This is a genomic window from Haloferax sp. Atlit-48N, from assembly GCF_003383015.2.
Taxonomy (GTDB): Archaea; Halobacteriota; Halobacteria; order Halobacteriales; family Haloferacaceae; genus Haloferax; species Haloferax volcanii.
The window spans coordinates 1-433,483 of sequence record NZ_CP137689.1; the positions used below are offsets into that span (position 1 = coordinate 1).

Below are 433,483 nucleotides of genomic sequence, written 5' to 3' on the forward strand. Positions count from 1 at the left end.
ATGGACGAGGAAGAGAATCCGCGAGGCGGCGCACGAGGGGAAGCCGGGAACAGCACGCCGGACGACGGCGGCGCGGACGCCGACGCCGATGCTGGCACCGACACCGACGACACACCCAGTAACGACGCGTCCGGCGGTGACGGTTCCGCCGACAGTTCCGCCGTCGAGGACGACGTGTCGCCCGAAGACATCGACATTCAGGCGAGCATCGGTCCCGACGCCGACGCGCCCGACGCGTCCGACGAGGATCTCGACCAGCACAAAGACCCCGACGTCGGCCTCGACAAAGTCGTTCTCAACGACGACGAGGGGTCGAAGGGGCTGTTCGACGACCTTCTCGCCGGCGAGCCGATTTTCGAGAACAAGGAAGTCCTCCGCCCGTCGTACACGCCACACGAACTCCCGCACCGGACCGACCAGATAAACCAGATGGCGACGATTCTCGTCTCCGCCCTGCGCGGGGAGACGCCGTCGAACATCCTCATCTACGGGAAGACGGGGACCGGGAAGACCGCGAGCGCGAAGTTCGTCAGCCAGGAACTCGAATCCACCTCCCAGAAGTACGACGTGCCCTGCGAGGTCGAGTACATCAACTGCGAGGTGACGGACACGCAGTACCGCGTGCTCGCGCAGTTGGCGAACAAGTTCATCGAGAAGAACGTCGAGCGCATCGAGGCCGAACAGGAGCGCCTCGACGAGATGCGCACGCGGGCGACCGAAGACCCCAACGCCCTCGAAGAGACGCCGTACGACTCCATCGCCGAAATCGACGAGCGCGCGGCGGAACTCGACGACGACGCCGACGAGATGGAGACGGTGCCGATGACCGGGTGGCCGACCGACCGCGTCTACACGACGTTCTTCGACGCCGTCGACTACAAAGAGCGGGTGGTCGTCATCATGCTCGACGAAATCGACAAACTGGTCGAGAAGTCGGGCGACGACACGCTGTACAACCTCTCGCGGATGAACTCCGAACTCGATAACTCCCGCATCTCCATCATGGGCATCTCGAACGACCTGAAGTTCACCGACTTCCTCGACCCCCGGGTCAAGTCGAGCCTCGGCGAGGAGGAAATCGTCTTCCCGCCGTACGACGCGAACCAACTCCGCGACATCCTCCAGCACCGCGCCGACGTGGCGTTCAAGCCCGGCGCGCTCACCGACGACGTGATTCCGCTGTGCGCCGCGTTCGCCGCGCAGGAACACGGCGACGCCCGGCGCGCGCTCGACTTGCTCCGCACGGCCGGCGAACTCGCGGAGCGCGGGCAGGCCGACACCGTCGAGGAGGCCCACGTCCGGCAGGCGCAGGACAAAATCGAACTCGACCGGGTGGTCGAGGTCGTCCGCACCCTGCCCACGCAGTCGAAAATCGTCCTCTTCGCCATCATCCTCCTGGAGAAAAACGGCGTCCGCAACATCAACACCGGCGAGGTGTTCAACATCTACAAGCGCCTCTGCGAGGAGATCGACGCCGACGTGCTGACCCAGCGCCGCGTCACCGACCTCATTTCGGAACTCGACATGCTCGGCATCGTCAACGCCGTCGTCGTCTCGAAGGGCCGCTACGGCCGGACCAAGGAAATCAGCCTGTCCGTCCCCATCGACGAGACCGAGGCCGTCCTGCTGACGGACTCCCGACTCGGCGACATCGAGAGCGCACAGCCGTTCGTGCAGGCGCGGTTCGACAACTGAAACTGAAGAACGAAGTCCCGAAGTCCGACGCTTTTAGTGCACTCGCGTCACGCCGCGAGCGCGGCGGTCCGCATCGGTGTGTTCCCCGCTTCGACCCGAAGCGGTGCCGTCGTCGACGCCGCGTCGCTTCCCGGCGCGTCGCCTCCCGCCGCGTTTGCCGTCGACGCGTCGGGAACCGCCGTTTCCATCGTCGGCACGTCGACGAACTCGACAGGGGCGGGCGCGACCGGCGTCGTCGTCGCCATCGAGTTGGCGAGCGTCAGCCGAACCCACCCGAGAAGCGGGATACGGATTCGCGCGACGCCTTGGACCCACTCGGGGCGGACCGGGTCGGCGATACCGCTTACTTGGTCGTACCGGGGGTTGTTGTCGCCTTTCGTGATGAAGCCGCTGTACTCGGCGGGGCAGTTGGCGAGTTCTCGGCAGTTGTCGGCCGACATGTACTCGGGGTTCGCCCGGTCGTACCAGTTCTCTCCGTCGTCGACCCAGAACATCGCCCGGTGGATAATCGGGGGACCTGCCGACCCGGGGTCGTCGTAGACGATGACGCTCCCGGGGCCGCCGAACTTCCGGTAGTCGACCTCCGCGCCCGTCTCGGCCGTGACGACGGCGGTCCCCTCGACCGCCGAGTCGGGGGCGTATCGCTCCGGTCCCGTGATGAACACGAGGTCGCCTTTGTGCATGTGCGGTTCCATGCTCCCGCTTTCGACGGCGACCATCGGCGGCCACACGCCGCTCAGCGCGAACAGGAGCAACCCGACGGCCAACACGGCGAGCGCGCTCGTCAGGAGTTCGCGGACGAACAGAAGCGGCCCCTCCTCTGCCGTCCGAAGCCGAGTTAGCACGCCTTCGTCGGAGGTTGGACCGCGCCGCGAGTCGGGGGAGGGCGGGCGGCCATCGTCGTCACTCATCACTCCCAGTTTACCCGGACTGGGTTTCAACGTTCTGGGTTTCGGCATCCTTTTTGCCGCGTGTCGCGCACTCCGGGTGTGCCACTGGAGACGCCGGCGCGCATCGTCCGGACGCTCGTCGGTCGCGGCTACAACGCCGAACGCGAGGCCGTGACCCTCATCGCCGGCTCCGACGACCCCGGCCGAACCCTCGCCCGCGTCGTCGAAGCCGCCCCGGACGACGCGCTTCGCATCACCGCCGACCACGTCCGCGAGGTGCTCGCGTCCGCCCCCGCCGCGGACCCGTCGGGAACCGAACCGACGCCCCCGGCCGCTGCGGACGCTGCGAACGCCGCGGACGCCGACGTGTCCGCCTCCGCCGCATCAGACCCCTCCGTTTCCGCTGCAACATCGCACGACAACGCGGCCCACACCGACCAGTCTGCTCCAGCCGAAGCGCAGGGGACACCGGGCGGTCGGAACGTCGACCCGGCGCTTCGGTCCCTCGAAATCGCCAACGACATGACCGGCCAGTCGACGGGGACCGGCGAGTACGACGACTTCGTGAAGGTGTTCCGCGACCGCTACGAGAAGCTCTCGAAGCTGCTCCGCGGGCGCGTCAACCACCGCCCCGCGAAGGCCATCTCGAACATGTCCGGCGGCGAGGACGCCGAACTCATCGGCCTCGTCGACGACGTGCGCTCCACCAAGAGCGGCCACTGGATTATCGACCTCGAGGACACGACGGGGACGTTCCCCTGTCTCGTGATGAAGGACAAGGACATCGCGGGCTACGTCGACGAACTCCTCATGGACGAGTGCATCGCGGTCCAGGGGACGCTGTCGGGCGACGCGGGCATCCTCTTCGTCGACTCGATGCACTTCCCCGACGTGCCGCGGAGCCACCGCCCCAACACCGCCGACAGGGACGTGCAGGCGGCGCTCATCTCCGACGTGCACGTCGGCAGTCAGGAGTTCATGGCCGACGCGTGGAACCGCTTTGCCGACTGGCTCCACACCGAGGAGGCAGCGCGCATCGAGTATCTCCTCATCGCCGGCGACATGGTCGAAGGCGTCGGCGTCTACCCGAATCAGGACGAAGAACTCGACGTCATCGACATCTACGAGCAGTACGAGGCGTTCTCCGAGCACCTCAAATCGGTGCCCGGCGACCTCGAAATCGTGATGATTCCGGGCAACCACGACGCGGTCCGACTCGCGGAGCCCCAACCCGGCTTCGACGACGAACTCCGCGACATCATGTCGGCTCACGACGCCCGCATCACGAGCAACCCGTCGATGGTCACGCTCGAAGGCGTCAACGTGCTCATGTACCACGGTGTCTCGCTCGACGAGGTCATCGCCGAGTTACCGGCGGACAAGGCGAGCTACGACGAGCCGCACAAGGCGATGTACCAGCTTTTGAAAAAGCGTCACGTCGCGCCGCAGTTCGGGGGCCACACCCGCCTCGCGCCCGAGGAACTCGACTACCTCGTCATGGAGGACGTGCCCGACATCTTCCACACCGGCCACGTCCACAAGCTCGGCTGGGGCAAGTACCACAACGTCCTCGCGGTCAACTCCGGCTGCTGGCAGGCCCAGACCGACTTCCAGAAATCGGTCAACATCGACCCCGACGCCGGCTACGCGCCCATCGTCGACCTCGACACGCTGAACATGACGGTCCGGAAGTTCTCCTGAGGCGCGACCGTTTCACTACTGACGACCGTTCGACTCAGCGACCGCTCTCCTACCAGTATGCTCCCTGATAGCACGCCGGATGTGCGGCGACCGGGACCATTCCACCGTCGCTTTTTATCCGCGACGCCCACAGAATCGGTGATGACCGACGACGCGCTGTTCGACGCGACGAGCCTGAACGACCTGTCGCTTTCCAACCGAGTCGGGCTGGCACCGATGACGCGCATCAGCGCCACCGACGAAGGACTGGCGACCAACGAGATGGCCCACTACTACCGGAAGTTCGCCGACGGCGGCTTCGGCTTTCTCGTCACCGAGGGCGTCTACACGGACGACGCGTACAGTCAGGGCTACCTGAACCAGCCGGGACTCGTCACCGACGACCACGTCGAGGCGTGGACGACCGTCACGGACGCCGTCCACGAGGTCGACACGCCGATTTTCGCGCAGTTGATGCACGCCGGGGCGCAGTCGCAGGGCAACCCCCACCTCGACGGCGACCGGACGCTCGCGCCCTCCGCGGTCCAGCCCGACGGCCAGAAGGCCGAGGCCTACGGCGGCAGCGGCGAGTTCGCGGTCCCGAAGGCGGCCGACGAGACCGACCTCGAAACCGCCCGCGAGGGGTTCGTGCGGGCGGCGACGAACGCGGTCGAAGCCGGCTTCGACGGCGTGGAACTCCACGGCGCGAACGGCTACCTGCTCAACGAGTTCCTCGCGGCGGACGCGAACCGACGCGACGACGAGTACGGCGGCGGTCCCGAGTCCCGCGTGAAATTCCCCGCCGAGGTGCTTTCGGCGGTCACCGACGCGGTTCCCGAGGAGTTCGTCGTCGGCATCCGCGTCTCGCAGGAGAAAGTGACCGACGGCGACTACGAGTGGCCCGAGGGCGAGGACGCGGCCGCGGTCTTCTTCGAGGAGCTGTCGGCGGCCGGAGCCGACTACGTCCACACGACCGAGACCGACGCGACGACTCCGACCTTCGGCGCGGACGGTCCGACACTCGTTGAGGCCGCTGCCGAGTACGTCACCGACGACACGGTCGTCATCGCCAACGGCGGTCTCGGCGGCCCGGACGCGGCGCGGGCCGCCGTCGACGCCGGCGCGGACCTGTTCACGCTGGGCACGAGCGCGCTCGCCAACCCGGACTGGCCGGCGCGCGTGGCCGCCGGCGACGACCTCGACGCGTTCGACCCGGCGAAGTACCTCGCGCCGACCGCCGGGCTCTCGGACCACGAGGTCCCGTCCGAGCCGCCGCTCGCGGACGACTGACGCGCGCTCGACGGCGGCTTCTCCGCCTGCGAACTGCCCACCGAACCCCTTCGCTTCCACTCGAACTCCCGTTTCACAGTTCCTCGACGGTCGCCGTATTCGGACGCGCTAACTCGATTCGACTACCCGAGCGTCACGTCGAGGTAGAGCATCACGACGACGCCGACCATCGTCCCGAACGTCGCCACGCGCTCGTGGCCGTTCGAGTGCGTCTCGGGGACGATTTCGTCGGAGATGACGAACAGCATCGCGCCGGCGGCGAAGCCCATCGCGTAGGGGAGCAACGCCGCGGCGTACTGGATGGCCCACGCGCCGAAGACGGCGAGCGGAATCTCCACGAGGCCGGCGCGGATGCCCGCGAACGTCGCGTAGGTCGTGTTCCGAAGCCCGGCGTTGACGGCGGCGATGGAGACGGCCAGCCCCTCGGGGATGTTCTGGATGCCGATGGCGAGCATCAGCGGGACGGCGGTCCCGAGGTCGCCGGAGCCGAACCCGACCCCGACGGCGAGGCCCTCGGGCATGTTGTGGATGGTGATGGCGACGATAAACAGGACGACAGAGGCCATCTTTTTGTCCGTCTCCGGGGCGTCCGCTCGGGTCTTGCCGGTCACGAGAATGTGGACGTGCGGAATCCACAGGTCGGCTTGGTCGAGGACGACGACGCCGATGACGAAGCCGACGAGGACGGGAATCGGACTCCCGCCCGCCGCCTCGATGCCGGGGAGGATGAGGCTCGTGAAACTCGCGGCGAGCATGACGCCGGCGGCGAAGCCGAGGAGCGTGTCGAGCGAGCGCTTCGAGGGGTCGCGCCAGACGAGAATGAGGAGCGCGCCGAGCATGTTCATCCCGGCGATGACGATGCCGCCGAGGAGGCCCTGCATCACCGGGTTCGAGCCGGCGAGCGAGACGAACAGCTCTTCGACCGCCGTCACGGCCGTCTCACTTCCGGCGGCCGTCTCTCGCGTCGTTCGGTCATGGACCACCTGACGAGCGGGAGGTATGTATTCCCTCCGTCGGTTCTCGCCGGCCGCGAGGCTCGACTATCCCGTCTCGTCGAGGACGTACCGGAGCGTCGGGGACCCTTCGAACCGCGGGCCGTGGCCGACGCGGTCGAAGCCGACGTGCTCGACCGCCTCGCACAGCGGGGCCTCGGATTCGAGGACGAGCACCTCGACCGGCAGGTCTTCGGCGCTGGCGAAGCGCAGCGGCTCTTCGAGCAGTCGCCGCACCGCCGCCTCGGTGCCGCCGAGGCGGGTGACGTGGAGGACGCCGTCGCGGACGTCGAAGCCGACGAAGCCGAGCACCGGTTCGTCGTCGGCCGGCGCGTCGGCGTGGGGGTCCGAACTCGTCTCGGCGGTGGCGAGGCGGACCGTCCGGTCGCGTATCAGCCGACGCATCGCCCGTATCGGCGCGTCGGCGACGGCGGCGAGCGCCTCGGCGTCGGTGTCAACGGCGTCTCTGACATCCATGCCCGAACGTTCCGCGGCTTCGGTGATAAATCTCCGCCCGCGAGGCGTCGGTACGGGCCGTCTCAGCGCCGGATTCGCGGGTGACGGCAACGGTTGAATCGGAGGACATAGTTATACGTCCCCCCGCGTTAGCCCCTCGCATGTTTACCAACGAAGCCCCGAAGCGACGCGACGCACCGGAGGAACGATGCGCGTAGTCGCGAAGTTCGGCGGCACCTCGCTCGGGAGCGGCGACCGAATCAACCGCGCCGCCGACTCCATCGCCGCGGCCGTCGAACACGGCCACGAAATCGCCGTCGTCGCCTCCGCGATGGGCTCGACGACCGACGACCTCCTCGACGAAATCAAGTTCGAGGCCGACGACCGCGACCGCGCCGAAATCGTCTCGATGGGCGAGCGGACCAGCGTGCGCATGCTCAAGGCGGCGCTGGCCGCCCGCGGCGTCAACGCCCTGTTCGTCGAACCCGGCACCGACGAGTGGCCGGTCATCACGAACGACCTCGGCGAGGTCGACGTCGAGGCGACCCGAGAGCGGGCCGCGAAGCTCGCCGCCGAACTCGACGGCGTCGTCCCGGTCATCACCGGCTTCCTCGCGCAGAACCACGACGGCGAAATCACGACGCTCGGCCGCGGCGGCTCCGACACCTCCGCCGTGATGCTCGGCAACTACATGGACGCCGACGAGGTCGTCATCGTGACCGACGTGGAGGGCGTCATGACCGGCGACCCGCGCGTTGTCGAAGGCGCGCGCAACGTCGGCCGCATCACCGTCGACGAGCTTCGGAACCTCTCGTTCCGCGGGGCCGAGGTCGTCGCGCCGTCGGCGCTCTCGTACAAGGACGCGGCGCTGGACGTTCGCGTCGTCCACTACCAGCACGGCGACCTGCTCACCGGCGGGACGCTCATCGAAGGCGAGTTCCACAACCTCATCGACATGCAGGAAGAGCCCCTCGCGTGTCTCACCGTCGCCGGGCGGGCGATTCGCAACCGACCGGGCATCCTCGCGGACCTCTCGACCGCCCTCCGAGAGGAGGACATCAACGTCGACTCGGTCGCCTCCGGGATGGACTCCATCACGTTCTACGTCCTCGAAGACGACTCCGACCGGGCCGAGGCCGTCCTCCACGACCGCGTCGTCGCCGACGACGCGCTGTCGTCGGTCACCGTCGAAGACGACATCGCCGTCGTCCGCGTCACCGGCGGCGAACTCCCGAACCGCCCCGGCGTCATCCTCGACATCGTCGAGCCGCTGTCCGAGGCCGGCATCAACATCCACGACGCCATCACCTCCGCGACCTCCGTCGCCATCTTCGTGGCGTGGGACGACCGCGAGGAGACGCTCGGCATCATCCAAGACGAGTTCTGAGCCGGTTCTCGTCGCTGCTCTCGAAGCTGTTTCTCGCGCGCTCGCGTCCTCGAAAGTGACATCCCTCGACCGGTGGTCGTCGGCGGTCGCTGAAGTCGGCTCGTGGCGAGAACGGAACAGCCGGCGACACCGATGCACACACCAGTCCACGAGCGCCGAAAACCGGGCGTCGCCCCTCGATTTTCCGCCTGCCGATTACTTCACATTCGCGGGCCTATTGCGGGCATGAAATCGTACAAGGCGAAGATGGTCGAGCCCATCGAACTCCCCTCGCGCGAGGAGCGCGAGGCCGCCCTCGAACGCGCCGGCTACAACGCGTTCAACCTCGACGCTCGCGACGTGTACATCGACCTCCTGACCGACTCGGGGACGGGAACGATGTCCGCAGAGCAGTGGGCCGCGATGATTCGCGGCGACGAGGCCTACGCCGGCAGCGAGTCGTTCGCCCGACTCGCGGAGTCGGTCCGCGACGTGATGGGATTCGAGCACGTCGTGCCGACCCATCAGGGCCGCGGCGCTGAGAACGTCCTCTACGGCGTCCTCTTGGAGGACGGCGACGTGGTGCCGAACAACTCCCATTTCGACACGACCCGCGCCCACGTCGTCAATCAGGGCGCGGAGCCGGTCGACTGCCCGTCGCCCGCCGCTCGCGACCCCAACTCGACGGAGACGTTCAAGGGCAACTTCGACATCGACGCGGGCTACGCGCTCGTCGAGGAGGTCGGGGCCGACGCGATTCCCGTCGTCGCCCTCACCATCACGAACAACTCCGTCGCCGGCCAGCCGGTCTCGATGGCGAACATCCGCGCCACCGCCGAGTTCGCCCGCGACATCGACGCCATGTTCGTCATCGACGCCTGTCGGTTCGCGGAGAACGCCCACTTCATCAAGACCCACGAGGCGGGCTACGAGAACCACTCGGTCGCCGAAATCGCCCGCGCGCAGTTCGAACACGCAGACGCCATCACGATGTCCGGGAAGAAGGACGCCCTCGTCAACATCGGCGGCTTCGCCGCGATGCGCGACGAGACGGTGTTCGAACACGCGAAACAGCGCGCCATCCTCTTCGAGGGCTTTCCCACCTACGGCGGCCTCTCGGGCCGCGACATCGAGGCGATGGCCGTCGGCCTCCGCGAGGCCGTCACGCCGCCGTACGTGACCGACCGCGTCGAGCAGGTGGCCGAACTGGGCGACCTGCTGGTCGAGGCCGGCGTCCCCGTCTATCAGCCGACGGGTGGCCACGCGGTCTACCTCGACGCCGGCGAGGTGTTCCCGCACATCCCGAAAGAGGAGTTCCCCGGACAGGAACTCGTCTGCGCGCTCTACCTCGAAGGCGGCGTTCGCGGCGTCGAACTCGGCGGCTTCGCGTTCCCCGGAACCGACCGGCCGGACCTCGTGCGCCTCGCGCTCCCGCGGCGCACATACAGCCGCGAACACCTCGAACACGTCGCCGAGACGGCCGCGAAGGTGATGGCCTCGGCCGGCGAATACGGCGGCCTCGAAATCGTCGCGGAGCCGCCGATGAAGGAGCTTCGGCATTTCTCGGCGCGGCTCGAACCGGTGTCGAACTGACGGCCTCAGGACGGCTACTCGCGTTCCCCTATTTTCCCTCGTACAGCCGACTCGCCAGTCGCTCCGGCAGGCCGGCCTCGCGCACGCGCTCCGCGACGCGGTCGATGTCGTAGTTGACGCGTTCCGCCTCGATTTCCATCGCGTCGAGGTCGACGACCGCGTAGGCCGCCCGCGGGTCGCCGTCGCGGGGCTGGCCGACGCTACCGGGGTTCAGCACGATTCCGTCGTCGTAGATTCGGTGGCCCTGCACGTGGGTGTGGCCCAACACCAGCAGGTCCTCGTCGTCGAGGAGCGACGGCGAGAAGTCGTCGGGATAGGTGTAGCGGTCGGGGTGGTTCGGGTGGCCGTGGGCGAGTTTGACTCGGCCGTCGGCGAGCGTCCGGGTCTTCGGAAGCGCCGAGAGCCAGTCCATCGACGCCGGCGACAGCGCGTCGCGGGCGTAGTCGACGCCCGCGGCCGCCATGCTGTTGAAGCGGAAGCCGGTCCCCGACGTGACCGCGCGGTCGTGGTTCCCCGAGACGGTCGGCACGTCCCGTTCTGCGAGTTCGGACACGCACTCCTCGGGCCACGGGTTGTAGCCGACCACGTCGCCGGCGCAGACCAGTCGGTCGACCGAGGGCATCGATTCGAGCACCGCTTCGAGTGCCGGGAGGTTCCCGTGCACGTCCGAGATGACGCCCAGACGCATGGCTCGGTGTACGGCGTCGCGGCTGAAAAATCTCGGGCCGCGGCGGCGTTATTCGCCGTTGTAGAAGGCGGTCTCGACCGCGTCACCGACGGTCGCGGCGGCGGCGCAGACGGCGTGTTCGAACTCGTGGTCGTACAGTTCGCGGGCCGCGTCGGCGGCGGTTTCCGCGTCGAGGTCGAACGCGCGCGGGTCGTCTTCCTCGTAGGTCGCCACGAGCGTGGGTTCGGAGACGGCTTCCACGACGAGGGCGTCCTTGCGGACGATACCAATGAAGGCCTCGTCGTCGCCGACGACGCCCGCGATGCGGGGCGTGTCGTAGTCGTCTTTCTCGTAGTCGAGCGCGAGCAGAATCTCCGCGAGCGCGTCGCGCGGCGGGTAGCCGAGGTCGAGTTTCTCCGCGACGGGGTCGACCTGCGAGCCGTTGCCGACGACGACGTAGTCGCCGCCCTCGCGGACGCAGTTGTAGGCGATGTAGGGGTTGTCGGTCTCGGGGGCGTCGGGCGTCGGCCCGACGGTCAGGGCGTCGTCCCGGTCGACGACCCGTCGGTTCGGGAAGGACCGAGAGGAGACGCGATACGCACCGATTCCGGGACCAACGACGACGAAACGTCCGACGTACATACACGACAGTGGATAGAATAGGGGGAAATAGTTGGCGGTTTATGCACGTCTGTCCGTCGCCGTGCGACGAAATCCCACGGCGGAATCGACACGCAACGTTTACAAATACCCGCGAAGTACGAACTGATGCGAAGTCCCATGGGGTAGTGGCCAATCCTGTTGCCTTCTGGGGGCAACGACCCAGGTTCGAATCCTGGTGGGACTATTTCTCCGATTCTCACGCGCTTCGAGGCTACGCTGTCCCCTGCTCTCCAGTTGAAACGAAGGGGTGGGATTCGAAAACCCAAGGGGTTTGTTTCGAGTGGAGTTTTTGAGTACGGATTCGCGGGACCACCGGATACGGCCGATACGGGCCGCGAAACCCGCTTAGCGGTCGACCGCGAGGAGCGCCACTCGCTCTCTGACCAGCGCGGGGAGGTCGCCGTCGACGACGTGCAACTCCGTCTCGCCCACGTCGAACACGTCGCGGACGAGGCTCTCGTCGTAATCACCGAGGGTCTCTGCGGGTTCGAGGTCGAGGCGGTCGAACAGCGCGGCCTCGGCGGCGGCCTCGTCGCCGCCGTCGACGAGAACCACGACGGGGAGCGTCCCTTCCGAGACGCCGATTTCGAACGCGCGGTTAATCTGCCGGCGGCCGCTGGCGTAGAGGAGGATTTCGACGGCGCGATCGCGGGCGATTTCGTTGCCGCGGGCGATGGCCCTGTCGGCGAGCTCGACCGCTCGTTCGAGGTGCGCGCGGTCCACGACGTACCGGGCGTCGAACGCCTGCACCGTCGCGCCCGTCTCGTCGGCCACGTCGCCGACGGCCGCGATGAACGAATCGAGGTCCGAGACGGTCGCCTCGGCTTCGACGAGCCTCATTCGAAATCACCCAGACTGGCCTGCTGGTCGGCGCGCTCTTTGGCCGTCTCGAAGCCGGCGTCGTCGGGGACGGCGTCGTCCGGCGCGTCGTCTTCGTCCACCTCGTCCATCGACGGGTCCTTTCTCCCCGCGGCTTCGAGGATGTTCTCCGCGGTCTTCCTGCGACCCCGGAGGGCGGCGAGGACGCGCGATTTGTCGGCCTCGCGGAGGTCGGCCCGAGTTTCGACGCCGGCCTCGAACAGCCGGCGGGCGCGCTTCCGGCCGACGCCGCGGACGCCGGCGAGGTCGAGCAGTTCCTCGCGGACGCCGTACTCGACGCGCTTTTTCGCCTCGCGGACCGCGTACACCGAATCGTGGTCGAGTTCGGTGGCGAGTCGCTCGGCCGCGCCGAGGAGCCACTCGGCGGTCTCGACCTTCCCGCGGATGTCGCCGGGGCCGACGCCGTAGCGCTCGGTGATGCGGTCTTCGTCCACCTCGCCGACCCAGTCTTCGAGGAGTTTCGCGGTCTTCAGCGCCGACAGCCAGTCTTCGAACGCCACGTCCTCGTACTCCGAGGGAACGCGCCCGAGGAACTCCGGTTCGCGCTCGTAGCACAGTTCCGTGTAGGTCTCGCGGTCGCCGGACTTCAGGTAGAGCTGATACATATCGGGCGTCCGGCAGACGAGGTGATAGAGGCCGAGCGGCGTCGGATACGTCCGGTCCGTCTCGACCCCGTCGGCGTCGTCGCTGTCGCCGTCGCCGTTCGCGCCCACCCCGTCTTCGCCGCCTCCACCGTCGCCGTCGTCAGCGACCATCTCGCTTGCCCGCTGGAAGCCGCCGGATTCGTCGGATTCGCTTCGGTCTCGCGTCGGCTTCTCCGGCGTCTCGCCCGCGAGCGCCCGGAGCTTTTCGGTTCGGTGGTCCGCGGCCCATTCGAGGCCGTCGATGATTTCGGCGGCGCTCATCGGGTCGAGGTAGAGTCGCGAGACGGTGTGGCCGACGGGCGTCGCCCGTATGGTCTCGCCGTCGAACTCGACGAACCCGTTCACTTCGAGGTAGTCGAGCACGCGGTCCGTCACCTGTCCGAGTCGCTCGGGGTCGTCGGTCTGGGTCGCATACAGCGTCTGATCGAGGAATTCGAGCAGCCCCTCGCGGGTGTGGGCGAAGCCGGAGGCGACCGTGGCGAGCAGGTGCGTCCGAAGCGCGGGTTCGGCCGCGAGCTTCGACCGCACGTCCTCCGCGTCGGCCCAGATGTACCGCTCGAACAGTTCGTCCCGGGCGTCCGCGTCCTTCGCCAACAGCACCGCCTCGCCGTAGGGGTCGAGGCCGGGGCGGCCGGCGCGACCCATCATCTGGTGGACTTCGAGCACGTCCAGCGGTTTCATGCCGCCGTAGTCGCCGTCGTAGCGCTGCCAGTCGCGGACGACGACGCGGCGGCTCGGGGTGTTGACGCCGGCGGCGAGCGTCGGCGTCGCGCAGATGCATTTGATGAGTCTGTCGCGGAAGGCGTCTTCCACGAGCGTTCGGTGTTCCGCGGCGAGTCCCGCGTGGTGGAACGCCGCGCCTTTGGCGACCGCGTTGGCGAGGTCGTCGGAGGTCTCGGTGTCGGACACGTCGCGTATCTCGGCGGCGAGCTCCGCGAGGTCGCTGCGCTCGTCGCCGGTGACGTACCGCTCCGTCACGTCGGCCATGCGGCGGGCCGCGGACTCCGCGTTGCGCCGCGAGTTCACGAAGACGAGCGAGGAGCCTTGGTCGCCCTCGCCGTCGCCCTCCAGCGCGTCGGCGACGAGCGCGGGCGTCTGTCGTTCCCCGCGGCCGACCGGCACCTCGCGTTGGCTCCCGTCGGCGAAGGAGACGGCGTTGCCGTAGTGGACGCCCATCTTGAGGTCGATGGGTCGCCAGTCGGACTTGACGAGCTCCGCGTCGAGCCAGTCGGAGACGACGCCCGCGTTGCCGACGGTCGCCGAGAGTGCGACGACTTGCAGGTTCGTGTTGAGTCGGCGGAGCTTCGCCAGCGTGACCTCCAGCGTCGGCCCGCGGTGGCGGTCGTCGACGAGGTGGACTTCGTCGGCGACGACGCAGGTGAGTTGGTCCATCCACGCCGCGTTGTTCCGGACGAGCGAGTCGACCTTCTCGCTCGTGGCGACGATGATGTCGCGCGAGGAGAGCCACTCGCCGTCGGACTCGTAGTTGCCGGTCGAGACGCCCACGTCGATGCCGTACTCCTCCCAGCGCTCGAACTCGGCTTTCTTCTCGGAGGCGAGCGCCCGGAGCGGGACGATGTACAGCGCCTTCCCGCCGCGCGCGACGCTCGACAGCATCGCCAGTTCGGCGATGAGCGTCTTCCCGCTCGCGGTCGGGACGGCGGCCACGAGGCTCTCGCCGTCCGTCAGGCCGGCTTCGACGGCCTCGGCCTGCGGCGGGTACAACTCCTCGATGCCCTCGTCGCGGAGGGCCTCGGGAACCCCCGTCGGCAGGCCCGTCAGGTCCGCAGTTCGCATTGCATCCCCCTTGGACCGTCCCCCGGTTTAAGCCATCGGGTCGGTTCGGTCGCGGGCGCGTCGGTCCCGCGTCGGCAGGGCTTTGTACGGCCCGGCGGTACGGTGGCGCATGAAAGTCGAGTACGACCGCGACACCTGCATCGGTATGTTCCAGTGTGTCGACGAGTGGGAGGGCTTCGAGAAGAACGTCGACGACGGTAAGGCCGACCTCGTCGACGCCGAGGAGACCGACGACGGCGTCTTCGTCCGCGAGATTCCCGAGGACGCCGAGTTCGACGCGAAGTTCGCCGCCCGCGTCTGCCCCGTCGAGGCCATCCGCATCCTCGACGACGACGGCGAACAGCTCGTCCCCTGACCGCGACGCCGACGACGCCACCGGCTTCTCTCGCTTCTTCGACCTGACCGGCCCGTGTGACCGCCGACCGTGGGCCGCGTCCCCGAACCCCTCCGTTTCGACTGGAGATTCGACCGACGATAGAGTGTAACAGTTAAGCGGCGGGCCCCTAATCGTGCCACTATGAGCCAAGCGACGAAAATCGTGCTCGGTACCGTCGGCGTGTCGGCCCTGCTGGCCGTCGTGTTCGTCGGGATGAGCATCGCCTGAACGGATGTTCGAGACGCGCAGCCTGCCGTCGGACCTCGAATCGGTCCGCGACGACTTCGCCCCCGGCGCGCTCGTGTTGGACGTGGCCGGCGACTTCGACACCATTCCCCCCGAGGCCGCCGAAAACCTCGGGCTGGTGGTCGACTCGCTCTCCCCGGCGGCGTACCCCGCCGAGTGGCTACCGGACGACGCGCCCCAACAGCTTCGGCGCTACGCGTCGTCGGATTTCACCATCGGGATGCCCGGCGACGGCACCGTGTCGTGGTCCCGACAGACCGACCCGCCGGTCGTGCTGGTGAAGTACCGCGCGAAGGGGACGCCGGACGACTTTCTGGATTTCCTCATCGCCGAGGCGTTCGTGCAGGCCGGGAACGACGAGATTCCCGAACACTTCCTCCCCTTCTTCGGTGAGCAGTACGCCGACCTCGCGGCGGCGACGCCGCTCGGCCCGAGCGAGACGTATCAGGTCGCCGCCGCCCTCTACGAGGGCTGGGTCGGCCTCCACACCCGCGAGGCGTTCGCGTCGTGGGAGGGCGACCACGACCGCCTCCACGAGGCGTGGGTCGACGCCGGCGGCCGCCTCGACGACCGCCTCGAAAATCTCCCGCGGCTCGTCGCGCTCGGCAGACTCTCGTTCGCCGAGGCGACCGAGTTCGCGTGTTCGGCCGTCAAACACGGCCGCGACCTCCCCGCGCCGTTTTCGGCGCTGGACACCGCGGCGTACCGCGACCACGGCCCGAGCTACGCGGTCAAGTGGGCCGAAAAGACGTTCGAGCAGCTCGCGGCGGACGACGATGGCGCCGACGCGGAATCGAGCGACGACGCCGACCCGACCGCGGACGACGCCGCCGACTCGGCGTAGGCGGTCGCGTCGCGTTTCGCCTCAGAACTCGGTCGTGACGGTGCCGTCCTCGTTGAGGTCGACGACGCCGTCGAACAGTTCGCGGAAGCGGTCGAGCGTCTCCTGGTCGTGGACCTCCTTCGAGAGGTGGAACAGCCCCACCGCGTCGAACTCGTCGAGCAGTTCGAGAATCTGTTTCGTCGCCTCGAAGGCGCGGTCCTCGTCGGCGTAGTAGGCCATCTCCGTGACCGAATCGACGCTGAGCCGGAGCTTCCCGTCGTGGCGTTCGAGGAACTGCCGGGTCTTCTCGACGATGGCGTCGAGGTCGTCGGGGGCCGCGACGTAGTGGATGTTGTCCGAACTGCGCCGGGAGTAGCCGCGCTCGATAGACAGCGTGTCGAGGATGGTGGCGCTGGACTCGTCGACCTCGTAGTGTTCCAGCTTCTGTTCGACCTCGCGCGCGGTCGTCCGCGTCGAGATGACGAGGAAGCGGTCGGTGTCGACCTTGAAGAAGTCGGTGTCGATACGGTCGGTCTCGCCGATGCTCGGATGAAGGAGCAAGATACCTGTGCCGCCCGGAATCGTTTCGGGCGCGTCTTCGATGGCGAGCTCGTAATCCATACCCCAAGCAGTTACCCTGCCGACTTAATCCTTCATGCCGCTCGGGCGGCGTCGTCCCGGAATCGTAACGTATGTTCACGCCTCCGGGCGAGGTCAGAACAGCGAGTCGGCCGTGGCCGCGCCGATGACGCTGAACACCGCGCCGACGCTCGTCGCCTTGAGCGTGATGCGGAGCACCGCGAGGTCGAGTTCGTATCCGAGCACGGAGACGAGAACCTCTCCCGACACGTCCGAGAGGAACGTCCCCGGCGCGTCGAACGCGAGCGCGAGGATGAACACGGAGAGATACGAGACGGAGATGAGCGAGATGAATCGGACGGGAATCCCGCCGACCTCGCGCTCTCTGTCGGGGTCGCGGTCGTCGGCCTTGTAGAGCGCGCCGTAGCCGACCGCGAGCACGATGATGAGCGTGAGAAGCGCCTGCGCGAACGACATGCTCCGCGCGAGCACCCACACCTCCTCGGTGACGACGAACGGCCCCGCGAGGAGGAAGCCGCCGACGACCTGCTGGGCGGTGTCGGCGAGCGCGAACCGACGGCGGACTCCGACCATACCCCGTCGTCGTGACGGCGGCAATTAAAAGGCGCGACGGGGGGCGCGACCGGGTCGTCGTCGGACTCGCCCGTCTGTGCGGTCCGGTCCGAACGCATTTTCACCCCGGCGCGCGAGGCTCCGATATGAGCGTCCGCGACGAGTTCGACGCCTGGGCGGCCGACGGCCGCGACAAGGGCATGGAGGACCGACACTGGCACACCGCGAAGCACGCGCTCGCACGGATGCCCGTCGAGGAAGGCGACACCGTCGTCGACCTCGGGACCGGAAGCGGCTACGCCCTCCGCGCGCTCCGCGACACGAAGGGTATCGGCCGCGGGTTCGGCCTCGACGGCTCGCCCGAGATGGTCCAGAACGCCCGCGCGTACACCGACACCGACGACCTCTCGTTTCTCGTCGGCGACTTCGACGACCTCCCGTTCGACGACGACAGCGTCGACCACGTCTGGTCGATGGAGGCGTTCTACTACGCCGCCGACCCGCACCACACCCTCGAAGAAATCGCTCGTATCCTCAAGCCGGGCGGCACGTTCTACTGCGCGGTCAATTATTACGAGGAGAACGTCCACTCCCACGAGTGGCAGGAGCTCATCTCCATCGACATGACCCGCTGGTCCCACGCGGAGTACCGCGAGGCGTTCCGCGACGCCGGCCTCCACGTCGCGGAACAGGACTCCATCGCCGACCTCGACATCGACATCCCGGCGGCGACCGAGTTCCCGACCGACGACTGGGAGACCCGCGAGGCGATGGTCGAGCGCTACCGGACGTTCGGCACGCTCCTGACCGTCGGCGTCGCGCCCTGAGACGGCGGAAAACCGACCGTCTCGACCTATTCGACGACGTGAGCCGACGCCGGGGCGAATCCGACTTCCAGCGTCGTCCCGACCTCGAACCCCGCGTCCGACTGTTCGCCGCCGTCTTCGACCGCCACGACGAGTTCCGTCCCGCCCCAGTCGAGTCTGACCCGCGTCGTCGCCCCCTGAAACTCGGTGTCGACGACGGTCCCCCGAATTTTGTTCGTCCCCGCGCCGGCCCGGAGTTGTTCGGGGCGGACGCAGAAGGTGAGTTCGTCGCCGGCTCCCGCTCTCGACCCCGCCTCCCCGAGCACCCGCCGCCCCTCGGCCAGCGTGAACACCGCGTCGCCGACGCCGACGCGAATCCCCCCCGTTTCCGGTCGAGACTCGACGACCCCGTCGAGGACGTTGTTCTCGCCGAGGAACTCCGCGACGAACCGCGTCCGCGGTCGGCGGTAGAGTTCGCGGGGGCGGCCGACCTGCTCGACGCGGCCGCCGTTGAGGACGGCCACCCGGTCCGAGACCGCCAGCGCCTCCGACTGGTCGTGGGTGACGTAGACGGTCGTCACGCCGAGGTCCGACTGGATGCGCTTTACCTGCCGGCGGAGACGGTCCCTGAGTCGGGCGTCCAGCGCCGACATCGGCTCGTCGAGGAGCAGCAGGTCCGGGCCGGGTGCGAGGGCGCGGGCGAGCGCGACACGCTGTTGTTGGCCGCCAGATAGCGAGTCGGGGTCGCGGTCTTCGAACCCCGCGAGGTCGACGAGGTCAAGCAGTTCCGCGACGCGGTCGTCGCGGGAGCCGCCGCCCGGCGGGTCGGTAAAGCGGAGGCCGTAGGCGACGTTCTCGCCGACGCTGAGGTGCGGGAACAGCGCGTAGTTCTGGAACACGACGCCGACGCCCCGCGACTCGGGCGCGACGCCGACCATCGACTCGCCGTCGAAGCGGACGGTCCCCTCGGTCGGGGACTCGAAGCCGGCGATACAGCGGAGCGTGGTCGTCTTCCCGCAACCGGAGGGGCCGACGAGCGTGAAGAACTCGCCGTCGTCGACCGACAGCGAGACGGAATCGAGCGCCGTCGCCGACCCGTAGCGTTTGGACACCGCGTCGAGTTCGAGTCTCACGGGTTCGCCTCCGAAGTCACGTGCTCCCCTCGCCGGCGGACGGGCATAATTCTCACTTCCCGCGACTCTCCGAGTTTGGCTCGCTGCGGCCCGCTCTCGCTTCGCCCTCCGCGCTCCCTCATAGCTCGCCCCACTGGCCGCCGAAGCGGTCGACGACGAGGAAGCTGGCGGACGTGACGAGAAGCAGGAGACAGCCCATCGCCGTCGCGGGGCCGAGCCGTCGGCCGAGGAATCGCTCGACGGCGACGGGCATCGTGTAGCTTCCCGCGCCCTCCGCGAGGATGATGGTCGAGTCGAACTCGCCGATGCTGATGGCGACGGCGAACGCCGCGCCCGCGACGACGCCGGCCCAGACGAGCGGCAGTTCGATATCCACGAGCGCGCGGGTTCTGGTCGCGCCGAGCGAGCGCGCGGACTCCACGAGCCGGCCGTCGAGCCGGGCGAAAAGCGGCGCGACGTTCCGGGTGACGAAGGGGTACGCGCCGACGGCGTGGGCCGCGACGATGGCGAGCGCGCCGGTGACGCGGATTCGCGTGCCCAACACGTCGACGCCGAACACCAGCCCGCGGAGCAGGCCGAGGCCGACGACGATGCCCGAGACGGCGAACGGAGCCATCGAGAGCACGTCGATGAGTCCGCGCCCGCGGTACCGGCGGGTCGTGAGGACGGCCATCGTCACGCCCATCGGGACGGCCACGACGAGCGTCCCCGCGGCGAAGCCCAGCGAGTTCAGGATGGCCGGCAGGGGCTTGACCTGAAAGCTCGCGCCGGTCGCCTGCCGCTCGGCGAGGAAGGCGTAGTTGGCGAGGGTGAGGCCGCCGTCGCCGCCGGTGACGCTCGCCAGCACCATGCTGGCGACGGGGACGACGAACACCAGCCCGACGACGAGGGCGTAACCGGCGATGCCGACCGTCCGGAGCGTCGATTTCGGCGTCCAGTCGGCGGGAAGGACGGACCGACGGGGAAGCGGGTTCGCCGCGCCGCCGGCCGAGCGCTGGCTGGCCTCGTACCGGAGGTAGACTGCGGTCAGCGTAATCGAAACGGCCGTCTCGACGACCGCGAGGCTGGCGGCCTCGGCGTACGCGAGGTCCCGCACCCGCGAGTAGACGAACACCTCGATGGTCGCCAGTTGGAAGCCGCCGAGCGCGAGGACGATGGGGAACGACGCGAAGGTGAAGATGAACGTCAGGGTCGCGCCGACGCCGATAGACGGCAGGAGTTGGGGGAGGACCACGTCGCGGAAGGCCCGCCGCGGGTTCGCGCCGAGCGAGCGGGCGGTCTCGACGGTTCGGGCGTCCACGCTCTCCCACGCCGCGGTGACGACGCGGGCGACGAGCGGGGCGTTGTAGAACGCGTGGGCGACGATGATGGCTTCGAGCGTGAACAGCAGTTCGACCGGCGGGAGGCCGACGGCGGAGAGCGCGCGGTTCAGCGTCCCGTTGCGGCCGAACGTCGCCACGAAGCCGATGGCGACCATGATGGAGGGCATGACGAACGGGAGGATGGTGAGCGAGCGGAGCGTCTCGCGGCCGCGGAACTCGAAGCGGGCGAACAGCCACGCGGCGGGGAGGCCGAGCGCGAGGCTGGCGAGCGTCGAGTAGAACGCCTGTTTCGCCGTGAACCAGATGATGTCGACGAGGTAGAACTCGCTCGTCAGCACCGCCGCGATGGGCTCGACGGTGAGCCGGCCGTCGGCGAGGACGGCGTCCGCGAAGACGGTGGCGACGGGGTAGTAAAACAGGACCAGAAGGACGACGGCGGTGAGCGCCGCGACGAGGGTGAGCAGCCGCTGTTCGAGGGCGCGGGCGACCCGGCGAACCGAGGCCGAGGCGCGGCTCACCGGCTCACCTCACTTACTGGCGAACTCGCGGGCCCACGCGTCGGTCCAGTCACTCAGGTTGTTCTGAAGCCGGTCGTACGAGAACGTGACGGCTTCCGGCGGCTCTTGGGCGTACTGCGCGAAGTCCTCGGGGAGTTCGGAGGTGGTCGTCGCCGGGAACTGGACGTTGCGGACGGCGATTTCGGCCTGCACCTCGGGCCGGAGCATGAAGTCCATGAACTCGACCGCGAGGTCGGGGTTCGACGCGTCCGCGAAGGGGGCCATCCCCTCGGGGTTGGCGTACGCCTGGTCGTTCAGGAAGCGAATCTGGTGTCTCGCCATGTCCTCGCCGGACTCGGCGGCGAACACCTGGTCGGTCGAGTACGAGACGACCATCGGGGCCTCCCCGTTCGAGTAGGCGTTGTAGGAGTCCTCCCAGTTGCCGAGGACGCGCACGTCGTTTTCCTTCAGGCTCGCCCAGTAGTCGAGGTAGCCGTCTTCGCCCTTGGCGTCGATGGTGTGGAGCAGGAACGCCTGCCCCGTCGCCGACGACGTGGGGTTCTGCGCGAGGAGCGCGCCCGCGTACTCGGAGTCCAGCAGGCCGTCGAACGTCTCGGGGGCGACGAAGTCGCCGTCGCCGTAGGTCTCGTCGTAGACGAGCGAGATGTAGCCCGTGTCGTAGGGGACCGCTCGGCCCTGCGGGTCGAAGTTCAGCCCCTCCTTTACGTCGTCGATGCGGGACAGCCCCTCGGCGGGCGAAAACAGCGCCTCGTCGAGCTCCCGGTCGATGCGGACGAGCATCTGCGCGTCGAGGCCGACGTAGAGGTCCGCGCCGGACTCGACGCCCCGGAGGCCGCGCTCGATGTAGTAGTTCACGCCCGAGTCGGGCGTCTGCCACTCCAGCGTCGCGTCGAACTCCGACTCGAACGTCTCTTTCAGCCACGGGCCGGGGCTCGAACTCGGCGCGTCGACGAACGAGCCGTAGGTGCCGACGGTGAGCGTCCGCGACTCGCCGCCCGCGGTCGTCCCCTCGGTCGTCGCTGTCGTCTCGGTCGCGTCGCCCGAGGCCTCGGTCGTCGTCTGCTCGCCGCCGGTCCCGGTACAGCCGGCGAGGAGCGCGGAGACGCCTCCCGCCCCGGCGGCCCTGAGGAAGCTACGTCGTCTCATTACTCGGTTGTTGTACTCTGTGGTACTTAACGGGCGTGATGTTCGCGGGGCCGGGTAAACGGCCGAATCAGTCGGTTTCGAGGGTTGTCCCGGGAGAACGGCTTTACCGTCAGCGAGAGTATCTCGGGCGATGACTGCTTCTCGCCCGTACGTCCTCGGCGGCGTGTTCGCCCTCTTTGCGCTCCTCGCGGCGGTCCTGCTCGTAGACGTGCTGGCGACGGTGTTTTTCGCCATCACCGTCGCCTACCTGCTCGTCCCGCTCAGGCGACGCCTCGAAGCGCGCGGGGCCTCCCGGTGGGTCGCCAGCCTCGCCGCCACCGTCGTCGCGGCGGTCGGCGTCGGCGTCGTGCTCGCGCCGCTCGTCGTCATCCTCTTTCTCCGCCTGACCGACATCCTCGAACTCGCGGCGCTCCTCCCCGACGTGGTGACTATCGAGTTCCTCGGGATGGTCGAGACGGTGACGCTGGACGACGTGGTCGCGGTCGGTCTCGGGTTGCTCCGGTCGGTCGGCCGCACCGCCGCCACCGCCGCGCCCGTGGTCCTCATCAAACTCACGCTGTTCGGCTTCCTCGTGTTCGCGCTGCTCCTCAGTGGCGACGCGGTCGGGCGGACGCTCCTCGCGCTGGTCCCGGCCGACTACCGGGACGCGGCGACGGCGCTCAACGAGCGGGCTCGCGAGACGCTGTTCGCCATCTACGTCTTGCAGGCGGCGACCGCCGTCGGCACGTTCGCCATCGGTCTCGTCGTCTTCTGGGCGCTCGGCTACGACTACGTCGTCACGCTCGCGACAGTCGCGGCCGTCCTCCAGTTCATCCCCATCGTCGGCCCGAGCGTCCTGCTCGCGGCGATGGCCGCCTACCACGCCGCCGTCGGCGACTTCGTCGCCGCCACGCTCGTCGTCGCTGTCGGCGGGTTCGCGGTCGCGTGGCTCCCGGACATCCTGATTCGTCCCCGACTCGCAAAAGAGACCGCCGACCTGCCGGGGAGCCTCTACTTCGTCGGCTTCGTCGGCGGCCTGCTCAGCCTCGGCCCGGTCGGCATCATCGCCGGCCCGCTCGTCGTCGCGCTCCTCGCGGAGTCGGTGGACCTGCTCGGCGCGGAGTTACGCGTCGACGACGTGGGCGGTGACGGCGACGAGCGCGGCGAGTCCGCGGACGACTCGGTCGACCCGAGTCAGCCGTAACCTCGCTCGTCAGCCCTCGACGACCGCGCCGTCGCGCTCCTCCCACTCGGTGAGGCTGCCCTCGTAGAACGCCACGTCGTCGTAGCCGAGGTGCGAGAGCACGACGTAGGTGTGGCTGATGCGCCGGGCGGTGTTGCAGTAGAGGACGACCCGCCGGTCCGGGGTGACGCCCGCGGCGTCCAGAATCGAGTCGAGTTCGTCCCGCGGTTTCAGCCCGCGCGTCTCGTCGTCGACGAGCTCGCGCCAGTCGAGGTTGACCGCGCCGGGGAGGTGGCCCTCGTCGTACTCCGCGGGGTCGCGGGTGTCCACGATGACGGTCTCGGGGTCGTCGAGCGCGGCCTCGACGGCCTCGAAATCCACGAGCGGCGTCTCGGCCGGCTCGGTTATCTCGTAGACCGTTCCCGCGACCTCGCTCGCCTCGGTCGTCGTCTCGCGCTCGCGGTTCCACGCGCTGAAGTCGCCGTCGAGGAGGTGGAGTCGCTCGGGGTCGTGGCCGTAGAGGAGCGCGGTCACGAGAAAGCGGGCCGCGAAGACGCCGTGGGTATCGTCGTAGGCGACCACGTCGTCGTCGGCCGCGACGCCCGCGCCCGACAGGAGGTCGGTCCACGCGTCGCGGCCGGGGAGCATCCCCACGTCGCCGTCGGCGCTCCGGAATCTGTCGAACGGTATCGACACCGCGCCGGGGAGGTGTCCGATGCCGTCGAACTCCCAGCCGTCGCGCACGTCCACCACGCGCACGTCGTCGAGTCGGTCCGCGAGCCACGTCGGAGAGACCACGTCTACCATGCCCCCACGTTTCCGGGCCGCGGGTTTAGGTCCGACCTTCTTCGCACCCCTCGCCCCGTGTCCGGGGTAGCGGATGTTGTTGCTGGTTCCGTTGGATACCGGCCTGATACCGTCCGAGACGGCCGTTCTCTGAATCCCTTTCGTCGTCTCTCGGGGCATACTCAGGATAATATTGCCGCATCACCCGAGGTCAGGCCGTACATGCCGTCGCTGTGAGAGTTATGGGCCTTCCTGTTGTACGGGGAAACGCGATGTCAAACTCCGATTACGCGAAGGACGTACTCGTCTCCGCGGACTGGGTGGAGAGCCACCTCGACGAGTTCCAGAGCGACGACGCGGCGTACCGACTCGTCGAAGTGGACGTGGACACCGAGGCGTACGACGAGAGTCACGCCCCCGGTGCCATCGGGTTCAACTGGGAGTCCCAACTGCAGGACCAGACGACCCGCGACGTGCTGACCAAGGAGGACTTCGAGGACCTCCTCGGTTCGCACGGTATCTCCGAGGACTCCACGGTCGTCCTCTACGGCGACAACTCCAACTGGTTCGCCGCCTACACTTACTGGCAGTTCAAGTACTACGGCCACGAGGACGTTCACCTCATGAACGGCGGCCGCGACTACTGGGTCGACAACGACTATCCGACGACCGACGAAGTCCCGTCCTTCCCGGAGCAAGACTACACCGCCAAGGGTCCCTTCGAGGACATCCGCGCGTACCGCGACGACGTCGAGAAGGCGGTCGACAAGGGCCTTCCCCTCGTCGACGTTCGCTCGCCCGAAGAGTTCTCCGGCGAGATTCTCGCGCCCCCGGGACTGCAGGAGACCGCCCAGCGCGGCGGCCACATCCCCGGCGCGAGCAACATCTCGTGGGCCGCGACCGTCAACGACGACGGCACCTTCAAGTCCGCCGACGAACTCCGCGACCTCTACGCGGACCAGGGCATCGAAGGCGACGAGTCCACCATCGCCTACTGCCGCATCGGCGAGCGCTCGTCCATCGCGTGGTTCGCCCTTCACGAACTCCTCGGCTACGAGAACGTCACCAACTACGACGGCTCGTGGACCGAGTGGGGCAACCTCGTCGGCGCGCCCGTCGAGAAGGGTAACTGAGCCGCCTCGGTTCGCTCTCAGTTCGATTCGAAACCGACCGTACGGTTCTTTTTGCGGCTTACATCGGGAGGACGCTGATGCCGACAGCGACGATGACGCCCGCGCCGAGAAGCACCATCACGCAGTAGCCCATGATGTCGCGGACCGACAGGCCGCTGATGGAGAGCAGCGGGATGGCCCAGAAGGGCTGAATCATGTTGGTCCACGCGTCGCCCCACGAGGCGGCGACGGCGACCCGCGGGATGGACTCGCCGGACGTCTTCGCGGCCGTGACGAGCGTCTCGCCGATGACCGCCCACTCGCCCCCGCCGGAGGGGACGAAGAAGTTCACGAGACCGGCCGTAAAGAAGGCGAACGCCGGGAGCGTCCCGTCGGGCGCGACGGCGACCATGCCCTGTGCGATTTGCGTGGCGAGGCTGACCGAACCCTCCGGCGCGTAGGCCATGATGCCCATGATGCCCGCGTAGAAGGGGAACTGGAGGATGATGCCCCAGACGTTCTCGACGGCCTCGACGATGGCCTCGATGTACGCCTTGGGCGTCCCGTGGAACAGCAGGCCGAGAAAGAGGAAGCCGAAGTTGACGATGTTCAGATTGAGGTTGTTCCACGGCATCGTCCCGTTCTGAATGCCCTCTACGAAGTACAGAGCGACGGCGAGCAGGCCGACGAGGCCGATTGCCACGCCGATGCCGAGCGAGTGCTCGATGCGCGTGGCGAGCGAGGCGTCCTCGGGGACGGACGTGGAGGCCCACCCGCCTGTCGCCTGTTCGCCGCCGTCGGTCGCCGCCTCGAACTCCGCGGGGTCGATTGGCGTCTTCTTCGCGTCGTCGGTCGGGTACATGAGCGCGAACAGCGCCGGCAGGAAGAGGAAGCCGACCGCGACGACCAACACGAGGTTGGCGACGGTGAAGATGGTCCCGCCGGTGCCGAACGTCGTGTCGAGGATACCCGCCTCGATGAGGAAGTTCCCCTCGGTGTTCAACAACAGCGGAATCGACCCCGCGAGGCCGCCGTGCCAGACGACGAAGCCGGAGTACGCGCCGGCGACGACGATGGGGAAGTCGATGCCGCGCATCTCGGTCGCTATCTTCCGGGCGAAAAGCGCCCCGACGACGAGGCCGAGACCCCAGTGGACGAACGACGCCGCGGCGGCGACGACCGGAACCATCGCGGCCGCGCCGCGCTCGGTGCTCGGGACGCCCGCGAGTCGCGTCAGGAGCCGGTCTACCGGCTTCGTCTGCGCGAGCGCGTAGCCCGTCATCAGGATGAGCGTCATCTGCATCCCGAACGAAAGCAGGTTCCAGAAGCCGCCGTACCAGCCGTCGACGAGGAGGTTTCCGGCGTGTCCGACGATGCCGGTCCCCTCGCCCGGCGCGACCGAGACCAGCGCCAGCGCGAACGCCACGCCCGTGAGGATGATGGCGAACAGGAACGCGTCGGGGAGGTACTGTTCGACCAGTTTCGAACTCCGCTCCGCCGCCTGCCTGATAGCGTTTGTCATAGCCCGGATTACTTCATGATAATACAATATATAATGTTTAATATTCGGGCGGATTCGGCTCGGTTGAATGTCACGAATCGGCGGCTCGTCGGCCCTCCCCGGTCGTCCCCCGTCCGTCGCGGACTCGCGCCGGACTCGCCGCCGCCGATGGGTACAAACCCGAGACGGACATACGGAACCGTATGACCGAACTCCTCGATACCCTCCGCGACGACCACGAGACGCCGCTTTCCCGACTCGGTTCCTCGAAGGCGCTGTACGCCGTCACCGGCGGCGAGATGGACGGCGACGCGGTCCGCGCGGCCGCCGCCGCCGAGGCCGCCGCCGCCGCCGACCTGTTCGACTGGTGGGCCGACGACGAACCGAACGACGAGGCCGCCGCGCTGTTTTCGGACCTCGCGGACACCGCCCGCGACCACGCCGAGGCCGTCGGCGCGGAACCCGACGGCTCGAAGCCGAACGTCTACGACGTGCTCGCCGAGTTCGAGACGACCGACGGCCGCCTCGGCGGCGCGCTCGCCCGCGCGCTCGTGTCGCTGAAGACCGTCGAGCAGATGGTCGGCTTCTTCGTCGGTGACGCGGACCCGATGGCCGCCAACGACTTCCGTACGCTCAAATCCGACCTCAACGACCAACTCGACACGCTCGAAGCCGCCGTCTCCGACCTCGTCGACGACGACGCCGTCGCCCGCGAGGCCGCCGACGCGGTGGTCGAAGCCGCCTACGACGAGTACGTCGAGACGCTCGAAGGCATGGGCGTCAAGCCGAAGAACGTCTGTTAAGCAATCACCTGTCTCCGCGCCGGGGCCGCCGTTGGCGACCCGCTCGGCGTGAAAATCCGTTTTCGTTCACCGCGCGCCGACAGCACCGACGCGCGGCGTATGTGAGTGAGTTCCAGTAGAAACGAGGGGGTATGTCCGCCGGTCGTCAGACGCCGGGGACGCCCTTGCGGTATTCGAGGACCTCGCTTCGGGCCTCGCGGACCGTCTCGGCCGCGTCGCCGTCGAGGGCCTCGGCGAGGTCGTGAAGGACCGTCATGTGCCGGGCGAGTCGCCCGTGGTCCGGCCCCTGCTCGCGCGTCGCCAGCGTCGCCAGCTGGTCGGACTGTTCGTAGAGTCGCTCCTGTACGTCGCCTTCGGTCGCCTCGGCGGCGTCCTTGAGCAGGTTGCTCGCGCGTTCGAGTTCGGCTCTCGTCATACGGGAACGTTCGATAGCCCGCCCCAAAACCGTTCCTCCGGCGACAAGCACCGCCTCGCTCAAGTACGCCGCGACCCAAGGACGGACAATGAGCGAGTCCGGTCCCCTGTCCGCCGACAGACCCGACGCAGACCGCGAATTCCGCGTCGACGCCCCTTTCGACCCCGCGGGCGACCAACCCGAGGCAATCGAGGCGCTGGCCCGCGGCTTCCGCGAGGGTGCCGACGTACAGACCCTGCTCGGTGTCACCGGCTCCGGCAAGACCAACACCGTCTCGTGGGTGGTCGAGGAGATTCAGAAGCCGACGCTCGTCCTCGCGCACAACAAGACGCTCGCCGCCCAGTTGTACGAGGAGTTCAAGGGCCTCTTTCCCGACAACGCGGTCGAGTACTTCGTCTCCTACTACGACTACTACCAGCCCGAGGCGTACATCGAACAGACCGACACCTACATCGACAAGGACATGTCGATAAACGAGGAAATCGACCGGCTCCGCCACTCCGCGACCCGGTCGCTTCTCACCCGCGACGACGTCATCGTCGTCGCCTCGGTGTCGGCCATCTACGGCCTCGGTGACCCGAAAAACTACACCGACATGTCCCTCCGGCTGGAGGTCGGCCAGGGGATGGACCGCGACGAACTGCTCCGCGCCCTCGTCGACCTCAACTACGAGCGCAACGACGTGGACTTCCGGCAGGGCACGTTCCGCGTCCGCGGCGACACCGTCGAGGTGTTCCCGATGTACGGCCGCTACGCCGTCCGAATCGAGTTCTGGGGCGACGAAATCGACCGGATGCTGAAGCTCGACCCGCTGGAGGGCGAGGTGAAGTCGTCGGAGCCGGCGGTGCTCGTCCACCCGGCGGAGCACTACTCCATCCCCGAAGAACAGCTCGAAGGCGCAATCTCGGAAATCGAAGAGCTGATGGAACAGCGGGTGAAGCACTTCCAGCGACAGGGCGACCTCGTGGCCGCCCAGCGCATCGAAGAGCGCACCACCTTCGACATCGAGATGCTCCGCGAGACGGGTCACTGCTCCGGCATCGAGAACTACTCGGTCCACCTCTCGGACCGCGAACCCGGCGACGCGCCCTACACGCTTCTGGACTACTTCCCCGACGACTTCCTCACCGTCATCGACGAGTCGCACGTCACGCTCCCGCAGATTAAGGGCCAGTACGCCGGCGACAAGTCCCGAAAGGACTCGCTTGTCGAAAACGGCTTCCGCCTGCCGACGGCCTACGACAACCGCCCGCTCACCTTCGAGGAGTTCGAAGAGACCGTCGGGCAGACGCTTTTCGTCTCCGCGACGCCCGGCGACTACGAGCGCGAGCACTCCGACCAAATCGTCGAGCAAATCGTCCGGCCGACCCACCTCGTGGACCCGAAAGTCGAGGTGACGGAGGCGACCGGGCAGGTCGACGACCTGATGGCCCGCATCGACGAGCGCATCGACCGCGACGAGCGCGTGCTGGTCACGACGCTCACGAAGCGGATGGCCGAGGACCTCACCGAGTACCTCGAAGAGGCCGGCGTCGACGTGGCCTACATGCACGACGAGACCGACACGCTCGAACGCCACGAGCTCATCCGGTCGCTCCGCCTCGGCGACATCGACGTACTCGTCGGCATCAACCTCCTCCGCGAGGGCCTCGACATTCCGGAGGTGTCGCTCGTCGCCATCCTCGACGCCGACCAGCAGGGGTTCCTGCGCTCCGAGACCACGCTCGTCCAGACGATGGGCCGCGCCGCCCGCAACGTCAACGGCGAGGTCGTGCTCTACGCCGACGAGATGACCGACGCGATGGAGGCCGCCATCTCCGAGACGCAGCGCCGCCGCCGCATCCAACAGGAGTTCAACGAAGAACACGGCTACACGCCGACGACCATCGAAAAGGAGGTCGGGGAGACGAACCTGCCGGGGAGCAAGACCGACACCCGCGGCGTCTCCGGCGACGAACCCGCCGACGCCGACGAGGCGGTCGAACAGATTGCCTTCCTCGAAGACCGGATGCAGGAGGCCGCCGACAACCTCGAGTTCGAACTCGCCGCCGACATCCGCGACCGCATCCAGACGCTCCGCCGCGAGTTCGACGTGGACGCGCTCGAAGACGGCGTCGCACCCGAGTACCCGGACGAACACGACGGCGACGGCGACGACGGCCTGACGCCGCCGGACGAGTTCTGACCGGCCGTGTCTCACTCCCCAACCCTGACGTTCGCGGCCGGCGGGCTTCTCCGCCGCGACGACGGCCGGTTCTGTCTCGTCCACCGGCCGCGCTACGACGACTGGTCGCTCCCGAAGGGGAAACTCGAACCCGGCGAGACGCTGGTCGAGACCGCCGTCAGAGAGGTCCGCGAGGAGACGAGATGCGAGGTCGATTGCGGCCGGTTCGCCGGCCGCTACGAGTACCGCGTCCCCGACGACGCGGAGACACAGAGCGGGCCGAAGGGCGTGTTCGTCTGGCACATGCGCGTCGTCGACGAGCACCAGTTCGAGCCCGACGCCGAGGTGGACGCGCGCCAGTGGGTTACCCCGGTCGAAGCCCTCCAACGGCTCACCTACGAGACCGAACGGGCGCTGGTCAGACGGGCGTTCGAACTCAACGAGTGAGCGCAGATTTTGGATAGAAACACATGTTACTGGTTTTTCGACGCGCGTCGGTGTGTGGTCCGTACCCAAATCAGTGGGTCGACATCAAGACTTATTACTCCGACTTCGCTATGCCCGTTCCACCGTGATCCGCACCTCGGCGGACGAGCCTGCAACCCACTCCGTTCACCACGCCTACCCCAACGGAGGTATTACCTGAATGGTCCGCGGATTCGAGCACTCCGTGCTCGACAGTTCGGGCGACCACCGCACGCCGGTCCTCCCGGTGTGCGACGCGGTCGCATCCTCGGGAGACGGTGAACGCGCGCGGGTCGGTGCCGCTGATGACTCGGCAAACGGGCTGTTTTCGACGCGTCACTCCACGCGAGTGCACGCGGACGCTACTGCGAACTGACAACAACGAGAACCATGAGCTCTCAGTCTCTCAGTCACGTTCAGAAGTCGTTCCTGAAGTACCAACACATCCTCGTGTTCATCGCTCCCCTGCTGTTCCTCGTCTCGGTGTTCACCATGGCACCGACGCCGTCGGGTGCAGGCATGGAGTACTGGCTCCAGTACTGGTGGCTGTTCCCGGTGTTCCTCACCGGCGCGACCATCGTGAACACGGTCGGCATCAGCGGGTCGGCGCTCTTCGTCCCGTTCCTCATCTTCATCTTCCCCATCTTCGCGCACCCGCTCGACTCGTCGACGCTGGTCAAGGTGGGCCTCATCAGCGAGGCGTTCGGCCTCTCCAGTTCGGCCGTCGCCTTCATCCAGTACGGTCTCGTCGACCGGCGGCTGGCGCTGACGCTCGTCGGCGGGTCGATTCCGTTCGTCGTCGGCGGCGCGCTCCTGTCGTTCGTCATCCCCGACGTGGTGTTCCACGCGCTGCTCGGCATCGCGCTGCTCGCCGCGTCGTACCTGCTTTTCAACGCCGACCTCGGCCACGAGGACCACGGCTCGTCGGACTCCGACCACGCCGCGGCCACCGACGGCGGCGTCTCCGCGAGCCTCCCCAACGACCCCGGTAAGCTCGGCCCCGCGGGCGTCAACACGGCCGACGACGGCACCGTCACCCGCGTCGACCGCGACGGTGACGACTACACCTACACCCGCGGCGGCTACCTGCGTCGCTTCGCCAATTACAGCGTCGGCGGGATGTTCCAGGGCCTCGCCGGCTTCGGTATCGGTGAACTCGGCATCATCTCGATGCTCGGCACGAAAGTCCCCGTCCGCGTCGCCATCGGCACGAACCACATCGTGGTCGCGCTGACCGCCATCTTGGCGTCGCTCGTCCACGTCTTCGGCGGCGGCCTCGTCGGCGGCCACTCGCTGAGCCTCGCGACGACGCCGTGGAACATGGTCGTCTTCACCGTCCCCGCGACGGTCCTCGGCGGCCAAATCGCGCCCTACGTGTCGAACGCGCTGGAGACCAGCGTCATCAAGAACTTCGTCGGCGTCCTCTTCGCCGTCATCTCGCTGGCGCTGTTCCTGATGGCGCTGGGTATCTAACGACTCACGACCACCCGAACCACCCCCACTGGCACCACTTTCACAGTCCTCGATTCTGAACTCCCACCCATGTACGACCACATCCTGCTTCCGACCGACGGCAGCGACGCGACCGACGCGACCATCGAACACGCGGCGACCCTCGCGGAGACCTACGGCGCGACGGTCCACGTGCTGTCGGTGGCCGATTCGCGCAATCGCTTCGAGTCGCCCTCGGCCGGCATCGCGCCGGACGTGTGGGAAAAATCCGAACTCGACCGCGCGGAGTCGGCGGCCGACGCCGCAATCGAGGCGCTCCCCGAGGGCGTCGAGACCGAACGCATCGTCGTGGAGGGCGTGCCGCACTCGACTATCGTCGACTACGCCGCCGACGGCGACATCGACCTCGTCGTGATGGCGACCCACGGCCGCACCGGCCTCGACCACTACCTCGTCGGCTCCGTCACCGAGCGCGTCGTCCGGCAGTCGGACGCGCCGGTGTTGACCGTCCGCGCGGCGGACGAAGAATAAACACCCGCGGCTCGCTCGCGGGCCGCGTTACTCGAACTCTTCTGCCAGCGCGGCGCGGTGCTCGCGGCGCTTCTGGAGCGCCGCGTCGCGCAGTTCGCGCTCCTCTTGGGAGTCGCAGACGAGGTCCGGGACCGGAACCGGCTTCTCGTCGTCGTCGAGCGCGACGAAGGTGAAAAAGGAGGTGAGCGTCTCGCGGCGGTCGCCCTCGCTCGGGCGCTCGGCGGTCACGTCCACCTTGATGTCCATGCTGGTGCGACCGGTGTCGAAGACGTACGCCTCGACGGTCACCACGTCGCCCACGTCGATGGGCGCGAGGAAGTCCACGTGGTCCATCGACGCCGTGACCACCTGCCGCTCGGCGAAGCGCCGCCCGGCGATGGCCCCGCAGACGTCCATCCACTCTAAAATCCGCCCGCCGAGGGCGCGTCCGAGGTTGTTCGTGTCGTTGGGCATCAGAATCTCGCTCATCTCGGCGCGAGACGCCGACAACGACCGCGTCTCGACCGACGATTGCTGTTGCATGCCACACCGTCAGAGTCGGACGTGGTTAAATTATTCTACCTCTTGAAAAATAGAAATAAAGGCGATTAATCGCTCGGGTTGTCGATTGGTCGGTGAACGCCCCGCACGTTTCAACAACCTAGACAATTAATAGTGTTTATTGCGTATCGAATGGTGTCTGCGCGAACCGCAGACCGGTGGTGGGACGCCGACGCCCGTCTCTCGTCCGCGTTCGGGAGGACGTTCCCGGAGGGTTCCGACTCTCGTTCGACCGGACGGGCGGGAAATCAACCGCGACCCGAGAGTCGACGCACCGAGCCGCTCCCGTCTCACGTCCGCCTCGCGCCTCACCGAACCGCGACGGTCGGACGACGGGACTCGCGCCGGTCGCCCCCGCAGACCGGACACGACGCTGCACCGGCCCCCGGTGCGTCGGACGGGTCTCCGACTGATTCGCGCCTTCGATTTTCGCTCACTCGACGCGCTCAGCCTCGACGCCGCCGTCTTCGATTTCGATGTCGACCGCGTCCGCGGAGATATCGGCCGTCTCGACGCCGTCCAACTCCCCGAGTATCTCGCCGATGTCGTCGAGGCCGAGGAGTTCGCGGGTCTCCTCGTCGAACGCCTTGCTTTCGAGTCCCGCCGCCTGCTGTACGTCCGAGCCGGACAGCCCCTTGCCGTAGCGACCGAGCAGCGACGTGAGCTCCTGCGGCAGGACGTACGTCGTCGACGGCGAGGTGCCGATGTTCGCCAGCGTCTCCATGCCCTTGTCGATGATGGCGCGCTCGCCCATCGACTCCGCCGCGCGGGCCCGAAGCACCGTCGAGATGGCGTCGCCCTGCGCTTCGAGGATTTGAGACTGCTTTTCGCCCTGCGCGCGGATGATGTTCGACTGCTTGTCGCCCTCCGCCTTCTCGACGGCGGAGCGGCGCTCACCCTGCGCTTCGAGAATCATGGCGCGGCGGCGGCGCTCGGCGGAGGTCTGCTGTTCCATCGCGTTCTCGACGTCCTTCGAGGGCTTCACCTCGCGGACCTCGACGGACTCCACGCGGACGCCCCACTCGTCGGTCGGCTCGTCGAGTTCCCGGCGGATGCGCGCGTTGATGTGGTCGCGGCGCGCCAGCGTGTCGTCGAGTTCCATGTCGCCGAGGGCGGCTCGGAGCGTCGTCTGGGCGAGCAGCGAGACGGCCCGGCGGTAGTTGTCGACTTGCAGGAAGGCGCGTTCGGGGTCCATCACGCGGATGTAGACCACCGCGTCGGCCGTGACCGGCGAGTTGTCCTCCGTGATGGCTTCTTGCGAGGGCACGTCGAGCGTTTGGGTCCGCATGTCGAAGCGGTAGGTCTTCGAGACGAACGGCGGGACGACGTTCAGCCCCGGTTCGAGGATGCCCTTGTAGTCCCCGAACACGGTGAGCGTCCGCTTTTCGTACGCCTGCACGATTTCGACCGCGTCGTACACCGCGGCGACGGCGAGCGCGAGGACGACGTAGCCCGCGAGCGTCAGCGGCGTGACGGGGAAGACGACCACCGCGAGGCCGAAGACGACCACCGCGACCGCGAGGGGGGCGAGCCACCGCGGGAGTCGGCCGGGGTCGCTGTCGACCCGCTCCGCGCCCGACGACGAGGAGGACGCCGAGAGCTTCCCGAGCTGGTAGAACAGGCTGTCCATGGTGGAGAGTGACACCGAGACGGAATAAAGCTAGCCGGCTACTCACCTACCCACTCACCCGGCCACCAACTATTTGTCCGCGAACGCCTCACGCCCCGGTATGCGAACGAACCGCGGCCGAATCGACGTGGAGGACCTGCTGAAAATCATCCTCCTGCTCGTCCTCGTCTGGCTCGTCCTCGAAATCATCGGCGAGGTGCTCGGGCTGTTCGGTGCGCTGCTCGGCCCGCTCCAGCCGCTTTTGGGACTCGTCGTCGCGGCGCTCATCGTCCTCTGGCTGCTCGACCGAATCTGACGTTCCCGCGGCGACGACGATACGCCTTTGTGTCTCTCGCGTGAGACACGGGCGTGTACAGTCTGAACGTCCCGGTTCCGGGGCGGGTCGCCCGCCTCGCGTCCGACCTGTTTCCGTACCTCGCCCCGTTCGACCGGGTTCGCGACCGGCACACGCTCGTCTGCAAGCGGTTCGAAGACGCCGACCTCGACCGCCTCCGCGAACAGTTGCGGCGCGCGCTCGCCGGCCAACCGGCGTTCGAAGCCCGCGTCACTGACGTCCGATTCTTCGAGGAGCCGCCCCGCGGAGCCGCGCCGGTCGTCTACCTCGCGGTCGACAGCCCCGGCCTTCTCGACCTCCACCGGACGCTCACCGACGAGTTCGGCGCTATCGAGGGAATCGAGGGCGACGACTACGTCCCGCACGTCACGCTCGCTCGCGGCGGCAGCGTCGCGGACGCCCGCGCGGTCGCGAGCCAACCGCTCGACTCCATCGAGTGGACCGTCTCGCAGCTCGATATCTACGACTCGTCGTTCCGCGAGACCACGGCCTCGATTTCGCTTCCGGCCTGACGGCGAGGGTTCGACCGGCGTCGGCGGTGCGCCCGTGTCCGCTGGTCGCGCCGTCAGTCGCGCGCCCGGAGCCGCATCCCCATCGGCTCCTCCGGGTGCATCGTCAGCGACCCGCGGAGCGAGAACGGCTCGTCGCGGACGTAGTCGAGTTCGTACCGCTGGGCGACGGTGCCGAGGATGAGCTGCCCTTCGAGCAGCGAGAGATGCTTGCCGATGCAGTGGCGCGGCCCGCCGCCGAACGGGAAGTACGCGAAGCGCGGCCGGTCGCCGGCCCGCTCGGGTGCCCAGCGGTCCGGGTCGAACTCCAACGGGTCGTCCCACCAGCGCTCCGAGCGGTGGACGACCCACTGCGGGAGCATGATGGCCGACCCCGCGGGGACGCGGTAGCCGCCGAGGCGAACGTCCACCTTCGGCTCGCGGAACATGACGTACACCGGCGGATACAGCCGCATCGCTTCGTTCAGCACGCGCTCTGTGTACTCCAGCTGTCGCACGTCCTCGAACGTCGGCGTCCGCCCGCCGAGTACCTCGTCCAGTTCGCGGTGGAGCTTCGCCTCCGCCTCGGGGTGTTGCGAGAGCAGATACCACGCGTACGTCAGCGTCAGCGCCGTCGTGTCGTGGCCCGCGAGGAGCATCGTCAGCAGCTCGTCGCGGAGGTTCTCCTCCGTCTGCTCGCCCTCGTCGTAGGCGCGGAGCAGCATCGAAAGCAGGTCCATCGGCCGCTCCTCGCCCGTCGCGTCGGCCGGCACCGACGACGCCGGCGTCTCGCCGTACTCGGTCCCGCGGCGCTCCTCGACGATGTCCCAGACGAGCGATTCGAGTTCGGACAGCGCCCGCTTGTACTCGCGGTTCTCCCGCGTCGGTGCCCAGTCGGGCGTCAGGAACCGAAGCGGGTCGGGTTCGAACCGCGCGCCGAGCGGTTCGAGGTTCTCCTGTACCCGCCGGATGCGCTCGTCGTCGAGGTCGGTGCCGAACATGGCGTCGACGATTATCTCGACGGTCAGCCGCGCCATCTCCAGTTGCACGTCCACCACGTCGCCGTCGCCCCACGACGACAGCATCGACTCCGTCCGGTCGGTCATCATGCCGGCCATCGTCGAGATGCGCCGCACGTCGAACGCCGGCTGGGCGAGCTGGCGCTGTCTCTTCCACGTCGCGCCCTCGCTCATCAGCAGGCCGTCGCCCAGCAGGTCGCCGATGGCGCGGTCTTGGAACTGCGGCTTTCTGAACTTCGACGCCTCGCTCACGAGCACCGTCTCGACGTCCGCCGGGTTCGTGAGCATGTACGTGTCCAGCGGGCCGAGGTCGAAGTGGACCACGTCGCCGTAGGTGTCCGCGACGGCCGTCAGGAACGTAAACGGGTCGCGGGCGTACTGTCTGCTCGCGCCGAACAACGGGAGGCCCTTCGGGCCGGGAGGGGTCGCACTCATCACCCTGTGTTGGTTCGAACAGGTAAGAATCGCACGGCGGTCGCGACCGGCTTTTCCGCGCCGAGCGCGACCCGCTCAGGCTCAGGGCCGCGGCGGGTCGCCGTCGTAGGCGTCGTGGTCGGTGTAGAAGTTCAGCATCGCGAACTTGAGTTTGTTCGGCGCGATATCGACCATCTCGGAGCGTTCCTCGACCGGGAACGACCCGCGGACGCCGTACTTCCCCATCGAGGTGCTCTCGCGGGTGTACCGCTTGTCGGCCAGCACGCGGACGCCGAAGTCGTTGGGCGCGCGGATGACCCGGCCGAGCGCCTGTCGGGTCTTTCGAATCGTCGGAATCTCGACGGCGTAGCGCCAGCCGGCGTCCTTTTTCCGACGGTAGACGCGGTCGTAGGCGTCTTGTACCGCCTCCAACCGCTCGGAGAGATGCGGGTAGGGTACGCCGACGACCACGACCGTTCGGGCGTCGTCGCCGTCGAAGCTCACCCCCTCCGCGAGCGTCCCCCACAGCGAGGTGAGAAGCACCGCGCCGTCCTTGGCGACGAACTCCCGGCGCATCTCCTCGGCGCGGACGCCCGGTTCGTCTAAAAACAGCTCCGCGTCGACGTTCGGGTTCGCCCGCAGGCGTTCGTGGTAGCGCTCGGCCTCGGCGTACGACGGGAAGAACGCGAGCGTGTTCCCCGGCGTGAAGCCGGCGGCGTCCGCGAGCACCTCCTCGACCGTCTCCTGTGTGCCGGGGTCGTCGCGCTCGGAGGAGAACAGCGCGGGCAGCGAGACCGAAAACGTCCGGCGGTTCTCCTCGGGGTATTCGAGGCCGTAGGCCATCGTCACCGGGTCGTCGAGGCCGAGCGTGCTTTCCGTCACGTCGAACGGGCGGAGCGTCGCCGACATCAGGATGCTCGCGTGAACCTCCTCGAACAGCTCCTTCGTGACCTCCCGCGGGATACAGGTGTACAGTTCCGCGCGGCCGTAAATCTCGTCGGTGCCGCCGTCGCGGCGGACCGACAGCATCGGGTGGCGGCCGAGTTCGTCGCCCAGCTCCGTCCAGTCAGCGATGAAGTTCGCCGCCTGGAGCGTCTGGCACTCCTTGCGCGTCGTCGCCTCGCCGTTCTTGTACGCGTCTTCGTACTGCTCGTCTAACTGCTTGCCCAACTGGAGCGCGAGTTCGACCTCCACGTCGATGCCGCGGCCCTCGTAGGATTGTAGGAACTCCATCGTCAGGTCGTCGCGACGACCCTGACTGGCGATAGAGAGGTCGTACCAGTTCTCACCGACCTGCTCGCGCTCGCCGAAGCCGAACGCCGATTCGTAGCTGTCGCGCAGCGCGTCGAGGAACGTTCCGATGACGTTGCGGGCGCTCTCGGCCCGCGAGTCGTCTTCGTCTTCCAACTCGGTCATCGCGCTTTCGAGCGTGTTCTCGGTGAGCGCGCGACTCGCGTGGTCGCGGGCCGCGCCCTCGATGTTGTGCGCCTCGTCGAACACCGTAATCACGTCGTCGGGGTCGCGGTCCAACCACCGGAAGAACTGCTCGCGTATCATCGGGTCGAGCAGGTGGTGGTAGTTGCAGACGACGAGGTCGATGCCCTCCATGCCCTCCTTGAGCAGTTCGTAGCCGCAGAGGTTCTGCTTGCCCGCGTACTCGAAAATCTCGTCGGGCGTCCGCACGTCGTCGAACAGCCACTGGAAGAACTCGTCTGTGTTCCGCGTGAGGTTGTTGTAGTAGTGCTCGCAGTAGTTGCCCTCCTTCAACTCCGCCAACTCGTCGTCGATGGCGTCGAGTTCGTCCGTGACGGTGCTTCGCGCGTCGGCCGCGCCGGATTCCCCCTCGCGCATCCCGTCGAGGAGCGACTGCGCCTGCTCGGAGAGTTCGGCCTTGTCGGACTCCTTTTCGACGATGCTCCGGGTCGTATCGCGGAGGGTCTGACACTCCTGAAAACCCACGTCGATGTGGCACATCGAGGACTTCCCGCGGAACACCACCGCGCGGATGGCCTCCTCTCTGGTGATGGCGCGGGCGTCCTCGACGAACTGGCGCATCTGCTGGTGGACGTTCGTCGTGATGACGACCGTCTTGTCGTGCTCGCGGGCGTACGAGAGCGCGGGCACGAGCGCGGAGATGGTCTTCCCGGTCCCGGTCGCCCCTTCGAGGAGGACGTTCCGCTCGTCGCCGAGCGCGTCGGCGATGCCGGACATCGCCGCCTCCTGATTCGGGTACGGCTCGTCGTACGGGAAGAACCGCCACGCTCCGTCCGCGTCGCCGTCGTCGGGTGCGCCGTTGGCGTGGGCCACGGGAGAATCTCGGCCGCCATCCGATTAAAAGGCTCGGAGGCCTCGACACCGCCGGAGGCGACGGGAACGGTAGAGCGTACCTCCGCGCTCGACGGCGTCTTCTGAGAAGCTGCAAAGAGCCGCGACCGCCGTGGACCCGAATTTATTCGAGCAGTTCGACGATGAGACCCTTCTGGGCGTGCAGGCGGTTCTCCGCCTGGTCCCAGACGAGCGAGCGCTCGCCTTCGAGCACGTCGCCGGTAATCTCCTCGCCGCGGTGGGCCGGCAGGCAGTGCATGACCTGCGCGTCGGTCCCCGAGAGCAACTCCTCGTTGAGTTGGAACCCCTCGAACGCTTGCAGTTTCTCGTGGCGCTGGTCCTCCTGGCCCATCGAAATCCACACGTCGGTGTAGACCACGTCCGCGTCCGAAACGGCCTCCTCGGGGTCGGTCGTAATCGTCGGCGTCGAGCCGAGTTCGGCGGCCTTCTCGAGCACGTCGTCGTCGACGCCGTACTCCGGCGGGGTCGCCACGGTGAGGTCGATGCCGGCCATCGCACAGCCGAGGACGAACGACTGGCCGACGTTGTTGCCGTCTCCGACCCACGCCGCGGACACCTCGTCGAAGTCGCCGACGTGTTCGCGGATGGTGAGCAGGTCGGCGAGCGTCTGGCAGGGGTGGGCGTCGTCGGTCAGGCCGTTGATGACCGGCGCGTCGGAGTGCTCCGCGATTTCGAGGAGGTCCTCGTGTTCGAACAGGCGGACCATGATGGCGTCGCCGTAGCGACCCAGCACGCGCGCGGTGTCCGAAAGCGGCTCGCCGTGGCCGAGCTGGATGTCCTCGGGGCCGAGGAACAGCGCGTGGCCGCCCAGTTCGGTCATCCCCGTCTCGAAGGAGACACGCGTCCGGGTACTCGGTTTCTCGAAGAGCATCGCCAGCGTCGCTCGGGTGAGCTGCGTCTCGTCGTCGCCGGACTTGATGTCGGCGGCGCGGGTGAGAACGCGGTCTAACTCCGATGCGCTGATGTCGTCGATGTCGGTGAAGTGGGTGGTTTCGAGCATTGTGTCGTATGTCGTGTCTCCGTGTCGGTTCGTCGTCTCGGGTGTCTGGTCGTCGTCGCCGTTCGCCTCCGTCGCTCGTCTCGTCTCAGTCGTCCGCGAGGCGCTCGCAGACGTCGACGAGCACGTCGATGGCGCTGTCGAACTCGGCGAGGTCGAGATGTTCGTTCGGGGCGTGGTCGAGGTCGGAGTCGCCGGGGCCGTAGGTCGCCATGGGGCAGTCCCACGTGCCGGCGAAGATGTTCATGTCGCTGGTCCCGGTCTTGCGGAGGAGCCGGGGCTTCACGCCGCCGACGTTGCGGATGGCGACGCGGAACGCCCGCGCCACGTCGGTGCGGGGGCTCATCATGACCGGCGGGATGGGCTTGTTCCAGTGGACGCCGCCGCGGGTGAGTTCGCTTTCCGCGACCTCGCGCACGTCGTCGATGGAGAGCCGCGGCGGGACGCGGAACTGCACGTCCACCGTCGCCTCGACCGCGAGGCCGTCTTCCGTCGGGCCGCCGTCGAACGTCACGGGCTTGGTCGTCACCGTGTCGAAGACGCCGTCGCGGTCCTCGTCGAAGAAGTCGGCCACGCGGGACCACCACGCGACCGCGGACTGGATGGCGTTCTCCTCGGGGCGCGAGGAGTGACCCAGTTCGCTCGTCGAGATGTACGTCCCGGAGAGGAACCCGCGGTAGCCGAGCGTGACGCCGTCCCAGCCCGAGGGCTCGCCGTTGACGACCGCGTCGGGCTCCTCGCGGTCCTCCACGAGGTGCCACGCGCCGCGCGAGGAGGTCTCCTCGCCGACGACGCCGACGAACGAGACGCCCGTCTCGACGGCCGCCGCGGCCATCGAACAGAGCGGGCCGGTCGCGTCGACGCTGCCGCGACCCCAGAGCACGCCGTCTTCTATCTTCACCGGCACGTCGCCGGGGACGGTGTCGATGTGGGAGGTGAGAAGCACCGCGTCGTCGGCCGGGGCGCGGACGTTGCCGATTTCGTCTATCCACACCTCGCGGTCGTGCGCCTCGAAGAACGCCTTCAGGACCTCGGCGGCCGCCTCCTCGTCGCCCGACACCGAGGGCGTCGAGACCATGTCGTAGAGGAGGTGGCGCGCGTCGGCCCACTCGCCCTCGTCGAGGGCGTCGGTGTCGGCGTCCGCGTCGACCTCGGCGTCGGCCGCCGTCTCGGCCGCCGACTCCGCTTCGGTCTCCGACTCGTCGTGTCCCTCGCGGTCGATTTCGGCGTTCATGATAACACGTTCGTCATGGCGTCGACCGCGCGGTCGGCGTGTTCTTCCTCGATGACGAGCGGCGGCAGGAACCGGACGACCGTCCGGCCCGCGGGGAGCGCGAGCAACTGCTCGGACAACGCGAGGTGCTTCAGCGTGCGGTTCGCGCCGCGTTTGACCTCGACGCCGACCATGAGGCCGTCGCCGCGGACCTCGCGGACCGGCAGGTCGTGTTCCTCGACGGCGGCTTCGAGCTCCGTCGTGAGGTAGTCGCCCACCGCGGCCGCGTGGCCGGGCAGGTCCTGCTCGACGATGGTGTCGAGGGTGGCGTTCGCCGCCGCGCAGACCACGGGACCGCCGGAGAACGTCGAGCCGTGGGACGCCGCGCCGTCGGCAATCCAGTCGGCGCAGAGCGTCGCGCCGAGCGGCAGGCCGTTGGCGATGCCCTTCGCGCTCGTGAGGATGTCGGGGACGACGCCGGCGTTCTCGCAGGCCCACAGCGACCCGGTGCGGCCGATGCCGGTCTGAATCTCGTCGAAGACGAGCGCCGCACCGGCGTCCTCGGTCAGGTCGCGGGCGGTCTGGAGATACTCGGCCGTCGCGGGGTTGATGCCGCCTTCGCCCTGAATCGGCTCTAAGAACACGGCGGCCGTCTCGTCGTCGACGGCCTCGGCGAGTTCCGCTTCGTCGCCGTAGCTGACGAACTCGACGCCGCCGGCGACCGGTTCGTAGGGCTTCTTGTACTTCTGTTTCCACGTGAGCGCGAGGCTCCCGAGGGTGCGACCGTGGAAGGCGCGCTTCGTGGCGACGATTTTCTGGCGGCCGGTCGCGGAGCGGGCGAACTTCATCGCCGCCTCGTTGGCCTCGGTGCCGGAGTTACAGAGCCAGACGTTCGAGATGTCGCCGGGCGCGAGTGTCGCCAGCTTCTCGTACAGTTCCGTGCGGACCTCGACGGGGTACGACGCCTGCACGTAGGTCAGCTTCGCGGCCTGCTCCTGAATCGCGGAGGTGACAGCGGGGTGGGAGTGGCCGAGCGCCGCGACGGCGTAGCTCGCGCCGAAGTCGAGGTACTCGGTGCCGTCGTCCGAGTAGAGATACGGCCCCTCGCCGGACTCGATGGCGATGGGTTTCTCGTTGAAGACGAAGCCGCTCATTGTTCGGCCTCCTCGGCTTCGACCAGCGCGCCGGGCGTCACGTGCGTGCCGCCGCCGTTGAGCGCCGTCACGATGGGGTCGTTCAGGTTCGCGTCGGAGACGACGACCTCGGCGGCCCCGCCGTCGAGCGCCTCCTTCGCGGCCATGACCTTCTTGGTCATGAACCCTTCAGCGGCCGATTCGAGCGCCGAGAACGCCTCGGGCGTGTCGGCCGTCTCGATGAGCGTGGACTCGTCGTCGGGGTCGGCGTAGACGCCTTTCACGTCGGTGAGGACGACGAGTTTCGCGCCGAGCGCGCCCGCGACCGCGGCGGCGGCGCGGTCGGCGTCGGCGTTGACCGGCACGCCGTCGTCGGCGAGCATCGGAACGGTCACGATGGGCGTGTAGCCGCCGTCGAGGAGGGTTTCGAGGAGCGTCGCGTTCACCGAGGTAATCTTCCCGGAGTGGTCGCCGCGCTTGATTTTCTTCTTGCCGTCTTCGACGACGCGGACGGCCGATTTGCGCGGCCCGGTCAGGAGGCCGCCGTCGACGCCCGAGAGGCCGAGCGCGTCGACGCCCGCCTCGCGGAACAGCGCGGTCAGGTCGGTGTTGAGCTTGCCGGGCATCACCATCGAGAAGACCTCCATGGTGCGCTCGTCGGTGAAGCGGCCGGAGACGCCCGAGGGCGACTCGACGTACGTCGGCTCCTCGCCGAGTTCTTCGAGCGTCTCGTCGACGGCGGTCGAGCCGCCGTGGACGACGACCACGTCGGTGCCGTTGGCGACGAGGTGGGCCACGTCGGAGACGGCTCCCTGCGGGTCGACGGCCTTCGCGCCGCCGATTTTGACGACGACCGGCGGCTCCTTGCCGCCGTCAGCGCGGAGCGCTGACGAGGTACCGGAATCTCCGATTCCGATACCGCCGTCGGCGATGAGGTTGTCTTCGTTGTCGACGAGCTGTTCGTGTGCCGCGAGCAGTTCCTCGCGTGTGTATCCTGTCATAGTCGAAATGGTGCGTAAATCGTGGGTCGGGGCGAGCGTTCGGGGGCGGTGCGGTCAGGGCGAGCCGACGGGGTGGAAGCCGGTGAAGTCGAGTCCGGCGGTCTCGTCCAGCCCGAGCGCGATGTTGGCGGCGTGGACCGCCTGCCCCGCGGAGCCTTTCATCATGTTGTCGATGGCCGAGAAGACGACGAGTCGTCGGTTTCCGGGGTCGACTTCGAAGCCGACCTCGCCGTAGTTCGTCCCGGCGACCGACTTCGGTTCCGGGTAGCGGTAGACGCCGCCGCCGCCGGCGACGGTGCGCACGAACGGTTCGTCGCCGTAGGAGCCGCGGAACGCTTTCCACATGTCGCCCTTCGAGACGGGGCCGTCGGGGAAGACGTGACAGGTCGCCGCCGCGCCGCGGACCATGTCGACCGCGTGGACGGTAAACGAGACCGAGAGGCCGAGGTACTCCTCGATTTCGGCCTCGTGGCGGTGGCCGGTCGGCGCGTAGGGGCGGACGATGCCCGAGCGCTCGGCGTGCGACGACGCCTTGCTCGCGCCCGCGCCGCCCTCCGACGAGCCGACTTTCACGTCCACGACGACCTGCTCGTCGCCGGCGAGGATGCCGGCGTCGAAAAGCGGCTTGAGGCCGAGAATCGTCGCGGTCGCGTTACAGCCGCCCGCGGCGATGAGGTCCGCGCCGGGGAGGTTCTCGCGGTTCAGTTCGGGGAGCGCGTACTCCGATTTCTCCAGATACTCGGGGCAGACGTGGCCGTCGTACCACTCGTCGTACTGCGCCGCCTCGGAGAGACGGAAGTCCGCAGAGAGGTCGACGACGGTGTCCGCCGCGTCCTGAAAGGCGTCGATGTGCTCCATCGAGACGCCGTGGGGCGTCGCCGTGAACAGCACGTCGACTGATTCGAGGTCCTCCGGCGAGGTGAAACGGAGGTCGAGGTGACGAAGGTTCGGATGGACGTGGCCGACGGTCTTGCGCTCGTAGGAGCGGCTCGTCGCCTGTTCGATATCGAAGTTCGGGTGGCCGTCGAGCAGGCGGAGCAGTTCGCCGCCGGTGAAGCCGGAGCCGCCGACGACGCCCGCGGTGAGTTGGTCGCTCACGCCGAGACCTCCGCCAGCGACTGCTCGCCGTCGACCTTGGCTTCGAGCCAGTCGACGACCGTCGCGGGAACGTCCGTCTCGACGGCGTCGTTGAGCGCCTTGAACTCGACGGTGTGGTTGACCTCGTGGACGGTGTAGTCGTCACCCGTCTCCATGAGGTCGACGCCGAGCAGGCCGCCGCCGACCGCGTCGGACGCCTGCTTCACGAGTTCCTCCGCGCGGTCGTCGAGTTCGAACTCCTCGACGCTCGCGCCCTTCGCGGCGTTCGTGAGCCAGTGGTCCGACGAGCGGACCATCGCGGCCACGGGTTCGCCGTCGGTGGCGAGCACGCGGATGTCGCGGCCCGGCTTCTCGACGAACTCCTGGATGTAGAACACCTTGTGCTCGTAGTTTCCGAGCGTCGACTTGTGTTCGAGGATGGCCTCGGCGGCCGCCTCGGAGTCGATTTTCGCCATCAGGCGACCCCACGAGCCGACGATCGGCTTGAGGACGCAGGGGTAGCCGAACTCCTCGACGATGTCCATCGCCGAGTCGACCGTGAACGCCACTTTCGTGTTCGGCGTGGGCACGCCCGCGTCCGCGAGCGCGAGGCTGTTTTTCGCCTTGTCGGCGCAGATGTCGGCGGTCTCGTGGGAGTTGACGACCGGGATTCCGTACGACTTCAGGAAGCGCGTGATGTAGATGCTCCTGCTCGTCGCCAGACAGCGGTCGACCACCACGTCGAGTCCGTCGAACGATTCCGGCGGCTCCGTGAGGTCGAACTGCTCTTTCCGAACGTCTATCTTCGTCACCTCGTGGCCGCGGTCGCGAAGCTCGTTGAGAAGCAGCTTCTCGTCGCGGCGAATCCGGGAATAGAGCAGTCCAACGTGCAATTTACTCTCCCCAGTCCTCTTCGAGTTCGGGCGCTTCTTCGAGTGTCACGGGGTCGAGGGAGACGACTTCCAGCTCTGCGCCCGTGGCGGGGCTGTCGATGATTTCACCGACTTCGACGTCGGCCGGCAGCTCGATTTCCTCTCCGCTCAGCGGGTCTTCCGCGGTGATGGTGTCGCTCATTACATCCGTGGCTGGTCGACGGACGGTATTAAAGCCGTCGAAAATTACGCGAGAAAAATTAATGCAAAGAAGTCTCTAACGGGTGTTATCTGTCGAATCGGCCGACGATACGGGTCGACCGAACGACGCGTCGAGCTTGGGTGCCACGCTCACTCGACGCCGGAGACGGGACCGGTCGTCGGACCGGTCGGCCCGTCCCCCGCGTCGGTCGTGGTCGTCGTCGCCGCGGTTCCGGTCGGGGTCGTCGGAGCCCCGCCGGTCGTCGCGGCGCGACCGCTCGGGGTCGTCGGAGCGGGCCCGCGGGCGTCTCGCGTTCGGACTCAGACATAGCTCGAAACCTCCTCGTCGAGACCCTCGGCGGCCGCCGCGAGCGAGTCGCGGGCGTCGGCGACGGCCGCGGCGTCGTCCGAGAGCTCGTCGCGGGCCGTCGAGAGCGTCGCCTCCACGGCGGCGGGCGCGGGCCCGCCGACCGAATCGCGACTCGCCACGCTCTCGGTCGGGTCGAGCGCGGCTTCGACGGCCTCGGCTGTCACGTGCGTAAAGAGTGACTCACCTAATACGTCCGTAGCGACGGCGTCAAGTGTTGCCACGTCGGGCGTTCCCTCGGAGCGGGCGGCCGCCTCCGCGACGACCTCGTGGGCCGTGCGAAACGGGAGGCCGGCCATCGCCAGCAGGTCCGCCACGCCGGTCGCGGTCGAAAAGCCGTCGCCCGCGGCCGCTGCGAGTTCGTCTTCGGGCCACGTCGCCGACGCCACCGCGCCGGCGGCGACCGCGGCCGCCTCGCCCACGTCGTCGACGGTGCGGAACGCGTGTTTGTGGGCGCGCTGGAGGTCGCGGTTGTACGCGCGCGGCAGTCCCTTCAGCGTCGTCAGGAGGCCGGTGAGTTCTCCGACCGCGTCGCCCGCGACGGCGCGGACGAGCTCCATCGTGTCGGGGTTCTTCTTCTGCGGCATGATGGAGGAGGTCGACGAGTAGTCGTCCGACAGCTCGACGAGCCCCTTGTTCGAGAATATCACGAGGTCCTCGGCGAGCCCGGAGAGCGTGACCGCGTGGGTCGTGAGCGCCGACAGCGTCTCCGCGAGGAAGTCGCGGGTCGCGGAGGCGTCCATCGAGTTCTCCATCACGCGGTCGAAGCCGAGCAGGTCGGCGGCGAGTTCGCGGTTCACGTCGAAGGGCGTCCCCGCGAAGGCGGCCGACCCGAGCGGCGACTGGTTGATGCGCTCGTACGCGCACATGAGGCGGGCGCAGTCGCGGGCGACCGCCCGTTCGTACGAGAGAAGGAAGTGCGCGACCGTCGTCGGTTGCGCGGGCTGGAGGTGCGTGTAGCCGGGCATCACCGTCTCGGTGTGTTCGGTGGCCGTCTCGACCAGCGACTCGCGTAGGGCGAGCGCCGCGTCGAGGGCCGAAAGCACGTCCTCGCGCAGGCGGTAGCGGATGCAGGTCGCCACCTCGTCGTTGCGCGAGCGGGCGGTGTGCATCTTCCCGCCGTCGGGGCCGACGATGTCGATGACCGCGGCCTCGATGGCCTCGTGGACGTCTTCGCCGCCGGAAAGCGAGTCGTGGCCCGCGGCCTCGACCTCGTCCAGCGCGGCGAGAATCTCGCTCGCGACCTCGGACTCGATGATGTCCTGCGACGCGAGCATCACGACGTGCGCCCGGTCGACGGCGAGGTCGGCCTCGAAGATGCGTTCGTCGGCCGCGAGGCTCGACATGAACCCGCGGGCGGGGCCGCCGCTGAAGCGGTCCCGGCGGATGACGCCCTCGGAGTCGCCGTCCTCGCCTGCCATCTTACTCGTCGCTACCGCCGTCTGCGGCGAGTTCGGGCTTTGCTTTCTTCGTGTTCTGGTTGGCGAGACGCGCCTGGAAGCCGTGGTACTTGGCGACGCCCGTCGCGTCGGCCTGCTCGATGCCGTCGACCGTCTCCGTGTTGAAGGAGGCGGCGGACTCGGAGTAGGCGGCGTACTCGGACTCGCGGCCGACCGGGCGGGCCTGTCCGCCCTCGAACTTGATGGTCACGGTGCCCGTGACGCGCTCTTGGGTCTTTTCGAGGAAGGCGTTCAGCGCGCCCACGAGCGGGGCGTCGACGAGGCCCTCGTAGGCCTTCTGGGACCACTCGTTGTCCACGGTGGCCTTGAAGTCGCGTTCCTCCTTCGTGAGGACGAGCCCTTCGAGCGCCTCGTGGGCGTTCAGGAGCGTCGTCGCGGCCGGGTGCTCGTAGTTCTCGCGCACCTTGAGGCCGAGCATGCGGTCTTCCATCATGTCCGTGCGGCCGACGCCGTGCTTGCCGGCCTTCTCGTTGAGAAGCGAGATGAGTTCGAGGGGTTCGAGCTCCTCGTCGTCGACGGCGACCGGGTAGCCGTCTTCGAACGTGATTTCGATGAGTTCCGTCTCGTCCGAGGGCTGGTCGGTCCACTCGTAGATGTCCTCCGGCGGGACGTAGCCGGGGTCTTCGAGGTTGCCGCCCTCGATGGAACGGCTCCAGAGGTTCGTGTCGATGGACCAGACGCCCTCGTTGCCGCCCTGCACCGGGAGGTCCTTCTCGGCGGCGTACTCGATTTCCCACTCGCGGGTCATGCCCATCTCGCGGACGGGCGCGATGACTTCGAGGTCGGAGGCGCGCCAGACCGCCTCGAAGCGGAGTTGGTCGTTACCCTTGCCCGTACAGCCGTGGGCGATGCCGTCGCAGTCCTGCTCCTCTGCGAGTTCGAGGATGGCCTTGGCGATGACCGGGCGCGCGAGCGCGGTGCCGAGCGGATAGCCCTGATAGTCCGCGTTGGCGCACACCGAGTCGAGACAGAGCTGTGCGAACTCCTGTTTCGCGTCGACGACGTAGTGTTCCAGTCCGAGGGCCTCGGCCGTCTCGTAAGCCTCCTCGAACTCCTCTTCGGGCTGGCCGACGTCGACCGTGACGCCGACGACTTCGTCGTATCCGTACTCTTCTTCGAGAATCGGGACGCAGACTGTCGTGTCGAGTCCGCCCGAGAACGCGAGTGCGACTTTCTTCATGTACTCGTCTGTGGCGGGGACACACAGATAAATTCTTTGCATTCAGTTTATGAAATTAAAGGGTAGAGATGCCTATGGGCACGATAACAGGAGATTAGCGATTTCGACGTGTCCCGAAGGAGATGATGATTGTGGCCCTAAAGGGCCCGTCGTCGGGGTCGGACAGCCGCGGCTCGCAGCGGGGCAAAAGTGGCGCAAGTGCTGCGAGTCGCCATGGTTGTGAGACGCTACGACGGCTTCCCTATTAAACGCTTCCGGCGACGCAAACGTTTCCTCAGTCGAGCAACTCCCCGGCGAGTTCGACCAGCAGTTCGTTGTCGACGAGCGCGAGGACGAGCGCGATAACCGCGACCACGACGACTGCGATGATGAGCCACTCGATAAGGGTCATAGCACCCGCAACGTGACGGCTCCTCGGGTAAGTGTTCTGTGGCCGGTCGGGTCAGTCGAGTCGTTCGAGTCGGCCGCCGCCGATGGGCAGAACCCGCGCCGGGGCGACTCAGGCGCTCTCCGCCGAGGCCTCGCCGTCAGTCTCGCCGCCGCGGAAGACCAGACGCTCCACGAGGTCGGACCGCTGCATCAACACCGTGCCGAGGGCGCTCATGACGAACACGTAGCCGACGGCGAACGCCGGGATGATGTCGCGCATCACCGGCGTCGTGCCCGCGGCGGCCAGCGCCGCGATGACGAGCGAGAACTCGCCGCGGGGGACCAGTCCGACGCCGACCCGGAGCGACCGGTGCGCCGAGAGGTCGTACGCCCGACCGCCGAGATAGCCCGAGAGAACCTTCGACGGCGTCGAGAGGACGACCGCGATGGCGAGCGGGACGGCCGCCGCCGCCAACAGCGTCGGGTCGGTGCCGAGCCCAATCCAGAAGAAGAACACCGCGGCGAACACGTCGCGCACGGAGACGAGCAGGTGTTCGAGTCGTTCCCGGTGGCCGCTCGTCGAAAAGCCCATGCCGACGAAGAACGCCGCGACGGCCTCGCTCACCCCGAGCGCGAGCGCCGCGCCCGAAATTGGGACGACGACCGCGAGCGCCCGCAGGACGAACGCCTCCTGGTTCTCTACGTCGAGGACGCGGGCGAACAGCGCCGTCCCGTACTGGACGGCCACGAACAGCAGGCCGAGGAAGCCGAAGGCGATGGCGAGCGACCGCCCGATGGCCGCGACGCCGCCGTCGCCGCCGAGCACGAGCGAGGTGACGACCGCGAGGTAGACCGCGATGGCGAGGTCCTCGAAGACGAGCGTGCCCAAAATCGGCTCCGACTCGGGGTCGGCAATCCACCCGAGGTCGATGAGCGTCTTCGTCACGATGGCCGACGACGAGATGTAGACGATGCCGCCGAGCAGGAGCGCCTCGACCGGCGACCAGCCGAGGACGAGGCCGATGGCGACGCCGATGGGGAGGTTCACCGCGAGGTCGATGACGCCCGCGCGGCCGATTTTCGCCCCCGACGACCGGAGTCGGTCGAGGCTGAACTCAAGGCCGAGGAAAAACAGCAGGAGGACGATACCGAGTTCCGCCAGAACCGTCACGACCTCGCCGTTCGGGACGTACGGGAGGCCGAACCGCCCGGCGACGTACGGCCCGGCGACGACGCCGCCGACGACGTAGAGGGGAATCACCGACAGACCGAGGCGGAGCGCGACCGCTCCGACGACCGCGAGGACGGCGAACAGGTAGCCGAATTCGAGTAGCGCCGCCGCCATCAGGCCCCTTTGACGAGCGCGACGAAGTCGCGGCAGGCCGTCTTGGGACCGATGACGACGAGCGTGTCGCCGGCTTCGACCATGGCGTCGCCGCCGGGCGAGGTGACGACCTCGTCGCCCCGCTCGATGGCGATGACGGACGCGCCGGTCGCCTGCCGGAGGTCGGACTCGCCGAGCGTCTTGCCCGCGATGTCGGAGTTCGCGCCGACTTCGACCCACTCGATGAGCGTGTTGTCGCCCAGCAGCGTCTCGATGGTCTCCGTCTGGACCGGCTGGAAGTACGCGCCTTCGAGGAGCGTCCCCACCTGTCGGGCGAGTTTGTCGGTGAGCTCGAACAGCTTCTCGGAGTCGCTGTCGGCGCTCGCGCGCCGGAACACCTCCCGCTTGCCGGTGTTGTGCGTCACGATGACGAGCCGGGAGCCGTCGCCGAGGTCCACCTCGTGTTTCTTCCCGACGCCCGGAAGGTCGCTCTCGTAGACTGTCATGGCTCGACGATTGGCGAGCGGGCAAAATAAAGCCGCCTTCCGCTCAGGTGAGCAGCCAGAGCGTCGCCGCGATGGCGGTGCAGGCGACCGGCGGAATCGAGAGGTTGTCGTCGATGACGTAGCCGGCGACGACCGGCTTCGCGCCGTCGGCCAGCGTTGCCCCGGCAGCGCCGGCAGCCGCGGCGAGGCCGCCCGCGACGACCCCCGAGACGGGAATCACGAACGGCGCGGCGAGGGCGAAACAGACCGCGAACATCGCCGCGAGCGTCCGCGCCGACTTCAACTCACCCACCGGTGCGGAGCCCATCAGGCCGCTTATCGGGTCACCGATGGTGAGCATGAGCATCCCCGGAACCGCGATGTGGGGGCCGAACACCAGCGCGACGGCCGTCTGGCTGTAAACGTACAGCGCGTAGCCGGCGACGTTGTCCTGTTCGTACTCGCGGGTGAGTTCGTCGTAGACCGCCCATTCGAGACCGCCGAACAGCCGGAGCAGTTCGAGGACGCTGACGACCGCCGCGAGGAAGACGAACAGATACCCGAGGGTACGCCACTCGACCAGCCCGAGGAGGTACAAAAGCGGCATCCCCGAACCGCTCGCGTGGACCAGTCGCCGTTTCACCTCGGCGGTGCTCGGTCGCCCCACGGCGGGTTACGCCTCGACGACCTCGTTGTCGTCGAGCACGTCGTCGAACGAGGCGGTGCCGGCGCGCAGGCCGACGAGCGTTCCGACGAGGTCGTCGACGGGCAGCCGGACCTGCTTGCCGCTGTCGCGCTCGCGGATAGTGACGGTGTCCGCGCCGTCGCCTTCCAGTCCGTCGCGGTCGATGGTGATGCAGAACGGCGTGCCCACCTCGTCCTGTCGGCGGTAGCGCCGACCGATGCTGCCGGAGTCGTCGTAGACGACCGCGAAGCCGGCCGCGCGGAGCTCTTCGGCCACGTCGTCCGCGAGGTCGACCAGCTCGTCGACGTTGCTCACGAGCGGGAAGACGCCGACGTTCGTCGGCGCGACCGACGGCGAAAGCGAGAGGTAGCTCCGCGCCTCGCCGTCGACCTCGTCGGTCTCGTACGCGTGCGCGAGAAGCGTGTACACCGTGCGGTCGATACCGAACGACGGCTCGACCACGTGCGGCGTGATGTGCTCGCCCGCTTCGGTCTGCGTCTCGACCGAGAAGTTGGCCACGTCGGTGTCGACGGTGATTTCCTCGCCGTCGACGTCGAGGGTCACCTCGTCGGCGTCGAAGGCGTCGGGGTCGCGCTCGGCGAGCGTCTCCAGCGCCTCGGCCACGTCGGCGGCCTGCGCGCCGAACTCGGGGCCGAGCGTCGCCATGTCGGGGTCGACGACGGCGCGCTCGACCGTCTTCGGCTCGTCGTACTGCTGGAAGACGGTGAAGTCGTCGTCGCCGTACTCGCCGTGCTTCGAGAGGTCGTAGTCGCTCCGGTACGAGAAGCCCGCGATTTCTATCCAGTCGCCGTCGACCTCGCTTTCGGCGTCCCAGCAGTCCGAGGAGTAGTGGGCGCGCTCGCCCGCGAGGTGCTGGCGGAAGCGGAAGCGGTCCATGTCGACGCCGACCGTCTCGTACCACTCCTGGGCGATGCCGAGGAAGTAGCCGAGCCACGCGTTGCCGATGATGCCGTCTTCGACGGCCTCGCCGATGGTCGTCTCGACGTAGTCGCCGTCGTCGGCCTCCTGTTCGGTCGCGGGGTACAGAAGCACCTCCACGTCCTCGACCGCCGAAAGGTCGGCCTCGTCGCGCTCGGGGTCGATGAAGTGCTCCAGTTCGGCCTGCGTGAACTCGCGGGTGCGGACGATGCTCTTCCGCGGCGAAATCTCGTTGCGGTAGGCGCGGCCGACCTGCGTCACGCCGAACGGGAGGCTGTTGCGCGCGTACTCCTTGATGCGCGGGAACTCCACGAAGATGCCCTGCGCCGTCTCGGGGCGGAGGTAGCCCGGCGTCGACGAGCCGGGGCCGATGTTCGTCTCGAACATGAGGTTGAAGTCCTCGACCGACTGGCCGACGAGGTCCGCGCCGCAGGTCGGACAGACGAGGCCGAGATCGGCGATTTTCTCCGCCGCCGCCTCAGGGGATAGCGTCTCGGCGTCCTCCAGTTCGGAGTTGTCCTCGATGAGGTGGTCCGCGCGGTGGGACTCGCCGCATTCGGCGCACTCGACGAGCATGTCGTCGAAGCCGTCGAGGTGGCCCGACGCCTCGAAGACGGGCTCGGGCATGATGGTCGGCGCTTCGATTTCGAGGTTACCCTCCTGGACGGCGAAGCGCTCGCGCCACGCCTCCTCGACGTTGGACTTCAGGGCCGCGCCCTGCGGGCCGTAGGTGTAGAAGCCGCCGACGCCGCCGTAGGCCTCCGAAGAGCCGAAGAAGAAGCCCCGGCGCTTGGCGAGTTCGGTGAGCGCGGCGGACTCGTCGCCCTCACTCATACAGCGCCTCCAGCAGGTTGATGTCGCGGACGACGCCGATGAGTTCGTCGCCGGAGACGAGCGGAATCTGCTCGATGTCCTCGCGAATCATCGTCTGGGCGGCGTCCTTGGCGGTGGCGCGCGTGGCGACGCTCACGAGGTCGTCGGTCATGAACTTCGACACCGGTTCGGCCGGTATCTCGACGTTCCGGGTCGGGATGTAGCGATTGCCGACCGCCTTGATGCCCTCCCACATCCACTCGTCGTCCTGATTGGCGACCGAGTCGCCGGTGCCGGCCTCGCCTTCGACGACGCGGGCGACCTCGATGATGTCGACTTCGGTCACGATGCCGGCCAGCGAGGCCTCGTCGTCGAGGACGACCGCGTAGGGCACGTTCGCGTAGAATATCTCGCGCTCGACGATGTGGAGCGGCACGTCGACGTACGTGGTGTTCACGTCGCGGGCGGCGACGTCACCGACCTCGGTCTCGCCGTCGATGTCGCCGCGGGCGATGGCCCGGACCACGTCGGTAACGGTGAGGATGCCCTCGATTGCGTCGCCGTCGACGACGGGGATTCGGCGCGCGTCCTCCGAGACCATCGTCGCGGCCACCGCTTCGAGGTCGTCGTCGGCGCTCGCGGTCGGCACCTCGCGGACGAGCACCGCCAGCTGGTCCTCGTCGGGGTGTTCGATGAGGTCCTCCCGAGAGATGAGGCCTCGGTACTTCGTCCCCTCGTCGGTCTCTTTCACCACAGGAACAGAAGAGAACCCACGCTCTTGGAGGTATTCCAGCACGTCGTCGCGCGTGCCCGGCAGGGACACCGTCACGACCTCCTCACCGCGGGTCATCGCGTCGGCTACTTTCATACACCCGCTTTCTTCCCCCCGCCTAATGTACTCTGCGAACGCTTTCGCCTCGCTGACAGGCGTCCGCCGCCGCTCGCGAGGGTCGGAGGACAGACGATGCGCACGCGGCGTAGAAGCGGAACGGTCCTCGGCTCAGTTCTCGTCGCCTTCGCCCTCGTCGTCGCTGTTCGGCGCGTACCGCCGAATCGCGTCGAGGTTGGGGAAGAACTTCTCGGGGTCGTCGTGTTCGACGACGCCGACGACGGTGCCGTCGAGCTTCTGGAGGTAGGAGTACATCCGCCCCTCCTCGACGGCGACGGTCGCACACTCGAGCGCCTCGCGGAGGTCCCACGCGCCCGCGATGAAGACCGCGGTCTCGGTCTCCGGCGAGAACAGCGCCGTCACGATGTAGACGCGGCCGTCGTTCTCCGCGCGGTACACCTCGTACTCGGGGAACGAGGTCGCTTCGAACAGGTCGGCGACGGTCTCGGCCTTGTCGCCGGGGATGACGTACGCGAGGCCGAACGCCCCCTCGCCGCCTTTGCCGCTGGAGGGGCCGAACGGGCCGCTGTCACCCGCCGGGATTCGGACCGTCTCCCACCCCTCGTCCTCGAACTCGTCGGCCATCGCTGTCATGTCGTCGAGCGTCGCGCCCCACGCCTCGCGGCGACGGTCCGCATCGCTCGCGATCCGTTCGGCCTCGGGCGTCTCGTCGTCTCCGAGCTCGGCCATACCCGTTCTGGACGACGTATATGGTAAAAGGCATCGAATGTCACGGGTGGTCCCGTGCCGGTCAGTAGTTGAGTTCGAAGACGACTTCCATCGCGTACGAAGTCGCGAGGATACAGACCGACGCGAGGAGGAGCTTCACCCCGCTCGACGGCCGCTCGTCGCTGTTCGCCGGTCGCAGTCGCGGCGGGAGTATCGCGTCGAGCGCGTCCCCGACGAGCTTTTCGACGCCGACCGGTTCGTCGCTCCCCGAGAACAGGCCGCCGTCGCTGCCGCCGCTGCCGCCGTTACCGTCGTTTCCGTCCCCGTGTTTCCACGCCGCCTTCGGGCGGACTTTGAGCGACGCGTAGCCGAACATGGCGAACCCGAGAAAGAACATGAGCCACTTCGCGCCGGGCAGTCCGTTGCCGGCGAGCGTGCTCACGACGGCGGTCACGACGAACACCACGCCGGTGAGGGAGACGGCGTAGACCACGGCGTCGATGGCCTTGACGCCGAATCGGCGTGGGTCGAACTCCATGGCTATTGGACGAGCGTCTCGAAGACGGTCGCCGGCTCCTCGTACTCGGCCTCGTGGCGGTGACAGAGGCTCAGTCGCCCCCGGTTGCCGACCGCGAGCTGTTCGGGTCGCTCGTGGTCACAGACGCTGCCGAACTCCTCGCGGAGGTAGGTCCGTGCGGCGTCCTCGTCGTCGTTTTCGGCGTAGTCGGCGGCCTCGTGGATGTGGTTCATCACGTCCGAGGGCGCGTCGAAGTCGCCGAACAGTTCGGGGATGATTTCGTCCATCCCGGCGCGGTGGGTCTCCCGGCCGAGCAGTTTCCGGACGCGGTCGCTCAGCGAGGGGTCGGCGCGAGAGCGCTCGCGCAGGACCTCGCGGAAGATTTCGATGCGCTCCCAGAGGTCGGGGTCCATCTCCCTGTACGCCGCCGGGCGAATCTTCACCGGGCAGCGCGTCGAGAACGGACAGCCAGACGGCGGGTCCCGCGGGCTCGGCGGCGTCCCGCGGAGGGTGATGCGGTCGCGCTCGACGGTCGGGTCCGGCTCCGGAATCGACGACAACAGCGCGTGAGTGTACGGGTTCGCCGGCTCGTCGAACAGCTCGTCTGCCGGGCCGATTTCCATCATGTTGCCGAGGTACATCACGGCGACGCGGTCGCAGATGTGGCGGACGACCGCGAGGTCGTGGGCGATAAACAGGTATGTCAGCCCGAACTCGTTTTGCAGGTCTTCGAGCAGGTTGAGAATCTTCGCCTGCACGGACACGTCGAGCGCCGACACCGGCTCGTCGAGGATGATGAACTCCGGTTCGAGCGCGAGCGCCCGGGCGATGCCGATGCGCTGGCGCTGGCCGCCGGAGAACTGGTGCGGGTAGCGGTAGTAGTGCTGCTCCTGCAACCCGACGGTTTCGAGCAGTTCGCGGACGCGTTCGCGGCGCTCTGACGGCGTCTTCCAGTCGTGAACGTCGAGCGGCTCGCGGACGATTTCGCCGACGGTCATCCGCTCGTTGAGGCTCGAATCGGGGTCCTGGAACACCATCTGCACGTCCTCGCGGAACTGCTTGAGGTCGGAGCCGGACAGCGTGGTGATGTCCGTGCCGTTGAGCCTGACCTCGCCCGCGGTGGCCTCTTCGAGGCGCATCAGCGTGCGACCGAGCGTGGACTTCCCGCAACCGGACTCACCGACGAGCCCGAGCGTCTCGCCGCGCTGGATGTCGAACGAGACGCCGTCGACCGCCTTCACGGGGTTGCTCCCGAGGATGCCGCCGTCCTCGTAGTAGGTCTTGAGGCCGTTGACCTCCAGGAGCGTGTCTCCGCGCGGCTTCGCAGTCTGTTCTTCTTCAGTGGATGTCGTACTCATCGCGTGTCACCTCCGCGCTGTCCGCCCTCGCGGTGGACGGCGACCGCCTCCTCCGTGGGGAGGTCGTCGGGGTACAGCAGGCACGACGCGCGGTGTCGGCCCGTGCCGTCCCCGACTTCGACGGGCTCTGGGTGGACCGTGTCGCACTCGGTGAACGCCTTCGGACACCGGGGGGCGAACCGACAGTAGGTCGGGTCCTCGTTCGGCGTCGGCACGTCGCCCTCGATGGTCGCGAGCTGTTCGCCCTCGTCGAGCCCCTGTCCGGGGATGGAGTTGAGAAGCCCCTGCGTGTAGGGGTGTTTCGGTGATTCGAACAGTTCGACGACGGGTGCGCTCTCGACGATTTCGCCCGCGTACATCACGTTGACGCGGTCGGCGATTTCGGCGATGACGCCCATGTCGTGGGTGATGAACATGATGCCGAGGTCGCGTTCCTCTTGCAGTTCTTCGAGGAGCTCCAGAATCTGCGCCTGGATAGTCACGTCGAGCGCGGTGGTCGGCTCGTCGCAGATGAGCAGTTCGGGGTCGCACGCGAGCGCCATCGCGATGACGGCGCGCTGGCGCATCCCGCCGGAGAACTGGTGGGGGTACTCGCGGACGCGACGGTGGGCGTCCGGAATCCCGACCGCTTCGAGCAGCTCGATTGCCTCTTTCGTCGCCGCCGACCCGCTCAGTCCGCGGTGGAGGCGAAGCGCCTCCTTAATCTGGTTGCCGACGGTGTAGACGGGGTTCAGACTCGTCAGCGGGTCTTGGAACACCATCGCGATGCTGCCGCCGCGGATGGAGCGCATCTGCTTTGCCGACTTGTCGAGGAGGTCCTCGCCGTCGTACATGATGCGGCCGTTTTCGATGCGGCCGGGCTTTTCGACCAGCCGCATGATGGAGCGGGCCGTGACGGACTTGCCCGACCCGGACTCGCCGACGATGCCCACGGTCTCGCCGCGGAAGATGTCGAACGAGATGCCGTCGACCGCGCGGATGACCTCCTTGTCGGTGTAGAACGACGTTCGGAGGTTCTCGACGGAGAGCAGCGGCTCACCCTCGGTGCGGGCCGAGCGCGCCTGTTCGGTGCTCATGCGCCACCTCCGGTGGCCGCGGCCTCGTCACCGGTGTCCGCCTGCGGGTCGATGGCGTCGCGGATGCCGTCGCCGAAGGCGTTCAGACCGGTCACGACGAGCGTGATGAGGAGGCCGGGAAGCAGCGAGATGTGCCACGAGGGGCTCGCGACGTACTGCTGTCCGTTCGCGATGAGCCGGCCCCACTCGGGGGTCGGCGCGGTGATACCGAGCCCGAGGTAGGAGAGCCCGGCGACGCTGATGATGATACCACCGAGACTGAGCGAGGCGTAGATGAGCATGTAGCTGAACACGTAGGGTGCCATGTGCTTGCGCATGACCTGCGTCGGCGTCTGTCCGAACGATTTCGCGGCGTCGATCCAGTCCTCCTCGGAGACCTGGAGCGCCGGGCCACGTATCGACCGCCAGATGAACGGCCAGTAGACGATACTGAAGATGAGGATGATGAGCACCGCGCCGTCGTACAACTCCCTCACCCAGGTGTTCTGGAAGATGACGAGCATCAAGATGAGGACCATGATGACCGGCAACGCCTGTATCGAGTCTGAGACTAACACCGTCGCCAAGTCGGCCAGTCCCTTGTAGTACGCCGTTATCATGGCCAAGCCGAGCCCGATGAGGCCGGCGATACCCATGGCGACGACGGCGATTGTCAGGGATATTCTGGCCCCGAACACCACCTGTGTGAACAAGTCCTTCCCGTTTGTCGCCGTGCCGAACGGATGGAACCTGCCGAAGTCGTCGTACGTCAGCGGCGCGACGTTCTCGTCGCCCGCTCCCTGCGACCCGGAGCCGATGTTGGCCTCGCCGACGAGGACGGTCTCGACGCTCTGGGTGTCTTCGCTCCAGTAGCTCACCTCGTAGTCGTACGGCTGGAGGATGTTCCGCTCCATCGTGGTCGGACCGAGCGCGGGCGCGAATACCGCCATGACCACAAACGTGATGACGATAATGAGCCCGAACTTGCCCCAGGAGTGATTCCGGAAGCGGTTGACCACGTCGTCCCGCGGCGTCCAGTCGACGCGGCGGTAGTGGCGGCGGAACCGGTTGTAGCCGTTCCACGCCCACGCCAGCACCGCGAAGGCGTACGCGTAGACGAACACGACGCGGATGGCCCACGCGACCGCGGGCGAGAGCCCGAGGAACGTGTTCTGGTAGCTAGTCCCGTTCCAGTAGCCCTGGTTCGGAATCACGTCGCGGGAGACGAGCGTCGGAATCGCGTCGAACGCCGCCTGCAACGACTGGACGGCGGACGCGCCGGGGTCGCCGGGGAGGAGGTTGACGACCACGCCGGCGACGGCACCGACGACTTGGAGGATAGCGCCCAGTTCGACGCCGACGAGGACTGCACCGACGGCGGCCCAAATCAGCGCGGGCTGGGGGTTCTCAGCGACTCGTTGTCGGAGCGGAATTTCGGTTTCGGTTGTCGTGCTCACTGTGATTCACCCGTCGTACCCGACGCGCGGGTCGATAATCGTGTACAGGAAGTCCTGAAGGATGTTCGTGCCGACCAGGATGAGGATGAAGATGAACATCAGCGTCCCGATGAGCGGCAGGTCCCCGTTGATGGCGGCGTTGAAGAACAGCCAGCCGAGGCCGTTGATGGCGAAAACCGTCTCGACGAACACCGACCCGCCGAGAAGCAGGAACGCCTCGCCCGTGATGATGGGCACGAGCGGGATGAGCGCGTTCCGGAAGATGTGCTTCCAGACGAGCGAGCGCCCGGAGACGCCCTTCGCGCGGGCGGTCTCGACGTAGTTCGAGTTGATGGTTTCGAGGACCGCGGTACGGCCGATACGCATCTCGTTGCCCATCGACGCAGAGCCGAGGACCAGCGCCGCGGGGGCTATCTGCTTCGTCGCTCGGACGAACGACTCGATCCACCCGCCGGGGTCAGCGAGGAACTGTTCGACCGGCGACTGGAAGAAGCCGAGCGCTGGGGGTGTGACGACGTTCGTCCTGACAATCCACGTCTGCCACGTGAACAGGCCGTTCGTCCACGACCCGAGCTGTGAGAGGGCCGTGACGAGCATGATGGCCAGCCAGAAGTTCGGCATCGCGCGCCAGACGATTCCGCCGAAGGAAGCGGCGTAGTCGGAGGGCGTGTTCGGGTTCAGCCCGGCGTAGAAGCCGAGCGGAATCCCGACGAACAGCGCGATGACGACCGACCAGAACCCGAGCCAAATCGTCCGGGGCGCGTAGATTTCGATGAGTTCGTACGCGGTCGTCCCGGGCGCAATGACCCACGACTGGCCGAGTTGGAAGGTGAACAGGTCGTACATGAAGTCGAGGTACTGACTCCATAGCGGCTGGTTCAACCCGAGGTTCGTTCGAATCTGTTCTGCCGCCTGTGGGTTGTATTGCGTCCCCAGAATCGCTGAAACGGGGTCGAGTGGCCCCAGGCGGATGAGGGCAAACGTAATCGTCGTCCCGAAGATGACGACAGGAATCGACATCAGTACCCTGCGGAGGAAGTACTGCCATCGACTCATGGCATCACCTCGCAGACCGTTCGAGCGGACATTGTTGTAAGTTTTTACTGAGTGGTATGGATATGTCTTGCGCTTTGAGGTCCAAATATCGCAGTTTCAGCAACTCTGATGCCAGATTATTTCATATAGTGGCCACTAATTGTACGCTTGTCAAAAATATTCGGCCGTTTCGATTGAGACGGGACGCGAAAGCGTTCCCGTGTTCCTCGGTTTTATCGGTTGAGGGTGACGGTGTTGAGCTTCTGGCGGCTCGGACCCATCCCACCGAACGGTTCGATGTCGACGGTGTCGTACCAGAACGTCTCTTCTTTCTGGTTGTAGACCGGCAGCATCGCGACGTCTTCCCAGTTGGCCATCTCGATGTCGACGTAGGCCTCGTCGCGGACCTGCTGGGCCTCGTCGGTCGGCGCGGGGTTGTTGACGACCTGCTGATAGGCGTCGGTCGCCTGCTGGGCGGCGTCGCCGTTTTCGGCCGTCCAGTTGACGTACGAGATGGGGCCCTGTTCGGACGTATCAGTCTGCGGCGGATTCAGGAGCTGCAGGAAGTTGTCCGGTGCCGGCCAGTCGGCAATCCAGCCGAGGGTGTACGCTTCGAGCTGACCGTTGCGGCCGCGTTCGAGAAGCGTCGAGAAGTCGGCCTTCTGAATCTGCATGTTGATGTGGGCGGATGCGAGCTGGTCGCGGAGGATGCTCGCCATCTCCTCCCACGCGTTGTTGTTGTACTGGGTCCACTGGACCTCGAACTGGTTGTCCGGACCGTAGCCGGCCTCCTCCATGACCTGGCGGGCGGCCTCGATGTCCGTCTCGCCCGCGCTGTACGGGTAGTCGGAGCTGACGAGGTCGCTCGCGGCCTGCGCACCGCCGGGGAAGATGGTCGGCGGCGTAAAGAGCTCCGCCGCGGAGCCGCGGCCCTTGAACACTTCCGAGACCATCTGGTCTTGGTTCAGGACGTAGGCGAACGCCTGACGGACCGCCTTCGGGACCTTGTTCATGTTGAAGCCGACGTAGTAGATGGAGAGGGTCGGAACGCCGACGTAGTTGAGCGTCTTCCCGTTACGGACGGGCCCGTACGTCCCGATTTCGCGACCGTACTCGTCGGTCGACTCCACCTGAGCCAGTCCGGGGTCGTACTGCGCGGTGGGCAGGGTGAAGTAGTCCGCGTTCTCGTTCATCGCGTAGTTGTAGCGGGCCGTGTCGTCCTCGATGACCTGCCAGCGGACGTTGTCGACCTGCGCGACCTGCCCGTAGTAGTCGTCGTACTTGGAGACGGCCGCGGCGGTGCCCTGCTCCCAGAACGCGAACTCGAACGGACCCGCACCGATGGGGTTGTTCGACGCGAACTCGGTGTACTCCATCTCGCCGTCGTGACCCTCGATGTCGCCGAGGACGCCCTCGGGAAGGGCGGCAAAGGAGGTGTAGGCGAACATCTCGAGGGTGTCGTGGAACGGCTCCGAGAGGTTGACGACGAGTTCGCTCTCGCTCTCGCCGACTTCGAGACCGAGCGACCCGGGCACGTAGTCGCCCTCGTCGTCCGTCTCGTGTTCGACGCCGACGGAGTCGAGGATGAAGTAGGCGCGACGGCTGTTCTCGGAGGCCGCGAGGCGCTCCCACGAGTAAATGAAGTCCGAGGCGGTGACCTGGTCGCCGTTGTGGTAGGTCGCGTCCGCGAGCTCGAACGTGTAGGTCGTGAAGTCGTCGGAGACCGTGTAGTCCGCGGCGAGTTCGTTTTCGACCGTCGGGAGGGCGTTCTGGTAGGACATCAAGCAGTCGAAGACCTGCTGGATGAGGATGCCCGACGACGTGTCGGTCGCGGCGACGGGGTCCATCGTCGTGATGGTCCCCGAGAGGGTGCGGTTGAACACCGACCCGGACAGCTCCGTGCCCGTGTCCTCTTGGGTCGTCGACGAGGTGGTGGTCTCCTCGCCACCGGATTCGGTCGTCGTCGTCTCTTCACCATCACCGCCGGTACAACCGGCGAGAGCGGCGGCCGTGGCAGCCCCACCCGTTGCCTTCAGGAAGCGGCGACGCGAGAGTTTGTTAGTGTCTGGCATTCAGAACGAAATTTTCCCGGCGCGTGGATAAACTTACCGTATTCGATTTGTTTGATATAGTGTAGCGTGGAAGGGAGGTAGTTCCATACCCAAGCGGCGAAAACTGCCACGAGAATCCCTACAAAACTCGTTTTACATTTTAAACCCGCTTTCGAGGCGACAGAATCAGTCAACGGGACACTTCTCGGCCCGCAGTTTCGGTCCACTTATATAGGGGTGTCACTATGTATCATACATGACGCCGGATGCGACGGCTTCCGTCGACGACTCGGGCGCCGAGGTCATGGCCTCGGTGGATCGCTCTCAGACGGGCCAGCGTCTTATTATCGCGGATATCTCCCGCGACGACGCGTGGCTCGCTGCTGACGTAGCCGACGCGCTCGCGCTCGACGAGTGGCAGTAATCGCACCGGCCCCGTAAGCCCGCCGCCGGACGCCCGGCGGACAGACCATTCACATTTTAGTCCGACTCGCTCGTGGTACGCTGCATGAACGCTCGAGCGGTGACGGTGAGCGAGGAGTACCTCGCCCGTCTCGAACACGGTGCGGACTGGCGCGAGGAGATCGAGGAGTTCTGCGCGCGCAAGGACATCGAGTCCGCGTGGTTCAACGCCATGGGTGCCGTCCAGGACGCCGAACTCTGGTTTTACGACCAGACGGACCAGGAGTACCAGTCCGTGACGTTCGACGAGCCGCTCGAAGTCGCCGCCTGCGTGGGTAACGTTGCGCTCCTCGACGGCGAACCCTTCGCACACACGCACGCAATCCTTTCTCGACGTAGTGGGCAGGCGCTCGCCGGACACCTCGACTCTGCGACCGTCTTCGCCGGCGAACTGAACCTCCGCGCCTTCGAGGAACCGCTCGAACGCGACCACGACGCGGTGACCGACCTCGACCTCTGGCTGTAACCGTGCGCGAGGAGGAAACCCGGTACTTCCGTCGCATCGAAGCCCGCCTCGACGAGGCGTTCGACCTCGCGGAGGCCGCGAAGGCGACGGGGTACGACCCGAAGACCGAAGTCGAGATTCCGGTCGCCAAGGACATGGCCGACCGCGTCGAGAACATCCTCGGCATCGACGGCGTCGCAGAGCGCGTCCGCGAACTCGAAGGCGAGATGTCCCGCGAGGAAGCCGCGCTCGAACTCGTGACCGACTTCGTCGACGGCAACGTCGGCGACTACGACTCCCGCGAGGGCAAAGTCGAGGGCGCGGTCCGAACCGCCGTCGCCCTCCTCACCGAGGGGGTCGTCGCCGCCCCCATCGAGGGTATCGACCGCGTCGAAATCCTCGAAAACGACGACGGCACGGAGTTCGTCAACGTCTACTACGCCGGCCCGATTCGCTCGGCGGGCGGCACCGCACAGGCGCTCTCCGTGCTCGTCGCCGACTACGCCCGCTCGCTGCTCGACATCGACGAGTACAAAGCCCGAACCGACGAGGTCGAGCGCTACGTCGAGGAGATAAACCTCTACGACAAGGAGACCGGCCTCCAGTACTCGCCGAAGGACAAGGAGTCGCGCTTCATCGCGGAGAACATGCCCATCATGCTCGACGGCGAAGCCACGGGCGACGAGGAGGTCTCGGGCTACCGCGACCTCGAACGCGTCGACACCAACTCCGCCCGCGGCGGCATGTGTCTCGTCATGGCCGAGGGCATCGCGCTCAAGGCCCCGAAGATTCAGCGCTACACCCGCCAACTCGACGAGGTCGACTGGCCGTGGCTCCAAGACCTCATCGACGGCACCATCGGCAAGGACGACGACAACGCCGCGAACGCCGACGACGCGGGCGACGACGGCGACGAAGCCGAGGCCGAGGACCCGGACGCAGAGGCCGACGACGCCGAGAGCGACGCCCCCGACGGCCCGACCCGCGTCGAACCCGCGACCAAGTTCCTCCGCGACCTCATCGCGGGCCGCCCGGTGTTCGGCCACCCCTCCGCGCCCGGCGGCTTCCGCCTGCGCTACGGCCGCGCTCGCAACCACGGCTTCGCGACCGCGGGCGTCCACCCCGCGACGATGCACATCGTGGACGACTTCATCGCCACCGGCACCCAAATCAAGACCGAGCGTCCCGGCAAGGCCGGCGGCGTCGTCCCCGTCGACTCCATCGAGGGGCCGACGGTCAGACTCGCTAACGGCGACGTGCGCCGCATCGACGACCCCGAGGAGGCGAAGGAACTCCAGAACGGCGTCGAGAAGATTCTCGACCTCGGCGAGTATCTCGTCAACTTCGGGGAGTTCGTCGAGAACAACCACCCGCTCGCGCCCGCCTCGTACGTCTTCGAGTGGTGGATTCAGGAGTTCGAGGCGACCGAGGCCAACGTGCAGGCGCTCCGCGACGACCCCGCCGTCGACCTCGAAGAGCCGTCGGTCGAACAGGCCCTCTCGTGGGCGACCGAGTTCGACGCCCCGCTCCATCCCGTCTACACCTACCTCTGGCACGACATCTCTGTCGAGCGGTTCGACGCGCTCGCCGACGCCGTCGCGGCCGGTGAAATCGTCGCCGCCGAAGCCGACGGCGGCACGACCGCCGCGCTCGAACACGACAACGAACCCGAGCGCGGACTGGAGGGGACGCTCGTCCTCGACAACGCGCCCGAGATTCGGGAGGCGCTCGAACACCTGCTCGTCGCTCACCGACAGACCGACGAGGCGCTCCGCGTCCCCGTCTGGCGACCCCTCGCCCGGAGCCTCGGCCTCACCGACGACCGCGAGCGGACGTGGGAACTCGATGACCTCTCCGAACGCGCCCGCACGTGGGACGACGGCGACAACGCCGTCGAGGCCGTCAACGAGGTCGCGCCGTTCACCGTCCGCGAGCGCGCGCCCACCCGAATCGGCAACCGGATGGGTCGCCCGGAGAAATCCGAGCGCCGCGACCTCTCGCCCGCGGTCCACACGCTGTTTCCCATCGGCGAGGCCGGCGGGAGCCAACGCGACGTTGGCGACGCCGCCAGACACCGCGGCGAGTCCGGCAAGCGCGGCCAGATTTCGGTCCGCCTCGGTCAGCGCAAGTGCCCCGACTGCGGCGCGTTCGGCTTCAAATCGAAATGTCCCGACTGCGGCGGTCACACCGAACCCCACTACGAGTGCGACGACTGCGGGACCGTCCTCGAACCCGACGAGTCGGGCCGCGTCTACTGCGAGCGCTGCGAGTGGGACGTCGAGAGCGCCGAGTGGCAGGACGTCGACTTGAACAGCGAGTACCGCGACGCCCTCGAACGCGTCGGCGAGCGCGAGTCGTCGTTCCAGATTCTCAAGGGCGTGAAGGGCCTCACCTCCGCGAACAAGACGCCCGAACCCATCGAGAAAGGCGTCCTGCGGGCGAAACACGACGTGTCGTCGTTCAAAGACGGCACCGTCCGCTACGACATGACCGACCTGCCCGTCACCGCGGTCCGCCCCGAGGAACTCGACGTGACCGCCGACCACTTCCGCGAACTCGGCTACGAGACCGACATCGACGGCGAACCCCTCCGGTTCGACGACCAACTGGTCGAACTCAAAGTCCAGGACATCGTCCTCTCGAACGGCGCGGCGCAACACATGATGCAGACCGCCGACTTCGTCGACGACCTCCTCGACCAGTTCTACGGCCTCGACCGGTTCTACGAAATCGAAGAGCGCGACGACCTCATCGGCGAACTCGTCTTCGGGATGGCCCCCCACACCTCCGCCGCGGTCGTCGGCAGAGTTGTCGGATTCACGACAGCAGCAGTTGGATATGCTCATCCGTACTTTCACGCCGCGAAACGCCGGAATTGCGACGGGGACGAAGACTGCGTCATGCTGCTCATGGACGGTCTTCTCAACTTCTCGAAAGAATATCTCCCCGACAAGCGCGGCGGGCAGATGGACGCGCCGCTCGTCATGTCCTCGCGAATCGACCCCTCGGAGATCGACGACGAGGCGCACAACATGGACATCGTGCGGCAGTACCCCCGCGAGTTCTACGAGGCGACCCTGCGGATGGAAGACCCCGACGACTGGGAAGACGAAGTCACCATCGCCGAGGAGTACCTCGGAACCGACCGCGAGTACACCGGGTTCGACCACACCCACGACACCACGGACATCGCCGCCGGCCCGGACCTCTCTGCGTACAAGACCCTCGGGTCGATGATGGACAAGATGGACGCCCAACTGTTCCTCGCGCGGAAGCTCCGGGCGGTCGACGAGACGGACGTGGCCGAGCGCGTCATCGAGTACCACTTCCTGCCGGACCTCATCGGCAACCTCCGCGCCTTCTCCCGACAGGAGACGCGGTGTCTCGACTGCGGCGAGAAGTACCGCCGGATGCCGCTTTCGGGCGACTGCCGGGAGTGCGGCGGCCGGGTGAACCTCACGGTCCACCAGGGCTCCGTGAACAAGTACATGGACACCGCGATTCAGGTGGCAGAGGAGTTCGACTGCCGCGACTACACGAAACAGCGCCTCGAAGTGCTCGAAAAGAGCCTCGAATCGGTCTTCGAGAACGACAAAAACAAACAGTCGGGCATCGCGGACTTCATGTAGTTTAGCGGTCGATTTTTCCTCCAGGTTTTGCGAGTCGAGCGGAGCGAGACTCGGAAAAAGTGGAGAACGAGCAGTCGGGCATCGCGGACTTCATGTAGTTTAGCGGTCGGTTTTTCCTCCAGGTTTTGCGAGTCGAGCGACTCCGCCGCTCGGCGTCTCAGTCCTGCGCCGCCCCTAACCCGTGGAAGCCGTCGGCGGCGACGACGTACACCGCGCCGTCGACGGGGACTGCGGCGGCGACGCCCTGTGAAACCACGTCCGCCACCTGCACTTCCGGGGTCTGGTGTGTCCATAACTGACGCTCTTCATCAGTGTTGTACGCTGCTAGTCGTCCCTGCTCATCGGAAACCAGCAATGCTTCTCGTGCGCGCGCGTGCGGAGCGCCGACGAATCGCGTCGCCACTTCTTTCCCGTCGTCGCGAGACAGCGTCGCGGTCTCCCCGTCGACCGCGACGTGGAGCACGTCGTCGGTGACGACCGGCGCGCCGCTTCCCGGCGACCGCCATCGTTCGGTGCCGTCGCTCGGGGCGAGCGAGAGGAGTTCTCCGTCGCGGGTGGGCAGATACGCGGCCTCGGGCGTCGCCACCGGCGTCGTCCACTCGCTCGTTCGCGCCTCGACGCGGAAGCGCCGCTCGCCCGTCGCGAGGTCGACGGCGTGGACGGCGTCGCTCGTCACGACGAACATCGTCCCGTCGGCGACGGCGGGCGCGCCCTTCGCGTCGCTTTCGAGGTCGTAGCGCCAGCGTTCGCTCCCGTCCGCGAGCTCGAACGCCCGAAGCTGGGTCGGGACGCCGTCGAACCCGCCGCCTGAGACGACGGCGACGCCGTCGCCCACCGCGGGCGGGCCGTGGATGCCGTCCATCTCAGGGCCGCGCCAGAGCACTTCGTCGCGGTCGGCGGCGAGACAGAACACCTCGATGAAGGTCGTGACGACGACTCGGTCGCCCGCGACGACGGGCGGCGAGTTCACGCCATAGCCGACAAGCGGGGTTACCGCTCGCTCACCCATCGTCGAGGGCTCGCGTCGGACGAACGCTCGCTCGTCGCGCCCGCGCCCATGGAGGTTGTAGAGGCGGTCGCCGTCGAGGACGGGTGAGCCGCCGGCGTTCAGCCGCCAGTACTCCTCGGCGTCGGTCGGAATCGAAACGTCGGGGTTGTAGCCGGTGTTTCCCGCGTCGAAGCGGTACTGCGGCCACGCCCCCGACGGCGAGAGCGCGGGGTCGCCCGGCGGCGTGGCCGTCACGCGTTCGTCCGGCCCGGAGGTCGGACCGTAAGTCGTAGACGGTTCGGCGGTGGTGGTCGTCGCCTCGGTCGTCGTAGGACCGGACGACCCGCCGTCGCGGCCGAGACAGCCGGCGACACCGAACGACGCGCTTCCGAGCAGTTGGAGGAATCGGCGGCGGCTCCGAAGACGGGGCATACTGTCGGATCTATGATGTGGCGGTAAGTGCTTTGTCGAGCCACGAGATTCTATATCGCGGTATTTGATTTATTATTTATATGCGGACATCACTGCCGGCCTATTGCTGGGCTCGCCCGACCTCGACGCGGATTCGGCCGTTCCTTTTTATCCGCTCGCGCGACGACTAGTCGCGTATGGCTGACGAGACACAGCCGACGGTGGGAATGACGGTGTACGCGGCGGACGGAACCGAACTCGGGAGCGTCCGCGGTTTCGACGACGACGGCTTCTTCGTGACGACCCGCGAGGGACTCGCGGGGATGTCCGTCGAACACGAGCGCGCCGGCCACGAGTTCGGTGAGGCCGAGTTGATGTGGCGGTGTAGCGACTGCGGCGAAATGGGCGACCTCGACGAACTGCCCGACGCCTGCCCGAACTGCGGTGCCGAGCGCGAGCAACTCTACTACTGGACCGAGGACTGAGGGGTCGCCCCGATTCGACCGCTGCGCCGCGAAACTCGCTATTTTTGTCGCCCGCCGAGTACGGGTAGCCATGCGTATTCTCGTCTTCGGCGCGGGCAGCCTCGGCACGCTCGTCGGCGGTCTCCTCGCGTCGGTCCACGACGTGACGCTCGTCGCCCGCGACCCGCACGCGGCCCGGGTGTCGGCGGCCGGGCTCGATATCGTCGGTGCCGGGTCGGCGCACATCTCGCCGGCCGCGACGACGACCGAGACGGGCCATTCGGCGGACCTCGCGCTCGTCACGGTCAAGTCGTTCGACACCGCGACCGCTGCCGACGCGCTCGCTGACTGCGACGTGGACGCGGTGCTGTCGCTCCAGAACGGACTCACCGAGGAGACGCTCGCCTCTCGCCTCGACGCGCCGGTCCTCGCGGGAACGGCGACCTACGGTGCGCGATTAGTCGAGTCGGGCCGCGTCGAGTGCACCGGCGTCGGTCGGGTCGTCTTGGGCGCGCTCGACGGCGGGCCCGACCCCCTCGCGGAGCGCGTCGGGAAGGCGTTCCGCGACGCGGGGCTCAACACGCTCGTCGCGACCGACATGCCGCGACGGCGCTGGGAGAAACTCGCCGTCAACGCCGGCATCAACGCGGTCACCGCGCTCGCGCGGGTCGAAAACGGCGCGCTCGCGGGCGACGACGCCGGCGAACTCGCACACCGAGCGGCCCGCGAAACGGCCCGCGTCGCCCGATTAGAGCGCGTGTCGCTCCCGAACCGCGTCGCCCGCGAGGCGGTCGACCGCGTGGTCGAAAAGACCGCCGCGAACCGCTCGTCGATGTTGCAGGACGTGGCGGCCGAAAAGCGGACCGAGGTGGACGCTATCAACGGTGCGGTAGTGGATATCGCCGCCGACCACGACCTCGAGGTGCCGACGAACCGGACGCTCGCGGCGCTCCTCCGGGCGTGGGAGCGGGGAGCAGGGCTTCGGTAGTCGCGTCGGACCCGAGACGCCCGTGTGCGAGCTATTCGAGGTAGCCGAGGTCGCGGAGTCGGTCCTGCGCCTCGTCGTCCATCTGGTCGACCGAGTCGTCCGACACGTCGGTGTCGAGCGCGTCGGTCCACGCGCCGCCGATTGCGTCTTCGAACTCCGCGAGGGCGACCTCGGTCTCCGCGATGGCCTCGTCGCCCGTGTCGGCGTCGGCGACGTTCTCGGTCTCCTCGGGGTCGTCGTCGATGCGGTAGGCTTCGTCGGGGATGCGGTCGATTCGGACGTACTTGGCGTCGGTCCGCCGCGCCGCCCGCATCCGGGAGTAGAACCGCGAGTCTTCAGGCAGGGTGATGCCGGCGCTCGACGCCTTTTCTTCTAGCTGCTTGAGTTCGACCACGGGACGGGAGTACTCGACGAAGGCGTACTGACCGTCGCGGCGCTGACCGGGGTCGTCGTTCGACGCCTGCGCGAACTCCCGGTAATCGGCCGACAGGAGCGAGCGCGTGCGGTCGAGGCCGACCGCGTCGTCGCCGGGGGTCGCGGGCTCGCCGCCTTCGACGCCGAGCGAGTCGAGCACCGTGTGGTAGAGGTCGACCAGTTCGACCTGGTCGTCGCGTCGCTCCGCGTCGAGGTCGGGGTGTTTGACCATCAGCGGGACGTTGATGAGCGGGTCGTACAGGCAGAACTCGTGGCCGTAGAGGCCGTGTTCGCCGTGGAGTTCGCCGTGGTCGGCGCAGACGACGACCATCGTGTCGTCCCAGCGGTCGGTCTCTTTGAGGTGGTCGAACAGCCGGGTGAGCTGGTCGTCGATGTGGGCGATTTCGGCGTCGTAGAGCCCGCGGATGTCATCCCACTCGTCGTCGTCAATCTCGTAGGCACCGGCGTTGTACTCCTTGGAGTTCTGGCAGACCTCGGTCGAATCGACACCCGGCGCGAAGCGCTCTTTGTACTCCTCGGGCGGGTGGTACGGCAGGTGCGCGTCCATGAGGTTGACGAACGCGAAGAACTCCTCGGAGTCGTCGATGAAGTCGATGGTCTGGTCGACGACCGCGGGCGTCTTCGAGTCCGCGCCCTCGCCGCCGGCGAGATACTCGTGGGCGGTGTTGCCGAGGCTGACGAGTTTGTCGGCGAGCGTCCGCAGCGCGTCGCTGTCGTTCATCGTCTTCCAGGCCTTCGCCAGCGGCCCCGACAGGAACTCGCCGGGCATGACCTCGAAGAAGTTGTCCTGCTCCGCGAAGCCGTCGGTCAGGTGCGTATAGGGCGTTATCCACGCGTTCGAGGAGTAACAGGCGGTGTCGTAGCCGGCCGCCGAGAGCGTCTCGGCGAGCGTCGTCGCGCCTTCGAGGTAGGGGTTCTCCTGGTCGGCCCCGTGCTGGCTGGGGTACATCCCGGTGAAAAGCGAGGCGTGGACCGGCAACGTCCACGGCGCGGGCGCGACGGCCTGCTCGAAGACGGTCGCCTCGTCGGCGAACCGGTCGAGGCCCGGCGTCGTCGGGCGGTCGTAGCCGTACGGCGTGAGATGGTCCTTTCGGACGGTGTCCATGACGACGAAGAGGACGTTCTCGGGCGACTCGGCAGTCATACCCGAGGGTGGGGAGTAGTTGCCGATAAAACTCCTGTTCTCGGCCGCCGCCGCGACGAAAACGTCCGAACCGCCGAGTTAGAACGGGGCCTGCGGGCCCTGGTCGTCCTCGATATCGGTCGTGTCGTCGCTGGTGTCGCCGGGGAACGACGGACTGCCGCCGCGGCTGTCGCCGCCCATCCCGCCGTCGCCGCCCATGCCGGTGTCGGCGTGGACCTCGTTGATCTCGGGAATCTCCTTGACCATGCGGGTCTTGATGGCCTGGATGGTCATCGGGGAGATGCCGCACCCGGAGCAAGCGCCGCCGAGGAGAACGGTAACCTCACCGGTCTCGCGGTCGAGGTCGCGGATGGCCGCGCTGCCGCCGTGCATCTGGATCTGCGGGAAGTTCCGACGGAGGAAGTTCACGACACGCTCTTTGAGGTCGTCCTCGCCGTCCTGCGTCTCCGTGCTCATGCACGCGGCTTCGAGGTGAACGTGCTTAGGCCTTTGGTTCGGGGTTACGCCTCGACGCCGAAGACCCGCCGAAGCTCGCCTTCGATTTCGTCGACGTAGCGGTCGAGGACGGCGTCGAGCTCGTCGTCGTCGATTTCGACCGCCGTCAGCCGCTCCGCGGGGTCGTCGGGGAGCTGCACGGAGAAGTCGCCGTCATCGTAGAACGGCTCGGACTCGTTGAGAATCTGCTGGTCGACCCCGTGGATGAGCGACGAGTCGAACTCGTCGTTCATCGTCTCGAAGGCGTTCTTGTACGCGCGCTGGAGTTCGGGGAAGTAGTTGGCGTACTTGTCCTCGAACTTCTCGGGGTCGAACTCGGTCATACTCGGAGCTTTCGCGCTCTGAGCAAAAAATCGGACGGTTAGTTCGTCACAACCTCGGAGGATGGATTTGATGTGTGCCTTTCTTTCAGCTTGGCCTATAGTGGACCATCTGATTAGTACACCTGCTCACCGACCGTCGAGGAATCTGCCAACTCAAAGGGATTTCCGATCATTAAGCGAGATACGATATGTATGTTCAAAAGCTATCTGCGAACTTACTTATGTTGATAGAATATAGTTGAATTCATGACTCAGCAGCGTCGTGCTGTTTCTTCAGTCATTGCAGTTGTTTTGATGGTTGCAGTTGTCGTTATTCTCAGTGCAACCGTTTCTGCTGCCGTTCTTAGCATTACAGAAGATCTCAATGAACCAGCTCCGACAGTTGCGCAAACGAGTGGCGATTTTATTCCGGGAGCGGACGATCAAGAAGTGCGGGTGACCCACGTTGCTGGCGACAGCGTAAGGGTTGAAAACATCGAGATAATCGTTAGAGCGTCCGGTCCTGACGTGGATACTAAGGAACGGCTCATCAATCTACCGGCAGATGGTAGTGATATTGACGAAGAAAACTTACAAAACGATAATGGGTTGATTAGTAAGGGGTACGGAGATGCCGGTCCCGCGGACCCGAACCAAGTGATTATAGAAGATTATCCGACTGATGACAACGTCTGGGATGTCGGTGAAACGATTCAATTCGAAATAAATGTCGGTGAAGCCGACTTCCGAAGCCAACCCGATAGGACAGGCCCAAACGCGGATAAAGTCGAAATCACGATTGTTCATACTGAGTCAAACGCGATACTGTCTGAAGAGGTGTTTAGACCCTAACTGGTGAAGGATCGTACACAACTGTCTTGATATGGAACTAGTGGTGTCACACATTGGTCAGTAAACCTCCTGTACTGACCGCAACCGGATCAGAATCTGTCACTTTCTAAGGATTTCAACAGAGCGGCACTGTCTAGTTAAGCCAGTTTGAGGAACGAGCAGGTCGTTGAGTGTGTTTGGGATGGAGCTCGCAGACCTGCTCAGCGAGTGCTTTGCGACGGATTTAGAAGAAACGTGGGAGCGTGAGCGGACGGCGACAGCCGCCAGGGCGTTCGCTGTCCAGCTCCACGCGACCGGATGTTCGCTCAGAGAAACAAAACAGATTCTTCGATATCTCGGCGTTGAACGCTCTCACCAAGCTGTTTGGCAGTGGGTACATCGGCTGGCTGACAGCGGTCACAACCCGCCTGAGGCGAAGCCGAAGCGGGTTGCGGTCGACGAGACCGCTGTCAAAATCAATGGCGAGTGGTCTTGGTTGTACGCTGCAATAGACATCGAGACAAAGCTGATTCTTGACGTCGAATTATTTGGACGACATGGTACCGATCCGGCTGCTGCGTTCCTCCATCGACTCTCAGAGAAACACGACCTCTCAGACGCGGTGTTTCTCGTTGATGGTTACGGCTATCAGGCTGCCCTCTCACGATTAGGATTGACCGGTCGGCTTGACTACGTCGAGCGAAACCTCATCGAAAAATGGTTTCACACCCTCAAAATTCGAGTCGACCGCTTCCATAATTCGTGGGTGGGCAGTCACGGAAGCGTCCGCGAGTGGCTCATACAATTTGTGCAATACTACAATTTTCAGAGACCGCATCAAGCGCTCGATGGACGAACGCCAGTCGAGGAGGTTACTAACTAGACAGTGCCCATTTTAGGGCACTGTCTAGATAGCTGCTCGAACTATCGCTTGTCGAGGTATTGATGAGGAGCGTTGAAAATATCGGTCGTATGGGAACCAGTGCTGCTCGAATGACCGATGCGTTTCTTGTTGGGCTCGATCTTCGGGAACACCTCCGGTTCGGCAAGTCACTACTTGAAGCGTTCGAAGAACTTAAAATTCGGGTTAAGACGCTTGAACACGGCTATCCTGAGTGGCACCCATCATCGTATCCGTTTCACGGAATACTCAAACTCTTCTTCTACCGCGAAATCACTGGAAACAGCTATCGAAAACTCTCCGGCCATCACGAACTCGCCTCTGCGGTTGGCCTCGACCGCATTCCAGATATGTCGGTCTTATCGAGGACGTGGCGTAACCGCTTCGACGACGCCACTCGTGAGTTTGTCAAGCGGGGCGCACACCTGCTCGTCAAAAATATCAACGACTTTGGCCCGGCTGTTGCCGAAGTACGTCCTAAGCACGAAGTCACCGATTCCGAAGAGCGTGGCTCGGAGAAGCCTGAAAATGGAGAAGAACAGAGAATCACGTTCGACGACAAGGAGATCTTTCGTACGACTCGTCTTGCTCGTGAGCATTGCTTCAATCCATTTGACTCTGGCAGAGCAGAGAACTCGTCGTATGATGATTCTCGATTCTTCGAGTTACAGACGTTCATGGGAATGGTTGGCTGCGGGACTGCACAAGGTGCAGCTCGCTTTCAGTACCGACGTGGCAAAGAATATGGCCCACACGGTGACACCCACCTTCGGGCAGTCAAGCAATTCAATGGTGAGTCATTCCTCGATGGGTTCAACATCGCTACCGACCGGCTACTCTCAGTAATCGAGTCTGAAGTCTCGTTTCGGCGGCCAGTAACTGTCGCACTTGACATTACCACAGTGCCCTACTTTGGTGATGTCGAAGGAATGTCGATGGTCAGCGGGACGAAAGACGGTGATGGACGTGCGTTCAAGTTTGCCACCCTCTCGATTGTCGGCCAAAATGTCCCACTCGTATTGGCTGTCGAACCGGTTCGAGAGAGTTCAGCGTGGGATGACAATCCGCCGAATCGAATGCATCGGATTGTCCGGCGATTAGTTCGCCAAGCAAAGGAGCATGTCCCTATCGAGATGGTACTGTGTGACCGCGAATTCGACTCGATGAGAGTGTTTCAGACGCTCTCAAATCTTAACGTGGGGTACCTGATTCCTAAACGGACTACGAGCTCAGAGCATAAAGCGATTGAGCAGATGGAGCAAGACGACCAAGAGGTCGCCGTTGAGTCAGCGTCTGTCCACGTCGAACAGGGTTCACACGCGATGCAGTTTCTTTACGTTCCCTCGACGAAGTCGGATGGGACGACCGTCTTTGCGACGAATGCTCATGTTCAGCCGGAAGGGGCTGAAGCGTTCTGTCGTCGATACAGTAGTCGATGGCAAATCGAGAATGAGTACAAATCAATCAAACACGATTTCTTAGCGAAGACTTCCTCGAAGGACTACCGCGTTCGGTTGTTCTACTTCGTGTTCGCAGTTCTCTTGTACAATATCTGGCGGCTCACTGACTTTCTGTTGAAAGCTGCTGCTGACGGTGAGATGGACTACGCACCGATTGTAACCGCTGGAGAATGCGTTGAATTGGTCTCTTCGGCGCTGCTTCCGCCGGACTAGGTGAACGAACACTGGGCTTGCCCCTCGTGAGCGGTGGCACTATTTCTGGGAGAGATAATTAGATAGGTTCCTGACAATCACAGAGGGTTAACCGATTTTGGCAGATTTCCTAGCTCACTTTCTCCGTAATCTAGACTAATTCAGTGGCGAATCAACGCTAAAACTGCACATCCTCCGAAACTGTGAGTTCGTCGGAATTGTGGATTCTGTATAGCAACGTAGCATTTATCGACTGTTCGTCCTCTGAACGGCGATTCCTCTCTTAGCGCGTCTCAAATACGGAAAATCGAGCGACGCGGGGCGTCACTCGATGAGCGGGCTGTCCACGCGCGCGGCGGAGAGTTCGCTCGCCGCGAAGATGGACGCGAGCTCGGTTATCAGTTCGTCGTACGACTCGTCGTCCTCGCGCAGCGCGTCGAGTCGCTCGACGGTTCGACGGTCCAGTTCGACCGTCTCTGTTTGTACCTCCGGTTCGTAGCCGACCGGGTAGTCGTATTCGGCCTCGTTCGAGTTGGCAGTCGCCATCGTTCACCCCACTCCGGCATGCGTGCCGGTGCCATGACATACACAAGCATCCGATATGAGGATTTCGCGGGCTTCGACCCCGAGGGCGAACGCGAACGCGGTCTACACTCGGCCGTTTCTTCCCCCACCTCGGCCATAATAAATCACATTCCGCTATATCGAATTGCTTCCGTATCCGAGTCGAGGGAGTCATAGCCGGAGTGGGTTGTTTGAGGACAACCGATTTTATACTCGATAGGTTGTCGGACTCTAAATATATGTGTAAATATATTCCCAGACACGAGTCAATTCCTCCAGAAGTGAGTACTTTATCACGTTCTACTCGTCGAGCAGCTCGGTCTGTCGCGATTGTGGGCCGCACGACTCCGACAGGCGCTCTCCCGAGGTCGCGCCCCCTGATGTACGACCGTCGCATTCTCATCGACGCGCTGGCACACAGGCCGTTGTTCTGGCGGATGGTCAGACCGCTCGTCGCCCGCGGCGTTCGTCGTCGCCGGCGTCGAGCGCGCCGCCCGCCCCCGCTTGCTATTTGGTCACAGCGCACGCAGTTCTCGTATGTCCGCCGACGAGCCCCGCTACGACGACGAGGGGGTCCTGAAGAAGCAACAGTACAAACGGGAGTTGCACCGCCTTCAGGAGGAACTGGTGAAACTCCAGTACTGGATAAAGGAACGCGACCTCCGGGTCTGCGTCGTCTTCGAGGGGCGCGACGCCGCGGGGAAAGGCGGCGTCATCAAGCGCATCACCCGCCGGCTCAACCCGCGGGTCGCGCGGGTCGTCGCGCTCGGCAAACCCACGGAGCGCGAACAGGGCCAGTGGTACTTCCAGCGGTACGTCGAACAGCTTCCGACAGAGGGCGAGATGGTGCTTTTCGACCGGAGTTGGTACAACCGCGCGGGCGTCGAGCGGGTGATGGGTTTCTGCACCGACGAGGAGTACGAGGAGTTCCTGCGGACCTGCCCCGAGTTCGAGCGGATGCTCGTCCGCTCGGGTATCATCCTCGTCAAGTACTGGTTCTCCATCAGCGACGAGGAACAGGAACGGCGGTTCCAGAAACGAACAGACGACCCGAAGCGGCGGTGGAAGCTGAGTCCGATGGACCTCGAAGCGCGCTCTCGGTGGGTCGAGTACTCGAAGGCGAAAGACCGGATGTTCGAACACACCGACATCGACGAGGCCCCGTGGCACGTCGTCCACGCCGACGTGAAGCGCCACGCGCGGCTCAACTGCATCTCGCACCTGCTGGACCAAATCGACTACGAGGACCTCACGCCCGACCCCATCGAACTCCCGCCGCGACAGGACGACACCGGATACGAGCGGCCGCCAATCGACAGCCAAAACTGGGTGCCCGCGCGGTTCGGGGAGAACCCGGTCGACGATTAGTCCGCGTCCTCGGCCAACTGCTCGCCGACGATGCGGTCTGCCTCGGCGATGAACGCCTCGACTTCGCCCTTCGGAATCGTCGCGCCCGCGGCCACGTCGTGGCCGCCGCCGTCGCCGCCGACTGCACGGGACGCCTCGCGCATGACCGCCGAGAGGTCGAGCCCGTCTCTGACCATCACGTACGACCCGCGCGAGGAGACTTTCACTTCGCCTTCCTCGGTGTCGGCGAACGCGAGGACGGGAATCCCGTTTCGGGTCGCGTCGGTGCCGACGGCCATCCCGGCGACGATGCCGACGATGGTCTCGCGTATCTCGTCGCCCGCGTCGAACCACTGGAGGTTGTCCTCGACGCGGACGCCGTGTTCTTTCACCCACTGGAGGCCGTTCGAGAGGTTCTTGCGGTGGTTTCGCAGGAGCCTGCGCGCCCGGTCGAGCGCCGCGTCGCGCTCGCCGAGACAGACCGCGAGGCCCACGTCGGCGCGGTCGTAGCGCGCGGTCGCGTTCAGGAGCGTCGAGAACTCGCTCACGTCGCGGAGTTCGGTCCCCTCCCGCTCTCGAGAGAGCACGTAGGTCGTCCCCACGAGGTCGTCGATGCGGGAGGCGGGAACGCCGCTGGCGATGGCGCGGCGCATTAGGGCGCTGGCGAGCGTCTGGCGCTCGTCGCCGGTGAGGTCGACCCAGCGCTTCCACTCGCCGTCGTCGTCGCGGCAGGGCACGTCGAGTTCGGTCAGGAACTCGATGGCTCCGGCCTCGTTGTTCGAGATGCCGGGGATGCGTACGTCCGTCGCGTACTGGAGCAGTTTCGGGAGCGCGCGGGTCTGGCGGCCGTAGATGCGGAGGTCGGTGCCCTCCTCGACGACGCCGACTTCGACGCCCTCGTCGACGATGCCCGCGTTGGCCCCGCGGAGTTCGCCGTTCGTGTCCTGCATGTCCCCGACCGCGCCGACGACGGCGAGGGCGGCGAGGTCGCGGTTGTCGCCGGCGTCGGGTTCGAGCGCCCGCGCGAGGACGTAGCTCGCGCCCGCGCCGGAGAGTTCGCTCGCGCCGTTGAGACCGAACCGGAGCGGGTTGAGGTGGTGGTCGGTCTCGACGCCCTCGGCGGGCTGGTGGTGGTCGGCGATGACGGGGTGGAAGTCGCCCGCCGCCTCGTGGTCGGCGATGATGTCGAGTTGGCCGCTGCCGAAGTCCGTGAACAGCACGGTGTCGTAGTCGGTCGCCGCGATGTCGGCCACGGCGGCTTCGTCGAGTTGGCGGCAGAACACCGTCTCGAAGGGGATGTCGGCGCGTTCGAGCGCGGTCGAGGCGATGCCGGCGCTCGTCAACCCGTCGGCGTCGATGTGCGAGGCGAGGAGCACCCGGTCGGCGTCGCGGAGGCGGGCCGCGCAGGCCGCCGCGTGCTCTGTGAGTTCGGGGACGGGTCCGTCCATTGGTGTGGTACTCACGCCCTCTCCGGCATAAACGCTGGTAGTCCGGCCACGCGACCCCTTCGTTTCCACTCCAGTTCGACGGCGAACACGTGTCGCTCTTGCCGCGGCTTCGCGGATAAAGACTCGTCTCCCGCCGTCAGATTCGCCGTCTGACGACGAACAGGAGGACGGTCGCCAGCACCGTCGAACCGGCGACGAGCGCCCAGCCGGCCCCGTAGCCCGTCGATTCCACGACGAAGCCGAAAAGCGGCGGGGCGACGAGGCCGCCGACGTTGAGCGCGGTCTGGCCGCCGGCGGTCGCCGCGCCGATATCGCCGTCGTCGACGACGCCGCTCAGACAGGAGTAGAAGACGCCGGTCGAGCCGTGGATGGTGAGGCCGAGCGCGACGAAGACGGCGATGGTGAGCGCGAACGAGCCGCCGGTTCCGACGAGGAGCAAAAAGAGGGCAACCGCGCCGGCCAGTTGGACGAGCGCGACGGTGGCCGCGCCGCGGGGCCCGCCGAGGCGGTCCGCGAGGCTTCCCGCGCCGATGCGGCCGACGCTTCCGGTCACCTGCGTCGCCGCGAGGACGCCCCCGGCGAGCGCGGGACCGGTTCCGACCACGTCCTGCACGTAGAGGACGGTGTAGCCGAGCATCGAGAAGATGGACGCGCCGATGAACAGTCCGGCGGCGACGAGCGCGACGTAGGCGCGGTTGCCGCCGAGGCCGGCGAGTCGGGGGCGTTCGAGCCGTCCTGTCCCGGGGTTTCCGCGGTAGCGCGTCGCGAAGACGAGCGCGTAGCCGGCGGCGAAGACGGCGATGGCCCAGAAGCCGACCTGCCACGCCGCGACGACGGCGACGCCGGTGACGATGAGCGACGACGCCCCGCTGCCGACGGTGACGCCGACCTGCTTCAGCCCCATCGCGAGGTTCTTGCTCCCGGCGGGCGCGGCCGCGACGATGCCGCGGTTCGACGCCGGCATCGCGGTCGAGTAGGCCGCCCCGAGGAGCGCCACCGTCACCAACAACAGGAGGTACGACGGCGGCGCGAACGTGACGCCGACGAGCGCGACCGACAGCGCCAGCAGGCCGACGACCATCACGGGCTTTTCGCCGTAGCCGTCGACGGCCGCGCCGCTCGGAAAGAGAAACACCGTGTAACCGAGCAGGCCGGCGGTCAGGAACAGTCCGACCAGCGACTCGGAGACCGAAAACGCGTCGCGGACGAAGCCGGTCGCCGCGAAGATGGCGTAGTAACAGAGGCTCGCGGCGGTCTGCCAGCCGGCGACCGAGCCGACGGCGCGCCACGAGCCGTCTCCCGAGTCATCTCTCGTCTCGTCTTTCGTCTCGCTTCCCGTCACGTCACTCGTGATACGTCGGCGCGGCGGTCTCGACCGCGGCGACCGCGAGCGCTTCGAACGTCGCCTCGTCGGGGACGACCGTCACGTCGATGCCGTGGGATTCCGCGGTGTCGCGGGTCGGCGGCCCGATTGCGCCGACGACCGCGTCGTTCAGGCCGGCGATGGCCTCCTCGCGGATACCGCGCTCGGCGGCGGCGTCGAGGAAGTGTTCGACCGTGAGCGACGAGGTAAACAGGGCGGCTTCGAGGTCGCCGGCGGCGGCCAGCTCGGCCGACTCGCCGGCTCCCTCGGGGCGGACGAGCCGGTAGAGCACCGTCTCGTGAACGTCCGCGCCCGCGTCGCGCAGGCCGTCCGTGAGGACCGGACTGCCGTGGTCGCTCCTGGCGACTTCGACCGTCGCGCCGTCCACGTCGGGCGCGAGGTGGTCGACCAGTCCGGCCGAGGTGTACTCGTCGGGGACGCGGTCGACCGTCCAGCCGGCGTCGCGGGCGGCGTCGGCGGTCGCGGGGCCGATACAGCACAGCACCGCGTCGCCGGGGTTCCAGCCGGCCTCGTCGAGGAGTTCGACGCCGGTCTTGCTCGTCAGGACGACGAACGCGCCGGGTTCGGGCGTCGCGCCGGTCGGCTCGATTGCGAGCATCGGGTCGGGGACGGGGGTCGCGCCGAGCGAGTCGAGGAGTTCGACGGCGCGCTCGATGCGGTCGTCGTCGGGGCGGAAGACGGCCGCGCGGACCTGCTGGCTCATTCGTCCCCTCCCGCACCTCCGGAGGTCGGGTTCGCGTCCGCGCCCGCCTCGATGGCGTCCGCGCCGCCGCCTTGCAGGAACCCCTTCACGCGGTCGCGGGTCGCCGCGACCTCGCCGATGACGGTAATCGCGGGCGGCTCGATGTCGGTCTCGTCGCGCACGTCGACGATGGTGTCGAGCGTGCCGGTGGCGACGCGCATATCGGGCCACGTCGCCCGCTCGATGAGGGCGACCGGCGTGTCGCCGGCCAGCCCCGCCTCGCGGAGTTCGGCGGTGTAGAGCGGGAGTTTGCCGACGCCCATGAGGACGACGAGCGTCCCGCCGGTCGCGGCGAGCGCGTCCCAGTCGACCGCGGACTCGTCTTTCGTCGGGTCCTCGTGGCCGGTGACGAACGACACCGACGACACGTGGTCGCGGTGGGTGACGGGGATGCCCGCGGCACCGGCCCCGGCGACCGCCGAGGTGATGCCCGGCACGACTTCGAAGGGAATCCCGTTGTCTGCGAGGTGTTCCATCTCCTCGCCGCCGCGGCCGAACACGAACGGGTCGCCGCCCTTCAGGCGGACCACGTCCTTGCCCTCGCGGGCGAGTTCGACCAGTCGGTTGTTCGTGTACTCCTGCGGGGTCCACTCGCCGCCGGCGCGCTTGCCCACGTCCTCGCGCTTCTCGACCGGAATCATCTCGAGAATCTCCGGGCCGGGGAGCTTGTCGTGGAGCACCACGTCCGCCTCGTCGATGAGGCGGGCGGCCTTCATCGTCAGCAGTTCCGGGTCGCCCGGGCCGCTGCCGACGAGGTGGACCGTGCCGACGCCGTCGCCGTCGGTCGCGTCGTCGTTCGAGTGTTCGTCGGCTCCCGCGCGCTGGTCGTCGCCCGTCATCTCACTCCTCGGCCTCCTCGCGGGCGGCGTCGACTAACTGACCCGCACCGCGGTCGCGCAGGGCCGCCGCGAACTCGCGGGCGGCGTTGGCGTGGTTGCCGACGGGGAGGTCGCGAGAGGTCTTGATGGACTCCGAGCCGTCGGTCGAAAGCACCTGCACGTCGACGTGGACGTGTTCGCCCTGCAGGAGGGCGTGGACGCCGACGGGGGCGATACAGCCGCCGCCGAGTTCCGCGAGGATGGTCCGCTCGACGGTCGTCTCGACGCGGGTCCGCGGGTGGTCGAGTTTGTCGCGGATGAGTTCGATGACCTCCGAGTCCGCGGCGGTCACGGCGATGGCCCCCTGTCCGGGTGCGGGGACGAACGTCGTCCGCGGCAGGCGCTCGTAGTTCACCTTCTCGGTGAGCCCGCTGCGCTTGAGCCCGGCCTCCGCGAGGACGATGGCGTCGTACTCGGTTTCGACCTGCCGGCCGAGCGCCTGCCGTTCGAGTTCGGTGAGCCCCTCGAACCACTCGTCGGCGGTCTCGTCGAACGCCTCGTCGTGGTCGGTCTTGCCCTTCTTGCCCTGTCGCTCTTTGTCGTTTTCGACGCGGGCCTCGTGTTCGCGCTGGAGGTGCGTCGCCAGCAGTTTCTCGATGCGGGTGTCGACGTTGCCCCGGAGCGGCTCGACTTCGAGGTCCTCGCGGTAGTTCAGCAGTTGGGCCTGTCGGCGGAGCGACGACGTGCCGACGACGGCTCCCTCGGGCAGGTCGTCGATGTCGTGGCCCTCGGCCGTCACGAGCACGTCGCCAGCGGGCGCGCGCTCGGGCACGCCGGCGACGACGAGGTCGGCGGGCTTCTCGGTCGGCATGTCCTTCATCGAGTGGACCGCGGCGTCGACCTCGCCGTCGAGGACGCGCTCGTCGAGCGCGCGGACGAACGCGCCGGTCTTGCCCAGTCGGTGGATGAGTTCGTCCTGAATCCGGTCGCCCGTGGTCTCGACTTCGACGAGTTCGACGTCGAGTCGGCGGCCCGCGAGCGCCCCCTGCACGCTCGCGGCCTGCGCGCGAGCGAGCGCCGACCCTCGCGTCGCCAAGCGAAGTGTTGTAGTCATACGCGTCAGTCTGGCCCCCGCGTTGAAAAGCCCTCCAGTTCGCTCCCGCGCGCCGGGTCGAATCCGAACGGAAGACCGATACGGTCCCCGCGCGACGACCCGGACGATGCCCGCCCTCGATTCGGCCGTCCGGCAGGTCGGTGACTTCGTGGTCGTCGCCCTCCTCCTGTTCGGCCTGACCTCGGTCGTCGCGCCCCTCGACCTGTTTCTCTCGTCGGTCGGCGTCGAACCGCCGTGGTTCGCCGGCCTCGTCGCGGCCGCGCTCGTCGCGCTCGCGCTCCTCCTCGCGCGCCCCCTCCGCCTCCGACTCGTCGCCCGCGTCTGGGGCGTCGGTCTCGTCGTGACCGCCGTCTGGATTCCGCTGTTGGTCTTCCTCGAACTTCGGGGAAACCCGGTCGGCATCCTCGTCTCGTGGGCGGCCGCGCTCGGCGTCGGCGTCGCCCTGACCTACCCGCCGCTGTGGCGGGCGGCCGAGGCGCGACTGCGGGTCGAGTGAGGCGCGTTCGGCCCGGCCCGGCCCGGCCCGGGTCGAAGTCGCGACGGACGGTCCTCGCTCGCCTCGGCCGCCTCGCAGCCGTGTCGAAGTGCCGAACAGTTATCGGCCTCCGCGGCGACGACGCCGACGTGAACAGGTCCGCCCGTCTCGCCCTCACCTTCGGCGTCGCGTTCGTCGTCGCGCTCCCGCTCGGCTTCATCTTCGCGCCGGACCCGACCGGCATCGCCCCGCTGTTCCTCACCGCCGGACTGGCCGCCGTCTTCGGACTGCCGGTGTACTTCGGGCTCTCTCGGGCGAGCGGGTCGGAGTCGTGAAAAAGCGCGCGACCGGCGAATCGTCGATTATGGTTATAGCGCCGCTTTGTACGCTTCCAGCGTCTTCTCGATGTCCTCGTCGGTGTGGGCGTAGGAGACGAACTGCGATTCGAACTGGTTCGCCGTGAGGAACACGCCCCGGTCTTTCATCTCCTGCCAGAAGACGCGCTCCCAGCGGTCGGTCTCGGCGTTCGACACGTCCGCGCCGGTCTTCGGACAGGCGTCGTAGTTGGGACACGACTCGACCTGCGAACAGCCGTCGGCGCAGGCGTCGGCGCGCTCGGTCGCGCCGTGGCGCGTGAACACCGTCTTGAACATCGAGTCCGTGCCGACGACGGTGTACTCGGGTGCTTGGTCTTCGAGGATGTCCGTGATACCCGCCCGAAGCTTCTCGCCGAGGCGGTCGACGTGCCCGTACACGTCGTTTTCGGCGGCGTACTTCAGGTACTCGTGGCCCGCGGCCATCGTGACCGGGTGGCCCGAGAACGTGCCCGACTGGAACACGTCGCCGCCGGGGGTGAACTGCTCGACGAGTTCGGCCTTCCCGCCGACCGCGCCGACGGGGAAGCCGCCGCCGATAATCTTCCCGAACGTCGTGAGGTCGGGCGTGACGCCGAACTTGCCCTGCGCGCACTGGAGGCCGCCGACGCGGAAGCCGGTGATGACCTCGTCGAAGATGAGGAGCGCGCCGTGTGCCTCGGTCACGTCGCGGAGGGCTTCGAGGTAGCCGTCGACCGGGTGGACGATGCCCGTGTTCGCCAGAATCGGCTCGGTCAGCACCGCAGCGATGTCCTCGCCGTGTTCCGCGAACACCTCGCGGACGGTCTCCTCGTCGTTGAACGGGACGGGGATGGTGTGGTCAGCGAACGACGAGGGGATGCCGGGCGTCGAGGGCTTCGCGCCGTCGGGGCCGCCCTCGACGAGGGTGGACTCCTGTGCGCCGTGGTAGCCGCCCTGCATGACGACGATTTTGTCGCGGCCGGTGACGCCGCGGGCGAGGCGGACCGCCGAGACGGTCGCCTCCGTGCCGGAGTTGACGAATCGGAGCATCTCGACGGAGGGGACGTGCCGCGCGACGAACTCGGCGTGTTCGACCTCGATTTCGGTCGGCGCGCCGTACATCGGCCCCGCGGCGGCGTGCTTCTGGACCGCCGACTGGACGGGTTCGGGCGCGTCGTGGCCGTACAGCAGCGGCCCGTAGCCCATCACGTAGTCGACGTAGCGGTTCCCGTCGGCGTCGATGACGTGTGCGCCGTCGCCGCGCTCGACGAAGAACGGGTACGGTTGGGTCGCCCGGACGGAGGAGTTCACGCCGCCCGCGAGCACGGACAGCGCGCGGTCGTACAGCGCCCTTGACTCGTCGTGGTTCATGCGCGGCGGTTCGGCCGCTCGCGGGAAAGACCTTACTGGGCCGGCCGCACCTGCCGCCGGCGAACCAGTAGACGGGGCGACGCCCGCCCGGCCGGCGTCGCGGGACTGCGGCGACCTATCGGTTCGCTCCGGCGGCGGCGACCTACCGCGCCGTTCCGTCCGCGGCCGCGTCAGCGCCGTCGGCGTCGCCAGCCTCGACCGACCCGGCCAACAGCAGTCCGACCGCGTCGTTGAGCGCGTGGATGCAGACGAGCGCGACCACGTCGCGCACGAGGAGGTACATAATCGTCGTCAGGAGCGCGGGGACGGCGATTCTGGCGACCGCGCCGCGCTCCCAGCCGACGGCGTGGCTCGCGGTGAACGCGGCGAACGCGACGCCGCCCGCGAGGAGCGGACTGCCGGTGAGTTCGAGCAGGCGCTCGATAGCGTAGCCGTGGAACAGCACCTCCTCCGTGATGCCGGCGGTCCCGGCCACGAACAGTCGGTGTCTGACCGACAGCGAACCCAACCCGGACATCCCCTCGTCGAGGCCGCCGACGCCGAGTCGGTCGAAGACGGGCGTCGTCACCGCGTTCGCGGCGAACAGGACGAAGACGCCGCCGCCGACCACCGCGACGAACGCGAGGGGGGCAAGCGAGCGGCCGGTCATCGAGGACAGCGGCCGCCCCTCGACGACGAGCACGTAGCCGCACAGGAGGGCGAAGACGGCCCACTTGTTCGCGTCGCTGACGAGGAGGTCGGCGCGGAGGTCGTCGGGCTCGGCGAGATATCGGTCGGCGAGCAGGCCGACGCCGGCCATCCCGAACAGCGCGACGGCGAGTCCGCCGAGGACAGCGACAGTCACCACGTGGAGCCACCGCTCATCGTCACGACGCTCGGTGCGGAGGGGAAAAACGGTTTCGCGTGGGTTCGGCTCTCGCCCCGTGGGGGGCCACCGGTACGTTCGGCCGAGCGCGTATAACCCCGTCGCCCGTCAGGCTGACGACGCCGGGGACGGCTCGGCGCGACCGAACCGAACGAAAACAGCGGTCGGCGGCGTTCAGACCGCGTCGCGGCCGGTCTTGCCGGTGCGGACCTGCACCGCGCTCTCGACGGGGAGGGTGAACACCTTCCCGTCGCCTTTCTCGCCGGTCTGGGCGGCGTCGGCGATGGCGTCGACCACGTCGTCGGCCGGAATGTCAGCGACGACGCACTCGATTTTGACCTTCTGGTGGAGGTCGACGGTGTACTCCTCGCCGCGCCACTGACTCTTTTTCGCGGGCTGGGAGCCGCGGCCGGAGACGTTGGTGACGGTGAGCGACGGCGCGCCGATTTCGGCCAGCGCGGTCTTCACGTCCGAGAGCTTGTCGGGGCGGATGACCGCCATCACCATCTTGATTTCGCCGTCGTTCGGAGCGTCTGCATCACTCATGGGTTAGTCCTCCCGTCCCGTCGTCATGAATCCATCCCCGCTCGGGACGCCGGAGCCGTCGGTGCGGATGCCGGTGTCGTGGTCGGGCGAGCCGAACTCGGGGTAGGTGTCCACGCCGTGTTCGGCCGTGTCGAGGCCCTCGCGCTCGTGGTCCGAGGAGACGCGGACCTGTCCGAGGGCGCGGAAGCCGCCGAAGACGACCGCGGTGGCGACGAACGTCCAGATGGCGATGACGCCGACGCCGATGACCTGCGGGACGGCCAGCGAGACGAACGACGCGCCGTCGTGCCACAGCGGGACGGCGAACACGGGGTAGAGCAGCGCCCCGAGGACGCCCGCGGAGCCGTGGACGGGGAAGACCGCGCACACGTCGTCGATGCGGAGGCGCTTTTCGACGAACTCGAAGACGACCGGGAGCTGCGCGCCGGCGAGGAGGCCGACGACCAGCGCGCCCGGCCAGACGATGTCGTCGGCGATGGCGGTGATGCCGACCAGGCCGGCGAGGACGCCGTTGGCGACGTAGAGCGTGTCGACCTTGCCGGTCTTGTACATGGCGACGCCGCCAGCGCCGATTGCGCCCGCGGCCATGCCGAGGGTCGTCACGAGGGCGACCCGGCCGACGTAGGCGAACGAGCCGAGCGTGACCGCGCCGTCAGCGTACGCGAGCGGCGCGGCGGCGGTGCCGACGTTGAAGCCGTACCAGCCGAACGCGAGGATGAGCGTACCGAGGACGGCGAACGTGATGGAGTGACCGGGAATGACGTTCGCGGTGCCGTCGGGCTTGAAGCGGTCCATGCGCGGGCCGATAATCCACGCCGCGGTGAGGCCGGCGATGCCGCCCATGCCGTGGACGATCATGCCGCCGGCGAAGTCGTGGAAGCCGAGGGCGTCGAGGAAGCCGCCGCCCCACGTGAAGCCGACCACGACGGGGTAGATGACGCCCGCGATGAGGATGGTGTACGTGAGGTACGCGCGGAGCCGGGCGCGACCCGCCACGGCACCGGAGACGATGGTGGCGGCGGTCATGGCGAAGACGGCCCCGAACAGCCAGTCGACCCACGCCGTCGTCGCCGAGGCGTCGGGCGCGTAGAGGCTCATGAACGCCCCGGTGATGTCCAGCGCGGAGCCGCTGGTGAGGGCGGCGACGATGGACGACACGGCCGCGCCGAGCAGGAAGAACACGATGACGCCGATACTCCACGTCAGCAGGTTCTTGGTCAGTTGGTTGGCGACGTTCTTCGCGCGGACCTGCCCGGCTTCGAGCATGGCGAAGCCGGCGTGCATGAAGAAGATGAGGAACGTGACCGTGAGGACCCACACGAGGTTCACGCCCTCGACGACCGAGGCGAGGTCGGTCTGCAAGGGTGTCAACATACGATGCCTCCGGCGAGCGGTTCGAGCTGGGAAGTTGGACAGTCGTTCATATTGGTGCTCGATTCGCGACCGAATGTCTCGCGAACCATGAGAGATGCTATCTCAAGACGTTCATATAACGGTTCGCGTTGACAAACGTCTACAAAATGGTGTTCTGAGAGACGTATGTCCGATATAAGATGATATATGTCTTGTATAAGGTCGTAAGGTTGGCACTCAGTGAACAAATGTTGCCACACAACCCTACGAACGTAGTGTCGGAAAAGTAAACAGAACGACGTGGGGCGTTCGTCGAACCCCGGTCAGGTGCGCACTCGCGCGGACCACGACGAGAGCGGCGAAAGGAGACTTCCAGTCGGCTTCGGTCGCAGTTGCGCGCTCAGACCGCCGTCTCGCCCTCCTTGCCGGTACGGACCTGCACCGCGCTCTCGACGGGGAGCACGAATATCTTGCCGTCGCCTTTCTCGCCGGTCTGGGCGGCGTCGGCGATGGCGTCGACCACGTCGTCGGCGGGGATGTCGGCGACGACGCACTCGACTTTGACCTTCTGGTGGAGGTCGACGGTGTACTCCTCGCCGCGCCACTGCCCCTTCTTCGCGGGCTGGGAGCCGCGGCCGGAGACGTTGGTGACGGTGAGCGACGGCGCGCCGACCTCTGCGAGCGCGGTCTTCACGTCCGAGAGCTTGTCGGGGCGGATGATGGCCATCACCATCTTGATGCCCTGTTCTCCGTCGCTCATTGGCTGTCACCTCCGTTGGCTTCGACGGTCTCGTCTTGCTCGACGCCACCGTCGGTGCGGACGTCGCTGCCGCCGTCGGTCGCCGTGGGCGAGCCGAGCGCGCCGTCGGGACCGGCGTCGCCGACGAATTCGGGGTAGACCGAGACGCCGTGTTCGCCGGCGTCGAGGCCCTCTTCTTCCTCTTCTTCCGAGACGCGGAGGCCGAAGACGGCGTCCGCGATGGCGAAGACGACGGCCGAGGCGATGATGGTCCACGCGGCGATGACGACCACGCCGACGACCTGCATCACGAGCTGGGTGCCGGAGAAGCCGCTCACCGCGAAGACCGGGATGAGCGCCGTGCCGACCGCGCCCGCGACGCCGTGGACGGCGAAGACGCCACACACGTCGTCGATTTTGAGCGAGTCGACGGTCCAGCGGTACGCCGGCAGGACGATTGCGCCGCCGAGCGCGCCGAGGATGAGGCCGCCCCACCACGTGACGTGGGGGACAGCGCCGGTGACTGCGACGAGCCCGGCGAGCAGGCCGTTCGCCATCCAGAGGGGGTCGGGCTTGCCCTGGTAGCTCGTCGAGACGATCATCGCGGCGACCGCGCCGGCGCCCATGCCGAGGGTCGTCACGAGGGCGACGCGACCGAGCGCGGCACCCATGAACTCCAGTCCGCCGCTTTCGGTGGCCGCGAGGACGGTCGCCTGCGTGCCGACGTTGAAGCCGTACCAGCCGAACGCGAGGATGAGCGTGCCGAGGACGGCGAGCAGCATCGAGTGGCCCGGGATGGGCTGGCTGTTGCCGTTCGAGTCGAAGCGGCCCTTACGCGGGCCGACCATCTTCGCGCCGACGAGGCCGGCGACGCCGCCGCACATGTGGACGACGGTCGCACCGGCGAAGTCGAGGTAGCCGACGCCGAGCGCGGCACCGATGTAGCCGCCACTCGAGAGGAGACCACCGGACCACGTCAGGCCCTGCACGACGGGGTAGATGAACCCCGTGATAGTCGCCGCGAAGACGATGTACGCGCGGAAGTCCATGCGCTCTGCGACCGCGCCGGAGACGATGGTGGCGGCGGTCATGGCGAAGACGGCCCCGAACAGCCAGTCAATCCACGCGCCGGAGTCTCCGATGTACGAGAACGCGGCGGCGACGTCGAAGCCGCCGGGCGACGTGAGGCCGCCGACGATTGTCGCGACCCCCGCGCCGACGAGGAAGTAGACGAGCACGCCGAGCGCCCAGTCGGTCATGTTCTTCATCAGCACGTTGCCCACGTTCTTCGCGCGTACCTGCCCTGCCTCTAAGAGCGCGAAGCCCGGCTGCATGAAGAAGATGAGGAACGAGACGACGAGGATCCAGACGTAGTTGACCCCCTGCGCGATAACGCTCGGGTCGACTTGGAGCGGTATCACGACTGCCCACCCCATGCGGTCTCCGGTGACCGTTCAGTTACTTTTGCTCCGTATCCGTGTGGATTCTGGTGCTTCATCACGGTTCGGCTTCATGGTGAGTTAGTACATAAAGTGTGGGGTTGGTTTTGTCAAATTTACTGGGGCGTAATACCACAACTGCACAAAATGGGCTAGAATATTACGCATATAAGGTTGTATATCGTCCAAGGGTTTTGAGATTCTCGGGCGTTCTCTGGACGAACGTTCAGGAAAATGTTGCCTGACAAGTGTGTTTTGGCCGTGCGCGCCGCGGTATCGTGTCCCGTGGTGCGCGTCTCGAACCGGTCGGTCGTGAGCGGTCGATTCGCCGCTCGTCTCAGTCGAGTTGCCGCGCGACGTGCTCCGCGAAGTACGTGATGATGAGGTCCGCGCCCGCCCGCTTCATCGATAGGAGCGACTCGTGGGCGACCGCGTCGAGGTCGAGCCAGCCCTTCTCGGCGGCGGCGTGGAGCATCGCGTACTCGCCGGAGACGTTGTAGGCGGCGACCGGGTGGTCGTAGCCCTCGCGGATGGCGCGGACGATGTCGAGATACGGCAGGCCCGGCTTGACCATCAGCACGTCCGCCCCCTGTTCGACGTCGAGGGCGACCTCGCGCAGCGCCTCCCGGGCGTTCGCGGGGTCCATCTGGTAGTGCCGTCGGTCACCGAACGCCGGCGCGCCGTCGGCCGCGTCGCGGAAGGGGCCGTAGAAGGCGCTCTCGTACTTCGCGGCGTAGGACATGATTGGTATCTCGTCGTGGCCGGCGTCGTCGAGCGCCGTGCGAATCGCGCCGACCATCCCGTCCATCGAGGCCGAGGGGGCGACCATGTCCGCGCCCGCCTCGGCGTGGGAGATGGCCGTCTCCGCGAGCAGGTCGAGGGTCGGTCCGTTTTCGACCGTCAGCGTCGGGTCGTCCTCGGCGTGGTCCTCCAGCACGCCGCAGTGGCCGTGGTCGGTGTACTCGCAGAGACAGACGTCGGTGATGACGTAGGCGTCCGTCTCGGCGGTGATGGCGCGGACGGCCTCCTGAACGACCCCGTTTCGCGCGTACGCGCGAGACCCCTCGGGGTCTTTCGACTCGGGGATGCCGAAGACGATGACGGCTTCGACGCCCGCCTCGCGGACCTCGGCGACGCGGTCGGCGGCCTCGTCGACCGGCACGCGCTCGTGGCCCGGCATTGACTCGATGGGGACGCGCTCGTCGGTCGTCGCGTCCACGAAGACGGGCGCGACGAGGTCGGTCGCGTCGAGGGTCGTCTCCGAGACGAGCGGCCGAATCCCGTCGGTTCGAAGCCTGCGGGGGCGGTCGGTGAACTTCATACGCCGGGTTCGGTCGGCGGCGGCAAAATGCCGTCGCTCCCGTCGGTTCGCGCCGCGTTATCCAAACCATAATGAACATGATTCCGCTCGAAACACGCATACGACATGAGCGCCTTCACCGCCCAACTCCCCGACTTCCTCCGCGAACTCCTCGCGTCCGACCTCGCCCTCGTCGCCCTCTTTTTCGTGTTCGTGCTGGAGGGCGCGATGCTCCTCTACGTCGCGCCGAGCGAACTCCTCGTCCCCGGTGCGCTGGTGCTGGTCGGCGAGCGACTGCTGCTTCCGATTCTCGCCGTCGCCGTGCTCGGCGCGACCGTCGGTCAGGTCGGACTGTTTCTCGTCGCCAAGCGGGGCGGCCGCGAGTATCTCCTGTCGCGGCCGTGGTTCCGCGTCAGCGAAGACTCCCTCGACCGGTTCGACGGCTGGTTCGACCGCTGGGGTCCCGTCGTCGTTCCGCTGAGCAACGCGATGCTGTTCACCCGCGGGATGCTCACCGTGCCGGCGGGGCTGTCCGGGATGTCGGTAAAGCGGTTCCTCGCGCTCTCGGCGCTCGGGACCGTCGTGTTCGAGAGCGCGCTCGCGGCGCTGTACGTGTTCGGCGGCCAAGTGCTCGCGTGAGCGGACGCGCCGCCGACCGAGGCGGGTCGGCGCGGCGGCGGTAGGCTGACGTTAGTGGAGGGACTGCTGTGGGGTGGCCGTCACTTTGTTCGGTTAATATCGAGTTTTTCCTTCAGGGCGGCGAGTTCCTCGGATTCGGCGAGTTCCTCGACCCGCTTGCGGAAGTGTCGCTCGCAGAGGCCGACCTTAATGTGGTCTTTCTCCGCGGCGTATGCGGCCTCACGGTCGCAGTAGTGACACTGCATACCGCCCCTTCAGTTCCGATAGGATTTAACTCTACGCCCCACGGCACGTTCCGGGTTATTCACGGACTAACACGGTTAGAGACCGTCTACCGCCGCGGCGAACCGGGCGAAGTCGGTCTCCGGCGGCCCGGCGCGGCCGAGCGTCTCGTCGTGGGCGTCGCTCCCGCCCGTGGCGAGCAGGCCGTAGCGCTCGACGGCCTCCTCGACGAGGTCCGCCTCGACATCGAAGCCGTAGGGATAGTAGCGTTCGACGGCGTCGAGGTCGGCACAGAGTTCGAGCGCGCCGGCGGGGTCGCGGTAGCGAAACGGGTGTGCGAGGCCGACCACGTCGCAGGCGTCTCGCAGGGCCGCCACGCCGTCGTCGAACGTCGGGAGTTCGCGCGCGACGTAGCAGGGACCGTCCGCGCCGATGAGTTCGTCGAACGCGCCCTGGTAGTCGTAGGGTGCCTCGCTGGCGTCGATTGCGCGGGCGACGTGCGGCCGGCCGACGCCGTCGTGGATGTCGATATCGAGGCGGACTCCGGTCTCTTCCTCGACCGCCGCGACGATTTCGCGCGCTCGTTCGACGCGGTTCCGCTGGAGTCGTTCGACCGTCTCGACGAGAGCGGGCCGCTCCCTGAGACCGTACCCGAGGAGGTCGACCCGGCGGTCGCCGGCGTCGACGCGCAGTTCGATGCCGCGGACGACTGTCACGCCGTCGCGTTCGACCACCGGCGCGTCGAGCTCCGGGTGATAGCGGTCGTGGTCCGTCACGGCCACCACGTCCACCCCGCCCGCGCGGGCCGCGTCGGGGAGCGCGTCGATAGTGAGCCGGCCGTCCGAGGCGGTCGTGTGGAGATGGAGGTCCGCGACCGGCGGGCTGTCGTCCATGTCTCGTGGTCGGGGCGAGGGGGAGACAAACGTTGCGCCCAGTACGTCATTAAGGACGATTAAGGACTCCAATGCCACTAATCAAATACATGGAAAATCATTAAGAATGATGACGGTCCAGTTGTGGGTGTAATGCGCCTGAACGGACTCGGCGACGCGATTGATCGCCACGAATACCCGATTAGCTCGACCGACTTCGCCCAACGTCACGGCGACGAAGTAATCGAGCTCCAGAACGGTCAGGAGACCGTCGCACAAATCCTGGCCCGTCTCGGCGACGAGACGTACACGTGCCCGCAGGACGTGCGGGACGCCCTCTTGACCGGTGTCGGACACGAGGCAATCGGTCGCCGCTACTACAGTGACCGCGACCCGTCCCCGCTCGGTGAGAACGGACCAGAGATGGTCTCGTTCTGAGGTCGGCTCTCGTCTCGCTCCGATTTTTCTTTCTCCCCGCGATCCCCGAGCCGTCGGCTCGGCGTCCCGCTCGTTGATTCGTTCATTCGCTGATTCGCCCGTATCACCGCCGTTCACGGGCCGAAGCGGCCGACAGCCGACGGCCGACAGGAGTCCGCCCCGTCACTCGGTGAGCCACGGCAGGTCCACCGGGACCGACCCCTTGGAGTAGCCTTCGACCGCTCCCGACGGCCGGAGGCGGAAGACGACGGCCGGTCGGTGCCGAACGTCGGGCTTCTCGCCCATGATGGCGGCCCAGTCGTCGTCGGGGAACGACGAACAGTCGACGAACAGCGTCACGCCGCCGCCGTGTTCCGCGAGTTGGCCTTCACCGTTGGTCTTGGTCTGAGCCGTGTCGCGGATGGCGGCGACGGGGTTGCTCACGGAGCGTCGGTTCGGCGGCAGCGGGCGCGTCACCTCGATGAGCGCGCCGCCCGCGCGGGTGTTCTCGGCGCGGAAGTCGATGGAGTGGCCGGTCGCCACGGCGATTTCGGGCGTGATGTCGTAGCCCGCGTCGTCGAGGAGGTACGCCACGTCGAACTCGCCCATCGCCGCGGCCATCCGTATCGGGTCGAAGTACTCCGAGGTGCCGAGCTTTCCGGCCATGACCTCGCGGTACTCGTCGAGGACGCCCGTGGCGAAAAACGACTCGTAGAACTCTAGGGCCTCCTCGCGGGTCGCGTCCGGGAAGCCCGCGGCGTGGTCGTGGAAGAACTCGCGGGTCGTCTCGCGGCCGTCCTTCGAGAGGAACACCGGGAGGAAGAACCACGAGAGGTGCGGATAGGGCTTCAGCCACGGCGACTGGTCGAACAGCTCGGCGATGAGCTCGCGCTGGGCCCACCGGGAGACCTCGAAGGGGGCCTCGTCGAAGCCCTCCTTGTCGGTCCGCCACAGCGAACTCGGCGTCTCGGTGTTGCCGATCCAGTAGGCGTGGTCGTCGGTCCACGCGAACAGCGCGGTGTCGCCGTTGTCCATATCGAACCGTCGGGCCTCGTAGCCGTCGGGCGGTGCGTACCACGGCGCACCCATCTCGGCACCGAGGTTGGCGTCGAGCGGCTGGAAGACGTCGCGGCCGATGCGCGACTCGTCCCAGCGACCGGGGGCGTAACGAAAGCGAAGCGGGCGTGCCACACACGGTGTAGTTCGGCGATTGTTTTTACGCTTTCCTGCGACAGCCCCGAATTTCGGCTCCATCCCCGCTCGGTTCGGCGCTCCGGTCCCCCGTCTCCAGAATATCACGATTGTGAACGTCTCCGATAGTTATATGTGGTACTCTACCACATGGTAAGTCGAACCATGTCAATGGGGGCATACGACGAAGCCGAACACGAACGCCGCGAGCGGATGACGAGTCAGGTCGAACCCGGTACCGACGACGACCGGAAGACGTACCACGGCAGCGTCGAGTACGACTCCGGCGACTCGACCGACGCGCTGCTCGAACAGTTCAAGCGGATGAAGTCCGACGACTGACCCGTCCCTCTCCTGTTCCTGCGTCCCTCACGTCCTCGTCAGCGCCGCCGCCGTCACCGAGACGACGGTCACGGCGACGACGTGCCCGCCGACCGCGAGCAACAGCACCGGCTGGTCCGCGACGAACGGGAGCAACAGCACCTGCGCGGCCGCGAAGCCGACGTTCAGGAGGTTCACTCGCCTGACTGTCTCGGCGGTCGGACCGTCGAATCGGTAGCGAACGGCCCCCCAGAGGCCGACGACGGCCGCCCACCACGACGTGCCGATTCGGTAACAGAGGTCCCAGAGGACGAGCAGCGTCAGGTAGACGACCACGACCGGCGGCTCGGGGCCGAACAGCGTCGTTATGAGCGGCGTCCCCGGCTGTCGCGGGTCGAAGACGAACAGATGCGTCACGAGCGCGACGAACGCGAGCACGCCCAGCACGACTTCGATGCTCGACCCGAACAGCAGGCGTCGATAGGGAGCGGGCACTCTCGCGGCGCGGGTCCACTCGCCCATGCGGAGCATCACGACGCTCCCCGCGGCCGCGACGACGATGGCCGCGGTGCCCGCGACCGCCGCGGCCCACAGGTCGTACACCCACGCGAAGACGAGCACCGCGACCTCGAACACGGCGATTTGGAGGGCGATAGCGCCCGCCTCACCGATGTTCACGCCCGGGAGCGCGCCGACGATGCTCTCGTACACCCACGTCTCGCCGTACTCCGGGGCGTCGTTCATGTCCCGCTCCTACGGCCCCGCGGTATATCAATCGCCGCCGCGCTCGGGATGCTCGGGGCGGTCGGGGCGGTCGAGGCGCGCGGACGGGCGGTCCGGGTCCCGTTCACGTCGGGGTCGTCGACGCCGGTTCGACGGTTTTCTCCCGCTGCTCGCGCTCCCCGCGGAGCGCCCGCTCAACCGCGGCGTCGAACGGCGTCTCGTCCACCGCGACGATGTCGCGGATGCGGTCGTCGCCCACGACGACGGGGTTTTTCAGCCCCTCGATGAGCGGGCGGGCGACGCCCGTGTCCACGTCGGTCACGAGGCCGATCCAGTACGACGAGAGCCGCGGCGTCAACACGGGCACGGGGACGATTCGCGGCGCGTGGCCCAACTGCGCGCCGACGCGCTGGAGCATCTCCCGATAGGTGAGCACGTCGGGGCCGCCGATTTCGTAGGTCTCGCCCGCCGTCTCGGGGTGGTCGAGGACGCCCGCGAGGTAGGCGACCACGTCCGCGATGGCGACGGGCTGACACCGCGTCTCGACCCACTGCGGCGTCACCATGACCGGGAGACGCGTGGCGAGCTGGCGGACCATCTCGAAGCTCGCGCTCCCCGCGCCGACGATGATGGCCGCCCGGAGCGTCGTGAGTGCGGGCGCGCCCGACGCGAGAATGTGTTCGACCTCGCGGCGCGACCGCAGATGCGCCGAGAGTTGGTCGCGGTCCTCGCCGAGGCCGCCGAGGTAGACGAGTCGTTCGACGCCGGCGGACCCGGCGGCGTCCACGAAGTTGCGGGCGGCGAGCCGGTCGCGCGCCTCGAAGTCGCCGCCGGCGTGCATCGAGTGGATGAGGTAGTACGCCGCGTCCACCCCCGCCATCGCGGGGTCGAGCGTCGCCGGTTCGAAGATGTCGCCCTCGACCACCTCCACGCCGGGCGGACCGTCGTAGCGCGCCGCGTCGCGGACGAAGACGATCACGTCGTGGTCGGCGTCGAGGAGGAGGGGTACGAGGTGCCGGCCGACGAACCCGGTCGCACCGGTCACGAGCACTTTCATGCCATACGGTAGCGCCGCTCACGATGTTAACGTATCGCCCGTCCGACCGACCACCGACCGACCACCGACTGCCCGCTGACCTGACCGCGGACCGCCGTCTCCCCCGCCGCTCGCCGCCCGCGACTCAGCCGTCGTCGCGAACCGCGTCCCAGCCGGGGGTTTCGGGCGCGCCGCGAGCGACTTCGACCTCGTCGGGGCCGGGCGCGTCGCCGGCCGCGCTCCCGAGGCGACCGGCGACCGCGTCCCACGCGGCGACCGCTTCGCCCGCCCACGACTCGCTTTCGAGCGTCTTCGCACGCGCCCGCGAGGCGCGGTCGTCGTCGACCTCGGTCGAACCGGGGTGCGACCCGACCGCGACGCCGACGAACTCCGCGCGGTCTTCGGGCGTCAGTTCGCGGGTTTTGAGGTGGTCGATAGTCCCCGCCAACCGCTCGGGCTCCGGGTGGACGAACAGTTTCGCGCCGAGGGCGTGGGGGCCGAGGAGCAGGCCGTGAAGGTCGTCCGGGGCCGCGTCGTCGAGCAGGCGCTCGCCGCCGTGGTGTCGCTCGACGCGCTCGCACTCGGTCTCCTGTTCGAGGACGAGGTTGTGCCCGGGGTACTCGGCGCACTCGTCGGGATAGAACTCGGTGTCGTGGATGCGGCACTGGAGGGTTTCGGGGTCGAGAAACGCGCAGGCGCGGAGCCACGTCCGTTCCAGTCCGAACGGCGCGACGGGCTTCGGCGGCTTGCGCATGCCGACGAAAAAGGCCGGCTTCCCGTCGACGGCCGCGAGTTCGACGCCGTCGATTTCGACGCCCTCGCCCGGCGGCGCTTCCCACAGCCGCGGGGAGAGAGCACTGCCGAACCCGGCCTCGACGAAGTCGCGAACCTCGTCGCGGGTCAGCGGGACGAGGTTGTAGGTGTCGTCGAGCGGCGCGCGCGGCCCGCGACGCTCGTGGTCGAGCGCGGCCGGCGCGACCGGTCGCCAGTCGATACAGCAGCCGGCACAGCCTTCGCAGTCGACGCGCATGGGACGAAAGTTATACGCCAACCGACAAGAACCTCTCGCCGGGTCGGCGGCGCCGGCCGATTGCGTTTCCGCCGACGCGGCGGGGCGCTTTTGCCGCCTCGGCTCTTCGGTTCCCTCATGACCTCCGAACCGTGCGACGCCTGCGGGAAGGGCGTCCGCATCGCCGGCGGCATCGGCGACCTCTGGAACTTCCCCACCTCCTCGTCCGGCGGGATGACGCTGGAACTCGTCGACGGCTCCGAGCACTTCCTCTGTTTCGACTGCATGGAGCGACTCCCGGGCGACCGCGAACCGACGGCCGAGGACGTGGCGGCGCTTTAGGCTCCGATTTCTCGGCCTTGTCGATGCCGCGACCGCACCCCGGAGCGGTGGATTTAGGCCCGTCCGAGGACTCCATCGACCGTGGACCCGTCGCGCATCATCGACTCGTTTCCGGCCCCCAGTTTCCGCGGCGCGCAGGAACAGGCCCTGCGCGACATCCGCGACGCCTTCGCCGACGGCAACGACGTGGTCTTGGTCCGCGCGCCGACCGGAAGCGGCAAGTCGCTTCTCGCCCGCGCCATCGCGGGGTCGGCGGCGACCGTGGACGAGACTTCGCCCGCGCAGGCGACCGACGCCTACTACACGACCCCGCAGGTGTCGCAACTGGACGACGTGGCCGAAGACGACCTGCTTTCGGACCTCAAAATAATCCGCGGCAAGTCCAACTACAACTGCATCATCCGCGGCGAGGAAGACACGCCGGTCGACCGCGCCCCCTGCGCCCGCAAGCGCGGCTTCGACTGCTCGGTTCGGCACCGCTGTCCGTACTTCTCCGACCGCGCCATCGCCTCGAACCGCCAAATCGCGGCGATGACGCTCGCGTACTTCATGCAGACCGCCGGCTCCGACGTGTTCCGAAAGCGCGACGTGGTCGTCGTCGACGAGGCTCACGGACTGGCCGAGTGGGCCGAGATGTACGCGACTATCGACCTGAAACCCCGGACCGTCCCGGTGTGGGACGACATCGGCGTCCCCGACGTGGCGGCCGCGGGCGACCCCGTCGAGCGCGCCTCGCGCTTCGCGGAGACGCTCGTCGGCGTCTGCAAGCGCGAGAAAGACGAGCTGCTGACGAAGTCCGAACTGACGCCCGAGGAGGCCGCCCGCCGCGACCGCTTACAGGAGCTCATCGGCGAGCTGAACTGGTTCGTGGAGGACTACCGCGACCCCCAGAGCCCGACGACGTGGGTCGTCGACCAGCACGACGGCGAGGGGTCGCCCATCGCCATCAAGCCGCTCGACCCCGCGAAGTACCTCAAACACACCGTCTGGGACCGCGGAAACAAGTTCGCGCTCCTGTCTGCGACCATCCTCAACAAGGCGGCGTTCTGCCGCTCGGTCGGTCTCGACCCCTCGAAGGTCGCGCTCGTGGACGTCGAGCACACCTTCCCCGTCGAGAACCGGCCGCTGTACGACGTGACGCGGGGGAAGATGACCTACGAGCACCGCGACGAGACGCTGCCCAAAATCGCCCGCCTCGTCGTTCGCCTGATGGCGAAACATCCCGACGAGAAGGGGTTGATTCACTGCCACTCGTATGCGATTCAGGCGGAGCTTCGCCGCCGACTCGCCGAGATGGGCCTCGGCAACCGCGTCCGCGGCCACGACCGCGACGACCGAAACGCGGAACTGGAGACGTGGAAGGCGACCGACCGCCCGGAGGTGTTCCTCTCGGTGAAGATGGAGGAGGCGCTGGACCTGAACGGCGACCTCTGTCGCTGGCAGGTGCTCTGCAAAGCGCCCTACCTCAACACGAACGACTCCAGAGTCGCCCGTCGCCTCGAAGACGGCCAGTGGGCGTGGTACCGCCGCGCCGCCCTCCGAACCGTGATTCAGGCCTGCGGCCGGGTCGTGCGCGCGCCCGACGACTACGGCGACACTTACGTCGCCGACAGCAGTCTGCTGCAACTGTTCGACAAGACGCGGACCGACATGCCCGACTGGTTCGCGGCGCAGGTCGACCGGATGACGAACCCCGACCTCCCCGAGTTCGACCCCGTCGCGGCGGGCGGCCGCGGGAGCAACGCGGGCAACGCAACCGGCGGGACCGCGAATCTCGGCGGCTCGACGGGTCGGTCGCGAGGAGCGTCGGGTCCCGGCTCCGACTCGCGGCGCGACTCGACTCGCGGTTCGAGGTCCGCTGGGAGTCGCGCGGGCGGCTCCGGCGGTACGTCGTCCGGCGGTTCCGACGGCCGCGAGACCGGCGGCTCGGACGGGAGCGCTGACGACAGCGGCCGGAGCAATCACCCGCTTTCCGACGTGTGGGGCGAGTGATTACAGAATGACACTGGCCGCGGAGAACAGCGTCGACCCGATCATGAGCGCGACGAGCGTCAACGCGAGGAACTGCTGTCTATCCATGGGTGTGGGTCGGTCGGCCGGTAATTAACGTTTCTGAACCGGTTCCCACGAGTGATAACCCCGCCCGACAGTCGGTGCCATCCTCACGATGTCATGCCATCACATCTCGTTTGTCCGGCAAAAATCGCCATAGTGTCCAGGAGAGTCGCCGCCTCCGCCACGTTTCCTCAATGATTGTTAATGCGTTTAACCGTTTAGAGAGTGTAGATGGGGAATAGAGCAACGTTTGTAAAGCTATATTTCCACTAACTTTGTCTTTGATACGCTTTCTCACGAAATAGTTAACACCAATGCCCCTGAATGGTGGAGTATCGGTCATGCACACCAACGCACTCGCCACGGCGATGACACTGTATCGTAGTGGGGCACTCACACTCTCGCAGGCGGCCGCTCGCTCCGGCTACTCCGAAGACGACCTGCTCCTCGCCCTCCAGCGCCACGGTGTGCCCGTGCACGAAGACGACGCTCCGGCCGCGTCCCTCTCGGCTGACCGGCCGGCCAGCGCCGACTGATTCTGCTTCGTCGTTCGATTATCGCCCGTCTCTTAGCGACCGCTCTCTGGGCGCTCTCGCTGGCTCGGACCGCGAGTCGTACAAATCGAAAACGACGATTTCGTCGTGTTCTGCCTCTCTCCTCGCCGCTTCTCGCTTACTCCTCGTCGTCGTCGACGACTTCCTCGGGGAGGATGTGCAGCCCCGACGGGCTCTTGAGGACCGGCACCATCGACGCGTCGGGGTCGAAGTAGTCCGGCCGCGGGATGGTCTTCGCCTCGTACGTCTCGGGGTCGAGCACCTGTACGGCGTGTTCGTCCTCGACGGTGACGACGGTGGTCTCCGCCGCGTCCTCGACGGAGCCGAGGTCTTCGGCCTCGGGTCGTTCGCCCTCCTCGAACTCCGATTCGTAGAGGTCGCCGGAAGTGAGCCGCGTTCCTTTGAGTCGGCCGCGGTTGCTCCGCACGAGGACCGGCCCGTCGCCGTCCTCGGGGTCGATGACGTCGCCGGCGGTGTACCGCGGGAGGCGGGCGACGAACGTGACGCGGTAGACCTCGTTGCCGTCGCCGTCCTCCGTGACGAGCGTCGGGTGCTCCTCGATGGTGCCGCCGAAGCGCTCGCGAATCTGCTTCGCGACGCCGCTTCCCATCTGGTTGGTCGATATCTTGATGTTCGGGCCGTCGGGCGTCCGATTCACCTCCGTGATGAAGGCGTTGCGGTCGCCTTTGTCCTCGCGTTCCGCGATGTAGGACTCGGCGATTTCGATGGCCGTCTCGGCCTCCTCGGTCGTCGGCGTCCGGTCGTCGGCGCGGACCTGCACGAGGCTGGCGAAGTAGCCGCCGGCGATGCGGCCGCAGCGCTGGCACGTCTCGCGGGCGATGCTCACCGGGACGACGATGGACTCCTCCAGCGGCGTGCCGCGGACGACGCCCGAGAAGTGGCAGTGCATCCGGATGTTGTTCTCGTCGACCTGCTCGGGCTCGACGCCCCAGCGGACCTCCTCGGCGTTGAGGTGGACGCCCAGGGAGTTCGATACCTCCTCGATGGCGATGTCGGTGTAGTCGCGCGCGCCGACGTCGACCCATCGGTTGCCCCGGTGAATCGCGCCGCACTGCGCGCAGACGCGGACCTGCACCTCGTCGGGCGCGTCCACGAGGTCGAAGTCCTCGAAGTAACACGAGTCGCAGAGCACGTCGTCGCGCTCGCGCGGCATCCCGGGGAGCGGTTCCGGTCGCTCCGGAACCGGGTCGCCGCACCGAGGGCAGAAGTCGCGGGATTCGCTCATTGACGGCTCTAGTCCGTTCGACCGCTTAAGTTCGGCGTCACGGCGCGCCGGTGAACCTCGGCCGTCAGCAACTCGCCTCAGTGCTCGCCCGCCCCGTCGCGGAGGTACGTCGCGGCCTCCTCGTCGGACACCTGCGCGAAGTCGCGGTAGAACGCGCCGACGGCCCCGAACGTCTCCGGCGACTCGACCGCGACGACCGCGTCACACTCGGCTTCGAGTTCCGAGAGCGTGTGCGGCGGGCCGACCGGGACCGCGAGAACGACGCGCTCTGCGCCGCCGGCGGCGACCTGACGGAGACACGCCCGGGCGGTCGCACCCGTGGCGACGCCGTCGTCGACGACGACCACGCGCTTTTCGGCCACGTCGGGAAGCGGGTCGCCGCCGCGGTACAGCGACACCTTCTCTCTGGCCGCCTCGGCCTCGCGCTCGCGCTCGCGGTCGAGGTAGTCCTCGCCCACGTCGAGGTACGAAAGCAGGTCCTCGTTCCACCACGCGCTCCCGTCGCCGGCGACCGCCCCCACGGCGAGTTCGGGGTTGTCCGGCGCGCCGACCTTGGAGGCGACCACCACGTCGAGCGGCGCTCTGAGGCGGTCTGCGACCTCCCTACCGACGGGGAGACCGCCCCGCGGGATGGCCAACACGAGGTCCGCCGTCTCTTCTCGCTCGTCGAGCAGGTCCGCCAGCCGGCGGCCCGCGTCTTCCCTATCGGCGAACATGTCACCCGGAGCTACGCGCTCCGGCGGCAAAACGGTATATCCCGATTCTTCACGACTGGGGCGGTCGCGTGCGAGGGCTTCGCACTCCAACAGCGTTTATTAGCCGGATTACTAATCACGTGGTATGAACTGGAAACCGGACTGGGGACTTCGCGGGCGGATGGCGCTCACGATGTTCCTCCTGTTCGCCCTCTACATCGTCTTTGCAGGCCTGTTGGCATGGTACTTCGACGGCCTGTTCATCATGGCGGGGGTCATGGGCGTCTTCCTCTTCGCGCAGTTCTTCTTCAGCGACAAAATCGCGCTGTACAGCATGGGCGCGAGCGTCGTCGACGAGGACGACGGCCCGCAGGCGCGGAAGCTCCACGCGATGGTCGGCCGGCTCTCTCAGCAGGCGGACCTCCCGAAACCGAAGGTCGCCATCGCCGACACGCGCGTCCCGAACGCCTTCGCCACGGGGCGCTCCCAGAAGAGTTCGGCCGTCTGCGTCACGACCGGCCTGATGGAGACCCTCGACGACGACGAGTTGGAGGGCGTCATCGCCCACGAGCTCGCGCACGTGAAGAACCGCGACGTGATGGTCATGACCATCGCGTCGTTCCTCTCCAGTATCGCCTTCCTCATCGTCCGCTGGGGCTGGCTCTTCGGCGGCGACGACAACCGCCAGAACGCGCCGGTCATCGTCGCCATCATCGCGTCGCTCGTCGTCTGGATTATCTCGTACCTCCTGATTCGGGCGCTCTCGCGCTACCGCGAGTACGCCGCCGACCGCGGAGCCGCCGTCATCACCGGCCGCCCCTCGGCGCTGGCGTCCGCACTCCTCAAGATTTCGGGCCGGATGGACAACGTCCCGAAGCGCGACATGCGCGACACCTCGGAGATGAACGCGTTCTTCATCATCCCCATCAAGTCCGACTTCATCGGTCGCCTGTTCAGCACCCACCCCTCCACCGAGAACCGCGTCGAGCGCCTCCGCGACCTGGAGCGCGAGATGGAGACCGCCTGAGTTCCGATGGGGCTGTTCGATTCATTCCGCGCCATGCTCGGCATCAGCGCCGAGTCCGACGCGACCACGAAAGCGGACCCCGAGGACCTCTTCGGGATGAGCACGGCGTACCTCACGATGGAGGCCGACCTCCGGTTCGACTCGGCCGACGAGGCGGCGCTGTGTTTCTCCTCGGTCGATAGCACCGACTTCGCGGACACCGTCGACGCCGTCGAAGACATCCTCACCGCCGGGAGCGAAGAGACCGGGACCGAGTTCAGCCGCCACACCGACGGCCACGGCTACAACTGGGTCGTCCTCGCCGACGACGACCCCGAGGACCTCGTGACGAGCGTCCACTTCGCGGCCGACGAGTTCATCGAGCGCGGCTACGGCTCGCGCCTGCTCGCCGCCCTGTTCGGCTTCGAGCGCGACGGCGACCGCGCCTACTGGATTTACTCGTTCCGCCGCGGCGCGTACTATCCCTTCGCCCCGCAGGGCACCTCCTCGCGGAATCAGAGCCTGGAGTTCAAACTCGAATCCGTCCTCGACGGCGAACTGGAGATAGAGGGCGACGAGAGCTACTGGTACCCGCTGTGGCCGTCGACGCCGAACGGCCATCCGTGGGAGTAAGGCGACGGGTCGCTCTTCGTTCGCTCAGCGCCCGTACAAGAGATACGAGAACCCCATAAACGCGAACACAGCGCCGAAGAAGAAGACGAAGAGGACGCCTGCCAACGTCTCGTACGGTCCGAGCGCCGCCGTGGCGACCCCGCCAACGAGTGCGCTCCCGATGACGAGGAACGCGCCGGTTTGCCACTCTTCGATGAACTCGACGGCGGTCTTTTTCGACATATGTTGATTATTTCTCACTTCTGGTAAAACGTTACTGGTGGCCGGCGTGGTTCGTCTCCCGACTTGAAACTCCGTCAGACGCTCGTCACCGACCCCCCTCCGTCCCCCATTTTCACTTTCACCCTGCTGTTAACGAGGGTTTATGAGGGTATAGGCGGAACGACTGGGTATGGCAGAAGACGACCTCGAAAGTCTCCCCGGCGTCGGCCCGGCGACGGCCGACAAGCTCACCGACACCGGCTACGACAGCTATCAGTCCATCGCGGTCGCCAGCCCCGGCGAGCTATCGAACAAGGCCGATATCGGCTCCAGTACGGCCTCCGACATCATCAACGCGGCCCGCGACGCGGCCGACGTGGGCGGCTTCGAGACCGGCTCGATGGTCCTCGAACGACGCCAGCAAATCGGCAAGCTGAGCTGGCAGATTGACGAAGTCGACGAACTCCTCGGCGGCGGCCTCGAAACGCAGTCCATCACCGAGGTGTACGGCGAGTTCGGTGCCGGGAAGTCCCAGATAACCCACCAGCTCGCGGTCAACGTCCAGCTCCCGCCCGAACTCGGCGGTCTCGGCGGCGGCTGTATCTTCATCGACTCCGAGGACACGTTCCGCCCCGAGCGTATCGACGACATGGTCCGCGGCCTCGAAGACGAGGCGCTCGAAGCGACGCTCGAAGACCGCGAGATGGAGGGCTCCATCGACGACGAGGAGACGATGCAGGCGCTCGTCGACGACTTCCTCGACAAGATTCACGTCGCCAAGGCGTTCAACTCCAACCACCAGATTCTCCTCGCCGAGAAGGCCAAGGAGCTCGCCGGCGAGCACGAGGACACCGAGTGGCCGGTCCGCCTCCTCTGTGTCGACTCGCTCACCGCTCACTTCCGCGCCGAGTACGTCGGCCGCGGCGAACTCGCAGAGCGCCAGCAGAAGCTCAACAAGCACCTCCACGACCTGATGCGCATCGGCGACCTGTTCAACACGGGCATCCTCGTGACGAATCAGGTCGCGTCGAACCCCGACTCCTACTTCGGCGACCCGACCCAGCCCATCGGTGGCAACATCCTCGGCCACACCTCGACGTTCCGCATCTACCTCCGCAAGTCCAAGGGCGACAAGCGTATCGTCCGCCTCGTGGACGCGCCGAACCTCGCCGACGGCGAGGCCATCATGCGCGTACAGGACGCCGGTCTCAAGCCCGAGTAAGCCGTCGCTCGGTCGGCCGCTCAATCACTCGCTCGGCCGGCCGACTTCACACGACTCCGCGGTCCCCGTTCCCCCACACTCTCCGTCTCACTCCACTCCATTCCACCCCTCCCCACCCCACCACATTCTCCCCTTCGTCTCGTCCCCCGAGCGACCGCCCCGTCTCGCGGTTCTCACAATGTTGGAAACAGATTGCAATACTATCCCGTCGGCGGCCCACCGTTTAGGTAGGTGAACTCCATGACGCACCGAATCGTAGTCGTTGGCGGTGGCACGGGTGGGACGGTCGTTTCGAACCGTCTCGCCGAGGAACTCGAATCGGAGATAGACGACGGCGACGTGGAGGTAACGCTGGTCTCCGACGATACGAAACACGTCTACAAGCCGGTGTTCTTGTACGTCCCGTTCGGAGTCGCGGAGCCGGACGACGGCGTCCGCGACCTGCGGGACCTCGTCGACGAGCGGGTGGACATCGTCACCAACCGCGTCCGCCGGGTCGACACCGACGAAAAGCGCCTCTACTGTCAGGACGGCGACGAGGAACTCGACTACGACACGCTCGTCCTCGCGACCGGCGCGAAGCTCGACCCCGACGCGGTTCCCGGCTTCCGGGAGGGCGCACACCACTTCTACAACGCCGATGGGGCCGAACGGCTCCGCGACGCGCTCGCGGAGTTCGAGGGCGGTCGCCTCGTGTTGAGCGTCGTCGGGACGCCCCACATGTGCCCGGCCGCGCCGCTCGAATTCACGTTCATCGTGGACGACTGGCTCCGGAGCCGCGGGCTGCGCGAGGACACGGACCTCGTCTACACCTACCCGATGGAGCGGAGCCACGGGAAGCCCGAGGTCGCGGAGTGGGCCGACCCGATTCTGGCCGAACGGGGCGTCCGCGTCGAGACCGACTTCGTCGTCGACGCCGTCGACCCGGACGAACGGGTCGTCTCGGCGGAAAGCGGCGCGGAGGTGGACTACGACCTGTTGGTCGGCATCCCGCCGCACCGCGGTGACGAACTCATCACCGACTCCGGCCTCGGTGACGCCGGCTGGGTCGACGTGGACCAGCGGACCCTCCGCGCGACCGCCGCCGAGGACGTGTACGCCATCGGTGACACGGCGGCGCTGCCCATCCCGAAAGCCGGGAGCGCGGCGCACTTCCAGGCCTTTGCGGTCGCGGAGCGCATCGCCGCGGAGGTCCGGGGTCGCACGCCGACGAAGCGCTACGACGGCAAGACCGTCTGCTTCGTCGAGACCGGCCTCGACGAGGCGTCGTTCGTCTCGTTCGACTACGAGACGCCCGCGACGATGCGCCAGCCGTCGAAGCCCGTCCACTGGGCGAAACACGCGTACAACGAATCGTACTGGCTGACCGCCAGGGGGATGCTCTGAGGTGAGACCAATGCAGGACCACGAACCAACCACGACGACAGAACAGCAGGTGCCCGACGAACTCGTACGGGCCATCGAGAACAACCCCGAGGAGGTCGCGCTCCTCGTCGAGCGGATGGGTCTCGTCAACGACCTCATCGACGTGCTCGAACTCGGCGTCGGCGCGCTCGACGACGAAATGGTGCGGTCGCTCGCGCGAACCGGCACCTCCCTCGCGGAAGTCGCAGACGACGCTTCCGACCCCGACACCGTCGCCGGGATGAAGCGCCTGCTCCGCGCCGTCGGCGACGCGGAGGAGGCGGAGGCGACGCCCGTGGGCGCGGTCGGCCTCCTGCGGGCCACTCGCGACCCCGAGGTCAAGGCGGGGCTCGGCTACCTCGTCGCGCTGGCGGCGGCGCTCGGCGCGGGGACGGACGAAGAATAACTCGAATCGCGTTCGGTTCGCCGTGCCGCTGCCGGCCGAAGTCGGCCGAAGCCGGCTCAGTCGTCGCCGTCTTCGGTCTTCGTTTTCTCGATTTCTATCTCGCCGTCGTGAATCTTCGCGCCGTCCTGTGCGACCTGTCGCGCGAGGACGGCGCACTTGATTCGCATCGGCGAGATGTCGACGCCGAGCATCTCGGTGATGTCGTCGGTGTCCATCGCTTCCAGCTCCGAGAGCGTCGTGCCCGGCAGTCGCTGGGTGAGCATGCTCGCGGACGCCTGACTGATGGCGCAGCCATCGCCGGAGAACGCGACGCGCTCTATGGTCTCGCCGTCGTCGGCGAGCTGCACGTCCATCGTAATCGTATCGCCGCAGGAGGGGTTCTCCCCGGTGTGGGTGAACGTCGGCGACTCCAGCCGACCGTGGTTCCGGGGGTTCTTGTAGTGGTCCATTATCTGCTGACGATACATGTCTGAGCCAATGCCCATTGGTGTTCGTCGGGGGTACGCCCGAGCGCCGTAAAAGGATTCCGGGGCCGGCGATTCGGCCGAATTCGTCGCTTACGTCGCGTCGGCCGTTGACGCGTCTTCGGCCGCCGGCGCGTCGTACTTCGTCCACTTCTTTTCGACGTCGCGGTTGGCCACGACGACGGTGTCGCCCTCGTCGCTCTCGAAGCGTGTCTTTCGGAGTTCGATGGAGCTGACCGTCCCCGTCACCGGGTCCGATTTCACGCGGTCGCCGGGGTTGAAATCGGGGTCCCGAAGTAGGTAGACGCCCGCCACCGTGTCGGCTATCATGTTCGACAGCGCGTAGGAGACGCCCAGCGCGACGAAGCCGGTCGCGGTGCCGAGGCTCGCGGCGACCTCGGTCATGCCGACGATGTTCAACAGCGCGAGCGCCGCGCCGAACCACAGGAACACGCCCGCGACGGCGACGCCGAGTTCGACCACGAGGTCCTGTTCTTCGGGGTACAGCCCGTCGAGCACGCCCCGGACGACGAACAGTATCGCCCTGATGCCGACGTAGGCGAGCGCGAGGAAGACGACCGCCGTGAGCACCTTCGGCGCGGCGTCCTGCACCGCCGTCCCGAACTCCGCGACGGTCTCCCGGAGCGTCTCGACGAGGAAGCCGGTCAGCGATTGAAGCATACGCTCCGACGACGTGTCAGCGGGACAAAGGTATTTGGGGGCGGCCGGGCGGGAAAAAGGGGAACGCGGCCGTACTCAGGCGAACTGTTGGTTCGCGAAACGGTTCGCTCTCAGGCGAACAGTTCGCGGGCCGTATCGATAGCGTCGACCAGCGCGTCGACTTCCTCTCGCGTATTGTAGATGTAGAACGACGCCCGCGTCGAGGCCGCTGCGCCGAGTTTGTCGTGGAGCGGCTGGGTACAGTGGTCGCCGGCGCGGATGGCGACGCCCTGTTCGTTGAGGATGCTGGAGAGGTCGTGGGCGTGGACGCTGTCGAGGTTGAACGCGACGAGGCCGCCGCGGTCGTCGCCCGGCGGGCCGTAGATTTCGATGTCGTCGAACTCGGTGAGGCGGTCGTAGGCGTACTCCGCGAGCAGTTCCTCGTGGGCCTGGACGTTCTCCATGCCGATGTCGTCGAGGTAGTCCACGGCCGCGGCGAAGCCGACGCCCTGCGCGATGGGCGGCGTGCCGGCCTCGAACTTCCACGGGAGGTCCTCCCACGTGGAGTCCTCGTAGGTGACGCTCCGAATCATCTCGCCGCCGTAGAGGTACGGCCCCATCTCGTCGAGGATGTCGCGCTTGCCGTAGAGCGCGCCGATGCCGGTCGGGCCGCACATCTTGTGGCCCGAGAAGGCGAAGAAGTCGGCGTCGATGGCCTCCACGTCGACGGGGCGGGTCGGGACCGACTGCGCGCCGTCGACGAAGATGTACGACCCGACTTCGTGGGCCATGTCCGCGAGTTCGGAGACCGGGTTGACGGTTCCGAGGGTGTTCGAGACGTGGACGACCGAGACCATCTTCGTGGAGTCGTCGATGAGCTCCTTCGCGTGCTCCATGTCGAGGCGGCCGTCGTCGTCGACGCGGATGTAGCGCACCTCAGCGCCGGTCTTCTTGGCGATTTGCTGCCACGTGACCAGCGAGGCGTGGTGTTCCATCTCGGTCATGACGACCGAGTCGCCCGGCCCGAGTTCGTCGAGGCCCCACGCGTAGGCGACGAGGTTCATCGACTCGGTGGTGTTCTTCGTGAAGACGACCTCCTCGCGGCCGCCGGACGCGCCGATGAACTCCGCGACGCGGTCGTGGGCGTCCTCGTAGGCGACCGAGGCCTCCTGGCTCAGATGGTGGATGCCGCGGTGGACGTTCGAGTTGTAGCCGTGGTAGTAGTCGACGATGGCGTCGACGACCTGTTCCGGCGTGTGGCTCGTCGCGGCGTTGTCGAGGTAGACCAGCGGCGTGGTGTCGTCGTCGTGTTCACCCGGCGTCGAGATGTCGCCGCCGACCTTCCGCTGGAGGATGGGGAAATCCGCGCGGATGGCGTCGACGTCGACGGGGTACGACTCCTGCACTCTCATTGGTTTGAGTTACCCCCGTAGGCACAACACGTCTTCGGTCCGCACGCGGCGCTGCAACCGATTTCGGTTTCGTCAGCCGGCAACTGTGGCCGGTGACGGTGACGCGACGGCGACGCAACGGCGACGAGGACAGCGACCGCGGCGCGGCGGGGACGTGTCGGCTCCCCACCCGAACGAATCAAGTAGCTCACGTTCGTTTGTGTAACAATGTCGCACGTCACCTCGTCCTCGCTCGCGTTTTCGAGCCTCGACGCGCTTCCGACGCAACTCGCGATTCTGGACGAGGACGGCGTCATCGTCTACACCAACCGCGCGTGGCAGGAGTTCGGCAACGAACACGGCTATCAGGGCGACAGTAGCTCCGTCGGCATGAACTACCTCGGCGTCTGCGACCTCAGCGCCGACGCCGACGCGACGACGGCCAGCGAGGGCATCCGCGCCGTCATCGACGACGACAGAGACGAGTTTTCCTTCGAATACCCCTGCGAGACGCCCGAAGAGCGCCTCTGGTTCACCATGCGGGCGACTCGATTCACCGACGACGGCGAGACGTACGTTCAAATCGCACACCTCGACATCACCGACCGGAAGCGCGCGGAACTGGAGGCCGAAGAGAAGGCCGAGCGCCTCCGGAACCTCGCGCGGATGCTCTCGCACGACCTCAGAAACCCGCTTTCGGTCGCCGTGGGCTACGTCGAATCGCTCCTCGACGACGTGGTCGCCGCCGACGGACTCGAACAGGTCGCCGGCGCGCTCGACCGGATGGACGACATCATCACCGACGCGCTGGTGTTGGCCCGCCACGACGCGGTCGAGGAGCTCTCGACCGTCGACCTCGAAACGCGCGCGACGACCGCGTGGGAGCACGTCGACACCGGCTCGGCCGACCTCGTCGTCGCCGACACCGTCGAGTTCCGTGCGGACCCGAGTCTGTTGGGACACGTGTTCGAGAACCTGTTTCGGAACGCCGTGGAACACGGTTCCACGGGCAGTCGGGATACTCCCGACGACGCTGTCGAACACGGTTCCACGGGCAACCAGACTGCGTCTGGTGACGCCGTCGAGCACGGCGCGAGCGACGACCTGACCGTGACGGTCGGCGTGCTCTATGGCGACGCGGACGAGACGGGGTTCTACGTCGAGGACGACGGCGTCGGCATCCCCGCGGAGGAGCGCGACGAGGTGTTCGAGGCCGGCTACACCACGGGTGAAGAAGGGACGGGACTCGGCCTGTCAATCGTCGCGCAGGCCGTTCACACGCACGACTGGGATATCGACGTCACCGAGGCCGAAAACGGCGGCGCTCGTTTCGAGATAACGGGCGTCGAGCGCCCGGCGTAACGTACCGGCGCGGAAGCGCGGAGCACACCGATTTTCGACGGCGGCTCAGCGGAGCCAGAGCAGTTGCGCGTGGAGCGTGCCGTCGACTTCGAGGACGGTTTCCTCGTCTACGAGGCCGGCGTCGATGGCGACCGAGACGGACTCCTCGCCGACGATGTTGGCGACGGTCGCGCGGGTGAGGCTGTCCACGACGGCGTCTTCGTCGGCGGTCTCGGCCTCGTCGCCGCCGTAGAAGTCCTCCGTCACGTCCAGCGAGACGCCGTCGTCGGTGTAGGTCTCGCCGATGCAGTCGGGGTCGCAGACCGAGACGAGGAGCCCCTCGGGGGTCTCCCGCTCGCGGAGGAGCATCTAGTACTCCTCGACGAGTTCCGCTTCGGCCTGCTCGCGGAGGTCGTCGGCCTGCTGCTGGGCCTGTTCTGCTTCCTCGTCGCGCCCGAGTTCTTCGAGCGCGCGCGCCTTCTCCTCGTGGACGCCGGGGGTGCGCATCCCGAGGCGGATGGCGTTGTCGAAGGCGTTGACGGCGTCCTCGTTGAGGCCGCGCTCGTGGAGGAAGAAGCCGCGGTTGTACCACGCCTGCGGGAACCGCGGGTCGAGTTCGACGGCGCGCTCCGCGTGGTCGAGCGCGTCGGCCGTCTGGCCGGACTCCCACAGCGCGTACGCGAGGTTGGTGTGGGCCGTCGCGGCGTGTTCGCTGTCGTCGTCGAGTTTGAGCGCCTCCCGGTAGGAGCCGATGGCCTCGTCCCACTCTTCGAGTTGGCCGTGGGCCGCGCCCTTGTTCACCCACGCTTCCTGGGCGATGTCCTCGTCGTCACCGGCGAACCGAGCGACGCGCTCGAACGCCTCGGTGGCTTCCTCGAAGCGGTTAATCTGCATGTACGAGAGCGCCACGTCGAGCAGTTTCTCGACGTCGACGTCCTCGGGGTCGATGTTCCGCTGGTCGAGGATGTCGGTCAGGACGCGCGAGTCGACCGGGTCGACCTTCGTCGGGTCCACCGAGAGTTCGGGCGGGTCGAGCGAGAAGTCGGAGTAGTCCTCGTCGAACCCCTGCCCTTCCGAGAAGCGGTGGGGTCGCTTGCCGTCGTCGGTCATATAGCCGCGCTTGGGCGTCACGGCGGTTAAACGCTGCGTCAGCGGGACGACACCGACCGCTTTTTAGCCTCCCGCGGGCGAGCGTCTCCGAATGTCCGCGCCCCCGACGACGGTCGTGTCGTTCGTCCGGCACGCCCACGTCCCGTCCGTCTCCGACGCCGAGCGCACCCCCGGCCTCTCGCGTCACGGCCGCCGCGACGCCGCGCGCGTCACCGCCCGCCTCGCGGACCTCGCGGACGTGGTCGCCACCAGCCCCGCCGAGCGCGCCCGCGCGACCGTCGAGGGCGTCGCCGACGCGGCGGACGCCCCGCTCATCGTCGACGACGACCTCAGAGAACGCGAACTCGCTGACTCACCCATCGAAGACTTCGACGAGGCCGTCGAACATCTCTGGGCGAACCCGAACGCGTCGCACCCCGGCGGCGAGTCCCACGCCGAGGCGCAGGCCCGCGGCGTCGCCGCCGTGGACCGCCTCGTCGAGGCGTACCCCGACCGCCACGTCGTCGTCGGCACCCACGCCACGCTCATGGCGCTCGTGTTCAACGCCTACGACCCGCGCTACGGCCGCGAGTTCTGGACGGGGCTGACGACGCCCGACGTGTACGAGGTGACGTTCGTGGGCGGCGAGGCGTTCAGCATCGCCCGGACGTGGACGCCCGAGGAGGACGACCGCGCCGACGCCGACCGCGACCCGGCGGAACGTTAACGTCCGGTTCGGGTCAACCACCTGCCATGCGTTGCTTTCTCGCCGTCGACCTCCCCGACTCGCTCGCGGCGGGCGTCGCCGCGGTACAAGACCGGCTCTCGGACGCGGACGGGCTTCGGTTCACCGACCCCGAGAGTGCGCACGTCACCCTGAAGTTCCTCGGCGAGGTGGCGCCGGACCGCGTCGGAGCGGTGGAGGATGCGGTCGAATCGGCCGTCGACGCCGCCGGGGTCGGCCCCTTCGACGCCTCGGTCGACGGGCTGGGCGTCTTTCCCTCGCTCGACTACATCCGGGTCGTCTGGCTCGGCGTCGACGACGGCGGGGCCGAGTTGACGCGGCTCCACGAGGCCATCGAGCGCGAGACGACGGCACTCGGCTTCGACCCCGAAGACCACGAGTTCACGCCGCACGTCACGCTCGCCCGCATGGACGACGCCCGCGGGAAGGACCTCGTGCGGCGCGTCGTCGGGGGTGAGTCACCGACGGTCGGGTCGTTTCGCGTGCGCGAGGTACGCCTGAAGAAGAGCGACCTCGGCCCCGACGGCCCCGAGTACGAGACGGTGGCGCGGGTCTCGCTGTGAGGCGCGTCAGTCGTCGGTCGGTCGGCCGCCCGCGACGCCGACCCCCGCGGAGAGCCGCGTTTCAGCCGATTCGGGCGTGCGGACGCCCCTCACACGCCCGAAACTCGAAGGAACAAGATTTTATGCGGAGGATGGAAAGTACAGCCCACTATGGGTAAGAAGTCGAAGTCCAAGAAGAAGCGTCTGGCGAAGCTCGAACGCCAGAACAGTCGCGTCCCCGCGTGGGTCATGCTCAAGACGGACATGGAAGTCACGCGAAACCCCAAGCGTCGCAACTGGCGGCGGAGCAACACGGACGAGTAAGCAATGAGCGCAAACGACTTCGAGGAGCGCGTCGTCACCGTCCCGCTCCGAGACGTGCAGGCGGTTCCGGCACACGAACGCGCGGGCCGCTCGATGACGCTCATCCGCGAGCACCTCGCGAAGCACTTCAAGGTCGACACCGAGAACGTGCGTCTCGACACGCAGATCAACGAGGACATCTGGGCGCACGGTCGGCAGAGCCCGCCGAGCAAGTTCCGCGTCCGCGCCGCGCGTTTCGACGAGGACGGCGAGTCGGTCGTCGAAGCGGAACCGGCCGAGTAAACGGTGCTTCGCGCCTCCTTCGCCGGTTCGTCCTACATCGGCGTCTTCGCTCGCGCGACCGACGACGCGCTGTTGGTCCGCCCGGACGCCGACGACTCGCTCGCCGAGCAGATGGCCGAGGAACTCGACGTGCCGCTGGTCAAGACGACCGTCGGCGGGTCGGGAACGGTCGGTGCGTTAGCGACGGGTAACGAGAACGGTCTTCTCGTGTCGAGCCGCGCCACGTCCCGCGAGAAGGAGGCCCTCACCGACGCCGTGGACCTCCCGGTCTACGAGCTTCCCGGTCGCATCAACGCCGCCGGCAACGTCGTGCTTGCGAACGACTACGGCGCGTACGTCCACGCGGAGCTCTCCGACGAGGCCGTCGCGGCCGTCGAGGAGGCGCTGGAGGTCCCCGTCGAACGCGGCGACCTCGCCGACGTTCGAACCGTCGGGACGGCGGCCGTCGCCAACAACCGCGGCGTCCTCTGTCACCCGAAGTCGCGCGAACCCGAACTCGAAGCGCTCGAAGCGCTGCTCGACGTTCGCGCCGACATCGGCACCATCAACTATGGCGGACCGCTCGTCGGCTCCGGCCTCGTCGCCAACGACGAGAGCTACGTCGTCGGCGAGGACACGACCGGCCCGGAGCTGGGTCGCATCGAAGACGCCCTCGATTACATCGACTGAGGGCCTCGCGTCCCCCCGTTTCTCGCTTCAGTTTCGCTCCGAGTAGGAAGACCTTTCCCGCTCGCCACCCGACCGACGTGCATGAGCCAGTTCATTATCACGGGCAGCTTCACGAGCCGTGGCGTCGTCCACGAGTTCACGAAGACTGTCGAAGCGCCGAACGAGAACGTCGCACAGGAACGCGCCTTTTCGCTCATCGGGAGCGAGCACGGAATCAAGCGCACGAAGGTCGAGCTCAACGAGGTGACCGCGGCATGATGGGCGGCGGTCAGCAGCAACTCCAGCAGCTCTCCCAGGAGCTTCAGGCGCTCGACGAGGAAATCGAATCGCTCGAAGCCGAAGTCTCCGACCTGAACGACGAGAAAGACGAGATCGACGAGGCGGTCGAGGCCATCGAGACGCTCGAAACGGGCTCGACGGTGCAGGTGCCCCTCGGCGGCGACGCGTATCTCCGCGCCGAAGTCCAGGACATCGACGAGGTCGTCGTCTCCCTCGGCGCGAACTACGCCGCCGAGCAGGAACAGAGCACGGCCATCGAGACCCTGCGACGCAAGCAGGACGCGCTCGACGAGGAAATCGCGAGCGTTCGCGGCCAGATCGAGGAGCTCGAAGAGGAGAGCGACGAGATCGAAGAGCAGGCGATGCAGGCCCAACAGCAGATGCAGCAACAGCAGATGCAGCAGATGCAGCAGATGCAGGGCGAGGGCGACGACGGCGACGACGAGTAAGGTAACCCCTACCCCCACCTCCTACTATTCAGATGTTCGACGGACTGAAGAAGAAACTCAACCGCTTCCGTAACGACGTTGAAGAGACCGCCGAAGAGAAGGCCGAGGCGGCCGCCGACGAGGCCGAATCCGACGCCGACGCGGAAGCGGAATCAGCACCAGCAGACGCGGACAACGCGGCGGTCGAACCCGAGGCGTCCGAACCCGCTGCTGCCGACCCGGACGCCGACGCCGTCGGCGACGCGGACGCCGGGTCCGAAGCCGACGCGGTCGACGCGGCCGACGCTCCCGCGGACGCCGAGTCGGCGTCTGCGGCGGTCGAAGCCGATGCCGATGCCGAATCCGAATCCGCGGCGACCCCGGAGCCGGATTCCGAGGTCGACGCCGGCGCGGACACGGGCGACGAGCCGAGCGGCGAGCCGACGGCCGACGAGGTCGAACCGCGCGAGTCGCTCGCCTCCGACGCCGCGAAGGCGGCGCTGACCGAGGAAGACGAAGACGATTCGTCCGGTCCGGGGCGGCTCCGCCGCGCCGCCGCGTTCGCCACGGGGAAGGTCGTCATCGAGGAGGAAGACCTCGAAGATCCCCTCTGGGAGCTCGAGATGGCGCTCCTCCAGAGCGACGTCGAGATGCAGGTCGCAGAGGAGATTCTCGAGACCATCCGCGAGAAGCTCATCGGAGAGACGCGAAAGCAGGTCGAGAGCACCGGCCAGCTCGTCTCCGAGGCGCTCCACGACGCGCTGTACGAGGTCATCAGCGTCGGGCAGTTCGACTTCGACCAGCGCATCGCCGAGGCCGACAAACCGGTCACGCTCATCTTCACCGGCATCAACGGCGTCGGGAAGACGACGACCATCGCCAAACTCGCGAAGTACTTCGAGAAGCAGGGCTACTCGACGGTGCTCGCCAACGGCGACACCTACCGCGCCGGCGCGAACGAGCAGATTCGCGAGCACGCTGAGGCGCTCGACAAGAAGCTCATCGCTCACGAGCAGGGCGGCGACCCGGCGGCGGTCATCTACGACGGCGTCGAGTACGCCGAGGCCCACGACATCGACATCGTCCTCGGCGACACGGCCGGTCGGCTCCACACCTCGAACGACCTGATGGCGCAGTTGGAGAAGATAGACCGCGTCGTCGGCCCGGACCTCACCCTCTTCGTGGACGAGGCCGTCGCCGGCCAGGACGCGGTCGAACGCGCCCGGCAGTTCAACGACGCGGCCGCCATCGACGGCGCGATTCTGACGAAGGCCGACGCCGACTCCAACGGCGGCGCGGCCATCTCCATCGCGTACGTGACGGGCAAGCCCATCTTGTTCCTCGGCGTGGGGCAGGGCTACGACCACATCGAGAAGTTCGACCCCGAGCAGATGGTCGAGCGCCTGCTCGGTGAAGACGAGTAATCGGACTCGGTCCGTCGTCCGTTTCTTTCGGTCGCCTCACGCTCACTCCAGTGCGAGCACGACTCCGAGCAGTAGCATCGTCCCCGCGCCGACGTAGTTCAGCGCGCTGGCGACCCGGGTCTCCGCGAGCCGCGAGCCGAGTCGGTCCGCGCCGAGGGCGACGACGGAGAGGTACAGCGCCGTGAGGGCGGCGTAGGTCGCGCCCAGACCCGCCATCCTGACGCCGGCTCCCGCGCCCTGCCCGGCGAACCCGGGGAGGAACGCGAGGAAGAACAGCGCGACTTTCGGGTTGAGCGCGTTGACGAGGACGCCCCGGCGAAAGCTCGCCCCGCTTTCGGTCTCGACCGAGGGGTCGAACTCGTCGTTTCGGAGGGCGGTGACGCCGAGATAGCCCAGATACGCCGCGCCGACGTACTTGACCGCCGCGGCGGCCTCGGGGACGGTTCGAAAGAGCGCCGCCGCGCCGAGCGCCGCGAGAAGCGTGTGAAAGAGGACGCCCGTGGCGATGCCGAACGCCGACCGGACGCCCGGCCCGCGACCGTCGAGGCCGCGGGCGAGGACGTACATCGTGTCGGGACCGGGCGCGAGGATGAGCGCGACCGCCGCGCCGCAGAACGCGAGGTAGGTCGCGGCGTCGAGTCCGAACGCGAGCGTCGTCATCGCTCGGGGCTACGATTCGCCGCGGGAAGTAGCTCAGGGATTCGGACTCGGAACGACCTGATTGCGGAGCGTTGGCGTTTCGCCGTCCGACGCCGACGCCAGTCGCTCGACGTTCTCCGCGAGGATGTCGGCGACGCGCGTCCAGTAGTGCGGCGTGTGGCCGGCGACGTGCGGGGTGATGTAGACGTTCTCGAAGCCCCAAAGCGGGTGGTCTTCGGGCAGCGGCTCGGGGTCGGTCACGTCGAGCGCGGCGGCGCGGAGGCGGTTGCTTCGGAGGTGCGAGACGAGGGCGTCGGTGTCGACGATACCGCCGCGCGCGACGTTGACGAGGACGGCGTGTTCGGGGAGCGCGCTCAGCGCCCGGCCGTCGATGAGTCCGCGCGTCTCGTCGGTCAGCGGGCACGCGACCACGAGGAAGTCGGTGCGGACGAGCGCCGATTCGAGGTCGTCGAATCCGAGCACTTCGTCGGTCGGGCCGCCCTTCTCGGGCGTGTAGCGAACCCCGACGGTCTCGACGCCGAACGCGTCGAGTCGCTCGACGACCGCCTGTCCGATAGCGCCGAGGCCGACCACGGTAGCCGTCGACCCCCGTAACTCGCCGTACGACTGGAAACTCCGCCACTCGCGTCGTCGCTGGCGGCGGAGACCTTCGTCGAGTCGGCGGGTAATCATGAGCAGCCACCCGAGGACGTGTTCGGCGATGTTGGGGCCGTGGACGCCGGAGGCGTTGGTGACGCGGACGCCGCGCTCGCGGAGCGTTTCCAGCGGGAGGTGGTCGTAGCCGGCGGCCGCGCCGGCGAACAGTCGGAGGTCGTCGGCGGCGTTGAGCACCTCGTCGGGGAGCGACGTGCCCGTGATGACGGTCGCGTCCGTCGCGGCGTCGAGCGTTTCGGCGGTCGTCTTCGGGTGGCGCACGGTCGCGTCGGGGAGTCGCTCGCGGAGGGCCGCGGCGTACGCCGACGCCGGGATGCCGTGCGTGGGGCGGTCGAGGACGAGAATCGTCGTCATCGAGTGCGCTGTCGGGGGCCGAGCCGATAGGTGTTGGCCCCGAACGCGACGGATAAAGCCTTTACCGGCGCGCCGGCGTAGGAAGGCACAATGGTACTCGACAATCTCGGGAGTTCCCTCCGCGGCAGTCTCGATAAGCTGCGCGGGAAGTCCCGCCTCGACGAGGACGACGTTCAGGAGATCGTCAAGGAGATTCAGCGCTCCCTGCTCTCCGCCGACGTCGACGTCAGCCTCGTCATGGACCTCTCGGACTCTATCAAGACCCGCGCGCTGGAAGAGGAGCCGCCGGGCGGCACGAGCGCGCGCGACCACGTCCTGAAAATCGTCTACGAGGAACTCGTCGACCTCATCGGCGAGTCGACGGAGATTCCGCTCGAATCGCAGACCATCATGCTCGCCGGCCTCCAGGGGTCGGGGAAGACGACCACCTCCGCCAAGATGGCGTGGTGGTTCTCGAAGAAGGGGCTTCGCCCCGCGGTCATCCAGACCGACACCTTCCGCCCCGGCGCGTACGACCAGGCCAAGCAGATGTGCGAGCGCGCCGAGGTCGACTTCTACGGCGACCCCGACTGCGACGACCCGGTCCAAATCGCCCGCGAGGGCCTCGAAGCGACCGAGGACGCCGACGTGCACATCGTCGACACGGCCGGTCGCCACGCGCTCGAAGACGACCTCATCGACGAAATCGAGGAGATAGAGGGCGTCGTTCAGCCCGACCTGAACCTGCTCGTCCTCGACGCGGCAATCGGGCAAGGGGCGAAGGAACAGGCCCAGCAGTTCGACGAGTCCATCGGCATCGGCGGCGTCGTCATCACCAAACTCGACGGGACGGCGAAGGGCGGCGGCGCGCTGACCGCCGTCAACGAGACCGACTCGTCTATCGCCTTCCTCGGCATGGGCGAGACGGTCCAGGACATCGAGCGCTTCGAGCCGAACGGCTTCATCTCTCGGCTGCTCGGCATGGGCGACCTGAAACAGCTCTCCGAGCGCGTCGAACGCGCCATGTCCGAGACCCAGGCCGAAGACGAGGACTGGGACCCCGAGGAGATGATGAAGGGGAACTTCACCCTCAAGGACATGCAAAAACAGATGGAGGCGATGGACAAGATGGGGCCGCTCGACCAGGTGCTCGACATGATTCCGGGCTTCGGCGGCGGCATCAAAGACCAGCTTCCGGACGACGCGATGGACGTGACCAAAGACCGGATGCGCTCGTTCGAGGTCATCATGGACTCGATGACCGAGGAGGAACTGGAGAACCCCCGGAAGGTCGGCGCGTCCCGCGTCAGGCGCATCGCGCAGGGGTCGGGACAGGACGAGGAGACGATTCAGGAACTGCTCGAACAGCACCGCATGATGGAACAGACCATCAAGCAGTTCCAGAACATGGGCGACGGCGACATGCAGCGGATGATGAAGAAGCTCCAGAACCAGGGTGGCGGCGGCGGTGGCGGCATGGGCGGTCTCGGCGGCATGGGGCCGTTCTGAACGCGCGCGATTTCTTCGCCGCGGTTTCTGTGCCTGCCCGCGCGAGTTCCTCGCCTCGCTGCGCCGCGATACCGCCGACTTTTAACGCTCGGGTCCGTCGCACCCCACAATGACCGTGCGAGACGTGGCGGTCGAGGCCTACAAGGAAGCCTTGCCCGCGCTCGCGGCCAGCCTCGTCGGCGGCCTCGTCGCCGGCGTCGTCCTCGGGGGGATGCGGGCCGAACTCCGGGCCGTCCCGGGGCTGCTCGTCCTCGTTCCCGCGCTGTTGGCGACCCGCGGCAACGTCTACGGCTCGCTCGGCGCTCGCATCGCCACCGCGCTCCACCAGGGGCTCATCGAACCCCGCGTCACCGGCGGCGACGAGCGCCTTCGGGCGGCCGCGACTGCCGCGCTCGCAAACGGCGTGCTCACGAGCACGTTCGCCGCCGTCGTCGCGTACTTCCTCCTCACGTTCCTCGGCAGCCGGGTCGCGCCGCTTCCGATTCTCGTCGGCGTCGCCATCGTCGCCGGCCTGCTCTCCGGCATCGTCCTGACCGTCGTCGTCGTCAGCGTCGTCTTCGCGGGCTACCGCCGCGGGCGCAACCCCGACACCATCGTCGGTCCGGTCGTGACGACTACCGGCGACGTGTTCGGCGTCCTCTTTTTACTCATCGCCGTCAGAACCGTCCTCGCCGTCGCGGGGGTGTTCTGAGTGCCGACCGAGTGGACCGTCCGCGCCATCACGCGGGCGATGCTCCCGGTGCTGCTCGTGCTCACGCTCGTCGAACTCGGGAGCGGCCTCGTTCTCGGGAGCTTCGAGGCGCAATTGTTCCGCTACCCCTCGCTGCTCGTGCTCGTCCCCGTCACCATCGGGACCGCGGGGAACCTCGGGAGCGTCCTCGCGGCGCGACTGTCCACGTCGTTCCACCTCGGGACGCTCTCGTTTTCGCCCCGCGACGACGAACTCGCGGGCAACGCCGTCGCCACGCTCGCCCTCGCGGTGACGGTGTTCCCAGTCATCGGCGCGGGCGCGTGGGTCGCCACGCTCCTCGTCTCCGGCGACACGTCGCTGGCCCTCCAGAAGGTCGTCCTCGTCGCCTTATCGAGCGGGATTTCGCTGGCCGTCCTCGCGGTCGTCGTGACGTTCTCTTCGACCTACGTCGCCTATCGGTTCGGTCTCGACCCCGACGACGTGGTCATCCCCGTCGTCACCAACCTCTGCGACGTGCTGGGGGTCGTCGTCCTGTTCGGGGTGGCGCAGGTGCTCGTCTGACCCCGCTGTCCCCGACGTTCGAACGCCTCCCGCCGACCGACGCCGATTAGTTCGCTCGGCCCCGACCGTCGGTCGTGCCGCCGTCGGCCGTCCTCCCGGTGCTGTTCGAGGTGCTCCCGCGAGTCGCGCGCATCGCCGCCTACATCGCCGTGGGCGTCTTCGCCGCGAACCTCGTCGTCGCCTTCGGCCTCGTCGAGCGCATCGCCGGCCTCTCGCGGTATCTGACGAGCCCCGCGAACCTCCCCGACGAGGTGGGGACGGCCATCGTCACCACCGCCGCCTCGACGACGGCGGGCTACGGGATGCTCGCGGAGTTCCGCGAGTCGGGCGTCCTCGACGACCGGGCGACGCTCGTCGCCGTCACCATCAACACGTTCTTCGGCTTCGTCCAGCACATCTTCACGTTCTACTGGCCGGTGCTCATCCCCATCCTCGGCCGCGAGGTCGGCTTCATGTACGTCGGCGCGCGGGCGGCCATCGCGCTCGCCATCACCGCGACCGGCGTCGTCGCCGGCGCGGTGCTCCTCGCGGACCGGAACACGACCCCGGTCGCGGTCACCGAGACCGACGGCTCGGGCGGCGCGGTGGATGCGGTCGATTCGGCCGCCGACGCGGGCGACTCCGGCGACGCGGCCGAGAGCGACGACTCGCTCCGCGAGACGGTCGACGACGCCGCCCGGAGCACCTGGAAGAAACTTCGGCGCATCGTCCCGCGGCTGGCGGTCGTTTACGTGGCCGTCACGCTCCTGCTTCGGACGACCGACCTCGAATCGTTCGCGGCGCTCGCCAGCCCGCTGACGAACCTCGTCGGCCTGCCGGGCGCGGCCGTCCCCGTCGTCGTCGCCTTCGCGTTCGACACGACGACCGGCGCGGCGACCATCGCGCCCGCCATCGGCGAGACGTTTACGCCGAGACAGGCCGTGGCGACGATGCTCATCGGCGGCATCATCTCCTTCGCCGTCTCGACGTTCAAGCGGTCGATTCCCTTCCAGTACGGCATCTGGGGCCCCGAGTTCGGGTCCAAGGTCATCGCCGTCAACACGGGGCTGAAAATCGTCTTCATCGCCGTCGCGGTGGCGCTGTTGGTCGCCTGAGTCGCAAGAAACGTCCCCGCCGCAGCGGCCGAGTTAGCGGTCGTTCGGGTCGACCGGCCGCCCCTCTTCGGTCGGCGGCGCGATGTAGTCGATGACCTCGTCGACGGAGGGGTCGCGGACGGTCACGTGCACTTCGATGTCACCGAGTTCGTCGGGGTTACCGACGGAGAAGTTGACGACGCCCTTGAACGCGGCCTGCTTTTTCAGCGCGAACGAGAAGCCGTCGTCGTCGCGGCGCTTTGCGAACTCGCGGCGGGCGGTGTCGAGGATGGCCTGCTCGTGGAGGCGTTCGGAGAAGCGCTCCAGCTCGTGGGTCTCGCCGACGAGCTGTCCGGGTTCGTGGTCGAGTTCGACGCCGGGGAAGATGTTCTCGACGGCGTCGCCGACGCGGTCGGTGACCTCGGTGTCGCGGACGGGCACCTCGATGCGGACGTCGACGCTGTAAATCATGCTCACGCGTCGGCCTCCGCGAGCGCTTCCGGCCCCTCTTCGAACAGCTTCGTGATGGTTTCGCGGTACTCAGCCAGCGTGCCGGTGTTCTGGATGACCACGTCGGCGCGGTCCATCGCGTCGCCCATCCCGAAATCGAGTTCGCGGCGTTCGCGCTTTTTGAGCGCCTCCACGTCGGTGTCGCTGTCGTCGCGGTCGCGGTCGAGCAGGCGCTCGGCGCGCGTCTCGAACGGCGCTTCGACGCTCACGAGGACGAAGTCGTCGCCGAACGCCTCGCGGAAACGGTCGAGTTCGACGCCCGACCGAAGCCCGTCGACGAGCACCACGTCGTTCGATTCGAGGTGCTGTTCGACCATCGGCAGCGAGCGCGCCGCGATGGCGTCGTCGCCCTCCTCCTCGCGGAGCGCGGTCGCTATCTTCCCGTGGTCCGTCGCGGGGTCGAGGCCGCGCTTGCGACACTCCTCGCGGATGACGTCGCCCATCGTCACGACGGGTACGCCCGCGTTGCGGGCCACCTCGGCGAGTTCGCCCTTGCCGCTTCCCGGCAGGCCGACCGTCCCGATGACTCTCATAGCCGGTGTTACCGCGTTGGCGCTGTTAAAGCCTCCCTTCACGTCGCTCCGGGTGGCGGGTTTCGCCGGTTCCCTTCACCCCGCTCCACCTCACCTCGACCACCCCGCTGCTTTTCGCCTCGGCCCGCGTACTACGCCTATGTCTCAGCGCTCGTTCGTCGTCCGCGCCCTCTGGTTCGTCTTCGTCGGCTGGTGGGCGACGCCCGCCGTCGTCAACGTCGCGTGGTTCCTGAACGCGACCGTCATCGGCATCCCGCTCGGCGTCGCGCTCATCAACCTCGTGCCGACGGTGCTCTCGTTGAAGGAGCCGAAAACCCGGCTCGACCCCGACTCGGGCCGCGGCCAGCGGTCGGTCGTTGTCCGCGCCGTCTACTTCGTGTTCGTCGGCTGGTGGCTGAGCTGGGTCTGGGCGAACGTGGCGGTGCTGTTCACGCTCACCATCGTCGGCCTCCCGGTCGGCATCTGGATGCTCAACCGGCTCCCCGCGGTCACGTCGCTGTATCGGTTCGACGGGTAGAACCCGATTCGTTTTTCTTGCAGGGACGGTTTGTGGGCATCGAGGGCGCGTAGCTCAGTCGGACAGAGCGTCGGACTTCTAATCCGATGGTCGCGGGTTCGAATCCCGTCGCGCTCGCTCGGCCGGAGGCCTCGCTCGCGCGACGGACATCGCAAACGCTTCGCGTTTGCTCAATCCCGTCGCGCTCTTTTCGTTGCTGAAACCCCCGAGTGGTAGCGAGACGTGTGGGAACGCCACGCGCGGGATTCGAATCAGGGAGCAACTTGTTGCGACTGGGGTTCGAATCCCGTCGCAAACGCTCCGCGTTTGTTCAATCCCGTCGCGCTCTTTTCGTTGCGGTAGACCGCCGAGCGACGGCATCGGCGGCCCCACCTACTCCTGTCCTGAGCGGGTTCTGTTCTCGACGACTATGGGGCCTGACCTCGGATACGTGTGACCTACAAGTTAGGATGACAACATTTTTCGGTCGAGCGGCGCGAGACGCCCCGCATGGACGTTCTCGGCATCGTCGCCGCGGCGGTCGTCTTCGGCGTCGCCGCCTACAATCTCGTGACGAGCCTCGACGGCCGATTCGCGAGACTCCTGTTCGGGTGTCTGGGCGTCGTCGCCGCGACGCTCTACGTCATCGAACAGTTCGGACTCGCGGCGTCGCTCGGACTGAACGTCGCTCACGGCCTCCAACTCGTCGCGGCCCTGCTCGTGGTCTCGGCGCTGGTCGATTTCCTCGCCCGGCGCGCCGAAGCGGGCGATTCCGGGTCGTCGTGAACGCCGCGACTCCCCACTATTCTCGTTACGTGTCGTCCAGTTGCCCCGTGTATGGTCTTCGCGTCCGACTCCCCGTTCGGGGGACGGTTCGAACAGACGATAGACGACGCGGTCGTCCACGGCGACGCCGACATGGAGTCCGCGCTCCACGAGGGGCCGGTCCGCGTGCTCGTCAACGGCTGGGTCGAGGTGCCGGGCGGCCGGTATCTTTCCCCGCACGCGGTCCGCCATGTCGACGTGCGAGTCCCCGAGTGATGTCGAGTCTCAGACGACGGTCAACTCCCGACCGCATTCGAGGCACTCGTCGTCGACGATAGTCACCGGCGCGTCGCAGTCCGGACAGAACTCGCGGTAACACGCCCTGTCTCCCATACGTACCGCTATCACGGGAACGGTGGTGAACGTTGGGGCGAACCGGAGCGCCGAGCGTCGGCCGGCCCGTCACTCGTCGTCGACGTCTTTTCCCGGACCGGCGAAGTTCGCGCCGAGTTCGGCACCGTAGCGTCGGGCGTAGACGCCGTGGACCGCGAGGAGGTCGCTCGGCGCGCCGGACTCGACCACGACGCCGCCGTCGGCGACGTGGACGCGGTCGGCGTCGCGGACGGCGGCCGCGCTATCGGTCGCCACGACGAGCGGGGCGTCCGGTCGCCGCATCGCGGCGAGGGTCGCGCGGAGGTTCGACGGGGAGGAACTGTGCGGCGCGCGGACGAGCGGGCCGGCTCCGTGGAGGAACGGTCCCGCGAGTGCCGCCGCCTCGGAGATTCGGGGCGCGACGACGGCCAGAAACGGCGGCCGATTCGCGGGCGTGGTCGCGTCCGAGTCGGCGTCGGTCGCCGGGCTCTCGGGTGGGGACATACGATATGAGATTCGCTGACACGGGAGATAAGTATAGAGCGGACACCGGCGTTTCACGAATCACATCGGATGATTCATAAAGATTTGTCAACTTCTGTCACGAATCAGTTGTCGATACGCCCGCCGCCTCGGGGCGGTAGCCGACGGCGCGGCACGGGCGCTCGATTAACGGCGTCCAAACCGGCGCGTCCGCGGGCAAAGCAGCTGCTAACGGGTGTAAAGCCGCAAAAAACGTCGTGAATTTGGCCGAGCGAGTCGAGTCGATGCGAAGGTCAGGGTGTGGGTGTATGGTGGCCTACTGGGGCGCTCACATTGCGCCGCCCATGCCGCCCATACCGCCCATGCCACCCATGCCGCCGCCCATGCCGCCGGGTGCGCCGCCGTCGTCGTCGTCGCTGCCGGTCTGGCCACCGGAGAGGTCGCCAGCCGCGATGACGTCGTCGATGCGGAGAATCATGACTGCGGCTTCGGTCGCGGACTCGATAGCCTGGGTCTTGACGCGGAGGGGCTCCACGACGCCCTCTTCTTCCATGTCGATGACCTCGCCCGTGTAGGCGTCGAGGCCGGCTGCGAACTCGCCGCCGTCGTGGCGCGAGCGCAGGTCGACGAGGGAGTCGATGGGGTCGAGACCGGCGTTCTCGGCGAGGGTGCGCGGGATGATGTCCAGCGCCTCGGCGAACGCCTCGACGGCGAGCTGCTCGCGGCCGCCGACGGAGTCAGCGAACTCGCGGAGCTGCAGGGAGAGCTCCGTCTCGGGAGCGCCGCCGCCGGGGAGGACCTTGCCGTCTTCGAGCGTCGTGCGGACGACGCCGAGGGAGTCCTCGATGGCGCGTTCGAGCTCGTCGACGACGTGTTCCGTGCCACCGCGGAGGATGAGCGTGACGGACTTGGCGTCCTCGACGTCCTCGACGAAGATGCGCTCGTCGCCGCCGACGTCCTTCTGACCGACGGAGCCGGCGAAGCCGAGGTCGTCGGCCTCGATGTCGTCGAGGCTGCTGACGACGCGGCCGCCCGTCGCGCGGGCGAGGCGCTTGAGGTCGGAGGACTTGGCGCGGCGGACCGCGAGGATGCCCTCCTTGGCGAGGTAGTGCTGCGCCATGTCGTCGATGCCGTCGCCGACGAAGACGGCGTCGGCGCCGACCTCGACGAGCTGGTCGACCATCTCTTTCAGCTGCTTTTCTTCCTGGTCGAGGAACTGCTGAAGCTGGTCGGGGTCCGTGACGTTGACTTCCGCGTCGATTTCGGTCTCGCGGACTTCCAGCGCGTCGTCGAGGATGGCGATGTTCGCGTCCTCGACGGCGTAGGGCATGTTCTCGTCGACGCGCTCTTTGTCGACGATGACGCCCTCGACGAGTTCGGAGTTGTCGATGGTGCCGCCGACGACCTTCTCGATGGAGACGTTGTCGGTGTCGATACCGCCTTCGTCCTTGACGGCCAGCACGGCGTCGACGACGAGTTCGGCGAGCAGGTCCTTCGCGGACTCCGCACCCTTACCGGTCATCGCCGTCGCGGCGATTTTCTGGAGGGTCTCGCGGTCGTCTTCGGTGACTTCGATGGCGTTGTCTTCGAGGACTTCCTTGGCCTTCTCGGCGGCCTGACGGTAGCCCTGCGCGATGGTCGTCGCGTGAACGTCGGAGTCGAGGAGGTCCTCGGCCTGGTCGAGGAGTTCACCGGCGTTGATGACGGCCGTCGTCGTGCCGTCTCCGACCTCGTCCTCCTGGGTCTCGGAGACTTCGACGATCATGTTGGCCGCGGGGTGGTCGATGTCCATCTCCTTGAGGATGGTGACGCCGTCGTTCGTGACGACGACCTGCCCGCCGGAGTCGACGAGCATCTTGTCCATCCCTTTGGGGCCGAGCGTCGTGCGTACGGCCTCTGCGACGGCCTTCCCGGCCGTGATGTTCATCGACTGCGCATCCTGTCCGGATGTGCGCTGGGAGTCTTCGCCCAGAATGATCATGGGCTGACCCTGCTGCATTCGCTGGCTCATAGTCATCGCCTGATTGTTTGTGATTCTATAAAAAAGCTTCGTTTATTGGTATGACAAAACGCAACACGGTGGGGTGGTTGAGACCCGGAGACGGCGGTCGATTTCGGCGGTTTATGTGCGGCTTTCGCCGGGCGGTCTCGCCAGTCCCGAAGCGGGTGCGGTGAAAAGACGATGCGGGCGAGTGCCGTGTCGCGTCGGGGTGGACTCGTCGGCGGTGGCGTCTCAGTTGTTCTGTCGGACGTTGAAGCCCTGGGTCAGTTCGTTGTGCTTCCGTTCGAGGAAGGAGTACACCGCGCCGTGGGGGGCACCGTCGAGAATCATCTCGACGGCCCGGCGGACGACCTCGACCTCTTCGGGCTGGCCGATGATGCCGAGCGTCGAGCCGTAGATGACCACGTCGGCACCCGTCAGCTCTTCCATGAGTTCACGGGTGCGGCCGTTCTCGCCGATGAGGCGGCCCTTCTGCCGCCGCATGTCGTTTTTGTTTCGGGTGTGCCGGTCGATATCGATGAGTTCGAACATCATCATGTCGTCGTCGAGGAGCGCCATCGCGTCCTCCGGGGCGAAGCCGCGGCCGACCGCTCGAACCACGTCGGGAGCGACCATGCCGAGAACGGGGTCGCCGACGCTGTCGATGGCGACGCTGCCGTTCTCCGAGTCCACGTCGAGTCGGACTTCCGCGCGACTCTCTATCTCTCGGAGCGTCGAGCCACCTTCGCCGATGAGAACACCGATACGGTCCTGCGGCACCTTGACGTGCTGCATATCACCCGATACCCGTCGGAGTGGTTTAAGCGTTCGCTCGGCGGGTCGCCGCGTGTCTCGGTCGCACACCCGTCTCGCGGCGGGTCTGGGTTGCTACTCGTCTCCGTCTCCGTCTCCGTCTCCGTCCTCGCCCTCGTCGCCCGTGACGAACTCGTACAGCGAGTCGCCGTCGGCGTCGGCCCCCTGCCGCCGGAAGAAGTTGGCCACGTTGCGGCAGTCCCGCCGGAGGAACTCCTCGGCGTTCGGGTGGTGGACCGTGACGGCCTGTCCGAGGTCGATGACGACGAGTTCGCCGTCGTGGATGATGAGGTTGTACTCCGAGAGGTCGCCGTGGACGAGGCCGGCGCGGTGGAGTCGGCGCATGTACTCGCGGACCACTTCGTAGGCTGTCTGGGGGTTCTCGACGCGCACCTCCGAGAGCCGCCGCGCCCGGTCGTCGACGACGCCGACGAGCTCCATCACGAGGACGTTCCGCTGGACCGCGATGGGCTTCGGCACGCGGACGCCGGCGCGCTGGGCGCGTTCGAGGTTGGCGAACTCCTTTCTGACCCACGCGCGGACGACCTGTCCCTTGTCGTGGCCGATGTTCTCGAAGCGCGGGTCGCCTTCGAGATAGTCGCGCATGTGCCGGAAGTCGGAGGCGTTGATGCGGTATATCTTGACCGCCACGTCCGCGTCGTCGCCGCCGAGCGCCTCGAAGACGTTGGCCTCCTTGCCCGTCGAAATCGGCCCGCCGAACGCGTCGATGTGCCCGTCTTGGACGAGTTTGTAGATGGCGGCGAACGTCGCGTCGTCGAACACCGACTGCTCGACTTTGAACTGGTCGGCGTCCTTCAACCGCATCCGGAACTCGTCGAAGTCGCGGTCCTTGCGGCGCGCGATGCGGTCCGCCTCGTCGTCGGAGACGTCTATCTCCTCCCACTCGTCGCCGAACGCCTCGCCCTCCTGGGGTTCGACCATGCCGAACTCGTCAGTCATTGGACTAGGGCTACGAGAGGCGAGATGAAAAGGGCACAGGCTCCGGGTTCGGCGTCTTCGGGGAACAAACAACAAACGGCGCGCCGTCTCGGACGTGCGCGTTACTGGATGTGACCTTCGCGGCGGAGCTGGTCGGCTTCGGACTTCTCGTAGCGCCAGCTCACGTCGGCCTTCTCGTCCTGCCAGTCCCACGGCTCGACGAGCACCACGTCGTCCTCTCGAATCCAGATTCGCTTCTGCATCCGTCCGGGAATGCGAGCGGTCCGCTCGACGCCGTCGGCACAGCGGACGCGAATACGATTGGCCCCGAGCATGTTCGTCACGACGGCGAACACTTCGTCGTCGTTCGGCATTCGAAGGTCTCGGCGGCTCTCGTTCTCGTCGTCGCTCATGCGCGAGCGTTCGACGTGAGCATGGTTAAATCCGCCGACGTTCGGCCGGTAGGAAGCGTCCGACGGAACGACGCGTTTAGGACCGTCCCGAAACGCCGTCGTGGTATGCTCGACAAACTCGGCACGAAGGGTATCGCCGGCGTCGTCTCCTTGCTCTTGGGTATCGGTATCGTCGCCTATCAGGCCCCCGTCGTCGCGGCGGGCCTCGCGTTCGTCGTCGCCGGGCTCGGCCTCGTCGCCGGCGGCCTCGCCGAGGGCGTCATGAAGATGTTCGGGATGGCCTGACGGGCCTTCGACTCCGGCCCTCGGCTCACAGCGATTCGCGGAGGAACGAGAACACCCGTTTTCGCACCGCGGGATAGTGGTACGACGAGTGCAAGAAGACGTGGTCGGCCGCGTCGACGGCGTCGTACTCGACCTGTGTTCCGGCCGCTTCGAGCGCGTCCGCCAACCGGGCGCTCTGGTCCGGTGCGACGACCGAGTCCTCGCTCCCGTGAAGCAACAGCGTCGGCGGCGCGTCGGCATCGGCATCGGCATCGGCGTCGGTGTCGTCATCCACATAGGTAATCGGCGAACACCGGCGCAACTCGGCGGCCGACGGCCGGTTCTCGAACAGCGGCAACGACTCGCCGGCGCGCTCGTGGTCGTCGGCTCGGAGGTCATAGACGCCGGAGACGCCGACCGCGGCGTCGATGTCGGTCCGGCGACCGAACTCGCCGTCCGAAAGCGCCGCCAGTAACGCGAGGTGCGCCCCCGCGGAGTGACCGACGACGGCGACGGCGTCCGTGTCGATTCCGAACTCGTCGGCGCGGTCCGTCAGCCAGTCGATGCCCTCGCACACGTCTTCGATTTGCGCGGGGAACGGCGCTTCGTGCCCGAGTCGGTACGACACCTCGGCCGCGACGAACCCCTCGTCGGCGGCGTCGAGCGCCCAGCGGGCGAACTGGCCGGTCGAACCGGTCTCCCACGCGCCGCCGTAGACGAAGACGACGAGCGGCCGGGTCGGTTCGGTCGTCTCGGCCGGTTCGGTCGTCTCGGCCGGGCCGCCCATCTCGGCCGCCGGTGAGTCGGGACAGTACACGTCCGCGGTCAGCGTGCGCTCCTCGCGGTCGGTGATCGTGCGGTTTCGATGAACGAGAACGTCGGACGGGCGGGGCATATCGACTCGTCGAGCCGGCGGCTTCTATCGGTTTGGGTGACGGCGAGTCACGAACCGTCGAAAAGGGTATCGTTCCGGCGAGGCGCGGCGATTACTCGGCTATCTTCGCGCGGCCCGGCTCGATGAGTTCGTCGAGGTAGTCCGCGAGCGCGCCCTTCGCGTCGGCCGGGTGGAGTTCGCCGGATTCGAGGTCGGCCTCCAGCGTCTCGTAGTCGTCGTAGTCGAGGTTCCCGCCGTACTGTTCGGGGCGCTCGACGACGACCCGCTCGAAGCGCGGGAAGACGTGGTACTCGAAAATCTGGAGGACGGGGTTCTCGCGCGCCTCGCCCTCGTCGGTCGGCTCGGGGTCGGCCGTCGGCGGGCAGAACGCGCCGTTAACCTTGTCTTCGATGTCCTCCGTGGAGTCCTCCATCGAGATGGTGACGCCCTCGGAGGAGGACATCTTGCCGATGCCCGTCCCGAGGTCCGCGATGAGCGGCGTGTGCATGCAGGTCGGCGACTCCTCGCCGATGCTCGGGAGCGTGTCGCGGGCGAGCATGTGGACCTTGCGCTGTTCCATCCCGCCGATGGCGAGGTCCACGTCGAGGTAGACGATGTCGAGCGCCTGCATGATGGGGTAGACCGCCTGCGCGACGGTGACGCCGTCGCCGCTTTTGATTTCGGCCATGGCGCGCTCGGCGCGCGAGAGCGTCGTCTCCAGTTCGAGCGCGTGCAGGTCGAGGACGTAGCTCTCGTCGAGCTGGTACTCCGAGCCGAGGACGAACTCCGTCTGGCTCTCGTCGAGGCCGTAGGCGATGAACTGCGCTTTCATCCGCTCGGCCGTCTCACGAATCTCCTCGAACGTGCCCTTCCCGTTGAGGTAGGCGTGTACGTCCGCCAGCAGCACGACGACTTCGAAGCCCGCCGCTTGGAGGTCGATGAGCTTGTTGGCGGTGAGCATGTGACCGATGTGGAGGACGCCGGAGGGCTCGTAGCCCACGTACGCTCGCTTGCCCTCGGGGTCGTCGGCCAGCGCGCGCACTTCGTCCTCCGTGACCACTTCGGAGGCGTTCCGAGTGATCAGGTCGTATGCGTCCATACACGTCCGGTGTCGGGGACGTGGCATATGACTTCTGGAAGCCGCCCGCGGGCGAAACGGACAACATCCACCGGTCCCAACTCCGGGTGATGTCCGACTCAGGAACTACGACGCGTGCGCCCGTCATCATCTTCGCCGCGCTCATCCTCGTCGTCTTCGGCCTGCTCGCGGTCATGTGGGCGTCGGTCCGCGGCGGCGACCTCCTCCCGTACATCCTCGGCTTCGCCGTCTACTTTCTCGCGTTCCACGTCTACCTGCCGTACCGAGTCCACAAGGACGCGACGCTCAAGGGGCGAAACGCGACGTTCTGGGCCGTCATCGCCTTCTTACTGCCGCTCGTCGGCGCGGCGCTGTACTTCGTGGTCGCCGTCGTCGTCGGCCACGACGCGACCGACTGAAAACCCGACTCGACGCTATCCGCGCCGGTTCTCGGCGCGGTGTTCGGAGATAATCTGGTCGACCATCTCCTCGCGCTGTTCCTTCTGCCGTTCTTCCGCCCGGTCTTCCCAGTCGGAAATTGCAGATTCGACTTCGGACTCCTTCGCCACGGCGAGTTCGTCTATCTCCTGAATCGTCACGCCGTCGGCGGGTGCGACCGGCACGTCGGCCTCGAACAGCACCTCGTCTGCGACCTCCGAGAGGTTGCCCGACCGGAGGACGACCTTGGGGTCGAACTCGGCGAGGCGCTCGGCGGTCGTCCGCCCCGCCCCGCTGGCGTCGCGGAGGTAGACCACGTCGCCCGCGGCGATGCCGTACTCCTCGATAGTGTGATCGAGCGCGCCGTTGGTGAACTGTTCGACGATTTTGACCGGCACCAAACTGCCGTCGGTGTTCACGTCCGCGAAGTTCGAGTGGTCGAGCTTCCACAGCGACTTCAGCTGGTCGAGCTTGTCTGCGAGCTCCGCCTTGTCGGATTCGAGCGATTCGACCTTCCGCTCCAACCGGCCGTTCTCGCGTTCGAGCCGGGTGACTTCTCGGCGCTCGCGGGCCTCGCGGCGCTCCTCGCGGCGGGCGTCGGACAGTTCGTCTTTGTACTCCTCGATGGTCTCGTCTTTCTCCTCGATGGTCGATTTCAGGTCCTCGACGTGCGATTCGAGGCGCTCGACCCGCGACCGCAACTCCCGAATCTCGCGTTCTTCGGGCGTGAGTTCGGGCTCCTCGTGGGATTCGTCGTCGGCGTCGTCGCCGCCGTCGTCGGCGTCGTCGTCCATCTCGCGGAGGACGGCCTCGACCGACTCCTCGCTGGTGAGGACGCGGGCGATGACCTCCTCTCTGTCCACGTCGGCGGGGACCTTCCGGGAGATGCGCTCGAACTGGTCTTCGTGGTCGTCGAAGGCGAACAGCGCCGCGGCGAGGGCGTCGCGCTCGTGGTCGTTCTCGTAGTCGACCTCGCGGGTTCGGTGGAGCTTCTCGTCCACGGGGATGTCGCTCGCGGGGGCCCAGCCGGCGGCGTCGAAGCTCCGGCGGAACTTCTCGACCGTCTCGGGCATCGGCTGGACGTCGGCGGCGACGAGGCTGGGCCGCCCGCGCTCGATGAGCCACTCGATGACGGCGGCGGTGTCGGCGGTGCGCGTCGAGTGCACGTCGAGGACGCGCCCGTCGAGGCCGACGACGGCGACGGCGGTGGTCGTGCCGGGGTCGATGCCGACGATGACGCGGTCGCGGCGCTTCACGAGCGGTTCGAACTCGATGCCGTCGCGGCGCTCGCGCTCGATTTCGACGCGGGTGTCGCCCGAGCGGTGGGTGGACACGGGGATGTCCTCGGGCCGCGCTTCGACGGTAAACAGCGCCTGCGAGTAGCCGCCGTACTTCTCGGTCACGTCCCGCTCGTAGTCGAGGTTGGCCTCCTTCAGCGCGGACTCGACCTCGCGGGACTGCTGTTTGACCGACCCGTGGATGCGGCGCGTGTAGCGGTCCTGACTCCACCCGCCCTTGCCGGTCGAGCGGCCGCGAGAGACCTTCACGGTCGTCGTGTTCTCGAAGGCGGCGACCTCGTAGCCGACGTTGCCGAGGGCGAGTCGAGCCGCGGCCTCGGCCTCCTTCATCGGGTCTTTGCCGTAGGGGACGCCGTGGCGCGAGGCGACCCGCGAGAGCGGTTCCGGTCGCTCCGCGCCGGTCACCTGCACCAACTGCGTCCCGTGGGGAAGCCACCGCAGGAAGCGGACTAAATCGTCCTTGTCGGTCGCCAACTCGTACATGTTGTCCGTGGCGACGACGCGCGGTTCGTCGCGCTCGATGAGTCGGCGTAACTTGCGGAAGGAGACCACGTCTCGTTCGATTCGGACCTCGTCTGACTCGGTGTCTCGGGTGTCCAACACGACCAGCGCGTACGACGGCGAGTCGCCGCGGATATCGCCGCTCTGGATGTCGACGCCGAAGACGACCGAGTCGAGCGCACTCGTCCGGTCGTTCACGACGGCGACTAGGGCCGCGCCGGATATATACTCCACGCCGGTCGCGGGTGCCGACGCGGCCGGGTGTCGCGGTTGCGCGACTCGGCCGCCGAGCGGGTGCTCGCCGCCGACACCGCCGACACCCCGCCGCGACCTACGTTTGACACGAAACAAACAAGTCTCGGCTATTTGAAATCAGAGTGATGAGTTCTGACATCCCCGACCCGCCGTCGGTGACCTCCCGGTCGCTGACGCGCATCGCCCTCATCGGTGTCGTCGCCCTCCTCCTTGTCGCCGCCCCTGTCGCCGGGCTCCTCGCGTGGGAACCCGTCGAAGAGGGGAACGTCAAGGTCGTCAAGAAGTGGGGCGCGACCACCGGCACCGTCTTCGAACCCGGCGCGCACTTCGTCAATCCCGTCTCGCAGTCGACCTCGTCGCTGTCGGTGCGACCGCAGTCGTACACGATGTCGTCGTCGACGAGCGAAGGTGACAAACGGGGCGACGACGCCATCACCGTCCTGACCGAAGACGGTCTCCGGACGGACATCGACGTGACCGTCCGCTACCGCATCGACGCCGGGCAGGCGGTCGAGTTCTACCGCAACTACCGGACGCTCGAAACCGCCGAAGAGCGCCTGATTCGCCCGTCGATTCGCTCGGTGCTCCGGACCGAGGCCGGTCGGCTCCCCGTCACCGTCATCTACACCGGCGAGGGCCAGACCCAGTTGAAGGCCGCCGCCGAGCGGGAACTCGCAGAGGAGTTCGCCGACGACGGCCTCATCCTCGAAGCGGTGCAGGTTCGCAACGTCGAACTCCCCGCCGAGTACGCGCAGGCGGTCGAACAGAAGGAAATCACCGAACAGCGCCGCCAGCAGAAGCAGGACGAACTCGCCGTCGAGGAGTTGGAGGCCGAGCGCAAGCGCATCGAGGCACAGGGGCAGGCCGACGCCAACCGCATCATCGCCCAGTCGCTGTCCGACGAGGTGCTGGCCCAGAAGTACATCGAGAAACTCGACGAGACGGACACCGTCTACATCCCGGTCGGTGACGGCGGCTACCCGCAGTTCGTCCGGTCGCTGGATAACGACGGCTCGTCGTCGTCGGATTCGTCGTCGAGTTCGTCCGCCGGTTCGTCGTCGGACGCTCGCTCCGCGTCGTCCAGTTCGTCGGGGTCGTCAAGTTCGTCATCTTCGTCCGGCTCCGAAAACGAGACGAGCACCTGACGCCGTCGATGCGTCTCCTCCGTGAACTGGCCGTCGCGGTCGCGTTGCTCGTCATCGTCAGCGTCCTCGCGCGCTCCGGCGTCGGCCGGTTCGTCCTGCCGGTCGCCGGCCTCGCGGTCGCCGCGGCGCTCGTGGCGCTCCTCGCAACACAGCCGGCGTACCCACGGACGGCCGTCGGCCCGCGGACGAGAATCATCAAATCGGCCGCCCAGTCCGCGGACGCCGCCTGCGTCGAGTGCGGGTCGCCCGCGACGGCGCGCCGGCGCTACGTCCGCGAGTGGGTCGTCCTCGGGGTTCCCGTCGTCCTCATCGACGACGGCGAGAACCCGGTCTGCGACGCCCACCGCGACTGACCCGACCTCGTCTTTCGGCTCGATGGCCCGTTCAGCGGCCGCTCAGACGAGCCTGCCCGTCGAGACGAACTCGACGCGCCCGCCGACGCGGACCGCCACCTCGTCGCCGCGGTCCTCGGCTTCGAGGTGGAGGTGGGACGGTCGACCCATCTCGTAGCCCTGCTCGACCGTGACCTCGATTTCGTCGTCTCCGAAGTAGCGATGGCGGGCGAGGTAGCCCGCGAAACAGCCGTTCGCGCTCCCGGTTGCGGGGTCCTCGGCGACGCCGTGGCCGGGCGCGTACATCCGCGCCGCGAAGTCGTTCGCGTCGTCGCGGGGGTCCGGACAGAACAGAAAGAGATTCTCGACGCCCACGTCGTCGAAGAACGACCGGTACGCCGGGGTGAACACCTCGCTCCGGGCGAGCGCGTCGCGGTCGCGGAGCGGAATCATCACCGCCGGGAGGCCGGTCGAGACGACCTGTATCGGCCAGTCGGCGTCGAAGTCGTTCGCGTCGAGCGACAGCACCTCCGCGAGCGTCTCGCGGTCGAGTTCCGCGCCGAACCTCGGCGCGTTCTGCGTCATCCAGTACTGCTCGCTGTCGCTTCCGTCGGACCGGACCTCGACCGAAATCGGACCGACGCCGAGGTTCAGCGTCACCTCGTCGCCCGCGCCGAAGTGGTCGCGGAGGACGGCGGCCGTCCCGAGCGTCGGGTGTCCGGCGAACGGAATCTCGCCGTCCGGCGTGAAGATGCGAACGTCGTAGCCATCGTCGGGCGACCCGCCCTCGATGAACGTCGTCTCCGAGTAGTTCATCTCGTTGGCGAGCGCGGCCATCTGCTCGGAACGCAGCGCGTCCGCGTCCTCGAAGACGGCGAGTTGGTTGCCGGCGTACTTCGCCGTGGCGAACACGTCGACGGTGTGGAAGGCGTTCTGCGGCACATCGACGGGTGCGCGCGGGCGGGGGAAAAGCGTACCGCGGCCCCGGACTACTCCCCGGTCTCCGCCCCGCCGCCGTCGCTGTCGGCGTACGGGACCTCCAGTTTCTGGCCGTCCTCGGCGACGAACGCCTCGCCGTCGTACACCTCGCGGGCCTGTTCGAGAAGCGGGCTCGGGTCGGCGGCGTACCGGGCGGAGATGTGCGTCAGCGCGAACCGCCGCACGTCTGCGTCGCGGGCGACGCGGGCGGCCTCCCGCGCGGTCGAGTGCGCGGTCTGTTTCGCCCGCTCGGCCTCCTCGTCGGTGAACGTCGCGTCGTGGACGAGCAGGTCGGCGTCGCGGGCGACCTCGACGGTCGAGTCGAGCGGGCGGGTGTCGCCGGTGTAGACGACGGTTCTGCCGGGTCGGGGGTCACCGACCACCTGCTCGGAGCGCACGACGGTTCCGTCTTCGAGCTCCACGTCCTCGCCGGCGTGGAGGCGGCCGAACGCCGGGCCGACGGGGACGCCGAGTTCCTCGGCCTTCTCGCGGTCGAACCGGCCGGGGCGGTCGTCCTCGACGAGGGCGTAGCCGACCGAGGCGGTCCGGTGTTCGGTGTCGAACGCGCGGACCTCGTAGTCGTCGGCGCGGTAGGCGACGTTCCCCGGTCGGACCTCGTGGACGGAGACGTGGAAGCCGGGCTGGTAGCCGCCGGCGTGGACGAGTTGTTCGAGGTGGCCTTTGCTCCCCGGCGGGCCGTGGATGGCAAGCGAGTCGTCGCGGTCGTTGAAGTCGAGCGTCTGAATCAGCCCGGGGATGCCGAGGATGTGGTCGCCGTGGAGGTGGGTGACGAACAGGTGGCTGACGCCGAACCCGGTCCCGTAGCGCATCATCTGGCGTTGGGTGCCCTCCCCGCAATCGAACAACAGGCGCTCGCCGTCGCGGTTCACGAGGAACGCGCTCGGCGCACGCGCCGTGGTGGGGACGGCCCCGCCGGTCCCGAGGAAGGTCGCGCGCATGGACATGCTCCAGAATGATACCGGCGGGACTAAACGTGCGTCGAATCCGTCGCGGCCGCTCGCCGCCCCGAGGCGGTGCGGCCCCCGACGCCCCGGACCGACCGATTCTTACCCGACCGTCTGCTACCGGAGTCCAATGGACGCGCCGCTGTGGACCGAGACGCACGCGCCGGGGCTCGACGACCTCCCACAGCCGGAGGTCCGCGACCGCCTCCGACGCGCCGTGGACGAACCGATGAACCTCGTCGTGCAGGGCCCGCCGGGCGTCGGCAAGACCGCCGCCGTCCGCGCGCTGGCTCACGAGGCGCACGCGGACCCCGAAAACGACCTCATCGAACTCAACGTCGCGGACTTCTTCAACCGGACGAAAAAGCAGATTCGCGCCGACCCGCGGTTCGAGCAGTTCCTCGACGGCCGCAGTCGCATGGCGAAACGCGACATGATAAACCGCGTGCTCAAGGAGTCCGCCGGCTACGCCCCGATGTCCGGCGAGTACAAGACCATCGTCCTCGACAACGCCGAATCCATCCGCGAGGACTTCCAGCAGGCGCTTCGCCGCGTGATGGAACAGCACCACCGGACCACGCAGTTCATCATCACCACGCGCCAGCCCTCGAAGCTCATCCCGCCGATTCGCTCGCGGTGTTTCCCCGTCCCCATGCCCGCGCCCGACGACGAGGCGCTCGAAGCAGTTCTGGAACACATCTTCGACGCCGAGGGCGTCGATTACGAGGAGGGAAGTCTTCGTGTCTTCGCGAACGCCTCGAACGGCAACGTCCGAAACGCCATTCTCGCGGCACAGCACGCCGCAAACAACGCGGACACCGTGACGAGCAATGAACTCATTTCGGCCCTCGGCGACGTGGGCTTCGACGACGAGCTGAAGACGCTCCTCATCAACGCCCGCGAGGGCGACATCAAGGACGCCCGCAAGACCCTCACGACGCTCCTCGACGACGAGGGCTACGAGGGGCAGGAGCTCCTCCGCGACATCCTCCGCGTCGCCGACTCGACCCCCGAGCGCTTCGCCGACGGCGAACTCGCCCGCCTGCACGAACTCGCGGGGCAGGTCGACCTCGACATCTCGACGGGCATCGACGACCGACTGCACATCACCCACCTCCTCACGAGTTGGGGCGCGGACGTCCGCGGCGAGGCATAATGCGGTTCGCACCCGGCTACCGACGGTTCGCCCTTCCTGCCTTCGTCGGCGCGGCGGTCGCGGCGGTCGTCTTCCCACCGCTCGGGGCCGCGCTTCTCGCGGTCGGCGCGTTCGTCCTCTGGTTCTTCCGGGACCCCGAGCGTTCGCCCCCCGACGAACCGGGCGTCGTCGCCCCCGCCGACGGGCGCGTCTCCGTGATTCGCGTCGAGGACGGCCGCGTCCGCGTGGGCGTGTTCATGAACGTCACCGACGTGCACGTCAACCGCGCGCCCGTCTCCGGTTCGGTCCGAACCGTCACCCACCGCCCCGGCGCGCACAAACCGGCGTTCTCGAAGGACTCCGACCGCAACGAGCGCGTCGATATCGAACTCGACACCGACGCGGGCGACCACGAAGTGTCGCTCATCGCCGGCGCGTTCGCCCGGCGGATTCACTCGTACGTCGCGCCCGGCGACGAACTCGTCCGCGGCCAGAAACTCGGCCACATCGACTTCGGCTCGCGGGCCGACGTGCTGTTACCACCGGAGTTCGGCTCCGAAGACGTGGTCGTCGAGAAGGGTGAGTCGGTGCGGGCGGGCGAGACGGTGTTGGCGCGGCGGGAGTGAGCGTCGCTAGACGGCCAGGTACTCCGCGAGCGCGTCTTCGTCGGCTAGCGTCTCGGGGCCCACCGTGTCGACGAACGTGCCGCGCTCCATCGCGTAACACCGGTCGGCCAGTTCGCGGATGACGCCGAGGTTCTGTTCGACGAAGAGGATGGTCGTCCCGAGTTGGTCGTTGATTCGCTTCATGTCGCGGCTTATCTGGTCGACGATGGAGGGCTGGATGCCCTCGCTCGGCTCGTCCAGAAGCAGCACGTCGGGGTTCGAGACGAGCGCCCGCGCGATGGCGAGCATCTGCTGTTGTCCTCCGGAGAGCGTGCCGGCCTGCTGGTCGGCGCGCTCCTGGAGAATCGGGAAGTAGTCGTATATCTCGTCGTACAGCAGGTCGTCGCTGCCGGCGTTGACCGTCTCGCCCATCTTGATGTTCTGTTCGACGCTGAGTTTCGGGAACACCTCGCGGCCCTGCGGGATGTAGCCCATCCCGGCCCGGGCGCGCTCGTCCGCGCCGGCGGCGGTGACGTCCTCGCCGGCGTACGTAATCGTCCCCTCGGTCGCGTCGAGGAGGCCGATGACGGTTTTCATCAGCGTCGTCTTCCCGACGCCGTTTTTGCCCATCACGCCGACGATTTCGCCCGCCTCGACCCGGAGGTTCACGTCGCGCAGAATCGGCGTCGTACCGTATCCGGCCGACACGTCGTCGAGTTCGAGTATCATTGCTCTCCCCCGAGGTAGATGCGCTGGACGGCCGGGTCGGACTCTATCTCGCCGATAGAGCCCTCGCGGAACACGTCGCCTTTGTGCAGCACCGTCACCTCGTCGGCGATGTCCGCGACGAAGTCGGTATCGTGTTCGATGACGACGAACGCGATGTTCTGTTCCTCGTTGAGCCGCGTGATGCGCTCTGCGATGGCCTCGCGCTCCGCGATGTCGAGTCCGGCGACCGGTTCGTCTAGCAAGAGTAGTTCCGGTTCCAACGCGGCGGCCATCCCGATTTCGAGCTGTTGCTGTTGGCCGTGGGAGAGCGCGCTCGCTTGGGCGTTCTCGTAGCCGTCGAGTCCGGCCGCGGCTATCGCGTCGTCGACGAGCTGCCGGCGCTCCGTGCCGTCAGCGAACCGCTGAATCGGGAGCCGCGCGTTCTCCCGAACCGTCAGGTTCCCGTACACCGACGGGACTTGGAACTTGATGCTAATCCCGCGTCTGACCCGCTGGTGGGGGTCGGCGTCGGTGATGTCGCTTCCGTCGTAGTAGACGTTGCCCGCGGTCGGGGCGTAGGTCCCCGTGATGAGCTTCAACAGCGTCGACTTCCCGGCCCCGTTCGGGCCGATGAGACACCGAAGCTCGCCTTCGTCGACGCTGAAGTCCACCTCGTCGGTGGCGGTGAAGCCGCCGAAGTCCTTCCGCAGACCCTCGGTCTGCAACAGCGTGTCCGTGGTCCGTCCGGTCGCTCTCTGTGCTGCGGTCTGTCGCATCTGCGGCCCGCTCGTGTTGTGTGTGCTCATGACTCAGTCACCTCCGGGTTCTCCGACGGCGTCGCCGCGCCGCCGCGTAGTTCGACGTAGGTCTGGCGAACCCACGGGACGATGCCACCGGGGAGTCCGAGGATGAACACCAACAGCAGCGCACCCACCGCGACGAACGCCCACTCGCCGCCGAGCGAGTTCCGGACGAACTCGATGCCGACGGTGGCGACGACGGCTCCGAGGAGCGTCTTGCGGCCGCCGACGCTCACCCAGATGACGGGCAGCGAGGCGAACGCGAGGTCGAACACCTGCGGGCTGACGTAGTTCCCCCACGAGGCGTACAGCACGCCCGAGAGGCCGGCGAGCGCGCCGCCGATGGTGAAGACGGTGAGCTTCACGCGCCGCACGTCGTAGCCGAACATCCGGGTGCGGTCTTCGTCCTCGCGGACGGCGACCATCACGCGCCCGTAATCCGAGTTGACGAGCGCCCGCAGTCCGAGATACGTGGCGACGAGCAGCGCCAACACGAAGTAGTAGAACGAGACGCTGTCGAAGGTGACCGCGGCGGGCCCGACGCCGAGCGAGAGGGTCGGAATCGTCGGCATACCGTTGAAGCCGCCGAGCGCGGCGCTTCCGATGGTCCACTCGTCGCCCGCGGTCTGGGCCATGAACGTGTGGAGCACGAGCGTCGACACCAGCGTGATGATGGTGACGTAGACGTCCCGCACGCCGCCGTAGAACATGAAGTAGCCGAGCACCGCGGCAGCGACCGCCCCGCCGAGGATGCCGACGAGGAACGCCGTCGAGATGCCGAGGGGCGTCGGGACGTTCACCGAGACGACCCCGAAGGTGTAGCCGGCGATGCCGAAAAACACCACCTGGCCGAAGCTCAGCACGCCGGAGTAGCCCCAGACGACCGACAGCGAGAGGCCGAGGAAGGCGTACACGAAGAACAGCGAGAACCGCGACGCCTGATAGGACCCGGCGAGAAACGGGTACGCCAACAGCGCCGCGACGACGACGGCGAAGCCGACCCAGAACCCCCGCGAGTCACCGACGGTGTTAGGACCTTCGACCCGCCGCCGCAGTCGGGCGAGAACCCCGGTGTCGTCGGCGCTTCCGCTCGACATCTACGCGTCCTCCTGCCGCCGCGCGCGGACGGTTTCGATGAAGCCGGTGATGCCGTCGGGCAGGAACCGAATCATCACGATAGCGGTGGCGAGAAGGGCGATGCGACCGAAGAACGTCCCGACGAGGTTGGAAAACAGGGCGTTGATGGAGCCCAGCAGCCCGCCGGCCAGCGTCGTCCCGAGGACGACGCCCGGGCCGCCGACGACGACGGCGACGAACGACTCCACGAGGAACGAGCTGCCGAGGGTCGGAACCATCGTCACCGTCGGCGCGTACAGCGCGCCCGTCAGCCCGGCCATCCCGGAGCCGATTGCGAACGTCGTCATGTACGTCCGCTCGGTGTCGACGCCGAGCGCCTTTGCGATTCGCTCGTTTTGAATCGTCGCGCGGGCGCGCATTCCGTACTCGGTGTGGGTAAACAGGTAGTACGTCAGCGCGAGCACGCCGACGGCGACGCCCGCCAGCAACACGCGGTACGTCGAGTAGGAGTAGCCGCCGTACGCGATTTCCCCGAGCGGTGTCCCGATCTGGGGCAGCGAGTTGCCCAGCGTGATGCGGACGCCCTGCACCATGATGAGGCTCAACCCCCACGTCGCAACCATCGAATCCGCGAGGCGGTCGTACAGCGGCTCGACCACGTCGCGGCCGAGCGCCCGCTGGCTGACCGCGTTCGGCACCGACCCGGAGATGACGACCCGCTCGACGACGAGGCCGAACACCGCCGAGACGGCGACCCCGGCCAGCATCGCGACCGGCAGCGGGAGGCCGAGGCGGATGTTCGCCAGCGTCGTGGCGTACGCGCCGACCATGATGAACTCGCCGTGGGCGAGGTTGATGACGCCCATGATGCCGAAGATGACGGCGAGGCCAGCGGCCGCCAGCACGATGAACGCGAAGCTATCGAGGAACTGAAACAGTAAGTTCAGCGGATTTACCATCTTACCCCGCCACCTCGTAGAAGTCCTGTGGTGTGTACTGGGTCTCTTCGTCTTCGCTGGCGAGGTCGCAGCCGACCGTCTCCGAGAGGAACGTCTCGGGGATGACGCGGTCGTCGACCGCCTCCACGTTGTGCTCTCCGTCCGCCCGCATGACCCACATGTGGTGGTCGACGTGGTGGGTCGCCCCGTCCAGCGCGATGCTCTCGCCCGCGGGGGCCTCGGGCGCCTCGTACGTGATGCCCGATTCGAGCGCGGCCTTCACTTCCGCTTGGTCGGTCGTCCCGGCCTGCTCGACCGCCTGCTTGTACATGTAGATAGAGAAGTAGTTGTTCTCGGCCTCCTCGTTGAGATACGGCGCGTCGGGGAACTTCTCGAAGTACCGGTCGACGAAGCCGCCGTCCTCCGTGTTCCGCTCGGTCGGGATTTCCTCCATGTAGTTGACCCCGGCGTAGATGTTCTCCATCGCGGGCGGATCAAGCCGGAGGTGCTCGTACCCCTGCGCCATCGCCGTCGACGTTCCGATGGGCACGTCCAGCCCGGCGGAGGCCTTCTGCTCGTAGAACGAGGTGTGGTTCGCGCCGACGAGCATAGACATCACGAAGTCGGGGTCGGCCTCCTGGATGCGGTTGATGGTCGAACCGAACTGGGAGTTCGAAAGCGGGATGAACTCCTCGCCGATGACCTCCGCGCCGTTCTCGTTGGCGAGGACCCGCACCCAGTCCGCCGAGAGCTGTCCGAAGTTGTAGTCGGCGGCGATGGTGTAGATCCGCGGGCCGTACTCCTCGACGAGGTACGGGAGGACGCTCCCCAACTGCTGGCGGGCGGTCGGCCCGACGGCGAAGACGTTCTGGTCGCAGACGCCGCCCTCGTACTGGGTCGTGTAGAAGTACAGTTGGTCCTCACGGTCGATGATGGGCCGAATCGCCTCCCGCGTCGCAGAGGAGTAGCCCGCCCACAGCGCGTCGACGTTCTCCTGATTGATTGCGCGCCTCGTCAACTCCTGGTAGCGCTGGTTGTCGGACTGCGGGTCGGGGTCGAAAACCTCGATCTGTTGGCCGTTGATGCCGCCGTTTTCGTTAATCTCCTCGATGGCGAGGAGCGACGCCTTGTACTTCGGGTCACCGACCAGCGCGAAGTTTCCCGAGCGGTCTTCGAGTATCCCGAGGGTTATCGTGTCGCTGCTGGACGACGTACCTCCCATACACCCGGCGAACGCGGTCCCGGCGACCGCCGCCGCCGACCCGAGGAACTGACGCCGACTTACGAGTCGGTCGTTCATTCACCGACACCCCCGAACGACACTCGTGAATCCTCCGATTTTGCGTAGATAATGGATGAATCTTCAGCAATCTGCACGAGAGCAGTGCGTTTGTCAACGTTTTCGAACACATGTCTCCGTTCTGAAGGATATATAAAAGGGTTCTCAATCGAGTATTAATTTTACATCTATTGAATATAGTGATATAAGGTTGGAAAAGGTAAACATTAGACATGTGTAACCGAAAGTAATCTCGTAACATCTGCGACATACTCGACATATCAGATTTTATTGTTTCACTAATTTAAAGAAATTCAGTTATTTCCGAACAGTTCGAATATTTGATAGGTGTTCGGGGCGTGAGCGGCCGGTTCCCGCGCGGTTCGGTCCACCGGAGTCCGATAGACAAACCAGTAGCATCTCGGACCCCGACAGGGCAAATATTGTTCTCCTGGCCATATTTATCCTAAATGTCTCGAATATGTCGATAAAGATGTGTGAATATCCATTTGATCATTCCGACACGAACGCGTCCGTTCGGTGTGTGTCGCTATGACCGGCGAGTTCGTTCCCGGTGAGGTCATCACCGCCGACGGGACCATCACGCTGAACGAGGGGCGAGAGACGGCCGAGGTGACGGTGGGGAACACCGGCGACCGGCCGATACAGGTCGGCTCTCACTTCCATTTCTTCGAGGCGAACGCCGCGCTGTCGTTCGACCGCGAGGCGGCCTACGGGATGCGGTTGAACATCCCCGCGGGGACCGCGGTCCGGTTCGAACCCGGCGACCAAACGTCGGTCGAACTGGTCGCTATCGGCGGCAAGCGCCGCGCCCACGGGATGAACGGGATGGTCAACGGCAGCGTCGACACCGACCCGAGCGCCGCCGTCGAGCGCCTGCGCGCGGCCGGGTTCGCTGACACCGGCGCTTCCGACGACGAACACGGCACCGCGGAGGGGTCGAGCGAATGACGAAGGACATCGACCGCGAGGCCTACGCCGACCTGTACGGCCCCTCGGAGGGCGACCGCGTCCGACTGGCCGACACCGAACTGTTCGCCGAAGTCGAGACGGACCTCCGGACGCACGGCGACGAGGCCGTCTTCGGCGGCGGGAAGACGCTCCGCGACGGTCTGGGGATGGCCCCCGACGTGACCCAAGCAGACGGGGCGCTGGACTGGGTCATCACGAACGCGACCGTCATCGACCCGGTTCTCGGCGTCGTCGCCGGCGACATCGGCATCCGCGACGGCGACATCGTCGGCGTCGGCAAGGCGGGCAACCCCGACACGATGGACGGCGTGGACATGGTCGTCGGCCCGGCGACCGACGTCTACCCGGCCGAGGGGAAGATTGCGACCGCCGGCGCGCTCGACATCCACGTCCACTGGAACTCCGCGCAACTGCACGAACACGGGCTGGCGTCCGGCATCACGACGATGCTCGGCGGCGGCTACGGCGGCGGCGCGACGACCTGCACGACCGGCCCGCAGAACATCAAGCGGTTCCTCCAAGCCGCCGAGGCGTGGCCCGTCAACGTCGGCTTCTACGGCAAGGGGAACGCGTCCACGCCCGAACCCCTCATCGAGCAGGTCGAAGCCGGCGCGTGCGCGCTCAAACTGCACGAGGACTGGGGGTCGATGCCCGCGGCAATCGACACCTGCCTCGACGTGGCCGAAGACGAGGACGTACAGGTGTGTATGCACACGGACACGCTCAACGAGGCCGGCTTCGTCGAGAACACGTTCGCGGCCGTCGACGGCCGGACGATGCACCTGTTCCACATCGAGGGCGCGGGCGGCGGTCACGCCCCCGACATCATGGAACTGGTCGGCGAGCCGAACATGCTCCCGTCGTCGACGAACCCCTCGATGCCGTACACGGACAACACGTTCGACGAGCACCTCGACATGGTGATGGTGTGTCACCATCTCAACCCCGACGTGCCCGAGGACGTGGCGTTCGCGGAATCGCGGGTGCGCGCCGAGACCATCGCCGCCGAGGACGTGCTCCACGACATGGGCGCGATTTCGATGATGACGACCGACTCGCAGGCGATGGGTCGGCAGGCCGAACTCGTCTCGCGGACGTGGCAGACCGCCTCGAAGATGAAGTCCCAACGCGGGCCGCTCCCCGAAGACGAGGGGACCGGCGCGGACAACCACCGCATCAAGCGCTACCTGGCGAAGTACACCATCAACCCCGCGATATCCGCGGGTATCGACGACTACGTCGGCACGCTCGAACCCGGCAAACTCGCGGACGTGGTGCTGTGGGACCCCGCGTTCTTCGGCGTCAAGCCGGCGATGATATTCAAAGGCGGCTTCCCCGTCCACTCGGAGATGGGCGAGGCCAACGGCTCGTTGATGACGTGCGAACCGATTCTCCAGCGCCGGCGGGCCGGCGCGGACGGCAAGGCCAAACACGGCCTCTCGCTGTCGTTCGTCTCCCCGGCCGCCGCCGACAACGACGTCGGCGAGGCGTACGGCCTCGACTCGCGGGTCGTCCCGGTGGGCGGCACGCGCACGCCCGGCAAGGAGGACATGCTGTACAACGACTACTGCCCCGACGACATCGACGTCGACCCCGAGACGTTCGAGGTCGAAGTCGACGGCGAACTCGTCACCTGCGAACCGGCTTCCGAACTCCCCCTCGCACAGCGGTACACGCTATGAAACTCACCCCGAAAGAACAGGAACGGCTCACGGTCTTCACCGCCGCAGAGGTCGCGCGACGCCGCAAGGAGCGCGGCGTCCCGCTGAACCACCCCGAAGCGGTCGCGTACATCACCGACTGGTGTATCGAGCGCGGCCGCGACGGACAGTCCGTCGCCGAGATTCGCTCCGGGGCGTCGCAGTTGCTCGGCCGCGAGGACGTCATGGACGGCGTCCCCGAGATGATCGACATGATTCAGGTCGAACCGATGTTCCCCGACGGCACCAAGCTCGTCACCGTCCACGACCCCATCCGGTCCGACAGCGTCGGCACCGCCGATTCGACGGCGGACGCGGCGACCGACGGGAGCGACACAGACGACATCGACACGAGCGGGGGTGACGACGCGTGAGCCTCACGCACCGCGACGTGGCGACGGTCGGTATCGGCGGGCCCGTGGGGTCGGGCAAGACGTCGCTTCTGACCGAACTCGTGCCGCAGCTTCGCGAACAGGGGCTGAACGTCGGCGTCATCGCAAACGACATCCTCACCCAGGAGGACGCCGACGTGTTGCGCGAGCGGTTCGCCGGGGTCGTCCCCGAGAGCCTCGTCGCGGGCGTCGAGACCGGGGCGTGCCCGCACACGGGCATCCGGGAGGACCCGTCGATGAACCTCCAGCAGATAGACGACTTCCTCGCGGACCACCCCGAGCTAGATATCGTGCTGATAGAGAGCGGCGGCGACAACCTCGCGGCGACGTTCAACCCCGAGCTCGCGGACTACTCGCTGTACGTCATCAGCGTCGCGGAGGGCGACGACATCCCGCGGAAGCGCGGCCCCGGCGTCGTCGACTGCGACCTGCTCGTCATCAACAAGACCGACCTCGCGCCGCACGTCGACGCCGACCTCGACGTGATGGAGCGGGACGCGAAGGCGGTCCGAAGCGGGCCGTTCGTCTTCACCGACTGTCGTTCTCAGACGGGCATCGAGGAGGTGCTGACGCACGTTCGCGAAGGGGTGCTGTTCGCCTGATGGCCGCCGACTCGCCCCCGCCGTCGTTCGAGCGGTACGCGGCGGAGCCCGTCCCGCAGGCGGCGGTCGGCGCGCCGGGAAAAGACGGCGTCCTCGAACTGACGTTCGAGCGGACCAGCCGCGGGACGGCGCTCGTCCACGACTACGCGACCGTGCCGTTCCATATTTCGGGAACGCTCGGCCACGACCCGCACCCCGAGGCAGAGACGGTGTTCGTCCAGTCGCCGACCGGCGGCGTCGCCCAAGGCGACCGCCACGACCTGACCATCGCGGTCGAAGCCGACGCAATCGCGCACGTCTCGACGCAGAGTTCGACGAAGGTGCAGACGATGGAGCGCAACTACGCCGGCGTCGACACCGCGCTGTCGGTCGCCGCCGGCGGCCACCTCGACTACGTGCCGGAGCCGACGATTCTCCACGCGGACGCCCGGTACACGCAAGACCTGCGTCTCGACGTCGCAGACGGCGCGACGGCTATCGTCGGCGACGTGGTCGTCTCGGGGCGACTCGCCCGCGGCGAGCGGTTCGAGTTCGACCGCTATCGCTCTCGACTGCGCGCGACCGGCCCGGACGGCCTCCTGTTCGAGGACGCCACGCATCTCGCGCCCGACGAGTCGGACCCGAGCGCGCCGGGACTCCTCGGTGAGCACGCGGTCTACGGGACCCTGTTCGTCGTCGCGCCGGGCCGAGACGCGGCCTCGTTGAGCGACGACCTCCACGAGGCGGTCGCGGCTACCGACGCCCGCGCCGGCGCGACCGAACTGCCGAACGACGCCGGTGTCGCGGTTCGCGCGCTCGGTGACTGCGCGGACACCGTCCGGACCGCGTGCGACGCCGCCTGGGACCGTGCGCGGCGGGCGTTACTCGACGCCCCCGCGCCGTCCGGGAGGAAGTACTGATGCTCGTCGCCGACACCTACCTCGGCCACCGGGACGACCCGGCGGTCCGAGCCAGACTCGACGAGGCCGACGCCGCCCGCGTGGTGCTGTCCGACGACGACCGACGGCGCTCGCGCGTCAGAACCGAGACCGAAGACGGCCGGGACCTCGGCGTCGTCGTCGGGCGCGAACTCGACGACGGCGACGTGCTCGAAACGGAGACTGGCGACCTCGTCGTGGTCGAACTCGCGGCTATCGACGTGCTCGTCGTCGACGTGGGCGCCGCCGACGTGTCCACGACCGCCGCGGTGGAACTGGGTCACGCGCTCGGCAACCGCCACTGGGACCTCGCCATCCGTGACGGCGAGGCGCTGTTCCCGGTTCCCGACACCTACGAGCGGATGGAAGCGACCGTCGCGGACCACCTCCCGCCGGGCGTGACGACCCGACGCGAGACCGTCTCGCCGGCTCTCTTCGACGGCGACGAACCCGACCACGGCCACGGCGACCACAGCCATAGCCACGGCGACCACCACCACGGCGGGCACAGTCACGGGGACGGCGATCACGACCACAGCCACGGCGATCACGACCACAGCCACGACGGCCTGCTCCGGTCCGCTCGGGGGGACGAGCGATGACCGACGGCGCTCGGCTCGAATCCTTTCGGTTGGCCGATTCGTTCCTCCCGGTCGGGACGTACACCGCCTCCTACGGCCTCGAACAGTTCGTTCAGGAAAATCGGGTCGAAGACGCCGACGACCTCCGGGCGTTGCTATCGACGTATCTCAAACAGCAGGTCGGCCCGTGCGAACTGGTCGCGCTTCGGGCGGCTCACACCGCCGCCCGCGACGGCGACTTCGACGCGGTCTGTCGCGCCGACCGCCGTCTGACGGCGGCGACGCTGTCCAAGGAGTTCAGAAAGAGCGCCCGACAGTCCGGCAACCGCCTCCTCTCGCTCCAGCGGGAGCTCCGCGAGTCGCCCCTCCTCGACGAGTACGCCGAGGCCGTCGACGCCGACGACGCGACCGGGAACTACGCCGTCGTCCTCGGCGTCGCCGCCGCGAGCGCGGACATCGACGCCTCGGAGGCGTGTCTGCTCTGTTGTCACGGCTTCGTGACCGGACTCGTCGGGGCCGCCCAGCGGGTGCTCTCGCTCGGACACACCGACGCCCAGCGGATTCTCCACGACCTCCAGCCGGTGATGACCGAGGCCGCCGCCGACAGCGCCGACCGAGGGATAGACGAGATGTCGCCGTTCGCGCCACTCATCGACGTTCTCTCCGCGAATCACGAGCGCGCCGACCGGCGGCTGTTCATGAGCTAAGTCGGGCCGGGCGACCGCCGCCAGCGCGCCGTCCCGGCGAGGGACGTCGAGCACACAAGGCACTTAACGTGACAGATGAACAACCTCTCATGCAGCGCAGACAGGTCCTCGCGTCTCTCGGCTCGCTCGCCCTCCTCTCGGGATGTCTCGGCGGCCCCGCCGAATCCTCGACCGAGACGACGACCACGACCGGAACCAACACCTCCGAGTCGGAGTCGACCGAATCCGGACGGGCCGCGACCACCACGAGCGACTGCGGTCGGACGGAGTTCTGCGAGGGGTCGGAGCTCGTTCGCGTCCGGGTCGACGGTGGCTTCTCCGGCGAAGTCGTGTTGAACCCCGCGTGCCGCGAGAGCGACATCGAACTCTCGCCCGGCGAGACGGAGACGCTCATCCGACAGGCCGACGCCGAGACCTGCGACGTGGAACTCCTCGTCGACGGCGAAGTGGCCTACGACGGGCGGATTCAGGACTACGAGTACGTGATGGTGCGCGTCGGCTCGGACGGGGAAATCTCACTGCAGAAGGAAGTCCTCTAACGGTCTCAGTCGCCTCCAGTCATCTCCGGTCGCCTCGGCTACCGGCGCGTCTCGACGGCCAGCACCACGACCGAGACGACGAGCGAGAGGACCGCCACCACGAGACCGAACAGGTAGTACGGGTTCGACCCGGCCGGGTACGACAGGAGCGAAAACAGCAGGAACGACGACCCCATCGCGACGATGACCATCGCTTGTGGGTCGGGGTCGTACGCCTCGGCGAGGGTCTCTCGAACCGTGCGCGACATGCCTCCGCTTCGACGCGCTCGCTCATAGCCTTGTCGCGCGGTTGAACAAACCCGTCTCGGCTGCGGCCGTGTCGGAGCCGCCGCACCGCCGCCGATTCCGACTACCGATGCAGCAGATGCACGTACCGCACCAGCGACCGGTGGACCCGTCGCTCGAACACTCGTTCGACCTCCCAGCCGGCGTCCTCGGCCGCCTCAGCCCACGACCGGTCGGCAACCATCACGCACTCGGGGGCGACCCGGCGGACCTCCGCCAGCGCGCCGCCGACGAGGTCCGCAAGCGAGTGGCGGGCGATTTTCGACTGCCGGCCGTAGGGGGCGTCGAACACCGCGCCGTCCATCGAATCGTCGCGGAGGGGGAGCGCGGTGGCGTCGCCGCGGACCACGTCGCCGGAGCCGACGTAGTGACGCAGGTTCTCCCGCGCGCCGCCGACCATCTTCGCTTGGGCGTCGACGCCGACCACGTCGGCACCGACGAGGCCGGCTTCGAGGAGGACGCCGCCGGTGCCGCACATCGGGTCCAGAATCCGGGCACCGGGCTCCGCGCCGGCCATGTTGACGAAGGCGCGGGCGTCCACGGGGGCCATGCTGCCCGGCTGGAAAAACGGCCGGTCGGTCGGTTTCCGGTCGGTGAAGTCGCGGACGGCCTCGACGGCGGTCCAGCCGACGAGACAGGCGTCCTCGGAGAAGTAGACCCGTAGCTCGTGGTCGGGGTCGTCCAAGTCGACGCCGAAGCCGCGCTCGACGAGCGCCGACCCGAGTTCGCGCTCGGCGTCGGTCGTGCTGATACCGGCGAGTCCTCGCACGTCGCGGGCGCGGACGGCGACGGTCCCCCCGCGGTCGACGTTCGCGGCCGCGACGACGGCGCGGGCGGCCTCGATGTCGGGGTCGCATCGCCCGACCAGTTCGACGACGCGCCGGGTGTAGGCGAGTCGCCTCGCGCGCTCCGGTTCGACGCCGCGGGCGGTGGCGAGACCGGGGGCGACGACCGTCACGCCCGTCGCGGCCGCCTCGGCCTCGCGGGCGGCGAAGGCGTCTTCCTCGCCGGCGAGTTCCAATCCGTACACGCTCGGACCTGACGGGCCGCGGAAATGAGGGTATCGGTCGTCGTCGCGCCCGCGGGGGCGTCGGCCGGCCCGGACCGACCGCGACTCCGCTGAACCTGACACCTCGACGACGGCGAGACTTATATCGGGCGCTCCGAATCCACTCGCATGACCTCTCTCGACGCCATCCTCTGGGGCGCGGCGGCGCTCACCTACGGGCTCGGCGACTACGTCACGACCGTCCTCGGAGTCAGGACGGCGGGCGTGCAGGAAGGCAATCCCCTCGTGCGACGCCTCTCCGGCGGCGACCCCGGTCCCGGCTCGTTCGCGGTGTTGAAGCTCGTCTCGGTCGCGCTGTTCTTCGCGGCCTACTGGGCGCTCAAGCCGGCGGTCGCCCGACTCGCAGTTCCACTTTCGCTGACAGTTCTCGGCGCGGTCGTCACCGCTCGAAACGCCCGGATTATTCACCGCCGCGCGTAAGCTGTCATTCCCTCGCACCAATCTTTTTAACCCTTAAATACGTGACTTAAATCGTTGTATGACCGACCCCAAGGACACAATCAACATCGAAAACGTCGTCGCCTCCACGGGAATCGGCCAAGAGCTCGACCTCCAGAGCGTGGCGATGGACCTCGAGGGTGCCGACTACGACCCCGAGCAGTTTCCGGGACTCGTCTACCGTACGCAGGAGCCGAAGTCCGCGGCGCTCATCTTCCGGTCCGGGAAAATCGTCTGCACCGGCGCGAAGTCGACCGACGACGTCCACGAGAGCCTCGAAATCGTCTTCGACAAGCTCCGCGAGCTTCAGATTCCGGTCGACGACGACCCCGAAATCACCGTGCAGAACATCGTCACGAGCGCGGACCTCGGCGAGAACCTGAACCTCAACGCCATCGCCATCGGGCTCGGTCTCGAAAACATCGAGTACGAACCGGAGCAGTTCCCCGGCCTCGTCTATCGCCTCGACGAACCGAGCGTCGTCGCGCTCCTCTTCGGGTCGGGCAAACTCGTCATCACGGGCGGCAAACAGCCGACAGACGCCGAGGCGGCGGTCGACGTCATCATCTCGCGGCTCTCCGAACTCGGTCTCCTCAACGGGTCGTTCTAACGCCACCGAACCTCGACTGCGTCGCGTAACCGGGACTCGAATCGACCGAATCTAAGTCAGTCGCGTCCTTCGGGCCGGTATGGACGCGCTCACCTTGCAGACGGCTACCGGTGCGCCGGTCACGGCCGTCGCCGGAACGTTCGCGCTGTTCGCGCTGTTCCTCTCTCTCACCGCCCACATCGCCGCGCGGAACGTCCTCGGCGACGTGGAACTCAAGAAGGCGTTCGCCGTCGGCCCGGTCCCGGCGGCCATCGCCGTCGTCTTCACCTCCTTCGGCTGGAACTCCTTCGTCGCGCTCGCGCTCGCACTCGGCCTCGACTTCGGCTTCGTCAAGTACCTCTACGGCCGGTCGACCCGCCTGTCGGCGTACGTGGTCGTCATCCACTTCGTCGTCTCGGTGCTTCTGGGTCTCGTCCTGTTCGGCCTCTCCGCCATCCTGCTGACCGCGCCATTCTGAGGCACCCGCCGTACTTTCTTGCCCGAGGCCGCCGAACTCCCCGTCGTGTCTCCCCGCCGACTCCTCTGGAACGACGCGGAACGCCGGCCGCGCGCCCCGTTTCGCCTGCTCTTGACGCCCGTCGTCTTCGTGGCCGTCTCGCTGGTGGTCGGATTCTCGCTTTCGACCGCGCTCGGCGGCCTCGCCGGGTCGAGCCGCCTCGCGTCGCTCGTCGTCTCGCTCGTCTCGGTCGGCGCGAGCGGTCTCGCCGCGCTCGTCGTCGCGCGGTACGTCGATAGGCGGACCGTCGCGGACCTCGGACTCGGACTCGACCGCGAGTGGGCGGTCGACCTCGGGTTCGGTCTCGCGCTCGGAACGGGCCTGATGACCGCCGTCTTCGTCGTCGGCGTCGCGGCCGGCTGGATTGCGGTCTCTCCCGCCCCGCTCGGCGTCGACCGACTGCTCGGCGTCGGGTCGCTTCTGGCGTTCTTCGTCGTCGTCGGCATCGCGGAGGAACTCCTGCTTCGGGGCATCGTCCTCACCGACGTCGCCGAGGGCCTCCGCTGGCGGTTCGGCCCGGACGCGGCGGTCGCCGGCGGCCTCGCCGTCTCCTCGGCGGTGTTCGGCGTCGCCCACTACACGAACCCGAACGCGGGGTTCGCCAGCACGACGAGCATCACGCTCGCGGGCGTCATGCTCGGCCTCGGCTACGCGCTCACCGGCGACCTCGCCATCCCGACGGGCATCCACATCTCGTGGAACTTCGTGCAGGGCGGCGTCTTCGGCTTCGCGGTCAGCGGCCTCGACTTCGGCACGTCGCTCGTCGAGACGACCGAACGCGGCCCCGACGTGATTACCGGCGGCGCGTTCGGCCCGGAGGCCGGTCTGCTCGGCGTCGGCGCAATCGTCCTCGGCGCGGTCTGCATCGCGGCCTACGTCCGGGTGCGCCGCGGCGACCTCGGGTTCGACCCGTCGGTCACGGTGCCGGAGCTGCGCTGGAAACAGTGAAAACCGGCGCGTCGCTTACTCGACTAACCGCTCGATTTCGGTGACGAGGATGCCGCTCGCGCCGACGCTTTTCAGGTCGCTGACGACCTCGAACACGTCGCGCTCGTTCACGACGGCGTGGACGGCCACGGTCGAGTCGCCGGCGACGTCCATCACGGTCGGGCCGCCGAGTCCGGGGATGACCTCCTTCACCTCGTCGAGCTTCTCGCGCGGCGCGTTCATCATCAGGTAGCGTTTGCCCTCCGCCGAGCGGACGGATTCGAGCGCCATGAGCAACTGCTGGACCTTCGAGTCGTCGACCACGTCGGGGCGGGCGAACAGCCGAACCGACGACGACAGCACCTCGTCGACGACCGCGAGCCGGTTCACCCGCAGGGTCGTCCCGGTCGAGGTGATGTCGATGATGGCGTCGGCCATCTCGACGTGGGGCGTCAGTTCGGTCGCGCCCGTGACCTCGACGACTTCGGCGTCGATGCCCGCCTCCTCGAAGTAGGTCCGCGCGATGTGGGGGAACTCGGTGGCGACGACCTTGCCCGACACGTCCGCAACGGTCTCGATGTCGCCGTCCTCGGGCGCGGCGAGGACGAGCCGACACTTGCCGTACTCCAAATCGAGCAGGTCCTCGAGTTCGTGGCCCGACTCGCGGACCTGGTCGAGACCCGTGATGCCGACCTCGGCGGCCCCGTCGCGGACGTACTCGGGGATGTCGGCGGCGCGGGCGAACAGCACGGTCACGTCGGGGTCGACGGTCCCGGCGTAGAGTTTGCGCTCGGCACCGTTGTCGAGGTGCAGCCCCGCACGCTCCAGAAGTTCAATCGTCGGTTCGTGCAGGCGGCCCTTGTTGGGCACGGCGATTCGCATACCTCCCCGTCACGTCCCGGAGGTAATTGACTTTCGCAAGCCGGAACGGTTTTTGACACGTCTGCGAAGTGTCACCTATGGCTCCCGTCACGTTCGCCGGCGCGCTCGTCGGCGTCTCCCTCCTCGGTGCCGGTTGGTCCCGACTCAGCGCCGGTCGCCTCGAACGCCGAGACGTGTCCGTCCAGCGGTTCAGACAGCGAGTTCGAAGCAACTGGCTCTACGCCGCCATCCTGTTCGTCGGCGTCGTCTGGTGGACGAACGCGGACCGAGCGCTCCTCGCGGCCGTCGGCCTCCAGACCGACTGGCCGTGGGCGGCTCTCGGCTGGGCGCTCACCGGCGTCGGTGCCGCGGTCGTGGCGACCGTCTCGTACATGGGCGCGTTCCCGGTGGCGAGACGCGTGCGAGACGCCGATATGGGCGCGGGAGCGGCGGCCGCGAAGATGTTCCGCTATCAGCTCTTCATCGCGGCGCTCGTCTTCTGCGTGGTGACCGTGCTACACGTCGAATTCCGGGTCTTGGAGACCAGCGGCCTGCTCACCCTGCTCGCGTTCGCAGCCGCCGCGTACGCCTTTTCGGCACCGCTCGTGGGCGTCTCGCAGACGACGACGGTCCCCGACGACGCGACGCGCGAGCGACTCGACCGCCTGTGCGACCGCGCCGGTCTCTCGGTCTCACGGATTCGACTCCTCGACGGCGGCGGCCACCGCTCGGACCACCTCGTCCGCGGCCCGGTCGGTCGGAAGACGCTCTTTCTCACCGACTCGCTGCTCGACCGCTACGACGACGAGACGGTTACGGCGCTCCTCGCGGTCGACGCCGGACGGGTCGTTCGGTTCGTCTACGGGCTTCGGCTGTTCACCGTGACCGCGGCCGGTGCGTTCGTCTTCTGGGGCGTCGCGTGGTCGCCGTTCGGGTTCGTCCTGTCGTTCTTGACCTTCGCCGGAGTCGGCGTGATACTGCTCGTGACCGGCGAGTACGCGAGCAAGCGGCTCGTCTATCGGGCCGACGAGGCGGCGGCAGAACGGGTCGGCCGCGCGGCCGTCGCCGACGCGCTCGCCGCGACCGCCGACGAGGTCGATACCGGCCGCGCGGGGTCGTTCCTCTCGTTCGAGCCGTCGCTGGCATCGCGCATCGAACGGGTCCGAGACGGCTCCGGGGCGGACGAGACGGACGCGTAGGGACCGCTCCGGGGACCCGACGCTATCCTTCGACGAGGTGGTCGAGCAGGCGGTCGAACCGGTCGACGAACCGCTCGGGGAGCGACGGCGACACGTCGTCCAACAGCCGGGTCGTCCGCTCGGGGTGGGTGAGGACGAGCGTCACGCGGTTGTGCAGGTCGCGCTCCTTGCGGACCACGTCGCGTTCGACGAGGTGGTCGAGGTGCCACTCCAGCGTGCTGCGGGCGACGCCGATGTCGTCGGCCACGTCGTCGGGGCGGGCGTCGCCGTGTTCGAGGAGGTGGCCGAGGATGTCGCGGGCGGTCTCCCGGCGGACGAGCGCGAGCGCGCCGCGCTCCCACGCGTCGAACTCGGGGGGGAAGTAGTGCGTCCGTCCGTAGAACTCGGAGCGGCGGACCGTCTCGTCGGAGAGCAGTCTGCGGACGTGGTGTTGTACCTGGCCGGGAGCGAGGTCGAGCGCGCGAACGAGCTCGTTGAAATGGACTCCCGGGTTGTGCTTGATGTGGTCGGCGACGCGGGTTCGTGTCTCACTCATGGGTCGTTGACCCCCGCCTCGCGCTCGATGCTCCGGGCGTAGTAGATGGCCGCGAGGACGAGGCCGGCCATCACGAGGTCCAAGAGGTGTTCGACGACGTGGTGGTCGAACTCGGAGAGGACGCCGCCGAGCGTCAGCGCCGCGACGGCCGCCCGCGACGCGAACGCCAAGAGCGCCAGCGCGACGAGCAGGTGCGACCGCGTCCGCCGCCGGAGGAAGACGGCGACGCCGAGCGCGGCCAGCGTGACCGACGAGACGCCCGCGAGAACGACGACCGCGGTCATCCACGGACCGCCCGCTTGGACGTGCCCCGGAACGAGCGCGAGGTTCGACGGGGGCTCCATGTCCCCCGATACTGGGGGTTCGGACCTAAGGGAGGGTGCTCGTTCTCGATTTTCGGGAATCGGACTACCGCCGGTATTCGGCCCGCTCAGCGCCGAAACGGGCGGTCATCTCTCGCGGCCGCGAGACGGTGGATTCACCACCCCGCCGCCCCGAACGAGCGACATGAACACGCTCCGAATCGCGGGCGGACAGGTGCTCCGCCCCGACGCGACGGTCGAGGACGCGGACGTACTCGTGGACCGCGACGAGGGAACCATCCTCGACATCGGCGCGGACCTCGACGCCGACGCCGACGAGACGCTCGACGCCGAGGGCTGTCTCGTCACGCCCGGTCTGGTGAACGCCCACTGCCACGTGGCGATGACGCTCCTGCGCGGCTACGCCGACGACAAGCCGCTCGACGCGTGGCTCCGCGAGGACATCTGGCCCGCGGAGGGCGCGCTCACGCCCGAGGACGTGCGCGCCGGCGCGGAACTCGGCCTCGTGGAGATGATTAAGTCGGGGACCACCGGGTTCGCGGACATGTACTTCCACGTCCCCGAAATCGCCGCCGCGGTCGAGGAGGCCGGCCTCCGCGCCCGCCTCGGCCACGGCGTCGTCACGCTCGGGAAGGACGACGCGGACGCGCGGGCCGACATCGACGAGAGCCTCGACGTGGCCCGCGAGTTCGACGGCGCGGCCGACGGCCGGATTCGGACCGCCGCGATGCCGCACTCGCTGACGACGGTCGCGGAGGAGTACCTCCGCGAGTTCGTCGCCGACGCCCACGACGAGGGCATCCCGGTCCACTACCACGCCAACGAGACGACCGACGAGGTCGACCCCATCGTCGACGAGCGCGGCGAGCGCCCGCTGTCGTACGCGAAAGACCTCGGCATGCTCACCGGCGACGACTTCCTCGCCCACGGCGTCCACGTCGACGACGCGGAAATCGACCTGCTCGCGGACGCGGGCACCGGCGTCGTCCACTGCCCGGCGTCGAACATGAAACTCGCCTCCGGCATGGCTCCCGTCCAGAAACTGCTCGACGCGGGCGTCACGGTCGGCCTCGGCACCGACGGCGCGGCCTCGAACAACGACCTCGACATGTTCGACGAGATGCGCGACGCCGCGATGCTCGGCAAACTCGCCGCCGAGGACGCCAGCGCCGTCGCCGCCCCCGACGTGGTGCGGATGGCGACCGCCGGCTCCGCCGCCGCCGTCGACCTCCCCGGCGGCGCGCTCGAAGTCGGCGGCGCGGCCGACCTCGCCGTCGTCGACCTCGACGCGCCGCATCTCACGCCCGCGAACGACCTCGTGAGCCACCTCGCGTACGCCGCCCGCGGCTCCGACGTTCGCCACACGGTCTGTGACGGGCGGGTGCTGATGCGGGACCGCGAGGTGCTGACGCTCGACGAGGACGCCGTGATGGCCCGCGCCCGCGAGGCGGTCGCGTCGCTCCGCGAGCGCGTCTGAACCCCCCGTCCGGCCCGCCGCCGCCTCCGACTCGCCGCCGTCTGGTCCGGTCGCACCGCCCTCCAGCCTGCTACCCGGCCAGCTCGATGCGCAGTCCGTCGTCGGTCACGCTGACCTCCATGCGCTCGAACGTCCGGTGGTACTGCGCGACGTGTCGGCCGTCGCTGTGGTCGACCATGATGGACTTCTCGAACAGCGACGCCTCGTGGAGCCGCTTGACCTCCCGGTAGGCCGTCGACAGCGGCACGTCGGCCCGACAGCTCAGCTCCTTGACCGTCAGCGGCTCGTCGGCGACGCGCAAGAGGTCCGGAACTGCGGGGGCGCTCATCAGGGCGAACAACTCCTGTTCGGCGAGCGTCTTGCCGTTATCTATGACGAGCATCGGCCCTCGGCGGTACAATCTCACGGTTGACACTTGTAGATTCGGGGGCGGCGACCGCCTTCGGTAGGGTTTTCGGACCCCTCTCCGAACCCACGGGTATGAGCGAACACTACGCTCCCGTCTCCGAGCACCTCGACGACGTCGAGGCCGCCCGGACGGAGGGACGACGCAAGATGGACTGGGCGCTCCAGCACATGCCCATCCTGCAAGAGCTCCGCGAGCAGTTCGAGTCGGAACAGCCGCTCGCCGGCGAGGTCGTCGGTATGGCGATGCACGTCGAGGCGAAGACGGCGAACCTCGTCGAACTGCTGGCGCTCGGCGGCGCGGAAGTCGCCATCACCGGCTGTAACCCGCTTTCGACCCACGACGACGTGTCGGCGGCGCTCGACGCCCACGACGCCATCACCTCCTACGCCGTCCGCGGCGTCGACGACGAGGACTACTACGCGGCCATCGACGCCGTCATCGCCCACGAACCGACCGTCACGGTCGACGACGGCATGGACATGGTCTTTACCATCCACGAGGAGTACCCCGAACTCATCGACACCATCGTCGGCGGGGCCGAGGAGACCACGACCGGCGTCCACCGCCTCCGCGCGATGGACGAGGACGGCGAACTGAACTACCCCGTCTTCGCCGTCAACGACACGCCGATGAAGCGCCTGTTCGACAACGTCCACGGCACGGGCGAGTCGTCGTTGGCCACCATCGCCATGACGACGAACCTCTCGTACGCCGGCAAGAACGTCGTCGTCGGCGGCTACGGCTACTGCGGCAAGGGCGTCGCCAAGAAGGCCGCCGGCCAGAACGCGAACGTCATCGTCACCGAGGTCGACCCCCGGCGCGCGCTCGAAGCCCACATGGAGGGCTACGACGTGATGCCGATGGAGGAGGCCGCGAAGGTCGGCGACGTGTTCATCACGACCACCGGCAACCGCGACGTCATCACCCGCGAGGACTTCGAGAACATGAAAGACGGCGTCCTGCTCGCCAACGCCGGCCACTTCGACATCGAAATCGACCTCGACGCGCTGTCGGACCTCGCGGTCGACGAGTACGAGGCCCGCGACGGCGTCGACGCCTACGAACTCGAAGACGGCCGCCGCCTGAACGTCCTCGCCGAGGGCCGCCTCGTCAACCTCGCGTCGCCCATCGCGCTCGGCCACCCGGTCGAGGTCATGGACCAGTCGTTCGGCGTGCAGGCCGTCGTCGTCCGCGAACTCGTCGAAAACGGGGACGACTACGACGCCGGCGTCCACGACGTGCCCGACGAACTGGACCGCGAAGTCGCCGAAATCAAACTCGACGCCGAGGGCATCGAGTTCGACTCGATGACCGACGAACAGCGCGAGTACATGGGTAGCTGGGCCCACGGAACGTAAGCCGACCCGCGCTCTCTCTCGTTTCTCACAGCCGCCGCGCGTCAGCGACCGCGTTCGGCCCACTCGCCGGCGTTAGTGCGCGGCCATCTCCGAGAGGACGTTGACGCAGTAAATCCCGGCGAGGATGAGAAGCAGGCCGACGACGCCCGTCAGGTCGACCGGTTCGTCGAACACGACGACGCCGATGGCCGCGACGCCGACGATGCCCAGCGCGGCCCACGTCCCGTACACCACACCGATGGGGAGCTCTTCGAGCGTCAGCGAGACGAGGTAGAACGCGAGACCGTAGCCGACTACCACGCCGAGGCTCGGCACGGGCTTGGAAAACCCCGCGGACAGTTTGAGCGCGGTCGTTCCGACGAGTTCCGACGCGATTGCGCCGGCGAGTAACACGTACGGGTTCATGTCCGTCGGTCCCGCCACGACCCGGATGAGCGTTCTGCAATCGCCCGCCACTTGCGGTTCGTTGCTCGCGGCCGGCCAAGAAACATCAAAATACTAACTTGTGGGCGAGGGAGTCCCGCCTATGACCGAACTCGGGGAACTCGGCCTGTCGAACTACGAGGAGAAGGCGTACCGGACGCTCCTCGTCACGGGAGCCGCGACGGCCGCGACCGTCTCGGACGCGAGCGGCGTCCCGAACGGCCGGGTCTACGACGTGCTCAACGGGCTTCGGTCGCGCCGACTGGTCCGCGCGCAGTCGACCCAGCCGACGCGGTACGCCGCCGTCGACCCGGGCGCGGCGGTCGAGCGACTGCTGGCCGAGCGCGCGGCGGAACTGCGCGAGGAGTGGACGCGATACCGCGACGTGGCCGACGCGGTCCGGTCGAACCTCCTGCCGACGCCGCCGGCGGACGGGAGCGTCTGGCTCGGCCGCCTCGGCGGCGACGAGATGCGGACGGCGATGCACGAACACGTCCGGGCGGCGACCGAGTCCGTCTCCGCCGCGGTCGGCCCGCCGTACGAGCGGGCGTCGTGGGAGACGCTCAGAACCGAGTTCGACGCGTTCTTCGAGGGCGCTCGCGACGACCTCGACGTGTCGCTGCTCCTCAGCGACCCCGTGCTCGACTCGCTTCCCGACGAGTTTCGGGGCCTCGTGGCGTCGAAGCCCCAGACGGTTCGAATCCGCGTCCTGCCGCACCTGCCGGTCTCGTTCGACGTCGTCGACGGGACGGTCGCGTCGGTCGACATTCCGCACCCGCAGTCCGCCGCCGACCGCCTCGGCGTCGTCGTGGTGACGGACGCGGGCGTCGTCGACGAGTTCGACCGCCAGTTCCGGGCGCTGTGGGGGGACGCCGTCCCGCTTTTCGAGTGACGCCGCGCATCTCGTCTGCGCTCCCGGACGCCGGTCGCCCCATTTATCACCGCCCGCGGCCGACTCCCGACCATGTCTTCGAACAGAAAGGGAGACCGACGCGAGCGCGAACTCGTCAACGCTCTCGACGAGGCCGGCTTCGCCGTCATGCGCGCGCCCGCCTCCGGGAGCGCGACGACGCGCGAACTCCCCGACGTGCTCGCGGGCAACGGCGAGGTGTTCTACGCCATCGAGGCGAAGGCCTCCAGCGGCCGCCCCATCTACCTGAGCGGCGAGGAGGTCGAAGCGCTCGTCTACTTCTCGCGGAACTTCGGCGCGAAGGCTCGCATCGCCGTCCGGTTCGACCGCGAGGACTGGTACTTCTTCCACCCCGGCGACCTCTACGTGACCGACGGCGGGAACTACCGCGTCAAAAAGGAGACGGCGCTGGCGGAGGGCGAGGACTTCGAGTCGTTCACCGGCGGCCCGACGCAGACCAAACTCGGCGGCGACTGAGGTCGCGACGCGATTTTCCGCGCTCGCTCACGCCCGAGCGAGCCGCTCGCCGAGCGAGTTCGCGCCCACGAAGCCGCGCTCGACGCGGCTGAGCCGCGAGGCGGGGAACCGGTAGGCGTGCAGTTCACCGAGGTCGGAGAGACCGGCGTTCACCGGCAGCGAGTCGAGATAGACCGCCTCGAACGTCGGTTCGTGGTCGCCGTAGTCGGCGTTCGTCTCGTACGCCGAGACGAGGGTTCCCGTCTCCGTCGGCGTCTCGTCGGCGCGCGTGCCGAGCGCCCGCGTGACGACGAGGAGGCCGCCGCTCTCGCGGTCGCGGACGAGGTCGCCGGCGCGGTGGTCGTGGTCGCGACAGAGCTGCGGCCCCGTCGCGTCCATCGGAACGAACGTCTCGTCGCCGCAGACGGCGCAGGTGGCGCGCCGGCGGCCCGGCGGCGGGACCTCGCCGCGGGTGATTTCGATGGCGACCCGGCGGAGGTGCTTACAGCGGGCGTGCCGGATGGCGTTGTCGGGACAGGTGCAGGTGCGCGCCTCCACGTCGACGACGTAGGTGCCGCCGTCGGTCTCGACGACGTAGCGACCGTCTCGGAGCGGCCGGACGGCCATCGGTTCGACGCGGGCGCGGCGGGCGCGCCCGGACAGTCCGTCCGACGGAAGCGTTGTCTTGCGGCGCACCGGGCGGCGAGTCGACGCGGGTGTGTGTGCGATGTGCGTCATGGTGGTGCGGGATTCCGACCCTCCCAGCGGCCGTTCGGGGTCGGTTTCCGTCACCTGCGTGTAGGTTCTCGAACGACCTAAACCCTCGTTTCGTGTGGAAAATCGGGCGCGTGAGTGGCTCTCGTCGGGCATCCGCCCATCGAAGACCTTTTAGAACGGCCGCGGATACGTCGTCGCATGGCTATCGAAGCGGAGATGCGGCGGAAGATTGCCGTCTCCATCGTCGCGGTCGGGGTGTTTATCGCCCTCATCGTCGGCATCGGTGCGACCTACAACCAGAGTGGACTCGTCTCCACCGGCGGGCTCGCACTCGTCGGCGCTATCACGGCGTTCGTCCTCGTGATGGCTGGTATCGGCGTTTGGCTGTCGCGTTCTTCCTAATCCGGCTGGTCGGTTTCGACGACGGGTTCGCCGTCGCGCGGGCGCTCGACGCGCAGCGGCGGCGCTCGCGGGTTGGCTACGTCGTCAGCACGGACTCCGTCAGTCGGCGGCTTCGTCGGTGGCGTCCGCGTCCGCGTCGTTCGTCGCCGTCTCGAAGTAGTTCATCGGGTGCTCGATGGTGTCACAGCGGTCGTCGCGGTTCACACAGAGGTCGTACGCCTGCATCGTCTCGCAGGTCGGCGGCGCGTACTGCGACCCGCTCGAATCCGCGAGGACGGTCGCCCGCTTCTGCAACGCCTCGGCGGTTTCGTCGCCGACGACGCCCCCGACCTCCTCGGGGTCGAGGCCGACGCCGACGAGGAACGCCGCGAGCGCGAACGCCGCCTCGTTCGGGAGCGACTCGCCCTCTCGCGCCCGCGCCAACAGCGCCTCGACGCAGGGCGGGAAGTGGTCGGGGTCCACCGCGTCGACGTAGACGGCGTTGACCGCGCCGCGGTCCGAAAGCAGGTTCCGCAGGCGCTCGACGTGGGGTTTGAGCGCGTCGGCGAGGCGGTCGCCCGCGTCGCTGCCGCGGACGGCGAAGGGAAGCCCCTCGGCGACCCGGCGGCGGACAGCCTCGCGGAGCAGCTCCGAGAGCTCCTCGCGGGTGACGCGGACCGCGCCGTCGGCCAGCGAGCGGTTGACGAGTCGCCAGTCAGCGCCCCAGTCGGTGTCGGAGTAGGTGAGATACGGCCCCACGTCGACCCAGTAGTGGGCGGGCGCGCGGCGGCTGTTGCGGGTCCGGTTCGACTCGGCCCGCACCGCGCCGTCGAGGTCGAACTCGCGGAGGAAGTCGTCGAGACTCGCGCGGGCCTCGCCGTGGACGTCGTCGTCGCCGGCGTCGAAGTCAGCGAGCATGCGCTCGTAGGCCGTGTCGGCCTCGGCGCGGGCGTACTTGTCCACCGCCGCGGGCGTCTCGACGAGCGAGACGATGATGCGCGAGATGGGGTACGAAAGCAGTTCCGTCTTGGTCTCCCGCGGGTAGGCCTCGTCGGGGTCGGGTTCGACGGTGCCCTCCATGAGGGCGCGTTCGACGCGCTCGACGCCACGCTCGACGGCCGGGGCGTCCTCTGCGACGAGCGTCGCGATGGCGACGTCCGCCGATTCGACCGCCTCTCTGGCCGCGGCGAAAAACGGGTATCGGGCGTGGAGCGGGCGCATCCGCATACCGCCACGTTCCGGGTGCCCACCGATAAACGCGACGGATTCGGCGGTGGCGCACGGGTCGCGTGACCCCGTCACAGACCCCGCCGCGACGACGGCGCATCACACAACCTATTACCGACCACTTCCTCAGGCTCTCACGTGCCGCACTTCGACTACCCGTGTCCGGACTGCCGCGCCACGACCAGTCTCCACGACGCCGACTGTCGCTTCGAGGGGACGCCGTGGGTCGAAGTCGAGCGGGCTTACGTCGACATCGTCTCCGTCCTCGCGGGCGGCCCGTGCGACGAGGAGACGCTCCGCCGCGAAGCGCCGGGCGAGTGGGGGCCGCTTCAGCAGGCCGCGCTCCGCCGACTCAAGCGCGACGAGCGGGTGTCGGACGCGAACACGGGCGTTCTCCGACTGCGCACCGCCGAGGAGTTCAGAGAGGAGGTCTCGGAGCCGACCCGGGAGCCGATGCGGACGCTCCACCAGTACGGGAGCGTCCCCGGCTGTCACGACAACGCCGTCTTCGCCATGATAGCGTGGTACGAGATGGTCGGCCTGTCGTGGCCCGAGACGCGCGAAAACGTCGTCAACTGGCTCCGCGACACCGGCGCGTGGGACCGCGGCGGCTTCGAGGAGGCGACGCCCGCCGAACTCGTCGAGAAGAAGCGCCACGTCTACGAGGCGGGCTACGGCTGGAAGGAAAAGGCCGTCTCGGCCAAGCGCGTCATCGACCGCTACCGCTCTTGAGTCGACGCCGCGACCGAACCGCGTCATCGCGGCCGACGAGTCGGGCGGCGCGGTCGCTGACCGCTGAGAATCGAGAGAAACGAGTGGGACGGCTCGGTGGTCGGACAACGACGCGGCCGCCGAAACGTCCGCTCAGTCGCTCTGGATGCGCGGGGCGAGCATGTACGTGATGGTGCCCATCCCTTCTGCGATTTGGTAGTGAAGCTTGACCGGGAACTCCTCGCCGAGTTCGACGGTGACCTCGGCGTCGGTCGGAATCGCCTTGTTCATGTCTTTGAGATAATCGAGCGAGAACAGCGAGTCGGCCGCGCCGGCTTCGATGCTGATGAGGTCCGCCGGGGGAAGCGACAGGTCCACGTCGTCGGTGTCGCCTTCGGCCTCGATGTGGAACGTCTCTTCGGCGCCGTCGACGCGGAGGCGGATGTGGTCCGAAACCATGTCGGCCGCCTTGATACCGCGGTCGAGGTGCGTCCCTTCGAGGACGATGTTCGCTGCGAGGTCGAGGTCCGGGATGTCGGGCTCCTGGCGAATCGAGTCGGGGTCGATGAGCGCGAGCGTGTACGACAGCCCGTCGATGCGGATGTTGAGCTTGCGCGTCTCCTCGTCGAGCGTGAGGTGGATGAGGTCGCCCGAGCCCGCCATCCCGGCGACCTCTTCGAGGCGAGAGAGGTTGACGCCGATGACGCCGCCGTCGGCTTCGTAGGATTCGAACGCCGCCGCGTCGAGCGTGAGGTCCACCATGCCGACGTTCGCGGGGTCGACGGCGCGGATGGAGAGACTCTCCTCGTTGAGTCGAATCTTACACTCGTCGACGAGGACGCTCACGGAGTCGAGCGCGTCCCGGAGCGTCGCGGCGCTCACGATGGCCTTGAACATATGTGCCGTCGTACGACAGCGGTCTTAAAAATACTCCTGATTTGGACTCACCGCAATATGATGTTCGCACGCTCTCCCGCGTGCGCGCTCCCGCGAGCACCCCACCGCTCCCCTCGGCTCCCCATGGGTGTTGTTGTCACTGCCTTCGTACATAGCTAATCCGACGATTTCGAGGGTTTCGGGCTTCAAAGCACTCAAATAGCTGATTGTGTAACTCCAGACCATGGCGAACGAGGAGACGAAGCCAGCCGCCCGCCGACGAGGTGCCGAGCGATGACCGACGCCGCCGATGTCGATGTTGACGCCGACGCCGACGCGACTACGACCCGCGTCGCCTTCGTCTGCGTCCAGAACGCCGGCCGGAGTCAGATGGCGACGGCCTTCGCCCGCCGGGAGCGCGACGAGCGCGGCGTCGGCGACCGCATCGAGGTCGTCACCGGCGGCACCGACCCCGCCGACCATGTCCACGACGAGGTCGTCGAGGTCATGGGCGAGAAGGGGTTCGACCTCGCCGACGAGACGCCCCGCGCAATCGAGCAGGACGAGATTATGAACGTGGATATCGTCGTCACGATGGGTTGTTCGGCCGAGGGCATCTGTCCCATGACGTGGCGCGGCGACGCCCGCGACTGGGACCTCGACGACCCGGACGGCCGGGACCTCGATGCGGTCCGGGCGATTCGCGACGACATCGAGGGGCGCGTTTCGGCGCTGTTCGACGAACTCGCGGGTTAGCCGAACAGCCGCTCTCGGAGCGACCGTCGCCGGGGGCGCTCGGCCAGCAACACGGTCGTCTCGAGGTCGTCGAGCACGGACAGCGCCAGCGACCCGCCGACGAGTCGGGACAGCAGGCCGGTCTCCGTCGCGCCGACGAGGACGAGCGACTTGTCCGCCGCCGCCTCGCCGATGACGGTCTCCACGTCGCCCGTCTCGACCAGTTGCTCCACTCCGTGTAGGTCGTGTTCCGCGACCCACTGTTCGAGGAACTCCCGACCGGCCGCGACCTCGTCAGCGACGTGCAGCACCGAGATGTGCGCGTCGGTCGTCGCTTGCAGCGCTCGTGCGACCTCCGCGGAGAGGTCAGACGAGTGCCCGCCCGCCGTCGGGAGCAGCACCTCGCTCGGGTCGAACTCCTCCCCGTCGAGGACGACCACGTCGCACGGGAGGTCGTGCGTCAGTTCGTCGAGCGCGCCCTCGACCCGTCCGCCGGCGAGTTTCGCGCCGCTGTGGCCCATGATGACCCGGTCGACGCCGTGTTGGCGCGCCGCGTCGAACACCTCCGCGAGCCCCTCGTGGGAGAGAATCGTCCGCGTGTCGACCGGCACGTCCAGCTGTTCGACGTCGGCTCGCGCGTCGGCCATGAGCCGTTCGGACGCCTTCGAGATGCGGTCGCGTTGGTCGGCCGCGGCCGCCAGCGAGGTCTGGTCCGGGACCTGAATGACGTGGGTCGCGAGGACCCGCCCGCCGTCGAACTTCGCGAGCGCGGCCGCGAGCGTCACGAGCGCCCGCTCGGTTCGGGGGCTCGAAACCGCGACCATCGTCGTCGTCGCGGGCGCGTCGTCGATGCGACCCGACCCGTTCGGCGCGACCGTCGCCGCGGCGTCGACGACCGTGTTCGGTAGCTCGTCGCCCCGAGAGAGGATGTGCCGACCGAGAAGCCCCTGTCTGTCGGCGTTGTTGCGTGCGTACACGAAGTACCAGACCACGGCACCGACGACGAACAGCCCCGAAAGCAGGAGCTCTTCCCCGCCGACGAACGCCAGCAGTCCGAGCGAGAGCGCCATGCCGACGAGCGGCGTAACCGGGTACAGCGGCACGGTGAACGCCGGGTCGTACTCCGGGTCAGTCTCCCGGAAGACGATGAGCGCCGCGTTCATGAGCGCGTAGACGACGAGGTGGAGGACGCTCGCGGCTTTCGCCAACACCTCGATGTCTCGGCCGAGCGCCGCGATGAAGAGGATGATGACGGCACCCGTGACGAGAATCGACCGGTAGGGCGTCGCGTAGTTCGGGTGAATCTCGTTGAGCCAGTTGGTGACGATTCGGTCCCGGCCCATCGCGAAGTTGATTCGGGCCGACGCCAGAATCGACGCGTTCGCGCTGGAGGCGGTCGCGAGGAGCGCGCCCAGCGTCACGACGGTGACGGCGAGGCCGGCCAGCCCGCCGGGGAACGCGAGTTGCGTCGCCTGCGTCAGCGGCGCGCTCTGGCTCAGGTCCGGCCACGGCACCACGCCGAGCATGATGCTCACGAGAATCGCGTAGAGGACGGTGACGATGGCGACGCTCCCGATAACCGCCAGCGGGAGGTTCCGGCCGGGGTTCTTCAGCTCCTCGGCGACGGTCGCAATCTTCGCGTAGCCGAGAAACGAGACGAACACGAGCGCCGTCCCCGGCAGGATGGCACCGTAGCCGAACGGCGCGATACCGCCGTCACCGACGAGCGTTGCGACGTCGAACGACAGCCAGCCCTGGACCGCGAACAGGGCCAGAATCGCCAACAGGACGGTGACGATGACCGTCTGTACGCCGCCGGTCTCCTTGGCACCGATGTAGTTGACGCCCACGAAGACGGCCCCGGCGACGAGCGCGCCGACCTGCACCTCGTTGAGAAAGAGGAACTCCGGCATCGGCACGAGCGTCGCGAGGTACTGCCCGAAGCCGATGCTGTAAAACGCGGAGGCGAACGCCAGCCCCATCCAGTCGCCGAGGCCGGCGATAGAGCCGAACAGCGGCCCGAGCGCGCGGTTGACGTAGTAGTAGCCGCCGCCGGCTTTCGGCATCGCGGTGCCGAGTTCGGAGACCGAAAGCGCGTTCACCAGCGCGATGAGCCCCCCGACGACGAACGAGGCGACGACGACCGGGCCGGCGGTGCTGGCCGCGACGCCGGGTAGGACGAAGATGCCCGCGCCGATCATCGTCCCGATGCCGATAGTCAGCGCCGACAGGAGGCCGAGGTCCTTCGCGAGTTCCTCGTCGCTCATCCGTTGGCCTCCGTGCTGGGACCCTCGCTCCGTCGCTTCGGAACCCGCTGTTCGGGTCGGAGCGCCGCGCTGTCGGCCGTCTCGGTGACGTTCGTCTCGTGCATAGTCGCTACCCGGTTGTGTAACGATATAAGTTCTACCTTTTCACTTCGAATTCGAAAATAGAAATGGATATAATTTCTAAGAACGAAATCCCCGTGGGTCATCCGTCTCCGGGCTGGCTCGTCTTCGCGGTCCCTCACGGGCCGGTACGGGGCCGTCCTCACCTCGCGGCTCCTCGGTCGAGCAGTTCCGTCTCGCAAGACGGGCGTCGTCCAGACAAGCCTTATATGAAAACGCGGGGTAGCTAACTTCGCAAACCGAAACGCGACACAGTCACCGATGCCATATCGCAACACCGACCACCGGCTCGACGAGATTGACCGCCGCATCCTCTACGCCCTGATGGACGATGCGCGTAACACGTCCGCCAGCACGCTCGCGGCGGAGGCCGGCGTCTCCGGAGCCACTATCCGGAACCGAATCCACAAGCTCGAAGACTCCGGCATCATCCGCGGCAGCACCGCGCAGGTCGATTTCGAACTCGCCGGCGGGAAGCTCACGAACCTCTATCTCTGCGACGTTCCCGTGACCGAACGAGAGGCGCTCGCTCACGAGGCGCGGGCGATTCCGGGCGTCATCAACGTCCGGACGCTGATGACCGGTCGCCGCAACCTCCACGTCCTCGCGGTCGGCGAGAGCACCGGCGACCTCCGGCGCGTCGCGCGGTTGCTCACCGACATCGGCATCCACATCGAAGACGAAGACCTGCTCGAAGAGGAGCTGTTCGCCCCCTACGGCCCGTTCGACCCCGACGACGGCGGTCACGCGCCCGAAGCCAACGATTTCATCAGCCTCACCGGCGACGCGAGCGTCGTCGAGGTCCCCGTGCAGTCCGACGCGCCGATAGCCGGCCTCACGCTCGAAGACGCCTCCGAGCGGGGGATTCTCGACGACGAGACGCTCGTCATCGCCATCGAGCGGGGCGACCGCGAACTCACCCCGCACGGGGACACGGTCATCGAGCCGGACGACATCGTGACGGTTCTCTCCCGCGCCGGCGGGGACGCGGATGCGGACGCGCTGTCGGCGTTCCGCGGTCCACAGACGGAGTCGTCTCCGGGCTGACTTCGGCGGTGTCGCGTCCGCGGTCCCCGCGCTGGCAGCCGCGCCGCCCCGTCTCCGGGCGCTATCCGATGTGCCTTTCCGGGCTGACCACGTCACACCCGATATGAACGCGAATTCGCCGGCTGTTCCCACGCGGAACATCACGGGCAGTTCAACGAGGTAAGTATGGCACGGAAAGACCACTACTACAACAAGGCCAAACAGGAGGGCTACCGCGCCCGCTCGGCCTACAAGCTGAAGCAACTCGACGGCGACGCGGGTCTGTTCGGTCCCGGCAACACCGTCGTCGACCTCGGTGCCGCCCCCGGCGGGTGGCTCCAGGTCGCCTCCGAAGAAGTCGGTGACCACGGCAAGGTCGTCGGCGTCGACCTCCAGCGAATCCGCGGCATCGACCGCGACAACGTCCAGACGATTCGCGGCGACATGACCGAAGACGAGACGAAGGAGGAACTGACGGCCGTCATCGGTGAGCGCGGAGCCGACGCCGTCGTCTCCGACATGGCACCGAACATGACCGGCGAGTACTCGCTTGACCACGCCCGCTCGGTCTACCTCGCCCGACAGGCGTTCGAGGTCGCACAGGAGCTGTTGGCGACCGGCGGCGACTTCGCCGTGAAGGTGTTCGACGGCCCCGACGTGGCGGACCTCCGCGCCGACATGGAACGGGAGTTCCAGTACGTTCGGTCGATGCGCCCCGACGCCTCCCGCGATAGCTCCTCCGAGCAGTACCTCGTCGGCAAGCACTTCCTCACCGCCCCGGTTCGGAAGGGCGACGAACTCGACGTGGAAATCGTCGACGTGGGAAGCGAGGGCGACGGCATCGCCAAAGTCGAGGAGTTCACGCTGTTCGTCTCCGGGACGGAGGCGGGCGACACGCCGACGGTCCGCGTCACCGACGTGAAACCGCGGTTCGCGTTCGCTGAACCAATCGACGAGGAAGACTGAGACGACGACTGCGCGCCGATTCTCACGTCGGTTTCCGCGTCGAGTCCGGCGCGTCCCGTGCCCGCCCGCGACCGCGCCGACGGCTCCGCGCCCGCCGCAATTTGTGTCTAACTTCGGGCAACCATTATCCGTGTTTGACACGACTCTGCTCGTGTCACCCATGTCAGCAGATACGACGACCACCGAGTCCCAACCGTTGTTCACCGGCCTCCCGTCGGGTATCGTTCCGTACGTCGCCATCCTCGGGGCGTTGGCGTCCGTGTACGCCCACCTCTCTCTCGCGCCGGTGTTGATGCAGTTCGACCAGACGCAGGCGATTCTGTTCGTCCTCGCGGGCGTCGGCTTCCTCGCGGGCATCGCCGTCTACCTGAGCAAGTTCTGGCGGCGCGAGTTCTACCTCGTCGCCATCGCGTTCGCGCTCGCTCAAATCGCGGCGTGGGCCGTCATGAGCGGGCGAGTCAGCGAGATGGCGATTCTCTCGAAGGGCGGCGAGGCTGTCTTCAGCGCCGCGGCGGCGTACCTCTATCTGAGCGACTCGCCCGAGACCGACGGGGCCGCCTGAGCCACGTCCCGCGTTCGACCCGTCGCCCCGCCGTCTCGACGTTCTGGCGGTCCGCCGCCCCGTCGCATCTTTTCACTCAACGACCACGAGGTCGAGTCGGAGCCCCGTCCGGCAGCCCTTCCAACCGCCGCGACAGGCCCCGGTGGCGAGGATGTCGCCGAACGACGTGTAGGTCCCGCAGTTCGGACAGCGAATCCCCATCTCCATCCCGTCTCGCTCGGTGAGCCTGTGGCGGTGCTCGTCGGCCATACATCGTGTGGTATGCTACCAAAAGAGATAAGCCGTCCGTCGCCCCGGCCGGCGTCTCAGTCCGCGACCCAGCCGTCGGTCGAGGACTCGTCGTCGCCGCGGAGGAGCGCGACGGTCCCGTAGACGAACGGGGTGTCCACGATTGCGATGAGGAGCTTCAGGAGGTACTGCCCGACGGCGAGGCCGACGAGGACGTTCCACGGGAGCACGTCTCCGATGCCGAGGACCGTCGGCGCGGCGTAGAACCCGACGCCGACGAAGATGACCGTGTCGATGGCCTGACTCGTCGCCGTCGAGACGATGTTGCGGAGCCAGAGGAGCGAGCCGTCGGTCAGCTCGCGGATGCCGTGGAAGACGACGACGTCCCAGTTCTGACTCACGAGGTACGCGAGCAAACTCCCGGCGACGACGTTCGTCCCCGACGAGAGCACCGTGGCGAACTGCGCGGCGAACTCGGGGTTCGCGGCGGGCGCGGCGATGGTGCTCCAGACGAGGCCGAGGAGGACGAAGTTCATGGCGAAGCCGACGTTCACCATGACCTGCGCCGCCCGGCGGCCGTACAGTTCGGAGTAACAGTCGGACGCGAAGAAGGTGAGCGCGTACGCCAGCGCCGCTCCCGGCATGAGGATGGCCGCGCCGACGAACGGGAGTTCGCCCACCGCCGACGGCAGGGGAATCGAAAGCAGTTTCGACGCCGTCAACTGCGCCGTCGTCAGCGCGGTGACGAACAGGCCGACGAGGGCGACTTGTCCGATGGCCGAGCGCCCCTCACTCATCTTCGACGAGGCGGTTGTGTCGGTCGTCGATTTCGTCGAGGATGTCGAGCGTCTTCCGGATGGACGCCCGAACCGCATCGCTTCGGTTCACGAACTTCTTGTCGTCGCCGACGTGCTCGTCTAAGTCCGCGAGCAGTTCGTCGGGTATCTCGACGCTTATCTTGGCCATACTCGGGGATTCTCGTGAGAATACTTAACGCCTTTTCAACGGCCTCAGCGGCGATATCTGGCGCGTCTTCGCGTCGTCGAGTCGACGGGGTCGTGACGCCCCTCGCGGGTGCGCCGCGCTCACTCCGCCGCGCCGCGGGCGGGCGAGAGGTCGCGCCGGCCGCCGACCGTCAGCACGAACAGGACGCCGAGACCGACGCCGTAGGCCGCCATCAGCGGGAGCGTCACCATGAACATCGTCGTGATGCTCGCGGGGGTGAACACCGCCGAGATGGCGAGGATGAACACCGTGACCTCGCGCCAGCGATTCCGCATCATCCGGTAGCTGATGCCGGCGGTGTTGAGAAGCACCATCAGGATGGGCACGTCGGCGAGGAGGCCGATGCCCGCGGTGGTGAAGAAGATGAGCCAGAAGAAGTTGGTGATGCGGTAGGAGATTATCATGTTCGCCGCGAGCGCGTCTTCGACGAGGAACGTGATGACCGTCGGCGCGACGTAGGTGTAGCCGAGCGCGAAGCCGCCGAGGAGGCCGCCGGCGAGCGCGCCGGTCCACACGAAGACCGTCCGGCGACGCTTGCGGATGATGTTGCGCTCGCGGAGCGCGGGCCACACGAAGTACGCGACGAGCGGGAGCGTCGCCAGCACGGCCAGAATCGTCGAGAACTTCACCTCGAAGATGAGCGCCTCCATCGGGTGGAGCGCGACGACGTTGAGGACTTCCTCGGGTCGCACGGCGGCTGGCAGTCGGCCGAGGAAGTCGTCGTACACGTCCCTGATACCGCCGGTGTAGAGCCAGCCGAACGTCGTCGCGAGGACGAGCATGAACCAGCCGACGACCCAGAACGCCCGCGAGGTGAGCGAGTCGACGATGAACGCGATGTCGGTGTAGTAGCCGCCGATGTCGTCCTCGTCGGTCTCGCCTTCGGTCAGTTCGGAGACGAACGCGCCGCCCGCGCGGGTCGTCCGGTCTTCGAGTTCGCCCGGTTCGTCTTCGGCGTCGGCCGCTTCGGCCTCGCGGTCCGCCTCGGCCTCGTCGAATCGGTCGATGAGCGCCTGCGCTTTGGCCTTGTCCCCGTCGTCGATGGCGGCCGACGCGAGGGCCATCACCTCGTCTTCTTCGAGGTCTGCGAACGCCTCCGGCGGCGCGGCGCGGACGCCCGCCACGTCGAGCGCCGAGAGGTCGAGTTTCGTCGGGTCACCGACGCCGACTTCGGTCCGTTCGAGTCGCTCGATGTCGCGGTAGACGAGGTAGGCGAGTCCGAACGCGAGGCCGACGACGCCGCCGGCGACGACGAACGCGCCCAACGCGACCCCCGAACCGGGAGCGAGGAACACGTAGTCGCTGCCGATTGCGGCGAGGCCGTCGTTCGCGAGTTCGACGCCGCCGTACTCGTAGAAGGCGTAGACGAGGAGGCCGCCGACGACGCCGACGCCCGCGAGGAGGTTCCAGTGGGTTGTCGCGGTCGATTTGACGTCCATCTTCTCGCTGCCGCGTTTGGCCGTGACGACCACGCGAGCGAGATAGAGGCTGAAGGCGTACAGCGAGATGACGGGCACCGCCCACATGATTTGGGTGAACGGGTCCGGCGGGGTGAACAGCGCGCCGAAGGCGAAGATGCCGACGATGGCGTGCCGCCACTTGTCGCGGAACAGCTCGTAGGGGACGATTTCGGCGTATGAGAGCCCGGTCATCGCGAGCGGGAGTTGGCTCGCGAGGCCGAACGAGAGCGTGAGCAGGAAGATGAACTGCGCCCACTTCACGATGGAGTAACTCGGCGTGAAGCCGGCGGAAATCGCGTTCTGCGCGAGGAACGCGAACGTGAACGGGAAGAAGACGAAGTAGCCGTAGGCGACCCCCGCGGCGAACAGCGCGACCATCGTCAGTCCGATGAGCGCGAGTTTCCACGGCGCGACGGGCGATTTAGGCCACGCGTCCCGCGCTTTCAGCGCGTCCCGCGAGACGTAGATAAACGGCGGAAGCGCGAACAGCACCCCCACGACGAGACCGATTTTGGCCTGCAAGAGAATCACGTCGAAGGGGGTCTGGGCGATGATGCTGACGTTGCCGGAGACGCTGGCGTCCATCTGCGCCTTGGTCACGCCACGGAAGAACTCCCAGACGTAGAGTCGGAGCGCGTAGAACGTGCCGAGGAACCCGACGAGGAAGACGATAAAGACCTTCTGGAGGTCTTTTTGCGCCGCTCGGAGCATCGCACCGGCGGTCTCGCGGCCCGCCGCGATGGTCTGTTGGGTGTCCTCGTCGAGGGCGCTGGACATACGTACGTGGCGAAAGCAGTCTGGCGGTTATCAATCTTTTTCACCGCGGGCGTGAGTTCGGCTCCCTCGGCGCGCCTCCTCGGGGCGATGCGAAAAGACCTATAACTGGCCGGAAGCGTAGGACACCTGAATGGCGGACGAGGAGCGTGACGCAGGGCTCTCTGCGGCCGACGACGAGACGGACGCCTCGGACGACACCGACCAGCGCTCGTCCGACGGCGACGCCGACGACGCCGACGACGCGTCTTCGTCGTCCGACGGTCCGGTTTACGGTCGAGTCACCCCGCGAGACGAGACCGTCACCCATGGGTCTGACGACGACGCTTCTGCCGACGCTGCTGCCGAGACGGCCGACGACGGCGACGACTCCGATTCCGATACCGACGCGGCTCCCGACGACGCGGATGATTCAGCTACCGGCTCCGACGCCGACTCTGACGACGAACCGCGTCTCCTCGCGGACGACGAACACACGTCGCACGTTCCCGAGGGGACGTACGACGATTCGAGCGACGAGTCGGCTGACGACGCCGACCCGGACGCGGCGGCCGACGGCGCGAGCCCGGCGCTGACCGGCGAGGACGAGATGGGCGGTGTGGCCCCGTCGTCCGTCTCCGCCGAGGACGCCGACTTCGACGACCCCGAGTTCGAGAGCGACGACTTCGACGACGAGGACGCCGGCGGCCTCGTCGGCGAGGCCCCCGAGAGCGACCAGGAGATGCCGCTGACCGCGCACATCGAGGAGATGATTCGCCGGTTGGCGGTCGTCCTCGGCGTCGCCGGCGCGATTACGCTCGTGCTGTTTCCCGGCGCGGACATCCTCAACGCGCTCGTGGACACGCAGGCCGCCTTCGGCGTCCACATCCCGAGCGCGACCGACGTCATCAACTTCCTCTGGAACTCCCACATCCCCGGCGCGGAGACCATCGTCGACCGCCGGCCGCGGCTCTACGGCCCGCTCGAACTCATCCTCACCAAACTGAAGGTCGCCGGCCTCGCCGGGACCGTCATCGGCCTCCCCGTGTTCGTCTACGAGACGTACCTGTTCATGCGCCCCGGTCTCTACCCCAAAGAGCGCAAGTACTACCTCGCGGCCGTCCCGACGAGCCTCGTCCTCGCGCTCGTCGGCGTCCTCTTTGCCCACTTCGTGGTGCTGCCGGCCATCTTCGCGTACTTCACCTCCTACACCGAGGGGACCGCGGTCGTCGCGTTCGGCCTCAAGGAGACGTTCAACCTCATTCTCATCCTGATGGGCTACATGGCGGTCGTCTTCCAGATTCCGCTGTTCGTGGAACTGGCCATCATGATGAACCTCGTCACCCGACGGTGGCTCGAAGACCGCCGCCTGCTGTTCTGGGGCGCGTTCCTCGGCCTCGCGTTCCTCGTCAGCCCCGACCCGACCGGGATGGCCCCCATCATCATCGGCGCGACGATGATTACCCTGTTCGAGGGGACGCTCGCGGCCTTACGCTGGACCGGGAACTGACCGGCGTCTCGTTTTCCTCCCGTCGCTCCCTCGGCCGGGTCGTTCTGCCTCGCTTTCAGCGACGGCCGCCCGTTCAGAAGACCTATGTCATAATGATTGAAATAGTGACACGATGGCCGACCTCGTCGCCCTGTCTGCGGTCGCCCTCCCGCTCTGGTTCGCCGTGAGCGTCTGGGCCGGCATCGACGCGACCAGACACAGTTCGCACAACGCCTTCCTCTGGGGCCTCTCGGTGTTCGTCGGCGGGATTCTCGGCTTGACGCTGTACCTCAACCTCGGGCGCGACGAACCCGGGGTGGGCCGCCGCGCGGGTCAGTCGCGGTCGCCGGACGGCATCTCTTCCGCCCGTACCGAGACCGTCTCCTGTCCGAACTGCCACTCGCTGGAGGAAGCCGACCGGGATACCTGCCGTTTCTGCGGCGAGTCGCTGTAACGCGCCGAATCTCCCCGAGACCGCGGGGAATCACACTGCGTCCGACGACTCCGTCGCCTTCCGATTCTCGGCCGCGACCACTCCCTCGACGCGCGTCTTCAGCCCCTCGTTCATGGCGACGAATCCCGCCCGGGTTTGCTCGCCGACGAACCGCAACAGGAGTCCGGCGAGGACGCCCGAGAACGTCTCCGCGTGTTCGAACCGGGTGCGCTCGCCGCCGTCGAGCGGTTCGAGGCGGAACCGGTGTTCGCCGTCGAACAGCCCCGGAACCACGAGGTGGCCGACCCAGCGCAGTTCGCGGTGCTTCTCGCAGTGGGTCACGTCGGGTTCGAACTCCGATTCGCGCCCGCCCGGCGGTCGCAGGTGGACGGTGAGCGTCGCGCCTTCGTTCGGCCGCCCGGCGATTCGCATGAACGGGTTCCATTCGGGGTAGCGGTCGAAGTCGACGAGCGCCTCCCACACCCGCTCGGGCGGGGCGTCTATCTCGATGCTCGTGACGAGTTCGTGTGCCATACCTAACAGTTGGGCGGCCGAGACCGTGAATCTCGCGCGGAACGTTCATTGCCGGTGAGGAGAGAGACGGACGTATGGCAACCCTCCTTCTCGCCAGACACGGCGAGACGACGTGGAACCGCGCCGGGCGCGTACAGGGGTGGGCCCCTGTGTCGCTCACAGAGCGCGGCCGCGAGCAGGCCGACGCCCTCGCGCGCCACGTCGCGGACAGCTACGAGGTCGACCGCCTCGTCTCCTCCGACATCGAACGCGCCCAAGAGACCGCCCGCCCCGTCGCCCGCGAGCTCGGCCTCGAACCCGTCCTCGACTCGGCGTGGCGCGAGCGCGACGTGGGGTCGTTTCAGGGGCTCGAATTCGACGAACTCACCGACCGGTACCCGCAGTACTTCCTTTCGGCGGTCGGCGCGCCCGCCGCCCGCGAGCGCCCTCCGAGCGGCGAGAGCCTCGTCGAGGTCCGCCGCCGCGTCCTCAACGCTCACGAGGGACTCGCCGACTCGCTCGACGCCGACGAGACGGTGCTCGTCGTCAGCCACGGCGCGCCGATTCGGCTGTCGCTCGGTGAGGTGAAGGGCCTCGACATCGTCGAGACGATGCTGTCGCAACCGCTCGACAACGGCGGCATCTGCGAGTTCGAAGTCGAACTGAGAAACGACGGCGACGAACCGCTCGTCCACGTCGTCGCCGAGAACGAGACGCGATTTCTGACGGCGTAAGCGTTCTGCGGTCGATTTTCGGCGCGGTCGCGGCGCTCGTTTCCTCGCGGTTCCTTACTTCCGCATCGGTTCCTTACTTCCGCATCGGATAGTCCTGCGCGAACACGTCGTCCACGAGGAGGTCGTCGTCGCCCGCGTCGGCGTCCGTCTCCGCCTCGGCCCCGGGGCTGACGCTCCCGGTCCGGTAGCCGTGGAGGTCGAGCGTGACGTGGTCGAAGCCGGCGTCCTTCAGGTGGTCGCGGGCGGCGCGGACGAAGTCGGCGTCGAGGGCGCGGTCGAGTTCCTCCGGCGCGACCTCGATGCGGGCGAGGCCGTCGTGGTCGCGGACGCGGAACTGCTCGAAGCCCCACGTCCGGAGAATCGTCTCCGCGCGCTCGACCCGCGAGAGCCGTTCCTCGGTGACTTCGAGGCCGGTCGGAATCCGCGAGGAGAGACAGGCCATCGAGGGCTTGTCTGCGACCGACAGGTCGTAGTCGTCGGCGATGGCGCGGACCTCCTCTTTCGTGATGTCGTGGGCCAAAAGCGGCGACAGCACCTCTAACTCCTCGACGGCGCGGAGGCCGGGGCGGTGACCCTCGCCGGGGTCCGAGGCGTTGGTCCCGTCGCAGACGGCCTCGATGCCGCGGTCGCGGGCGGCCTCGTACATCCGGCCGAGGCGCATCGTCCGGCAGTGGTAACACCGGTCGTCGTCGTTGGCGACGAAGTCGGGGTTGTCCAACTCGGAGAACTCGACGGTCAGGTGTTCGATGCCGATTTCCTCGGCGACGCGCTTCGCGTCGTCCAACTCGGCGTCCGGCAGGGTCTCGCTTTTCGCGGTGCAGGCGACCGCGTCGTCACCGAGCGCCTCGTGGGCGAGTGCGGCGACCACGCTGGAGTCCACGCCGCCCGAAAAGGCGATGAGGACGCTCTCGCGCTCCGCGAGCGCCTCGCGTACTGCGTCGGCCTTCGCCGCGACGTCTCGCTCGCTCATGGCCTCCTTTCCCGGCCGACGGGCAAAAGCCCCTCGCCCCCGGCGCGAACGACCGCGAAGGGCGCACGCGCCGTCGAATCGGCCGCGACAGGCGCTCCCGCGTCGACGCGACCCGCCCGTCGTCCCGGAGTCACCACCCCGCGACTTTTTGTCCTATGCCGCGATAGGTCCGCCCGAATGGACTTCGAGACCATCCCGGGCGTCGGCGAGAAGACGGCCGCCGCGCTCGCGGAACTCGACGACGCCGAGCGAGCCCTCACCGACGGCGACGTGGCGGCGCTCGCGCGGGCACCGGGGCTCACCGAGGGCAGGGCGGCGGCCATCGCCCGCGGCGCGATTCGCCGCGACCACGACGACCCCGGCGGCTTCCTCGCCACCGACCGCGCCTCGGAAATCTACCGCGACGCGCTCGGTCTCTTGCAGGCGCGGACGGTCACGACGTACGCCGAGAAGCGACTGGAGACGCTGTTTCCCACCGGGTCGGCCTCGCGCATCGAGGAGGTCCGGGCGTTCGCCGCCGACGCGACCGACCTCGACCCCGACCCGGACGTGCTCGCGGCGCTGTCGGGCGTCGAACCCCTCGCGGACCCGACGCCGCGTCGCGTCCGCGAGCGCTGTATCGCCACCGCCGACGCGGAGCGCTACGCCGCCGCCAAGGAGGCGTTTCCCGAACTCTCAATCGAGGTCGTCGAAGACGGCCGCGACATCGCCGAACTCGCGCGGTCGTACTCGACGGTGGTCGTCCTCGACGAGTCGTTCGCCGGCATCGACGTGGACGGTGACGTGCGCGTCCTCCCCGACGCCGCCGAGCGGACCGACGAGGTCGTCCCCGAGCGACTGCTGGCCTTCTTCGCCGCGAACCGCGAGGCCTTGGAGGCGGCCGCCGCGGTCCACGAAGCGGCCGAACTCGACCCGCCCTGCGACCTCGCCGCCCTCCGCGACGCCCTGTCCCGACTGGCGGACGACGGGACCGTCCTCGGAGACGACGAACTCGAACGCCTCTCGAACGCGGTGGACGACCTCGACACCGCCGTCTCGACCGCCGAATCGGTCGCCAACGACCGCCTCCGCGACGTGATTCGCGAGCGCGACGTGACCATCGAGGGGACCGACTTCCTGTCGCTCGTCGAGCAGGGCGCGCGCGTCGACTCCCTGCTGTCGCGCGAACTCGAAGACGAGTTCGACGAGGCGCTTTCGGCCGCCCGCGACCACCTCGTGGAGTCGCTGTCGCTGCGCCCCGGCGAGGCCGACCTCACGGAGCGGGTGTTTCCCGACGACCCGTCGTTCCCGCTCGGCCACGACGAGGAGGCGGTCGGCCGCCTCCGAACCGAACTGAAGGCCGCCCGCGACCGCCGCGCCGCGAAGCTGAAAGCCGGTCTCGCCGCCGACCTCGGCGAGCTGCGCGACCCCGTCGAGACGCTGGTCCGCGACGCGCTCGAACTCGACGTGCGCCTCGCCGTCTCGCGGTTCGCCCACGATTTCGACTGCGTCTTCCCCGAGTTCACCGGCGCGGCCGGAAACGACGGTGCCGGCTCGTTCGCCATCGAGGCCGGCCGCTCGCCCCTCCTCGACGTGGACTTCGCGGACGTCGACCCCGTGGACTACGAGGTGTCGGGCGTCACGCTCCTCTCGGGCGTCAACAGCGGGGGCAAGACCTCGACGCTCGACCTCGTGGGCCTCGTCGTCGTCCTCGCGCACATGGGGCTTCCCGTCCCCGCCGAGTCGGTCCGCCTCTCGCGGTTTTCCGAACTCCACTACTACGCCAAGTCGCAGGGCACCCTCGACGCCGGCGCGTTCGAGAGCACGCTCCGCGACTTCGCCGCGCTCACCGACGGCGCGGCCGACCGCCTCGTCCTCGTGGACGAACTGGAGAGCATCACCGAACCCGGCGCGTCGGCCAAAATCATCGCCGGCATCCTCGAAGAACTCGCGGAACAGGGCGCGGCGGCCGTGTTCGTCTCCCACCTCGCCGGCGGCATCCGCGAGGCGGCGGACGTGTCGGTCGCGGTCGACGGCATCGAGGCCGTCGGACTGGAAGACGGCGAACTCGTCGTCAACCGCTCGCCCGTGAAGGACCACCTCGCGCGGTCGACCCCGGAACTCATCGTGGAGAAACTGGCCGGCGAGAACGAGACGAGTTTCTACGGGCGACTGCTGGAGAAGTTCGACTGACGCGGCCGCCAGCGCCAACACACGATTTATCTTAACACGCCGACAACTTCGCCCGTGCCCTCCGATTCGCTCTCCCCCGAGGAACGACAGCAGTACGACCTCGTCTACCACGCCACGAAGAACGCCATCTGGGACGTGCTCGGAACCGCTGTCTATCTGCTGTTTTTGCTGTTCGGCGGGTTCCTCGTGCTGTCCGTCTTCGTGCTTCCGGCGCTGAGCGCGCTCTCGCGGACCGGCGGGACGCCGGTCGTCCTCGGTATCGGCGCGGTCGGACTGATTCTGCTCGTCGCCATCGGCTACCGAATCGTCCGGCTCCTTCAGTAAGTGACGTACCGGCTCGCGACCTCCCACCGGACCGCGGCGACGACGCCGACCGCGAGCGAGACGACGCCCGTCCGCCCCCCGTCGGACGCCGGCGCGGTAAACGATTAAGTCCCCCGCGCGTGGTACTTTACTCGATGAGGGAGGACCCCGAAGAGGGGATGCTGTCGTGGGACGAGACGGTGTTCCGCGACGAACACGTCTTCGAAATCGACCACGTTCCGGAGACGTTCAACCACCGCGAGAGCCAACTGCGGAGCCTGAAGTACGCGCTTCGGCCCGCGGTCCGCGGCTCTCGCCCCCTGAACACGATGGTGCGTGGGCCGCCGGGGACGGGCAAGACCACCGCGGTCCAGAAGCTGTTCGGCGAGTTGGGCACGCAGTCGGGCGTCCGGACCGTCCGGGTGAACTGCCAGGTCGACTCGACGCGCTACGCGGTGTTCTCGCGCGTCTTCGAGCACATCTTCGAGTACGAACCCCCGTCGTCGGGCATCTCGTTCAAGAAACTGTTCGGCCAGATAACCGACCGCCTCGTCGAGGACGACGAGGTGCTCGTCGTCGCGCTCGACGACGTGAACTACCTGTTCTACGAGAACGAGGCGTCCGACACGCTCTACTCGCTGTTGCGCGCCCACGAGGCGCACTCCGGCGCGCGCATCGGCGTCATCATCATCTCGTCGGACCTCTCGCTCGACGTCATCGACGAACTCGACGGGCGCGTCCAGAGCGTCTTCCGGCCCGAGGAGGTGTTCTTCCCCCGCTACGACGTGGACGAAATCGTCGATATCCTCCGCGGGCGGTCGAAGCGCGGCTTCCACGAGGACGTTATCGGCGCGCCCGAACTCGACCAGGTCGCGGAGTTCACCGCCGATAGCGGCGACCTCCGGGTCGGCATCGACCTGCTCCGTCGCGCGGGCCTCCACGCCGAGATGCGCGCCTCCCGAACCGTCGACATGGAGGACGTGGAGGCCGCCTACGACAAGTCGAAGTACGTCCACCTCTCGCGGTGTCTGCAAGGGCTTTCGGACCCCGAGCGCGAACTCGTCCGGGTCGTCGCCGAGTACGACGGCGAGCGCGCCGGCGCGGTGTACGACGCGTTCAACGAGGCGACCGGCCTCGGCTACACGCGCTACTCCGAACTCGTGAACAAACTGGACCAACTGGGCGTCATCGAGGCCCGATACACCGAAATCGAGGGACGCGGTCGCACCCGCGCCATCTCGCTCGCCTACGACGCGGACGCGGTCTTGGACCGCCTCTGAGGGCGTCTCGCCCGTCCCGTTTCAGGACAATTTTTACTCGCCGGCCGAGTCGGCTGAGCCATGAAGACTACCGGCGGAACCGACGCGCAGAAGCGCCGCGCCGCGGCGGCGGCGGTCGAAGCGGTCGAAGACGGGGCCGTCGTCGGGCTCGGCACCGGCAGCACCACCGCGTTCGCCATCCGCGCCATCGGCGACCGCGTCGCCGACGGCCTCGACGTCCGGGGCGTCCCGACCTCCTTCGCGGCCCGCGAACTCGCCCGCGAGTGCGGCATCCCCGTCGTCGACCTCGACGAGGCGGACGCTGTCGACCTCGCAATCGACGGGGCCGACCAGGTTGCGCTCGCGGACGGCGCGCTCGTCAAGGGCGGCGGCGCGGCCCACGCCCGCGAGAAAGTGGTCGACGCCTTCGCCGACCGGTTCCTCGTCGTCGCCGACCCCTCGAAAATCGCGGAAACGCTCTCGCACGCCGTCCCCGTCGAGGTGCTCCCGTCGGCGCGGACGACCGTCGCGGCGGGCGTCTCGGACCTCGGCGGCGAGGCGACGCTCCGCCGCGCCAAGCGGAAGGACGGCCCCGTCGTCACCGACAACGGAAATCTCGTCCTCGACTGCGAGTTCGGCGCGATTCCGAACCCCGAGTCGCTCGCGACCGATCTCGCGTCGCTCCCCGGCGCGGTCGAACACGGTCTGTTCGTCGGCCTCGCGGACGCGGTCTACGTCGGCACCGACGACGGCGTGGAAGTCACTGAACTCTGACTCGATTGGTCCGGCGCTCGAACGGAATCCGGCAGACCGAGTGGTCCGACGCTCGAACGTCCCACCTCGACCGCCCCGGCTCACGGGGCGGGTCGCTCTCTCTGAGAGACACAACCGGCGCTCTTCGGTCGGCGATAAAAGAACGAGAGGTCTAAAGACCGAGTTTACAGGTCGCGGGGCTGGACCGTCTTACGGTCGTTCTGCTCAGCGCGGCGAGCAGCGTCTTCGAGAAGCTCCTTGACTTCCTCGTCGAGAGCGTCGTAGAAGTCCGAGGCCACGTTCTTGTCCTTGAGCGCTTCCTTGACGGCTGCCTTGACAATGAGGTCTGCCATACAGGATGTCCTACCGATTCTCCTTTAATAAACTTTCCTATATTGGACGTTAATACCGCCGGATTTGGGGGTTATGGCGCTTCTATGAGGACGGATTTACCGGGAACAATCTCCACTTATATATGCTTTATCCCCGAGAGCTCGGAACGACGGGTATGAGTACGCCTCGGGCCAACGTGCGGCCATGCGCGACATCTTGGAGGCGGTCGCGGACGGTTCGCTCTCGCCCGCCGAGGCCGAGGTACGACTCTCCGGGTACGCGACGACCGACGCCGGGCGGTTCGACGCCGCCAGGGAGACGCGGCGCGGCGTCCCCGAAGCGATTCTCGCGGAGGGAAAAACGCCCGACGAGACGGCCACGCTGGCCGTCGCGGCGGTCGAGACCAGCGGTCGTGCGCTCGTCACCCGCGCCGACACCGCCCACGCCGAGGCCGTCGCCGACGCGCTCCCGGACGTCGACATCGACCGCGACGCCCGGGCGAAGACGGTCGTCGCGGCCGCGCCGGAGTTCGAGCGCCCCGACCTCGACGCGACCGTCGCCATCGCCACCGGCGGCACCTCCGACGCCGAGGCCGCGGGCGAGGCGGCCGCGGTCCTCCGCGAGATGGGCGTGGACGTCGAGCGAATCGAAGACGTGGGCGTCGCCCACCTCGGGCGCGTGCTCGACAACCTCGACACGCTCCGCGAGGCCGACGTGGTCGTCGTCGCCGCCGGCCGCGAGGGCGCGCTGCCGACCGTCGTCGCCGGCCTCGTCGACACGCCCGTCATCGGCCTGCCCGTCTCGACGGGCTACGGCCACGGCGGCGACGGCGAGGCGGCCGTCCTCGGGATGCTCCAGTCGTGTACGGTTCTCTCCGCGGTGAACGTCGACGCCGGCTACATCGCCGGCGCGCAGGCCGGACTCATCGCCCGCGCGGTCGCTGACGCCCGCGACGACGACGCCTGACCGGGCGCAGTCTGTCCCCCGTCGTCGCCCACGTCTGTCCCCTCGTGGTCGTGCGCGATTTCGCGTGCGTACGCACACGCGCGAAGCCCTCATATGGGTGGGGGACTGTGTATCACACACCGGCTTGGTGGCTGCCGGACCGCAACAATGCCAGTCTGTGACCACTGCGGGTCACACGTCTCCGAGCGCTTCGCACGCGTGTTCGCCGACAAGAACGGGCAGGTTCTCGCCTGTCCCAACTGCTCGGCGAACGCGGGTATCGCGGAGGTCGCTCGACAGCGTGCCCGCACTGCATGACCACTGAAGCGACAAAAGACCACCACGCGAAGCCAACTCCTCGTGCGCGAGGTCGGGCGCAGGGTTCATACCCGCGCCCCTGAACCATTCTCTCGTGCACTTCGTCTACGTCATCGAGTGTAACGACGGCTCGCTGTACACCGGCTACACGACCGACGTGGAGCGACGCGTCGCGGAACACGACGCGGGCGAGGGAGCGAAGTACACCCGCGGTCGGACCCCGGTCGAACTCGTCCACGTCGAGGAGTTCGACTCGAAGTCGGCCGCGATGTCCCGCGAGTACGAGATTAAACAGCTCCGCCGCCGGGAGAAACAGCGACTCGTCGAGTCGTGAGCGCTTCTCCTCCCCGTCGGCTCGTAACGTAGTTTTTTGCCCCACCGCGGAGTGGTGCGCGTATGGACGAAATCTCATTCGGGACCGACGGGTGGCGCGCCACGCTGGACACGTTCACCGACGACCGGGTCCGCGTCGTCGGACAGGCGGTCGCGGACTACCTCGCCGACGAGGGCTTCACCGCGCCGGTGCTGGTCGGCTACGACGCCCGCGAGACTTCCCCCGGCTTCGCGGAGTCGCTCGCGGAGGTCGTCGCCGGCAACGGCTTCGACGTGCTCCTGCCGGAGCGCGACTGCCCGACCCCGCTCGTCGCCTACGCCATCGCCGACCGCGGCCTCTCGGGGGCGCTCATGGTCACGGCCTCGCACAACCCGCCGGAGTACAACGGCGTGAAGTTCATCCCCTCGGACGGCGCGCCGGCGCTCCCCGACGTGACCGACGCGGTCGCCGAGCGACTCGCTGAACCGGACCTCCTGCCCGAGTCCGAGCGCGGCACCATCGAGCGCGTCGACGTGGTCTCGCCGCACGCCGACCACGCGATGGACCTCGTCGGCGACGACCTCTCGGACCTGACGGTCGTCTACGACGCCATGCACGGCAGCGGCCGCGGCGTCACCGACGCGCTCCTCGAAGCCGCCGGCGCGGAGGTCGTCCGCCTGCGCTGTGAGCGCGACGCCGACTTCGGCGGCATCTCGCCGGAGCCCTCCGCGGAGAACCTCGGCGGCCTCGCCGAGGCGATGGCCGAACACGACGCGGACCTCGGGGTCGCCAACGACGGCGACGCCGACCGCATCGGCATCGCCACGCCCGACCGCGGCGTCCTCGACGAGAACCTCTTTTTCGCCGCCGTCTACGACTACCTGCTCGAATCCGACTCCGGTCCGGCCATCCGGACCGTCTCGACCACGTTCCTCATCGACCGCATCGCCGAGGCGCACGGCGAGGAGGTGTTCGAGACCGCGGTCGGCTTCAAGTGGGTCGCAGACGGCATGCGCGAACACGACGCGCTCATGGGCGGCGAGGAGTCCGGCGGCTTCTCGGTCCGCGGGCACGTCCGCGAGAAGGACGGCGTCCTCATGGGCCTGCTCGCGGCCGCCGCGACCGCCGAGGAGGACTTCGACGCCCGCCTCGACCGCATCGAGGCCGAACACGGCGACATCGTCGCCGACAAGATAAGCGTCGCCTGCCCCGACGCCGAGAAGGCGCGCGTCATCGACGACCTCGAAGACGTACTTCCGGAGACGGTCGCCGGCCGCGATATCGCCAAGGTCGTCACGCTCGACGGCTTCAAACTCCTCTTAGAAGACGGCTCGTGGCTCCTCGTCCGCCCCTCGGGGACGGAGCCGAAGATGCGCGTCTACGCCGAAGCCGGGAGCGAAGACGCGGTCTCGACGCTCCTCGAAGCCGGCCGCGAACTCGTCGAACCGCTCGTCTGAGCGGACGGTTCAGGGCTCTCGTCTCTCTTCTTCGTCGCCGACCGGTCTGACGACCCCGCGGTACGCCGGCGTGAAAAGCGGGAGCGTCTCCGCGTGCTCGGTCAGCGAGACGCCGTCGCCCCCGGACTCGACGAGGTCCGCGGCCTGAAGCTTCGGCAGGTGGACGTGGATGATGCCGACCTCCGCCTGCTGGACGACCTGCACGTCCACCTCGTCGGGCGGGAGGTCGGTCGTCCGCACCGCGAGGGCGACCGCGAGGTCCCAGACCGTCGCCGGCTCCGACCGGTCGTGGAGGTACTCCAGCACGTAGCGGCGCGACGGGTCCGCGAGCGCGTCGAACACGCGGTCCCAGTCGGTCAGGATACGGTCGCTCCGGTCTCGGTGTGCCATGGGCCTTGACTCCCTAGCGCTTGACGACCGGCGGCTAAATCTGTGTCGATTGTTAACTCTCAACATCCGAGGCGGCGCGGCCGTCACTCGTCGCGCAGGACGCCGCGAAACCGCCCCTCGTCGTCGCTTCGCTCCTCGATGTCGAATCCGAGCGACTCGTAGAACGGCTTGACGCCCCCGTCGAAGTCGACGACGAGTCGGCCCCGGCGGTCGAGCGCCGCACGGACGAGTTGGGTTCCGACCCCCCGGCCGCGGCGACTCGGGGAGACGGCTACGGCCTCGATATAGTCGCCGTCGAGCGCCAGCGCGCCGACGACCCGGCCGGACGCCTCCGCGACGAGGCAGTCGCCGGCGGCCAGTCGGTCGCGGACCGCGCCCGCGTCGGCTTCGAGCAGTCCGGCGTCGAGGACGCGCATCACGGCCACCAGTTCGTCGGGGTCGCCCTCGCGGACGCGGATATCGGGGTTCTCGGCGGTGTCGTCGGTCTCTTCGGTGTCGTCCATGCGCCGACTACCCGCCTTTGATGAGGCGGAGCACCTTCACGCGGTCGACTTCGACGGGCTGGTCTTCGGGGACGGGGCGGCCGTCGACGAGGACGGTCACCTCGTGGGGGCTGAGGTCCACCGCCCGCACGAGGTCCGCGTAGGTCCCGTCGTCGCCGACGGCGACCTCGCTGGTCTCCTCGCCGACGACCTCGACGGTCACGTTCATGGTCGCTCGTGGGTCGGGCGCGGGTTTCAGTCCGTCGGCTCGGCGTCGGCCGGGGGCGGTCTCCGTCTCGCACGGTTTATGTGCGGGGCGATCGGTAGAACGGATATGAGCGAGGCCGCGGAGTCGGGCGACGCCCCGGCGGGTCGTGAAATCTGGATCGAGAAGTACCGACCGCAGACCTTCGACGACGTCTACGGGCAGGACGACATCGTCGAGCGCCTGCGCAGCTACATCGAGCGCGACGACCTGCCGCACCTCCTGTTCGCGGGGCCGGCGGGCGTCGGCAAGACCACCTCCGCGACGGCCATCGCCCGCGCCATCTACGGCGACGACTGGCGCGGCAACTTCCTCGAACTCAACGCCTCCGACGAGCGCGGTATCGACGTGGTCCGCGACCGCATCAAGAACTTCGCGCGCTCGTCGTTCGGCGGCCACGACTACCGCGTCATCTTCCTCGACGAGGCCGACTCGCTGACGAACGACGCGCAGTCGGCGCTCCGCCGGACGATGGAGCAGTTCTCCGACAACACCCGGTTCATCCTCTCGTGTAACTACTCCTCGAAGATTATCGACCCCATCCAGTCGCGCTGCGCGGTGTTCCGGTTTTCCCCGCTCGGCGACGACGCCGTCGCGGAGCAGGTCCGCGACATCGCCGCGGCCGAGGACATCGAGGTCACGGAAGACGGCCTCGACGCGCTCGTCTACGCCGCCGGCGGCGACATGCGCCGCGCCATCAACTCCCTGCAGGCCGCCGCGACGACCGGCGAGGTCGTCGACGAGGAGGCCGTCTACATGATTACCTCGACGGCCCGCCCCGAGGACATCGAGGAGATGGTCCGGGCCGCCATCGACGGCGAGTTCACGACCGCGCGAAAGCAGTTAGAGACGCTCATCGTCGACACCGGGATGGCCGGCGGCGACATCATCGACCAGCTTCACCGCTCGGTCTGGGAGTTCGACCTCGACGAGCGCGAGGCCGTCCGCCTCATGGAGCGCATCGGCGAGGCCGACTACCGCATCTCCGAGGGCGCGAACGAGCAGGTCCAACTCGAAGCGCTCCTCGCGTCGCTCGCGCTCTCGCAGAACTGAACGCAGGACACTGCACCGGTCGTTTCGACGCCGCGGTCTCCGGTCTCTCCACTCGTTTTCGCGTCTGTCACGCCCGGAACTCGAAGCGCGCGCCGCCCGCCGTTCCGGAGGTCACGATGGCCGACCAGCCGTGGGCCTCGGCGATGGATTGGACGATGGCCAGCCCGTAGCCGATGCCGTCCTCGCCGGTCGTCTCGCCCGGTTCGAACACCTCGTCGCGGCGCTCGGGCTCGATGCCGGGGCCGTCGTCTTCGACGTAGAAGCCGCCGTCGACGCCGCCGACCTCGACGCGCACGTCGCGGCCGTCGTGTTCGACGGCGTCGTCGGGAGTATCCCGACTGCCCGTCGAGCCGTGCTCGGCGGCGTCACCAGACGCAGTCTGGTTGCCCGTGGAACCATGTTCGACGGCGTTCCGAAACAGATTGGAAAGCAGTTCGGCGAGGCGGTCCTCGTCGGCGTCGACGACGACCGACTGGCTGGTGACCAACTCGGCGTCGCCGGTATCGGTGGTCGCCCACGCCTGCCGGGCGACCGCCCCGAGGTCGACGCGCTCCGTCTCGTCGACCAGTTGGCCGCGGCGGGCGAGCGACAGCAGGTCGTCGATGAGTTCTTCCATCTGTTCGAGCGCCCGCTCGGCGGTGTCGAACCGCACCTCGTCGCCGGTCTCGCGGGCCAGTTCGAGGTTCCCGCGGGCGACCGAAAGCGGGTTGCGAAGGTCGTGGCTCACGATGTTCGCGAACTCCTCCAATCGCTCGTTCTGTCGCTCTAGCTCGCTTTCGCGGGTCTTCCGCTCCGTGATGTCGGTGTAGATGGCGTAGCCCGCCCCGCGCTCCTCGCCGGGCGACAGCGGGACGACGTTCAGGATGAACTCGCGGACGCCGCCGTCGGTCCGGCGGCGGACCTCCCCGCGGTAGCTCTCGCCGGTGGCGACGAGGAGTTCGGGGATGGTCTCGTCGCCCCCCGGTTCCGGCACCGGGTCCGGGTCCGGCACCGGCGGGACGATTCGCCCGAGGAGGTCGCTTCCGACCACGTCGTCGGCGTCGTAGCCGAACGCCGACTGGAACGCCCGATTCACGTCGCGGACCGTGACCGCGCCGGCTTCCACGTCGTAGGCGACGGCGGCGTCGGAGACGTGTTCGAACAGCGCCGTCGAGCGGTCGCGCTCCTCACGGAGCCGCGACTCGGCGCGGATGCGCTCGGCCGTGACCGCGACGTGCGCCATGAGGAGTTCGGCCAGTTCGGCGTCGCGCTCGTCGAACGCGCCGGGGGTGAACGTGGTCGCCTGAAAGACGCCGAGGTCCCCGATGGGGACGCTCAGGACCGCGCGGTACATCCGCTTGACCGGCTTGGCCTCGGGGTGGTCGCGCACGTCGTCGGTGATGTCCGTGTTCCCCGACAGGTACACCTCGGCCGCGATGCCGCCGTCGTCGAGCGGGACGCGCTCCGCGCCGTCGGCCGGCGCGTCCGACGAGATAGCCGCCGGAACGATGTAGCCGTCCTCGACGACGCCCACGTAGCTGATGTCGAACTCGAGGATGTCGTCGGTGATTTCGACGGTCTGTTCGAACAGTTCGTCGAGGCTCGTCGCCGCGGCCAGTTCGGTGGCTCCCCGGTGGAGTCGCTCTATCTGCTCGCGGCTCTTTCTGACGGCGGCTTCGGACTCGATGCGACTCCGCGTCTCGGAGACGTAGGACACGAGGAGTTCGGCCAGCGTGCGGTCGGTCTCGTCGTACGCGCCGACCTCGTTCGAGATGGCTTGGAACACGCCGTCGTCGCCCGCGGGGACGCTCACCGCCGAGCGATAGGCGGGGTCGTTGGGGTCGGCTACCGGGTGGTCGCGCACGTCGTCCACGAGAAACGAGCGGCCGGTCCGGTACGTCTCCCCGAGCAGGCCCATGTCGGTCGAAATCGGGCCCGTTTCTGCCACGTCGTCGTCGTTGGCGACGACGTAGAAGCCCTCGCCGTCGTGGCGGAAAAACGAGGTGTTGTCGAATTCGAGGATGTGTTCCGTGAGACCGATGGCTCGCTCGTACAACTCCTCGACCGTCTCGGCGGCGATGAGGTCGGTCGTCCCCTCGTAGAGCCGTTTGAGCCGGTCCCACTCGGCGTCGGTTCGGGAACCCGTCACCGCTCCGCTCTCCGCCCTGTCGTCGTGCCCGCTCGCGAAACCGGCCGACGACAGCGCCCAGCGAACCTGCGTTTCGAGTCCGGCGCGGTCGCCGCGGCTGACGTAGGCGTCGAATCGGGCCGGCCGCTCGACGGCCTCGGGCGACACCTCGGTGTACAGAATCGTCGGCACGTCGCGGGGTATCTCGGCGTCCGGGTCCGTGACGACGACGCACGCAGCGTCGCTCGGGTCGTTCTCGTCACTCGCTGACGCCACCGTGACCCCGTCGCCGAGGTCGATATCGTCGAAGTCGTCGTCCACGAAAACCGTTGGGTCCGTCGCGTGCACGGCAGTCCCCCTACTGGAGGGCGACGAGAACTATAATCGTTGCGGCATGTTTTCAATGAGCAAGAACACGCCGCGAGCGGTCCGATTCGGCGGCGCGGCGCTTTGACCTCGCCGGATTCCTCAGTTTAGCGACCAGAATCCGTAGTTGAGCGCGGCGGCGAAGCACGTCCACAGGAGGTAGGGGACGAGGAGGGCGGCGGCGCGCCGATTGACGGCGGCGAACTCGCGCGTCGTCGCCAGAATCGCCGCGAGGAGGACGACGATGACGGCGAGGCCGACCGCGGGCGACCGCAGTCCGAAGAACGCCGCGGACCACGCGACGTTGACGACGAGGTGGCCGACGAAGACGGCGAGCGCCCGCTCGCGGCGGGGGTGGTCGCGCCGGGAGACGAGCCACGCGGCGACGCCCATGAGGGTAAACAGCGTCACCCAGACCGGGCCGAACACCCAGTTCGGCGGGGCGAACCACGGGCGGGCGAGCGTCGCGTACCACGACCCCGCGTCGGTGACGGTGAAGACACTCCCGAGCGCGCCCGCGAGTTGCGCGAGGGCGACCCACGCGAGCAGTTCGACCGCCGGTCGCCGCCGGAGCGAAGCGAGTTTCATACTCCTCGTTCGCTCGGGTGGGAAAAGAACGACGCGGCCCGTGCGGGCGAAATTGTGGGGAATCGGGCGTCTGCGTCCATTTCCCGGAACTGTTTTACCCGACGGTAGACCAGAGTTTGGCAATGAGCGAACTCGAAGCGGAGTACCGCCTCGACTACTTCGAGGAGGAGGGCTTCTACCGGAAGCAGTGCCCCGTGACGGGGGTCCACTTCTGGACACGAGACCCCGACCGCGAGACCTGCGGTGAACCGCCCGCCGACGACTACACCTTCATCGACAACCCCGGCTTCGACGAGGAGTACACCCTCGAAGAGATGCGCGAGAAGTTCCTCTCCTTCTTCGAGGACCACGACCACGAGCGCATCGACCCCTACCCGGTCGCCGCGAACCGCTGGCGCGACGACGTGCTCTTGACGCAGGCCTCTATCTACGACTTCCAGCCGCTCGTCACGTCCGGCGAGACGCCGCCGCCGGCCAACCCGCTGACCGTCTCCCAGCCCTGCATCCGGATGCAGGACATCGACAACGTGGGCAAGACCGGTCGCCACACGATGGCGTTCGAGATGATGGCCCACCACGCGTTCAACGCCCGCGAGGAGGCCGGCGACAAGTACGCTTACGAGGGCGAGGTCTACTGGAAGGACGAGACGGTCCGCCTCTGCGACGAGTTCTTCGAGTCGCTCGGCGCTGACATCTCCGAAATCACCTACATCGAGGACCCGTGGGTTGGCGGCGGCAACGCCGGTCCGGCCTTCGAGGTGCTCTACCGCGGCGCCGAACTCGCCACCCTCGTCTTCATGTCGATGAAGCAGGACCCCGACGGCGACTACGAACTCAAGGACGGCAACACCTACTCGCCGATGGACACCTACATCGTCGACACGGGCTACGGGCTCGAACGGTGGACGTGGGTGTCGCAGGGGACGCCGACGGTGTACGAGGCCGTCTACCCCGACATGATCGAGTTCCTGAAGGACAACGTCGGCATCGAACACACCGACGAGGAGGAGGAACTCATCCACCGCGCGGCGAAGCTCTCGGGCCACCTCGACATCGACGAAATCGACGACCTCGCCACCGCGCGCGCCGAAGTCGCGGGCGAACTCGGCGTCGACGAGGCCGAACTCACTTCGCTGCTCCGCCCGCTCGAAGACATCTACGCCATCGCGGACCACTGCCGAACCCTCGCGTACATGTTCGGCGACGGCATCGTCCCCTCGAACGTCGGGACGGGCTACCTCGCCCGTATGGTCCTCCGGCGCACCAAGCGCCTCGTGGACAACCTCGGCGTGGACGCTCCGCTCGACGAACTCGTGGACATGCAGGCCGAGCGCCTCGACTACCAGAACCGCGACACCATCCGCGACATCGTCCGCAGCGAGGAGCGCAAGTACAGAAAGACGCTCGAACGCGGCTCCCGCAAGGTCCAGCAGCTCGCCGACGACTACGCCGACACGGACGAGCCCATCCCGCTTGACGAGCTCATCGAGCTGTACGACTCCCACGGCATCCAGCCCGACATGGTGCAGGACATCGCGGAAGAGCGCGGCGCGACCGTCGACATCCCCGACGACTTCTACTCGCTCGTCGCCGACCGCCACGAGCAGGTCGACGGCGAGGGCGAGGCCGACGAGCGCGACGACCGCCTCGGCGACCTGCCGGCGACGGACAAGCTCTACTACGACGACCAGGAGCGCACCGAGTTCGAGGCCGTCGTCCTCGACGTGTTCGAGCGCGAGGAGGGCTACGACGTGGTCCTCGACCAGACGATGTTCTACCCCGAAGGCGGCGGTCAGCCCGCCGACCACGGCTCGCTCGCCACCGACGACACGACGGTCGAAGTGACCGACGTGCAAATCGTGGGCGACGTGGTGCTCCACCGAACCGACGAGGACCCCGGTAAGGGCGAGTTCGTCCGCGGCCAGCTCGACGCCGAGCGCCGCCGTCGGCTCATGCGCCACCACACGGCGACCCACGTCATCGGCCACGCCATCCGGACGGTCCTCGGCGACCACATCCGGCAGGCCGGCGCGTCGAAGGGCGTCGACCGCTCGCGGCTCGACGTGACCCACTACGAGCGCATCACCCGCGAGGAGGTCAAGCAGATAGAGCGCGTCGCCAACGAAATCGTGATGCGGAACATCCCGGTCAAACAGGAGTGGCCGGACCGCCGCGACGCCGAGAAGAAGTACGGCTTCGACCTCTATCAGGGCGGTATCCCGCCGGGCGAGCAGATTCGCCTCATCCACGTCGGCAGCGACGTGCAGGCCTGCGGCGGCACCCACGTCAAGCGCACCGGCGACATCGGGGCCATCAAGGTGCTGACGACGGAGCCCGTGCAGGACGGCGTCGAGCGCGTCGTCTTCGCGGCGGGCGACGCGGCCGTCGAGGCCACCCAGCGCACCGAGGACGCGCTGTACGGCGCGGCCGACGTGCTCGACGTGAACCCCGCGGACGTGCCCGAGACGGCAGAGCGCTTCTTCACCGAGTGGAAGGAGCGCGGCAAGACCATCGACCGTCTGAAGACGGAACTCGCCGAGGCGCGCGCCGCGGCCGGGGCGGACGAAATCGATATCGACGGTACGCCCGCCGTCGTCCAGCGCCTCGACGGCGACGCGGACGAACTCCGCGCGACCGCGAACGCGCTGGTCGAAGAGGGGAAGGTCGCCGTTCTCGGCTCCGACGCGGGCGGCAGCGCCCAGTTCGTCGTCGGCGTCCCCGACGGCGTGGGCATCAACGCCGGGCAGGTCGTCGGTCGACTCGCCGGCAAGGTCGGCGGCGGCGGCGGCGGTCCCGCGGACTTCGCGCAGGGCGGCGGCCCCGACGTGGACGCGCTCGACGGCGCGCTCGACGAGGCCCCCGACGTGCTTCGGACGGTCCTGAACGCCTGAGTCGGTCGCGCGACGCCGACGAGTTCGCGGTCGGGGTCGCGCTCACGTTCGGTTTCGCTTGCTTCGCGTCCGCGAGACGGACGCCCTAAGTCGCTCGCCCGCCGAGCCCCCGGTATGCCCACGGCAGTCGCGGACGGGGTCGAACTGTACTACGACAGCGAGGGCGACGGCGAGACGGTCGCCTTCGTCGGCGACGCGGGCTACGGCGCGTGGCAGTGGGGGTGGCAGCACGCCGCCGTCGCCGGCCCCTACGAGAGCCTCGTGACCGACCTCCGCGGGGCCGGTCGCTCCGACGCGCCCGCGGGGCCGTACTCGGTCGCGACGCTCGTCTCCGACCTCGTGGCCGTCCTCGCGGACGCGAACGTCAGGAAGGCCCACCTCGTCGGATTCGGCCTCGGCGGGCTGGTCGCGCTGGAGGCCGCGCGGACGACGAACCGCGCCCGGAGCCTCACGCTCGTCGGCACCGCCGCCTCCGGGGATGGCATCGACCCCGACCCGCTCTCCGCCGCGCCCGACGACCCGGCCGCGCTCCGCGAGTCGCTCGCGCCGGCGCTCTCCGAAGAATTTCGCGCGGAACAGCCTGACGTGGTCGAGCAACTCGTCTCGTGGCGCGAGCGAGAGGACGCCGACCCCGAGGCGTGGGCCGCGCAGGCCGCCGCCGTCGCCGACTACGACGCCGGCCCGCTGTACGAGGTGACGGTCCCGACGCTCGTCCTCCACGGCGGCGACGACCCGGTCTGGCCGGTCGAGGGTGGCCGCGCGCTGGCCGAGGGTCTCCCGCGCGGCGAGTTCGAGTCGTTCGCGGGCGCGCGCCACCTCGTCACCGTCGAGCGGTCGCGGCTCGTCAACGACGCGCTCGTCTCCTTTCTCGAATCGCTCGACGACGACTGAGCGTCGCTGTCGGGCGCTCTCCCCGCGGTCGCCGCCGACGCGCCCCGTCGCAGATGCCGGCAGTGAGCGTTCCGGGCGCAACTTCTTTAGAGCCGCACCGATTGTCTCTCCACGATGACTCGCCCGCGACTCGCGTTCTTAGACGCCTCCCACGGCGATTCGAGTACGTCACGAAACTTCAGGCGCGAACTCGACGCCGACCTCGTCGAGTTCGACGTGACCGACGGCCGTCTCCCCGACCACTTCGACTACGACGGCGTCGTTATCAGCGGCTCGTCGTCCTCGGTCTACTGGGACGAGCCGTGGATTCGCAACCTCGTGTCGTGGGTCGCCGACGCCGACGAGCGCGGCGTCCCCCTCTTGGGCGTCTGTTTCGGCCACCAGGTCGTCGCGGCGGCGCTCGGCGGCACCGTCGAGGACATGGGCGCGTTCGAACTCGGCTACAACGAAATCGAGCGGACTCGCCCGGACGACGGGAACGACATCCTCGCCGGCATCGGTGAGCGCTTCACCGTCTTCACCTCCCACGGCGACCGGGTGACGGAACTCCCGTCGGGCGCGGACCTCCTCGCCGAAAACGAGTTCGGCGTCCACGCGTTCCGCCGGAATCACGCCTTCGGCGTCCAGTTCCACCCCGAGTACGACACCGACACCGCAGAAGCCATCGCCCGCCAGAAGGACTTCCTCCCCGACGAGCGGATTCGCTCGGTCGTCGACGGTATCACGCCGGAGAACTACGCCGCCGCCTGCGAGGCAAAGCGCCTGTTCGACAACTTCGTCACCTACGTGAACCGGACGAACGCGGGCTCGGTCGAATCGGCGGCCTGAGCGGTCCGACGGTCGCGAGCCGTCTTCGAGTCGTACCCGAGCCGCATCCGGGCCGCCGCCGAGTCGCGTCCAGCCCGCTCTCATCTCCGGCTTTTCGGCCTCCCGTCCCCGCAAATCGTGACCGAGCGAATCGCTTTTCACCGCGCCGAGCGCAAGGTCTATCATGCTCGATTATCTGGGATTGGAGGGCGACCTGACCGGCGAAGAGAAACTCGTCCGCGACGAGGCCCGCCGCTTCGTCGACGAGCAGGTCAAACCCGACATCGGCGAGCACTACGAGGCGGGGACGTTCCCGACCGACCTCATCCCGAAGATGGGCGACCTCGGCTTTTACGCGCCCAACCTCGACGGCTACGGCCTCCCCGGTCTCGGCGAGCGCGCCTACGGCCTCTTGATGCAGGAACTCGAAGCCGGCGACTCCGGCCTCCGGTCGATGGCGAGCGTGCAGGGGTCGCTCGTCATCTACCCCATCCACGCCTACGGTTCCGACGAGCAGAAAGAGCGGTGGCTCCCGAAGCTCGGGTCGGGCGAGGCGGTCGGCTGTTTCGGGCTGACCGAACCGCAACACGGCTCGGACCCGTCGGGGATGGAGACCCGCGCCGAGCGCGACGCCGACGGCTACGTCCTCAACGGCTCGAAGACGTGGATTACGAACTCGCCCATCGCGGACGTGGCGGTCGTCTGGGCGCGCGACGTGTCGGCGGAGGGGTCGCCGGTCCGCGGGTTCCTCGTCGAGACCGACCGCGACGGCGTGACGACGAACAAAATCGAGGGGAAACTCTCGATGCGCGCGTCGGTCACGGGCGAAATCGGCCTCAACGACGTGCGGGTTCCCGAGGCGGACGTGCTCCCCGGCGTCGAGGGAATGAAGGGGCCGCTGTCGTGTCTCACGCAGGCGCGGTTCGGCATCGCGTGGGGCGTCGTCGGCGCGGCGCGCGACGCCTTCGAGGACGCCCGTCAGTACGCGAAGGACCGCGACCAGTTCGGCGGCCCCATCGCGCGGTTCCAACTCCAGCAGGGCAAACTCGCGGAGATGGCGACCCGAATCACGAACGCGCAACTGATGGCCCACCGCCTCACCGACCTGAAAGAGCGCGGCGACCTGCGACACCAGCAGGTGTCGATGGCGAAGCGCCACAACGTCCGCGTCGCCCGCGAGGTGACCCGAACCGCCCGCGAGATGCTCGGCGGCAACGGCATCACGACCGACTACTCACCGATGCGCCACATGGAGAACATCGAGACCGTCTACACCTACGAGGGGACCGACGACATCCACACGCTCGTCCTCGGCGCTGACCTGACGGGAATCGAAGCATTCCACTAGGGCTTGGGAGCGGACGCCCCCGTGGCTTTCGCGGTCGTGCGTGCCGTATGACAACAGCACACATACATTTATATCTCCCCGACCATAGGTTACGATAGAGGCCCCACAATGACCACATCGGCCCAGGACCGTCCGACGGCGCTCGACCTGTCTCGCGAAGAGACGTGGGTCGTCCACGCCGCCTTGCTCGACGCCATCGAGCGGGCGGTCGATGCAGACGAAGAGCCGACGCCGGCCCCCGGCCTGCTCGCGCGGGTCGAGGCCGGCGACGAAGATTTCGACAGCGCCGAACTCGACTATCTCGTAGACGCCCTCCGAACCTATCGGACACAGGCTCCCGCCCGGGACGACCACCACATCTCGCGCGTCCTCGAACACATCGAGGCCGCGCGGGCTTAGTCGCCCGCCCGACGCTCGCCCGCTGGCTTTTTCCGCTTCCGAGGTCCCCGAGCGGCCGCGTTCTCCGGTGATGCCGCCGACGCGTCCCGGTCGTCTCGGTGACCGACCCCGCCCCAACCACCGACTTCGACCCCGACTCCGTCTCCGAGTTCTCGCGTCTCGATGCGGACGTTTTAGTACGCGGTACGGCCAACGCCCGGCGATGGCTATCGACTCGAACTTCGACCAGAACCGGGAACGCGCGGGCGAGGAAAACGGCGTCGCCGTCTGGGGACCTGTCGAACCGCCGGAGAAACTCGGCATCCACGGCACCCACGTCGCCGTCGACTACGACATCTGTCTCGCGGACGGCGCGTGCCTCGAAAACTGCCCCGTCGACGTGTTCACGTGGGTCGACACGCCGGACCACCCGGTGAGCGAGAAAAAGGTCGAACCGACCAACGAAGACCAGTGTATCGACTGCATGCTCTGTGTCGACATCTGTCCCGTCGACGCCATCGACGTGGACGCCTCGCGGCAGGCCTGACGCGAAGACCAGACGTTATCTCTCCCCGCCGCGTCGCGTCGGCCATGGGTCTCATCCACACCGCCCTCGTCGTCTCGGACATCGACGCCACGCTCGATTTCTACGCCGACCTCGGCCTCGAACGGACCAACGAGTTCGAACTCGACGGCGTCCGGAACGTCTACGTCGGCAGCGACGACACCGACATGGAACTGCAGTTCAAGTACGACCCGACCTCGGCGGCGCGCGTCGAGCCCGCCGGCATCGACCACGTCGCGGTCGAAGTCGCCGACGCCGACCGCGCGTTCGAGGACATCGTCGAGGCGCAGTCGCCCGAAGTCGTGAAGCCGCCGGTCGACATCGACCCGGCGAACGCCCGCGCGGCGTTCGTGAAGGACCCCGACGGCTACGTCGTCGAACTCGTCGCGCTCGAAGACTGAGCCGCGCCGTCGACCCGTCTCAGACGCCGATTTTCACCGACGCCGACGGGTCGACCGCCCGCCCGACTCGCCGCGGCGAACAGCTATTTGTTGCCAGAGCGTCAATACGAAGTCGCTATGTCTGAGGACGTAACCGCGCTGTTGAAGCGCGCCTATCAGGACGAGATCGAGACCGTGATGAACTACATGACCAACTCCATCGTCCTCGACGGCGTCCGGGCCGAGGAGATTAAGGAGTCCCTCCAGACCGACATTCAGGAGGAACTCACCCACGCCGAACAGCTGGGCAACCGGCTGAAGCAGCTCGACGAGCAGCCGCCGGGCTCGGCGTCATTCGAGGCGCGCCAGCACGACCTCCAGCCCCCGGAGGACAGCACGGACGTGCTCGCGGTCATCAACGGCGTCCTCACGGCCGAGGAGGACGCCATCGAGACCTACCGCGCGCTCATCGACGCCGCGGAGGAGGCAAACGACCCCGTCACCGAGGACCTCGCCGTGACCATCCTCGCCGACGAGGAGGCCCACCGGACCGAGTTCCGCGGTTTCAAGAAAGAGTACGACCGCGAATAGGTCCACCGAGCGCCGACCGACGGGCGACCGCACGAGGGTTCGATCGCGCTCCGTATTCACTACTTTTCGAAAAATGTGTCATTATCGACCCGTATCTAACAAATTATCATCTGTTACAAAAGTAGTATTCCCAGTTCTTCGAAACAGGGGTTTATTTTTATCAATCCGTCGCTCGAACGACCGGTATGAGCACTGAACGCGGCAAAGGTACGGTCGCGGTGGTCGGCGGCGCCGGCGCAGTCGGGTCGAGCACGGCGTTCGCGCTGATGGAGAGCAGTCTCGTGGGCGAAATCATCCTCGTCGATATCGCCGAAGAGCGCGTCGAGGGCGAGGCGATGGACCTCAACCACGGCGCGTACTTCACGTCGCCGGTTCGGGTGCGGACGGGCGACTACGAGGACTGCTGGGACGCCGACGTGGTCATCGTCACCGCCGGAGCCAGCCAGAAGCCCGACGAGACCCGCCTCGACCTGATGGAGCGGAACGCCGACATCTTCGCCGACATGATTCCGCAGATCACCGAGGGGCTGAACGACGACGCCGTGATGCTCATCGTCACCAACCCCGTCGACGTGCTGTCGTACGTCACGTGGAAGGTGTCGGACCTGCCGGCCGAGCGCGTCATCGGGTCGGGGACCGTCCTCGACACGTCGCGGTTCCGCCACTCGCTCAGCCGCGAGTTCGACCTCGACCCGGCGAACGTCCACGCCTACGTCGTCGGCGAGCACGGCGACAGCGAGGTACTCGTCTGGAGTTCGGCGAACCTCGGCGGCATCCCGTTCGAGTCGTACGCCACCAGCCACGGCGTCGACGACATCGACGCGCTCAAAGCCCGCGTCGAAGAGGAGGTCCGCGAGGCGGCCTACGAAATCATCGAGCGGAAGGAGCGGACGAACTACGGCGTCGCCCGCTCGGTGGCCGCGACCACCGAGCGCATCCTCGGCGGCGACAACTCCATCCTCACCGTCTCGACGCTCGTCTCGGGGGAACACGGCATCGACGACGTCTACATGAGCCTCCCGTGTACCGTCAACCAAAGCGGCGTCCGCGACGTCCACGAGTTCGACCTCTCTGAGAGCGAGACGGCGGCGCTCCGGGAGTCGGCGGGCGTCATCCGCGAGTCCATCGACCGCTTGGACTTAGAATAGAAGCGAAGAAAGCGAGGAAAACAGAACAGCCGCGCCGCCGACTCAGTCGGCAGACGCGGGCGTCGTGTCCCCGCCCGTCCCCGTCGCGGCGGCCTTCGCGTCGAGCGCCTCCACGACGAGTTCGGAGATGTCCACGACGTCGATGGCTTCCTCGTAGTCGCCGGTCTTACGGCCGTCTTCGTACATCGTCGCGCACATCGGGCAGGCGACGACGAAGCGCTCGACGCCGCCGGTCGTGTCGTCGAGCGCCTCGCGCAGGCGTTCCTCGGACGGCTTCGACTCCTCTTCGTGGTCCATCCAGAGGCCGCCGCCGCCGCCGCCGCAACAGAACGACTGGTCGCGGTTGCGCGGCATCTCGGCGAGTTCGACGCCGGTCGCGCGGATGACCTCGCGGGGCGCTTCGTACTCGCCGTTGTACCGGCCGAGGTGACACGGGTCGTGGTACGTCACCGTCTGGGCGGCGAGTTCGTCGCCCGCGAGGCCGAGGCGGTCGTCGCCGACGAGACGCTCGACCAGTTGGGTGTAGTGGTACACCGGGTAGTCGAACGAGTCGTCCATCTCCGGGTACTCGTTTTTGAACGTGTTGTACGAGTGCGGGTCGGTGCAGACGATTTTGTCGAACTCGCAGTCGGCCATCGCGGCGACGTTGTCCTCGACGAGCATCTCGTAGAGGCCCTCCTCGCCGACGCGGCGCACGTCGTTGCCGTCGTGCCCTTCGTCCTCGTAGAGGATGCCGTAGGAGACGCCGGCTTCCTCGAAGATGCGGGCCAAAGAGCGGGCGACGGCGCGGTTGCGCTCGTCGTAGGAGGGGTAGTCACCGACGTACCAGAGGAACTCGACCGATTCGTCGCGGGCGTCGGGCACCTCGAAGTCGAGGTCGTCGGTCCAATCGGGGCGCTTGCGCTGGGGGTCCCCGAAGGCGTTGCCGTTCTGGAAGATGTTCATCATCGCCTCCTGGACCGGCTCTTGCTGTTGGCCCGTCTCGGTGAGCCGGCGGTTCATCTCGGTGAAGTGCGTGAGGTGTTCGATATCGACCGGGCAGGCGTCCATGCAGGCCATGCAGGCCATGCAGGACTCCATCGACTCGGCGTCGACGACGGAGGTGCCGCCGTCCGCGACGATGTCGACGGAGTCGCCGCCGGCGTCGACCGACTCGCGGTAGGCCTTCAGGTCGAGAATCACGTCCCGCGGGTCGAGGTTGCGGCCGGAGGCCTTCGCCGGGCAGGCGTCGGTACAGCGGCCGCACTTCGTGCAGGCGTCCATGTCGAGCATCGCCTTCCACGAGAAGTCGTCCTCGGAGACGTAGCCGATTTCGTCCGGCGGCGTGTCCGCGGGCACCTTCGGGAGGCGCGTGCCCGCCTTCTCGTCGGCGGTGACGACGTTGGCGAAGGACGTGAGCATGTGCAAGGGTTTGGCGTAGGGGACGGCCGCGACGAACGCCAAGGCGAGGAGCGCGTGGGACCACCAGCCGAACCAGTAGAGCGTCTGCGCGAGGCCCTGTCCCATGCCCGCGGCGTCGAACACGAGGGCGACGAAGTAGCCGACGAAGCTCACCGTCTCGAAGTCGGGGAAGTCAGTGCCGACGATGCGGATGCCTTCGAGGACGTAGCCGCCGACGCCGAGGAAAAAGAGCGTCCAGACGAACGCGGCGTCCTCGAAGCCGGTGTGTTTGCCCCACAGCCGCGGGTGTCGGACGCCGTAGCGCCGCCACAGCGCCATCCCGACGCCGACGACGAACAACAGGCCCATGAGGTCCATGACGAACGAGTACGAGAGGTAGAAGTCGCCGACGAAGAAGGAACTGCCCGTCACCCGCCGCCACACGTCGATGTCGATGGCGAGGATGGTCGTCCCGATGAGGAGCGTCAGAAAGCCCCACATGATAAAGGCGTGCATCACGCCGGCGAACCGGTCGCGCTTGAACTGCTTCTCGTTGGAGAACACCACTTTCGCCGCCCGAACCGTCCGTCCCGGCAGGTCGGACAGCCGGTCGAACGGGTCTTCACCACCTTTCGCGTATCGCGCGAACCGCTCGTACACCCCGTAGAGGAACACGAGCGACGCGATGGCGGCGAGACCGTAGAAGAGCGCCTCGCCGACCGGACTAATCGTCCAGAACGTCTCCCGCGTAACATCCGCCTGTGCCGCAAAGTCCATAATCAATCACCGGAGAACGGAGGGTTAAATCTTGCCACCCGAGGCGTGTCGGTCGGCGGATTACGAGCGCCTCGGGCGACCTCAGAGCGCGAGGCTGGCGAGGAGGGCGGCGGCGAGGACGAGCCCCGGGGCGTCGCGCCGGCCGAACCGAATCTCAGGGAGCGTCGGGTTCCACGCGAAACACCGCGCGCGGAGCGCGAGCGCGAGGGCGTCGGCCCGCGCGAACGACCGTCGGAGGCCGCCGGCGGCGACGAGCGAGAGCCGTTCGTCCAGCCGTCTTTCGCTCCCGAGGCGGGCCGCCTGCGCCTCGCGGACGCGGCGCAGGTCGCGGCGGACCAAGGGGAGAAACCGGAAGACGAGGGCGACGCCGACGCCGAGGGCGACGCCGCACCGACCCGGCACGAGCCGCTGAATCGCCGCGCGGGACTCGCGTACGGGCGTCGTCCTGACGTACGCCGCCGCGACGAAGAAGACGAGTAGCACGCGGACGCTGGCGAGCGCGGGTTCGACGGCCGCCTCGGGGTCGAACCACGGCGCGCCGAGGCGGGCGGCCTCGACGACCGGGCCGAGCGCGAGGAACGGAATCGCGTAGCGGAAGTCGCGGAGGGCCGAAACGGGGGACGCGTCGGCGGCGCGGAGACAGCCCGCGGCGACGACGCCGAGCGCGACGAGTCCGGCGGGCGTCGTGTGCGCGAAGCCGGCCGCCGCGAAGGCGACCTGCACCGCAAGCTTGGTCCGCGGGTCGAGTCGGTGGGCGAGAGTGTCGCCCGGTTCGTACGTCAGCACGGCGGGCGAACGTCGAGGTCGGGGAGGCGGTCTGCGGCCTCGTCGGGCGCGGCGTCGAGGGCGACGTCGCCGTCGGCGAGGACGACCACGCGGTCGGCCAGTTCGGCCACGTCGCGTAGGTCGTGGGTGACGACGACGAGGCTCGTCCCCTCGGCGCGGAGGTCGCGGAGGCGGGCGAGCACGGAGCGCCGGGCGGGTTCGTCGAGGCCGGTGAACGGTTCGTCCAAGACGAGGTGGTCGGGGCGCATCGCCAGCGCGCCGGCGATGGCGAGTCGCTCGACCTCGCCGCCGGAGAGGGCGTCGACGCGCTCGTCTTCCCGGCCGTCGAGGTTGACCGCGGCGAGCGACTCGCGGACGCGGCGGTCGATGTCGCCGCGGTCGAGGCCGAGGTTCTCCGGGCCGAACGCCACGTCAGCGCCGACGGTCGCGGCGACGAGTTGGTCTTCGGGGTGCTGGAACACCATCGCCACCGCGGTCCGGGCGGCGACGAGGTGGTCCGAGACGGTCCGGCCGTTGACCGACACCGTTCCCTCGTCGGGGTCGAGCAGGCCGTTGAAGTGGCGGACGAGCGTGGTCTTGCCGGAGCCGTTCGCGCCCGCGACGACGACGCACTCGCCGTCGTCGATGGCGAGGTCGACCCCGTCGACCGCGACCGTGTCGCCGTACCGGTGGACGAGTCCCTCGACGCGAATCATCTACTGGGCGGCGATGGCGTCGGAGCGGACGATGCCGACGGCGGCGGCGATTTTGAACGCCTCGGCGGGGATGAACGCGGCGGAGGCCGTCCAGAAGGCGGATTCGAGGCCGACGCGATTGACGTACGCGAAGCCGAGCGTGCCGAAGGCGTAGACGACGACGGTCCCGGCGACCATCGCGCCGACGAGCCGGGGAGTGCTCACGCGGTAGTCACCGACGCTGATACCGCCGTGGACGACGAGGCCGACGACGACGGCGGCGACGGGGTACGACCAGAGGTAGCCGGCGGTCGGCCCGACGAGCGGCGCGAGCCCTGCCGAGCCCCCGGCGAACACCGGCGCGCCGAGACCGCCGGCGGCGAGGTAGAGCGCGATTGAGCCGCCGCCCCAGACGGGGCCGAGGAAGATGCCCGCGAGGAAGACGACGAGCACCTGCATCGTCACCGGAATCGGTGAGATGGGGTTCGGGAACGAGACGTACCCGCTCGCGCCCATGAGCGCCGCGAACAGGGCCGCGCGGGCGATGTTGCCGACGAGTTCGTCGCCGACGAGTTCGACTGACTCGTGTTCGGTTGCCATGCTCGTCGCTGTCTCGTAAACCCAGTTTAACTTATCGGTTTACAGACTCGGGGCGGGAGGTCGGTTCGATGCTCGTCGGCCGATTCGGGGCGTCTCTCCGGTGCTCGGGCGGCTCTCCGGTTAGTCGGGTCAGCATCATTAAAGACGCTGGGCGTGCCACGTTCCGGGTATGGACGAGAAGACCGCCGAACTCCGCGACATCTTCATCGAGGCGACCGGCTCGGACACCGTGACCGAACAGCAGTCCGAGTCGCGCGGGTCGCTCGCCGACGTGGACGACCCCGAAGCGGTCCGCGAGCGCGTCCGCGACATCGTGGCGACGATGCGCGAGCGCTACGCGTTCGACACCGAGTTCGACGACGACGCGCTCGTCGCGCTCGTCGTCGGCTTCTTCGACGGCGACTCCGACGCCGACCTCGCGGTCGAACTCGACGCGTCGCCCGAGGCGGTTCGCACCGCCCGGTTCGACCTCCACCTCGTCCGCGACGCCGACCGCGAGTTCCCGTTCGACGCCGACCGCTTCGACACCCTGCTCGTCGACGGCGCGGACGACGAGGCCATCGCCGAGGCGCTCGACGTGCCCGTCGAGGTCGTCTCCGAGTGCCGCCCCGTCGCCGAGGCGGACATCCGTTCGAGCCGGGCCAACTACCGCTTCCGCGACGACTTCGCGGAGCTTCTGACCGACGACGACCTCTCGAACCGGATGGCCGAGGACGCCCGCCGCGACGGTCTCCGCGAGGCGACGGAAGATATCGAGACCGACGTGTCGCTGTAACGGTCGGCCGAACGACGAAGGTTCTTAACCGATTGGGGACATACCCCTGTGCGATGGCGCAGGCCCCCCAGAACCGAGACCTGACGGAACGGTTCATCGAGTTCTACCGAAACTACTACCGAGAGGAGATCGGGACGCTCGCACAGCAGTACCCGAAGGAAAAGCGGTCGCTGCACATCGATTACGACGACCTCTATCGGTTCGATTCGGAACTCGCGGACGACTACATCACGAAGCCCGGCCAGTTCCAGGAGTACGCGGAGGAGGCGCTGCGCCTGTTCGACCTCCCCGCGGACGTGAAACTCGGGCAGGCGCACGTCCGGATGCGAAACCTCCCCGAGACGGTCGATATCCGGAACCTCAGGGTCAACGACGACCACATCGGGACGCTCATCTCGGTGCAGGGCATCGTCCGGAAGGCGACCGACGTGCGTCCGAAAATCACGGAAGCCGCCTTCGAGTGCCAGCGCTGCGGGACGATGAGCTACATCCCGCAGGGCGACGGCGGCTTTCAGGAACCCCACGAGTGTCAGGGATGCGAGCGCCAGGGGCCGTTCCGCATCGACTTCGACCAGTCGAACTTCGTCGACTCACAGAAACTGCGCGTCCAGGAGTCCCCCGAGGGCCTGCGCGGGGGCGAGACGCCGCAGAGCATCGACATCAACCTCTCCGACGACGTGACCGGCAAGGTCACCGCCGGCGACCACGTCACCGTCGTCGGCGTCCTCCACATCGAACAGCAGACATCGGGCAACGAGAAGACGCCCGTCTTCGACTACTACATGGAGGGCATCTCGCTCACCATCGAGGACGAGGAGTTCGAGGACATGGAGATATCCGACGAGGACGTGGCCGAAATCGTCGAACTCTCGAACGACCCGGCCATCTACGAGAAGATGGTCGAGTCCGTCGCGCCCGCCATCTACGGCTACGAGCAGGAGAAGATGGCCATGATTCTCCAACTGTTCTCGGGCGTCACGAAGCACCTGCCCGACGGGTCGCGGATTCGCGGCGACCTGCACATGCTGTTGATAGGGGACCCCGGAACTGGCAAATCGCAGATGTTATCATACATCCGACATATTGCTCCCCGATCGGTCTACACCTCCGGTAAGGGTTCGTCCTCGGCGGGTCTCACCGCCGCCGCCGTCCGCGACGACTTCGGCGACGGCCAGCAGTGGACGCTCGAAGCCGGCGCGCTCGTCCTCGCGGACAAGGGTATCGCGGCGGTCGACGAACTGGACAAGATGCGGCCCGAAGACCGCTCTGCGATGCACGAGGGGCTCGAACAACAGCAGATTTCGGTCTCCAAGGCCGGCATCAACGCGACGCTCAAGTCGCGGTGTTCGCTCCTCGGCGCGGCGAACCCGAAGTACGGCCGCTTCGACCAGTACGAACCCATCGGCGAGCAGATAGACCTCGAACCCGCGCTCATCTCGCGGTTCGACCTTATCTTCACGGTCACGGACGACCCCGACCCCGACGAGGACTCCAAGCTCGCGGACCACATCCTCAAGACCAACTACGCGGGCGAGCTGAACACCCAGCGGACGAACGTCGCCAACTCCGAGTTCACGGAACAGCAGGTCGACGCCGTCACCGACGAGGTCGCGCCCACCATCGACGCGGACCTGCTCCGCAAGTACATCGCCTACGCGAAGCGCACCTGCTACCCGACGATGACCGACGAGGCGAAGGAGGTCATCCGCGACTTCTACGTCGACTTCCGCGCCCGCGGTGCCGACGAGGACGCGCCCGTTCCCGTGACCGCCCGGAAGCTCGAAGCGCTCGTCCGCCTCGGCGAGGCCTCGGCCCGCGTCCGCCTCTCGGACAAGGTGACTCGCGAGGACGCAGAGCGCGTCACGGGCATCGTCGAGTCCTGCCTGCGCGACATCGGCATGGACCCAGAGACCGGCGAATTCGACGCCGACATCGTCGAGACGGGCCGCTCGAAGACCCAGCGCGACCGCATCAAGAACCTGCTCGAACTCATCCGCACCATGCAGGAGGAGTACGAGGAGGGCGCGCCCCACGAGGAGGTCCTCGAACGCGCCAACAGCGAACTGAACATGGACGAAAAGACGGTCAACGACCAGCTTGACAAGCTGAAGATGAAAGGCGACATCTACGAGCCCCGCGGCGACGTGTACCGCGCGACGTAGACATTTATCGCCCGAGTCTTGGCCGACTGCGTCGATGTCAGCCGGTCTGGGAGCGCCTGTGGACGGTCTCAATTCTTCCTCTCACAAGTACCGAGATAGTCAAAACTGCAAAGTTTATGAAGTCACTTCCCGGCAAGCTATCGCCGCCGAATCCTTTGAGAAGCTTCCGGAAGAGCAGTCAGAGAAATCTCCCTTTGCATCACAACCCCCACTTCATATCGAGACGGATTCACTCTCCCCGCTTCGAGTACACCGATTGGGTGTATCCGCAACATAAGGCTCGAACAGGGGTGTAGCCAGCTATCGCCCGTGGTGCTGTCGTGAAACGGCCGTCAGATACCTATTTCGAGACGTCGACGTGAAGTCGAATACTAGCTCGAACAGGGCTGTATACTCTCTACGACGATTTCAACCACTGGTGATTCGCTCTGACTCACTGTCAGTCTCAGGTGGTTATTCGAGTGGACAGCATATTTCTATATCCCCGATACACCCTACCTACGTCGAGGTGTACCGGCAATACGGAATTTCGGTACAGTACGGAACACGAGTTGAGTAGGAATCCAAAATTCACTAATTCGGGCCTCAGGGCCTATCGCGGATATTCATGGCCATGTAGACTATATACGAACTCACTCGGAACAGATGTCGAAGACGCCTTGTGAACGTCTTGTTGCGGATACACCCGTGCCCTGTACTGGTGATATCGTACACTCTCAGCCATCAAGTCGAACATGAGATTTTATTGGCAGCCGACAGGGGTGTCGGCTGCCTGAAGCGGTCGAATTCGTATGAATCGACAAAAATCAAACAACGTACACCGGCGGATGGGCATCTACAAACAACTGAATGACGTCCCCTCTCGATCACGACTAGAGCGGTTTTCATCGACGTTTGAGACACGAGATGTGTGGGATGAATTCGTCAACTCACGGAACCCCAATTTCGATTCGAACGCGTACCGTGCAACATTGCGGAAAGCAGGCTCCGCATTCACGTCGTACATAGAGTCGCGGGGTCGGCATCACGCGTGTGCAAGACCGGTCGACGTGGAGGCGTGGCTTGCAGAGTTAACGGAGACGCGGACGCTCAACACAGTCTACTCTGAATACTGGATTCGTGTTGAAGAGTTCTTCACATGGCTTCAGCGGCATCCAGGATACCCACACGTGTATCATCCCGTGTGGATGGCGGCGGCGAGCTATCCCACGGCACAAGCGCTGTGGGCGAAGAAGACAGGAGAACAATGATGTTGGGAGGTGCACCGCAATGACCGACGACTATGACTCGGCGGGCAATGCACTTCGCGATGAAATTGGCGCCGCGTTCGGACGAGAACGTGATCCCCTGTCGGTGTACGAGTCGACCTTCGAAGCGCTGGCGGTGGATCCATTTGAGGTCTTCCTGAAATGTGGCCTCGAGCCAGACGACCCTGCCCCTAGAACCACACAAGCATACCAGCAACTCATCGACGAGTGGACTCGCCATATGTCCAGTGTAGGACGGCACCCGGCGTGTCCGAGCGAGGACCATATCCTCCGGTACGTGGAGAACTGTCTCTCAACGCGAGAGCTGAAGCCCGTGACAATTCGGACACGGCTTCACCGACTCAATCGAGTGTATCGCTACTGGCAGGCCGATTCAGTGTTCCCGCATGATCCTGGCTACAATCCGTTCGAGTACGTGTTCGCGACAACGGATTTGTCACAACCCCCCTCGAAAGACCCGCCGAGAATTTCGCCAACGCGCCTCGGTGAAATCGTCCGCACGATCACCGATGTCCGCGACCGTCTCATTGTCGTCTTACAACTCAAACTGGGTCTGCGGGCCGGTGAGGTGAGTAATCTCCGACTGGCGAACCTCGCAGTTGACCACGAGGAACTGAACACAGCATACCCTGGACTTGGAACAACCCCCATCGTCGAGGACCTCTCCCAGGCGGTTTACATCCCGTCGAGATACGAGGAACCGGGGAATAAGTCACACCGAGCGCGACTCCTCCCACTAGATGACGAGGTGTACCAATCACTCGTGCAGCACTTATTGGTACGACCAGATACGGGGAGTCAGTGGGTGTTCCAGAGTCACACGACAGCTTCGCAAATCACCCCTGAAGCGATCAACCGCGTGTGGACGAGCGTGTTCAGGCCAGAGTATGACGAGACCGATGTTCATCGAGCGGTGACGAGTCATTACGGGCGGCATCGGTTTAGCACATACTGGCAAGTCGAGTGTGAGATCCCACGTGAGTTGGTTCAGTATATGCGTGGAGATCGAATTGAGAGTGCTGACCCGAATCGAGAGACGATTGACAGCTATATCCATACATACTATGAGGATATCGAGACTGTATATCTAGAAAATATGTACTCGCTGGGTCTTTCTACCGAATTCTCGTTGTGATGCGGTTGAACTCTGGATTGAAATCCAACAACCGCCAGCGGCCGAGACGCACGACTGTTCTCCCAACGTACTCGACGCCCCGTGCGCTCAGCGACGGACGTACTCGCCGACCGAGCCGAGGACCCCGCCGGTGGCGGCCGCGGGTTCGATTTCGACGTCGAGGACGACCTCCGCGACCGCGGCGACGCCCGCCGCGAGTTCGGCGTCGTCGCGGCACGCCGGCGCGTCGGCGATGCCGTCCGCCTCGGTCTCGGGCACGACCACGTCCGCGTCGTCGAGCGCGCCGAACGTGGAGACGACGGCGTCGATATCGGTGTCGATGTCGGCGGCCCGCGCACTGAGCCGACCGACCGCGTCGGCACCGCGGTCCGTGGCGGGCGCGACGAGCGCGACCCGGTCGCAGGCCGCGGCGGCGGCGACCGTCTGGTTCGACGCGAGGAGCGGCGCGTCGACGAGGACGTGGTCGAAGCCGTCTGCGGCCTCGGCGATACGACCTTCGAACGCCCGCGCGGCGTCGGGCGTCATCGCCCGCGCGAGCCGCTCGAAGGGGGCCGCGGCCGGGCAGACGGCGACGCGTCCCTCGGCGTCGGTCTCGAACGCGACCAGCCCCGACTCCAGCGGCACGTCGGCGGCGTCGGTGACAAGCGCCGTCGCGTCGGGGTCGAGCGTCCCCGAAACGTAGTCTGAGAGGCCCTGCGTGGCGAACGCCGCGTCGAGGACGGCCACGTCGCGGCCGTCGGTCGCGAGCGCTGCGGCGAGTTCGAGCGACAGTCGGGTCGTGCCCGCGCCGCCGGTGGCCCCGACGAGCGCGATGGTGGTGGGAATGGACATACCGCGAGTGGTCGGGTGCTCAGATTAATAGCTTCGGTCGCCCGCCGCCGGCGTCGCCGGACGCGCGACTACGCCGTCCACTCGCCGTCACCCGATTCCGGGTCCGCTCCCGGCGCGGCGTCCGCGCAGGCCCGGTAGAAACAGACCTTGTACGTTCGGCCGACGAGCGTCGTGACCGTCGAACCGACGGCCACGACGGCGATATCGACCGTCGACATCGGCGCTTGGAACGCCGTCACCGCGCCGGCGACGGTGGTCGCCCCGTCGAGGGTGACGAACCAGAGCACCGGCAGGTCGACGACCGAGGTCACTGCGGTCGCGACGACCGCGTAGCCGACGACGGCCCGGAGGTTGCTGAGGACGAAGTCGACGCTTCTGCTGAGCGACCCGCCGGCGGTCTGCCCGTCGAGGACGACGGCGGTGTCGAAGAAGGTGAAGACGTAGACGACGGCCATCAGGACCACGAGCGCCACCCCGGACGCGGCGAGTTCGGCGGGCGTGAGGCTCGCGGAGCCGTTCAGCACCGCGTTGAGTCGGTCGAACCCGACGTAGCCGAGGACGCTGCCGCCGACGACCATCGCGACGACGAACACGACCAATCCGGCGAGGAGCGTCGCGCCGAGCAGGCTGACGTAGTAGCGCTGTGCCGCGGTGGACGCGCGCAGGTCGGTGTCGGAGCCGGGGCGCGCGCCGTCGGCGACGGTGTAGAACGCGCCGGTGAGCGCCGGCACGGCGAGGAGTTGGAGGAGCGAGCCGACGGCCCCGGCCGGACCGGAGGCGTTGTTCAACGCGCCGATGAGGCCGAACGCGAGGGCGAACGCGACGAGCACCGGCGTCTCGGTGACGATTCGGAGGGCCGTTCGAAACGATTGGAGGACTGCCACGACAGTCGGCACTCACGGCGCCCGTATATGTTTTTACATCGACACGTTCGGCGGGAGATGTAGCGCCGGCTGGAGCGACAGCGTGCCCTCAGCCCGAGATGGCCGCCTCGATGTCGGCCAGTTCCTCGTCGGAGAGGTCGGGGCGCTCGCCCGCGACGGCGTGGATGGGACTGCCGCCGTCGCCCTCGAACCGCGGGACGATGTGGACGTGGACGTGGTCGACCTCCTGGCCGGCGGCGGGGCCGTTGTTGATGCCGACGTTCGTCGCGTCGGCGTCGACCGCCGCCTCGACGCGCGGCACGAGGTCGTTCACGGCGGCGAACAGGTCGGCCGCGGCGTCGGCCGGAACCTCGTCAAGGCGGGCGTGGTGCTCTTTCGGGACGACGAGCGTGTGACCGGGCGCGAGCGGGTTGGCGTCGAGGAACGCAAGCGAGTGGTCGGTCTCGTGGACGATTCGGCCCGGGATGTCGCCGTCGACGATGGCGCAGAAGATGCAGTCGGACATACGTGGCACGTCGATTGGCGAGGAAAAGAAAGTTCGGACCGGTTCGTGCGTGCCGTCTCGTCTGTCTCGCTGTCGGCACAGGTGGAGCGTGTCCACCGAACCTCCCCGGCCGATTGTAGAGGGTCTCGTCTGTGAGAGACGCAACTGCGCCAATTGCACGCAATCGCAACTGCAATCGACCCTCGATTGCGCAACCTCCCGCTGTTCCCTCGGCGAACTAGTTGATATTGCGCGCAATCCATCTCAGATTGCGCAATACATCTATTGAATTGCGCAATGATCGGTGGGTTACCGCTCGGGAAGCAACGCCTCCAAGTCGGCCAGATACTCGTCTAACTCGTAGCCGAGACGCGACAGCCACACGTCGCGGTACGAGGGGTGTAAAAGCGGGACCACGGTGTAGCCGAACCGCTCGCTCTCGACGGGGTCGAGGACGGTATCGAGGAAGCCGTCCAGCGAGGCGTCGTCGAGCGCGAGGACGCTTTCGGTCGCGTGGCGGCCGGTCGGGACCACCACGTCGGGGTCGACGGCTTCGAGTTCGGAAACGAGGTGGTCGCGGCAGTTCGCCTTCTCGGCGGCCGTGGGCGCGCGGTTCGACCCCTCGCCGTCCGAAGGGAAGCACTTGACGGCGTTCGTGTAGAAGACGCCCGATTCGTAGCCGACGGCGGCCATCGTCTCGCGGATGCGGCGGCCGGAGTGCCGGGCCGTGTAGGACATCCCGGTCCAGTTGCCGCCCCGCCAGCGGTCGGCGTCGGGGTTGCCCGCGCCCGGCGCTTCCCCGACGACCATCACGGTCGCGTCGTCGGGGCCGACGCCCCACGAGATGCGGTTGCGGCAGTCGACGAGCGCCGGACAGCGCGCGCAGTCGGGTTCGAGGACGAGCGTCTCGTCGGCGTCGGGGAACCGCGGGTCGGCGTCGACCATCTACTCCGTCAGCGGGAGCACGATGCCGAAGATAATCGGCGAGAACAGCACCAGCGCGATGCCGAGCCACTCGGCGTCGAAAAACAGCGTTCGCTCCCAGCCGGGGATGGCACCGCCGCTCACGGCGAGGGCGACTTTCGCGCCGATAGCGCCGAACAGGAACAGCGCGAGCCCCAGTCCGAGGCCGGTCTTGGTCATCCGCGGGTAGTCGATGTCTCCGTAGCGTCCCATACTATCCCGAGATGCGGGGACTGGCAAAACCGTTTCGAGAGAGTGTGTGATACGTTATCGTTCGATTTCGCCGGCGAGAACGGGCGCGACGGACACCTCGCTCACGTCGCGTTCGATGGTGTCGGTACCGACGACGCGCTCGATACCGGCGCGCGCGAGTTTCGTGCGGGCGTTGCGGGCGAGAAGCGGGTGGACGGTCGCACAGAAGACGCGCTTCGCGCCGCCGTCGGCGAGGACGGACACGGCCTCGCTCATGGTCGACCCGGTGGCGATGATGTCGTCGGTAATGACCACGTCGCGGCCCGCGAAGTCGGCGTCGCTCGGCGTGATGTCCACGTCGGTCCCGGAGTGGCGCACCTTCTCGAAGTAGTCGGTCTCGCCCTCGCCGTAGGCGTCGCGGACGGTCTCCGCGATGTCGATGGCTCCCGAGTCGGGCGACAGAAACAGCGGGGCGTCGAGTTCGGGGAGCGGCTCCGCGAGTCGCCCGGCGGCGTCGACGATGTCGACGGGCACGTCGAAGAAGTCGGCGACGGCGTCCTCGTGGGGGTTGACGAGCACGACGCGGTCGGTCGTCGTGCTGACGGCGCGGGCGACCGCGCGGGCCGAAATCGGGTGGCCGGCCTCGAACGCCTTGTCCTGTCGGGCGTAGCCCATGTACGGGATGACCGTCGTGACCGCCGATGCGCCGGCCTCGCGGACGGCGTCTTGCAGTTGGAGCAGTTCGACGTAGGCGTCGTTGCTGGCGGTGCTGGCGACGATGGTGGCGGCGTCGGCGTCGAAACCGGGGACCGCGGCCAGCGTCTCGCCGTCGGGGAAGCGGTCGTACTCGACGGCCGCGAGCGACTCGCCGAGTTCGTCGGCGAGCGCGGCCGCGAGTGCCTGCGAGGATGCGCCGGGTACGAGCATACCCGTTCGTCTCTCGTGGGGGGTAAAACCGCTTTTCGTTGCGTTCAGCCGCGTCGCGTGTCAGCGAACCGCGACGCCGACCGTCTCTAACCCGAGCACCTGCGTCCGCCAGTCGCCCCCGGTCAGCCGAACGCAGAAGCTCCCCGCGTCGGTGACGGCGTAGGCGGCCCGCGCGTCGTGGGCGAGCGCGACGACCGACTCGTCCAGCGGAATCGGCGCGGCCTCCCACGCGCCCGACTCCTCGTCGCGCGCGACGACGCCGTCCGGGCCGACCGCGTGGGCGCGGCCGTCCGGCATCGACGCGACCGCCGAAAACGCCCCGTCGAGCGCGTCCATCCAGCCGTTGCCGAGCGCGTACAGTCCCGAGTCGGTCGCGGCGAGCGGGGTTCCCGAGTCGCCGCCGAGGCGGCCCGCGGGGTCGGACACGTCGGTCACGTCGTTCAAGCCGACGTGCGAGAGGCCGCCGTCACCGATTCGGTAGACGCCGTCGTCGGCCGCGACGAGGCTCCCGTCGAGGGCGCGGACCGCCCCGACCGCGCCGAGGTCGGTCCACCCGGACTCGTCGAAGCGGGCGACCCGACCCGAGTCGTCGGCGGCGACGACGCGATTGCGGTGGAAGCCGACGGCCGCCGCGGGGCCGAAGTCGAGTTCGTGGTAGTCGTCGCCCTGCACGAGCAGCACGTCCTCGTCGGTGGCGACGACGACTTCCCCGGGCGACCCGGCGGCGTCCAGCGCGGTACACCGGCGGTCGATGCGGAACCCCCCGACGAGGTCGTCGGAGACGTCGACGGTCACGACCCCGACGCCGGCGGCGACGTACGCCGTCTGCTTGCCGGACTTGTCCGCGTACACCCGCTTTTCGTCGATAGAGAGGTCGAAATCAGCCATCCGTTGGCCCGAGGTTCGCGGCGGGGTTCGGAAAGGATTGTGGTCGTTCCCGCGGCGCGGCGACGGGCCGAACGGGCGCGCGAGTGAGCCGTGTGCTTACAGGAACTCCCGCACGTCGGAGTACCACATGTCGTGGTGGTCGAGTTCGTCGAGGGCCTCGGCCACGTCGACCGCGAGGACGTGCCAACAGCGCTCGCCCTCGTCGGGGTCGAGGTTGTACTGGGAGTCCTTGCAGGTACAGCCCCGGTCTTCGACCACGTACTCGTCGTCGTAGCCGACGACCACGTCGAAGTCGCGGTAGCGCTTCACCCGCCGCTCGGAGACGGCCTCGATGGCCGTGACGCCCCGGTCGCCGTGGGCGTCGACGATGGCCTGCACGATTTGCGGCGAGAGTCGCCCGGTCTCCGCGAGCGCCGCTCGCCAGTCGTCGGCCGAATCCACGCTCCCGAGTTCGTCGGTGGCGGTGAAAACGCATTCGATGCCGCGGGGTGGACCGACCGCCGCAATCGCGTCGCAATCGCGTCGTACAACCGCACCGCACAATCGCATCGCAACCGGTTTCCGCCCGCGTGGGCGACTGCGGGTATGCACGTGAGCGAGGGAGGCGTCGAAATCGAGGTTCCCGACGCCCGCGACGGGGCGTCAGCGGGGACCGGCGACGATGTCTTCTACAACCCCACACAGGAGTTGAACCGGGACATCACCGCGGCCGTCCTCCGCGCCTTCCGCGAGCGCGAACCCCGCGCCGAGAGCTACCTCGACGCGATGGCCGCCTCGGGCATCCGGGGCGTCCGCGCCGCCGCCGAGGGCTACGACGTGACCTGCGCCGACCTCGACGCCGACGCCGTCGAACTCGCCCAGTCGAACCTCGACCGCGCCGGCAACGGCGGCGAGGCGGTCCACCGCAACGCCAACGCCCTCATGTACGACGAGGTCTTCGACGTGGTCGACCTCGACCCCTTCGGCACGCCGATGCCCTTCGCGGACCCCGCCTTCGCCAACACCCGCGACCTCGTCTGCGTCACCGCCACCGACACCGCCCCGCTGTGCGGCGCACACCAGAAAAGCGGCATCCGGAAGTACGGCTGTCTCCCGCAGAACACCGACTACCACCCCGAGATGGGGCTTCGGACGCTCCTCGGCGCGATGGTCCGCACCGCCGCCCGCTACGACAAGGCCGCCGTCCCGATTCTCTCGCACGCGACGCGCCACTACGCGCGGGCGTATCTCGAACTCGACGAGCGGGCGACGAAGGCCGACGAACTCCTCGAATCGACCGGCTTCGTCTACCACTGCGAGGACTGCCTCCACCGCGAGGCCGAGCGCTCGCTCATCGCCCACCCGCCCGAGGCGTGCGCCAACTGCGACTCGACCCGGATTCTCGAAGCCGGCCCCATCTGGCTCGGTCCCGTCTCCGAACCGGCGTTCGCCGGGGCCGTCCGCGACGAGGTGACAGAGGACTTCGGCACCGCGAAACGCGCCCGAAAGCTCCTCGACACGCTCGCGGTCGAACTCGATACGCCGACCCACTTCGACCAGCACCGCCTCTGTAAGCTCTGGGGCCGCTCGGCCTCGAAGATGGAGACGTTCCTCGAAACCCTCCGCGACGCCGGCTACGACGCCACCCCCGCCCACTACCACGGCACCGCGTTCAAGACCGACGCGACGGTCGCTGAGATACGCGAGTCGACCGCCGCGCTCGACCCCGAGGCGTGACGAGGACGACGGCGAACCGCGTCGTAACCGGTACACACCGCCGCTTCGGCGGGTAGCTTCTTTGCCTCCCGTGTCGTTTCGGTGATACGTGAGCGCCAACATCCGAACCGCCGTTCCCGTCGCGCGGGCGGTCGTCGACACGATTCGGGAGAAGGAAATCTCGTTTCTCGCGGCCAGCATCTCGTACTACGCGCTCGTCTCGCTGATTCCGCTTCTCGTCCTCGGCGTCGTCGTCGCCACCGCCGTCGGCGGCGCGGAACTGCAGGCGCAACTCCAGACGCTCGTCGAGCAGTACCTCGTTCCGACGGGCCAGGGCCTCGTCGAGGAGGCGCTTTCCGACCGAACCGGGCAGGGAAGCGTCGGGGCGGTGAGCCTCGGGCTGACGGTGTGGGGCGCGCTGAAGCTCTTTCGCGGCCTCGACATCGCCTTCTCGCGCATCTACGGCTCCGAGGCGGGTGGCCTCCTCGACCAGCTCCGCGACGGCGCTATCGCCCTCGCCAGCATCGGCGTCGGCACCATCGGCGTCGCGGTGCTGACCGCGCTGCTCGGCCTGCTTGACGTGCCGTTTCTCCAACTGCTCTCGCCGCTTTTGCTGTTGCTCACGCTCTGTGCGGCGTTCTTCCCGCTGTACTACGTCTTCCCCGACGCCGACCTCTCGCCGCGACAGGTCGTGCCGGGGACCGTCTTCGCGGCCGTCGGCTGGACCCTCCTCGGGGTCGGCTTCGGCATCTACGCGTCGGTGGCCGGCGCGTCGGTCGCGGGCGCGCTCGGGACGCTCCTGTTGCTCGTGACGTGGTTCTACTTCTCGGGGCTCATCCTGCTTTCCGGCGCGGTCGTCAACGCGGTCCTCGCGGGGGTCGGCGGCGACGCGTCGCCCGCAGAACCGCGTGACCCGCCGGGGGGACCGCCCGGAGTGGACCGGCAGGTACAACATACGGGAGGCCGACATGACGCTCGTACGGATATGAGCGACGACCGAGGTGACACCGATGGGCCGCGGACGGAGGACGCCGACGACGCGGAGACCGGCGCGTCCGTCTCCCCGCGCGGCGCTCCCGACATCGAGGAGCTGGAATCGCAGGTCGAGGAACTTCGGGCCGACCTCGACGCGTTCGAGGACGACGTGACCGACCGGACGGTCGAAAAGCCCAAGCTCGAAGCCGAGTTGAAGCGCTACGTCCGCCGCCGGATGCGCCGCGGCAAGGCCCGCGGGTGGGGTCCCTACCTCGTGCTCGGCTACGGCGTCGTCCTCACGCTCGGCGCGTTTCACTACCTCCAGTCGGACCTCATCGCGGTCGTCGCCATGCTCATCATCTTCCTATCGACGCTCGGACTCTACGTCCTGTTCGTCATCTTCGGCATCGGCCTGAGCGCCCTCGGCGTCCCCGGGCGCGCCATCGACGCGGTCCGCAAACGCCGCGGCTGAGATGTTCCGGTCCGCGCTTTCGCTTCAGACCCGCGGGTTCGGGGAGTTGGTGCTCGCGGACGCCCCGGACGCGCTCGTCTTCCTGTTCGGTCTCGTCACCCAACTCGGAGACCAGTGGTTCTTCTTCGTCGCGTTCACCTCGCTGTACTGGCTCTGTCGGCCCCGAATCAGGGCGCGCCCGCGGCGAACCGCGGCCTCCTTCGTCGGCCTCGCGCTCGGGTCGCTGGCGCTCGTCACCGCGCTGAAAGTCGGATTCGCCCTGCCGCGACCGCCGACCGCGGCCGTCGCCGCCGCGCCCGCGTGGCCGTCGCCGCTTTCGGACCTGTTCGTCTCGTTCACGACGGACGACGGCTTCGGGTTCCCGAGCGGCCACGCCCTCGGGACGACCGTCGTCTACGGGGCCGCGGTCTCGCTTCTCGACGTGTGGGACCGTCGCCGCCGGCTCGTCGCCGCGGCGGTCGTCGTCGGCATCGTCTCGCTCTCGCGGGTCTTCCTCGGCGTCCACTACGGTGTCGACATCGTCGTCGGCGTCCTCCTTGGCCTCGGCTTCCTGAAGGCGGTGTCCGTGGTCGCCGCCGCGGACGACCCCGACGCGACCGGCCATCTCGACCCGGCGCGCCTGTTCGCCATCGCGGCCGGCCTCAGCGTCCTCGCGCTCGCGGTGGTGTTCGCCACGGGTCTCTCCGGGCACACCGAAAACGCCGCGGCGGCGCTCGGCGGGTCGCTCGGCGGTCTCTTCGGCTGGACGCGACTCGCCGGCCACGAGTCGCTCCCGACGCTGTCGCCGCCGGTCGCGCTCGTCGCGTTCCTCGGCGCGGGCGGCCTCTGGGTCGGCGTCGACGTTGCCGACGCCTCGGTTCCGGTGACGGTGCTCGTCACCGCGGCGGTGGTCGCGTTCATCCTCGTCGCGCCGCGGATACAGGGCCGACTCGGGCTCGGAAACGGAGCGACCCGGCGCGCCGACTGAGAGCCTGTTTCGGTGTGTTGCTCCGGTTCTAGGTAGTGTTGTCTCTGGTTTCTCGCCGACTGCGATACCGGTGGCTGTCGCTCTCCGGCGAGCGGGCGCGAAAGAAAAATCGGTGTTGGGCGTGCGCGACGCTTAGAACGTCTCGAGGTACCGGTCGAGCTCCCACTGGGAGACGTCGACGAGGTAGTCCTTGAACTCGGAGCGCTTGGCTTCGACGAACTTCTCGAAGACGTGGTCGCCCAGGGCCTCCTGGATGACTTCGTCCTCTTCGAGGGCGTCGACGGCGCCGCCGAGGTCCTTCGGGAGCGTCTCGATGCCGTACTCTTCGCGCTTTGCCTCGTCGAACTCGTAGATGTTCTCGCGGACCGGGTCGGGGCAGTCGAGGCCCTTCTCGACGCCGTCGAGACCGGCGTGGATGAGCGCGGCGAACGCGAGGTACGGGTTACAGGACGGGTCGGGGAAGCGGGCCTCGATGCGCGAGGCGGCCGGCGTGCGGGCGGCCGGCTTGCGGATGAGCGCCGAGCGGTTGCGGTCGGACCACGCGATGTAGACCGGCGCTTCGTAGCCGGGGACGAGGCGCTTGTAGGAGTTGACTGTCGGGTCAGCGACCGCCGTGATGGCGGGCGCGTGGTCGAGGATGCCCGCGACGAAGCTCTTGGCCGTGTCGCTCAGGTCGAACTCGTCGTCGCCGTCGTGGAACGCGTTCTCGCCGTCCTTGAACAGCGAGATGTGCGTGTGCATGCCGGAGCCGTTGATGCGCGGGATTGGCTTGGGCATGAACGTCGCGTGGAGGTCGTGTTCGGCCGCGATGGCGCGGACGACGGACCGGAACGTTGCGACGTTGTCGGCCGTCGAGAGGGCGTCGTCGTACGTGAAGTTAATCTCGTGCTGACCCTCGGCGACCTCGTGGTGCGAGGCTTCGATGTCGAAGCCCATGCTTTCGAGGCCGTAGATGATGTCGCGGCGCACGTCGGACGCGAGGTCCTTCGGGGCGAGGTCGAAGTAGCCGCCGGCGTCGTTCGTGACGGTGGTTGCGCGGCCGTCTTCGTCTTCTTCGAACAGGAAGAACTCCGGTTCGGGAGCGACGTTCACGTCATAGCCGAGTTCCTCGGCGCGCTCGATAGCGCGCTTGAGGACGCCACGCGGGTCGCCGCTGAAGGGCTCGCCGGTGGACGTGTTGAACACGTCACAGATGAGACGGCCGGCGGCGCTGTTTTCCTTCTTCCGCCACGGGAGGACGGCGAACGTCGACGGGTCGGGTTCGAGGCGCATGTCGGACTCCTGGATGCGCACGAAGCCGTCGATGGAGGAACCGTCGAAGTAGATGCCCTCGGTGAACGCCTTCTCGGCCTGCGAAGCCGGGATGGAGACGTTCTTCACCGTTCCGAGAATGTCGGTGAACTGGAGTCGGAGGAAGTCGACGTTCTTCTCTTCGATTTCGTCGATGACTGCCTGTGCCTCGTCGCTCAGGCCGCCGTCGGTGAGTGCGTTGTCTTCCGTCATTTTCCTGAACACGCGATTCGAACACCCGCACTATAAAGACATTTCCGCTTAATGCAATTCCCCGCACCTCGCCACAGAATTGGATATTCGTAAAATTCTAATGCCCCCGGACGGTCTTTGGATGTAATGACGTACGAAAACCTCGACGCGAAGCTCATCAATGCGCTCCTCGGCGACGGTCGAGCGAGTCTGCGAAGCCTCGCCGAAGAGCTCGACGTGTCGGTGACGACCGTCTCGAACCACCTGCGAGACCTCGAAGACGAAGGCGTCATCGAGGGCTACACGCCGCGGGTGAACTACGACGCGCTCGGCTACGACGTGACCGCGGTCATCCAACTCAAAGTCGAGGGCTCCGCGCTCCCCGAGATTACAGAGCGCCTCCGCGCCGAAAAGCAGATGATTTCGGTGTACGAGGTCACCGGCGACTACGACATCATCGCCATCGGCAAGTTCCGCGACACCGACGGCATGAACACGCAGATCAAGAAACTGCTCACCGACGCGGACATCCGCGAGTCCAACACTTCGGTCGTGCTCAACGCCGTCACCGAAAACGAGCAGTTCGACCTCGACCTCGAAGAGTAACGCCGTCAGACGATTCGCGTTTTTACGTCGCGCATCTCCGACTTGCAGTAGGGACACCGATATCGCGTGTCGAAGCCGTCGGGCGTCGTCTTCGTCGTCGTCTCTATCTCGTGGACCGCCACGTCGCGTCCACACTCCCGGCACTGAACCGCTGGCATCGGTTCGTGTTCGTCGACTGGGCGGAATAAATCTACTGGCGTGTGTGTATAGTTGTCATCAAATTGTCTGTATCCGGACGGGAACCGCTTCGACTGGAGAATCTACGGTTTTCGGTCGATACGCTCCGTCCGAACCCCGCGTTTCCGGGTCGATTTCGGCGGCCGTTCGAAGGCTACTGTTTCGACTGGAAAACCCGATGACGTGGCGCGATTCCTCGGTGGATAAACTGGAGACGAAATGTTGCGAGTTTTCGCTGCCCGGCGGAGCCGGCGGTCCGGTCAGAACCCGTCTTCGAAGACGAACGTGCCGTCTCGCTGGACGACCTCGCCGTCGACCTCGATGACCGAGTCCTCGGACATATCGACGATCATGTCGACGTGCTCGGCGCTCTCGTTGAGTTCGTTGTCCGCGCCGACCGTCTCGGGGTACGCCGAGCCGACGGCCATGTGGACGGTGTCGCCCATCTTCTCGTCGAACAGCATGTTGTAGGTGAACTGGTCGATGCTGCGGTTCATGCCGATTCCGAGTTCGCCGAGGTAGCGCGCGCCCTCGTCGGTGTCGAACACGCCGTCTAAGACCTCCTCGTTGCCCTCGGCGGAGTAGTCGACGACCTCGCCGTCCTCGAAGCGGACGCGGACGCCGGAGACCTCGCGGCCCTGCCGGTACAGCGGCAGGTCGAAGTGGACCTCGCCGTTCACGGAGTCCTTCACGGGCGCGGTGAACACCTCGCCGCCGGGGAGGTTGTGTTCGGCCGTGTCGTTGATGGCGGTGTTGCCGGCGATGCTCATCGTCACGTCGGTCTCGTCGCCCGACGTGATGCGGACCTCGTCGCCGTCGTTGAGGATGTCGACCAACTGCTGTTGGAGTTCGCCCTGCGCGTCCCAGTCGAGGGTGACGGCGTCGTAGACGAAGTTCTCGTAGGCTTCGGTGCTCATGCCCGCGAGCTGGGCGCTCCCCTTCGCGGGGTACTGGGTGAGACACCAGCGCTTCGAGAGCATCTCGCCCTGCACGGGTTTGTAGGCGCGCTTGTACGCGGCGTTCGTCTCCGGCGGCACGTCGCTCTGTTCGGTCGCGTTCGTCTCGCCGCGGACGCGGATGATGACGTCGGTCTCCTCGTAAAGCGCCAGCACGTGCTCGGGCGTCTCGTAGTCGTCGTCGCCGGCGCGGAGGAACGCGCGGGTGAACCGCGGGTTCGCGTCCATCGCGACGACGTTCGCGCCGCGGTCGCCGAGCAGTTCGTGGATGGCCGTGACGAGGTCCTCGGCCACCGAGGGCGCGGAGACGACGACGTTGTCGCCGGCCTCGACGCTCGTGGAGTGGTCGACGATGGTTTGTGCGTGCTCGCGGATGCGCGGGTCCATACCGCGTCGTGTGTGTCCCCGGGGCAAACACCTTTCGAAGCGCAAATATTGCGGCCGCGGCCGAGAACGCCCCGCGGACCACCGATTATTTCTCCGTCGGCGCGGTCTCTCCGCGCATGATTGACCTCCGAAGCGACACCGTCACGCTCCCGTCAGACGAGATGCGCGAGGCCGCCCGCGACGCCGCCGTCGGTGACGACGTGTACGGCGACGACCCGACCGTGAACGAACTCGAAGCGCGCGCCGCCGAACTCGTCGGCAAGGAGGCCGCGCTGTTCGTGCCGTCGGGGACGATGGGCAACCAAATCGCCGCCCGCGTCCACGCCGACCCCGGGCAAGAGGCGCTCGTGGACGAGAAGGCACACGTCTACAAGTGGGAGGTCGGCGGCTTCGCCCAACTGTCGGGCTTGCAGGTCCGCGCCTACGACGCCGGCGAGCGCGCCGCGCCGACGCCCGCGCAGGTCCGCGACCACGCCCGCGAGGAGTCGCTTCACGTCGCCGGCACGGGCGTCCTGTGTCTCGAAAACACCCACAACGCCCGCGGCGGCGTCGCGGTTCCGAAAGCCGATATCGACGCCGCGGCCGACGCCGCCCGCGACCTCGGGATTCCCGTCCACCTCGACGGCGCGCGCCTGTTCAACGCCTGCGTCGCCCTCGACGAGGACCCGACGGCGATGGTCGAGCGCGTCGACACGGTGATGTGCTGTCTCTCGAAGGGGCTCGGCGCGCCGGTCGGTTCGATACTCGCCGGTCCCGAGGCGTTCATCGAGGAGGCCGTCCGCGTCAGAAAGCAGTTCGGCGGCGGTATGCGGCAGGCCGGGCTCATCGCCGCGCCGGGGCTCGTCGCGCTCGACAACGTCGACCGCCTCGCGGACGACCACGCGAACGCGACGGTCCTCGCCGAGGGTCTCGACGCCGTTTCCGGACTGTCGGTGCCGACGCCCGACACGAACATCGTCGTCGTCGACTCCGAAGGTGCCGGGCTGACGGCCGAGGAGTTTGTCGAACTGTGCGACGATGTTGGCGTCCTCGGTGGCACGTTCGGCCGGTACCACACCCGCTTTACGACGAATCTGAACGTCTCGCGTGCGGACGCGGAGCGCGCGGTCGACCTCGTCGCCGACGCGGTCGAATCGCGGTAGGTCGGGGGAAGCCGCCGCGAGTCGCGGTCGGCCGGTGGCGGCCCACTCGGTTCGTTCGGATTACAACTCGGGTTCGATGTAGACGAAGTGCACCCGGTCGTCGGCCGCCTTGAGTTCGTCCTCGATTTCGGTGATGTGGTCGTCCAGTTCCTCGGTGTCGAGTTCGGGGTCGAAGCTCACGTCGAGGGCGACGAGCAGCTTCTCGGGGCCGACGTAGCTCGCGCGGAAGTGGTCGATGTGGACGACTCGCGGGTCGTTTTTGACGATGTCGCGGAGCGCCTGTTCTTCGTCCACGGGGACGCTCTCACCGATGAGCAGGCGTTTGTTCTCCCACGCGAGCGCGATGGCGAAGCCCATGAGAAGTATCCCGATGAGGAGCGCCGCGCCGGCGTCGAACAGCTCGTTGCCCGTGAGCTCGGTGAGGCCGATGCCGGCGAGCGCGAGCACCGCGCCGACGAGGGCGACGGTGTCCTCCGTGAACGCCGTGAGCGTCGTCACGTCGCTCGTCTCCCGGAAGGCCTCGACGAGGCCGCTCCACTCGTATTCTTCTATCTGCCGGCGGAGTTCCGCGTTCGCCTTCAGGAAGGCGTAGCTCTCGAAGGCAATCGCCCCGAGGAGGATGGCGACGTTGACTAACACGGGCTCGATTTCGAAGCCGAGCAGGACGAGCGCCTCGCCGCCCCCGCCGTGGCCGGGGTGCATCAGGGCGTCGTAGCCGTGTTTGGCCGACTCCCAGCCGGCGATACCGAACAGCATCACGGAGACGAGAAACGAGTAGAAGAACTGCGACTTCCCGTGGCCGAAGGGGTGCGACTGCGTCTCGCCGCGCTTGCTGTCGCGGATGCCGATGAGGAGAAACACCTGGTTGCCGGTGTCGGAGATGGAGTGATACGTTTCGGAGAGCATGGAGGGACTCCCGGTCGCGAGATAGCCGAGGAACTTGAGAATCGCAATCGCCCCGTTCGCGAAGAGCGCGGCGACGACGACGGACGTACTGCCTGCCATGTCGTGGGCCACTCCCCCCGACCGGATAGAGCTACCGACGGCGAATCGAGAGACGGACCTCCCTCGACGGGCCGACGGGCGGACCGACGCCGCAGTCGGTAGGTTTCAATCCCTCCGGTCCCTAGCCCCGCGCATGCTCGTCGTCGTCTCCGACACCCACAGCACGGACGGTCATCGCCTGACCGACAGAACCCTCGACGCGGTCCGCGAGGCCGACCTCGTCGTCCACGCGGGCGACTTCATGCGCGAGTCCGTCCTCGACGCGTTCGTCGACGAGGCCGACAGCTTCCTCGCGGTGTACGGCAACAACGACGGCTCCGAGATTCGCGACCGAATTCCCGCGGCGCGGAACGTCACCTACGGCGGCGTCGAGTTCGCGGTGACGCACACCCGCCGCGGCGGGAACACCGCGCTGTCGATGTTCGGCCGCGAGCGCGGGGCCGACGCGGTCATCTTCGGGCACAGCCACCGGCCGGGTTTCCACGGCACCGGGCCGATTCCGCTCCTCAACCCGGGGAGCCACGCCCAACCGCGGGGCAACCGCAAGGCGCACGCGGAACTGGAGGAACTGCCGGACGGCGGCCTCCGCGGGCGACTCGTCACGGTCGACGGCGAGACGTTCGAGACGTTCCGTATCGTCCCCGACGAATAGGGCGAGGTCCGGTGGAGGGCCGGAAGAAGCAGCGGGAACAGACCGGAGCGGGTCTGTTGGGGGGCAGTCCGAGGCCGCGCGAGACGACGGGGAGAGGGGCAGGGGGCACGGATGGCAGCCCCGTCGTCGTCGGGGGCCACGCGCGACCTCGCACTCACTCCTACGGGTGAGGGTATCAAATACGCACCGTAAGCTCAAACAGCCGTTTTAGTCACGCAGCACGCCCACCGCGACCCACGCGAGAAGCACGGTCAGCCCGCCGAGGAAGAACAGCGTCCCCGGCGAGAGCGTCCCGATGGTCTCGGCGAGTCCGCCCGACCCGGACGTGACCCGCGCCGCGGTCTCCGTGGCCGTCTGCGCGGCCGTCGTGTCCGGAACCGGCGTCTGCGTCGGCGTCGGCGTCGCGGTCACGGTCTCCGTCGCGGTCTGCGCGGCTTCCGTCACGGTCGGCGTCGACTCGACCGCGGTTCGGGTCGCTTCCGCGGTCTGCGTCGTCGAATCCGCGGTCGTGGTCGCCTCGGCGATGCTGAACCCACCGCCGCCGTCGGTCGTCGTCGCCGTCTCTGTGGCCGTCCTCGTCGGGGTCGATGCCGTCTCGGCCGTCGCGGGAGTGGCGTTCGCCGAATCGGCTGTCCGGGTCGCGTTGAGGTCGGCTCCCGAGCCGCCGCTCTGGCCGGCACCGGAGTCGCCCGCGCCGCCGGTCGAGCCTCCGAGACCGAACGGAAGCACCGACCCGACACGGGCGAGCCGGTTCACGACGGCCGCGCCGATGCCGAGGACGCCGACGCCGCCGATGAGGCGCGTGAGCGCGCCCTTCAGACCCTTCGTCTCGTCTTCGCGCCCGGCGACGACGACGAGCGCCCGGTCGGCGGGCGTGTAGACGTTCATCTCGCGGCCCTTCTCGGAGTACCTCGTGTCCGCGACTTCGATGAGGCCCGCTTCCGAGAGGTTGCCGAGGTGGTACTGGACGTTCTGGAGGGACGTGTCGATTTCGGCGGCGAGGTCGGAGGGCGTCGCCGGCGACTCGTGGAGCGACGCGAGGACCGTCCGGGCGGTCGACGAGGAGATTGCGCCGAGGAGGTCGTCCGCCTCGTCGCTGTCGAGGCCGATGACCTTGGGGTCTCGGTCGTCCCGGTCGTCGTCCGGGTCGCCCGGGCTGGAGGGGATGAGGTCGGCCATCGAATCGGCGTTACTCACCGCTTCCCATGAGTGTTCGTATTCTTTCACGACGCCTCGCCGAAATTGCTATACCTCGTGCCCGCCGAACCCACCCACATGACCGACCCTTTGGTCGTAGACGGCCTCGTCGACTTTCTCGCGGGGAATCCCGTGTTCGTCGGGTTGCTCGCCGCGTTGTTGCTTTTCGTCTTCTTCGGCTATCTCCTCGTCCGGCGGACGCTCCTCGGACTGAGTGAGGGCTACGACGAGGCGCGCCGCCGCTGACATGGACCGGACAACTGCCGACGACCGCCGAGGTGTCGCCCCGTGGTAGCCGCCGGAACGCTCGCCACGTTCGTCGTCGCCGCGCTCGCCAGCCTGTTCATGGCGTGGGCCATCGGCGCGGGGTCGTCGGGGTCGACGCCGTTCGCGCCCGCCGTCGGAGCCAACGCCATCTCGGTGATGCGCGCGGGCTTCATCGTCGGCCTGCTCGGTTTCGCCGGAGCGTTTCTGCAAGGTGCGAACGTCACCAACGCGGTCGGGACGGAACTCATCGGCGGCGTCACGCTGACCGCGGGGGCCGCGGTCGTCGCGCTCCTCACCGCCGCGGTGCTCGTCGCAATCGGCGTCTTCGCCGGCTACCCCATCGCGACCGCCTTCACCGTCACCGGCGCGGTCGTCGGCGTCGGCCTCGCCATGGGCGGCGACCCCGCGTGGTCGAAGTACCAACAAATCGTCTCGCTGTGGGTGCTCACGCCCTTCGTCGGCGGCGGCGCGTCGTACGCGACCGCCCGACTCCTCCGCGCCGACGGCGTCTCCGAGCGGTGGACCGTCCCCGCGCTCGCCGGCCTCGTCGGTCTGCTCGTCGCCAACATGGAGTTCGCGGGACTCGGCGGCGCGTCGGGGTCGGCCTCGGTCGCCCGGGCCGCCGCGGTCGAACTGACCGGTCTCGGCGTCCTCGGCGAGACGGGCTGGTTCGTCGCCGCCTCGCTTCTCGTCGCGCTCGCCGCCGCCGCCGTAGTCGGCCGCTGGGTGACGACCGACAAGACTCGCGGCCAGCGGCGCTTCCTGCTCGTTCTCGGCGGCCTCGTCGCCTTCTCTGCCGGCGGCAGTCAGGTCGGTCTCGCCATCGGGCCGCTCGTTCCCCTCCTCGACGTGGTCGCGGTCCCGCTCCCGGCGCTCCTCGTCGGCGGCGGACTGGGCCTCCTCGCGGGGTCGTGGACCGGCGCGCCGCGCATGATTAAGGCGCTCGCGCAGGACTACTCCTCGCTCGGGCCGCGGCGATCCATCGCGGCGATGATTCCCTCGTTCGCCATCGCCCAGACCGCCGTCGCGCTCGGCGTCCCCGTCTCCTTTAACGAGATTATCGTCAGCGCCATCATCGGTTCGGGCTACGCCGCCGGCGGCTCGGGGGTCTCCGGGCGGAAGATGCTCTACACCGTTCTCGCGTGGATTGGCTCGCTCGCCCTCGCGCTCGGACTGGGTTACGGCGTCTTTACGCTCGCGTCGAGCGTACTCGGCGTGTGAACGTCCGTGCGCTCCGCGTCGCGCTCGCCACCCTCGTGTCCGCGCTCTGGGCCGCCTTCGGCGTCTACCACGTCGCGATGGCGGTCGTGACCGGCATCTCGCTCCGCGGGTTCGCCTTCGGGACCGTCGGCCTCGGCGCGTTCGCGCTGGCGATTCGCTTCCGCGGACGGGCGCGACGGCTCGGCGACGGCACCGCCGACGCGACCGGACTGGTGGTTCTCGCGCTGGCGTCGCTGGTGCTCGTGGTGCTGTCGGTTACGCTCCTCGGATAACTCGCGGTCGGAAAACGGGTTCGACCGGGTGTCGGCGGTGGCGACTCCGTCGCGTCGTCAGGTCAGGTCAGGTGTCGGGCTCGACTTCCGCTTCCTCGTCGCCGCCGTTCTCCTCGTCGTCGTCGCCGTTGCCGTCGGCGGCTTCGATGCCCGCGTTGGTCCGGATGCGTGCTTTCATGATGCGCGTGTTGTCGACCTGCTCGATGCGGATGACGATGTCGTTGTAGCTGATTTCTTCGCCCTCCTCGACGAGGCGGCCGGCGCGGTTGAAGATGAAGCCGGCGAGCGTCTCGAACTCCTCGCCTTCGGGGAGTTCGATGTCGAGCATCTCGTTGACCTCGTCGATGTTGACCTCGCCGCGGACGAGGTAGGTGTTCTCGTCGACCGACTCGAACGGCTCTTCCTCGTCGCCTTCGAGGATGTCGCCGACGATTTCCTCGACCATGTCTTCGAGGGTGATGAGCCCCTCGGTGGTCCCGAACTCGTCGATGACGACGACCATCTGCATCCGGGTGTCCTGCATCTCGGCCATCAGTTCGTCGACGTTCTTCGACTCGGGGACGTGGAGCGTCGGCGAGACGATGTCGGCGATGCCGACGCCGCGTTCGCCGTAGTACTTCTCGCGGACGAGGTTTCGGATGTTGACGATGCCGATGATGTTGTCGAGGTTCCCGTCGTAGACGGGGACGCGCTCGTGGTCGGCCTGCACGCACGTCTCGATGGCCTCGTCGATGGTCGCGTCCTTCGGGACGGCGGTCATGTCGAGGCGGGGCGTCATGACCTCCTTGGCGATAGTCGAGTTGAAGCGGAAGATGCGGTCGAGCATCTCGCGTTCTTCCTCCTCGATGACGCCCTCGCGCTCGCCCGTCTCGATGAGGTTCTGAATCTCGTCGCGGGTGACGTACGTCGTCTCGATGGCGGTCTGCCCGCCGGTGACGCGGTTGACGAGCCGCGTCAGGTGGTCGAACAGGACGACGAGCGGGAGCAACAGTAGCTCGGCGTACTTCAGGGGGCGTGCGATACGGAGCGACCACGATTCCGTGTTCTCGACGGCGTAGGACTTCGGTGCGCTCTCACCGAACAGGAGGACGAGCGTGGTGATACCGAACGTCGAGATGAGGACCGACTCGCCCGCGCCGAAGTCGAGGACGGCGAGGAGCCCGGTCGCCAGCGACGACATCGCGATGTTGACGATGTTGTTGCCGACGAGGATGGTCACGAGCAGGCGGTGCGGGTCGTCTTTGAGCGACTTGACCCGCTCCGCGCCCGGAATCCCCTCTTCGACCATCGAGTCGACGCGGTGCTTCGCGAGCGAGAACATCGCGATCTCGGACGAGGAGAAGAACGCCGAGAGACCGACGAGAACGATAATCGCAGCCACGCCGAGGACTGTGATCGTCGTGTCGTCCAGCGGAATATTCGAGACCTGTGCGGCCGCGAGTGTCGAGGCTGGAGGTAACTGTATCGGCGGCAAACCCATGTAACTACACTGTCTTGCGCGGGACCGGAATTAAGAGTTGCCCTCGACACTGCCTCGGCCGGCGCGTCGTTCGTTCTCCCCGGTCCGGCCGTCGAACCGATGTTGCGGCGCGGATGCCCGCGAGCGAAGGGCTTAGGCGACGCTCTTCCTAACAGCCGCCCATGGCAGACGAGCAACCGGCGATTACGCTGTACCGACTGCAAGCGTGCCCGTTCTGCGAGCGGGTCGTCCGCACGCTCGACGAACAGGGTCTCGCCTACCAGTCGCGGTTCGTCGAGCCGATGCACTCCGACCGGAACGTCGTCAAGCGCGTCTCGGGCAAGCGCTCGGTCCCGGCCATCGTCGACGACAACACCGGCGTCACGATGTCCGAGTCGGCGAACATCGTCGACTACCTCGAACACACCTACGGGGAGGGAGCTTGATGCCGGAGTTCGATGTCGTCTCCCTGCCCGACCACGACGCCCCGTCCGTGGGCGACACCGCCCCGGACTTCACCCGCCCGCTCGTCAACGCGGAGTTCTGGGAGGACGCCGCCCTCTCGGACCTCACCGACGACGGGCCCGTCCTCCTCGTGTTTCACACGATGGCGGGCGCGTTCCCCGCGACGTACGTCTGGAACGAACTCCGCGACCGCGGCGTCCCCGACGAGGTACAGACGGTCGGCGTCTCCATCTCGTCGCCGTACGAGCACAAGTCGTTCCTCGCGGAGCGCGGCGTGGACGCCCGCCTGTTTTCGGACCCCGCGGCCGGCGTCGCCGCCGACTACGACCTCGAACACGACCTCGACGGCATGGCCGGCGTCACCGAACACCGCCCCGCCGTGTTCCTCCTCGACGAGGAGCGGACGGTCCAGTACCGCTGGGTCGCCGCGGAGTGGCCGGACTTCCCGGACTACGAGGGCATCGCCGACGCCCTCGACGACCTGTAAGCCGCTTCCCGACGCTCGCCGCGTCGACCGCATTCGCCCGCGCGGAATCGCCGTTTCGTCACGCTTTTTCGCCCGTTGCGCGTCGGTTCGTACATGAGCGACGACGTACAGCGTGCCGCCGCCGCCATCCGCCGCGGCGAGGCGGTCGTCTACCCGACCGAGACGGTCTACGGCATGGGCGCGGACGCGACGAACGCCGACGCGGTCGAACGCGTCTTCGACATCAAGGGCCGCGACCGAGACAACCCGCTCTCCGCCGGCTTCCCCGACGTGGACGCCGCGCTGGAGTTCGTCGAGGTCGACGACCGCGAGGAGGCCTTCATGCGCCGGTTCCTCCCCGGTCCGGTGACGGTCGTCGTGGAGCGACGCGACAGCCTGCCGGACGCGCTCGTCGCCGGGAAAGACCGCGTCGGCGTCCGCATCCCCGACCACGAACTCGCGGTCGACCTCTTCCGCGCGGCCGGGACGCCGGTCACCGCGACCAGCGCCAACCGCTCCGGAACCGGGAGCATCACGCATCCCTCGCAGCTCTCCGACGAGATTCGGGACGCGGTCGCCGTCGTCCTCGACGGCGGGACGACACCCGGAACCGAGAGCACCGTCGTCGACCCCGGCCGCGGCGTCGTCCACCGCCGCGGCGCGATGGCCGACGACATCGAGGCGTGGTTAGACGAGCACGACGACGCGTAACCCGACGGGCGCGACGACGAGGGCACCCCTGAGCCACGCGGACGCGACCCGGAGTCACCGCGGACGCCGCCCTCATCGACCGAGTAACGACGACAGCGACCACGTTTTCACGCCGCAGCGCTCCCGATAGGTACAGGACTCGCATTTCGCGGAGTCGCGGAGCCGCGACGGGACGAAATCGAGGTCGCGGGCGACGCGGAGCGCCCGCCGATAGGCCGCCTTGTTCCCCGTCGTAAGCCTGACCGTCCGGACGACGCCGACCGCCGGGTACTCGACCAGCGCCCGCGGCACCGGTGCCTCGCGCTCCCACGCGAGCGCCTTCGCCAGCGCGACGGCCCTGACGCGCTGGGGCTCCCAGACGCCGCGCTCGGGCGGTTCGCCCGGCGAGACGAGCGAGGGAACCGGCACTGGCGGTCGGTCCCCCTCGCCGTCGGGCGCGCCGACGAGTTTGTGCGCGACGCCGCGGCAGTCCTTGCCCGCGAGGAGTTCGTCGCGGGCGACGGGGTCGGTGAGCGCGTCCCAGTCGTCGCGCTCGCGGAGTCGGGCGAGGCGCTCGCGGTACGCCGCGGGCGACACCGAAATCGGCCGCGACGCGAGTTCGTCGTCGGTCGCGTCGAGCAGGTCGGGGTAGTCGAAGGCGAGCGCGCGAACCTCGCGGACCGCGGGCGGCGGCGTTCGGTCGTCGTCGCGGCGGGCGTAGTAGAGCTGTCGCGGGCAGTACGCGGCGCGAGCGAGGTCGGAGGCGGCGACGAGAGCGGACACGGGAGGGCTGGACCCGGCATCGGACAAGAACGTTCGCGCGAGCGCGCCGCGGAGGCGGCGGGTCCCGAACCGGACTCGCGTCGTCTGATTCGCCGCCGTGCGTGAATTAATACGGTCGTGTCCCTTGGCTTACTGACATGGCATCGACCGCCGCCGGCTCGTGGCTCCGGATGACGCGGCCCGAACTCGCCGTGTTCGTCTCCGGGGTCACGAGCATGGGTCTGGAGATTCTCGCCGGGCGAATGGTCGCTCCCGAGTTCGGCAGCAGCATCTACACGTGGGGGAGCATCATCGGCGTCTTCCTCGCGGCGCTGAGCCTCGGCTACCACCGGGGCGGACAGCAGGCCGAACAGGCGTCGAACGGCGCGCTCGCCCGTGTCTTCATCGGCACGGCGGCGTACATCGCGGGCGTCATTCTCCTCGGCGACCTGTTCATCCAGTCGACCGCCGGCCTCCCCGTCCCGAGCCGATTCGCGTCGCTCCCCGCCATCACGCTCCTGTTCGGGCCGCCGACCTACTTCCTCGGCTTCATCAGTCCCTACGCGGCGGAACTCTCCGGGCGGACCGACGTGGGGTCGGCCTCGGGGCACGTCTACGCCGTCGGCACCGTCGGGAGCATCATCGGCGCGTTCGCCACCACGTACGTTCTCATCCCGTCCCTGAGCGTCACCAACATCGGACTCGTCTTCGGCCTCGTCTCGGTCGTGACGGCGCTCGCGCTCGTCCGACCCGAAATCGGTCGAGAGGAAGCGGTCTGGAGCGTCGGCATCGCCGCCGTCCTCGTCCTCGCGTCCGCGACCGGGGGCGTCGGTCTCGACTCCCGCGGCAGCACCGTCTACCACACCCAGACTGCCTACCAAGAGCTTCGCGTCGCCGACGCGGGCGGGACGCGGACGCTCTACCTCGACGGCCAGCCCCACAGCGCGATGGACCTCGACGACCCGACGCGGCACGTCTTCGACTACACGTCGTACTTTCACGTCCCCTTCCTGTTGTCCGACGATATCGACCGCGTGCTGTTCGTCGGCGGCGGCGGGTTCACCGGCCCGCGCGTGTTCTTGGAGAAGTACCCGAACGTGACCGTCGACGTGGTCGAACTCGACCCCGAAGTCGTCGACGTCGCCGAGGAGTACTTCCGCGTCGAGGAGTCGCCGCGACTCAACGTCCACACGATGGACGGCCGGCAGTATCTCCGGGAGACGAACCGGACGTACGACCTCATCGTCCTCGACGCCTACCAGAAAGACAAGGTCCCGTTCCAGCTGACGACACAGGAGTTCATGCAACTCACGTCGGACCGCCTCGACGACGACGGCGTCCTGTTCGCCAACGTCATCTCCGCGCCCAGCGGCCCGGCCTCGCAGTTCTACCGCGCGGAGTACAAGACGATACAGTCGGTCTACCCGCAGGTGTATAGCTTCCCCACCGCCGGGCGCGTCGTCGTCCAGAACATCGAGGTCGTGGCGACGAAAGACGAGACGCTCGTGACCGCCGAGGAGCTTCAACGTCGGAACCGGAACCGGAATATCGGCATCGACCTCGCGGCCGAACTCACATCGTACCGGAACGACGAACCCACCGACGACGTGCCGCTCCTCACCGACGACCGCGCCCCGGTCGATAGCCTCTTGGACCCGATGGTCGGCCAACGCTACGTCGTCCAGCGGACGAACGAGACCGAACAGCGCGCGGCCGACAGGAACGCCACTACCCGGAGCGCGGTCGTCGGCACGGCCGTGAGGGCGGCGTAGGCGATGGTCCACGACAGAATCCACGCCAGAGAGCCGACGCACGACCGCGACCGCTGGACCGAGGGCGTCGTCGAGTCGACCGTCGAACGCGACGGCCATTGGGTGGCCCGCGCGCGCCCGGCCGGCAGCGACCGACCGGCTGACGAGACGGTCGAACGTGCGGGCGACGGCTCGGTCGAACTGGTCGTCACCTTCGCGGTCCGCGACCTGTTTCTCCGCCGACTCGATGTCGACGCCGGCGAGCCGCCCGTCGGCTGTCGATTCTGGTATCGAACCGAGCGGCGGTAACTCTGCGGCCGCACACTCGACCTGACGGCCAGAAAAACGGGCCGGACGGGGGCGATGCCGGTTAGTTCGTCGCTTCGAGGGCTGTTTGATACATGCGCGGCCCGGCGACGGCGGCCGTTCCGAGCACCATGAGCAGAGCACCGACGCCGAGGCGCTGACCCGCGGCGACCGCGGACGCGACCACGCCGGTCACGACCGCGAGGCCGGCGAGGAACATGACCCCGCCGAGAACATCGAGCGGCTGGATTGACATCTCAGTCGAGACGTTTCCCGCTCGTTGCAAAAGTCTTCCCGCCGCCGTCTCGTGGTTCTCGTTCCTGCGGCCCTCTCCCGAACACGACATGCGGCACTCACGTATCAGGTCAGAGTCAAAATGGGACCGCCCGGGCTGTCCTTACCCATCAGTAGCCGACTCTCCACTACCTCTATCGGTCGAACTGAGATATTCCTACTCATGACTCATTCAATCCGGAGTTTGTCCAGGTGAGGACGGCGGCGCAGCTCCATCCGTTCGCGCTGGGACGCTTTGTCGTAATGCTGTTCAATAACCTCCTGAGACGCATTCACGCGCTCCGCGGTCACCTCCGCAGGGAACCCGCGATCTCTGTGCCACGTAATCGAACCCGTCCGAATGTGGTGCGGTGATCGAGAAGACGGACACTTGCTACCCTGCGTGTATGACCCCGCGAACTCGCAGGAATCCTTCTCGTACTCGTGCGGGCACGGACCGGCAACACACGGCTGCGTCGCCTGATACATCCACCCCCGAAAACCGTTCTTCGAGATACGAGTCCCGTGATGCGTCACGAACAGCGGAGAGCGACCGAAGTCGTCGTGGCCATCCGGCCGGAACTTCTCGATGTAGGTGTTCAGCGACTCGACGACCTCCGGCAAGAGCGAAACCGTACGTTCGCCATTCATCTGATTCTTCAGCGGCGTCTCGGACTCCGGCCGGTGGACGAACTCGACGTACTGCTCATCGGGGTAGTAGTCGCGCAGATCAAGCCCGCGAAGGGCACCAAGACGAGCGCCCGTGTGCCACGCGAGTTCGAGAACCGCGTGGAATCGAGTCCCGCGGACGCTACTGTGTGACCGGTAGTACCGAAGCAATCGAAGCGCGTCGTCGGGAACCAACATCGTGTCTCGCGACCGCTCCGACATCGGGACACTCGGCACGTGGACCTTCTTCGAGAGACCGTCTTCGACCGCCTCGATGCGCTCGAGGTACTCGATGAACCCGAGTAGCGTTTCCATCTCGCCATGGAGAGTGGGTGAGGCGATACCCTGACCGGCGCGAAAGGCCTCGAACTGCTCGAACGTCCACCCGTTCAGGTCAGAGACGCGCTCGATATTCTGGTCCTCACACCATTCGACCCAGAGCTTCAGCCGGTATCTGTAGGTCTTGATGCTCGACTCCGAGAGTTCCGTCCCACGACGGTCAAGATAACGACGAACGGCCTCGCGGGGCTTGAGTTCTGAGGGTCCGTTCATGGCTCACCCCACCCGTCGAAGACAGACATGGCGCATCGCCAATGCAGGTAGTAGTCGTCGACATCGTTCCGGTCGGCGGTGAACCTGTACTCCGCTTCGACAGAGACGTAGTCCTCAGACGGATCGACTTCCATCCGACAGACCGCACACGTTGGGTAGTACGTCATCTGCATCCTCCGCTGTGTTCAGGGCAGACCGGAACCATTCGCGGATAATACTCGTCTTCGGTCGAGAGATCGAAGCCGTCGCACTCCGTCGGCTCCAGAACTCGCCCGCAGAAGTGACACTCGACCCACTCGGTCAGCGGATCGATGAACGCAGGACGAGTAGAATCGGCTTGCCCGCCGTCGGTCACGAGCTGACTTTCGACGCGGCGGCACTCAGAACAATGACCGTCGTCATCGAGACCGCGGAGTCTGTCACACGCGCGGCAGGGACGCCTGCACGCGGAGTGGCTCATCTGTCGACCTCCAGCACCGCGCACTTCCGACAGACGCTCAGGCGAGTCTCGGCATCGACGCCGACTGCCGGGCGGAGGAGACAGATCTCACACGTGGACTCGTCGCCCTTATCAAACTGTGCTGCATCGGTCGCTATGCGGGTGGTAACACCCGTGGTTTTGGCTTCCGTCATGGCTATTGACGGACCCTTCCTGAGAGCGGTGCTGGACCCACCGCGCTCAGGGCCTACAAAAATCATCTCCAGCCGACGGTGTCTCTCAGGGTTCCGTGAGTCTACCATAACACTAACTGTGCATAAATGCACCGTTAGTTTGAGAACAGATGTTTGGATTGCTAAAGCACGATTCGTCGGCAATAGACCAAACCAGCGTATACGTACACGTAATGAGAAAGTCTGCATCGTGGATGACGATATGGGACGACCGAATCCTCGAGTGGGCACGGGAACACGAGTCGGCGAGCGCCGCCGCGATGAAAGACACCGAATACTTCCAGGTATCTCGTTCGTCGCTCTCACGGCGGCTCTCGAAGCTAAACGAGAAGGGGCTACTCCAGCACCTCGGGAATGGTGTCTACGTCATCACGGCCACCGGCGAAAGCTATCTTGAAGGAGAGCTCAGCGCCGAAGAACTGAACGGCGAGAATGGTGAAGAGGGCTCTGCGTCCGCGTGACGCAATCTGTGATGCGGAAGTCAGGTGACTGGATGACCATCTGGGATGACCGGATTCTCGAGTATCTTCTCGAGCACGGCTGGGGTTCCCCGGAGACGATCCATTGGGAGATCGGTCGCGAGACGACGCTTCATCAGATTCGAGAACGGTGTCGTGTGTTGTGTCACGCTGGGCTGGCGTCGCCGTTTGTCGACGAGCCGAGTGCCGATATGTTCGAGATTACGATCTGGGGGCAGTTGTATCTCGAAGGAAAGGTGAATGCGGGCTTGATTCGGCCGCTTCCGAAGCCGAGACCGCCAGACAAGGTTCGACCGAGCAATTGGGCCGGCTTCGTCTAATCTAGAAACCACCATCCAGGAAACCCATCTCCGGCCTCTAATTCTGCTTCTGTGGATGTTGATATATCCCAGCTGAATATGAACCAACCATACAGATATGGGCCAAAACTAACAACAGTAGTAGCAACGATAATTAACAGAGTAAGGAAAAATAATATTGTCGAGACAAGTTCAATCCCAACAGAGATGTTGGTTTGTGCTTCGATGTATGACTGAACATTTGAAAAATTGAATAGTAACGAAAGACCTCCAGCTAGAGCAGCTATTGTATTGGCGGCAGCTGCCTTCCCTCTGGTTCCTTCTTTCGATTTCTCGACATTCCCATATGTCGTGACTTTTTGTCTTATCGTTGTAACCAAATGTTTGATATCTGGGTCATCCTCCACAGAATGAATCTTATCTCCATGAAAGAGATGTATGTGCCATTTATTTGACCTTTCGCATTCACATACTAATACAGACCTTTCATCAGAAACAGCCGCAAAATCGGCGTTCTTCGTTTTAATTCCGTACTTTCTAGCTGCGTCTATAACTGATGGATCATGTATAATGTTAAAACCTATCTTGTCAAGATATTTTTCAATTGATCGAGTCGCATTCTGCTTAAACCCTTCCACAGAGCTATAATCACAAATATTACTGTAATGGCTACTCTCCCATTTCTGGAGCAGGGTTCTGAAATTTTTCAAGAACTTTTCCTCAAAAAATTCGTGCCAAAAGAATCCGATATCGTCAGTTATCGACTTTGAAGTAGTGAAGAATGAAACTCTGAACTCTAGGTTTTTTGGATTAATATCGTATTCTGTGAATCTTGACTCGTCGAAGAAAACTTTGAACCGGACATCGCTTTCATCATAAACTGCTTTTACAGTAGCGGGATCGGAACCGTCAATTATCTTAAAATAATCGAATATGTCTTCTTCGACCACCCAGTCCACCCATTGTTCAATAGCACCTTGTCTGTCTATTGAATATTCTACTATCTGTTCACAATCTCCGATTGGGCATCCACAAACTGCAGGTGGCTCTCCGTGATTTGGACATACATACGATTTTGAAGTTGAGAAATAGCGATTGAGATTGTCAAATACGCGGGTATCGATATCGTTTGTCGAGAGGCAGTCAATAACATCTGGTTTGCGAAGTCGGATCTGAGTGACATCGCTAATCGAGTCTTTAAGTATACAATCCCGAAGCGCTGTAAGTTCAGGTTGAGAGACCATATCGTTGGACTGTTGAATCAATCACATTGAGTGGTTGTTCCCAATCTGACTCAAGTATATAATTAAGGCTATCAACGAGGTCAGACTTATCGATATCGTCGATATCGTTTACTCTACGAGAATATTCGAAGATGAACTCCTGGACTTTTGAATCATCGTCGATTGGAAGTTCTGTAGAATCAGAGCTTGATATCCAAGGAGTATTTTCAGAATCTGGAAGTCCATTTTCGCAGATCGACACGGCGAGGTTCGCAAGAATAGACGTATAAATAGAAATTTCATGGTCAGATAGCACGTCTGTGTCGAAGTAGTGTTCAATTAGGTCTGTCAATTGATCCTTCACCCCTTGTTCAAAACTATCTTTATCTCGGGTAGGACGCGTTGCAAACTTGTCTTCTGTGAATTCAGATAGCAACTCCCCTAGTGGTGTTAAGAAACCGTCGTGCTCCATTATGAGTGTGATCTCGTCACAGACCCTGTCAAGTAGCTTTGGTAGAACTGGTGTTTGACAGTTTAACTTGCCGTCTTCATAGATCGTGAGTAAAACTTCACGGTCTGGCTCCAGTTGTTCTCCATCATACATTACTTGGAACTTTATCGCCACTATTTCGCCATAGTCAGACGTGGCCTTGACCGGCGGGGAGTCATAAAAGTTCCCACTACTTGACCCGCTAAAACTCGCCCGTTTCACCTCAGTTGCTTCTAGGCTGTAGTTCAATCCAGAAACATCGCCTTCCATTTGTCGATGCAGCAATAACAGCTCAGTTTCGTTTAATTGGATCTGTTCAGTCATGGCTGATGTCCGATCTCGGTGATTGCTTCAACAATCCCTTTCTGTAGTTTTTTCTTGGTTCCTGTGAAGTTTGATACAGCAACTAATCCGCTATCACAGTATACACGTGCCTCGATCTTATCTTGAGAAGGTGCCCGTACAGAGTAATCAGAACCATATTCAGACACCACCTTTCCTTCTTTAATTATCTGTATTGGAATATCATCATCAGCGGAGAGTTCGTTATAGTCTACAGAACTTTTGAATTGGAGATCGATGATTTTCTCCTTATCGTCCTCCAATTTGTCACTCAAAAATACAAGATAGTCATCCTGATCAGTTAGTTCAGAAATATTCTTTCCTTTGTATTGTGAAGTAGAATCATCTAGTTTCGAATATGATATGTTTCCTGGAATTTGAAAGAGACGATAATTGAAGTTGTCTCCTCTTTTCCCTTCTTCAGCAAACAAAGTCTCGACAAAATCCTCAAAATCGTCTGATTCCGAGTTCGCTTCTAAACGATAAAACAGAACCTCCTTCTTCTGTTTTAACAGCTCAGAATGATCATCGACCCCAATTTCATTGCAGAAACTCCTGATCGTCCCGTTTCCACTATTTAGGGCACTAGCAGGAATCCTATCAATCATCTCTTGGGTGCTGTACTCTCCCTGCCTAAACAGGTGGATATTTTCACTCATCCTCTGGTAGATAAAGCGGTGTGTTTTCTGCGTGCTTGACCATTTTATCCTGCCATTTTCCAAGGTCGTCGGATGCTTCCATGAGAACCGATTGTGGCTTTAAGAACTCCTCATACGCATCCTTGATGTCTTTTTTTCTGACGGTCTTATACCCCCTCTCTTGACTCAGTTCCCCGGCCCGTCGTGAGACCATCTTTGCAACTGCCTCCAGTTGGATCTGGAGCAAATTCGTCCCCGCTGTAGATGCCTGTAAACTAGATTCACCTCGTATCACTTTTCTCGTAGGATCGTGTGGGACAAGATCATACTCCGAATCATTACTAACCATGTCACGATGGTAATGTCATAGTGTTAAATAGTTTTGCAGAATAGATGGATTTTCTTACTGACACCTAATCGAATAGCATAGGGTTACTTAGGGAATTCTACAGAGATGGTGGTAAGTTGGTACCCAATAATTGAGGCCGATTATTCTTTGAAACAACATTAACGCCACCTGCTCTCCAAACTCGTCCGATACCGCATCCCCAACACCGACGTGTTGCAACAGTCTTTCACGGTCTGTGGCGGGTGCGAATCCCGAACGTTCTCGAGGTTCTCGTAGCTCTCGATCAAGTGCGTGAGCGCTGCGTCAATCACGTCACTCCGTGGCGGGTCATCTGACACGTTTCGCGCCACGATCTCGCTCGCTTTGTCGAAGAGCAGCTGCCGTTCGTCGGTCAACTTCAGGCTGGTTCGCTTGGTCATTTATGAATCACCGTATGCACCGGGGGTCGGTTTGCGTGAATCTCGAGTGAACGAGTCTCGATTCTTCTTATACTTCGGTTGACCCATGACCGCGATCGCGTCGGCCACCTGGTCGAATCGGTCTGAATCTATGCACGGTACTCGCTGTCGACGGCGGTGAAGGTGCATACATCGAGGATGCCGTATACATTCACGCCTGACCCCGTGGGGGCGGGATTGAGAAGGGGTCTGCACGGGGTTACCGGAGTGTCTTGAGTAGTCTCTACTCGTCATGGTCCTCACCTCCATCAGTTGCCGCGAGTTCGGGTGGTGACTCTCTCGAGTAGAAGTGGTTCGCGGCGTACAAGGCGAAGACAACGACGAGAATCGAGAGCACCGGGAGGTACGTCGGAACGGGCTGGTACGCTGGTGTGTTGACCATCTGTCTGCCGTCGAAGTGCGAGTTCATCGGAACATCGAGGGCAGCGCTCGGAACAATCCAGACACCGACCCAAACACCCGTGACGAACATCGTCGAGGCGCTGAGGGTGGTCAGTATCTTTTCTCGGTCTGTGAAGCGGTTGAGTAGAGTCGTCATAGTGAGCACCCGTCTGAAACGGCCTACTGAAACACCTCGTCGAGCTCTGGGATGCCGTCGGAATCGACTGCGCGCACGAGGTACGAGCGCTTCCCAACCCGCTGAATGTGCATCTCTTGGTCATCTGGGACTACTCCATCCTCGTCGAGGACGCCGTCCATCCGTAGTTCGTCCTTGTCGAGCGACACAGTTGGGGTTCCTTCTCTATCGCACAGTTTGCGGAACATTGTACACGGGGCGGGCCACCCGCCTAGATAAAAATGTTCCTGCTGTGGTCCTCCCGTAGCCAAAACCCTGAATGATACGACGTGCCGGGTGGCCGCCATCACCGTATCATGTCCGTAATGGAGTTCGACCCGGAGGACGCCGCGGCGCTCGTCGCGACGTTCATCGGGACGACGGCAATGGCAGGAATCGCATCGTGGTCGCTGTTCGACGTGACGCTCTCGGACGTGGCGTTCCAACTCGCGGGCAACGACGTGACGCTGGCGACGCTCCTCACGTTGGTCGCGCTCGGCGTCACCATCCTCACGAACGACAACGCCGAGCTGTCCAACCTGCACCAGCAGGCGCAGGAGCTCGACAACTACTACTACTACAGCATCGTCGCCTCGGTTGGCCTGTTGGTCGGCTGGGTCTTCTTCGGTGACGTGAGTTCGTTCGTGCAGTCGCAGGACCTCTGGGGCGTCGGCTACGTCGCTGTGAGTCTCACCGCACAGATGGCGATCGGGTGGATGCTATGAACCTCGATCTCGACGACTTCGATCTCGAAACGGTCGCAATCATCGGCGCGGGCGTCGGATCGCTCGACGCTGGTCTGTCGGCCGCGACTGACATCACGCTCCTGTCGGATCTGCTCGGTGGGAGCGTTGAAACTGGCCTTATCGCGGTCGGCGTGGCTGGTGGTGTCGTCATCGCGGACAAGCTCGGCTTCGTTGAGGTGTTCGAGTCGTGAGGCGCGGCAGCGCAACCCTCGCGCTCGTCGGTCTTCTGGTCGCAGCTGTCGCCGCAGTCGCCTTCGTCGGTCTCGGTGCAGCGACTGTGACGACCGACTCAGCGAACTTCACGAGCGTCGGCAACGACTCGCTCGCAAACCAGACCATCGACGTGACGAACGACACGCGGAGTCTCTACGTCGAGTTGGACAACGACACCGCGACTGCTTCCGAACCCGTCGAAGTCGCGGTCTTCGAAGTCGACGCTGACGGTAACGAGACCGAAGTCGACCGCGTGCAGATCTCTGCAGCGGACGGGACAACCGAACTCTACGAGTTCGATGCCCTCGACCCGACGAACGTCTCGACCTACCGCGTCGAAGTGCTCGGGACTGCATCGGCGATTGACTCGTCTGCCCTCGACGTGGGGACGGTCGCGGCAGTCTCGTCCGGCGGCGGCTTCTTCGGTGGCTCCTCCGGTGGTATCGGAATCGGTGCGATTGCAGTCGTCGGAATCGGCGGCTATCTCGCGCTCAAGGAGGACTGACTTCTGATGCTCCGACTTGCATCGACCTATGCCGCCGTTGGTCTCTCGGTGGCCGCCGCCTACCTCGCCGGGGTCCACGGTGAGACGCCGGCCGCCCTCGCGGTCGGACTGGTCGCCGCCGTCTTCGTCGCTCTCCGAGTGTCGATGATGGACTGGCGGCCGCACGTCTCCCTGCTCGACGCCGCCCCTCGCGGGGTCAAGGTCATGGGCAAACAGACGGCCGCCCTCGCGCTCGTCGGGATGCTCATCACGACTTCGACCGTCGCCCCTGTCGGGGCCGCGACCGGAGACCAGTGTTCGACGCTCGACGGGTTTATCTACGATATTCTCAACTTCCAGCCGTTCGATGGGAACGCAGACAACCCGTGTTCGACGCGGTATCAGGTGAACAGCGCCATCGAGGAGATGGAACAGTCCGACGCGAATCAAACGAAGACCGACATCTATAGTGCGGGTACTTCGGTGAAAGCTCAGGAGGAGGTATTCAAATCTACGTATGGGAACTACCTCAACGATTCGCAGTCTGTCGCATGGATGAAGGCCCAAGTTGCTGTCGCTGAAGCGTATGAAAACGGTTCTTCAAAGGCACAAGCGAGAGTAGCCGCGAAAGAAGCGATAGCCGATTACTACGCTACAAGACAGATAAACTTCATCGAGCAATGGAATGTTTCACAGGGACAGATTTGGACGCTCTACCAACAGGCGGAGCAAGAGGATGGAATCTCGACTGGTTCGCTTGGCTACATCACGTTCAACGACCTTAGCGACGCCAACCCAGACCGGTCGTTCCCTGCATCTGTCGAGAGTCAGACCCTGACGCTTGTGAATGGGTCTACCCGTCAGGCCCACTTGTGGCGTGTCGAGAATGGGAACGGTCCTGACGCAAGTGGGACTATCGGCATAACCAACATCGACTACTCAGGCAACCTCGCAGGGGCCTACATCAAGGGTCCAGATGCCAGCTACGACCAGCTTCAGGCCTCCGATTTCTATTATTACTACAATACGTGGCCTCGGTTCCAGACCCTCAACGACAACCTCCAATCTGAGGCAGACAACTTCGTCAATGCCACCTACGACGACTTCGCATCCGGCGAAATCAACGCATCCGACGTTATCAGCGCGAACACGGCAATGTTCGAGTACGGAACAGAGACGGGAGATAACTCGTCGCTCTACTCTTCGACCGCCGCGCTCGCGCTGATGGGCTTCGACACGCCCAACCTCAACTCGTCGGGGCTGATGAACGTCACCTATCAAGGCCAGACGTATCAGGGCCTCGTGCTTGCTCGAAGTGCCCCCGGCGGCGCGTGGACCGCGAACACGACGTACAACACCTCCAACATCACTGGACCGGTGTTCCTCGCCGCTTCCGACGGGAGGAAAATCGACTTCGACGACAACACCGACTTCACAATCAACGGGATGGTCTCGAAGGACGGCACGAAGATTCAGACACAGAACACCACCAAGTACGTCTACCAGACGGCGAACACCTCGGAGTTGCTGGAGATGCAACGTCAACTAACGGAACTCCGTGCCGAAATCGAAGCGCGAGAGGCATCGGTCGGGGGTGGTGGCGGCGGAATCCCGCCGCTCACGACCGAGAACAAGGCCCTCATCGCCCTCGTTGCTGTCGCTGTTATCGTCATTATGCGCGAGTAGCATCGACCACCGACCAACCCATCTTTCGGACACTAATGCGCCGAATCATCCTCACAGTCATCATGCTCATCGCAGTCGTATCGCCCGCACTCGTCGGCACAGCCGCCGCGCAGTCTTCCATGAACGGGACAGCGACCGCCGCACCAAGCACGCCCGAAGCAACTCAGACTATCGAACTCTCTCCGACGACGCGAATCAAATCGTGGTCGTTCTCGAATGGGACGTTCTCGCTCGTCGTCGAGGCTGACATCCCGACACGGATCGCCATCACCGACGCTGGTGAACTCTCTCGGATTCTTTCCGAGGGAGACGGTGCAGCTGCCGGGAAAGCCCGCGTCCGACGCATGACCTTGACCCCCGGAACGACCGTCGTCAAGTTCCGCGCCGAATCGGTCGGCGACGCGTCGGCAATCACCGTCTCTTCGAGCAACGCAGACGGCATCGTTGCTATCCGCTCCGACGCGATCAAGGCTGGAAACCCGCCCGTCGAGTACGGGACAGTCCAGACACTTCTCGCGTCGACGGCGGTCGCCGCGGCCGGTGGGACCTTCCTGTGGGTTCGCAAGAAGCGCGACGAGAAGCAACTGGAGGTTGAGCGGGAATGGTGAACGACTGGGTGAAGCTCGGCGGTGTGGGCGCTGTTCTCGCCTACTTCGGCGGGTATCAATTCCCCGAGTGGGCACCACTCGCCGCGTCGGGTCTCGTCATCGCTGGAATCGGTGCGCTGTTCGCGACGGGGAAGATCAACGATCTCCTCCCCGACCCACCGCGGGTGCGTCTCGTGCAGGTGAACGCGAACAGCGACGACCCGCTGGCGTGCTGGTCTCTGTCTCCGGACAAGTTCGCAGAGATGCAGGTTGAGTGGGGCCCGCTGTATCCACACGAGCAGGCACACGGCGATGTGTACGAGTGCTACGCGTATGATCCGTCCTCGAACGTCGCAGTCGGAACGTGGCGGCGTTCCCTCCCCGGTTCGTCACTCGTGGGGCGACACGACACGGACGACGTTCTCGATGTAGTTGGAGAGCTTCGCGGCGACCTCGAACCGGCGGCGCGGAGAGGACAGGAACTCCGGCAGGCGCTCCCAGCTATCGTGAGGAGAGTGAAGCACGATACGATGGAGGCACAGAACGCTGCGCTCGACCCATCGGCACCGATGATCACCGACCAGCCGACGGTCGACGAGATCATCACGTCCGAACTCCCCGAAGAACTCCGTCCCGGCCGGCTGCAGAACGGTGACCTCCGTGATCTCCTCGAGGCCGCGAGCGACCAGGACGACAATCAGGGTGACTGGGGCGATGGTCTCGGGATGATTCTCGACGACGACGACCTCCCCAATGATGCGCTTGAGCCCGTCCCCACCGATCCGCTCGTTAACGACGGTGGTCACCGATGAGCGGGCGCAAGCAGGGTGATTCGGCTGTCTATGCCGCGGCACAGGGCCGCGAGTTCCTGCGGGGTGCGCTCCGCGACAAGAGCAACGAGTACATCCGTGAGTTTGCCGGGATGATCGACGATCCTGACGTGCTCGACTTTCTGAATCGCTACTGCTCGATCTACGAGGAGCGCGGCAAGAACTTTCTCGAGACTCACGTCGGTCGGCACGTCGTCCGGTCGGCCGCAACGTCGATGGCTGACCGTGCGTACCGCGAGGGGAACGTCTCACAACTCCAGGGCATGGTCGGACTCACCAACCAGAAGCGGGACGGCTCCGAGGCTATCGTCGAGGCAGCGAAGCGACTCGCCGACGAAGGTGCGATCTACCTCGTTCTCGGTCCGCCGGGCGCTGGGAAGACTGCATTCGCGCTCGACGTGGCGCGCGTCTTCGGTTCTCTCACCGGTGGAACCGTCCTCGCGAACGTCGCGTGGGACGGCGCAGACCGGGTGACGACATCTTCCGGATCGATGCTCGACGCGATGGGTTCGACCGATGGGCAAGTGCTACAGCTCATCGACGAGGCGGGGCAGTCGCTCACGTCTCGCGGAGCTGAGGCAGCGATCACCGACGAGTTCGTGAAATCGCTGAAGTACGTCCGCAAGAAGGAGGACGGCGATACCTACGCGAAACGTGGCTCCGTCCTGCTCATCGGACATACGAGAAAGGACACCGCCGCCGAGATTCGTCGACTCGCGTCGGGCGCGTTCGTCAAACCCACTCGGAACGATCCCGGCCGCGTTGTCTTTCTCGATTCCGAGGGTGGTGCAGACTCGTTTGAGGAAGCCGCCGAGTTCACCGGCGTCACGGATACGCGTGAGAAGTACGATGAACACGAAGCGTCTCACTTCTCGGTGACGCTCGACGACGACGGTGACGACCAGGACGACTCGCCAGACCCGAACCAGATCCGATGGGAGTCTGCCGTGGCGACCGTGATCAAAGCGTGCAAGCCGTGGGATGAAGAAAACGGGATGAGCTATCCTGACGCGGCCGAACTCGTCAGCTTCGGAGATTCATGGGTTGGGAATCGCGTCCGCGAGTGGAAACGTGGCGATCATCGAGATATCGTAAGCAGTCCGGAGAGTGATTTCGAGTGACGGCGGTAACTTACAGCAGTCGCCACCACCATCGACCCCCCGGACGGCGTATAATTACTTATCTACTGATGCGCCGCTGGCTGCCCCCGGTGGTGGTCCGGTCCCGACCGAACCGGGATTTTCGACGAAAGTCGTGTGTCGAGTGCCGAATCGAGGCGGTGGGTCAAACAAAATGAATCGCTCGCGGAAGGCAGCACGCTACGGTCGGCTCGCCGAAGAAGCGGCGCGGCGAATCTATGACCTCGACGCCGACCACGCGAGTTGGCACGACGCCCGCACGTCGGACGGTAGGCCCGTCGAGACGAAGGCGGCGATGCTGAACCGTGCAGATGGAACAGAGGGACGGTTTCGGATTTTCGAGGACTACCACGCGAAACTGGTGCAGCACGATGGTCTGTACGTCTTCATCCCCTATCTCGCTCGTGGCCGCGGAATACAGGTCGTTGACGCTCGTTCAGTAGAGGCGTCTAAACTACGGCTCAACTTCTACGGCGCTGGTGGACACCGAGAGTCACAACAAGTAAAAATCCATCCGCATCGCGTCTTCTCCTGAAATTCGCCTGTTGAAATATCAAAGCGAAGATACCTTTAATGTTGATTGGTGCGTGGGTTGTGACCATGGAATTAATCGGAGTTGAGATTCGTGGATTCCGTCGATTTGGTGATCCGGTCAATGTTCGCCTTCTTGAGGGTGTTATTGCAATTGTTGGTCAAAATGAGGCAGGGAAGACTTCATTCTTGGAAGCTTTAGAGGAGCTAAATAGTCAGGATGAGGTTGCGAAGCGTGACCGGACTCGTCGAATTGATACCGAGACTGAGGTCAAAGTGAGATTTGAGCTAGATGAAGATGACTGGGCAGACTTGCAACCTATTGACGGCGCTGAGGATATTGAGCAATGTACTCTATCCAAGAAGGAAAGAGGCGAAATTGTTGTCAATCTTGAGCCTGCACCGAGTCACGATCTCGAGCCTCGAAAAAATGTGCGCTCCAGAATGAAGGAGTTCACCGAATCTGACATTTTCTCTGACAAAATAGGTGGGAGAATGAAGTCTGAGATACAGAGTCTGGTGGATATACTAGACTCGGATGAGGATTACTTGGAATCAGATATTCTCGCTTTGATGAAGGGTCCAATAACCCATCTTGAAAGTTTGGCTCAGAAATCTGATACTGAGGAATATGATGTCAAAATGGTGTCTGATCTCAAAGAAGATATGGAGCGTTTGATTGAACATGAGGAGCAGTCCTCCCCAGAGAAAGCAAGAAGAATATTGCGTCAACGCCGTCCTGGTTTCATCAGATTTGATGAGGAGTGCCGAGATTTGAAACCGATTTATGATTTGAAAGAGGAGGTACCAGGCCCACCAAAAGCTCTAGACAATTTAGCGGAGTTAGCAGATTTAGATCTAGAAACTCTTCGAGATGCGGTTATCGAAGAAAACATTGCCTTTAGAGACGACCTACTTGAATCGGCTAACGACGCACTTAATAGCAAATTCTCGGAGGCTTGGGTTCGGAGCGACGTTGTTCCAGTTTTGAGCGTCGATGGAACTGTACTGCATGTCAATGTCCGGACGCCTGATGACAGGAACCGAGCACCAATTGACCAGCGAAGTGAGGGTTTGCGCTGGTTCATAGCACTTGTCTCTTTCTTGAACCAGAAGGGGGCCACACAACCAGTTCTGCTAGTAGATGAGGCAGAGAGCCATCTCAGCTATGATGCTCAAGCTGAATTAATTGAAGTCCTCGAGACGCAGGATATTGCTCAAAAAGTGATATATACTACTCACTCCGCTGGTTGTTTACCTTCAGATTTAGGTAGGGGAATTCGACCAGTCATCACTCAAGAAGGAGAAAGAAGTGATATTAGGAATGGATTTTGGATGGATGGTCCAGGATTTAAGCCGATTATGGGGGCAATGGGATTAGGTCCTCTCGCGTTTTCTATGACTCGAAACGCATTGATAGCAGAAGGTCCGAGCGAGACGATACTTCTTCCCACCTTGATTCGGCAAGCCACCGGAAAGTCTGAGCTCCAATATCAGGTAGCGCCTGGAGCATCAAATGTAGGTGGCGCGGGACTTCCAGAATTGCTGTCGGAGACTGGTCGGTCAGTAATCCTGCTTGATGGTGATGATGCCGGAGTAAAATCAAAGAAGACGCTTACTGACACAGGAGCTGATCCTGAGAAAGTAAGGACCTACAGAGATTTTGGAGGCGAACCGCTTGTATTTGAGGATCTTATCGACCCTGGGATCTATACAGAAGCAGTGAATGAGGAACTTAATACTTGGCAGAACCCCGACTCTGACCTAGTTTCTAGCGATCTACCAGATATGAATCGGGTTGGGGCTGTTGAACAGTGGTGTAACGACCAAGGTTTGGATAGTCCGGTTAAAACAAATGTTTGCCAGCGATTGGCTGAGAAAGCATCTCAAGGAGAACAAGTAGTGGATTCCGACAAGACGCAAGTTCTCATAGAATTGAATGATTGGGCGGAAGAACACTTCGTTCTTTTCACAAATTGAAGAACAATATTCAAATATACAAAACCAAATTTTTCGCGCGCCTCGTGGAACCGGCGCGTCCGCGGTTCTGCGTGCGTAGCTGTGCGGTGTATTTTGGTCAGGTGGCGTTAGCCACACATGCTAAGCGACGCGCGGCCACCCCCCGGCCGCCGAGTCTCGGCGAAGGCTACGAAGTCGAGAAGCAACGAGTGAATCTTTCGAAGGAATGTGTCTCGAAAGCAGTTGTCGACAACTGATTCCGGACTCAAAAGGCCGAAAATAAGATTCGTTGGTAGTGATGCCTCTCGCTGGACCCCGCGCTACGTGTCGTCGCGGTCCTCCGTGGGCTGTGGAAGGCCCGCTTTCCACGCTTCCCAATCCACGCTCTCGACCTTCTCCCGAACCGAGCGTACGTCGAGATTGGTGATGTTGCCCGTGGTGAGCTGAAGGTCGGAAAGGATCGTCGTGTGCTCACCTCCGAGGTGGTCGTGGTAGGTCACGGTCACTCGGCGCAGCGATGTCCACCGGTCGCGGGCCGCACGCTTGATGTCGCGGAGCATGTCTGTCCGGTCCTCCCAGTCGGTCGGTCGATACTCGACGTGTATCTCGTCGCGTCGCCGGTCATGCTCGACGACGCGGGCAGCGTACCGGTTCTTCATCTCGGACCACTCCGACCGACGACGGCCCGCAGCCGCGTCAGCGGCGGTCATCACGGCGTCTTCCATCGCGGTCTCGAAGTTCTCCGCAGCGGCTCGGACACGAGAGAGAAGCATGTTTTGCATGTGCTTACTCCCGATTTCGAGTTTCCCCGCGGCGTCGGCCACGATGCCTTCGCACCTGTTGACGTACCGCCGAACGGTGCGGTAGCTCCACCCGGTTCGCTCGGCGAGTTCTTCGCGCGTCGGTTTACCACCGTCTTCGATGAGACTGCGAGTGAAGTCCCGGTCAGATGTCCTCATATCGCCCCAAATTCGCATCACGACGTGTTCCTGCTCGTCCTCGATTTCCGGCAGCGGACAGTCAACGAGACGGCGAGAGCGGCGCGTCTCGCTCTCCGCGTCGAAGTGTACGTCTGACTCAAACACCTCGTCGTCGGCGCGAGTGGTGAGTCCTGCCCAACTGAGGTAGTTCAGTAGCGTCTCGTCGAGTTCACGCAGCGCGTCGTCGAGGTCAGACCAGTAGACCGTCTCGTCGGTGATGCTGGTCTGAAGTGAGACTTCGACTTTCGGATTGTAGAGCGGGTGGTCCTCGTCGAACTGCTCGGGATTCAGCGGGTAGTAGTGTTTGGCCTCCTTCCCGAGTCGGTGGCCCCTGATAATGTCGCCAGCGCGTTCGTCGGTGATGTGTGTCGAGACGTAGTAGCCGGGGATTTTTCGGTGGTCCTCTTTGTGCATCCGGTAGCCCGACATACCGCTGGTCATCACCGAGTGAGTTCGGGCGATTGGTCCATCCGGGGCGTAGATAGCTCCCGAGTGTTCACGCGAGAGGCGGACGTAGACGGCGAGGTCCTGAACGTTGCTCATCTCGTGTGGCGTCTGGAAGTATCGACGACTCACACCGAAGGCTTCCATCGCGGTCTGAACGAGGTCGTGGTAGAGGTGGTGGTCGATGTTCGACGCCTGAATCTGCACGTCTATGTAGGGGCCTCCAAGATTCGGGATTCCTCGGACGGGCTTCCCGTCCTTGGTCATGTCCGGCCACCGAGGGCGAATCGTCATCGTGCCGCCCGTCGTCCGGGCAGACTGGTCGGCGGGCTCGTCGTCGTAGAGCGAATCATCCGCGACGAAGTAGATACGGAACAACGGGACCGTCTGAAGCTGGTAGTCCTCGTGGTCGCGAGGGTCGATGGGTTGCACGTCATAGTCGTAGGCGAGGTGCCACGTCTGGTTCCGCCAACTGACCTTTCGAGTAGGCTTCCCGGTGGTCTGCCAGCCGTCGTAATCCTTCCTGACGCTATCGAGCGCGAAGTACGGCTTCAGTCCGTGCTCGTCAAAAATCAGATGAACGTCGCCCTCGTGCGGCTGCGGATCGATGAACGGGGCGGCCGTCATCGGTGGCCTCCAGCGACGTGAGCGGGTTCGGTCACCGCTGGTCACCTCTCACGAGGTCGTGGCCGCAGTAGTCACAGCGGAACAGCGTCTTCGATTCGTGACCGCAGGCAGGACATTCGACAGTCACGAAGCGTCACCTCCGATCGACCGACGAACGTCCTCGTCAGTCGCATCGAACGCGGGATGACGAACGACTGCCCGACTTTCGACGTTGTAGAGCGTCGAGGCACGGACGAAGGTCGTCGGCATCACTTCGACCACCCTTCAGGGGAACCGCCGTGCCGACCGCCCGCGTGCTGTGGGTCTGGAACAGAGACGGAGAGACCAGCGGCCGACCCGCTCTGCAGACGAATGAGCGTGTCACACTCGCGGCAGCGGTGAACGTGGTTGTTAGAATCGCCGTAGACTCGACGGAAGTCGCGGGTGACGTGTGACCCGCAGTACCGACAGCTACTCGCGTCGCTCTGGGACTCGAGTAGCATCATGCCGACCACCTCAAACGGCCGCTAGAACCGGCAAGAACGGCCGATTCAGCCTTAATGGGTATGGGACCGCCCGGTTTCGAACCGCTGACGATAGCGGACTCCTGAAACCGTCGAACCCACTAACGATATCTGACACTCTATGTGGGGTGCAAACGTTGACATTGTTTCACTTCAGTCGAGACTCAATTTATCCATGTGCGGGCCTCTCCGCAGCTCCATTTCCTCCAACTTCGTTGCCGTGTCGTAGTGCCGGTCGATAACCCGCTGCGAGGCGTTGACCCGCTCCGCGGTGACCTCCTTCGGAATACCCCGGTCCTGATGCCACGTGATCGACCCCGTCCGAATGTGGTGGGGGGCCCTCGATGAGGGGCACTTCGACGCGTGCGTGTGAGACCGGAACTCACAGTCGTCAGGATCGTGACCGTGAGGGCACGGGCCGTAGACACACGGCATCGTCGCCCGATAACTCCAGACGCGCACCGTGTTTCGACCGGGCCGACCGCGAGTCGAGGTGAAAAGCGGTTGGCGACCATGCTCGTCGTGGTTGTTCCATCGCTCATTCGCCACGTAGGCGTCGAGAACATCGACGACCTCCGGCAGCAGCTTGACCATCCGCTCGCCCTTCCGCTTGTTCTTCAGCGGAGTGCCCGTCTCGGGCCGATGAACGAACTCGACGTAGCCGACATCGCGGTCGAAGTCGCGAAGATCAAGCCCGCGAAGGGCACCAAGACGAGCCCCGGTGTGCCACGCGACTTCGAGGAAAGCATGAAAAAGAGACCCGTAGGTCTCGTCACTCGACCGATGATACCGGAGGATAGCGAGTGCATCGTCCGTCGCCAGCTTCGTCTCCCGTGACTTCTCGTCCTCGGGGACGCGCGGAACATCGACCTTCTCAGCGAGACCATCCTCGACGGCACCGATATTTTCGAGGTACTCGACGAGCCCGCGAAGCGTCTCCATCTCATTGTGAAGCGTCGTCGACGCGATCCCCTCGCCAGCACGGTGGGCGCGATACTCGTCGAACAGCCAACCGTTCAGCTCGGACACGCTCTCGATGCCGCGGTCCTCGCACCACGCACCGAAGAGTTTGAGACGGTAGTGGTATGAGTCAGCCGACCCATCGGTGAGTTCCGTTCGGCGGCGGTCGACGTATCGCTTCCAGGCGTCGCGCGGCGAAAGGTCTCGTGGACCAGTCACGGAGACCACCTCGCGCGATGAACGATGTGGCCGTCGACGAGCTCGGATTCCACGTCGAAGTCGTCCGTCTCAACGTCGAAGTTCGAAGCGACCTCCGCGCGGAACTCGTCTTCAGAAGCGCGAACCGACCGGATCACCCCCATGACGTGGTCGAGTTCGTGGAGTCTCTGAAGACGTGGCTGGTAACGGCCTCCGTCCGTGAGAAGCGTCTGCCGCGACTCGTGGAGCTGCAGAAGCAGCGCTCCGAGGTCGTCCAATTCTTCGTCGACGCGACTGTCACGACCGTCTTCGTGCTTCGCTTCGAGATGCGCCTGCGTCAGCTCTCCCAGTTCCTCCTGAATCGCGAGCAGGAGCGTCGCTTCGTTTTGGACACCCCACTTGTCGATGTTCTCAGCGGCCTTGCACAGCCAGCGGTCGAACAGGACCGAAGACGCCTCGTCGGTTGCTTGCTGGGGCGACTCGTCGTCGCGAAGCGACGCTCCGCAGCTCGAGCAGTACGGGGCGATCGACACGACGCGGCCACAGTCTTCGCAGCGTTGCCGGTACGAACGGGTGTGGTCGGTCATCGCAGGTCACCCCCAGTGAGTTGCGAGACCTCGGCGCGGATGTCTTCCAGGAGGCCGACGACATCGTGCTCGGTCGCATCGGGACCGATGAAGACCGCCGCGCAGACGTCGTCGCCCTCGACGAGCGCGAGCGACTGCTTACGGTCGTCATCGAACGACCCGGACACCGTGTTTCCGGTCTGGCTCATCTGAACATCACCCCGACGCCGTTGAAGCGGAAGTCGTGCGGGTTGCCGCACTCGGGACAGTCGAGCGGCCGACCAGGAAGGTAGACCATCCCTTCGGCGTCGATGTACGCCGGCTCGTCGAGTTCGATGACCTCGGGCTCGTGGTCGCACTCGTCGGTCAGCGCAGCGACGCCACAGTGGAACTCGACTTCGGTCTCGCCGGCAAGAGACTGGACGGGCATCTCAGAGCACCTCCGTGGGAGTCACCGATTCGATGGTCGAAAGGTCCGACCCGCAGTCAGGACACTCTTCGATCAGAAACAGTTCCGAGGGCTTGGACTCGCTACAGCTGAGCTCGATCTCGAACGTGATGTGCTCGGGATCGTTCGGACATTCGACGAGCATCGTGCCGTCGACGCGGTCCGTCGAGTGACGGTAGCTCATATCTCCATCACCTGCTGGACCTGCTCTCGCGGGACCCAGGTCGTGGTCGGGCCACCGCAAAGCCGGATGTAGTGTGCGTATATCTCGATCCGGCCCTCGTGGCGAACAGACTCGTCAGCGTCCTCGTAGTAGTACGCGGTGCCGCTCTCGATGACTTTGAGCGGTCCATCCTGGTCGCGGCCACCATCAGTCTCGATACCGTCGCCACGGTCGACTCCGGCGAGATTGAACTTCCGGACGATGACGCCCGAGTTGCCGTCCGCGGCACGCTTCGAGCCCGCAATCAGCGCGCAGCCGATCGCTTTGGCTTGGTCGGGCGCGAACGTCGTCGAGAACGAAACGCTCTGGAACTCTTCGGCGACCTCGAAGATGACGTTCTCTGTCGTCGCCTCGACGTAGAGCTGGTTGACTCGGTCGGAAAGTTCTGCACTCACACCTCCCTGCGCGGTGGTCGGTTCGACATCGAGCGCGACGTGCATCTCCTCGGCACCGGCGTGCTCTTGGGCTTCGGGGAGTGGCGGTTCCCACTCGCGCGGGTTCGACGGCGTCTCGTGCGCGAGCCGGCGGTAGAGCGTGTCCAGCGAGATGCCGAGCGTTTCGGCAACGGTCTCGAACGCTCCGAGCGAGGCTTCAGCGTTTCCGCCGTCGGTGGCGACGCCGTCGCCGCGGTCGACATCATCCTCTTCGTCGTCGAGGTCGTCGTCGAGGTCGTCCCAGCGCCATTCGAGGTCGTCTTCTTGTCGCTCCATCAGCTCGCAGTCGCGGCAGAGCCGGCCCTGACAGCGCGACCCGCAGATGTCGCAACTCATTGCCGCTCACCACCGTCGGTGACCGCTTCGGCGAGTTCGAGGCCGGCCAGCGAGGCCATGTGCTCGGCTTCGCCGGCGACCATCTGTCGCGCCAGCGCGGTCGACTCGTAGGAGTTCGTGCGCTGGTCGATCTGTCCCTTCTCGATGACGCCCATCTCGACGAGGGTGTTGAGGTTCGGGTAGACGTGGTAGTTCGAGATTTCTTCGCCGTAGCGCTCTTCGAGGATGTGCTTGATGGCGACGCCGTACGGTTTGTCTCCAACCTCCGTCTCGATCTCGATGACCGCCTTCACGATCTGCTGCTGAATCTCGGTCAGATCGAGCCACCGAACGCCGCCATCAGCGACGAGTCGCACGTCTTCTTCGAGGCGAGTGACCTTCCAGCGGCAGGTGTTCGTCTCCGGCCGGTAGCGTTCGACTTCGAGGCCATCGAACTCCACGGGGTCGAAGTGCGGGTACGCGTTCACCGCACGCGCAAACCAGTAGCCGATTTCCGACCCGTCGAGGTCGGTCTTGTTCGCGATGGTTCCCGAGTAGTAGATGCGGTCCTGTCCGGGTTCGAGGTCCTCACGAAGGAACGCGAGGAGCGTATCGAGATTGTTGTAACTCATGGTGTTAGTCCTCCCGCGCGATATCGCTCGCGCGGACGTTCGGCAGCGTGCAACCGCACGGGACGACCGTCCGGTTGAGGGGCCCGCTCGCGCTGATGCCCTCGATGGGCGTGGCGCACGTGGGGCAGTTGTTTGACGCTTCGTCGGGCGTGTCGCGGGCTTTATTGCGTGCCCGCGAGAGCTTCAGTTTGGTCGTCATTGTGGGTGACGGCCCGTGCTCGGGTCCTGCTGGAACAGGAGCCCGGGCGTTTTCCGCGACTTGTAGGCCACGGTGAGAGTCGTCACTACCGACAATGAGAGGCATCCAATATAAAACCCAACTACCATAGTAAATTTTCAATGACTACTTGAGTAAACAGACCTAACTATATACGTGGTTGTTTTTGAACCAAGATGAGTGAATTCCTGAAGAGGATGGTCGAAAGAATCTCGTGGTTTTCGCCCGCCGACTACGAGATTCTTCTTTTTTACGAATCTCACGACATTGGCGCAACGTCGAAAGTAGTCGCCTACAATATCGACTATAATGATGTGTACGTGAACAAGAGGATGCGAGTATTGGAATCTGCGAACCTCTTTTCGAACGAGAACGGTATCTACGAGCTCACGGACTTCGGCCGCGAGTTCCTCGCGGGCAACGTCGATGAAGACGAGTTGCCGGAACCGTAGCGTCATTCCCAATCGACCTCCAACTCCAGAAAGACCTCGCGCATCCACTCTGGCTCGTCGGGATCGTCGACGCGACCGTCGTCGAACGCGTCGATGAACGTCGCCTTCTCGTTGCTATCGATACCGTAGACCCATCGTCGGCCGTCGTGGTGGACATCGAGTCTCGCCGCGTAGTCTGGGTCTGTGGTAATCTCGATGCGGACCACGAACCCGCTTAGCAACCGCAGTTCTCGACTCGTTCCGTTCGCCGGACCGGTGCCAATCGTCGTCGACATACCTGTGCCGATGAGTATCTCCCTTAAACGATTTGCAGGGTGATGAACGAATAACCCGATTCGAACGGACTACTCTGCTGTTTTCATGAGCGTGAGGCTTTGCTACCAGCGTTTGGCCAAAATGAGCGAATGAACGAATAACCGCGCCGTCTGCCGATTAGCGCGATGAACGAATCTCTAACAAACAACACTCAAATGAAATGTAAGGGAAATAATTATGTTTGGTAATCTGAATAGTAGTGTATGGAAAACGAACCTTGGGGTTCTGGAGATGACTGAACAGTCAGTGGCGAGAAGCGGTGTGTCTGAAGCAATCGGCCTACTGAAGTTGATTTTTGTCTGGTGGCTTCACGGAATAGGTGCGCGCATAGCCCTGTTCCTCATTTTCGTTCCGGGTATCGCGGCCTACTACGCGGCAACACTCGGTCTCGGAATCTCAACAGCGATAGCCCTCGGACTTGGGATACTTTCGTCTATCATCTCCCTGTGGGTGTACGGTGTTCTGAAAACGATGTATTCTGAGTGAGAATCGTTCCACCACTATTGGCACTCAGACCAATGGGTAGAGTTATGCAATTGGTCTACGTACCAATGGTTGAGGATGGCCTCGCTGACCGACGACGACCTTGATGGTGTGAGCAGAGGGGAGAAATACCCCGACGGAACTGTGGTTCGAGTGTTCTGCATGCGAACCTCAGATGATGCATACCCATCTGGGTGGGCCTACAAGTTCCACTACGGTGCGATACAACCAGACTCTGAACGCACTCTCGAGGATGGAACGATTCGTCGGTACGACAACTCACACGAAGACACGAAAGGCCACGAACTCCACGTCGCGCCGAACCCTGACCCAGAAATCATCGAGTTCCCCGGCATCGTCGAACTCTGGGAGCGGTTCTGGAGCGAGATACCGAAATCGGAGTTCGAACTTAAGTGAGGCCATCCGAGGGAGGTCCCAATGTCAGATACTGTGCCACCGCTGCACCCGATGGAACGCGAACTACTCGAAGCCGAATCGACACTCGTCGTTACAGTAAAATCGGACCGAGAGTTCGAAGAGGACGTTACCGAGAGTCTCACCGCTCTCGCAGATGGCGACTCTGTAGACTCCACACCGACGATTTCATTCACAAGCTATGATGACCTGATGGCTACGCTAACCCCGCGAACGCTTGACCTCATCAAAGCTATCCGTCGGGAAGAACCATCCAGCATCAACGAGACGGCCCGCGTAGTCAACCGTGACGTGAAGAACGTCCACGAAGAACTCAACCGTCTCGCTCGATTGGGTGTCATCTTCTTCGAGCAAGAGGGTCAGAGTAAGCGACCAGTCGTCTGGTTTGATGAGTTAGTCATTAACCTTCCATTCGACATGGAGAACAACGACACAGCCGCAGCAGCGTCGTGAGAATCACGGCTCGACGAGTCGATATCGAGTCCCCCGCGTCGCCCCCTCTTGTTCGATGAGTCGGTACCGTTCGAGCGCACCTAGATAGCGGCGACGGGTCGCCTTCGATTTCGGCGCGGAGATGTGCTCTTCGTACGCTGCGTGGAGGTCCGTAGACGAGACTTCACCGTGGCGCTTGACGATATCGTAGAGGAGTCGCTTGTGCGTCGATAGTCGCTCGACGTTTCGCTCGTGGACTTCTCCCGCGGCACCATCAGCGACGTCATCGACGAGCCCCGGGCTGAGCGCGTCGAGTTCCTGGAGGTCTGCGAGCTGGGCCGCCCGCCGAAGCTTGGTGATTGCGAGCCGAGCGTCGCCAGCCGCGCGGTCCGCGATGTGCTTGATAGTCGCTTCGTCGACAGCGCCGGGAACGAGACCGTGGTCAACGCGGGCGCGGATGATGTCCGCGAGTTCGTCGTCTCGATACTTTTCGAGCGTCACGCTTGCTGCGGCGCGAACGCGTGACTCGACGCGCATATCGAGCGTCGAGAGAAACGCGTCTTCGGAGACACAGATCATCATCGTGGTGACGTTGTCGATGTCATAGAGCATCGCGATGAGCGACGGGTCTTCGAGGACGTCGACCTCGTCGAGGACGATGACGAACTGCTCGTTCCGACTTTCAATGCGAGCAAGATACTCGTGAACCGGTGTCGACGCTCGGTCGAAGTCGAGTCCGAGGCCGGCGTCGCGCATGAGCGTGTGGAGAACAGCGGCGTTCGTCGAATTCGAGAGGCAGTTCACGTAGGCGGTTCGGACATCGAGCGTCGCCCGTTCGAGTTCGTTCGCCACGAACCGGGCAAGAGTCGTCTTCCCCGCACCGGAGGGGCCGGTGATGAGGATATCCGACCCGGCTTCGCCACCTTCGATTGGCTTCAGTAACGACGAGAGGTGCCCGATTTCGGCGTTTCGATGTTCCAAGTCAGCGGGGACGAAATTGTCCCGGAGTGCCCGCGCATCGCGTATCATGCCCATAGCATTCGTGAGATACTGATTTGAATAGTCGGCAAGCAGAGTGAAAGTAAAGACCTGTGCGATAGAGGGTGGTGTAGCGATAAAACTATCATCTCACATTTGTTTTGACTGATTAATCAGCTCATGCCTGAGAGCCTTCATTGGAGTTGCTCAGAATGTGGAGAAATTTACTCTAGAGATGAGCCTCGAACGTGTGCAATCTGTGGGAACTCTATTTTCAAACCCGTAGAAATCGAATCAGCCCCGAATGACGTCGGGAAGGAAACTACTGATGAATTCGATATTGGGTCTGAACTTGAGCGTCTATCTGAGATAAAAGACGAGCAAGTCGAGGAAGAAGACCCGAGCCTTTCTGATGAGCCAAGAGTACAGTCAAACCCAACAGAAGAGTCGAACGAGCGCTCAAATACCATTTACACACTTCTGCTGTTAGTTCTTCTCTCTGTTATTTTGATCTGGTTCTTCACCTGAATGGGTGTCTGTCGGCGTAACTCGGGAAAGCGTAGACGACCCAGTTGACGAAGAGAATCACGAGCAAACCGAGGTCGTGGAGTGCGAGCCCGGCGAGACCGGAGACACTCGGGACGCCGAAGAAGACGACCAGGAGCATCGCGATGCCGAGCCCGACGAGCGTCGGCGCGAGATGCGCGACCCGAATCGCCCAGACGGGTGCGTCGTCGTCCCAGTCCATCGTCACTCGCGAGTCGGTCCCGTCGATGGAGATATCGACGTCGGCCCACGGGTAGGCCGCGACAGCGTGGGTGAGTTCGTGGAGGGGGACCGAAGGCGTCAGCAGGTTCGAGAGGAGGCTCATCGTGGCACCTCGCGAGCGAAGAGCGTGAAGAGGACCATGCCGTTGAACCCCAGCGCGAAGTAGACTCCGACGCGCGTGAGGACTCCAGGAACGTCGAGGGCGACGGGCGCGGTCATGAGCCCGTTGCAGAGGAGGTTGACCATGATGAAGACGTGCGCGGCGAGTTGCTTCTCGTCGAGGTCCTCGTTGAGAATCCCATCGCGCAGGGTCCCGAGACTCATTGAACCACCGTCTGGAAGAGCGCGGCGAACAGCGAGACGACGAGCGTCATGAAGATGACCGTCCAGGCGATGGAGGCGATGATGCCGGGAAGCAACGTCGCGGCGAACCCCGAGATGAGAACGAGGAGCGTCGCCGGGAGGACGTAGTCGCCGGTCTTGGCGTAAATCGGGATGATGACGCCCGCGACGATGAACATCGCGAGGACGCTCTCGGAGCCCGGCCCGAAGGCACTGCCGAGGCCGTCGGCGACACAGGAATGGACATCCTGCTGGAACCAGCAGTCGAGCGCGCTCATGAGATGCGCATCCCCCGGATGATTTGCCAGACACCGATGTAGTTCACGAACTGAATCGGGACGCCGATAGGACCGGCGAACCACGCCGGAAAGCCGACGTTCTGAAGGGCGAGCGGAAGCATGAGGCTCCAGCGTAACGCTCCGACGATAGCGCCGGTTGCCTGCGTTGTGAACCCGAGGTAGCTGTCGACGGAGTCGCCTCGGTCAGCACGGTACGACGATGCGTCTTCGGAGAGCTGGTCGGCATCGTCCTGAAGACCAGTCGCTTTGTCGATTCCAACGGCGTCGTTGAAACCAGACCCGGCCATGAGGCCGCCAGCGACCGCGAAACAGATGACGAACAGCATTGGGACTGTGACTTTCATTTTAGTAGGAGTTGAAGGAGGCGGCGAGCCCGAGTAGCGCGACCGCGCCGGAGAGTCCGATGACACTCATCGGAATGTCGACCCAGCCGAGCCACGTGATGCCCGTGGCGACGGAGACGACAGCAACTGCGCCGACGCGTGAGAGCGTCGAGGGGAACGCGGCCGCGAGCGCGACGAGCAGGACGAGTCCGCCGAGCGTGGCCCACCGAGTATCGATGGGGACGGGCGTGCGGATCGACGCGGCCGACGAGATGGGCTCGTCGATGGTGATCATTTGGCTGTTCCGTTCGAGGGTGATGTTCACCGCCCAGTCCTGTTCGAGCTCGGACTGGCTGAGTGGTTCCGTGCGCTGGAACGACGAGAGGTTCGTCGCCGTCGATTCGAAGAGGACGTTCGAGGCGTTGCCCCGTTCGTGAACGACGATATCGAAGTCGGTCGTCTCGTCTTCCGGGTCGGAGTACATGACGCGGAGTGCCGATGTCTCGTCGTCGACGAACGCATCCCACTGGTAGGTGTCTCCCTTGGGAGCCTGCCACTGGATCGTCCCGACATCGAGCGGGGCAGTGCCGTTGACCGCGGCGATGTAGGCACCGAGCTCGCGACGGTCGCCGTCGTCGTTCTCGATGACGAGTCGGTATCGTTGGTCTTGTTCGAGCGTCGTCTTGAACACGGAATCCGCACCGAAGTAGTCGCCAGTCACGACGCGCCACTCGATGGTCCCGTTTCGCTCGATTGGTCGCTCGACGTAGAGCACCGTCGAGCTTGCCTCGAAGTCACCCGTCTGGTCGTTCAGCGTCATCTCTTGGTAGACCGTGTCGGCGGTCTCCGGAAGGAGATAGACGTCACCCTGCTCGAACACCGATTCGATAGCGACTGTCCGAGTAACGTAGCCGTCGACAGTCACCTCGATGATGTAGCCGCGCTCGACCGGAACGCCGGTCAGATCGATTGTTCCGGAGGTGTTCTTCGTGAAGATGAGTTCACCCGAGTAGAGTTTCGCAGTCACCTGCGCGGACCCTGTGATCGGATCGCCGGTCGAGACGTTGCGGATGGTAAGCGTCGACGGTGAGCGAATCGTCCGATTATCTGAGGTGACGGTGTTGCCGTAGGTGTCGCTCACGCGGACGGACCACGATGCAGACCCGCCATCCATCGTGTACATCGTGGAGGCGGTGCCGTTGCTCGTGAGGGTCTCGGACCCGACGACACCGCCGTCGACGATGAACTCGGCCGTGAGCTCGTCGCCGTCGAACGCGAAGTCCGAATCAGTCAGGTTGGCAGAAAGTTCGATATCACGAGTCGACAATGAGGTGTTGTCTGACGGTGAGAGCTCAGTTATCGTTGGCTCGACGTGCTGAACTTCGAAATCGAACTCGGTCGAAGAGACGGTTTCGCCGTAGCTGTCGTCGACGGTGACGCTCCAAGTGTGGTTACCATCCGACAGCGACGGGGCGGTAATCGATGCTGTCCCGTTGGAAGTCCGGGTTGTGGTGTCGACGACCGAACCATCAACGCGCCACGTCAACGTGAGTTCCTCGCCCTGTGCGGTTCCGAGGTCGTCGTCAGAGATGTTGACGGAGAGCGTTGGCGTCGAATATCGGACGACCTCGCCACCGCTTGGGGATGAAGATGCCGCTGAGATGTCTGGCGTCGTAACCGGGAAGTAGACCGCGTCGCGCCCGAGGCCGGCTGTCGGCTCAGAGCCGGCAGTCTCGAAGTCGACGCGGACGCGCCACTGGTCGGCGCTCGTTGAGGACAGGTCGGCGGTTTTGGTCCCACTGGTTGAGTGGGTCGCTGACGAGACGTTGGTCCACGTCCCAGATGACTCTGCCTGCCAAATCACGTCTGCGGTCGCATTGTCGAGTGAGAGGTCAACGCGCCCCTCAGCAGGGTCGGTGACGTTGTGGGTTGATGATATATATCTGCCAGAGTAACTCGACCCTGCACCGTGAGCGAAATCATCGAAGTACCCCGCACCATCGTTAGCTCCGAGTGTTGCGGTGTCCCAACCTGACGACATATCTCGCCACATCGATAACCCCGTCACAGTGCCGTTATCCGACGCTGTTTCCCATTTCACCGTGAACGTATCTGTCACTGGGTCAATGTCGGTGATCCGTACTGAGACCCATTCATCGGCGGAGGGAACTGATGTTATGGTCTGCTCAGCCCCGTTATAATTGATCAGTGAGTCGCCGTCTAACTGGACAAGAGCCACCCGAGTACCGTCCTCTGAGAGGGCGAGACGGATCGATCCCCCCGAATCGTCGGCCGATACATATCTCATATCGGTTGAGACGGGATCTGTTGTCGGGGGGATGGGGTGCAGATCTGGCTGCAGTCGCGAGATTTCAGTCCCGTCTAAATCTCCGATGTAAACACTTTGTGACCCGTCTGTTGCGTAAGTCGATGAGACCTCTACTGCGTCGGGCACCCAATAAGCGGCGTCTTGTGACCACCCATCTGGAATCCCCGAATCCGCTGGTTGGTCCTCGAAACTATCGAAATAGCTCTGCCCATCGGTGAAGACGAGATTTGCACTATCTCCAGACCCTGCGACAGAGACATTCGTCAGCTCGGTCGCATCATCGAAATCCGAGTCGGTTGTATGTTCAGACCCGACAACGAGATCACCGTCGGCGGCAGTCACGGGCGCAACGGAGATGATTAAAAGCGACCCGATGATTGCGAACAGAACGATACTGGGTCGCCTCACAGTCGGCCCCTCCGGTACTGTGCGACCTGTTGTTTCTCTCGCGTCACGCCGGCGATGGCTGCGTACACGAGGTAATCGACGATGAATATCGGGACGATGAGGAAGTAGCTCAGCGTCTCTAAGTTCTGAATCGGTCCCCAGACCCACGTCGATTGGAGGAACGTCATACTCTCCGCGACGTGGAAGACCTCCGCTCCGGCGGTGTTGAGGAACAACACAAGGCCGGCAATCTGGATGATACCGACGGCGACGAAGATCAGCACCCGAGGACTCACGGGGTAACACCACCGAGAAGCGCGCCGCGAGTGAGGCCGGTGACGAAGAGACCGACGATGACGAGCGCAACGAGCCACGTCACGGCCTGCGTGACGTAGAGGCAGTTCTGCGCTCCCTCGACGACGGGCTGGGTGACCCGCGATGGCCCACAGGAAGGGGCGAGCATCAGTTCGGTGACCGTCTGGAGGATGTCCTGAACGAACACCGAGAGGAAGAGCGTCAGCGCCGCCTTGATGTAGAACCCGAAGGTCGCCATCAGAGGCCCCCGAAGCGCTCTTTCCAGAGCTTGTCGATGTCGGCGATGCCAGTCTTCCAACTGTTCTCCCACGCACTCATATCGACCGCGAAGGTGGACTCGAAACTCTGGTTACCAGGCGTTTTGTCTCGTTTACGCTTGGGGTTTCGTGTCGGCGGGCGTTGTCTGTTCCACCACCTGGGTTGGTCGTATTCGGGTGGCTGCTCATTCGGTGTCGGTTCAGATGGGGTGTCTGAAACAGGGCTGTTGAACTCGGGGAGCGAGTCCCAGAGACGCCGCGCCTCGGATTGGTCACCGAGTTGTGTGTCGACGCGGAGATCGGGGACAGTGTCGGTGTCTGTGCGCACGGGTTGGGACTGGTCAGTCGGTTGGTCGAGGCCACTTTGCGAGCTGATGCCGGCATCGAGACCCAGACGGGTGCCAAGTCCTGTATCGAGGCCGAGGCGCGACTGAAGCCGTTTCTGAGCTTGTTCGTACTGCTGTTGTTGCTGACGGGCGTACTGCTCACCGGTCGCAAGCCCCACGCCGGTGGCCTCTGCCCGTCCAAGTAAGTCGGTCCGTCCCTCGAAACTGGAAGCTTCAGCAGCGCGTCGCATCTGCGCTGCCTCGCTGGACTCCCACTGACGGGCGACATCGCGGAAGTCCGTGGAGGGTGTGTCCATCTGCGCGGCCAACTGTGACTCGCGCGGAGTGAGGTCAACCTCAGTCGATGACTTAGGATTCCGTGGGTTCCAAGCTTCGAGTTGAGCGTCTGTCGGACCTGAGCGAGTGGTGTCTGGTCCCGATGAGACTGTCCGGCCTTCGGGGGCGGGTTGACGATAGCCCTCCGGTGGACCTTCCGGCTCATACGATTCCCCAGGTGGGAGACGTTCCTGCCGTTCGGCGTGGAGCCTTTCGGCGGCCTCCTCGGCCTTTCGGGTCCGCTCTGCCCGTTCGAACCGATCAAGGGTATCTTGCATATCGGACATGAGGCCACCACTGTCAGCGTCGGGGGATGCGTCGTCGATGTTCCGAATCAGCTGTCCTTGACCACGTGTATCGCTGAGGAATGCGCTCGCCCGAGTGCTCCCAGCATCAATATCGGCTTGGGCGACACGACGCGCTGCAGAGCGTGTCACACGCGAGGCTGCGGCCCCTCCGAGAGCGGCGGCCGCAGTCCCACCTAAAATAGACCCTGCGAGGTCGGCGGGATTCTCATCCATTCGCTTCGTAAAGACATCCGCGGCGAGCGTCCCCCTCTCCGACACGTCTTGAGCGAACCCCGGACCGTCGCCCATCAGAATCCGGTTTGGTTGCGTGATCGCGAACTCTCCGGCCTCCTTCGCCCCCGCCGCGAGAGCAAACGGGTCGAGAATATTTCGGAAACTGCGAGCTTCACCACGGACGAAGTCTGGGTTGAACGGACTCCCCATTGCAGACGCTGATATGGGAGTATTAGCGCCTTCGGAGATGTAATCCAAGACGGGATCGGTTGTCTCCTGATACTGTGCCGATTTGTTTTCGAGGTCGTCCTCAACCCTGTTCCCTGTGAACGGGTTTTCAATCGGGATGTCGCCGAACTGCTCTTCCGGTTCGGGTGGCCCCTCGATACGTGCGCGGAAGCCGCCGTCGTCCGTCTGCCCGACAATCTTGACTCGGTCGGGGTCGACATCGACTTTGTCGGCGATGTCGCGGCGTGCTGTCTCTCGCTGGACTGTGGAGATGTCGCCGCTGGCGTCCTTGGTGAGCTCGGCGTCGATGTCCTGCGCGCGGCCAGTCACGTTGTCGGACGACTCCTGACCAAGCTTCTCGGCGAGTCGCTGTTCGCGTGCTCGTGCGTTTCGCTGTTGTTCGACCTGATAGTCGCGGACGTTGTGCTGACCGATGGTCGTGAGCGAGGCGACGAGCCTGTTTCCGTCGCGCCGGACTCGGACGTTCTGTGTGCTGTCGAGGCCGGGCGTCTGGTCGACGACGCGCTGTTTGAGCTCTCGGATTCGAGTCCGGCGCTTCGCTTCGGCACGGGTGATTTCACGGGCGTCGACGAAGTCGTCGCCGACCATCGGCGCATCTTGGCGCTGTCGTCGCTCGTTCTCTTGTTTCGTCTCGCGGACTTCGCGCTTGTACCGTGTGGCCGCCTCGCGGTCGCTGACCGGGTCACGGCCACGGTCGCTCGACGAGCGACTGTTGGTCCCTCCAGACTGTGACGACCCAGATGACGACGACCCAGACGACGATGAGTCGGACGACGACCCCGTCTGGTATCGGTCGCCTCGACGCTGGGATTTCCGCTGTTCGACGATTTGTCGGTCACGGTCGCGGTCGCGGTCCCGATCTCGGTCACGGTCACGGTCCCTGTCACGGTCGTTCGACGAGGACGACCCGGACGACGAACTGTCGTTGTTGTCCCGAGCACGGTCGCGAGCGTCTCGGATGTCTTCTTCAGCGCGGCGCTTCGCCTCGCGGTCCTCCGCGTCTCCTCCGCCGGGAAGTGGCATCAGAACACACCTCCGAGACCGGCGTTAATCATGAACGGAAGGACGTTGATGCCGCCGCCGGTGCCGGATGCGCTCCCTGCGATGCTCGCGGCGAGCGCGGGTCCGAAGAGACCGAGTGCGACACCACCGAGCCCGACGAGAACGAGGTAGAGTTGCTCTTTGCGGGACCAGTCGAGTTCGGCGAGCTTCGCGCGCGTCCCCTGGAGGCTCATGTCCTCCTGTGTGACCTTGCTACCGAACAGCCGGTAGCCGTCGCGGAAGGAGATGACACGGCCGTCGTATTCGTCGTCGGCGACTTCAGCGTGGATTGCGACATCGGTTCCTCCGTCGGTCGTGGCGCTTGGCTCGAACTCCCCGCGCCGGCGTTGGCCGCCCATGAACGCCTCGATAGGGTCGGTTGTCTCAGCGTATTTCCCGAGCGCCCACGCGACGGGGTATTTCCCGAGCATCCGGTACGGGATGCCCTGCTCGTCGGTTTTGAAGCGCTCGTCGTTCTCGCTCCGGAACTCGTTCTCGGTCGTGTGCCAACTCGAAGCGCGCGGTGCGATGACGCCGTCGCCGTAGATGACGTGCGTGATGGTGTCGGCACCGGTCGTTTTGAGCTTGAGCTTGTAGCCGGCGTCGATGACCTTGTCGCCGAGTTTGTTCGTCCTGGGGACGAACCGCAGGACCTTGAGCCAAAACGAGACCCAGAAGACCCACCAACCGCGGAAGAAGTTGTAGACGAGCCCGCCGCTGGCGTCGCCAGCTTTCCGCGCGATTTTGTGGTCTTCTGATTCCTCGTCGAGTTTCTCTCGGGTGTTCGCGAACAATTCTGGTTCGTCCGATGCGAGTGGGTCGGTGTCGTCGGGGTTGGGATTCTTGTCAGTCATGGGCTACCACGGGAGGATACTGCTGATTCGACCACCGGACTGGGTGTCGCCGTCGGGGTCGCGCCGTTCGCTGGAGACGTGAGTCTCTGTTATCGCTTCGAGGAGGCGGCCGTCGCCGAGCGACTGGCGATCGGTTCGAACGTCGTCGATGACCGTGCGGATAGCCTCTTTCTCGTGGTCCGCAAGGTCTCTCCGCACGCCACTGAACGAGTCGCCGTTGACTTCCTGAGCGACCTGCCGAAAGACGCCAGTACAGAGGTCTGGGTATTCGCGGCCGCGGACGATGCGGTCGCGAAGGTTCGCGTTGAGGAGCCGCCGAGATCTGGCGTCGTAGTACTCCTCGTCGTGATCGGCGAGCATCTCGCTCGGCGAGAGGTACGGCTGGATGAGCGAGACGAGTTCATCGTACTCGTTGGACTCGACGTCGGCTTCGAGGAGGCGGTCGAGGAGGTCCTCGGGCTCCATGTCGTGCATGGGGTCGACTACCGGGCCGTTCGAGACGCCGCGGTTGACCGCGGTTCGTTCGAGATCTTGGGCGGCGCGCTCGTCGAGCTCACGCGCTTGGAGCTCGCCGGGGTCGGGTTGGGGGTCGCGTCCCATCATGCGCGGACACCCTCACTGGTGGCGGTGTGGAAGACGGCACCGTAGAGTGCGATGGCACTGACTGCGGCCGCGGCGAGGCACACGAACTGGATAGTCGGAGAGCCGACTGAGATGAACTCGCCGGTCGATTCGTTGAAGACGGCGACGTTACCGCTGGTGAGCGCGAGTGCGCCCCAGACGATGAGGCCGAGTAGTGCCCAGATGGCTTCAGAGTCGTGGCCGCGGAAAACGAGCGCTCCGAAGAGGGCGAGCGTCCCGAGGAGGCCGAGTGCCAGCTGGTGGGCGACGAGTATCATCCGAGGAACCCCCAGACGACGAATGCGGCGGCGATGAGGGCGAGAAGCGGTACTGGGATGCTAATCGCACCGAGCCCGCGGTTCACATCGCGGGTAGTCTGGTCGGGTGCTTCGAACTGGTAGCTGATGTTGACCTGCGTCCCGTTGGAGACGGTCGCGTTTGCCAGTCGTTCGAGCTCCCCGGTCGATTCGTTGAAACGGTAGTCGACACCTTCGGAGAGGGTCGTACCGTTGTGCGTGACGGTGACGTTCGCGCCGAAGTCGACGGCGATGTCTGCCGCGTCGACGAGGCGGCCGGCATCGTCGAGGGTGATGCCTTCGGTGGTCGCTTGAGCCTCGGCACTCTCGATGTAGGAGGTCCCGAAGGTAGCGATAGCAAAAACACCGACGACGGCGATGATGGCGAACGTGACGATTGCGTTAGTCATGGCTCTTGAGTTGGGTGATGAGCAGTGAGAAATCGGTGCGTAGGTGGTGTGTCCGGGTCTACCGGCCGCCGTTCATACCACCGCCCATGCCACCGAAGAATCCGAGCGCGACGCTCGCACCTGCGGCGATGAGACCGACGCCGATGAGGATGAACGCCGTCTCGCCGTAGTTAGCGAACGTGTCGAACATCGAGGTCCAGGTGTTGTTGTACGTCGGATTAGCGACGATTTCGGTCGAGTAGAGCGACCCGAGCACGATGAGCGCGACGACGGCGACGATGATGGCCTGGGAGACCATCATGATCGAGCCGGAGATGCGGGCGGTGGTCGTCGCGTCTTCTGCGAAGTGCTCCTGTTTGGGTTCGATGCCGACACGCTGTGCGGTGTCGAGCCCGCGGTTGAGCGCTTGGCCGGTGACTCCGCCCTGTCCGTGGACGAATTCCTCGATTGGGTTGGTGAACGATTCGTCGACCGTCACTTCGATAGCGCGGTCGTCGTCGACGTTGGCACCCGGCCCCAGGCGGAACCCAGCGGCGGGGTGGCCTGCACATGCAGACATACTTACGCCATTGGTGTCCTCATAGTTATATTTCGTGCAAGAATTAGATGGAACTTAGTGTTTAGTGGGGGTATGAACCCTAAGACGTGTCTTAGGGTCGTCCGGGGTATTAACCGATATGAGGGTGTGGGGAACAGTATGTCGACACAGAAATTCAGACAATCGAGGACTGATGCGGCCTCTGACCACATCTGTCAGATGGGATCTCGACGCTCTGTTGAAATCCAATCGCTCCTGAACGAACTCGGTGGACTGGACGAACTCGCACTCAATCGTGAGTCACGGCAGGTGACGACGGTTTCAGGGTCGCTGTACATCAATCCGACCGCCTACGGTGCGGATTGGCTCGAACTCGATGGTGACATGGAGGTCGATGTGTACACGTTCGGGGATTCGATTCTCATCACTCGTGGGGGTGATTCGAATGTCTAACTCGGATGACCCACGGTCGAAGACGGTTCGTGAGCGCATCATCGAGGACGCGCAGGTCCGGTGTCACCAGAAGCGCTCGGAGGTCCAAGACGCCCGGTTGCGGATGTCGATGGTTCCGCGGTCGCTCCGTGGCGATTTCCAGAACCGGGTTCTGGAGTACTACCGGGCGCTCCGCCCGCTTCGGAGCGAGGGCATCATCAAAGAGTGGTGGTCGTCGGTCGTGCTGTCGCCGAACTGGACCGCCGAGCGAGAGTACGTCTTTGAAATTGACGGACAGACACTCGAAGTGTCGCAAGACGAGGCGATGGCGATTTACGAGAAACAGGGCGTCCCACCGGTCGAAGTCAGAGACATCCCGTACCAGGGTCTCGAACGTCTGGACGAACTGGAGGATGCGACCGAGACAGTCGTGGAAACCCGCTCGACGATGCGCGGGGTGCGGGAAGAACAGACGACCCAACAGGTCGTCCTCGACGTGCGACAGCTGATGGACATCGCGGGTGTCCTCGACGACGCGGCGACGAAACTCGGGTTCAAGCCGTCTATCGAACTTCAGGACGCGGAGGGTGAGGTCGTATGAGTTCGCAGAGTGAGCCGGAGATCGTCGACCGGATGCAGTCGCACGCTCCTCCGAAAAACCTCTCCAGCCACTACTCGGAGATGCCCGACCGAGTCCGCGAGAACCTGATTCTCCGCCGCAAGATATGGCCGCGGATGAACGTGTTCAACGAGAACTGGATGTGCTTTTTAGCCGGGGAGACGGGGGACGGGAAGTCTTACGCGGCACTCCGACTCGCGGAAGCCCTTGACCCGACGTTCGGACCACATCGAGTGACGTACTCCGTCGAGGAGTTCCTCGAAATCGCCGCGAGTGACCTCCCAGAGGGCGCGATTATCGTGCTCGAAGAAGCGGGTGTCGCCGCGGGGAACCGGAATTGGTACACGGTCGCCAATCAGGTCCTCGACGCGCTAACACAGACGTGGCGACATCGAAACAACGGCGCGATCATGACTGCGCCGGACTTCGACCTCATCGACTCGCACGTTCAGCGTCGGTTCCATCACCTCGGTATCATGGTCGGCAAAGACGAGTCGGCCGGCATCAGCAAAGCCCGGTGGAAGTACATCCAAACGAACAACGAGACGGGCAAGATGTACAAGAAGTACCACCGGATGATTGGCGACGATGGTGTGCTTCGACGGCACAAGTGGATGAAGTTTCAGCTCCCGACGCCCGAACTCGTAGAGGAGTACGAGTCGACGAAGGGCGAGTTCACTGACGACCTCATTGACGACTTGCTGGAGAAGGTGCGAGCGGAGTCGAAGGAAGCCGAGACGGAACAACTGTCGCCGGTGCAGGTGGCGAAAGAGATTCTCGACGAGGGGCGCGTCGAGGAGTACATCAGTGAAGCATCGGGTGGTGAGTACTTCGACCGTGCTCTGTTGAAGATGGACTACGGCGTGAGCGAGGACGAGTCGAAGCAGATCAAGAAATACGTGGTTCGGGAGGCGGACCTCGATGTCATGTAGAGTGTCGGGACACCCTCCCACCCCCCCACACCCTTGTGTTTATATTAACTTGAGATACGCAAGTGGCGGGTCGTCGGGTCGTCGGCTTCGGCGGTCCTTCGGCGTTTCATCGCGTGTACGCCCGGCGGGCGGGGCGCTCGCGGGGTCCTGGGGTGGTGTGCGATGAACAGAGCGCTCGCTGAGCTTGAGAGAGTGAGTCGTCAAGGGCCATCGATGTTCTTCTCACTGGTTCGTGTCGTCGCGATCTACAGCGTTGGCCTGCTGGTCATCGCGGCGTTCATGGGCGTGATGTTGGGTGGTCATTTCGGCCTCGCTGCAGAGTCCCTCGACGAGGCACGCGTTCCCGCAGACGAGTTGGACATCGACGTTCGCGACGTGGAGCCTGTCGACAACCCAATCATCCCTGATCGATTCGAGCACCAGCTCGTGGACAGTCGCGGACAGGAGCCGAGCAATGGTCCGGCGTGGCGAGTGTGGTACTTGGCGATGATTCAGTCGATGCTCGACACTGCGATGACGACCGCGGTCGTCGTCGGGAACGTGACGGCTCGGTTCGCGTTCGCGAACAAGTGGGTGCCCGGATTCGTCTACAGCGGCGTTGGAGTCGTTGGGCTACTCGGTGGTGTCGCGTATCGAATCACACGTCTGTGGCGAATGTGGGACGATACTGCGTGACTTCTCTGGACTTCCGAGAACCGACTATTCTCGTAACCAACTGCGCCTCGACGCTGAGTAATCGACGTCTTTTCCGGGTAGATCGAGGCGACCGAACTAGCTAAGGTTCCGGAAAACAGAGACATCTACCAGAACAGGAACCATGCAGGCACGCCCATATCCATCGAAGTCAGGAAAGCGACTGTGGCTCTCACGCGCGGAACAAGAGAAACTCCTCTCGCTCGTTGAGGACGAATACCCACGGCGACGTATCGCTCTCGACCTTGGACTCCACGGTCTCCGCAGCGACGAAGTGCGGAACGTGGAGCCGCGACACTTCGAGCGCCTCGACGACCAGGGGAAATGGCGACTCACCGTCCCCGACGGAAAATCCGGGGCTCGGGACACGCCGGTTTCGAAGTCTCTTCGCGAACGCGTGAAGTACCTGAAGTCCGCAGCGCGGATGCGAGCCGACGAACCGGTCGTCGACGTATCGACTCGCTCGCTGCGGGACTGGATTGTCGAAGCTCGTGAGAAGTTGGCCGACGACCTCGATGACGACCGGTGGCACGACCTCGGGATGCACGACCTTCGACGGACGTGGGCGACGGACACGTTCTACTCACTCGCGTTCGAGGGCGTACCTATCGCGGAGGAGTTGACGATGGCGTGGGGCGGGTGGGCGATGACCGACTCCGGGCGCGAGACGTTCCGACGAAACTACCTCGGACCCGTGCCGGACCACGTCACCTCCAGGGCGATGGCTCACCTCGCTTTGGACTGAGCGACGACGTCTAATTTTTTCGCGCGGGCAAGCCGCGCCGAGTAGGCGCGGCGACCCCCGTTTCATCTGTTTCATCTGGAGTCTGAGCGAAGCGAAGACTCCGGTAATCTTGGTGTGTGGCTCTTTAGCCACACATCTAACGGAGAATCAGGGGGGTCCCCCCGGATTCGGAGTGACGGCGGTCGCGGCGCTGGTCGACGCGAGACGGCGCCAAGAAAAATGCAGTCGCTAACGACCTGAAAACACAGACATTCTTGCCGGTACTAACGTCAGAGAACAGCGTTGCCACTCAGGAGTCGTCAGCTATCTGGCGAGCGTGACGACGTTCTTCGAGCCGACGAGACCGAGCAGATCACCGAGGAGGTATTCGAACCGACGACCCGAGCCGCGGGCACGGGCCTCGACCTCGAACTCACGAGCGAAGTCTTCGATGTCGTTGCCGGTGACCTCCGCCCAGGTCATCGCGCCCGAGCGGATGATCCGACGGATGTCGTTGCGGTCGGGTTGATCGTCGAGTTCGAGGCGCTCGCAGTACTCGCCATCCTTCCGATCGACGACGTAGTTCCGAAGCCATCTCGACCACGGGTCGTTCTCGTGGCCGTAGGTGTCGGCGCGGATGATGTCGTCGGTCGCTTCCTCGATAGTCGCCTCGACAGTCCGACGCGCGGACTCGATGTGCTCAACGATCCCGTTCGCGATGTGCTTCGATGCGAGCTCGACGCTGCCGTAATCGTGAATCACGAGATCACCGAGTCGCTTCAGCGCGCGATAGACGGTATCGATGTGGACGCCGATCCGCTCGGCGAGGTCGGCCGGCGAGATGTGGCCGCCGTCAGTCACCAGCTCCTCGGTGATCGCGACGTCCGTCTCGAAGAGGTTCCCCGCGGTGGCGAACATCCGAATCTCGTCCTCCTGCTGCTGAGCGATACGCGGAAGGGGATTGTCGACAACCTTCGCCATTCGCGCCTCGCCGTCGACGCTGAAGTAGTCGTCCGCGACGTACATCTGGTGGTCAGGCGTCACGGGGAGGTCAGACCAGTTCAGGACGTTCAGCAGCGCCTCATCGAGTTCCTTGTGGAGCTGGTCGACGTCGTCGAACCGGAGCGTGTCGTCGTACAGCGAGTTCTGATAGGAGACACCGATCTTCGGGTTCTCCAGCGGTGTTCCAGCGACAGCGTCCGGGTTCTTCACGTGGTAGTGCTTGAACTCCTTCGGGAGTTCGTGACCACCGACGATCTCGGCCGCGCGCATCGCGCAGACCGTGGACGTGTGATACCAGCCTTCGCAGACGCGGTCGTCGCGGACTGTCTTCGAGTAGCCGCTGCGCTCGCCGCCGAGGATGAGTGCGATGCGGTGAAGCGTCCCGTCGAGCGCGAACACCCGACCTGTCTCGCCCTTCTTCGCGCGGACGTACAGCTCGGCGTCAGTCACGTTCGACGACTTGTGAACCTTCTCGGGATGGAGCGCGTCGTAGTCGATTTCCGTGAACGAGTTCCAACCGAACTCGTCTTGGCGCTCGCGAAGCTCGCGCAGCGCCTCGAACAGGAGACTCGGATACTCGTCAAACTCGAAGTAGCTCCCGCGCGTCTCGACGTCGACGCCGAGGATGTCGTGCGGGTTCGAGATGTTCTTCCCGCTCTTCGACTTCACACCGGGCCAGCGAGGACGGACGCGGAAGTACGCACGCTTTCGGTTGTCGTCCTTCGCCTCCTGGAAGGATGGATACGTCTCGGGATAAAGTCGTATCATGAACTCGGGAACGGTGTCGCCGTCAAGACGCCAATCCCACCGACTGAGGTCGGTATCTTCGTCGGGAACGGCAATCTTCGGATCGTCGGCGTAGCCGAATTCGAGGTTCCACTCCTCACCGCCGAACTCAATGCCGGCGCGAAGATTTCCGTACTCCTCGAAGTCGTGCATCTTGTACAGCGAGATCAATCCGAAGTAGGTCGACAGGGAGTTAGCCCACTTCAGGTACGCCGAGAACTCGTGCGGTTGTGGGAGAAGGAACTTCCGTAGCCCCGAGACGGCGGTCTTCGAATCCTGTCCGCGCATCGTCCGGGCGCGACTACCGCGTTTCAGTTTCCGTTCGTGTTCTTCCGCTTCGGAACAGCTGTAGAAGTGGTCCTCGCGAACGTCCTTCCGGATGTGCGTCCCACCGCAGAAGCGACACTCGCCGGTCGGCTCCAGGTCGCAGTTCCACTCGTGTTCGAGCGCGGCCTCTTCGGTCTCGAAGCTCGTCTGGCAGTAGCGACAGGCAGCGACGAACTCCGGCATCTCGAACTCGATGTCTTCGGAGTCGTCGTCGTCGATGGTCGAGCCGGGCTCGTAGCCGTTGTCAACTGCGGACGCGACGGTGTCGTCGTCGTCCGATGTGACGACGTCGGCCTCGTCGAGGACGGAGAACTCCGCGACGACCTCGCCAGAGTCGTCGCTCACTGGCGGTCACCTCCAAATCGCGTTTGGACTGCAGATTCGTAGACGGTCCGTCCACGGATGACCGCACCCAACTTGTCGAGAGCATCAAGATGTGGGCGCTGTACCTCTCCAAATACCGAAATCGACAGTTGGAACGATGGGTTTCGGTTCTCACCGATAAACGGAATCCGACCCGGACCAACGAGGCAGATAGCATCTGCCTCAAGAATGTGGTCGTGGAACCAGTGAGCGGAGGTGTCCGCCGGCAGAAGCACGACAACGAGTTCGACGGCGTCACGATTCGCTTCGTTCCTTGCTTTCTGAAGCCAGTCGTGTTTCGCGCTCCCGTCACCGGTCGAGGACCACGGCGGGTTACAGAAAACCGTCCCGTGCCACGGTTGTCTCAGACCGTTGTCTTCGGCCGTGAACCGTTCAGAAGCGATGGGTGTTGGTTCGGCACCACTCGCGGGGTCAAGGTCGAACCCACCAACTGCACGCGAAAGCGGACGCCAAATTTCTGGCGGCGTAGCGAACTCGTTATCTTCTGGATTTTGCTTGTGACCCGCAAGCGTTCCCTGGACCGTTCGCTCGTCGCTCACTGGCGGTCACCTCCGTAGGCGACGCGAACGTCTTGACCGAACCAGTCGGTGACCGACTGCGAGGAGTAGCCGCAGATGTCGCAGACGAGCACCCCGACGACCGACCCACGACGCCACTCGTGGCGTCCGTCGTCACAGGGGCCGTCCTGCGTCCGCTGTCGGAGTTCTTCGAGGACGATGCGGCGATGGTCGTTGCGGTCGTCCGAGCGCCACGAGACGAGCCAGACGGGGCGCTCGTCGGCGTCTGACTGCACCGTTGCGAGGACTTCTCGCGGACCGGTCGACCTCAGATAGCTCCGGAAGCGCGTCTCGAAGTCCGTGGACTGCCACGAGACAGCGAGCGCGTTGTCGACGCCGTCGGCGTCGGCGGCCTCTTCGACGCGACTCCGCGCGAGCTCAAGAGACTCGGGCGGTGCGAGGTGCGGAAGCGCGCGGTCGACGAGGTCGTCGGCCCACTCGGGGACGTCGCGGACGATAGCGAAGACTCGCGCGCGGTCGCTGGGTGTGACCTCGTTGTTCGCGAGCGCGGTGAAGTAGGTGCCGCGAACACTCATCGCGACTCGACCTCCTCGCGGTCAAAGATCTGCGTCCAGGTGATCTGCCCGAAGGTCGCGCGTCCCTCCGCCTCGATCCACGAGAAGTTGAGGTCGGTGACCGAGGTCGCGGGAACGACTTTCGACGCGATGACCTCGTCGGTGTTCGGGTCACGAACGGAGAACAAGTAGAACGCTCCGCGTTTGACGAGCGCTTCATGCTGGTTCTTTCTGAGGTAGTAGCGTCCGCGGTCCTGCGATTCGTTGATGACGACAGCGCAGGACTTGGACTCGACTTCAGAGCCCTGTTCGAGGACGAGGACGCCGACGAAGGGGAGGTCCGTCGAGGGCCAGACGGCGCGAACGCAGACGATGTCGTACGGGAGTTCTTGCCCGTCGTCTCCGTTCTTCGGCGCGGCTTCGAAGCCGTCGACGCGTTGAATCTGGTCGGCTTCGGCGCGTTCTCCCGCGCGCTTCGAGGGCGCGAGGCTCACGCGCAGACCCCCTTCTGTTCGGGTGGGAAAACGCGGCAAAACAGGCCGCTTTGTTTATATACCCAATGGGACCGCCCGGATTTGAACCGGGGTCACGGGCACCCAAGGCCCGAAGTATACCAGGCTAACCCACGGTCCCGCACATACGACTCTCCCCGTCGCGGAGTAAAGGGTTTCGTTCCGCCCCGTCAGGTCAGGGGGAAGAAGTACGCGACGCCGATAGTCGTCACCACGCCGAGAAGCAACTGGAGCGGGCCGCCGACGCGGATGTAGTCCGTGAACTTGTAGCCGCCGGGACCGTAGACGAACAGGTTCGTCTGGTAGCCGACGGGGGTCATAAAGGCCGTCGACGCCGCGAACATGACCGCGAGGACGAACGAGAACGGGTCGGCGCCGAGCGTCGCCGCGGCCTCGATGGCGACCGGAATCATGAGCACGACGCTCGCGTTGTTCGAGATGACGTTCGTCAGGAGCGCCGTCACGAAGTAGAACACGCCGAGGACGGCGATAAGGGGGAGGTAGTCGCCGGTCATCACGACCAGTTCCGCGAGGAGGCCGGCGGCCCCGGAGTTCTCCATTGCGATGCCGAGCGGGATGACGCCCGCGAGCAGGAAGATAACGTCCCACTGGACGGCGTCGTACAGTTCGGTCGGCCGGAGACATTTCGTGGCGACCATGGCGAGCGCGCCGAGGAGCGCGGCGACGACGATGGGCAGGAAGCCGAGCGCGGCGAGCGCGACGACGCCGGCGACGATGCCGACGGCGACGGGAATCTTCGACTCGCGGTAGTCGTGGCGCTCGATTTCCTGGGCGACGATGAAGTTGCGGTTGTTGTCGAGGCGCTCGATGCTCTCGACGGTCGCCTGCACGAGCAGCGTGTCGCCGACGCGGAGCGGGAGGTTGTCCATCCGTCGGCGGATGAGTTCGCCGCCCCGGCGGAGCGCGAGCACGGTCGCGTCGTACCGCTGTCTGAAACTCGCCGAGGCGAGCGACTCTCCGACCAGCGCGGACCCCGGCGCGACGACGACTTCGACGAGGTTCTGGCCGCGGTCGGCGAGTTCGAGTTCGTCCTCGGTGACGGTCGCCGGCACGAGGTCGAGGCCCTCCACGTCGAGCAGTTCGACGAGCGTGTTGCGGTCGGTTCGGAGGGTGAACACGTCGCCCGGCTGAATCTCCTTCGGGCCGAGCGGTTCGAGGAAGACGCTCTCGCCGCGGATGAGTTGGAGGAGGTCGACGTCGAACTCCGTCTCGACGAGCGCCCGCTGGACCTGCTGGCCCACGAGCGGGGAGTCCTCGCGGACGACGACCTCGGTCAGGTACTCCGCCATCTCGAACTCCTCGGTCAGGTCCCGTCGGGGTTCGATTCGCTCCGGGGTGAGCCGACGGCCGATTGTCATGAGGTAGACGACGCCGACGGCCATCACCACCGCGCCGAGCGCGGTGAACTCGAACATCGAGAAGGGCGCTTCGCCCGTGATGCGCGAGTAGACGTCGCTGGCGAGGATGTTGGTCGACGTACCGATGAGCGTCAGCATGCCGCCGAACATCGACGCGTACGACAGCGGCAAGAGGAGCTTCGACGGCGAGGTTCGCCCGCGCTCCGCGAGGTCGGTCACCATCGGGAGCAGGATGGCGACCGCGGCGGTGTTGTTGATAAAGCCGGAGATGGGACCGACGACGCCGACGGTCGCGCCGAGCTGTCGGAGTTCGCTGTCGCCGGTGAACGTCGATATCTTCGCGCCCAGAAGCTGGATGATGCCGGTCCGCTGGACGCCCTCGCTGAGGATGAACATTGCGAGGACGGTCAGCGTCGCCGTGTTGGCGAACCCCGAGAGCGCGTCGCCGGGGTAGGACTCGAACAGGACGATTGGCGCGCCGAGCATCCCGGCCGAGGCGAGCGCCTCGGAGGCCGGCTGAATCAGCATCAGCGACACCATCACGCCGATGGCCGTCACGTCGACCGGGACGGGTTCGGTCGCGAAGAACGCCAGCGCGACGAGGATGACGGCGAAGACGACGAGGATGTCCGGCGTTATCGCTACCACGCGGTCACCGACGCGTCGGCGGCCAAAAAGCGTGCGGGATTCGGACTGTCTCTCGGCCGAGCGCGTCGTCGCTACCGGCCTTCCTCGTCGAGTTCGAGGTCGGCGACGATTTCGTACGGCGACGACCCCTTTCGGATGCCGTCGAGGATGGCGAACGCCTCCTTCGGCGAGAGGAACTGCCGGGTCACGGCGAGGCCGAGCGGCGTCGGGTCGAGGCCGTCGATGAAGCCCCACTCCAAGAGCTTCCCGACCGCGTGGGTCGTCGGCAACTCACCGAGCATCCGGTTGTTGAGCGCCTTGGCCTTCGTGCCGGCGACGACGATGTTCGCCAGCGTCTCCTCGACCGCCGACGACTGGTCGTACACCGTTCGAACCTCCTCCATCTCGCCTTTGAGGAGTTTGAACGCCACCTCGTCTTCGGTCATCTCCATCGTGTTGTGATAGCTCGCGTCGGGTTCGACGAGCAGGTAGACGACGCCCTTGTCGTGGTAGTCGGGGCGGCCGGCGCGGCCGAGCATCTGGCTGAACTCCTGGACGGAGAGCCACTCGATGCCCATCGCCAGCGTGTCGAAGATGACCTGCGACGCCGGGAAGTCGACGCCGGCGGCGAGCGCGGCGGTCGTCACGACGGCTGCGAGGTCCTGATTGGCGAACTGTCGCTCCACGCGCTTTCTTTGGCCGTAGTCGAGGCCGGCGTGGTACGCCGCGGCGTTGTAGTCCATCTTCCGGGCGATTTCGTGACACCGCCGCCGGGAGTTGGTGAAGATGATGGTCTGACCGCGGTAGCCCTTAGAGGACTTCGAGTCGAACGCCTGCCGCACGAGGCGGTTCTCGATTCGCGGCTTCTCTTGGCCGTCGGCGAAGGTGACGTGGCGCTCGATGGGCACGGGGCGGTCTTCGTACTCGACGAGGTTCGCCCGGAGGTTCTGTGCGAGCCACTTCGGGTTGCCGACGGTCGCAGAGAGGTAAATCCACTGCGCGCCGCCGTAACCCTCGCGGCGGTCCGCGCGGGACTCGCAGTAGTGTTTCAGGCGGGCTATCATCCCGTCGAGGCGGTGGCCGCGTTCCTCTTCTTTCAGGGTGTGGACCTCGTCGATGACGACCGTGCCGATGTCGCCGAGGTCTTTGCCCGTCCGGAGCGCGTGGTCGATACCCTCGTAGGTGCCGACGATGACGTCGGCGTTCGGGTCGAAGCGGTTGCCGTCGTCGTTGATTCGGCTCGCGCCGACGCGGATGGTCACCTTCCCGAGGTGGCCGTAGCGCTCCTTGAAGTCCTCGTGTTTCTGGTTGGCGAGCGCGACGAGCGGGACGAGAAACAGCATCTTCCCGTCGTCGTTCAGCATCCGGTTGATACCGGCGAGTTCGCCGACGAGCGTCTTCCCGGTCGCCGTCGCGCTCACCACGAGTTGGTCGTCGCCGTCGAGCAGGCCGTTGTCGATGGCGAGGCTCTGGACGGGGAGCAGGGTGTCGAAGCGCTCCGTCAGCATCGATTTCAGGTTCGGGTGGAGGTCGAGCGTGCTCGTCTCGACCAACTCCACGTCCTCCGTCGTCGCGCTGATGGTGTCGAACTTCGTCAGGTCGGGGTCCAACTCGCCTTGCAGTAGGTTCGTGATACGGGTCAGGTCGCCCGTCTCGTACAGCAGTTCCTCCAGGCGCTCTTGGGCAGCCTGCGTGAGCCCGCCCGCGAATGAGAGTTCGCCCTCCAGTTCTTGGACGGCGCAGTCGCGGCAGATGTGCTCGTGTTCGGCCTTGATGGCCGTGTCGTCGGTGATAGGCGAGTAGCGCCCGTTGACGGCACAGCGGCGGCAGGTCCGCACCGTCAGCGCCTCGAGCTGGTAGCCGTCGAGCATCTCCTTTAGCTCGTCGCGGCCGTCCTTCGGCGTCTGCTGCGAGATGCGGATGCGGGCGGCCGACCGGGCGAGTTCGACGAACTGGCTCGGGTCGCGCGGCGAATCCTCTCCCTTCCGCGTCACCAGAAAGCGCAGGGGGCGGGGCCCCGCGTTCGTCTCTTTGAGTTCGAGCTTGCCGCGGAGCACCCGCTTTCCGTCCCGGCGGGCGACGACGAGGTAGTCGTCGCCCGTCTGGTGGAGAAACAGCGTGTCGACGCGGGTGACCTGTTTAGACACGGTCCCTGCTACGGCGACGTGGTATTTCAGCGATTCGCCTGCGACCGCTCAGATTCGATAGCGACCCGCACACGCCTTCGTACCGTGTCTTCGAGCCCCGACCCCCGAGGGCAACCGACGGCCACCGACGGCCACTGACGGCAACCGCGCTCAGGCGTCGGCGTCGGCGGCGAGTTCGATGGCGTCGTCGCCGTTGGGGACCGCACAGAGGAACGCCCCCTCCTCGTCGGACTCGTTTCGATACCAGTGGACGACGCCGGCGGGAATCAGAAGCGAGTCCCCGGCTTCGACCTCGTACTCCTCGTCGCCGATGCCGACGACGTAGCGTCCCGAGAGGACGTACTGTTCGTGTTCGACCTCGTTCGTGTGTTTCGGGACCGACGCGCCGGGGTCGAGGACGAACCGCCGGATGGCGAAGTTCGGCGCGCCGTCGGCCTCGGAGACGAGGACGCCCTTCGACATCCCGTCGGCCGCGCCGACCGCCTCGTACTCGATGTCCGCGCTCCGCTTGACCACCGGCTCCGGTCGGGAATCGCTCATATCTCCCCGTCGATTGCCCGCCCGCGTAAGCATTTCCCCGTCTCTCCGCCCTGACTGCTTAAGGCCCCTCCGCGGCTACCTACGGGTATGCGAGGAATCCGCATCGGTAGCGTCTTCGGTATCCCGATAAAGTTGGACCTCACGTTCCTCATCGTTCTCCCGCTTTTCGCGTGGCTCATCGGCTCGGACGTGACGAATCTCGCGGCCATCGTCAACGACCTCTTCGGCTCGACCATCGACGGCGCGGCCATCTCCGCGGGGTCGATGCAGTGGGTGCTCGGGAGCGCGGCCGCCATCGGGTTGTTCGCCGGCGTCCTGCTCCACGAGTTCGGCCACTCGCTCGTCGCCATGCGCTACGGCTACGAAATCGAGTCCATCACGCTCTGGCTCTTCGGCGGCGTCGCCCGGTTCAAGGAGATACCCGAGGACTGGAAACAGGAGTTCACCATCGCCGTCGCCGGCCCGGTCGTCTCGGTCGCCATCGGCGTCGCCTCCTACGCCGGCTTCCTGTTGCTCCCCGAGTCGCAGGCCCCCGCGCAGTTCGTCCTCGGTTATCTCGCGTTGGTGAACGTTTCTCTCGCCGTGTTCAACATGCTCCCCGGCTTCCCGATGGACGGCGGGCGCGTCCTCCGGGCGCTCCTCGCGCGGAACCGCCCGCACGCGAAAGCGACGCAGATGGCCGCCGAGGTCGGTAAGGTGTTCGCATTCCTGCTCGGCCTGTTCGGCCTCTTTTTCAACCTGTTTCTCGTCGCCCTCGCCTTCTTCATCTACATGGGCGCGTCCGGCGAGGCCCAACAGACGGTCCTCAAGGCGACGTTCCAGGACGTGGTCGTCCGCGACATCATGACCGGCCGCGAGAACCTCGACGTGGTCGACGAGAAGACCTCCGTCGCGGAACTCCTCGAACGCATGTTCGTCGAGCGCCACACGGGCTACCCGGTGCTCAGAAACGGCGACCTCGTCGGCATGGTCACCCTCGACGACGCCCGCGGCGTCAAGGAGGTCGAGCGCGACGCCTTCCGCGTCGACGACATCATGAGCGACGAACTGGCGACCATCACCCCCGACGCCGACGCGATGGACGCCATCGCCCTCATGCAGGAACGCGGTGTGGGCCGCCTCCCGGTCGTCGACGAGGCGGGCGAACTCGTCGGCCTCGTCTCCCGGTCGGACCTCGTCACCGCCTTCAACATCATCCGCAGTCGCGGGTCGCTCGACGCCATGCCCCGCTCCGACGCCGGCCTCGCACAGCTTCGCTGACCAGTCGCTCGCTGGCTAGATTACTCGCCGTCGCGGCTGCCCAACCGTCCGTCGTCGCGGCCGATTTGACTTCGTTCTTCGCCGCCCGCCTCTGCCTCGCGCGCCGCCTCGACCGCCGCTTCGCTCTCGTAGAGGTCGACCGTCGCGTTCGACCGGAACCACGCCATCGCGTCGTCGAGCGCCGCCGGGTCGCCGCCGGTGAGTTTGACTCGCGTCGGCCCGCCGCTGTTGGGGTAGCTCCCGACGCCGACGCCGAAGCGCTCTGTGACCTCCCCGAGTTCGCGGGCGACGGCTCCCTCGGGCGCGTCGGCGTAGACCACCCGCGACCGAACGTCGCCGGCGAACCGCTCGGCGATGGACTCGAACATCGGCTTCATCTCCGTGGGGATGCCCGGCAAGACGTAGACGTTCCCCGCCCGACAGCCGGGCGCGAGCCCCTCCTCGTTCGGGAGCACCTCGGCGTCGGCGGGCATCGAGGCGTACCACTCCGGTTCGAGGTCGAAGTCGATGTCCGGCCGGCGTTCGAGAATCGCCGCGATGGTCGATTCGACCTGCGCCGCGGCCTCCTCGTTGACGACGAACGCCCGGTCGAGACCGGCGGCGACGGCCTCCATCGTGATGTCGTCCGGCGTCCCGCCGAGGCCGCCCGTGACGAGGACCGCGTCGAAGGCGGCCGCCCAGTCAGCGACCGTCTCGGCGATGACTCCGTGGTCGTCGGGAACCGTCTGAATCCGCGCCACCGTCGCCCCACCCTCGGTGAGCCGCCGAGCTAACCACGTCGCGTTCGTGTTCTCGATGTCTCCCGCGAGCAGTTCGTTGCCGACGGTGAGGATGGCGATTTGCATGGCCGAGTGCTAGTACTTCCAGACGAAAGACCTGCCCGTTTCCGGCGTTCCCTTCGCGTTGTCGACGACGGCCATACCGCCGCTTCGGAACTGGTCGCGCCCGACGGTTCGAGCGCCGAAAAGCGAGGTGGACCGACGACGACCCCGTGGACCGACCGATTAGCCCGTCGGAACCGTTGGGCCGACTGGGTCTTCGTTGTCCTCCGGGTCGCCGCGGTTGAGTATCGCGTCGCGGATGCGGTCGAACACCGAGTCGTCCGCGCGGAGTTGGGTGCTCATCCCACGACGAATGTTAGTGTGTGACGCACTTGGGTCTGGTGGGGCGTCGCGGCGCTCACGTCTCGATTGCGCCCCTCGTCGTTCGAGATTAGAGGTCCAGGTGCGAGAATTGAACGCCGTGAGGTTCCACCTCACGTATTCACGCTCGTTTCACTCGCGTGAACCCCGGTCGCTCACTGCGTTCGCTCCCCGGTTCAATCTCGCAGCCACACCTCACAGCACATCTCGAAAACGGGTTCGCGCACGCTACGCGGCGCTCACCGGTCGAGATGTAAAGAAGAGGTCCAGGTGCGAGAATTGAACCCGCGTCTCAGCCTCCACAAGGCTGAAGGATAGTCCACTACCCCAACCCGGACACGTTGCAACCCTTCCTAATTCGCTACGACTAAAATACGTTACGCTACGGTCCCGGAATGACAGTACGTAACAGAGGTCGCCCCCATCGACCACTCCGCGCCGGCGAGCGGGACGCTTTTGCCGCGGTGGCCCGAACTCCCGGGTAGCAGTGGCTATCACCGACAAGATCTATCTCAAAAACCACCGCCAAATCGTCTCGCAACTGGATACGAACATCCCCAAGCGCGTCTTCAGCGGTGCGACCCTCGAAATCCTCTACTCCGGCGAGGGCCTCGCCAAGGTGGACGACGCCACCCGCGACCGCCTGCTCGACTTCGCGCAGGACTTCCTCGACTGCGAGAATTCGGACGACATCTACACCGGCTACCCCGAGCGCCAGTTCATCGAGTACCTGCTGGAACTCCGCGCGCAGGGCCTCGGCCCCGACGCCATCGTGGACGTGATGAGCGACGACTACATGGTGTACGCCTACCCCGGCGACGTGCTTTCGTTCCTCGACGACTCGGTCCGGACGCTCGAATCGGTCGAGGCGCTCGCGGACGTGGAAGGAGACAGAGAGATGCAGGACGAGGCGCGGCGGGCGAAGCAGGACCTCGTCGGCCCTCGCTGAAATCGGTGGGCGCGGACGCCGCGGCGGAGACGACGGCGCTTAGCCGAGGCGGAACGACGGCTCGTCGCCCGTATCGAGGTCTTCCAGTTGGATGACTTCCTCCACGTCGTCGTGGTCGTTTTCGACCTGCTCGCGCAGGTAGTTCACGTAGCCTTTGTGCTCTTCGAGTTGCTCGCGGAGGTGTTCGGCCTCCAGTTCGAGGCGTTCGTGCTCGCGGATGAAGCTCTTGGGAACCTCCACGGTCGGCGGGAACGACTCGTCTTCGCCCTCGCGCAGCTTTTCGAGTTCGTGTTTGGGGACGACCTGCACCTGACCGTCGTGGGCAACTAACGTGTCCACGTAGTCGCGGAAGACGGCGGACAGGGAGATGTCCCGCTCCTCGGCTATCTCCCGAAGGGTCTCGAACGCGTCCTCGTTGACGCGAAACGAGATGGTCTTGTTCTTGTTGCCCATGATATTGGTCGGTCTGTGGTGAGGCCACTTAATGGTTCGTCAGACGAGGGGTCCCGGGCGTCGTAATTCGTCGCAAAAAGGGGCGTGTGACGGTGGAACTCGGCCGTCGGTTGTGTTCGGTCGGCGTTCAGGCCGACGCGCACGAAACGGAGCGAGACGCCCGCTTACGCGCTCAGTTCGTCGGCCTGTTCGAGGCTTTCGAGCGCGGCGATGGCGGCGCGCTTGTACTCGTCGGGGTCGAGGTCGTAGTGCTCGCGGGCCATCCGCGCGTACTCGTCGCCCTCGTCGTCGAACGCCGCGATGCGGTCGAGCGTCTTGTCCGCGGTCTCCGTCACCCAGCGGTCGCGCGTGGCCGCGTCGACCTCGGTGATGGACTCGGGGCGGACGGAGACGTTGATGCTGCCGTCGTCGGTCTCGTAGGTCCGCGGCTTGCCGACGACCGCGACGTAGGCGGGCGCGTCGAGGTCGCGCAGCGCGCTGGCGGCCTCGGGCTGATACTGGCCGGCGTAGACGAAGAACGTCCCCGTCGGGTCGACGATGCGACCGCGCCAGTACTCGTTGTCCTCGCCGACGTCTTCCTTCTCGGTCAGCGTGCCGACGAGGAAGACGCGGTTCGCGCTCTCTCCCGTCGGGAGCAGCAGATAGACGGGCGCGCGCTCGTCGTCCGACTCTTTGAACGTGTAACCGGCGTCGTTGAACTCCTGTGCGAAGACGCGCCGGGCGACCTCTCGGGTGGGGATTTCGTTGGAACTCATTTACATCGACCTCGCTTTGATGAGCAGTTCTTCTGCGTCCGCCGGCTCGCGCAGCCGCTCGACTTCGTTGGCGAGCACGTACCGGCCCAGCGTCGGGCCGGTGACGCGGTAGTAGAACCCCACGAGGTCACCGCGCATCTCCTCTTCGACGATGGTGGTGTCGAGGGCGTCCATGGCCATCTGCTTCGCCTCGTCCAGTTCGATACCGGTCAGCTCCTCCGTCATCTCTCTGTTGAAGATGACTTCGTGGACCTCGTCGCCGTCGTCGACGACGGCCTTGATGCGGAGGTCGAACTCGCCTTCGACGCTGCCGTGTTCGGAACAGCGCCCGTTCTGGAGGACGCGCGTACAGCCCTCCTCGGGACAGCGCTTGATGAGGCCGCTCCCCGACTGGATGTCCACGAGCGCGCCCTCGACGCTGGTCGAGTCGTCGCCGACTTCGATTTCCTCGTCGAGTTCGGTGATGCTCGTCGTCCGGTTGAGCTTCACGGAGAAGTTGCCCTGGTACTCGTCGGTGACGACGTTGCCGAGCGCGTACGACTTCCCCTCTTCGAGTTCGGGGAGTTCGGACGTGGTGAAGGCGATGAACTTCATCCGCCCGGAGTCGTCGCCGAGCAGGCCGACCTGCGCGACGGACTCGCTCCGGGGTTCCCAGAGTTCGACGACCTTCGCGCGGACGTCGACCCACTGCTCGTCTTGGTCGATGTCGTTGAGCAGGGTCTGTTCGTTCCCGCCGGCGCCGCCGGCGAGCTCGTCGCGCTCGATGCCGGCCTCGTCGAGGTAACTGTTGACGACGCTCCGCCGCGCTTCGTCGACGGGGACGCGGTACTCGCTGACGAGGCTCTCTAATCGTTCTTCGACTTCGTCCGCGGACACGTCTAAGTGGTCCGAGAACTGGTCGGCTATCTCAGCCGCATGGGTTCGCAAATCAGTCATGGTCTACCTCGCCTCCACCTTGGTTTCCATTGGGAGGCATATCGAGGTTGGATGCGTATTCATATAAAAATGTCTGAGCCGGAGTGAAAGTGAACGTCACGCCGGAGAGCGCGCCGGAACCGTCGCACCGAGCGAGGAATTGATAGCCACGGGGACGCATTCGACACCATGGACGACCGCCTCGAAAGCATCATCCGCAGCGCCGCCCGCTCGGCCGGCAAGCGCTACGAGGAGGCCAAGCGCGCCTACCGAGACGGTCGTGACTCGGCCCCGGCGAACTCGCTCCCGCGGGACGCCGAGGGCCGCGCGAAGCTCGTCTGTCGCCGCCACGCCGAGCGCCGCGCCGTCGCCGTCGACGGGAAGGGCCGGCCCGCCTGCTTCGACCCCGACCACCCCGACTGCCAGGGCTGCGTCGAGGACATCCGCGAGGGGATGGTCGAGACGTGGTAGGCGACGCGGGGGAGCGAGCCGACCGCGACGTGGTACGGTTTTGAGGCTGTGGCACCACCGGCCCGTATGGACCGCCCACTCGTCGCGCTCGTCCTCGCCGGCGGCACCGGCACCCGCCTGTACCCCGCGAGCCGGAGCGACCGGCCCAAGCAGTTCCTCCCGCTCGGCGGCGACCGCTCGCTGCTCGCGGAGACCGTCGCCCGCGCCGACTTCGCTGACCACGTCGTCGTCTCGACGCGTCCCGCGTTCGCCGACGACATCGCTGACCACGCGCCCGACGCCGAGGTCGTGGTCGAGCCCGCGGCCAAGGACACCGGCCCGGCGCTCGTCTACGCGACCCACCGCATCGCCGCATCGTACGACGACCCGGTCGTGGTCGTCCTCCCGAGCGACCACCACGTCGGCGACGGTTTCGCCGAGGCGATGACCAGCGGGGCGCGCGTCGCCGCCGACACCGACTCCCTCGTCGCCTTCGGCGTCGAACCCACTCGCCCGGAGACCGGCTACGGCTACATCGAACCCGGCGCGGACCGCGGCGACGCCCGCGACCTCGCCGCGTTCCACGAGAAACCGGACGCCGAGACGGCCGCCCGCTACGTCGACCAGGGCTACCTCTGGAACGCCGGGATGTTCGCGTGGACGCCCGAAGCGCTGTTTTCCGCCGCGCGCGACTCGCCGCTTTCCCCCCTCCTCGACGCCCTCGACGACGGCGACGCGGACGCCGGCTTCGCGGCGGTCGAGGCCGTCAGCATCGACTACGCGGTGATGGAGCGCGCCGCCGACGCGGCGGTCGTCCCGGCCGATTTCGAGTGGGACGACCTCGGCTCGTGGGACGCCCTCGAACGCATCGTCGACGCCGACGAGAACGGCAACGTCGCGCTCGGGGACGACCCGGTGTTCGTCGACGCCGCGGACAACGTCGTCGCCACCGACGGCGCGACCGTCTCGCTCGTCGGCGTCTCCGACCTCGCGGTCGTCGCGTGGGACGACCGGGTGCTCGTCGTCCCGAAAGAGGAGGCGCAGAAAGTTCGCGAGGTGGTGTCGCGGCTGAAGCGGAAAGAGATGTTCTGACCGAACGGTTCTTCGTCGCGTAGTTCAGCCTGATTGACAGTATGGGCGACAGGCACCTCCCGAACCGACGACAGCGCGTCGAGCAGTTACTGACGCAGTACGAGTGTCTCCAGAGCGAAAAACAGGACCTCATCGACCAACAGAGCAGGCGGATTCAGGGGCTGATGGCCGCCATCGCCGCCGTCATCGGCTACGCGCTCTACGCCGGCCACCTCGTGTATCTCGGGATGGTTCCGATTCTCATCGGTCTCGTGTTCGTCGAGGTGATTCTCACTCACAACCAGATGCTCTTCGTGGCGAAGCATCTCGCCGTCATCGAGGCGGCGCTCGCGGGGTCGTCGGACTCCCCGTTCAGACACGAACGCGTCCGCGGCGGCGTCTTCGGCGACGAGCGCGGGAGGGGACGATGGCTCGCGCTGGCCGACGTTCCGCACCTGTTTCAGCTCGCGCTCGGCGTCGTCGCGTACGGCTGTTTCGCCGTCATTTCGACGCGCCCCGTGGCGTGGGAGCGCTACGGCGGCACCGTTCCGTCGGTCGTCGGCATCGACCTAAACGCCGACCTCGTCGGCGCGGCGCTTCTCGTGTACTTCGCCGGCCTGCTCCTCGTGGGACTCTCGCACCTCGCGCTCAGGTCGCGGGTCCACCGGGGCGTGGCGGCGTCGGTGTCTCCCTCAAAAATTGCGCCGTGACCGGCGGGGCGGCTCAGGCGCTCCGCAGCCGCCCGCCGTCGACTGGGACACACGCCCCGGTGACGAAGCTCGCGCGGTCGCTGGCGAGGAACGCGACCACGTCGCCGAGTTCGCGCGGGTCACCGACGCGGCCCAGCGGAATCCCGTCGGACCACGAGTCGAGGCCTTCTTCGTACGTGTCGTGGTCGCCGCGCTCGACGGCCGCCTCGACCAGTTCCTCGATGCGACTCGTCTCGTGTGCGCCCGGCAGGACCGCGTTCACCCGCACGCCCGGCGCGAGTTCGCGCGACAGCGACTTCACGAGGCCGATGACGCCGCGGCGGACCGCGTTCGAGAGGATGAGGTCGTCGATGACCTCCTTGACCGACGTGGAGGTGATGCAGGTAATCGTCCCCGCGTCGCTCGCTTCGAGGTGCGGCCGCGCCGCCCGCACGGTCCAGACGGCGCTCATGACGAGCATGTCGAACGCGCCGTACCACTCCTGTTCGGTCAGGTCAGCGAAGCCGCCCGGCGGCACGCCGCCGGCCGAGGTGACGACGTGGTCGACGCCGCCGAACTCCTCGACGGCAGCCTCGACTAGCGCCTCCACGTCTCCCTTGTTCGTGATGTCGGTCTCGACGCCGAGCACGTCGCCGTCGAGGTCGCCAAGCTCCGATTCGGTCGCCGCGAGGCGCTCGGGGTCGCGCCCGCAGACGACGACGTTCGCTCCTTCGTCGGCCAGCGCCGCGGCGCTCGCGCGCCCGAGACCGGCCGAACTCGCCGTGACGACGACCGTGTCGCCGTCGAGTCCGAGTTCCATGTCCGGGGCGACGACCGCCGCGAGCAAAAGCGTGGGCCTCGCGGCACGACGTGTGGCGAATCGGGCCGTCAGAACGGCGGGTCGGTGCGGTCGGCTGCGCGCTGTACGGGCTCAGACGCCGTCGGCGTGCCGGCGGACGCGAACCCGGCCGTCGCTCGTGACGCCGACGAACAGCTGTTCTTTGATTTCCCGTCCCTCCACCGCGTCGCCGGCGGCGTCGGAGACGATTTTCATCAGGTCCGGCGCGGTCTGGTTCACCTTCACGCCCGCCTCGTCGCAGGCGTCGTACACCTGCTTGGGCACGTCGTAGAGGTCGCTTCCGGTCGGGACCTCGACGCGGACCGGCGCGGTGAGCGCGTCCACGAACGTCACCGTCTCGCGGGCCTTCTCGACGTTGGCGCGGGCGCTGGCTTCGATGCTGGAGACGTTCGCGCGCGAGGTGCCGAGGAAGTCGGCGATAGTCGACTGGCGGACCCCACGCTCGCGCAGCGCGAGCACCTCCGCCTGCCGTCGCGTGAGGACGCTCGTCTCCGGGTCGAACCCCGCCCTGTCGAGCAGTTGGTCTACGTCGGGGACCGTCTCGTCGTCGCGTCCGGCGTCGCTCATACCTCGGGGTAGGTCTCGGGGGTGAAAAAAGATACAGCAGGCTGACTGTCCACGGGACGCCGCCGCCGACTCGGCGTTACTCGCCCCAGAAGTTGTCTCGGCTGCCGAGCGCCTCGGGGCGCTTCGGACCGTCGCGACCGCTTCCCTTCGATTTGGCGTCCGCGCCGGTTGACTCGCCCGCCCCGCTCGTCTCTCCCGCCTCGTCCCCCTCGGCTTCGGGGTCGAGCGGCAGGCGCTCGACGACTTTCTTCGCGCGGGCGTGACTCCCCTTCACCCGGTCGATGCGGACGATGGCGCGCGCGTCCGGCAGGAGCCCGTCCACGAAGACGATGAAGCCGTCTTCGGTCCGCCCGACGCCGGCACCGCTCTCGTGGATGTCCTCGACGGTGACGATGACCTCCTCCCCCGGCTTGACGGGCTGCTGTTTGAGCTCGGAGATGGGGCGCTCGTAGTGGTCGCACCACTCCGCGCCGCCGCGGTCGCCGTAGTACTGGCACCCCATGCCCGCGATTCGTTCTGAGAAGCTCGGGCAGTCGTCCGCGAGTGGACAGTCGGACATGCGGGGAGGTACACTAGGGGCACTCTAAACGCTTGCGGGTACCCCGTCGCCCGCCGAAACGCTTTCCCTCGCGCGCTCGAACCCCGCGGTATGGCAGAACGCGTCCCCGAGTTCGCACTCCTTATCGGCGTCTTCCTCGGCCTCTCTGCGACCGTCTCCGCGGCGGTTCTCTCGGGCGCGCTGTTTCGCCCGCTCCTGTTCGGTGCCGCCGTCTGTTACCCCTTCGCCGCCTTCGGCGTCCTCCGGTCCGAAGACCCCTCTGAGGCGCTGCCGCCGCGGGTCGTCCTCGGCCTCGGCGTAGCCATCGGCCTCCTGACCGCGGCGGCCGCCGTCCTCGAACGCGCGACGGTCGAACCGCTCGACGGCGTGTTCGCCGCCGTCGTGGTGTCGCTTCCGCCCGTCGCCTACGCGGTCCGGTTCGGCGCGGACGTGAACCCGCTGTCGCCGGTCCAGTCGCTCGCCTGCTGTGCGGTCGTCGGCGCGGCGTTCCTCGCGCTTGCCCCGCGTCTCGGGACGACCAGCGCGCTCCTCGGATTTGTCCTCGGACTCTCGGGCGCGCTCTACGCCGACGCCCGCGGATTCAGGCCGACACACCGCCAACAGCGCGCCGGCATCGCCGCGGGCGTGTTCGTCGGCGTCGCGGTCGCGGCCGCCGGCGTCGCGACGGGTCTCCCTCTCGGGCCGACCACGGCCGCGGCTGTCGCCGCGGCGCTCACGCCGAGTCTGTCCGTCGCGCTCGCGAGAAACCGGGGGCGGGCACACCGCTTTCGGTCGTGACAGGCGTGTGAACCGCCGCAAAAATCTGGACCAAAAAGAACGCCGAACTCAGGCCAGCGGCGTCCGCTCGACCACCGTGCCATCCCACCTTTTTCCGGACGCTCACGGGTTCGCGTCCGCAAAAATCTGGACCAAAAAGAACGCCGAACTCAGGCCAGCGGCGTCCGCTCGACCACCGTGCCATCCCACCTTTTTCCGGACGCTCACGGGTTCGCGTCCGCAAAAATCTGGACCAAAAAGAACGCCGAACTCAGGCCAGCGGCGTCCGCTCGACCACCGTGCCATCGTAGGTCGGGTACTGCTCGACGATTTCGCCGTCGTCGACGTCGCCGTCTTCGATCATCTCTTCGAGGAGCCACCACGCGACCTCGACGTGGTTCGACTTGATGCTGTAAAACTCGTCGGGGACGCCGAGTTCGATGAAGCGCTCGGCGGGGGTGTAGGTCTTGCCGTAGACGAGCGTGCCGTCGTCCGTCACCTCGTCGAAGGGGCGGCGGAGGTTGCGGGCCATGCGCTTCAGGCGATTTCTGTGCTGGGCGGCGTCCTTGAACACGGAGGTACAGAAGTAGACGCGCTCGTGGTCGCCCATCTCGTCGAGGATGGCCTCCTTCGAGCCGTCGACCGCCGACATGTGGCCGTCTTGCAGTTCGTAGCCCTTCTCCTGCATCCGGCGGTAGTTCCCGTCGGACATCTCGAACTCGTTGATGTTGCAGAACTCCGCGGCCCCCTCGTCGAGGAAGTCGAGGAACTCCGGTTCCGCGCGGATGCCCGGAATCTCGAACGCCGGGGTGAGGCCCTCCTCGCGGGCGATGTAGAGGATATCTTCCCATTCGGTGCCGTGCATGTCGCCCCAGAGTTCGAGCGGCGGGTGGAACCGAATCTCGTCGAGGCCGGCCTCAGCGAGGCGGCGCATGTTCTCGCGGCCGCCAGTGATTCCCGTATAGAGGTGGATGTGGTGGTCCTCACCGAACTCGTCTTTGAGAAGCGAGATGTATCGGCAGGTCTTGTCGAGCGCCTCCTGCGGTTCGCCGCCGGTGATGGACGACCCGAGCGCGTCCATGCGTTTCGCCTCCTCGATGACGTCGGCGTCGGACTCGACTTTCCGCTCGTTGGCGTACACGTCGGTGACGTTCTTGCGATTCTCGCCGAGCGGGCAGTAGAAACAATCGCGCTGGTCGCAGTACCCGTAGACGAACAGCACCATCTTCCCGCCCATGGCGCACTGTTCGCATCCCTTCGAGATCATTCGATTACGGAACCATACTTGGTGCATCGTCAAAAGGCGTCCGACTTCGCCCGGAGCACCTCCCGCTCGCCGGTACGATTATTATTGTCTGTGACTGACAACACGCCATGTCTCTCGGTTCCGTCGTTCGTGCTGAGGGCCCGGTACGGGTGCTCCTCGTCGACGACACCGAGTCCGCCGCGGACACGATGTCGGCGCTCAGCGGCTGTGACCGCCTCGATGTCGCGGCGGTCGACGCGCCGACCGCGGCGGTCGACGCGCACGCCGAGTCGCCGTTCGACTGTATCGTCACCGAGTTCGAATTCGACGGCACCGGCGGTCTCGACGCGCTCCTTCGCGTCCGCGAGCTGCCGAACCCGCCGCCCGTGATTCTGTTCACCCGGCTCGACTCCGAGGAGACGGTCCGCGAGGCGGTCGCCGCCGGCGTCGCCGACGTGGTCGACAAGCGACCGACCGACGCTCAAATCGCGGTGCTCGCCCACCGCATCTCGAAGGCGGTCGCCGCGGCCCGCCAGTCGACCGAACTCGACGAACTGCACGCGTGGCTCCGCGTCGTCGCCGAGCAGTCGCTCGTCGGCCTGTACGTGATACGCGACGGCCGGGTCGCGTTCGTCAACGAGTATCTCTCGAACTTGCTCGGCTACGACACGGACGAGGTGGTCGGCCGACCCATCACCGAGTTCGTCGTCGAAGAAGACCGCGCCATCGTCGAAGAGAGCCTTCGAAACAGGTCCCACGGCAGCGTCGAATCGATGTCGTACACCGTTCGCGTCCGTGATTACGCCGACGAGCTGACCGCGCTGGAAATCACCGGTCAGCGGACGACGGTCGACGGCGAGCCGGTCGTCGTCGGGACCGCGATGGACGTCACGGCCCGACTGGAGTCCGAACGACTCCTCAGACGGTCCGAGCGTCTCACCAGCCAAATCATCTCGTCGCTCCCGGATATGGTGTTCATCTCGGAGCCCACCGAGTTCGACATCGTCTACATCAACGACCAGTTCGAGAGCGTCTGGGGACGCGACGTGTCGCTTCTCTACGATGACCCGAACTCGTTCCTCGACCTCATCCACGTCGACGACCGAGACCAACTGACGCGGGCTATCGACGAGATGTTCGTCGACATCCGAGACGGTGCCGTCGACGACCAGTACGAGTACGAGTTCCGATTCGTTCCCGAGGGGAGCGAGCGTATCCACTGGGCCACCGCCCGCGCGGTCCCGCTCCTCGGTGAGAACGGCGACGTGACGAACATCCTCGGCGTGATTTCCGACCTCACGGAACGCATCAGCCACGAGCGCGAACTCGCCCAGCAGAACGCCCGGCTCGACGCCTTCGCCCGCGTCCTCTCGCACGACATCCGCGGCCCGCTGGCGGTCGCACAGGGCCGGCTCGAACTCGCACGCGAACTCGACGACGACAGCCACCTCGACCACGTCGAGCGCGCCCACCGACGCATCACCGACGTGGTCGAAGACGTGCTGTCTCTCGCCCGCGACGAGCGCTCCGTCCTCGACGCGACGGAGGTCTCGCTGGCCGACGCCGCGGCCACCGGCTGGGAGATGTGCTCGTCGAACGCCGACCACGTCCGCTGTGAAATCGGCGAGCTTCCGGTGGTCGAAGCCGACGAGAGCCGGACGACGCGCCTCTTCGAGAACCTGTTTCGGAACGCGCTTCAGCACGCTCGAAACGGCCGCGCCGGCGCGGCCGACCGCGGCGACGAGCCGACGGGCCTCGTGATTCGCGTCGGCGCGCTTCCGTCGCGCCGCGGCTTTTTCGTCGAGGACAACGGGCCCGGCATCCCGGCGTCGATTCGCGACCGCGTCTTCGACGCCGGCTTTTCGACCAAAGACGGCGACGGAAACGGCCTCGGACTCGGCATCGTCCGGCAGATTGCCGACTCCCACGGCTGGGCGGTTCGGGTCGTCGACGGCGCGGCCGGCGCGCGCTTCGAGGTGCTTTTCGACCCCGTCGGCGAGGCCGGCGCGGCGGAGTGAGCGCCGCGGCTCACGGGCGGGTCGCGACCGCGCGCCCGAGGCCGACCGCCCGCTCGGTGAGACCGACGGACCGCGCCACCGCGACCGCTCCCCCGAAAGCAGATATATCCCCGTGGCATAGGAGTCAACGATGCTCTTGGTCCTCTGTGTCGACCTCGACGACGACCTCGGCCGCAAGACGGGTCTGTCGACGCCCGTCGTCGGCCGACAGCGCGTCGAGGACGCCGCGGTGGCGCTGGCCACCGCGGACCCGGAGGACTCCGACGTGAACGTCCTCTTTCAGGGCATTCAGGTCCACGACGAACTCCTCGAATCGGAGGACGAGGAGGTCGAAGTCGCGGCGGTCACCGGGTTGGAAGGCAGCGACGTGAAGGCGAACCGCGCCATCGGCGACGAGATAGACACCGTCCTCGCGAGCCTCTCGACCGGCGAGCCCGTCCACGCCATCGTCATCACCGACGGCGCGCAGGACGAGTCGGTCCTGCCGGTCATCCGCTCGCGCGTCCCCATCGACGGGGTTCGCCGGGTCGTCGTCAGGCAGGCCCAGAACCTCGAATCGATGTACTACACGATGAAGCAGGTGCTCGCCGACCCCGAGACCCGCGGGACCATCCTCGTCCCGCTCGGCATCCTGCTTCTCATCTACCCCTTCGTCACCATCGCCAGCTTCTTCGACGTGCCCGGCGCGGTCGTTCTCGGCCTCATCTCGGCGCTGCTCGGCCTGTACACGCTGTTCCGGGGCCTCGGCCTCGAATCAGCGGTCGACGAGGCGGCCGACCGCGCCCGGAACGTCCTCTACGCCGGCCGCGTCACCATCATCACCTACGTCGCCGCCGCGGCGCTCCTCGTCGTCGGCGGCGTCCGCGGGGTCGAACTCCTCGAAACCGTCTCGGAGAGCGTCGCGGGCGACCCCCCGGCGGGGCTCGTCCTCGCCACGCTCGTCCACGGCGCGGTCGAGTGGTTCGCCGCCGCCGGCATCACCAGCAGCCTCGGGCAGGTGACGGACGAGTACCTCCACGACCGCTTCAAGTGGCGCTATCTCAACGCGCCGTTCTACGTGCTCGCCATCGCCATCGTACTGTACGCGCTCTCGGGGTTTTTCCTCCCCGAGGGCGTCGTCGGCGTCCAGACGTTCTACCTCCCCGGGCTCGCCGTCGCGCTCACGGTCGGCACGCTCCTCGGCGTGCTGAGCACGCTCACGTTCGCGGTGGCGGAGTCGCGCTACCCGACCGGCTCCGACGGCGAAAACGAGCAACCGGCGTAATCGGCGTTCCCCCCGCCGACTGTGTTTCCTCTCGACTCCTCAGCTCTCGCGGACGATGACGAACTCCGCGAGGTCGCGGAGATACTCCAGCGGCTCCGAGTCGTCGACGCCCGAGTCGTCCAGCGCCGACAGCGCCTCGTCGGCCTGCTTGCGGGCCCGGCGGTTCGCTTCCTCGGGGGTCAGGTCGGTCACCTGCACGAGCGACGGCCGGCCCATCTCGGCGTCCTGTCCCGTGGGTTTCCCGAGTTCCTCGGCGTCCGCGGTGGCGTCGAGCACGTCGTCGCGGATTTGGAAGGCGACGCCGACGCGGGCCGCGTAGTCGCCGAACGCCTCGACGACGTGGGCGTCGCCGCCCGCGGCGACTGCACCGAGTTCGGCCGCAGCGCGGAACAGCGCGCCCGTCTTGCGATGGGCGAGCTGCATGTACTCGGCTTCGTTCGAGGGGACCGCGACCAGTTCGGTCGCCTCGCCCTCACCGAGTTCGACCATCGATTCGGCGACGATGCGGGTGGCGCGGTCGGACGACGACAGGAGGGCGAACGCCTCGCCGAGCAGGCCGTCGGAGGCGATGATGGCCGGGCCGTAGCCGTACTCGGCCCACGCGCTCGGCGTGCCGCGGCGGATGTCGGACCGGTCGATGATGTCGTCGACGACGAGCGAGGCGTTGTGGACGAGTTCGACGCCGACCGCGAAGTCGACGGCGTCTTCGGGGGTGCCACCGACGGCCTCGCAGGCGAGGATGGTCACGGCGGGGCGGACGCGCTTGCCCCCCGCGAGAGCGACGTGGTCGAGTTGGTCGGCGAGCTCCGACGGCTCGACCGCCGAGACGACCTCCTCGAGGCGGTCGTTTACCATCGTGACCCGGCGCTCCAGGTATTCCATTGTCGGTTCGTAGGGTTGGGTAGGGAAGTACGTACCGGATTTCCGAAAACCGAGCGCGGAGGCGGTCGCCGTCGGCGGTTCCTGACCCGTCAGCGAGGTCGAGATTGTGTGCCCTTTCACGTTCTCTCACGCTGGGCGTTTCACGTTCGTCCACGCTGCCCTGTGCCGTAAGCGAGGGGGCACCCGAGCGAACGGACCGACGAGCGAACGGAAGCGCGACCTGCCGCGCTGGAGTGAGTGAGGAGCGTTTTTGGTGAAGATTTTGCCGAGGGCGGCCTCAGGCCGCCCGCAGCGCAAAAGGTTCTATTCGAACTGCTCGATGAGCTCCGGCACCACGTCGAAGAGGTCGCCGACGATACCGTAGTCAGCGATATCGAAGATGGGCGCGTCGGGGTCGGTGTTGATGGCGACGATGTTCTCGGCGCCCTTCATCCCGGCGACGTGCTGGACCGCGCCGGAGATGCCGACTGCGATGTAGAACTTCGGCGTGACGACCTTCCCGGACTGGCCGACCTGCCGGTCCTTCGGGAGCCAGCCGTTGTCGACGATGGGCCGCGACGACGACAGCGTCGCGCCGAGCGCGTCGGCGAGCTCCTGCACGAGTTCGATGTTCTCTTCCTCTTCGATGCCGCGGCCGACGGAGACGAGCACGTCGGCGTCGGCGATGTCCACGTCGCCGCTGCCGACTTCCTCGAACCCGGTCACGCGCGAGCGCACGCGAGACTCATCGAGGTCGAACGAGAACGCCTCGATGGCGGGCTCGCCCGGCTCCTCGGTGGCGTCCCACTCGCCCGGGCGGACGGTGACCGCGGCGCGGTCGGCGTCGACTTCCACAGTCGATTCGACCTTCGAGGCGTACATCTCGCGGGTGACGACGAGACCGCCGTCGTTCTCCAGGCCGATGGCGTCGGTCACGAGCGGGCGGTCGAGGCGCTCTGCGACCGCGGGAGCGTAGTCCAGGCCGTTGACCGTGTTGCCCATGAGGACGTACGTGGGGTCGAGTTCCTCGGCGAGCGCTTCGACGGCCTGCACGGTCACGTCGTGGTTGAACTCGTCGCCCTCGGCGACGGTGTGAATCGCGTCCACGCCGGCGAGCGAGAGCTCCCCGGCGAAGGCGTCCACGTCGCCGCCGATGACCGCGAGGTGGAGGTCGCCGCCGGTGTCGCCGACGAGGTCGCTCCCGGCCGTCACGAGTTCGAACGACACGTCGCGGAGGCTTCCGCGGCGGTGCTCGACGACGGCGAGCACGTCGCTCATTGCGCGCCCACCCCCTTTTCCCGGAGGACGGTCGCAAGGTCGGCGGCCTGCTCCCCGGCGTCACCCTCGAAGTAGGTCGCGTCGGACTCTGTCTCCGGCTCGTACACGTCGGTCAGGACGAGGTCGGATTCGACCGCCGCGGCGTCGAGGCCGAGGTCGGAGAGCGCGAGCGACTTGATTTCCTTCGACTGGGCCTGTCGAATCCCGCGCAGGCTGGCGTAGCGCGGCTCGTTGATGCCGGTCTGGATGGTGAGGACCGCGGGGAGGTCGACCTCGGTGAGTTCCTCCACGCCGCCTTCGAGTTCGCGACGGACGTTCGCCACGCCGCCGTCGGCGTCGAGGTCGAGGGCGTTCACGACCGCGGCCCACTCGAAGCCGATTGCCGAGGCGAGCGAGACGCCGGTCGCGCCGAAGCTGTCGTCGTTGGCCTGCACGCCCGTCAGGACGAGGTCGGGGTCCTCGTCTTCGACGACCGCCGAGAGGAGGCGCGTCTTCGCGGCCACGTCGAGCAGGTCCACGCCGTCGAGCGCGTCGTCCCACACGCGGACCGCGCGGTCGACGCCCTTGGCGAGCGCCATGCGGATGGTCTCTTCCGACCGCTCGGGGCCGATGGTGACGGCGACGACCTCCACGTCGTCGTCGCTCTCCTCGGCGATTTGGACGGCTTCCTCGACCGCGTACTCGTCCCACTCGTTGAGGTCGTAGTCGAGGTACTGGTCCGCCACGCGGAGCCCGTCGAGTTCGAAGTCCTCTTCGACCTCGGCTACCTCCTTGACGGTTACGAGAATTTTCATCAACGTTCACTACCGACCGGGGCGAATAAACGTTTTCGCACCGCGGCCGTCCGCGACGCCGTCGCCCGATTACTCCTCGTCTTCGTCCTCGTCGGGCAGCGAGATGAGGTTCTCGCGGCCGAGACGCAGCTTCTCGACGCGCTCCTCGTCGGCCATCGCCGACAGGAGCTGTGAGACCTTGGCGTCGGACCAGCCGGTCTCCTTGACGATGTTCGCCTGCTTCATCCGCCCGCCGTTCCGTTCCAAGAGGAGTTCGACCCGCTCCTCGTCCGAAAGCAGGTCGAGGTCGACGTCGACCTCGTCGTGCTCCTCACCGTCGTCGTCGTCCGGTGCGGACTCGTCGGTCGGCTCCGGCGTCGGCTCCTGTCGCGGTTCGGAGCTCACCGACGCCCCGGCCGGCTCCGCCCCGCTCGGCCGCCGCCGCGTGAACAGGACGACGCCGGCCACGAGCACCGCGAGGACGACCGCGCCGCCGCCGACGAGCGTCCATGGAATCGTCTGTTCCGGGCCCGTCGAGACGTACGTCACGGTCAACTGGTCAATCGATTCGAAAGTCCGTGGTCCCTCGACGACGAGGGCGTTGTTTTCGAGCGGCAGGTTCGTGTCGCTGACGGCGTAGCCCGGCGGCGTCTGAATCGTGAGGTTCTGATTCGACCGAAGCGACGTGAGCCACGTCCCGTCGTCATCGGCCGACAAGGCGTCACCGAGACGCAGTCCCTCGTCGGTCTGTTCGAGGAAGTTGGTCCAAGTGAACGTCAACACGAGGACGCCGGTCTCGTTTTCGACGTAGCCTCTCGTCGTCGCGTTCTGAACCGCCATCGACCGGCCGGTCTGCTCGGCGGCCGTCTGACTGACGCGTTCGAAGAACGCCGCGTCGGGACCGGCGTCGGCGGTTCCCTGCTCGTACTCCCGTGCGAACTCCTCGAACGCCGCGGTCTCGTTTTGCGTCTCGAGCTCGTAGCGCGTCTCGACCCGCCAGTTCGCGGAGCGATCAGCGCGTAGTTGAATCGAGATTTCCGTCTCCGGTGACCGTTCGAGCGTCGTCTGTTGGGCGGCGAGCGGTCCGCGACCGAGCTTCGCGAGCGTCGCTGTCTCGTCCGCGTCCGCGCTCGAATCGGTGACATCGGTGTCGGGAACGCCGGCGACCGCGTCCGCGCTCTGCGTGCCGGCCGCGGCCACGTCCGTGGCCGTCACTGGGACTGCGACGCCGGCGACGATGGTGAGGAGGGCAACGATGAGGGCGGCGCTCCGCATATACGTAAATCCGTTTCGTCCGGCGATGAAAACGCTTTCCATCGATTCAACAGCGTCAGACGCCGTCGAGAGACGCCCCCGCCGTCGCCGTCGTCGACAGCAGCAAGAGGGTCATTTTAGTACTGCCCCCGTGTACCCTCACGGCGATGAAGGCCCTCCCACTCGTCGTCGTCATGCTCCTCGTGGCGTCGCCGGTGCTCGGCGCGGTCGGTCCGACCGACGGCTCGTCCCACTCGTCGGCGCTCGATGGGGCGACCCACGCACAGGTCGAGTCGCCGTCCAACGAGACGATTCACGTCCTCGATATCCCGTCGTCGGAGCTGGTCCGGTCGACGGTCGAAGCCCACCACGTCGACCTCGGTCCCTCTCTCGACTTCTCCGCGCTCAGGGCCGGCGGGCGGATTCAGACGGGGGCGTCTCTCGAGCGCATCGAGTCCGCGAGCGACGACAGCACCCGACAACAGCTCATCCTCGACGAGCTAAACGGCATCGAGCAGCGCGCAATCGCGCTCCAGAGCGCACAGCGCTCCGTCATCGAACGGTTCAACGACGACAACCTCACCGCGCGAGAGCTCCTCATCGAACTCGCGCGAATCGACGCCGAGGCGCGGGCGCTCAACGAGCGGCGCGTCGCCCTCCGTGACGTCACGAGCCGAACGTCGGACTTCTCGATTAGCTCCGGGCGGCTCGCGGCGCTCGAACGCGAACTCGACACGTTCACCGGCCCCGTTCGGACGCACGCGGTCGCGGTCATGACCGGCGAGGCCGACGCCGCGCGGTTCTCCGTGCGGACGAGCGAGACCGGGGTCGTCCTCAGCGTCGTCGCCGACGGCGAGTACGTCCGCGAGGCCTACCGCGCGGACCTCCGCGACCGCGACCAGCGCACGGTCACCTACGAGGAGGCGCTCGACATCGTCGCGGAGAACTACCCGACCATCTACTCCAGCCGCACCGCACAGAACGGGACCAACGTCATCAGTGCCGGCGACAGCCACCGCGTGCGAATCAACTACAACTACGGGCAGTTGACGGCGTACGTTGACACCGGAAGCGGACGCGTGTTCAAGGAGTCCCAGACGCGTCCCCTCAGGTCGATTTCGACCACCGCCACCGCCACCGGGGTCAGAGACGGGCTGGCGCTCACCGTCGACCGGACCTACCCCGGCGGACCGCTCCGCATCCAGTTGAACGAAAGCGAGACGGGCGACCCGGTCGACGCGAACGTCACGATTGGACTCGAAGCCAGCCAGGAGAGCACGCTGTTGGGTCACACCGGCTCCGACGGGACGCTCTGGACCGTCTCGCCGTCAGCGCCCTACACCGTCACGGTCATCAAGGGCAACTCGGCGGTCGTGCTCACGGCCGATCCGACGCCCACGCCCACCCTCGCCGCGAACCCAACCGACACGGAAAACGACACGTCCCCGACGGTCACGTCGACGCCGACCGAATCGACCGAGTCGCCCGGCCCCTCCCGGACGGTCCCGCAGGGCGCACCCGGCGACTCGCCAACGGTCGGTTCTCCGACGGTCGGCTGACCGGAGCTTCTTATCCCATGACGGGACCACCCCGTCTCGATGCCTCGTCAGTTCCGCCGCTCGACCCGCGGCTCGTCAGTACTCATCGGGAGCGTGCTCCTCATCGGTCTCGTGGTCGTCGTCGCGGCCGCTGTCGGCGCGGCGGCGTTCGACGCGGCCGACGCCTCGCCGACGCCGACTCGACCCACGGCGCTGTCGCTCGGGGTCTCTGGTGACACGCTGTCGCTGACTCACGAGGGTGGCGCGCCGCTCGACGTGGACTCGCTCGCGGTTCGTATCTCGGTGGACGGTGAGTCGCTCGCGCACCAACCGCCCGTGCCGTTCTTCTCGGCCAGCGGGTTCCGGCCCGGCCCAACCGGCCCGTTCAACGCCGCGGCCGACCCCCGGTGGACCGTCGGTGAGACGGCGACCCTCGAACTCGCGGGGACGAACGACCCGACTATCGAGCCGGGTGCGACGGTGACCGTCCGCGTCTTCGACGGCGACACGCCGGTCGCGGCGCTCGAAGCGACAGCGTCGTGAGTCGGTCGCGACGATGCGCTGACAGCGACGAACACGAGCGGCCGCGTCGACCGCGGCGGTCAGCGATTATTCCTCGGGTGCGCGCGCGATGGTGACGATAGCCCGCGGGCTCCCCGGCTGGCGTTGGAGGATGTGGTGTTCGATGTCGACGAAGCCGGCGGCCTCGAACATCCGGTCGGCCTCCTCCTCGTCGTAAAACAGCATGATGGCGTCCGCAAGCTTCTGGAAGACGCCGGATTTCGGGTCGTCGGGGCCGACGACGAGCACCTTGCTCCCCGGTTTCACCACCCGGCGGAACTCTTCGAGCGCGGTGACCGGGTTCGGCCAGTACTCGATGGAGCCGGACGACCAGATAACGTCGAACGAGTCCTCAGCGAAGGGGAGCCGCTCGGCGTCCCCGCGGTAGAACCGGACCTCGTCGTGCTTGCCGAACTTCTCCCACGCCTTCTGCATCTGGTGGATGCTCTGGTCGAGGCCGTGGACGTCGTCGGTGTAGCGGAGCAGTCCCTCGGTTCCGAAGCCGGTGCCACAGCCCACGTCGAGGACGCGGTCGCCCTGCTGGATGTCGAGCATCTCCAGCGCCTCGTCGCGCATCTCCTCGTTCCAGATGAACGGGTTCACCCGGTCGTACACCTTCGAGAGGTACTTGTAGAACAGGCGGGCCCGCGCTTTGTTTTCGAGGACTCCCATCGCGCCGGGATTAGAACTCGCCGATGATAACGGTGCGGATTCGCCGCGCCGGTCGGCGTTCGGGGGGGAAAATCGCCGCGTTTCCCGAGCGTCTGTCACAGACTTTCCGCAAACACCTTATACAGCGCTTGTGCAACGTTCCTGTGATACGAGTATGCCGAGACAAGAGGTTCTCGAACGAATCAAAACGGCCGAGCAGGAGGCCGACGACATCGTTGAAGAGGCCGAGGCCGAACGTGAGGAGCTCGTCGCGGAGGCGCGTGAGGAAGCCGATGAGATTCGCTCCGAGGCCGAAGAAGAGGCCGCAGAGCTCGAATCCGAGCGTCTTCAGGAGGGACGCGCGGACATAGAGACGGAGCGGGAACGCATCCTCGAAGAAGGCGAGGACGCCCGCGACGAACTGGTTGCCGAGGCGGAAGACCACATCGACGACGCGGTCGAGTTCGCCATCGGCAAATTCGAGGAGGCGGTGGATGCTCAGACCTGAGCAGATGAGCAAGGTCTCGGTGACCGGTTCCAAGGGCGTCATGCCCGAGGTCATCGAGACCGTCCACGACCTCCGACTGCTGCACGTCACCGAATACGACGGCTCGTGGCAGGAGGAGTTCGGATTCGAGACGGGGTCGCCCATCGAGGGCGCCGAGAGCGCGTCCGACAAGCTCGTCACCGTCCGCTCGCTCAAAAGCATCCTCGGGGTCGAAGACACCGACTCCGGCCGGCAGCGCATCGTCCCCGACGACGCGCTCGGCGAGCCCCTCGAAGAGATTCGAGCCGAAGTCAATGAACTGGACGACCGCCGCTCCGAGCTCGAAAACGAGCTCCGCGCGGTGGACGAAGAAATCGACGCGATGGAGCCGTTCGTCGACCTCGGACTCGACCTCGACCTGCTTTCGGGGTACGACACCCTGCAGGTCGTCGTCGGACAGGGGAAGGTCGAGCCCGTCGAGCGCGCCGTCGTCGACGCCGACGACATCAGCGCCTACGAGATCTTCTCGGGCGAGCGCACGCACGCCGTCTTCGGTCGGCCGGTCGACGGTGCCGACGAGATGGCGCTCGCCGACGCGCTGGTCGGCGTCGAGTTCGCCACGCTCGAAGTCCCGGACGCCTCGGGAAGCCCCGAAGAGCACATCCGCAGCCTCGAACAGCAGAAGCGCGAAATCGAGTCGAAGCTCGAGACCGTCGAATCCGAGCTCCACGACATCGCCGTCGAGGAGGGCGAGTTCCTCCTCGCCGCCGAAGAGCGACTCGCAATCGACGTCCAGAAGACGGAAGCGCCGCTTTCGTTCGCGACGACGGAGAACGCCTTCGTCGCCGAGGGCTGGATTCCGACGGAGCGCTACAACACGTTCGCGGGCACGCTCAAAGACGAGGTCGGCGAGCACGTCGCCGTCGAGGAGCTCGAACGCGCCGAGTTCTCGCGTGACGGACACGACCACGCGCGGGAGGACGTCACCGAGACCGGCGGCACGGCCGCCGTTACCGACGGCGGAACGGTCTCGATGTCCAACGACGACCCGCCGGTCGTCCAGAAGAACAGCGGCGCTGTCAAGCCGTTCGAAATCCTCGTGCAGGCGGTCAACCGCCCGAACTACCACGAGCTCGACCCGACCATCATCCTGTTCCTGACGTTCCCGACGTTCTTCGGGTTCATGATCGGTGACTTCGGGTACGGTGTCATCTACACCGCCATCGGCTTTTTCCTCTACTCGAAGTTCGAGGACGGTGCGCTCAAGAGCATGGGTGGCGTCACCATCGCTGCGGGGCTGTTCACGACGTTGTTCGGCATCCTCTACGGCGAGATATTCGGCTTCCACCTCATCACCCAGTACTTCTGGGAAGGAATGCTCGGGCTGTCGCACCCGCCCATCGAGAAGGGGCTGTCGCCGGCCACCTCTGAGTGGGCCCTCGGTTGGCTCACCGTGAGCGTCGCCGTCGGTATCTTCCACATCAACGTGGGGTACATTCTCGACTTCTTCGAGAACTACGAACTCCACGGCGCGAAGGAGGCGGTCCTCGAAAGCGGTTCGTGGATCCTCATGCTGAACGGCCTGTGGATCTGGATCTTCAGCGACGCGCTCGGTGGCGTCCCGCCGGAGTTCCTGTTCACCACGTTCGCGGCCGACGGGCTCATCCCGCTCGGCTTCTCCGGCTTCTCGTTCACCGTCGGCTGGATCGGCCTCGGGCTGTACTTCCTCGGCGCGGGGCTGCTCGGGACGGCCGAACTGGCCGAACTCGTCGAGTTCGCCGCCCCGCTTTCGAACGTCCTGTCGTACACGCGTCTCGGCGCGGTCCTCATCGCGAAGGCGTCGATGGCGTTCGCCGTCAACCTGCTCGTCTTCGGCGTGTACGTCGACGACCACGGCGGCTGGCACTTCGGGCTCGGCGGAATGCCCGACGCTGCTGCACTCGAAGCGGCAGGAACGGTGAGCTATCACGGCCACGAAGTGACCGAGATTCTGTTCGGCGGCATCTTCCACACGGGTGCCGCGGGCGTCGTGGGCGGACTGCTCGTCCTCGTCGTCGGTCACCTGGTCGTCCTCGCGCTCGGCGTCACGAGCGCCGGCTTGCAGGCCGTGCGTCTCGAGTACGTCGAGTTCTTCAACAAGTTCTTCGAGGGCGGCGGCCGCGCGTACAACCCGTTCGGCTACGACCGCGAGTTCACGACCGAAGACTAACCCTCATCGTCGATTCTTTTTTGACTTTTGTCCGCTCGGAGCGACTGCTTTTTGCAATGACGACGATTCCGCCGCCGTAGGCAGACCGCTCCAGACGTTTTGGGAACCTTTATGATACGGCTAACAGCACATACGGACGTTCGGAGACGACAATCCGGTACTCAGGAACACACAATGATTGAAGCAATCGAACCCCTCATGACTGCACTGCAGAGTGAAGCCGCTTCCTCGCCCGCTATCACCGCCGACGCCGCGGCGGCCCTCTCCGTCGGTATCGCCGCCTTCGCCGCAGGCTATGCGGAGCGTGGCATCGGCTCCGCCGCGATGGGTGCCATCGCGGAAGACGACGACCTCTTCGTCAACGGGCTGGTCCTCACGGTTCTCCCCGAGACCCTCGTCATCCTCGCACTGGTCGTTGTCTTCGCGGCCTAAGCACCCCCTCTCTTTCCCATTATGAGTTTGGACAACGTCGTTGAGGACATCCGAGACGAAGCCCGCGCACGCGCAGAGGACATCAGGCAGGACGGCCAGGAACAGGCAGACGAGATCGTCGCCGAGGCCGAGGCCGACGCCGAAGAGCTCCTCGAATCGCGGAAGGCGGACGTCGAGCAACAGCTCGAACGGGAGCGCGAACAGGCGCTCTCCAGCGCGAAGCTCGAAGCCAAGCAGGCCCGACTCGGCGCCCGTCGAGACGTGCTCCAGCGCGTCCGAGAGCAGGTCGAACGCGAGCTCGCCGAGCTGGAAGGCGACCGTCGCGAAGAGCTCACCCGCTCGCTGCTCGACGCGGCGGCGGTCGAGTTCGAAGACGCAGACGAAGTCTCCGTCTACGGCCGCGCCGACGACGAGGAGCTGCTTTCGAGCATCCTCGAAGACTACGACGGCTACGAGTTCGCCGGCGAGCGCGACTGCCTCGGTGGCGTCGTGGTCGAGGGGTCGAACTCGCGCGTCCGGGTGAACAACACCTTCGACTCGGTCCTCGACACGGTCTGGGAGGACAACCTGAAGGAAGTGAGTGCGCGACTGTTCGACGACCAATGAGCACTACCGGCGGCTCGAATCCCGAATACGTCATCGCTCGCGTTCGAGCGCGACGTAGTGCCCTGTTCGGCGACGAGGAGTACCGCAAACTGGTCCGCATGGGACCGGCCGAAATCGCTCGGTTCATGGAGGAATCGGAGTACGAGACCGAGGTCAACGCGCTGGGCAGCCGTTTTTCCGGCGTCGACCTCATCGAGTACGCGCTGAACCAGAATCTGGCGAAGCAGTTCAACGATATCCTCGACTGGGCAGACGGCCGCCTCTACGACCTCATCGCGCGGTATCTCCGCAAGTTCGACGCGTGGAACGTGAAGACGGTTATCCGCGGTCTCTACTCCGGTGCGTCCCGCGAGGAGGTCGAATCCGACCTCATCCGCGCCGGCGAGTTCGACGACCGCCTCATCTCGCGACTGCTCGACGCGGGCGAGATAGAAGAGGTCGTCAGCGTCCTCTCCGGCACCATCTTCGGTGACGGCCTCGCGGCCGCCTACGAGGAGTACGAGGAAGTCGGCGTCCTCGTCCCGCTGGAGAACGCGGTCGACCGCGCCTTCTACGAGCAGTTGCTCGACGACCTGGTCGTCGGCGAAGAGGCAAAGCAGTACCGCGAGTTCCTCGAAGCCGAAATCGACTTCCGAAACGCCCGCAACGCGCTCCGCATCGCTCGCAGCGGTGCCGACCTCGACCCCGTCGACTACTTCATCGAGGGCGGCACGCTGTTCCGCGCGACGGAGCTCGCGTCGCTGGCGACCAGCCCGGACGAGCTGGTGTCGAAAATTCGTGACAGCCGATACGGCGACCGCCTCTCGGCGGCCCTTTCGGACCTCGAAGCGGCAGACAGCCTCATCGGCTTCGAGCGCGCCCTCGACGCGGCGCTCTTGGAGTACGCGGACACGCTCGGTTACGTGTTCCCGCTTTCTGTCACGCCAATCGTCTCGTACATCCTCGCCAAGGAGCGCGAGGTCGACAACATCCGGGCCATCGCCCGCGGCCGCGAAGCCGGGCTGGACCCCGATGCAATAGAAGCGGAGCTGGTCATCCTATGAGCCAGGAAATCGCAGTTATCGGCAGTCCGGACTTCACCACGGGCTTTCGGCTTGCGGGCGTCCGCAAGTTCGAGAACGTCCCGGACGAAGCGAAGGACGACGAACTCGACGAGGCCGTGACGCGGACGCTGGAGGACGAGGACGTCGGCATCATCGTGATGCACGAAGACGACCTCGACCACCTCTCGCGTAACGCCCGGCAGTCGGTCGAGCGCAGCATCGAGCCGACGCTCGTGACGCTCGGCGGCTCCGGCGGCGCGAGTGGCCTCCGTGACCAGATCAAGAGAGCAATCGGTATCGATCTGATGGACGAATAACCAAACATGAGTCAGGCAACACAAGATTCCGTCCGCGAGGACGGTGTCATCGCAAGCGTGAGTGGTCCGGTCGTGACCGCCCGTGGCCTCGACGCCCGCATGAACGACGTCGTCTACGTCGGCGACGAAGGGCTGATGGGCGAGGTCATCGAAATCGAGGGCGACCTCACGACTATTCAGGTGTACGAAGAGACCTCCGGCGTCGGTCCCGGCGAACCCGTCGAGAGTACGGGCGAACCGCTGACCGTCGACCTCGGTCCGGGGATGATGGACGCCATCTACGACGGCGTCCAGCGTCCGCTGGACGTGCTGGAGTCGAAGATGGACTCGGCGTTCCTCGACCGCGGTGTCGACGCGCCGGGTATCGACCTCGACGAGAAGTGGGAGTTCGAACCCACCGTCTCCGAGGGCGACGAGGTCGCCCCCGGCGACGTCGTCGGGACGGTCCCCGAGACCGTGACCATCGAGCACAAGGTCATGGTCCCGCCGGACTTCGAGGGCGGCGAGGTCGTCGCCGTCGAGGAAGGCGAGTTCTCCGTCACCGAGACGGTCGTCGAACTCGACAACGGCGAGGAGATTACGATGCACCAGGAGTGGCCGGTGCGTCAGGCTCGCCCCGCCGCGGAGAAGAAGACCCCGCGCGAACCGCTCGTCTCGGGGCAGCGCATCCTCGACGGCCTGTTCCCCATCGCGAAGGGTGGAACGGCCGCGATTCCGGGGCCGTTCGGCTCCGGGAAGACGGTCACGCAGCACCAGCTCGCCAAGTGGGCCGACGCGGACATCGTCGTCTACGTCGGCTGCGGCGAGCGCGGTAACGAGATGACCGAGGTTATCGAGGACTTCCCGGAACTCGACGACCCGAAGACGGGTAACCCGCTCATGGCTCGGACGTGCCTCATCGCGAACACGTCCAACATGCCCGTGGCGGCCCGCGAGTCCTGTATCTACACCGGCATCACCATCGCGGAGTACTACCGCGACATGGGATACGACGTTGCGCTCATGGCCGACTCCACCTCTCGGTGGGCAGAGGCCATGCGCGAGATTTCGTCGCGCCTCGAAGAGATGCCCGGCGAAGAGGGGTACCCCGCGTACCTCGCCGCGCGCCTCTCCGAGTTCTACGAGCGCGCCGGCTACTTCACGACCGTCAACGGCGAGGAAGGCTCCGTCTCCGTCATCGGCGCGGTTTCGCCGCCGGGCGGCGACTTCTCCGAGCCGGTCACGCAGAACACCCTGCGTATCGTCAAGACGTTCTGGGCGCTCGACGCGGACCTCGCAGAGCGCCGTCACTTCCCGGCCATCAACTGGAACGAGTCGTACTCGCTCTACCAAGAGCAGCTCGACCCGTGGTTCGTCGAGAACGTCGAGGACGACTGGGCAGAAGAGCGCCAGTGGGCCGTCGACGTGCTCGACGAGGAGAACGAACTGCAGGAAATCGTTCAGCTCGTCGGTAAGGACGCTCTCCCGGAGGACCAGCAGCTGACCCTCGAAATCGCTCGCTACCTCCGCGAGGCGTACCTCCAGCAGAACGCGTTCCACCCGACGGACACGTACTGCTCCCCCGAGAAGACGTACGGAATCCTCACCGCCATCCACACGTTCAACGACGAGGCGTTCAAGGCGCTCGAAGCCGGCGTCCCCGTCGAAGAGATTCAGGCCATCGAGGCGGCTCCCCGGCTGAACCGCATCGGTGTGCAGGAAGACTGGGAGGCGTACATCGAGGACCTCAAAGCAGAGATCACCGAGCAGCTCCGCGAGCTGTACTGAGACCATGAAGGAATACCAGACCATCACCGAAATCAGCGGCCCGCTGGTGTTCGCCGAGGTCGACGAGCCGATCGGTTACGACGAAATCGTCGAAATCGAGACGCCCCAAGGCGAGACCAAGCGCGGACAGGTCCTCGAATCCTCCGAGGGCCTCGTCGCGATTCAGGTGTTCGAAGGCACGACCGGTATCGACAGGAACGCGTCCGTCAAGTTCCTCGGCGAGACCCTCAAGATGCCCGTGACCGAGGACCTCCTCGGGCGCGTGCTCGACGGGTCCGGCCAGCCCATCGACGGCGGCCCCGAGATCGTCCCCGACGAGCGTCGGGACATCGTCGGCGCGGCAATCAACCCCTACTCCCGCGAGTACCCCGAGGAGTTCATCCAGACCGGCGTCTCCGCCATCGACGGCATGAACACCCTCGTCCGCGGCCAGAAGCTCCCCATCTTCTCCGCGTCGGGGCTTCCCCACAACGACCTCGCGCTCCAGATCGCCCGTCAGGCGACGGTGCCCGAGGACGAAGACAGCGGCGAAGACTCGGAGTTCGCAGTGGTCTTCGGCGCGATGGGTATCACGCAGGAAGAGGCCAACGAGTTCATGGAGGACTTCGAGCGCACGGGCGCACTCGAGCGCTCCGTCGTCTTCACGAACCTCGCGGACGACCCCGCGGTCGAGCGGACGGTCACGCCGCGACTCGCGCTGACGACCGCCGAGTACCTCGCGTTCGACAAGGACTACCACGTCCTCGTCATCCTGACCGACATGACCAACTACTGCGAGGCGCTCCGCGAGATCGGCGCGGCTCGCGAAGAGGTCCCCGGTCGCCGTGGCTACCCGGGTTACATGTACACCGACCTCGCACAACTCTACGAGCGTGCGGGTCGCATCGAGGGCCGCGAGGGGTCTGTCACGCAGATTCCCATCCTCACCATGCCGGGTGACGACGACACGCACCCGATTCCCGACCTGACCGGCTACATCACGGAAGGGCAGATCTACATCGACCGCGACCTCAACTCGCAGGGCATCCGCCCGCCGATCAACCCGCTTCCGTCCCTGTCGCGTCTCATGGACGACGGTATCGGCGAGGGCCTCACCCGCGAGGACCACGCCGACGTGTCCGACCAGATGTACGCGGCGTACGCGGAGGGTGAAGACCTGCGCGACCTCGTGAACATCGTCGGTCGCGAGGCGCTGTCGGAGCGCGACAACAAGTACCTCGACTTCGCAGAGCGCTTCGAAGCCGAGTTCGTCAATCAGGGCTTCGACACGGACCGGTCCATCGAGGACACCCTCGACATCGGCTGGGACCTCCTGTCGACGCTTCCGAAGTCCGAGCTCAACCGTATCGACGAAGAGCTCATCGAGGACTACTACGAAGACGACGCCGAGTCGGTCGAAGCGGAAGCCTAGACCGCGGCGAACGCCGCGTTCGTCCCTCGGTTCGATTCTCCTCTTCTATTCGCGCCACTCGCCTCCCGAGCCGCGCGGCCGCGCGTCGCCCGCGAGAACTTCCTTACGTCTCGGCCACGACGACTCCGCATGGACGCCACCTCGTCTCCCACCCGCGTCCTCGCGGTCGTCGGTCCCGCCGTCGACCGGGAGCGACTCGTGGACGTGCTCTCGCCGCTTTCGGTGTCGGTCGCCCCCTCGGTCGACGCGGCCGGCCGGCGCGCCGAGGCCGAATCGGTCGACTGCGTCGTGCTCGGAACCGACCGCCTCGCCCACGTGAACGCGGTCCACGGTGCGCTCGCGGTCCCGCTGGTCGTCGTCGTCCCGCCCGACGGCGACCTCTCGGCGGCGACCGCCCGCGACGCGGGCGCGGCCGACGTGGTCCCGGTCGTCGACTCGAACCTCTTCGAACGGCTTCCAGAACGGGTCGAAAGCGCCGTCGCGTGGCGTCGCCGCGGCGCGGCGGCCGCGAGCAAGATTACGGAGGACCTGAAAGAACAGGCGATAGACGAGGCTCCGGTCGGCATCACCGTCGCGGACTGCTCGCTGCCCGACCGACCGCTCGTCTACGTCAACGAGGCGTTCGAGACGATGACCGGCTACTCGGCCGACGCGGCGTTGGGGCGGAACTGCCGGTATCTTCAGGGGCCGAACACTGACCCCGAGCGAGTCGCCGCACTCCGCCGCGCCATCGAGGCCGAGGAGTCGGCGTCGGTCGAACTGCTGAACTACCGCGCGAACGGCGAGACGTTCTGGAATCGGGTCGACGTCGCGCCGCTGAGCGGGCCGGACGGCGAGGTGACGCACTACGTCGGCTTCCAGACGGACATCACCGAGCGCGTGCGCGCGGAGGCGGCCGCCGAGCGCTACGCCGCCAGAGTCGACGAGGAGCGCGCGCGCCTCCAGACGCTCGTCGAGCACATCGAGGGGCTGTTGGCGGACGTGACGAGCGCGCTCGTCCGCGCCGAGAGCAGACAGGAACTCGAAGCGGCCGTCTGCGACCGCGTCACCGCCGCGGGGTCGTTCGACTGCGCGTGGGTCGGCCACTGCGACCTCTCGCCGGCGGTCATCGTTCCAAACGAGCGGGCCGGAACGGACACGGAGTTCCTCGACGGCCTCGAAATCAGCCGGTCGAATCCCGACGACCCCACCGCTCGCGCCGCGGAGACGCGGGCCGTCCAGTCGGCGGCCGTCGGCGACGGCAGCGTCCACGCCGAGACGCTCGTCCCGTTCGACTCCGTCATCGCGGTCCCGTTGGTCCACAGCGGGACGCTCTACGGCGTCCTGACGGTCTACACCGATGTCGCGGAACTCGACGACCAGGTCCGAGTGGTGTTCGGGACACTCGGGCGGGCCGTCGGCGCGGCCATCGACGCCTTCGAGAGCCGGCGGTCACTGCTGTCCGACGAGCGGCTCGAACTCGAACTCGACGTGCGCGACGAGAGCCAGCCGTTGGTCCGACTCGCCGTCGCGGGCGACTGCGAACTCTCGTATCGCGGTTCGGCCCAACACGACGACGGGACCGTGAGTCTGTTCGTCTCGACGCACCCCGCGACCGAGTTCGAGGAAGCCGACACCGACCTCGACGGCCTTCGAAGCGTCGACGTTCTCCCCCGCGGCGACGACGCGGAACTCTACGAGCTCACCTTCGACGACGGGTCGCTCCTTCACCTCGTCGCCGACGCGGGTGGGCGGCTCGTCGACCTCGAAGTAGACCGCCTCGGCTGTCGGCTCACGGTCATCATTTCCGACCGCGTGGCGGGCCGGGCGCTCCTCGACGACTTGCAGACGGTCGCGGCGAACGCCGAACTCCGCTCCGTCACGAACCGGTCGGAACCGCCGGAGGCGCGCCGCGAGTTCGTCGCGAGCGTCACCGACGACTTCACCGACCGACAGCAGTCGGCCCTCCAACTCGCCTACCTCGGCGGCTACTTCGAGTGGCCCCACGCCGTCACCGGCGAGGAACTCGCGGAGACGATGGGCGTCTCGCGGGCGACGTTCCACCAGCACCTGCACGCCGCGGAGCGCAAACTCATCTCCCGATTTTTCGACAGCGACCCATACTAGTCGGGCGGCTCCGGTTTTTTGACGGTCGCTCAACGGCTACCGCCTCCGGTGCGCCGACTTCAGCACCCGTGGCGACCTGCGGACTGAATCGCGGTCTCGACCTGCGGACGTGACACTTCCAAGCACGCCCGATTTCGCCCGGTCCGGCCGGCCAGACAGTAAAAGATTAACACCCCAGGCGAACAACCCCCGGCAACGATGGCCGAAGACGTCAAGCCGACCCGCAAGAACTTGATGGCGATCGAAGATCGCATCGAACTCTCCGAGCGGGGCCACGACACGCTCGAACAGAAGCGTGACGGGCTCATCATGGAGTTCATGGACATCCTCGACCAGGCCCAGGACGTGCGGGCCAACCTCAATCAGGACTACGAGCGCGCGCAGAACAAGATCAACATGGCCCGCGCCATGGAGGGCGACGTGGCGGTCCGCGGCGCGGCCTCCGCGCTGAAGGAGTACCCCGAAATCACGACGCAGTCGAAGAACATCATGGGTGTCGTCGTCCCGCAGATCGAGTCCTCGCGCGTGAAAAAGAGCCTCGACCAGCGCGGCTACGGACTCCTCGGCTCCTCGGCCCGCATCGACGAGGCCGCGGACGCCTACGAGGAACTCCTCGAATCCATCATCCTCGCGGCGGAGGTCGAGACGGCGATGAAGAAGATGCTCGAAGAGATCGAGACGACGAAGCGCCGCGTCAACGCGCTCGAATTCAAACTGCTCCCGGAGCTGTACGAGAACCAGGAGTACATCGAGCAGAAGCTCGAAGAACAGGAGCGCGAGGAGATTTTCCGCCTGAAGAAAATCAAGGCGAAGAAGGAAGAAGAAGAAAAGGAAGAACGCGCCGCGGAGAAGGCGGCGGCCGAAGCCGACGCGGACGCAGACGCGGAAGCGGCGACCGCAGACTGACGGGGCCGCCTGTCTTCTCTCGACTCCTCTCTCGGTCGGGTCTCCGACCGTTTTTCATCCTATCGGCGCGTAGAGCGTCTCATGTCTTGTCCCGACTGCGACGGCGACCTCGCCGTCTTCGCGGTGCCGGAACCGCTCGAATCACACGCGCCCGAGGCGGCGCTGACCGTCGGGTTGTGCGCCGACTGTCTCCGACTGCACTCGACCGAGGCACCGCCGAGCGACGGTGCGTCGCGGCCGCTCGCGGGCGCGCTTCCCGACGGCGACGCGGGCGCGGCGGTCGCGCTCCTCGTCGGTATGCTCGACTCGCTCGCGCTCAACCGCGCCGGTATCGTCGACTGCGTCGAGTTCGCCGAGCGATCCGGGACCGACGTGCACCTCACGCTCGACCGGCTCCAGCAGACGGCGACGGCCCCCCACTTCGACGTCGCTCGCCGGCAGCGCCAGTTGGACGCGTTTCTCTGAGTGCCGTCGCTCCGTGCCGTCGAACGCGTGGCGTGAAGACGCCGAGGAGGAGGTCGCTTAGACGCCGGTGGAGTACCGGAGGATGCCGGCGATGCCACCGAACGCGTCGTAGAGCTGTTCGCCTTTCTCGAAGTCGGTGCTGATGAACTTCGTCTCGGTGCCGCGCTGGTCCGCGAGGTCCATGAGCCACTCGATGACGTCCTCGCGGTCTTTCAGTTCGGCCTCCGAGCCGTCGTCGCACTCGTGGGTGGGCGTGTCGTGACGGTGGTCGACGAGCTCGTACTCCTCTTGGCCGCCACAGTCGTAGACGGCGATGTCCTTTCGGAGGTCCTCGGAGATGAGGAGGCGGTCGACCGACCCCATCACGAGGTTCTTGCGGGTCGCCTCGAACCCGTAGGTGGACTCGTTGCCGCGGTGGAGCTTCTCGAAGAACTCCTCCATCTGCTTTTTGTCCTTGATGACCTCTTGGTCGGCCAGCGCGTCCTGCCCGGCGTCGACGAGGTCGTAGAGGCCGGACTCGTCGGTGTAGGCCACGTCGAACTTCCCGACGACGAGGTCCTGCAGTTCGTGGTGGAGGTAGTCGCCGTCGAGGAACTCGTCTTTCGTCGGCGAGGGGCCGCCCACGAGGATGCCGTCCATGTCGTGGCGCTTGGGGACGAACAGGTCGTTGGCCATGCCGGCGACCTCCTGATAGAAGTTGTCGATGGCTTCGAGGCGGAGGCGGGCGAAACGCTGGGCGGACTGACCACCCTTTCGCTGCTTGCCGGGGACGAGCGACGAGGCGCTCTTGACCGGCTCGACGCGCTTGCCCTTGAGCCAGCCGACGTTGGCCTCGCGGCGGTCGAGGACGATGAGGCCGAACAGGCCCTTGTCCATGAGCATGTCTTCGAGCGGCCCGGTGAGGAAGTTCGAGTCGCAGTGGTACCGGAACGACTGAATCGGCTCCGGCGGGCTTTCGAGTACCTTGGTGACCATCGTCGTCTGGCCGCCGCCGGCGTCGACCGCGCCGGAGAACATCACGATGCCGTTGTCCGGCGGGAAGTTCCCGTAGTACCGGAGTCGGTCCTTGATGCTCGTCAGGGCGTCTTGGACGTTCGTTCGCGTCTGCTTCGATTTGATGTTAGACGCTTCGCTGTGCTCCGTGATGACGTGTTCGACCACGTCGGAAATCTGCTTGTCTTCGGGGATGTAGATGGTGACGAGCTGCGTTCCCGACCCTTCGTACTCTCGCAGGTCCTCGATGACCTTCTTGAATTCGTACTTTCGGCGGTCCTCGCTCGCCTCCTCGGCGTCGCTACTCATCACTCCACCTAGTCCCTCCAGCGGCTAAGTAACCTTTGACTGGGCACGTGCCGCGGTATCTCGACGCACGAGCGGCCGTCCGAACCGACGTGCAGAGACGAGCGCGGTCGGAGAACATTTATGTTGCTGTCACGGGTGGACTTCGACGTTGGAATTATGGCCCGGGTGTACGCAGTTGCCAGCGCGAAAGGCGGGGTTGGAAAGACGACGAGCACGGCCAACCTCGGGACGACGCTCGCGATGGCCGGTCACGACGTCGTCGTCGTCGACGGTGACCTCGGGATGCCGAACCTCGCCGGCGCGCTCGGCGTCGACCCCGACGGGGCGACGCTCCACGACGTGTTGACGGGCGAGGCGGCGGTCGAGACCGCCGTCTACGACGGACCGGCGGGACTCTCGGTGCTCCCCGGCTCGAACGCGCTCGAAGCGTTCGCGACGGCGAACGCCAAGGAGCTCGAACCGGTCATCTCGACGCTCGAAGCGAGCTACGACATCGTCATCATCGACACCGGTGCGGGGCTGAGCGACGACACGTTCGTCCCGCTGAAGCTCGCCGACGAGGTCATCCTGGTCTCCACGACGGAGCGCGAGGCGCTCGGTGACACGGAAAAGACCCGACAGCTCGCAGACCGCATCGGTGCCGACGTGGTCGGCGTCGTCCTCACGCGCGTCGACCAGTCGAAGCCGAACGCCGACGTGGTCGCTTCGCTCCTCGATACCGGCGTCATCGCTGTCGTCCCCGAGTCCCCGGCCATCCGCGAAGCGCTCAGCACGCGGGACCCGGTCGTCGTTCACTCGCCCGACAGCATCGCAACCGCGGGGTATCGCGCGCTCGCCGAGGCGCTCACCGGAACGCCGGTCCCGGTTCCGGGTCTGGACGACGAGGCGGACGAAGCGGACGCGACGGACGAGGCGGACGAGACGGACGAGGCGGACGAGACGGACGAGGCGGACGAGACGGACGAGACGGACGAACCGGCGGACGCCGCCGACCCGGAGCCCGACCCCGAACCTGCCCCCGACTCGGACTTCGTCGAGGACAGCGGTGGCGGGGTCGACGACGGAGCCGGTCCGGCGGCGACCCCGGACCTCGATTCGGGTTCGGACTCCGTGGCCGACCCCGACGCCGCCGCAGTCGCGGACGAAGGCCGGGCCACGGCGGACCCCGAACTCGAATCGGAGGCCGAACCGAACGTCGAAGCCGAACCGGAGCCAGCAGTCGATTCGGACACCGACGACGACCTCGCGGCGTCGATTCCGTTTTCCGCCAGCACCGTCGAGGAGCCGGACGACCCCGCGGAACCCGACCCTGCCGATGGCGCGGACGCGTCCGAGTCCGCCGCAGACCCCGCCGTGGACTCCGCGGTCGACCCCGGCGACGACGCGCCGGCCGACCCGTTGGCCGCCGACGCGTCGGACGACCCGGTACTCGCGGACTCCGACCCGGTCGGCGACGAGGAGTCCGACACCGACCCGCTGGCGGCTGACCTCGACGCGGTCACCCGCGGGACGCCGGCTGCTGACGAGGAGACGGTCGCCGTGGCCGACGACGAAGTCGTGTCGGACGTCGACGCCGACACCGACTCGGCGGACGCGGACCCGCTCGCGGAAGGCGCGGTCGCAGACGAGTCGCGCTCGGCGTCCTCGGCGTCGGTCGAGGGGGCGGACGCGCCCGGCGCGGACGAACCGCTCGTCGCGGAGGCCGAACCGGATGCGTCCGAGGCCGAATCGGACGCGACTGAGGCCGACCCGGACGCCGACGACTCACCCGAAGACGACGACGAGGAGGGCGTCTACACCACCTCGCTCGTCGAGGAGGTCGAGTCGTTCGACGACGACGAGCGCGACGAGAAGAAAAAGGGGTTCCTCAGTCGCTTCCTCGGCTAAACGGGAAGGTCTTTTACTCGCGTCTGCGGAATGCCCTCTATGGCAGAATCCGAGTCCGTTCCCTTCTGGTGGATAGTCCTGTTTCTCGTTCTCGCGCTCGGCAGCGGAGCCGCCGTCGTCTTCTCGGTCGGCGGGTCGCTCATCTCCGGGGCCGTCGCGCTCCCGTTTTTCTTCTGAACCGCTCGAAAAACGCCGTCACCGAGACACCCGATTCGCCCGCGGTCACATCGACTCGGGCGCTTCCACGCCCACGATAGCGAGCGCGTTCGCCACCGCGTTCCGCGAGGCTTCGACGAGCGCGAGTCGGGCCGCGCCGACCTCCTCGTCGGCGTCGAGCACGGGACACTCGCGGTAGAAGGTGTTGAACACCTCTGCGAGTTCGCGGGCGAACGTCGCCACGGTGTGGGGTTCGAGGTCGTCGGCCGCGGTTTCGACGACCGCGGGGAACCGCGCGATGGTCGCCAGCAGGTCGCGCTCGGCGTCGGTCGTCAGCACGGCGGGGTCGGCCTCGCTCGCGTCGAGACCGGCGGCGGCCGCCTCGTCTGCGATGCCGCAACAGCGCGCGTGGACGTACTGGATGTACGGCGCGGACTGGGCCTCGAAGTTGAGCGCCTGGTCCCACTCGAAGGTGATGGTCTTCGTGGGCTGTTTGGAAACGATGTCGTAGCGGACCGCGCCGATGCCGACCTGCCGGGCGATGCGGTCGATGTCGGCCTCGTCGAGGTCGTCGTCGCGGGTGCGGCCTTCGAGGCGGGTCTCGACCTCGTCGCGGGCGCGGTCGATGGCCTCGTCGAGGAGGTCGTCGAGCATGACGCCCGTCCCCTTGCGGGTGGACATCGTCTCGCCGCCGGGGAGGTTGACCCACGAGTAGATGACGTTCTCCAGTTTGTCCACGTCGTTGCCGAGGATGTCGAGCGCGGCGCGGAGCTGGCCGGACTGGAGCTTGTGGTCCTCGCCGAGGACGGTCACGGCGCGGTCGTAGTTGTCGAACTTCCACTCGTGGTGGGCGAGGTCGCGCGTCGTGTACAGCGAGGTGTCGTCCGACCGGAGGAACACGAGGTTCTTCTCGAAGCCGTAGTCGTCGAGTTCGAGCTGCCACGCGTCCTCCTCGTAGACGGCGTGGTCGGTCTCCTTGAGGCGCTCCGCGAGGTCGCGGGTGCTCCCGTCGAACATGAACCGCGTCTCCTTGACGAACTCGTCGAACTCCGCGGGGAGGCGTTCGAGGCACTCGCGCATGCCGCCGAGCACCTGGTCGACCACGGTCTCGACGCGGGCGTACGTCTCCTCGTCGCCCTCCTCGATGCCCTGGAGGATTTCGGTGATTTCGGCTTCGGCCCGTTCGACCTCCTCGGGGTCGGCCTCTTCGAGGAAGGCGTTGCCCTTGCGGTAGTAGCGGACGAGGTCGTACTCGACGCGCTCGCGGGCGGGTTCACTTTCGAGGTCGTCCTCGTCGAACGTCTCGTAGGCCCACGTGAAGACGGCCATCTGGCGGCCGGCGTCGTTCACGTAGTAGTGGCGGTCGACGTCGTTGCCGGCGAAGTCGAGCAGGTTGGCGACGGCGTCGCCGATGACCGGGTTGCGGGTGCGGCCGACGTGGACCGGTCCGGTCGGGTTCGCGCTCGTGTGCTCGACGACGACGCTGTCGCCGGTCGCGGGCAGGCGACCGTACGCCTCGTCGGTCGCTGCGGATTCGAGGGTGTCGTCGTAGTAGGCGTCGGAGACGTGGAAGTTGACGTACGGCCCCTGCGTGTCGACCGCGGCGAGGTAGTCGTAGCCCTCGACGGAGAGTTCCTCGGCGATGTCGGCGGCGATTTTCGGCGGCGGCGCGCCGACGACCCCGGCGAGTCGGAAGGCGACGCTGGAGGCGAGCGTCGCGGGTACGTCCTCCGGCGGCTCCTCGACCCCGAGGTCGTCGGTGGGCAGGTCGAGCGACGAAAGCGCCGCAGAGAGCGCCGTCTCGACCTCCTCACGGAACTGTCTGAACATGTACGCGGATTCTCGATAGGCGGCTAAAGGCCTTTCCGAACCGTCCGGGCGACCGCGCCCCGCGCCGACCGGGGACGTTCGTTCCCCTCGGTTTTCGGGGGGGTCTTAGCGCAACCCGCGCGGATACCTTACTAGTAAGGTAGTAGTGGTATATCGCCCGGGGACGACGTTCAAACCACGGGGCGGCGACCCGCCGCTCTCACCACCCACCCATGAGTCAATGCAACCACTGCGATGCGTTCGTGTCGAACAACTTCGTCCGCGTCTTCGGTGACGAGGACGGCAACGTCTACGCGTGTCCCAGTTGCTCGGCGAACGCGGGTATCTCACAGGTCAGCTCCGAGCGGCGGGCGTCGTCGCTCTGAGGACGCCGTTCGGTCGTCGACCCGACGGATTCGGACGAATTCACGGATTCGGACGCGCGGAACCGCACCCGCGGTATCACTCCCTCGCTTCCCCACAGCGCCCCGTGTCGTACCCCACCGTTCCACGCGCCTCGGACCCGTTCGACGTCGCCCCAACTCGGCCCGACGTGCCCCGATTCGGTCCCGGTCCATCGCCCCCGGCCGCGGACCGCCACCCCGGCCGTGAGCCGCGCCCCACCGATTCCAACGGCTGACGCCCACTCGTCGAATCACGCGGTGCGGCCGCGCTTCGCCGGACCCATTCCTTCTCACCGCGGTAGACTGACCGACGGACTTACCCGTTCCCGATTGGAACTGTCGCGTATCTACGGCGGTTCCACCCCGCCGGTTCTCTCCCCGCTACTTGTCTCATTTTTGGAATGCATTCCACTTACGATACGCTTATGGGGCGCGCGTTCGAAGCCGGGAGTATGTCAGAATCGGCAGTCGCCGCGGCGGTCGGGTACGACGAGTTGGCCACGCTCAAGCTCGTCGCGCTCGACGGCGGGCGCTCCGGCCCGGTCAAGCTCTCCTGTTCCGGCGTCGCGAATCGACTCGACGTGTCGAACCAGACGGCCTCTCGCCGGCTTCAACGCCTCGAAGAGGCCGACTTCATCGACCGCGAGGTCGTCTCCGACGGCCAGTGGATAACCATCACCGACGCGGGCGAGTCCGCGCTCAGACAGGAGTACGCCGACTACCGACGCATCTTCGAGACGCCCTCCGTGGTCGTCCTCGAGGGCGAAGTCACCGGCGGGATGGGCGAGGGTCGCCACTACATCTCGCTTTCGGGCTACATGAAGCAGTTCAAAGACCGACTCGGCTACGAGCCGTTCCCCGGCACGCTGAACGTCCGCCTCGACGACGACGCGGTCCGCGCCCGCGCCGGGATGACCGCCCTCGACGCGGTTCCCATCGACGGCTGGGAGGACGACGAGCGCACCTTCGGCCCGGCGACGTGCTACGCCGCCTCCGTCGCGGTCGGCGGCGACTCCTACGAGCCGGTCCACATCATCGTCCCCGAGCGGACCCACCACGACGAGTCGCAACTGGAGATAATCGCGCCCGACAAGCTCCGCGACGAACTCGACCTCGACGACGGCGACGCGGTCACGGTCCGCGTCGAGGAGGCGGAGTACGAATGAGCCGAACCGCCGAGTCGACCGGCGACTTCGACGCCGTCTCGCGCGTCCTCGACGCCTTCCGCGCCGGCGAGCCGGTGCTCGTCCACGACTTCGACGACCGCGAGGGCGAGACCGACCTCGTCTACCCCGCGGGCGCGGTCGGTTCCGCCGACGTGGCCCGGATGCGCAACGACGCCGGCGGCCTCGTCTGCGTCGCCCTTCCGAACGACGTGTCGGAGTCCCTCGGTCTCCCGTTCATGGACGACGTGCTCGACCATCCGGCCGCGTCGTCTCACGACCTCGCGTACGACTCGCGGTCGTCGTTTTCCTTCACGGTGAACCACCGCGACTCCTTCACGGGCATCACCGACCGCGACCGCGCGATGACCATCTCGCGGCTCGCGCCCGTCGCCGAGGCCGCCCGCGCCGGCGAGTACGACGCCGACGACTTCGGCGGCGAGTTCCGCGCGCCCGGCCACGTCCACCTGCTCCGCGGCGCGCCGAACCTGCTTTCGGACCGCCAGGGCCACACCGAACTCGGCCTCGCCTTGGCCGACGAGGCGGGTATCTCGCCCGCGGTCGTCGTCTGCGAGATGCTCGACGACGAGACCGGCGCGGCGCTCCCGAAAGACGCCGCCCGCGACTACGCCGACCGACACGGCTTCGCCTTCGTCGACGGCGACGGCCTCATCGACGAACTCGTCTGAGCGACCGAGGGGTCGCCCGGATTCACCTTCTCACGCGCGCCCGTCGCGCCACGACCACGTCGGCTCCCACCCGAGCAGTCGCTTCGCCTTCTCGGTCGAGACGAGCGCTTCGTGGCCCGAAAGCGGCTCTCGGGTCTCCGCGTCGGGGTAGACCTCGCTGGCGAGCGTCGCAGATTCGACGGTCGTCGAGGTGTCGGCGGCCGCGGCCCAGAACACCTCGTGGCCCGCGAAGTCTGCTTCGAGCGCCCGGCGGACGAGTCGCGCGGCGTCCTCTCTGCCGAGGTACGAAAACAGCGTGTTGCGCGCGGTGTGGAAGTGCCCGGCGTCCTGAAGTCCCGACAGCGAGCGGTCGGCCTCGGCGAACGTTTGTCTCGCCTCCTCCTCGCTCGGCATCCACGGAAATCGGAGGCTGGCGACCGTCTCGGGGGCGTCGGCGCGGCGGACGAACCCCGCGGCGGTCTGTTCTGCGACGTACTTCCCGAGGCCGTAGGGGTTCGAGGGCGTCGCGCGGTGGCTCTCGTCCACCGGGAGGAAGTCGATTCGAGCGGGGTCGGGTTCGAAGCTTCCGCCGATGGCGCTCATGCTGGAGGCGACGACCACGCGGTCGATGCCGAGCGCGGCGGCGACTTCGAGGACGACGTAGGTCGATTGGACGTTGCTCTCGAAGACGCGGTGGCCGGGGTCGTTCGTCGGCGTCGAGATGGTTCCGAGGTGGACGACCGCGTCGGCGTCGCTGAGCGCCGCGGTGAGGTCGCCCGGGTCGAGCGCGCTCACGCGGTAGTCGTGGTCCGCGAGCGACGACTCGCTGTGTCGCGAGAGGTTCGTGACGGTGTAGCCGCTCGCGCGGAGGTGGGCGACGACGGTCGGCCCGAGGTTCCCGGTCCCGCCCGTGACGGCGACGGATTCGAGGCTCATACCCCGTCATGGCGGCCCGCGGACAAAACCGCCGGGGGCGTGGTAGTCGGGTCGTCATGATTTTAGAGGGGGCCGCCGAAGGCCACTACATGGGATTTGACGAGATGGATGTCTCGACGATCTGGCAGAGTGGAGAGTACAAGGACTGGGAGGACGCGACGGTGCACGTCCTCACCCACGGTCTCCACTACGGGACGGGCGTCTTCGAGGGGGTTCGCGCCTACGACACCGACCGCGGCCCGGCCATCTTCCGCTGGGAGGAGCACCTCGAACGGCTCTATCAGTCCGCGAAGCCTTACGACATGGAGATTCCCTACACGCGCGAGGAACTCACCGAGGCGACGCTGGAAGTCATCCGGCGCAACGACCTCGACGGCGGCTACATCCGCCCCATCGCCTTCTACGGCTACGACTCGCTCGGCGTCAGCCCCAAGGACAACCCGACCGAGGTCGCCATCGCGGCGTGGCCGTGGGGCACCTACCTCGGCGAGGACGCGCTCGAAAACGGCGTCGACGTGATGGTCTCGTCGTGGCGCAAGCACGCCTCCAGCCAGATTCCGACGAACGCCAAGACCACCGGGCTGTACGTGAACTCCATGCTCGCGGGCGAGGAAGCCCGCCGCAACGGCTACGTCGAGGCTATCGTCCTGAACAAGGAGGGCAACGTCGCCGAGGGTCCCGGCGAGAACATCTTCATGGTCCGCGACGGGAAAATCTACACGCCCGGCCTCTCCCAGAGCATCCTCGACGGCATCACCCGCGACACCGTCATCACGCTCGCCCGCGAGCGCGGCTACGAGGTCGACGACAGCGCGACCATCAGCCGCGGCGAACTCAACACGGCCGACGAGCTGTTCTTCACCGGCAGCGCCGCCGAAGTGACTCCCATCCGCAAGGTCGACAACGTCGTCATCGGTGAGGGCACCCGCGGCCCGGTCACGGAGGAGCTCCAGTCCGCCTTCTTCGACCTCGTGGAGCGCCGCACCGACGACCACGAAGAGTGGTTCACCTACGTCGACGAGCAGTAACCCGAGACGCCCGCGAAAACCAGTTTTTTTGCCGCGGTCCCGACGCGAGCCGATAGCGACGACGGCCGGCGCGCGAGCCTTACTCGTCGGCGGCGACCTGCCCGTCGCCGGACTCCTCGGTCACTTCGATGTCGAACTCGTCGACGGTTTCCTGTTCTGCGAACCCGGCCGAGAGGACGCGCGTGAGGGCCTCTTCGACCTTCTCGCCGGTTTCTTCGATATCCTCGGGGTCGACTTCCATCACGAACCCGGTGGTGATGTTCGGTGCGGTCGGCATGAAGACGACTTCCCGGCCGTCTTTGGTCGTCTTCCCCGTCTTGAACGCGGTCATGCGGATGCCCGGCCACGTTTCGAGACGGACCGGCTTCTGGAGGTCTTCGGTGCCGGTGAGCGCGGTTTCGACCGCGAGCTTAGAAGCGTTGTAGACGATTCGGACGAGCGGGACCTTGTTCATGGCGGCGTCGAGGCCGGATTCGAGCAGGCGGCCGGCCGTCGTCCGCATCAGGTAGCCGACCGAGAGGACTAACAGCAGGAAGATGATGATGGAGATGATAAATCCGAGCGCCTCCGAAAGCGGCGTCACCGTCCCGTCGGTGGAAAGAACTGTCGCAACGTACGGAATCGACGTGATTCCGTTATAAAAGAAGGCGAGGATGTACAGGATGACGATGAGCGGGACGAGGACTACGAGACCGCTGGCAAAATCGCGTCTCCACGAGGACATTGATATCGGGTACGTGAACCCGCGGGCATAAGGGGATTTCTAGTGTGGGACGAGAGACACGCCTCGCGCTTCGGCGCTCGCTCAGACGCCGACGACGGCGCGGAGCGCGAACAGCGCGTTTTCCTTGCGCTCGCGGACCCGGCGATAGAAGTAGGAGACCCACTTGTCGCCGTAGGGCGCGTACTGCCACACCTCGACGCCGTCGGCGGCGAGTTCGCGCTGGGCGTCCTCGCGCACGCCCATGAGCATCTGCACCTCGTAGTCGCGGTCGTACTCCGCGCCGAGGTCCCGGGCGTAGTCAATCATCTCGGGGTCGTGGCTCCCGACGGCGATGCCGCCGTCGTACTCCCGAAACAGGTACGCGAGGAGTTCCTTGTACGCCTCGTTCACCGCCGATTTCTGCTTGTGGGCGACCGCGGCCGGTTCGTCGTACGCGCCCTTGACGAGGCGGATCTTCCCCGGCACGTCGGCGAGGCGTTCGAGGTCGTCGGGCGTGCGCTTGAGGTTCGCCTGCACGCACAGTCCCATCCCGCCGTCGAACTCGCGGGCGAGCTCCTCGAAGGCGTCGAGGGTCACGTCGGTCGTCTCGTGGTCCTCCATGTCGCACCACAGGAAGACGCCGTGTTCGTCGGCCGCCTCGGCGATGCGCCGGTAGTTCTCCTCGAACACGTGGTCGCCCGCGTCGAGGCCGATTTGCGAGGGTTTGACCGACACGCAGGCGTCGATGCCGGTCGAGGCGATGTCCTCGACGAGGTCGACGTAGGCCGCCGCGTCCTCGTCCGCGGGGGCGCGCTCGGCGTAGTGCTCCCCGAGGAGGTTGAGGATGACCGCCACGCCGTCGTCGTTCATCCGTCGGGCGTGGTCGAGCGCTCCCGCCGCGGACTCTCCCGCGACGAACCTGCTCGCGATGGGCGGAATCATAATAAACGATTGCGACCGTCAGCTATTGAGGGTTATCATCGATTCGGACGCGAAATCGAACGACACCGTCGCCTCCCCCGGCGACGAACCGTCGGAACTTACAGTCCTCGCCGCCGACGGGTCGGTATGGTCGTCTCTCTCGTCGCCACCGCCTTCTGGGCGATGCTGCCCGCGTACGTGCCGAACAACGCCGCCGTCCTCGCGGGCGGCGGCCGCCCCATCGACGGCGGCCGAACGTGGGGCGGTCGGCGCGTCCTCGGGGACGGCAAGACGTGGCGCGGCACCGCCGCCGGGACGCTGGCCGGGACGCTCCTCGCCGTCGTCCTCAACGCCGCCGCGCCCGCGGCCTCGGGCGCGCTCGGCGTCTCGCTCCCGACGTTCCCGCTCGCCGCCGGGTTCGGACTCGCGCTCGGCGCGATGCTCGGTGACATCGGCGCGTCGTTCATCAAGCGTCGCTCGGGTCGCGAGCGCGGGGCCGCCTTCCCCGGCCTCGACCAACTCGACTTCGTCGTCGGCGCGCTCGCCCTCGCGTTCGTCGCCGCGCCCGGCTGGTTCGCGGCGACGTTCTCCCTGCCCGTGCTCGCGGTCGTGCTCGTGATGACGCCCGTGCTCCACGTCGTCACCAACGTCGGCGCGTACTTGCTGGGACTGAAAAACGAGCCGTGGTAATCCACGCGGTTACCGCTCACCCGAACCGTCCCGCTTAAGCGCCTCCCTGAATCCTCTCGAAACAAGATGGCGAACGCAGCACTCATCGAGGCGCTCCGAGCCGCCGACGCGGTCCAGTTCGGCGAGTTCGAGCTCTCCCACGGCGGCACGTCGAGCTACTACGTGGACAAGTACCTCTTCGAGACCGACCCCCGGTGTCTGAAGCTCATCGCCGAAGCGTTCGCAGAGCGCGTCGCGGACGACGATAAACTGGCCGGCGTCGCGCTCGGCGCGGTCCCGCTCGTGGCCGCCACCGCGGTCGAGACGAACAAGCCGTACGTCATCGCCCGCAAGAAGGCAAAGGAGTACGGGACGGCAAAGCGCATCGAGGGCGCGCTCGACGAGGGCGAGGAAGTCGTCGTCCTCGAAGACATCGCGACGACCGGCCAGAGCGCCGTCGACGCCGTGGAGGCGCTCCGCGAGGCCGGCGCGGTCGTCGACCGCGTCGTCGTCGTCGTGGACCGACAGGAGGGCGCGGCGGACCTGCTGGCCGACCACGACATCGCACTGGAGTCGCTTCTCACCGCCGAGGACCTGCTGGCCGACGCCGACGGCTAATACACGCTTGTGACTAATTCACTCGGAATCGGTAATCGAAGTATTCATTTTTGTGCAAGTACGAAGCCGGAGGCATGAACAGAGCAGAGAAGGCCGCACTCCAGTTGCAGGCTGTCTCCGTGCTCCGGATGCTCAAAGAGACCCGGACGTACGACGAGCTGGCCGAACTCACGGGACTGCCGGCCGGCGACCTCAACCGCTACGTCAACGGGCACGTCCTGCCCGGAGTCGAACGCGCCCGCGAGGTCGTCGAGGGCGTCGGCCGCGACGCGCTCGCAGACGAACTCGAAGCCCGCGTCAGATTCGACGACGAGGGCTACGTCGACAACTCCGGCGTCGTCTTCGACCAGTCGTTCCTCGACCTCGTCGCGCCCGTCGCGGCGAACGCGCTGGACCTCGAACGCCCCGACGTGATTTTGACCGCGGCGACCGACGGTATCACCCTCGGCGCGGCGATGGCGAGCTACTTCGGCGCGCGCCTCGCGTACGCGAAGAAGTCGAAAGAGACCGCCGTCGAGGACTTCATCGAATCCCGTCAGCGCCTCGCGTCCGGCATCGAACTCACCTACTACCTCCCCGCCAGCGCCATCGACGACGGCGAGCGCGTCCTCGTCGTGGACGACCTCATCCGCTCGGGCGAGACCCAGGAACTCCTCTTGGACATCGCCTTGCAGGCCGACGCCGACATCGCCGGCGTCTTCGCGCTCATCGCCGTCGGCGACGAGGGGACGAACCGCGCCCGCGAACTCACCGACGCGCCCGTCGGCGCGCTGAGCAGTTTCGACTGACGGCTCAGGGACCCGCCGAAAAACTGTTCTGAACTGCTCAGTTCAATCACAGGTGACGTAGAAATAGGCACTTCTGTGCCGTTCGTTCACGTCGAATGGGTCGTTTAACCCACGTTCGTGGATGTATCCGCCCGTCAGGATGGTAATGCTTATGTGTGGAATCCGGGGTATGCTTAGTCGTGCATCATGGGGCTCTCTGAAACCCTCGCAAACTACTTCGACGTGCATAAACACGGGTCCACGGTCAGGACCGAGATTCTCGCGGGCATCACGACGTTCCTCACGATGTCGTACATCGTCGTCGTCAACCCGTCGCTTCTCACAGACCAACCGTACATCGAGGGCGTCGACGGCATCGCCATCGCCGGCTACACGCCGGGCGAGGTCCAGTCGATGCTCGCCGTCGTCACCATCATCGCGGCCGCCATCGCGACCACGATTATGGCGTTCTACGCCAACCGACCCTTCGCGCAAGCGCCGGGGCTCGGCCTGAACGCCTTCTTCGCGTTCACCGTCGTCGGGGCGCTGGGCGTCCCGTGGCAGACGGCGCTCGCGGCCGTCTTCGTCGAGGGGCTCATCTTCATCGCGCTCACCGCCGTCGGCGCGCGGGAAGCCATCATCAAGGTGTTCCCCGAACCGGTCAAGATGGCCGTGGGCACCGGTATCGGGCTGTTCTTAGCGATTATCGGGTTGCAGGCGATGGGCATCGTCGTCAACGACAACTCGACGCTCGTCACGATGGGGAACCTCGCGTCGAACCCCATCGCCATCGTCTCCATCGTCGGCCTGTTCTTCACGTTCGCCCTCTACGCGGCGAACGTCCCCGGCTCTATCATCATCGGCATCGTCGGCACGTCGCTTCTCGGCTGGGGCCTCACCGCCTCGGGCGTCGTCTCGGCCGAGGCCGGCCTCGTCGCCAACTCCTCGGCGGCCACCTACGACATCACGCCGCTGGCCGGCGCGTTCATCTCCGGCTTCGGCAACGTCGAAGCGTTCAGCTTCGCCCTCATCGTCATCACGTTCTTCTTCGTCGACTTCTTCGACACCGCCGGCACGCTCGTCGGCGTCGGGCAGGCCGGGGGCTTCCTCAACGACGACGGTGACCTCCCCGACATCGACAAGCCCCTCATGGCCGACGCGGTCGGCACCACCGCGGGCGCGATGCTCGGCACCTCGACGGTCACGACCTACATCGAGTCCGCCACCGGCGTCGAAGAGGGCGGCCGAACGGGCCTCACCGCGCTCGTCGTCGCCCTCCTGTTCCTCGGCTCGCTCGCCATCGTCCCGCTCGCGACGGCTATCCCGCAGTACGCCTCCCACATCGCGCTCGTCGTCATCGGCGTCGTCATGCTCCGCAACGTCGTCGACATCGAGTGGGACGACCTGACGTTCACCATCCCCGCCGGCATGACCATCCTCGTCATGCCCTTCACGTACTCCATCGCGTACGGCATCGCGGCGGGCATCGTCTCGTACCCGCTCGTGAAGGTCGCCGCCGGCGAGTACGACGACGTCAGCGCCGGCCAGTGGGCGCTCGCGGTCGCGTTCGTCCTCTACTTCGTCGTCCGCACCTCGGGGATGCTCCAGGCGCAGGTCTGACCGCGCCGACGACTCTCTCGTCGCGCTGATTTTCTCACGACCTAATCGGATTCATAAAGTATTGAACAACCCCGGTGCTAACCCACTCCGTATGAATATTCCCAACGAACGGCTCGCCCTCCGCGGAGCCGTGTTCCTCCTCATTATCGGCCTTCTCGCTCCTTCGGCCGTCTCTGCCGTGACGTACGACCCCGGGCAGCAGACGAGCCTCCAACCGGGAACCGTCACCAGCCCCGCCAACGGGTCGACGATTGTGAGCGTCCAAGGCTACACTTTCCAGGGCAACACGAACCCGAAGAAACCCGCTCGGGTCGTCTCGGTCGGTGAACGCGGGAGCCTCCAGTGGACGTACGACGACTCGGTCAACGGGAACGCGTGGTTCTTCGACGTCGACCCGCTCCCGAACGGGAACCTGCTCGTCTCGTCGCCGCGCGGGACCGACACCGTCGTCTTCGAACTCGACCCGGACACCCGCGAACGCGTCTGGGAACAGCGCTTCGACATGGAGGACACCCACGACGTTGACGCCTTCGGCGAGGACGAACTCCTCATCGCCAACATGCGCGAGTGGAACGACTCCGCCGGCGTCAGCGAGGACCGCATCGTGGTGTACAACCGGACGACCGACGAAATAACGTGGGAGTGGTACTTCAAGAACCACTTCCCAGCCGACACCGACGGCGGCTACAACGCCGACTGGAGCCACGTCAACGACGTGGACTACATCGGCGACGGTCGGCTCCTGTTGTCGCCGCGAAACTTCGACCAGGCAATCGTCGTCGACATGGAGTCGAAAGACATCGTCGAGCGCCTCGGCACCGACGACGACTACGACGTGCTCAACGAACAGCACAATCCCGACTGGCTGGTCAGCGAGAACGGCACCCCGACCATGCTCGTCGCCGACAGCGGGAACAACCGCGTCGTCGAGTACGCGAAAGAAGACGGCGAGTGGGTCCGGACGTGGTCCGTCGGAAAGAACACGCTCAACTGGCCGCGCGACGCCGACCGCCTCCCCAACGGCAACACGCTCATCGTCGACACGCTCAACCACCGAGTGATAGAGGTCACGCCAACCGGCGAGGTCGTCTGGGAGTACTACGCGACGTGGGGGCCGTACGACGCCGAGCGCGTCGCCCACGGCGACGAGTCCTCGGGGCCGACGATTCGGGACCTGAACGCCAGCGGTTCGTACCCCATCACCGGGAGCGCGAACATCACCGCGGGCGGAGACGGGAGCGTCGGCTTCGTCTCGCGGGTTCAGTCGACGTTCGCCGGGACGCCGCTCGAAGAGCCGATGAGCGGGCTTTCGACGCGACTGTCGCACGTCCTGCCGTGGCTCCGCCCGGTGTGGATGACGCCGTGGGACCTGTTTTGGGCGGCGTGCGCGGTCGGCGTCGGGCTCACCGCGACCGCCGGCGAACTGTATCTGATGCGTCAGCGACTACTCGACGCGGTCCGCGGGCTGTTCGGGAGATAACGCTGACCCCGCGGCCGACCCCGCGGCGCGCCTTTCGGGGTCGTGTGGTTCGATTGCAGAAGACCATGGCACTCATTAGCCGCGGCTCCATACCCCAGGCTGATGTCCGACCTCATCCTCTACGAACTGCAAGGCTGTCCGTACTGCGCGAAGGTGAAGGACAAACTCGCCGACCTCGACCTCGAATACGAGTCGCGGATGGTCCCCAGCGCTCACGCCGAGCGCGAGGAAGTCGAAGAGGTAAGCGGCCAGACCGGCGTCCCCGTCCTCGTCGACGAGGAACACGGCGTCGAGGGGATGCCCGAGAGCGACGATATCGTCGACTACCTCGAAGAGACCTACGGCTCGGCGGCGTAAGCGCGACCGTCACTGATTTTTCCGCCGGCAGTACAGCTCGCCGCGCACCCCGCGACGATTAGCTCTCGGCGGGGTCGCGGGTCCGCTCGCGAATCAGGTCGCGAATTTCGTCGGGGTCGTCGATGGCGGCGAGTTCCTCACAGCTGACGATGCCGGTGCCGTCGACCGACTCGCGCTTCTGCTGTTCCTCGACGAAGTAGACGGAGCGCGTCCGCGTGATTTCGCCGAGCGACGACATGATTTGGGCGCGCTTCTCGGCACTTCGAGTGAACGGCGAGTGTCCGGTGAGGACGTTCGTCTCCTTTTTCCGCCCGGCGTCTTCGCTGACGGCCTTGAACGGCGCGCGGGCGGTCGGATGGACGGTGAAGCCGGCGCGCGTCAGCACCGACAGGACGTGTTCGTCGTCGGGGTCCACGTCGGGGTCGTCGGGCGTCGGCTCGGCGTCGCGCACGTCCTCCGCGCCCGTGAGCACGTCGACCGGGTTCGAGAAGGGGCGGTCGAACAGCTCTTCGAGGTGAATCGCCACTTCGATGCTCGCGTTCATGCCGTTTTCGTACTTCGAGACGGTGCGCCGCGAGACGCCGAGTTCGGTCGCGAGCTGCCCGAGGCTCCATCCGCGCTCCTGCCGCTCTTCGGCGAGCACGTCGCCGTCGAGGCTCACGTACAGTCCGCCGGGGGCGGCGTAGATGAGCGGGGGAACCTCCTCGACGAACAGGTCCATGGCGGTGTCGGGGTTCAACACCGGCACGCCGTGGCGGAAGTAGACGACGCCGGGTTTGAGGTCCTCGTCTCGGGTTCGAAGCCCGACGACCAACGGCGTGGCGTCGAGATACGAGCCGAGGCGTCGCATCTCCGAGCCGGTGACGCCGTCGAACGCGTCGATGTTCCCCAGTATCTTGAGGAGCAACAGGTCCTCGCCCCTCCGAGCGGCGAGGTCGAAGCTCTTCGGCCGGATGGCGATGCGGTCGCTCACGACGAAGCCCGCGTCTTGGAGCATCGCGGCGACATTACCAACCAGCGCTGACCGGGACATAGGGGGCAATAAGCGATTCGGCCCATAAAGCGTTTTCCCCGATACCGCCGCCCTCGCCGTGGTATCTCCCTTCTCGATGCCGCATTTATATAGCCGTAATCGACCCGAAAGGCGTTACTGCGCCGTCCGGCAATCTCCGCGTATGACCGTCATCGGCCTCGACGACACCGACTCCCGCACCCTCGGGATGTGTACGACCTATCTGGCGACGCTCGTCGCCGAGGCCGTCGAGGCGCGCGGCGGGACCGTCGAGCGGCGACTCCTCGTCCGGCTGAACCCGGCGGTCGAGCACAAGACCCGCGGGAACGCGGCGCTGGCGATTCACACCGACCTCCCCGCGGGCGCGGCGTTCGACCTCGCCCGCGAGGAACTCGACCGCTGGGCCGTCCTCGACGACGACCGGACCAGCCCGGGTGTCGTCGTCGCGCCGGGGTCTCCCGACACGGTTTCGACCGCCGTCGCCGACTTCGCCCGCGACGCCGTCCGCGACTTCCACGACCTCGACGACGCGGTCGCCCTCGCGGAGCGTTCCGGCTTCTTGACCGAGGGGTGGCACGGCGGCCGGGGCCGCATCGGCGCGCTCGCGGCCGTCGGCGCGTGGGCCGCCTTCGACGAGTGGACCTACGAACACATCTCTTACCGCGAGTTTCACCGCTGCGGGACGCCCCGCGAGGTCGACGTCGACTCCGTCTTCGACGCCGCCGACGCGGCGTATCCCGACGCGTGGGACACTGTGGACCGCGAGGAGGGCGAAGCCGTCTGCGTGCCGAACGCGCCGGGACCGATTCTCCACGGCATCCGCGGCGACGACGCCGACACCGTCCGGGAGGTCGCCGCCGCCATCGACTCGGAACCCGTCGACCGCTCGGCGACGTTTCGCACGAATCAGGGGACCGACGCCCACCTCCGGGACGGCGTCGTCTCGGACCTCCGCGACGGCCGCGCCTACCGCGTCGCCGGCACCGTCGCCTCCGACCCGGAGACCCGACCGGGTGGCCACGTCTTTTTCGACCTCGAAGCCGGCGACGCGGTGGTCGCTGTCGCCGCCTTCGAACCGACGAAGCGCTTCCGAAACCGGGTGCGGGCGCTCCGCGTCGGCGACGCGGTCACCGCCTGCGGCGAGGTCGGAGACGGCACGCTCAAACTGGAGAAGTTCGCGGTCCGCGACCTCGTGCGGACGGAACCCGCGACGCCCGTCTGCCCCGACTGCGGGCGGACGATGAAAAGCGCGGGACGGAATCAGGGCTACCGGTGCCGCGACTGCGGGACCGACGCACCCGGCAAAGTCGAGCGGGCGGTCGACCGCGACCTCGAACCCGGCTGGTACGAGGTGCCGCCGTGCGCCCGCCGACACATCGCTAAGCCGCTCGTTCGCGGCGGCTTCGACGCGGCGACGCACCCGGAGCGCTGAGGTCGCGGCTCGCGTGTTCGGCGCTCAGTCCTGAACCACCAGCACGTTCGTGTTCTCGCGGCGGTCGACGAACGACTCCCCGGCGGGCGGTTTCACGTCCACGATGAGCGTTCCGTCCTCGCGGTTCGCGCCGAGTTCGGCGTCAACGTTGACAGTCGCAGACCCGCCGTCATCGCTTTTCGCCGTCGCCACGCCGTCGATTTCGGCGGTCCCCGATTTCACGATGACTGTCGCGCCCTCCACGGGGTTCCCCTCGTGGTCGACGACGGTGAAGTCCAGCGCCTGTTCGCCGGGGCCGACCACGTCCGGCGTCGGCTTCACGTCGAGTTCCGAGGTGGCGAGCCCCTGCACCCCGGAGAGCATGTTGAGCATGACGCTCATGCTGGCGACGCCGACGACGAGAGCGACGACGAGACGAACTGGCAGTCCTTCGATAGCGCGCGTGTCTGACCGGAACATATCGAGCATGGACCGTCTGGCCGCGGGTTCGTATATAAACCCTCGTCCGGGGGTTCAAGTCGCATCGCGCGGCCAGTCCGTGCCATGCACACCATCGGCCGCAAGTCGGACGAGGAAGGCCCGGCCTGTCGACTCGGATGCTACCGCGCCCGCGACGGGAGCGACGGCGCGACCGTCGGCCTCGACGTGAACCGTCCGCACGCGGCCGTCGTCGTCGGCAAGCGCGGCAGCGGGAAGTCCCACACGCTCGGCGTCATGGCCGAAGGACTGGCACGCGCTGCGGGCGTCGCGCCGGTCGTCATCGACCCGATGGGCGTCTTCTGTGGCCTCACCGAGTCGCCGATAGACGCGACGGTTCACGACTCGCCGCGCGTCCGCGCCGACGCGCTCCCGCCGAGCGCGTGGCCGGAGCTGCTCGGTCTCGACCCGACCGCGCCCGCGGGGTCGCTCGTCTGGCGACTCGCGGCCGAGGAAGACTCGTTGGTGGCGATGCGCGGGGCGGTCGACGACGACGACGCCGCCCCCGAGACGCGCAGAGCCGCGGCGAACCACCTCGCGTTGGCCGACTCGTGGGACGTGTTTCACCCCGAGGGACTCGACCCGCGGTCGCTCTGCGGCTCCTCACCCGACGTGCTCGACCTCTCGGGACTGGAGGCGACCCCCGCGAGCGCCGTGGTTCGCGTCGTCGCCCGCGGCCTCTACGACGCCCGCGTCGCGGGCTCGGTCCCCCGAATCCCGTGGCTGCTTCTCGACGAGGCCCACGCGTTCGCCGGCGGGCTCGCAGACCCCGCGCTTCGAACCCTTCTCACGCGCGGGCGAGCCCCCGGCGTCGGCGTCGTCCTCGCGACCCAGCGCCCCTCGGCGCTCCCCGAGGTCGCGGTCTCGCAGGCCGACCTCCGGGTCGTCCACCGACTCACCGCCGGCCCCGACGTGTCGGCGATGGCCGCCGCCGACCCGACGTACTTCGACGAGTCGCTCCGCGCTCGGCTCCCGCGGGAACGCGGCTGTGCGCTCGTCGTCGACGACACCACGGAGACCGTCCACGACGTTCGGGTTCGCCCCCGTGAGACGCCCGACGGCGGCGCGACGCCGCGGGCGGTCTCCGCGCCTGGCAGTTCCGAAACCATAGAGTAGCCTCCCCGGAGTACTGCCGTATGGACCGCTCGGAACTGGCGTTGGTCGCCCTCGGCGGGTTCGCCGGCGCGACGCTTCGCTACGCCGTCTCCGTCGCGATTCCCGGCGCGGGCGGCACGCTCGCGGTGAACGTCCTCGGGAGCTTCGCCCTCGGGACGTTCATCACGTCGGTCTCCTCCCGCCGGGCGCAGCTGTTCTTCGGAACCGGGCTGCTCTCGTCGTTCACGACGTACAGCACGTTCGCCGTCCAGACCGCGTCGCTGTCGCCGGTGGGCGGCGCGCTCAACGTCGGCGCGAACTACGCGCTCGGCTTCGCCGCCGCCGCGCTCGGCCTCGCGTTCGGGGGGCGGCGGTGACTCCCTCGCTGCTCTCGGCCGTCCTCGTCGGCGTCGGCGGGATGGGTGGCGCAGTCGCCCGGCACACCGTCGACCAGCGAGTCGTCGGCAAGTGGAGCACCGTCACCGTCAACGTCCTCGGGAGCGTCGCGCTGGGATTCATCGTCACTGCGTCCGTCGGCGACGCGGCCGCGAAGCTCGCCGGAACCGGCTTCTGCGGGGCCTTCACGACCTTTTCGTCGTTTGCGGTCGGCGTCGCGGAACTCGCAGAGGCGGGCGATTACGACACGGCCGCTCGGTACGCCTTCGGAACGTTGGTGGCGGCGTTGGTCGGCGTGGCGATTGGTGGTGTGGTCGGTGGGTTGGTTGGCTGACTGCGGAGCGCGGCGGTAGGTGGGTAATTCGTCGAAACGTACGCCCGAGGCGGGAGTTCACCGAACAGCGTGAGGTGAACTCAGGAACTCCCGTGAGTGAACGACGTGAACGAACGGGTGTGACGGGATTTGAACCTCAGTCGCTCTGCTCGCTATCGCTCGCTTCGCTCCTTGGTTCAAATCCTATCTGCCAACGTTCACAAATGTCACTCGCTGTCGCTTGGCGACGAGACGCCTCGCTGGAGGAGTTGAAATCAGAGAAGCGCCCGAGGCGGGATTTGAACCGTGCCGACGTCGCTCGTTTCTCTCGCTCGTCGTCGGGTTCAATCCCTTTTGGGGTATTCACGAGAATTACGGCCGCGCCGAGACGAGACTCGGCGCTCAGCGAGTAATTCATCGAAAAGTACGCCCGAGGCGGGATTTGAACCCGCGTCACGACCGTGACAGGGTCGTATGATGGGCCACTACACCACCCGGGCTTACTGAAGTGAGTTTGCGGTACGGAGAGCGCCCGAGGCGGGATTTGAACCCGCGTCACGACCGTGACAGGGTCGTATGATGGGCCACTACACCACCCGGGCCCTCCGTCTGCACTCATCCGTAGCCGAGGTTTATAGATAAGACTTACCATCTGGGCTGCCCTTGGCCCGCGGTACCGCGATTCTCGCCCCGAAGACATTTATATCGTGACATCCCATGCCAACGTGTGACGATTCGCGCATCTCCGGTGCGTGACTGCCGATAGCGTCGCCTTTCTTCGACGCAGTTGGCAAGGGTTAAATGGGTGCGTCCCAAAATCAGCCGTAGTATCCCGTGACAGCTTCTTCCAGCACCCAGCAGCACCATACATGGTAGACGTAAGCCAACACAAACTGGTTCCGGAACACACGAAACTCGACGACGAGGCCGTCGAGGACGTGTTACAGGAGTACAACGTCGAGAAGACGAATCTCCCGAAGATCAAGCTGAAGGACCCGGCGCTCCCCGAGGACGCAGAGCCCGGCGACGTCATCAAGATCGTTCGGAACTCTCGAACGACAGACAAAGCAGTCGTATACCGACTGGTGATTGAATGAACCGACAAGCGCGACGCGAGGTCTCTCGCAAGTACTTCTCCGAAGAACGGCTCGCTGAACACCACTTCCGCTCGTTTAACGCGTTCCTCGAACGCGGCATGATGGACGTCGTCGAGGAGAAGGCGACCATCGAAACGGACATCGGCGACAAGGAGGGCGAGGAACCCGTCTACGTCGAGCTCGGTGGCGTCCGCGTGGAGACGCCCCGCGTCCGCGAGGCCGACGGCTCCGAGGAACTGCTCTTCCCGCAGGAAGCGCGCCTGCGTAACATCACCTACTCCGCCCCCGTGTTCATGGAGATGTCCATCGTCCGCGGCGGCGAGGAAGAAGAGGAGGTCGTCGTCGACACCGCGGAGACGAAGGTCGGCCGGATGCCCATCATGGTCGGCTCCTCGAAGTGCAACATCGCGGAGCTCTCCGACGAGGACCTCGTCGAAATCGGCGAGGACCCCGTCGACCCCGGCGGCTACTTCATCGTCAACGGCTCCGAGCGCGTGCTCATGACCTCGGAGGACCTGGCGCCGAACAAGATTCTCGCCGAGTACGACACGAAGTACGGCGACGAGATTCAGGTCGCGAAGACGTTCAGCCAGCGCCGCGGCTACCGCGCGCTCGTGCTCTGTGAACGCAACCGCGAGGGACTCCTCGAAGTGTCGTTCCCGTCCGTCTCCGGGAGCGTCAACTTCGTCACGCTCGTCCGCGCGCTCGGTCTCGAATCGGACGAGGAAATCGTCCACCGCGTCTCCGACGACCCGGAGATTGTGAAGTTCATGCTCGAGAACCTTGAGGAGGCCGAGGTGCAGACCCAAGAGCAGGCCATCGAGGCGCTCGGCAAGCGCGTCGCCGGCGGGCAGGGCAAGAACTACCAGCTTAAGCGCGCCAACTACGTCATCGACCGCTACCTGCTTCCGCACCTCCACGAGGAGGGCGCGGAAGAAGAGGAGGTGCGCATGAACAAGGCGTACTACCTCTGTCGCATGGCCGAGGCGTGTTTCGAACTCGCGCTCCAGCGCCGCGACTCCGACGACAAGGACCACTACGCCAACAAGCGCCTGAAGGTCTCCGGCGACCTCATGAAGGACCTCTTCCGGACGGCGCTCAACAAGCTGGCGCGCGACGTGAAGTACCAGCTCGAACGCGCTAACATGCGAAACCGGAACCTGACGGTCAACACCGTCGTCCGGTCCGACGTGCTCACCGAGCGGCTCGAACACCCCATCGCGACGGGCAACTGGGTCGGCGGCCGCTCCGGCGTCTCCCAGCTCGTCGACCGTACCGACTACATGGGTGTGCTGTCGCACCTTCGCCGCCTTCGCAGTCCGCTGTCGCGGTCGCAGCCGCACTTCGAGGCGCGCGACCTGCACGCGACCCAGTGGGGTCGCATCTGTCCCTCCGAGACCCCCGAGGGACCGAACTGCGGGCTGGTGAAGAACTTCGCGCAGGCGATGGAGCTCTCCCAGAACGTCGAAGACGAACAGTCGCTGAAACGAGAACTCGCGTCGATGGGTGTCGAGGGTATCCCCGGCATCGACAGCGTCGACGCCGCACCCGCGGACGACTAACATGGCTCAGGCACAGCGAGAAGCGAAAGTATACGTCAACGGTAGTCTCGTCGGGACCCACCCGGACCCCAACCAACTCGCGGCACAGATTCGAGAGGCGCGCCGCCGCGGCGACGTGAGCCAGATGGTGAACGTCTCCGTCAAAGAGCGCACCCGCGAAGTCATCATCAACGCCGACGCGGGCCGCGCCCGCCGTCCGCTCATCGTCGTCGAAGACGGCGAGCCGCTCCTCGACGACGACCACGTCGAGGCGCTCGACAACGACGAACTCGACTTCGACGACCTCGTCGAGCGCGGGCTCGTCGAGTTCATCGACGCCGAGGAGGAAGAAGACATCTACGTCGCGGTCGACGAGGACGAACTCAACGAGGACCACACGCACCTCGAAATCGACCCGCAGCTCATCTTCGGCATCGGTGCCGGGATGATTCCGTACCCGGAACACAACGCCTCGCCCCGCATTACGATGGGGGCAGGGATGATGAAGCAGTCGCTGGGGCTGCCCGCGGCGAACTACCGCATCCGCCCGGACACCCGCCAGCACCTCATGCACTACCCGCAGCTCTCGATGGTCAAAACGCAGACCACGGAGCAAATCGGGTTCGACGAGCGACCCGCGGCCCAGAACTTCGTCGTGGCCGTCATGTCCTACGAGGGCTTCAACATCGAGGACGCGCTCGTCATGAACAAGGGCTCCGTCGAACGCGCGCTCGCCCGCTCGCACTTCTTCCGCACCTACGAGGGCGAAGAGCGCCGCTACCCCGGCGGTCAGGAAGACCGCTTCGAGATTCCGTCGCAGGACGTGCGCGGCGCGCGCGGCGAAGACGCGTACTCGCACCTCGACGAGGACGGCCTCGTCAACCCCGAGACGGTCGTCGACGAGAACTCCGTGCTGCTCGGCAAGACCTCGCCGCCGCGGTTCCTCGAAGAACCCGACGACATGGCGGGACTCTCGCCGCAGAAGCGCCGCGAGACCTCCGTCACGATGCGCTCGGGCGAATCCGGCGTCGTGGACACGGTCACGCTCATGGAGGGCGAAGACGGCTCGAAGCTCGCCAAGGTGTCCGTCCGCGACCAGCGCGTTCCGGAACTCGGCGACAAGTTCGCGTCCCGTCACGGACAGAAGGGCGTCGTGGGCCACCTGGCTCCCCAGGAGGACATGCCCTTCACCGCCGACGGCGTCGTTCCCGACCTCGTCCTCAACCCGCACGCCCTGCCGTCGCGCATGACGGTCGGCCACGTGCTGGAGATGCTCGGCGGGAAGGTCGGTGCGCTCGAAGGTCGCCGCGTCGACGGCACCGCCTTCCAGGGCGAAAACGAAGAGGAACTCCGCTCGGCGCTCGAAGAGCGCGGCTTCATGTCCTCCGGCAAGGAGGTCATGTACTCCGGCGTCACCGGCGAGAAGATCGAGGCCGAAATCTTCGTCGGCATCATCTTCTACCACAAGCTGTACCACATGGTGAGCAACAAGCTGCACGCCCGCTCGCGCGGTCCCGTGCAGGTGCTCACCCGCCAGCCGACGGAGGGTCGCGCCCGCGAGGGTGGCCTCCGTCTCGGGGAGATGGAGCGCGACACCGTCATCGGCCACGGGGCCGCGATGGTGCTCCAGGAGCGCCTGCTCGACTCCTCCGACAAGGAGAAGGTCTACATCTCCGCCGACACCGGCATGGTCGCCGTCGAGGACCGCGACCAGCGCCGCATCTACGACCCGGTCACCGGCGACGAGGACAACATCCACGAAATCGAGATCAGCTACGCGTTCAAGCTGCTTCTCGACGAGATGGTCGCGCTCGGCGTCCGCCCGCGAATCGAACTGAAGGACGCGGTCTAACCACTCATGTCAATGCAGACACCCAAAGAAATCGGCAGCATCCAGTTCGGGTTGATGGACCCGGAGACGTACCGAGACATGTCCGCGACGAAGGTCATCACCGCGGACACCTACGACGACGACGGCTACCCAATCGACATGGGTCTCATGGACCCGCGGCTGGGCGTCATCGACCCCGGGCTGCAATGCCGCACCTGCGGCCAGCACTCCGGGTCGTGTAACGGGCACTTCGGCCACATCGAACTGGCCGCGCCCGTCATCCACGTCGGCTTCACGAAGCTCATCCGTCGCCTGCTCCGCTCGACGTGTCGGGAGTGCGGTCGCCTCTCGCTGACGGACGAGGAAGCAGACGAGTACCGCGACAAGCTCGGTCGCACGAAGGAACTCGGCGACGACTGGAGCGACGTGATGAAGTCGGCGGTCCGGCAGGCCCGCAAGGCCAACCGCTGTCCCCACTGCGGCTCGCCGCAGCACGACATCAAACACGAGAAGCCGACGACCTACTACGAGGTCCAGAACGTGCTCGCCGGGGACTACTCCGAGCGCATCGCCGAAGCGATGCAGCCCGACCCCGACGACGAGGACGACGAGGGCGTCGATCCCGTCACCCTCGCCAACGAGACCGGTCTCGACGCCGAGCGCGTCAATCAGGTGCTCGCCGGCGAGTTCCGCCCGGTCGGCGACGACCGCAAGGCGCTCGAAAAGGCGCTCGACCTCGACCTCACCGAGGAGGACATGAACAAGCTGATGCCCTCGGACATCCGCGACTGGTTCGAGGACGTCCCGGACGAGGACCTCGTCACGCTCGGCATCGACCCCGACCGGTCGCGCCCCGAGTGGATGATTCTGACCGTCCTCCCCGTCCCGCCGGTCACGGCGCGTCCCTCCATCACGCTGGACAACGGCCAGCGCTCGGAGGACGACCTGACCCACAAGCTCGTGGACATCATCCGCATCAACCAGCGGTTCATGGAGAACCGCGAGGCGGGTGCGCCGCAGCTGATTATCGAGGACCTGTGGGAACTGCTCCAGTACCACGTCACCACGTTCATCGACAACGAGATTTCGGGCACGCCGCCGGCGCGTCACCGCTCCGGCCGCCCGCTGAAGACGCTCAGCCAGCGCCTGAAGGGCAAGGAGGGTCGCTTCCGCGGCTCCCTGTCCGGGAAGCGCGTCAACTTCTCGGCGCGTACCGTCATCTCGCCGGACCCGACGCTCTCGCTCAACGAGGTCGGCGTCCCGGACCGCGTCGCGTCCGAGATGACCCAGACGATGAACGTCACCGAGCGCAACATCGACGAGGCTCGGCAGTACGTCCGTAACGGCCCCGAGAGCCACCCCGGCGCGAACTACGTCCGCCGCCCGGACGGCCGCCGCCTGAAGGTGACAGAGAAGAACTGCGAGGAACTCGCGGAGAAGGTCGAACTCGGCTGGGAGGTCAACCGCCACCTCGTCGACGGCGACATCGTCATCTTCAACCGACAGCCGTCGCTGCACCGGATGTCCATCATGGCGCACGAAGTCGTCGTGATGCCGTACAAGACGTTCCGCCTGAACACCGTCGTCTGTCCGCCGTACAACGCCGACTTCGACGGCGACGAGATGAACATGCACGCCCTCCAGAACGAGGAGGCCCGTGCCGAGGCGCGCGTTCTCATGCGCGTCCAAGAGCAGATTCTCTCGCCGCGCTTCGGTGAGAACATCATCGGCGCGATTCAGGACCACATTTCGGGCACCTACCTGCTCACCCACGACAACCCCGAGTTCGTCGAGACGCAGGCGCTCGACCTGCTTCGCGCGACGCGCGTGGACACGCTCCCAGAGCCCGCGGGCGAAAACGAGGACGGTCAGCCCTACTGGACCGGCCAGCAGATCTTCTCCGAACTCCTGCCGGACGACCTGAACATGGAGTTCACCTCGAAGGTCGGCGACACGGTCACCATCGAGGACGGCCAGCTCGTGCAGGGCACCATCGACGAGGACGCCGTCGGCGCGTTCGGCGGCGAAATCGTCGACGCCCTCGCCAAGGACTACTCGAAGACGCGCTCGCGCATCTTCATCAACGAGATTGCCTCGCTGGCGATGCGCGCCATCATGCACTTCGGGCTGTCTATCGGTATCGACGACGAGTCCATCCCGGACGAGGCGACGGCGCAGGTCGACGAGGCCATCGACGCCGCCTACGACAAGATTCAGGAGCTCATCGAAATCTACGAGGCGGGCGAGCTCGAATCGCTGCCGGGTCGCTCCGTCGACGAGACGCTGGAGATGAAGATCATGCAGCGCCTCGGCAAGGCGCGCGACTCCGCCGGCGAAATCGCGGAGGACCACTTCGAGGAGGACAACCCCGCGGTCGTGATGTCGAAGTCCGGCGCGCGTGCGTCCATGCTCAACCTGACCCAGATGGCCGGCTGTGTCGGCCAGCAGGCGGTTCGGGGCGAGCGCATCAACCGCGGCTACGAGGGCCGCACCCTGAGCCACTACCAGAAAGGCGACCTCTCGGCCGAGGCCCACGGCTTCGTCGAGAACTCCTACCGCGCCGGCCTCACCCCGCGTGAGTTCTTCTTCCACGCGATGGGTGGTCGCGAAGGGCTGGTCGACACGGCAGTCCGGACCTCGAAGTCCGGGTACTTGCAGCGTCGGCTCATCAACGCGCTGTCCGAGCTCGAAGCGCAGTACGACGGCTCCGTCCGCGACACGTCGGGGACCATCGTCCAGTTCGAGTTCGGTGAGGACGGCACGAGCCCCGTGAAGGTCTCGTCCGACGACGAGACGCCTATCGACGTCGAGAACATCGCCGACCGCATCCTCACCTCGGAGTTCAGCTCCGACGAGGAGAAGGAACGCTTCCTCGGCGAGCGCGCACCGCCGACCAACCTCTCCGAGCACGCTGAACCGCGTGTCGACGCCCGTGCGGGGGTCGAATCCGATGACTGATACCGACGCAACCGCCGACTACGAGTTCGTCGACGACGCCATCGTCGACGTCGTCGAGTCCAAAGAGCTGTCTCGACGCCTGAAGGACCGCATCTACCAGACCATCGAAGAGCGCGAGGGCGTCACCCTCGACCAGGCCGGCGAAATCGCGCAGGCCGTCGAGGCGCGCTACCTCGACACCCGCGTCGACCCGCTCGACCCCGTCGGGACGGTGTCGGCGCAGTCCATCGGTGAGCCGGGGACGCAGATGACGATGAACACGTTCCACTACGCGGGCGTCGCCGAAATCGACGTCACGCAGGGGCTGCCGCGGCTCATCGAGCTGGTGGACGCGCGGAAGACCCCCGACACGCCGATGATGACGGTGTACCTCGAAGACGAGTACGCGAACAACCGCGAACTCGCCCACCAGGTCGTCTGGAACATCGAGTCCACGAAGATTCTGGCGCTCGGCGATATCTCGACGAACGTCGCCGACATGGTCGTGCAGGTCAACCTCAACGACGAGACGCTCCTCGAACGCTGGCCGACGTACGACGACGAGGGCGTCGTCGCGAGCGAGATTGCCGAAACCATCGAGGACGCGCTCGGCATCAAGACCCGCCGCGAGGGGACGCTCATCGAGTTCGGCCCCGAGAGCCCGAGCTACCGCCGGCTCCTCCAACTCGTCGAGGAGCTGCGCGACATCGTGTTCAAGGGCATCGAGGAGGTCTCCCGCGTCGTCATCCGGAAGGAGAACAACGAGGACACCGACGAAGAGGAGTTCGTCCTCTACACCGAGGGCTCGGCGTTCGGCGACGCGCTCGCCATCGAGGGCGTCGACGCCTCCCGCACCACCTCGAACAACATCCACGAGGTGCACAAGCAGCTCGGCATCGAGGCCGCCCGCGAGGCCATCATCGACGAGACGATGAACACGCTGCGCGAGCAGGGTCTCGACGACGTGAACATCCGCCACCTGATGCTCGTCGCGGACATCATGACGAACGACGGGACCATCGAGTCCATCGGCCGTCACGGTATCTCCGGGTCGAAGGACTCCGTCCTCGCCCGCGCCGCGTTCGAGGTCACGGTCAACCACCTGCTCGACGCCGCCATCCACGGCGAGGAAGACGACCTCGACGGCGTCATCGAGAACGTCATCGTCGGCAAGCCGATCGCTATCGGCACCGGCGACGTGGACCTCCGCATGGGTTCGCTCGACGTCGAGGACGCGGACGCCAACGCGGCACCCGAACCGTCCGACGACTGACGATGAAAGTTACGCTGTCGGATACGGCCCGGCGCTTCATCGCCCTCTTCGAGGAGGAGACGGAGGCGACCGCCCACGACTGTCTCGTCTTCGACGACCGGGTCGTCTTCCTCGTCGCCGCGGGCGACATGGCGACGGCCATCGGTCCGGGCGGGCGGACCGTCCAGTCGGTCGAACGCCAACTCGGCCGGACGGTCGAACTGGTCGAGGACGCCGACACGCCCGAGGCGTTCGTCGCGAGCGCGCTCGCGCCGGCGGCCGTCCGACACGTAACGCTCTCGCGGCAGAACGACACCGTCGCGTACGTCGAGGTCGCCGAAGCCGACCGCGGCGTCGCCATCGGCGCGAGCGGGAAGACCATCGACACCGCCCGCGAGTTGGCGCGTCGCCACTACGACATCGACGACATCCAGTTGACGTAACGCGGCGGCCGACTCGACCACACGTTTTTGTCCCCACCGAACGGCGAGCTACGCATGTCGTCGATACGACCGTCGGTCGGGGTCACCGCCGGGCAACTCGACCCGACGCAGTTTGCGGACTACGAGGAGCTCGCGAGCGCGACCGCGGGGTTCGCCGCCGCGGCGGTCGTGGTCTATCTCGTCGGCCGGCTGCTGTTGGTCCCCGGCGTGACGCGACTCGTCAGCGCCCGGAACCGGAACAACCCGACGTTGCAGTCGGCGACGGAGACCTACGCGCACGCCGTCGTCATCGCGCTCGCGACGCTTGCGGGCGTCGTCGGCGCGGGCTACGCCTCGGTGCTGACCGACACCGCGCTCATCGTCGCGGCGCTGACGCTCGTCGTCGGCGTCGCCGGACAGGAGGTCATCGGCGCGCTCATCAGCGGGCTCTTTCTCGTTGCCGACCCGGACTTCAACGTCGGCGACTGGATATCGTGGCCGGGCGGCGAGGGCGTCGTCGAGGCGGTCGACTTCCGGGTCACGCGCGTGCGGACGGTGAACAACGAGACCATCTCCGTGCCGAACACGGAGCTGACGACGAACGCCCTCACCCGCCCGTACGGCCGAGAGCGCTACCGACTCACCGAACGCGTCGATATCGCGTACGCCGACGACGCGGAACTGGCGCTCCGCGAACTCGTCGAGACGGCGCGGGAGGACGACCGCGTGCTGGACGACCCGGAGCCGACCGCGCGCATCGTCGAGTTCGCCGGGAGTTCGGTCGGGCTCCAGACGGAGTTCTGGGTCGGCTCGCCGATGGACGCAAATCTCGTCGATGTTCGCTCGCAGTACCGACGGCGCGTCAAGCGACGGTTCGACGAGGAGGGGCTGACGCTCGGGCCGGCGTCGGGCCGCGAAGTCAGCGGCCGCCTCGACGTGGACCTCGTCGGGGGGCGCGACGGCGAGTGAGCCGCCCGCGAGACCGGAAACCCCCCGGTGTGGCGGTCGTTCGCATGCGTGGGTGAAACGACACCATCTCCGGGCGGTTTAGTCCCTCTTCGACGCGGAGGCGCCGTCGTTCGAATCTACGAAACGACCTCAGATGCCTCCTTAGGGGTCGCTAATCGCTCCTGAAGCCGTCTCGTCGGATTCGAAAAGGGAGGCTTAAGTAGCTCCATCCGGAACTGTTGTTCACTATGGCGAACGGCAAATACGCCGCGCGCAAGCTCAAGCAGGACCGGCAGAAGCGCCGCTGGTCCGACTCTGAGTACGCGCGCCGTGAGCGCGGTCTCGGCAAGAAGTCCGACCCGCTCGAGGGTGCCCCGCAGGGTCGCGGCATCGTCCTCGAGAAGGTCGGTATCGAAGCAAAGCAGCCGAACTCGGCGATTCGGAAATGCGTCCGTGTTCAGCTCATCAAGAACGGAAAGCAGGTCACCGCCTTCTGTCCCGGTGACGGCGCGATTTCGTTCATCGACGAGCACGACGAAGTCACCATCGCCGGTATCGGTGGCGCGAAGGGTCGCGCGATGGGTGACCTTTCGGGTGTCAACTACAAGGTCGAGAAGGTCAACGGCGTCTCGATGATCGAACTCGTCCGCGGGAACGCCGAAAAGCCGGTGCGCTAACCATGTCGGAAAGCGACGCACCCGAACCCGAGTCCCCGGCGAGCAGCGAGGAAGCAAAGGAGAACGCGCTTCTGTTCGGCGTCTGGGACGTCTCCGAGATGGAGTACACCGACCCCAGCATGAGCCGGTACATCAAGGCGACGCCCATCGCCCACACGATGGGTCGTCACGCCTCGAAGCAGTTCCAGAAGTCCGAAATCAGCATCGTCGAGCGGCTCATCAACCGCCTGATGCAGACCGAGGACAACACGGGACACAAGCAGAAGACGAGCAAAATCGTCAAGGACGCGTTCGAAATCGTCAACGAGCGCACCGAGGAGAACCCCGTGCAGGTGCTCATCCGCGCGGTCGAGAACGCCGGTCCCCGCGAGGAGACCGTCCGCCTCAAGTACGGCGGCATCTCGGTCCCGCAGGCCGTCGACGTCGCCCCGCAGCGCCGCGTCGACGAGGCGCTGAAGTTCATCGCGCAGGGCACGCTCAGCGGCTCCTACAAGACGACGACCACCGCCGCCGAGGCGCTCGCACAGCAGCTCATCGGCGCGGCCGACTACGACGTCCAGACGTACGCTATCTCCCAGAAAGAGGAGAAAGAGCGCGTCGCCGAAGCCGCCCGGTAATCTCTCCACTCTCTTTCGTTTTTCACTGCGCCGAGTGGCGACGCCGTACGCCGGCACGCCACGCCCGCGGACCGTTCGCCCGTCCGCTCGCGGTCGGTGCGCGGCGCTCAGTCGGCGGCCACTCCGGGGTTGACGACGTAGCGTTTCACCACGTCGACGAGCGTCCGGCGGTACTCGCTTTTCGAGGGGTCGGCGGCGAGCGTTCGGAACCGCTCTTTGAACGTGTCGAGCGACACCGACGGCGCGTCGTCGGCCGCGGCGTGCGCGAGGTCGTACAGCCGGTGGTCCGACCCGACGAGGTCGTGTCGCTCCACGAGCGCGAGCGCAAACGCGGCGTTCACGGCCGTGATTTCGGGGTCCGACCCGGCGGTGACGAGCCGAGAGCCCGGCCGCCCGGACGCCTGCGGCCGGTCGGCGAGCGCCGCGGCCAATTGCGATTCGAGGAACTGCACGAGTTTGTCCGCGGGCGCGACAGACAGCGTCAGGTCGTCGGCGTAGATGTCCTTGCAGTGGTTGGCAATCTGATAGCAGTGCGCGAGCTTTCGGCGCTCGACGGTCCGGCCCGCGAGCGCGAGAAAGACCGCCTCGCGCGTCGACTGGTAGTGCGAGACGTGGCCTTCCTCGTTTCGGGCCATGTGCGAGAGCTCGTGGAGCGCGAGCTCGCGGGCCATCGCGCTGGTGGCGGCCTGTCGGGAGATGTTGAGGACGTGACGGTCCTGATAGTGGCCGGCCCACGTTCGGGTGTCGGGGTCGTCCCGCACGCGCACGAACACGGGGTACGAAAGCTCGAACTCGGTTTCGAACAGGTCGGCGGCGCTCAAGAACGGGTCTGCCGGTGCGCCCCCGACGACTCGGAGGTCCATTCAAGTTGAGGAATGTTATCAACCAACATGACTCTTGCGCCGAGCGCGGCGACGAGATTCGCGTCCGGCGGACAGTCGCGCCTATCGTGACAAAAATGCTCATACCCCGGCGGTAGGGCGGCTGAAAATGGGAAATCCGCTCGGCAAAAACACTACTCTTTTGACCCTCCTGCCGGTAGACCCCTGTATAATGGGCCGACGAAAGAAGATCGTCCAGGAATGTGAGAAACTGATGGACAAGCCGGAGCAGATCCGGAACATCGCCATCGCCGCTCACGTCGACCACGGTAAGACGACCCTCTCCGACAACCTCCTCGCAGGTGCGGGCATGATCTCCGACGAGACTGCCGGCCAGCAGCTCGCGATGGACACGAAGGAAGACGAACAGGAACGCGGCATCACCATCGACGCCGCAAACGTCTCGATGACCCACGAATGGGAAGGCGAGAACCACCTCATCAACCTCATCGACACGCCGGGCCACGTCGACTTCGGTGGCGACGTGACCCGCGCGATGCGCGCCGTCGACGGCGCGCTCGTCGTCGTCGACGCCGTCGAGGGAGCCATGCCGCAGACCGAGACGGTCCTGCGTCAGGCGCTCCGCGAGGGCGTCAAGCCGGCGCTTTTCATCAACAAGGTCGACCGCCTCATCAACGAACTGCAGGAAGGTCCCGAGGAGATGCAGAAGCGCCTCGTCGACGTCATCTCCGACGTCAACGAGCTTATCCGCGGGATGACCGAGGAGAAGGACTACGACTGGACGGTCTCCGTCGAAGACGGCACCGTCGCCTTCGGGTCCGCCCTCTACAAGTGGGGCGTCTCCATGCCGTCGATGGAGGAGACCGGCATCTCCTTCGGCGACATCATGGAACTCGAACGCGGCGGCGACCGCCAGGAACTCCACGAGCGCACGCCGCTTTCGGACGTCGTCCTCGACATGGTCGCGGAGCACTTCCCCAACCCGCTCGACGCCCAGCCCCGTCGTATCCCGACGGTCTGGCGCGGTGACTCCGAGTCCGACCTCGCGCGCCAGATGCGCGAAGTCGACGACGACGGCGAAGTCGTCTTCATGGCGACCGACATCTCGATGGACCCCCACGCGGGCGAAATCGCCACGGGTCGCCTGTTCTCCGGGACCATCCGCAAGGGCCAGGAGCTCTACGTCTCCGGGACCGCGGGCAAGAACCGCGTCCAGTCCGTCGGTGTGTTCATGGGCGGCGAGCGCGAGGAACTCGACCGCGGCGTTCCCGCGGGGAACATCGCGGCCGTCACGGGGCTCCGTGACGCCATCGCGGGTTCCACCGTCTCGTCCGTCGAGATGACGCCGTTCGAGTCCATCGAGCACATCTCCGAGCCTGTCATCACGAAGTCCGTCGAGGCAGAGCGCATGGACGACCTGCCGAAGCTCATCCAGACGCTCCAGCAGGTCGCAAAGGAGGACCCGACCATCCGCATCGAGATTAACGAGGACACGGGCGAGCACCTCATCTCCGGTCAGGGCGAGCTCCACCTCGAAGTCATCACCCAGCGAATCCGCGACAACCAGGGCATCCCGGTCCGCACCGGTGAGCCGATTGTCGTCTACCGCGAGCAGGTCCAGGGCGAGTCCCACGAGGTCGAAGGTGTCTCCCCGAACCGCCACAACAAGTTCTACATCACGGCGGAGCCCCTCTCGCAGGACATCGTCGACTCCATCAAGCTCGGCGAGATTTCGATGGACATGCCCGAACTGGAGCGCCGCGAGGCGCTGCAGGAAGCCGGCATGGACAAGGACACGTCCCAGAACGTCGAACACATCCACGGGACGAACATCCTCATCGACGACACGAAGGGTATCCAGCACCTCAACGAGACGATGGAACTCGTCATCGAGGGTCTCGAAGAGGCGCTCGACGACGGTCCGCTCGCCGCGGAACCCGTTCAGGGGACGCTCCTGCGACTCCACGACGCGCGGCTCCACGAGGACACCATCCACCGCGGTCCCGCCCAGGTTATCCCTGCGACGCGCGACGCGGTCCACCGCGCGCTCATCGCGGGCCAGGTGAAGCTCCTCGAACCCATCCAGAACGTCCGCATCGACGTTCCGTCCGAGTACATGGGCTCGGCCTCCGGCGAGATTCAGGGTCGCCGCGGCCGCGTCGACGACATGTACCAGGAGGGTGACCTCATGGTCATCGAGGGCATCGCGCCCGTCGAAGAGATGATCGGCTTCTCGTCTGACGTGCGCTCCGCGACGGAAGGTCGCGCCTCCTGGAACACGGAGAACGCCGGCTTCCGCGTGCTCTCGGACAACCTCCAGCGCGAGAAGATTATGGAGATCCGCGAGCGCAAGGGCATGAAGCTCGAGCTCTCGCAGGCTATCGACTACATCTAAGCGCGACCCTTCGCGCTTTCTTTCGTTTTTTCACCCGGGCAGCGATAGCCCCGGTCCGTCGGCCCCATCCGCGCCGCATCTACCGTTCGCTTCGCTTCTCGGCGGCCGTCTGTGACACATGCCAGCACGCTCCCGGCGTCGGCAAACCGTGTCGGCTGCGAAGGCTTATACCGCGTGGCCGAATCACGGGTAGATATGCGTAAGGGTACGTCTCTCGACTCCTGGCGCGACGACGCGAAACCACGACCGAACCGCGCGTCGCGGACAACAGCGTCGGGACGGCCCACGGAGGTGGGGCGATGAGCGCACAGGACCTCGACGGCGAGAGCGACGCCGAGGCCGACGGAAGCGGCGAGATGCCGAAACCGCACACGATTCGGCTCGAACTCGTCGACGAGCCCGGACAGCTTTTGGCCGCGCTCAAGCCCATCTCCGACAACGGCGGGAATCTGCTTTCCATCTTCCACGAGCGCGGGAGCCTGACGCCGCGCGGACACATCCCCGTGGAGGTCGACCTCGAATGCCCGCCCGACCGCTTCGCGCGTATCGTCGAGGCGCTCCGCGACGCCGGCGTCAACGTCATCCGCGCCGGCGCGGAGCACTTCGGCGAAGAGGTGATGGTTATCCTCGTCGGCGACATCGTCGACTCCGACCTCTCGGACACGCTCCACCGAATCGAGTCCTCGGCGGACGCGACGCTTCAGGACCTGTCGCTGTCGGCCCGCGAGGGGACCGACGAGGCGTCGAGCGCCCGGCTCCGACTCGCGGTCCGCTCCGGGCGCGTCGACGAGACGCTCGGAGTCGTCCGTGACATCGCCGCCGAGAAGGAGCTACACGTCGTCGAACCGCTCGCGGAGGGGTCCCAATGAGCCTCAGACTCGCCGTGCTCGGCGCGGGCGCGGTCGGCGGCTCGGTGCTCGACCTCGCGGGCGACTACGGGCACGAGGTCGTCGCCTTCGCGGACTCGTCGTCCTCCGTGGTCGACCCGGACGGTCTCGACCCGAGCGCGGTCCACGACCGCAAGGAACGCGAGGGCGTGGTCGGCGGGGCGGACCCCGGAGCGGTGTTCGACGTCGACTACGACGTGTTAGTGGAGGCGACGCCGACGACGCTCGGTGACGCCGAACCCGGCTTCTCGCACGTCGAGCGGGCGCTGGCCGACGACCGCCACGTGGTGCTCGCGAACAAAGGCCCGGTCGCGGAACGGTACGCCGACCTGCGCGCGCTCGAAGCCGAAAGCGGAGGGACGGTGCAGTTCGAGGCGGCCGTCGGCGGCGCGATTCCCATCCTCTCGACTATCTCGGACCTCGGCGCGCCGCACGTGACCGCCGCGCGCGGCGTGCTGAACGGGACGGCGAACTTCATCCTCTCGCGGATGGCCGCCGAGGGACTCGATTACGAGCACGTCCTCGCGGAAGCCCAAGACCTCGGCGTCGCGGAGGCCGACCCGACCTTCGACGTCGACGGCATCGACGCCGCGCTGAAGTTCGTCATCCTCGCGAACGTCCTCTCCGACGGCGAGACGGAGTACGCGCTCGACGACGCCGCAGTCGAGGGAATCCGCAACGTCCCGGGGACGGCGCTCGACCTCGCCGCCGAGGACGGCCGGACGGTCAGACTCATCGGTGAGGCGACCGCCGACGGGGTTCGCGTGGCTCCGCGGCTGATTCCGCAGGGCTCCGCGCTGTCGGTCACGGGCACGCAGAACATCGTCCAGTTGGAGACCAAACACGCGGGGCAGCTGAACATCAGCGGCCGCGGAGCGGGCGGTCCCGAGACGGCGACGGCCGTCTTGTCCGACGTTTCTCGGCTCGAATAGGCGTACAGAGGGCTCGTACCTCTCGTTTTCTTCGACTGTCGACTTCAGCTAAACTCCCTGCCCCCACGACCGTGGTATGGTTCCGCAAATCGCAGTACGGCGGTTAGACGGCCCGTAGCGCGTATCGAAATCGTTTTAGGGGTTTCAGCAAAAACATTCCCCACAGAGCGCCTTAGCGCGTGACCACACCAATGAGCGACAAACCCCACCAGAACCTGGCCATTATCGGCCACGTCGACCACGGTAAGAGTACGCTCGTCGGCCGACTCCTGTTCGAGACCGGCTCCGTCCCGGAGCACGTCATCGAGCAGCACCGAGAGGAAGCCGAGGAGAAGGGCAAGGGCGGATTCGAATTCGCCTACGTCATGGACAACCTCGCCGAAGAGCGCGAGCGCGGTGTCACCATCGACATCGCCCACCAGGAGTTCGACACGGACGAGTTCTACTTCACCATCGTCGACTGTCCTGGCCACCGCGACTTCGTCAAGAACATGATCACCGGTGCTTCGCAGGCTGACAACGCGGTACTCGTCGTCGCCGCCGACGACGGTGTCGCGCCGCAGACCCGCGAGCACGTCTTCCTCGCCCGCACGCTGGGCATCGGCGAACTCATCATCGCGGTCAACAAGATGGACGTCGTCGATTACAGCGAAGACAAGTACAAGGACGTCAAGGAGCAGGTCAACAAGCTCCTCAAGCAGGTCCGCTTCAACTCCGACGACGCGACCTACGTCCCGATTTCGGCCTTCGAGGGCGACAACATCGCCGAGCGCTCCGACAACACGTCGTGGTACGACGGCGACATCCTCCTCGAAGCACTCAACAACCTGCCGGCACCGCAGCCGCCGACGGACGCGCCGCTGCGCCTGCCCATCCAGGACGTCTACACCATCTCCGGCATCGGTACGGTCCCGGTCGGCCGTATCGAGACGGGTACCCTCAACCCCGGCGACAACGTGAGCTTCCAGCCCTCTGACGTCGGCGGCGAGGTCAAGACCGTCGAGATGCACCACGAGGAAGTCGACCAGGCCGGACCTGGCGACAACGTTGGTTTCAACGTTCGTGGCGTCGGCAAGGACGACATCCGCCGCGGCGACGTCTGTGGCCCGGCCGACGACCCGCCGAAGGTCGCCGAGACGTTCAAGGCGCAGGTCGTCGTCATGCAGCACCCCTCGGTCATCACCGCTGGCTACACGCCGGTCTTCCACGCCCACACGGCGCAGGTCGCGTGTACCATCGAGTCCATCGACCAGAAGCTCGACCCCGCGTCGGGTGAGGTCGCTGAGGAGAACCCGGACTTCATCAAGTCCGGCGACGCTGCCATCGTGACCGTCCGTCCGCAGAAGCCGCTCAGCATCGAGCCGTCCTCCGAGATTCCGGAGCTCGGCAGCTTCGCTGTCCGTGACATGGGTCAGACCATCGCGGCCGGCAAAGTGCTCGAAGTCAACGAGCGATAACGATGCAACAGGCACGCGTTCGGCTCGCCGGCACGAGTCCGGAAGACCTCGACGATATCTGCGACGACGTCCGCGAGATCGCGAACAAGACGGGCGTCAACCTCAGCGGGCCGATCCCGCTGCCCACGAAAACGCTCGAAGTCCCCGCCCGCAAATCGCCTGACGGCGAGGGGACGGCGACGTGGGAGCACTGGGAGATGCGCGTCCACAAGCGTCTCATCGACCTCGACGCTGACGAACGCGCTCTGCGCCAGCTGATGCGCGTTCAGGTTCCGAACGACGTCAGCATCGAGATCGTCCTCGAAGACTAACGACGGCGCTGTCCGGGCTCTCCCGGGCCGCCCGTTCGTGACGGCCCGCCCGTCACACTCGCGGTTGTCGAGGCGCGCGTCCGGAGGACTCTGCCTCCGAGCTGACTTTCAGCGCTAAGGCGCGTGTCATCTCACTTCCGTTCGACGCGCGAGCAGACGCCCGCAGAATCGCCCGACGGAACGGGATGCTATCGCATGCCCGACTGCGGACAAAACATAGGGTATAAGTGTATCCCACGACTCCGTGGGAATGAGGGCTCGTAGATCAGTGGCAGATCGCTTCCTTCGCAAGGAAGAGGCCCGGGGTTCAAATCCCCGCGAGTCCATTTCCTTCCGTCACTTCGTTCCGTCAGTCAATGGACTCGCTTGCCCCCGTTCGCTTCGCTCACGGGGACCCCGCGAGTCCACTACCATTTTCGCGACGCAACACGGCGAGTCGTGACTCCGTCAGGAGCCCTGCGAGTATCAACTGCGTCGCGAACAGATGTACGTCCCGTTTCTCATTGCCGTCCAATGCCGAGTTGATATGCCGCGAAGTACGAACTGAACATCGATATGGCAAGTAGAGTGCAGTACGTGCTTATAAAATAGAGAAGTTCAACGATTGAATTCGGTGAGCTGATACCAAGAAATCGAGATACGACCGCAGCGAATCCAATCGAAGGAAACGAAACAATTACCAGTACAAATCTACTGGACCATGCGCTGGACCGCCCCAGCATGAAGTCTTTTGGAGGGACGTCCATAGTCTCATCGTACGCAGAGAATTATTTTAAAATTGTCATTTCTGCACAGTACCTCACAGCCTAGGCTACCGCTGTTTTTGTGACGCTTCCCACCGTGGCGAATACTGAGTCGTCGCGCTCTACGACTACACAATCGCGACCCGAACGAAGTACCACTCCCCGTCGTACCGGACGAGCTCGGGCCGGTCAGCGTTGCTGAACGAAAACCGGCTTTGTTCGTCGTCCGAGCGTGACTCGGCCGTCGAGCGCGCTCGGAAACATCGTTCACTTCCGCCGAACCCGACACTTTCACCCCGCTCATGGCGGACCCTCTTACCGTCTCGCTCCGAGGCGTCGGTATGGAAACACGACGAGGCGAACCCCCGTCGGACCCGTCTGCCCTCTTTCGAGCTATCGTCTCGAAACTCCGCGAGACGCGCCGCGGGGTCCACCAACACCGGATGGCGCAGGCGTTGCTCCAGAGAGACGCCAACGGCTCGCGGCTGGTCGGACTCGACGCGGACACCGAGCGGGCGGTCTTCTTCAACCCCGCGTCGCGGACGCTCGAACTGATACCGTTCGACCGGGAGGGAACGCACGAGGAGCGCGCGGAGGTGCTGTCGCGTCGGCTGAGCGACCCGTCGTCGTGGGTCGAGGCCAACGCCGCGGGGCTGTCGTGGGTGCACCCGCACTTCCGGTGGGTCTGCGGGCTGGACGACGCCGGGCGGTCGTGAGCCGGCAGTCGCGAGTCGGCAATCCGCTGCCACGTCCGACCGTGACCGATGTCCGACCGTGAAGAATTATACGCACGCCGCGCGCACAACACGTCCATGAACGACGAGGAACTCGACGAACTCCGGTCGTCGCTCACGCCCTACGAGTCGAGCGGCGGCGTCACCACCTACCAGAACACCGTCTCTATCGCCTGTCCGGCGTGCGAGAAGCCGTTCGACGACTTGGTCGTCTGCGAGAACGACTACAACAGCCTCGAACTGAGCATGATGCTCGACCTCTGTGTGACCCAACACGACGGCGACGTGCTCCTGTTCACGCACAAACAAGAGGAGTAAGCGGTCGTGGCGGTCGGACGCGGGCCACCGTTCAGCCTCTCGGTTACGAGTCCGTCACTCCGCGCCCGTCTCGCCAGTAGCGGCCGGTGGATTCTCGTCGGCCAAAAACAAGTGGTCGAACGGGAGCGACCGCCGGGTTATTCCTGCGGCGGGAGGCCGTTTTCGTCGATGACCTCGCCGTCGTCGTCGACGGTGACGATGCCGCGGTTGTTGACCGCGTAGGGGTCCAAGCCGACCTCTTGGAGGAACTGCTTGTAGAGTCGCTCGGCCGTCTCGGCGTCTTTCTGGCGGTCGGAGGCGCGGTCGCAGAGTTCGACGAGATCTTCGGGTACGTCGTTTTCGTGGACGATCCAGTGGTTGATGAGGTCCGACAGCCGGCGGATTGGCGAGGTGAAGTGGCCGTAGATGTCGAAGTTGAGCGCGTAGTGGCCGCCGAAGGGGTCGTTCATGTACTTCGCGCGGGGCATGACCTTCAGCACGGCGCGCTGAATCTTGTTGAGCGTGCGGGAGTTCGCGCTCTCCAAGGCGTCGTTGACGGCCTTTCGGGGCTCGTCCCACGACGTGGACTGGATGCTCACGCCGTCGAGTTCGGTGATTTCGCGGAGCGCTTTGTCCCACTGGTCGGGAGTCGGCTGCGGGTGGACGCGGTACATCGCCTCGACGCCGCGGTTCCACATGAGTTCGTGCGTGACGGCCTTGTTCGCCTTCAGCATGCACTCCTCGATGATGGTGTGGGCGCGGTCGCGGCTCGGGTTGAGGACGAGCGAGCCGTCTTCCTTGCGCTGTTCGTGGAGTTGGTCCGCGAGGTCGAAGACCAGCGCGTTCTCCTCGTGGAGGGGGAGGTCGGGGTCTTCCAGCCGGTTTTCACACTGCGTGTAGGTGAGCCGTTCGTTGGAGTGGATGACGGACTTGTAGATGTCGATAGACTCGAACGAGAGCGTGTCCTTCTTGATTTCCATCTCGACGGTGTGGGCGAGGCGGTCCTCCTCGGGGACGAGAGAACAGACCGTCTCGGCCAGCGCCGGCGGGAGCATGTGGATGGTGTAGGCGGGGAGGTAGACGGTGTTGCCGCGCTTGACGGCCTCGGCCCACATCTCCGAGCCGGGGTGGACGTAGTGGGTCACGTCGGCGATGTGGACCCACAGCGTGTACGTCTCCTCGTTCTCGCGGATGCTCAGGGCGTCGTCGAAGTCCTGGGCGTCGACGGGGTCGGTCGTCCACGTCGTGAGGTCGCGGAGGTCTTTGCGGTGTTCGAGTTCGTCTTCGATCTCCTCGTGGACGCCGTCGGTGCGCGCACGCGCCTCCGAGAGGACTTCCGGCGGGAACGCGTCACGAATCTCGAACTCCTCGAACAGTTCCTCGCGCTTGTTCTGGAGGTGTCGCGCGAGTTCGGCGTCTATCTCCACCGGTCCTTGCCCTTCGGCGGTCCCGGCGTACGCCTGCGCGTCGTCTGACATAGCCCCGACTAGACGGGGCAGGGAGAAATGAGTGTCGGGCACGAGCCGCGACGTACGAGAATCGATATCACTCGTCGGCGCGCGTTTGCGTGGCCCGGCGACGGGCCGCCGAACCCGTCTTCAGCGACCGCGCTCGCCGGGCGATTCGTACCGCTCTTTGACCGCGTCGAAGTAGCGAAGCAGGAACTCCTCGTCGGAGATGCCGCGTTCTTCGATGTCGACGAGGAGGCCTTCGAGTTCCTCGCGGGGCTGGTGGCAGAGTCCCCGGTAACAGGACTTACAGAGGTGTTCGAACCGCTTGCCGTGTCGTTCCCAGCGGTTCCCCTCTTTGTCGTACTCGCGCGCCGCCGACCGGAGGACCGCGTCACCGCATGCGATGCACACGACACGATTCCGGTCCCGGTTCGTCCGGGAGCGCCACATATGAGGGGAGTGGACCCAGTCGTACTTAGCAGTTTATCCTGTTACAGTCTGACGCGCGTCCGACGCCGACGCGGCTCGCGCTCGACCGGCCGCCGTGGGGCATCACCGACCACTCGACGCGGAGCGGTCGATTTATCGGCCGTGAGCGTCCACGACCCGGTATGAAGGTCAAGTCTCGCCACCACCTCCGAAGCGACGAGATCGACGCGCTGTGCGACTCCATCGAATCGTCCCTCGGCGTCGCCCTCGCTGGCGACGCGTTCGAGGCGGTCGAGTTCGCGGACGCCGACTACGAGGTCGTCCTCGTCGACGGCGAGCCGGCGGTCATGTACGTCGACGACCAGCCGTTTCTCACGGTCAAGGGCGCGAACCAGTTCCCGCCGACGACGAACGTCGTCACGGTCGACGCTGGCGCGGTCTCGTTCGTCTCCAGCGGGGCCGACGTGATGCGCCCCGGCATCACCGAGGCCGACGAGTCCATCGAGGCGGGCGACCTGGTCGTCATCGCGGAGGAGACCCACGGCAAGGTGCTCGCCGTGGGTCGCGCGCTCGAAGACGGGGCCGACCTCGTCGGTGACTCCGGCAAGGTCGTCGAATCCATCCACCACGTCGGCGACGACCTCTTCGAGTTCTCGGTCTGAGCCGACCGCCGCGGTCTCAGGGTCGGCGTGCGCTCCGCCCGGCTACGCTTCGGCGTACTTCTCCAGCGCCGCCTCGTACCCCTCCCGCGCCATCGAGAACGTCTCCCGCAGGTCGCGCAGCGGCGTCTCCGTCGCGTCGACGCGGAGGTCGTTGTAGTACGGCTCCATCTCGCGGTCCTCGGTCGAGGTCACGACGACGGCCGCACTCTGGATGTCGAGGTCGTCGCGCTTGTCGCCGCCCGCGGCGTGCCCCGAGCCGAGCGCGTCGATGAGTCGTTTCGCGAGCGGTTCGTCGCCGCCGGCGGTCCGCTCGTACGCGTCGGCGGTGGCGTCGACGACCGCCTCGCCCGTGAGCAGGTTGCCCGCGACGGTGTAGGCGTCGCCCTCGCGGTGGCCCGCCCAGCCGAGGCAGTCGTCGCCGGTGAAAGCGAACGTCGCCTCGGAACCGACGCCGTGGAGCTGTCGTTCCGCCCGGCCGTCGTCGGCGTTCAACAGCGCCTGTAAGGCGTCGTCGACGGCGAGGCCGTCTTCGAGGTAGTCCATGCCTTTCTCCCCGAGTTCGACGTTCGTCAGCGCCTGTGTCGCCACCGCGCCGTGTTCGGTTGCGAACGGGCAGAGCGCGCCGACGCCCGGCAGGCGGGTCGTCACGGCGACGCCGAAGCGGTGCTGGTCGTCGCCGTCGGCGTCGACGTACGGCTCGCGGACGCAGATGCTGAAGGTCATCGTGTTCGTCTGCCCCCGCGCGCCGCTGGCTAAAAACACCCGGCGAAACGCCGCGACCGCCCCGCGCGCGTCGGACGCCAGCTGGAACCGCCGACTCCACGGTCGCACGCGCTCGCGGCGGTTCTGCCGGCGATTCGGCGCGTCGTCGGGGCGAGACCTGTCTGAAATCAGACAATCGTCTGACGTAAGAACTAACCCCGTTGTGGCCTCTCTACGTCCTATGGGTATCATGAGTAAGATTCTCGGTGGTGGTGGTTCCCGAACGACCGAGGACTACGTCGAACTCGACCTCGACGACTTCGACACCGCTCGCGGCGACGCCGGCCTCTCGGTTCATATCGCCGAAATCGGCGGCCAGCAGGACGTTATCGCCATCAAGGACGCCGTCTACGACGGCAACCTGGTCATCGCGGACATCACCCGCCACACGACCTCCGACAGCACGATGGAGCACATCATCGACGACCTCCGACAGGTCGCGCGCGAGGTCGACGGCGACATCGTCCAGAAAGGCGACGACCAAATCGTCATCACGCCCACGGGCATCTCTATCTCGCGGCAGAAGCTCAACGGCTGACGACGGCGGACGACACCCGCTTACGCTCCGATTTCTCCCCGACTCGCAGCCGCGAGCGATGCGGCTCGAACGGCCCGAACCGATGGCTATTCGGTCCTCTCGTTCCTAGAGTCGTCCGAATGAGCAAGGACTACATCGAGGTTCGCGGTGCCGAAGAGCACAACCTCAAGAACCTCGACGTTCGCATCCCCCGCGAGACGTTCACCGTCGTCACCGGCCTGTCGGGGTCAGGCAAGTCCTCCCTCGCGTTCGACACCGTCTACGCGGAGGGCCAGCGGCGGTACATCGAGTCGCTTTCGGCCTACGCGCGGAACTTCCTCGGCCAGATGGACAAGCCGAAAGTCGAGGCCGTCGAGGGCCTCTCGCCCGCCATCTCCATCGACCAGAAGAACGGGGCCAACAACCCCCGGTCGACCGTCGGGACCGTCACCGAACTCCACGACTACCTCCGCCTCCTGTACGCCCGCGTGGGCACCCAGTACGACCCCATCACGGGCGAGGAGGTCGGCGAGCAGTCCGCACAGGACATGGTCGACCAGATTCTCGAACTCCCCGAAGGGACCCGCGCGAAGGTCGTCGCGCCGGTCGTCCGCGACCAGAAAGGCGAGTTCAAGGACCTGTTTTCGGACCTCGTCTCCGAGGGCTACGCCCGCGTCGAGGTCGACGGCGAGGAGTTCGACCTCTCGTTCGAGACGCCCGAACTCGACAAGAACTACGACCACACCATCGACGTGGTGGTCGACCGCGTGAAAGTCGCGCCCGAGGCGCGCTCCCGTATCGCCGACTCCGTCGAGACCGCGCTTGAGGAGGCCGGCGGCGTCCTCAAACTCATCGTCCCCGACCCGCCGGCGGACCTGCCCTTCGCCTCCAACACCCGGTCGACCGGGTCGCTCGCGGGCGAGGGCGACGACCGCCTCGTCGTCGAGTTCTCCGAGGAACTCGGCAACCCGAACTCGTCGTTCCGATTCTCCGAAATCGAGACGCGCTCGTTCTCGTTCAACAGCCCCCACGGGGCCTGCCCGGAGTGTGAGGGCCTCGGCAAGGCCAAGGAGGTCGACCCCGACCTCGTCGTCACCGACCCCTCAAAGCCGCTGAAGCACGTCTTCGAGCCGTGGAGCTACAACCGGACGTACTACCGCCGCCAGCTCGACAACGTCGCGGACCACTTCGGCGTCAGCGTCGACACGCCGTTCGAGGAACTTTCCGACGAGGTGCAGGACGCCTTCCTGTTCGGCACGAGCGAGGACGTGGTGTTCGAGTGGACGACGAAAAACGGCACGCGCCACAAGGAACACTCCTTCGAGGGCGTCGTCGGCAACCTCGAACGCCGTCACGTCGAGACGGACTCCGACCGGACGCGCGACCACATCGAGGAGTTCATGGCCGTCACGACCTGCCCCGACTGCAACGGCTCGCGGCTCAAAGAGCAGTCCCGGCACGTCCGCGTCGGCGGCACGACGCTCCCCGAGGTCAACCGCATGACCATCGCGGGCGCGCTCGAACACTTCGAGGGGCTCGAAACAGAGCTCTCCGAGCGCGACCGCACCATCGCACAGGAGATTCTCAAGGAGATTCGCGCCCGCCTCGGCTTCATGACCGAAGTCGGCCTCGAATACCTCACCTTGGACCGCGAGGCCGCCACGCTCTCGGGCGGCGAGTCCCAGCGCATCCGCCTCGCCACGCAGGTCGGCTCCGGCCTCGTGGGCGTCCTCTACGTCCTCGACGAGCCGTCCATCGGCCTCCACCAGCGCGACAACGACAAGCTGCTCAACACGCTCGAAGGCCTCCGCGACCTCGGTAACACGCTCATCGTCGTCGAACACGACGAGGAGACGATGCGCCGGGCCGACGAAATCATCGACATGGGTCCCGGTCCGGGCAAGCGCGGCGGCGAGGTCGTCGCGCAGGGCGACTTCGACGACATCGTCGCGGCCGACGATTCCATCACGGCCGACTACCTCTCGGGCCGCAAGGACATCGACGTGCCCGAGAGCCGCCGCGAGGGCGACGGCGAACTCGTCGTCCGCGGCGCGCGCCAGCACAACCTCGACGACCTCGACGTGCCGATTCCCCTCGGGACGTTCACGGCCGTCACCGGCGTCTCAGGGTCGGGTAAGTCCACCCTGATGCACGAGATTCTCTACAAGGGGCTCGCCCGTCGGATGAACGACAACACCTCCGTCGACCCCGGCGAGCACGACGCCATCGAGGGCTACGACGACATCGAGACGGTGCGGCTCATCGACCAGTCGCCCATCGGCCGCACTCCGCGGTCGAACCCGGCGACGTACACCGGCGTCTTCGACTACGTCCGCGAGCTGTTCGCGGAGACGAAGCTCTCGAAACAGCGCGGCTACGAGAAGGGGCGGTTCTCCTTCAACGTCAAGGGCGGCCGCTGTGAGGCCTGCAAGGGACAGGGCAACGTCAAAATCGAGATGAACTTCCTCTCGGACGTGTACGTGCCCTGCGAGGAGTGCAACGGCGCGCGCTACAACGCCGAGACGCTCGACGTGACGTACAAGGACAAGACCATCGCCGACGTGCTCGACATGGAAGTCGACGAGGCGCTCGACTTCTTCGAGGCGAACTCGCAGATTCGCCGCCGCCTCCAACTGCTCCACGACGTGGGCCTCGGCTACATGCAGCTCGGCCAGCCGTCGACCACCCTCTCCGGCGGCGAGGCCCAGCGCGTCAAACTCGCGGAAGAACTCGGCAAGAAGCAGACCGGCGACACGCTCTACCTGCTCGACGAGCCGACGACCGGCCTCCACAAGGAAGACGAGCGGAAGCTCATCGAGGTGCTCCAGCGCCTCGTCGACAACGGCAACACCGTGCTCGTGGTCGAACACGAACTCGACCTCGTGAAGAACGCCGACCACATCGTCGACCTCGGCCCCGAGGGCGGCGCGGGCGGCGGCACTATCGTCGCCAGCGGCACGCCCGAGGAAATCGCCGCGAACCCCGACTCCCACACGGGCCGGTACCTCCGCGACTACCTCCCCGACGTGGACGAGGAGGGGCCGCGGTCGGACCGCCGCAAGCCCGCGAAAGTGACGAACGACGACGACTGAGCCGCGCGTCGCCGTAACCGCGACGTTTCGTTTTCACGCTCGGTTCGGCCGACGGCCGCTCGCCGGGCGAGACGCTTTCGCCAATCAAACTACTCCGGGGAAAGACATTTCCGACCGTTTCGCGTCTCTCCATGTGTATGTCACGCATACTCAAAACGTCGGGGTTCCTCGGGCTCGCGACGATGATGGTGGTGGGACTGCACCAGTACACGCTGCTGGAATCTGGGGGCGTGCCGTCGTGGCTGGTGGGCGGCCACGCGCACTTGGGTGTGCTGTCGATTCTCGCGGTCGTGATGGGGTTCGCGGTGGACGCGTTCGCACTGACGGGGAGACTCCGGGCGGCGGTGAGCGGGCTGTTCGTCGTCGGGCAGTGGCTGTTACCGCTCACCATCTGGGTCGGCGTCGGGTTCGGGCTGACGTTCCTGATTCCGACGACGTTCCTGTGGGGAGTCTGTCTCATCGTCTCCATGCTCATCATGGCGTGGCAGGCGTGGGTCAGCGAGCCGACGACGCCCGGGGGGATGCCGGCCCCCGCGTCGCCGGCCGACGACTGAGCGTCCGCGGACTTTTTTCAGCATCGACCGTCCTTCAGCGCCGCCGGTACCACCAGTAGCCGACGCCCGCGAGCGCGAGGGCCACGACGAGCGCCGGGACCTGTCGTCGTCGCTCCCACCGCGACTCACCCCGCACCCGCGTTTTTCATCCCCGAGCGCCTACGTCCTCCATGCAGCTCTACGCCGCCGCCAACGGTGCGGTCCTCGCGGTCGCGGGGTCGCCCGACGACTCGACCACCCGCCGGCGACTCGGCGAGCACCGAATCGAGTGCGTCGCGGCCGACCCGCGCGCGCCGAACCGGGCGCTCTGCGGGACCTTCGACGCCGGCGTCTTCCGCACGACCGACGGCGGGGCGTCGTGGCACGCGGTCGGCACCGACGCGCTCCCCGAGTCGGTGACGAGCCTCGCCGTCTCTCCGGCCGCCCCCGACGTGGTCTACGCCGGCACCGAGCCCTCGGCCGTCTTCCGCTCCCGCGACGGCGGCGAGACGTGGGCCGAACTCGCGCCGCTTTCGGCCCTCGATTCGGCGTCGTCGTGGGCGTTCCCGCCCCGCCCGCACACCCACCACGTCCGCTGGATAGAGCCGGACCCGACCGACGCCGACCGACTGTTCGTCGCGGTCGAAGCCGGGGCGCTCGTCCGCTCTTTCGACGGCGGCGAGACGTGGCAAGACCGCGTGGCGTCGAGCAAGCGAGACACGCACTCGATGGCGACGCACCCCGACCGGCCGGGTCGCGTCTGGGTCGCCGCGGGCGACGGCTACGCCGAGACCGACGACGCGGGCGAGACGTGGACGACGCCGACCGCGGGGCTCGGCCACGGCTACTGCTGGAGCGTCGCCGTCGACCCCGCGGACCCGGAGTCGGTGCTTCTGACGGCCGCCTCCGGGCCGATGCGCGCTCACCGAGTCGAGTCGGCGGCGGCGTACCTCTACCGCAGGCGGGACTCGCCGGACGACGAGGGCGACGGCGACGAGTCGTGGGACCGACTCGACGAGACCGGCCTGCCGACCGGGTCGGGCGCGACCCGCGCGGTCTTGGCCGCCGGGCGAACCGGCGGCGAGTGCTACGCTGCGAACGACCGCGGTCTCTATCGGACGACCGATTTCGGTGACTCGTGGGACCGAATCGAAGTCCCGTGGGACGGGACGCGGCGGACCGCGGCGGGGCTGGCGGTCGTCGCGTAGTCGGGCGGTTTCCATCGGGGCGGTTCCCTCGTCCGAAGCGAGAAGATTCATGGGTCGGCGCGGCGACGCCCAACCATGTACGATTTCGCCGTCGTCGGCGTCGGTCCCGCCGGCGCGCGGTTCGCCCGCCGCGCGGCCGACGCGGGCTACGACGTGCTCGCGCTGGAGAAAGGCGAGGTCGGGACGCCCCTCGCGTGCTCCGGCCACGTCAGCACCGACATCTGGGAGTACGTCCCCGACGAGGCGCGCGACCGCCTGTTTCAGAACCGCATCTACGGGGCGAACTTCCGCGTCGGCGGCCCGAACTCGAAAGCCTACCCGTTCTACAAGCAAAGCGAGGTCTCGAACGTCATCGACCGCGTCGAACTCGACCGCACCCTCGCCGACTGCGCCCGCGACGCCGGCGCAGACGTGCGCGAGGGCCACACCGTCACCGCCGTCGAGGAACTCGACGACCGTGTCCGACTGACCGTGAGCGTGGCCGGCGAGGCCGGCACCGTCCAGTTCGAGGCGAAGATGGTCGCCGGCTGTGACGGCCCCACCTCGCGGGTCCGCCGGGCGCTCGACCTCCCCGAACCGTCGGAGACGCTCCACGGCGTCCTCGCGTTCGACCCCGACCCGGACGACGGCGACTTCGTGGACGTGCACCTCACGGTCCCGCGCTTTTTCGCGTGGCGCATCCCCCGCGGCGACGCCGGCGTCGAGTACGGCCTCGCGGCCCCGCCGGGCGCTGAGGTCACCGAGCTGTTCGACGCGCTCACGAGCACCTACGACGTGGAGACGGAGCATTTCTGTTCGGGAGCTATTCCCATCGGCCCGCCGGACCGGACGACGACCCGGCGGGCGTTCCTCGTCGGCGACGCGGCCGCACAGACCAAGCCGTTCACCGGCGGCGGCATCCTCTACGGGATGACCGCGGCCGACATCGCCGCGTCGACCATCGACCCCGACGACCCCGAGACGCTGTCGGCCTACGAGTCGGCGTGGCGCGACGAACTCTCGCGGGAGATTCGGCTGGGCCACCTCGTGCGCCGGTGTTACTCCTTCCCCGAGTGGCTCCAACGGGTCGGCCTCCGGTCGCTGTCGGGCGAAATCGGCGTCCACATGGACAAGCCGAGCTCGTTCTTCTCGCGCGAGCACCTGAAGAAACTGCTCTGAGACGGCCGGGAGCCGCCAAGCACACCGAGTCTAGTTCTCGCCCGGATACGTCGGCAGCCGCGCCGACACCGCGCTCCCCTCGACGAACGGGAGCGACTCGCGGGTCGCCTCGACGCGGTCGCCGTCGACCGCGACTTTCAGGGCGTCGGTATCGAGGCCGTAGTCGACGAGCGCGAAGCCGATGGGCGCGTCGAGCATCGGGCTCTCGACGGCGCGGGTGACGGTTCCGACCGGCTCGCCGTCCGCCGAGACCTCGGCACCCGAGTCGGGGAGGGCGTCGGCGCGGAAGCCGACGAGCCGGCGCGAGGGTCGCCCGCGGTTTTCTATCTTCGAAACGAGTTCCTGCCCGACGAAACAGCCCTTATCGAAGTCCAGCGCGTTGCGGACGCCGGCGACGTTCGGGACGTTGCCGCGGAGTTCCGACTCGAAAAGCGGCGTGCCGGCCTCGGCGGTGAGACTGTCCCACGTCCGATAGCCCACAGGGACCGAGGGGTTGCCGTAGAACAGGAGCGCGTCGAGCACGTCTTCGGCGTCCTTCGCCCGGCAGATGACGTCGTAGCCCTCCTCGCCGGTCGGGTTGTCGGAGGCGACGACCGTGACGCCGAGTTCGCCGCCGATGGAGCCGCGGACGAAGGAGAGCTCCGGCTCCGGCGCGCCCGCCCCCGAGAGGATGCTCGCCACCTTCTCGGTCGACTGGGGGCCGTGGACGCCGAAGACGCCGAACTCGTCGGAGGCGTCGCGTATCTTGACGCGCTGGAGGAACGTCTTCGAGCCCCACTCCTCGACGAGCGGTTCGGCGCGGTCCCGCGGGGTGAAAATCAGCAGGCGCTCGCCCGCGTTGTAGACGTACATCTCCGTCTCGATGCGGCCGTCGGGGTCGAGAAGCAGGGCGTAGACGCCCTCGCCGTCCTCGTCGGGGACGGTGTTCGTCACCGCGTTGTCGACGTAGTCGACCCGGTCTTCGCCCTCGACGACGACCACGCCGTAGCCGTGTTCGATGACGCCGACGCCGTTTCTGACGGCGCGGTGGGTCCGCTCGGGGCGGCCGTAGTGGCTCACGACCTCGATTCCGCCGCGCGTCTCGAACGTCGCACCGTGTGCCTCGTGGATGTCGGCGACGAGTGTCATTACTCCCCGTTTCGCCTTCGGCGCGTAAAACCCTCCCACTCCCGGACGACACCCCCGGCTTTTGGTTCGGGGCCGTCCCGGTTTTCGGTCGCGGGGTCGACCCGGCGTCGGTCGCGGGCCGGCGGGCGGGTAGTCAAAACGAGTCTGTGCTCCGCGTCGCCGCGCTCAGAGCCCGAACCGCTCGCGGAGTCTCTCGAACAGCGACGCGTCCTCTTCGACGGCTTCGCTCGGGTCCGGAACGACGCGCTCGTCGGCGTGAATGAGGACCCCCGTGTCGGCCTCTTCGACCACGATGAGGCTCTCGTCTTTCAGCGCCGACAGCGCCTCTTCGATGGTGTCGATGTCGGCGTCCACGGCGGCACGGAGTTCGAACACCGTCATCCCCTCGTCGTGGCGGTCGACGAGCGCGTCGAGCACCGCGACCTCGATGTCGCGGCGGTTCCGAAACTCCCGCCTCGCTCTCATAGCGGGTACATCGTTCGCCTCCTGTTTACTTGTACCGCCCGTCTGACGGGCGTCCGACAGGCAGGGGGTAGCTTTTTGTTTCCGAATCCCGGAATCCTCGCGTAATGGGACTTACTTGCCGTCTTCTCGGGCACTCCTACGGAGACGCCGAGACGGAACGGGAGCGCGAGGAACGCGGCGACGAGGTGGTCGTCTCGATTCGGGAGATACAGGTCTGCTCGCGGTGCGGACACGAACAGGTCATCAGCGAGAACAAGGAGGTCACGGCCATCCGAACGCCCGAGGAGGTCGGGATGACGGAGGGCGAAGTCGAGACCGCGGCCGCCGGCTTCGAGCCGGCGAACCCGCAGCCCGGCGTCTCCGACGCCGAGGACGCCGCCATCGAGACGGCTCCGGACGCGGAGACGCGGGCCGAAGCCGACGCCGCAACCGCCGCTGAGACGGACGCGGACGCCACCCCGGACCCCGCGGCGCAACAGCCGACCGAGGCCGCGAGCGCGGATACGCCCGACGCCCAGCCGGCCGACCAACCCGGCGACCAGCCGGCCGCGAGCGCCGACGCCGGCACTGCTGACGCCGGGACCGCCGACGCGCCGCCCGTGACCGACGACGGCATCATCCTCGACGACGACGAAGAGCAGTCGGCCACCCGCGACCGAACGCAGTGGCCCGACGAGGTCGACGAGGTCGAGACCGACGACCCGACGCCGCCGGCCGACGGCGACGACGCGGAGTTCATCGACGCGGACGCCGAGGCGGGCGTCGAGACCGACGCCGAGGCGGAGCCCGATGGGAGCCAGACCCGCGAACGCGGCGCGTGGCCCGACGCGCCGGGCGACGACGAGGGTTGGAACGCCCAGCCAGACGACGGTGAGCCCGTCTCGGTCTCGTTCGGCGGCGGTCTGACGCCCGAGAACAACGGCTCGTCGAGCCAGCAGGCCAACGGGCAGTACGTCGAGGCGGAGGGCGAAGACGACTTCGTCCGGGCCGACGAGTCGAACGTCGGCAACGAAGCCCCCGACGACGCCGTCGAGTACTACTGTCCGAACTGCGGCCACGCCCGCGGCGCGTCCTCGTCGTCGATGCGGGCCGGCGACATCTGCCCCGAGTGTAAAAAGGGCTACATAGCCGAGCGGGAGTCCTGACCGCGGCACGCCCTCGCAGGCGTCGCGGAGTCGCGAAACAGGTAAACCATACCCTGTCGAAAAGGCGTCCATGAAGGAGTACAAGATGCGTCGTGGGGAGACGCTCGAAGAGCGGATTCCGGACATGGAAGCGACGGTCGAAGACTACTTCGGCCCCATCACCGGCACCGAGGAGTTCAAAGGCAGCGACCTCTACGTCGTCGGCGAGCCCAAGAACCCCGTGTTCACCCGCATCGTCGCCGGCGCGGTCAAGTACAGCGGCAAGAAAGACAAACTCGCGGTCAACTTCGAGGAGGCCGACCCGGCCGACCTCGCTCCCGAAGACCTCGAAGCCGCCGGCGAGGCCGTCAGCGCGAAAAACGACTTCCTCCTGGAGGCGACGGGCCGCGACGCGAAGTCCCGCCGCGATTCGATGAAGCGCGCGGTCGAAGACGACGCGCCCGACGTCTGAGCCGTCCGACGTGGTCCGGATTTTCTCACACAGTCGCCCGCCGAGCGGCCGCGCTGCCAGCGAAACGCACATATCGCTCCCTCGTGACACACTCAGTGCGAGCGACCGTAACACGGTCGAATATGAATTTTTACTTCGGTTCGAGTAAAAATCTCCGGCACGGTTAAGTGATACCGGGACGAACGGACTGGTATGGCTATCGAAACTATCCTGCTCGCGGTCGGCGCGGGCGACGCCGAGCGTATCGACAGACTCGCCGAGGAGACAATCGACGTGGCCGGGCCGACCGGCGCGACGGTCGTCATCGGGCACGTCTTCACGAAAGACGAGTACGACGACGCGCTCGACAACCTCGATTTCGATATCACGGCCGAGGAGGTTTCGGCGGACGACGTGGCCCGACGACACGCCACCGTCCGCGAACTCACGCGCCGCTTCGACGACGCAGACATCGACTACGTCATCCACGGCCGGGTCGGCCACCACGGCGAGAAACTCGTCGAACTCGCGGGCGAGGTCGACGCCGACCGCCTCGTCGTCGGCGGTCGGAAGCGCTCGCCGACCGGCAAGGCCGTCTTCGGGAGCGTCGCACAGGAGGTCATGCTCGAAGCGTCGTGCCCCGTGACGTTCGTCCGCGCGGACACCAAGTGACGGGTCGCGGGCGGCGCGACCCCTCGATGTTCCCGATTTTCGCAGGCAACTACATATCTTAGCGCGCCGTCGACTCCCGCATGGATCACACCATCGACTACCGCCCGTCGTTCGCCCTCCTCACCGTCTCGCTCGACGAGGGCGAGTCGCTCCGGTCGGAGGCCGGCGCGATGGTCAGCTACTCCGACGGCATCGACATCGAGACGAACGCGAAAGGCGGCCTGTTCGGGTCGCTCAAGCGGAGCGTCCTCGGCGGCGAGTCGTTCTTCCAGAACACGTTCAGCGCGCGGCAGGCGGGGGAAGTCTCCTTCGCGCCCCCGCTGCCGGGCGACATCGTCCACCACGGCCTCGAAGACGAGACCCTGTTCGTGCAGTCCGGGTCGTACATCGCCTCCGACCCCGCGCTCGACCTCGACACCTCCTTCGGCGGGGCGAAGACCTTCTTCGGGAGCGAAGGGCTGTTCCTGCTCAAACTGACCGGCACCGGTGACAGCTTCCTGTCGAGCTACGGGGCCATCCACGAGGTCGAACTCGGTGAGGGCGAACGCTACACGGTCGACACCGGCCACATCGTCGCCTTCGACGAGACGACAAGTTTCTCGGTCGAGCGCGTCGGCGGCCTGAAGTCCACCCTGTTCAGCGGCGAGGGCCTCGTCTGTACGTTCACCGGCCCGGGGACCGTCTGGATACAGTCGCGCAGCATGGACTCGTTCCTCTCGTGGCTCATCCCCAAACTCCCGACCAACAGCTCCGCGTGACCCCGACCAACAACTCCGCGTAACCCAGACCTGGGAGTTACATCGCCGCGAGTAAATCTACCGAAAATCCCGCTTAGTTAAGTGGTGGGCGCATCCCTATGGGAACGATGGCGTACTACGTGGGCGTCGACTTGGGGGCGACGAACGTCCGTTCCGTGGTCGGCGACGACGATGGAACCGTCCTCGGAGAGGCCCGTGACGACACTCCGCGCGGCCCGACGGGAATCGCGGTCACCGAGGCGGTCCTCGGCGTCGTCCGCGAGGCGTGTGCCGAGGCGGGCATCGACCCGAGCGACGCGGTCGCGGCCGGTATCGGTGCAATCGGCCCGCTCGACTTGGCCGAGGGTGCGGTCGAAAACCCGGCGAACCTCCCGGACACCATCGACCGCATCCCGCTGACCGGTCCCCTCTCGGTGCTGTTGGAGACGGACGAGGTGTACCTGCACAACGACACGAACGCCGGCGTCATCGGCGAGCGGTTCCACTCCGACCGCAACCCCGACGACATGGTGTACCTCACCATCTCCTCCGGTATCGGCGCGGGGGTCTGCGTCGACGGGCACGTCCTCGCCGGCTGGGACGGCAACGCCGGCGAGGTCGGCCACCTGACGCTCGACCCGCACGGCTTCATGACGTGCGGCTGCGGCCACAACGGTCACTGGGAGGGCTACTGCTCGGGGAACAACATCCCGAAGTACGCCCGCGAACTCCACGAGGAAGACCCGGTCGACACCGCGCTCCCCATCTCCGACCCCGACTTCTCCGCGGTCGACGTGTTCGAGCACGCCGGCGACGACGAGTTCGCAGACCACATCATCAGCCAACTGGGCCACTGGAACGCGATGGGCGTCGCCAACATCGTCCACGCGTACGCGCCGCTTATCATCTACGTCGGCGGCGCGGTCGCGCTCAACAACCCGGACCTCGTGTTGGAGCCCATCCGCGAACAGATGAGCGAGATGGTCATGTCGAACATCCCCGAGATTCAACTGACGACGCTCGGCGACGAGGTCGTGGTCGAGGGGGCGTTGGCGAGCGCGATGACCGGTGGCACCGGTGACCGGTCTCGACTGTGATGTCGAGACGACTCACTGGTGGTACCGCAGGCGGAACTGGCGACCGCTCGCGGCTGTGAGGCCGCGAGGATTCGCGGGTTTCACCGCAGGTGGCACCGGTGACCGCTCGCGGCTGCGACGCGACACTTCCTGTCACCACGACCGGATTATCTCGATTGATACTCGGTGGCACAGCCTTATAACCCCGGTCGAGAAACGCGATGACGTGCACCCGACGACGCCGAGTCGTTCGGCGTGCCGGTCGGCGCGTTCCCGTTCTCGTCGAACCGCACGGTGCACGGGCGTTCCACCGGATGCCTAGAACGGGACCGGTCGACACCCCCCACCACCATCGTCGACCGACCGACGCCGCCGGGGTGACCCACCCACACCCACCCACCCACCCACCCACCCATCCCCGCCGGCGTCGCTTCAGTTCTCACGCAACCCAGTGCAGACTGAGCGGTCCTCGCTCGTTTCAGTACCCGGGCCTCCGTCCGATTTTTCCCCTCGGCACCCGCAGATTCACCGTGGACCGCCGCCAGTTCCTCCGCACCGTCGGCGCGAGCGCGCTCGCCGTCTCGACCGCTGCCGTCGTCGGTTCCCGTCCCGCCACCGCACATCCCGGTCCCTTCGAGCCGCTGGGCCGCATCGACATCGACGGCGCGAAAGAGGCCGTCGTGTCGGCCGACGGCGAGACCGTCTTCGTCGCCGCGACCAGCGGCTACGCCGTCGTCGACATCTCCGCGCCCGACCGCCCGGAACTCCTCGCCGAGCGCCGCGACCCGCTTTCGGACCGCGAAGACGGCCCCTTCCGCGGCCTCTACGACGCGAAACTCGACGGGGACACCCTGCTGGTCGTCGGCCCGGCCAACCCGATTCCGGGCGCGCCGGCGGGCGTCCTCGTCGTCGACGTGTCCGACCCCGCGAACCCCGACGAAATCGCGTTCCACGAGACCGGGTTTCCCATCCACAACTGCTTCGCCGCCGACGGCCGGGCGTATCTGACCGCCAACGACGGCGACCGAAATCCGCTCGTCGTCCTCGACATCGACTCCGGCGACGAACTCGGCCGCTGGTCGGTCGTCGACGTCGACGACCGCTGGGCCGACGTGCCGCCCTCGATGCGGTCCGTCCACGACGTGTGGGTTCACGACCGCGTCGCGCACGTCGCTCTCTGGGACGCCGGGACGTGGCTCGTCGACCTCTCGGACCCCGCGTCGCCGTCGGTCCTCGGGGCAGTCTCTCCCGGAGACCCCGAGGAAATCGCCGCGTTAACCCCTCGCGGCCGCAACCGCGAGCGGCGGACGCCGCCCGGTAACCACCACTACGTCGCCACCGACGACGCCGGCGACCTCCTCGGCGTCGGCGTCGAGTCGTGGGCAATCGAGGTCGACCGCGACGACGGGACGACCGAGCTCGTCGGCGGGCCGAGCGGCGTCGAACTCTGGGACGTGACTGACCCCGCGAATCCCGAGCGGCGCTCGACCATCGAGCCGCCGGCCAGCCCGGACCCGACGCTCAGCGGCGTCTGGACCACGGCGCACAACTTCGACTTCCGCGACGACAGGCTCTACACCTCGTGGTACCGCGGCGGCGTCAAGCGCCACGACGTGTCGGACCCGACCGACCCCGTCGAACTCGCGTGGTGGCGCGACCCCGAGCGCGCGAGCTTCTGGACCGCGCAGTACGCCTACCCCTTTGCCGACGAGGGCGTTTTCGTCGCGTCGAGCCGCGGCGTCGACGACGCGTCGCCCGCGCTCTACACGTTCCCCGACCACGCCGGCGACCAGCGCGACCCGCCGACGCTCGGGGCGGAGCCGACCACCGAACCTCTCGTCAACACGCCGACGCCGACGCCGTCCCCGTCCGGAAACGAGACGGCTGCGCCGGCGTCCGAAACCGAATCGTCGACCTCGACGACCGACGCGCCGGGGTTCGGACTCGGCGTCGGCGCGGCGGCGCTCGGCGTCGCCGGTTGGCTGGTCCGCCGTCACGAGCGGCGCGACTGAGAGCGACCGACGCTCGCGCCCGAGAGCGTCGACGGGAACACCGCACCGCGTGGTTCCCGCGTCGAATCTATCACGAACGACCGAGATAGCCTTTCTCTCGCCGGCCGGCGCGTCGGGAGAACCGTTTCATTCTAATCCGTGGGGTTCGAAGCATCGGGGTATGAGCGACGAGTCGGAGAGCCTCAAAGAGCGCGTCGAGACGTGGATGGTCGGTCAGATGCCGATTATCCAGATGCACGGCGGCAACAGCGTCGTGCGCAAGGCCGATGCGGAATCGGGGGAAGTCGTCGTCGAACTCGGGGGTGCGTGCGCCGGGTGCGGCATCTCGAACATCACCGCCCAGAACATCCAGTCGGACCTCATCATGACGTTCGACGAAATCACCGACGTGCAGGTCAAGGTCCCCAGTTCCGGCGACCACGGCAGCAGCACCGTCGAGGGCGGCCGCGGCGGCGAACTCCAGTACGGCGACGAGGGACCGGGGCACTTCTAACCCACCTTTTTTCACGGGGTCCTCGGCCACGTCGTCGCCTCGAACCCCGCCAAAAAATCTGGACCAAAAAAGGCGGCTACTCCCTTCGGTTGTAGCCGTACGGTTCCCTCTAACACTCGCACCCTGTTCCGCGGTTCTCAGTACGTCTTTTCGATAACTCCCGCCACCACGACGACTGGGTCCGCTCCGGTAACGACGCCTGCCCGTCTTCCGAAGTTGCGACGCCTACCCCGACAGCGCCGACTCCAGACTCGACGCCACCGACCGCGCTTTTTCCGCCAGTTCCTCCGAGATGTGTCCCGCCTCGACGGCCGCGTCGAGTTCGTCGTCGTCGACGCGCTCGACCGTCCCGTCGGCGTGTTTCACCACGTCGACGTGCAGGTCGACGTAGCGAATCTCGTCGGGGAAGCACTCGACGGGCGTGCAGATGTTGACGTAGGTTCCCTTGACTGCGCCGTCGGCGTCGCGGTACACCGTCGGGTACCACCAGCGCCCCTCGCGGAACTTCGTGACCGCCACGTCGCCGGACTCGCGGTCGACGCCGAGGGCGTCGTAGGTGCCGCCGCCGCTCATGCCGCGCCGGAGTTCGACGGTCCCCTCGGAGTCGTGTTCCGTCACCTCGCCGGAGCCGAGCGTGATGAGTCGGCCGTCGGGCTTGCCGTGGCCGATTTCCACGTCGTCGCCTTCGAGCGGGCCGAACTGCGCGGTCACCACGCCGAAGGGGAACTCGCCGTCGCCGACCGATTCGCAGAGCGCCTCCGCGAGGTCGACGCCGGCGGAGGCCTTCTGCGAGGCGGCCTTCGTCCGGTGGTGGCCGGGCATCGTCGTCTCGACGGCCCGGCGCTGGGAATCGAGTTCGAAGCGGGTCTCGCGACCGAACCAGACCCACGTCGTCGCGGTGGGCGCGGCGACCGCCCGCGGGGCGTCGACGGGTTCCGAGAGCGCGTCGTCGAGTTCCGCGGCCACCTCGGCGGCCCGGTCGAGCGCGTCGTTCAGGGCGCTCATGTCGGCGTCGACGGCGTCGCGGTGCCAGCGGATGCCCCAGCCCTTGGGCGGGTCGCCGCCGAGGAGGTCGGTCATGCCCGCCAGTTCGCGGGCGGCGGCCTCGTCGCGGGTGTCGACGCGGACGCCTTCCGAGTCGGGGTCGAGCGTCGCCAGCCCCGCGACGGCGCGGACCTCGCCGGTCAGTTCGGCGCGGCGGGAAGCCCACGGCGGGGCCGACTCCGCGACCTGCACGCGGACCTCGTCACCGACCTCGACGCGGCCGTCGATGTCGCCGTACGAGAGGTAGCCCTCGGTCTCGCCGAGGTCGCAGACCGCGCCGCCGCCGAGGGTGTCGGTCACGCGGGCGTCGAACACCGCGCCGGTCGGCGCGGGGTCGTCCCACGCGAAGGTGTCGATGCCGAGGTCCGAGAGGCGCTCGGTGGCCGTTGCGACCGCCTCGGGCGCGCCGGTCGCGCCGACGCCCTGTCGGTTCCGCGTCGTCTCGACCGACACGTCGTGGTCCGACGAGTCGAACTCGGCGTCGAAGCGCTCACGAATCGGCCCGGACGCCTGCACCACGTCGTGGCCGTCGTCGAGGAAGACGCTCGTGAGCGCGGTGGCGTAGATGCCGCGGACGCGGACTCTCATAGCTCGTCGGCGTCGCGGGCGAAGGTGACGCGGGCGTCGACCGTCGGGCCGAGCGTCAGTTCGACTTTCCCCTCCGAGAGCACGCGGCCGCCCTCGATGGGGACGCCCCACGAGTCGAACTTGAGGTAGCCCCGGAGCTCCGCGCCGTGGGTGTAGAGGTCGACGTGGTCGACGACGTGCTCCTGCACGTCGGTGGCGCTGTGGGCCATCTCCATGTCCGAGTAGACGGTGCCGCCGTCGCCGAAGAACGCGGCGATGGCGTCTGCGTCCGATTCGACTGCGTCGCTCACGAGGTCCGACGCGGCCCGGAGGTCGTCGGTGTCGAGGCCGACCTCGCGGAGCGCCGCCTGTTCGCGGGGGTCGAAGTGCATACCCGCCCTTCGGAGCGGAGGCATTAACGTCGTACGGTCGGCCGTCGACCAGTCGGTCGCCGGTCGCCGGTCGCCAGCCATCCGACTGTCGACCCTCCGCCCCCCATGTCACGGGATGCCGTGGCCGAAGCTATTACCAGACGCAATACCCTTTATGCCACGTAATGGACCAGCAGGACCCAGTCGAGCAGGCGTCCGACGGCTCGGACGACCTCTACGACATCGCCACGTGGGAGGAACGAACCTCGGTTGACGGGCTGGCGGTCGCGCTCTACCGGCTGCTGGTCGCGTCGACGCGAGTGGTCGTCATCCTCGCCGCGCTGCTCATCCTCGTCGGTATCGGCGGCCTCTCGGCGCTCACCGACCCGCAGGTCGGCGCGCTCACCCTGCTTTCGGCGCTGCCGGCGCTCGCGCTCGCCGGCTACGTCTACTACTCCGACGTGACCCAAAACGAGCCGCTTTCGATGCTCGTGGTGACGTTCCTCCTCGGCGTCCTCACGGCCACGTTCGCGGCGATTCTCAACTCGCTTCTGAGCAACGTCGGCCAGACCATCGCGGGCGAGTTCCAGCTGGCGCTCGGCTTCCTCGGCAGCGTCGTGTTCTACTTCCTCGTCGTCGGGCCGGTCGAAGAGACCGTCAAGCTCCTCGCGGTCAGGCTGTACGCCTACTCTCACGACAGCTTCAACGCCGTCATCGACGGGGCCGTCTACGGCGCGATGGCCGGCCTCGGCTTCGCCACCATCGAAAACGCGCTGTATATCACTCGGAATCTCAGCTCTTCAGGGCTCGATGTGGGTTCCGGCGGCGTCGGCATCATCGCCGCCGGCGGGACGATTACCGCGGTCCGAGCGCTCGCCGGGCCGGGGCACGTCATCTACTCGGCCATCGCCGGCTACTACCTCGGCCTCGCCAAGTTCAACAAGGAGAACGCCGGCCCCATCGTCATCAAGGGCCTCATCCTCGCGGCGCTGGTCCACGCGACGTACAACTCGACGGTCGGCCTCGGCTCGACCGTCATCGCGGGGATAACCGGCCTCGGCGGTCTCGCGGCCTTCCTCGTCTACGTCATCATCTACGACGGCGTCTTCGGGCTCTACCTCATCGGGAAGCTCCGCCGGTACAGTCAGGCCTACCACAGCGCCCACGCGTCCGGTCCGAGCGCGGCGTCGTTCAGCTCGGAGCAGACTGAGTTCGAGGACTGAAGCGAGGCGGCGACGGCGCGAAAAAGCGAGCGAGACGAACCGCGTCCTTCTCCCGCTTACTCGACGACCAACCGCTCGGCGTAGCCGTCGAGCATCGATTCGACGTACTTCGCCACCACGTCCACCTCGACGTGAATCGGGTCACCGACCGCCTTTTCGGAGAGCGTCGTCAGGTCGTAGGTCGTCGGGATGATGGCCACGGCGAAGGTGCCTTCGCGGCGGTCGGCCACGGTGAGGCTGATGCCGTCGAGACAGACCGAGCCCTTCTGGACGACGTAGTTCGCCAGCGACTCGGGAAGGTCGAACTCGAAGAACCAGTCGTCGCCGACGCGTTCGACGTTCGTGACCGTCGTCGTCCCGTCGACGTGGCCCTGCACGATGTGGCCGTCGAAGCGGTCGTCGGCCGCGAGGGCGCGTTCGAGGTTGACGCGGTCGCCTTCGACCGCATCACCGAGGTAGGTCTTCTCGACGGTTTCGGCCGCGAGGAACACCTCGAACCAGTCGTCACCGAACGCCTCGACGGTCAGGCAGACGCCCGAGACCGCGATTGACTGGCCGTGGTGGAGGTCGTCGAACGCGAGGTCGGTTCGGATGCGGAGGCGGCGACCGCCGTCGGTGTCGGTCACAGCGACGATTTCGCCCGGCCCCTCCACGATTCCCGTGAACATACCCGCGGCTTCGGTCGGGTGCAGTTAATGCCTATCGTTTCCGTTCTTCATCACGTTTTCGTGACACTCTCGCCCATACAATTTTACCGTCATCGTCCGGAGAGTCGGTATGGACGTTCTGTCCCGACTGCGGAGCAGTTTCGTCACCGGCCTCATTCTCGTGACCCCGCTGGCCGTGACCGTGTTCGTCCTCCAGTTCGCGTTCAACCGCATCACCGCCGCGCTCCGCCCGGTCGTCCGCGAGGTGACGCCCTTCCTCGCCGGAGCGCTCAACTACTCCGGCGACATCGTCTTCATCTCGCAGGTGCTGTCGGCGCTCACCATCGCCGTGGCCATCTCGCTTCTCGGCTACCTCGCGTCGATGAGCCTCGGTCAGCGGCTCTTCGGGAGCTTCGAGCGCGGCGTTCGGCTCCTGCCGCTCGTCCGCACCATCTACTTCGGCGTCCGGCAGGTGTCGGAGTCGCTCACCGAACCGACCGCCGGCTACGACCGCGTGGTGTTGGTCGAGTACCCGCGCGAGGGGCTGTTTTCCATCGGCTTCGTCACGAACGAGGCTCCGCCGTCGGTCTCGGAGGTCTCCGACGACGACCTGTTTACCGTGTTCGTCCCGCACAGCCCGAACCCGACCGCCGGGGCGCTCGTCATGGTCTCGCCCGACGAGATTCGTGAGCTCGATATGCCGGTCCGCCGCGGCCTCCGACTGCTCGTCACCACGGGGCTGAGCGTCGACGACCCGGAGACGCTTCCCTCCGGACCCGCGGGATACGACCCCTCGAACGGCGAGGGCGGCGTCCGGGCGGAGACTGACCAGCGTCGCAGCGCGGGCGAGAGCCGGGCCGAGTGAGTTACACGCCCCAGATGAGGGCGATGCCGGCGGTCGTGACGACCGCGAGCAGGAGTTGGAGCGGCGCGCCCACGCGGAGGTAGTCGGTGAATCGGTAGCCGCCCGGCCCGTACACCATGAGGTTCGTCTGGTAGCCGATGGGCGTCATGAAGGCCGTGCTCCCGCCGAACGTGACCGCGAGCGCGAAGCCGAAGGGGTCGGCACCGAGGCCGAACGCGGTGTCGATGGCGACCGGGAGCAGGAGGACGACGCTCGCGACCGGGGTGATGACGTTCGCCAGCAGCCCCGTGAGCAGGTAGAACGCGGCGACCACGGCGATGACGGGCAGGTAGGTCGCGGCGACGCCGACGAACTCAGAGATGAGCGCGACGCCGCCGGTCAGTTGGAGCGCCCGGCCGAGCGGGATGACGCCCGCCAGCAGGAAGATGACGTTCCAGCTCACCGCGTCGTAGGCGTCGCTCGCGGACAGACAGCCGAGCGAGACCATCGCGGCGACGCCGCCGAGCGCGGCGATGGCGATGGGGACGACGCCGAGCGCGGCCAGCCCGATGACCGCCGCGACGACGGCGAACGCCCGGAACGCCGTGGGCGACAGCCCGCCGTTGTCCTCGATGAACTCGTCTGCGACCTCGCTCGTCACGACGAAGTCGCCGCTGTCGCGGAGATACCGCGCCGTCTCGTTCGTCGTCTGGAGGAGCAGCGAGTCGCCGGCTTGGAGGTCCACGTCGCGGAAGTGCTCGCGGATGAGGTCGCCGCCGCGCCGGCGGACCGCGAGCACGGTCGCGTCGTACCGCTCGCGGAGTCGCGCGCCGCCGACGGTCTCGCCGACGAGGCCGGATTCTCGGGGGACGACGAGTTCGACGAGCGCCACGCGGTCGGGTCGGTCGAGTTCGGCGTCGGTGACCGACGCCCGCGGGAGAAATCGCAGGCCCGCGAGGTCGCAGAAGCGCCGAATCGTCGCCGGGTCGCCCCGGACGGTCAGGATGTCGCGGGCGGCCACCTCGCGGTCGGAGTCGGCCGCGATGAAGTGTTCGCCGCCGCGGAGCACGTCGAGGATGTCCACGTTGAGGTCGCGGTAGGTGTCGTCCGACACCTCGCCCGCGGGGATGCCGACGAGCGGCGACCGCGCGGGGACGAGCACGCGGGCGAGAAACGGCTCGACGCCGTAGTTGCCGGTTCGGTTCCCGGGCTCGATTCGCTCGGGGAGGAGCCGCGGCGCGACCGCAAGCAGGTAGCCCGCGCCGACGACGAACACGAGCGCCCCGAGCGGCGTGAACGTGAACATCGAAAACGGCGGCAGTCCGGTGGCCTCGGCGTAGGCCTCGCTGGCGACGAGGTTCGTCGCCGTCCCGACGAGCGTGAGCGTGCCGCCGAGCATCGAGGCGTACGAGAGGGGAATGAGGAGCTTCGACGGCGAGACGTTCGCCTGGTCCGCGAGGTCCGACACCATCGGCACGAACACCGCCACGACCGGCGTGTTGTTGACGACGCCCGCGATGGGGCCGGTGAGGCCCACGACCGCGGCGAGCAGTCGGCTCTCGCTGCCGTTCGTGAACGAGGCGACCGCGTCGCCGAGGACGCGAATCGCGCCGGTCTGTCGAACCCCCTCGCTGAGGGCGTACATCGAGAGGATGGTAATCGTCGCGGCGCTCGAAAACCCCGACAGCCCCGTCTGGAGGCCGACTCGCGTCCACGGTTCGAGGACGACCAGCGCGACGATGACGCCGATGGCCGTCACGTCCGGCGGGGCCGCCTCCGTCACGAACAGCGCCATCGTGACGACGACGAGGGCGAAGACGACGAGCATTCCGGACGTGACGGCGACCATGCGGGCAGTCGACTCGGCGGCGGCTTAATGCTACCCCGCGCGACTGTCGGCCGCGGCGACGGGTCGCTTGCCGCCGGCGTCCCATCGGTGCTCGCGCTCACTCGCCGGTCGCGACGCTTTTAGTCGCCCGCGGTGTAGCCTCGGGCGATGCGACTCGGAATCATGGAGATGGTCGGTCTCGCGGCGACCCTCATCTTCGCCATCCCCGTCGGCGGCTTCGGCCTCACGCTCCTCGCCGACGGGCGGACCGCCTTCGGCGGCGCGATGCTCCTTCTAGCGGTGCTCATGGTCGCGCTCCCGAAGTTCCTCACCATGCCGCAGGACCTCCCCTCGCTCGCGGCCGAGAAAGTCGTCGGCGGCGTTGCGAAAGAGCCGGACGACGAGGAATAACTCCCCACGAGGGACGCAAGGGACGCGAGCCGACTACCAGCGACTCGGGTCGAGACCGGTCGGCGCGCCGCCGAGCAGCCGCGGCCCGTCGTCACCGACGACCAACACGTCGGTCAGTTCGACTCGCCCGTGGTCTGCGTGCGTGACCGCGGCGCGGACGCGCAGGACGTTGCCGGCGACGAGTTCTCTGTCGCCGCCGAGCGGCGGGTCCTCCCGGGCCGCGAGGCCGATGCCGCCGCCCACGTCTCTCGTCACCTCGTCGGCCATCGAGAAGCCGAACGCGGCGGTCTCCGCCCGGAGTTCGCTCCCGAGGAAGCCGGCGTCGTCGCCGGGGTCGGCTTCGGCCAGACTGACTTTTCTGGCGGCGTCGCAGGCGACGTGCGCCCGGCGCTCCCACCCGCCGTCGGGGTCGACGACGAACGTGCGAGCCAGCGCGCCGCGGTAGCCGGTCGGTCCGCGCGGGCCGACCGAGACGACGATGGGTTCGCCCGGTCGGAGTTCGACCGGCTCGCCCCCGCCCCCGTCGCCTCGGGGTCCCGCGCGAACCGTCGTCGCGCCCGCGGCATCGACGCCCTCGGCCGCGAGCGTCGCGTTCACCTGCCGGCGGAGTCGCTCGGTCGACAGCGGTGCGCCGTCCCAGTGGAGGACGGACTGTTCGTCGTCGCCGTTGTCGTCGCGGCCGTCGTCGCCGTCGTCAGCTTCCTCGACCGTCGCCGCCGACAGTATCGCGGCGGCGCGCCCGACGCCGCGAGTCGCCGCGCGCTGAGCGGCCTCGATGGCGTCGCGCTCGGCGTCGTCTTTCACGGCGCGGGCGGCTTCGACCGCCGGGGTCGACGCGAGGTCGTAGCCCGCCGATTCGAGGTGGAGCGCGGCGTCGTGCGGAACCGTCCGCGGCGCGAGGACGGTCCCGTCGGAAGCGCCGTGTTCCGCGAGGACGGCCGCGGCGGCCGTCCCCGGCGGCCTGTCGTCGACGCGGACCGAGGCGACCGGGAGCGACGGCGGTTCGACGGTCGAGGGGACCCGGAGATGCGTCTCGCCGCCGACGCGGACGAACACGAGGTCGCAGTCGAACGCGCGGCCGGTGAGGTAGCGACTCGTCGGGTCGGCACCGCGGGAGACGGCGACGAAGCCGACGGCGTCTCGCTCGGACACGGCGGCGTCGATGGCGTCGCCGCCGCGCGGACTCCACCGCACGGGACGTTACGCCTCTGGTTCGGGCGCGGGCAGTTCCTGCGCGTCGTCGACGAGTTCCTGCGCGGGTTCCTCGCGAATCTCGTTGTGGAGCAGGACGCTGATGGGGAGCGTCGGCGCGCCGGTGACGAGGTTTTCGAGGACGATGAGGCGCTCGCGGGCGCGGGACATCCCGACGTAGAAGACGCGGCGCTCGTTGTCGGTGATGAGCGGGACGGGACTCGTCGTCGCGGTGAACTCCTCGATGCCGCGGGCTTCGAGCTCCTCGTCGGAGACGGACGCCGCCATCTGCTCGACCACCTTCTCGGTCAGGTCGGTCGCCATGAACACGTGGTCGGCCTCGCGACCCTTCGCGGAGTGGATGGTGCCGACGCGGACGCGACTGGGGTCCATCTCCTCGTAGCCGCCGCCGAAGTACGCGTTGACGGACTTGCGCTGGAAGCTCGTCACCTTGCGGACCATGTCGCTCGCGGACGAACTGTCGGGGGCGAACGGTGCGAAGTTCTTGATTTCCTTCGGCGTGAACTCGATGTTCGTGATGTCGTCGACGCCGACTTCCTCCTGTCTGTCGTCGATGGCGTCGAACAGGTCGTCGCGGTCGTTCGTGCCGAACGCGGAGTCCTGGAGCATGTCCGCGAGGCGGCGGGCCTCCAGCCCGTTGACGGGCTCTTCGGCGTCGAGCGCCTCGACCGCGCGGACGTACTGCGTGAGCCGGTCGGTCCACATGCGCTGGTCGGTCAGCGTCGAGAAGGGGATGCCCGACGGGAGGAACTCGTCGATGAACTGGAACATCTGGTAGCGCGCGCGGAACAGCACCATCACGGTGCCCTCGTCTTTCTCGACGGTGTAGCGGACGTTCCGGGCGAGTTCGAGCATCGACGGACTCTCGACGGCCTCGACCGCGCCGCCTTCCTTGCGCGGCTTGAGGTCCTTCTCCTGTCGCTTGTCGATGTGGCGAATCTCTCGGTTGACGACGTTGAGGACGTTCGACGGGAGGCGGTAGGAGTTCGGCAGAATCTCGTCGTTGTCGCGTTCGGCGTCGAGGAGGAGGTTCGGGTCCGCGCCCTGCCACGCGTAGACGACCTGGTCGTCGTCGCCGGCGATGAGGACGCCCCGCATGTGGGGCTTCCACTCCTCGTACACGTCGTACTGGAGGGTCGTGATGTCCTGGAACTCGTCGATGACGAGGTAGTCGACGTTGGGGACGAGCGCGCGCTGCTTGACGCGTTCGAGCATGTCAGCGAATCCGACCAGCCCGTGTTCGCCCTTGTAGGCGCGCCACGCGCGGATGGCCTCGGGGATGTCGATGCGGTCGTCGTCGGAGGGCCACGTCGGGGTGTACTTGTTGCCCTCTTGGGCGTTCGGGTCGACTTCCGGCGGGAGGCGGACCTCCTCGACGTTCCACTGGAACGGCACGTCGTACCAGTCGGACACGTCGCGGCGGGTGCGCTGGAGCCACTGGCTCGTGGCGATGACCTTGTTGCCGATGGTGGTCGAGCGGGCGGTCCGGCGGCCCGCGCCGCCGTACTCGTCTTCGAACTCGATGCCGTAGTCCTCGCAGAACTCCTGTTTGTCGCTCTCGCCGACCACGTCGTTCCGCGAGAGGCTCAAGAGTTCGTACGCCTTCGCGTGCATCGTCGAGACGTTCCCCTTCAGCGACCGGGGGTTGATGTCGAGTCGCTCAGCGAGCCGGTCGCGGACCTCGGCCGCCGCGGCTCGGGTGTAAGAGACGACGAGAATGTCGCGGATGGTGACGCCGTCTTGTTCGAGAATCTCCTCGACCTTGTCGAGCAAGGCCGTGGTCTTCCCGCTTCCCGGGCCGCCGAACAACCGGGTGACGGTCACGTCGGATTCGCTCATTGTGCACGTTCACGGTCTTATCGGTGATAAGCGACGTGCTTCGGACGAGGGCGAACGCGCCCGGAGTAGCGTACTCGCCGGGCGTTCGCGGACGGCTCACCGAACGGGTGGGAAACCGTCGAGAACAGGTGCTCGTGGCGTGGTCAGTTCGGACGCGTCAGGCCTCCGGCACCCACCCGCAGACGGAGCAGGTCGCCGCGCCCATGTCGTGCAGGGCCCCGCAGTCGGGGCACTGCAACTTGTTATAGGATCGGTCCCAGCGTGCCGGTTCTGTCTCGTGACCGCGGTCGGTCAAGAACTGGTCGAACAAGTCGTCACTGGGTGCTGAGGCCATACATGGTATGATATGGCATACCCCTATTTAGTTCCTACGACGACTCCGAGTCGTCGAAAACCGGGCGACTGCGGCGGACTGTTCCGCTCGTTTACAGGTCGTACAGCGCCCCGTATTTCGACTCGACGTAGTCGAGGAACGCGTCGGCGGCGAAGTCTTCACCGGTGGCTCGCTTCACGAGGTCGTTCGTCTCGTAGCGCCGACCGTGGCGGTGGACGTTCTCCCGGAGCCACTCCCGGAGGTCGTCGAACTCGCCGTCGGCCAGTTTCCCGTCGAGGTCGTCGATGTCTTCCTCGGCGGCCGAAAACAGTTGGGCGGCCATGATGGAGCCGAGCGAGTAGGTCGGGAAGTAGCCGAAGTTCCCGTACGCCCAGTGGATGTCCTGCAAACAACCCTCGGAATCGGTGTCCGGGCGGATGCCGAGATACTCCTCGTACTTGTCGTTCCACGCCTCCGGCACGTCCTCGACGTCGAGGTCGCCGGCGATGAGGTCGCGTTCGAGTTCGAACCGGATGACGATGTGGAGGTGGTAGGTCAGTTCGTCCGCCTCGACGCGGATGAGGTTGTCGTCGTACACCCGATTGGCCGCTTCGTAGGCCTCCTCGACCGTCGCGTCGACCTCGGGGAACCGGTCTTCGAGCGTGGGCAGGAAGTGCCGCCAGAAGGCGCGCGAGCGGCCGACGTGGTTCTCCCAGAGCCGCGACTGCGACTCGTGGACCGAGAGGTTGCGGTCCTCACCGAGCGGGGTCGCGTAGTGCTCGTCGGGCAGGCCGAGGGTGTACAGCGCGTGGCCGAACTCGTGGACGGTCGAAAACAGCGACCCGAGCACGTCTGACTCGTCGTAGCGGGTCGTCACGCGGGCGTCGAACTGCGTCCCCGAGGAGAACGGGTGCGGGGCGGTGTCGAGACGGCCGCGCTCCCACGGGTAGCCGAGCGTCGTCAGCGCGTCGCGGACGAGTTCCTCTTGGTCCTCTTCGGGGAACTCGCCCTCGAAGGCGTCCACCGCGAGGTCCGCGTCGGACTCGCGGATGTCCTCAATCATCGGGACGAGCACCTCGCGCACCTCTGCGAGAATCTCCTCGGCCTGTTCGAGCGGGAGACACGGCTCGTAGTCCTCGAACAGCACCTCGTAGGGGTCGCGGTCGGGGTCGATGTGCTCGGCGTACTGCCGCTTCAGTTCGACGTGTTTCTCCAGATGCGGCGCGAATTTCTCGAAGTCGTCTTCGGCTTTCGCCTGCTTCCACGCCGGGATGGCCTCCGACGACGCCGCCGAAATCTTCTCGACGAGGTCGTTCGGCACGCGGGCCGCCCGCTCGTAGTCGCGGCGGAGTTCGCGCAGCACGTCGGCCTGCTCGTCGGTCGGGTCGTCGGCCTCGGCCGCGTCGAGGAGGTCCCCGAACTCGTCGTCGGTCAGGAGTTCGTGGCTCAAGGCGGAGAGCGCGGACATCTGCTGGGAGCGCGCAGGCGTTCCCTCGTCGGGCATCATGACCTGCTGGTCCCACGAGAGGATGCCGCCGGCGTTCTCGACGTTGGCGATTCGCTTGTACTTCGTGAGGAGTCGGTCGTACGCCGACTCCGAGTCGGATTCCGCGGAGGACTGTGCCATGATACGAACGGTGGTCTCGGAGGCGTATTAAACCGCAGGAGCCGGGCATCCGTGGAGGGGTTTTGCTACTCGGTCGTAACTGGTCGCGCTTTCGACGCCGACGAGACTGCGACCGGCTCCAACGACACAACAGCCGTGAACGACACCGCGAAAGCCCCCGCGAGCGACGACTCCCGCGGCGACGCGCGCTCCTCGGCCTCCGGCCTGCGGTGCTCACGCCGCCGGGGTTCGCCCTCGCTCGCGGCCCCTTTCAGTCCCGCCCGGTGGTGTCTCGGGCGTCGTCGCGGGCGGGGTGTTCAGGTGTCGTCGCGGGCGGAGCCGGTGGCTCTCACCACTCCCCAACGAGCGCGCGGTACGTCTCGTAACACCGCGCCAGCACGTCGAGCGACACGCTCTCGTCTCTCGTGTGCGCCTCGCCGGGCTCCGAGGGGCCGTAGACGACACAGGTCGTGCCCGCCTGCGCCAGCCACCCGGCGTCGGTCGCGTGGGGCTTCGTCGTCTGTTCGGGTGCTTCGTCGCCGCGGGCCTCGTGGACCGTCCGAGCGGCGTCGAGGACGCGGTCAGCGAACTCGGCGTCGTCGCACGCCATCGGCGGGAGGTCCTGTTCGACGACCCACTCGACGCCCTCGATTTCCGCAGCCAGCGCGAGGTCGGCGAAGCCGCCGGGGACGGTCCGCTCGTCGATAGTCACCTCGCAGTGGTCGGGGATGACGTTCCACGCGCTCCCGCCGTCGATTTCGGTGACGGCGATGCTCCCCGAGACGGGGTGGCCGAGGACCTCGGCGTCCGGCACGGAGAGACCGCGAACCACGTCCACGGCGTCGGTCGCGCGGTAGACGGCGTTCTCGCCGCGCTCGGGTTCGCTGGCGTGGCAGGCGGTCCCCGACGCGACGAGGGTGCTCGCCCGGCGGCCCCGGTGGGCGACGGCCACGTCGGTCCGGTTCGGTCCCGAGTAGTTCGTCGAGCCCTCGGCGACGACGGCGTAGTCGAGTTCGAAGCCGTCGTCGAGGGCGGCGCGGACGCCTTCCCCGCCGATTTCCTCGCCGACGAACGAGGCGAAGGCGACTTCCGAGTCGGCGTCGGCGGCCGCGTCGCGGAAGGCGAGCATCGACGCCGCGACGGCACCTTTCATATCCGCCGCGCCGCGGCCGTAGAGGCGGCCGTCGTGGGTCTCGACCACGTAGTCGCCGCCGTCCGTGGTCTGCCGGTCGGCCGGCGGAACCACGTCGTGGTGGCCGACGAGCGCGAGCGACTCGCCGACGCCGGGGTTGACGCGGGCGACGACGTTCCCCGCGTCGTCTCTGGCCACGTCGGCGTCGGTCTCCTCGCGGAGCCACGTTTCGATGGCGTCGCCGGCGGCGGTCTCGTCCTCGTGGCTCGGCACCGACACGAGCGTCTCCGTGAGGTCGCGGAGTTCGTCCATGCCGGCCCGTCGGCGGGTCGCTCCAAAAGCGTGTGCGTCCGGCAGTCCCGCCAACCCCCGTCGCGACTGCGGTCGGGCACTCCCTCGCGCCGCCTCGCGGGGAGACCGTTATCAAATTCCGAGAATTCCCGGTCCGGCTTATGACGTATACCCCGCACGTCGGAGTATGCGACTCGTCTCGACGTACGAACGGTTGCTCTGGGGAAGCATGGACGCGCTCGATATCTCGGGTTCGGTCGAGAGAAAGGTCGTCGCCGCCGTCGCCATCCAGTTCGCGGTCTCGCTCGCGCAGGCCGCGCTTCCGTGGGTCGCGACCGGCGCGCTCCGACTCGAACTCTCGGCGCTCCTCCTGTTCGGTGCCGGCCTCGCGTTCGTCAACACGATTATCATCACGCGAAAAGACATCGTCTCGCCGATCGAGTCCATCTCGTCGGCGGCCGCGGGCGTCGCGGCGGGCGACCTGTCGGCCCGCCCCCCGGACGTGAGCGGAACCGACGAGGTGGCCCGCCTCGCCGACGACTTCGGCGCGATGCACGACCACCTCTGCGTCGTCGCCTCGCAGGCGGGCGCGCTCGCCGACCAGCGGTTCGACGACCCGGCGCTCGACGAGAACTTACCGGGCGAGTTCGGTGACGCGCTCGACCGGATGCAGCGCGACCTCGCGGACTACACGCGCAACCTCCAGCACCTCGTGGAGGCGTTCGCGGAGGCGACTTCGCGGGCGCAGGCGGGCGACCTCACCGCCACCATCGACACCGACGACTGGGGCGTCGACGACGAGCGGTACGCGGAGGTCGCGGCGACCTACAACGACCTCGTCCGCACACTCTCGTCGACCATCGGCGAGGTGCAGTCGTTCGCACAGGAGGTGTCGGAGATGAGTTCGACCGCCCGCGAGCACGTCCGCCGGGCCGACGCCGCCAGCGAGGAAGTCGCCGCCTCGGTCACCGAAATCTCCGACGGCGCGGGGGCGCAGACGGAACACCTCCAGACCGTCTCCGACGAACTCAACACGCTCTCCGCGACCGTCGAGGAGATAGCCGCCTCCGCCGACGAGGTCGCCACCACCGCCGAAACAGCCTCCGAGCGCGGCGAGGTCGGCCGCGACGCCGCGACCGAGGCGATGGAGGAGTTAGACACCGTCGAGGCCCGCATCGACCGCACCGCCGACGCCGTCGCGGAACTCACCGAGAGCATCGAGGAGATAGACGAAATCGCGGCGTTCATCGACCACGTCGGCTCGCAGACCGACCTGCTCGCCATCAACGCGGCCATCGAGGCCGCCCACGCGGGCGAGGCCGGCGACGGCTTCGGGGTCGTCGCACAGGAGGTCAAGTCGCTCGCCGAGGAGACCCGCGACTCCGCCGACGAGGTATCGGGCCTCATCGCAGACATCACCGAGCACTCCGAGGAGACGCTCGCCGACGTGCGGGAGATGAACCGGCAGGTCGCCGACAGTCTGGAGACGGTCACGGAGGCCATCGGCGAGTTCGAGACCATCGTGGACATGGTGACGGATATCGACGCCAGCGTGGCCGAGGTGAGCGCCGCGACCGACCAGCAGGCCGAGTCGGCGGCGGACATCGCCGCCCGCGTCGACGACGTGGCGAACATCTCCGAGGAGACCGCCGGCCAGTCGCGAACCGTCGTCGAGACCGCACAGGAGCAGTCCGAGTCCATCGGCGACCTCGCGGACCAGACCGAAGAGCTGTCGTCGCAGGCGGCCGACCTCGACGACCTCGTCGAGTCGTTCGAGGTGGTCGACGGCGAGCGAGCCGTCGCGCCGGGCGACGACTGAGTCGGGGTCGCCGGACGCGGGGCGCGGAACGCGGGACGCGGTACCACCCGACGACCCGCCGGCGGTGTCACCGCTTTTATCTACAACCTTATCCGTCACCCGCCCAAACTCACGCGCATGAAGATAGTGCCGGACACGAGCGCGGTCATCGACGGTCGCGTGTCCGAGCGAGTCGACGACGGCACCTACGAGGGTGCCGACGTACTCGTCCCCGAGGCGGTCGTCAGCGAACTCGAATCGCAGGCCAACGACGGCCGTGACACGGGCTGGGAGGGCCTTTCGGAGCTCCAGCGCCTCGCAGAGTTCGCCGACGACGGCGTCATCGACCTCAACTACGTCGGCCGTCGCCCGAGTTCGGGCGAGACGAAAGGTGCCGGCGAGGGCGACATCGACGCGCTCATCCGCGACATCGCCACCGAGCGGTCGGCGACGCTCCTGACGAGCGACGTGGTGCAGGCCGAAGTGGCGAAGGCGAAGGGCGTCTCGGTCGAGTACGTCGAGGCCGCGGTCCGCGGCTCCGGCGGGCTCATCATCGAGCGCTTCTTCGACGACCAGACGATGTCGGTCCACCTCAAGACCGACACCCGCCCGAAGGCCAAACGCGGCGCGGTCGGCGAGATGCACTACCAGCCCATCGCCGACGAGCCGACCGACGAGGCGACGATGAAGGAGTGGGCCGACGACATCGTCAACTCCGCCCGCGCCGCCACCGACGGCTTCGTCGAACTCTCCGAGCCGGGCATGGACATCGTCCAGTTCCGCGACTACCGCATCGCGGTCGCCCGCCCGCCGTTCGCCGACGGCATCGAAATCACCGCCGTCCGTCCCATCGTCAAGACCGAACTCGACGACTACGAGTTCGCCGACGAACTCCGCGACCGACTCTCCGAGCGCCAGCGCGGCGTCCTCATCGCCGGGTCGCCCGGGGCCGGGAAGTCCACGTTCGCGCAGGCGGTCGCCGAGTTCCTCAACGACAGCGACTACGCGGTCAAGACGATGGAGAAGCCGCGCGACCTCCAGGTCGGCCCCGACATCACCCAGTACACCGCCCTCGGCGGCGACATGGCGAAGACGGCCGACTCGCTGCTGCTCGTTCGCCCCGACTACACCATCTACGACGAGGTCAGAAAGACCGAGGACTTCTCCGTGTTCTCGGACATGCGGCTGGCGGGCGTCGGCATGGTCGGGGTCGTCCACGCCACCCGCGCCATCGACGCGCTCCAGCGCCTCGTCGGCCGGGTCGAACTCGGCATGATTCCGCAGGTCGTCGACACCGTCGTCTACATCGAAGACGGCGAGGTCCACACGGTGTACGACGTGCGCACCGAGGTGAAGGTGCCCGAGGGCCTCTTCGCGGAGGACCTCGCCCGTCCGGTCATCCAGATTCGGGACTTCGAGACCGGCACCCCGAAGTACGAGATTTACACGTTCAACCGGCAGGTCGTCACCGTCCCGCTCGGCGAGGACGGCGAGGAGAAGGAAAGCGGCGTCTCCCGGCTGGCGAAACAGGAAATCGAACGGGAGATTCGCTCCATCGCCCGCGGCCACGTCGACGTCGACTTGCAGGGCCAGAACCGCGCGGTCGTCTACGTCGAGGAAGACGACATCTCCTACGTCATCGGGAAGGGCGGCGGCCGCATCTCGGACGTGGAAGACCGACTCGGAATCGACATCGACGTGCGGACCCACGACGAGAAGCCCTCGTCGTCGGGGCAGCACGCGGGCGCGAACGCCGGCGGACAGTCCGGCGCGTCAGCCTCCGCGGGCGGGGCCGACGAGGGCGTCGTCGTGACGCCCGAGGTCACCTCGCGGCACGTCGTCGTTCGGATGGACGGCCACGTCGGTGAGACGGTCGAGGTCCGCGCCGACGGGGAGTACCTGTTCACGGCGACGGTCGGTCGCGGCGGCGACATTCAGGTCTCCCGCGGCAGCGCCATCGCCGAGGAACTGGAGAACGCAATCGACAGAAAACAGCAGATTACGGTCGTTCCGGCCTAACAGAACGGCCGAATCGTCGTTTTCGTCGGTCGGAGTTCGACCGGGTCGACACGTCGCAACTGGTCTCTTACGACACCGACTGCGAAGCGTGCGGTGGTTCCGCGGCGGTTCTGATTACTCGGCGCAGCAGGCCTTTTCCTTGCCGCCGTCGGCTTTGGCCTGCGCCTGCTGCGGCGCGAGATCGGTCAACTGATAGAGGTTCTGTCGGGCGTCGGCGAAGTAGACGTCCTCGTCGACGATACCGATTCCCTCCAGTCGTTCGAGCGCGTAGCGAACGGTTCGCGCCGAGAGCATCGACTCTTCGACGATGCCTTTCTGGGTGAGCGGACCGTTGTATTCGAGCACTTTGAAAACAAGCTTCGCACTCGGTGGGAGGTCGTCGAGACTCTCCTCTTCTGTTCCAGCCATCGTTACGAATCGAAACGCGCTACCAGCATAAACCTTGTTGGCCTGCGACCGGCCGACAACGCTTTATCCGCGGGGTGGCGGGAGGAACGAACGCCTTTTGACGCCGGATATCGCACGGGAACACATGGCCACGGAAACGCAGACCGGACTCTCCAGTCACATTCGCGGAGTGACGGTCACGACACTCGCCTGCCTCGCCGGCATCGCCGCCGCGGTGGTTTCGGGTGCTGTGGTGGGGACGAGTCCCGAGGCCGCGACCAATCAGTTGGCCGTGGGTATCCTCGGGGCGCTCGTCCTCATTCAGTTCCCCGTGCTTCGCGTCGTCGGCGTCGACGTCAACGGGTTCGGCGCGAAGGACTACCTCTACGTGGTGTTCATGACCTTCGCGCTCTGGTTCATCACGTTCGCCATCCTGCTGACTTCGGGTGTTCAGCTCTAACGATGGCCGACGATAGTATCGCCGTCGTCGACTTGGACCGGTGTTCCCCGGACCGTTGTAGCTACGAGTGCTCGAACTTCTGTCCGCCGAACCGGACGGGCAAAGAGTGCATCACGCTCCGCGGCGAGGACGCCGAGCAGGGCGGCCCCGACCAGGTGCGCATCTCCGAGGAAATCTGTCTCGGCGAGACCTGCGGCATCTGCGTCGAGAAATGCCCCTTCGATGCAATCGAAATCATCAACCTCCCGTCGGAGCTCGACGAGGAGCCGACCCACCGCTACGGCGAGAACGCCTTCTCGTTGTACGGGCTTCCGGTCCCCGAGGCCGGTTCGGTCACGGGCATCCTCGGCCCGAACGGTATCGGGAAGACGACCGCCGTCCGCGCCCTCGCGGGCGAGATGGTCCCCAACCTCGGCAACTACGCCGACGACCCGACGTGGGAGGCCGTCCTCGACCGCTTCCGCGGGACCGAACTCCAGAACTACGTCGAGCAGGTCCGCGACGGCGAGGTCTCCATCGCGCGCAAGCCGCAGTACGTCGACCAGATTCCCAAGCAGTTCGACGGGACGGCGCGCGAACTCCTCGAAGCGACCGACGAGCGCGGCGCGCTCGACTCCTACATCGACCGCCTCGACATCGGGCCCGTCGTCGACAACGACATCGAGACGCTCTCCGGCGGCGAACTCCAGCGGGTCGCCCTCGCGGCGACGCTCGCCCGCGACCGCGACTTCTACTTCCTCGACGAGATATCGCCGTACCTCGACATCGGCCAGCGCGTCACCGCCGCGCGGCTCATCCGCGAACTCGCGGAGGACGAAGACCGCGCGGTGCTCGTGGTCGAACACGACCTCGCCATCCTCGACCTGCTCGCCGACACGCTCCACGTCGCCTACGGTGAGCCCGGCGCGTACGGTGTCATCACCGACCCCAAGTCGGTCCGAAACGGCATCAACGAGTATCTGAAGGGCTACCTCTCGAACGAGAACATGCGCATCCGCCCGGAGGCCATCACCTTCGAGGAACACGCGCCGCGGGAGACGACGAAGGCCGAACCCCTCGTCGAGTACCCCGACCTCGCCAAGTCCTACGGCGACGGCGAGTTCTCGCTCGAAGTCGAATCCGGCACCATCTACAACGGCGAAGTGCTCGGCGTCGTCGGCCCGAACGGTATCGGGAAGTCGACGCTCGCACAGCTGTTTACGGGCGACCTGACGCCCGACGCGGGCGACCTCGACTTCGCGCTCGACATCTCCTACAAGCCGCAGTACATCGAAATCGACCAGCCGATGCGGGTCGACGCGTTCCTCTCGTCCATCACCGACCAGTTCGGTTCGTCGTACTGGAACACCGAAATCGCGAACCCGCTCCAGCTCAACCGCATCATGGAGCGCAACCTCACCGACCTCTCCGGCGGTGAGCGCCAGCGCGTCGCCATCGCGGCGTGTCTCTCGCAGGATGCCGACCTCTACCTGCTCGACGAGCCGTCGGCCCACCTCGACGTCGAACAGCGCGTGCAGGCCACCTCGGCCATCCGCCGCTACGCCGAGAACCACGACGCGACGGTCATGGTCATCGACCACGACATCTACATGATGGACCTGCTCGCGGACCGCCTGATGGTGTTCGACGGCGAGCCGTCCATCGAGGGCCACGCCTCGAAACCGCAGGAGATGCGCGACGGCATGAACGACTTCCTGTCGGACCTCGACATCACGTTCCGCCGCGACGAGCGCACCCAGCGCCCGCGCATCAACAAGCCCGACTCGCAACTCGACCGCGAGCAGAAGCGCGCCGGCGAGTACTACTACGCCGAGTAGCGACCCGGTCGCCCGTTCGCGTTTCCGTCCGCCTCGTTTTTGTTTCCGTTTTCGCTCCTTCGCTCTCGCTTTCGGTTAGCTCTCGGTCTCGGTTTCCTTCCGTCTCAGCCGGCGGTTTCCCGCCGCCGGCGACCCGGTTACACGCCGCGCCGCGAGTGACTCCGATGTTACTACGGACGTTTTCACGGCCACGCTCGAAGACGGGGATATGACGAACGATTCCCCATCCGACGGCTCGCTCACGGACGACACCCACCTCGGTCGGGTCGCGCTCCGCGTCGGCTCGCTCGACCGCGTCGTCCCGTTCTACCGCGACGTGGTCGGCCTCGCGGTCGAGCGCGAACGCGACGGGTCGCGGGCGGTGCTCTCGGCCGGCGAGACGCCCGTCGTCGTCCTCGACGAGGACTCCGACGCCCCCGAGCGCGGTCGCCGGGAGGCCGGGCTGTTCCACCTCGCGGTTCGCGTGCCCGACCGCGGCGCGCTCGGTGACGTGCTCGCCCGCGCCCGAACCCGCGCCGGCGACACGGGTGCGACGCTCTCCGGCGCGTCCGACCACCTCGTCAGCGAGGCGCTGTACTTCCGCGACCCGGAGGGCAACGGCGTCGAGGTCTACCGCGACCGCCCGCGCGAGGAGTGGCCGTGGACCGACGACCGCCGGGTGTCGATGGACACGCTCCCGCTGGACCTCGGTGCGCTCGCGGACGACGCCGCCGGCGACGAGGTCGCGCCCGCCGGCACCGACCTCGGCCACGTCCACCTCGAAGTCACGAACGTCCCTCGTTCGCGGGATTTCTACGTCGACGCACTCGGTATGCGCGTCCGCGACGAGGGTTACCCCGGCGCGGCGTTCGTCGCCGCCGGCGAGTACCACCATCACGTCGGCCTGAACAGTTGGAACACCCGAAGCGCCCCGGCCGGCGGGAGCCGCGGCATCGAGTGGTTCGAAGTCGTCGTCCCCGACGCCGCGACGCTCGACGCGGTCCGCGAGTCGCTGGTCGACGCCGGCCACGAGATCGAACAGGACGGGTCCGACGAGCCCGGGTCCGGCGACGGCGACGCGACTGACGCGGCCGACGCGTCAACCGCGACCGAGTCGCTCGTCCTCTCCGACCCCGACGGAATCGGCGTTCGCGTCGTTCGCAGCCGCTGACGCGTCGGGTTTCCCGAACGAATAATTTTGTCGCTGGTCGCCCAACGCGACGGTATGATATCGAGCGAGTCGAGCGAGCGCCGTCGCGGGCTCACCCTCCGGAGCCCGGCGTTCGACGACGGATGCCCGATACCCCGCCCCCACGGCTACGCGGCCGCAAACGAGAATCCGCCGCTCCGCATCGGCGGCGTGCCACCCGGGACCGCCTCGCTCGCCCTCGTGATGGACGACCCCGACGCCGTGAAGCCCGCGGGCGAGGTGTGGGACCACTGGCTCGTCTGGAACGTCGCCCCCGAGACGGACGCCATCGCGGCGGGCGAGACGCCACCGGGCGCGGTCGAGGGAACGAACAGCTACGGCGAGCGGGGCTACGGCGGCCCGAACCCGCCGGACGGCGAGCACACCTACCGGTTCCTGCTGTACGCGCTCGATGCACCCCTCGACCTCGACGCGGGCGCGACGAAGGCCGACCTGAAGCGCGCCATCGCGGGACACGTCGTCGCCGAGACGAAACTGACCGGGTGCTACGCGCTCTGACCCGGCCGAAAACGGGTCCCTCGCTCACCGGCCGCCGTCGGACTCCACGACCGCACCTGCGCCGTCGTCGCCCGCCAGAAGCGTCACGTCGTAGCCGAAGGCCCGAATCACGTCGAGGTTCGTCCGCACGTGGTCCGTGACGGCGGGAATCCGCAGGCGACCCCCGGCGAGCGCGACCCAGACGAGCAGCTGGTCGGCCATGTGTCGGTCCACGGGCGCGTCGCCGCCGAGCCAGTCGAGGAACGACGCGGCCGCTCGCGACCCGACCGCCTCGGCCGGCGTGCCGCGCTCGCCGTAGGCGTCGAAGCCGGCGACGACCGACTCGGAGCCGTCGCCGGCGCGCTCGTCATCCTCTCCCCGCGCGACGGCGACCACGACCGACCCGGGCGAGTCGCTTTCGACCGACGAGACCGCGGCGTGAACGGGGAGCTCGACACCCGCCTCGGCGAGCGCGTCGCGGACGCCTTCGACCTGCCGGTCGGCCACCGCGGCGTCCGCGAGCGAGCCGCTTTCGGCCGAGTAGACCCGGAGTTCGTCGGGGTCCGCGCGGCGGTCCAGCGCCAGCGGGGTCGGCTCGGCCGGTTCGATGCGGAGCGAAAGCCTTCCGCCGCCGGCCGGGTAGAAGCCGCGGCGGGGCACCGAGACGCCGAACTCGACGCCGAACGCCGAACACAGCGGGCGCTTTACGTACCGGAGGTAGTCGGCCGGCGGCGACCACCGAACGTCGGTGCCGCCGGTGACGGTGAGCGAAAGCGGGTCGTCGAGGGCGACGGCCGCCGGGAGCACCGTCTCACAGACGAGCGTCGCGCTCCCGGCCGTGCCGACGGCGACCTCGACGGGGTCGGTTCGGACGCGGTCGGGCGAAAAGCGGAGCGTCGAGGAGCCGACCTCGCCGCCCTCGACCGCGGCGTTCGAGACGGCCGCCGCGACCGAGACGCAGGCGACGTGCTGGGCCTTCAGTCCGGGTGTCGAGCGGTTCCCGCGGACGTTCGTCATCTCGAACGATTCGCCGGTGACGAGCGAGAGCGCGAGGGCGGTTCGCAGGGGTTGACCGCCGCCGTTTCGGCCGTCGAGTCGTCGCATTCAGCGGACGACGGTGACGGGGCAGGACGCCCGTTCGACCAGTTCCTTGGCGACGCTGCCGACCAGCCCCTCGTAGCGCTTCGAGAGGCCGCGGTGGCCGACGAAGATGCCGTCCGCGTCCGCCTCGTCGGCGTAGGCCGGAATCGCCTCGACGGGGTCGCCGTAGAGGAGTTCCGTGGCCGCGTCGACGCCGGCGTCGGCGGCGCGTTCGGCGGCCGCGTTGAGGACGCGTTCGGCGCGCGATTCCGCGTCTTCGAGGCTCTCGGCGACGATGCGGTCGCCCGTCCCCGCGACGCCCGCGACCGGCTCCTCGCCGCCTTCGACGAGGACCTGCGGTTCGACCGCGTGGACGATTGTGACCGTCGCACCCAGCGGTTCGAGCATCGAAAGCGCGTGGTCGAGCGCTCTGTCGGCGGCCGCAGAGCCGTCTACTGCAACGACGAAGTTCATACCTGAATACAGGTGCCGAGACGAGAAAAAGGGTGAGTCGAGACGGAGCGAGACGGAACGAGACGAGACGGGCGGGACTCGCGTTCGGGCGCTAGTGGACGAGCCGACTGCAAGTGCCACAGAGGTTCTCTTCTTTCACGTCGACCTCTCGGACCGTCGGCGAGAAGGACATGACGCACTTGTTGTTGTCGCAGTGTTCGAGGCCGAGGGTGTGGCCGATTTCGTGGACGACCTCTTTTCGCACGCGGTCGGACAGCACCTCCTCGGCGGGTTTGTTCGTGATGCCGCCGTCGCTGGAGGTTTGGAGACGGTACGTGGAGATGACGGAGCCGTTGCCGTTGAGGTACGCGAGGCCGAAGACGTAGTTTCGGCGGCGGTAGTAGAGGTCTTTTTCGGTGATGCCGATGTTCTTCTCGCCGCGCCCGATGCGGCTCGCCAGCTCGATGAACTGCTCGGCCCGGTACTGGTTTCGGCTCCGGTCGAACGCGCCCTCGGGTATCGCCTGATTCGATTGCACGGTCACGTCGCAGTCGTAGACGGAGCGGAGTCCGGCGGATGCCTCCCGCTTGACGGCCGCAGAAATATCCCCGATAGGCACGATATCGACGAGCATGCGAGGGATTAAGCGGGGACGCTTCATAAATATCCCGACGTGAAAAAATCGCTGCGCGACGCGCTCGTCAGACGGTTGTCGGGGTACGACCGCGCGGTCGAAGTCGGGGTCGGCCGGGAGCCGTCGGTGGCGGCCGCCCTCGCCGCCCGCGGGGTCGACGTGGTCGCCGTCGACGTGCACGACTTCCCCGTCCCCGACGGCGTCTCGTTCGTCCGCGACGACGTGTTCGCCCGCGCCGACGCCGCCGACCTCGGCCCCTACGCCGCCGCCGAGGTCGTCTACGCGCTGAACGTCCCCGTCGAACTCCACCGCCCCGCCGCGGAGGTCGCCCGCCGCGCCGACGCCGACTTCCTGTTTACCACGCTCGGCTACGACGAGCCCTCGATTCCGGTCTCCCGCGAGTCGCTGCCGGGCGACACCTTGTACGCCGCCGAGCGCGGGCGACGGGACCAGCGCGCCCGGCGGGACTCTCCCGGTCGGTCCCAAGAGTAAGGCACTTGCCCGCTCGTCGCGGGCTTCCGGTATGCACGCGGACGCTGTCGTCCTCGATATCGACGGAGTGCTCGTCGACGTCGCCGACTCCTACCGGCGCGCCATCGTCGAATCCGTGGACCGACACTACGGCACGACCATCTCCCGCGACGAGGTCCAACTGTTCAAGGACGCCGGCGGCTTCAACAACGACTGGGAACTCACCTACGCGGCGGCGCTGTCCGTCCTCGCCGCCCGCGAGGCCGACCTGTCGGTCGCCGCGTTCACCGGCGAAATCGAGGCCCGCGGCGGCGGCCTCGACGCCGCCGAGGCGACCGTCGAGGCCCTGCTCTCGGAGCCGAGCGTCGTCTTCGACGAGTGGGACCCCGAGGCGCTCCGCGAGACGTTTCAGGCGCTCTACCTCGGGAGCGACCTGTACCGCGACCTCGAAGGCGGCGACCCGCCGTTCGAGGCCCCCGGCTACATCCACGACGAACCGGTGCTCCTCCGCCCGGAGACGCTCGACGCCCTCGGCGACCGCGAACTCGGCGTCGTCACGGGTCGTCCCGCCGCCGAGGCCGACATCGCGCTCGACCGCGTCAACCTCGACGTGGCCGACGACCACCGGTTCACGATGGACGACTGGGAGGAGGGCAAGCCCCACCCCGCCGCGCTCGTGACGGTCGCGGAGCGCCTCGGAGCCGACTCGGTCGTCTTCGTCGGCGACACCCTCGACGACGTGAAGACGGCGCTGAACGCCGACGCCGCCGACCCCGAGCGCGTCTACTACGGCGTGGGCGTCCTCTCGGGCGGTCTGACCGGCGACGACGGCCGACAGAAGTTCTCCGAAATCGGTGCGGCCGCCGTCGTCGAGGACGTGAACGAGGTTCCGGACCTGCTCGACTGATGGCTCAGACGCCGACTCAGACTCCCGTTTCGCCGCCGGAGGGTCGCTGATGGGACACCTCCGCGCCTTCGTCGTCACGCTGCTCGCGCTCGACGCGCTCGTGGTCGTCGTCGGGACGTACCTCCTCCCGCCGGACCCGTTCGCGCAGTTGGTCCTCCTCGGGCCGCTCCTGCTTTTGGCCCCGGTGGTCGCGTGGTGGCTCGTCTACCGCGACGGCTTCGAGCGGGTGCAGGCGCTCGTCGAGTCCGACGGCGGGGGTCGATAGCGCCGTCCACCCGCCGCCGCCCGCCCGCGAACACAGGCAGAACCCACCGGTCGCACAACCCTTTAGGTCGGCTCGGTCCGGAGGTGTGTGTATGCGAATCGCACTCCTCGGTGGGACCGGCGACATCGGCGAGGGCCTCGCCCTCCGCTGGGCCTACCACACCGACCACGAGGTCATCGTCGGGTCGCGCGACCCCGACAAGGCCCGCGCGAAGGCCGACGAGTACGAGACCGAACTCTCCAGCCGCGGCCGCGACGTGAAGGTAAACGGCTTCACGAACGAGATGGCCGCCGACCGCGCCTCCGTGGTCGTCCTCGCCGTGCCGCCGTACCACGTCTCCGACACCGTCGAGGCCGTTTCCGACTCGCTGTCCGAGGGCGACGTGCTCGTCACGCCCGCGGCGGGCATGAAGCGCGACGACGACGGCTTCCACTACCACCCGCCGAAGGCGGGGAGCGTGACGGCGCTCGTCGCCGACGCGGCCCCCGACGACGTGCCGGTCGTCGGCGCGTTCCACAACCTCGCGGCCGGCCGACTGGCCGACCTCGACGCCGACCTCGGTATCGACACGCTGCTCGTCGCCGACGACGAGGACGCCAAAGAGACGGTGCGCCTGCTCGCCGAGGGCATCGACGGCCTCCGCGCGCTCGACGGCGGCGGCCTCGCCAACGCCCCCGAAATCGAGGGTATCACCCCGCTTCTCATCAACGTCGCGCGGAACAACGACGGCCTACACGACCTCGGCATCCGGTTCAAGTAGCGCCGTCCGACCCGCGCCCGAAGCCATTTTTCACGACAGTTCCGACCGCGGCACTGTCGCGGCCTCCCCGTAGAGCGTCCGCGCCACGAGCAGTCCGACGACGACGACGAGCGCGACGCAGGCGAGGTACTCGACGCGGAAGCCGACCACCTCGGCCAGCGGGACGGCCACGAGCGGGCCGAGCGTCGACCCCGAATCGCCGAAGACGTTGTAGACGCCGCCGAGTTTGCCCACGTCGTCGGCCGGGCTGAGGTCTCCGAGATAGGCCAAAAGCGGCGGGTTCGACCCGCCGACGCCGACGCCGATGAGCGCCACGCCCGCGAGCGTCGAGGGGAGCGTCGGTACGAGCGCCAGCAGGGTGAACCCGGCCGCGAGGACGCCCAGTGCGGGGAGCGTCAGCGCCGCGCGGTTCGACAGGCGGTCGGAGTACCGACCGACGGCGAGCGTCGTGACGCTCGACGCGACGACGCCGACGGCCATCACGACGCCGCTGACGCCGGCCCCCGACAGCCCGCCGAGCGAGATGTCGTTCGCCGTCGCGTACAGCACGGCCGTCGAGAGGAGGACGCCCGAAAACAGGAATCGGACGGCGAAGTTGACGGTGCCGACGGTGAAGATGCGGATGTCGGCGCTGACAAGCCGCGGCACCTCGCGGAGCGAACTCGCCGCCGTCACGTCGGTTTTCACGTCCGGGAGGACGGAGATGGCGACGAGGGCGGCGAACAGCCCCGCGCACCCCGCGACGGCGAACGCGGTGGCGTAGCCGAACGCGTCGGTGACGAGGCCGCCGACGACGAGGCCCGCGGGGAAGCCGAGGCTCTGCCCGCCGCGCATGTAGCCGACCCACTTCCCGCGGTTTCCGTCCGAGGTGACGTGGGTGATGGTGCTGAACGCGCCGACGAAGACGAACGCCGAGCCGACGCCCCAGCAGGCCCGCGACAGGAGGAAGACGGTCGCGCTGTCGAGCGGAATCGGCCCGGGGTTCAGCCCGAGGACGTAGCCGAACGGCGACAGCCCCTGCACGACGAAGCCGGCTATCATCGGCCGGCGCGTCCCCATCCGGTCGAGTATCTGCCCGGCGGGCGTGTTCACGACCAGCCGGGTGAACCGGTTGGCCGAGAGGATGAGACCGACCACGAACGGCGTGATGCCGATGATGGGGCCGAGCGTCGGGAGCGTCGGGAAGGCGACGCCCGCGCCGACGCCGCCGAAGAAGACGCCCGCGATGAGGCTGCCCGCGACGAACTCGACTGACGGCTCGTCGCCGCCGAACAGCCGACTCACGCCGCCGACCCTCGGGAGGCGGACGCGGCGCGGTGGGGCGTGGGATGCGCGGGAGCGGACTGGGAGTCGCGGGTTCGAGGGGCGTGCATCGAGAGGGTGCGCTATCGTAAACGCACGCTCTTGGTGCTTTGCAATCGGGCCGTCTCGTCCGGGAACTGCGGGCGTCGGCGCGGCGAGCGACTACCGGCGTCGTCGTCGCGGTCGCGGTCGTGGGACCCCGTCTCAGAAGCGGGCTTTCAGCTCGTCGCGCAGGTCGTCGAGCGAGGCGTCTTTCATCGACAGCAGGACGAGCAGGTGGTAGACGAGGTCGGCGCTCTCGTAGAGCAGTTCCTCGCCGTCGTCGTCCTTGGCCGCGAGGATGGTCTCCGTCGTCTCCTCGCCGAGCTTTTCGAGGACGTAGTTCTCGCCTTTCTCGTGGGTGAAAAGCGTCGTCGTGTAGGAGTCTTCGGGGAGGTCGGCTTTGCGCGACTCGATGGTCGCAAAGAGTTCGTCCAAGACCTCGTCGGTCGGGGTGTCGGCGTCCATGGTCGCACGACGGGCGGGCGCGGAAAAAGACCCTCTGGTTCCGGCGAGCGGCCGTCACTCAGCCAGTTAGCCGGCCGCTCAGGCGTCGATTTCGACCGCCAGTTCGTCGAAGAACGCGAGGTCGTGGAGGCGGCTGTCGGGCGTCAACTCGGGGTGGAACGACGTGCCGACGACGGGGCCGTCGCGGACGGCGACGGGGTTGCCGTCCCACTCGGCGAGCACCTCGACGCCCTCGCCGACCTCGTCGATGAGGGGCGCGCGGATGAACACCGCGGGGAACGGCGAGTCGAGACCGGCCACGTCCAGCGGGGCCTCGAAGCTGTCGACCTGCCGGCCGAAGGCGTTGCGGTCGACCGTCGCGTCGAGGAGGTCGAGCGTCGTCACGCGGTCGTCCTTGGCGTCGCGGGAGGCGACGATGAGGCCGGCACAAGTGGCGAGGACGGGCTTTTCAGCCTCGACGTGGGCGCGAATCTCGTCGGCGATGCCCTCGCGTTCGAGGAGTCTGGAGATAGTTGTCGACTCCCCGCCTGGCATGAGTAACACGTCGCAGTCGGGGACGAGGCCGTCGCTTCGAATCTCGACGATTTCGGCGTCGACGCCGTGGGCCTCGGCGGCCCGCTCGACGGCGTCGGCGTGTTCGGACACGTCGCCTTGCACGGCGACGACACCGGCGCGTAGCGTGGTCATAGACGGGTCTCGGGAAGCCGTGGACAAAAAGCGTCCGTTCGGCGGTCGGCGCGGTTCAGAACGCGAGCGAGTTCAGCACCAGCACGCCGATGCCGAACAGCGCCCCCGCGGCGAAGATGGTCTTGGGGTTGACTCGAATCGCGTTGCGGTCCTCCGCGTCGAAGTAGCGGACGAGGCCCGCACTCGACATCAGACCGCCGCTGTTCTGGCCCTTGCTCATGTTCCACCGTCCGTGCGTCCGCCGCCTAAACGTTTCGGCTCGCTCCGGTCCCGGGGGTCGCCCGGCCGGAACGCCTCCCGACTTGCCGGCGAATCCGCTCGGATTGCGAGTCGGCTGACGGCCCCCTCGACGCTCAGAAGGCTGGAATTCGACTGAACTGGACGGGCGCACAACCGGAGAGCCGCGGGCCCATGAGTAATCCTTATGCGCCGGGGCGGGCAAGTTGCGTCGGGATACGATGACTGTTCGACTCTTGGACTTCTACGCGGACTGGTGCGGCCCTTGTAAGACGCAGGACCCGATTCTCGACGAGCTCGAAGGCGACTACGAGACCGTCGAGTTCGTCAAGGTCGACGTCGACGAGGAGCAGGACGTGGCCAACCAGTATCAGGTTCGCTCGCTTCCGACGCTCATCGTCGAGAACGACGACGGCATCGTCGACCGCTTCGTGGGCGTCACCCAGCGCGACGACATCGAGTCGGCGCTGAGCCAGGCCGGCGCGTAAGCGCGCCGCGGACCGCCGCGTTTTCCGACCCATCCGGACGACCGCCGAGCGCGCCGCGAGCGCCGGCGGTGTGTCTCGCAAGCGTTATACGACCGGCGGCGGGACTCGTATGCATGGCTAGTGACGCTGCGACGAAGCGGACGCTCGAGAAGCAGATTTGCATGCGGTGCAACGCGCGCAACCCCCAGAAGGCAAAGCAGTGCCGCAAGTGCGGTTACAAGCACCTTCGACCCAAGTCGAAGGAACGCCGCGCCGCGTAAGCCCGCACGCTTCTCTCAGGCGTCTCGCCGATACAGCGCGAACAGCACCGCGAGCAGCGCGAGCTGGACGAGTTTGTCCGCGACGCCGCCGATGCCGAAGATATTCGGCCAGTTCAGCGCGACGTAGAGGACGACCTGCCCGGCGGTGAAGGGGATACCGAGCAACACCACCCGCGAGCGGCGGCGCTCGTCGCCGCGGAGGACGCCGACGATACCGGCCGCGAACCCCGCGGCGGCCCCGACGAACGCGATGCCGAGCGGGTCGGCGGGGTTCGCGGCCAGCGCGCCCGCGCCGAGGACGAGGTGAATCGCGCCGGTCACGGCCGCGAGGGCGACGCCGACGTAATGCAGTCGCGTCAGGTCGTCGCTCGGCTCCGTGACCGCGTCGGTCGCCATCTCACTCCTCCGGGTACTTCGGCTCGCGCCGCTCCGCGCGTTCGATGGCGCGTTCGAGCGCGTCGCGGACGGTGTCGCCGCCGGCCTCGTTCTCGAAGGGGTCGCCGTGGCCGGCGTACAGCGCCTCGACGGTCGAGGGAAGGCGGTCGAGGAGCGTGTGCAGGCTGCTGATGAGGCGCTCGCGGGACTGCCCCGGCATGTCGGTGCGGCCGAAACTGCCGTCGTCGAACGCGCCGTCGTTGTAGACGAACACGTCGCCCGAAAACAGCGACCGCCCGCTCACGAGCGAGACGTGGTCGTCGGCGTGGCCCGGCGTGTAGACCACTTCGAACGACTCGTCGCCCATCTCGACGTGGTCGCCGTCTCCGAGCTCGTGGGTCCGAAGCGGGTGGTCGGCGTAGGCGTACACGTCGGGGTCGAACCGTTCGACCACCGCGCCGAGTTCGCCGACGTGGTCGGAGTGCTGGTGGGTGACGACCACGGCGTCGAGGTCGTCGGTGTGTTCTGCGACGACGTCTTCGACGCCCGACATCGTCCCGGCGTCGACGAGGACGGTTCGCTCGCCGAGGACGAGGTAGGCGTTGCAGGTGAAGGTCTCGGCGTCGGCGGTGACTGGGATGACTTCCATACCGCCGCGTACGCGCTCGACCGGAAAAAGTCGGGCGGGTGAGGCGTCACCTCGCCGCGTGAATCGCCCCCGAACATCGGGCTCACGCGACAAATCCTTTTTGGGGCTCGGTCGTGTACGTATATCTGTATGGGATTTGGGAGCTACGACGAGTCCGAACAAGGAGACCAGAACGTCGACTTCGACGAGGAAGACGGCGTCACGACGAGTGAGGAGAAACACGAGGGCGAGGTCGATTTCGAAATCGGCGCGTCCAACGACGAACTCCTCGACCGGCTCCAGGAGATTAAAGACGAGTGAAGTCGGGGTCTCGCGCCCTCGGGGTCGCGGAATCCTCTCCCGGGGCGGCGCGCGCACCCACAGACGACGCTGACGACGCTCATTTTTCCACAGACCCGTCTCCGGAGAGCGTCCTCTGCGGCGCGGTCGTCCGCGCCGACCGGGTCGTCGACGGCCTCGCCTTCGAGACGTGCGCCGTCGGCGGCGACGACGCGACCGACGCCATCGCCTCGTTGTACGACTCCCTCGACCGCGAGGACGTACGTTACCTGCTCGTCTCCGGCATCGCTCCGGCGTGGTTCAACCTCGTCGACATCGACCGCCTCGCCGCGGCCCTCGACCGCCCGGTCCTTTCAGTCTCTTTCGAGGAGAGCGAGGGGCTCGAACCCGCGCTCACCGAGCAGTTCTCGGGCGCGGCGCTCGACCGACGACTCGACACCTACCGCGCAGCTCCGCCCCGCCGACCCGTCGAGGTGAACGGGGAGACGGTGTTCGTCCGGGCCGCCGGCTGCGACGGCGACGAGGCCGCGCAAGTCGTCCGCGGCTTTACCCCGACCGGCGGCCGCCCCGAGCCGATTCGCGTGGCCCGGATGGCGGCCCGCGCCGCGCGACGCTTCGCCGGGGATTAAGCCGTCCCCGCCCTCGAACCGAGTATGGAACACATGGAGGGCCTCTGCGTGACGGGCTGTGAGCGATGCCCCGAACTCGTCGACTCGCGGAGTCGCATCGTCAACGGGGTCGGCCCCGACGACGCCGACCTGCTCTTCCTCGGTGAAGCGCCGGGCGCGAAGGAAGACGAGGGCGGCGAGCCGTTCGTGGGTCGCTCCGGCTCCGTGTTGGACGACGCGCTCCGCGAGGCCGGCCTCGCCCGCGCCGACGTTCGCATCACCAACTGCGTGCGGTGCCGCCCGCCGGACAACCGCGACCCGACGAGCGACGAACTGTCGAACTGCCGGGGCTACCTCGCCCGCGAACTCGAACTCGTCGACCCCGAACTCGTCGTCACGCTCGGAAAGGTGCCCTCCCAGCACCTGCTCGACCGCGGCGTCGCCATCACGAACGAGTCCGGGTCGGTCGTGGACGCCCGCGTCGGGGACGCCTCTTACCGCGTCCTCCTCTCCGTCCACCCCGCGGCGACGCTGTACGACCGGAGCCAACGCGAGGGCTTCTTCGAGACCATCGCGCGCGCCGCCGACCTCTCGGGGCTCGCGGACTCCGCGGACGGACAGGCCAGTCTCGGTGACTTCTGAGCGCGGCGCGGGCGGCCGGCGAAGAGGCGAGACGCGACCTCGTGGTGGCAGTCGGCGGCGACGACATGGGCGACGCTGTGAGACGCGGGGGAGCGATAAAAACCGAACCGCGGGTGCGTCACCGAGCGGGCGGACGCCTACTCCCAGATGGAGCGGGCCATCCGCTGCGGGAACTCGACGATGAGTTTGAGCAGGCTCGTCCCTTCCTCGTTGCCGCGGATGTACGACCGGACCCGCTGGCTCACGAACTCGACGGAGACGACGAGCATGAAGATGACGAGAATCGTCGCCATCATGTTCGTGTACCGGAACAGACCGCGCTGGGTCTGAAGCACCTGTCCGAGGCCGCCGCCGCCGATGAGTCCCATCGTGACGCCGATGCGGACGTTGATTTCGAGGATGTACATCGTCCACGCGATGAAGGGCGTAAAGACCTGCGAGAGCATCCCGAAGACGACCTTCTGGGGGCTGTTCGCGCCGGTCGACTCGATGGCCTCTATCGGTCCGTCCTCGACTTCTTCGAGGGCGTCCGTGAACAGGCGACCGAGGTTCCCCATCGTGTCGGTCCCGATGGCGAGCGTCGCCGTGAACGGCGAGACGCCGCCGAGGGGGATGTAGATGAGCGCCCACACCAGCGCCGGGATGGCGCGGATGACGCTCATCGTCCCGCGGAAGATGAAGTTGAAGGGGTACGGCGTCACGCGCTCGGAGCCGAGCACCCCGAGGATGAGCGCGCCGGGGATGCCGAGGACGGTCCCGGCGAACCCCATCGCGAACGTGACGAACACCGCGCCGAGAACGGGGTTCCCGTCCTGGAACTGGAGGAGGAGGTTCCGTTCTTGGATGAACGCCCAGTACTGGCTGACGTCGACGAAGGGGATGACGCCGAACAGCGTTCCCGGCGGGAAGAAGTCGCCCAGCGCGTCGGTGAACTCCGGCCAGTACTCGACGATTTCACCGATGGAAAAGCCGACCTCGCTCAGCGCGTTCGTGAAGAACCACGCGAAGAGGACGAGGACGACGATTGAAAACAGCAGTCTGACTCGCTTTGCAATCTGGATGTTCCGCAGCGCGTCCTCGATTCGGTCGGTATCAGTACTCATGTGACCTCGCTCCGCTCGTGGCGGCCGCGTTGTTTTCGGGCGGCTCGTCGGTCTGTTCTTCGCGGATGGCCTCCGTCTCGATGTCGCCGTAGATGCGGTCGATGACGTCGACGTCGAAGTCCTCGCGGTAGCCGTCGAAGACGATTTGTCCGTCTTTCATTCCGATGAACCGTTCGCCGAACTCGCGGGCGATGTTGACCTGATGGAGGCTCGCGATGGTGGTCAAGTCGCGCTCGTCGGCCGCGTCGCGGATGTACCGCATCACCGTCTCCGCGCTCGCGGGGTCGAGGCTCGCGACGGGTTCGTCCGCGAGCAGGAGGTTCGGGTTCTGGACCAGCGCGCGGGCGATGCCGACGCGCTGTTGCTGCCCGCCGCTCATCTTCCCGGCGCGCTGGTTGGCCTCGTCGAGCAGTCCGACGGTTTCGAGCGCGCGGAGCGCCTCCTGCTTGTCGTCGCCGTCGTACAGGCCGAGCAGGCTGCCGAGGAACGATGTCCGGCCGAGCGCCCCGGTGAGCGCGTTGCTGTACGCGCTCATCTGCCCGAGGATGTAGTGTTGCTGAAATATCATTGCCACGTCGTTTCGAGGCCCCATCACGTTCGCGTCGTCGATGGTAATCGACCCGCTCGTCGGGCGAGTGATTCCGTTGAGACAGCGGAGGAGGGTCGACTTCCCCGCCCCCGATTGCCCGAGGACGACGACGAACTCGCCGTCCGGGATAGTAAACGAGACGTCGTCGAGGGCCGTGACATCTCCGTAGGATTTGCTGAGGTTCGTTACTTCAATCGTACTCATTATCGTGTCTGTCGCGTCGCGTAGTTCGCGTGCGGTCGAACCGTTCGTCGGGTTGCGACCGCACGGTAGGGAATCAAAACCGCGGAGTCTCGCTCTTACTGTCCGAGCGTGACGCCGAGCTCGTCGAGGACTTCCTGAACGGGCGCGTAGTCGTCGACGGACCCCTGGTCGACCCCGGTAAACCAGAGCTGTTGGTCGTCTTCGAGGTCCTCGTTGATGAGGTCGTCTTCGGTCACGTTGAGCAGCGCCTCTTCGATGTCGTCGTACAGCCCTTGGTCCATGTCGGTGCGGCCGAGAATCGGGGCACGCGGGATGGGGTCGGAACACGACAGCAGTTGCAGTTCGGGCGACGCCGTTCCGAGGTCGCCGTCGTTTTCGGCCGACATGTCGAGGAACTGTTCGGGGAACTGGTCTTCCGGAACGTGCGGGGCCGTCGAGAACGCGCCCGTGCCCGCGGCGACGACGTCGTCGCGGTTGATGAGCGTCTCGCGGGCCGTCGCGTGGTCGGAGAACTGCGCCTCGAAGTCAACGGGGTTGCCGTCGGGTGCGCCGCCCGTGTCGAGGCCGGCCGTGCTCAGCATGGACAGCGGGAACAGCGACCCGCTCGTCGAGAGGCGGTCAGCGAACGCGACCGTCTCGCCTTCGAGGTCGGTCAGCTCTTCGATGTCGCTGTCGGGCGTCGTCGTGATGAGCGAGAAGTACCGCGAGGCCCCGTAGGCGATGCGGATGCCGATGACCTCGGTGATGCCCTCGTTCCCGCCCTGAATAGCGATTGCGGGGGCGGCGTCGGCGATGTCGGCCTGTCCGCTGTCGAGCGCCTGCAACACCGCCGCGTAGTCGGCCGCCACGGTGGATTCGACCGTGACGCCGACCTCGGACTCGATGTAGTTGAAAAGCGGCTGATACTGCGCTTCCACGTCCACGTCCGACTCGGCGGGCGTGAGCGCGAACATGATGGACTCCGGTGACGACTCGGTCGTAGTCGACGTCGTCGTCGCCTCGGTCTCCGAGGACGCTCCCGACTCCGTCGTGGTCGTCGTCGCTTCCGAGCTATCGTCGCCACCCGTACATCCACTGAGCGCCGTCAACCCCGCGACGCCAGTGATTCCTGCCGTTCTGATGAATTCTCGTCTACTCGCCATTGAACTCGTCTTGTAATTCCGACACTTGTTGTTAAGATTTGCTATTTTTTCTCTATATTCGTATTGAATAGAACCGGTGTTCTCAGGTTGACGGCGCTATCGCCCCTGCAAGCCCCCGTGGAGTCTTCGAGTTCGGACTTCGGACCCCTTCACGCGACGGGTCAGAGGCGTGCGGCAGGGTCGCGCGGCCGGTCTCCGACGGCTCCCGCGCGGAGCGCTCACCCCGAGGGAAAATCACTTTGCTGTCCTCTGCGGACGTTCGGTATGAGCACGACACAGCCGCCCGAGGAGACCCTCGCCGACGTGGTGATGGTCGACTACGGGCTCGGAAACCTCCGGAGCGCCATGCGCGGGCTCGAACGCGCGGGGGCGAACGTCGTCATCTCGGACGACCCCGCCGACTTCGACGACGCCGACGGCATCGTTCTCCCCGGCGTCGGCGCGTTCTCCGAGGGGATGGAAAACGCCGGACCGTTCCGCGAACCGCTCGCCGAGGCCGCCGCCGACGGGACGCCCGTCTTCGGCATCTGTCTCGGGATGCAGATGCTGCTTACCTCCTCCGAGGAGGCCGACCACGCCGGCGAGGGCGAAGTCGAGGGACTCGACTTCATCCCCGGCCGCAACGTCCGGTTCGACGAGGGACAGAAGGTCCCGCACATGGGCTGGAACGAACTCAACGTCCAGCGCGACCACCCGCTCGTCGAGGGCGTCGACGGCGAGTACGCCTACTTCGTCCACTCCTACTACGCCGACCCGGACGACGAGGGCGCGGTCGTCGCCTCGACCGACTACGGCGTGGCGTTCCCCGCGGTCGTCGCCAACGAGGCGGGCACCGTCTTCGGCACGCAGTTCCACCCCGAGAAGTCCGGCGAGACCGGGCTGACCATCCTCCGCAACTTCGTCGAGTTCTGCGCGGAGCGATAGGCCGAATCTGCCTGCCCCGACGGTCTTTTGTCGCCGCTTCGTGAAGGGGTGCCCATGCAGGCAGTCACGCTCGGTCCGGCGGGCACGTACTCCCATCGCGCCGCCCGCGCGGTCGCCGACGACGTCTCCTTCCGAGAATCGGTCACGTCTATCGTCCAAGCGGTCGCCGACGGGTCGTTCGAGCGCGGCGTCGTCCCCATCGAAAACAGCATCGAAGGGAGCGTCACCGAGAGCCTCGACGCCGTGGCGAACTCGGAGGTGAGCGTCGTCCAGGAAATCGTCACGCCCATCCGCCACGCGCTGTTGGCCCAGAGCGCGAACTTCGACGTCGTCGCCAGCCACTCCCAAGCGCTCGCGCAGTGTCGGACGTACCTCGAAGAGAACTACCCCGACGCGAAACTCGAAGCCGTCGCCAGCACGGCCCGCGGCGTCGAGCGCGCCCGCGCCGACCCGACGGTCGCGGGCATCGGCCACCCGGACAACGTCGGTGACGACCTCGAAATCATCGCCGAGGACATCCAAGACCAGTCGTCGAACGCCACCCGGTTCCTCGTCATCGGCCCCGAGTCCGCCCGCTCGGACGCCGGCGGCAAGAGTTCGCTCGTCGTCTACCCGAACGCGAACTACCCCGGTCTCCTCTTGGAACTGCTCGAAGCGTTCGCCGAACGCGACATCAACCTCTCGCGCATCGAGTCGCGGCCGAGCGGCAACCGCCTCGGTGACTACCTGTTCCACATCGACGCCGACGCCGGTCTCTACGAGGAGCGGATGCAAGGGGCGCTCGAAGAGGTGGAGGGCATCGCCAGCAACGGCTGGGTCCGCGTCCTCGGGTCGTACGACACCCGACACGTCCTGTACTGACGCCGTTTCGACGCCGAGACGCTCGCCCAGCGCCGCACCTCGCCGCGTCCACCCCGTCCCGCTCCGTCACGCCCGCTCGGTCGCTCTCAACGTGTGAGTCCGAGCACATCTTTCTTTGTCGTCGGCGACGTATCTAAACGCGTATGCAGCGAAACCCGTTCGACGAGATAGAAGACCTGTTCGACCGGATGGGCCGGTCGTTCGAGGAGTCCGGTATCGGTCGGTTCCAAGATATCTCCCTCGACGTCGTCGACGACGACGAGGCCATCGAGGTCGTCGCGGACCTCCCCGGCTTCGAGAAGGACGACCTCGACGTGAGCGTCAGCGGGCGGCGACTCACCATCGCGGCCGACCGCGAGGAGTCGAGCGAGGTCGACGACGAGCAGTACGTCCGCCGCGAGCGGAGTCAGCGCTCGGTCTCCCGGACGATTACGCTCCCCGCCGAAGTCGTGCGCGACGAGGTGACGGCGTCGTACAAAAACGGCGTCCTGACCGTGACGCTCCCGAAGGCCGAACCCGCGGGCGACGACTCGACCGAAATCGACATCGAGTGACGCGGCTCATCTTTTGAATACCGGCGCTCTGGCTCCCGAGCCGTGCGAACTGCTATCCACGTTCCGGCAACGATTATCTCCTCAGACGGCGTCTATGACCCTCGGTGAAAACACACATGATGCGACGTTCCAACCCCTTCGACGACTTCGAGGAACTGTTCGAGCGAATGTCCCGCCAGTTCGACGAGATGGGACGCCAGTTCGACCGCTCGGGCATGATGGCGCAGGTCCGCCACGAGATGGCCATCGACGTCACCGACCACGACGGTGAAATCGTCGTCACGGTCGACCTCCCCGGCTACGAGAAATCGGACATCGCCCTGTCGGTCGCCAACCGCACGCTGACCGTCGAGGCGACGCGCGAACTCGACGCGGAACGCGCCGACGGCGAGTATCTGCGCCGCGAGCGCCGCCACGAGTCCGCCCGCCGCACGATTCACCTCCCCGAGACGGTCGACGAGGACGGCGCGTCCGCCAGCTACCACAACGGCGTGCTGACGGTCACGCTCCCCAAACACGACGCCGAACCCGACGACTCCCGCCGCATCGACATCGACTGAGCGGGCGTCGTCGCTCGCACGCGTCTCTGACACGCCGCCCGCGATGGGTCCCCTCGTGGTGGGTGTTCCCCGTTTTCGTTTCTCTGTCTCCGTTTCACGACTCGATTTTCTCGGGCCCCTCCCGTGCCATTGTGAGGCAATTTCTGCCGCAATCAGACAGCCGCGCAAGTCGAGTATAGGAGTTATTTTAGGCCGGGGTACCACTACCACGGATATGGACTACGACCCGCAGGAACTCGAAGCGCGTTGGCGGGAGCGCTGGTCCGAGTCCGGCCGATACGAGGCCGACCCGGACGCAGACGCCGACGACGCGACGTTCGTGACCGTGCCTTATCCGTACCCCAGCGGCGGGATGCACATCGGGCACGCGCGGACGTACACCGTTCCCGACGTGTACGCTCGCTACCGACGCCAGCAGGGCGACAACGTCCTGTTTCCCATCGCGTGGCACGTCACCGGCACGCCGATTATCGGCGCGGTCGAGCGCCTGCAAAACCGCGAGGAGAAACAGCTCTCGGTGCTGACAGACACCTACAACGTCCCCGAGGACACGCTTTCTGATCTCGAATCGCCCATGGGCTGGGCGCGGTACTTCATCGAGGAACACTACAAGAAGGGGATGCAGTCGCTCGGCCTGTCGGTGGACTGGCGGCGCGAGTTCACCACCAACAACGAGCGCTACTCGAAGTTCGTCGAGTGGCAGTACCGGACGCTCCGCGACCGCGGGCGACTGGAGAAGGGTCTCCACCCCGTCAAGTTCTGTACGAACGAGGAACAGCCGGTCACGACCCACGACCTGCTGGAAGGCGAGAACGCGGAGTTCCAGGAGTACACGCTGGTCCGCTTCGGCTGGGACCGAGACGGCGGCGACGTGGTCGTCCCGATGGCGACGCTTCGCCCCGAGACGGTCCACGGCGTGACCAACGCCTACATCGACCCCGAGGCGACCTACGTGGTCGCGGAAGTCGACGGCGAGACGTGGTTCGTCTCCGACTACGCGGCCGACAAACTCGAATATCAGGCCCGCGACGTGGAGATTCTCGAAACCGTCGAGGGTGCCGAACTCGTCGGCCAGACGGTCGAAAACCCCGTCACCGGCGACGACGTGCTCGTCCTGCCCGCCGACTTCGTCGACGCCGACAACGCGACGGGCGTCGTCATGTCCGTCCCGGCCCACAGCCCCGACGACTACGTGGCGCTCCAGGAGGCCAAAGCCGACACCGACTACCTCGAATCGTTCGGCATCGACCCCGCCGACGTGGCCGCCATCGAGCCGATTCCGATTCTCGACGTCGACTCCGAGGACGACACCTACGGCGAGATTCCCGCGAAGTCGGCCGTCGAGAACCGCGGTATCGAGTCCTCCGACGACCCCGCGCTCGAAAAGGCGACGAAGGACCTCTACAACAAGGAGTTCCACGCGGGTCGGCTCAAGGAGTTCTACGGCGACTACGCCGGCGGCCTCGTCGAGGAGGTCCGCGACGACTTCAAGGCCGACGGCGTCGAGGCCGGCCAGTTCGACGTGATGCAGGAGTTCTCCGAGGAGGTCGTCTGTCGCTGCGGCGGCGACGTCGTCGTCGCGGAACAGGACACTTGGTTCCTCTCGTACGACGACGAGGACTGGAAGGAACTCGCCCACGACGTGGCCGACGGGCTGGACGCCATCCCCGAGAACACTCGCGACGAGTACCACCACACCATCGACTGGCTCAACGGGTGGCCGTGTATCCGCAACTACGGCCTCGGCACCCGCCTGCCGTGGGACGACCAGTTCGTCATCGAGCCCCTCTCGGACTCGACTATCTACATGGCGTACTACACCATCGCCCACCGCCTGCAGGAGATTCCGACCGAGGAGCTCACCCAGGAGTTCTTCGACGCGCTGTTCTACGGCCCCGACGCGGTCGACGACGCCCCCGAGAAGGCGCTCGACCTGCGCGAGGAGTGGAACTACTGGTACCCCGTCGACTATCGGTTCTCAGGTAACGACCTCATCACGAACCACCTGACGTTCTACCAGTTCCACCACGGCGAACTGTTCGACGAGCCGGAGTGGCCGCAGGGTATCGTCATCATGGGCATGGGCCTGCTCGAAGGCGAGAAGATGTCGTCGTCGAAGGGCCACGTCGTCCTCCCCGGCGAGGCCATCGGCGAGTACGGCGCGGACACCGTCCGTTTCTTCCTGCTCAACTCCGCCGAACCGTGGCAGGACTACGACTGGCGCGACGACCTCGTCGGCTCGGTCCACGACCAACTGGAACGCTTCTGGAACCGCGCGCAGGAGATTATCACCGACCCCGGTCCGGACGACCAGCCCGACCTGGAGACGGTCGACCGCTGGCTCCTGTCGAAGCTGCAAGACACCGTCCGCGACGTGACGACCGCGATGGACGAAGCCGAGACGCGTTCGGCCAGTCAGGCGGCGTTCTACAACTTCGAGGAGTCGCTGCGGTGGTACCGCCGCCGGACCGACCTCGACCGCCCGGCCGCCAAGTGGACGCTCCGGACGGTCCTCGAAACCCGGCTGCGCCTGCTCGCGCCCTTTATCCCGTTCATGACGAACGAGCTGCACGAGCAGTTGACCGGCACGCCCGCCGAGGACGCGCCGTGGCCCGAGCCGGACGAGAGCTTCGAGGACGAGTCGGTCGAACTCGAAGAGCGACAGGTCGAGCGCCTGACCGAGGACGTCCGCGACATCATCGACGTGACCGATTCCGACCCCGACACCATCCGTGTGTACGTCGCCGCCGACTGGAAGCGCGACGTGTTCGAGACGGTCGTCGACAACGGCGACAACGTCGGCGCAATCATGGGACAGGTCATGCAGGACCCCGACCTGCGCGAGCGGGGTAACGACGTGAACGACCTCGTGCAGGACCTCGTCGACCAGACCCGCGGCCGCGACGAATCGACGCTCCGCGCCCAACTCGAACTGGACGAGGCCGATACCTACGAGCGCGCCGCCGACTTCCTCGCCCGCGAGTTCGACGCCGCGGTCGAGGTGTTCGCGGAAGACGACGACGACATCGTCGACCCGGGCGACCGCGCCTCGAAGGCGATTCCGTTCCGCCCCGCGGTCCACCTCGAATAGTCCGGCGCGTCTCGGCGCGCCGCGACCGAAACGCCGCGATTCGCCCGACCCGCGACGCGGCTCTCGGGGCGACCGCTCCTCTCCGTCGCTCGATTTATCCTCTAGCCGAACTAACAGTATCGTATGAGCGAAGACGACTCGTCGAGCCTCGCACGGAAGGCCTACCACACCGTCACGCCGGGGTCGCACATGCGACCCGACAGCGAGATGGACTCCATCGGGTGGACGATGTTTCTCATCCTCGTCGTCCTGTTAGTCCCGTTTCTGCCCTTCATCGCCATCGTCTACGTCCTCTCGAAGGTGTTCGGCTACCTCAACGCGCAGCGCGGGCCGAGCCCGTAGCCCGGGAACTTGAGCCGAAAAGAAAGATGAATGCCAGCCGCGTCGCGTCGAGCGGCCTCACTCGGCGAGACCGAGGAGGTCGAACGCGTAGCCGTTGTCGTTTTCGAAGGCGTGCTCGTAGGCGACGTGCGCCGCCGCCACGTCCTGAATCGCGAGTCCCGTCGAGTCGAAGACGCTGATGCCGTCGGCGTCGGTGCGGCCGTCGAGGTTGCCGAGGACGATGTCACCGATTGCGCCGTAGATGTCGTCGTCGGTGAGGACGCCCTCGTGGTACGGGACGTTGATTTCGCCGGAGTGGGTGGTCTGGGCGTGGTCGTCGATGACGAGCTTGGCGTCCAACAGCACCTCGTCGGCGAGTTCGTGTTTGCCCTCGGCGTCGGCACCCATCGCGTTGATGTGGGTGTGGTCACCGACCGCCTCGCGCGGGACGATGGGCGACTCGACGGGAGTCACGGTCGACAGCACGTCACAGCTCGCGGCCTCCTCGATGGAGCCGGCGCGGATGTCGAACTCGTCTTCGAAGGCGTCGATGAAGTCGGCGACGCGTTCTTCGTCGAGGTCGGAGACGACGACCTCCTCGATGTCGCGGACCTCGCTGATGGCGCGAAGCTGCGTGTACGACTGGACGCCCGCGCCGACGATGCCCATCGAGGACGCGTCCTCCACGGCGAGGTGGTCGGTGGCGACGGCCGCGGCCGCGCCGGTGCGGAGCATCGTGAGCTCCGTCCCGTCGAGCAGCGCCAGCGGGAAGGCGTTCTCGGGGTCGGAGTAGATCATCGTGCCCATGACGGTGGGCAGGTCGTACTTGTCGCCGTTGTCGGGGTGGACGTTGACCCACTTGATGCCCGCGGCGTCCCAGTCGCCGGCGTCCAGATAGGCGGGCATCGACCGGAAGTCGCCGTTGTACTGCGGCAGGTCGATGTAGGACTTCGGCGGCATCTGGGCGTCGCCGGACTCGTAGGCGGCGAAGGCGTCCTCGATGGCCGAGATGAGCTCCGGCATCTGGACGTTCTCGTGAACGTCGTCCTTGTTCAACAGCAGCGTCTTGCGCATGGAGACACGTTGCCGTACCTGCTACTTAGTTCGTTCTATTTCTGAACACAACTGCAAGTGTATCTTGAAAAGTGAGAGAATTATCCAACTTCTGAGTGGCGGGTGAGTCGGAACGGTCGGCTCCCCTCGGACTGTCGGGAAGTCGTAGTCGGCGCGAGTCGGTTGGTCTCCGCCGCGTGCCGCCATTCGGACGCCGTAGCCGCGGCTCTCCGGCCGTCTGGGACGCTCGCTAAAATAACGTGGTCTGTCGCGCGGCAGGCGTCGGGGGATGGGGGTGTGAAGGCGTTAGCCGATTTTCACATCGCGCCGCCCATACCGCCCATGCCGCCCATGCCACCCATGCCGCCGGGTGCGCCGCCCTCTTCGTCGTCGTCGCCGCCGGTGGAGAGGTCACCGGCCGCGATGATGTCGTCGATCTTGAGGACGAGGTTCGCGGCTTCGGAGGCGGAGGCGACGGCCTGCTCTTTGGCGTGGGCCGTCTCGACGACGCCGGCGTCGAAGGCGTCTTCGACCTCGCCGGTGAAGACGTTCAGCCCGGCGCGGACCTGCCCGTCTTCGTGGGCCGCACGGAGGTCGACGAGCGTGTCGATGGAGTCGAGACCGGCGTTCTCGGCGAGCACGCGCGGGACGAGTTCGAGCGCGTCGGCGTACGCCTCGACGGCGAGCTGCTCGCGCCCGGAGACGGAGTCGGCGTAGTTGCGGAGGCGCGAGGCGAGTTCGACCTCGATAGCGCCGCCGCCGGCGAGCACGCGGCCGTCAGCGACCGTCGAGGCGACGACGTCGAGAGCGTCCTGAACGCCGCGTTCGAGCTCGTCGACCACGTGGTCGGTGGAGCCGCGGAGCAGGAGCGTGACGCCGTGGACGTCGTCGCCGATGCCCTCGACGTAGAACAGCTCGTCGGCCTCGTCGCGGCGGACGGAGGCGCGACCGAGGTCGGCGGCCTCGATGGAGTCGAGGTCGGAGACGACCGCCGCACCGGTGATGTTCTTGAGGAAGCGGATGTCGGACTTCTTCGTCCGACGGACCGCGAGGATGCCCTGCTTCGCGAGGTAGTGCTGAGCGAGGTCGTCGATGCCCTTCTGGCAGAAGACCACGTCAGCGCCGGAGTCGACAATCTGGTCGACCTTCTGCTTCAGCTGGGCCTCCTCCTGGTCGAGGAACTTCTGGAGCTGGTCGGGGCTCTCGATGGAGACGTTCGTGTCGATGTCGGTCTCCTCGACCTCGACGGGCTCGTTGAGCAGCAGCACGTCGGCCTCGTCGAACTGGACCGGCATGTCGTCGTGGACGGGGTCCTTGTCGATGACGGCGCCGGTGAGGAGTTCGGACTCGGACGCCGAGCGGCCGGTCTGCGTCTCGATGGAGACGTTTTCGAGGTCGACGACGTGGGAACCGTCGTTGGCTTCCACGGTGACCTGCCGGACGGCGCGGACGATGAGGTCCGCGAGAAGCTCCTTGTTGAGCTCGGAGCTCTTGCCCGTCATGGAGGTCTCGGCGACCTTCTTCAGGAGTTCCTCGTCGTCGGGGTCGACGCGCTCCGCGATGTCGTCGATTTCCTCGCGCGCCTTCTCGGAGGCGAGGTTGAAGCCGCGGATGATGGCCGTCGGGTGGATGTCCTGTTCGAGGAGGTCCTCGGCGTTCTTCAGGAGTTCACCCGCGATGGCGACCGCCGTCGTCGTTCCGTCGCCGGCTTCGTCCTCCTGCGTCTCGGCGACTTCGACGATCATCTCGGCCGTCGGGTTGTCGATGTCCATCTCCTTGAGGATGGTGACGCCGTCGTTCGTGATGGTGACGTCGCCCATCGAGTCGACGAGCATCTTGTCCATCCCTTTGGGGCCGAGTGTGGAACGTACCGCCTCGGCGACTGCTCGTGCGGCGCGGATGTTGTACTCCTGCGCGTCGCGGTCCTTGACGCGCTGTGCATCCTCGCCCATGATGATCATCGGCTGACCCTGCTGCATTCGCTGGCTCATAGACAGGCCTTGATTGTTTGTGATTCTATAAAAAAGCTTCGCCGGCGAATCGAAGGACGGAATCCGAGCGCTCGCCGTGTACTCCCGATAATCGCGCGACTGAGCCCGTCTTCGATGTGTTCGAGGGCAAAGTATGGTACGCTATTTCACACCACAATTTGTCCCCGGTCGAACCGCTTTATACGCTACTCTTCGACCGGCTCTTTCCAGTGGACCGTCACCGTCCCGACGGCGAACGCGTCGTTCCCCTCGTCGTCGCGGACGACCCGGATGGTGTTCGTCCCTTCGACGAGGCTCGCGCCCGTGACGGTGTCGACCCAGTACTGCCAGCCGTCGCCCGGCGGGATATCGAACCCCGAAAGCGGGTCGCCGTTGATTCGAATCTCGTGGCCGTACTCGCCCACGTCGAACGCCTGGATGCCGAGATACGGCTCTCTGGGGTCGTCGGTCGGCACGTCGAATTCGAACGTCTCCGTCTCGTCTCCGGCGTCGTCCGCCCAGTCGAGGTCCAGCGTCTCGCCTTCGGGGTGGAGGTGCGAGCCGATGAACACGGTCGCGTAGTTCGCGCGGTGGTGCACGCTCACACGTTCTGCTGCGCCCGATAAAAATTCGCGTGGTCGGAGGTCGTGTCGGCCGCGCCGTCAGTCGTCTTCGGGGAGTTCGTCCGCGAGGAACTCGCCGTCGGCGTCGTCGCTCGCGGCGTCGAGCGGGGGCTCGTCGTCGTCTCCGTCTAACACCGATAACTCGCGTTCGTACAGCCGCTCGGTGAGTTGGGTCCGCTTGTTGAGGCCCTTCTTCTCGCGGCCGGTCTTGGTGTCAGGCATTGTCAATCGTGGTATCGTATCCCATGGGGATGAATGTTTTGTCCGAACAGTTGATACGGTCGGGTCTGTGGTGGTGCCTTGGGTCGCGTCGAACTAGGGGTGCCCTGCCAGTTTCGACGTACCTTGTTCTTGGCGGGTGGTGGGATAGACTCCGCCGACGGTTCCCGCCGTCCGGCGATTGAAAGAGAAACTATGTGCTTCGGGCGCGAAGGGCAGGGTTCGACTCGGTGTGCTCGGTTCGGGTCGGGGTCGCAGATGTAGCTTTCCAGAGAAGCACCAGAAGCGGGAGTTGAACCTCGGTCGCTCCGCTCACTCCGTTCGCTTCGCTCCGTAGTTCAATTCCCTCTCGGAAACGCTTCACGAAAACTGCCACCGCGATGCGCCGAGACGCATCGCTCGGAGTGTAGTTTTCAGAGAAGCGCCAGGAGAGGGATTTGAACCCCCGATCCCAGAGGGAACACGCTTTCCAGGCGTGCGCCTTACCGCTCGGCCATCCTGGCTTACAACGCAACGTTCCCGCCTGGATAATTTAAGCCCTTCCTTTCCGTTCGAGTCGCGGTTCGATGACGTATGTCACAGACGCGACCGCGACGCCGGACGCGACCGCCACCGCGGCGACTGCCCCGAACGACGCGTCGATGCCGAGTCCGAGGAGGACCGCGCCCTGCGCGAGGACGCCCACGAGGAGGAGGCTCGCTGCGCCCCACGCCAGCGCGGACCGGACGCGGCGGGCCACGTTACTCCTCGTCGACGACGGCGACGGCCTCGATTTCGACGCCGACGCCCTTCGGCAGGTTGCCGACCTCGACCGCCGAGCGGGCCGGCGGCTCCTCGTCGAAGTAGGTCGCGTACGTCTCGTTCATCTCGTCGAAGTCGTCGATGTCGGCGAGGAACACCGTCGTCTTCAGCACGTCGGTCGCGTCCGCGCCGGCCTCCGCGAGGATGGCCATCACGTTGTCGAGCGACTGCGTCGTCTGCGTCGCGATGTCCTCGTCGTCGAGGAGTTCGCCGTCCGGCGTCAGCGGAATCTGTCCCGCCGTGTAGAGCAGCGAGCCGTTGGTCGTCGCCTGACTGTACGCGCCGACCGCGGCCGGCGCTTCGTCGGTTTCGATGACGCGCTTCATACGCGGTGGATTTCGCCACGACGTGATAAAATAGGGTGGAACGTCCGGGTCCGCGGCGGGACCTCCCCGCCGCGGTCCGTCGGGTTACACCGACTTGCCGGAGAGGCTGATGCCGGTCGTGAGCACGCCCGAGGCGAACAACAGCCCCATCCCGAGGGCGGTGACCACGTCGCCGTCTCGGAGCGCGAACCCCGCGACGGCGACGCTGACGACGACCAGTCCGAGGCCGAGGAGAGTCAGCGGTTTAGTGAGCGATTCGGCGGTGGGTTCGGTGTTGGGGAGCGTAGCCATGGGTGGATTGGTTGGTAGTGGGTGGTGGATTGCAGTCGGTCAGGAGTACGATTCTCCGGTCTCGATGGGCCCGCTGAACGTCGAGTAGAGGATGCCGAAGTAGGTGAACACGAGCGGCAGGAGGAGCGCCGACGCGACGCTCATGATGTTCAGCGGGAGCACGGAGATGATGGCGTCCGCGACGGTCAGCCCGGTCGCGGGGTCGGCCAGGGGGAACATGAGCGTCGCCACGAGCGCGACGAACGCGAACACGAGCACCGGCACGGCCCCGAACGCGAGCGTGTAGCGCCCCTCGCGGAGCGCGAGCAGATAGCCCGCGGCGGCGGCGAGGCTGACGACGACGAGCGCCAGCGGCACCGGCGCGAGAACGCCGAGGTCGGGGCGGACGGCGACGAGGTAGCCGAGCGTGACGACGACGAGCGCGAGGTAGGCGGCCATCGCCCGCGGGCCGTAGTCGGCCACGTCGCGCTGGAGGCTCCCGCGGGTCTTCATGGCGAGGAAGCCGACGCCGGCGACGACGGTGAGCGCGACGACGGCGAGGCCGACGACGACGCCGGGCAGCGACAGGAGCGACTCGACGCCGAGGAGCCAGTGGGCGGCGAACACGCCGAGGAAGAAGGGCGCGCTCACGCTGCCGACGACGAACGCCCGGCCCCACCACGTCTGCCACGCCTCGTCGTGGCGCTGTTCGTACATCTCGGGGGCGAGTCCGCGGAGGATGAGCGCCCCGAGGATGGCGAACATGAGCAGGTAGTGGCGGCTGAAGAGGTTCGCGTACACCGCCGGGAACGCGGCGAACAGCGCACCGCCGAAGACGACGAGCCACACCTCGTTGCCGTCCCAGAAGGGGCCGATGGCGGCCAGAAGCGTCTCGCGTTCCTCGTCGTCGTCGCGGGTCGCGAAGATGGCCCCGACGCCGAAGTCGAAGCCGTCGAGGAACAGGAACATCCCGAGGATGAAGAAGACGAGCCCGAACCACAGCTCCTGCAACGGCAGGCCGAAAAGCGGGTCGGTGGCGAACGCGCCGTAGTCAGTCATCGCCGGTCACCCCCGCGGGCGCGGCGGCCTCCGCACCCGCCTCGGTCTCGTCGACGCTCGGCGGTCCCTCGCGGATGATGCGGCGAATCACGTAGGTGTAGAGCGCGAGCAGGCCGGTGTACACGACGGCGAAGCCGACGAGCGTGAGCGTCGCCTCGAAGCTCGTGAGCCCCGGCGAGACGCCCTCGCTCGTCCGGAGGACGCCCTGGATGACCCACGGCTGTCGGCCCACCTCGGTGACTATCCAGCCGACCTCGACGGCGAAGATGCCGAGGAGCGACGACCCGACGAACGCCTTGTGCAACAGGTCGTCCTCGTACAACTCGTCGGCCCACCAGCGGTAGCCCGCCCAGAACGCCAACAGGATGAACCAGAACCCCGCGGCGACCATGAGCCGGAACGACCAGAAGACGATTGCGACCGGCGGGGCCTCCGTGTCGAACTCGTTCAGGCCGGTGATTTCGGCCTGCGGGTCGCCGCCGCTGGCCAGCCACGAGGCCCCGCCGGGGATGCCGATGCCGAACAGCTCTTTCGCGCGCGGGTCGGTGATACCGTCGAGGCTCGTCGGGATGGCGAAGATGTACTCGGGGACGTAGCTGTCGGTCTCCCAGACGGCCTCCATGGCGGCGAACTTCTGCGGCTGGGTCTCGTAGACGTGCCGACCGTAGGCGTCGCCGTGAATCGCCTGAAACGGCGCGGTCACGAGCAGGACGACGAGCGCGATTTTGAGCGTCTTCCGCCAGAAGCGCGCGTCCTCGCGGTCGTCGTCGGCGCTGATGCCGCGCTGCCAGACGTGGTACGCCGCGACGCCGGCCATGAACAGCGCGACCGACAGCACCGCGGCGTTCTGCATGTGGACGAACATCCACGGGAACCGCGGGTTGGCGTACGCCGCGATGGGGTCGACGAGCGAGACGACGAGCTGGCCGCTCTCGCGCGCGAGTTCGTACCCCCGCGGCGTCTGCATCCACGAGTTGGCGACGAGAATCCACACCGCCGAGAGCCACGTCCCGAGGCCGACCGCGACCGCTGAAACCATGTAGAGCGCGTCTGAGACCTTCTCGCGGCCGAAGACGAACACCCCGAGGAACGTCGCTTCGAGCATGAACGCCATCATCCCCTCGGTGGCTAGCGGGCCGCCGAACAGTTCGCCGGCCGCCGTCGAGAACGCCGCGAAGTTCGTCCCGAACTCGAATTCGAGGACGATGCCGGTCACGGTGCCGACGACGAACGAGACGGCGAAAATCTTGGTCCAGAATCGCCTGAGCTGTTCGTACACCGGGTCGTCGGTGCGGATGTCTTTCCACGTGAAGTAGATGAGGAAGGGCGCGAGGCCCATGCTCATCACGGGGAAGATGATGTGGACGATGGTCGTGAGCGCGAACTGCAGCCGACTGGCGATGACTGGGTCGAGCATGGTTGGGGTGCGGGGTCGCTGACGACGGGGCGAACCGGGGCGCGGGGGATGGGGCTTCCCTCTTAAACGCCTTCGTATTGGGGGAGGGTCAATCCCTGCATGCTTCCCACGAAGTGAAAATCATCGTAGACGGTGTCTCCCGCCCGAATTCGACATAATCGTCCGGGTTAAAAGTCGAACGTTCGTCGGAGCTCGGCGGGCCAGAAACGCGCTCACACGCTCGCAACGCGCCCGTCTCGGGCGGATTCCGGTCGCCAACGCACCGACGCGCCGCCTCAACCGCCCCGACCGCCCGACTGCCCGACCGCCTCGACTGTCCCGACCGTCCCGACCGACAAGCATACGCCGGAACCGTTCGGATGTAGCACATGACCCTCCTGTGGCAGGCTGTCCACGTCGGAATCGCGGTTCTCGGCGTCGCGTACCTCGCGTTCCCCGCGCGAATCCACGCGTTCGGGTTCGAGTTCCTCCGGCGCTCGCCCTCGGAGGAGTCCGGAGCGTCCGACGCTCCCGTCTGGCTCTATCGGGGCATCGGGGCGCTCCTCGTGTTCATCGGGGCTACCGGCCTCGTCTGAGCGCCGGTTTCGAATACGGGGCCCGGCCGCTCCTGTCGACGCGGTCAGTCGAGGACTTCCACGTCGTAGCCCGCGTCGCGGAGCTCTTCGAGGAGCGACTCGACGTGGTCGGGACCGCGCATTTCGAGGTCGATTTCGACCTCGGTCGCGTTCAGCGCGATTTTCCGAGAGGTGCGGTCGTGCCTGACGGCGTAGATGTTCGCCTTCTCCGCGGCGATGATTTCGATGAGCTGTTCGAGCGAGCCGGGGCGGTCCTTCAGTTCGGTCCGAATCTTGAGGTACCGGCCCGTCTCGACGAGGCCGCGCATCACCACGGTCGTCAGCGTATTCATGTCGATGTTGCCGCCGCACAGCGCGGGGACGACGACCTCGCCCTCCTCGTAGTCGAACTTCTGGAAGACGAGCGCCGCGAGGGCGACGGCCCCCGCGCCCTCGACCAGCGTCTTCGAGCGTTCGAGCAGGTAGGTCAGCGCCACGGCGATTTCCTCGTCGGAGACGGTGACGACCTCGTCCACGCGCTCGCGGATGACCTCGAACGGTTTGTCGCCGATTCTGCGGACGGCGATGCCGTCGGCGATGGTGTCCACCTCGTCGATGGTCTGAATCGACCCCTTGTTCAGCGAGTCCGCGGCGCTGGAGGCCTGTTCGGCCTGCACGCCGATGACGCGGGCGTCGGGGAACTGCGCTTTGATGGCCGTCGAGATGCCGGAGATGAGGCCGCCGCCGCCGATGGGGACGACCACGGTGTCGAGGTCGGGGCAGTCCTCCGCGATTTCGAGGCCGATGGTCCCCTGTCCGGCCATGACGTACTCGTCGTCGAAGGCGTGGACGTAGGTCCGGCCCTCGGACTCCTCGATTTCGTGGGCCTTGGTCTGCGCCTCGTCGTAGTCGTTGCCGTAGAGCACCACGTCGCCGCCGTAGCGCTCGGTCGCTTTCACCTTGGAAATCGGCGCGTACTCCGGCATGACGATTTTCGAGTTCACGCCCGCTCGCGACGCCGCGAGCGCGACGCCCTGCGCGTGGTTGCCGGCGCTCGCGGTCACGACGCCGGCGGCTTTCTCCTCGTCGGAGAGCGTCGTGATGCGGTTCGTCGCGCCGCGAATCTTGAACGACCCCGTGCGCTGGGAGTTTTCGAGTTTCAGGTACACCTCGGCACCCGTCATCTCCGAGAAGGTGTGGGAGTACTCCAGCGGTGTCCGTCGGGCGACCGCTTCGACGCGCTCGCGGGCGGCGCGTACGTCGTCAAGCGTGAGCATGGTCGGAAATCACCCGTGTCCGCGTTTAATCGTTCGGGAATGTATCGGTATCAGGGGCGTGATGTCAACCCTCATGGTCGTCGGTTGAGGACTCCGTTTCGCACCCGCCGACGGACGCCGTCGCGGTCGCTCGCCGGTCGGTGAAAGGGGAAAGGGGGAATGCACGCGTGTGACGTGCAACTGTCTTTCTGGTCCCCGCACATATAAACGTCCCCCACCCGGAGTGAAAGTGAAATCGGGGGACTGCGGCGACCCGACGCTCGCGTATGACACTCGTCATTCGCGCGTCGCATCGAGCGCGGTCGGCCGGTCGCCGCTTCCGGTACCGTCAACTGCGCGAGGGCCGTGGCCTCGGCATGAACCTCGGTCGCCTCCGGCGGGTCTGGAAGCGCATCTTCTCGCTCGCGTGGCCGGTGATGGCCGAGCAGACCGCCCAGACGGCGATGCGGACCGTCGACGTGGCCGTCACCGCGGCGCTCTCTCCCGCCGCGGTCGTCGCTATCGGCCTCGCCGACCTCTACGCCCGGTTCCCGCTCCGCATCGGTCTCGGCCTCGGCGGCGGCGCGATTGCGCTCTCCAGTCAGGACACGGGCAGCGGCGCGGACGCCAACCGGAGCGAGGCCATCTCGACGGCGCTCCTCCTCGCGTTCCTCGCGGGGATTCCGTTCCTGATTTTCGGCTTCACGCTCGGTGGCGCGGCCATCGACGCGTTCCCGGCGAGCGAGCGGGCCGTCGCCTTGGGCACGACGTATCTCGCGGTCATCTTCGCCACCTCGCCCGCGCGGTTGGTCTCGCTCGTCGGCTCGCGGTCGCTGCAAGGCGTCGGCGACACGCGGACGCCGATGCTGGTCAACGTCTTCGCCAACGTCGTCAACATCGGGCTGTCGGTCGGTCTCGGCTTCGGCCTCGTCGGCCTGCCGGCGCTCGGCGTGCTGGGCGTGGGGCTCGCCACTTCGACCGCAAACGTCCTCTCGGCGGGACTGCTTCTGGTCGCGCTCGCCCGCCCCGCGTCACCGACCTCGCTGGTCCGCCCCCGCGACCGGACGGTCGCCGGCCAACTCGTCCGTATCGCCACCCCGCGGGTCGGCGAGGGCATCGCCGCCGAACTCGCGGAGTTCCCGTTCAACGCCCTGCTCCTCGGCTTCGGTGACGCCGTCAACGCCGGCTTCCAAATCGGCCGCCGGGTCTACCAGCAGGTCGCAAGCCCGCTGGCGCGCGGCTACAACGTCGCCGCCAGCGTCCTCGTCGGGCAGGCGCTCGGCGCGGGCGACAGCGAGACCGCGCGGTATCAGGGCGGCGCGGTGGCGCTGCTTTCGGTCGTCACGGTCGGCGGCATCGGGCTCCTGCTCGCGGCGTTCACCGAACCCGTCGTCGCCCTCGTCGGCTCCGGCGGCGGCGCGGACCTCGAATGGGCCGTGAAGTTCGCCGTCGCCTACGGCCTCGCCGCGCCGGGGCTGGCGCTGTTCGTCGGCCTCTCCGGGTCGTTGCAGGGCGCGGGCGCGACGCGGATTCCCTTCGTCGCCCGGCTGACCGGGGTGTTCGGCTTCTTCGTCGGCCTGTCGTACCTGCTCGTCGAGGGGTTCGGCTACGGCCCGCTCGGCGCGCGAATCGGCATCGTCCTGTCGTTCACGTGGATGGGGCTGTTCGCGCTCGTCGCGTTCTCCTACGCCGACTGGGCGGGCCACGCCGACTCGCTCATGGTCGAACGCGGGAGCGTCGGCGTCGACGACGTGGGCGAAGACGACTGAGGGCGGCGCGTGCGGCGGACGGCGAACGCGGGAGCGGGAGGCGGAGGGTGAAGGGAACGACGCGTCGCTCCGGGGGCAGCAGACGGAAAAAGTCGCGTGCGGTTCGTCGCCTATCGCTCGTCGACCGGCGTGAAGTCGAGGTCTTTCTCGCCGGTGTAGCGGGCGCGGGGGCGGATGAGGCGGTTGTCCTCGTACTGTTCGAGGACGTGCGCAATCCAACCGCCGACCCGCGAGACGGCGAAGATGGGGGTGTAGAGGTCGATGGGGATGCCCATCTGGTAGTACGTCGACGCGGAGTAGAAGTCCACGTTCGGCGCGAGACCCTTCTCCTCGCCGATGTACTCCTCGATGGCGACCGACATCTCGTACCACTTCATGTCGCCGGCGGCCTCGCCGAGCGCCTCGGACTTCGCGCCGAGAATCTTCGCGCGGGGGTCCTTGACGTTGTAGACGCGGTGGCCGAACCCGGCGACGCGCTCGCCGCGGTCGAGGGCGTCTTTGACCCACTCGGTCGGGTCCATGTCGCTGTCGTCGACGTCCTTCAGCATCCGCATGACGTTCGCGTTCGCGCCGCCGTGGAGCGACCCCGAGAGCGTCCCGATGGCCGACGTGACCGCACTGTACAGGTCCGAGAGCGTCGACGAGGTGACCATCGCGGAGAACGTCGAGGCGTTCAGGCCGTGGTCGGCGTGGAGCACGAGCGCCATGTCGAACGTCTCGGCGAGCACCTCGTTCGGCTCCTCGCCGTTGAGCATGTAGAGGAAGTTCGCCGCGTGATTCAGGCTCTCGTCGGGTTCGACGTAGTCGTCGCCGCGGCGGAAACGAGCGTAGGCCGCGAGCATCGACGGCATCTTCGCCGTGATGCGCTTTGCCTTTTCGAGGTTGACCTCGCGGTCGGTCACGTCCTCGAAGTCGGCGCTTTCGTCGTACGCCGACATCGACGAGACGAGCGTTCGGAGCGCCGCCATCGGCGACTCGTCCTGTTCAGCGAGTCCGCGTGTCACGTCGAGCACGCCGTCGTCGAGCCCGCGGTGAGCCGCGAGTTCGTCGCTGAACGCGTCGAGTTCCTCGCTCGTCGGAAGCTCCCCGTGCCACAGGAGATAGAGCACTTCCTCGTAGCTTGCGTCCCGTGCGAGGTCTTCGATATCGTACCCGCAGTAAACGAGTTGTCCCGCGTCGCCGTCGATGAAACTGAGTTTCGATTCGGCGACCAGCACACCTTCCAGCCCCCGCTTCAGTTCGCCTGACATACCCAGAACGTTGCCTACCATATCAAAAAAGCGTTATCGTTTTCACTCATCTGTTACCGACCGCCATACACATACAGTGGCAGCCCCGTCTGTCGGTTTCGCGGATAGTCGGTGTCTAAAATAGTGTTCGACGATTGTCGTTATTCTCGGGGCACTTATACGGAGTCCCCCCGACGGGTCGCGCGCGCCGCTCGGGCGACCTGCAAACTCATATCCCCCGACGGCGTAGTTCTCTCGAACCACGGTGGCACCATTACTCCTGGCAAGCCTTTTGCCGTCCCGTCGTGAAGGCGGGCGCATGAATCCGGAGGACATCGAGTACGAGCCTGTCAGCGTCAAGGCCGTCCTCGCCGAGATGAAAGACACCGCGGAGTTACTCATCGACCTCTCGTACTCCGCCGTCCTCCACGCCAACGACGACCTCGCGGCCGAGGTCCTCGACCTCGAAGAGCGGATGGACATCCTCCAACTTCAGGCGCGCATGAGCCTGATGATGGCCGCCCGCAGCCCCGAGGACGCGGAGGAACTCGCGCCCGTCCTCGGCGTCGTCGGCGCGGCCGAGAAGATTTCGGACGCCGCGGGCGACATCGCCAAGGTCGTCATCGAGGACATCGGCCTCCCGGACGCCATCCGCGCGGCGCTCCCCGAGGCCGTCGAGACGACGATTCGGTGCGAACTCACCGACGAGTCGCCGTACGCGGGCCGGAACCTCGGTGACATCAACATGGAGACCGAGACGGGCGTCCGCGTCGTCGCCATCCACCGCGCCGGCGAGTGGGTGACCAACCCCGACCACGAGACGACGCTCCGCGCCGGCGACGTGCTCCTCCTCCGCGGTCGCGACGACGGCCTCCACACCGTCCACGAGGCCGCCACCGGCCTCCGGTACGACCCGCCGGACGTGCCCGAGCCGACCATCGAGGACCTCGAACGCGCCGTCGACTCCATCGTCCTGATGAAGGACATGAGCGAACTCGCCGTCGACCTCGCCTACGGCGCGGTGCTGTTCGACAGCGAGGGCGTCGCCGAGGAGGTCGAGGAACTCGAAGCCGAGGTGGACGCGCTCAAGTCCCGGTTCGAGGCGTGGACGCTCCGCGCGGCGAGCCGGGTCGAAGACCCCGTGTCGCTCCGCGGACTCGTCCAACTCGCGGGCGCGACGGAGATGATTTCCGACGCCGCGCTCGAAATCGCCGAGGGCGTCCTCCGCGGCATCGACGCCCACCCGGTCGTCGCCGCCGCGGTCAAGGAGTCCGACGAGGTCATCATCCGCCTGCGGGTCGCCCCCACAAGCGACCTCGCGGAGGCGACCCTCGGGGACCGGCGCGTCAAGTCCGAGACGGGGATGCGCGTCATCGCGGTCCGCCGGGCGGGCGGCCGCGAGTGGGTCGTCTCGCCGGGGTCGGAAACGCGGCTCCACGGCGGCGACCTCATCATCGCCAAGGGCACCCGCGCCGGCGCGGAGCGACTGGGCGAACTCGTCGGCGACGAACGCGAGTTCGACGAGTAGGCCGACCCCGACCCGACCGACCCCGAAACCGAACCGCCGGAACCCCCGAAAACCCCCGAATCAGAGCGTCTTACTCAGCCGATACGCCGAAACGAGCGTCAGCACCGTCGCCACGAGCAGCGCCGTCGCGGACGCGAGGACGAACGCGAGGAGAAGAAACCAGCCCTCGGGGCCGAGTATCGGGTACTCGCGGGTGCCGGCAAAGGGGCCGAACAGTTCGAGCACCCGAAACAGGTAGGCGACGACGGCCAAGGCGAGACCGACGGCCGCCCCGATAGCGGCGTTTCGCGGCACGTCCAGCGCCTGTACCAGTCCCCCCGTCGGCGGCCGTTCGGGAACGTCGTCTGTCACGGTCGGCGGTTGCGGCCGCGAGACCATAGCGGCAACGCTTTCCTCGGGGCCTCAGCGGACCGAACCCCTAAAGGGAGGCGGGTCCGAGGTTGGCGGTATGATTACCTTGGGAACGGCGAGCGCGGCCCCCGGGGAGATGGACGTGGGCCGCCTCGAAGTCGGCGAGTCCCGTGACGGCGGGAGCGTCGGTCTGCCCGTCGCCGTCATCAACGGCGCGTCGTCGGGCAAGACGCTCTACATGCAGGCGGCGTCGGACGGAGACGAACTCAACGGCGTCGGCGTCATCCAGCGGGTCGTCCCGCAGCTCGACCCCGCGGATATCTCCGGGGCGATTCTCGTCGTCGGCATCGTCAACTACCACGCGTTTCAGGTCGCACAACACCGCAATCCGATAGACGACACGAAGATGAACCGGGCGTACCCCGGCGACGAGCGCGGCACCTCCTCGGAGCGCATCGCGGCCGCGACGTTCGCCGCCGCCCGCGACGCCGACCTCATAGTCGACCTCCATCAGGGCTCGACGAGCCGGATGATAGACGAGGTCCGCGTCCGCTGCGGCCGCCACCACCGGATGCACGCGAAATGTCTCCGGCTCGCCAAGACGTTCGGCTGCGGCTATGTCCTCGACCAGAAGGGTCCCGACGGCCAACTCGCCCGCGCCGGCCCCGACGCCGGGATTCCGACCATCGACCCCGAACTCGGCGGCTGCGTCGGCTGGGACGAAGAGAGCATCGAGAAGGGCGTTCGCGGCGTCCACAACGTCCTCCGCGGCTACGACTTCCTCGACGGCGACGTGGAGCTGAAAGCCCAGACCCGCGCCCGCGGCTTCGACCAGTACGGCTCGCCGGTCGGGGGCCTCGTCCGGTTCAAGCGCGACCTCGGCGAGCGCGTCTCCGCCGGCGACGTGGTGTTCGAGGTGACCGACGTGTTCGGCACGCTCAAAGCCCGCGTCACCGCCGACCACGACGGCATCTTCTGGCGGGCGCGCCGCCTCCCGCAGGTCGCCTCCGGCGAGTACGTCTGTTCCGTCGGCATCGACCTCGACACGTACTGATACCGACTCCAGTCCACCCGATTCGACCGCTTCACTCGACTCGGCACCACCTCACTCGACTCGACCACCTCACCCGATTCACCCCACTCACTTCCCATGACGACACCACCCGACCTCCCCGCTCGGCTCCGACTCGCGTGCGACAGTTGCGGCGAGACGTACGACGCCTGGCGCTGGCGCTGTGCCTGCGGCGAGCCGCTGGACTTCGCGGCCGACCCGACGCCGTCGGCAGCGACCCCCGACGACGCCGACCTCGACTACCGCGACGGCCTCTGGGCGTTCGACGATTTTCTCCCGACGGAGCCGCGCGCCAGCCTCGGCGAGGGGATGACGCCCCTCGTCGACGCCGCG

At 66.6% G+C, this 433,483-nt stretch carries 474 protein-coding genes and 8 tRNA genes (1 of these 482 cut by a window edge); 242 read left to right on the forward strand and 240 right to left on the reverse strand.

Features of this window, described 5'->3' with window-relative positions; all coding sequences use genetic code 11:
• Positions 1-1,695, forward strand: a complete 1,695-nt coding sequence (locus tag DEQ67_RS00005; protein ID WP_004044954.1) for a Cdc6/Cdc18 family protein — start codon at positions 1-3, stop codon at positions 1,693-1,695.
• Between the two features lie 47 nt (positions 1,696-1,742).
• On the opposite strand, the gene DEQ67_RS00010 is transcribed toward DEQ67_RS00005, so the two are convergent.
• Positions 1,743-2,540: a S26 family signal peptidase gene (locus DEQ67_RS00010; RefSeq protein ID WP_115860813.1), complete on the reverse strand. Its 798-nt coding sequence runs from the start codon at positions 2,538-2,540 to the stop codon at positions 1,743-1,745.
• A gap of 144 nt (positions 2,541-2,684) precedes the next feature.
• On the opposite strand from DEQ67_RS00010, the gene DEQ67_RS00015 reads away from it, so the two are divergent.
• Both DEQ67_RS00015 and DEQ67_RS00020 read left to right on the forward strand, forming a co-directional pair.
• Positions 2,685-4,286 carry a DNA-directed DNA polymerase II small subunit gene (locus tag DEQ67_RS00015; protein ID WP_115860725.1) on the forward strand — a complete coding sequence of 534 codons (1,602 nt, stop codon included), beginning with the start codon at positions 2,685-2,687 and terminating at the stop codon, positions 4,284-4,286.
• Between the two features lie 141 nt (positions 4,287-4,427).
• Positions 4,428-5,555, forward strand: coding sequence for an NADH:flavin oxidoreductase (locus DEQ67_RS00020; protein WP_115891797.1), 1,128 nt, complete (start codon positions 4,428-4,430; stop codon positions 5,553-5,555).
• A 122-nt stretch (positions 5,556-5,677) separates the two neighbouring features.
• Here DEQ67_RS00020 and DEQ67_RS00025 read toward each other — a convergent pair whose 3' ends face one another.
• Complete coding sequence (locus tag DEQ67_RS00025; protein ID WP_013035623.1) at positions 5,678-6,487, reverse strand: ZIP family metal transporter; 810 nt, start codon at positions 6,485-6,487, stop codon at positions 5,678-5,680.
• 108 nt (positions 6,488-6,595) lie between these two features.
• The gene (locus tag DEQ67_RS00030; RefSeq protein ID WP_004044961.1) at positions 6,596-7,024 is read right to left on the reverse strand and encodes a hypothetical protein; all 429 of its coding nucleotides are present in this window, start codon (positions 7,022-7,024) and stop codon (positions 6,596-6,598) included.
• Positions 7,025-7,211: 187 nt separating this feature from the next.
• Here DEQ67_RS00030 and DEQ67_RS00035 point away from each other — a divergent pair, with 187 nt between their 5' ends.
• Both DEQ67_RS00035 and DEQ67_RS00040 read left to right on the forward strand, forming a co-directional pair.
• Positions 7,212-8,390, forward strand: coding sequence for an aspartate kinase (locus tag DEQ67_RS00035; protein ID WP_115801961.1), 1,179 nt, complete (start codon positions 7,212-7,214; stop codon positions 8,388-8,390).
• Positions 8,391-8,615: 225 nt separating this feature from the next.
• Positions 8,616-9,962, forward strand: a complete 1,347-nt coding sequence (locus DEQ67_RS00040) for a tryptophanase (RefSeq protein ID WP_115860721.1) — start codon at positions 8,616-8,618, stop codon at positions 9,960-9,962.
• A 28-nt stretch (positions 9,963-9,990) separates the two neighbouring features.
• Here DEQ67_RS00040 and DEQ67_RS00045 read toward each other — a convergent pair whose 3' ends face one another.
• Positions 9,991-10,650 carry a metallophosphoesterase family protein gene (locus DEQ67_RS00045; RefSeq protein ID WP_004065886.1) on the reverse strand — a complete coding sequence of 220 codons (660 nt, stop codon included), beginning with the start codon at positions 10,648-10,650 and terminating at the stop codon, positions 9,991-9,993.
• A 48-nt stretch (positions 10,651-10,698) separates the two neighbouring features.
• Positions 10,699-11,271 (reverse strand): IMP cyclohydrolase, encoded by a 573-nt coding sequence (locus DEQ67_RS00050; protein WP_115860719.1) that lies wholly within the window; start codon positions 11,269-11,271, stop codon positions 10,699-10,701.
• A 132-nt stretch (positions 11,272-11,403) separates the two neighbouring features.
• On the opposite strand from DEQ67_RS00050, the gene DEQ67_RS00055 reads away from it, so the two are divergent.
• Positions 11,404-11,476: transfer RNA gene (locus DEQ67_RS00055), tRNA-Gln, on the forward strand.
• Positions 11,477-11,637: 161 nt separating this feature from the next.
• Here DEQ67_RS00055 and cgi121 read toward each other — a convergent pair.
• Together cgi121 and DEQ67_RS00065 are read right to left on the reverse strand one after the other, a co-directional pair.
• Positions 11,638-12,132 carry a KEOPS complex subunit Cgi121 gene (cgi121, locus tag DEQ67_RS00060; protein ID WP_115860717.1) on the reverse strand — a complete coding sequence of 165 codons (495 nt, stop codon included), beginning with the start codon at positions 12,130-12,132 and terminating at the stop codon, positions 11,638-11,640.
• The gene (locus tag DEQ67_RS00065) at positions 12,129-14,612 is read right to left on the reverse strand and encodes an ATP-dependent DNA helicase (RefSeq protein ID WP_115891798.1); all 2,484 of its coding nucleotides are present in this window, start codon (positions 14,610-14,612) and stop codon (positions 12,129-12,131) included. The genes cgi121 and DEQ67_RS00065 overlap by 4 nt, the downstream gene beginning before the upstream one ends.
• Positions 14,613-14,721: 109 nt before the next feature.
• Between DEQ67_RS00065 and DEQ67_RS00070 the strand changes: the two genes are divergently transcribed.
• The 3 genes from DEQ67_RS00070 (at position 14,722) to DEQ67_RS00080 (ending at position 16,078) form a co-directional block, all read left to right on the forward strand.
• Entirely contained in the window at positions 14,722-14,967 is a 246-nt protein-coding gene (locus tag DEQ67_RS00070; RefSeq protein WP_004065879.1) for a ferredoxin, read from the forward strand.
• 162 nt (positions 14,968-15,129) lie between these two features.
• A complete protein-coding gene (locus DEQ67_RS00075; RefSeq protein WP_422653684.1) occupies positions 15,130-15,216 on the forward strand; it encodes a hypothetical protein in 87 nt (28 codons plus the stop codon).
• Between the two features lie 4 nt (positions 15,217-15,220).
• Positions 15,221-16,078: a DUF7089 family protein gene (locus tag DEQ67_RS00080; protein ID WP_115891799.1), complete on the forward strand. Its 858-nt coding sequence runs from the start codon at positions 15,221-15,223 to the stop codon at positions 16,076-16,078.
• Between the two features lie 21 nt (positions 16,079-16,099).
• Here the strand turns inward: DEQ67_RS00080 and DEQ67_RS00085 are convergent, their stop codons facing one another.
• Together DEQ67_RS00085 and DEQ67_RS00090 are read right to left on the reverse strand one after the other, a co-directional pair.
• Positions 16,100-16,678 carry a DUF7090 family protein gene (locus DEQ67_RS00085; RefSeq protein ID WP_115801967.1) on the reverse strand — a complete coding sequence of 193 codons (579 nt, stop codon included), beginning with the start codon at positions 16,676-16,678 and terminating at the stop codon, positions 16,100-16,102.
• Positions 16,679-16,771: 93 nt separating this feature from the next.
• A complete protein-coding gene (locus DEQ67_RS00090; protein WP_004044988.1) occupies positions 16,772-17,230 on the reverse strand; it encodes a DUF2391 family protein in 459 nt (152 codons plus the stop codon).
• A gap of 125 nt (positions 17,231-17,355) precedes the next feature.
• Here DEQ67_RS00090 and DEQ67_RS00095 point away from each other — a divergent pair, with 125 nt between their 5' ends.
• A complete protein-coding gene (locus DEQ67_RS00095) occupies positions 17,356-18,036 on the forward strand; it encodes a class I SAM-dependent methyltransferase (protein WP_008605397.1) in 681 nt (226 codons plus the stop codon).
• A 26-nt stretch (positions 18,037-18,062) separates the two neighbouring features.
• On the opposite strand, the gene DEQ67_RS00100 is transcribed toward DEQ67_RS00095, so the two are convergent.
• The 3 genes from DEQ67_RS00100 to DEQ67_RS00110 form a co-directional block, all read right to left on the reverse strand.
• On the reverse strand, positions 18,063-19,148 hold the full coding sequence (locus tag DEQ67_RS00100; protein WP_115891800.1) for an ABC transporter ATP-binding protein: 1,086 nt from the start codon (positions 19,146-19,148) through the stop codon (positions 18,063-18,065).
• 118 nt (positions 19,149-19,266) lie between these two features.
• The gene (locus DEQ67_RS00105; protein ID WP_115891801.1) at positions 19,267-20,988 is read right to left on the reverse strand and encodes an ABC transporter permease; all 1,722 of its coding nucleotides are present in this window, start codon (positions 20,986-20,988) and stop codon (positions 19,267-19,269) included.
• Positions 20,989-20,997: 9 nt separating this feature from the next.
• Positions 20,998-22,134: a thiamine ABC transporter substrate-binding protein gene (locus DEQ67_RS00110; protein WP_115891802.1), complete on the reverse strand. Its 1,137-nt coding sequence runs from the start codon at positions 22,132-22,134 to the stop codon at positions 20,998-21,000.
• A 130-nt stretch (positions 22,135-22,264) separates the two neighbouring features.
• On the opposite strand from DEQ67_RS00110, the gene DEQ67_RS00115 reads away from it, so the two are divergent.
• The gene (locus DEQ67_RS00115) at positions 22,265-23,317 is read left to right on the forward strand and encodes an AI-2E family transporter (protein ID WP_115860711.1); all 1,053 of its coding nucleotides are present in this window, start codon (positions 22,265-22,267) and stop codon (positions 23,315-23,317) included.
• A 9-nt stretch (positions 23,318-23,326) separates the two neighbouring features.
• Here DEQ67_RS00115 and DEQ67_RS00120 read toward each other — a convergent pair whose 3' ends face one another.
• On the reverse strand, positions 23,327-24,103 hold the full coding sequence (locus tag DEQ67_RS00120) for a sulfurtransferase (protein WP_115891803.1): 777 nt from the start codon (positions 24,101-24,103) through the stop codon (positions 23,327-23,329).
• 251 nt (positions 24,104-24,354) lie between these two features.
• On the opposite strand from DEQ67_RS00120, the gene DEQ67_RS00125 reads away from it, so the two are divergent.
• Positions 24,355-25,215 (forward strand): sulfurtransferase, encoded by an 861-nt coding sequence (locus tag DEQ67_RS00125; protein ID WP_004065861.1) that lies wholly within the window; start codon positions 24,355-24,357, stop codon positions 25,213-25,215.
• Between the two features lie 58 nt (positions 25,216-25,273).
• On the opposite strand, the gene DEQ67_RS00130 is transcribed toward DEQ67_RS00125, so the two are convergent.
• Positions 25,274-26,716: a short-chain fatty acid transporter gene (locus tag DEQ67_RS00130; protein WP_115891804.1), complete on the reverse strand. Its 1,443-nt coding sequence runs from the start codon at positions 26,714-26,716 to the stop codon at positions 25,274-25,276.
• Positions 26,717-26,898: 182 nt separating this feature from the next.
• Between DEQ67_RS00130 and DEQ67_RS00135 the strand changes: the two genes are divergently transcribed.
• The gene (locus DEQ67_RS00135; RefSeq protein ID WP_049896172.1) at positions 26,899-27,498 is read left to right on the forward strand and encodes a hypothetical protein; all 600 of its coding nucleotides are present in this window, start codon (positions 26,899-26,901) and stop codon (positions 27,496-27,498) included.
• A 145-nt stretch (positions 27,499-27,643) separates the two neighbouring features.
• Here the strand turns inward: DEQ67_RS00135 and DEQ67_RS00140 are convergent, their stop codons facing one another.
• Entirely contained in the window at positions 27,644-27,913 is a 270-nt protein-coding gene (locus DEQ67_RS00140) for a DUF7553 family protein (RefSeq protein WP_115801974.1), read from the reverse strand.
• 88 nt (positions 27,914-28,001) lie between these two features.
• On the opposite strand from DEQ67_RS00140, the gene uvrB reads away from it, so the two are divergent.
• The 5 genes from uvrB (at position 28,002) to DEQ67_RS00165 (ending at position 32,525) form a co-directional block, all read left to right on the forward strand.
• Positions 28,002-30,098 (forward strand): excinuclease ABC subunit UvrB, encoded by a 2,097-nt coding sequence (gene uvrB / locus DEQ67_RS00145; protein WP_115801975.1) that lies wholly within the window; start codon positions 28,002-28,004, stop codon positions 30,096-30,098.
• A gap of 6 nt (positions 30,099-30,104) precedes the next feature.
• Positions 30,105-30,524 carry an NUDIX hydrolase gene (locus DEQ67_RS00150; RefSeq protein WP_115860705.1) on the forward strand — a complete coding sequence of 140 codons (420 nt, stop codon included), beginning with the start codon at positions 30,105-30,107 and terminating at the stop codon, positions 30,522-30,524.
• Positions 30,525-30,723: 199 nt separating this feature from the next.
• Positions 30,724-30,918, forward strand: a complete 195-nt coding sequence (locus DEQ67_RS00155; RefSeq protein ID WP_008605979.1) for a hypothetical protein — start codon at positions 30,724-30,726, stop codon at positions 30,916-30,918.
• 14 nt (positions 30,919-30,932) lie between these two features.
• Complete coding sequence (locus DEQ67_RS00160; RefSeq protein ID WP_004065846.1) at positions 30,933-32,015, forward strand: sulfite exporter TauE/SafE family protein; 1,083 nt, start codon at positions 30,933-30,935, stop codon at positions 32,013-32,015.
• 69 nt (positions 32,016-32,084) lie between these two features.
• A complete protein-coding gene (locus DEQ67_RS00165; RefSeq protein WP_004065845.1) occupies positions 32,085-32,525 on the forward strand; it encodes a universal stress protein in 441 nt (146 codons plus the stop codon).
• Positions 32,526-32,552: 27 nt separating this feature from the next.
• On the opposite strand, the gene DEQ67_RS00170 is transcribed toward DEQ67_RS00165, so the two are convergent.
• Both DEQ67_RS00170 and DEQ67_RS00175 read right to left on the reverse strand, forming a co-directional pair.
• Positions 32,553-33,047 carry an acyl-CoA thioesterase gene (locus DEQ67_RS00170; RefSeq protein ID WP_004045032.1) on the reverse strand — a complete coding sequence of 165 codons (495 nt, stop codon included), beginning with the start codon at positions 33,045-33,047 and terminating at the stop codon, positions 32,553-32,555.
• Between the two features lie 451 nt (positions 33,048-33,498).
• Positions 33,499-34,695 (reverse strand): SPFH domain-containing protein, encoded by a 1,197-nt coding sequence (locus tag DEQ67_RS00175; RefSeq protein ID WP_115860703.1) that lies wholly within the window; start codon positions 34,693-34,695, stop codon positions 33,499-33,501.
• 100 nt (positions 34,696-34,795) lie between these two features.
• On the opposite strand from DEQ67_RS00175, the gene DEQ67_RS00180 reads away from it, so the two are divergent.
• Positions 34,796-34,990, forward strand: coding sequence for a DUF7554 family protein (locus DEQ67_RS00180; RefSeq protein WP_004045037.1), 195 nt, complete (start codon positions 34,796-34,798; stop codon positions 34,988-34,990).
• Between the two features lie 53 nt (positions 34,991-35,043).
• Positions 35,044-35,541: a 2'-5' RNA ligase family protein gene (locus DEQ67_RS00185; protein ID WP_004065843.1), complete on the forward strand. Its 498-nt coding sequence runs from the start codon at positions 35,044-35,046 to the stop codon at positions 35,539-35,541.
• A gap of 53 nt (positions 35,542-35,594) precedes the next feature.
• Here the strand turns inward: DEQ67_RS00185 and DEQ67_RS00190 are convergent, their stop codons facing one another.
• The 23 genes from DEQ67_RS00190 to DEQ67_RS00300 form a co-directional block, all read right to left on the reverse strand.
• Positions 35,595-36,971, reverse strand: coding sequence for a cytochrome P450 (locus DEQ67_RS00190; RefSeq protein WP_115891805.1), 1,377 nt, complete (start codon positions 36,969-36,971; stop codon positions 35,595-35,597).
• Positions 36,972-37,052: 81 nt separating this feature from the next.
• Positions 37,053-39,257: an ATP-dependent DNA helicase gene (locus tag DEQ67_RS00195; protein WP_115891806.1), complete on the reverse strand. Its 2,205-nt coding sequence runs from the start codon at positions 39,255-39,257 to the stop codon at positions 37,053-37,055.
• A gap of 142 nt (positions 39,258-39,399) precedes the next feature.
• The gene (argF, locus tag DEQ67_RS00200; RefSeq protein ID WP_004065839.1) at positions 39,400-40,296 is read right to left on the reverse strand and encodes an ornithine carbamoyltransferase; all 897 of its coding nucleotides are present in this window, start codon (positions 40,294-40,296) and stop codon (positions 39,400-39,402) included.
• 85 nt (positions 40,297-40,381) lie between these two features.
• The gene (locus DEQ67_RS00205; RefSeq protein ID WP_004065836.1) at positions 40,382-41,527 is read right to left on the reverse strand and encodes a [LysW]-lysine hydrolase; all 1,146 of its coding nucleotides are present in this window, start codon (positions 41,525-41,527) and stop codon (positions 40,382-40,384) included.
• A complete protein-coding gene (locus DEQ67_RS00210; protein ID WP_115891807.1) occupies positions 41,524-42,660 on the reverse strand; it encodes an aspartate aminotransferase family protein in 1,137 nt (378 codons plus the stop codon). Before DEQ67_RS00210 ends, DEQ67_RS00205 begins: the two co-directional genes overlap by 4 nt.
• Entirely contained in the window at positions 42,657-43,640 is a 984-nt protein-coding gene (locus tag DEQ67_RS00215) for an acetylglutamate/acetylaminoadipate kinase (RefSeq protein WP_115891808.1), read from the reverse strand. Before DEQ67_RS00215 ends, DEQ67_RS00210 begins: the two co-directional genes overlap by 4 nt.
• A gap of 54 nt (positions 43,641-43,694) precedes the next feature.
• Positions 43,695-44,738, reverse strand: coding sequence for an N-acetyl-gamma-glutamyl-phosphate reductase (gene argC, locus DEQ67_RS00220; RefSeq protein ID WP_115891809.1), 1,044 nt, complete (start codon positions 44,736-44,738; stop codon positions 43,695-43,697).
• Positions 44,735-45,610, reverse strand: coding sequence for a lysine biosynthesis protein LysX (lysX, locus tag DEQ67_RS00225; RefSeq protein WP_115891810.1), 876 nt, complete (start codon positions 45,608-45,610; stop codon positions 44,735-44,737). Before lysX ends, argC begins: the two co-directional genes overlap by 4 nt.
• 1 nt (position 45,611) lies before the next feature.
• Complete coding sequence (gene lysW / locus DEQ67_RS00230; RefSeq protein ID WP_004045057.1) at positions 45,612-45,791, reverse strand: lysine biosynthesis protein LysW; 180 nt, start codon at positions 45,789-45,791, stop codon at positions 45,612-45,614.
• Positions 45,792-46,111: 320 nt separating this feature from the next.
• The gene (argH, locus tag DEQ67_RS00235) at positions 46,112-47,578 is read right to left on the reverse strand and encodes an argininosuccinate lyase (protein ID WP_115860689.1); all 1,467 of its coding nucleotides are present in this window, start codon (positions 47,576-47,578) and stop codon (positions 46,112-46,114) included.
• Between the two features lies 1 nt (position 47,579).
• Positions 47,580-48,797: an argininosuccinate synthase gene (locus DEQ67_RS00240; RefSeq protein ID WP_004065822.1), complete on the reverse strand. Its 1,218-nt coding sequence runs from the start codon at positions 48,795-48,797 to the stop codon at positions 47,580-47,582.
• Positions 48,798-49,296: 499 nt separating this feature from the next.
• Positions 49,297-50,511, reverse strand: coding sequence for a cation:proton antiporter (locus tag DEQ67_RS00245; protein WP_115801981.1), 1,215 nt, complete (start codon positions 50,509-50,511; stop codon positions 49,297-49,299).
• Entirely contained in the window at positions 50,511-50,996 is a 486-nt protein-coding gene (locus DEQ67_RS00250) for a cation:proton antiporter regulatory subunit (protein ID WP_004065818.1), read from the reverse strand. Before DEQ67_RS00250 ends, DEQ67_RS00245 begins: the two co-directional genes overlap by 1 nt.
• 43 nt (positions 50,997-51,039) lie before the next feature.
• Positions 51,040-51,642 carry a dolichol kinase gene (locus tag DEQ67_RS00255; RefSeq protein ID WP_115801982.1) on the reverse strand — a complete coding sequence of 201 codons (603 nt, stop codon included), beginning with the start codon at positions 51,640-51,642 and terminating at the stop codon, positions 51,040-51,042.
• Between the two features lie 6 nt (positions 51,643-51,648).
• Positions 51,649-53,433 (reverse strand): glycine--tRNA ligase, encoded by a 1,785-nt coding sequence (glyS, locus tag DEQ67_RS00260; protein ID WP_115801983.1) that lies wholly within the window; start codon positions 53,431-53,433, stop codon positions 51,649-51,651.
• Positions 53,426-54,280 (reverse strand): CBS domain-containing protein, encoded by an 855-nt coding sequence (locus DEQ67_RS00265; RefSeq protein WP_004065811.1) that lies wholly within the window; start codon positions 54,278-54,280, stop codon positions 53,426-53,428. Before DEQ67_RS00265 ends, glyS begins: the two co-directional genes overlap by 8 nt.
• A gap of 132 nt (positions 54,281-54,412) precedes the next feature.
• Positions 54,413-54,991: a DUF7529 family protein gene (locus DEQ67_RS00270; protein ID WP_115891811.1), complete on the reverse strand. Its 579-nt coding sequence runs from the start codon at positions 54,989-54,991 to the stop codon at positions 54,413-54,415.
• A gap of 61 nt (positions 54,992-55,052) precedes the next feature.
• Positions 55,053-55,508 carry a DUF7555 family protein gene (locus DEQ67_RS00275; protein WP_115801984.1) on the reverse strand — a complete coding sequence of 152 codons (456 nt, stop codon included), beginning with the start codon at positions 55,506-55,508 and terminating at the stop codon, positions 55,053-55,055.
• Positions 55,509-55,510: 2 nt separating this feature from the next.
• Positions 55,511-56,845: an ABC transporter ATP-binding protein gene (locus DEQ67_RS00280; protein ID WP_115891812.1), complete on the reverse strand. Its 1,335-nt coding sequence runs from the start codon at positions 56,843-56,845 to the stop codon at positions 55,511-55,513.
• Positions 56,842-57,921 carry an ABC transporter ATP-binding protein gene (locus DEQ67_RS00285; protein ID WP_115801986.1) on the reverse strand — a complete coding sequence of 360 codons (1,080 nt, stop codon included), beginning with the start codon at positions 57,919-57,921 and terminating at the stop codon, positions 56,842-56,844. Before DEQ67_RS00285 ends, DEQ67_RS00280 begins: the two co-directional genes overlap by 4 nt.
• Entirely contained in the window at positions 57,918-59,357 is a 1,440-nt protein-coding gene (locus tag DEQ67_RS00290) for an ABC transporter permease (protein ID WP_004065798.1), read from the reverse strand. Before DEQ67_RS00290 ends, DEQ67_RS00285 begins: the two co-directional genes overlap by 4 nt.
• Positions 59,358-59,363: 6 nt before the next feature.
• Positions 59,364-60,413, reverse strand: coding sequence for an ABC transporter permease (locus tag DEQ67_RS00295; RefSeq protein ID WP_004065796.1), 1,050 nt, complete (start codon positions 60,411-60,413; stop codon positions 59,364-59,366).
• Between the two features lie 212 nt (positions 60,414-60,625).
• Positions 60,626-62,464: an ABC transporter substrate-binding protein gene (locus tag DEQ67_RS00300; protein ID WP_004065794.1), complete on the reverse strand. Its 1,839-nt coding sequence runs from the start codon at positions 62,462-62,464 to the stop codon at positions 60,626-60,628.
• Positions 62,465-62,699: 235 nt separating this feature from the next.
• Here DEQ67_RS00300 and DEQ67_RS00305 point away from each other — a divergent pair, with 235 nt between their 5' ends.
• The 3 genes from DEQ67_RS00305 to DEQ67_RS00315 all read left to right on the forward strand — a co-directional run bounded on the left by DEQ67_RS00305 (position 62,700) and on the right by DEQ67_RS00315 (position 66,979).
• Positions 62,700-62,867, forward strand: a complete 168-nt coding sequence (locus tag DEQ67_RS00305) for a DUF7556 family protein (RefSeq protein WP_004045091.1) — start codon at positions 62,700-62,702, stop codon at positions 62,865-62,867.
• Between the two features lie 84 nt (positions 62,868-62,951).
• A complete protein-coding gene (locus DEQ67_RS00310) occupies positions 62,952-63,371 on the forward strand; it encodes a PPC domain-containing DNA-binding protein (protein ID WP_004045093.1) in 420 nt (139 codons plus the stop codon).
• Between the two features lie 2 nt (positions 63,372-63,373).
• Positions 63,374-66,979 (forward strand): DNA polymerase II large subunit, encoded by a 3,606-nt coding sequence (locus DEQ67_RS00315; RefSeq protein ID WP_115801987.1) that lies wholly within the window; start codon positions 63,374-63,376, stop codon positions 66,977-66,979.
• 157 nt (positions 66,980-67,136) lie between these two features.
• On the opposite strand, the gene DEQ67_RS00320 is transcribed toward DEQ67_RS00315, so the two are convergent.
• A complete protein-coding gene (locus DEQ67_RS00320) occupies positions 67,137-68,399 on the reverse strand; it encodes a PQQ-binding-like beta-propeller repeat protein (RefSeq protein WP_115891813.1) in 1,263 nt (420 codons plus the stop codon).
• 176 nt (positions 68,400-68,575) lie between these two features.
• Here DEQ67_RS00320 and DEQ67_RS00325 point away from each other — a divergent pair, with 176 nt between their 5' ends.
• Both DEQ67_RS00325 and DEQ67_RS00330 read left to right on the forward strand, forming a co-directional pair.
• Positions 68,576-68,863, forward strand: a complete 288-nt coding sequence (locus tag DEQ67_RS00325; RefSeq protein ID WP_004065787.1) for a DUF7130 family rubredoxin-like protein — start codon at positions 68,576-68,578, stop codon at positions 68,861-68,863.
• A gap of 70 nt (positions 68,864-68,933) precedes the next feature.
• Positions 68,934-69,830 carry a ketopantoate reductase family protein gene (locus tag DEQ67_RS00330; RefSeq protein ID WP_115891814.1) on the forward strand — a complete coding sequence of 299 codons (897 nt, stop codon included), beginning with the start codon at positions 68,934-68,936 and terminating at the stop codon, positions 69,828-69,830.
• Positions 69,831-69,861: 31 nt separating this feature from the next.
• On the opposite strand, the gene DEQ67_RS00335 is transcribed toward DEQ67_RS00330, so the two are convergent.
• The 3 genes from DEQ67_RS00335 to DEQ67_RS00345 all read right to left on the reverse strand — a co-directional run bounded on the left by DEQ67_RS00335 (position 69,862) and on the right by DEQ67_RS00345 (position 72,227).
• Complete coding sequence (locus DEQ67_RS00335) at positions 69,862-71,409, reverse strand: sulfatase (protein WP_115891815.1); 1,548 nt, start codon at positions 71,407-71,409, stop codon at positions 69,862-69,864.
• Positions 71,410-71,487: 78 nt separating this feature from the next.
• Positions 71,488-71,865 carry a NifU family protein gene (locus tag DEQ67_RS00340; protein WP_004045112.1) on the reverse strand — a complete coding sequence of 126 codons (378 nt, stop codon included), beginning with the start codon at positions 71,863-71,865 and terminating at the stop codon, positions 71,488-71,490.
• 44 nt (positions 71,866-71,909) lie between these two features.
• Positions 71,910-72,227, reverse strand: a complete 318-nt coding sequence (locus DEQ67_RS00345) for a DUF5783 family protein (RefSeq protein ID WP_115801990.1) — start codon at positions 72,225-72,227, stop codon at positions 71,910-71,912.
• 246 nt (positions 72,228-72,473) lie between these two features.
• Between DEQ67_RS00345 and DEQ67_RS00350 the strand changes: the two genes are divergently transcribed.
• From DEQ67_RS00350 to DEQ67_RS00360, 3 genes are all read left to right on the forward strand, one after another.
• Positions 72,474-73,058, forward strand: coding sequence for a type IV pilin (locus DEQ67_RS00350; RefSeq protein ID WP_424020155.1), 585 nt, complete (start codon positions 72,474-72,476; stop codon positions 73,056-73,058).
• A 181-nt stretch (positions 73,059-73,239) separates the two neighbouring features.
• On the forward strand, positions 73,240-73,920 hold the full coding sequence (locus DEQ67_RS00355; protein ID WP_115891880.1) for an IS6 family transposase: 681 nt from the start codon (positions 73,240-73,242) through the stop codon (positions 73,918-73,920).
• Positions 73,921-74,009: 89 nt separating this feature from the next.
• On the forward strand, positions 74,010-75,611 hold the full coding sequence (locus DEQ67_RS00360) for a transposase (RefSeq protein WP_115891879.1): 1,602 nt from the start codon (positions 74,010-74,012) through the stop codon (positions 75,609-75,611).
• A 303-nt stretch (positions 75,612-75,914) separates the two neighbouring features.
• On the opposite strand, the gene DEQ67_RS00365 is transcribed toward DEQ67_RS00360, so the two are convergent.
• Positions 75,915-76,136: a DUF7557 family protein gene (locus DEQ67_RS00365; RefSeq protein WP_004065778.1), complete on the reverse strand. Its 222-nt coding sequence runs from the start codon at positions 76,134-76,136 to the stop codon at positions 75,915-75,917.
• 555 nt (positions 76,137-76,691) lie between these two features.
• Here DEQ67_RS00365 and ppk2 point away from each other — a divergent pair.
• Entirely contained in the window at positions 76,692-77,522 is an 831-nt protein-coding gene (gene ppk2 / locus DEQ67_RS00370) for a polyphosphate kinase 2 (protein WP_006600836.1), read from the forward strand.
• On the opposite strand, the gene DEQ67_RS00375 is transcribed toward ppk2, so the two are convergent.
• From DEQ67_RS00375 to hemC, 5 genes are all read right to left on the reverse strand, one after another.
• Positions 77,519-78,949: a single-stranded-DNA-specific exonuclease RecJ gene (locus DEQ67_RS00375; protein WP_006600835.1), complete on the reverse strand. Its 1,431-nt coding sequence runs from the start codon at positions 78,947-78,949 to the stop codon at positions 77,519-77,521. The two genes, ppk2 and DEQ67_RS00375, sit on opposite strands and share 4 nt — an antisense overlap.
• A gap of 136 nt (positions 78,950-79,085) precedes the next feature.
• The gene (locus DEQ67_RS00380) at positions 79,086-80,291 is read right to left on the reverse strand and encodes an MFS transporter (RefSeq protein WP_115860681.1); all 1,206 of its coding nucleotides are present in this window, start codon (positions 80,289-80,291) and stop codon (positions 79,086-79,088) included.
• Position 80,292: 1 nt separating this feature from the next.
• On the reverse strand, positions 80,293-81,036 hold the full coding sequence (locus DEQ67_RS00385) for a uroporphyrinogen-III synthase (RefSeq protein ID WP_115801993.1): 744 nt from the start codon (positions 81,034-81,036) through the stop codon (positions 80,293-80,295).
• Positions 81,033-81,914 carry a uroporphyrinogen-III C-methyltransferase gene (gene cobA, locus DEQ67_RS00390; protein WP_115801994.1) on the reverse strand — a complete coding sequence of 294 codons (882 nt, stop codon included), beginning with the start codon at positions 81,912-81,914 and terminating at the stop codon, positions 81,033-81,035. The genes DEQ67_RS00385 and cobA overlap by 4 nt, the downstream gene beginning before the upstream one ends.
• Before the next feature lies 1 nt (position 81,915).
• On the reverse strand, positions 81,916-82,989 hold the full coding sequence (hemC, locus tag DEQ67_RS00395) for a hydroxymethylbilane synthase (protein ID WP_188148645.1): 1,074 nt from the start codon (positions 82,987-82,989) through the stop codon (positions 81,916-81,918).
• A gap of 124 nt (positions 82,990-83,113) precedes the next feature.
• Here hemC and DEQ67_RS00400 point away from each other — a divergent pair, with 124 nt between their 5' ends.
• Both DEQ67_RS00400 and DEQ67_RS00405 read left to right on the forward strand, forming a co-directional pair.
• Entirely contained in the window at positions 83,114-83,503 is a 390-nt protein-coding gene (locus DEQ67_RS00400) for a hypothetical protein (RefSeq protein ID WP_115860677.1), read from the forward strand.
• 128 nt (positions 83,504-83,631) lie between these two features.
• The gene (locus tag DEQ67_RS00405) at positions 83,632-83,817 is read left to right on the forward strand and encodes a hypothetical protein (RefSeq protein WP_223173859.1); all 186 of its coding nucleotides are present in this window, start codon (positions 83,632-83,634) and stop codon (positions 83,815-83,817) included.
• 33 nt (positions 83,818-83,850) lie between these two features.
• Here DEQ67_RS00405 and hemL read toward each other — a convergent pair whose 3' ends face one another.
• The 7 genes from hemL to hemB form a co-directional block, all read right to left on the reverse strand.
• Positions 83,851-85,188 carry a glutamate-1-semialdehyde 2,1-aminomutase gene (hemL, locus tag DEQ67_RS00410; protein WP_115801997.1) on the reverse strand — a complete coding sequence of 446 codons (1,338 nt, stop codon included), beginning with the start codon at positions 85,186-85,188 and terminating at the stop codon, positions 83,851-83,853.
• Positions 85,189-85,330: 142 nt separating this feature from the next.
• On the reverse strand, positions 85,331-86,035 hold the full coding sequence (locus DEQ67_RS00415) for a CPBP family glutamic-type intramembrane protease (protein WP_115891720.1): 705 nt from the start codon (positions 86,033-86,035) through the stop codon (positions 85,331-85,333).
• 192 nt (positions 86,036-86,227) lie between these two features.
• Entirely contained in the window at positions 86,228-86,599 is a 372-nt protein-coding gene (locus DEQ67_RS00420; RefSeq protein WP_004045139.1) for a P-II family nitrogen regulator, read from the reverse strand.
• 3 nt (positions 86,600-86,602) lie between these two features.
• On the reverse strand, positions 86,603-87,973 hold the full coding sequence (locus DEQ67_RS00425; protein WP_115802000.1) for an ammonium transporter: 1,371 nt from the start codon (positions 87,971-87,973) through the stop codon (positions 86,603-86,605).
• Between the two features lie 379 nt (positions 87,974-88,352).
• A complete protein-coding gene (locus tag DEQ67_RS00430; protein ID WP_004045143.1) occupies positions 88,353-88,712 on the reverse strand; it encodes a P-II family nitrogen regulator in 360 nt (119 codons plus the stop codon).
• Positions 88,709-90,127, reverse strand: coding sequence for an ammonium transporter (locus DEQ67_RS00435; protein WP_115891721.1), 1,419 nt, complete (start codon positions 90,125-90,127; stop codon positions 88,709-88,711). Before DEQ67_RS00435 ends, DEQ67_RS00430 begins: the two co-directional genes overlap by 4 nt.
• A 340-nt stretch (positions 90,128-90,467) precedes the next feature.
• A complete protein-coding gene (hemB, locus tag DEQ67_RS00440) occupies positions 90,468-91,451 on the reverse strand; it encodes a porphobilinogen synthase (RefSeq protein ID WP_115891722.1) in 984 nt (327 codons plus the stop codon).
• A gap of 105 nt (positions 91,452-91,556) precedes the next feature.
• Here hemB and DEQ67_RS00445 point away from each other — a divergent pair, with 105 nt between their 5' ends.
• Positions 91,557-92,069 (forward strand): DedA family protein, encoded by a 513-nt coding sequence (locus DEQ67_RS00445; protein ID WP_004065754.1) that lies wholly within the window; start codon positions 91,557-91,559, stop codon positions 92,067-92,069.
• Between the two features lie 80 nt (positions 92,070-92,149).
• Here DEQ67_RS00445 and DEQ67_RS00450 read toward each other — a convergent pair whose 3' ends face one another.
• Positions 92,150-92,314, reverse strand: coding sequence for a DUF6757 family protein (locus DEQ67_RS00450; protein WP_004045157.1), 165 nt, complete (start codon positions 92,312-92,314; stop codon positions 92,150-92,152).
• Positions 92,315-92,389: 75 nt separating this feature from the next.
• Entirely contained in the window at positions 92,390-93,184 is a 795-nt protein-coding gene (locus DEQ67_RS00455; RefSeq protein WP_004065753.1) for a PHP domain-containing protein, read from the reverse strand.
• Positions 93,185-93,316: 132 nt separating this feature from the next.
• On the opposite strand from DEQ67_RS00455, the gene DEQ67_RS00460 reads away from it, so the two are divergent.
• The gene (locus DEQ67_RS00460; protein ID WP_004045161.1) at positions 93,317-93,601 is read left to right on the forward strand and encodes a DUF5789 family protein; all 285 of its coding nucleotides are present in this window, start codon (positions 93,317-93,319) and stop codon (positions 93,599-93,601) included.
• Between the two features lie 162 nt (positions 93,602-93,763).
• On the opposite strand, the gene DEQ67_RS00465 is transcribed toward DEQ67_RS00460, so the two are convergent.
• Positions 93,764-94,771: a DUF5784 family protein gene (locus DEQ67_RS00465; RefSeq protein WP_004065752.1), complete on the reverse strand. Its 1,008-nt coding sequence runs from the start codon at positions 94,769-94,771 to the stop codon at positions 93,764-93,766.
• Between the two features lie 165 nt (positions 94,772-94,936).
• On the opposite strand from DEQ67_RS00465, the gene DEQ67_RS00470 reads away from it, so the two are divergent.
• Entirely contained in the window at positions 94,937-95,113 is a 177-nt protein-coding gene (locus tag DEQ67_RS00470) for a DUF5786 family protein (protein ID WP_004045169.1), read from the forward strand.
• A 27-nt stretch (positions 95,114-95,140) separates the two neighbouring features.
• Here the strand turns inward: DEQ67_RS00470 and DEQ67_RS00475 are convergent, their stop codons facing one another.
• The 3 genes from DEQ67_RS00475 to DEQ67_RS00485 all read right to left on the reverse strand — a co-directional run bounded on the left by DEQ67_RS00475 (position 95,141) and on the right by DEQ67_RS00485 (position 97,881).
• Complete coding sequence (locus tag DEQ67_RS00475; protein ID WP_115802003.1) at positions 95,141-95,836, reverse strand: DUF7530 family protein; 696 nt, start codon at positions 95,834-95,836, stop codon at positions 95,141-95,143.
• Positions 95,837-95,939: 103 nt separating this feature from the next.
• Positions 95,940-96,872, reverse strand: a complete 933-nt coding sequence (locus DEQ67_RS00480; protein WP_115802004.1) for an NAD(P)H-binding protein — start codon at positions 96,870-96,872, stop codon at positions 95,940-95,942.
• A gap of 124 nt (positions 96,873-96,996) precedes the next feature.
• A complete protein-coding gene (locus DEQ67_RS00485) occupies positions 96,997-97,881 on the reverse strand; it encodes a YkgJ family cysteine cluster protein (protein WP_115891723.1) in 885 nt (294 codons plus the stop codon).
• A gap of 117 nt (positions 97,882-97,998) precedes the next feature.
• Here DEQ67_RS00485 and DEQ67_RS00490 point away from each other — a divergent pair, with 117 nt between their 5' ends.
• From DEQ67_RS00490 to DEQ67_RS00500, 3 genes are all read left to right on the forward strand, one after another.
• The gene (locus DEQ67_RS00490) at positions 97,999-98,202 is read left to right on the forward strand and encodes a DUF7561 family protein (RefSeq protein ID WP_004045177.1); all 204 of its coding nucleotides are present in this window, start codon (positions 97,999-98,001) and stop codon (positions 98,200-98,202) included.
• An 81-nt stretch (positions 98,203-98,283) separates the two neighbouring features.
• Complete coding sequence (locus DEQ67_RS00495; protein ID WP_115891724.1) at positions 98,284-100,194, forward strand: helicase C-terminal domain-containing protein; 1,911 nt, start codon at positions 98,284-98,286, stop codon at positions 100,192-100,194.
• A gap of 404 nt (positions 100,195-100,598) precedes the next feature.
• On the forward strand, positions 100,599-100,793 hold the full coding sequence (locus DEQ67_RS00500; protein WP_004045182.1) for a DUF7317 family protein: 195 nt from the start codon (positions 100,599-100,601) through the stop codon (positions 100,791-100,793).
• 136 nt (positions 100,794-100,929) lie between these two features.
• Here the strand turns inward: DEQ67_RS00500 and DEQ67_RS00505 are convergent, their stop codons facing one another.
• Positions 100,930-102,057, reverse strand: a complete 1,128-nt coding sequence (locus tag DEQ67_RS00505) for a 60S ribosomal export protein NMD3 (protein ID WP_006600825.1) — start codon at positions 102,055-102,057, stop codon at positions 100,930-100,932.
• A 77-nt stretch (positions 102,058-102,134) separates the two neighbouring features.
• A complete protein-coding gene (locus tag DEQ67_RS00510) occupies positions 102,135-102,773 on the reverse strand; it encodes a phosphoribosyltransferase (RefSeq protein WP_115891725.1) in 639 nt (212 codons plus the stop codon).
• 124 nt (positions 102,774-102,897) lie between these two features.
• On the opposite strand from DEQ67_RS00510, the gene htpX reads away from it, so the two are divergent.
• Both htpX and pspAB read left to right on the forward strand, forming a co-directional pair.
• Positions 102,898-103,779 carry a zinc metalloprotease HtpX gene (gene htpX, locus DEQ67_RS00515; protein WP_004065738.1) on the forward strand — a complete coding sequence of 294 codons (882 nt, stop codon included), beginning with the start codon at positions 102,898-102,900 and terminating at the stop codon, positions 103,777-103,779.
• Positions 103,780-103,785: 6 nt separating this feature from the next.
• Complete coding sequence (gene pspAB, locus DEQ67_RS00520) at positions 103,786-104,391, forward strand: PspA-associated protein PspAB (protein WP_004065731.1); 606 nt, start codon at positions 103,786-103,788, stop codon at positions 104,389-104,391.
• Positions 104,392-104,415: 24 nt separating this feature from the next.
• Here pspAB and DEQ67_RS00525 read toward each other — a convergent pair whose 3' ends face one another.
• The gene (locus DEQ67_RS00525; RefSeq protein ID WP_004065729.1) at positions 104,416-104,613 is read right to left on the reverse strand and encodes a hypothetical protein; all 198 of its coding nucleotides are present in this window, start codon (positions 104,611-104,613) and stop codon (positions 104,416-104,418) included.
• A 169-nt stretch (positions 104,614-104,782) separates the two neighbouring features.
• Between DEQ67_RS00525 and radA the strand changes: the two genes are divergently transcribed.
• The 3 genes from radA (at position 104,783) to DEQ67_RS00540 (ending at position 107,624) form a co-directional block, all read left to right on the forward strand.
• A complete protein-coding gene (radA, locus tag DEQ67_RS00530; protein ID WP_115891726.1) occupies positions 104,783-105,814 on the forward strand; it encodes a DNA repair and recombination protein RadA in 1,032 nt (343 codons plus the stop codon).
• 240 nt (positions 105,815-106,054) lie between these two features.
• Positions 106,055-107,200, forward strand: a complete 1,146-nt coding sequence (locus tag DEQ67_RS00535; protein ID WP_006600821.1) for an NAD(P)/FAD-dependent oxidoreductase — start codon at positions 106,055-106,057, stop codon at positions 107,198-107,200.
• Positions 107,201-107,210: 10 nt separating this feature from the next.
• Positions 107,211-107,624: a DUF1641 domain-containing protein gene (locus DEQ67_RS00540; protein WP_115802009.1), complete on the forward strand. Its 414-nt coding sequence runs from the start codon at positions 107,211-107,213 to the stop codon at positions 107,622-107,624.
• Between the two features lie 56 nt (positions 107,625-107,680).
• Here DEQ67_RS00540 and sufU read toward each other — a convergent pair whose 3' ends face one another.
• The 3 genes from sufU to sufS form a co-directional block, all read right to left on the reverse strand.
• Complete coding sequence (sufU, locus tag DEQ67_RS00545; RefSeq protein WP_004045199.1) at positions 107,681-108,109, reverse strand: Fe-S cluster assembly sulfur transfer protein SufU; 429 nt, start codon at positions 108,107-108,109, stop codon at positions 107,681-107,683.
• Positions 108,110-108,181: 72 nt separating this feature from the next.
• The gene (locus DEQ67_RS00550) at positions 108,182-108,769 is read right to left on the reverse strand and encodes a mechanosensitive ion channel domain-containing protein (RefSeq protein WP_115802010.1); all 588 of its coding nucleotides are present in this window, start codon (positions 108,767-108,769) and stop codon (positions 108,182-108,184) included.
• A 110-nt stretch (positions 108,770-108,879) separates the two neighbouring features.
• Positions 108,880-110,154, reverse strand: a complete 1,275-nt coding sequence (gene sufS, locus DEQ67_RS00555; protein ID WP_008607835.1) for a bifunctional cysteine desulfurase/selenocysteine lyase SufS — start codon at positions 110,152-110,154, stop codon at positions 108,880-108,882.
• Between the two features lie 213 nt (positions 110,155-110,367).
• Between sufS and DEQ67_RS00560 the strand changes: the two genes are divergently transcribed.
• Entirely contained in the window at positions 110,368-111,501 is a 1,134-nt protein-coding gene (locus DEQ67_RS00560; RefSeq protein ID WP_115891727.1) for a PAS domain-containing sensor histidine kinase, read from the forward strand.
• Positions 111,502-111,546: 45 nt separating this feature from the next.
• Here the strand turns inward: DEQ67_RS00560 and DEQ67_RS00565 are convergent, their stop codons facing one another.
• Together DEQ67_RS00565 and DEQ67_RS00570 are read right to left on the reverse strand one after the other, a co-directional pair.
• Positions 111,547-111,849: a DUF424 domain-containing protein gene (locus DEQ67_RS00565; RefSeq protein ID WP_004065714.1), complete on the reverse strand. Its 303-nt coding sequence runs from the start codon at positions 111,847-111,849 to the stop codon at positions 111,547-111,549.
• The gene (locus DEQ67_RS00570; protein WP_006600818.1) at positions 111,850-112,590 is read right to left on the reverse strand and encodes a tetratricopeptide repeat protein; all 741 of its coding nucleotides are present in this window, start codon (positions 112,588-112,590) and stop codon (positions 111,850-111,852) included. It lies immediately after the preceding gene.
• Positions 112,591-112,681: 91 nt separating this feature from the next.
• Between DEQ67_RS00570 and DEQ67_RS00575 the strand changes: the two genes are divergently transcribed.
• The 8 genes from DEQ67_RS00575 to ftsY all read left to right on the forward strand — a co-directional run bounded on the left by DEQ67_RS00575 (position 112,682) and on the right by ftsY (position 117,262).
• Positions 112,682-113,296 (forward strand): histidine phosphatase family protein, encoded by a 615-nt coding sequence (locus DEQ67_RS00575; RefSeq protein ID WP_115891728.1) that lies wholly within the window; start codon positions 112,682-112,684, stop codon positions 113,294-113,296.
• 26 nt (positions 113,297-113,322) lie between these two features.
• On the forward strand, positions 113,323-113,877 hold the full coding sequence (gene thpR / locus DEQ67_RS00580; protein WP_008605908.1) for an RNA 2',3'-cyclic phosphodiesterase: 555 nt from the start codon (positions 113,323-113,325) through the stop codon (positions 113,875-113,877).
• A 150-nt stretch (positions 113,878-114,027) separates the two neighbouring features.
• Entirely contained in the window at positions 114,028-114,180 is a 153-nt protein-coding gene (locus DEQ67_RS00585) for a 50S ribosomal protein L39e (RefSeq protein WP_004045214.1), read from the forward strand.
• A 3-nt stretch (positions 114,181-114,183) separates the two neighbouring features.
• A complete protein-coding gene (locus DEQ67_RS00590; protein WP_115802014.1) occupies positions 114,184-114,462 on the forward strand; it encodes a 50S ribosomal protein L31e in 279 nt (92 codons plus the stop codon).
• A gap of 3 nt (positions 114,463-114,465) precedes the next feature.
• Positions 114,466-115,131 (forward strand): translation initiation factor IF-6, encoded by a 666-nt coding sequence (locus DEQ67_RS00595; protein ID WP_004045218.1) that lies wholly within the window; start codon positions 114,466-114,468, stop codon positions 115,129-115,131.
• Between the two features lie 81 nt (positions 115,132-115,212).
• Positions 115,213-115,389, forward strand: coding sequence for a 50S ribosomal protein L18Ae (gene rpl18a, locus DEQ67_RS00600; protein ID WP_004045220.1), 177 nt, complete (start codon positions 115,213-115,215; stop codon positions 115,387-115,389).
• On the forward strand, positions 115,389-115,859 hold the full coding sequence (gene pfdA / locus DEQ67_RS00605) for a prefoldin subunit alpha (protein WP_004045222.1): 471 nt from the start codon (positions 115,389-115,391) through the stop codon (positions 115,857-115,859). Before rpl18a ends, pfdA begins: the two co-directional genes overlap by 1 nt.
• A gap of 32 nt (positions 115,860-115,891) precedes the next feature.
• Entirely contained in the window at positions 115,892-117,262 is a 1,371-nt protein-coding gene (gene ftsY / locus DEQ67_RS00610) for a signal recognition particle-docking protein FtsY (RefSeq protein WP_115860657.1), read from the forward strand.
• A gap of 42 nt (positions 117,263-117,304) precedes the next feature.
• On the opposite strand, the gene DEQ67_RS00615 is transcribed toward ftsY, so the two are convergent.
• Together DEQ67_RS00615 and DEQ67_RS00620 are read right to left on the reverse strand one after the other, a co-directional pair.
• The gene (locus DEQ67_RS00615; RefSeq protein ID WP_115891729.1) at positions 117,305-117,922 is read right to left on the reverse strand and encodes a LysE family translocator; all 618 of its coding nucleotides are present in this window, start codon (positions 117,920-117,922) and stop codon (positions 117,305-117,307) included.
• Positions 117,923-117,955: 33 nt separating this feature from the next.
• Positions 117,956-118,930, reverse strand: a complete 975-nt coding sequence (locus tag DEQ67_RS00620; protein ID WP_115891730.1) for a D-2-hydroxyacid dehydrogenase — start codon at positions 118,928-118,930, stop codon at positions 117,956-117,958.
• 90 nt (positions 118,931-119,020) lie between these two features.
• Between DEQ67_RS00620 and DEQ67_RS00625 the strand changes: the two genes are divergently transcribed.
• The 4 genes from DEQ67_RS00625 (at position 119,021) to DEQ67_RS00640 (ending at position 122,764) form a co-directional block, all read left to right on the forward strand.
• A complete protein-coding gene (locus tag DEQ67_RS00625) occupies positions 119,021-120,418 on the forward strand; it encodes a signal recognition particle protein Srp54 (RefSeq protein ID WP_004045235.1) in 1,398 nt (465 codons plus the stop codon).
• A 109-nt stretch (positions 120,419-120,527) separates the two neighbouring features.
• Positions 120,528-121,109: a magnesium transporter gene (locus DEQ67_RS00630; RefSeq protein WP_004045236.1), complete on the forward strand. Its 582-nt coding sequence runs from the start codon at positions 120,528-120,530 to the stop codon at positions 121,107-121,109.
• Positions 121,110-121,670 carry a magnesium transporter gene (locus DEQ67_RS00635; RefSeq protein ID WP_004065695.1) on the forward strand — a complete coding sequence of 187 codons (561 nt, stop codon included), beginning with the start codon at positions 121,110-121,112 and terminating at the stop codon, positions 121,668-121,670.
• A gap of 74 nt (positions 121,671-121,744) precedes the next feature.
• The gene (locus tag DEQ67_RS00640; RefSeq protein ID WP_115891731.1) at positions 121,745-122,764 is read left to right on the forward strand and encodes a nucleoside recognition protein; all 1,020 of its coding nucleotides are present in this window, start codon (positions 121,745-121,747) and stop codon (positions 122,762-122,764) included.
• A 33-nt stretch (positions 122,765-122,797) separates the two neighbouring features.
• Here the strand turns inward: DEQ67_RS00640 and DEQ67_RS00645 are convergent, their stop codons facing one another.
• Both DEQ67_RS00645 and DEQ67_RS00650 read right to left on the reverse strand, forming a co-directional pair.
• Positions 122,798-123,214, reverse strand: a complete 417-nt coding sequence (locus tag DEQ67_RS00645; RefSeq protein WP_049922186.1) for an RNA-binding domain-containing protein — start codon at positions 123,212-123,214, stop codon at positions 122,798-122,800.
• 2 nt (positions 123,215-123,216) lie between these two features.
• Positions 123,217-123,786 (reverse strand): AAA family ATPase, encoded by a 570-nt coding sequence (locus tag DEQ67_RS00650; RefSeq protein ID WP_004045240.1) that lies wholly within the window; start codon positions 123,784-123,786, stop codon positions 123,217-123,219.
• A gap of 139 nt (positions 123,787-123,925) precedes the next feature.
• On the opposite strand from DEQ67_RS00650, the gene DEQ67_RS00655 reads away from it, so the two are divergent.
• From DEQ67_RS00655 to DEQ67_RS00670, 4 genes are all read left to right on the forward strand, one after another.
• The gene (locus DEQ67_RS00655) at positions 123,926-124,303 is read left to right on the forward strand and encodes a YccF domain-containing protein (protein WP_004045241.1); all 378 of its coding nucleotides are present in this window, start codon (positions 123,926-123,928) and stop codon (positions 124,301-124,303) included.
• Between the two features lie 43 nt (positions 124,304-124,346).
• Positions 124,347-124,420, forward strand: a tRNA-Arg gene (locus tag DEQ67_RS00660).
• A 372-nt stretch (positions 124,421-124,792) separates the two neighbouring features.
• Positions 124,793-125,068: a hypothetical protein gene (locus DEQ67_RS00665; RefSeq protein WP_008576673.1), complete on the forward strand. Its 276-nt coding sequence runs from the start codon at positions 124,793-124,795 to the stop codon at positions 125,066-125,068.
• Positions 125,069-125,119: 51 nt separating this feature from the next.
• Entirely contained in the window at positions 125,120-125,323 is a 204-nt protein-coding gene (locus DEQ67_RS00670) for a hypothetical protein (RefSeq protein WP_115860653.1), read from the forward strand.
• Between the two features lie 186 nt (positions 125,324-125,509).
• Here the strand turns inward: DEQ67_RS00670 and DEQ67_RS00675 are convergent, their stop codons facing one another.
• The 5 genes from DEQ67_RS00675 to eif1A form a co-directional block, all read right to left on the reverse strand.
• Positions 125,510-125,923, reverse strand: coding sequence for a hypothetical protein (locus DEQ67_RS00675; protein WP_115802020.1), 414 nt, complete (start codon positions 125,921-125,923; stop codon positions 125,510-125,512).
• A 307-nt stretch (positions 125,924-126,230) separates the two neighbouring features.
• Positions 126,231-127,883, reverse strand: coding sequence for a thermosome subunit alpha (gene thsA, locus DEQ67_RS00680; protein ID WP_004065681.1), 1,653 nt, complete (start codon positions 127,881-127,883; stop codon positions 126,231-126,233).
• A 252-nt stretch (positions 127,884-128,135) separates the two neighbouring features.
• Positions 128,136-128,678 (reverse strand): KH domain-containing protein, encoded by a 543-nt coding sequence (locus DEQ67_RS00685; protein ID WP_004065679.1) that lies wholly within the window; start codon positions 128,676-128,678, stop codon positions 128,136-128,138.
• A 93-nt stretch (positions 128,679-128,771) separates the two neighbouring features.
• Positions 128,772-129,656 carry a serine/threonine-protein kinase Rio1 gene (gene rio1 / locus DEQ67_RS00690; RefSeq protein WP_115891732.1) on the reverse strand — a complete coding sequence of 295 codons (885 nt, stop codon included), beginning with the start codon at positions 129,654-129,656 and terminating at the stop codon, positions 128,772-128,774.
• A 101-nt stretch (positions 129,657-129,757) separates the two neighbouring features.
• The gene (gene eif1A / locus DEQ67_RS00695; RefSeq protein ID WP_004045248.1) at positions 129,758-130,048 is read right to left on the reverse strand and encodes a translation initiation factor eIF-1A; all 291 of its coding nucleotides are present in this window, start codon (positions 130,046-130,048) and stop codon (positions 129,758-129,760) included.
• A 105-nt stretch (positions 130,049-130,153) separates the two neighbouring features.
• On the opposite strand from eif1A, the gene DEQ67_RS00700 reads away from it, so the two are divergent.
• Positions 130,154-130,333: a DUF7470 family protein gene (locus DEQ67_RS00700; protein ID WP_006600807.1), complete on the forward strand. Its 180-nt coding sequence runs from the start codon at positions 130,154-130,156 to the stop codon at positions 130,331-130,333.
• 25 nt (positions 130,334-130,358) lie between these two features.
• On the opposite strand, the gene DEQ67_RS00705 is transcribed toward DEQ67_RS00700, so the two are convergent.
• Entirely contained in the window at positions 130,359-131,207 is an 849-nt protein-coding gene (locus DEQ67_RS00705; RefSeq protein ID WP_115802022.1) for an alpha/beta hydrolase, read from the reverse strand.
• Between the two features lie 91 nt (positions 131,208-131,298).
• Positions 131,299-132,285 carry a tyrosine--tRNA ligase gene (locus tag DEQ67_RS00710; RefSeq protein ID WP_004065671.1) on the reverse strand — a complete coding sequence of 329 codons (987 nt, stop codon included), beginning with the start codon at positions 132,283-132,285 and terminating at the stop codon, positions 131,299-131,301.
• A gap of 20 nt (positions 132,286-132,305) precedes the next feature.
• On the opposite strand from DEQ67_RS00710, the gene DEQ67_RS00715 reads away from it, so the two are divergent.
• Positions 132,306-132,683, forward strand: coding sequence for a hypothetical protein (locus DEQ67_RS00715; protein WP_006600804.1), 378 nt, complete (start codon positions 132,306-132,308; stop codon positions 132,681-132,683).
• A 15-nt stretch (positions 132,684-132,698) separates the two neighbouring features.
• Here the strand turns inward: DEQ67_RS00715 and DEQ67_RS00720 are convergent, their stop codons facing one another.
• Complete coding sequence (locus DEQ67_RS00720) at positions 132,699-134,699, reverse strand: DUF460 domain-containing protein (protein WP_115891733.1); 2,001 nt, start codon at positions 134,697-134,699, stop codon at positions 132,699-132,701.
• A 182-nt stretch (positions 134,700-134,881) separates the two neighbouring features.
• Between DEQ67_RS00720 and DEQ67_RS00725 the strand changes: the two genes are divergently transcribed.
• Both DEQ67_RS00725 and DEQ67_RS00730 read left to right on the forward strand, forming a co-directional pair.
• Entirely contained in the window at positions 134,882-135,901 is a 1,020-nt protein-coding gene (locus DEQ67_RS00725) for a prohibitin family protein (protein WP_115891734.1), read from the forward strand.
• A gap of 8 nt (positions 135,902-135,909) precedes the next feature.
• Positions 135,910-136,254 carry a hypothetical protein gene (locus DEQ67_RS00730; protein ID WP_115891735.1) on the forward strand — a complete coding sequence of 115 codons (345 nt, stop codon included), beginning with the start codon at positions 135,910-135,912 and terminating at the stop codon, positions 136,252-136,254.
• A 42-nt stretch (positions 136,255-136,296) separates the two neighbouring features.
• Here the strand turns inward: DEQ67_RS00730 and DEQ67_RS00735 are convergent, their stop codons facing one another.
• Positions 136,297-137,175, reverse strand: a complete 879-nt coding sequence (locus DEQ67_RS00735; protein ID WP_115802026.1) for a PhzF family phenazine biosynthesis protein — start codon at positions 137,173-137,175, stop codon at positions 136,297-136,299.
• A 47-nt stretch (positions 137,176-137,222) separates the two neighbouring features.
• Complete coding sequence (rnz, locus tag DEQ67_RS00740) at positions 137,223-138,170, reverse strand: ribonuclease Z (RefSeq protein WP_006600802.1); 948 nt, start codon at positions 138,168-138,170, stop codon at positions 137,223-137,225.
• 136 nt (positions 138,171-138,306) lie between these two features.
• Between rnz and DEQ67_RS00745 the strand changes: the two genes are divergently transcribed.
• Together DEQ67_RS00745 and DEQ67_RS00750 are read left to right on the forward strand one after the other, a co-directional pair.
• On the forward strand, positions 138,307-139,332 hold the full coding sequence (locus tag DEQ67_RS00745) for an AAA family ATPase (protein ID WP_115891736.1): 1,026 nt from the start codon (positions 138,307-138,309) through the stop codon (positions 139,330-139,332).
• Positions 139,332-139,937 carry a protein sorting system archaetidylserine decarboxylase gene (locus DEQ67_RS00750; protein ID WP_115802028.1) on the forward strand — a complete coding sequence of 202 codons (606 nt, stop codon included), beginning with the start codon at positions 139,332-139,334 and terminating at the stop codon, positions 139,935-139,937. Before DEQ67_RS00745 ends, DEQ67_RS00750 begins: the two co-directional genes overlap by 1 nt.
• Positions 139,938-139,943: 6 nt before the next feature.
• On the opposite strand, the gene DEQ67_RS00755 is transcribed toward DEQ67_RS00750, so the two are convergent.
• From DEQ67_RS00755 to DEQ67_RS00775, 5 genes are read right to left on the reverse strand one after another with little or no spacing between them, the layout of a single operon-like run.
• Positions 139,944-140,645, reverse strand: a complete 702-nt coding sequence (locus DEQ67_RS00755) for an ABC transporter ATP-binding protein (protein ID WP_115802029.1) — start codon at positions 140,643-140,645, stop codon at positions 139,944-139,946.
• Positions 140,642-141,400: an ABC transporter ATP-binding protein gene (locus tag DEQ67_RS00760; RefSeq protein ID WP_115860641.1), complete on the reverse strand. Its 759-nt coding sequence runs from the start codon at positions 141,398-141,400 to the stop codon at positions 140,642-140,644. The genes DEQ67_RS00755 and DEQ67_RS00760 overlap by 4 nt, the downstream gene beginning before the upstream one ends.
• Positions 141,401-141,426: 26 nt before the next feature.
• Positions 141,427-142,521, reverse strand: coding sequence for an ABC transporter permease subunit (locus tag DEQ67_RS00765; protein ID WP_115891737.1), 1,095 nt, complete (start codon positions 142,519-142,521; stop codon positions 141,427-141,429).
• Positions 142,522-143,460, reverse strand: coding sequence for an urea ABC transporter, permease protein UrtB (urtB, locus tag DEQ67_RS00770; RefSeq protein ID WP_004065650.1), 939 nt, complete (start codon positions 143,458-143,460; stop codon positions 142,522-142,524).
• Between the two features lies 1 nt (position 143,461).
• Positions 143,462-144,739 carry an urea ABC transporter substrate-binding protein gene (locus DEQ67_RS00775; RefSeq protein WP_115860639.1) on the reverse strand — a complete coding sequence of 426 codons (1,278 nt, stop codon included), beginning with the start codon at positions 144,737-144,739 and terminating at the stop codon, positions 143,462-143,464.
• Between the two features lie 531 nt (positions 144,740-145,270).
• Here DEQ67_RS00775 and DEQ67_RS00780 point away from each other — a divergent pair.
• The 8 genes from DEQ67_RS00780 (at position 145,271) to DEQ67_RS00815 (ending at position 151,149) form a co-directional block, all read left to right on the forward strand.
• Positions 145,271-145,690, forward strand: coding sequence for an urease subunit beta (locus DEQ67_RS00780; RefSeq protein ID WP_006600796.1), 420 nt, complete (start codon positions 145,271-145,273; stop codon positions 145,688-145,690).
• A complete protein-coding gene (gene ureC / locus DEQ67_RS00785; RefSeq protein WP_115891738.1) occupies positions 145,687-147,393 on the forward strand; it encodes an urease subunit alpha in 1,707 nt (568 codons plus the stop codon). Before DEQ67_RS00780 ends, ureC begins: the two co-directional genes overlap by 4 nt.
• On the forward strand, positions 147,390-147,785 hold the full coding sequence (locus DEQ67_RS00790; protein WP_115891739.1) for an urease subunit gamma: 396 nt from the start codon (positions 147,390-147,392) through the stop codon (positions 147,783-147,785). The genes ureC and DEQ67_RS00790 overlap by 4 nt, the downstream gene beginning before the upstream one ends.
• The gene (ureG, locus tag DEQ67_RS00795) at positions 147,782-148,405 is read left to right on the forward strand and encodes an urease accessory protein UreG (RefSeq protein ID WP_004065640.1); all 624 of its coding nucleotides are present in this window, start codon (positions 147,782-147,784) and stop codon (positions 148,403-148,405) included. The genes DEQ67_RS00790 and ureG overlap by 4 nt, the downstream gene beginning before the upstream one ends.
• A complete protein-coding gene (locus DEQ67_RS00800) occupies positions 148,405-149,304 on the forward strand; it encodes an urease accessory protein UreD (protein ID WP_115802035.1) in 900 nt (299 codons plus the stop codon). Before ureG ends, DEQ67_RS00800 begins: the two co-directional genes overlap by 1 nt.
• Complete coding sequence (locus DEQ67_RS00805) at positions 149,304-149,924, forward strand: urease accessory protein UreE (protein WP_115891740.1); 621 nt, start codon at positions 149,304-149,306, stop codon at positions 149,922-149,924. The genes DEQ67_RS00800 and DEQ67_RS00805 overlap by 1 nt, the downstream gene beginning before the upstream one ends.
• Positions 149,921-150,610: an urease accessory protein UreF gene (locus DEQ67_RS00810; RefSeq protein ID WP_115860631.1), complete on the forward strand. Its 690-nt coding sequence runs from the start codon at positions 149,921-149,923 to the stop codon at positions 150,608-150,610. Before DEQ67_RS00805 ends, DEQ67_RS00810 begins: the two co-directional genes overlap by 4 nt.
• 89 nt (positions 150,611-150,699) lie before the next feature.
• Entirely contained in the window at positions 150,700-151,149 is a 450-nt protein-coding gene (locus DEQ67_RS00815) for a hypothetical protein (RefSeq protein ID WP_115891741.1), read from the forward strand.
• A 38-nt stretch (positions 151,150-151,187) separates the two neighbouring features.
• Here DEQ67_RS00815 and DEQ67_RS00820 read toward each other — a convergent pair whose 3' ends face one another.
• Together DEQ67_RS00820 and DEQ67_RS00825 are read right to left on the reverse strand one after the other, a co-directional pair.
• Complete coding sequence (locus tag DEQ67_RS00820) at positions 151,188-151,397, reverse strand: hypothetical protein (RefSeq protein ID WP_115891742.1); 210 nt, start codon at positions 151,395-151,397, stop codon at positions 151,188-151,190.
• A 101-nt stretch (positions 151,398-151,498) separates the two neighbouring features.
• Entirely contained in the window at positions 151,499-152,455 is a 957-nt protein-coding gene (locus DEQ67_RS00825; protein WP_115860625.1) for a methyltransferase domain-containing protein, read from the reverse strand.
• 156 nt (positions 152,456-152,611) lie between these two features.
• Between DEQ67_RS00825 and DEQ67_RS00830 the strand changes: the two genes are divergently transcribed.
• From DEQ67_RS00830 to DEQ67_RS00845, 4 genes are all read left to right on the forward strand, one after another.
• Positions 152,612-152,923 (forward strand): DUF5658 family protein, encoded by a 312-nt coding sequence (locus DEQ67_RS00830; RefSeq protein ID WP_004065626.1) that lies wholly within the window; start codon positions 152,612-152,614, stop codon positions 152,921-152,923.
• Positions 152,924-152,981: 58 nt separating this feature from the next.
• Positions 152,982-153,551: a TATA-box-binding protein gene (locus DEQ67_RS00835; protein WP_004045271.1), complete on the forward strand. Its 570-nt coding sequence runs from the start codon at positions 152,982-152,984 to the stop codon at positions 153,549-153,551.
• A gap of 79 nt (positions 153,552-153,630) precedes the next feature.
• Positions 153,631-154,008, forward strand: coding sequence for a DUF7473 family protein (locus DEQ67_RS00840; protein ID WP_004065624.1), 378 nt, complete (start codon positions 153,631-153,633; stop codon positions 154,006-154,008).
• Between the two features lie 18 nt (positions 154,009-154,026).
• A complete protein-coding gene (locus tag DEQ67_RS00845) occupies positions 154,027-154,995 on the forward strand; it encodes a CPBP family intramembrane glutamic endopeptidase (protein ID WP_115860623.1) in 969 nt (322 codons plus the stop codon).
• Positions 154,996-155,010: 15 nt separating this feature from the next.
• On the opposite strand, the gene hisG is transcribed toward DEQ67_RS00845, so the two are convergent.
• On the reverse strand, positions 155,011-155,856 hold the full coding sequence (gene hisG, locus DEQ67_RS00850; RefSeq protein ID WP_115860621.1) for an ATP phosphoribosyltransferase: 846 nt from the start codon (positions 155,854-155,856) through the stop codon (positions 155,011-155,013).
• A gap of 77 nt (positions 155,857-155,933) precedes the next feature.
• Between hisG and DEQ67_RS00855 the strand changes: the two genes are divergently transcribed.
• Complete coding sequence (locus DEQ67_RS00855; protein WP_115860619.1) at positions 155,934-157,034, forward strand: peptidase; 1,101 nt, start codon at positions 155,934-155,936, stop codon at positions 157,032-157,034.
• Between the two features lie 22 nt (positions 157,035-157,056).
• On the opposite strand, the gene DEQ67_RS00860 is transcribed toward DEQ67_RS00855, so the two are convergent.
• Both DEQ67_RS00860 and DEQ67_RS00865 read right to left on the reverse strand, forming a co-directional pair.
• Complete coding sequence (locus tag DEQ67_RS00860) at positions 157,057-157,569, reverse strand: winged helix-turn-helix transcriptional regulator (RefSeq protein ID WP_004045277.1); 513 nt, start codon at positions 157,567-157,569, stop codon at positions 157,057-157,059.
• A complete protein-coding gene (locus DEQ67_RS00865) occupies positions 157,566-157,913 on the reverse strand; it encodes a DUF7471 family protein (RefSeq protein WP_004065614.1) in 348 nt (115 codons plus the stop codon). The genes DEQ67_RS00860 and DEQ67_RS00865 overlap by 4 nt, the downstream gene beginning before the upstream one ends.
• Before the next feature lie 163 nt (positions 157,914-158,076).
• Between DEQ67_RS00865 and DEQ67_RS00870 the strand changes: the two genes are divergently transcribed.
• Positions 158,077-159,369, forward strand: a complete 1,293-nt coding sequence (locus DEQ67_RS00870) for an amidohydrolase (protein ID WP_115860617.1) — start codon at positions 158,077-158,079, stop codon at positions 159,367-159,369.
• Positions 159,370-159,439: 70 nt separating this feature from the next.
• Here the strand turns inward: DEQ67_RS00870 and DEQ67_RS00875 are convergent, their stop codons facing one another.
• Positions 159,440-159,751, reverse strand: coding sequence for a helix-turn-helix transcriptional regulator (locus DEQ67_RS00875; RefSeq protein ID WP_004045280.1), 312 nt, complete (start codon positions 159,749-159,751; stop codon positions 159,440-159,442).
• 98 nt (positions 159,752-159,849) lie between these two features.
• Between DEQ67_RS00875 and DEQ67_RS00880 the strand changes: the two genes are divergently transcribed.
• Entirely contained in the window at positions 159,850-161,136 is a 1,287-nt protein-coding gene (locus tag DEQ67_RS00880) for an adenosylhomocysteinase (RefSeq protein WP_006600786.1), read from the forward strand.
• A 72-nt stretch (positions 161,137-161,208) separates the two neighbouring features.
• Here the strand turns inward: DEQ67_RS00880 and DEQ67_RS00885 are convergent, their stop codons facing one another.
• Positions 161,209-161,541, reverse strand: coding sequence for a DMT family transporter (locus tag DEQ67_RS00885; RefSeq protein ID WP_115802708.1), 333 nt, complete (start codon positions 161,539-161,541; stop codon positions 161,209-161,211).
• 121 nt (positions 161,542-161,662) lie between these two features.
• On the opposite strand from DEQ67_RS00885, the gene DEQ67_RS00890 reads away from it, so the two are divergent.
• Positions 161,663-162,451: a TrmB family transcriptional regulator gene (locus tag DEQ67_RS00890; RefSeq protein ID WP_115802045.1), complete on the forward strand. Its 789-nt coding sequence runs from the start codon at positions 161,663-161,665 to the stop codon at positions 162,449-162,451.
• Positions 162,452-162,523: 72 nt separating this feature from the next.
• On the forward strand, positions 162,524-162,946 hold the full coding sequence (gene hjc / locus DEQ67_RS00895) for a Holliday junction resolvase Hjc (protein WP_004045284.1): 423 nt from the start codon (positions 162,524-162,526) through the stop codon (positions 162,944-162,946).
• Positions 162,947-162,973: 27 nt separating this feature from the next.
• On the opposite strand, the gene DEQ67_RS00900 is transcribed toward hjc, so the two are convergent.
• On the reverse strand, positions 162,974-163,621 hold the full coding sequence (locus DEQ67_RS00900) for an SWIM zinc finger family protein (RefSeq protein ID WP_006600785.1): 648 nt from the start codon (positions 163,619-163,621) through the stop codon (positions 162,974-162,976).
• A gap of 219 nt (positions 163,622-163,840) precedes the next feature.
• Here DEQ67_RS00900 and DEQ67_RS00905 point away from each other — a divergent pair, with 219 nt between their 5' ends.
• Entirely contained in the window at positions 163,841-164,044 is a 204-nt protein-coding gene (locus tag DEQ67_RS00905) for a DUF7472 family protein (protein ID WP_004065604.1), read from the forward strand.
• Between the two features lie 99 nt (positions 164,045-164,143).
• On the opposite strand, the gene DEQ67_RS00910 is transcribed toward DEQ67_RS00905, so the two are convergent.
• On the reverse strand, positions 164,144-165,244 hold the full coding sequence (locus tag DEQ67_RS00910) for a DNA primase (RefSeq protein WP_115860811.1): 1,101 nt from the start codon (positions 165,242-165,244) through the stop codon (positions 164,144-164,146).
• Positions 165,245-165,388: 144 nt separating this feature from the next.
• Between DEQ67_RS00910 and DEQ67_RS00915 the strand changes: the two genes are divergently transcribed.
• Complete coding sequence (locus DEQ67_RS00915; RefSeq protein WP_004065601.1) at positions 165,389-165,982, forward strand: DUF7474 family protein; 594 nt, start codon at positions 165,389-165,391, stop codon at positions 165,980-165,982.
• A 132-nt stretch (positions 165,983-166,114) separates the two neighbouring features.
• Here DEQ67_RS00915 and DEQ67_RS00920 read toward each other — a convergent pair whose 3' ends face one another.
• Positions 166,115-166,858, reverse strand: coding sequence for a DNA polymerase sliding clamp (locus tag DEQ67_RS00920; RefSeq protein WP_004065599.1), 744 nt, complete (start codon positions 166,856-166,858; stop codon positions 166,115-166,117).
• A gap of 273 nt (positions 166,859-167,131) precedes the next feature.
• Between DEQ67_RS00920 and DEQ67_RS00925 the strand changes: the two genes are divergently transcribed.
• Entirely contained in the window at positions 167,132-167,593 is a 462-nt protein-coding gene (locus DEQ67_RS00925; RefSeq protein WP_115860615.1) for a low molecular weight phosphatase family protein, read from the forward strand.
• On the opposite strand, the gene DEQ67_RS00930 is transcribed toward DEQ67_RS00925, so the two are convergent.
• Complete coding sequence (locus DEQ67_RS00930) at positions 167,590-169,839, reverse strand: amino acid permease (protein ID WP_115891743.1); 2,250 nt, start codon at positions 169,837-169,839, stop codon at positions 167,590-167,592. The genes DEQ67_RS00925 and DEQ67_RS00930 overlap by 4 nt on opposite strands.
• A gap of 381 nt (positions 169,840-170,220) precedes the next feature.
• On the opposite strand from DEQ67_RS00930, the gene DEQ67_RS00935 reads away from it, so the two are divergent.
• The 3 genes from DEQ67_RS00935 (at position 170,221) to DEQ67_RS00945 (ending at position 172,513) form a co-directional block, all read left to right on the forward strand.
• On the forward strand, positions 170,221-171,006 hold the full coding sequence (locus DEQ67_RS00935; protein WP_004065591.1) for an Lrp/AsnC family transcriptional regulator: 786 nt from the start codon (positions 170,221-170,223) through the stop codon (positions 171,004-171,006).
• A 165-nt stretch (positions 171,007-171,171) separates the two neighbouring features.
• Positions 171,172-171,951 (forward strand): 23S rRNA (uridine(2552)-2'-O)-methyltransferase, encoded by a 780-nt coding sequence (locus tag DEQ67_RS00940; RefSeq protein WP_115802046.1) that lies wholly within the window; start codon positions 171,172-171,174, stop codon positions 171,949-171,951.
• Positions 171,952-172,111: 160 nt separating this feature from the next.
• Positions 172,112-172,513, forward strand: coding sequence for a DUF7475 family protein (locus tag DEQ67_RS00945; RefSeq protein WP_004045295.1), 402 nt, complete (start codon positions 172,112-172,114; stop codon positions 172,511-172,513).
• A 72-nt stretch (positions 172,514-172,585) separates the two neighbouring features.
• On the opposite strand, the gene DEQ67_RS00950 is transcribed toward DEQ67_RS00945, so the two are convergent.
• The 4 genes from DEQ67_RS00950 to tatCt all read right to left on the reverse strand — a co-directional run bounded on the left by DEQ67_RS00950 (position 172,586) and on the right by tatCt (position 175,983).
• Positions 172,586-172,762: a hypothetical protein gene (locus DEQ67_RS00950; protein ID WP_004065585.1), complete on the reverse strand. Its 177-nt coding sequence runs from the start codon at positions 172,760-172,762 to the stop codon at positions 172,586-172,588.
• Between the two features lie 56 nt (positions 172,763-172,818).
• The gene (locus DEQ67_RS00955) at positions 172,819-173,538 is read right to left on the reverse strand and encodes a queuosine precursor transporter (protein ID WP_004045297.1); all 720 of its coding nucleotides are present in this window, start codon (positions 173,536-173,538) and stop codon (positions 172,819-172,821) included.
• Positions 173,531-173,707, reverse strand: a complete 177-nt coding sequence (locus DEQ67_RS00960; protein WP_004045298.1) for a ribbon-helix-helix domain-containing protein — start codon at positions 173,705-173,707, stop codon at positions 173,531-173,533. Before DEQ67_RS00960 ends, DEQ67_RS00955 begins: the two co-directional genes overlap by 8 nt.
• Before the next feature lie 119 nt (positions 173,708-173,826).
• Positions 173,827-175,983, reverse strand: a complete 2,157-nt coding sequence (gene tatCt, locus DEQ67_RS00965) for a Sec-independent protein translocase protein TatCt (RefSeq protein ID WP_004065582.1) — start codon at positions 175,981-175,983, stop codon at positions 173,827-173,829.
• Between the two features lie 130 nt (positions 175,984-176,113).
• Between tatCt and tatCo the strand changes: the two genes are divergently transcribed.
• A complete protein-coding gene (tatCo, locus tag DEQ67_RS00970) occupies positions 176,114-177,469 on the forward strand; it encodes a Sec-independent protein translocase protein TatCo (protein ID WP_115891744.1) in 1,356 nt (451 codons plus the stop codon).
• Between the two features lie 112 nt (positions 177,470-177,581).
• A complete protein-coding gene (locus tag DEQ67_RS00975) occupies positions 177,582-177,902 on the forward strand; it encodes a hypothetical protein (RefSeq protein WP_115860611.1) in 321 nt (106 codons plus the stop codon).
• Positions 177,903-177,932: 30 nt separating this feature from the next.
• On the opposite strand, the gene DEQ67_RS00980 is transcribed toward DEQ67_RS00975, so the two are convergent.
• Positions 177,933-178,415 (reverse strand): SRPBCC domain-containing protein, encoded by a 483-nt coding sequence (locus DEQ67_RS00980; protein WP_115802049.1) that lies wholly within the window; start codon positions 178,413-178,415, stop codon positions 177,933-177,935.
• A gap of 74 nt (positions 178,416-178,489) precedes the next feature.
• On the opposite strand from DEQ67_RS00980, the gene DEQ67_RS00985 reads away from it, so the two are divergent.
• Entirely contained in the window at positions 178,490-179,128 is a 639-nt protein-coding gene (locus tag DEQ67_RS00985; protein WP_004065573.1) for a histidine phosphatase family protein, read from the forward strand.
• Positions 179,129-179,201: 73 nt separating this feature from the next.
• On the opposite strand, the gene larE is transcribed toward DEQ67_RS00985, so the two are convergent.
• Positions 179,202-180,098 carry an ATP-dependent sacrificial sulfur transferase LarE gene (gene larE, locus DEQ67_RS00990; protein ID WP_004065572.1) on the reverse strand — a complete coding sequence of 299 codons (897 nt, stop codon included), beginning with the start codon at positions 180,096-180,098 and terminating at the stop codon, positions 179,202-179,204.
• A 177-nt stretch (positions 180,099-180,275) separates the two neighbouring features.
• On the opposite strand from larE, the gene DEQ67_RS00995 reads away from it, so the two are divergent.
• The 4 genes from DEQ67_RS00995 (at position 180,276) to rpiA (ending at position 184,606) form a co-directional block, all read left to right on the forward strand.
• On the forward strand, positions 180,276-182,270 hold the full coding sequence (locus DEQ67_RS00995) for a MutS-related protein (protein WP_115891745.1): 1,995 nt from the start codon (positions 180,276-180,278) through the stop codon (positions 182,268-182,270).
• A 54-nt stretch (positions 182,271-182,324) separates the two neighbouring features.
• Positions 182,325-182,594 carry a hypothetical protein gene (locus DEQ67_RS01000; protein WP_115891746.1) on the forward strand — a complete coding sequence of 90 codons (270 nt, stop codon included), beginning with the start codon at positions 182,325-182,327 and terminating at the stop codon, positions 182,592-182,594.
• Between the two features lie 134 nt (positions 182,595-182,728).
• The gene (locus DEQ67_RS01005) at positions 182,729-183,853 is read left to right on the forward strand and encodes an ORC1-type DNA replication protein (protein ID WP_004045308.1); all 1,125 of its coding nucleotides are present in this window, start codon (positions 182,729-182,731) and stop codon (positions 183,851-183,853) included.
• A gap of 60 nt (positions 183,854-183,913) precedes the next feature.
• Positions 183,914-184,606, forward strand: coding sequence for a ribose-5-phosphate isomerase RpiA (gene rpiA / locus DEQ67_RS01010; protein ID WP_115860607.1), 693 nt, complete (start codon positions 183,914-183,916; stop codon positions 184,604-184,606).
• A 164-nt stretch (positions 184,607-184,770) separates the two neighbouring features.
• Here the strand turns inward: rpiA and DEQ67_RS01015 are convergent, their stop codons facing one another.
• Entirely contained in the window at positions 184,771-184,938 is a 168-nt protein-coding gene (locus DEQ67_RS01015; RefSeq protein ID WP_004045310.1) for a DUF1931 family protein, read from the reverse strand.
• A 184-nt stretch (positions 184,939-185,122) separates the two neighbouring features.
• Here DEQ67_RS01015 and larB point away from each other — a divergent pair, with 184 nt between their 5' ends.
• From larB to DEQ67_RS01035, 4 genes are all read left to right on the forward strand, one after another.
• Positions 185,123-185,884, forward strand: coding sequence for a nickel pincer cofactor biosynthesis protein LarB (larB, locus tag DEQ67_RS01020; RefSeq protein WP_004065562.1), 762 nt, complete (start codon positions 185,123-185,125; stop codon positions 185,882-185,884).
• A gap of 147 nt (positions 185,885-186,031) precedes the next feature.
• Positions 186,032-186,181, forward strand: a complete 150-nt coding sequence (locus DEQ67_RS01025; protein ID WP_013035558.1) for a DUF7563 family protein — start codon at positions 186,032-186,034, stop codon at positions 186,179-186,181.
• A 94-nt stretch (positions 186,182-186,275) separates the two neighbouring features.
• Positions 186,276-186,515, forward strand: coding sequence for a GIY-YIG nuclease family protein (locus tag DEQ67_RS01030; RefSeq protein ID WP_004045312.1), 240 nt, complete (start codon positions 186,276-186,278; stop codon positions 186,513-186,515).
• 62 nt (positions 186,516-186,577) lie between these two features.
• The gene (locus DEQ67_RS01035) at positions 186,578-187,951 is read left to right on the forward strand and encodes a phosphoglucomutase/phosphomannomutase family protein (protein WP_006600781.1); all 1,374 of its coding nucleotides are present in this window, start codon (positions 186,578-186,580) and stop codon (positions 187,949-187,951) included.
• Between the two features lie 9 nt (positions 187,952-187,960).
• Here the strand turns inward: DEQ67_RS01035 and DEQ67_RS01040 are convergent, their stop codons facing one another.
• The 3 genes from DEQ67_RS01040 to samp2 all read right to left on the reverse strand — a co-directional run bounded on the left by DEQ67_RS01040 (position 187,961) and on the right by samp2 (position 189,052).
• Positions 187,961-188,341, reverse strand: a complete 381-nt coding sequence (locus tag DEQ67_RS01040) for a DUF7344 domain-containing protein (RefSeq protein ID WP_004065559.1) — start codon at positions 188,339-188,341, stop codon at positions 187,961-187,963.
• Between the two features lie 83 nt (positions 188,342-188,424).
• Positions 188,425-188,844: a GNAT family N-acetyltransferase gene (locus DEQ67_RS01045; RefSeq protein WP_006600780.1), complete on the reverse strand. Its 420-nt coding sequence runs from the start codon at positions 188,842-188,844 to the stop codon at positions 188,425-188,427.
• Between the two features lie 7 nt (positions 188,845-188,851).
• The gene (gene samp2, locus DEQ67_RS01050) at positions 188,852-189,052 is read right to left on the reverse strand and encodes a ubiquitin-like small modifier protein SAMP2 (RefSeq protein WP_004065555.1); all 201 of its coding nucleotides are present in this window, start codon (positions 189,050-189,052) and stop codon (positions 188,852-188,854) included.
• A 105-nt stretch (positions 189,053-189,157) separates the two neighbouring features.
• Here samp2 and DEQ67_RS01055 point away from each other — a divergent pair, with 105 nt between their 5' ends.
• Positions 189,158-190,141 (forward strand): replication factor C small subunit, encoded by a 984-nt coding sequence (locus DEQ67_RS01055; protein WP_004973825.1) that lies wholly within the window; start codon positions 189,158-189,160, stop codon positions 190,139-190,141.
• 67 nt (positions 190,142-190,208) lie between these two features.
• On the opposite strand, the gene DEQ67_RS01060 is transcribed toward DEQ67_RS01055, so the two are convergent.
• Positions 190,209-192,569, reverse strand: coding sequence for a GAF domain-containing sensor histidine kinase (locus DEQ67_RS01060; protein ID WP_199519405.1), 2,361 nt, complete (start codon positions 192,567-192,569; stop codon positions 190,209-190,211).
• 147 nt (positions 192,570-192,716) lie between these two features.
• A complete protein-coding gene (locus DEQ67_RS01065) occupies positions 192,717-193,202 on the reverse strand; it encodes a TspO/MBR family protein (RefSeq protein ID WP_004045319.1) in 486 nt (161 codons plus the stop codon).
• A gap of 122 nt (positions 193,203-193,324) precedes the next feature.
• Between DEQ67_RS01065 and alaS the strand changes: the two genes are divergently transcribed.
• The 9 genes from alaS to DEQ67_RS01110 all read left to right on the forward strand — a co-directional run bounded on the left by alaS (position 193,325) and on the right by DEQ67_RS01110 (position 202,201).
• Positions 193,325-196,093 (forward strand): alanine--tRNA ligase, encoded by a 2,769-nt coding sequence (alaS, locus tag DEQ67_RS01070; protein ID WP_115891747.1) that lies wholly within the window; start codon positions 193,325-193,327, stop codon positions 196,091-196,093.
• Positions 196,094-196,207: 114 nt separating this feature from the next.
• Positions 196,208-196,984, forward strand: a complete 777-nt coding sequence (locus DEQ67_RS01075) for an alpha/beta fold hydrolase (RefSeq protein ID WP_004065549.1) — start codon at positions 196,208-196,210, stop codon at positions 196,982-196,984.
• A gap of 114 nt (positions 196,985-197,098) precedes the next feature.
• Positions 197,099-197,812, forward strand: coding sequence for a type 1 glutamine amidotransferase (locus DEQ67_RS01080; RefSeq protein ID WP_004045322.1), 714 nt, complete (start codon positions 197,099-197,101; stop codon positions 197,810-197,812).
• Between the two features lie 163 nt (positions 197,813-197,975).
• The gene (locus DEQ67_RS01085; RefSeq protein WP_115891748.1) at positions 197,976-199,139 is read left to right on the forward strand and encodes an acyl-CoA dehydrogenase family protein; all 1,164 of its coding nucleotides are present in this window, start codon (positions 197,976-197,978) and stop codon (positions 199,137-199,139) included.
• Between the two features lie 108 nt (positions 199,140-199,247).
• Positions 199,248-199,538, forward strand: a complete 291-nt coding sequence (locus DEQ67_RS01090) for a hypothetical protein (protein WP_004065541.1) — start codon at positions 199,248-199,250, stop codon at positions 199,536-199,538.
• A gap of 202 nt (positions 199,539-199,740) precedes the next feature.
• Positions 199,741-200,064 carry a 4Fe-4S dicluster domain-containing protein gene (locus DEQ67_RS01095; RefSeq protein WP_004045325.1) on the forward strand — a complete coding sequence of 108 codons (324 nt, stop codon included), beginning with the start codon at positions 199,741-199,743 and terminating at the stop codon, positions 200,062-200,064.
• Between the two features lie 44 nt (positions 200,065-200,108).
• On the forward strand, positions 200,109-200,483 hold the full coding sequence (locus DEQ67_RS01100) for a VOC family protein (protein ID WP_004065539.1): 375 nt from the start codon (positions 200,109-200,111) through the stop codon (positions 200,481-200,483).
• Between the two features lie 117 nt (positions 200,484-200,600).
• Entirely contained in the window at positions 200,601-201,053 is a 453-nt protein-coding gene (locus DEQ67_RS01105) for a ferritin-like domain-containing protein (RefSeq protein ID WP_004045327.1), read from the forward strand.
• Positions 201,054-201,238: 185 nt separating this feature from the next.
• Positions 201,239-202,201, forward strand: a complete 963-nt coding sequence (locus DEQ67_RS01110) for an L-lactate dehydrogenase (protein ID WP_004065537.1) — start codon at positions 201,239-201,241, stop codon at positions 202,199-202,201.
• A 42-nt stretch (positions 202,202-202,243) separates the two neighbouring features.
• Here DEQ67_RS01110 and DEQ67_RS01115 read toward each other — a convergent pair whose 3' ends face one another.
• The 4 genes from DEQ67_RS01115 to DEQ67_RS01130 all read right to left on the reverse strand — a co-directional run bounded on the left by DEQ67_RS01115 (position 202,244) and on the right by DEQ67_RS01130 (position 206,418).
• A complete protein-coding gene (locus DEQ67_RS01115) occupies positions 202,244-204,358 on the reverse strand; it encodes a (Fe-S)-binding protein (protein WP_115860600.1) in 2,115 nt (704 codons plus the stop codon).
• Positions 204,359-204,439: 81 nt separating this feature from the next.
• Positions 204,440-205,144: an energy-coupling factor transporter transmembrane component T family protein gene (locus DEQ67_RS01120; protein WP_115891749.1), complete on the reverse strand. Its 705-nt coding sequence runs from the start codon at positions 205,142-205,144 to the stop codon at positions 204,440-204,442.
• Positions 205,138-205,839 carry an energy-coupling factor ABC transporter ATP-binding protein gene (locus DEQ67_RS01125; protein ID WP_008608952.1) on the reverse strand — a complete coding sequence of 234 codons (702 nt, stop codon included), beginning with the start codon at positions 205,837-205,839 and terminating at the stop codon, positions 205,138-205,140. The genes DEQ67_RS01120 and DEQ67_RS01125 overlap by 7 nt, the downstream gene beginning before the upstream one ends.
• The gene (locus DEQ67_RS01130; RefSeq protein ID WP_115860596.1) at positions 205,840-206,418 is read right to left on the reverse strand and encodes a biotin transporter BioY; all 579 of its coding nucleotides are present in this window, start codon (positions 206,416-206,418) and stop codon (positions 205,840-205,842) included. It lies immediately after the preceding gene.
• 169 nt (positions 206,419-206,587) lie between these two features.
• Here DEQ67_RS01130 and DEQ67_RS01135 point away from each other — a divergent pair, with 169 nt between their 5' ends.
• From DEQ67_RS01135 to DEQ67_RS01145, 3 genes are all read left to right on the forward strand, one after another.
• Positions 206,588-207,193 carry a hypothetical protein gene (locus DEQ67_RS01135; protein WP_004065519.1) on the forward strand — a complete coding sequence of 202 codons (606 nt, stop codon included), beginning with the start codon at positions 206,588-206,590 and terminating at the stop codon, positions 207,191-207,193.
• Between the two features lie 53 nt (positions 207,194-207,246).
• Positions 207,247-209,355, forward strand: a complete 2,109-nt coding sequence (locus DEQ67_RS01140) for a minichromosome maintenance protein MCM (RefSeq protein WP_115802063.1) — start codon at positions 207,247-207,249, stop codon at positions 209,353-209,355.
• Positions 209,356-210,624: 1,269 nt separating this feature from the next.
• Positions 210,625-211,758, forward strand: a complete 1,134-nt coding sequence (locus DEQ67_RS01145; protein WP_006600775.1) for a tyrosine-type recombinase/integrase — start codon at positions 210,625-210,627, stop codon at positions 211,756-211,758.
• Between the two features lie 87 nt (positions 211,759-211,845).
• On the opposite strand, the gene DEQ67_RS01150 is transcribed toward DEQ67_RS01145, so the two are convergent.
• The 8 genes from DEQ67_RS01150 to DEQ67_RS01185 form a co-directional block, all read right to left on the reverse strand.
• The gene (locus DEQ67_RS01150) at positions 211,846-212,589 is read right to left on the reverse strand and encodes a ParA family protein (protein ID WP_115802064.1); all 744 of its coding nucleotides are present in this window, start codon (positions 212,587-212,589) and stop codon (positions 211,846-211,848) included.
• Positions 212,590-212,657: 68 nt separating this feature from the next.
• Positions 212,658-213,473, reverse strand: coding sequence for a hypothetical protein (locus tag DEQ67_RS01155; protein WP_004065504.1), 816 nt, complete (start codon positions 213,471-213,473; stop codon positions 212,658-212,660).
• Between the two features lie 88 nt (positions 213,474-213,561).
• On the reverse strand, positions 213,562-213,978 hold the full coding sequence (locus tag DEQ67_RS01160) for an HIT family protein (protein WP_008610406.1): 417 nt from the start codon (positions 213,976-213,978) through the stop codon (positions 213,562-213,564).
• A gap of 288 nt (positions 213,979-214,266) precedes the next feature.
• Positions 214,267-214,902, reverse strand: a complete 636-nt coding sequence (locus DEQ67_RS01165; protein ID WP_006600772.1) for a uracil-DNA glycosylase — start codon at positions 214,900-214,902, stop codon at positions 214,267-214,269.
• A complete protein-coding gene (locus DEQ67_RS01170) occupies positions 214,903-215,133 on the reverse strand; it encodes a hypothetical protein (RefSeq protein ID WP_004045346.1) in 231 nt (76 codons plus the stop codon).
• A 54-nt stretch (positions 215,134-215,187) separates the two neighbouring features.
• Positions 215,188-216,039 (reverse strand): ribose-phosphate diphosphokinase, encoded by an 852-nt coding sequence (prs, locus tag DEQ67_RS01175; protein ID WP_004065487.1) that lies wholly within the window; start codon positions 216,037-216,039, stop codon positions 215,188-215,190.
• A 60-nt stretch (positions 216,040-216,099) separates the two neighbouring features.
• Positions 216,100-216,927: an HVO_0234 family beta-propeller protein gene (locus tag DEQ67_RS01180; protein WP_004045348.1), complete on the reverse strand. Its 828-nt coding sequence runs from the start codon at positions 216,925-216,927 to the stop codon at positions 216,100-216,102.
• A 96-nt stretch (positions 216,928-217,023) separates the two neighbouring features.
• Entirely contained in the window at positions 217,024-217,368 is a 345-nt protein-coding gene (locus DEQ67_RS01185; protein ID WP_004065483.1) for an SWIM zinc finger family protein, read from the reverse strand.
• A 144-nt stretch (positions 217,369-217,512) separates the two neighbouring features.
• Between DEQ67_RS01185 and DEQ67_RS01190 the strand changes: the two genes are divergently transcribed.
• The 3 genes from DEQ67_RS01190 to DEQ67_RS01200 all read left to right on the forward strand — a co-directional run bounded on the left by DEQ67_RS01190 (position 217,513) and on the right by DEQ67_RS01200 (position 221,036).
• Entirely contained in the window at positions 217,513-218,643 is a 1,131-nt protein-coding gene (locus tag DEQ67_RS01190) for a tRNA (guanine(26)-N(2))-dimethyltransferase (RefSeq protein WP_115802065.1), read from the forward strand.
• 88 nt (positions 218,644-218,731) lie between these two features.
• Entirely contained in the window at positions 218,732-220,069 is a 1,338-nt protein-coding gene (locus DEQ67_RS01195) for a YihY/virulence factor BrkB family protein (RefSeq protein ID WP_115891750.1), read from the forward strand.
• A gap of 1 nt (position 220,070) precedes the next feature.
• The gene (locus tag DEQ67_RS01200) at positions 220,071-221,036 is read left to right on the forward strand and encodes a phosphatase PAP2 family protein (RefSeq protein WP_115891751.1); all 966 of its coding nucleotides are present in this window, start codon (positions 220,071-220,073) and stop codon (positions 221,034-221,036) included.
• A 132-nt stretch (positions 221,037-221,168) separates the two neighbouring features.
• On the opposite strand, the gene glnA is transcribed toward DEQ67_RS01200, so the two are convergent.
• Complete coding sequence (gene glnA / locus DEQ67_RS01205; protein WP_004045354.1) at positions 221,169-222,539, reverse strand: type I glutamate--ammonia ligase; 1,371 nt, start codon at positions 222,537-222,539, stop codon at positions 221,169-221,171.
• Between the two features lie 126 nt (positions 222,540-222,665).
• On the opposite strand from glnA, the gene lrp reads away from it, so the two are divergent.
• A complete protein-coding gene (lrp, locus tag DEQ67_RS01210) occupies positions 222,666-223,124 on the forward strand; it encodes an HTH-type transcriptional regulator Lrp (protein ID WP_004045355.1) in 459 nt (152 codons plus the stop codon).
• A gap of 5 nt (positions 223,125-223,129) precedes the next feature.
• On the opposite strand, the gene DEQ67_RS01215 is transcribed toward lrp, so the two are convergent.
• Both DEQ67_RS01215 and DEQ67_RS01220 read right to left on the reverse strand, forming a co-directional pair.
• A complete protein-coding gene (locus DEQ67_RS01215) occupies positions 223,130-223,282 on the reverse strand; it encodes a hypothetical protein (protein ID WP_004045356.1) in 153 nt (50 codons plus the stop codon).
• A 279-nt stretch (positions 223,283-223,561) separates the two neighbouring features.
• Positions 223,562-224,644, reverse strand: a complete 1,083-nt coding sequence (locus DEQ67_RS01220; RefSeq protein ID WP_006600767.1) for an aminopeptidase — start codon at positions 224,642-224,644, stop codon at positions 223,562-223,564.
• A gap of 116 nt (positions 224,645-224,760) precedes the next feature.
• Between DEQ67_RS01220 and DEQ67_RS01225 the strand changes: the two genes are divergently transcribed.
• A complete protein-coding gene (locus tag DEQ67_RS01225) occupies positions 224,761-225,786 on the forward strand; it encodes a threonine aldolase family protein (protein WP_115891752.1) in 1,026 nt (341 codons plus the stop codon).
• Positions 225,787-225,846: 60 nt separating this feature from the next.
• Here the strand turns inward: DEQ67_RS01225 and DEQ67_RS01230 are convergent, their stop codons facing one another.
• Positions 225,847-226,791, reverse strand: coding sequence for a cation diffusion facilitator family transporter (locus DEQ67_RS01230; RefSeq protein ID WP_004065462.1), 945 nt, complete (start codon positions 226,789-226,791; stop codon positions 225,847-225,849).
• Positions 226,792-226,924: 133 nt separating this feature from the next.
• Between DEQ67_RS01230 and DEQ67_RS01235 the strand changes: the two genes are divergently transcribed.
• On the forward strand, positions 226,925-227,443 hold the full coding sequence (locus DEQ67_RS01235) for a metallophosphoesterase (protein WP_004065460.1): 519 nt from the start codon (positions 226,925-226,927) through the stop codon (positions 227,441-227,443).
• 207 nt (positions 227,444-227,650) lie between these two features.
• Here DEQ67_RS01235 and DEQ67_RS01240 read toward each other — a convergent pair whose 3' ends face one another.
• Positions 227,651-228,622 carry an ArsR/SmtB family transcription factor gene (locus tag DEQ67_RS01240; protein ID WP_115860584.1) on the reverse strand — a complete coding sequence of 324 codons (972 nt, stop codon included), beginning with the start codon at positions 228,620-228,622 and terminating at the stop codon, positions 227,651-227,653.
• A gap of 96 nt (positions 228,623-228,718) precedes the next feature.
• Between DEQ67_RS01240 and DEQ67_RS01245 the strand changes: the two genes are divergently transcribed.
• Genes DEQ67_RS01245 through DEQ67_RS01255 form a run of 3 tightly spaced genes read left to right on the forward strand, consistent with a single transcriptional unit; the run spans position 228,719 to position 230,400 of the window.
• Positions 228,719-228,886, forward strand: coding sequence for a hypothetical protein (locus DEQ67_RS01245; protein WP_006600765.1), 168 nt, complete (start codon positions 228,719-228,721; stop codon positions 228,884-228,886).
• A gap of 42 nt (positions 228,887-228,928) precedes the next feature.
• The gene (locus DEQ67_RS01250; protein WP_008606070.1) at positions 228,929-230,128 is read left to right on the forward strand and encodes an inorganic phosphate transporter; all 1,200 of its coding nucleotides are present in this window, start codon (positions 228,929-228,931) and stop codon (positions 230,126-230,128) included.
• Positions 230,125-230,400 carry a hypothetical protein gene (locus DEQ67_RS01255; protein ID WP_004065456.1) on the forward strand — a complete coding sequence of 92 codons (276 nt, stop codon included), beginning with the start codon at positions 230,125-230,127 and terminating at the stop codon, positions 230,398-230,400. The genes DEQ67_RS01250 and DEQ67_RS01255 overlap by 4 nt, the downstream gene beginning before the upstream one ends.
• A gap of 67 nt (positions 230,401-230,467) precedes the next feature.
• Here DEQ67_RS01255 and DEQ67_RS01260 read toward each other — a convergent pair whose 3' ends face one another.
• The gene (locus DEQ67_RS01260; RefSeq protein WP_006600764.1) at positions 230,468-231,781 is read right to left on the reverse strand and encodes a hemolysin family protein; all 1,314 of its coding nucleotides are present in this window, start codon (positions 231,779-231,781) and stop codon (positions 230,468-230,470) included.
• 260 nt (positions 231,782-232,041) lie between these two features.
• Between DEQ67_RS01260 and DEQ67_RS01265 the strand changes: the two genes are divergently transcribed.
• The 3 genes from DEQ67_RS01265 to DEQ67_RS01275 all read left to right on the forward strand — a co-directional run bounded on the left by DEQ67_RS01265 (position 232,042) and on the right by DEQ67_RS01275 (position 233,501).
• Positions 232,042-232,305, forward strand: coding sequence for a glutaredoxin family protein (locus tag DEQ67_RS01265; protein ID WP_004045367.1), 264 nt, complete (start codon positions 232,042-232,044; stop codon positions 232,303-232,305).
• Positions 232,305-232,811 carry a redoxin domain-containing protein gene (locus tag DEQ67_RS01270; RefSeq protein WP_004045368.1) on the forward strand — a complete coding sequence of 169 codons (507 nt, stop codon included), beginning with the start codon at positions 232,305-232,307 and terminating at the stop codon, positions 232,809-232,811. Before DEQ67_RS01265 ends, DEQ67_RS01270 begins: the two co-directional genes overlap by 1 nt.
• A 93-nt stretch (positions 232,812-232,904) precedes the next feature.
• On the forward strand, positions 232,905-233,501 hold the full coding sequence (locus DEQ67_RS01275; protein ID WP_049921818.1) for an L-threonylcarbamoyladenylate synthase: 597 nt from the start codon (positions 232,905-232,907) through the stop codon (positions 233,499-233,501).
• 72 nt (positions 233,502-233,573) lie between these two features.
• Here the strand turns inward: DEQ67_RS01275 and DEQ67_RS01280 are convergent, their stop codons facing one another.
• Positions 233,574-234,263 (reverse strand): CRISPR-associated protein Cas4, encoded by a 690-nt coding sequence (locus DEQ67_RS01280; RefSeq protein ID WP_006600762.1) that lies wholly within the window; start codon positions 234,261-234,263, stop codon positions 233,574-233,576.
• 137 nt (positions 234,264-234,400) lie between these two features.
• Between DEQ67_RS01280 and DEQ67_RS01285 the strand changes: the two genes are divergently transcribed.
• On the forward strand, positions 234,401-236,014 hold the full coding sequence (locus tag DEQ67_RS01285) for a spermidine synthase (RefSeq protein ID WP_006600761.1): 1,614 nt from the start codon (positions 234,401-234,403) through the stop codon (positions 236,012-236,014).
• Positions 236,015-236,017: 3 nt separating this feature from the next.
• On the forward strand, positions 236,018-236,302 hold the full coding sequence (locus DEQ67_RS01290) for a hypothetical protein (RefSeq protein WP_115860582.1): 285 nt from the start codon (positions 236,018-236,020) through the stop codon (positions 236,300-236,302).
• A gap of 61 nt (positions 236,303-236,363) precedes the next feature.
• Here DEQ67_RS01290 and DEQ67_RS01295 read toward each other — a convergent pair whose 3' ends face one another.
• The 3 genes from DEQ67_RS01295 to DEQ67_RS01305 form a co-directional block, all read right to left on the reverse strand.
• Positions 236,364-236,555 (reverse strand): hypothetical protein, encoded by a 192-nt coding sequence (locus DEQ67_RS01295; RefSeq protein ID WP_115802074.1) that lies wholly within the window; start codon positions 236,553-236,555, stop codon positions 236,364-236,366.
• A gap of 206 nt (positions 236,556-236,761) precedes the next feature.
• Positions 236,762-237,793 carry a tyrosine-type recombinase/integrase gene (locus DEQ67_RS01300; RefSeq protein WP_004045374.1) on the reverse strand — a complete coding sequence of 344 codons (1,032 nt, stop codon included), beginning with the start codon at positions 237,791-237,793 and terminating at the stop codon, positions 236,762-236,764.
• A complete protein-coding gene (locus tag DEQ67_RS01305) occupies positions 237,790-237,960 on the reverse strand; it encodes a hypothetical protein (RefSeq protein ID WP_162471309.1) in 171 nt (56 codons plus the stop codon). Before DEQ67_RS01305 ends, DEQ67_RS01300 begins: the two co-directional genes overlap by 4 nt.
• Before the next feature lie 699 nt (positions 237,961-238,659).
• Here DEQ67_RS01305 and DEQ67_RS01310 point away from each other — a divergent pair.
• Positions 238,660-238,926: a hypothetical protein gene (locus tag DEQ67_RS01310; protein ID WP_004045377.1), complete on the forward strand. Its 267-nt coding sequence runs from the start codon at positions 238,660-238,662 to the stop codon at positions 238,924-238,926.
• A 334-nt stretch (positions 238,927-239,260) separates the two neighbouring features.
• On the opposite strand, the gene DEQ67_RS01315 is transcribed toward DEQ67_RS01310, so the two are convergent.
• The 7 genes from DEQ67_RS01315 to DEQ67_RS01345 all read right to left on the reverse strand — a co-directional run bounded on the left by DEQ67_RS01315 (position 239,261) and on the right by DEQ67_RS01345 (position 243,508).
• The gene (locus tag DEQ67_RS01315) at positions 239,261-240,487 is read right to left on the reverse strand and encodes a hypothetical protein (RefSeq protein WP_147301792.1); all 1,227 of its coding nucleotides are present in this window, start codon (positions 240,485-240,487) and stop codon (positions 239,261-239,263) included.
• Positions 240,471-241,280 carry a hypothetical protein gene (locus DEQ67_RS01320; protein ID WP_147301793.1) on the reverse strand — a complete coding sequence of 270 codons (810 nt, stop codon included), beginning with the start codon at positions 241,278-241,280 and terminating at the stop codon, positions 240,471-240,473. The genes DEQ67_RS01315 and DEQ67_RS01320 overlap by 17 nt, the downstream gene beginning before the upstream one ends.
• Positions 241,277-241,957 (reverse strand): hypothetical protein, encoded by a 681-nt coding sequence (locus DEQ67_RS01325; RefSeq protein ID WP_147301794.1) that lies wholly within the window; start codon positions 241,955-241,957, stop codon positions 241,277-241,279. The genes DEQ67_RS01320 and DEQ67_RS01325 overlap by 4 nt, the downstream gene beginning before the upstream one ends.
• Positions 241,950-242,285, reverse strand: coding sequence for a hypothetical protein (locus tag DEQ67_RS01330; protein ID WP_147301795.1), 336 nt, complete (start codon positions 242,283-242,285; stop codon positions 241,950-241,952). The genes DEQ67_RS01325 and DEQ67_RS01330 overlap by 8 nt, the downstream gene beginning before the upstream one ends.
• Positions 242,286-242,443: 158 nt before the next feature.
• Positions 242,444-242,704, reverse strand: a complete 261-nt coding sequence (locus DEQ67_RS01335; RefSeq protein WP_115891755.1) for a DUF7386 family protein — start codon at positions 242,702-242,704, stop codon at positions 242,444-242,446.
• A gap of 262 nt (positions 242,705-242,966) precedes the next feature.
• Positions 242,967-243,281, reverse strand: a complete 315-nt coding sequence (locus tag DEQ67_RS01340; RefSeq protein ID WP_115802078.1) for a hypothetical protein — start codon at positions 243,279-243,281, stop codon at positions 242,967-242,969.
• Between the two features lie 23 nt (positions 243,282-243,304).
• The gene (locus DEQ67_RS01345; protein WP_042664053.1) at positions 243,305-243,508 is read right to left on the reverse strand and encodes a hypothetical protein; all 204 of its coding nucleotides are present in this window, start codon (positions 243,506-243,508) and stop codon (positions 243,305-243,307) included.
• Positions 243,509-243,625: 117 nt separating this feature from the next.
• On the opposite strand from DEQ67_RS01345, the gene DEQ67_RS01350 reads away from it, so the two are divergent.
• From DEQ67_RS01350 to DEQ67_RS01390, 9 genes are all read left to right on the forward strand, one after another.
• Entirely contained in the window at positions 243,626-244,024 is a 399-nt protein-coding gene (locus DEQ67_RS01350; RefSeq protein ID WP_008576937.1) for a hypothetical protein, read from the forward strand.
• Complete coding sequence (locus DEQ67_RS01355; RefSeq protein ID WP_115802079.1) at positions 244,021-244,236, forward strand: hypothetical protein; 216 nt, start codon at positions 244,021-244,023, stop codon at positions 244,234-244,236. Before DEQ67_RS01350 ends, DEQ67_RS01355 begins: the two co-directional genes overlap by 4 nt.
• The gene (locus DEQ67_RS01360; protein WP_115802080.1) at positions 244,233-244,763 is read left to right on the forward strand and encodes a hypothetical protein; all 531 of its coding nucleotides are present in this window, start codon (positions 244,233-244,235) and stop codon (positions 244,761-244,763) included. Before DEQ67_RS01355 ends, DEQ67_RS01360 begins: the two co-directional genes overlap by 4 nt.
• Positions 244,764-244,769: 6 nt before the next feature.
• Positions 244,770-246,428: a hypothetical protein gene (locus DEQ67_RS01365; protein WP_115802081.1), complete on the forward strand. Its 1,659-nt coding sequence runs from the start codon at positions 244,770-244,772 to the stop codon at positions 246,426-246,428.
• A 62-nt stretch (positions 246,429-246,490) separates the two neighbouring features.
• Positions 246,491-247,036, forward strand: a complete 546-nt coding sequence (locus DEQ67_RS01370) for a hypothetical protein (protein WP_229722526.1) — start codon at positions 246,491-246,493, stop codon at positions 247,034-247,036.
• Positions 247,030-247,827: a hypothetical protein gene (locus DEQ67_RS01375; RefSeq protein ID WP_115891756.1), complete on the forward strand. Its 798-nt coding sequence runs from the start codon at positions 247,030-247,032 to the stop codon at positions 247,825-247,827. Before DEQ67_RS01370 ends, DEQ67_RS01375 begins: the two co-directional genes overlap by 7 nt.
• Positions 247,824-248,966 (forward strand): ATP-binding protein, encoded by a 1,143-nt coding sequence (locus DEQ67_RS01380; protein ID WP_115802084.1) that lies wholly within the window; start codon positions 247,824-247,826, stop codon positions 248,964-248,966. Before DEQ67_RS01375 ends, DEQ67_RS01380 begins: the two co-directional genes overlap by 4 nt.
• A gap of 172 nt (positions 248,967-249,138) precedes the next feature.
• On the forward strand, positions 249,139-249,519 hold the full coding sequence (locus DEQ67_RS01385; protein ID WP_115802085.1) for a hypothetical protein: 381 nt from the start codon (positions 249,139-249,141) through the stop codon (positions 249,517-249,519).
• A gap of 65 nt (positions 249,520-249,584) precedes the next feature.
• A complete protein-coding gene (locus DEQ67_RS01390; protein ID WP_158543180.1) occupies positions 249,585-251,495 on the forward strand; it encodes an AAA family ATPase in 1,911 nt (636 codons plus the stop codon).
• Positions 251,496-251,794: 299 nt separating this feature from the next.
• Here the strand turns inward: DEQ67_RS01390 and DEQ67_RS01395 are convergent, their stop codons facing one another.
• The 10 genes from DEQ67_RS01395 to DEQ67_RS01440 all read right to left on the reverse strand — a co-directional run bounded on the left by DEQ67_RS01395 (position 251,795) and on the right by DEQ67_RS01440 (position 258,003).
• Complete coding sequence (locus tag DEQ67_RS01395; protein ID WP_115891757.1) at positions 251,795-253,525, reverse strand: winged helix-turn-helix domain-containing protein; 1,731 nt, start codon at positions 253,523-253,525, stop codon at positions 251,795-251,797.
• Between the two features lie 248 nt (positions 253,526-253,773).
• The gene (locus tag DEQ67_RS01400; protein WP_115828255.1) at positions 253,774-254,010 is read right to left on the reverse strand and encodes a DUF7563 family protein; all 237 of its coding nucleotides are present in this window, start codon (positions 254,008-254,010) and stop codon (positions 253,774-253,776) included.
• A 171-nt stretch (positions 254,011-254,181) separates the two neighbouring features.
• On the reverse strand, positions 254,182-255,207 hold the full coding sequence (locus tag DEQ67_RS01405) for a tyrosine-type recombinase/integrase (protein ID WP_115891784.1): 1,026 nt from the start codon (positions 255,205-255,207) through the stop codon (positions 254,182-254,184).
• Complete coding sequence (locus DEQ67_RS01410; protein ID WP_199522566.1) at positions 255,204-255,773, reverse strand: hypothetical protein; 570 nt, start codon at positions 255,771-255,773, stop codon at positions 255,204-255,206. Before DEQ67_RS01410 ends, DEQ67_RS01405 begins: the two co-directional genes overlap by 4 nt.
• Complete coding sequence (locus DEQ67_RS01415) at positions 255,770-255,961, reverse strand: hypothetical protein (protein ID WP_115891758.1); 192 nt, start codon at positions 255,959-255,961, stop codon at positions 255,770-255,772. Before DEQ67_RS01415 ends, DEQ67_RS01410 begins: the two co-directional genes overlap by 4 nt.
• Positions 255,958-256,182 carry a hypothetical protein gene (locus DEQ67_RS01420; RefSeq protein ID WP_115891759.1) on the reverse strand — a complete coding sequence of 75 codons (225 nt, stop codon included), beginning with the start codon at positions 256,180-256,182 and terminating at the stop codon, positions 255,958-255,960. Before DEQ67_RS01420 ends, DEQ67_RS01415 begins: the two co-directional genes overlap by 4 nt.
• Before the next feature lies 1 nt (position 256,183).
• A complete protein-coding gene (locus DEQ67_RS01425) occupies positions 256,184-256,384 on the reverse strand; it encodes a hypothetical protein (protein ID WP_115891760.1) in 201 nt (66 codons plus the stop codon).
• Entirely contained in the window at positions 256,381-257,193 is an 813-nt protein-coding gene (locus tag DEQ67_RS01430) for a hypothetical protein (protein WP_233509342.1), read from the reverse strand. Before DEQ67_RS01430 ends, DEQ67_RS01425 begins: the two co-directional genes overlap by 4 nt.
• Positions 257,190-257,804, reverse strand: coding sequence for a helix-turn-helix transcriptional regulator (locus DEQ67_RS01435; RefSeq protein ID WP_115891761.1), 615 nt, complete (start codon positions 257,802-257,804; stop codon positions 257,190-257,192). Before DEQ67_RS01435 ends, DEQ67_RS01430 begins: the two co-directional genes overlap by 4 nt.
• 4 nt (positions 257,805-257,808) lie before the next feature.
• Complete coding sequence (locus tag DEQ67_RS01440; protein ID WP_115891762.1) at positions 257,809-258,003, reverse strand: hypothetical protein; 195 nt, start codon at positions 258,001-258,003, stop codon at positions 257,809-257,811.
• Between the two features lie 215 nt (positions 258,004-258,218).
• Here DEQ67_RS01440 and DEQ67_RS01445 point away from each other — a divergent pair, with 215 nt between their 5' ends.
• Positions 258,219-258,473 (forward strand): MarR family transcriptional regulator, encoded by a 255-nt coding sequence (locus DEQ67_RS01445; RefSeq protein ID WP_115891763.1) that lies wholly within the window; start codon positions 258,219-258,221, stop codon positions 258,471-258,473.
• Between the two features lie 2 nt (positions 258,474-258,475).
• Here the strand turns inward: DEQ67_RS01445 and DEQ67_RS01450 are convergent, their stop codons facing one another.
• A complete protein-coding gene (locus tag DEQ67_RS01450) occupies positions 258,476-258,748 on the reverse strand; it encodes a hypothetical protein (RefSeq protein WP_115891764.1) in 273 nt (90 codons plus the stop codon).
• A gap of 271 nt (positions 258,749-259,019) precedes the next feature.
• On the opposite strand from DEQ67_RS01450, the gene DEQ67_RS01455 reads away from it, so the two are divergent.
• The 3 genes from DEQ67_RS01455 to DEQ67_RS01465 all read left to right on the forward strand — a co-directional run bounded on the left by DEQ67_RS01455 (position 259,020) and on the right by DEQ67_RS01465 (position 260,159).
• Complete coding sequence (locus tag DEQ67_RS01455; RefSeq protein WP_147301796.1) at positions 259,020-259,274, forward strand: hypothetical protein; 255 nt, start codon at positions 259,020-259,022, stop codon at positions 259,272-259,274.
• Positions 259,275-259,349: 75 nt separating this feature from the next.
• Positions 259,350-259,688, forward strand: a complete 339-nt coding sequence (locus DEQ67_RS01460; RefSeq protein ID WP_115891766.1) for a toxin-antitoxin system TumE family protein — start codon at positions 259,350-259,352, stop codon at positions 259,686-259,688.
• 21 nt (positions 259,689-259,709) lie between these two features.
• Positions 259,710-260,159, forward strand: coding sequence for a hypothetical protein (locus tag DEQ67_RS01465; RefSeq protein WP_181950683.1), 450 nt, complete (start codon positions 259,710-259,712; stop codon positions 260,157-260,159).
• Positions 260,160-260,162: 3 nt separating this feature from the next.
• On the opposite strand, the gene DEQ67_RS01470 is transcribed toward DEQ67_RS01465, so the two are convergent.
• A complete protein-coding gene (locus tag DEQ67_RS01470; protein WP_115891786.1) occupies positions 260,163-261,167 on the reverse strand; it encodes a Cdc6/Cdc18 family protein in 1,005 nt (334 codons plus the stop codon).
• 129 nt (positions 261,168-261,296) lie between these two features.
• On the opposite strand from DEQ67_RS01470, the gene DEQ67_RS01475 reads away from it, so the two are divergent.
• On the forward strand, positions 261,297-261,644 hold the full coding sequence (locus DEQ67_RS01475) for a hypothetical protein (RefSeq protein WP_147301797.1): 348 nt from the start codon (positions 261,297-261,299) through the stop codon (positions 261,642-261,644).
• Here DEQ67_RS01475 and DEQ67_RS01480 read toward each other — a convergent pair.
• From DEQ67_RS01480 to DEQ67_RS01540, 13 genes are all read right to left on the reverse strand, one after another.
• On the reverse strand, positions 261,637-261,987 hold the full coding sequence (locus DEQ67_RS01480; RefSeq protein WP_115891767.1) for a hypothetical protein: 351 nt from the start codon (positions 261,985-261,987) through the stop codon (positions 261,637-261,639). The two genes, DEQ67_RS01475 and DEQ67_RS01480, sit on opposite strands and share 8 nt — an antisense overlap.
• Positions 261,984-262,208 carry a hypothetical protein gene (locus DEQ67_RS01485; RefSeq protein WP_115891768.1) on the reverse strand — a complete coding sequence of 75 codons (225 nt, stop codon included), beginning with the start codon at positions 262,206-262,208 and terminating at the stop codon, positions 261,984-261,986. The genes DEQ67_RS01480 and DEQ67_RS01485 overlap by 4 nt, the downstream gene beginning before the upstream one ends.
• On the reverse strand, positions 262,205-262,504 hold the full coding sequence (locus tag DEQ67_RS01490) for a hypothetical protein (RefSeq protein ID WP_004062484.1): 300 nt from the start codon (positions 262,502-262,504) through the stop codon (positions 262,205-262,207). Before DEQ67_RS01490 ends, DEQ67_RS01485 begins: the two co-directional genes overlap by 4 nt.
• Positions 262,501-262,851: a hypothetical protein gene (locus DEQ67_RS01495; RefSeq protein WP_008605516.1), complete on the reverse strand. Its 351-nt coding sequence runs from the start codon at positions 262,849-262,851 to the stop codon at positions 262,501-262,503. Before DEQ67_RS01495 ends, DEQ67_RS01490 begins: the two co-directional genes overlap by 4 nt.
• Positions 262,852-262,870: 19 nt before the next feature.
• Positions 262,871-265,519, reverse strand: a complete 2,649-nt coding sequence (locus tag DEQ67_RS01500) for an Ig-like domain-containing protein (RefSeq protein WP_233509343.1) — start codon at positions 265,517-265,519, stop codon at positions 262,871-262,873.
• A gap of 62 nt (positions 265,520-265,581) precedes the next feature.
• Positions 265,582-265,860 carry a hypothetical protein gene (locus tag DEQ67_RS01505; protein WP_115891769.1) on the reverse strand — a complete coding sequence of 93 codons (279 nt, stop codon included), beginning with the start codon at positions 265,858-265,860 and terminating at the stop codon, positions 265,582-265,584.
• Positions 265,857-266,117, reverse strand: coding sequence for a hypothetical protein (locus DEQ67_RS01510; protein WP_115891770.1), 261 nt, complete (start codon positions 266,115-266,117; stop codon positions 265,857-265,859). Before DEQ67_RS01510 ends, DEQ67_RS01505 begins: the two co-directional genes overlap by 4 nt.
• On the reverse strand, positions 266,117-268,591 hold the full coding sequence (locus DEQ67_RS01515; RefSeq protein WP_147301798.1) for a hypothetical protein: 2,475 nt from the start codon (positions 268,589-268,591) through the stop codon (positions 266,117-266,119). Before DEQ67_RS01515 ends, DEQ67_RS01510 begins: the two co-directional genes overlap by 1 nt.
• On the reverse strand, positions 268,591-269,463 hold the full coding sequence (locus tag DEQ67_RS01520) for a hypothetical protein (protein WP_115891772.1): 873 nt from the start codon (positions 269,461-269,463) through the stop codon (positions 268,591-268,593). Before DEQ67_RS01520 ends, DEQ67_RS01515 begins: the two co-directional genes overlap by 1 nt.
• 3 nt (positions 269,464-269,466) lie before the next feature.
• Positions 269,467-270,066: a hypothetical protein gene (locus DEQ67_RS01525; RefSeq protein ID WP_233509344.1), complete on the reverse strand. Its 600-nt coding sequence runs from the start codon at positions 270,064-270,066 to the stop codon at positions 269,467-269,469.
• Positions 270,063-270,362, reverse strand: a complete 300-nt coding sequence (locus DEQ67_RS01530) for a hypothetical protein (RefSeq protein ID WP_115891774.1) — start codon at positions 270,360-270,362, stop codon at positions 270,063-270,065. Before DEQ67_RS01530 ends, DEQ67_RS01525 begins: the two co-directional genes overlap by 4 nt.
• On the reverse strand, positions 270,359-270,790 hold the full coding sequence (locus DEQ67_RS01535; RefSeq protein WP_115891775.1) for a hypothetical protein: 432 nt from the start codon (positions 270,788-270,790) through the stop codon (positions 270,359-270,361). Before DEQ67_RS01535 ends, DEQ67_RS01530 begins: the two co-directional genes overlap by 4 nt.
• A gap of 58 nt (positions 270,791-270,848) precedes the next feature.
• Positions 270,849-271,349 carry a hypothetical protein gene (locus DEQ67_RS01540; RefSeq protein ID WP_233509345.1) on the reverse strand — a complete coding sequence of 167 codons (501 nt, stop codon included), beginning with the start codon at positions 271,347-271,349 and terminating at the stop codon, positions 270,849-270,851.
• A gap of 198 nt (positions 271,350-271,547) precedes the next feature.
• Between DEQ67_RS01540 and DEQ67_RS01545 the strand changes: the two genes are divergently transcribed.
• The 4 genes from DEQ67_RS01545 (at position 271,548) to DEQ67_RS01560 (ending at position 273,986) form a co-directional block, all read left to right on the forward strand.
• Entirely contained in the window at positions 271,548-271,781 is a 234-nt protein-coding gene (locus DEQ67_RS01545) for a hypothetical protein (protein ID WP_147298806.1), read from the forward strand.
• Positions 271,774-272,361 carry a hypothetical protein gene (locus tag DEQ67_RS01550; protein ID WP_115891776.1) on the forward strand — a complete coding sequence of 196 codons (588 nt, stop codon included), beginning with the start codon at positions 271,774-271,776 and terminating at the stop codon, positions 272,359-272,361. Before DEQ67_RS01545 ends, DEQ67_RS01550 begins: the two co-directional genes overlap by 8 nt.
• On the forward strand, positions 272,358-273,311 hold the full coding sequence (locus DEQ67_RS01555) for a hypothetical protein (protein WP_115891777.1): 954 nt from the start codon (positions 272,358-272,360) through the stop codon (positions 273,309-273,311). The genes DEQ67_RS01550 and DEQ67_RS01555 overlap by 4 nt, the downstream gene beginning before the upstream one ends.
• 162 nt (positions 273,312-273,473) lie before the next feature.
• Positions 273,474-273,986, forward strand: coding sequence for a hypothetical protein (locus DEQ67_RS01560; RefSeq protein ID WP_147301799.1), 513 nt, complete (start codon positions 273,474-273,476; stop codon positions 273,984-273,986).
• Between the two features lie 190 nt (positions 273,987-274,176).
• Here the strand turns inward: DEQ67_RS01560 and DEQ67_RS01565 are convergent, their stop codons facing one another.
• Positions 274,177-274,551 (reverse strand): hypothetical protein, encoded by a 375-nt coding sequence (locus DEQ67_RS01565; protein ID WP_424020158.1) that lies wholly within the window; start codon positions 274,549-274,551, stop codon positions 274,177-274,179.
• On the opposite strand from DEQ67_RS01565, the gene DEQ67_RS01570 reads away from it, so the two are divergent.
• On the forward strand, positions 274,546-274,749 hold the full coding sequence (locus DEQ67_RS01570) for a hypothetical protein (RefSeq protein ID WP_424020159.1): 204 nt from the start codon (positions 274,546-274,548) through the stop codon (positions 274,747-274,749). The genes DEQ67_RS01565 and DEQ67_RS01570 overlap by 6 nt on opposite strands.
• Positions 274,750-275,052: 303 nt before the next feature.
• Here the strand turns inward: DEQ67_RS01570 and DEQ67_RS01575 are convergent, their stop codons facing one another.
• The 8 genes from DEQ67_RS01575 to DEQ67_RS01610 all read right to left on the reverse strand — a co-directional run bounded on the left by DEQ67_RS01575 (position 275,053) and on the right by DEQ67_RS01610 (position 283,504).
• The gene (locus DEQ67_RS01575) at positions 275,053-277,188 is read right to left on the reverse strand and encodes an AsnC family protein (RefSeq protein ID WP_233509347.1); all 2,136 of its coding nucleotides are present in this window, start codon (positions 277,186-277,188) and stop codon (positions 275,053-275,055) included.
• Positions 277,185-277,766, reverse strand: coding sequence for a DNA N-6-adenine-methyltransferase (locus DEQ67_RS01580; RefSeq protein WP_115891780.1), 582 nt, complete (start codon positions 277,764-277,766; stop codon positions 277,185-277,187). The genes DEQ67_RS01575 and DEQ67_RS01580 overlap by 4 nt, the downstream gene beginning before the upstream one ends.
• Positions 277,763-278,320: a hypothetical protein gene (locus DEQ67_RS01585; RefSeq protein ID WP_115891781.1), complete on the reverse strand. Its 558-nt coding sequence runs from the start codon at positions 278,318-278,320 to the stop codon at positions 277,763-277,765. Before DEQ67_RS01585 ends, DEQ67_RS01580 begins: the two co-directional genes overlap by 4 nt.
• Entirely contained in the window at positions 278,317-278,793 is a 477-nt protein-coding gene (locus DEQ67_RS01590) for a hypothetical protein (protein ID WP_115891782.1), read from the reverse strand. The genes DEQ67_RS01585 and DEQ67_RS01590 overlap by 4 nt, the downstream gene beginning before the upstream one ends.
• A 66-nt stretch (positions 278,794-278,859) precedes the next feature.
• Positions 278,860-278,932: transfer RNA gene (locus DEQ67_RS01595), tRNA-Pro, on the reverse strand.
• Positions 278,933-278,981: 49 nt separating this feature from the next.
• A complete protein-coding gene (locus DEQ67_RS01600; protein ID WP_115802089.1) occupies positions 278,982-280,838 on the reverse strand; it encodes an SLC13 family permease in 1,857 nt (618 codons plus the stop codon).
• A 71-nt stretch (positions 280,839-280,909) separates the two neighbouring features.
• Positions 280,910-282,964: a DEAD/DEAH box helicase gene (locus DEQ67_RS01605; RefSeq protein ID WP_115802090.1), complete on the reverse strand. Its 2,055-nt coding sequence runs from the start codon at positions 282,962-282,964 to the stop codon at positions 280,910-280,912.
• 150 nt (positions 282,965-283,114) lie between these two features.
• Positions 283,115-283,504 (reverse strand): cupin domain-containing protein, encoded by a 390-nt coding sequence (locus tag DEQ67_RS01610; RefSeq protein WP_115860580.1) that lies wholly within the window; start codon positions 283,502-283,504, stop codon positions 283,115-283,117.
• A gap of 87 nt (positions 283,505-283,591) precedes the next feature.
• Between DEQ67_RS01610 and DEQ67_RS01615 the strand changes: the two genes are divergently transcribed.
• A complete protein-coding gene (locus tag DEQ67_RS01615; RefSeq protein WP_008606066.1) occupies positions 283,592-284,764 on the forward strand; it encodes a M50 family metallopeptidase in 1,173 nt (390 codons plus the stop codon).
• 20 nt (positions 284,765-284,784) lie between these two features.
• Here DEQ67_RS01615 and DEQ67_RS01620 read toward each other — a convergent pair whose 3' ends face one another.
• Positions 284,785-285,609: a competence/damage-inducible protein A gene (locus DEQ67_RS01620; protein ID WP_006600758.1), complete on the reverse strand. Its 825-nt coding sequence runs from the start codon at positions 285,607-285,609 to the stop codon at positions 284,785-284,787.
• Positions 285,610-286,170: 561 nt separating this feature from the next.
• Positions 286,171-286,243, reverse strand: a tRNA-His gene (locus DEQ67_RS01625).
• A 150-nt stretch (positions 286,244-286,393) separates the two neighbouring features.
• Between DEQ67_RS01625 and DEQ67_RS01630 the strand changes: the two genes are divergently transcribed.
• A complete protein-coding gene (locus DEQ67_RS01630; protein WP_004065429.1) occupies positions 286,394-286,855 on the forward strand; it encodes a DUF5814 domain-containing protein in 462 nt (153 codons plus the stop codon).
• 39 nt (positions 286,856-286,894) lie between these two features.
• Here DEQ67_RS01630 and DEQ67_RS01635 read toward each other — a convergent pair whose 3' ends face one another.
• From DEQ67_RS01635 to DEQ67_RS01645, 3 genes are all read right to left on the reverse strand, one after another.
• Positions 286,895-287,308 carry a ribbon-helix-helix protein, CopG family gene (locus DEQ67_RS01635; RefSeq protein WP_004044633.1) on the reverse strand — a complete coding sequence of 138 codons (414 nt, stop codon included), beginning with the start codon at positions 287,306-287,308 and terminating at the stop codon, positions 286,895-286,897.
• A gap of 164 nt (positions 287,309-287,472) precedes the next feature.
• On the reverse strand, positions 287,473-288,063 hold the full coding sequence (locus tag DEQ67_RS01640; RefSeq protein WP_008606062.1) for an RPA family protein: 591 nt from the start codon (positions 288,061-288,063) through the stop codon (positions 287,473-287,475).
• On the reverse strand, positions 288,064-288,999 hold the full coding sequence (locus DEQ67_RS01645; protein ID WP_004065425.1) for a hypothetical protein: 936 nt from the start codon (positions 288,997-288,999) through the stop codon (positions 288,064-288,066).
• A 168-nt stretch (positions 289,000-289,167) separates the two neighbouring features.
• Between DEQ67_RS01645 and DEQ67_RS01650 the strand changes: the two genes are divergently transcribed.
• The 3 genes from DEQ67_RS01650 (at position 289,168) to DEQ67_RS01660 (ending at position 291,209) form a co-directional block, all read left to right on the forward strand.
• Positions 289,168-289,449 carry a DUF7091 family protein gene (locus DEQ67_RS01650; protein WP_004065423.1) on the forward strand — a complete coding sequence of 94 codons (282 nt, stop codon included), beginning with the start codon at positions 289,168-289,170 and terminating at the stop codon, positions 289,447-289,449.
• A gap of 66 nt (positions 289,450-289,515) precedes the next feature.
• On the forward strand, positions 289,516-290,520 hold the full coding sequence (locus DEQ67_RS01655) for a mannose-1-phosphate guanylyltransferase (RefSeq protein ID WP_115891402.1): 1,005 nt from the start codon (positions 289,516-289,518) through the stop codon (positions 290,518-290,520).
• 41 nt (positions 290,521-290,561) lie between these two features.
• Positions 290,562-291,209: a hypothetical protein gene (locus DEQ67_RS01660; RefSeq protein WP_004044628.1), complete on the forward strand. Its 648-nt coding sequence runs from the start codon at positions 290,562-290,564 to the stop codon at positions 291,207-291,209.
• Positions 291,210-291,222: 13 nt separating this feature from the next.
• Here DEQ67_RS01660 and DEQ67_RS01665 read toward each other — a convergent pair whose 3' ends face one another.
• The 3 genes from DEQ67_RS01665 to DEQ67_RS01675 all read right to left on the reverse strand — a co-directional run bounded on the left by DEQ67_RS01665 (position 291,223) and on the right by DEQ67_RS01675 (position 293,173).
• Complete coding sequence (locus DEQ67_RS01665; RefSeq protein WP_115802095.1) at positions 291,223-292,008, reverse strand: SDR family oxidoreductase; 786 nt, start codon at positions 292,006-292,008, stop codon at positions 291,223-291,225.
• Between the two features lie 111 nt (positions 292,009-292,119).
• Positions 292,120-292,614, reverse strand: a complete 495-nt coding sequence (locus DEQ67_RS01670; protein ID WP_004044626.1) for a Tfx family DNA-binding protein — start codon at positions 292,612-292,614, stop codon at positions 292,120-292,122.
• 76 nt (positions 292,615-292,690) lie between these two features.
• Positions 292,691-293,173, reverse strand: a complete 483-nt coding sequence (locus tag DEQ67_RS01675; RefSeq protein WP_004065411.1) for a TRAM domain-containing protein — start codon at positions 293,171-293,173, stop codon at positions 292,691-292,693.
• A gap of 90 nt (positions 293,174-293,263) precedes the next feature.
• Between DEQ67_RS01675 and DEQ67_RS01680 the strand changes: the two genes are divergently transcribed.
• On the forward strand, positions 293,264-293,950 hold the full coding sequence (locus DEQ67_RS01680; protein ID WP_115802096.1) for a hypothetical protein: 687 nt from the start codon (positions 293,264-293,266) through the stop codon (positions 293,948-293,950).
• 250 nt (positions 293,951-294,200) lie between these two features.
• Here DEQ67_RS01680 and DEQ67_RS01685 read toward each other — a convergent pair whose 3' ends face one another.
• Complete coding sequence (locus tag DEQ67_RS01685) at positions 294,201-295,196, reverse strand: radical SAM protein (protein ID WP_013035304.1); 996 nt, start codon at positions 295,194-295,196, stop codon at positions 294,201-294,203.
• A gap of 107 nt (positions 295,197-295,303) precedes the next feature.
• Between DEQ67_RS01685 and DEQ67_RS01690 the strand changes: the two genes are divergently transcribed.
• Positions 295,304-297,193, forward strand: a complete 1,890-nt coding sequence (locus DEQ67_RS01690) for a PAS domain S-box protein (RefSeq protein ID WP_233506006.1) — start codon at positions 295,304-295,306, stop codon at positions 297,191-297,193.
• Between the two features lie 130 nt (positions 297,194-297,323).
• The gene (locus DEQ67_RS01695; RefSeq protein ID WP_004044621.1) at positions 297,324-298,457 is read left to right on the forward strand and encodes a DUF373 family protein; all 1,134 of its coding nucleotides are present in this window, start codon (positions 297,324-297,326) and stop codon (positions 298,455-298,457) included.
• A 39-nt stretch (positions 298,458-298,496) separates the two neighbouring features.
• Here the strand turns inward: DEQ67_RS01695 and DEQ67_RS01700 are convergent, their stop codons facing one another.
• From DEQ67_RS01700 to DEQ67_RS01715, 4 genes are all read right to left on the reverse strand, one after another.
• A complete protein-coding gene (locus DEQ67_RS01700; protein ID WP_004065397.1) occupies positions 298,497-299,339 on the reverse strand; it encodes a polyprenyl synthetase family protein in 843 nt (280 codons plus the stop codon).
• 303 nt (positions 299,340-299,642) lie between these two features.
• Positions 299,643-300,596, reverse strand: a complete 954-nt coding sequence (locus DEQ67_RS01705; protein WP_115860574.1) for an electron transfer flavoprotein subunit alpha/FixB family protein — start codon at positions 300,594-300,596, stop codon at positions 299,643-299,645.
• The gene (locus DEQ67_RS01710) at positions 300,593-301,390 is read right to left on the reverse strand and encodes an electron transfer flavoprotein subunit beta/FixA family protein (RefSeq protein WP_115860572.1); all 798 of its coding nucleotides are present in this window, start codon (positions 301,388-301,390) and stop codon (positions 300,593-300,595) included. The genes DEQ67_RS01705 and DEQ67_RS01710 overlap by 4 nt, the downstream gene beginning before the upstream one ends.
• Positions 301,391-301,459: 69 nt before the next feature.
• Positions 301,460-302,644, reverse strand: a complete 1,185-nt coding sequence (locus DEQ67_RS01715; protein WP_115891401.1) for a helix-turn-helix transcriptional regulator — start codon at positions 302,642-302,644, stop codon at positions 301,460-301,462.
• A gap of 146 nt (positions 302,645-302,790) precedes the next feature.
• Here DEQ67_RS01715 and DEQ67_RS01720 point away from each other — a divergent pair, with 146 nt between their 5' ends.
• Both DEQ67_RS01720 and DEQ67_RS01725 read left to right on the forward strand, forming a co-directional pair.
• Positions 302,791-304,182 (forward strand): DUF7094 domain-containing protein, encoded by a 1,392-nt coding sequence (locus tag DEQ67_RS01720; RefSeq protein WP_115860570.1) that lies wholly within the window; start codon positions 302,791-302,793, stop codon positions 304,180-304,182.
• Between the two features lie 39 nt (positions 304,183-304,221).
• The gene (locus DEQ67_RS01725; RefSeq protein WP_115802100.1) at positions 304,222-304,704 is read left to right on the forward strand and encodes a type IV pilin; all 483 of its coding nucleotides are present in this window, start codon (positions 304,222-304,224) and stop codon (positions 304,702-304,704) included.
• A gap of 66 nt (positions 304,705-304,770) precedes the next feature.
• On the opposite strand, the gene DEQ67_RS01730 is transcribed toward DEQ67_RS01725, so the two are convergent.
• Positions 304,771-305,394 (reverse strand): methyltransferase domain-containing protein, encoded by a 624-nt coding sequence (locus DEQ67_RS01730; protein ID WP_004044614.1) that lies wholly within the window; start codon positions 305,392-305,394, stop codon positions 304,771-304,773.
• A gap of 154 nt (positions 305,395-305,548) precedes the next feature.
• Between DEQ67_RS01730 and ahaH the strand changes: the two genes are divergently transcribed.
• The 11 genes from ahaH to DEQ67_RS01785 all read left to right on the forward strand — a co-directional run bounded on the left by ahaH (position 305,549) and on the right by DEQ67_RS01785 (position 317,122).
• Positions 305,549-305,881 (forward strand): ATP synthase archaeal subunit H, encoded by a 333-nt coding sequence (gene ahaH, locus DEQ67_RS01735; protein ID WP_004044613.1) that lies wholly within the window; start codon positions 305,549-305,551, stop codon positions 305,879-305,881.
• Positions 305,868-308,069: a V-type ATP synthase subunit I gene (locus DEQ67_RS01740; protein WP_115860568.1), complete on the forward strand. Its 2,202-nt coding sequence runs from the start codon at positions 305,868-305,870 to the stop codon at positions 308,067-308,069. Before ahaH ends, DEQ67_RS01740 begins: the two co-directional genes overlap by 14 nt.
• A 174-nt stretch (positions 308,070-308,243) precedes the next feature.
• A complete protein-coding gene (locus DEQ67_RS01745; RefSeq protein WP_004044611.1) occupies positions 308,244-308,501 on the forward strand; it encodes a F0F1 ATP synthase subunit C in 258 nt (85 codons plus the stop codon).
• A gap of 21 nt (positions 308,502-308,522) precedes the next feature.
• Complete coding sequence (locus tag DEQ67_RS01750; protein WP_004065384.1) at positions 308,523-309,107, forward strand: V-type ATP synthase subunit E; 585 nt, start codon at positions 308,523-308,525, stop codon at positions 309,105-309,107.
• Positions 309,104-310,150: a V-type ATP synthase subunit C gene (locus tag DEQ67_RS01755; protein ID WP_115802102.1), complete on the forward strand. Its 1,047-nt coding sequence runs from the start codon at positions 309,104-309,106 to the stop codon at positions 310,148-310,150. Before DEQ67_RS01750 ends, DEQ67_RS01755 begins: the two co-directional genes overlap by 4 nt.
• Complete coding sequence (locus DEQ67_RS01760) at positions 310,147-310,467, forward strand: V-type ATP synthase subunit F (protein ID WP_004044608.1); 321 nt, start codon at positions 310,147-310,149, stop codon at positions 310,465-310,467. Before DEQ67_RS01755 ends, DEQ67_RS01760 begins: the two co-directional genes overlap by 4 nt.
• 6 nt (positions 310,468-310,473) lie before the next feature.
• Positions 310,474-312,234, forward strand: coding sequence for an ATP synthase subunit A (locus DEQ67_RS01765; protein ID WP_004065382.1), 1,761 nt, complete (start codon positions 310,474-310,476; stop codon positions 312,232-312,234).
• 4 nt (positions 312,235-312,238) lie between these two features.
• On the forward strand, positions 312,239-313,645 hold the full coding sequence (locus tag DEQ67_RS01770) for an ATP synthase subunit B (RefSeq protein ID WP_004065381.1): 1,407 nt from the start codon (positions 312,239-312,241) through the stop codon (positions 313,643-313,645).
• Positions 313,646-313,774: 129 nt separating this feature from the next.
• The gene (locus DEQ67_RS01775) at positions 313,775-315,751 is read left to right on the forward strand and encodes a bacterio-opsin activator domain-containing protein (RefSeq protein WP_004065380.1); all 1,977 of its coding nucleotides are present in this window, start codon (positions 313,775-313,777) and stop codon (positions 315,749-315,751) included.
• A gap of 198 nt (positions 315,752-315,949) precedes the next feature.
• Positions 315,950-316,657 carry a V-type ATP synthase subunit D gene (locus DEQ67_RS01780; RefSeq protein WP_004044604.1) on the forward strand — a complete coding sequence of 236 codons (708 nt, stop codon included), beginning with the start codon at positions 315,950-315,952 and terminating at the stop codon, positions 316,655-316,657.
• Positions 316,658-316,738: 81 nt separating this feature from the next.
• Complete coding sequence (locus DEQ67_RS01785; protein ID WP_004044603.1) at positions 316,739-317,122, forward strand: DUF6276 family protein; 384 nt, start codon at positions 316,739-316,741, stop codon at positions 317,120-317,122.
• Between the two features lie 57 nt (positions 317,123-317,179).
• Here the strand turns inward: DEQ67_RS01785 and prf1 are convergent, their stop codons facing one another.
• Positions 317,180-318,424, reverse strand: a complete 1,245-nt coding sequence (gene prf1, locus DEQ67_RS01790) for a peptide chain release factor aRF-1 (protein ID WP_004044602.1) — start codon at positions 318,422-318,424, stop codon at positions 317,180-317,182.
• 156 nt (positions 318,425-318,580) lie between these two features.
• Here prf1 and minD point away from each other — a divergent pair, with 156 nt between their 5' ends.
• Both minD and DEQ67_RS01800 read left to right on the forward strand, forming a co-directional pair.
• Positions 318,581-320,311 carry a cell division ATPase MinD gene (gene minD, locus DEQ67_RS01795; protein ID WP_115891400.1) on the forward strand — a complete coding sequence of 577 codons (1,731 nt, stop codon included), beginning with the start codon at positions 318,581-318,583 and terminating at the stop codon, positions 320,309-320,311.
• A 39-nt stretch (positions 320,312-320,350) separates the two neighbouring features.
• Complete coding sequence (locus DEQ67_RS01800; protein WP_004065378.1) at positions 320,351-320,488, forward strand: hypothetical protein; 138 nt, start codon at positions 320,351-320,353, stop codon at positions 320,486-320,488.
• Positions 320,489-320,533: 45 nt separating this feature from the next.
• Here the strand turns inward: DEQ67_RS01800 and argS are convergent, their stop codons facing one another.
• Positions 320,534-322,297, reverse strand: coding sequence for an arginine--tRNA ligase (argS, locus tag DEQ67_RS01805; protein ID WP_115860560.1), 1,764 nt, complete (start codon positions 322,295-322,297; stop codon positions 320,534-320,536).
• 212 nt (positions 322,298-322,509) lie between these two features.
• Between argS and DEQ67_RS01810 the strand changes: the two genes are divergently transcribed.
• The 3 genes from DEQ67_RS01810 to ribB all read left to right on the forward strand — a co-directional run bounded on the left by DEQ67_RS01810 (position 322,510) and on the right by ribB (position 324,532).
• Positions 322,510-322,662, forward strand: coding sequence for a DUF7563 family protein (locus tag DEQ67_RS01810; RefSeq protein WP_008577007.1), 153 nt, complete (start codon positions 322,510-322,512; stop codon positions 322,660-322,662).
• Positions 322,663-323,105: 443 nt separating this feature from the next.
• Positions 323,106-323,846 (forward strand): DUF120 domain-containing protein, encoded by a 741-nt coding sequence (locus DEQ67_RS01815; protein WP_004065371.1) that lies wholly within the window; start codon positions 323,106-323,108, stop codon positions 323,844-323,846.
• Positions 323,843-324,532: a 3,4-dihydroxy-2-butanone-4-phosphate synthase gene (gene ribB / locus DEQ67_RS01820; RefSeq protein ID WP_004044596.1), complete on the forward strand. Its 690-nt coding sequence runs from the start codon at positions 323,843-323,845 to the stop codon at positions 324,530-324,532. The genes DEQ67_RS01815 and ribB overlap by 4 nt, the downstream gene beginning before the upstream one ends.
• Before the next feature lie 30 nt (positions 324,533-324,562).
• Here ribB and DEQ67_RS01825 read toward each other — a convergent pair whose 3' ends face one another.
• The gene (locus DEQ67_RS01825; protein WP_115891399.1) at positions 324,563-325,447 is read right to left on the reverse strand and encodes an NAD-dependent epimerase/dehydratase family protein; all 885 of its coding nucleotides are present in this window, start codon (positions 325,445-325,447) and stop codon (positions 324,563-324,565) included.
• A gap of 89 nt (positions 325,448-325,536) precedes the next feature.
• On the opposite strand from DEQ67_RS01825, the gene DEQ67_RS01830 reads away from it, so the two are divergent.
• The gene (locus tag DEQ67_RS01830) at positions 325,537-326,475 is read left to right on the forward strand and encodes a branched-chain amino acid transaminase (RefSeq protein ID WP_004044594.1); all 939 of its coding nucleotides are present in this window, start codon (positions 325,537-325,539) and stop codon (positions 326,473-326,475) included.
• A 79-nt stretch (positions 326,476-326,554) separates the two neighbouring features.
• Here the strand turns inward: DEQ67_RS01830 and DEQ67_RS01835 are convergent, their stop codons facing one another.
• Together DEQ67_RS01835 and DEQ67_RS01840 are read right to left on the reverse strand one after the other, a co-directional pair.
• Positions 326,555-327,199, reverse strand: a complete 645-nt coding sequence (locus DEQ67_RS01835; RefSeq protein WP_008605695.1) for a DUF502 domain-containing protein — start codon at positions 327,197-327,199, stop codon at positions 326,555-326,557.
• Between the two features lie 81 nt (positions 327,200-327,280).
• Positions 327,281-328,120 carry a proline dehydrogenase family protein gene (locus DEQ67_RS01840; protein ID WP_004065353.1) on the reverse strand — a complete coding sequence of 280 codons (840 nt, stop codon included), beginning with the start codon at positions 328,118-328,120 and terminating at the stop codon, positions 327,281-327,283.
• A gap of 126 nt (positions 328,121-328,246) precedes the next feature.
• Here DEQ67_RS01840 and DEQ67_RS01845 point away from each other — a divergent pair, with 126 nt between their 5' ends.
• The 6 genes from DEQ67_RS01845 (at position 328,247) to DEQ67_RS01870 (ending at position 333,610) form a co-directional block, all read left to right on the forward strand.
• Positions 328,247-328,789, forward strand: coding sequence for a CDP-2,3-bis-(O-geranylgeranyl)-sn-glycerol synthase (locus DEQ67_RS01845; RefSeq protein WP_004044591.1), 543 nt, complete (start codon positions 328,247-328,249; stop codon positions 328,787-328,789).
• A 66-nt stretch (positions 328,790-328,855) separates the two neighbouring features.
• Positions 328,856-329,386, forward strand: a complete 531-nt coding sequence (gene pyrE / locus DEQ67_RS01850; RefSeq protein WP_115802110.1) for an orotate phosphoribosyltransferase — start codon at positions 328,856-328,858, stop codon at positions 329,384-329,386.
• A gap of 74 nt (positions 329,387-329,460) precedes the next feature.
• Entirely contained in the window at positions 329,461-330,174 is a 714-nt protein-coding gene (locus tag DEQ67_RS01855) for a phosphoribosyltransferase family protein (RefSeq protein ID WP_004044587.1), read from the forward strand.
• 186 nt (positions 330,175-330,360) lie between these two features.
• Positions 330,361-331,773: an NCS2 family permease gene (locus tag DEQ67_RS01860; protein WP_004065350.1), complete on the forward strand. Its 1,413-nt coding sequence runs from the start codon at positions 330,361-330,363 to the stop codon at positions 331,771-331,773.
• A gap of 91 nt (positions 331,774-331,864) precedes the next feature.
• Positions 331,865-333,253: an aryl-sulfate sulfotransferase gene (locus DEQ67_RS01865; RefSeq protein WP_004065348.1), complete on the forward strand. Its 1,389-nt coding sequence runs from the start codon at positions 331,865-331,867 to the stop codon at positions 333,251-333,253.
• A gap of 102 nt (positions 333,254-333,355) precedes the next feature.
• The gene (locus DEQ67_RS01870) at positions 333,356-333,610 is read left to right on the forward strand and encodes a glutathione S-transferase N-terminal domain-containing protein (protein ID WP_004065346.1); all 255 of its coding nucleotides are present in this window, start codon (positions 333,356-333,358) and stop codon (positions 333,608-333,610) included.
• Positions 333,611-333,668: 58 nt separating this feature from the next.
• On the opposite strand, the gene DEQ67_RS01875 is transcribed toward DEQ67_RS01870, so the two are convergent.
• Positions 333,669-334,643, reverse strand: a complete 975-nt coding sequence (locus tag DEQ67_RS01875; protein ID WP_004044583.1) for a transcriptional regulator — start codon at positions 334,641-334,643, stop codon at positions 333,669-333,671.
• Between the two features lie 142 nt (positions 334,644-334,785).
• Between DEQ67_RS01875 and DEQ67_RS01880 the strand changes: the two genes are divergently transcribed.
• Positions 334,786-336,054 carry a tRNA(Ile)(2)-agmatinylcytidine synthase gene (locus tag DEQ67_RS01880; protein ID WP_115802111.1) on the forward strand — a complete coding sequence of 423 codons (1,269 nt, stop codon included), beginning with the start codon at positions 334,786-334,788 and terminating at the stop codon, positions 336,052-336,054.
• A gap of 24 nt (positions 336,055-336,078) precedes the next feature.
• Here DEQ67_RS01880 and DEQ67_RS01885 read toward each other — a convergent pair whose 3' ends face one another.
• The gene (locus DEQ67_RS01885) at positions 336,079-336,522 is read right to left on the reverse strand and encodes a DUF7382 domain-containing protein (RefSeq protein WP_004065344.1); all 444 of its coding nucleotides are present in this window, start codon (positions 336,520-336,522) and stop codon (positions 336,079-336,081) included.
• Between the two features lie 75 nt (positions 336,523-336,597).
• Here DEQ67_RS01885 and DEQ67_RS01890 point away from each other — a divergent pair, with 75 nt between their 5' ends.
• From DEQ67_RS01890 to DEQ67_RS01900, 3 genes are read left to right on the forward strand one after another with little or no spacing between them, the layout of a single operon-like run.
• The gene (locus DEQ67_RS01890; RefSeq protein WP_004065343.1) at positions 336,598-337,647 is read left to right on the forward strand and encodes an ATP-binding protein; all 1,050 of its coding nucleotides are present in this window, start codon (positions 336,598-336,600) and stop codon (positions 337,645-337,647) included.
• Positions 337,648-337,667: 20 nt separating this feature from the next.
• Positions 337,668-338,003: a CrcB family protein gene (locus tag DEQ67_RS01895; protein WP_004065342.1), complete on the forward strand. Its 336-nt coding sequence runs from the start codon at positions 337,668-337,670 to the stop codon at positions 338,001-338,003.
• Positions 338,000-338,356, forward strand: a complete 357-nt coding sequence (locus DEQ67_RS01900; protein ID WP_006600745.1) for a fluoride efflux transporter FluC — start codon at positions 338,000-338,002, stop codon at positions 338,354-338,356. Before DEQ67_RS01895 ends, DEQ67_RS01900 begins: the two co-directional genes overlap by 4 nt.
• 406 nt (positions 338,357-338,762) lie before the next feature.
• Here DEQ67_RS01900 and DEQ67_RS01905 read toward each other — a convergent pair.
• Together DEQ67_RS01905 and DEQ67_RS01910 are read right to left on the reverse strand one after the other, a co-directional pair.
• Positions 338,763-338,835: transfer RNA gene (locus DEQ67_RS01905), tRNA-Asp, on the reverse strand.
• A 29-nt stretch (positions 338,836-338,864) separates the two neighbouring features.
• Positions 338,865-338,937, reverse strand: a tRNA-Asp gene (locus DEQ67_RS01910).
• A gap of 267 nt (positions 338,938-339,204) precedes the next feature.
• On the opposite strand from DEQ67_RS01910, the gene DEQ67_RS01915 reads away from it, so the two are divergent.
• The 9 genes from DEQ67_RS01915 (at position 339,205) to DEQ67_RS01955 (ending at position 349,657) form a co-directional block, all read left to right on the forward strand.
• Positions 339,205-339,432, forward strand: coding sequence for a DNA-directed RNA polymerase subunit H (locus tag DEQ67_RS01915; protein ID WP_004044577.1), 228 nt, complete (start codon positions 339,205-339,207; stop codon positions 339,430-339,432).
• On the forward strand, positions 339,429-340,994 hold the full coding sequence (locus DEQ67_RS01920; protein ID WP_004044576.1) for a DNA-directed RNA polymerase subunit B'': 1,566 nt from the start codon (positions 339,429-339,431) through the stop codon (positions 340,992-340,994). Before DEQ67_RS01915 ends, DEQ67_RS01920 begins: the two co-directional genes overlap by 4 nt.
• Position 340,995: 1 nt before the next feature.
• Complete coding sequence (rpoB, locus tag DEQ67_RS01925; RefSeq protein ID WP_004044575.1) at positions 340,996-342,825, forward strand: DNA-directed RNA polymerase subunit B; 1,830 nt, start codon at positions 340,996-340,998, stop codon at positions 342,823-342,825.
• Positions 342,826-342,837: 12 nt separating this feature from the next.
• On the forward strand, positions 342,838-345,762 hold the full coding sequence (locus tag DEQ67_RS01930) for a DNA-directed RNA polymerase subunit A' (RefSeq protein WP_008577039.1): 2,925 nt from the start codon (positions 342,838-342,840) through the stop codon (positions 345,760-345,762).
• Positions 345,755-347,014 (forward strand): DNA-directed RNA polymerase subunit A'', encoded by a 1,260-nt coding sequence (gene rpoA2, locus DEQ67_RS01935; RefSeq protein ID WP_004044573.1) that lies wholly within the window; start codon positions 345,755-345,757, stop codon positions 347,012-347,014. The genes DEQ67_RS01930 and rpoA2 overlap by 8 nt, the downstream gene beginning before the upstream one ends.
• Before the next feature lie 2 nt (positions 347,015-347,016).
• Positions 347,017-347,436 (forward strand): NusA-like transcription termination signal-binding factor, encoded by a 420-nt coding sequence (locus DEQ67_RS01940; RefSeq protein WP_004044572.1) that lies wholly within the window; start codon positions 347,017-347,019, stop codon positions 347,434-347,436.
• Between the two features lie 54 nt (positions 347,437-347,490).
• Positions 347,491-348,384: a mechanosensitive ion channel family protein gene (locus DEQ67_RS01945; RefSeq protein ID WP_115891398.1), complete on the forward strand. Its 894-nt coding sequence runs from the start codon at positions 347,491-347,493 to the stop codon at positions 348,382-348,384.
• A 227-nt stretch (positions 348,385-348,611) separates the two neighbouring features.
• A complete protein-coding gene (locus DEQ67_RS01950) occupies positions 348,612-349,040 on the forward strand; it encodes a 30S ribosomal protein S12 (RefSeq protein ID WP_004044570.1) in 429 nt (142 codons plus the stop codon).
• A gap of 2 nt (positions 349,041-349,042) precedes the next feature.
• Complete coding sequence (locus tag DEQ67_RS01955; RefSeq protein WP_004044569.1) at positions 349,043-349,657, forward strand: 30S ribosomal protein S7; 615 nt, start codon at positions 349,043-349,045, stop codon at positions 349,655-349,657.
• A 107-nt stretch (positions 349,658-349,764) separates the two neighbouring features.
• Here the strand turns inward: DEQ67_RS01955 and DEQ67_RS01960 are convergent, their stop codons facing one another.
• Positions 349,765-350,520 carry a DUF5781 family protein gene (locus DEQ67_RS01960; protein WP_115860556.1) on the reverse strand — a complete coding sequence of 252 codons (756 nt, stop codon included), beginning with the start codon at positions 350,518-350,520 and terminating at the stop codon, positions 349,765-349,767.
• Between the two features lie 190 nt (positions 350,521-350,710).
• Here DEQ67_RS01960 and DEQ67_RS01965 point away from each other — a divergent pair, with 190 nt between their 5' ends.
• From DEQ67_RS01965 to DEQ67_RS02000, 8 genes are all read left to right on the forward strand, one after another.
• A complete protein-coding gene (locus DEQ67_RS01965; RefSeq protein ID WP_004044567.1) occupies positions 350,711-352,894 on the forward strand; it encodes an elongation factor EF-2 in 2,184 nt (727 codons plus the stop codon).
• 299 nt (positions 352,895-353,193) lie between these two features.
• On the forward strand, positions 353,194-353,763 hold the full coding sequence (locus DEQ67_RS01970; protein WP_004065336.1) for a hypothetical protein: 570 nt from the start codon (positions 353,194-353,196) through the stop codon (positions 353,761-353,763).
• Positions 353,760-354,713 (forward strand): homoserine dehydrogenase, encoded by a 954-nt coding sequence (locus DEQ67_RS01975; RefSeq protein ID WP_115860554.1) that lies wholly within the window; start codon positions 353,760-353,762, stop codon positions 354,711-354,713. Before DEQ67_RS01970 ends, DEQ67_RS01975 begins: the two co-directional genes overlap by 4 nt.
• A 191-nt stretch (positions 354,714-354,904) precedes the next feature.
• Entirely contained in the window at positions 354,905-356,170 is a 1,266-nt protein-coding gene (gene tuf / locus DEQ67_RS01980; protein WP_004044564.1) for a translation elongation factor EF-1 subunit alpha, read from the forward strand.
• 2 nt (positions 356,171-356,172) lie between these two features.
• Positions 356,173-356,481, forward strand: a complete 309-nt coding sequence (rpsJ, locus tag DEQ67_RS01985) for a 30S ribosomal protein S10 (protein WP_004044563.1) — start codon at positions 356,173-356,175, stop codon at positions 356,479-356,481.
• Between the two features lie 254 nt (positions 356,482-356,735).
• Positions 356,736-356,807 (forward strand) — tRNA-Ala (locus DEQ67_RS01990).
• A 758-nt stretch (positions 356,808-357,565) separates the two neighbouring features.
• Complete coding sequence (locus DEQ67_RS01995; protein WP_115860516.1) at positions 357,566-357,940, forward strand: hypothetical protein; 375 nt, start codon at positions 357,566-357,568, stop codon at positions 357,938-357,940.
• Between the two features lie 96 nt (positions 357,941-358,036).
• Complete coding sequence (locus DEQ67_RS02000; RefSeq protein WP_004065334.1) at positions 358,037-358,276, forward strand: DUF7385 family protein; 240 nt, start codon at positions 358,037-358,039, stop codon at positions 358,274-358,276.
• Between the two features lie 137 nt (positions 358,277-358,413).
• Here the strand turns inward: DEQ67_RS02000 and DEQ67_RS02005 are convergent, their stop codons facing one another.
• Both DEQ67_RS02005 and DEQ67_RS02010 read right to left on the reverse strand, forming a co-directional pair.
• The gene (locus tag DEQ67_RS02005; protein WP_004044535.1) at positions 358,414-359,733 is read right to left on the reverse strand and encodes an RNB domain-containing ribonuclease; all 1,320 of its coding nucleotides are present in this window, start codon (positions 359,731-359,733) and stop codon (positions 358,414-358,416) included.
• A 120-nt stretch (positions 359,734-359,853) separates the two neighbouring features.
• On the reverse strand, positions 359,854-360,156 hold the full coding sequence (locus DEQ67_RS02010; protein WP_115802114.1) for a DUF7562 family protein: 303 nt from the start codon (positions 360,154-360,156) through the stop codon (positions 359,854-359,856).
• A 161-nt stretch (positions 360,157-360,317) separates the two neighbouring features.
• On the opposite strand from DEQ67_RS02010, the gene DEQ67_RS02015 reads away from it, so the two are divergent.
• Complete coding sequence (locus DEQ67_RS02015) at positions 360,318-360,797, forward strand: RNA-binding protein (protein ID WP_004044533.1); 480 nt, start codon at positions 360,318-360,320, stop codon at positions 360,795-360,797.
• A gap of 42 nt (positions 360,798-360,839) precedes the next feature.
• On the opposite strand, the gene DEQ67_RS02020 is transcribed toward DEQ67_RS02015, so the two are convergent.
• Entirely contained in the window at positions 360,840-361,520 is a 681-nt protein-coding gene (locus DEQ67_RS02020) for a DUF1028 domain-containing protein (protein ID WP_115891397.1), read from the reverse strand.
• A gap of 220 nt (positions 361,521-361,740) precedes the next feature.
• On the opposite strand from DEQ67_RS02020, the gene DEQ67_RS02025 reads away from it, so the two are divergent.
• From DEQ67_RS02025 to DEQ67_RS02045, 5 genes are all read left to right on the forward strand, one after another.
• The gene (locus DEQ67_RS02025) at positions 361,741-362,097 is read left to right on the forward strand and encodes a cell division protein SepF (RefSeq protein WP_004044531.1); all 357 of its coding nucleotides are present in this window, start codon (positions 361,741-361,743) and stop codon (positions 362,095-362,097) included.
• Between the two features lie 119 nt (positions 362,098-362,216).
• Positions 362,217-365,168 carry an excinuclease ABC subunit UvrA gene (uvrA, locus tag DEQ67_RS02030; RefSeq protein WP_115891396.1) on the forward strand — a complete coding sequence of 984 codons (2,952 nt, stop codon included), beginning with the start codon at positions 362,217-362,219 and terminating at the stop codon, positions 365,166-365,168.
• A gap of 131 nt (positions 365,169-365,299) precedes the next feature.
• Positions 365,300-365,722, forward strand: coding sequence for a hypothetical protein (locus tag DEQ67_RS02035; protein WP_008605965.1), 423 nt, complete (start codon positions 365,300-365,302; stop codon positions 365,720-365,722).
• A 170-nt stretch (positions 365,723-365,892) separates the two neighbouring features.
• Complete coding sequence (locus DEQ67_RS02040) at positions 365,893-366,909, forward strand: WD40/YVTN/BNR-like repeat-containing protein (protein ID WP_004065329.1); 1,017 nt, start codon at positions 365,893-365,895, stop codon at positions 366,907-366,909.
• A 75-nt stretch (positions 366,910-366,984) separates the two neighbouring features.
• Positions 366,985-368,067 (forward strand): geranylgeranyl reductase family protein, encoded by a 1,083-nt coding sequence (locus DEQ67_RS02045; protein ID WP_008605964.1) that lies wholly within the window; start codon positions 366,985-366,987, stop codon positions 368,065-368,067.
• Between the two features lie 30 nt (positions 368,068-368,097).
• On the opposite strand, the gene DEQ67_RS02050 is transcribed toward DEQ67_RS02045, so the two are convergent.
• Together DEQ67_RS02050 and DEQ67_RS02055 are read right to left on the reverse strand one after the other, a co-directional pair.
• On the reverse strand, positions 368,098-369,195 hold the full coding sequence (locus tag DEQ67_RS02050) for an aminomethyltransferase family protein (protein ID WP_115891395.1): 1,098 nt from the start codon (positions 369,193-369,195) through the stop codon (positions 368,098-368,100).
• Between the two features lie 165 nt (positions 369,196-369,360).
• Entirely contained in the window at positions 369,361-369,660 is a 300-nt protein-coding gene (locus tag DEQ67_RS02055; RefSeq protein WP_004044525.1) for a DUF6432 family protein, read from the reverse strand.
• Between the two features lie 104 nt (positions 369,661-369,764).
• On the opposite strand from DEQ67_RS02055, the gene DEQ67_RS02060 reads away from it, so the two are divergent.
• The 7 genes from DEQ67_RS02060 to DEQ67_RS02090 all read left to right on the forward strand — a co-directional run bounded on the left by DEQ67_RS02060 (position 369,765) and on the right by DEQ67_RS02090 (position 376,225).
• Positions 369,765-370,805, forward strand: a complete 1,041-nt coding sequence (locus DEQ67_RS02060; protein WP_115891394.1) for a DUF7093 family protein — start codon at positions 369,765-369,767, stop codon at positions 370,803-370,805.
• 70 nt (positions 370,806-370,875) lie between these two features.
• Complete coding sequence (locus tag DEQ67_RS02065; RefSeq protein WP_004044523.1) at positions 370,876-371,256, forward strand: DUF5611 family protein; 381 nt, start codon at positions 370,876-370,878, stop codon at positions 371,254-371,256.
• 192 nt (positions 371,257-371,448) lie between these two features.
• Complete coding sequence (locus DEQ67_RS02070; protein ID WP_004044522.1) at positions 371,449-371,907, forward strand: universal stress protein; 459 nt, start codon at positions 371,449-371,451, stop codon at positions 371,905-371,907.
• 80 nt (positions 371,908-371,987) lie between these two features.
• A complete protein-coding gene (locus DEQ67_RS02075) occupies positions 371,988-372,665 on the forward strand; it encodes a TIGR00266 family protein (protein ID WP_004065325.1) in 678 nt (225 codons plus the stop codon).
• 107 nt (positions 372,666-372,772) lie between these two features.
• A complete protein-coding gene (locus DEQ67_RS02080) occupies positions 372,773-373,741 on the forward strand; it encodes an ROK family protein (RefSeq protein WP_004065324.1) in 969 nt (322 codons plus the stop codon).
• Between the two features lie 509 nt (positions 373,742-374,250).
• Positions 374,251-375,732, forward strand: a complete 1,482-nt coding sequence (locus DEQ67_RS02085) for an LVIVD repeat-containing protein (RefSeq protein ID WP_115860506.1) — start codon at positions 374,251-374,253, stop codon at positions 375,730-375,732.
• A gap of 160 nt (positions 375,733-375,892) precedes the next feature.
• Positions 375,893-376,225 (forward strand): NifU family protein, encoded by a 333-nt coding sequence (locus DEQ67_RS02090; RefSeq protein WP_004058105.1) that lies wholly within the window; start codon positions 375,893-375,895, stop codon positions 376,223-376,225.
• Between the two features lie 225 nt (positions 376,226-376,450).
• On the opposite strand, the gene DEQ67_RS02095 is transcribed toward DEQ67_RS02090, so the two are convergent.
• A complete protein-coding gene (locus tag DEQ67_RS02095; RefSeq protein WP_115891393.1) occupies positions 376,451-377,857 on the reverse strand; it encodes a DUF402 domain-containing protein in 1,407 nt (468 codons plus the stop codon).
• The gene (locus DEQ67_RS02100) at positions 377,854-378,228 is read right to left on the reverse strand and encodes a DUF7532 family protein (RefSeq protein WP_004044517.1); all 375 of its coding nucleotides are present in this window, start codon (positions 378,226-378,228) and stop codon (positions 377,854-377,856) included. Before DEQ67_RS02100 ends, DEQ67_RS02095 begins: the two co-directional genes overlap by 4 nt.
• A 164-nt stretch (positions 378,229-378,392) precedes the next feature.
• Here DEQ67_RS02100 and DEQ67_RS02105 point away from each other — a divergent pair, with 164 nt between their 5' ends.
• On the forward strand, positions 378,393-379,430 hold the full coding sequence (locus DEQ67_RS02105) for a PrsW family intramembrane metalloprotease (protein ID WP_004065320.1): 1,038 nt from the start codon (positions 378,393-378,395) through the stop codon (positions 379,428-379,430).
• Between the two features lie 56 nt (positions 379,431-379,486).
• Here the strand turns inward: DEQ67_RS02105 and DEQ67_RS02110 are convergent, their stop codons facing one another.
• A complete protein-coding gene (locus tag DEQ67_RS02110; protein WP_004065319.1) occupies positions 379,487-380,098 on the reverse strand; it encodes a riboflavin synthase in 612 nt (203 codons plus the stop codon).
• A gap of 109 nt (positions 380,099-380,207) precedes the next feature.
• Between DEQ67_RS02110 and DEQ67_RS02115 the strand changes: the two genes are divergently transcribed.
• Complete coding sequence (locus DEQ67_RS02115; RefSeq protein ID WP_115860504.1) at positions 380,208-380,942, forward strand: DUF502 domain-containing protein; 735 nt, start codon at positions 380,208-380,210, stop codon at positions 380,940-380,942.
• Between the two features lies 1 nt (position 380,943).
• Here DEQ67_RS02115 and DEQ67_RS02120 read toward each other — a convergent pair whose 3' ends face one another.
• Positions 380,944-382,770: an SLC13 family permease gene (locus DEQ67_RS02120; RefSeq protein WP_008607296.1), complete on the reverse strand. Its 1,827-nt coding sequence runs from the start codon at positions 382,768-382,770 to the stop codon at positions 380,944-380,946.
• Positions 382,771-382,917: 147 nt separating this feature from the next.
• On the opposite strand from DEQ67_RS02120, the gene DEQ67_RS02125 reads away from it, so the two are divergent.
• Complete coding sequence (locus DEQ67_RS02125; protein WP_115802124.1) at positions 382,918-383,160, forward strand: DUF7533 family protein; 243 nt, start codon at positions 382,918-382,920, stop codon at positions 383,158-383,160.
• Between the two features lie 33 nt (positions 383,161-383,193).
• Here DEQ67_RS02125 and DEQ67_RS02130 read toward each other — a convergent pair whose 3' ends face one another.
• The 5 genes from DEQ67_RS02130 to DEQ67_RS02150 all read right to left on the reverse strand — a co-directional run bounded on the left by DEQ67_RS02130 (position 383,194) and on the right by DEQ67_RS02150 (position 389,574).
• Positions 383,194-384,354, reverse strand: coding sequence for a M24 family metallopeptidase (locus DEQ67_RS02130; protein ID WP_115802125.1), 1,161 nt, complete (start codon positions 384,352-384,354; stop codon positions 383,194-383,196).
• 6 nt (positions 384,355-384,360) lie between these two features.
• Entirely contained in the window at positions 384,361-386,211 is a 1,851-nt protein-coding gene (locus tag DEQ67_RS02135; protein WP_008605905.1) for a UvrD-helicase domain-containing protein, read from the reverse strand.
• Between the two features lie 157 nt (positions 386,212-386,368).
• Positions 386,369-386,545 (reverse strand): HVO_0416 family zinc finger protein, encoded by a 177-nt coding sequence (locus DEQ67_RS02140; protein WP_004044508.1) that lies wholly within the window; start codon positions 386,543-386,545, stop codon positions 386,369-386,371.
• 91 nt (positions 386,546-386,636) lie between these two features.
• Entirely contained in the window at positions 386,637-388,151 is a 1,515-nt protein-coding gene (locus tag DEQ67_RS02145; RefSeq protein WP_115891392.1) for a carboxypeptidase M32, read from the reverse strand.
• Positions 388,152-388,479: 328 nt separating this feature from the next.
• On the reverse strand, positions 388,480-389,574 hold the full coding sequence (locus tag DEQ67_RS02150; protein ID WP_115891391.1) for a M20 family metallopeptidase: 1,095 nt from the start codon (positions 389,572-389,574) through the stop codon (positions 388,480-388,482).
• A gap of 166 nt (positions 389,575-389,740) precedes the next feature.
• On the opposite strand from DEQ67_RS02150, the gene DEQ67_RS02155 reads away from it, so the two are divergent.
• Positions 389,741-391,372 carry a methyl-accepting chemotaxis protein gene (locus DEQ67_RS02155; RefSeq protein ID WP_115860496.1) on the forward strand — a complete coding sequence of 544 codons (1,632 nt, stop codon included), beginning with the start codon at positions 389,741-389,743 and terminating at the stop codon, positions 391,370-391,372.
• 117 nt (positions 391,373-391,489) lie between these two features.
• Complete coding sequence (locus DEQ67_RS02160) at positions 391,490-393,370, forward strand: PINc/VapC family ATPase (RefSeq protein WP_004065310.1); 1,881 nt, start codon at positions 391,490-391,492, stop codon at positions 393,368-393,370.
• Between the two features lie 114 nt (positions 393,371-393,484).
• On the opposite strand, the gene DEQ67_RS02165 is transcribed toward DEQ67_RS02160, so the two are convergent.
• Entirely contained in the window at positions 393,485-393,778 is a 294-nt protein-coding gene (locus DEQ67_RS02165) for a MarR family transcriptional regulator (RefSeq protein WP_004044502.1), read from the reverse strand.
• 124 nt (positions 393,779-393,902) lie between these two features.
• Between DEQ67_RS02165 and DEQ67_RS02170 the strand changes: the two genes are divergently transcribed.
• The 4 genes from DEQ67_RS02170 to DEQ67_RS02185 all read left to right on the forward strand — a co-directional run bounded on the left by DEQ67_RS02170 (position 393,903) and on the right by DEQ67_RS02185 (position 397,721).
• Positions 393,903-394,217, forward strand: coding sequence for a hypothetical protein (locus tag DEQ67_RS02170; protein ID WP_004044501.1), 315 nt, complete (start codon positions 393,903-393,905; stop codon positions 394,215-394,217).
• 2 nt (positions 394,218-394,219) lie between these two features.
• Positions 394,220-396,034 carry a ribosome biogenesis/translation initiation ATPase RLI gene (locus DEQ67_RS02175; RefSeq protein ID WP_115860494.1) on the forward strand — a complete coding sequence of 605 codons (1,815 nt, stop codon included), beginning with the start codon at positions 394,220-394,222 and terminating at the stop codon, positions 396,032-396,034.
• A 208-nt stretch (positions 396,035-396,242) separates the two neighbouring features.
• A complete protein-coding gene (locus DEQ67_RS02180; protein WP_115802129.1) occupies positions 396,243-397,184 on the forward strand; it encodes a VOC family protein in 942 nt (313 codons plus the stop codon).
• Positions 397,185-397,238: 54 nt separating this feature from the next.
• Positions 397,239-397,721 (forward strand): YbhB/YbcL family Raf kinase inhibitor-like protein, encoded by a 483-nt coding sequence (locus tag DEQ67_RS02185; protein ID WP_115802130.1) that lies wholly within the window; start codon positions 397,239-397,241, stop codon positions 397,719-397,721.
• Between the two features lie 24 nt (positions 397,722-397,745).
• Here the strand turns inward: DEQ67_RS02185 and rtcA are convergent, their stop codons facing one another.
• From rtcA to DEQ67_RS02200, 3 genes are all read right to left on the reverse strand, one after another.
• Entirely contained in the window at positions 397,746-398,804 is a 1,059-nt protein-coding gene (gene rtcA / locus DEQ67_RS02190; RefSeq protein ID WP_115860490.1) for an RNA 3'-terminal phosphate cyclase, read from the reverse strand.
• Complete coding sequence (locus DEQ67_RS02195; protein ID WP_004065305.1) at positions 398,805-399,254, reverse strand: universal stress protein; 450 nt, start codon at positions 399,252-399,254, stop codon at positions 398,805-398,807.
• 91 nt (positions 399,255-399,345) lie between these two features.
• Positions 399,346-399,867: an archaemetzincin family Zn-dependent metalloprotease gene (locus DEQ67_RS02200; RefSeq protein WP_004065304.1), complete on the reverse strand. Its 522-nt coding sequence runs from the start codon at positions 399,865-399,867 to the stop codon at positions 399,346-399,348.
• Between the two features lie 39 nt (positions 399,868-399,906).
• Here DEQ67_RS02200 and DEQ67_RS02205 point away from each other — a divergent pair, with 39 nt between their 5' ends.
• From DEQ67_RS02205 to npdG, 4 genes are all read left to right on the forward strand, one after another.
• Positions 399,907-400,359 carry a UPF0146 family protein gene (locus DEQ67_RS02205; protein ID WP_115802132.1) on the forward strand — a complete coding sequence of 151 codons (453 nt, stop codon included), beginning with the start codon at positions 399,907-399,909 and terminating at the stop codon, positions 400,357-400,359.
• A 31-nt stretch (positions 400,360-400,390) separates the two neighbouring features.
• A complete protein-coding gene (locus tag DEQ67_RS02210; protein ID WP_115802133.1) occupies positions 400,391-401,245 on the forward strand; it encodes a TIGR01548 family HAD-type hydrolase in 855 nt (284 codons plus the stop codon).
• Positions 401,246-401,294: 49 nt separating this feature from the next.
• Positions 401,295-401,510 carry a DUF7534 family protein gene (locus DEQ67_RS02215; RefSeq protein ID WP_115891390.1) on the forward strand — a complete coding sequence of 72 codons (216 nt, stop codon included), beginning with the start codon at positions 401,295-401,297 and terminating at the stop codon, positions 401,508-401,510.
• Positions 401,511-401,601: 91 nt separating this feature from the next.
• Positions 401,602-402,270 (forward strand): NADPH-dependent F420 reductase, encoded by a 669-nt coding sequence (npdG, locus tag DEQ67_RS02220; protein WP_004044491.1) that lies wholly within the window; start codon positions 401,602-401,604, stop codon positions 402,268-402,270.
• A gap of 30 nt (positions 402,271-402,300) precedes the next feature.
• On the opposite strand, the gene DEQ67_RS02225 is transcribed toward npdG, so the two are convergent.
• The 4 genes from DEQ67_RS02225 to DEQ67_RS02240 all read right to left on the reverse strand — a co-directional run bounded on the left by DEQ67_RS02225 (position 402,301) and on the right by DEQ67_RS02240 (position 404,986).
• Complete coding sequence (locus tag DEQ67_RS02225) at positions 402,301-403,554, reverse strand: MFS transporter (RefSeq protein WP_115860486.1); 1,254 nt, start codon at positions 403,552-403,554, stop codon at positions 402,301-402,303.
• Between the two features lie 222 nt (positions 403,555-403,776).
• Positions 403,777-404,079, reverse strand: a complete 303-nt coding sequence (hisE, locus tag DEQ67_RS02230) for a phosphoribosyl-ATP diphosphatase (RefSeq protein ID WP_004044489.1) — start codon at positions 404,077-404,079, stop codon at positions 403,777-403,779.
• Positions 404,080-404,157: 78 nt separating this feature from the next.
• The gene (gene pdxT / locus DEQ67_RS02235) at positions 404,158-404,766 is read right to left on the reverse strand and encodes a pyridoxal 5'-phosphate synthase glutaminase subunit PdxT (protein WP_004044488.1); all 609 of its coding nucleotides are present in this window, start codon (positions 404,764-404,766) and stop codon (positions 404,158-404,160) included.
• 55 nt (positions 404,767-404,821) lie between these two features.
• Positions 404,822-404,986, reverse strand: coding sequence for a preprotein translocase subunit Sec61beta (locus DEQ67_RS02240; RefSeq protein ID WP_004044487.1), 165 nt, complete (start codon positions 404,984-404,986; stop codon positions 404,822-404,824).
• A gap of 223 nt (positions 404,987-405,209) precedes the next feature.
• Between DEQ67_RS02240 and trxA the strand changes: the two genes are divergently transcribed.
• Entirely contained in the window at positions 405,210-405,491 is a 282-nt protein-coding gene (gene trxA, locus DEQ67_RS02245; RefSeq protein ID WP_394295201.1) for a thioredoxin, read from the forward strand.
• Between the two features lie 113 nt (positions 405,492-405,604).
• The gene (locus DEQ67_RS02250; RefSeq protein ID WP_004044485.1) at positions 405,605-405,751 is read left to right on the forward strand and encodes a 50S ribosomal protein L40e; all 147 of its coding nucleotides are present in this window, start codon (positions 405,605-405,607) and stop codon (positions 405,749-405,751) included.
• A gap of 15 nt (positions 405,752-405,766) precedes the next feature.
• On the opposite strand, the gene DEQ67_RS02255 is transcribed toward DEQ67_RS02250, so the two are convergent.
• Positions 405,767-406,147, reverse strand: coding sequence for a hypothetical protein (locus DEQ67_RS02255; RefSeq protein ID WP_115891389.1), 381 nt, complete (start codon positions 406,145-406,147; stop codon positions 405,767-405,769).
• Position 406,148: 1 nt separating this feature from the next.
• Positions 406,149-406,775, reverse strand: a complete 627-nt coding sequence (locus DEQ67_RS02260; RefSeq protein ID WP_115860482.1) for an MBL fold metallo-hydrolase — start codon at positions 406,773-406,775, stop codon at positions 406,149-406,151.
• Positions 406,776-406,904: 129 nt separating this feature from the next.
• Between DEQ67_RS02260 and DEQ67_RS02265 the strand changes: the two genes are divergently transcribed.
• From DEQ67_RS02265 to DEQ67_RS02275, 3 genes are read left to right on the forward strand one after another with little or no spacing between them, the layout of a single operon-like run.
• Positions 406,905-407,075 carry a DUF5786 family protein gene (locus tag DEQ67_RS02265; RefSeq protein WP_004044482.1) on the forward strand — a complete coding sequence of 57 codons (171 nt, stop codon included), beginning with the start codon at positions 406,905-406,907 and terminating at the stop codon, positions 407,073-407,075.
• The gene (locus tag DEQ67_RS02270) at positions 407,072-407,683 is read left to right on the forward strand and encodes a DUF99 family protein (protein WP_006600722.1); all 612 of its coding nucleotides are present in this window, start codon (positions 407,072-407,074) and stop codon (positions 407,681-407,683) included. Before DEQ67_RS02265 ends, DEQ67_RS02270 begins: the two co-directional genes overlap by 4 nt.
• 24 nt (positions 407,684-407,707) lie before the next feature.
• Complete coding sequence (locus tag DEQ67_RS02275) at positions 407,708-408,304, forward strand: uracil-DNA glycosylase (RefSeq protein ID WP_004044480.1); 597 nt, start codon at positions 407,708-407,710, stop codon at positions 408,302-408,304.
• Between the two features lie 137 nt (positions 408,305-408,441).
• Here DEQ67_RS02275 and phnE read toward each other — a convergent pair whose 3' ends face one another.
• The 3 genes from phnE to DEQ67_RS02290 form a co-directional block, all read right to left on the reverse strand.
• Positions 408,442-409,407: a phosphonate ABC transporter, permease protein PhnE gene (phnE, locus tag DEQ67_RS02280; protein WP_004065296.1), complete on the reverse strand. Its 966-nt coding sequence runs from the start codon at positions 409,405-409,407 to the stop codon at positions 408,442-408,444.
• Entirely contained in the window at positions 409,397-410,200 is an 804-nt protein-coding gene (gene phnC, locus DEQ67_RS02285; RefSeq protein WP_006600721.1) for a phosphonate ABC transporter ATP-binding protein, read from the reverse strand. Before phnC ends, phnE begins: the two co-directional genes overlap by 11 nt.
• Positions 410,201-410,295: 95 nt before the next feature.
• Positions 410,296-411,153, reverse strand: coding sequence for a PhnD/SsuA/transferrin family substrate-binding protein (locus DEQ67_RS02290; RefSeq protein WP_233506019.1), 858 nt, complete (start codon positions 411,151-411,153; stop codon positions 410,296-410,298).
• Positions 411,154-411,606: 453 nt separating this feature from the next.
• Here DEQ67_RS02290 and hisH point away from each other — a divergent pair, with 453 nt between their 5' ends.
• The 6 genes from hisH to DEQ67_RS02320 all read left to right on the forward strand — a co-directional run bounded on the left by hisH (position 411,607) and on the right by DEQ67_RS02320 (position 417,674).
• A complete protein-coding gene (hisH, locus tag DEQ67_RS02295; RefSeq protein ID WP_004044475.1) occupies positions 411,607-412,266 on the forward strand; it encodes an imidazole glycerol phosphate synthase subunit HisH in 660 nt (219 codons plus the stop codon).
• A 54-nt stretch (positions 412,267-412,320) separates the two neighbouring features.
• Entirely contained in the window at positions 412,321-413,127 is an 807-nt protein-coding gene (pheA, locus tag DEQ67_RS02300; protein ID WP_115891388.1) for a prephenate dehydratase, read from the forward strand.
• 143 nt (positions 413,128-413,270) lie between these two features.
• Positions 413,271-413,681, forward strand: a complete 411-nt coding sequence (hsp14, locus tag DEQ67_RS02305; RefSeq protein ID WP_008605294.1) for an archaeal heat shock protein Hsp14 — start codon at positions 413,271-413,273, stop codon at positions 413,679-413,681.
• Between the two features lie 116 nt (positions 413,682-413,797).
• Positions 413,798-414,241 carry an archaeal heat shock protein Hsp14 gene (gene hsp14 / locus DEQ67_RS02310; RefSeq protein ID WP_115860478.1) on the forward strand — a complete coding sequence of 148 codons (444 nt, stop codon included), beginning with the start codon at positions 413,798-413,800 and terminating at the stop codon, positions 414,239-414,241.
• A gap of 214 nt (positions 414,242-414,455) precedes the next feature.
• On the forward strand, positions 414,456-417,332 hold the full coding sequence (gene leuS / locus DEQ67_RS02315; protein WP_115860476.1) for a leucine--tRNA ligase: 2,877 nt from the start codon (positions 414,456-414,458) through the stop codon (positions 417,330-417,332).
• Between the two features lie 123 nt (positions 417,333-417,455).
• Positions 417,456-417,674 carry a DUF7535 family protein gene (locus DEQ67_RS02320; RefSeq protein WP_004044470.1) on the forward strand — a complete coding sequence of 73 codons (219 nt, stop codon included), beginning with the start codon at positions 417,456-417,458 and terminating at the stop codon, positions 417,672-417,674.
• A 57-nt stretch (positions 417,675-417,731) separates the two neighbouring features.
• Here the strand turns inward: DEQ67_RS02320 and DEQ67_RS02325 are convergent, their stop codons facing one another.
• The 10 genes from DEQ67_RS02325 to DEQ67_RS02370 all read right to left on the reverse strand — a co-directional run bounded on the left by DEQ67_RS02325 (position 417,732) and on the right by DEQ67_RS02370 (position 425,391).
• Entirely contained in the window at positions 417,732-418,727 is a 996-nt protein-coding gene (locus DEQ67_RS02325) for an ornithine cyclodeaminase family protein (protein ID WP_004065291.1), read from the reverse strand.
• Between the two features lie 296 nt (positions 418,728-419,023).
• Positions 419,024-420,667: a thermosome subunit beta gene (thsB, locus tag DEQ67_RS02330; protein ID WP_004065290.1), complete on the reverse strand. Its 1,644-nt coding sequence runs from the start codon at positions 420,665-420,667 to the stop codon at positions 419,024-419,026.
• 215 nt (positions 420,668-420,882) lie between these two features.
• The gene (locus DEQ67_RS02335; protein ID WP_008606282.1) at positions 420,883-421,275 is read right to left on the reverse strand and encodes a DUF7383 domain-containing protein; all 393 of its coding nucleotides are present in this window, start codon (positions 421,273-421,275) and stop codon (positions 420,883-420,885) included.
• A gap of 63 nt (positions 421,276-421,338) precedes the next feature.
• Positions 421,339-421,521, reverse strand: a complete 183-nt coding sequence (locus tag DEQ67_RS02340; protein WP_004044465.1) for a hypothetical protein — start codon at positions 421,519-421,521, stop codon at positions 421,339-421,341.
• Positions 421,522-421,940: 419 nt separating this feature from the next.
• Positions 421,941-422,021 (reverse strand) — tRNA-Ser (locus DEQ67_RS02345).
• Between the two features lie 29 nt (positions 422,022-422,050).
• On the reverse strand, positions 422,051-422,257 hold the full coding sequence (locus DEQ67_RS02350) for a hypothetical protein (RefSeq protein ID WP_008577134.1): 207 nt from the start codon (positions 422,255-422,257) through the stop codon (positions 422,051-422,053).
• Position 422,258: 1 nt separating this feature from the next.
• Positions 422,259-422,645 carry a Rid family detoxifying hydrolase gene (locus tag DEQ67_RS02355; protein WP_004044463.1) on the reverse strand — a complete coding sequence of 129 codons (387 nt, stop codon included), beginning with the start codon at positions 422,643-422,645 and terminating at the stop codon, positions 422,259-422,261.
• A gap of 84 nt (positions 422,646-422,729) precedes the next feature.
• Positions 422,730-422,936: a hypothetical protein gene (locus tag DEQ67_RS02360; protein ID WP_004044462.1), complete on the reverse strand. Its 207-nt coding sequence runs from the start codon at positions 422,934-422,936 to the stop codon at positions 422,730-422,732.
• Positions 422,937-422,975: 39 nt separating this feature from the next.
• Complete coding sequence (locus DEQ67_RS02365) at positions 422,976-423,974, reverse strand: cytochrome d ubiquinol oxidase subunit II (RefSeq protein WP_004065288.1); 999 nt, start codon at positions 423,972-423,974, stop codon at positions 422,976-422,978.
• Positions 423,967-425,391, reverse strand: coding sequence for a cytochrome ubiquinol oxidase subunit I (locus tag DEQ67_RS02370; protein ID WP_004044460.1), 1,425 nt, complete (start codon positions 425,389-425,391; stop codon positions 423,967-423,969). The genes DEQ67_RS02365 and DEQ67_RS02370 overlap by 8 nt, the downstream gene beginning before the upstream one ends.
• Positions 425,392-425,759: 368 nt before the next feature.
• Between DEQ67_RS02370 and DEQ67_RS02375 the strand changes: the two genes are divergently transcribed.
• Positions 425,760-425,966: a hypothetical protein gene (locus DEQ67_RS02375; protein WP_115802137.1), complete on the forward strand. Its 207-nt coding sequence runs from the start codon at positions 425,760-425,762 to the stop codon at positions 425,964-425,966.
• A 44-nt stretch (positions 425,967-426,010) separates the two neighbouring features.
• Here DEQ67_RS02375 and ilvA read toward each other — a convergent pair whose 3' ends face one another.
• Complete coding sequence (gene ilvA / locus DEQ67_RS02380; RefSeq protein ID WP_004065285.1) at positions 426,011-427,222, reverse strand: threonine ammonia-lyase; 1,212 nt, start codon at positions 427,220-427,222, stop codon at positions 426,011-426,013.
• A gap of 356 nt (positions 427,223-427,578) precedes the next feature.
• Here ilvA and DEQ67_RS02385 point away from each other — a divergent pair, with 356 nt between their 5' ends.
• Positions 427,579-428,970, forward strand: a complete 1,392-nt coding sequence (locus tag DEQ67_RS02385; protein ID WP_115891387.1) for an MATE family efflux transporter — start codon at positions 427,579-427,581, stop codon at positions 428,968-428,970.
• 110 nt (positions 428,971-429,080) lie between these two features.
• On the opposite strand, the gene citZ is transcribed toward DEQ67_RS02385, so the two are convergent.
• Positions 429,081-430,220, reverse strand: coding sequence for a citrate synthase (gene citZ / locus DEQ67_RS02390; protein ID WP_115891386.1), 1,140 nt, complete (start codon positions 430,218-430,220; stop codon positions 429,081-429,083).
• A 298-nt stretch (positions 430,221-430,518) separates the two neighbouring features.
• On the opposite strand from citZ, the gene DEQ67_RS02395 reads away from it, so the two are divergent.
• Entirely contained in the window at positions 430,519-431,727 is a 1,209-nt protein-coding gene (locus tag DEQ67_RS02395) for a potassium channel family protein (RefSeq protein WP_004065282.1), read from the forward strand.
• A gap of 60 nt (positions 431,728-431,787) precedes the next feature.
• On the opposite strand, the gene DEQ67_RS02400 is transcribed toward DEQ67_RS02395, so the two are convergent.
• Complete coding sequence (locus DEQ67_RS02400; protein ID WP_004044454.1) at positions 431,788-432,105, reverse strand: DUF7536 family protein; 318 nt, start codon at positions 432,103-432,105, stop codon at positions 431,788-431,790.
• A gap of 70 nt (positions 432,106-432,175) precedes the next feature.
• On the opposite strand from DEQ67_RS02400, the gene DEQ67_RS02405 reads away from it, so the two are divergent.
• Together DEQ67_RS02405 and DEQ67_RS02410 are read left to right on the forward strand one after the other, a co-directional pair.
• Positions 432,176-433,132 (forward strand): succinylglutamate desuccinylase/aspartoacylase family protein, encoded by a 957-nt coding sequence (locus DEQ67_RS02405; RefSeq protein ID WP_006600716.1) that lies wholly within the window; start codon positions 432,176-432,178, stop codon positions 433,130-433,132.
• 96 nt (positions 433,133-433,228) lie between these two features.
• Positions 433,229-433,483: the 5' end (the start) of a pyridoxal-phosphate dependent enzyme gene (locus tag DEQ67_RS02410; protein ID WP_115802141.1), read on the forward strand. Its footprint extends 849 nt past the window's final position; 255 of the gene's 1,104 nt are visible here — the first part of the coding sequence; it begins with the start codon at positions 433,229-433,231; its stop codon lies off the right edge, out of view.

Excerpts from the sequence above, each read along its gene's own strand:
- DEQ67_RS00005 (WP_004044954.1), top strand. The coding sequence starts at position 1 with ATGGACGAGGAAGAGAATCCGCGAGGCGGCGCACGAGGGGAAGCCGGG.
- DEQ67_RS00020 (WP_115891797.1), top strand. The coding sequence starts at position 4,428 with ATGACCGACGACGCGCTGTTCGACGCGACGAGCCTGAACGACCTGTCG.
- DEQ67_RS00030 (WP_004044961.1), bottom strand. The coding sequence starts at position 7,024 with ATGGATGTCAGAGACGCCGTTGACACCGACGCCGAGGCGCTCGCCGCC.
- DEQ67_RS00035 (WP_115801961.1), top strand. The coding sequence starts at position 7,212 with ATGCGCGTAGTCGCGAAGTTCGGCGGCACCTCGCTCGGGAGCGGCGAC.
- DEQ67_RS00040 (WP_115860721.1), top strand. The coding sequence starts at position 8,616 with ATGAAATCGTACAAGGCGAAGATGGTCGAGCCCATCGAACTCCCCTCG.
- DEQ67_RS00045 (WP_004065886.1), bottom strand. The coding sequence starts at position 10,650 with ATGCGTCTGGGCGTCATCTCGGACGTGCACGGGAACCTCCCGGCACTC.
- DEQ67_RS00050 (WP_115860719.1), bottom strand. The coding sequence starts at position 11,271 with ATGTACGTCGGACGTTTCGTCGTCGTTGGTCCCGGAATCGGTGCGTAT.
- cgi121 (WP_115860717.1), bottom strand. The coding sequence starts at position 12,132 with ATGAGGCTCGTCGAAGCCGAGGCGACCGTCTCGGACCTCGATTCGTTC.
- DEQ67_RS00065 (WP_115891798.1), bottom strand. The coding sequence starts at position 14,612 with ATGCGAACTGCGGACCTGACGGGCCTGCCGACGGGGGTTCCCGAGGCC.
- DEQ67_RS00070 (WP_004065879.1), top strand. The coding sequence starts at position 14,722 with ATGAAAGTCGAGTACGACCGCGACACCTGCATCGGTATGTTCCAGTGT.
- DEQ67_RS00075 (WP_422653684.1), top strand. The coding sequence starts at position 15,130 with ATGAGCCAAGCGACGAAAATCGTGCTCGGTACCGTCGGCGTGTCGGCC.
- DEQ67_RS00080 (WP_115891799.1), top strand. The coding sequence starts at position 15,221 with ATGTTCGAGACGCGCAGCCTGCCGTCGGACCTCGAATCGGTCCGCGAC.
- DEQ67_RS00085 (WP_115801967.1), bottom strand. The coding sequence starts at position 16,678 with ATGGATTACGAGCTCGCCATCGAAGACGCGCCCGAAACGATTCCGGGC.
- DEQ67_RS00090 (WP_004044988.1), bottom strand. The coding sequence starts at position 17,230 with ATGGTCGGAGTCCGCCGTCGGTTCGCGCTCGCCGACACCGCCCAGCAG.
- DEQ67_RS00095 (WP_008605397.1), top strand. The coding sequence starts at position 17,356 with ATGAGCGTCCGCGACGAGTTCGACGCCTGGGCGGCCGACGGCCGCGAC.
- DEQ67_RS00110 (WP_115891802.1), bottom strand. The coding sequence starts at position 22,134 with ATGAGACGACGTAGCTTCCTCAGGGCCGCCGGGGCGGGAGGCGTCTCC.
- DEQ67_RS00115 (WP_115860711.1), top strand. The coding sequence starts at position 22,265 with ATGACTGCTTCTCGCCCGTACGTCCTCGGCGGCGTGTTCGCCCTCTTT.
- DEQ67_RS00120 (WP_115891803.1), bottom strand. The coding sequence starts at position 24,103 with ATGGTAGACGTGGTCTCTCCGACGTGGCTCGCGGACCGACTCGACGAC.
- DEQ67_RS00125 (WP_004065861.1), top strand. The coding sequence starts at position 24,355 with ATGTCAAACTCCGATTACGCGAAGGACGTACTCGTCTCCGCGGACTGG.
- DEQ67_RS00130 (WP_115891804.1), bottom strand. The coding sequence starts at position 26,716 with ATGACAAACGCTATCAGGCAGGCGGCGGAGCGGAGTTCGAAACTGGTC.
- DEQ67_RS00135 (WP_049896172.1), top strand. The coding sequence starts at position 26,899 with ATGACCGAACTCCTCGATACCCTCCGCGACGACCACGAGACGCCGCTT.
- DEQ67_RS00140 (WP_115801974.1), bottom strand. The coding sequence starts at position 27,913 with ATGACGAGAGCCGAACTCGAACGCGCGAGCAACCTGCTCAAGGACGCC.
- uvrB (WP_115801975.1), top strand. The coding sequence starts at position 28,002 with ATGAGCGAGTCCGGTCCCCTGTCCGCCGACAGACCCGACGCAGACCGC.
- DEQ67_RS00155 (WP_008605979.1), top strand. The coding sequence starts at position 30,724 with ATGGTCCGCGGATTCGAGCACTCCGTGCTCGACAGTTCGGGCGACCAC.
- DEQ67_RS00160 (WP_004065846.1), top strand. The coding sequence starts at position 30,933 with ATGAGCTCTCAGTCTCTCAGTCACGTTCAGAAGTCGTTCCTGAAGTAC.
- DEQ67_RS00165 (WP_004065845.1), top strand. The coding sequence starts at position 32,085 with ATGTACGACCACATCCTGCTTCCGACCGACGGCAGCGACGCGACCGAC.
- DEQ67_RS00170 (WP_004045032.1), bottom strand. The coding sequence starts at position 33,047 with ATGCAACAGCAATCGTCGGTCGAGACGCGGTCGTTGTCGGCGTCTCGC.
- DEQ67_RS00175 (WP_115860703.1), bottom strand. The coding sequence starts at position 34,695 with ATGGACAGCCTGTTCTACCAGCTCGGGAAGCTCTCGGCGTCCTCCTCG.
- DEQ67_RS00180 (WP_004045037.1), top strand. The coding sequence starts at position 34,796 with ATGCGAACGAACCGCGGCCGAATCGACGTGGAGGACCTGCTGAAAATC.
- DEQ67_RS00190 (WP_115891805.1), bottom strand. The coding sequence starts at position 36,971 with ATGAGTGCGACCCCTCCCGGCCCGAAGGGCCTCCCGTTGTTCGGCGCG.
- argF (WP_004065839.1), bottom strand. The coding sequence starts at position 40,296 with ATGCTCGAAACCACCCACTTCACCGACATCGACGACATCAGCGCATCG.
- DEQ67_RS00205 (WP_004065836.1), bottom strand. The coding sequence starts at position 41,527 with ATGAACGCCGAAATCGACCGCGAGGGACACGACGAGTCGGAGACCGAA.
- DEQ67_RS00210 (WP_115891807.1), bottom strand. The coding sequence starts at position 42,660 with ATGAGCGGCTTCGTCTTCAACGAGAAACCCATCGCCATCGAGTCCGGC.
- DEQ67_RS00215 (WP_115891808.1), bottom strand. The coding sequence starts at position 43,640 with ATGACAGGATACACACGCGAGGAACTGCTCGCGGCACACGAACAGCTC.
- lysW (WP_004045057.1), bottom strand. The coding sequence starts at position 45,791 with ATGAGCGACACCATCACCGCGGAAGACCCGCTGAGCGGAGAGGAAATC.
- argH (WP_115860689.1), bottom strand. The coding sequence starts at position 47,578 with ATGGCAGGCGAGGACGGCGACTCCGAGGGCGTCATCCGCCGGGACCGC.
- DEQ67_RS00240 (WP_004065822.1), bottom strand. The coding sequence starts at position 48,797 with ATGAAGAAAGTCGCACTCGCGTTCTCGGGCGGACTCGACACGACAGTC.
- DEQ67_RS00245 (WP_115801981.1), bottom strand. The coding sequence starts at position 50,511 with ATGGCGGCGGCGCTACTCGAATTCGGCTACCTGTTCGCCGTCCTCGCG.
- DEQ67_RS00250 (WP_004065818.1), bottom strand. The coding sequence starts at position 50,996 with ATGACAGTCTACGAGAGCGACCTTCCGGGCGTCGGGAAGAAACACGAG.
- glyS (WP_115801983.1), bottom strand. The coding sequence starts at position 53,433 with ATGAGTGAGGGCGACGAGTCCGCCGCGCTCACCGAACTCGCCAAGCGC.
- DEQ67_RS00265 (WP_004065811.1), bottom strand. The coding sequence starts at position 54,280 with ATGAAAGTAGCCGACGCGATGACCCGCGGTGAGGAGGTCGTGACGGTG.
- DEQ67_RS00270 (WP_115891811.1), bottom strand. The coding sequence starts at position 54,991 with ATGGCCGAGCTCGGAGACGACGAGACGCCCGAGGCCGAACGGATCGCG.
- DEQ67_RS00275 (WP_115801984.1), bottom strand. The coding sequence starts at position 55,508 with ATGGAGTTCGACCCACGCCGATTCGGCGTCAAGGCCATCGACGCCGTG.
- DEQ67_RS00280 (WP_115891812.1), bottom strand. The coding sequence starts at position 56,845 with ATGAGTACGACATCCACTGAAGAAGAACAGACTGCGAAGCCGCGCGGA.
- DEQ67_RS00285 (WP_115801986.1), bottom strand. The coding sequence starts at position 57,921 with ATGAGCACCGAACAGGCGCGCTCGGCCCGCACCGAGGGTGAGCCGCTG.
- DEQ67_RS00295 (WP_004065796.1), bottom strand. The coding sequence starts at position 60,413 with ATGAGTCGATGGCAGTACTTCCTCCGCAGGGTACTGATGTCGATTCCT.
- DEQ67_RS00300 (WP_004065794.1), bottom strand. The coding sequence starts at position 62,464 with ATGCCAGACACTAACAAACTCTCGCGTCGCCGCTTCCTGAAGGCAACG.
- DEQ67_RS00305 (WP_004045091.1), top strand. The coding sequence starts at position 62,700 with ATGACGCCGGATGCGACGGCTTCCGTCGACGACTCGGGCGCCGAGGTC.
- DEQ67_RS00310 (WP_004045093.1), top strand. The coding sequence starts at position 62,952 with ATGAACGCTCGAGCGGTGACGGTGAGCGAGGAGTACCTCGCCCGTCTC.
- DEQ67_RS00320 (WP_115891813.1), bottom strand. The coding sequence starts at position 68,399 with ATGCCCCGTCTTCGGAGCCGCCGCCGATTCCTCCAACTGCTCGGAAGC.
- DEQ67_RS00325 (WP_004065787.1), top strand. The coding sequence starts at position 68,576 with ATGGCTGACGAGACACAGCCGACGGTGGGAATGACGGTGTACGCGGCG.
- DEQ67_RS00330 (WP_115891814.1), top strand. The coding sequence starts at position 68,934 with ATGCGTATTCTCGTCTTCGGCGCGGGCAGCCTCGGCACGCTCGTCGGC.
- DEQ67_RS00335 (WP_115891815.1), bottom strand. The coding sequence starts at position 71,409 with ATGACTGCCGAGTCGCCCGAGAACGTCCTCTTCGTCGTCATGGACACC.
- DEQ67_RS00340 (WP_004045112.1), bottom strand. The coding sequence starts at position 71,865 with ATGAGCACGGAGACGCAGGACGGCGAGGACGACCTCAAAGAGCGTGTC.
- DEQ67_RS00345 (WP_115801990.1), bottom strand. The coding sequence starts at position 72,227 with ATGACCGAGTTCGACCCCGAGAAGTTCGAGGACAAGTACGCCAACTAC.
- DEQ67_RS00350 (WP_424020155.1), top strand. The coding sequence starts at position 72,474 with ATGACTCAGCAGCGTCGTGCTGTTTCTTCAGTCATTGCAGTTGTTTTG.
- DEQ67_RS00355 (WP_115891880.1), top strand. The coding sequence starts at position 73,240 with ATGGAGCTCGCAGACCTGCTCAGCGAGTGCTTTGCGACGGATTTAGAA.
- DEQ67_RS00360 (WP_115891879.1), top strand. The coding sequence starts at position 74,010 with ATGGGAACCAGTGCTGCTCGAATGACCGATGCGTTTCTTGTTGGGCTC.
- DEQ67_RS00365 (WP_004065778.1), bottom strand. The coding sequence starts at position 76,136 with ATGGCGACTGCCAACTCGAACGAGGCCGAATACGACTACCCGGTCGGC.
- ppk2 (WP_006600836.1), top strand. The coding sequence starts at position 76,692 with ATGTCCGCCGACGAGCCCCGCTACGACGACGAGGGGGTCCTGAAGAAG.
- DEQ67_RS00375 (WP_006600835.1), bottom strand. The coding sequence starts at position 78,949 with ATGGACGGACCCGTCCCCGAACTCACAGAGCACGCGGCGGCCTGCGCG.
- DEQ67_RS00385 (WP_115801993.1), bottom strand. The coding sequence starts at position 81,036 with ATGAGCCAGCAGGTCCGCGCGGCCGTCTTCCGCCCCGACGACGACCGC.
- cobA (WP_115801994.1), bottom strand. The coding sequence starts at position 81,914 with ATGACGGGCGACGACCAGCGCGCGGGAGCCGACGAACACTCGAACGAC.
- DEQ67_RS00400 (WP_115860677.1), top strand. The coding sequence starts at position 83,114 with ATGCCCGCCCTCGATTCGGCCGTCCGGCAGGTCGGTGACTTCGTGGTC.
- hemL (WP_115801997.1), bottom strand. The coding sequence starts at position 85,188 with ATGAACCACGACGAGTCAAGGGCGCTGTACGACCGCGCGCTGTCCGTG.
- DEQ67_RS00420 (WP_004045139.1), bottom strand. The coding sequence starts at position 86,599 with ATGAGTGATGCAGACGCTCCGAACGACGGCGAAATCAAGATGGTGATG.
- DEQ67_RS00425 (WP_115802000.1), bottom strand. The coding sequence starts at position 87,973 with ATGTTGACACCCTTGCAGACCGACCTCGCCTCGGTCGTCGAGGGCGTG.
- DEQ67_RS00430 (WP_004045143.1), bottom strand. The coding sequence starts at position 88,712 with ATGAGCGACGGAGAACAGGGCATCAAGATGGTGATGGCCATCATCCGC.
- DEQ67_RS00435 (WP_115891721.1), bottom strand. The coding sequence starts at position 90,127 with ATGGGGTGGGCAGTCGTGATACCGCTCCAAGTCGACCCGAGCGTTATC.
- hemB (WP_115891722.1), bottom strand. The coding sequence starts at position 91,451 with ATGAAGTTCACCGACCGCCCCCGCAGGCTTCGAACCGACGGGATTCGG.
- DEQ67_RS00445 (WP_004065754.1), top strand. The coding sequence starts at position 91,557 with ATGAGCGCCTTCACCGCCCAACTCCCCGACTTCCTCCGCGAACTCCTC.
- DEQ67_RS00450 (WP_004045157.1), bottom strand. The coding sequence starts at position 92,314 with ATGCAGTGTCACTACTGCGACCGTGAGGCCGCATACGCCGCGGAGAAA.
- DEQ67_RS00455 (WP_004065753.1), bottom strand. The coding sequence starts at position 93,184 with ATGGACGACAGCCCGCCGGTCGCGGACCTCCATCTCCACACGACCGCC.
- DEQ67_RS00460 (WP_004045161.1), top strand. The coding sequence starts at position 93,317 with ATGCGCCTGAACGGACTCGGCGACGCGATTGATCGCCACGAATACCCG.
- DEQ67_RS00470 (WP_004045169.1), top strand. The coding sequence starts at position 94,937 with ATGTCAATGGGGGCATACGACGAAGCCGAACACGAACGCCGCGAGCGG.
- DEQ67_RS00475 (WP_115802003.1), bottom strand. The coding sequence starts at position 95,836 with ATGAACGACGCCCCGGAGTACGGCGAGACGTGGGTGTACGAGAGCATC.
- DEQ67_RS00480 (WP_115802004.1), bottom strand. The coding sequence starts at position 96,872 with ATGAAAGTGCTCGTGACCGGTGCGACCGGGTTCGTCGGCCGGCACCTC.
- DEQ67_RS00485 (WP_115891723.1), bottom strand. The coding sequence starts at position 97,881 with ATGCGCGTCGACTGCGAAGGCTGTGCCGGCTGCTGTATCGACTGGCGA.
- DEQ67_RS00490 (WP_004045177.1), top strand. The coding sequence starts at position 97,999 with ATGACCTCCGAACCGTGCGACGCCTGCGGGAAGGGCGTCCGCATCGCC.
- DEQ67_RS00500 (WP_004045182.1), top strand. The coding sequence starts at position 100,599 with ATGCACACCAACGCACTCGCCACGGCGATGACACTGTATCGTAGTGGG.
- DEQ67_RS00505 (WP_006600825.1), bottom strand. The coding sequence starts at position 102,057 with ATGAGCGAATCCCGCGACTTCTGCCCTCGGTGCGGCGACCCGGTTCCG.
- DEQ67_RS00510 (WP_115891725.1), bottom strand. The coding sequence starts at position 102,773 with ATGTTCGCCGATAGGGAAGACGCGGGCCGCCGGCTGGCGGACCTGCTC.
- htpX (WP_004065738.1), top strand. The coding sequence starts at position 102,898 with ATGAACTGGAAACCGGACTGGGGACTTCGCGGGCGGATGGCGCTCACG.
- pspAB (WP_004065731.1), top strand. The coding sequence starts at position 103,786 with ATGGGGCTGTTCGATTCATTCCGCGCCATGCTCGGCATCAGCGCCGAG.
- DEQ67_RS00525 (WP_004065729.1), bottom strand. The coding sequence starts at position 104,613 with ATGTCGAAAAAGACCGCCGTCGAGTTCATCGAAGAGTGGCAAACCGGC.
- radA (WP_115891726.1), top strand. The coding sequence starts at position 104,783 with ATGGCAGAAGACGACCTCGAAAGTCTCCCCGGCGTCGGCCCGGCGACG.
- DEQ67_RS00535 (WP_006600821.1), top strand. The coding sequence starts at position 106,055 with ATGACGCACCGAATCGTAGTCGTTGGCGGTGGCACGGGTGGGACGGTC.
- DEQ67_RS00540 (WP_115802009.1), top strand. The coding sequence starts at position 107,211 with ATGCAGGACCACGAACCAACCACGACGACAGAACAGCAGGTGCCCGAC.
- sufU (WP_004045199.1), bottom strand. The coding sequence starts at position 108,109 with ATGGGCATTGGCTCAGACATGTATCGTCAGCAGATAATGGACCACTAC.
- DEQ67_RS00550 (WP_115802010.1), bottom strand. The coding sequence starts at position 108,769 with ATGCTTCAATCGCTGACCGGCTTCCTCGTCGAGACGCTCCGGGAGACC.
- DEQ67_RS00560 (WP_115891727.1), top strand. The coding sequence starts at position 110,368 with ATGTCGCACGTCACCTCGTCCTCGCTCGCGTTTTCGAGCCTCGACGCG.
- DEQ67_RS00565 (WP_004065714.1), bottom strand. The coding sequence starts at position 111,849 with ATGCTCCTCCGCGAGCGGGAGACCCCCGAGGGGCTCCTCGTCTCGGTC.
- DEQ67_RS00570 (WP_006600818.1), bottom strand. The coding sequence starts at position 112,590 with ATGACCGACGACGGCAAGCGACCCCACCGCTTCTCGGAAGGGCAGGGG.
- DEQ67_RS00575 (WP_115891728.1), top strand. The coding sequence starts at position 112,682 with ATGTCCGCGCCCCCGACGACGGTCGTGTCGTTCGTCCGGCACGCCCAC.
- thpR (WP_008605908.1), top strand. The coding sequence starts at position 113,323 with ATGCGTTGCTTTCTCGCCGTCGACCTCCCCGACTCGCTCGCGGCGGGC.
- DEQ67_RS00585 (WP_004045214.1), top strand. The coding sequence starts at position 114,028 with ATGGGTAAGAAGTCGAAGTCCAAGAAGAAGCGTCTGGCGAAGCTCGAA.
- DEQ67_RS00590 (WP_115802014.1), top strand. The coding sequence starts at position 114,184 with ATGAGCGCAAACGACTTCGAGGAGCGCGTCGTCACCGTCCCGCTCCGA.
- rpl18a (WP_004045220.1), top strand. The coding sequence starts at position 115,213 with ATGAGCCAGTTCATTATCACGGGCAGCTTCACGAGCCGTGGCGTCGTC.
- pfdA (WP_004045222.1), top strand. The coding sequence starts at position 115,389 with ATGGGCGGCGGTCAGCAGCAACTCCAGCAGCTCTCCCAGGAGCTTCAG.
- ftsY (WP_115860657.1), top strand. The coding sequence starts at position 115,892 with ATGTTCGACGGACTGAAGAAGAAACTCAACCGCTTCCGTAACGACGTT.
- DEQ67_RS00615 (WP_115891729.1), bottom strand. The coding sequence starts at position 117,922 with ATGACGACGCTCGCGTTCGGACTCGACGCCGCGACCTACCTCGCGTTC.
- DEQ67_RS00620 (WP_115891730.1), bottom strand. The coding sequence starts at position 118,930 with ATGACGACGATTCTCGTCCTCGACCGCCCCACGCACGGCATCCCGGCG.
- DEQ67_RS00625 (WP_004045235.1), top strand. The coding sequence starts at position 119,021 with ATGGTACTCGACAATCTCGGGAGTTCCCTCCGCGGCAGTCTCGATAAG.
- DEQ67_RS00630 (WP_004045236.1), top strand. The coding sequence starts at position 120,528 with ATGACCGTGCGAGACGTGGCGGTCGAGGCCTACAAGGAAGCCTTGCCC.
- DEQ67_RS00645 (WP_049922186.1), bottom strand. The coding sequence starts at position 123,214 with ATGATTTACAGCGTCGACGTCCGCATCGAGGTGCCCGTCCGCGACACC.
- DEQ67_RS00650 (WP_004045240.1), bottom strand. The coding sequence starts at position 123,786 with ATGAGAGTCATCGGGACGGTCGGCCTGCCGGGAAGCGGCAAGGGCGAA.
- DEQ67_RS00655 (WP_004045241.1), top strand. The coding sequence starts at position 123,926 with ATGTCTCAGCGCTCGTTCGTCGTCCGCGCCCTCTGGTTCGTCTTCGTC.
- DEQ67_RS00665 (WP_008576673.1), top strand. The coding sequence starts at position 124,793 with ATGGACGTTCTCGGCATCGTCGCCGCGGCGGTCGTCTTCGGCGTCGCC.
- DEQ67_RS00670 (WP_115860653.1), top strand. The coding sequence starts at position 125,120 with ATGGTCTTCGCGTCCGACTCCCCGTTCGGGGGACGGTTCGAACAGACG.
- DEQ67_RS00675 (WP_115802020.1), bottom strand. The coding sequence starts at position 125,923 with ATGTCCCCACCCGAGAGCCCGGCGACCGACGCCGACTCGGACGCGACC.
- thsA (WP_004065681.1), bottom strand. The coding sequence starts at position 127,883 with ATGATCATTCTGGGCGAAGACTCCCAGCGCACATCCGGACAGGATGCG.
- DEQ67_RS00685 (WP_004065679.1), bottom strand. The coding sequence starts at position 128,678 with ATGCAGCACGTCAAGGTGCCGCAGGACCGTATCGGTGTTCTCATCGGC.
- rio1 (WP_115891732.1), bottom strand. The coding sequence starts at position 129,656 with ATGACTGACGAGTTCGGCATGGTCGAACCCCAGGAGGGCGAGGCGTTC.
- eif1A (WP_004045248.1), bottom strand. The coding sequence starts at position 130,048 with ATGAGCGACGACGAGAACGAGAGCCGCCGAGACCTTCGAATGCCGAAC.
- DEQ67_RS00700 (WP_006600807.1), top strand. The coding sequence starts at position 130,154 with ATGCTCGACAAACTCGGCACGAAGGGTATCGCCGGCGTCGTCTCCTTG.
- DEQ67_RS00705 (WP_115802022.1), bottom strand. The coding sequence starts at position 131,207 with ATGCCCCGCCCGTCCGACGTTCTCGTTCATCGAAACCGCACGATCACC.
- DEQ67_RS00710 (WP_004065671.1), bottom strand. The coding sequence starts at position 132,285 with ATGGACGCATACGACCTGATCACTCGGAACGCCTCCGAAGTGGTCACG.
- DEQ67_RS00725 (WP_115891734.1), top strand. The coding sequence starts at position 134,882 with ATGAGTTCTGACATCCCCGACCCGCCGTCGGTGACCTCCCGGTCGCTG.
- DEQ67_RS00730 (WP_115891735.1), top strand. The coding sequence starts at position 135,910 with ATGCGTCTCCTCCGTGAACTGGCCGTCGCGGTCGCGTTGCTCGTCATC.
- rnz (WP_006600802.1), bottom strand. The coding sequence starts at position 138,170 with ATGCGCGCGACCTTCCTCGGGACCGGCGGGGCCGTCCCCACCACGGCG.
- DEQ67_RS00745 (WP_115891736.1), top strand. The coding sequence starts at position 138,307 with ATGGACGCGCCGCTGTGGACCGAGACGCACGCGCCGGGGCTCGACGAC.
- DEQ67_RS00750 (WP_115802028.1), top strand. The coding sequence starts at position 139,332 with ATGCGGTTCGCACCCGGCTACCGACGGTTCGCCCTTCCTGCCTTCGTC.
- DEQ67_RS00755 (WP_115802029.1), bottom strand. The coding sequence starts at position 140,645 with ATGATACTCGAACTCGACGACGTGTCGGCCGGATACGGTACGACGCCG.
- DEQ67_RS00760 (WP_115860641.1), bottom strand. The coding sequence starts at position 141,400 with ATGCGACAGACCGCAGCACAGAGAGCGACCGGACGGACCACGGACACG.
- DEQ67_RS00765 (WP_115891737.1), bottom strand. The coding sequence starts at position 142,521 with ATGTCGAGCGGAAGCGCCGACGACACCGGGGTTCTCGCCCGACTGCGG.
- urtB (WP_004065650.1), bottom strand. The coding sequence starts at position 143,460 with ATGGTAAATCCGCTGAACTTACTGTTTCAGTTCCTCGATAGCTTCGCG.
- DEQ67_RS00775 (WP_115860639.1), bottom strand. The coding sequence starts at position 144,739 with ATGAACGACCGACTCGTAAGTCGGCGTCAGTTCCTCGGGTCGGCGGCG.
- DEQ67_RS00780 (WP_006600796.1), top strand. The coding sequence starts at position 145,271 with ATGACCGGCGAGTTCGTTCCCGGTGAGGTCATCACCGCCGACGGGACC.
- ureC (WP_115891738.1), top strand. The coding sequence starts at position 145,687 with ATGACGAAGGACATCGACCGCGAGGCCTACGCCGACCTGTACGGCCCC.
- DEQ67_RS00790 (WP_115891739.1), top strand. The coding sequence starts at position 147,390 with ATGAAACTCACCCCGAAAGAACAGGAACGGCTCACGGTCTTCACCGCC.
- DEQ67_RS00800 (WP_115802035.1), top strand. The coding sequence starts at position 148,405 with ATGGCCGCCGACTCGCCCCCGCCGTCGTTCGAGCGGTACGCGGCGGAG.
- DEQ67_RS00805 (WP_115891740.1), top strand. The coding sequence starts at position 149,304 with ATGCTCGTCGCCGACACCTACCTCGGCCACCGGGACGACCCGGCGGTC.
- DEQ67_RS00810 (WP_115860631.1), top strand. The coding sequence starts at position 149,921 with ATGACCGACGGCGCTCGGCTCGAATCCTTTCGGTTGGCCGATTCGTTC.
- DEQ67_RS00815 (WP_115891741.1), top strand. The coding sequence starts at position 150,700 with ATGCAGCGCAGACAGGTCCTCGCGTCTCTCGGCTCGCTCGCCCTCCTC.
- DEQ67_RS00820 (WP_115891742.1), bottom strand. The coding sequence starts at position 151,397 with ATGTCGCGCACGGTTCGAGAGACCCTCGCCGAGGCGTACGACCCCGAC.
- DEQ67_RS00830 (WP_004065626.1), top strand. The coding sequence starts at position 152,612 with ATGACCTCTCTCGACGCCATCCTCTGGGGCGCGGCGGCGCTCACCTAC.
- DEQ67_RS00835 (WP_004045271.1), top strand. The coding sequence starts at position 152,982 with ATGACCGACCCCAAGGACACAATCAACATCGAAAACGTCGTCGCCTCC.
- DEQ67_RS00840 (WP_004065624.1), top strand. The coding sequence starts at position 153,631 with ATGGACGCGCTCACCTTGCAGACGGCTACCGGTGCGCCGGTCACGGCC.
- hisG (WP_115860621.1), bottom strand. The coding sequence starts at position 155,856 with ATGCGAATCGCCGTGCCCAACAAGGGCCGCCTGCACGAACCGACGATT.
- DEQ67_RS00855 (WP_115860619.1), top strand. The coding sequence starts at position 155,934 with ATGGCTCCCGTCACGTTCGCCGGCGCGCTCGTCGGCGTCTCCCTCCTC.
- DEQ67_RS00860 (WP_004045277.1), bottom strand. The coding sequence starts at position 157,569 with ATGAGTGAGACACGAACCCGCGTCGCCGACCACATCAAGCACAACCCG.
- DEQ67_RS00865 (WP_004065614.1), bottom strand. The coding sequence starts at position 157,913 with ATGGAGCCCCCGTCGAACCTCGCGCTCGTTCCGGGGCACGTCCAAGCG.
- DEQ67_RS00870 (WP_115860617.1), top strand. The coding sequence starts at position 158,077 with ATGAACACGCTCCGAATCGCGGGCGGACAGGTGCTCCGCCCCGACGCG.
- DEQ67_RS00875 (WP_004045280.1), bottom strand. The coding sequence starts at position 159,751 with ATGCTCGTCATAGATAACGGCAAGACGCTCGCCGAACAGGAGTTGTTC.
- DEQ67_RS00880 (WP_006600786.1), top strand. The coding sequence starts at position 159,850 with ATGAGCGAACACTACGCTCCCGTCTCCGAGCACCTCGACGACGTCGAG.
- DEQ67_RS00885 (WP_115802708.1), bottom strand. The coding sequence starts at position 161,541 with ATGAACCCGTACGTGTTACTCGCCGGCGCAATCGCGTCGGAACTCGTC.
- DEQ67_RS00890 (WP_115802045.1), top strand. The coding sequence starts at position 161,663 with ATGACCGAACTCGGGGAACTCGGCCTGTCGAACTACGAGGAGAAGGCG.
- hjc (WP_004045284.1), top strand. The coding sequence starts at position 162,524 with ATGTCTTCGAACAGAAAGGGAGACCGACGCGAGCGCGAACTCGTCAAC.
- DEQ67_RS00905 (WP_004065604.1), top strand. The coding sequence starts at position 163,841 with ATGGCTATCGAAGCGGAGATGCGGCGGAAGATTGCCGTCTCCATCGTC.
- DEQ67_RS00910 (WP_115860811.1), bottom strand. The coding sequence starts at position 165,244 with ATGCGCCCGCTCCACGCCCGATACCCGTTTTTCGCCGCGGCCAGAGAG.
- DEQ67_RS00920 (WP_004065599.1), bottom strand. The coding sequence starts at position 166,858 with ATGTTCAAGGCCATCGTGAGCGCCGCGACGCTCCGGGACGCGCTCGAC.
- DEQ67_RS00925 (WP_115860615.1), top strand. The coding sequence starts at position 167,132 with ATGACCGACGCCGCCGATGTCGATGTTGACGCCGACGCCGACGCGACT.
- DEQ67_RS00930 (WP_115891743.1), bottom strand. The coding sequence starts at position 169,839 with ATGAGCGACGAGGAACTCGCGAAGGACCTCGGCCTCCTGTCGGCGCTG.
- DEQ67_RS00935 (WP_004065591.1), top strand. The coding sequence starts at position 170,221 with ATGCCATATCGCAACACCGACCACCGGCTCGACGAGATTGACCGCCGC.
- DEQ67_RS00940 (WP_115802046.1), top strand. The coding sequence starts at position 171,172 with ATGGCACGGAAAGACCACTACTACAACAAGGCCAAACAGGAGGGCTAC.
- DEQ67_RS00945 (WP_004045295.1), top strand. The coding sequence starts at position 172,112 with ATGTCAGCAGATACGACGACCACCGAGTCCCAACCGTTGTTCACCGGC.
- DEQ67_RS00950 (WP_004065585.1), bottom strand. The coding sequence starts at position 172,762 with ATGGCCGACGAGCACCGCCACAGGCTCACCGAGCGAGACGGGATGGAG.
- DEQ67_RS00955 (WP_004045297.1), bottom strand. The coding sequence starts at position 173,538 with ATGAGTGAGGGGCGCTCGGCCATCGGACAAGTCGCCCTCGTCGGCCTG.
- DEQ67_RS00960 (WP_004045298.1), bottom strand. The coding sequence starts at position 173,707 with ATGGCCAAGATAAGCGTCGAGATACCCGACGAACTGCTCGCGGACTTA.
- tatCt (WP_004065582.1), bottom strand. The coding sequence starts at position 175,983 with ATGTCCAGCGCCCTCGACGAGGACACCCAACAGACCATCGCGGCGGGC.
- tatCo (WP_115891744.1), top strand. The coding sequence starts at position 176,114 with ATGGCGGACGAGGAGCGTGACGCAGGGCTCTCTGCGGCCGACGACGAG.
- DEQ67_RS00975 (WP_115860611.1), top strand. The coding sequence starts at position 177,582 with ATGGCCGACCTCGTCGCCCTGTCTGCGGTCGCCCTCCCGCTCTGGTTC.
- DEQ67_RS00980 (WP_115802049.1), bottom strand. The coding sequence starts at position 178,415 with ATGGCACACGAACTCGTCACGAGCATCGAGATAGACGCCCCGCCCGAG.
- DEQ67_RS00985 (WP_004065573.1), top strand. The coding sequence starts at position 178,490 with ATGGCAACCCTCCTTCTCGCCAGACACGGCGAGACGACGTGGAACCGC.
- larE (WP_004065572.1), bottom strand. The coding sequence starts at position 180,098 with ATGAGCGAGCGAGACGTCGCGGCGAAGGCCGACGCAGTACGCGAGGCG.
- DEQ67_RS00995 (WP_115891745.1), top strand. The coding sequence starts at position 180,276 with ATGGACTTCGAGACCATCCCGGGCGTCGGCGAGAAGACGGCCGCCGCG.
- DEQ67_RS01005 (WP_004045308.1), top strand. The coding sequence starts at position 182,729 with ATGAGGGAGGACCCCGAAGAGGGGATGCTGTCGTGGGACGAGACGGTG.
- rpiA (WP_115860607.1), top strand. The coding sequence starts at position 183,914 with ATGAAGACTACCGGCGGAACCGACGCGCAGAAGCGCCGCGCCGCGGCG.
- DEQ67_RS01015 (WP_004045310.1), bottom strand. The coding sequence starts at position 184,938 with ATGGCAGACCTCATTGTCAAGGCAGCCGTCAAGGAAGCGCTCAAGGAC.
- larB (WP_004065562.1), top strand. The coding sequence starts at position 185,123 with ATGCGCGACATCTTGGAGGCGGTCGCGGACGGTTCGCTCTCGCCCGCC.
- DEQ67_RS01025 (WP_013035558.1), top strand. The coding sequence starts at position 186,032 with ATGCCAGTCTGTGACCACTGCGGGTCACACGTCTCCGAGCGCTTCGCA.
- DEQ67_RS01035 (WP_006600781.1), top strand. The coding sequence starts at position 186,578 with ATGGACGAAATCTCATTCGGGACCGACGGGTGGCGCGCCACGCTGGAC.
- DEQ67_RS01040 (WP_004065559.1), bottom strand. The coding sequence starts at position 188,341 with ATGGCACACCGAGACCGGAGCGACCGTATCCTGACCGACTGGGACCGC.
- DEQ67_RS01045 (WP_006600780.1), bottom strand. The coding sequence starts at position 188,844 with ATGGACGACACCGAAGAGACCGACGACACCGCCGAGAACCCCGATATC.
- samp2 (WP_004065555.1), bottom strand. The coding sequence starts at position 189,052 with ATGAACGTGACCGTCGAGGTCGTCGGCGAGGAGACCAGCGAGGTCGCC.
- DEQ67_RS01055 (WP_004973825.1), top strand. The coding sequence starts at position 189,158 with ATGAGCGAGGCCGCGGAGTCGGGCGACGCCCCGGCGGGTCGTGAAATC.
- DEQ67_RS01065 (WP_004045319.1), bottom strand. The coding sequence starts at position 193,202 with ATGAAACTCGCTTCGCTCCGGCGGCGACCGGCGGTCGAACTGCTCGCG.
- alaS (WP_115891747.1), top strand. The coding sequence starts at position 193,325 with ATGAGCGAACTCGAAGCGGAGTACCGCCTCGACTACTTCGAGGAGGAG.
- DEQ67_RS01075 (WP_004065549.1), top strand. The coding sequence starts at position 196,208 with ATGCCCACGGCAGTCGCGGACGGGGTCGAACTGTACTACGACAGCGAG.
- DEQ67_RS01080 (WP_004045322.1), top strand. The coding sequence starts at position 197,099 with ATGACTCGCCCGCGACTCGCGTTCTTAGACGCCTCCCACGGCGATTCG.
- DEQ67_RS01085 (WP_115891748.1), top strand. The coding sequence starts at position 197,976 with ATGCTCGATTATCTGGGATTGGAGGGCGACCTGACCGGCGAAGAGAAA.
- DEQ67_RS01090 (WP_004065541.1), top strand. The coding sequence starts at position 199,248 with ATGACCACATCGGCCCAGGACCGTCCGACGGCGCTCGACCTGTCTCGC.
- DEQ67_RS01095 (WP_004045325.1), top strand. The coding sequence starts at position 199,741 with ATGGCTATCGACTCGAACTTCGACCAGAACCGGGAACGCGCGGGCGAG.
- DEQ67_RS01100 (WP_004065539.1), top strand. The coding sequence starts at position 200,109 with ATGGGTCTCATCCACACCGCCCTCGTCGTCTCGGACATCGACGCCACG.
- DEQ67_RS01105 (WP_004045327.1), top strand. The coding sequence starts at position 200,601 with ATGTCTGAGGACGTAACCGCGCTGTTGAAGCGCGCCTATCAGGACGAG.
- DEQ67_RS01110 (WP_004065537.1), top strand. The coding sequence starts at position 201,239 with ATGAGCACTGAACGCGGCAAAGGTACGGTCGCGGTGGTCGGCGGCGCC.
- DEQ67_RS01115 (WP_115860600.1), bottom strand. The coding sequence starts at position 204,358 with ATGGACTTTGCGGCACAGGCGGATGTTACGCGGGAGACGTTCTGGACG.
- DEQ67_RS01125 (WP_008608952.1), bottom strand. The coding sequence starts at position 205,839 with ATGATTCGCGTCGAGGGACTCGTCCACCGGTACGGCGACACGGTCGCG.
- DEQ67_RS01130 (WP_115860596.1), bottom strand. The coding sequence starts at position 206,418 with ATGGCAACCGAACACGAGTCAGTCGAACTCGTCGGCGACGAACTCGTC.
- DEQ67_RS01135 (WP_004065519.1), top strand. The coding sequence starts at position 206,588 with ATGGACGAGAAGACCGCCGAACTCCGCGACATCTTCATCGAGGCGACC.
- DEQ67_RS01140 (WP_115802063.1), top strand. The coding sequence starts at position 207,247 with ATGGCGCAGGCCCCCCAGAACCGAGACCTGACGGAACGGTTCATCGAG.
- DEQ67_RS01145 (WP_006600775.1), top strand. The coding sequence starts at position 210,625 with ATGACCGACGACTATGACTCGGCGGGCAATGCACTTCGCGATGAAATT.
- DEQ67_RS01150 (WP_115802064.1), bottom strand. The coding sequence starts at position 212,589 with ATGTCCATTCCCACCACCATCGCGCTCGTCGGGGCCACCGGCGGCGCG.
- DEQ67_RS01160 (WP_008610406.1), bottom strand. The coding sequence starts at position 213,978 with ATGTCCGACTGCATCTTCTGCGCCATCGTCGACGGCGACATCCCGGGC.
- DEQ67_RS01165 (WP_006600772.1), bottom strand. The coding sequence starts at position 214,902 with ATGGTCGACGCCGACCCGCGGTTCCCCGACGCCGACGAGACGCTCGTC.
- DEQ67_RS01170 (WP_004045346.1), bottom strand. The coding sequence starts at position 215,133 with ATGGGACGCTACGGAGACATCGACTACCCGCGGATGACCAAGACCGGC.
- prs (WP_004065487.1), bottom strand. The coding sequence starts at position 216,039 with ATGCTCGTACCCGGCGCATCCTCGCAGGCACTCGCGGCCGCGCTCGCC.
- DEQ67_RS01180 (WP_004045348.1), bottom strand. The coding sequence starts at position 216,927 with ATGGCTGATTTCGACCTCTCTATCGACGAAAAGCGGGTGTACGCGGAC.
- DEQ67_RS01190 (WP_115802065.1), top strand. The coding sequence starts at position 217,513 with ATGCACGTGAGCGAGGGAGGCGTCGAAATCGAGGTTCCCGACGCCCGC.
- DEQ67_RS01200 (WP_115891751.1), top strand. The coding sequence starts at position 220,071 with ATGTTCCGGTCCGCGCTTTCGCTTCAGACCCGCGGGTTCGGGGAGTTG.
- glnA (WP_004045354.1), bottom strand. The coding sequence starts at position 222,539 with ATGACGGAAGACAACGCACTCACCGACGGCGGCCTGAGCGACGAGGCA.
- lrp (WP_004045355.1), top strand. The coding sequence starts at position 222,666 with ATGACGTACGAAAACCTCGACGCGAAGCTCATCAATGCGCTCCTCGGC.
- DEQ67_RS01215 (WP_004045356.1), bottom strand. The coding sequence starts at position 223,282 with ATGCCAGCGGTTCAGTGCCGGGAGTGTGGACGCGACGTGGCGGTCCAC.
- DEQ67_RS01220 (WP_006600767.1), bottom strand. The coding sequence starts at position 224,644 with ATGGACCCGCGCATCCGCGAGCACGCACAAACCATCGTCGACCACTCC.
- DEQ67_RS01225 (WP_115891752.1), top strand. The coding sequence starts at position 224,761 with ATGATTGACCTCCGAAGCGACACCGTCACGCTCCCGTCAGACGAGATG.
- DEQ67_RS01230 (WP_004065462.1), bottom strand. The coding sequence starts at position 226,791 with ATGGCAGGCAGTACGTCCGTCGTCGTCGCCGCGCTCTTCGCGAACGGG.
- DEQ67_RS01235 (WP_004065460.1), top strand. The coding sequence starts at position 226,925 with ATGCTCGTCGTCGTCTCCGACACCCACAGCACGGACGGTCATCGCCTG.
- DEQ67_RS01240 (WP_115860584.1), bottom strand. The coding sequence starts at position 228,622 with ATGGCCGACCTCATCCCCTCCAGCCCGGGCGACCCGGACGACGACCGG.
- DEQ67_RS01245 (WP_006600765.1), top strand. The coding sequence starts at position 228,719 with ATGACCGACCCTTTGGTCGTAGACGGCCTCGTCGACTTTCTCGCGGGG.
- DEQ67_RS01265 (WP_004045367.1), top strand. The coding sequence starts at position 232,042 with ATGGCAGACGAGCAACCGGCGATTACGCTGTACCGACTGCAAGCGTGC.
- DEQ67_RS01270 (WP_004045368.1), top strand. The coding sequence starts at position 232,305 with ATGCCGGAGTTCGATGTCGTCTCCCTGCCCGACCACGACGCCCCGTCC.
- DEQ67_RS01275 (WP_049921818.1), top strand. The coding sequence starts at position 232,905 with ATGAGCGACGACGTACAGCGTGCCGCCGCCGCCATCCGCCGCGGCGAG.
- DEQ67_RS01285 (WP_006600761.1), top strand. The coding sequence starts at position 234,401 with ATGGCATCGACCGCCGCCGGCTCGTGGCTCCGGATGACGCGGCCCGAA.
- DEQ67_RS01290 (WP_115860582.1), top strand. The coding sequence starts at position 236,018 with ATGGTCCACGACAGAATCCACGCCAGAGAGCCGACGCACGACCGCGAC.
- DEQ67_RS01295 (WP_115802074.1), bottom strand. The coding sequence starts at position 236,555 with ATGTCAATCCAGCCGCTCGATGTTCTCGGCGGGGTCATGTTCCTCGCC.
- DEQ67_RS01300 (WP_004045374.1), bottom strand. The coding sequence starts at position 237,793 with ATGAACGGACCCTCAGAACTCAAGCCCCGCGAGGCCGTTCGTCGTTAT.
- DEQ67_RS01305 (WP_162471309.1), bottom strand. The coding sequence starts at position 237,960 with ATGACGTACTACCCAACGTGTGCGGTCTGTCGGATGGAAGTCGATCCG.
- DEQ67_RS01310 (WP_004045377.1), top strand. The coding sequence starts at position 238,660 with ATGACGATATGGGACGACCGAATCCTCGAGTGGGCACGGGAACACGAG.
- DEQ67_RS01315 (WP_147301792.1), bottom strand. The coding sequence starts at position 240,487 with ATGGTCTCTCAACCTGAACTTACAGCGCTTCGGGATTGTATACTTAAA.
- DEQ67_RS01320 (WP_147301793.1), bottom strand. The coding sequence starts at position 241,280 with ATGACTGAACAGATCCAATTAAACGAAACTGAGCTGTTATTGCTGCAT.
- DEQ67_RS01325 (WP_147301794.1), bottom strand. The coding sequence starts at position 241,957 with ATGAGTGAAAATATCCACCTGTTTAGGCAGGGAGAGTACAGCACCCAA.
- DEQ67_RS01330 (WP_147301795.1), bottom strand. The coding sequence starts at position 242,285 with ATGGTTAGTAATGATTCGGAGTATGATCTTGTCCCACACGATCCTACG.
- DEQ67_RS01335 (WP_115891755.1), bottom strand. The coding sequence starts at position 242,704 with ATGACCAAGCGAACCAGCCTGAAGTTGACCGACGAACGGCAGCTGCTC.
- DEQ67_RS01340 (WP_115802078.1), bottom strand. The coding sequence starts at position 243,281 with ATGACGACTCTACTCAACCGCTTCACAGACCGAGAAAAGATACTGACC.
- DEQ67_RS01345 (WP_042664053.1), bottom strand. The coding sequence starts at position 243,508 with ATGTTCCGCAAACTGTGCGATAGAGAAGGAACCCCAACTGTGTCGCTC.
- DEQ67_RS01350 (WP_008576937.1), top strand. The coding sequence starts at position 243,626 with ATGGAGTTCGACCCGGAGGACGCCGCGGCGCTCGTCGCGACGTTCATC.
- DEQ67_RS01355 (WP_115802079.1), top strand. The coding sequence starts at position 244,021 with ATGAACCTCGATCTCGACGACTTCGATCTCGAAACGGTCGCAATCATC.
- DEQ67_RS01365 (WP_115802081.1), top strand. The coding sequence starts at position 244,770 with ATGCTCCGACTTGCATCGACCTATGCCGCCGTTGGTCTCTCGGTGGCC.
- DEQ67_RS01370 (WP_229722526.1), top strand. The coding sequence starts at position 246,491 with ATGCTCATCGCAGTCGTATCGCCCGCACTCGTCGGCACAGCCGCCGCG.
- DEQ67_RS01375 (WP_115891756.1), top strand. The coding sequence starts at position 247,030 with ATGGTGAACGACTGGGTGAAGCTCGGCGGTGTGGGCGCTGTTCTCGCC.
- DEQ67_RS01380 (WP_115802084.1), top strand. The coding sequence starts at position 247,824 with ATGAGCGGGCGCAAGCAGGGTGATTCGGCTGTCTATGCCGCGGCACAG.
- DEQ67_RS01385 (WP_115802085.1), top strand. The coding sequence starts at position 249,139 with ATGAATCGCTCGCGGAAGGCAGCACGCTACGGTCGGCTCGCCGAAGAA.
- DEQ67_RS01390 (WP_158543180.1), top strand. The coding sequence starts at position 249,585 with ATGGAATTAATCGGAGTTGAGATTCGTGGATTCCGTCGATTTGGTGAT.
- DEQ67_RS01395 (WP_115891757.1), bottom strand. The coding sequence starts at position 253,525 with ATGACGGCCGCCCCGTTCATCGATCCGCAGCCGCACGAGGGCGACGTT.
- DEQ67_RS01400 (WP_115828255.1), bottom strand. The coding sequence starts at position 254,010 with ATGATGCTACTCGAGTCCCAGAGCGACGCGAGTAGCTGTCGGTACTGC.
- DEQ67_RS01410 (WP_199522566.1), bottom strand. The coding sequence starts at position 255,773 with ATGACCGACCACACCCGTTCGTACCGGCAACGCTGCGAAGACTGTGGC.
- DEQ67_RS01415 (WP_115891758.1), bottom strand. The coding sequence starts at position 255,961 with ATGAGCCAGACCGGAAACACGGTGTCCGGGTCGTTCGATGACGACCGT.
- DEQ67_RS01420 (WP_115891759.1), bottom strand. The coding sequence starts at position 256,182 with ATGCCCGTCCAGTCTCTTGCCGGCGAGACCGAAGTCGAGTTCCACTGT.
- DEQ67_RS01425 (WP_115891760.1), bottom strand. The coding sequence starts at position 256,384 with ATGAGCTACCGTCACTCGACGGACCGCGTCGACGGCACGATGCTCGTC.
- DEQ67_RS01430 (WP_233509342.1), bottom strand. The coding sequence starts at position 257,193 with ATGAGTTGCGACATCTGCGGGTCGCGCTGTCAGGGCCGGCTCTGCCGC.
- DEQ67_RS01435 (WP_115891761.1), bottom strand. The coding sequence starts at position 257,804 with ATGAGTTACAACAATCTCGATACGCTCCTCGCGTTCCTTCGTGAGGAC.
- DEQ67_RS01440 (WP_115891762.1), bottom strand. The coding sequence starts at position 258,003 with ATGACGACCAAACTGAAGCTCTCGCGGGCACGCAATAAAGCCCGCGAC.
- DEQ67_RS01445 (WP_115891763.1), top strand. The coding sequence starts at position 258,219 with ATGGTCGAAAGAATCTCGTGGTTTTCGCCCGCCGACTACGAGATTCTT.
- DEQ67_RS01450 (WP_115891764.1), bottom strand. The coding sequence starts at position 258,748 with ATGTCGACGACGATTGGCACCGGTCCGGCGAACGGAACGAGTCGAGAA.
- DEQ67_RS01455 (WP_147301796.1), top strand. The coding sequence starts at position 259,020 with ATGACTGAACAGTCAGTGGCGAGAAGCGGTGTGTCTGAAGCAATCGGC.
- DEQ67_RS01460 (WP_115891766.1), top strand. The coding sequence starts at position 259,350 with ATGGCCTCGCTGACCGACGACGACCTTGATGGTGTGAGCAGAGGGGAG.
- DEQ67_RS01465 (WP_181950683.1), top strand. The coding sequence starts at position 259,710 with ATGTCAGATACTGTGCCACCGCTGCACCCGATGGAACGCGAACTACTC.
- DEQ67_RS01470 (WP_115891786.1), bottom strand. The coding sequence starts at position 261,167 with ATGATACGCGATGCGCGGGCACTCCGGGACAATTTCGTCCCCGCTGAC.
- DEQ67_RS01475 (WP_147301797.1), top strand. The coding sequence starts at position 261,297 with ATGCCTGAGAGCCTTCATTGGAGTTGCTCAGAATGTGGAGAAATTTAC.
- DEQ67_RS01480 (WP_115891767.1), bottom strand. The coding sequence starts at position 261,987 with ATGAGCCTCCTCTCGAACCTGCTGACGCCTTCGGTCCCCCTCCACGAA.
- DEQ67_RS01485 (WP_115891768.1), bottom strand. The coding sequence starts at position 262,208 with ATGAGTCTCGGGACCCTGCGCGATGGGATTCTCAACGAGGACCTCGAC.
- DEQ67_RS01490 (WP_004062484.1), bottom strand. The coding sequence starts at position 262,504 with ATGAGCGCGCTCGACTGCTGGTTCCAGCAGGATGTCCATTCCTGTGTC.
- DEQ67_RS01495 (WP_008605516.1), bottom strand. The coding sequence starts at position 262,851 with ATGCTGTTCGTCATCTGTTTCGCGGTCGCTGGCGGCCTCATGGCCGGG.
- DEQ67_RS01510 (WP_115891770.1), bottom strand. The coding sequence starts at position 266,117 with ATGGCGACCTTCGGGTTCTACATCAAGGCGGCGCTGACGCTCTTCCTC.
- DEQ67_RS01515 (WP_147301798.1), bottom strand. The coding sequence starts at position 268,591 with ATGCCACTTCCCGGCGGAGGAGACGCGGAGGACCGCGAGGCGAAGCGC.
- DEQ67_RS01520 (WP_115891772.1), bottom strand. The coding sequence starts at position 269,463 with ATGACTGACAAGAATCCCAACCCCGACGACACCGACCCACTCGCATCG.
- DEQ67_RS01525 (WP_233509344.1), bottom strand. The coding sequence starts at position 270,066 with ATGATGGGACGCGACCCCCAACCCGACCCCGGCGAGCTCCAAGCGCGT.
- DEQ67_RS01530 (WP_115891774.1), bottom strand. The coding sequence starts at position 270,362 with ATGATACTCGTCGCCCACCAGCTGGCACTCGGCCTCCTCGGGACGCTC.
- DEQ67_RS01535 (WP_115891775.1), bottom strand. The coding sequence starts at position 270,790 with ATGACTAACGCAATCGTCACGTTCGCCATCATCGCCGTCGTCGGTGTT.
- DEQ67_RS01540 (WP_233509345.1), bottom strand. The coding sequence starts at position 271,349 with ATGTCTGCATGTGCAGGCCACCCCGCCGCTGGGTTCCGCCTGGGGCCG.
- DEQ67_RS01545 (WP_147298806.1), top strand. The coding sequence starts at position 271,548 with ATGGGATCTCGACGCTCTGTTGAAATCCAATCGCTCCTGAACGAACTC.
- DEQ67_RS01550 (WP_115891776.1), top strand. The coding sequence starts at position 271,774 with ATGTCTAACTCGGATGACCCACGGTCGAAGACGGTTCGTGAGCGCATC.
- DEQ67_RS01555 (WP_115891777.1), top strand. The coding sequence starts at position 272,358 with ATGAGTTCGCAGAGTGAGCCGGAGATCGTCGACCGGATGCAGTCGCAC.
- DEQ67_RS01560 (WP_147301799.1), top strand. The coding sequence starts at position 273,474 with ATGAACAGAGCGCTCGCTGAGCTTGAGAGAGTGAGTCGTCAAGGGCCA.
- DEQ67_RS01570 (WP_424020159.1), top strand. The coding sequence starts at position 274,546 with ATGCACGACCTTCGACGGACGTGGGCGACGGACACGTTCTACTCACTC.
- DEQ67_RS01585 (WP_115891781.1), bottom strand. The coding sequence starts at position 278,320 with ATGAGTGTTCGCGGCACCTACTTCACCGCGCTCGCGAACAACGAGGTC.
- DEQ67_RS01610 (WP_115860580.1), bottom strand. The coding sequence starts at position 283,504 with ATGAGCGATTCCCGACCGGAGCCGGTGGTCAAGCGGAGCGCGGACATC.
- DEQ67_RS01615 (WP_008606066.1), top strand. The coding sequence starts at position 283,592 with ATGCGAGGAATCCGCATCGGTAGCGTCTTCGGTATCCCGATAAAGTTG.
- DEQ67_RS01620 (WP_006600758.1), bottom strand. The coding sequence starts at position 285,609 with ATGCAAATCGCCATCCTCACCGTCGGCAACGAACTGCTCGCGGGAGAC.
- DEQ67_RS01635 (WP_004044633.1), bottom strand. The coding sequence starts at position 287,308 with ATGGGCAACAAGAACAAGACCATCTCGTTTCGCGTCAACGAGGACGCG.
- DEQ67_RS01640 (WP_008606062.1), bottom strand. The coding sequence starts at position 288,063 with ATGAGTTCCAACGAAATCCCCACCCGAGAGGTCGCCCGGCGCGTCTTC.
- DEQ67_RS01645 (WP_004065425.1), bottom strand. The coding sequence starts at position 288,999 with ATGACTGATTTGCGAACCCATGCGGCTGAGATAGCCGACCAGTTCTCG.
- DEQ67_RS01650 (WP_004065423.1), top strand. The coding sequence starts at position 289,168 with ATGGACGACCGCCTCGAAAGCATCATCCGCAGCGCCGCCCGCTCGGCC.
- DEQ67_RS01655 (WP_115891402.1), top strand. The coding sequence starts at position 289,516 with ATGGACCGCCCACTCGTCGCGCTCGTCCTCGCCGGCGGCACCGGCACC.
- DEQ67_RS01660 (WP_004044628.1), top strand. The coding sequence starts at position 290,562 with ATGGGCGACAGGCACCTCCCGAACCGACGACAGCGCGTCGAGCAGTTA.
- DEQ67_RS01665 (WP_115802095.1), bottom strand. The coding sequence starts at position 292,008 with ATGGAACTCGGACTCGACGGCGACACGGTCGTCGTCACGGCGAGTTCG.
- DEQ67_RS01670 (WP_004044626.1), bottom strand. The coding sequence starts at position 292,614 with ATGAGCGACGCCGGACGCGACGACGAGACGGTCCCCGACGTAGACCAA.
- DEQ67_RS01675 (WP_004065411.1), bottom strand. The coding sequence starts at position 293,173 with ATGTCCGACTGTCCACTCGCGGACGACTGCCCGAGCTTCTCAGAACGA.
- DEQ67_RS01680 (WP_115802096.1), top strand. The coding sequence starts at position 293,264 with ATGGCAGAACGCGTCCCCGAGTTCGCACTCCTTATCGGCGTCTTCCTC.
- DEQ67_RS01685 (WP_013035304.1), bottom strand. The coding sequence starts at position 295,196 with ATGATCTCGAAGGGATGCGAACAGTGCGCCATGGGCGGGAAGATGGTG.
- DEQ67_RS01690 (WP_233506006.1), top strand. The coding sequence starts at position 295,304 with ATGTCTCTCGGTTCCGTCGTTCGTGCTGAGGGCCCGGTACGGGTGCTC.
- DEQ67_RS01695 (WP_004044621.1), top strand. The coding sequence starts at position 297,324 with ATGCTCTTGGTCCTCTGTGTCGACCTCGACGACGACCTCGGCCGCAAG.
- DEQ67_RS01700 (WP_004065397.1), bottom strand. The coding sequence starts at position 299,339 with ATGGAATACCTGGAGCGCCGGGTCACGATGGTAAACGACCGCCTCGAG.
- DEQ67_RS01705 (WP_115860574.1), bottom strand. The coding sequence starts at position 300,596 with ATGAGCGACGTGCTCGCCGTCGTCGAGCACCGCCGCGGAAGCCTCCGC.
- DEQ67_RS01710 (WP_115860572.1), bottom strand. The coding sequence starts at position 301,390 with ATGAAAATTCTCGTAACCGTCAAGGAGGTAGCCGAGGTCGAAGAGGAC.
- DEQ67_RS01715 (WP_115891401.1), bottom strand. The coding sequence starts at position 302,644 with ATGCGGAGCGCCGCCCTCATCGTTGCCCTCCTCACCATCGTCGCCGGC.
- DEQ67_RS01720 (WP_115860570.1), top strand. The coding sequence starts at position 302,791 with ATGAAGGCCCTCCCACTCGTCGTCGTCATGCTCCTCGTGGCGTCGCCG.
- DEQ67_RS01725 (WP_115802100.1), top strand. The coding sequence starts at position 304,222 with ATGCCTCGTCAGTTCCGCCGCTCGACCCGCGGCTCGTCAGTACTCATC.
- DEQ67_RS01730 (WP_004044614.1), bottom strand. The coding sequence starts at position 305,394 with ATGGGAGTCCTCGAAAACAAAGCGCGGGCCCGCCTGTTCTACAAGTAC.
- ahaH (WP_004044613.1), top strand. The coding sequence starts at position 305,549 with ATGCCGAGACAAGAGGTTCTCGAACGAATCAAAACGGCCGAGCAGGAG.
- DEQ67_RS01740 (WP_115860568.1), top strand. The coding sequence starts at position 305,868 with ATGCTCAGACCTGAGCAGATGAGCAAGGTCTCGGTGACCGGTTCCAAG.
- DEQ67_RS01745 (WP_004044611.1), top strand. The coding sequence starts at position 308,244 with ATGATTGAAGCAATCGAACCCCTCATGACTGCACTGCAGAGTGAAGCC.
- DEQ67_RS01750 (WP_004065384.1), top strand. The coding sequence starts at position 308,523 with ATGAGTTTGGACAACGTCGTTGAGGACATCCGAGACGAAGCCCGCGCA.
- DEQ67_RS01755 (WP_115802102.1), top strand. The coding sequence starts at position 309,104 with ATGAGCACTACCGGCGGCTCGAATCCCGAATACGTCATCGCTCGCGTT.
- DEQ67_RS01760 (WP_004044608.1), top strand. The coding sequence starts at position 310,147 with ATGAGCCAGGAAATCGCAGTTATCGGCAGTCCGGACTTCACCACGGGC.
- DEQ67_RS01765 (WP_004065382.1), top strand. The coding sequence starts at position 310,474 with ATGAGTCAGGCAACACAAGATTCCGTCCGCGAGGACGGTGTCATCGCA.
- DEQ67_RS01770 (WP_004065381.1), top strand. The coding sequence starts at position 312,239 with ATGAAGGAATACCAGACCATCACCGAAATCAGCGGCCCGCTGGTGTTC.
- DEQ67_RS01775 (WP_004065380.1), top strand. The coding sequence starts at position 313,775 with ATGGACGCCACCTCGTCTCCCACCCGCGTCCTCGCGGTCGTCGGTCCC.
- DEQ67_RS01780 (WP_004044604.1), top strand. The coding sequence starts at position 315,950 with ATGGCCGAAGACGTCAAGCCGACCCGCAAGAACTTGATGGCGATCGAA.
- DEQ67_RS01785 (WP_004044603.1), top strand. The coding sequence starts at position 316,739 with ATGTCTTGTCCCGACTGCGACGGCGACCTCGCCGTCTTCGCGGTGCCG.
- prf1 (WP_004044602.1), bottom strand. The coding sequence starts at position 318,424 with ATGAGTAGCGACGCCGAGGAGGCGAGCGAGGACCGCCGAAAGTACGAA.
- minD (WP_115891400.1), top strand. The coding sequence starts at position 318,581 with ATGGCCCGGGTGTACGCAGTTGCCAGCGCGAAAGGCGGGGTTGGAAAG.
- DEQ67_RS01800 (WP_004065378.1), top strand. The coding sequence starts at position 320,351 with ATGGCAGAATCCGAGTCCGTTCCCTTCTGGTGGATAGTCCTGTTTCTC.
- argS (WP_115860560.1), bottom strand. The coding sequence starts at position 322,297 with ATGTTCAGACAGTTCCGTGAGGAGGTCGAGACGGCGCTCTCTGCGGCG.
- DEQ67_RS01810 (WP_008577007.1), top strand. The coding sequence starts at position 322,510 with ATGAGTCAATGCAACCACTGCGATGCGTTCGTGTCGAACAACTTCGTC.
- DEQ67_RS01815 (WP_004065371.1), top strand. The coding sequence starts at position 323,106 with ATGGGGCGCGCGTTCGAAGCCGGGAGTATGTCAGAATCGGCAGTCGCC.
- ribB (WP_004044596.1), top strand. The coding sequence starts at position 323,843 with ATGAGCCGAACCGCCGAGTCGACCGGCGACTTCGACGCCGTCTCGCGC.
- DEQ67_RS01825 (WP_115891399.1), bottom strand. The coding sequence starts at position 325,447 with ATGAGCCTCGAATCCGTCGCCGTCACGGGCGGGACCGGGAACCTCGGG.
- DEQ67_RS01830 (WP_004044594.1), top strand. The coding sequence starts at position 325,537 with ATGGGATTTGACGAGATGGATGTCTCGACGATCTGGCAGAGTGGAGAG.
- DEQ67_RS01835 (WP_008605695.1), bottom strand. The coding sequence starts at position 327,199 with ATGTCCTCGTGGAGACGCGATTTTGCCAGCGGTCTCGTAGTCCTCGTC.
- DEQ67_RS01840 (WP_004065353.1), bottom strand. The coding sequence starts at position 328,120 with ATGATTCCGCCCATCGCGAGCAGGTTCGTCGCGGGAGAGTCCGCGGCG.
- DEQ67_RS01845 (WP_004044591.1), top strand. The coding sequence starts at position 328,247 with ATGGTCGTCTCTCTCGTCGCCACCGCCTTCTGGGCGATGCTGCCCGCG.
- pyrE (WP_115802110.1), top strand. The coding sequence starts at position 328,856 with ATGGCGAACGCAGCACTCATCGAGGCGCTCCGAGCCGCCGACGCGGTC.
- DEQ67_RS01855 (WP_004044587.1), top strand. The coding sequence starts at position 329,461 with ATGAACAGAGCAGAGAAGGCCGCACTCCAGTTGCAGGCTGTCTCCGTG.
- DEQ67_RS01860 (WP_004065350.1), top strand. The coding sequence starts at position 330,361 with ATGGGGCTCTCTGAAACCCTCGCAAACTACTTCGACGTGCATAAACAC.
- DEQ67_RS01865 (WP_004065348.1), top strand. The coding sequence starts at position 331,865 with ATGAATATTCCCAACGAACGGCTCGCCCTCCGCGGAGCCGTGTTCCTC.
- DEQ67_RS01870 (WP_004065346.1), top strand. The coding sequence starts at position 333,356 with ATGTCCGACCTCATCCTCTACGAACTGCAAGGCTGTCCGTACTGCGCG.
- DEQ67_RS01875 (WP_004044583.1), bottom strand. The coding sequence starts at position 334,643 with ATGTCCCGGTCAGCGCTGGTTGGTAATGTCGCCGCGATGCTCCAAGAC.
- DEQ67_RS01880 (WP_115802111.1), top strand. The coding sequence starts at position 334,786 with ATGACCGTCATCGGCCTCGACGACACCGACTCCCGCACCCTCGGGATG.
- DEQ67_RS01885 (WP_004065344.1), bottom strand. The coding sequence starts at position 336,522 with ATGCTCGATATGTTCCGGTCAGACACGCGCGCTATCGAAGGACTGCCA.
- DEQ67_RS01890 (WP_004065343.1), top strand. The coding sequence starts at position 336,598 with ATGCACACCATCGGCCGCAAGTCGGACGAGGAAGGCCCGGCCTGTCGA.
- DEQ67_RS01895 (WP_004065342.1), top strand. The coding sequence starts at position 337,668 with ATGGACCGCTCGGAACTGGCGTTGGTCGCCCTCGGCGGGTTCGCCGGC.
- DEQ67_RS01915 (WP_004044577.1), top strand. The coding sequence starts at position 339,205 with ATGGTAGACGTAAGCCAACACAAACTGGTTCCGGAACACACGAAACTC.
- DEQ67_RS01920 (WP_004044576.1), top strand. The coding sequence starts at position 339,429 with ATGAACCGACAAGCGCGACGCGAGGTCTCTCGCAAGTACTTCTCCGAA.
- rpoB (WP_004044575.1), top strand. The coding sequence starts at position 340,996 with ATGGCTCAGGCACAGCGAGAAGCGAAAGTATACGTCAACGGTAGTCTC.
- DEQ67_RS01930 (WP_008577039.1), top strand. The coding sequence starts at position 342,838 with ATGCAGACACCCAAAGAAATCGGCAGCATCCAGTTCGGGTTGATGGAC.
- rpoA2 (WP_004044573.1), top strand. The coding sequence starts at position 345,755 with ATGACTGATACCGACGCAACCGCCGACTACGAGTTCGTCGACGACGCC.
- DEQ67_RS01940 (WP_004044572.1), top strand. The coding sequence starts at position 347,017 with ATGAAAGTTACGCTGTCGGATACGGCCCGGCGCTTCATCGCCCTCTTC.
- DEQ67_RS01945 (WP_115891398.1), top strand. The coding sequence starts at position 347,491 with ATGTCGTCGATACGACCGTCGGTCGGGGTCACCGCCGGGCAACTCGAC.
- DEQ67_RS01950 (WP_004044570.1), top strand. The coding sequence starts at position 348,612 with ATGGCGAACGGCAAATACGCCGCGCGCAAGCTCAAGCAGGACCGGCAG.
- DEQ67_RS01955 (WP_004044569.1), top strand. The coding sequence starts at position 349,043 with ATGTCGGAAAGCGACGCACCCGAACCCGAGTCCCCGGCGAGCAGCGAG.
- DEQ67_RS01960 (WP_115860556.1), bottom strand. The coding sequence starts at position 350,520 with ATGGACCTCCGAGTCGTCGGGGGCGCACCGGCAGACCCGTTCTTGAGC.
- DEQ67_RS01965 (WP_004044567.1), top strand. The coding sequence starts at position 350,711 with ATGGGCCGACGAAAGAAGATCGTCCAGGAATGTGAGAAACTGATGGAC.
- DEQ67_RS01970 (WP_004065336.1), top strand. The coding sequence starts at position 353,194 with ATGAGCGCACAGGACCTCGACGGCGAGAGCGACGCCGAGGCCGACGGA.
- DEQ67_RS01975 (WP_115860554.1), top strand. The coding sequence starts at position 353,760 with ATGAGCCTCAGACTCGCCGTGCTCGGCGCGGGCGCGGTCGGCGGCTCG.
- tuf (WP_004044564.1), top strand. The coding sequence starts at position 354,905 with ATGAGCGACAAACCCCACCAGAACCTGGCCATTATCGGCCACGTCGAC.
- rpsJ (WP_004044563.1), top strand. The coding sequence starts at position 356,173 with ATGCAACAGGCACGCGTTCGGCTCGCCGGCACGAGTCCGGAAGACCTC.
- DEQ67_RS01995 (WP_115860516.1), top strand. The coding sequence starts at position 357,566 with ATGGAAACACGACGAGGCGAACCCCCGTCGGACCCGTCTGCCCTCTTT.
- DEQ67_RS02000 (WP_004065334.1), top strand. The coding sequence starts at position 358,037 with ATGAACGACGAGGAACTCGACGAACTCCGGTCGTCGCTCACGCCCTAC.
- DEQ67_RS02005 (WP_004044535.1), bottom strand. The coding sequence starts at position 359,733 with ATGTCAGACGACGCGCAGGCGTACGCCGGGACCGCCGAAGGGCAAGGA.
- DEQ67_RS02010 (WP_115802114.1), bottom strand. The coding sequence starts at position 360,156 with ATGTGGCGCTCCCGGACGAACCGGGACCGGAATCGTGTCGTGTGCATC.
- DEQ67_RS02015 (WP_004044533.1), top strand. The coding sequence starts at position 360,318 with ATGAAGGTCAAGTCTCGCCACCACCTCCGAAGCGACGAGATCGACGCG.
- DEQ67_RS02020 (WP_115891397.1), bottom strand. The coding sequence starts at position 361,520 with ATGACCTTCAGCATCTGCGTCCGCGAGCCGTACGTCGACGCCGACGGC.
- DEQ67_RS02025 (WP_004044531.1), top strand. The coding sequence starts at position 361,741 with ATGGGTATCATGAGTAAGATTCTCGGTGGTGGTGGTTCCCGAACGACC.
- uvrA (WP_115891396.1), top strand. The coding sequence starts at position 362,217 with ATGAGCAAGGACTACATCGAGGTTCGCGGTGCCGAAGAGCACAACCTC.
- DEQ67_RS02035 (WP_008605965.1), top strand. The coding sequence starts at position 365,300 with ATGTGTATGTCACGCATACTCAAAACGTCGGGGTTCCTCGGGCTCGCG.
- DEQ67_RS02040 (WP_004065329.1), top strand. The coding sequence starts at position 365,893 with ATGCAGCTCTACGCCGCCGCCAACGGTGCGGTCCTCGCGGTCGCGGGG.
- DEQ67_RS02045 (WP_008605964.1), top strand. The coding sequence starts at position 366,985 with ATGTACGATTTCGCCGTCGTCGGCGTCGGTCCCGCCGGCGCGCGGTTC.
- DEQ67_RS02050 (WP_115891395.1), bottom strand. The coding sequence starts at position 369,195 with ATGACACTCGTCGCCGACATCCACGAGGCACACGGTGCGACGTTCGAG.
- DEQ67_RS02055 (WP_004044525.1), bottom strand. The coding sequence starts at position 369,660 with ATGAGAGCGAGGCGGGAGTTTCGGAACCGCCGCGACATCGAGGTCGCG.
- DEQ67_RS02060 (WP_115891394.1), top strand. The coding sequence starts at position 369,765 with ATGGGACTTACTTGCCGTCTTCTCGGGCACTCCTACGGAGACGCCGAG.
- DEQ67_RS02065 (WP_004044523.1), top strand. The coding sequence starts at position 370,876 with ATGAAGGAGTACAAGATGCGTCGTGGGGAGACGCTCGAAGAGCGGATT.
- DEQ67_RS02070 (WP_004044522.1), top strand. The coding sequence starts at position 371,449 with ATGGCTATCGAAACTATCCTGCTCGCGGTCGGCGCGGGCGACGCCGAG.
- DEQ67_RS02075 (WP_004065325.1), top strand. The coding sequence starts at position 371,988 with ATGGATCACACCATCGACTACCGCCCGTCGTTCGCCCTCCTCACCGTC.
- DEQ67_RS02080 (WP_004065324.1), top strand. The coding sequence starts at position 372,773 with ATGGCGTACTACGTGGGCGTCGACTTGGGGGCGACGAACGTCCGTTCC.
- DEQ67_RS02090 (WP_004058105.1), top strand. The coding sequence starts at position 375,893 with ATGAGCGACGAGTCGGAGAGCCTCAAAGAGCGCGTCGAGACGTGGATG.
- DEQ67_RS02095 (WP_115891393.1), bottom strand. The coding sequence starts at position 377,857 with ATGAGAGTCCGCGTCCGCGGCATCTACGCCACCGCGCTCACGAGCGTC.
- DEQ67_RS02100 (WP_004044517.1), bottom strand. The coding sequence starts at position 378,228 with ATGCACTTCGACCCCCGCGAACAGGCGGCGCTCCGCGAGGTCGGCCTC.
- DEQ67_RS02105 (WP_004065320.1), top strand. The coding sequence starts at position 378,393 with ATGGACCAGCAGGACCCAGTCGAGCAGGCGTCCGACGGCTCGGACGAC.
- DEQ67_RS02110 (WP_004065319.1), bottom strand. The coding sequence starts at position 380,098 with ATGTTCACGGGAATCGTGGAGGGGCCGGGCGAAATCGTCGCTGTGACC.
- DEQ67_RS02115 (WP_115860504.1), top strand. The coding sequence starts at position 380,208 with ATGGACGTTCTGTCCCGACTGCGGAGCAGTTTCGTCACCGGCCTCATT.
- DEQ67_RS02120 (WP_008607296.1), bottom strand. The coding sequence starts at position 382,770 with ATGGTCGCCGTCACGTCCGGAATGCTCGTCGTCTTCGCCCTCGTCGTC.
- DEQ67_RS02125 (WP_115802124.1), top strand. The coding sequence starts at position 382,918 with ATGCGACTCGGAATCATGGAGATGGTCGGTCTCGCGGCGACCCTCATC.
- DEQ67_RS02135 (WP_008605905.1), bottom strand. The coding sequence starts at position 386,211 with ATGAGCGAATCCGACGTGACCGTCACCCGGTTGTTCGGCGGCCCGGGA.
- DEQ67_RS02140 (WP_004044508.1), bottom strand. The coding sequence starts at position 386,545 with ATGGCCTCAGCACCCAGTGACGACTTGTTCGACCAGTTCTTGACCGAC.
- DEQ67_RS02145 (WP_115891392.1), bottom strand. The coding sequence starts at position 388,151 with ATGGCACAGTCCTCCGCGGAATCCGACTCGGAGTCGGCGTACGACCGA.
- DEQ67_RS02150 (WP_115891391.1), bottom strand. The coding sequence starts at position 389,574 with ATGGACGAACTCCGCGACCTCACGGAGACGCTCGTGTCGGTGCCGAGC.
- DEQ67_RS02155 (WP_115860496.1), top strand. The coding sequence starts at position 389,741 with ATGCGACTCGTCTCGACGTACGAACGGTTGCTCTGGGGAAGCATGGAC.
- DEQ67_RS02160 (WP_004065310.1), top strand. The coding sequence starts at position 391,490 with ATGAAGATAGTGCCGGACACGAGCGCGGTCATCGACGGTCGCGTGTCC.
- DEQ67_RS02165 (WP_004044502.1), bottom strand. The coding sequence starts at position 393,778 with ATGGCTGGAACAGAAGAGGAGAGTCTCGACGACCTCCCACCGAGTGCG.
- DEQ67_RS02170 (WP_004044501.1), top strand. The coding sequence starts at position 393,903 with ATGGCCACGGAAACGCAGACCGGACTCTCCAGTCACATTCGCGGAGTG.
- DEQ67_RS02175 (WP_115860494.1), top strand. The coding sequence starts at position 394,220 with ATGGCCGACGATAGTATCGCCGTCGTCGACTTGGACCGGTGTTCCCCG.
- DEQ67_RS02180 (WP_115802129.1), top strand. The coding sequence starts at position 396,243 with ATGACGAACGATTCCCCATCCGACGGCTCGCTCACGGACGACACCCAC.
- DEQ67_RS02185 (WP_115802130.1), top strand. The coding sequence starts at position 397,239 with ATGATATCGAGCGAGTCGAGCGAGCGCCGTCGCGGGCTCACCCTCCGG.
- rtcA (WP_115860490.1), bottom strand. The coding sequence starts at position 398,804 with ATGCGACGACTCGACGGCCGAAACGGCGGCGGTCAACCCCTGCGAACC.
- DEQ67_RS02195 (WP_004065305.1), bottom strand. The coding sequence starts at position 399,254 with ATGAACTTCGTCGTTGCAGTAGACGGCTCTGCGGCCGCCGACAGAGCG.
- DEQ67_RS02200 (WP_004065304.1), bottom strand. The coding sequence starts at position 399,867 with ATGCTCGTCGATATCGTGCCTATCGGGGATATTTCTGCGGCCGTCAAG.
- DEQ67_RS02210 (WP_115802133.1), top strand. The coding sequence starts at position 400,391 with ATGCACGCGGACGCTGTCGTCCTCGATATCGACGGAGTGCTCGTCGAC.
- DEQ67_RS02215 (WP_115891390.1), top strand. The coding sequence starts at position 401,295 with ATGGGACACCTCCGCGCCTTCGTCGTCACGCTGCTCGCGCTCGACGCG.
- npdG (WP_004044491.1), top strand. The coding sequence starts at position 401,602 with ATGCGAATCGCACTCCTCGGTGGGACCGGCGACATCGGCGAGGGCCTC.
- hisE (WP_004044489.1), bottom strand. The coding sequence starts at position 404,079 with ATGGACGCCGACACCCCGACCGACGAGGTCTTGGACGAACTCTTTGCG.
- pdxT (WP_004044488.1), bottom strand. The coding sequence starts at position 404,766 with ATGACCACGCTACGCGCCGGTGTCGTCGCCGTGCAAGGCGACGTGTCC.
- DEQ67_RS02240 (WP_004044487.1), bottom strand. The coding sequence starts at position 404,986 with ATGAGCAAGGGCCAGAACAGCGGCGGTCTGATGTCGAGTGCGGGCCTC.
- DEQ67_RS02250 (WP_004044485.1), top strand. The coding sequence starts at position 405,605 with ATGGCTAGTGACGCTGCGACGAAGCGGACGCTCGAGAAGCAGATTTGC.
- DEQ67_RS02255 (WP_115891389.1), bottom strand. The coding sequence starts at position 406,147 with ATGGCGACCGACGCGGTCACGGAGCCGAGCGACGACCTGACGCGACTG.
- DEQ67_RS02260 (WP_115860482.1), bottom strand. The coding sequence starts at position 406,775 with ATGGAAGTCATCCCAGTCACCGCCGACGCCGAGACCTTCACCTGCAAC.
- DEQ67_RS02265 (WP_004044482.1), top strand. The coding sequence starts at position 406,905 with ATGGGATTTGGGAGCTACGACGAGTCCGAACAAGGAGACCAGAACGTC.
- DEQ67_RS02275 (WP_004044480.1), top strand. The coding sequence starts at position 407,708 with ATGGAACACATGGAGGGCCTCTGCGTGACGGGCTGTGAGCGATGCCCC.
- phnE (WP_004065296.1), bottom strand. The coding sequence starts at position 409,407 with ATGAGTACTGATACCGACCGAATCGAGGACGCGCTGCGGAACATCCAG.
- phnC (WP_006600721.1), bottom strand. The coding sequence starts at position 410,200 with ATGAGTACGATTGAAGTAACGAACCTCAGCAAATCCTACGGAGATGTC.
- DEQ67_RS02290 (WP_233506019.1), bottom strand. The coding sequence starts at position 411,153 with ATGTTCGCGCTCACGCCCGCCGAGTCGGACGTGGACGTGGAAGCGCAG.
- hisH (WP_004044475.1), top strand. The coding sequence starts at position 411,607 with ATGAGCACGACACAGCCGCCCGAGGAGACCCTCGCCGACGTGGTGATG.
- pheA (WP_115891388.1), top strand. The coding sequence starts at position 412,321 with ATGCAGGCAGTCACGCTCGGTCCGGCGGGCACGTACTCCCATCGCGCC.
- hsp14 (WP_008605294.1), top strand. The coding sequence starts at position 413,271 with ATGCAGCGAAACCCGTTCGACGAGATAGAAGACCTGTTCGACCGGATG.
- hsp14 (WP_115860478.1), top strand. The coding sequence starts at position 413,798 with ATGATGCGACGTTCCAACCCCTTCGACGACTTCGAGGAACTGTTCGAG.
- leuS (WP_115860476.1), top strand. The coding sequence starts at position 414,456 with ATGGACTACGACCCGCAGGAACTCGAAGCGCGTTGGCGGGAGCGCTGG.
- DEQ67_RS02320 (WP_004044470.1), top strand. The coding sequence starts at position 417,456 with ATGAGCGAAGACGACTCGTCGAGCCTCGCACGGAAGGCCTACCACACC.
- DEQ67_RS02325 (WP_004065291.1), bottom strand. The coding sequence starts at position 418,727 with ATGCGCAAGACGCTGCTGTTGAACAAGGACGACGTTCACGAGAACGTC.
- thsB (WP_004065290.1), bottom strand. The coding sequence starts at position 420,667 with ATGATCATCATGGGCGAGGATGCACAGCGCGTCAAGGACCGCGACGCG.
- DEQ67_RS02340 (WP_004044465.1), bottom strand. The coding sequence starts at position 421,521 with ATGCCTGACACCAAGACCGGCCGCGAGAAGAAGGGCCTCAACAAGCGG.
- DEQ67_RS02355 (WP_004044463.1), bottom strand. The coding sequence starts at position 422,645 with ATGAAGCGCGTCATCGAAACCGACGAAGCGCCGGCCGCGGTCGGCGCG.
- DEQ67_RS02360 (WP_004044462.1), bottom strand. The coding sequence starts at position 422,936 with ATGGCTACGCTCCCCAACACCGAACCCACCGCCGAATCGCTCACTAAA.
- DEQ67_RS02365 (WP_004065288.1), bottom strand. The coding sequence starts at position 423,974 with ATGACTGACTACGGCGCGTTCGCCACCGACCCGCTTTTCGGCCTGCCG.
- DEQ67_RS02370 (WP_004044460.1), bottom strand. The coding sequence starts at position 425,391 with ATGCTCGACCCAGTCATCGCCAGTCGGCTGCAGTTCGCGCTCACGACC.
- DEQ67_RS02375 (WP_115802137.1), top strand. The coding sequence starts at position 425,760 with ATGACCCTCCTGTGGCAGGCTGTCCACGTCGGAATCGCGGTTCTCGGC.
- ilvA (WP_004065285.1), bottom strand. The coding sequence starts at position 427,222 with ATGCTCACGCTTGACGACGTACGCGCCGCCCGCGAGCGCGTCGAAGCG.
- DEQ67_RS02385 (WP_115891387.1), top strand. The coding sequence starts at position 427,579 with ATGAACCTCGGTCGCCTCCGGCGGGTCTGGAAGCGCATCTTCTCGCTC.
- citZ (WP_115891386.1), bottom strand. The coding sequence starts at position 430,220 with ATGTCAGGCGAACTGAAGCGGGGGCTGGAAGGTGTGCTGGTCGCCGAA.
- DEQ67_RS02395 (WP_004065282.1), top strand. The coding sequence starts at position 430,519 with ATGAATCCGGAGGACATCGAGTACGAGCCTGTCAGCGTCAAGGCCGTC.
- DEQ67_RS02400 (WP_004044454.1), bottom strand. The coding sequence starts at position 432,105 with ATGGTCTCGCGGCCGCAACCGCCGACCGTGACAGACGACGTTCCCGAA.
- DEQ67_RS02405 (WP_006600716.1), top strand. The coding sequence starts at position 432,176 with ATGATTACCTTGGGAACGGCGAGCGCGGCCCCCGGGGAGATGGACGTG.